Here is a 383,972-nt window from a genome sequence, read left to right as displayed (position 1 = left end):
GATTTCAGGTAATATCTCCGGTTTGTATTCCGGTTCCATTTTCTTAGGCTCCTCGGGGAAAGGCGAAATCTCCGGAAGCTTCGGCAGAATCGGCGGCTCAGGCTCCTTAACCTCAGGAACGACCGGAGGCTGCTCGATCGGCGCTGTTATTTCTTCCTTAACTCCGGTGTAATCCTTGCTGCCGGGTTTCTTCTTGCCTGCGGCTGCACCGCTGCCACTGCTCATGGAAACCCCGTCATCAACACCGGATTCCGTAGAAACGCCTGATGAAGGGATGTTGACGACTTCTCCCACCAGCAGGGCATTCGGATTCTTAAGCTGCGGATTGGCATTGATGATTTCCTTCAGAGTGACTCCCCATGCCTTGGACAGTTTCCAGAGGGAGTCTCCCTGCTTTACCGTATGCTTATGGATAATGGGTTGGCTGCCGTCAGGGACCTGAACGGGCTCGGTCGGAACTTTGATCTTGGCACCGACATCGAGCTTATTCGGATCCACCAGCTGTGGATTGGCATCGATGATTTTCGCTAAAGGTACGTCGTATTTTTTGGACAGCTCATATAGGGTGTCGCCTTCCTTGACGATGTGTATCTTCACGCCGCTAAAACCTCCTACACTCTTCTAGGCGTCATGTAATTCGCCCGCTTTCGTTACTACATCCTATGCACGGAATAGGCGATTGACATCCCTCTGGGCAAAAAAAATCCTTTCATCGACATGAAAGGATGGTTTAAGTCGTTTATTTAGTTGTCCTGAAACGTTAGGATTCCCATACTTTATAGCCGTCTTGATCCACAATTTTGCGGAATTCCTCCAGCAATTGCAGCGTAACGGGACCAGCCTGGCCTTTTCCGATGATCCGTCCGTCAATTTCGCGGGCTGCAATAACCTCGGCAGCCGTGCCCGTAAAAAAGACTTCGTCCGCAATATATACGTCATGCATGCTGAACGGCTCTTCCTTCAGTTTAATGCCGAGTTTCTCGCATAAGTCGATAATGGCTTGACGCGTAATGCCTTCAAGTGCGCCAAGATAGCACGGAGGCGTAGTGACTACGCCGTTCTTGACGATGAAAATGTTGTCCCCGGAGCCTTCCGTCACATATCCCTGCGCGTTCATCATAATAGCCTCATCCGCTCCCGCAAAGTTGGATTGGATCTTCACGAGGATATTGTTCAAATAGTTCAAGGATTTGATTTTCGGGTTAAGCGCATCCGGTATGTTACGCCGCTGGGCAACGGAGACGGCCTTCAGGCCATTGAGATAAGCTTCTTCAGAATAAATCGCCAGCTGCTCCACAATGATCAACACGGTCGGTTTAGGGCAGCGGCGCGGATCCAGACCCAAGTTGCCGGCACCGCGGGATACCACGATACGGATATACCCATTCCGCATGTCATTGCGTCGAATGGTCTCGGCCATAGCCTCCAGCAATTCTTCATATGCCAGGGGGATGACTAAATCGATGGACTTGGCGGAATCATACAGCCGGTCCAAGTGCTCTTTGCACTTAAAGATGTTGCCGTTATATATTCGAATGCCTTCGAATATGCCGTCTCCGTACAGAAAACCATGGTCAAAAACAGATACTTTAGCATTCTCTTTTGTGACAAATTCTCCATCTAAATAGATCCATTGCTCCGACATTTACTTAACCTCCATTTTCTCACTCTCATAGGCATAGCCCGGATAAGAGCCCAGCACTCGAACCAGACATCCCAGCGCTTCAATCTCTCCCATGGCGGCAACCAACAGAACGGAATCCGCTGCGGCCATGACATCGATATAAAAATAGTAATTACCGAGCTTCTTCTTCGTTGGACGGGATTCGATCCGCGACAGGTTCAGGCGACGCCACGCAAAAGCGGAAAGCACCTGGTGCAGCGCTCCCGGCACGTCTTCTGGAAGCGTTACGAGAATGCTGGTCTTGATATGTTCCGGCGAACGGTTGACCAATATCGGCTCGCGTCCGATCAGCACAAACCGTGTGTAATTGTTATCATGGTCGGTAATGCGCTCAGCAAGCACGTTTAATTCGTGGGTGGCCGCGCCTAGCGAAGTGCCGATTGCCGCCCATCCCCGGCCGGGATTCTCCTTTACGATCTTAACCCCTTCGGAGGTGCTGCCCACTTGCTCCAACTCAGCCTGTGGTGCAGCCTTCGCAAGGAACTGACGACACTGGGCGGTCGCAACTTGGTGGGACCAGATCTTTTTGATCTGGCTGTAATCCATCGTTCCGTCACTTGAACGGAATTCGGCAGCATTACCGATCAGGTTCTGAATGGAGGGATAAACCCACTCCACCTGCATCGGCAGATCCACCTCATTGACCAGCCAATCCATATGAAGGCTCACGGAGCCTTCAATGGTGTTCTCGATCGGGATCACGCTGTAATCGCTTTTTCCTTCTACTGTTGACATAAATACATCAGAGATCAGTTTATGGTGGACAAATTCCACCGGCTCACCATTTAGGAGATAAAGTATCGCTTCATGAGATACCGATCCTGAGGGCAACAAGGCTATTTTTTTCATGCGGTAACTTCCCCTCTAATCATATCCAAAAAGGATCTATTATTAATATCATCCAAGAGCTGGACGCCTTCCGCAACTGGATTCAATGGGTAGCACGAAGACAGGATTCCTTCCGCCTTCATCGTCTCCGTGAGATACGTGCCCAATTCTTCTGCACGCGGTTCGTTCCGGTCCACCAGCGCAATCATCGTCGGACCCGCTCCGCTCAGCGCGATGCCGAGTGCTCCGTGATCAGGCGCTTCGGCCAAAATCTTGGACATCCCCGGTACAAGCGACGCACGATATGGCTGATGAATCCGGTCTTTCATCGCGGCACGAATCAAGTCCAGTCTGCCTGCCGAAAGAGCAGCGGTCATTAAGGAGGACCGACTAATATTATATACAGCATCCGCTAAACTGACCTGGGCGGGCAGCGCTTCCCTTGCTTTGGATGTCGCCAGCTCGAAATCGGGAATCACCACGAGCGTTCCGAGGTCCGCCGGAGGTTCGATGCGCATATAATCCGCATGGGACCCATCCCATACGGCCGCAATGATTCCTCCAAATAAAGAAGCCCCCACATTATCAGGATGCTTCTCAAGATTCGTCGCCATATCAAAAAGCTTGGAATCCGGCAGGGGTGACCCGATTAGAGCGTTGGCTGCAGCCAGCGCGCCTACGATCGCCGATGCGCTGCTGCCAAGGCCGCGGGTTAGCGGAATATCGGAATACATGGAAATCTCGAGATCAGGAACTGCCTGTCCCGCTTCTTCAAAAACCATCTGAGCCACCTTATAGATCAGGTTGCTCTTATCGGTCGGCAGACCGCCCATCTCATCGCCATGAAGATGGAACACGGTCTTCTCCGACGCTTTCATCTCGATCCAGGAATACAGGGACAATGCCATGCCGAGCGTATCGAATCCGGGTCCCAAATTAGCCGTGCTGGCCGGAACCTTCACCCGGACGCCTTGGGACAAACTCATACCCGCGCAGCTCCTTCAAGCTTAGCAATGGCATCCATTACCGCCGATTCCGTATCCGATACGACGAGCGGTTCGGCGTTCACGGTAGAAATCGCGATATTCGGATCCTTCAGCCCATGTCCTGTCAGCACACAGACAACGGATTCCCCACCTTTAAAATATCCCTCTCGCTTCATTTTATAAACGCCTGCGATGGAGGCCGCCGATCCTGGCTCGGCAAAAATCCCCTCACGCGATGCGATTTTACGGTATGCTTCCAAGATTTCCTCGTCCGTGACGTAATTAATTTGTCCACCGGATTCCTGAGCGGCGGCAACCGCGGTTTTCCAGCTGGCCGGGTTCCCGATGCGGATGGCCGTCGCTACCGTTTCCGGATTCGGAATAGGCTCACCCTTGACGATAGCCATGGCGCCTTCCGCCTCGAATCCAAGCATCTTCGGCAGGGAAGTGGATTTGCCCGCTGCGTGGTATTCTTTAAATCCTTTCCAGTAAGCGGAGATGTTCCCCGCATTGCCGACCGGAATGGCCAGTACGTCCGGAGCTTTGCCCAACTGGTCAACGACTTCGAATGCAGCCGTCTTCTGGCCTTCGATTCGATAAGGATTCACGGAGTTTACCAGCGAAATCGGATGCTTGGCCGTGATCTCGCGAACGATTTCCAGCGCGCGGTCAAAGTTCCCTTCAATCGCGATCACCTTCGCTCCGTAAATCATCGCCTGCGCGAGCTTGCCCAGCGCAATATTGTTGTTCGGAATGATCACGATGCAGTTTAATCCGCCGCGGGCGGCATAAGCAGCAGCGGCTGCCGATGTATTGCCCGTCGAAGCGCACATGATGGTACGGCTTCCTTCTTCCATTGCTTTCGCAACGGCCATGACCATCCCGCGGTCTTTGAATGAACCTGTCGGGTTCAGCCCTTCGAATTTGAAATGCAAATCGATTCCGAGCTCTTCGGATAGATTCACGGCTTTGATGAGCGGGGTATTCCCTTCCTTAAGCGTTAGCAGCGGGGTACGCTCATTCACCGGCAAATATTCTCTGTAGGTTTGCAGCAATCCTTCATACGGCATCTCTCATGTTCTCCTTTTCTTATGAAAAAAATTATATATGCTGATTTAATGGATTCTAATCCTTATCCTTCAACGCGGTAAACACTTTTGATTCGGCGAATGACCTCCAGGCCTTCAAAGTGATTCAGCACTTCATCCATGCTGGCTTTGCTCGCATTGTGCGTAACGATGATTATCTCTGCGTCCGGGTTGTGCTCGTTCGGCTGCTGAACAACGGATTCCAAGCTGACGTTATATTGAGCGAACACCTGCGTAATTTGGGCCAGTACACCTGCTTTATCGTCGACATGAAGCAGGATGAAATTCTTGTACATGATCTGCTCATCGGTTTTGAGCTTCTTCGGTTTATAAGGAACGATGGCTTTCAGACCGTTAACGCCAAGCTTCAGATTCTTGATGACCGCCACCAGGTCTGCCACAACGGATGTCGCGGTTGGCATCTCGCCCGCGCCCGCTCCGTAGAACATCGTTTCGCCGACGGCCTCCCCGTATACATACACCGCGTTAAATACGCCGTTCACGGCGGCGATGGGATGACCTTTGCGAACCATCGTCGGCTGGACGCTGATGCTGAATTCATCGTCCTGACGCTCCGCGATACCGAGAAGCTTCATCTCGTAGCCCAGACGCTTGGCATAAGCGATATCTTCTTTCGTTACCTGCGAAATGCCCTTGACGGATACATCCTGGAGCTCAACGTTGGTGCGGAAGCCGAGAGTACCGAGTATTGCCATTTTGCGGGCCGCGTCCAAGCCTTCCACATCGGATGTCGGATCGGCTTCCGCGTACCCCAGCTCCTGAGCTTCTGCCAGGACATCCTCATAGGAGGCGCCTTCCTGGCTCATTTTGGTCAAGATGAAGTTGGTCGTACCGTTCACGATCCCCATGATTTTCATGATACGATCCGACGAGAAGCCTTCAATCAGCGTACGGATAATGGGAATGCCGCCGGCAACGCTTGCCTCGTAGAACACGTCGCACTGCTTCTCTTGCGCCTTGGCCAATATTTCGGCACCGTGCAGGGCCATCAGATCCTTATTGGCGGTTACGATGTGCTTGCCGCGCTCAAGCGCTTCGAGGATGTAGGTTTTGGTCTGCTCGATCCCGCCCATCACTTCAACGATGACATCAATCTCGGGATCGCGAATGACCGCCCAGGGATCTTCCGTTAATTTACTCTGATCCACATTGACGCTGCGGTACTTCTCCAAATGTTTGACGGCGATGCGCTCGATCGTAATCGGCGAACCGACCTGACTGCTCAAATCCTCCTGATGCCCCTCAACGATGCGGACAACCCCTGTTCCTACGGTTCCTAATCCCAAAAGCCCTACTTTGACCGGTTTCATTAATACACTACCTCCTGTATCCCATCACATAGATATCTATTTATTCGTCGTTCCTACCCTAACCTTGCCCTATCATCTGCACTCTTCTGACTCCGGCTATCCGCCTCAATCCATCTAGCAGATCATCCAGCTCCTCATTCAGCCGGGAAACTTCGACGGAAATAACGACATTCGCAATTCCTTGCAGCGGGATGCTCTGATGAATGGTTAGCACATTCCCGCCTTCACCCGCTACCAGCCCCAGCACCTCCGATAGCATGCCCGAGCGATGTTCCATATCGATGGAAATCGTTACGATTTCATCACGTTCCAATTGATTGATAGGGTGGATGCCGTCCTTGTACTTGTAAAAAGCACTGCGGCTAAGCCCTACCTGCTCGACGGCTTCATGAACCGTCCTCACGTCTCCCGACGCCAGCAGTTTTTTCACTTGCATCGTTTTAACTACAGCCTCGGGAAGGATGTCTTCCCGGACCAGATAGTAGCGTTCCTTCACAAACGTCCTCTCCTCAAAGACTACTGTATTCGTATAGTGGACATTATACTGGATATACCACGTAAGGGCAATACATAAGTGACCCATTTTTAGCGAACCCGATATTTCCGGGTCAACCCTATAGCCTATACTATATCGCAATTCGAAACGGAACTCATCGGTATTCACGTCAAATTTGCAAATGATGCGTTAAAAAACAGCCCCCGGTATTCCGGAGACTGCCGATAACTTCAAGCTAACTGGTGTATCTCATGGTCAAGCCGCAGTACTCGCACTCTTTTTCCTCATGCCGTGAAATCACGGTTCTTGCGCCGCAGCCGGAACATGCCACAGACTTGGATTCCGTCTTCGTTTGAGATTCAACGGGTTTTACCGGCTCTCTATGCAGCGAACGGATCACCAGCGCGCCATCCTCAATCTTCCCGGCAGGAAGCATGCGCTCCTTCAACATATAGTTCAAATCCCGGATCACATGGGCCGGACTTTGATTCGCAACGATCGCGATATGCTCGATGTAAATTAGCCGCCGTTGCAAGACAGCCTCCCTGTAAATTCCGAGCAGCTTCCGGAATTTCTTGTCTAAGATGTCGGCAGCGACCAGCAAAAACAACGCGGGGATTAATACACACAACGCCATCGATAAATTATCGTTTAAGAACTGCTCGCTGGTTTCGCTCGTCATTAAATTGATCATCAGGATAACAATATAAGTGCCGAACAATACCCATCCAATCAATCTAAAGTTCCTTCCCTGATAACTGTGATGCTGCTGCGTGGGCAGAATACGAAACGCAGCGATAATCAAAGCTAATGGAAAAAACACATACGTCAGTCCAATAATAAAATAATCGAATGAGGTAAATTGCGATTTAAAAGGCTTTACCGGAACGCTCATACGAAGTTCTCCCCAGTCTCTTTTCTCTAAAATGGTATATCCGACATGCTATGCCACAATCACGGTACCGCAATACTCGCATTCCTTCCCCTCCACATGCGTTACGACCGTTCTTGCTCCGCAGCCGGGGCATTCCACGGATTTAGGCGCCGGATCGGACGCAGGTTCGGTTCGGGATATGGGGGCTGGGCCTGCAGTCGTATCGCCCAATGAATATTGCACGCGCTGCCCGCTGCGCGAAACGAATTCGCCACGGAATGATTCGGACTTTCTGTGCAAGGACGGGATGAGAACAACTCCGTTGTCGAGCTTTCCGTTAGGCAGCATACGCTCTTCAAACATAAACGTGATATCCCGGATCACGTGTGCAGGCGTTTGTCTCGCCTCACGGGCAATATCTTCAACCTGGACGAGCCCTCGATGCAGGATGGCATTCGAATAGAATTGCAGCAAGCTGCCGAATTTCTTGTCTTCCTTATTGGCGATCACCAGCATGATCATGGCTGGAACCAGAATGATTACGCCCCAAACGACGGTGGCCGAATAGAGGCTTTCGATATCTTTGTCATCAATCGTCGCAAGAATCATGAGCAATTCTATGATTCCATAGGTAATGGCAAGCACCCAGCCGAAGAGGCGGTTGTTCCTTCCCTTACAACGGTTGTGGCGATGGGTGGCAAGGACCCGAACGGCTGCCAGCACGATGGCCAGCGGAAAAAAAAGCACGGCCAACGCGATGATCCAATAATCCATTTTCGTGAACTTAAGTTTAAAACGCTTCAGATTAGAAGCTCCCATATGCTATCCCCTCTATCATCAGCATTAGGTTGATCCCGCCTTTGCCTTCAGAAGCACCGTATTGCGATCCTGCACCGTTCGGAGAATATCGCGGATGATAGGAACGGTTTGCTCTGCCAGTTCCTTGCGCTGTTCAGCTTGCGCTTCGCCGATCAGCGTTACTTGGTCCTCCAGCATCGCAATTTTTTGCTGAATCAACTGCTCCTCTTCATATAAGGAGGTATGCGATATGGGATCACTATAACGCAGCGTCTCTTCAAGCTCGGCGATCTGCCGTTCCAACGACGGCATGTTCTCTCCCGGCAGTTCGCTTACCTTGCTGCGAATCGACCCGATCCAGGCTACGGTCTCTCTCTTGACTGAGAGATGATCGTTTTCCTTCCGCTCCTGTGCGCCTGCATATTTTGCCGCCAGGAATACGAGCCCCAGAACAACGAAAAATCCAGATAGCGTAATCAGATGAATCATGAAATACGAGGATACAGGCAGCTTAAATAAGTATCCCAGCAAAATAACCTCCAGCACAACGGACACCGTATAGATACCAATAATGATGCCGGAAGCAATATAAAATGGAGTGGCTGACGAAGCTGCCCTCCCCCTGCCGATGACAGAGCCGATAAATAGGAGAACAGCCGCTTCGGCGCATCCAACGGCAATCCCCGATATCCAAGAATTCGGCTGAAACATCCCGCCTATCCATCCAAATAAGAGGATCGTGACAAACGGAAGCGCAATGGCTGCCAGCCATGCCCCGTTTCGATCCTTGGTTCTTGTATTCACCAGATTCCCCCGCTTTCGCTTCACATCAATTTATGACCGCACTCCATGCAAAACTTCTGGCCCGGTTTGATCTCATGATCGCACCCTGGACATGTAAGCGCGTGACTCGACCCGCAGTGCGGGCAAAACTTGGCTTCGGCATCCACCAATTCTCCACATGCCCGGCAAGGCATTGGCAGCGGCGCACCGCAATCCGGACATTTGGCTGCGCCAGCCGGGTGGTCATGTCCGCACTTCGGGCATGCATGGTAAGGATCGCCGCAGTGAAGGCAGAACTTTGCATTCGGAGCCAGGGGCTGCCCGCAATCGTTGCACAGGATGGCTTTCGCCGGGGCTTCCTCCGCCGGCGCCTGGAATGGCTGGCCGCATCCCGAACAGAATCGGGCTTCTTCCCCGTTCAGCATTCCGCATTTGGTGCATGCCTTCTGCTCGATTTGCATATCGTTCTTCTCTTGAGGTTTGGCATGGTCAAACATATGCCGGGCGGTCTCATACATCGGACCGACCATTCCGAGTCCCATGCCCAGCCCCGTTCCCATGACCGCTGCCGGGCTTCCGGGATTCTTCGCCGCTCCCTCAAGCGTATTAAAGGTTCTTTCCTGATGGTAGGTATAACCGATGATATCCATCTCCGCTTTTTTTGCCAACGCTTCCTTGATTCGGACAGCTGCAGGATCATGCTCCGGTATGTTGATGGAATCCACATAAAAATTCAGCAGGGTAATCCCCATCTCTTCAAATGAAGGCGCAATCGCTTCCATGATGTGCTTGGATATTTCCGCTATGTAAGCATTGATTTCCACAACGCTGATTTTTTTCCGAACGATATAGGAGGATATGATTTCCGTAATGTTGGACATCAGCACGCCGCGGTAATATTTGACCAGCGTTCCCTGATCAAAGGTTGGCAGGGTACCGACCATGGTTCCCAGAAACTTTCGCGGATCGCTGATTTGAACGCCGAATTGGCCAAAGGCTCGGAGCGATACGATGATGTTGTATTTCGGATCCTGCAGCTGGATCGGCGAGCTGGTCCCCCATTTCACGTCCAGCGAACGAAGTTTGTTCACAAACCAGACTTCTGCGGTAAAGGGAGACTTCCCTCCGAATGGAAGATTGATGACATTGGATAAAATCGGGATGTTTGCCGTACTCAGCGTATGCCGCCCTGCCGGGAAAGAGTCCAGTGCCTGCCCCCCCTTATACAGGATCGCCTCCTGCGTCTCATGAACAATAAGCTGGGTCCAGGTGCCTAACTCCTGATTCGGATAACGCCAGGCAAACACATCCGGCGGGCCTTCGTATTTTACGACTTCAATAATAGCCATAGTTCTACTCTCCTTTTTGCGCCGTTCCTTCCATCCTGAGATCTATGGAAAAGGTACTATTGTACTACTATTGTATACGATTTACCCGATAAGTGGATGCAAAATTTGGAAAGCGTGATCCGGCATTTCGAGCCAGACTCACAGCCATTGGAATATACGGCTGCGCACGCTTCATTAACGATTTATGGGAAGCCCCCTTCGCTCACGAAAAAAAATACCGCCAAGCCTGCTGTAGACAGACCTTGCGGTATTTTTGTTATACATATATTCATCTGAACATCAATAGTAACTGCTGCCTTCTACAAATTCGAATTCGAAATCGCCGATCCGTACGATGGTGCCTTCCGTCGCGCCCCGTTTCCGCAGCTCTTCATCAATGCCCATATGACGCATCGTTCTGGCAAGCTTCAGGATCGCATCATGCGAATTCATCTGCATCCGTTTCAGCATTCGCTCAATCCGCTCACTGTGCACCACATACATTTCATTATCTCTGGTGACGGTGAAGGAATTGTCGTTCTGCGCTTTGAATTTATACACCTTGCGCTCGGAAACCTCGGATACCTCTTCAATCGCCGGCTCATCCGGAATGCTCTCCAGCACATCGATCGTGCGATAAAGAAGTTCCTGGATCCCCTGACGGGTCAGTGAGGAGATCGGCATCACCTCGATGTCAGGGCGAATCTCCTTCACCTTCTCTTTGAAGGCCGCTAAGTACTCCTCTGCTTCCGGCATATCCATTTTATTGGCGGCTACGATTTGCGGCCGTTCGATCAGAACCGGGTTATAGAGCCTAATCTCATCGTTGATTTTTTGCCAATCCTCGAACGGATCCCGTCCTTCCGTGCCTGCCATATCCACGACGTGGATAATGACGCGGGTTCGTTCCACGTGCCGGAGGAATTCGTGGCCAAGTCCTACGCCTTCATGGGCACCCTCAATCAGGCCAGGCAGGTCAGCCATGACGAAATTGCGCCCGTCCCCGACCTCAACCATGCCCAAATTCGGCGTGATGGTCGTGAAATGGTATGCCCCGATCTTCGGCTGAGCCGCGGATACAACAGACAACAGGGTGGATTTGCCTACGCTCGGGAATCCAACGAGACCTACATCAGCCATCACTTTAAGTTCCATGGTTACGTAGCGCTCTTCGCCTTCTTCTCCATTCTCGGCAAGCTCGGGCGCCGGATTGTTCGGCGTGGCAAAGCGGATGTTTCCGCGGCCCCCGCGGCCGCCTCTGGCAACAACAACCTGTTGACCGTGACGGGTCAAATCGCCAATCACTTCACCGGTATCGTCATCCGTTAAGATGGTACCCGGCGGAATACGGACAATCATGCTCTCCGCATTGGCCCCATGCTGGCTTTTATTGCGGCCCTTTTCCCCGCGCTTGGCCTTGAAATGCTTCTGGTAACGGAAATCCATCAACGTGCGCAGTCCTTCATCCACCCGGAAAATCACGTCGCCGCCCTTACCGCCGTCGCCGCCGGCAGGTCCGCCTTCAGGAACGTATTTCTCACGGCGAAACGCAATGAGCCCATCGCCGCCGTCGCCGCCTTTTACATATACTTTTGCCTTATCTACAAACATGAAATCACCTTCCTCAAGTCACAAACGGCAGATACAAGCGGTACGAGGTCTCCCCCGGCTCCGTCTGCTCCACCCGAATGCCTTCGCCTTTTACGGATTGTTCAATCTGAAGCTTCAAGCCCTCCGGGTCTCCAAAGGAACCTTCGCCTAGAGCCCATACGATCAGCTCTTGCTCCTGCTGCATAAATGTTAATGTTAACTGCCGGGTATCCCCCCATGACGCCGTTCCGCTCAATTGAAAGGCTCTCACCGTTTGAATGATCGCTTCGGTAAAAGACTCTGCCGTTTGTGGCGATACTTTGTCTTCCAGCTGTACCTGGTCCACCACTTCAACGCAGAGCTGCAGATTGCTGCTGTACGTTCGGTATGAATGTAAATAAAAAACCAGTGAAGGAATGCCAAGCTTGGAGATCCTGCTCTCCGTCGCCATCCTGTCCTTTATTCTTTCCACAGAACCCACGGTTTTATCAAGCTTCCCCAGTTGAATGTAGCCGTACAAAATTTGAAGCTCATTCATCCAATCATGACGATGGTGATTCAACATCTGAATCGCCGTCTGCTCCATATTCCGAATGATGGCTTGCTGCCTGCGCTCGTCCGATTTACGGGCAAGCCATGCTCCGCAGGCAGACGCGGCGACAGCCCAAGCCGTCAACACTGCTCCTGCAGCCAAGGATGGCTTCCATACCATCCATGCCACCGGTATTACGGAGGTTAACCCCGCCACAGCTGCTATCCATTTCCAGGATTTCATCGCTTCTCCTCGTCTTTCAACAGCAATTGGTTACATTCACCAAATCCCAGTATATCATAGACTTTCAGGACGGTTCATCCCCTGGATGATCATTCTTTGCGCAATTTACAAAAAAAGAAGCCCCGGCAACGATGCCGAAAGGCTTCTTCTGTATGCAGCATAAGAAACGATTAAGCTTCAACTGCAGCCGCTACTGGAGCGACATCAACCGGGTAGACGCTCACTTTCTTGCGATCGCGACCCCAACGTTCAAATTTCACAACGCCGTCAACTTTCGCAAACAAAGTATCGTCTTTACCGATACCCACGTTCGTGCCTGGATGAATTTTCGTTCCGCGTTGACGAACCAAGATGCTGCCGCCAGTCACTGCTTGACCGTCTGCACGTTTCACGCCAAGACGTTTCGCTTCACTGTCACGACCGTTCTTTGTGGAACCTACACCTTTTTTCGATGCGAATAACTGAAGATCCAATTTCAACATGTTGTCTACCTCCTTCTTCAAGTAGTCAATTCTTGTATTCTTATATACTTGCCGTACGAATCGGCAATTCCCTGTAACATAACAACCATGGATTCGAGAAGCAGTTGAACTTGGCCGGAGACGGAATCATCTGCCGTAGGCGGAAGATTTGCGCTAAGAAAGCCGCCCTTCATCCGGGTCTCCATAACGGTTCCGGTTAACGCTTCAATGGAATTCACCGTTCCCACGGTAATGCTGGAAACTCCAGCACATACAATATCTTCACCTGGATCGGCATATCCCGCGTGCCCCGTTACCTTGAAGCTATGGATCCGTCCATCTCCCCCGCGCAGTACTTGTACAGTAATCAATTACCGCACCTTCTTACGCTTGGATTTTCTCGATGGTTACTTTAGTGTAAGGTTGACGATGACCTTGCTTCTTGTGGTAGTTCTTCTTCGGCTTGTATTTGTATACAACGACCTTACGGCCTTTACCGTGCTTCTCTACCTTTGCAGTTACAGTTGCACCGGAAACAACCGGAGTTCCTGCTACCAATCCGTCCTCTTTGGAAACGGCCAGTACACGGTCGAAAGTCACGCTCTCGCCGTCACCTGCAGTCAGCTTCTCGATGAACAATACGTCGCCCTCTTGAACTTTGTATTGTTTACCGCCTGTTTCGATAATAGCGTACATTTGCTTGCACCTCCCTATGTCTCAGACTCGCCTAGTATTAAGGTGTCCGTCCCAAAAGGAACGTTCTTGTGAACCCAACCGGAGCGGTTACAGCATGTGCAGCAATCCATCACTAGACACATACCCAATGATAATATCATATTCCCCGTTCACCGTCAACATCATTCTTCGATAACCACGCCCCGGCCTCCGCAGGTTCCGCAAGGCTTGGCAAAGGGGAGGGACGAGCTTTCACGGGCTTTTTTGCGGGTCATTTCCAGCAGTCCCAGCTTGGTCCATCCGACCACAAAGCTCTTCGTGCGGTCTTTGCGCATAACGGCCTCCATGACAGAAACCACCTGCTGCCGGTGCTCTTCATGATCCATATCGATGAAATCCACGATAATAATGCCCCCGATATCCCAAAGGCGCAGAATCCTTGCGATCTGCTGCGCAGCCAAAAGATTCGTCTTCAGTACCGTTTCCTCGAAATTATCCCCGCCGATATATTTGGCTGTGTTCACGTCGATGATCGTCATGGCTTCGGTCTGGTCTACGACGATGGTCACGCCCTCGGGAAGCGTGATTTTCCTTGCGAAGCTGGCTCTCATCTGCTCGTCCAACCCGTACGCTTGAAAAATCGGGCCTCCTTCCGAGTAATATGTAACCTTGGGCTCCATTCCCGGAACGGTTTCCTTCAAATAACTCTTGGTTTCCTCGCCTTTCAGCTTGCTGTCGATCACAAGCTCGTCATGCAGCGGATCAAAGGCATCGCGGAGAAACCGCTGCAGCAGGCCTAAATCGCGATGCAGCAGCGCCGGAACGGGCGCAGATTCCGCCTTGTCGAGAATCCGGGCCCACTCTTTTCGCAGATACTCCAGATCACCCTTAATGAATTCCAGGGGCTCGTCCTCCGACACCGTTCGGATGATGATTCCCTCTTCATCTGTGCGAAGCTGCTCGCCGATGCTCTTCAGCCGTGCCCTTTCCGCATCGCGTCCGATTTTCTTGGAGACGGCAACATAATCCGCAGTCGGCATATACACCATGCATCTCCCCGGAAGCGAAAAATGCGTCGTCACCCTCGCTCCCTTGCCGCCTCTGGGTTCCTTCATGACCTGCACGATCAGTTCCTGCCCTGCCGTCAGCAGCTGCGAGATCGAAGGCTTCTGCTTGGGCTGCTTCTCTAAATGCGGATGGAGCACATCATCGATATATAAGAACGCGTTCTTTTTCAGCCCGATATCTACAAAAGCCGCCTGCATCCCCGGCAGCACGTTCACGACCCTGCCCTTATAAAAGCTTCCGACAACACTTTGCTCACGACTCCGCTCAACGGCGAATTCGGCTAACCTCCCATCTTCGATGAGGGCCATCTGAATGGTCTCATGTTCACAATGAACTATCATTTGCCTCATGGCTTCACCTCTCAAATGGAAGACGATATTCTATTGTTTTATCCTAACACAATCTCTGATGACATGAATGGATAAAGAATCTTGGCCCGCCCCCCGTCTTCCTCATGATGTCTACGATTTACGCATACCAGGGCGGACCATTTGATGCAAAATAAGAAGAAATCACATGCTGCTCCGGAACAACGGCAAGCAGGCTGCCGCGTCCGCTCATGACATAAATCAAATGATACTTCTCTCGTTTAAATAGACGCATGATATCATCCAAAGGTTTCGAAGAATCTGCAACGATTGGCTGGGCAGGACCGAGCCCGTCCAAATTCCGTTCATAAACCTCGCTCCGATTGACCAAAAATCTTAAAAACCGGTAATGGACGTTCCGATAGTCTTCGAAATTGGAATACGCCAGGAAAAGGCCGATCATCAGCACATTTAAACGAATGCCGCCCCCGGAGAATAACGGCTGCAATCCGTAACCGATCATAATCAAGCTGCACAAAATCCCGGCCCGGGAAGCCCACAGCAAGGTGGCATGATAAGGAGCGAGCAGGCTGATGACGGCCTGCAGCACTTTGCCGCCGTCCAGCGGCAGAATCGGAAGAAGGTTAAACAACGCGATGACGAGATTCCCCTGAATGATATAAGACAGCAGCTGCTCGTCACCCCACCCCGCCCATTGGCAGGCCAGGGTAATGCCGATCATGATGACATTTTGCAGCGGACCCGCAAGCGCAATGATGATCTCCTTCATCGCGGTCATCCTGCCGTCGTCTTCAATGACAGCAACGCCGCCGAACGGCAGCATCTGAATGGCTCGTACCTTGAACCCCATCGCTGCCGCGGCGGCGGCATGTCCCAATTCATGAATAAACACGATAATAAACAGGGTCAGCAACTCCAGGAAGCGACCGGTGAACACGGATGCCAGCATGACAATGACAAAGAGCGGATGCAGCGACAAGACCGTTCCCTTAAACTTAATCAAACGGAATCACTTCCGCCGGATCGACGTCACGATCCCCCTCTTTCAGTTCGAAATAAAGGGAGGGCGGGCTGCCTGTGCCTGAAGATGCCAAAGTCCCGATAATATCTCCGCCTTGAACCCAGTCATTCGCCTTAAGCCCGGTTTCCGCCAGCCTGCTGTATGCCGCCGTTCGCTCTCCCGTATGCTGTATGCGGATCGTAATCCCGTTCTCAGGATGTTCTTTAACCTCAAGGACGCGCCCGGTCTCTATACTTTTAACCGCCCGGTCCGCTAAAGAACCCCCTCCGGCTTCCAGAACGATGCCTTTCAGATCCACGGCAAAGGATTGAACCACCCTTCCGGAAAGCGGAGGAACCAAAGAGGTCCCGGCATTCACCTTCGTCGAATGCTCGTCGGTTTGTCCAAAAATCGGAATAAAGGACGGCGCGCTGCCAAAATGCTCCTCGTACCATACCTGGGCCGCCTGGAAATCCATCTCATGGCTCAGCCCCTCAATGATAAATGCCTGCGCGCGAAGGGCCCACGGCTGCTGAAACGAAAATACGCCCCATGCCAATCCAAACACCAGCGCACTGACGGTGATGCGGCGAATCAGGCCTGACAGAAACGAAGCCTTTCTTGGCGGTTCTCCCGGAGCACCGGGATCCAGCGTATCATACCAACCGCGATGCCCTTGCTTCCAAAGCCGCTCGGGATCCGGTTCATGCTCTGCGTAACGTGGGGACGGGTTCGTTATGTTGTCCTTGATGAAGCCTGTCTTTGGATTATGGGGATTAGCGGGTGTTCTATCGGGAAGCGCCGTCCAAGACGGCTTATCGTCCTGCGCCGTGAACTGCTCCCCTTCCAGCAGTTCGCGAATGCGGGCTTCTCTTCGGTTCTTGACGGAAGTTTTGATGTCCATTGTTCTCTCCCCCTTGGGGCTTGTTTTCTTACTCTATCCTATGAGGAGATGAGAGAGATTTAGAACAAGCCCTGATGAAGAGGCGAGAGGTCTACGAAAGCCGCTTAGACCGCAGAAGGAGAAAAACAAAAAAACCGATGCCTCCCGGCACCGGTTCTTGGTCAAAACCCTTAACCCATTCCAAAAAACTTTTTGAATTTGGTGAACATTCCTTTTTTCTGATGGATTTGCATCAGCGGAACGGTATCGCCAAGGATACGCCGGGCGATGTTTCTATAGGCGATGGCTGCCTGGGAATCCGGGTTCATCACCGTAGGTTCCCCGATATTCGCCGCTTTAATGACCATTTCATCATCAGGCACGATACCGATCAGATCGATATTCAGCACCTGCAGCACATCTTCGATTTCGAGCATGTCCCCGGATTTCACCATATTCGGGCGAATCCGGTTCACCACGAGCTTCGGAGACTCGACATGCGAGCTCTCCAGCAGGCCGATAATCCGATCCGCGTCCCTTACGGCCGCATTCTCGGGCGTCGTGACAACAATCGCTTTGTCCGCGCCGGCGATTGCATTCTTGAATCCCTGCTCGATTCCGGCCGGACAATCGATAATGACGTATTCGAATTCCTTTTTCAATTCAAGTACGATATCTTTGACCTGCTCCGGAGAAACGGCATTCTTGTCCTTGGTCTGGGCTGCAGGAAGCATATACAGCTCATCGAAGCGCTTGTCCTTGATCAGCGCCTGGTTAAGTCGGCATCGCCCTTCCGCAACGTCGCACAAATCGTATATAATCCGGTTTTCCAGGCCCATCACGACATCCAAATTGCGAAGACCGATGTCCGTATCAACCAGACACACTTTTTTTCCGAGCAGTGCCAAAGCTGTGCCGATGTTCGCCGATGTCGTCGTTTTACCGACTCCGCCTTTACCTGAAGTTACGACGATTGCCTCTCCCATGTTCTACACCCCTTTAAACACATTAAAATCCCGACCCAAACGTGAGATGTTGCTGATCTTGTCGATCTCCATGCTTCCGTCCTTCAAATACGCAAACTCCATGACCGTTTCCCGCGTTTCCCATTCGTCCGGCGGTCTGCTGATCATCTGGGAGATACGAAGCTGGGTAGGGGCAAAATACGAAGCCGCAATAATCGCATCCTCGTTGCCCTCTACACCGGCGTGCGCGGTTCCGCGCAGAGCGCCCAATATGTAAATGTCGCCGGTGCACGTAATCGTCCCGCCTGGATTCACATCGCCGAGGAACAAGAGATCGCCGTCATGATGCAGCACCTGTCCGGAACGCACCATCCCCGTCTTAAGCGCAAGCTTCTCCTCCGGAACGAGCTCGGACGCAAGCGGCGGCGATTCCACATTGCGTATCAGCAGGTTGCCCTTTTGCTTCAATATGTCAAGAATCGTCTGCTTCTCTTCTTCGGAAATTTGCCGGGAACCCAGCTTCACATCCACATGAATGATGGGTCCGGTCAGAATATTCTGATGACTATGCTCCAGCTTATAGCGGAGCTCGCCAAGCAATTCCTCCAGCTCGCATTGATCGTCAAGCAGGAATACCAGGCCATCTTTGATGCCCTTAATCGTCACATGATTGGATTTTACAGCCATAAGCCTGTCCCTCCCATCCCTATACATTTCGCGCTCAAACCTACAAGTTCCTGCTAGTCTAGTAAAATGTCATATTGGAGAGGGTTCAGGTTGCCTTCCTTCTCTGATTCTTCGTTACCAGCTCAATCTGCTTGCGTAAGGGAACGTAAATTGCCAGAGCAAAGGCAAAATGAACAAGGAGATTGGGAAGCATATGATGAAGCAGTGACCAATTATAAGAAGTCGGATTGAGTCGAAATACCTTATATATGCCAAAAAGCGTACTGTCAAACAACAAGCTTCCCAGAATGACAATGGTCATCATCATGGGCAGCGGCGCCCGCGGGGACTTGAAAACAAGCCCCGCCAAATATGCGGATACGCCCATAGCAAACGAATAAGTGCCAATCATCTCGCCGTAATACACGATATCGTGAAGCATGCCGAACAGGAGTCCGAGCACGAGCCCGGTATGGCGATGATAATAAATCGATACAAAGAATAAGCAAACCAATACGAAGTTCGGATAAATCTGAAGCTGCAGCGAGCTTGGCGTTAACCAGAAAACCACCGTGCCCTGCAGAATGAATAACACGAACAGCAGCAGGATCAGAATCTGTTTACGTGCCATCCTATTCCGGCTCCTCAGGCGTAAAGACGATGATCAGATACTTCCAGTCGTCAAACTTGGCCGCCGGTTCGATCGTAGCCGTTCTGCTTTGACCGTATTGGCTGGTCTGAACGCTGAGGACCTTACCGATGATCATACCTTGTGGAATAACGCCTCCGGCACCGGATGAAATGATTTTATCGCCTTTCTTGATAGGATCATCTTCCGAAATCCGCGTCATGAGCAGCGTGTTGGTCTTCTCATCATAGCTCTCTACCACGCCGAATGTTTTATCCTCTTTGCCAATGGCCGTTACCGAAATCGGCTGCGGATTCGGATCCTGAGCATCCATCGTGGTCAACAGCTTCACCGTGGAGGTGAAATTACTCACGCTGCTAATGATGCCGACCATGCCGTCCACTGTCGTGACCGACATGTTGGGGCGAACCCCATCGCGCTCACCCAGATCGACGACAAGTGTCCGATTATTCGGGTCCGAATTAACACTTAGGACCTGGGCAGTACGGTATTCATATTTATATCGATTTTTCTGGTTTTCTGTAAAACCTTGTAAATCTTGAAGCTTCTCATAATTTGCTTTCATCGTGTTATAATTTGCGCTCTCACGAGAATATTGGGCTACCGCTCTTCGCAGCTCCTCATTCTCCTCATAGATCGCCTTCATGTTCCGTACATCTTCAAAGAAACCCGCTATATAAGCAGCGGGCTTATAAAACACACTTTGCACAAAACCGACCGTATCTTTGACGAATTTTTCAGGCCAAGATAAAGAAGCTCTCGGGCCGAGCGTAAACCCCATAATAGCGATAAACGCTACCAGCCCGATGAGCATAATGAACAAACGCTTATTGCCTAGCAGCTTAAACAGTTGCAACACCCTCTAACTTACTGTTTTCTCTCCCAACATTAGGGGTTTACACTTTTATTTTGGTTTCTACCGTTTGGAACGGACGGCAGAGCTGCTCCGGGATTTAAACAAGTGAATGTTCTCGAGCGCTTTACCTGTGCCAATGGCCACGCAATCCAGCGGATTCTCCGCAACGATGACCGGCATGCCGGTCTCTTCGGCAAGCAGCTTGTCCAGGTTGCGAAGCAATGCGCCGCCTCCCGTAAGCACGATGCCCCGGTCCATAATATCCGCAGCAAGCTCCGGAGGACATTTCTCAAGGGTAACCTTAACGGCTTCAACGATGGCATTAATGGTATCTGCCAACGCTTCGCTAATCTCATCCGATGTAATCGTGATCGTCTTCGGCAGACCCGTCACCAAGTCGCGGCCGCGAATTTCCATCGTTTCCACGGTCTCCAGCGGCATCGCGGAGCCTACTTCCATCTTGAGCAGCTCGGATGTGCGCTCACCGATCATCAAGTTGTATTGGCGTTTAATATAAGAAATAATGGACTCGTCCATTTCATCGCCCGCAACGCGTACGGAACGGCTGGTTACAATCCCTCCAAGGGAAATGACCGCAACCTCGGTCGTACCTCCGCCGATATCAACGACCATGCTGCCTGTAGGCTCCCACACGGGCAAGTCTGCACCGATTGCCGCTGCAAAAGGCTCCTCGATCGTGTAGGCTTCGCGTGCACCCGCTTGCTTGGTCGCATCTTCAACCGCACGCTGCTCGACGGCCGTAATGCCGGAAGGCACGCATACCATCACGTTCGGGTGGCGCGGGAAGATGGAACGCTGCTTCTGCGCTTGACGAATAAAGTATTTAATCATTGTAGCCGTTGTATCAAAATCGGCGATGACGCCGTCTTTCATCGGACGAATGGCACGAATGTTGCCTGGCGTCCGTCCAATCATTTTCTTAGCCGATTCCCCGACGGCTTCAATGCTCTTTGTATCTGTACGCAGAGCGACCACGGAAGGCTCTCTTACGACAATTCCTTTCCCACGAACATAAACCAGCGTATTTGCCGTCCCCAAATCGATTCCCAAATCTTTCGTAAAACCACCTAACATGATGTATCTCCCTTTCTTCGTCAATCTGAACTATTATATTACATCAAGCCCCGTTCCTTCAAACTTACAAACGATCCGTCCCCGATGATCAGATGATCCAGCACGTCGATCCCGACAATCTGTCCTGCCTCCACTAAGCGTGCAGTCAGCGAAATGTCCTCCGGGCTGGGCGTCGGATCTCCGCTAGGATGGTTATGCGCGCACACCAGGGATGCACTGCTGCATTTGATGGCCGCTCTGAACACCTCGCGGGGATGAACGATGGAGGCGTTAAGGCTCCCCATCGATAGCGTTTCCTGGGCAATGACATGATTTTTCGTATTTAAAAAAACACAGACAAAATGCTCTTTCTGTAAATACCGCATCTGTTCACTGAGCAGTTCTGCCGCGTCATGCGGACTGCGGATAATAACCGGCTCTACATGTCTCGATGCGGCCAAGCGCCGTCCAAGCTCGATGCCAGCCTTCAGCTGAACAGCCTTGGCGGTTCCAATTCCTTTGATTTGCGTAATTTCCTCGATGCTAAGATCAACGAGCTGCCGGATGCCGCCTGCTTCCCCCAGCAGCCGCTGGGCTATATGTACGGCAGATTCCTGGCGGGTACCGGTCCGAAGCAGTATCGCCAGCAATTCTGCATGGCTTAAAGCGCTCGCCCCATATTGCATCATGCGCTCTCTTGGTCGTTCATCATGGGGGATGTCGCGCAGCAATAGCGTTGGCGACTCCATATATTCCCCTCTTTTCTAAGATTTAAATCAGCAGGTCACCGAAGCTTCCAAGATCCCGTTGGCTTCGGATGCCGTGTTCTATATCTATGAATCGGTGAGTACATCCATCCCCATTTCAGACAGCATGTCCGAGAGCAGAGAAAGCGGCAGGCCGACAACGTTAAAGTAGTCGCCTTCGATTCCTTCCACGATGGTTGCACCCAGGCCTTGAATCGCATACGAGCCTGCTTTGTCGGCAGGTTCCCCGCTCTTTACGTAAGCCGCGATCGCATCATCACTTAACGATTTCATCTTTACGGTCGTCACGCGGTGAGATACCTTGGCGCGACCGGAACTCCGGTCGATGCAAGCCACTCCCGTGTAAACGAAGTGTGCCCGTCCTTGAAGCATGGACAACATCCTTGCAGCGTCAGCGTGATTCTCCGGTTTCCCGAGGACATGGTCATCTACGACCACAATCGTGTCGCTTCCCACAATGATACCATCTCCCGGATCATCCGTCAGCTTTCGAAGAACCGCTTCCGCTTTGCGCAGCGCCAGTGACTCCACAATTCGCTCTGGCGACCACCCTTGCGGCGTGTCCTCGTCAGCTTCACTAGGCATAATCTCGAATGGGATACGAAGGGAGGCAATCAATTCCTGACGCCGAGGAGAGGTGGAAGCCAATATGATGCGGCGGTTTCTCTTCTCATTCAAGGGGGATAATCTCCTTTGTCATGTCTTAGAGCCTGCGGTATAACCAGACGGCAGCAATTATGCCGAGCAGACTGAGCAGGCAAAAGTTAAGTTCAAGGTTAATGTCATAACGAATAATGTCAAAATCAGCTGAAGGCGACCACTTGATCGGTGTAGAAGACGTCAGAAACGACAGAGCCTTGACAGGTTGAAGCGCCTTGGCAAGCCATGTTCCCGTCAGCCACCCCAGCAGCAAAAACAAGATGAGCATTCCTTTATTTTTCTTCATGCATCCTCTTCCCTCGCCATTTTTTGACACCCTAATTATTATACGGTGAATCGATAAGCAATACAAACAGAAATCCGGCATGGGGAACTATTTCCAGTTCCAAGCCGGATTTGACGTAAATTTGAATTTATAGGCCATCCAGGAGTTTCTTTTGGCCCATGACATAGTTCATCATGCCTGTTTGGATCTCCCACAAATGCCCCTTGGATTGATTTTTGTTGTATTCGGAGAGCGCCGTGATCGAACTGTTCATCGACTGCTCCATGGCCGGCAGCGCGGCCCCGGTCTCCGGACCCAAGCCTGCGGCCAGCTGCTTGACCGATTGGATCCACTGCTGATGCAGATTCGTGATGGTATTCATATGCTCCGTCGTCACCGCGCCGGGCTCCTGCATGCCCAGCAAGGATGCCGATAGCTGGCTAAGCTCCGATACCAGCTGCCCGCTTATCGTAAAATAGTCCGTCAGCGTCTGCTCCTCGCCAGCAAATGCCGCTGACTCGATGCTCGGCAGCGCGATCTCTCTAACGTATAATTCAACGCCTTCGGCCTTAAGCTGATTGCTGAGCAGCTTCGCCTGCTCGCGGTCAGGCGAGATGCCCGCATACACACGGTTCTCCTCGTCCAGATCGCCGCCGGCGGCAATACCGGATTGCTGCAGTTCCCCGATCGCCTGCACTGCCCGCTCGGGCGTGCTGAACACGCCGTATTGAAGCAGATAAAAGTTCTGCCCCGGAATATGAACAGCCGATTCGGTCATATCAGGCGTCGGTGATGCCTCGGCTCCCCCGGATGGATCGGTCGGCGCTAAGTTCCCTGCATCACTGCTCTCGAGCTGTCCCGTTGCCGGGTTCTCGCCTGCGTCGCCGCCGTTAAACATGGACAGCACCATGTACCCGAACAGCAGGCCCGTGATGACGGCAGCGGTCACGGACACCGCCATCTTCCAGAAGGAGGTGGGTTTGCGTGAGCGATAATAACCGTAATCGCCGGCGGATGTCTCATATAGATCCGACTCGGACCCGAGATTCCAATGGGGGTCGTTCGCTTCGGGGGTCATTCTCCCGGAAAACGCATCATCATGGAGGTCGTAGAGCTCCTCATGCACGTCTTGGTATGTATCCGAATGTTCAGGGGCATCGCCGTACGGCCGACCGTTATCATGGTCCAGGCGTCTTCTTTCCTCAGCTAACCGTCCCCTGGACCGATGATTGCGCGATGTTCTCCAGTCACGATCGTCCACGTCCCGGATATCCCGCTCTGCCCGGAGCGGCGTAACGACGCGCAGATGATCCTGCTGAATGCTCCTCTGAGGTTCGTACGAAGCATCCGTATCGGTAAACCGATTGGCTGCCGCTGTGTCATATTCGTCGAAGACGGAATGATGGTCATAAACCCGGGGGTTGTGGCCCGCTGGAACGTTTTGGTTCGCATCGTGTTCCTCGCGCGCATGGTCCTTGTTCCTGCCCTTCGGCGGTTCGTGATCGATACGTATCGTCATCCGTGCTTTATTCATATCCACACACCTCACTTGTCCTTCTACACCTAGCTATATGATCAAGCTTGGCAACTTATGAGTATGCGAAAAACAAAAGGGCTGACCAAGAAATGATCTTGATCAGCCCTTCTTATCGTTATCGATGCTGGCTTTGTCCCCTCCACAGAGGCATAGCCAATGCAATCCCCTGCTGCAGCGAAGCAGCAAAGAGCGCAGGCAGGCAATCCTTATTTCTTGCCCTTAATGAACTCGGCTAAAGCCGCGCCGACCTTCCAGATGTCGCCCGCTCCCATCGTGAGAACCAGGTCGCCTTCTTTTACGCGACCCTTGAGATCGTTCAGGACATCTTCCTTGGTAGGCAAATAGCGGGCACCGGCATTGCTGTTCTGGACGATCAGCTCCACCAGCTTACCCGAGCTGATGCCCTCGATCTGCTTCTCGCCGGCAGGGGAGTAAATATCGGTGATGATCACCTCATCCGCTTCCCCGAACGCGCGGCTAAACGCATCCAGCAGGAAGAAGGTTCTCGAATACCGCTGCGGCTGGAACACCGCAATAATCCGTTTGCCCGTAGCTTTTGCGGCACTGATCGTCGCCTCGATCTCGGTCGGATGATGCGCATAGTCGTCAATGACCAGAATGCCTTCAGCTTCGCCAAGCACCTGAAAGCGGCGCTTAGCCCCGTTGAACTTGACGATGGCCTCTACAATCGCCTCGAACGAGATGCCGCTCTTCAAGCAGCATATGACCGTGGCCATGGCGTTGTAGACATTATGTTTACCCGGTACGGACAGCTCGACGGTGCCCAGCTCCATGCCGTTATGAAGCATCGTGAAGCTGACGTGACGGTCGCCCAGCACCAGATTGGTTGCCGTATACTCCGCATCCGCATGAATGCCGTATGTGGTCACATTGCATTTCAGGTCTGGCAAAATCGCCTGAATGTTGTTATCGTCGGCGCACACCACGGCCGTACCGTCAGCCTTGATCTGGCTGAGGAATTGCACGTAGGCTGCCTTGAGACGATTGAAATCCCCTTCGTAATTCTCCAGGTGATCGGCTTCGATATTCAGAACGACGCCGAGCCATGGATGATATTGCAGGAATGAACCATCGCTCTCGTCGGCTTCGGCTACCACATGCTCGCCTTCGCCCGCTTTGGCATTCGTGCCCACGTTCATAATTTCCCCGCCGATGATAAATGTCGGATCGACTCCGCATTCTTCCATCACGAGCGCAATCATGGATGAAGTGGTTGTCTTGCCATGCGCTCCCGCTACGGCCACGCCTTTGCGTTCGTTCAAAAGACGCGCCAGCATCTGCGCACGGTGAAGGACAGGAATGTTCAGCTTCTCTGCCTCGACCCGCTCCACGTTGTCTTTGGACAATGCCGTGGAGTACACCACAAGGTCCGCGCCTTGGACTTGCTCGGCGGTATGTCCAATGTATATTTTGGCGCCCTTGGCCGCCAGCTTTTCTGTCAATTCTTGCGATGCCACGTCAGAACCCGTGACTTTATAACCCATCTCCAGCATTACTCGCGCTATGGCGCTCATCCCGTAGCCGCCAATTCCTATAAAATGAACATGTTCTGATGTATTCAACAGATATCACCAACCTTTTTCAGAATCGGAAAGGCCCAGGAGGTTGGAACGCACGTCGGCAATCAGGTACAACGTGCCCGACACCACCCCAAGATCCTCCGCTTCCGTCCGTGACTTCAACTCTTCAAGTGCGTTTTTCCAATTTGGTTCTATGATGATTTGCAGTGTATGTTTGGCGTATTTCTCCCTTACCTGCTCTACGATGTCACCAAGCGCCTTGGCGTCCAGTTTCTTCCGGAAATCCGGTTCAGTCAGGATAAGCGTATCCACTATTGGCAGTATATGCTGCAAATACGATTCATGATGCTTATTTGCCAGCATTCCCATCATTAAGTTCAGTTTCCGATACTTATAGATCTGCGGCAAGCTTTTGGCCAAGGATTCAGCCCCTTCGGGGTTGTGCGCGCCATCGAGAACAATCCGCGGGGAGGACTGCACTTGCTCCAGTCTTCCCGCCCAGAACGTATCCTTAAACCCGGCACGCAATTCTTCTTCATCCACGATAAAAGCCATGTACTGGCGAAGCACCTCCAGCGTCATCATGGCAACCGCGGCATTGGCGCATTGATGCTCGCCCTGCATCGAAATATCCAGATCCATATCCCGGAACGGTCCCTTAAAACGGAAAGTCTGGCTTTCTTCGTCCCCGCGCAGCCGTTCATAAGAGAATTGTTCGTCTACAAGGTACAGACTAGTACGGTTTTTGGCGGCCGTTTCTTTCAGAATGTCGACAGCCTCAGGCTGAGTGACCGTGCTCACTACCGGCACTCCGGGCTTGATGATGCCGGCCTTCTCCATGGCGATCTCCTGAATGGTATCGCCCAGAACGTCGGTATGGTCCATGCCGATGTTCGTGATCACCGAAATGATGGGATGAACGATATTGGTAACGTCAAGACGACCGCCAAGTCCGGTCTCCCATACCACCACGTCCGGATAAGACACCTCGCCGTAATACAGGATCGCAAGAGCCGTGGACACCTCAAACATCGTGGGCGATCCAAGCCCGGAGCCCGCAACTTCGGCAACAAGCGGCTCTAAGCGATTCGCGAGTTCCAGCAGCGTCTCTTCCGGTATGTCTTCGCCGTTATACTGAAACCGATTGGTAAACTTCGTAATATAGGGGGACGTGTAGGTTCCTACCGTGAATCCCCCTTGAAGCAGAACCTTTGTTAAAAAAGCGCATGTGGAGCCTTTTCCGTTCGTTCCGGCCACGTGAATGAATTTTAATCGACGCTCCGGATGGCCGAGCAGCTCCATCAATCGCTGAATTCTATCCATGCCAGGGCGGATCCCAAACGGAATCAGCCCATTGATCCAAGCTACCGCTTCCTCATAGGTATGGAACGGAGCTGCCGCTGCAGCTGCCGATTGATCAACCATCGTTCTCACCTTCTGGTCCAGATTCATCTTGCCCATTAGCCTCTCAATTCTTCGATGCGCGCAATCACTTTGCTGCGTTTGTCCGAGTAATCCGCGAGTTTCGCCCGTTCTTCCTCAATCACCTTCTCGGGTGCTTTCGATACGAAACCAGGATTGTTCAGCTTCTTCTCCACACGCTCGACTTCGCTGTTCAAGTGCTGGATTTCCTTCTCCAGACGCGTGATCTCCTGAGCGATATCGATCAGCCCGGCAAGCGGCAGATACATTTCAACGCCTGTTACCACGGCGGTCATCGCTTTATCCGGCGCCTCAAGCGCAAGGGAGGACTCATACTCCGACGTGTTGCAGAAGCGGCGAATATAATCGGAATTGCGGTCGATAATGCCGGCAATTTGCCCGCTTACCGGTTTCAATTGCAGTTCTACTTTTTTGCTCATCGGCACGTTCACTTCCGCCCGGATGTTACGTACGGCACGGATCACATCCATCAGCAGGTTCATTTCGGTAACAGCTTCCGTATTCTCAAACGCCTCATCATAGGTCGGCCAAGAAGCCAGCATGACGGTCTCGCCTTCATGCGGCAAATGCTGCCAGATCTCTTCGGAGATGAACGGCATGAACGGGTGGATCAAGCGCATCGTGCGGTCCAGCACATAGGCAAGCACCGACTGCGTCTTTTTCTTGGCTGCTTGATCCTCGCCATACAGGGACAGCTTGGCAAATTCGATATACCAGTCACACAGATCATCCCAGATGAAATTGTAGAGCAGTCGACCGGTTTCGCCAAATTCGTAGGCATCAATTAGACGCGTTATATCGCGGGAAGTTTCGTTCAAACGGTGCAAAATCCACCGGTCCGCGGTTCCCAGCTCTCCGGAAATGTCGATATCCGCCGCCGTGAAGCCCTCCAGGTTCATGAGCGCAAACCGCGACGCATTCCAGATTTTATTAGCGAAGTTACGCGCTTGCTCCACGCGTTCCCAGCGGAATCGAAGATCCTGACCCGGCGTGCTGCCGGTCGATATCATATAACGCATAGCGTCTGCGCCATACTGTTCAATCACCTCGAGCGGGTCGATGCCGTTGCCCAGCGACTTGGACATCTTGCGGCCTTCGCTATCCCGAACCAGGCCATGGATCAGCGTGTCCTTGAACGGCATTTGCCCCGTAAATTCAAGTCCTTGGAAAATCATGCGCGACACCCAGAACGGGATGATGTCGTAACCCGTTACGAGAACGCTGGTCGGATAATAACGTTTGAAATCCTCACTGTCAAGGTCCGGCCAGCCCATGGTCGAGAACGGCCAGAGCGCGGAGCTGAACCAGGTATCCAGCACATCCTCGTCCTGTCTCAGATCATCCTTGCCCAGCTTCGCGCGGGCTTCCTCTTCATTCATGGCAACAACCACTTCGCCCGTGGATTCGGAATACCACGCGGGGATCCGGTGTCCCCACCACAATTGACGGGAAATGCACCAATCGCGCACATTCTCCATCCAGTGCAGATAGGTTCGCTCGAACCGGTCAGGCACGAAGTTCACGCCCTTGCCGGATTTCTGCGCATCTACGGCTGCTTCCGCAAGCGGCTGCATCTTAACGAACCACTGCGTTGACAGATAAGGCTCGACTACCGCGCCGGATCTTTCGCTATGGCCAACCTGATGGACGTGATCTTCGATGCGAAGCAATACGCCCGATTCCTTCATGTCGCCGACGATCTGCTTGCGGCATTCTGCGCGGTCAAGACCCTGGTACTTGCCGGCAAACTCATTCATCGTTCCGGATTCGTCCATTACGGTAATTTGCGGCAGGTCATGTCTCAGACCCATCTCGAAGTCGTTCGGATCATGCGCCGGCGTAATTTTAACCGCACCGCTGCCGAAGTCCTTCTCCACGTACTCATCGGCAATAACCGGAATCTCGCGGCCCACGATAGGCAGCACCAATGTCTTGCCGATCATGTCTTTATAGCGCTCGTCTTCCGGATGAACGGCGACCGCCGTATCGCCGAGCATGGTCTCCGGACGGGTGGTTGCCACGGTAATGGAGCCGCTGCCGTCCTTCAGCGGATATTGCAGGTGATACAAATGGCCGTTGACCTCTTTGTACTCCACTTCAATATCGGACAAAGCCGTGCGGGCAGCCGGGTCCCAGTTGATGATGCGTTTGCCGCGGTAGATGAGCCCTTTATCGTAAAGCTTAACGAATACTTCCCGTACGGCTTCGGACAATCCCTCGTCAAGCGTGAAACGTTCTCTGGAGTAATCGAGGGACAGGCCGATCTTGGACCACTGATCACGGATCGTGTTTGCGTACAGGTCCTTCCATTCCCACACCTTCTCCAGGAATTTCTCGCGTCCCAGATCGTAACGGGTAACGCCTTCTTCGCGAAGCTTCTGCTCTACCTTGGTCTGCGTGGCGATGCCCGCATGGTCGGAACCGGGGAGCCACAGCGCATCGTAGCCCTGCATCCGCTTCACGCGAATCAGGATGTCCTGCAGCGTAAAGTCAAGCGCATGGCCGATATGGAGCATGCCCGTAACGTTAGGAGGAGGAATAACAATCGTGTAAGGCTCCGCGTCCGGTCGCTTGCCGGCTTCAAAAAAGCCGCCTTCCTTCCAGTACGGATACCATTTTTGTTCGGCTGCCTTCGGATCATACGTCGTCGGCATTTCTAACTGGGATTGGTTTTGTTTTTGATCCATATTTTCGTACCTCCGATACTGTTAATCAGTTTTGCCAACCCGAAACGTTTTAGCCTCCGGGCGTGTTCGTGGATATCATAGTTGGCGTGAAACAAAAAAAGCCCTTCGTCCTCAAAGGACGAAAGACTGTTCTCTCGCGGTACCACCTTTGTTTCGTGCTTACATGGTCCATCCACCGTTGTCCTCCCACGAAGAACATGAAAGGCTTTCGGTCAAGCACGACACTTTACGCAGATAACGGCTGCGGCCGGCGAACTCTAACCAGGGTAGCAATCGATCCTACTCTATCTCAAGTCCGCAACTCCGGGGCGACTTCGGCAAGCTGGTTCCTGCGGAATCTCACAGCGCTTGGTAGCAATTCCGCTCTCTGAAGGCCATACCTTCCTACTCTTCCCGTTCAACGTTGTTCTAGCTTTTGGAATACCTGTACATATACTATTCAAATATAACGTGGTTGTTCCATATAGTCAATATTTCGAGTGTTTCCGAACGATTTAGACATCATACCTGCCGATTCAAATAAATCCTTGTTCGCTGTAACATACAATCCAAGCTCGCTCTGCTTCCTCTCCTCCAAACCGGTTCCCCGCAGCACAAAAAGCAGGCCAAGGCTGCCTGCCTCGGCCTGCTTCATTCTAGCCCCATGACGACTTCCCGATTACTGGGGAATATACAATACCTGGCCTTCTTCCACATTCTGCTCGGACATGCGGTTATACAACAACAGCTCTCGCGGCGTCAGCTGATAGCGCTCGGCAATAACGTCGAGAGTCTCCTCACGCTGAACAATGCACATCCGAACCTTGCGGAACGGCGTTTCCTCGCGGCGGTTGCCTAGGAACAGACTCTTCCATTCCACATCCTCGGCCGAAACGGAATCCACGGATTCTTCAATGGCCTCTTCCTCGTCTCGAGCAGCTTGATCCTGATCCTGAACCGTTCTGCTCGATTGAAGCAATGAAGAGAAGCCTACGCCCGAAGCGGTGTTGGCGGTGCTGTTCTTCGCGTTGAAGGCAACCTTCAGCTCCGGTTTGGACGGAGCCTCTTCGGCTTGAACGGAAACCTCCTCCTCTATCTCCTCCAAGGGCTCGGCTTCCTCTTCAAAAACAGGCTGGGCTTCCTCCGTTTCCGGGGAATCCAATACCGGCAGGGCTTGAGTCTCTTCGCCTTTGCGCTCAGTAACGCCCGGGAAATCGGCTGCGGGTTCTTCCTGCTGCGGCTCCGGCTGGGCCGCTGCCCGTTCGAACTGCCATACATTCGGAGTCGACGGCTCAGCTGACTGAGATTCCGTCTCATTATGTAAGGCGTATTCGACCGTATCCTGGGCTTCAGGCGTATTGGAGATGCTTACCGTTCGGTCCGAATCCTGCGTATCCTGAATTTGGTTCTCGTATTCCGCCCAAGATGCCAGATACTGCTGCGTGCGCGCATCCGCCTCGGACTCTTGGACTCTGGGCTGAGCCTCGCTGAAATAAGAAGGCGAAGGCGTATTCGCGTCAGCGTTGGCTCCGACGCCTTGATACGGCTCATACGGATTGGCTGCGAACTGCTGCTGCTCTCCGCCTGCATACATATCATTCGCTTCAGGAGCATGTACCACTGTGAATTCCTCATTGGTCCATACTTGGTCACGAGCTCCCGGAGCCGCCGCCTGGATTCCTTTGAGCGATAAAACCCCCGTTATGTTCAAGCTGCGCTTGGATAACAGATCCACGTCAAAATTCTCGATCTCGACCGCGATGTCATCCAATGACGATACCCGGTTCAGCGGTACCGTGATCTCGACCGGAATCCAATGTTCTAGCGGCTCCGTCTCTCCTGCTTCGGTATCCCCTTTATACAGGCCTGCTAGAAGCAGATGGCCCCGAAGCGTGGCCTGGTCCTGCTGGCTGATCACCTGAATGTGCGGGATCAACTCCGCCTCTTCCAATTCTTCGATTCCCGGCAAATCTTCCGTCAAATTAATACGCTCGTAAATATCGAACCGCAATCCGTAGGACTGGTCAAACACGGGAATGTCCTCCTTTTTGGCATATACTATCCGTGATCTGTCATCACGGCATGAGCCTAAGTTTTGCCACTCAATTTATCTATATGCCGAAAACAGGAGAGCATGACTTTTTTGCGAATTGCGCATGGAAAGTTACCAGGCGTTCAGGGCCGCTGCAGCATCCCCTATCGGTTCGCTCCCTCTATGATTCGTTCTCGTAACTCCATCATATCCTGAGGCCACGGTGCCGGCACGTCAATGCTCTCGCCCGTAAATGGATGATGGAACAACAGGCGTTCGCCATGCAGCGCTTGGCGCGCAAACGTCCCTGGTCCCCCGTACAAAACATCCCCCAGAAGCGGATGTCCCATATGGCTTAGATGGACCCGGATCTGATGCGTACGGCCGGTTTCAAGGCGAATGTGCAGCAGACTGGCTTTCGGATAAGCTTCGGCTGAGAGAATATGCGTGATCGCGGCCTGCCCCGTTAATGAAACCCTCCGGCGGCTTGCGTGATAGCGGTCCTTGCCGATCGGCAGATCGATTCGCTTCAGCTCCTGCGATACCCTCCCTTGAACGATAGCCGCATACATTCGAACGATCTTCTTCTCGCGCATGGCCTCGTCCAGCTTCAGCTGCGCATATTCGTTCTTGGCATACAGCACGGGCCCCGTCGTATCTTTATCCAGCCGATGGATATGCCGGACTGCCGCGTGAACCCCCTCTGCTTCGTAATAGGCGGCCACGACATGATTCAGCGTTGTCTCCCGGCTTTCGTTGTCCGGATGGACCGCCATGCCGGCCGGTTTGTTCACGACCAGGCAGAAATCGTCCTCGTACAACACCTGAAGCTCCTGCCACCTCGGTTCGATGCCGTATTCCCGATAAGGAAAAAGGACCAGCCGAAGCCGGTCCCCTCTCCATTGTATCCCCTGCTCATGACGAAGCTTGCGATACAGCTTCTCGGGCATACCGACCGTTTCCAGAAGCCACTTGGCGGCGGCCTCGTCCCGATCCGGCTGGCCCAACAGCGCCTTGCCGGGCGTCATCTCGAGCCATTCGCCGCGCTTACTCCAGCTGCCCCCGTAGCTCATAGGCTTTTGAAGGCGTTGTAATTGGCTTCGATGGTAGCATCGATATCTTCCACCGTATGGGCCGCCGAGATGAACATGCCCTCGAATTGGGAAGGAGGCACGCTGACTCCCTCCTGCACCATCGCCGCAAAATAGCGGCGGAAGCGGTCCAGGTCACTCGTCTTGGCCGTATCGAAATTCACGACCGGCGTATTCGTGAAGAATGGGCAGACCATGGATCCGATCCGGTTGATCGTAAGCGGGATGCCGAATTCCTTGGCGCTCTGCTCGAATCCTGCCTGAAGGCGGGCTCCCCGTTCCTCCAGCTGTTCATAAACGGCAGGCGTCAACAGCTTCAGAGTGGTGTATCCGGCTGCCATGGCCAGCGGATTTCCGCTTAACGTTCCCGCCTGGTAGATCGGTCCTGCCGGAGCGATCTGATCCATCAGCTCACGCTTGCCTCCATATGCGCCGACCGGCAACCCGCCGCCGATCACCTTGCCCAGGCATGTCAAGTCAGGCGTAACGCCGTAACGTCCCTGAGCGCAGTTGAGGTCTACCCGGAATCCGGTCATCACCTCGTCAAAAATAAGGATGCTCCCATAATCGGAAGTGACCTTGCGCAGGCCTTCCAGGAATCCTGGCTGCGGCGGAACCACGCCCATATTCCCTGCCACCGGCTCAACGATGACGGCCGCGATCTCTTCGCCGAAACGCTCGAAGGCAAGCTGTACCGATTCCAGGTCGTTGTAAGGAACCGCAATGGTGTTGGACGCCACGCTTTCAGGCACGCCCGGGCTGTCAGGCAGGCCCAGTGTCGCGATGCCGGATCCCGCCTTGATCAGAAGGCTGTCCGCGTGACCGTGGTAGGAGCCCTCGAATTTGATGATTTTGCTGCGTCCGGTATAACCACGCGCCAGCCGGATGGCACTCATGGTGGCTTCCGTGCCGGAATTCACCATTCGCACCACCTCGATCGACGGCACGCGCTCGCACACGAGCTTCGCCATCTTCGTTTCGAGCAGGGTTGGCGCGCCGAAGCTGGTCCCTTTGGCAGCGGTCTCCTGAAGCGCTTCAACGACTTCAGGGTGTGCGTGGCCCATAATCAGCGGTCCCCAGGAACCTACATAATCGATAAAGCTGTTGCCGTCGATGTCGTATACCCGGCTGCCTTCTCCGCGATCGATATAAATCGGCGTGAGTCCTACAGATTTAAATGCACGTACCGGACTGTTGACGCCGCCCGGGATATATAACTTCGCTTCTTCGAAAGCAGAACGCGACAACTCTTCTTTTCGCAAATCTTGGCTCATTCTATGCACTCCTAACTCTTTAGTCGTTAATCGTTGCTAGCCGCGCATCCAGCGTGCCGCATCCTTCGAGAAATACGTAATGATAATGTCCGCACCTGCACGCTTCATCCCCGTCAGCAGCTCCATCACGATCGCCTGCTCACTGATCCATCCCTGCTGAGCCGCCGCCTTGATCATGGAATACTCGCCGCTCACGTTATAAGCGACGATCGGCAGATCAAACTGGTCTCTCAGCAATCGGACAACGTCGAGGTAAGCCATCGCCGGCTTCACCATCAGCATATCCGCGCCTTCCAGCACGTCCGTCTCCGCTTCGCGGAGCGCTTCCCTTACGTTAGCCGGATCCATTTGATAGGTTTTGCGGTCGCCGAACTGCGGAGCGGAGTCTGCGGCTTCGCGGAATGGACCGTAAAAAGCCGAAGCGTACTTAACCGAATACGACATGATCGGCACATTATAAAATCCGGCTTCATCGAGTCCGGAACGAATGGCTTGGACAAAGCCGTCCATCATATTGGAAGGTGCGATGATATCGGCTCCCGCTTTCGCCTGGGAGACCGCCGTGCGAACGAGCAGCTCCAGCGACTCGTCGTTTAATACGTCGCCGCAGGTGTGACCGTCACGCTCGAAGGTATGGACCATGCCGCAGTGGCCGTGGTCGGTGAATTCGCACAGGCACGTGTCCGCAATGACCAGAAGATCGGGATGCCACGACTTAATGAGGCGGGTGGCCTCTTGGACGATCCCGTCATCCGCGAAACCGGACGTGCCTACGCTGTCTTTTGTCTCAGGAATCCCGAACAGGAGCACGGCCGGAATGCCTAGATTTACGATTTCGTCCACTTCTTCCTTCAAGGTATCCAGCGAAAAATGATATACGCCCGGCATCGAGGAAATTTCGGATTTCACACCGCTGCCATAGGTAACGAAGATCGGCTGAACCAGATCCTCCGTATGAAGCACGGTCTCCCGGACCATGCTGCGAATGCCGGCATTTTGACGCAGCCGGCGATGGCGTACGATTGGAAAACTCATGACGTTGTACCTCCATAAGATGTAATTTATATCATGTATTAAAAGATAAGGATATTATGGCGTCGTTATACGGCGTGGATCGTTCTCGTTCCAAACACACAAGGCCTTGACCAGACTGTCGACCGTCGCTTCCTCAGCGAGGAGAGATACGTGGAGTCCGGCTTCCTCCGCGGTTTGCGCGGTCAGCGGTCCGATGCAAGCAATCGTCGATTCCTTCAGCAGATGGGCAGGCTCTGCCACGCCCATCCCCTTCAGCACTTTCAGCAGATTGGTAACCGTTGAAGAACTGGTGAACGTGACCGCATGAATGCCGCCGTCTTGAAGCAGCTTCAGCAGCTCATCATCGTCCTCGCCGCACAGCACGTTCTCGTATATCACGGCTTCCGTCACATGCAGTCCCATTTCCATAAGCTTCTCCGGCAGCCATCTGCGCGCGAGATCGCCGCGAGGCAGCAGCACGCGCTGGCCCGGCTGAAGCTCTGGACCGTAGGCATCGATAAGGCCCTCCGCCTGGTAACGCTCCTTGATCACTTCGGCGGATATACCGTAATTCCCAAGAGCATCGGCTGTTGCGGGACCTACCGCGACGATGCGTGCCGAGGCCAAGGAGCGAATATCGCGTCCATGCTCCTTCAGGTGGCGGAAGAAAAACTCGACGCCGTTTACGCTGGTGAAGAACACCCAATCATACGTACCCAGCTTGTCCAGCGCTTCTCGAATTCCGGCAAGCCCCTCGCCCTTCGAGGGCATCACCGTTTCAATGACGGGAAACTCATAAGGCTCCCCGCCAAGCTCCTCGATTTGGGATACCAATGAACTGGCTTGGCTTCGGGCCCTCGTGACCAGAATCCTTTTGCCGAACAGGGGCAGCCGTTCCGCCCACTTCAAGTGCTCCCGCTGAAGCACCACCTCGCCAACGACGATGACGGCAGGCGGCTGAAAATCCGCTGCCTTGACCTTGTTCTCGATATCTGCCAGCGTCCCCGTCAGCGTATCCTGCTCAGCACGGGTTCCCCATCTTATTAAAGCCACCGGCGTTTCCGGAGGCCTTCCATGCTTCATCAGCTGACGGCTGATATAACCGATTTTCGCCACGCCCATCATAAAAATCAAAGTCCCCGTCGCATGGGTCACCTTATCCCATTGAATCATGCGGTCCAGCTTCTCGGGGCTTTCATGTCCTGTAATGATGGATAAGGATGAGGCATGATCGCGATGCGTCACCGGAATTCCTGCATAAGCCGGCACGCTGATCGCCGAAGTGATCCCCGGGACGATCTCGTACATGATGCCATGACGATATAACAGCTCCGCTTCTTCGCCGACTCTTCCGAAAATCGTGGGATCGCCGCCCTTTAACCGGACCACCGTCTTGCCTTCCAAAGCATAATCCACCAGCAGTTGATTGATCTGTTCCTGTTTCATCGTATGCCGATCCGGAAGCTTGCCCACATAGACCTTCTCTGCTCCGGGTTTCATCCAGCGCAGCAACCGAGGACTGGCTAATCGGTCATACACCACGACATCCGCTTTTTCAATGCATTCCTTGCCTTTGATCGTAATCAGGCGCGCATCGCCCGGACCTGCTCCCACGAGATAAACCTTGCCTGCCATCCCCTCAACCCCTAACTTGTGCCAGTATCTTCTCCGCTCCTTTAGCTTTCAGCTTTGCAGCCACTTCCACTCCGAGCGCTTCAGGGTCGGTTCCTTCGGCGCTTTCCTTCAAGACGATTTCGCCGTCAGGAGAACCCACCATTCCTGTTAATTGTATAACGTTTTGTTCGCCGCGGGAATCTCCTGCCTCCACATTCTTCATGACGGCGTAAGCCCCGATCGGGACCTGGCATCCGCCGTTCAGCTCGCTTAGAAACTTGCGTTCCGCCGCCACGGTCCGCGCAGTTACTTCGTCGTTATAAAGAGAGAGCAGATGCAGCAGCTCTTCATCGTTTTCACGGCACTCAATGCCGAGAGCGCCTTGGCCTACGGCTGGCAGACTGACTTCAACCGGCAGGTACGACGTGATCCGATCCTCCCAGCCCATGCGCTGCAGGCCGGCTGTTGCCAGAATGATGGCCTGAAACTCGCCTTCCTCCATTTTGCGAATCCGGGAATCGATGTTTCCCCTGATCCAATCGATCTGCAGATCAGGCCGATAGGCCTTGAGCTGGCTGGACCGGCGAAGACTGCTTGTCCCTACCTTGGCACCTTGAGGAAGATCATCCAGCGTTGTCCCTTCTTTGGAGATCAGGCAGTCGCGAGGATCTTTTCTTGCGGGCACCGCCCCGGAAACCAGTCCTTCAGGCAGAACGGAAGGCATGTCCTTCATGCTGTGAACCGCCATGTCAATTTCGCCGTCTATCATGGCCTGCTCGATTTCTTTGACAAACAATCCTTTGCCGCCTACCTTGGAAAGGGTAACATCCAGTATGCGGTCGCCCTTGGTGACGATTTTCTTGACCGCGAAGTCATATTCCAATCCGTGCTCCTTGGCCAAACGCTTCAAATCATCGATAACCTGCCCTGTCTGTGTCAGTGCCAGAGCACTTTGTCTACTGCCAACTACGATTGTGCGCATCCTTCATTCCTCCTGATTCTTCTCAATCCACTGCTTGATTTTGTCCGGACTCCACGGCACATAACCTCCGCGGCGAATCTCCCCGAGCATATCCATGCGGTATGCCTTTTGCAACAGCCGCCTGCGCGCGTCGGCGGACTTCACCTCATCCTTGATCATCGAACGCATGCTGTATAAAAAATCCAAATAATCCTCATACTCCGGTCCGAACCGTTCTTCGAGCTCATCGCGTATATCGCGTGCGGCCATCGGCCCTGCTCCCGACGTGGACACGGCCAGCATAAGCCTTCCCCGCCGCAGCACCGTCGGATTGATAAACGTACCGGCCTCGCCGTCGCTGGCTACGTTAACCAGCACGCCAAGGCGATCGGCGTCCTCGGCGATCTTCAGGTTCAGCTTGGCGTCATCCGTTGCCGCATGGACCATAAAAGCGCCTGCCAGATCGTCTGGCCGGTACTTCCGTTCCGTCCATTGAAGGGCCTTCTCTCCCGCCAAATGCCGGAGCGTCTCGCTTCTTAGTACAGGACTTACAATATGTACGCTTGCCCCGGCGTTCAGCAGGGTGAGCGCTTTGCGTTCCGCCACCTTGCCTCCGCCGACGATCAAGCATAAACGTCCCCTGCAATTCAGCAGGACGGGCACATAATGGTCATGCGTCATCAGCCGTCACACTCCTGACCAACTGTGGAATGCCGACCACGTATTCAGAAAAAAATTCAATATAATGAATCCATACCCGATTAAAGCCCATATGGCGGCCTCCCTGCCGGACCTTCTCCACAGTCGGCGTTTGATGAAATACACCATATACATCGCTAGCGCCGTCAGCGTGGACAATACTTTGATATCCAAAAACAGGGTCCACCGCCCGGCCATGGCCACCGACATGACGGCCAAGACAAGCGACATGACCAGAATAATCGTACCGGCCATCAGCGCTTTATAAGAATACACATCCAGCTTCTCCAGACTCGGCAGCCTGCGGACCGTATCATTCCACTGCTTGTGCTTCAGCTTCCGATGGAGAAACATGTAGATCGCCGCAAACACGGCCCCGACGGTCAAAGCGGCGAAGCTGATGCTCGCCAGGGCGATATGAATCAGCAAGAGACGGTGTTCCGTTTCCCAGCTGTACAATGCATTGTCTCCTGCCGTGAACCACAAACGATTGACCAGCATCACGCAAAAACCGACGAGGTTGATGAGCAGGACGGCAAATTCCGAGCGTTTCATATACGCCAGGGCAATCGAAGTGATCGAAATGCAAAAGGCCAGCAGGAACAGGAAATCAAACAGCGTAAATACCGGGAAGTGGAAATGTCCGCCCTCCATGGCCCTGATGCCGATGCCCGCGAATTGCAGCAGCGCGGTAATGACAAGAAGCCCTGTGCCTATCCGCTTCGCCACCGAATTGCGTGAAATGCAATCCGAGATATAAAACAGAAGGCTCAGGGCATAGATACAAATGCCGGTGATATAAATTATGTTTAACAGCATGGGTTATACTCACCCTCCTCAAAGGGTGGCTGGGGCCAGAGACACCTTAAGCGGCTTCTCTTCTGCCTGCTGATCTACAGCATTCTTCGTCCGTTCAGCTTTAACGGGTGCAGTTGCTTTCTTGTTGCGGCCGCGGGCTTCCTGCTCATTCTCATGGATCAAGCTTTCCAGCGCAAAGATTTGTGAAAAATAATCCAAAGCCTCGCCGCCCTGCTTGCCGCCCGTCATCTCCTTGATCCGGTTGATCGGATCGTGCATCATCTGATTGACGATGCTCTTGGTCAAACGACGGATGACTTTCCGTTGGCGTTCGTCCAGCTCCGGCAGCTTGTTGAACAAGCTTTCCATCGTTTCTTCATGGATGGCATTCGATTTCTCCTGCAAGGCCCGAATCGCCGGTCTGACACCGAGCGTCTTCAGCCATGTGTGGAAAGCATCCATCTCCTCTTGAATCATCACTTCAATCTTCGCTGCTTCCACCCGGCGCATTTCCAGATTGGTTTCCACAATGCCTTCCAGATCATCGATATCGTACAGGAATACGTTGGAAAGTTCCCCAACCGCCGGATCGATGTCCCGTGGAACCGCAATATCAATCATGAACAACGGGCGGGACTGACGTTTCTTCATGCTCTCTTTAACCCGCTCCGCATTCAGAACATATTCATTCGAGCCTGTGGAGCTAATCACAATGTCGACTTCATTCAACAAATTCTTAGCTTCGGCGATGGTGCACGGCGTTCCTTTGAACTTGCGCGCCAGTTCCTCGGCACGGCCGAGCGTGCGGTTGGCCACGATCACTTCCGCCGCGCCGTTGGCATAAAGATGCTTCACGGTAAGCTCGCTCATCTTGCCTGCACCGAGTATCATCACTTTTTTATCGTTAAATGCGCCAAAAATCCGTTTACCCAGCTCCACCGCTGCATAGCTGACCGAGACCGCACTCTCTCCGATCGATGTCTCCGAATGCGCCCGCTTGCCGAGCGTAACGGCCTGCTTGAATAACATGTTGAACCAAGTTCCGGTGGCATCATGCTTCTGCGACGTCAAAAAAGCATTGCGCACCTGTCCCAGGATCTGCGTCTCTCCAATGACCATGGAATCCAAACCGCAGGTAACCTTAAACAGATGGGAAATAGCTTGTTCATCTTCATATATATAGAGGTGCTGCGTAAATTCTTCACGATTAATGCCGAACCACTGTTCCATAAAACTGCGGATAAAGTAGCCGCACATATGAAGGCGGTCTACCACAACATAAATCTCAGTACGGTTGCAGGTAGCGACAATGACGCCCTCCAATACGCTCTTGGTCGAATTAAGCTGCTCTAACGCCTTAGGCATGTCTTCTTCCGAGAATGTAAAGCGTTCTCTGACTTCCACGGGCGCCGTGCGATAGTTCAACCCAACAACGACGATGTGCATTGCATGTTCACCTGCCTATTTCTCCGAGTAGTTTTGCCGTTCACAACGGACTGCCTTGACCCTGTTCATTATATCACAGTATGCTGGGCAGCCTTGTCTATTTTATGAAATGTTTATGAAATCCCCATACTTCTTCATGCCATTCTTGAACATTCCTTCCTCTCGATCGCACCTTACTATTGTGGATATAGAACACCTTAGATATACGTATTATTTTCTACGAAATCTCATTTCAGAGAACGACGGCATGGAATGTTCATGATACTTTCCCATCTTCACAAAATAAATAACCATGGAAATATCCATGGTTATCAGAATACGCGTTTTTTTAGAGGGCTGGATTAAACGAGCTCAGCCTGTTTCATCTCAGGCGTTTCCACGGTCATTTCGCCGAGTCCGCGCACGAGTTTCTTAGCATAGCATTTTTCAGGTTTCAAAGCGGATACCAGATAGTCAATAGCCAACTGCGGATCTACTGTCTCCCCGCAGGTATAACAGTCAATCGCAGCAAAACCTCTCTCAGGGTATGTGTGAATCGAGAGATGGCTTTCCGACAGCAACACCAGCACAGTCGCACCTTGTGGTTCAAACTGCTTGGATTGGACGGACAATACCGTTGCTCCACATGCTTCAGCGGCTTCCACCATCTGAGCTTGTAAAAATTCTGCACTGTTCAGTAGTTCAAAATCGACTCCCCAAGTATCAACAGCAACGTGTCTTCCGAAAGTTGAGTATTCCATCTTCCGGTTTCCCCCTTCCTAGGAATAAAATGTTTGAAAATTTCATCCGCTAGGACCTACGTCATTCACTTCCCGAGGGAATAATCTCTCGCAACATTACATGTCCTGAGTGAATCCTGGTTCCTATTTTCTTTTCAACGAGATTAAAAATAACATCTATGACGCTTAAATGCAACACCTTTTTCGAAAATAACCCATAAATATTTTACAGCTCAATATATGTGCATTTGAACCACTTGGTGTCTCCGGCCCATGAAATAAATATCAGCCGCTATATGTTACATAAACATGCATGGAACCGAATTTTTAACGATAAATACACATAAAAAAAGCCGCCCCTTGCGGGGCAGCCCTCCCTAAGCTTCAAGCACGAATAGGCGCTGATTAAACCGTCGCAGCCTTTCGTCTATCGTCTTCGTAATCAGTTTATCATTCCCTGCTGCAATCCGCTGGTCCAGAAGCACGTTGATATGATGCTGGATGGATTCGATCTCTTTCTCTGCTTCATTGCTGTTAAAGAGACGCTGCAGTTCGCCTGCCGTATTCTTGTACTCATAAATGACAATGCTGTCGTTCCCGGCGACTTGCGTAATTCGATGCACCGTTCCCGCATGGTAGTCGTAGCTCATCGTAAAGCCGCGATAAATCCGATTCACTTTACCTGATCCCTTAAAAGCCGCAAACAGTTTGCGTACGGCATTCGTCAGATGGGGAGTAACCAATCGGCATGACAGCTCACAGACGTACAAGCCATTCTTGCGTTCAAAGGGCAAATGAACTTCTTCCCCGCTTTCATCTTCGAGCACGAACTCCTGCTCTCCGCTATCCATGACTTTTACCCGGTTAGTGACCCGGAAAGCTTGGGTATATTGCAGAAATTGATCCATTTGAATATCCGTCATTTGCATTGTGGCATTAACATATTCTGTGGCTAACCGCTGAGCCATAAAAATCTCCCTCAATTCTTTTAACTTACTACCATTATACAGCAGATCCAAGCGGTCTTTCCTGCCGTTCGAATGAGAATATCCATCATATTTCATAAAAAAACGGAATTAGCCGGAATCAGAGCGATATTTCCCGCAAGATGCTCACTTTCCTGTAAAGAATGCACCGATTCCCTATAACACCCTTGAAAAAACATCACAAACCATCCGGATCAGACATGCTCGTTGCTGTCATTCTCCGAATCCGTGTGCGGCTCTTCCACATGATCCTTCGTCCCCATATGGGACTCCATAATGGCCCATAACTCATCTTTACCCAAACCCAGCTCGGATGAAAACATGACAAAGGAATGATAGGGCTTGAAACCGAGCGTTTCCTTCACGATCTTCACATGCTTCTGGCGGCGCGTTTTCGGAATTTTATCCGCCTTGGTCGCGACTACGCACACCGGCCGGTTGTAATGCTGCAGCCATTCATACATACTGATATCGTCTTTTGAAGGCGGGTGACGCATGTCCACAATCAATAATACAAGCTTCAGTTCTTCCCGGCTGAGCAAATACCTCTCAATCATTTCGCCAAATGCCGCACGTTGGGTCTTCGAAACTTTAGCATAACCGTAACCGGGAAAATCGACCAAATAGAGGTCGTCGTTCACCCGATAATAGTTGAGCTGCTGTGTCTTCCCCGGCGTGGCGCTTGTACGAGCCAGGTTCTTACGGGATATCATACGGTTAATCAGCGATGACTTGCCCACATTGGAACGCCCTGCCAGAGCAATCTCCGGCAAGGCGTCTTCAGGATATTGGGCAGGTACGACAGCGCTGATGACAAACTCGGCTTTCGTAACTTTCATAATGTAGACTTTCCTCTCTAGTGCACTCCCGCTTGTTCAACGAGCGCATGCTCCAGAACCTGATCCATATGGGATACCGGAACGAACTCCACGTCGTTCTTTACGCTGTCAGGAATATCACGCAGGTCGCGTTCGTTATCCTTAGGGAGCAATATTTTTTTGTAACCGGCACGGTGGGCTGCCAGCGACTTCTCTTTCAAGCCGCCAATCGGCAGTACGCGTCCCCGAAGTGTAATTTCACCCGTCATGGCCACGTCACGGGCTACATGCCGTTTGGTTAAAGATGAGATAAGAGCCGTCGCAATCGTAATGCCGGCTGAAGGGCCATCCTTCGGAATGGCTCCCTCCGGGATATGGATATGGACATCAAGCTTCTCATGGAAATCCGGATCAATGCCAAGCTCTACCGCTTTCGAGCGGGTAAAACTGAAGGCGGCTTGAGCCGATTCCTTCATCACGTCACCAAGCTTGCCCGTCAGCGTCAGCTTGCCGGTACCAGGCACCACGGTTACCTCAATGGTCAGCGTTTCGCCGCCCACTTCCGTCCATGCGAGCCCCGTAACCGTACCCACTTGATCTTCAAGCTCGGCCATGCCGTAACGAAACTTCGGAATGCCGAGATAATCCTTGATATCGGCAGCCTTGATCTCGATGGATTCCGATTGCTGGGTCACGATCTGCTTGGCGGCTTTGCGGCATAGCGCCGCCACTTGCTGCTCTAGATTCCGCACGCCGGATTCGCGGGTATATTCCCGGATCACCTTCATCAGCGCTTCCTCATCCAGAATCAGCTGCTCAGGCTCAAGCCCATGCTCGCTCTTCTGCTTGGGCAGCAAGTAACGGTTGGCGATTTGGAGCTTCTCCAGCTCCGTATACCCCGGAATGTTCAGCACTTCCATCCTGTCCAGGAGCGGTCTTGGAATGTTATGAAGCACGTTCGCCGTCGTGACAAACATAACGTTGGACAGGTCAAAAGGAATTTCCACGAAATGATCGCTGAACGTATTGTTCTGCTCTGGATCGAGCACTTCAAGCAGTGCGGAAGACGGGTCCCCGCGGAAATCGGATGCCATCTTGTCGATTTCATCCAGCAGAAACACGGGATTCATCGAGCCCGCTGTTTTCATGCCTTGAATGATGCGGCCCGGCATAGCTCCGACATAAGTGCGCCGGTGACCGCGAATTTCCGCCTCGTCCCTTACCCCGCCTAAAGAGACGCGAACGAACTTGCGCTCCAGGGAACGGGCGATGGACCGGGCAAGCGATGTTTTACCGACGCCCGGAGGGCCGACCAGGCACAAAATAGGCCCCTTCATCTTCTTCACCAGCTTCTGGACCGCCAAATATTCCAGCACGCGTTCTTTCGGCTTCTCGAGACCGTAATGATCCTCGTCCAGCACTTGCTCCGCTTTGACGATGTCCAGATCATCCTCGGTTTTGTTCGTCCACGGCAGCGCCAGCAGCCAATCCACATAGTTCCGGATAACGCCGCCTTCCGCAGAGCTCGCCGGCATTTTCTCGAGTCGGTCAATTTCCTTCTCTACCTTCTCCTGGACGCGTTCCGGCAGTTCAAGCTCCTGAAGCTGACTTCGGAGTTCCTCTACTTCCCCGGCACGGCCTTCCTTGTCTCCAAGCTCTTTCTGAATGGCCTTCATCTGTTCGCGCAAATAGTATTCCTTCTGGGTCTTCTCCATTTGCTTCTTGACCCGCTGGTTGATCTTGCGCTCCAGCTCCAGCACTTCGCGCTCGTTATTCAGTATATCTAGAAGTTTCTCGAGCCGTTTGCGAACGTCGATTGTTTCGAGAATTTCTTGCTTATCCTTGATCTTCAGCGACAAATGACTCGTAATGACGTCCGCCAGCCGTCCTGGCTCATCGATATCGGAAACGGCCGCCAGTGTCTCAGGCGTCACTTTCTTCGACAGATTGATATAATTCTCAAACTGAGACAGTACGGTTCGCATTAATGCGGAGACTTCAGGATCATGGTTCTCCTCTTCGGGAAGCTCCCGAGCGATGACCTCGTAGTATTCCTCTTGATCCGTATATTCAATAACTTCCGCCCGTTCCATACCCTCCACTAGCACACGTATGGTACCGTTTGGAAGCTTAAGCATCTGGCGTACATTCGCAACTGTGCCAATCCGAAAAATATCATCCTGCGTCGGTTCTTCAATGTTCACTTCCGATTGAGAACATAGGAGAATCAAATTGTCTTCAACCATCGCCTTTTCTAAAGCCTTTACCGATTTCTCCCGGCCTACGTCCAAGTGAAGCACCATGCTTGGATAGACCAGAAGACCTCTTAAAGGCAGTAAAGGAAAACGACGACCTTTGGATTTACTGGGTCCCATCGCTTTCGCACCTCCAATGGCTCTCAATGTTGACACTATTCCTATTTTATCAAATCTGCGTATAAAAAACCAACTATACGAGGCTTAACATCCTCCGGCATCCGTTATTTTTCCGTTGCGCGGAGGCGTGGCCTGCAGCAATGAAGCGGAAGAGGATGGAAATACCTCGTTTCCGGGAAGCTGTATCACCTCCGGAGCAAACGTACCGCCAAAGATATGCCCGAAAACTTCATCCACCGATTCCACCGGAATCACCCGCAAGCCCCCGCTCAAATCCTGGAACAAGGTCTGCCAATTGTCTTTGGGGATGATCACGCGGGTCGCGCCTGCCTGGAATGCCGCCTCCACCTTGGCGATGACTCCGCCAATCGGTTTCACTTTTCCATGGATGCTTATCTCGCCGGTCATCGCTACCTTGTTATCGACTTCAATCCCTTTGATGGCCGACACGATGGCCGTGGCCATCGCAATGCCGGCGGAAGGGCCGTCGATCGGCGTTCCTCCGGGGAAATTGATATGCAGGTCATAGTTTTTGGGCGTGAAGCCCATCGAGCCCAGCACGGTCAGCACATTCTCGATCGAGCCTTTGGCCATGCTCTTGCGGCGCAGCTTGCGCGAGCCTCCGCCAAATTCCTCTTCATCCACTACCCCGGTGATATTGTAGGTACCCCGGCCCTCCTCGACAGGAACCGCAGATACTTCAATTTCTAGCAGAGCCCCCATATTCGGGCCATATACGGCCAATCCGTTAACGACCCCAATCTGCGGCTTCTCCGGTATTTTCCGGTCGGGCCTTGGCTGCAGCTGGCTGCTGCTGGCCACCCATTCCACATCCGCCGCGCGCAGGGCATCTCGCTTCTCGGTCAATGCCAGGCCGGCCGCCAATTGAATCATATTGACCGCTTCCCGGCCGTTGGAGCAGTACTGCTTCACTACTTCTACCGCTTCCGGCGGAGCGTTCAGGCCAATCTTCTGAATGGCATCCTCCGCAATCTTGCCGATCTCTTCAGGCAGAAGCGGACGGAAAAAAATCTCCATGCAGCGCGAGCGAAGTGCAGGAGCAATCTCTTCCGGCGAACGTGTCGTAGCACCTACCAGGCGGAAGTCCGCCGGAAGCCCATTTTGAAAAATATCGTGAATATAAGCGGGCGTATTGGCATCCTCTGAATTATAATATGCGCTTTCCAGCAGCACCTTGCGGTCCTCCAGCACTTTTAAAAGCTTATTCATCTGGATCGGATGCAATTCCCCAATTTCGTCAATAAACAGGATTCCCCCATGGGCCTTGGTCACCGCGCCAGGCTTCGGCTGAGGGATGCCTGCCACCCCCATGGCACCGGCGCCTTGGTAAATCGGATCATGAACAGAACCGATGAGCGGATCGGCAATTCCACGTTCATCGAAACGGGCCGTCGTTGCGTCGATCTCCGTGAATTTCGCGTCGTATTTAAACGGCGATTGCGGGTTCTTCTTGGCTTCCTCCATCACCACGCGGGCAGCAGCGGTCTTACCGACCCCCGGAGGGCCGTATACGATGACATGCTGAGGATTCGCGCTGCATAGCGCGGCCTTTAAGGCGCGCAAGCCGTCCTTTTGCCCCACGATGTCATCCATGGTTTGCGGCCTTGTTTTCTCGGCGAGCGGTTTCGTTAACGAGATTGACCGGAGTTTGCGGAGTTTATCGAGCTCCTTGCGCGATTCCCGGTCCACCGCTGTTTTGCTTGTCTTCTGTCCACGCAATAAATTCCAAAAATAAATGCCGATGATGACTGCAAAAAACAGCTGCACCAGCATAATCACGATACTTAAATTCACAAGTCATTCCTCCTGTACTCCATTATGTCTTCATCCAAACGTTAATACATGGTAGTATTGCCGATTCCTCGGATGGTAAAACGCAGGAGGCGGAAAAGTATCAAAAAGTGGATGGAGACGCTTAGGTGAGCCACTTAAGTGAGACGCTCCAATGAGACGCTCCGCGTACGTATCGTTCCTCCAATCGCTGTTGTTTCCGAATTTCATGAATGAGAATAGTAATGTAGAAATTCGGCAACAAAGGCGACCGCTTCGCTTCTCCGGAATCGATTCGTCCGCTCCGCTGGTGCGGCGCATGGCATCCTTCTTCATCGTGGGGGGGGTGGGGAGAGGGTAGAGCTGAGCTTCATTATCAGAAGCTCGGTTAGGAGCGATTATACTTGGAACAACAGAAAGCATAATTGCAACTTTAGAAAAATATTAGACCGCTTAAAAATACATTCATATAAATTTGAACCACACATCACCTAAGACCCTGTGCTTCCTTAGAAAACAACAAAACGGCAGTCTCTTGTAACAGAGACTGCCGTTTTTATTAGATTGGAACTGCATTTATGATAACTTAGTCATCAAGCTCAGACCGTGGATTTGTGCTTGCGGCCCGGGATTTCGCCGGTTTCCTCGTACACCTTCACGATATGATCGATTTCTTTCTTAAGCTCTTCCACCATGGTGGCTTCCGGAACTTTGCGGATCATCTCTCCGTAACGGAAGAGCAAACCTTCCCCACGAGCGCCGGCAATGCCGATGTCGGCTTCTCTGGCCTCACCGGGACCGTTCACGGCGCAGCCTAGGACTGAAACCTTGATCGGAACTTTAATCTTCGAGATATACTCCTCCACCTCATTGGCGATGGAGAACAAATCGATATCCAGCCGTCCGCAAGTCGGGCAGGATACCAAGGTTGCCGCATCCGAGATTAGACCGAAGGATTTTAGAAGCTCCCGGCCCACCTTGATCTCTTCCACCGGATCGGCACTCAATGAAATACGCATCGTGCTGCCGATGCCTAGGGACAACAGCGCCCCAAGACCGGCCGCGCTCTTCACGGTACCCGAGAAGAGGGTGCCTGCTTCGGTAATTCCCAGATGAAGCGGGTACGGAATCACTTCCGCCGCCTTGGTGTACGCCGCGATGGCCATCGGCACATCAGACGCTTTAAGCGAAACGATGATATCGTGGAAGTCCAGTTCTTCCAAGATGCCGATATGATACAGGGCGCTTTCTACCATGGCTTCCGGTGTCGGATACCCGTATTTTTCAATAAGGTGATTCTCCAGGGAACCGGCATTCACCCCGATCCGAATCGGAATCCCCTTCTCCTTGCATGCCTTCACGACGGCTTCGACCTTTTCGCGCTTACCGATGTTCCCGGGATTGATCCGGACCTTATCGATACCGTTCTCGATCGCCATCAGGGCGAGCTTATAGTTAAAATGAATATCCGCCACGAGCGGGATATGAATGCGTTTCTTGATTTCTTTGATGGCAGCAGCTGCTTCCTCATTGTTTACCGTTACCCGGACGATCTGGCATCCCGCTTCCTCCAGGCGCAGTATCTCGGCAACGGTTGCCTCCACGTCTGCTGTTTTGGTGGTGCACATGCTTTGAATAATGACTTCGTTCTTTCCCCCAATGGTAAGGTTCCCCACCTTGACGGGCCGTGTGTCTTGTCTCAAAAACATGGTACGATCTCTCCCATATAACGCCAAAGCTCCACTCCAGCAAAGCCCATTTGGGCATAACTGGAAGTGGAGAATCAGCGTAGATTTATTCCACGTCTAAAACGCTATAACGCATTAGGCGCTTTCTTCTTGTTTCTTGTCGTCTTCGTTAGCTTTGGTTTGAAGCTCAGGAATCACTTTATCCCGAACGACCTGCTCCGTAATGACGCAATCCTTGATGTCATCTCTGGACGGCACTTCATACATCACGTCAAGCATGATGCTTTCGATGATGGAGCGCAGTCCGCGAGCACCCGTGTTGCGCTTAATGGCTTCGCGGGCAATCGCTTCAAGTGCGCCCGGCTCAAACTTGAGGTTTACGTTATCAAACTCAAGCAGCTTTTGGTACTGTTTGGTCAGCGCGTTTTTAGGCTCGGACAGAATACGGACCAATGTCGCCTCATCCAGCGGCTCGAGCGTTGACACGACCGGCAGACGGCCGACGAATTCCGGAATCAATCCGAATTTCAACAGATCCTCCGGCAGAACCATCGTCAGGTATTCACCTGGCTTAAGATCCTTTTGGCTTTCTCCGGATGCATTAAAGCCGATGACCTTTTTGCCGATCCGGCGTTTGATGTACTGCTCCAAACCGTCAAACGCACCGCCGCAAATGAACAGAATGTTCGTAGTATCGATCTGGATGAATTCCTGATGCGGATGCTTGCGTCCACCTTGCGGCGGCACGGAAGCAACGGTTCCCTCCAGAATTTTCAGGAGAGCCTGCTGAACACCTTCACCGGAAACGTCACGCGTAATGGACGGGTTCTCCGATTTGCGGGCTACTTTGTCGATCTCATCAATATAGATAATGCCGCGTTCTGCTTTTTCCACGTCATAATCCGCAGCTTGAATCAGCTTCAACAGAATGTTCTCAACATCCTCACCCACATAACCGGCTTCGGTCAGCGAGGTTGCGTCTGCAATAGCAAACGGCACGTTCAAAATTTTGGCCATCGTTTGCGCAAGCAAGGTTTTACCGGAACCTGTAGGTCCGAGCAGCAAAATATTACTCTTTTGCAATTCGACGTCCTCGATTTTGCTCTGGGTATTGATGCGCTTGTAGTGATTGTAAACGGCAACCGAGAGAGATTTCTTGGCTTGATCCTGTCCGATTACGTATTGATCCAGGATATCGCGGATTTCACGCGGTTTCGGAATATCCTTCAGATCCACTTCTTCCTCGTGTCCGAGCTCTTCCTCTACGATCTCCGAACACAAGTCGATGCACTCGTCACATATATAAACACCGGGCCCCGCAACCAGCTTGCGGACCTGCTCCTGCGATTTGCCGCAGAAGGAGCACTTCAGCTGCCCTTTGTCATCGTTAAATTTAAACATGCTAATACCACCCCTTAAGATTTGGTCGGTGAAGACAGAACATCATCAATAATACCGTACGCCTTCGCTTCCTCCGCGCTCATGAAAAAGTCGCGGTCTGTATCGCGTTCGATTTTTTCAAGGGGCTGACCCGTGCGCTCCACATAGATTTGATTCAGTTTTTGTCTGGTCTTGATGATCCAATCTGCATGGATTTGGATATCGGATGCCTGACCTTGAATGCCTCCGAGCGGCTGATGAATCATCACCTCACTGTTCTCGAGAGCATAGCGTTTGCCTGGCGCTCCTGCAGTAAGCAACAATGATCCCATGCTGGCGGCCATGCCGACGCAAATCGTGGATACATCAGGCTTGATCAACTGCATCGTATCATATATACCCATCCCGGCCGTTACCGAACCGCCAGGGGAATTGATGTACAAAGAGATGTCTTTTTCCGGATCTTCCGCAGCCAGAAACAGAAGCTGGGCAATAACAAGATTGGCAACATCGTCATCGATCGCACTGCTGAGGAATATAATGCGATCCTTCAGTAATCTTGAGTAGATATCGTAAGATCTTTCGCCTCGACTGGTTTGTTCAACAACCATAGGTACAAGACTCATGCGACCAACCTCTTTTCCTTGAAAAATATACTACAGCGTTACAAAAGTTATTCTAACATGTTCAAAGCACGATGTCATTTTTTAACCCTGTTTACATTCTATGAACTTGCCAAGAATTATATCCTGCCAACTTGTCTCATTATGTATGTCGAAATTTATAACCAATTCATGTCACATTTAGTAGTAAATTGGCTATTCTTAGTTAAAAATAAGGCACGCATGAAATGTACGTGCCTTATCTAATGTGAGGGCAGCTTCGGCAGCCGCCTATTTATTATTCTTCAGTTGCTTCTTTTTTCTCAACAGGAGCGCCTTCTACGCTGTTTTCCAGCAAGAAGTCGATCGTTTTGCGAAGAAGCAGTTCTTCACGAAGGCTGTCGAGGGAACCGTTAGCGCCGAGGATGCTGCGGATTTCATCAGCGGAACGCTTGTACGTATCAGCCATGTTTTCCAGCTCTTTGTTGATTTCTTCTTCGGATACTTCAAGTTTCTCTTCCTTCGCGATTTGCTCCAGCACGAGGTTGTTGCGAACGCGCTTTTCAGCATCGTCCTTCATTTGGCCTTCCAGATCGGCATTGGTTTGGCCGGAGAAGCTCAGGAACATTTCCAGGTTCATGCCTTGCTGGCGAAGACGGTTATCGAAATCGCGCATCATGTTTTGAACTTCGGATTGAATCATGGCTTCCGGAATTTCAACTTCAGCGTTTGCTGCTGCTTTTTCAACGGCTTCGTTCTCACGAACGCCTTGGGCTTCTTGCTCTTTGCGAGTCAGCAATTGCTTCTTCAGATCTTCCTTGTACTCATCAAGCGTATCGAATTCACTAACGTCTTTAGCGAATTCATCATCCAGCTCAGGAAGCTGTTTGCGTTTGATTTCGTGCACTTTCACTTTGAAGACGGCTTGTTTGTTAGCCAATTCTTCAGCATGGTAAGTTTCAGGGAAGGTTACTTCCACGTCTTTGAAGTCTCCTGTAGCCATACCGATGACTTGGTCTTCAAAGCCTGGAATGAACGTGTTGCTTCCAAGCTCAAGGGAATAACGCTCAGCTTGTCCACCTTCGAAAGGAACGCCGTCAACGGAACCGTCGAAGTCGATTACAACGATATCGCCAGACTGGGAAGCACCTTCGTCGATAACGGTAAGCTCAGCATGACGTTGTTGCAGACGCTCAAGCTCTTCGTTCAGTTCCTCTTCGGAAACTTCTGCAGCTACTGCAGCTACTTCAACGCCTTTGTATTCGCCAAGCGTAACTTCCGGCTTCACGGTTACTCTAGCTTTGAACTTGAAAGTTTCGCCTTTAGCGAACTGCTCGATGTCCACTTCCGGACGATCCACAGGGAAGATATCCGCTTGTTCTACAGCTTCGCCGTATACTTCCGGAAGAAGGATGTCGATTGCATCCTGATACAGGCTCTCTACGCCAAAACGCGCTTCAAAGATCGGCCGAGGCACTTTACCTTTACGGAATCCAGGTACATTTGCTTTTTTAGCTACTTTATTAAAAGCCTTGTCGAGAGCGGATGCAACGCGCTCCGCATCAACCTCAACGTCAAGAACGCCAAGGTTCTTCTCTATTTTTTCCCAAGTTGCTTTCATTTATGCTTTCCCCTCCAAAATAATTCACGTGGTCGACGCAATAATGTATCACGTACCGAATAACCACTATAGTATAAACAACATTAAATCCTTTTTCAAGGGCGAACCCTTATGCCTCGACACCGTAAACGTTTTCCAGCTCTGGCTAATCTTCCACGCCTGCAGCGACGAATTGCTTGAGAGATCGATAGGCTCCCTCATAGCGGAACCGCATGGTGTCCGTGATGCCGTAAAGCGGGCGGATTTCCTCCTCATTGCGAAAGCCTTTCAGGCTCTCCGACACGATGTCATGCAGCGCTGCGGCCCATATATCGAGCGTGGCTTCTTCTTCGTCCAGCATGGAATGGTAATCCTCCGTGCCGTAAATCGCCATGATGAACTGGGACCATAATTCCTGGGCAAAATAAAACAGCGTCGGCTCATGAACCTCGGTCTGATCCGCAACGCGCTCCAAAATCCTCGTAATCGCGTCCGGGAAGCCTCCCGGATCTAAGGGAACCGTATCGATCTCGATCTCAACGGCTTCCTGCCCGCGATGAAGGCTTACGTGCCCTTCCATCCCTCTTCTCCGGAGCGTTTGCAGCACCCGGAATTGCAGCAGGGGATGAAGCGGCGTATCATGCAGCCATTCGACCAGAATCGCGTCGATCTCCGGACGGTCCAGATAAGCGAGCTGTTCCAGCGCCAAAATGGTCTGCTCCGTCAGCGGCCCGGTCATGACCGAAGCCAGCAGCTTGTCGGCGTATCCGGCATCCTGGGCAACCTTGTCCCTGACCATCTGTCTGGCCATCTCGGACTCGTCCGGATCATCCTCGTCAGGCTCAGCATCGAAATCGACCGAACGGGGTATGGCCTGTTCCGGAAATGCAGCTTCAAGCCATTCGAGGAGCGAGTTCCACTCTTCATAGTGCCGTTCGTTCTGTCCCCCGCACTTCAGCAGAAAACGCAGCACTTCCATCGCTTCGCCGTAACGTTCGTTCTCGAGCATAACCGTAAGCTGAATCTGGTAATAATCCAGCGTCTTCGGAAACAGGATGATGTTCTTATCCTCTTGTTCTTGGGAGTAAGAGTCCTTGATAAGGACACCTCCTTTCTGGTCCTGTTTTTCGTATTCGTTGATTATAGCATATGTACTGCCAAGTTTAAAAAAGGTCGTAACAGCTTGCGTGCATCATGCCCTTGGCAACATAAAGTTGGCAAATCCCATTTTCGGGCGTATATTTTATCAATATAACCCGATATGTTACTCGAATAATCTTGCGAATCAAAAAACTTTATATCATAAAATAATGATTGAATTTCTTCTGTGCATGTGATAATATATTTTTTGCTTGAAAAAATTCTATGTCCCAGTAGCTCAGCTGGATAGAGCAACGGCCTTCTAAGCCGTCGGTCAGGGGTTCGAATCCCTTCTGGGACGTAAAAAGGCACCGCCTCTTAGAGGCGGTGTTTTTGCGTTCCATGGGGATGAGAACCCCACATGGGGGTTCGTCGGAGTATACGCTTCGTTAGGATTGCTTCGCAGTCGGCCTGGAAGGCCGTATCCCGACTGGGACGTAAAAAGGCACCGCCTCCTCCTAGAGGCGGCGTTTTTGCGTTCCGTGAGAGAGAACCCCACATGGGGTTCGTCGGAGCTTACGCTTCGTTAGGACTGCTTCGCAGTCGGCCCGAAGGGGCGAATCCCTTCTGGGACGTAAAAAAAGACACCGTCACATGACGGTGTTTTTTATGTCCCGTGAGGATGAGAACCCCATATAGGGGTTCGTCGGAGTATACGCTTCGTTATGACTGCTTCGCAGTCGGCCCGAAGGGGCGAATCCCTTCTGATGCACTATCGACATTCTACATATGAACCTCATGGCCGATTCCAATACGTCATACACCCTAACACGACTTTTGCGGACCGTAGATTCGTTATTTCATCAAAAACGGCCCGATTTAGAAATTAGAGGACACCACAGCCGTTATTTAGCGAAATCACAGTCAAAATACCCTCATTTTTCATAAATAACGGACTTCAGGTCCGTTACCTTACCTGTAAGAGTGTTTTTCATTCATTTAACGGCCCCTGTGTCCGTTAAGGCAACCCAGCCCAGCCCAGCGCAACCCATCCCATGACTCCCTCCACATTCCGCGAACACTCAGGATCCTCTACCTCCAAGCACTAACCCGCTCCGATTTCTTCACGAACATGGAGGACAAAGCCCGCGTTCGCGCCGTCAGGAGCATTTTTCTGCCTTCCGGCGTACGGGTGTAGACCAGCTCGGCCGGACCGATATGCTTGCGCCACAGCCGGGCAAAGCGTTCCGCATGCTCTTTTCGACGCCCGATTTCCTCCGGCACGGCATGGTAATCCCGCCTGGTCGAAAACCAGCCGCGCGCTTCGCGGTACAAAAGATAACGCGGGTTCTCGATCGGGTCCAGCACCTGCTGCAGCGAATTCAGGAAAAGCGTTTTTTCCTGGGTGGTTCCGTCCTTCATCCAACACACGACGGCTCCTCCTTCCTCCTCCGCTCTCAACCGGTGAAGGCTTGGCTCGGTTTCGACCAGCTCCATATCGTATAGCGACGTATACACGACCAGAGCCACTTCTCGAATGCTCCGCTCCAGCGATTGATGACGCATTACCATTTTGACGGCTTTAAATATCCAAGGACCGGATGCGATCAAGGCAATGGCGACCGAGAACAGCAGGCTGAACCAAGCCGGCGCGTCCGATTGAAGCAAATGCGGCGACGTTAACGTCTCGATGAAGGCGCCCAGCCCCAAACCAACGGCAAAAGCAAGCACGGCCTTCACCGTATGCGAGAAAATCAAAGGCTTAGGAATACGCTCCCGATCCACCGTCAGTTCCTCCGTCATGGAGCTGTGAAGGGCAATCGCCGAATTCCATCGCTCCTTCAAAAGATGCCGCTGCCTCGCCCGCTCGCATGTGTCGCGGTTATAGGCGTTGATGCTTTCTGCGGTTGGGTTTTTCCGAAGATCAAGGCCCATGCGCTCCATGCCCGACTCTATGGTTTGATGCGAGATCGATAGACCGACGAGAGATCGAAATCTGCGCGCAAGCGAGCTCAAATCCTCGCCCCCATCGATTTGGGAAGTATCGACGCATGCCAGATGCCAGATCGCTCCGGTCTTATCCGGGTTCCCGCGTTGGGCCCGGATCGCCCGTCCCCGCATCTGATTGGACAGCATGAACGAGCCTACATACGATGCCATGATCAAGGAATTGATCACGGGAGCATCCCATCCCTCGCCCAGAAGAGCCGCCGTACCGATCAGCACTTGAATGCCCCCCTCTGAAAACACCTCCGTTATCATGGCGACGATAGCCGAGCGATTTGCATCTCGAACATCTATCGTTACATAGCGGCTGTCGTGGGCAAGGGGGCGTTCGGACAAGCGGAGGCCCCGGCGTTCGGCGCAAGCTATAGCCAGGGGCATAGCCGTCACCGGGAGCACCACAAAGGAGCCTGTCAGAATGCCGATGGGCAGCTCGTGCTCGCCCCGGGAGCCGCTTTTCTCCGCTAGCTGCCTGCGGATCAGCTCAAAAATCGGGACAACTCCGAGCCGATGCAGCGGTTTTTCGTCGTCCGCATCCTTCGGCAGGTCCTCCTTGCGGATATAATCGGTCAAGATCACCATCCGCATGCTCTCCCCCAGCATGGAGCGCTCGAATTCAAGAATGCGGCCAATGCTGTGCAGTTTCGAAACGCTCTGGACCAGCATTTTATCAATCGCAGGCGTCGATCTCATATACACCTTCCGCCGTTCAATCATCCCCAACCGGCTGAGCCTCTTCTGCAACGCCTTTAACTCCGGCAGCTCGCGATCAATATGGGCATCTTTATACAGCATGCCGCCAAGGAGCTCCTCCAGCCACTCCTCCGTAAAGTCGGGCGTTTCCTTCTCTTCCATGCCGAGCAGCTTCAACGCCTCCTTCCAGATCGGGCGATTGGCCGCTCGCAGATAGAGCACCATGCTGGAGTAATACCCCGGGGAAGACAAAATGTCCTCCATGTACGCCTCGGACCGTGTTATCCAGGGGTGATGGACGATCAACTCCGCCAAAAACTCATCCCGGACCAACTCGTCTTTGACCTGTTGTGCCTGCATTCGAAATTCCCGCAGCTTAGCGGCCTCTTCATGAGTTGGCCTTGTCAGGCTGATATAATCCTGATGGGGACACAACTCCCCATGGCGAACCAGCTCGGGCACGCTGATCTCCTCGTCGATAGGGCCGCAAAGCTCGATATACCGCTGCCACTCCCTCGGATTGACATCGTATGGCGGAGTGGCCGTAAGCGCGATCTTGGTCGGCTCGTCCAGCATCTCGCACAGCTGCATGGCGCTTTGCCACCAAGACATTCGAAGATGATGCGCCTCGTCAAAAATGAGTGTATGATATCCCTGCCGCTTCAACAATTCCAGAGCTTCTTGAGCCTCGGTACCGTCCGTGATATCATCCTCGCGGACACCGTCCCTCCCGGCCGGTTCAGCCTCAGCGTCTTCCATGCCCGTATCCGAAAACTCCTGATTCTCATCACCGGTTTGGTCCGCTTGCACCATCCCCGCGGTGACCTTCTTCGCAGAAGTCGGCTGCCCTGCTGCACTAATCAGGCTGTGGAGGGCTTGATAGGTCGTAATCGTTACCAATGCCGGTCGCTTGAGCGAGGTCGAGACCCACTCCGGCTGGACATCTTCGTCAAGAAACAGCTCCACAAGACGGCTTGCCCATTGCTGTTTAATGGTGATGGTGGGAGCCAATATAATCGTCGGCCGATTAATCCGAAGCATGACCTCCAGTCCAAGAACGGTCTTCCCCGAACCCGGCGGCGCCACCAGATGCAGTTGGCGATTCTTCAGATGATGGTCAAGCCCGTGAAGCACGCGCTTCTGATAGGAGCGCCAAGGATAGCGAAACGACAGGTTGCTCGGAAAAAACTTCATTGACTCCTCCAGTTTAGCTGCACTCCCTTTTTCATTGGATAGCTTAAAATATACTGTCTATCGATGTTCTTTGACCAAAGAAAGGCTGCGTTTCGAAAATACTATACTCGCGATTATCGTGGACTCAGCTGTGCCGATCCATGACATTACCGCAGCTGCATATGAAGTAGCGGAAACGGCTTTCCGGAACCATCCAGCTCCGAACGGCCGATCTGCACGAATCCGTATTTTTTATAAAAAGCGTGGGCCTTGGGGTTCTGTTCATTCACATCCACTTGAAGTCCACGCCCCTTCAGCCGTTCGGCATGCCGGATCAATTTTGTTCCCGTCCCTTGGCCGTGGTGCAGGGGATCCACAAACAGCATCTCGATTTTGGAGCCGTCCAGTCCGATAAATCCAATCGCTTGCTGTTCCGTATTCAAGCATATCCAGATCTCCACGGACCTCAGTGCCCCGCTTTGCATCATGCCATAATAGAACCGGATATCTTCCTCCGTCAGAAAATCGTGCGTTTGAGATACGGCACGAAGCCATAATTCCACCAGCTGATCATGGTAAGTTTCCGTATAAGCCGCGATATGATGTGTCATTTTTCATCCAACCCTTTCCAAGTCGTTCAATCCTTTGAACACTCATGAGATCCTTCAAATTGCTCTATACTATTATAAAGGAATCCGGTACATTAATCAGAGACTTTATCTTGTCAAAAAGGAGAGGTACGCATGCCATTATGGCTTGTATACGCATTGCTGTCGGCAGTCACGGCGGCACTTGTGGCCATTTTCGGAAAAATAGGCCTGCAAAACATCGATGCCAATTCGGCAACGGCCATTCGCTCCGTCATTATGGCCCTGTTTCTGCTAGGGGTCGTAGGGGTTCAGGGGAAATTCTCGGAGCTCGGAGAAATTCTGGTTCAAAAAAAGGCACTCAGCTTTATTGTGCTCAGCGGCATCGCGGGCGCTTTGTCCTGGCTGTTTTATTTTCTGGCGTTAAAATACGGCAAAGTATCGCAGGTAGGTCCTATCGATAAACTGAGCGTGGTCATTGCCGTGATTCTGGCCTTTGTGTTTCTGGGTGAGAAGATCTCCTGGATTAACGCAGCCGGCGTTGCACTCATTGCCGTTGGCGCGCTTCTTGTTGCCGTTAAATAGTCCCCTGCATAAAACCGCTGACACAGCGGCTTTTTGTTTATTCATTTATTGTTAAAACCTATCAATGTTATCGAATTTATATATTTCTAATTATAAGACAATCATGTCACAATGAGGATAAATCATGCGTGGAGGGGTGTTGTTATGTCAGAGCAAGTATGGAAGCCTTACGATTACGATCGACAGCTATCGTTTGTATCTGCTTATGGAAAAGGAGCGGCAGAGCTGCTGGCGCCTCAACCCGGAGAACGGATTCTCGATCTGGGCTGCGGAACCGGCGACTTGACTCATGAAATTTCCAAATCCGGCGCTCATGTCACCGGCATGGATTATTCCAGCGAGATGATTGAGCGGGCCAAAAGCAAATATCCTGGACTTCCGTTTCTAGCCGGGGATGGCGAGAACTTCGAAACCGAAACGCCATACGACGCCGTCTTCTCAAACGCGGCCCTGCACTGGATGAAGGATGCTGAAGGCGTGGTACGCTCCGTACATGGAGCCCTTAAACCCGGCGGCCGATTCGTTGCCGAGTTCGGAGGCAAAGGGAATATAGACGGCATCTACCAAGCCTTGAAAACCGTGTTCGCCGATCATTATGGAATCGATGCGGACAGCCGGAATCCGTGGTATTTTCCTAGTCTTGGCCAGTATGCCAGCCTGCTAGAAGCCCAAGGGTTCCGCGTGCATCTCGCCCATCATTTCGACCGTCCCACACGATTGTCCGAAGGCAAGAACGGCATAAAGTTTTGGCTGCTGCATTTTGGCGATTGCTTTTTTGCCGGATTCTCGCCTGAAGCGAAGGACGAAGCGATCGCTCGCATCAGCCAAGCTGCTCAATCGACGCTATGGCAAGAGGATGCTTTCTACGCGGATTACCGGCGCCTGCGAGTATTTGCAGAAAAGATTTAGCCATTTGGGGGTTGCTTTTCTAAATAGAATGGTTATAATATGAAAAAACTTGAGAATATTATTTTCGTTGATTGGGAGAGTAACTGCACTTGACTTTAGTCCAAGCGAGCCGGGAGGGTGGAAACCGGTACAAAGTCGGCCGTGAAGCGGACCCAGGAGATGGCCTTCCGAAGCACCATGCTGTAGGGAGCCCCGGCTTACGCCGTTATCGTATGAAGGTGGTTAGACCCTTGCGGGGTTTAACAACAAGAGTGGTACCGCGAGCACAAGTCCTCGTCTCTTTAGGAGATGGGGGCTTTTTTGATTTTCTGAGTCGTTTTTATATTTTCAAAGGGGGATTTACCGTGTTAAGTCAAAAGATTATTTCGAGCCTTCAACAAGCCGTGAACCAGGTCTGCGAAGCTTACGGCACCAAACTTCCGGAGTCCACTCCGATTCGGATCGAGCAGCCTGCCAGCATGGAACATGGGGATTACGCAACCAACGTTGCGATGCAGCTTGCGAAGGTGCTCCGCAAGGCTCCCCTGCAAATCGCCGAGCTGATCCAAGCCGAGCTCGAGCAGGACGCATCCTACAAACAGCTCGTCCGCTCGACTGAGATTGTCGCCCCGGGCTTTATGAATCTGCGCATCGATTGGGAGTATTGGGCGAGCCACCATTTTGAACTCCCCCCGGCAGCTAACGAAAAGATCGTCATTGAGCACACGTCCATCAACCCGAATAAGTCCGCCCATATCGGGCATCTTCGAAATTCCTGTATCGGAGATACGCTTGTGAGATTAATGAGGAAGCTGGGTTACGAGGTCGAGGTGCATAATTATATCGACGACCTGGGCAATCAGCTGGCGGATACGGTGGTCGGCTTGCTCCACACGCCCCTGACGAAGGAGCATGCCCGGTTCGGCGATTACTGCTGGGACGTGTACTCAAGCACCAATAAAGCCTACGAAAGGGAGCCGGGGCTGGTTCAGCATCGGACCGAGGTTCTGCACGCATTGGAAGAGGGCAATCAGAACCTTTCCTGGATTGGACTGCTCGTTGCCGAGCGAATCGTTAAGGAGCATCTTGAGGAGATGAAGCAGTTCGGCATTGAATACGATCTGCTTGTATGGGAGAGCAGCATTGTTAGGGAGGGATTCTGGGCGTCCGCGTTCGAGCTGTTGAAGAATACCCCGCTGTTCCATCAGGAAACCGAGGGTAAACTTGCAGGCTGCTGGGTGCTCAAGCAATCAGGAACCGAAGCCGGAGACGAGGCGGAGTCGGACCACAGCATCGATAAAGTGCTGGTGCGCTCCAATGGCATCCTGACTTACACCGCCAAAGACATCGCCTACCACTTGTGGAAATACGGCGTGCTTTCCAATGATTTTGTATATAAAAAATTCACCGACGAGGTTTGGACGACGAGCTCGCACGGCGAGGAGCGTACTTACGGCAAAGCGGACATGGTCATCAACGTCATTGATTACAGGCAGCAGTACCCGCAGGCGATGGTGAAGCAGGCTTTGGAAGGCCTGGGCTTCCAACAAGAGGCTGAGAAGCTGCGCCATGTCAGTTACGGCGTCGTCTCGTTAAGCCCTTCCGCTGCAGCGGATCTCGGCATCGATACTTCCGACGGTAAGGCATCCTATGCGATGTCCGGACGTCAAGGAATCGGGATCAAAATCACCGAGCTTATTCATCAAGTAGCCAAGGTCATCGAGGACACCCGGTCCGATAAAAACGGTTTGTCCAGCCATGCGATCGCAACCGCCTCCATCCGTTACTACCTGCTTCGCTTTGCACTGCAAACCGAGGTGGTGTTCGATCTGAAGCAGGCCACTGAAATATCGGGAAATACGGGGGTGTATTTGCTCTATTCCTACGCGCGTGCACTCAGCGTGCTTAATAAAGCTCAAGAAGCCGAGGTTACGCCGTCTGTGCCTGCCCGGTTCCCTGCCATGGAAAAAGCGGAACATGCGCTGCTGCGGCATATTAGCACCTGGCATGATACCTTATATGCCGCCGGACGGGATCTATCTCCTAGTGCCATTTGCAACTTCACCTATGAGCTGTGCTCCCTGTTCAACAATTTTTACTCGGCATGCCCGATTCTGAAGGCGGCGGAAGAAGTGCTCCAATTCCGTGTATGGCTCACTTCCTTATTCAAGAACACCCTTGGCGAAGCGCTGGAGGTGCTGGGTTTGCCTACTCCGAGCCGGATGTAAATTCACTCTGATGAATGAGCGGATCAAGACTTATAAAAAAGCCACCGTACTATTATGTTGATCAAGTACGGTGGCTATCTTATTTTATTGCAATCCTCTGACGGTCAATCTGACCTGAACGCCGTCTGCCGCCGGCTCTTCCTGCAGGGTCCAGTTGACAGCCAGCGCTTCCTTCAAGCGAGCCAACTGCTCCTTCTGGAGCTTCAATCCTTCGATAATGCCCTCGCCCACGCTGAAATCGGATTCCGAGCTGATGCGGAAGGCTTCCTCCAGCCAGATCTTCAACCCGTTGCGGGTATTAAACGTAATTTGGTACCCCTCGCTAACGGCCTTCTCCAGATCTTCCCCATGCTCTTTTGCGTAAGAGAATAATTCCTCATAGTGAAAATGACCGTTATTGGCGATTTGGAATCTTTCTGCCTCACCAGAGCGCACAGCCTCCAGCAGATCGGAAGAAGTCAGCCCCGATTTTCTGGCATGCTCCAATAGAATGGCGGTATTCTGTGATATTTTAGTAAGCTGCATGCTCGATGCCTCCTCGATAGGGTTCGTAAAATATTTTTTCTTCTATTATAAGACCAAATGGCTAGGATGTCAGACTCTTCTCAAAACATAAACTATATTCGCTCCCGATGTATTCGCCAAACGGTTCAATCTGAGCATACCCCAGCTTCTTGTAAAAATGAACGGATTCCTTCTGCGGTTCGCCTGTTTCGAGGCGCGAGAGACGATAGCCCCGCTTCTTCGCTTGTTCTTCCAGAAAGAGCAGGATCCGGGAAGCTATTCCCCTATTCCGGTAAGGGACATCCACGAAAAACCGTTTAATTTCAACCGATTCTGCATCCAGCGGCCGGATGGCACCGCAGCCGACAGGCTGGCCATCATGGTAAGCCACCACGAATAGCGTTTCGTTTACTTTGGGATCGGCCAGATCCAGCCCGAATATGCCTTCCGCCGGGTATAACGTCGATAAGTAATCGTCCAGCTTCGCGATGAGCTCCTGAAGATCCTTGTGAGTCTCTCTTACCAAAGTCATAGTGATGTCATTCATCCCATGCATCCCTCCACTGTTCTAATCGTGTCACGAATACCATTCGTTTGCAAGAAAACCTTCCGGCCGACTGCGATGCAATCCTAACGAAGCGTAGGCGCAGGCGGACCCCCAATTGGGGTTCTCATCCTCACGGGACGTAAAAAAACACCGTCACATGACGGTGTCTTTTTTTACGTCCCAGAAGGGATTCGAACCCCTGACCGACGGCTTAGAAGGCCGTTGCTCTATCCAGCTGAGCTACTGGGACATATATGTATGAAAATGTTTTAAACAGTAACGAAGTATATTATATCGCATCTTTTGTTTTTTTCAAAGTACTTTTTTTCGGGATGATCACCTATCCGAATCAGGAGCCTGCTTACTGGGTAATATGTAAACATGAGAATGACTTCAGGAGCGTGATACCATGAGACAGCTTTTATCCTCTTTATCGTATTTCAGCATCTTCTTTGCACCGTTCATCCTTCCTGTCCTTGTATGGATTCTGTCTCCGGACGCTTATGTGGCCAAGCACGCACGCCGCGCCCTGTTCTCCCATCTGTTCCCCGTTATAGCAGCGATCCCGTTAATCTACATGGCCGTGACCTCGGGCTCCTTCGGTTCCGTCATCGGATACCTCATTCTGTTCGGCATCATCTATTTCGGGGCTTTTGTGTATAACGTGATCATGGGTATTCAGGTGCTGCGGGAGCACGCTTATTGAACTTCCCCTATAAAAAAGGACCATGCGCTTACCGCATGGTCCTTTTCGCATTATTTGGTCGTAATCAATACCATTTTCTCATTGCCGTCCCATTTCACTTCACAGCCCAGCGCGGATGCCACGAAACGCAGCGGTACCATCGTGGTGCCCTTCACCATCCGTGGCGCCGAATCCAGCGTGACGGTCTTCCCGTTAACGACCGCTTGCTTGGAGCCCATCTTCAGCTTGATTTGGGTCGAGCCTTTGGAGGAGGATACGCTTTGCGTCTTTTGGTCCCATTTGACCGAGGCATCGAGGGATTCGAAGATCGGACGCATAGGCACAAGAACGCTTCCTCCGACCATCACCGGCGACTGCGCATAGGATTGGAGCTGGCCGTTGATTTTGATGCGGATCGGCGCTTCTCCGATTTCTCTGCCGGATTGGTCATAATATTTCAGCTTCACGCTTTTGACCCGAGTATCGTAATCAATGCGCAAGGTCGTCGTTTCATTGGCGGTCATGAACATGGAGTCCGTATCGGTCCCCAAGGAGCGCCCCTTCGCATCGTACGCCGTCGATTTCACGGTAATCCGTTGCGACACATCCCCGTTCTCCACGCCGATCGTAACGACAAGCTTGTTGTTGATGGTCGTTCTGCCCTCGGCTATGATTTTAGGCGTCTGGCTGTTGCCTGTCAGGAACACCTTCAGGTCGCTGATGGCTTTGCCGCCCTCCAGCTCGGCCTGGAAATTCGCGATTTCGTTGGATGAAAGATACCCGGACGTCGTGTTGACCTCCAGAACCTTGCCGCTGGCGTTGCTGCCGACAACGATGACGCCGGCCTGCCCGCCTTTATTCCGGTTTTGAATCGAACCGGTAACGATAAGCTTTCCGTTCTCCAGGCGGCTGCCGGATTGCAGCAGCTTCACGGCATCTTCAACCGGATCAACGACCGATACCTTTACGCTCTTGATCAGCTTCGCTGCTTTAAGCTCTACGACGAAGGTGCCGACATCGCTGCCGCCAAAGTAGCTGTCCGCCGATGTCACTTCGACCGCTTTGCCGGAAGCATCATACCCTACGGCGAGCATACCCACATTGTGCCCGACCGCAGAATTCTGCACGACGCCAGAAACGTTGACCACGCCATTGCTTGTATAGTATCCGGATGCCAGCAGCCGCGCCTGATCACCGGCCGGTCCTGCCGGGAGCACTTCCACCCGCTTGACGCTGCTGCCGCTGTCAAGGTCCACTTCATATGTACCGATTTCGTCGCTCATCATATATTCGGAATCACCGACTGCCTCAAGCGCTTGGCCGTTTGCATCGTAACCGACAACATAGAATCCCGCTTCCGCTCCGGTACCTCCGTTGCGAATGTCCGCCGTCACGCGCATCTTGCCGTTCACGAGCTCATGAGACGATTCAAGAACCGTAACGTTCTGCGTTGCTTCGGCGCTTGCCGGCATTTGCACGGATCCCAAGGTAAGCGACAACGCCAGGAATCCCGCTCCCCATAGCTTGACGATATGTTTATTCCATCTGCCCAATTCCAATCTCCCCTTGTCCATTATGTTAGTAGATGACACTAATCCAACATTATAGGGAGGATTCTCCAGTAATCATATAGAGGAAAAGCCCTATTTGTATCTCTTTCGTAAACAAGGATACCGGATGGTCCATACTCCCTACCGCAGCAAAATCGAAATCGACAAGAATCCTATCTTTGTTCGACCTTTTTTTGCAGAACTGCGTAAAAACCCCATGCAATCTTACATAGATGAACCTGCACATGCAAAAAGAGACCTGCCGATGGTATCCGGTCAGATCTCTTCGTTCGTCAAAGCTCTAGAAATATTGAGGGCCTTCGCTGAGCCGCTGGTTCAGCTGCTCATATAGCTGGCCTGTAGAAAGCAGCTGCTGCTTGAATGCATCCCGGTCTTCCTCCGCGGTGGATTGAACAGTGTTCTCGAACGCTTCGTCCGTGGCATCAACAAATGCATCATGCATGCTGTTGTCGAACCAATCCACCTCCATGCTGGCGTTGCTGCGCACGATTTTCACCAGCTCATAGCCTCCCAGCGGGGAAGATGGCGTCAGATAAGCCAGCAATGCACTTTCTCCTTCCGCTGCTGGATAGACCTCAACCTCAGCGCAAGGGGCGCCATTTACTTCCGTAATCCGGCGAATTTTTGCATCTCTGATTGCATACATCATACATTCTCCTTCATCAAGATGTGCAGGGACTGCACGATCCTTATTGTTTTCATGTCAAATCGGAGAGCAATCGGAGCTCTTCCATTTGCTGGCGAGTGGCCGGTGTTCCTAATTCGTAGATGGTCCGGTACACCTTGTCCAGGGAGGATTGAAACAGGGCATTGGAGTTTTGTTGCGGTGTATCCGGCCAAGGAAACAAGTACCCTGTCATTTCTTCGTCCTTCTCCTGCATCATGTCCAGCTCAATCCGAACTTGATCCGCCTCTTCGGGCGTTGCTTCGATCTCCCATTCATAAGCGCTCGCTCCCTGTTCGGTCAACACAGAGCGGCTCTGCACGGAAACATAGTAGGTCGACTTATTCATGGACGCATCTCTCCTTCGCTTTGATATTCGTCCTCTTTCTTAGTTTTCGTAAAAGGACAGACATTTTATGCCTTCCTTCGGCATATATCTGTATCACTTTGGCGACGTAGGATTAAAAAGATGGGACAGCGTATGACAAAGACAAAGAGAGGATGAACCGTCATGTGCGGAATAACCGGTTTTATACAATGGAGCGGCGATTTGACGCAGGATTCGCAGCTGCTGGTAAAAATGACAGAAAGTTTGGCTCACCGCGGACCTGACGGATCCGGCACCTGGATTTCCAACCCGTGCGCATTCGGTCACCGAAGACTCAGCGTGATCGACCCCGAAAATGGCGCTCAGCCGATGATCATTCATCAGGAAGAGGAAGTCTATGCCATTGTATATAACGGGGAATTATATAATGCTGCGGAGCTTAAAGACGAATTGGTACGACGCGGTCATCGTTTCAATACCAAATGCGACACGGAAGTTTTGTTAGTCTCCTATATCGAATGGGGCCCCGATTGTCTGGAACGCCTCAATGGAATATTTGCATTCGCGATTTGGGACAGCGTGCGGGAACAGGTATTTTTGGCTCGGGACCGGGTGGGGGTAAAACCCCTGTTCTACAGCTACATTGACGGAACGCTTGTATTCGGATCGGAACCGAAAGCATTGCTTCAGCATCCGAAAGTGGAGCCTGTTGTTGGGGCCGAGGGACTTGCGGAAGTGTTTATTATCGGCCCTGCGCGAACTCCGGGACACGGTGTCTACAAGGATATCGCAGAGCTTCGTCCAGGTATGGCCATGATCTTTAACCGGGAAGGATTGCGCAAGTATACCTACTGGAAGCTGGAAAGCAAGCCCCATGAGGATGACGCGGATCAGACGGCAAGCTTCTTGGGCGATCTTCTGCGCGACACCGTTGAACGTCAGCTGGTATCCGATGTACCGGTCTGCTCCCTGTTATCCGGCGGGCTTGATTCCAGCGCGCTTTCCTCGCTTGCCGTCGATTACTACAAGCGGACGGGCCAAGGACAAGTGCACACCTACTCCGTCGATTATGTGGACAACAACAAACATTTTAAATCCCATTCCTTCCAGCCGGGTGCGGATGCGCCATGGATCAAACGGATGCACGAGGAGCTGGGCACGAACCACCATTGGATCGAATTCGACACGCCCGAACTGGTCGAAGCGCTGGATGTCTCTACGCAGAAGCGGGACCTCCCGGGAATGGCTGACGTTGATGCTTCCTTGCTCCTCTTCTGCCGTGAAATTAAAAAAGGCGCGACCGTCGCCATATCCGGTGAAGCCGCTGATGAAATATTCGGCGGTTACCCTTGGTTCCACCGGGAAGAAATGCTGAATTCCGGTACTTTCCCATGGTCTGTCGCCCCGGATATGAGAGCCGGACTGCTGTCTGCCGAGATTCGGGACTGGATCAAGCCGCTGGAATACCTCGGAGACCGCTATGCCGATGCAGTAGCCGAAGTGCCGAAGCTGGACGGGGAGACCGGGCAGCAGGCCAAAATGCGGGTCATGTCCTACCTCAATATCACCCGCTTCATGCCAACCCTGCTTGACCGTAAGGACCGGATGAGCATGGGCGTTGGGCTGGAAGTCCGGGTACCCTATACCGATCACCGCCTAATCGATTACGTGTGGAACATCCCTTGGAGCATCAAAACGACAGGAGACCGGGAAAAGGGCATTCTGCGCAAGGCCCTTGAAGGCGTGCTGCCGGATGACGTCCTGTACCGCAAAAAAAGCCCGTATCCAAAAACCCATAATCCGAACTATCTGGCGGCCGTCAAAGCACAGGTGCTGTCTATTCTGGACGATCCTTCTTCGCCGCTCCTGCCGCTCATCGATACCGCCCGGATCCGGGAGCTGGCATCTTCGCCGGATGCTTCCTCCAATCTGCCTTGGTTCGGCCAATTGATGTCAGGTCCGCAGCTGTTTGCCTACCTGGCCCAGGTTCATTTCTGGCTCAAAGAATATAACGTATCCATCCGTTAAGTCCTTATGGACTTCGACAAATCAAAAGAAACCATACCGGCACATGCCGGTATGGTTTTTTCGCGAATGGTATATCAATTTAGCGCCTGCAGGTCCGCTACAAGCTTTCGCAGCGCCTTTCCCCTGTGGCTGATTTCCTGCTTCTCCTCCAGGGAAAGCTCGGCCATCGTCTTCTCATGGCTTGGCAAATAGAAGAGCGGGTCATACCCAAAACCGCCCGCTCCGGCAGGATCCGAAGTGATCCAGCCTTCAACGTTCCCCTCCGCCTCGAGCTTTTCTCCCGAGACCGGATCATACAGCACCAGAACGCAGACGAACCGGGCCGGACTTAGCAGGGGCTGCTCGGTGTCCTCGCCGAGCCTTAACCGTTCGAGCTCGCCGAGCAGCTTCTCGTTATTGTCCTCGTCCGCGCCATGCTCACCCGCATACCTGGCGGAATAAACGCCGGGCGCGCCGTCCAGCGCATCCACGCACAATCCGGAATCATCGGCCAGCACAGGCAATCCCAGTGCGTCGCCGACTTCCTTGGCTTTTTTGAATGCATTGGCTGCGAAGGTTGCTCCATCCTCAACGACATCCGGCAGATCAGGGTAATCGTACATGCTCTTTACATCCGTGCCGAAAGCAGCAAAAGCATGCGCGAATTCCTTGACTTTCCCCTGATTGCGTGTAGCTACAATGAGTGTATCTCCAAGTGTCAGTTTCATGGGATCAGACTCCGGTGCTCGCATTCACGGAACCGATCTTGGCCGCAATCGGGCCAAGCGCCTCCTGCTGACGCTCGATAAGCTCGCGGATCCCCTGCTCTCCCAGCTCCAGGATCTGATCCAGCTCCTCGCGGGAAAACGGGCTCTCTTCGCCGGTTCCCTGAACCTCAACGAATTTGCCGCTCCCGGTCATGACCAGGTTCATGTCCACCTTCGCCTTGGAATCCTCTTCATAGTTCAGATCCAGCAGCGCCTGTCCGCCGGCAATGCCCACGCTAATGGATGCCAGGTAGTCCGTGATCGGGAATACCGCTAATTTATGTTGTTCTGCAATTTTATTTACAGCTATGGCTAAAGCTACAAATGCTCCTGTAATGGAGGTGGTCCGCGTTCCGCCATCCGCCTGGATTACATCGCAGTCCAGCGTAATCGTCCGCTCGCCAAGAGCATGCAGATTCACAACAGACCTGAGCGCTCTGCCGATCAGCCGCTGAATTTCCATCGTCCGGCCACTGAGTTTACCGCGATTGGCTTCCCGTTGGTTGCGGGATTGTGTTGCGCGCGGCAGCATTGAATATTCAGCCGTCACCCAGCCCTTTCCTTGTCCTTTCAGAAACGGGGGAACTTTCTCGTCCACGGTTGCCGTAATCAGCACCTTGGTGTCCCCCATCTCGATGTACACGGAGCCTTCCGCATATTTATTCACATGGGTCGATAAATTCATCGGTCGGAGCTCATCGCTCTTACGTCCGTTAGATCTCATGTTTTCTGCCTCCTACTTCTTATCGCAATCCTGATTAGCATTCCCTATTCTACCAAAGTGCAGGCACAAAAGCACCTTTTGCGGGGGAAATTTCCCAAAGATGGCGGAGAATCGGTCAGATCGAGATTTCGTTGATGAACTCCGGACGGCTGACGGGCTCACTATAATTTCGGCTATCCGTTCCAACCACCTCCGTGAGGTCGTTCATCCGGATTTTCACTTTGGCATCATCCGCATTCTCGGCTACGGTAAGCACGACGGCCTGAAGCAGCTCGGTCGGAACCTGCTCTCCCTGTTCAAACATGCTGTCCTGAAGCGATACGGTTACGGCTCCGTCCTCCCCTTTTTCAACCGCCGCAACGGTGGTGTCATCCGGGATGACCTCAACCAATCCGTCGCCATACTGCGGTCCGCGAATCAGCTCGTTTAAGGCTGCCTTCACCGCGTCTTGTCCGGTTGGAACAAGTCTTGTGACCGGCACGTAGTACTGAATGCCTTCCGGCGTCACCGATGAGAAATAGACCGTGACCGGTGAAGAGTTCGTATACAAGGCATCATCCGCTTTTTGAAGATTGATTCCCATCGAACGTGACAGCGGACGGTCCAGCGGCGTGTGATTGACCGGCATTTCCGTCAGTTTGACCCCGTCCACCCATACCTGCATCTGCTCGATGCCTTCATGTCCTGTCAGCGTCCACGTCAACGCCTCCAGGATTCTCCGTTCATCTGCCGCTTTATATTCCGCAAATGATTTATTGAATTCGACGACCGCCAATTTGCTCTCCGGATCGACTGTCACGTTATGGACCTGCGTACCGGCAGGCAATACCGCCTGGAAGCCCTGTGGAACATAGCCCGCGTAACGGCCTCCGTTCACCAGCACTTCAAGGGATTCCTTCACCACGCTGGCGCCCTCCACCTTCGGAATGCCCAAGGTTACAGGTGCCAGCATCCCCCGTGCATCCGCAAGATATACCGTTGTCTGCATGCCGATGTCTCCTTGAGCCGCCGTGGATCCGGCCGTGTTCAGCATCTGCTTCTCCACTTGCGCAGGCGGCGGGTCAATCGCTTCCGATTGCTTCCCGGATAACATGCCGCAGCCGGACATCACGATCGGAACAGCAAGCAGCCCGGCGGCGGAAAGCCTGCGAAGAGTACGTTGATTACGTTTCATGTATTGTTCCTCCCTAACATTTTTTTGTACAGGTTGTACTCCTATGTATACGAGCCCTTTCCAAAAAAATAACTCTCAGTTTTGCCCTTTCTGGACAAAGGGGTGCGGAAAAAGTACAATCGTCGTAAGCATCTTCATCAACCACGAAAATGAGGTGAGTTCCATCATGGCAGAAAACGATTCAAACATTCCATACAGCCTGAACAGCAAGAAGGTAGCGGAAGCGACACGGAGCCTGCTGCATAAACGTGGAATCAAGTTGGAGGAAATCGCGGAGCTGGTGATGATCCTTCAGAAAAAATACTACCCGAATTTGACGATGGAAGAGTGCATCGAGAACGTGGATGCCGTACTCAGCAAACGTGAAGTGCAAAACGCGGTGTTAACCGGCATTCAATTGGACATTTTGGCCGAGGAAGGCAACCTTATATCCCCGCTTCAAGAAATGCTCGCCAATGACGAAGGGTTATACGGCGTGGATGAAGTCCTGGCATTTTCCATCGTTAACGTGTACGGAAGCATCGGCTTCACCAATTACGGGTATATCGACAAACTCAAACCCGGCATTCTTGAGCAATTGAATGATAAATCAAGCGGCCGCGTACATACCTTTCTCGACGACATCGTCGGCGCGGTTGCCGCAGCCGCCAGCAGCCGGATTGCCCATCGCAAGCAAGCCGACCGGGAGATCGAGCTGTACGGTACGACCGAAGAGCTTCCAAAAGAATAAACCACTTCAAAAAGGGAGATTCGCTCAGCGTGCGAATCTCCCTTTTCCTGCCTTCCGAAAGAGTGCGGCTTATCCGCAACCGCCACCTACCATTTTCGAACCGACGGGCTGATTTCAAAGAATCATAGACGATAGCAGGTAGAAACGCAGCCGGGATTCGGACCCGAAAGCTGAGTTTCTTCCTTTATAAGAAGGCTGGTCACCGCTTGAAAAACCGGGCTGCCCCTTACACATGAATCGGTAAATCTGTCTATTCATTTTTACGAGTCTCGATCATATGTTATGTTGAAGAACAATCCAATAGAGCACCTATGGAGAGCCCCGCCATTTCTATGACGGGGTTCTTTATATGCATCGAAATCGTAGACTATCCCTTCAGGCCAACCTTCACAGGCGAAACATTCCAGATGTCGGATGCATAGCGGTGAATCGTGTTATCGCTCGAGAAATGTCCCGAGTGCGCGATATTGACAATCGACTTCTGGGTCCAGGACCGGTCATTCAAATAAGCATCATCAATGGCCGACTGGGTTGCGACATAACTGGCAAAGTCCTCTAACACAAAAAACTCGTCATTATGATCCAGCAGGGACTGCAGGATCTGCCCGAACTCCAGCTCGTGGCAGCAGAACGGGCCTGAGGAAATCAACTGATTCAGCACGCGGGCGATTCTCGGGTCCTGCTCATACCGCTCCCTGGATACATAAGCTCCCGTCCTGTAATACTCCAACACGTCCTCCAGCTCCAATCCGAAGAGGAACATATTCTCTCTGCCGAGCAGGTCGAACATTTCCACGTTAGCCCCATCCAGTGTTCCGATGGTCAAAGCGCCGTTCATCATGAACTTCATGTTTCCCGTGCCGGAGGCTTCCTTGCCGGCCGTGGAAATCTGCTCGCTTACATCGGCTGCCGGAATAATCTTCTCCGCGAGTGAGACCGAATAATTTTCAAGGAACAGCACCTGAAGTTTGTCATTGACCTGCGGATCCTTATTCACGACATCCGCAACGACGTTAATGAGTTTGATGATGCTTTTGGCCAGATAGTAACCGGGCGCTGCCTTGGCGCCAAAAATAACGGTACGGGGAACGCGCTCCATGCCCGGCTGATCCTTAATCTCGTTATACACATGCATGACGCGTAAAATATTCAGCAATTGCCGCTTATAGCCGTGCAGCCGCTTCACGTGCACATCGAATATGGAATCGGGATTGACCGCGATCCCTTGTTTATTCGCGATGTAATTGGCAAGCCGCTCTTTATTGCTCCGTTTGATCCGCTGAATGCCCTGCTGGAAGGCGGAGTCGTTCTTCAGTCCCTTAAGCTGCATTAACTGACGCGGATCCGTAATCCATGAATCGCCGATACCATCGCAGATCCATTGACTCAGGCCGGGGTTGCTGTGCATCAGCCAGCGTCGATGGGTAATCCCGTTCGTTTTGTTGCTGAAACGCTCCGGATACAGCTCATAGAATGGTTTCATGACCTGCGTCTTCAGCAGCTCCGTGTGCAGCGCCGCCACGCCGTTCACGTGATAGCTGCCCACGATCGCCAAATTGGCCATGCGGATCTGGTCGCTTTCCATGATGGCGAGCTGCGATATGCGCTCATGATCGCCAGGATAGCGTTCCAGCAGCATACCGCAGAAGCGCTTGTTGATCTCTTCGATCATCATGTAAATGCGCGGTAGCAGCTCACGGACCATGCCGGCAGGCCATTTCTCCAACGCTTCGCTAAGCAGCGTGTGGTTCGTATACGATACGGTCCGGCTCGTAATGTCCCACGCCTCATCCCAGCCGAAGCCCTTGTCGTCGATCAGAATTCGCATCAGCTCCGGAATCACCAAGGTCGGGTGAGTATCATTGATATGAATGGCAACATGCTCGGGAAGCTCATGATAAGCCTTGCCCAGCTTGTCAAACGTTCTGAGAATGCTCTGAACGCCGGCCGAACAGAGGAAGTACTGCTGCTTGAGGCGAAGGAGCTTGCCTTCGTATGCCGAATCATCCGGGTACAAAAACTCCGATATCGATTCAACCGAACGGTTGTATTCCAAAAATTTATAATAGCTGTTATGATGATGGGCCGAACGGATTCTGGATATATCCGAGGCGGACTCGGCGCTCCACAGCCGCAGCGTGTTCACCTGCCCCTCGCCGTAACCGATGACCGGCACGTCATAAGGCACGGCCAGGACACGTTCGTAGTCCGCCGTGTGAAACACGGTCCGCCCCTCCTGCACGTCCACCTCCACGCGGCCCCAGAAGCGAACTTCCACCGCCTTGTCTGCCCGACGTTCTTCCCAGACGTTCCCCCGCTGGAGCCAATTGTCGGGCAGCTCCACTTGATGGCCGTCGATGATCTTCTGTTCGAACAGACCGTACTTATACCGGATGCCGCATCCATGGCCTGCATAGCTAAGCGATGCCAACGAATCGAGAAAACACGCTGCAAGGCGTCCGAGCCCCCCGTTGCCTAGGCCCGCATCCGGTTCCTGCTCCTCGATCTCATTCAAATTCCATCCCAGTTCCAGAAGGCCGCTGCGGACCATATCCAGCACGCCCAGGTTCAGCAGATTGTTGCCCATCAGCCGGCCGATCAAAAATTCCAGAGAGAAATAATACACCTGCTTCTGCCCGGTATCCCGGTATATCCGGTTGGCATCGGCCCATTCCCGTCCGACATATTCCCGGATCATGCCGCCGATGATTTTGTAAACATCCTCAGCCGTTGCTTCCTCAAGTCCCTTCCCCAACCGACTCACCAATTGCTCCGTAAAGATCTGCTTGAATGTTTCCTTGTTGTTAAACAAAAGAAAGTTCCTCCTGACGGATCGTTTTATTTTAGGATCAGATCGAAATGTCCTTGGCAATGACAAAAGGTTTGCGAAAATCGCCTTGGAGCTTATGATCGCGAGAGATGATCACATCTTTATCGAGTATGACGTTCTCGAGCCTTACGTTTTCGCCGATGACGCATTTTTGCATAATGATGGAGTTATGGATGCTTGCGCCCCGCTTCACCTGCACCCCTCGGAACAGAATGCTGTTCTTCACTTCCCCGTCGATCTGGCAGCCGTTGGCAACCAGCGCATTGCTTACATCGGCCGAATTCAGGTATTTGGCGGGAACCTCGTACTTGATCTTGGTGTGGACCGCCTGCTTGCGGAACAAGCTGTTATACGCCTTCGGATTCAGGAGGTTCATGCTCGTGCGGTAATAGCTTTCCAGCGAGTTGATCACCGCGTGATATCCGAGATATTCATATCCCGCAATGTTCAGCTTGTGCCGGTTTTGCATGATCGCATCCCGAAAAAAGTTGTTGCCGCCATGGGCGATGCAATGATCGGCCATCTCGAGAAAGCGCGATTTCTCCATCACGAACATCTCCATGTATACCGCATCCTGCTTGTGTTCATAATGAATGTCCGTGACCATGCCGTCCTCGTCAACTTCCAGGCGGGCGCAGGAACGATGCTCCTCCCTCGGTGCATTTACCCTGGTATACACGAGCGTTACGTCGGCGCCTTGCTCCAGATGGTACTCGTACACCTCGTTCAAATCCACCGTGCTGATGTGTTGGCTGCCGGAATGCACGATAAACTTCGCCGCCCCCCGCTCAAAAAAATCGAGATTGTTATAAATATGCCGCAGCTCGCCGGCGGACACATCCGTTTCATCGTTCCAATCCGGCGGAAGTATGAACAGGCCGCCCCGTTTGCGATGCATATCCCACGGCCGGCCTTCGCCCAGATGATCCATCAAGGAGCGGTATTTCCTGCGAACGAACAGGGCGATATCCTCAATGCCCGCGTGCATCATATTGGACATTACAAAGTCGATCAGACGGTACCTTCCCGCGAAAGGGACGGCGGCCCCGCACCGGTAATACGTCAATTCACTCAGCACATCCCGTTCATGCTCCAAATTAATAATACCCATGAGTTCTCTCATCTGCGCACCCGTCCTAACCTTGATTATTGTGGGACGAAGACGATTGAAGCAGCTTCAGGACGTCTTCATCATGACCGCTTACAAGCACAATCTGGGATGGATCTTCCGGCGGCGGACCGATCCGGGCATGATCTTGAATGACCATGTCCTCGGTCACGATCGCCCGGTGTATGCGAACATGGCTGCCGATGCGTACCTTGGGCATGATGACGGAATCGGTAATGACGCTGCCTTCCCCCACCTCCACGCCATAAAAGAGGACCGAATGCTCCACCTCGCCGCACACGGTGCAGCCTTCGTTGATCATGCTGTTCCGGACGACGCCGTTCGGAGAAATATACTCTGCCGGCTGATTCGGATTCCGCGTGTAAATGCGCCACAGCGGATCGTTCAGATCCAGCTTGGGCTGCTCGCTCAGCAGATCCATATTGGCTTCCCACAAGCTCTCGATGGTGCCGACGTCCTTCCAGTACCCTTCGAACGGATAAGCATACAGCGTTTTGCCGTCCGCGAGCATCCTCGGCAGAATGTCGTTGCCGAAATCATGGCTCGTATCCGGAAGGTCCGCATTCTGCAGTAAATACGAACGCAGCAGCTTCCAGCGAAACAGATAAACGCCCATGGAAGCCGTTGTGCTCTTCGGATGCGCCGGCTTCTCCTCGAACTCGAAAATCCGGTAGTCCTCATCCGTGTTCACCATGCCGAACCGTTTCGCTTCATCCAGGCTTACTTCGATGACGGAGATAGTGCAATCGGCCTCTTTCTCCTTGTGGTAAGCCAGCATGCGGTCGTAATCCATCTTATAGATGTGATCACCCGACAAAATCAAAACGTGCTCGGGATCGTACTGGTCGATAAACTTGAGATTCCGGAAGATCGCATCCGCCGTCCCGCGGTACCAGGTCGTCCCGTCCTCGCGTTCATGCGGCGGGAGCACGAAAACGCCCACATTCAGCCGATCCATATCCCAATCGCTTCCTACGCCAATGTAGGAATGCAGAACCAAAGGCTCATACTGGGTGAGTACCCCGACCGTGTCGATTCCGGAATGGGAGCAGTTACTCAACGGAAAATCAATGATCCGGTATGTACCCCCAAAATAAACGGCCGGTTTGGCCAGCGTCTTGGTCAGGCCCTTCAGGCGTTTGCCTTGACCTCCTGCGAGCAGCATCGCGACTACTTCTTTTTTCTTCATGACAGATTCTCCTTTGAGGGGCTTAATGAGATACGAATCCTATAACATGAAAATTGCAGAGTGAACCAAGGGAACGCTTCGATACGAAAAATGGCGAGTGGATCATGGTGATCAGTGTTAAAGAAACAAGCGCTTGAGGGAAGGCCTTGCCAAACAGCAAAGGTACATCAACTATATGCGGGGTAGAGAGAAACTCTGACTCGAATGAGGGAAGGCCCCCCATCTTGGGTATCACCTGCCTTCTCTTCACTATAAAAAGGCCGTGACGACACTTGCCAAGCATCCTGATCGCGGCCGTTACGCCAGCGGCCTAGCGGCCACTTCAATATATCGGATGCTCCATTATGTAGCCTTCTGAATCTATTAAACAAAAAACCGCCCTTTCTACGCATGATGGAAGCCAACGTACAATTAGACGGTTTTATTCATGTCTTGATTATATCAGGAATGCGGCGGTTTCCGTACAGAAAAATAGCACATTCCGTCCCCGGTTTCGATCATCGCGGCGTCTCCGCGCCGGGCCAGCTCGGCGAGATGGGCCAGCGCTTCGCACATGGCGAAGCGCAGCTGGTGGATGCCGAGCTTATCGCCGAAGAGGGCGGTGCAGACCTCGTAGGCGGTGAGCCGTCCGGCAGCGCTCAGCATGCCGGCGATGGTGGTCAGGCGCTCCTCGTGATGGAGGAGGAGCGCTTCGATCCGTTCACGGAAATGCGTGAACGGGTGGCGGTGTCCGGGATACGCCGTCCGGACATGCAGTTCCCGCAGGCGGCGCAGCCCTGCAAGGAAGAGCGCCAGCGGCTCGGCATCGCTGCCGGGCACCAGGCTCACGTTAGGCGAGATTTGCGGCAGCACGGCATCGCCGCATAACAGGACGCCGCTGTCCGCATGGAAGAACGACAGATGCCCCGGAGCATGGCCGGCCGTCTGCACCGGCATCCAGATCCGGTTCCCCATCCGGAACGGCAGGTCCTCCCCGATGAACGAGATCTCCGGCTGCGGCGTGACTTGGGGAAAGAAGCTGTTCAAATGCTCCGGCAGCAGGGCAAGCTTGGTTTCCGGCATGCCATGCTGCCGGAAGAACGCGGGGAGCGCACGATCCATCGAGGAATCCGCTCCCCACATCAGCATCGCTTCCCGATGCGCCCGCTCTGACATCCACACCTTCGCTCCCGAGCGTTCCTGAAACCACCCGGCAAGCCCGTAGTGGTCCGGGTGATGATGGGTCAGCACGATGGAGACGATATCTCTGAAATCCATCTCCAGCTGCTCCATCGCCGCCAGCCATTCCTGCTCCGAGGAAGCCGTGCGCGGCCCCGGATCGATGACGGTCACCCCGTCATCTCCCCGCAGCACATAGCTGTTCACCCATCGTAACGGGTTGGACAGTGCAATTTTTACCTGACTGAGCTGATGCTCTTCTATATAATGAATATCCGGGCTGGAGCCCTTCTCTTCCTGATTCATCGTAGATGCAACCTCCGTCCGCAGTATGACTTATTATCCGACTCCTTCATCATAAGCTTGTAATCGGGATATGTATAGAAGGCTGCGGTGGTTTGTTTGCTCGCCTTGCCGAAGTGTCGGTTTCACGGAAAGATAAGGTGTCAGAGTAGCAGCAGTGTTAGTACAAGGATTCAAAGATTGATGTGAGCGGGTTACTATGTCTCATTAAAGGACGCTGCGCGTACGTATCGTTCCTCCAATCGCTGTTGCCCTCGGATTTTTTTCACTGTATTTAATGACTGTAAAAATCCGATGGCAAAGGCGACCGCTGCCGCTTTTCCGGAATCGATTCGTCCGCTCCGCTGCTTCATGCTTGTTCATCATAAAGCGTTAAACATCTGGTCGGCTCCTTATGGCTTATTAGCAAATGAACCATCTTCATAAACAAAAAAGCATCCCTAAGGTCATACAACCTTGGGATGCCTTCTCCATTTACGGAAACTGTAGGTTCTCTTGAGCTAGCTGCGTACGCTCCATTATCAATCCTGTAAGTCGTTCTTAGAGACTTGAAAGATGTGCACTTTCTCTTTTCGATTCGCGAAGTCCCTCTCCGGGAATTGCTCGTTCTGCAACTTAGTCCATCCTTCTCATCATCTCCAACTTCATGAATCCTCGCCTCATACTGAGAGGCTCCATAGCATTCACTTCAGCTGACGGTCTGCCTCCTCGCGGGAACGCTGGATTGCTTCCTCGGCAGGCAAACTGATCTTGATTCCATCCTCGCCCATCCATTCAACCTCCCCCGAAGCCGCACCGCGCCCGACGATGATGCGCAGCGGAGCGCCCGCAAGGTCGGCATCCTTAAACTTGACCCCGGCCCGTTCGTCCCGGTCGTCCAAAAGAGGCTCAAGACCAGCACCGCTCAGCTTGCGGTAGATGTGCTCGGCCAGTTGCATCTGGGTCTCATCCTTCACCGCAACCGGGATGATGTGGACCTTAAACGGAGCGACGGACATCGGCCAGACCAAACGTCCATCCAAAATTCGCTGTTCGGCAATGGCCGCCATGACGCGGGAAACGCCGATACCGTAGCATCCCATGATCAGCGGTTTTTCCCGGCCGTCGGCATCCAGGTACTTGCCGTTCATGGCGTCACTATATTTGGTTCCCAGCTTAAAAACATGCCCGAGCTCAATCCCGCGATGAAACTGCAGCGGTGCTCCACAGCGCGGGCAAGGCTCTCCTTCCGTCACATTCCGGAAATCGCCGACGTACTCCAGCGAGAAATCAAGTCCCGGGCGGACCCCCTTCAGATGGGTGTCCTCCTGATTGGCACCGGTAATGCCCTCCGCCATGGCGGCCACCTCATGATCGACCATGATCTTTAGGCGTAAGCCAACCGGTCCCGCAAACCCGACAGGTGCTCCTGTCGCCTGTTTGACTTCTTCGGCACTCGCCATTTCCGCAGCTTCTGCTCCCAAGTAGGACTTCACCTTGGTCTCGTTCGCTTCCCGGTCGCCGCGGACAAGCACTGCAACCAGTTCCCCGTCCACGCGGTAAATCAGCGTCTTCATCAATTGCTCCGCACCGACCTGGAGGAAATCCGTCAGTTCCTGAATGCTCTTCACTCCAGGAGTTAATATGCGCTCCATAGCTGAGCTGCCGCCGGTTTTTACGGAATCCCTCATGGCAGCAGGCTCTCCCGGTGCCGCAGATTCCGCGCGTTCCAAATTCGCCGCATAACGGCAATCGCTGCAGGATACAACGGTATCCTCCCCTATGTCGGCCAGCGCCATGAACTCATGGGTCTCCCCTTGTCCGCCAATCGCGCCGGCATCGGCTTCTACCGCCCGGAACATCAGACCGCAGCGCCTAAAGATCCGCTCATACGTTTCATACATGTTCCGGTAGGAGGCGTCCAGTCCCTCCCAGTCCCGATCGAAGGAATACGCGTCCTTCATCAGGAATTCCCGGCCCCGGAGCAGGCCAAAACGCGGACGCCGCTCATCCCGGTATTTGCTCTGTATTTGGTACAGGTTGACCGGCAGCTTCCGGTACGAAGAAATCTCTTGCCGAACGATGGACGTAATCACTTCTTCATGGGTGGGTCCAAGCACGAACTCCCGGTTATGGCGGTCATGCAGTCTGATCAGCTCCGCGCCGTATACGTCGTATCTGCCCGATTCCTTCCACAGCTCGGCAGGCTGGACAGCGGGCATGAGAAGCTCCTGCCCGCCTGCTGAGTCCATTTCCTGCCGGATGATCGCTTCGATCTTCCGCAAGACCCGCCAGCCCAGCGGCAGGTACGAATAGATCCCTGCCGCCGTTTGACGGATATATCCGCCGCGGAGCATCCATTGATGGCTCAGTGCTTCCGCCTCGGACGGCACATCGCGCATCGTGGTCATCAATAATTGGCTTTGCCGCATTTTCCTCATACTCCTTCTTCTACTATCCATGAATAACACCAGCCGCACGCAAAAAAAAGCACATTCGCCTCCTAGGGACGAATGTGCTCGTGGTACCACCCTGATTCCATCTTGCAGACCGTCTGGACGCTCATAGCAAGATGCTTCATGCGGCGGTAACGGGCCAAACCGGCGCCGCTTGGTTACGGCGGGCAACTACAAGGTAGGAAGAATGCAGCCTGGCGGGGAGAAGCCTTTCAGCCGGGGGCTTCCTCTCTGTCTCGCCGAATCTTGCATTCTCATGTCCTTGATGATGGTTATTCACGGAATTCATTTTCCAATACATTACAGCCGTGCGGCCGGAATGTCAAGCCTCGATAGGTCGGGATGTTCTAATGAGCGATATGGTCCAGCACCTGCTGCAAAATCCCGATAACATGCTCATCTTCATACGTGTAATAATATATATTTCCGTCCCTTCGGTATTTGACCAGTCTCAAACTGCGCAGATAGCCAAGCTGGTGGGATACCGCCGACTGACTCATGCCAAGCACCTCGGCAATATGACCGACAGGGCATTCTTCCTGTGAGAGCAAATGAAGAATCCGGATCCGCGTCGGATCCGAAATGGCCTTCAGGAGTCGTGACGCTTCCATGGCCTGGTCTTCGTGCAGCAGCTCATGGTGTTCTTTTTCCATAAACTTACCCCCTCTTCTCCATAATGGCTTGAACGATTTCGCGGGCATCCCGTGAAACTCCTGCCAGCAGCGCGGAGCCCCGATGCGTCTGCCAAGGCAAACCTACATAATACAGCCCCTTCACCGGACTGATGCCGCGTGTATGAATAAGTGCCTTCTTGCGATCCAACGCTTGCTCTATATGAAGCCAATCATAACCGGCAGCAAAGCCGGTAGCCCAGACGATGTTCCGGACCTTTAACGCCGTCCCATCCTCGAATTGCATGCCGGAAGCGCCGGCACCAACGGCTCTCGTTTTCAACACCACTTTACCGCACTTGACCGCTTGTTTCAATTCATATCCGAAAATCGGGTCCCCCTGGCCCCTCAGCTTGCGTCCCACCCAGGAGGAATTGCTGGCTGAGAGAACGCCGAGCCTGTCCAGCCACCAGAACATCCCCTTCCCCCAAAGAGTCATTGGCAAATACCGCGGCGGCTGCCCAACCGCCAAATACGTCTCCCGGTCCCCGGACAATTCCACCGCGATCTGGGCCCCGCTGTTTCCGCCGCCAACGACAAGCACATCGCCCTCTTGAAGCTGGGAAGGCCTCTTGTACTCGGACGAGTGCAGCTGGAGAACATCCCCCGGAACAGATGCTGCAAACGCAGGTATTCTAGGCTGCCGAAACGGTCCGGTTGCGATAATAAGCGCCTTGGTTTGGAAGCTTTTGCGGTCGGTATCGACGATAAACATTCCACCTTCCTTGCGGACCGATGTTACATTCGTCGCGAACTGAATGGGCAGCCTGAACCGTGCTACATAGGATTTCAAATAGGAAGCCACTTCATCTTTATCCGGGAACTCGTGCGGATCCCCCTCTAAAGCCATCCCATATAGCGCGCTATGCGTTCTGGGCGTGAACAATTTCAGGGAATCATACCGCGTCTTCCAAACCTCCCCCGCCTCCGATCCCCGATCCAGCATCAGAAACTTCATCCCCGCCTGCTGCAGCCAATAGCCGGATGCCAATCCCGCCTGTCCCGCTCCGATAACGATAACATCCCAAACCATATAGGAATCCCCTTTATATATGAATAATTGCTCATATATACATGTTACGCGTATCTTGCTTCTCTTACAAGCATAAAATGGAAGTTTCAAGGGAAGCTGCATGGGGACCATCCGCATGAAACTGGAATAAATATCTGATGAATCCAGTTGACAATACACGCATTCGGTCATACTATAGGCATAAAGTTGCTTCAAGGAAACAATATATGCTCGGCCCAATTTATTAGGGAGAGGTTAAACTTTATGGATGAGACAAAACATCGGCAGCATCTGCATCAGGCAGCTCTCGGAGAGCGATTTTTGATTGAACAGGTGGATATCCGCGGCGAACATAAACGGCGGCTTCTGGACCTCGGTTTCGTTCCGGGTTCCGTCATCGAAGTGCTGAAGGCCAGCCCGCTCGGAGATCCCACCTCTTATAGAGTAGCAGGCACCGTCATTGCGTTAAGAAAAGAAGAGAGCCAGTTAATATGGGGTAAGGTGATATCATCATGAGAACGTATACCGTCGCGCTGGCGGGCAACCCGAACACGGGAAAAAGCACGCTTTTCAATGCGCTCACCGGCTTGAAGCAGCATACCGGCAACTGGTCCGGCAAAACGGTCAGTCTCGCGAGCGGCCATTACGAATACAAAGACGCCCGCTTCCAGTTCATCGATCTGCCCGGGACGTACTCCTTGTTCTCCAACTCGGCCGATGAAGAAGTCGCGCGCGATTACATTATTTTCGAGAAACCGGACGTCACCCTTCTGGTCCTGGATGCAACCGCGCTGGAGCGCAGCCTCAACCTGGCCCTTCAAGTGCTGGAAATGACCGACCGCGTCATCGTTTGCCTGAATCTGATGGACGAAGCGAAGAAAAAAGGAATCCAGGTTAACGCGCGCAAGCTGGCGGATCAGCTCGGCGTTCCCGTCATTCCCATATCGGCCAGAAACAACGAGGGGCTGGACGTATTGTCCGAACAGCTGCTGCTGATGTCCACGGGACAGACGCCGACCAAGCCCTACCGGATGAGATACAACGAACAGCTGGAGGCGCAAATTTCGGGATTAGAGTCCCAATTACGAGACATTGTCGGAGACGAATATCCGGCCAGATGGCTGGCCATCCGCTTTCTCGACGGAGACCGCAAGCTGATTGCGACGCTGAGAGATAGATTAAAGGCCGCGGATAAAGGGGGGATTTCACTTGGAACAGCTAAAGCGCTTGGAAGCTCTAACAGCGGCCATTCCTTCTGATCAGGTTGAGGATGTCCGGGAAGACATCGTGGGCGAGTTATTCAAAAAATCCCGGGAGCTGTGCAGCGACGCCGTCACCGTGACCAACCGGGAGCTGCTGTACCGTTCCGAGCGGCTGGACCGTATCTTCACCTCCAAGCTGTGGGGATTCCCGATCATGCTGGCCATGCTCGGCGTTATTTTTTACTTGACGATCGCCGGGGCAAACGTGCCATCTTCCATGCTGGCCAGTTTCTTTGGCTGGGTTGAAGGATACCTGACCATGGCTTTTCAGGCCATCCACGCACCCGATTGGCTCCATGGCGTGCTGATACTCGGGCTGTTCCGGGGAACCGCCTGGGTTGTCAGCGTGATGCTGCCTCCCATGGCCATCTTCTTCCCGGCCTTCGCGCTGCTCGAGAACTACGGCTATTTGCCGCGGGTAGCCTTTAATCTGGACCGACTGTTCAAAAAAACGGGAGCGCACGGCAAGCAGTCCCTCACCATGGCGATGGGATTCGGCTGTAATGCGGCCGCCATTATGTCGACCCGGATAATCGAATCGCCGCGGGAGCGGATGCTCGCCATTCTGACCAACAACTTCGTGCCCTGCAACGGTCGTTGGCCGACCTTGATCCTGCTGGCTTCCTTGTTCATGGCGGCAGGCTTTTCGGGAGGAGCCCAGACGCTCGTGACCGCCTCCGTTGTCATGGGCATGGTGCTGATCGGCGTCGTTGTCACGCTTACGGTGTCATGGGGATTATCGAAGACGGCATTGAAAGGCGTTCCTTCCCACTACACGCTGGAGCTGCCGCCATACCGCAAACCGAAAATCCTGAATACCATACTCCGGTCTACGCTCGACAAAACGATTTATGTCCTGCGCAGAGCCATCATCGTCGCAGCGCCCGCAGGCGTGCTGACCTGGATTTTGGCCAATATCTACGTCGGGGATTCCAGCATCCTGATTCACTTTGTAAGCTTCCTTGATCCGTTTGCACGCGCGCTCGGACTCGACGGCTTCATTCTGATGGCCTTTATCATCGGGCTTCCCGCGAACGAGATCGTGCTGCCGATCCTGCTGATGGGATATTTGGCAACAGGCTCCCTGACGGAGGTGGAGGATATGTTTGCACTCAAGCAAATCTTCCTGGACCAAGGCTGGACCTGGCTGACCGCGCTGAACATGATGCTGTTCTCGCTGCTCCATTACCCCTGCGGAACCACGCTCGTCAACATCTGGAAGGAAACGAAAAGCGCGAAGTGGACGTTCCTGTCCTTTGCCATTCCGACGGCCATCGCCATCGGCGTGACCTTCCTGGTCGCCCAGGCCGCACGGGCATTGGGATGGGTTTAAACGACAGGCTGCAGCAGGCAGAAGTTCATTTCATCATATACGGGGCATCCGCAAGGTTAATCCAACCTTGGGATGCCTTTTTTATGGCAAGCGGCCCTGCAAGCCAATCATTATGCAATAGATAACGAGCCGCTCCAAGAAATCCCTTGGAACGGCTCGATTTTTTTATCCGAAACTGGATGAGTTCGATGAAACTTAACCTTTAACAGAACCCGCCGCAATGCCCTCCACGATACGATCGCTGAGGAAAAGGAACATCAGCAGGATCGGCAAAATGCTGATCATCAGGGTTGCGCCGATAGCGCCCCAATCGGTCGTGTATTGACCGATAAAGTTCTGGACGCCGACGGTCAGCGTCTTGAACATATCCGAGCTGATGAACGTGTTCACGAAGATAAATTCGTTCCAGTTATAAATCATGTTAATGATGGCTGTCGTCGCCAGCACCGAGCCCGTCATCGGAAGCACGATCCGGAAGAAGACCCGGTGAACCGAACAGCCGTCCATGACCGCGGCCTCTTCCACTTCCTTCGGCAGCGTGTAATAGAATCCGAGCAGAATCATGATCGTGATCGGCATATTGAAAGCCACGTACGACAATATCAAAGAAACCGGATGATCGGTCAAACCGACCTTGTTAAAAATGCTGAACAGCGGGATCAAGGTGGAGTGAACCGGAATCATCATGGCCACCATAAACAACCCGAGCACGAAAGAGTTGCCCTTCCATTTCATTCTCGTAATCGCGAAGGTGACGAGACTTCCCAGAATGACCGTAAGCGCAGTCGCGACAACGGTGATCCACACGCTGTTCAGAAAATAAACGCTGATGTTGCCGGCGCTCCATACCTTCTCGTAATTCTCCCAACGCGGATTCATCGGAAGGGACAGAGGCGGAAGATCGAATACCTCCTGATTGTTTTTCAAAGAGAACAGCAGCAGCCATAGGAGCGGGAACAGCTGGAATACGGCTACGCCGATCAGCACGATGTACAACAGCGCGTATCCGATCTTGCCTGCCGCTCCGTTTCCGGAACGGGCGCGCCCTTCTTGGAGCTGTCCTGTGGCTCCGGATATCATGAAGCATCCCTCCTTATGAATATTGGATCGTTTCTTTCGATGCCGTTAATTTCCGAATGACCCACGTTACGATCAGACAGATCACAAGCAGGAAGAACCCGATCGCGCTGCCGTAACCGAAATCATAAGCGCGGAAAGCCGTATGATACATGTAGGACGCCATCACTTCACTCGCGCCGTTAGGCCCCCCGTCCGTCATGACGAAGATGAGGTCGAAGTATTTCAAGGAACCTACCACCGCCAGCACGATCGTCACCTTGATCACTTCCATGATGAGCGGAAGCTTGATTCGGAACGCGATTTGGAAGGAGGTTGCCCCATCGATTTTAGCTGCTTCAACCAGCGAAGCCGGGATATTCTTCAAGGCTGCATAATAGATCAAGATATAAAAACCGGCATACTGCCACAAAATCGGAATAAACAATGCAAACAATACAAGCGACGGCTCGGCAAGCCATGCGGGCGGGTTCGTGATCCCGATGGACTCCAGGAAGCTGTTCACGATTCCGTTCGTCGGGTGATAGATGCGCAGCCAAAGCTGCGCGATGGCAACGGAGGACAGCAGCATCGGAATGAGATAGATTTTGCGGAACAGGTTGGCGCCTTTGATCTTGGAGGCCAGCACCATCGCCACGGCCAGGTAAATAATCAGGCTTGCAGCCGAGAAGACGGCTAACAGCAGGGAGTGCCATGCACTGTCCCAGAACTTGCCGTCCGAGAGCAAGGCCTGGTAATTATCCAGCCCGATAAAGGTCATCGCACCGATTCCGTTCCATTCGTTCAGTCCGTAATAAGCGGTTAGCATGATCGGAATATACACGACAGCCATGATCACAAGCAGTGCAGGCAGAACATACAGCGCGATGATTTTTTTGTTGGACATCACTTTATCCAAAGTGTCCGACTCCTTTCTTCCTATGGTCTTGAGGATGCGATTTATCCGGCATCGCTGCCGGATAAATCGCATCCTGTTTCATTGTTGTCCCGAGTCTTAGTTCCCTTTGGAAATCGCTGCGTCATGCTCTTCGGAGAATTTATCCGGTGTGACGGCTTTGCCGAAGAGCGCCTGGATCATGTTCAGATGCGTTTCGGCGGCATTCGCCTGCATTTGAACATCCGCGAACAAGGTAATGCTGCTAGCTTTGTTCATTTCATCGAACAGATCGATGTACAACTGTGGAAGCTCAAGCGCCGAGGTATCCACCTTGGTTGCCGGGATGACGCCGGCACCCGTTACCGACTGCTCGCCCCACTTGGTCACGAAATACTCCACGAATTTCTTGGACTCTTCCTTCACCTTCGAGTTTTCGCCGATGAACAAACCGACGCCCGGTCCGCCTACCCAGCTGTTAATATCGCCCTTGCCGCCTTCGACGGTCGGGAATTTGAAGAATCCGACGCTGTCGCGGAATTCTTGCGGAATCTCTTCATTCGTCGTGAAGTTCGGCAGTTCCCAGGTACCCATCATGTACATGGCCGCTTTGCCGTTCAGGAATTCCGACTTCGCTTCCTCGTTGGACAAGCCGTTGAAGCCTTTGACAAACGCGTTGCCATCGACCAGCGATTGAACTTCGGCGGCTGCCTTGACAAGCGATTCGTCCTTAAACGAGCCCGAGCCGCTGATTGCACCGGCCAGCGTTTCTTGTCCGCCGATCCGGTCTGCCAGGTACATGTACCAGAGCGAACCGGTCCAGCGATCCTTGTTGCCGAGCGCGATTGGAGCAATTCCGTTATCGGACAGCGTTTTCACGACCGACTTGAATTCTTCGTAGGTTTGCGGAATCTCCAGGTTGTGTTGTTCGAATATCGCCTTGTTGTAGTAAACCGGAGCGATATTGAACTCGAGTGGAAGCGCATACGTTTTGCCGTCAATCGCATAAGCCTCGGTCGTGCCCGCCACGAACTTGTCGCCCAGCTGGCCGTCCAGCAAATCGTCGACCGGTGCAAACAGGTTTCCTTCCACGTACGGCTTCAGGAATCCGGCTGCCCAGGTCACGCCTACGTCCGGAAGCTCGTTCGATGCGGAAAGCACCTTCAGTTTGTTTTTGTATTGCTCATTATCCAGAACTTCCTGTTTGATCGTCACGTTCGGATTCTCTTTTTGATATTCTTCGATGATCTGATTCACGATTTTGTTCTGTCCCGCGGAGACGCCCGCCGGCCACAAGTGCATGAAGTTTACCGTAACTTTATCGCCTTCGCTGCCGCCGCTGCCAGATTCCCCCGTGCTGCTGCTGTTCGATCCGCAGCCGGCTGCAACCAGAGCGAGACACAATGTCAAAAGCAGAACCGTCCATTTTTTATTGAACACGTTTACAACCCCTTTTCTAGTATGCTGTTCGCGTTATGAAACCGCTTTAATCAAATTTTATCAGTGAGGGGAAGATTGTATAAGGTCATAATGATTGGGACTAATTCCACTTTTATTAGATTTCCTTTCCGTTATCGGATACGCTCTGGCGATATTGGCTCGGGCTTACTTCCTCAAGGTCCCGAAATACTTTCACGAAATATTTCGCCGTCTGGTATCCGACCCTCTCCGCAATTTCCGAGATCGGCAGCGGCGTCCCCGCCAGCAGCTCCTTGGCCCGCTGCACCCTGCGGCGCGTCAAATACTCGCTGAACGTGAGCCCGGTCTGCTCTTTGAACAGCACGCTGAAATAACTGGAATTCAGATGAAGCACCTCCGCCACTTCCTTCAGCGATACCGGCTCCTGCAGATGCTGATCCACGTACTTCAGCGCTTCCTGCACCTGGACGCTGTAGCCCTTATCCTGCTGCGCCGCCTCCAGCAGCTTGGGGTCGACCAGTTTCTCCATCCGCTCAATCCGATCGATCTTTTCCCGCCGTTCCAGCGCCGATTCAACCGCGGTTACCAGCTTCCGCTTATCCAGCGGCTTCAGCAGATAATCCACGACCCCGTATTGCAGCGCTTTGCGGGCATAGTCAAACTCCGAGTAGCCGGATATGACGATAATGACTGGAGGATGCTCCAGTTCATGCAATCGCTCAATCAGCTCCAGCCCCCCGATTTCCGGCATGCGGATATCCGTTACCACCAGATGCGCCACCTGCTCCTGCAGCCACTCCAGCGCCTCTACGCCGCTTGTAGCCGTCACGATTTTGCATCGGCCGGACGACCACGCCTCCAGGGTCTTTCTTACCCCTTCCCTCGTTCTTGGTTCATCGTCCACGATCAGTATCGTTTTCATGCTTTTCCCCCTCCCCGTCGATAGCCGGGAAATCGTTCGGTATTTGAAATGAAACGGTCGTCCCCTGACCGACCACGCTGTGTATGCGCAGGCCGATCTGCTCGGAAGCGTAATACAGCCGGATTCTCTGCTCGACATTGGCTATGCCGACGCCGCTTTTTTTAGCGGATTCCGCATACCCTTTTTCCATGGAGGAATATAACGAGGCTACGGTCTCCTCGTCCATCCCGGGCCCATCGTCGGCAATCGAAACAACCGTGTAACCCGGTTGATCGGAGGCTTGCGCGCGCACAATGACGGTGCCCGGCCCCAGCCGCTGCTCGACGCCGTGCAGGATCGCATTTTCCACGATCGGCTGGATCAGCAGCTTCGGAATCGGCACGTTCTTGCTGGCTTCGTCCGCCTCGATTCTCCAGGATAACCGGTCGAGCATCCGCATTTTCATAATCATTAAATAACGTTCGGCATGATCCAGCTCGTCCCGCACCGATACCCATTCATCCTCGTCTTTGCGGTTGATGACGTAGCGGAATAATCCCGACATGGCGACCACGTTCTGGGCCAGTTCTTCTTCGCCTTGATCGTCGAGCGCCCAGTAAAACGCTTCCAAGGTGTTAAAAAGAAAGTGCGGATTGATCTGCGCCTGCAGCGCTTTAAGCTCCGTCCGGCTCTGAATGATCTCCTTCTGATACACGACCTCGATTAATTCGTTCAGGGAATCCACCATCTGGTTATACGAATTGTTAAGCTCATTGATCTCCATCGTCTTCGAGGTGACGGCAATGGGCTTCAGCGTTCCCAGCCTCACGCCGCGCATGGCTTTGATCAAATTCAGAATGGGCCGGATGATCATCGTCGTCAGAATAAAGCTCAAGATCAGAAACAGCAGCGCACCGACGGCTCCGGATACGATAATCGCGGTCCGCAGCACCGATATCCCTTCGGTCGTATAGTCTACTGGCGTCAGGATGACCAAATTCCAGCCCGTTGCCCCAGACTGCCTCTGTACGGCGATATAGTCCTCGTCGCCGACCGTAACGGTCTCTCCTTCGCGGTGCAGAACCGCCCTCGAATCCACCTCCGTCGCAAAATCCGACGAGATTTCATGGCCCGCCTGATCAAACAGCCCCATCGTTTCACGCGAATCGCTGCCCATGCCGCCGGCAGAATCCGTCAGCGCAAAATAGTCCTTCTCCAGCTTCACGAGCAGGTACCCGCCATGCGCAAAAGAATGGTCGATCAGCCGGATTCGGCGTACCGCTACCACCACGTCCGGATCCCGGGGATCCTGGCCGAACCATACCAGCTTCCCCATGCCCTTGTCAGCCGCTATAATCCAATCGACCCCGACCCGGCTGGTCAAACTGCCTTCGTCGAGCGGGAACAGCCGCCGATAATCCGTTGTATACAATTCAAGCGACCGGATGCCCGTAGCGTATGCCTCATACTTGCGCACTTCCTGCTGCAGGGACTGCCGTTCTCCGAACGTAATCGGATGACCTGCGGTCTCCTGCGCGAGATAACGCTGAACCGTTGCGTTCGTGGACACTTGGGCCGTCAGCGTATCCACCTGCTTAAGCAGCGCATCCAGCTTGCCCGTGGCCTGTACGGCCGTCTGCTGGATATGCTTCTCGGCACTGTTGCGCAGAAGGGCGGAAACCTGGTCATATACAAAAACCCCGACTAATGCCAACACGATGATCATCACCAGCATAAACCCGAGGAAGATTTGATTCCGCAGCGTATTCAGCCTGCCAAACCTGTTCACGTTCTTACCCTCCCTTTCGCTTGGAACTGTTATTCACTATACACAATCTTGAAGAAGTTAGGGAGTCCTCGCTCATCTGCTGGTGCGGAAGTCATATGTACTTTATAACTAAAGAAGAGAAAGTGCGGGCAGGTTAGTTTCCCCTCGCACTTCCTCTTATATACCGCGGAAACTTCCGCTATACGGGATACAATTCCTGATGACGTCCCAGCTCCTTTTTGCAATCGGTGCACAGCCCTCTTACGGCACCGGAATCATCCGCATAAAAGGTCAGCGGGCGCTTGCGGCGGCATTTGCTGCATGCTTGTCCACGCTGCCCGCTGCTCGATCGCGTTTTGGATTTCAGCTGGATGACATTGCCCTTTCTTCCGCTGCTTCGCTTGCGTCCAAATCCAATCAATACCAAGAGGACCAAAACGGCGCCGGCCGTAATCCCGATCATCCATCCCATGTTTATTCCACCTCCGACATGTGCAGGCTATTTGTACAAAACAGCTACAAAACGAAATGCAGGTTTGCATTCCAAGCTCGACCCAAACGATCGTCATTGCCTCCAATACCAACTGCAAACATTTTACCATATCTTCATTGTTAATAGAGGTTCCTGCTCATTATCCGTCACCATCGATAACCGGTTTCTTGGAGCCAAAACACAAAAAAGCCTTCTCACTCCCGAGCAAACGGGAAGGAAGGCTTTCGCTGTGCTTTCGTTCATGCAACCGGCATGGTGTCAGATCTTCAACTCACCGAGTTTTATCAACTCAACGACAGCTTGCGAACGGCCCTTGACGTTTAATTTCTGCATGACATTGGAGATGTGGTTACGCACCGTCTTTTCGCTAATAAACAACTGCCCGGCGATATCGCGAGTCGTTTTGTCCTGCACAAGCAATTCAAACACTTCGCGTTCACGGTGGGTTAACAAGAACTTGCTGTTATGGTCGGTCCCCTTCAATGGTGTCACCCCTCCTTGCCCGGGTATGTGTGATCTAACAAGGTTAAGGGATACAGTCAACTCATCTTATGTCAGATCAAGGGGGAAGGTGCGAAAGAAGCGAATAAATTGGGCGTTTGGCCTGTATTGGCGATTTTTATCCTTGCTTCCCACCGCTTGTTGGTCTATGATGGGGGTGTAAAAATTATTTTCTTAAATTTTTCATATTTTTAAAAATAATTTTCAGAACGGAATCCCATTCGTTATGCCCAGGCAATAAGCTCACCGGGAACCTTGAAGGAGGCTTGTGATGACACCAATCTTGCATATTATTTCTGTCGAAAAGGAAGGTCTGCCCCGTCAGGAACGACGGCTTGCGGAGTTCATTTTGACAGCTCCGTCCGAGATTGTGCATATGGGAATTAAGGATCTTGCCGATCAGTGCGAGGTCAGCGCTGCCACCGTAACCCGTTTTTGTAAGAATTTTCAGTGTAAGGGGTATCCTGATTTTAAGCTCAAGCTTGCGGCCGAGATCGCTCATGCCGAAATGGCCTCGCGCACGGGAAACACGCGCTATCAGGATATCGTGGCGGGCAACCCGCTGGCCGGGATCGTCGAGGCGATCGAGTCCAATCATCTGACTTCCATCCGGGATACGACGCAGCTGCTTGATTTGGGTCAGCTGGAGCGTGCCGTGGATGCCCTGTGCCGCGCGAAACGCATTGATCTGTACGGCGTGGCGACCTCTTCCATCGTGGCGCAGGACTTTTACCAGAAGCTGATCCGGATCGGAAAAAACTGCACCGCTTTTGCGGATTCCCATATGCAGATCACGTCAGCCTCCACACTGACCTCAAGCGATGTGGCCGTTGCCGTTTCTTACTCCGGCGAAACGCCGGAAACCATCGATGCATTGGCCTGTGCCAAAGACGCCGGCGCCTTCACGATCAGCATCACCTCTTACCGGAGCAGCGCGATCTCCGCCCTCGCGGATATTACGCTGTATTCATCGTCGCTCGAGGAAGGAATGCGCCGGGGTGATATGGCTTCGCGTATCGCTCAGCTTCACATTATAGACATCCTATTCATGGGAATGGCCAGCCGGGACTTCTCCACGTATGTCCCCCGTCTGGAGCAATCATATCTTAATGTTCAAAATTATCGCAAAAGCCGAGGAGGACAATAACCAATGAATATTTACACATTCCGCGACGAAGAACAATTCGTGCAAACAGGCGCTAACCTGATTTCCAGCCTGCTGCACACCAATCCGCGCGCCACGCTTGGATTGGCTACGGGAAGCACGCCGGTCGGGCTCTATGCCAAGCTGATTGAAATGAACCGTCAGGGGCTGGTCAGCTTCGCCCAAACCACGACGTATAATTTGGACGAATATGTAGGCCTTCCGGAGAATCATCCCGAGAGCTACCGGACTTTCATGAATGAGAAGTTCTTCAATCATGTCGACATCCAGATGGATCGCACCCATGTGCCGAACGGCAATGCTGCCGATCCGGAAGCAGAATGCCTGAATTACGACAAAATGCTCGAAGAATACGGCCCGGTTGATCTTCAGCTCCTCGGCCTTGGACATAACGGACACATCGGTTTCAACGAGCCTGGCGAATCCTTAAGCGGCGGTACCCATGTGGTTGAGCTGCAAGAGAAAACACGTAACGCCAATGCAAGATTCTTCCCGACCCTGGACGATGTCCCGACCCACGCGATTACCATGGGCGTTGCCACCATCATGAAAGCCCGCCAAATTCTCCTGCTCGTTCGTGGAGAGGATAAAGCGGAAATCGTACACCGCGCATTGACGGGGCCGATTACCACAGAGTGTCCGGCATCGCTGCTTCAATGTCATCCGAACGTGGTTGTCCTTCTGGATCAAGGCGCAGGGAGACTGCTGGTATGAGCAGCGAACGCAAAAATTCGGTCCAATTGTTGTACGGTCAAGTCTTGACGCCGGACGGCTTCTGTGCAGACGGCGTGCTGGCGATCCAAGGAGAGGACATTGCTTACGCCGGCGATGTTTCGGGGCTCCCCGCCGAGCTTAAACAGGCTGCAGCGGAAGTGATCAACCAACCCGACGGCTACATTATTCCCGGATTTATTGATATCCACGTGCACGGCGGCAACGGCGAAGATTTCATGGATGCAAGCAAGGATGTCCTGGATAAAATCACGTCGTTCCACAGCTCCCAGGGAACCACGTCCATGCTCGCCACCACGATGACGGCGCCGAAGGCAGCCATCGACCACGTGCTTCGGGAAGTTAACGAGTACCGCAGCCAAGGCATGCCTTATACCAAACTGGTAGGCGCACATCTGGAAGGCCCTTTTATCAGTCCGAAATGGCCAGGTGCACAAAATCCGGAGCATATCGTCCATGCCAATATCGACTGGCTGGAAGAATGGGTGTCCACATACCCGGATCTGATCCGCCAGGTGACCCTGGCACCGGAGCGCGAAGGAGCGCTGGAGGCCATCTCCTGGCTCAGCAGCCACGGGATCGTGGCCGCACTGGGTCATACGGATGCCACTTACGAAGAAGTGGAGGCCGCCGTGGAGGCAGGACTGAGCCATGGCGTGCATACGTTTAATGCGATGACAGGACTGCATCACCGCAAGCCTGGCGTGGTGGGTGCGATGCTGGGCGATGATCGCCTAAGCTGCGAAATCATCGCCGACGGCATCCATGTTCACCCGGCTGCCATTTCGATTCTGGCCCGCATGAAACAGGACGGCAACCTGATTCTGATCACCGATGCGATGTCCGCTACCGGAATGGCTGACGGCGAATATACGATTGGCGATTTGCCGGTCGTTGTCGAGAACGGCATCGCCACGCTCAAGAGCAACAGGGATAGCCTGGCTGGCAGCACGCTGACGATGATCAAAGGATTCCAGCTGCTGGTCCGAGAGGTCGGTTTGAGCATTGAGCAGGCCTCCAGGGTCGGAAGCCTCAATCCCGCCAGAAAAATCGGCATCGATGACTGGACCGGATCCCTTGAGTCCGGCAAACTTGCCGACGTCCTGGTGCTCTCCAGCGACCTGGAGCTTCAAGGCGTCTGGATTCAAGGACAACGCAAGCATTAATCCGCTACCTTAACACGCATTGCAAAATAAGCAAAGGAGCTGCCTTAGTTAGGATGACTTCAATCCTAATGGGCAGCTCCTTTTGGTATAAGGGTTTTACCGGCTGTTTCGATTGCCGCCAAACCAACCGTCGTCCGTATCGTTCTTCATCAAGTTGCCGCGGGTGTCGTTCATGCCGTTTCGGCCGCCAAGGTTCAACGGGAAAACGCGGTTGATCCAAGAGCCGAAATCACGCGAAAGCGTTCCAACCGTGTTCGCCGCATTCCCGTCCGTTCCAAATCGATTGGCATGCTGATAAAATTCCTCATCGGAGGAAACATAAACTTGACTGATATGCGGAGCGGTCTTGCGAATTTTGCTCGTAATTTCCTGACGAAGGTGCTGAGGCACTTCTTCACGATTGTTGCTCATGATGCCCATATTATTATTGTAGGTCCCATAAGGAACGCCATTGATGCCGGTTCCCATGTACGTGTCGTTGGTTGCGCCGTTTGTTCCGGTAAGGGTATTGGTACGCGTGCCGTTAGTTCCCATAAGACCGTTCGTGCGCGTGCCGTTTAGCGTATTATAATTGCTTCCGCCAAAGCCGCCATTGGTTGTCGTTCCGTTCACCCCGAAGCCGCGGTTATCGGCATTGCGGCCGAGACCTGTCGTATTGTCTACCGCACGTCTGGTGTCATTGGCCATACCACGGAGAAGACCGACGCTGCCCGTGCCCGAAGTGCCGAAGGTACGGTTTCTGACATTCGTTGTATTTGTGCCGTTCATCGTGCCGTTCGTGCCATTCATCAAGCCGTCAGCGGAACGATTTGCCCCAGTGCTCATGCCAGTAACGCGACCATTGATGTTGCTCGTGTTCATGCCGTCCCTGGACAGCGAAACATAGGCATTGCGGTTCGTTACGAATACATGCGCCGATCCTACGCCGCTGATATCCGAAACTTTTTTCGACAGCGCCTTGCTGTATTTCAGGTTGGACAAGTCATGCTGCTGCGTACTGCCGACGTTCTGGTTGTTACGTACGGATTTCACACCGACACGGCCACCGTCCACATTGTTCGTACGTGTCGTGTTACCGTCATTGGCGTTACCGCATCCTGCTACTGCAGCCATACTAAGCAGTAATGCCGCGGAGACGGTCAGGTTGAGGGCCTTGGATTTAATCATGATTCATCCTCCATCTCTATAATGAGTGTGTTAACATCGTATAGGATGACCTTGCGGCAGAAGTGGTATGCTGAAAGGTTTTAACATGGAGAAAAATGCGCTACAGGCCATTTATGCACAAAAAACGCCGATGGAATCATCGGCGATCATTCATTAACTAATCCATTCAATTAAAGAAGTCCTTCTTAATGACCGCTGTCTGCTGACTTTTCAAGCACTTGTTCCACCCAAGCCAGGTTCTTCTGATACCATCGAATCGTCTCACGAATGCCGCTTTCGTAATGATATTGTGGAGCCCAACCGAGTTCCTTCCTTATCTTGTCTGCATTTATCGCATAACGGCGATCATGTCCGGGACGATCTTTGATATGCTGAATCAAGGTTTCAGGTTTGTTCAGTTCAGACAGGATCGTTCGAATAACCTGCAAATTATTCCGTTCATTATGTCCTCCGATATTATATATTTCGCCGTCGACGCCCTGGCGCAAAACCAGATCGACAGCTCGACAATGATCTTCCACGTACAGCCAATCGCGAACGTTCAAACCGTCGCCATATACCGGAAGGGGCTTGTTATGCAAAGCATTGTAAATGATAAGCGGTATTAGCTTTTCAGGATACTGATATGGGCCGTAATTATTTGAACAGCGCGTAATATTGATCGGTAATCCAAACGTCTCATAATAAGCTCGAACAAGCAAATCGGCGCCTGCTTTGCTTGCAGAATAAGGACTGTTGGGTTGAAGCGGTGATTCTTCGGTAAATAGGCCGGCCGCTCCCAGCGTTCCATAGACCTCATCTGTAGAGACCTGGACAAACTTGCGGACTCCATATTGCCTCGACAGATCGAGGAGCGTCTGAGTTCCTGCCACATTCGTCAAGACAAACAATTCAGGCTGCAAAATGCTGCGGTCGACATGGGATTCAGCTGCAAAATTAACGACCGCATCAACCCCCTCCTTAAAGAGGGGTTCTAAAGCTGCCCGGTCTCTGATATCCGCTTTCACAAAACGATATTTAGGATTCGTCCGCACTTCGCTCAGATTTCCTGAATTGCCGGCATACGTTAGTTTATCCACATTAATAAATTCGTCATTCGGATGTTGAGACAGCATATATCGTATAAAGTTACTGCCTATAAATCCCGCACCGCCTGTGACAACGATCTTCATGCGACCTCACCCCTCGTATATATAGTTATTTTCTGCCAAAGCCAATCGAGGATGCTTTGAATCTTTCTCAGAGAGAACAGGTTTGTTCACAGGCCAATCGATATTGAGATCCGGATCGTTCCAGGCTATTCCCCGATCATGCTCTGGCGAATAGTAGGCATCGACCTTGTATATGACCTCCGTATCGTGAACAAGAGTACAGAAACCATGGGCAAACCCTTTGGGAACGAGAAGTTGAATGAAATTGGCTGCGGATAAGATAAAACCTTGCCATTGTCCATAGGTAGGAGAGCCCGACCGAATATCAACAACCACATCATAGATCGCCCCGCTTACAACGCGGATCAATTTCGTCTGTCCCTCGGGAGACAGTTGGTAATGCAGCCCTCTAATAACACCTGCCTCACGTGACATCGAGTGATTGTCCTGAATAAAATGGTCGTTAATGCCGCATCCTTTAAGAACTCGATCATTGAAACTTTCCATAAAAAATCCCCGATGGTCTTGGTGAACGGCCGGTTCAATCCGTTTCACGCCTTGGAGCTTTGTATCCGTAATTTTCATCTGCTGCCTCCGGTACATGGATTTGAGAGAGCTTTACCTAAAACCTCGGTTGCCGCTCTCCCGATTATTTATATGTCTAATCCCAAATTAGGATATAGGCAAAATACGCTCCCCCATGCAAAAATCCCGATCGGTGCTGCAGATCGAGATTTCGCAATAATATATATAAGATCTAACCTAAATCGATTCTTATCTTCTCTTTAACTTCTTCCAGCAGGCTCAGCACTTCTTCCAAACGGTCCCCTTTCACGATGATCTGGCCGATTCGGTCAGTGCCAACCCTGAATTTATTTACCTTCTCGCCTATATGATAATCAAATGATATTTGAATAATATTCTCATGCTGATCATTTCCGTTCTCAAGTCCAGTAATATCCCCATCTTTATCGGAGATCAGTAATTCACACGCACAAGGCTGTGAAGTATGAGAGGGAAATGACGGATTCATGCGAAGAGCAGCCTTGATGATCTGCTCATAGTAATCGAATCCATAGAAAGTGGACACCAGTTCGGGTAAGCATGTAGCTCCTGCTCTGCCTCCGATTTCAAGAACATACACATGCCCGTCTTTCAAAATAAAATCCGCATTGATTGCGCAATGATTTAATTCCAGCGCTTCGATACTTTGCTTCAACTGGGAAAATAAATCTTGCTGCACTTCTTCGGGCAATTCATAGGGGACATAATGACCGATGGGAACACCGGTATCCCCATAAAAGACGAAATCCCCGTGCGGCATGATGAATTGAATTTGGTTATCGTAGACGAATGCCTGCGCGCCAAACTCGGTTCCTTCAATAAACTCTTCAACAATGAAAAAATCCAGTTTCGTATCCTTGCGCACGGCTTCAAATGCGTATTCCACATGGGCCATATCGGCAACCTTCACAATGCCCTTGCTTGCTCCTCCGTCCACTGCCTTAAAGATAAGCGGCGGCGATAATACTTCGAAAGCGCTGTAAGCTTCCTGCAAGGTTTGGACTTTCAGAAATCGTGCCGTTCGTACGCCATGTTTCATAAAAGCCTGTTTCATCTTCCATTTATTTGAGGAGAGTAGAGCGGATTCATAACTCAATCCGCTTACTCCCAATTCATCCACGACTCTGCCGATCGACTTGACGGCCACGTCCGTACCCGTTGTACAGATTCCATGAATTCCTTCATGCCGGGCGATTTCGACAATCTTATCCATATGGGTCGTATCCTCGTAGTAAACCTTGTCTGCCTTGGCAAATCCGGGATAGTTTCCTTGGCGGCTCACAACAATAACGTATAATCCCATTCTTTTCGCGGTTTCAATTAATGGGAGCTGGGAGATTCCCGCACCTAGAACCAACAGTTTTCTCATGGCTTAAACTCCCTTATGCGGGTTATGATCCGATCCAAGTCCTCCTCCGTAATGTTCGGATGAATAGGAAGGGTCAGAATTCTTTTCCAGATCTCTGAGGAGAGCGGCACGATCGCTTTTAGATGCAGGTAGCTCGGATGCAGATGGCACGGATAATAATGGACGCCCGTCGCGATATTGTGTTCCTGCAAGTGGCCAATCATACGGTCCCTCTGGCTTTCCTTGCTGAATTTAACCTGGAACAAATGCCAGGAGCTTTGAGCATACGGCTGTTCATGAGGAAGTTCCAGCCATTCCAAATCCTTCAGTTCGGATTGGTAACGAGCCGCTATTTCTTGTCGTCTTCCGTTCAATTGGCTCAGCTTATTTAACTGAACGAGCCCGATGGCAGCCTGCATGTCGTTCATATGATATTTGTATCCTACATCATCAACGAAATACTGCCATGCATACACCTTCTCATGTGACGACCGTATCCACGTATCGCGGGAAATGCCTACCCACCTCTTCTCACGCAGCTTACGGTTCATCCACTCGGTATTGCAGGTAATTGCGCCGCCTTCACCACTCGTCAAATTTTTGACGGCGTGAAAGCTGAAGCAGGTAATATCGCTGATGGAGCCGATCTTTTTGCCTTTATATTCCGCGCCGCATGCATGCGCAGCATCTTCTACTACCTTGATTCCATTGGCATGCGCCAATTCATGGATGGTATCCATATCGCAGGGATGCCCGCCCATGTGAACGACGATAATTGCCTTGGTTTTATCTGTTATCTTCCGCTTGATATCTTCCGGTGAAATGTTCATCGTATCGGGTTCAATATCCGCAAAAACCGGCGTTGCTCCCACATAGCTAACCGCATGGACAGTGGATATGAACGTGATGGAAGGCACGATGACCTCGTCACCCGGTCCGATACCCAAAATGTCCATGGCCAGATGGAGCGCGGCCGTACCAGAATTGAGCGCAACCGCGAAACGGCTGCCGACATACTTGGCAAATTCCTGCTCGAACTGTTCCGTTTTGGGGCCAAGTCCAAGCCATCCTGACCGTAAAACATCTGCCACCGCGTCGATCTCCTCTTGACCTATACTCGGTTGAAGAACGGGTATCAGCTTATGGTCCAAGTGAACCTCTCCTTTCATAATCCCTCGTCATTCCGACATTAGAATTTGTGAACGCCATCGTTCGGCGCAAGCTTCCACTGAAAAATTCGCCCATGCTACTTGTTCCGCATGCTCCGCAATGCTCTGCCGTAGTTCAGGTTGTTCTATCAGTTGGACCATGGCTTCGTACCAATCATCGCTCTCACCGGATACAATCAGGCCGTTTTCCTTCCCGGCAACCCATTCATCGTAGGCTGGAGAAGAAGTATAGATGCCCGGAATCCTGCAAGCGGAATATTCGCGGAATTTATTGTTGCTTTTGCAATCATGCAGCAGTGTTCGCTCCAACGGCGCTAACCCGATATCCCAGTTGGACCGGTAAAGGCGCTTCAGAAAGTTTTTATAGTTCTCATCGTAGGATTCCGTAAACACCTGCGGCTTCTCCCTGAGTTCATCGGGAACATATCCGCAGAACTCGATTCTGAGTTTATCCCCGTATTTCCCAATGATTTTGTGCAATGCCCCGATAACAGGTTCAAAAGCCACTTGTTTTTTTCCGCCTTCATACCCGATTACGACTTTCCCTTCTTCTTTACGGTTCTTTTTCAAACCGGAAAAAACGGAGAAATCAACGCTTCCCGGAAAATAGATTATTTTTTGGGGACTAAAATGCGTTTCAAGATGTTTGGCAAAAAAACTGGAAGCAACCTTTACGCTTTGAGCGTTTTTCAGAAATTTAACATACGTCTTTCTTCGTGAAGAATCATGATAATATCGTCCCATATCCGAACCCGGAGACATCGCGATAAAATGGTCGTCGATCACGTACACCGTTCTTTTTCCCATCTCCCGGGCCATCTCCAGATACTTATAAGCTTCGGGCTGAACCGTTCGGAAGAAGAGGACGATATCCGCTTCAGCCAGCCTTGATCTGTCCATCTCATCATCGGATCTGACGTCAAAGTCGCAGACTCCCATCTTCTCCAAATGGCGGAGCGGCTGCTCAATGCCGATTTTATAGGAAGCGATTTTTTCGGATCCGACGATGAGTACGTTTATATCCCCTCTTTTCCCTCTTTTCCCCATGTTCCCGCTCTCTCCCCCGATTTTACGTTTTGAATATAAATTTCTTCCAATTATCGACGCATGTCTGAAGCGAAAAATGCTGCCGGGCTGCCCGATGCGCATTCTCCTTGATTCTCTGCCGCATCGTCGGATCTTCAATCATGGCCTTGATTCCCTCATACCAATGCTGCTCGGTATGCTCAACCAGGTAGCCTGTTTCGCCCTGCTCGACCCAGTGCGTATAAACTGGAGATTTCGAATATATGCCTGGAATGCCGCAGGCACCGTATTCACGGAATTTGGTATTCGTTTTCCCCTTGTTAAATGAATTGTTGGCAAGCGGCGCAATGCCGATGTTCCAGTTGCTCTTATTAAGTTTTTTCAAAAATTCCTTGTATTCCATCCCCCCGCCTTCATATTTGACGCTTGGATGATCAGCCAGCGAAGGCGGAAGATAGCCGAAAAATTCTAATCTCACGAATCCCCCATAGTAATCCAAAATTTTGTTCAACGCTGAAATGACGGGAACGAAATCTTCCTCTTTGTCCCCTCCTGCATAACCGATGACCACTTGCCCCTGATCCTTAACCGACTTCTCGTTCTGATCCAGCCACTCGAAATCGATGCTGGCAGGGAAGTAAATCACGTGTCTATTGTACCGCTCATGAATATAGGTGCCGAGATCAGGTGCATCGACTTTAATGATTTGCGTGTTTTTCAAAAACTTAATAAACGTCTCTCGACGGATCGGATCGTTATAATATTCGCCCACCGGAGTTGTTGGCTGAATCTCCAAGAAGTTATCGTCAATAACATAGACCGTCCTTTTATTCAGCTGATGGGCCAGCTCTAGTAATGCATAGGCCGCCGGTTCCACATTGCGAACGAATACAATCGTGTTCGCGGCAGCAATCATTTCGTGGGTCACGTCGGTTTCCAGTTTCACGTCGAATTGCAGGTTCTCTTGTTTATTCAGCGTTTGGAGGGGCTGGATAACGCCGATTTCAAGCGACGGTATCATGCCTGCCGCGATAACCAGAACGTCCATCTTGGGCAGAGCCGTCTCGATAACGGCAACAGCGGTTTGAGACCTTTTCTGCGCATCGGCGCGCCCTTGAGCGAGCCCTTCCTCTTTTCCCCGCTGAAAACCGTCTAAACTGCCCTTTTGATATGCGCTAAGACGAACAGGATGGTGTTGGTGTTTTCGTTTTCCAACTCGCTTTCGAGGCCTTATTTTTTTTCTTAAAGCCATCTTATCCTTCTCCTTTATAAGCTTCTTGATGACCGGCCTCCATACCCTCCGCATAACCAACGTTAAACCCTTCGTTATACGCTTTATCAAACCCCGCATCATAGGATTGATTGTATTCGGCAGCCGTTTGTCGCGGAGCTATTCTACCTGGACCTCTTCTTCTCTTTCCCCCAAAAACTCGATTCGCCCCCTTTCCTCTTATGCCTCTTCCACGGATTCCTTTTCTCTTCAACGCAGCACCGCCATGTTTTTTCCTTGCTCTCATCCGTCTCACCCTCTTCTCTTTAATTAAATGTTATCCGCCTTAATCACCGGAGGAGAAATGATTGGAATTTCCTCCCCATATTGCTGGATTTCGTGCTCGTTCACTAGCAGCGGCTCGTAAAAATCAAGGTGCCAAGCCGCTAAGACGAGCCGATTCATGAATCGCTGCAGCCGATTCCCCTTGTACTGATAAACGCTGCCGTTCTTATGCTTGATCAGTTTGCCTTCTTGCTCCCAAGATTCCGTGGATGGAAAATACACAGTCCTCATTCGCCCAACGGCTTCCTCCGCAGCCATGCGATCCCCGAGCGGCCAGCAGCGGAGATCAACCTGTGAAACCCGTACAGCCTGAATTCCGACGGCTCCATGAATCGGATGCCTGATTCCGTTCTCAATCCAATAGATTACCGAGTCTGCCCCTGTAACGAAGACACACGTCGGATACATATCAACGGTCCGCAGCTTCATGTCCCGGTTCAAGCTCCGCTGCCACTTCAGGGACAACATCTCATGAGGATCTTCCCACTTGCTGGAGTAGAAAGTAAGATTATTCGCATACACTTGTTCGAATCTGGAATTTAACGTCTTCATGCTGACGCTGCCATAATGGTGAATAAACGTATCCTTGGCGATAATGAGCTGCATTCCAAGAAGACGGGCACGCAGCCCATAATCGTCATCTTCACAGTTGCCGATCTCAAAGCCCTCGTCAAAAAAACCCAATCGGTAAAAATCATCGCGCCGAATCAACATGCAAAAACCTGTCAAGCGTTCTGTAACGGTCCAGCTGTGCGCATTAGAGTGATTGTATGATTTGGAGAATTGCTGCATCTCCGCGATATCGTGGTAGCTGACATGAATAAGCTGATCTCCGCTGATATAATTTGTCACCGGACCGACAATCCCGAACTGCGGGTCGCTGTGCAGACAGACGAGCAAATTCGAGAGCCAGTTGGTCGTTACAACGGAATCATTATTTAAGATCATCAACGTTGTTCCTTTTGCCATCATCAGTCCCTGGTTTACAGCCCCTGCAAAGCCTAAATTTTCTTCATTGATTCGAAAGCGGAGCCTTTGGGAAGATTTGAGGAATTCCGCAGTTCCGTCATCGGATGCATTATCAATAATAATGAGTTCATACGGCATGTCGGTATATCGAGCGATACTTTCAATGCATTCTTTTAAATAAGGAAGCTGATTATAGGTCGGTATGATGATACTTGTACCCTCAAAAACATTCCTGAATTGGGATATTCCCATATGCCGCCCCCGGCTGTATCCATCCTTGTAGCCTGATTGGAAGCCTTTGTTAAACCCGTCATTGTAACCGTCCGTTTTATGGTGGCTGATGCGGTTCATAAGGTTGCTTCCCCGCTTGCCAAGGAATCAGCCAGATGCCCGAAATCGACAGCGACCTTTCCGAGTTCGGAGGCAATTCGCTCTGTAATGATAACAGCCGGAATGCCGGCGCCCACCAGCGCGATGTCGAATGGATGCCCTCGAATTTCCTCCATGATTCTGGGAATATCGTGGATGCCTTCCACGGGAGCGACCGTGCCTGCCACCTCGATTCCGCGGCCTGACAGCACCCGTGAAAGACCGGGAGCGGAATTGCCCACCACGAGAACTCGACGTCCTGCAAGGATCCCTCCCAGTAAACCTTCCAAATGCAATGCATAGTTGACCGTCGATAACGTTAGTTGCAACTTTCGATAATCAATGCCATGGGCTCTAAAAACAGAAAAGCCCAGAGGTTGAAAGTTTGGCAATCTTAGTTTGGGAATGCCAACGATATCGGCCTTTCTCACGGAGGCTGCCAACATATCTCTTGCTTTTAGATCAGGTAAACGAACACCGGCATAACTTAAAAAATGTCCTTCTTTACGCACTTCATTCATGTTCAAAACCAACTCCTGCGCAAGCGTAAGCAGTTCCCCATCCCCTAAGCGGATAACGGACAACGGGGAGCTTGAATCCAAAGCTTCGTTAAGCCTCCTTGCAACCTCCGCCGCGCTTAGAAGACGATAATACCGAGAACTCATTTGCTCCATACCGGCTTCGATAATCTGGCGAACCGTAATTTCAGGAAGAATCTCTAGCTCCGGGAGTATCGAGTCCACGATCCCTTCTCCTCCTTCATATAATCCCTTCGCGTACTCCTCTCCCGAGCTTGGTTTTGCCATCGTTTCGGGTTCCGAATGCTGCGACCTCATCATCGCCTGGTCGTAGCCGGCATCAAAGCCTTCATTAAACGAAGCTGCCGCTTGCTCCAGCAATTTCTGGGTGCAGTCGCTTGGCGTTTGGCCTTTGTTTCTCTGGAGAATAACTTTTCGCTTATGTCGCCTCTTTACCGGCCTGTGTCTTCTTTTCTCTAAGTGCTGCCGTATGATGATCACCCCGTCTTACGCACAATATATTCTTAGGAATTCATTAGGAAACGGGTATAACAATCCAATTTGGCTTGACTCAAGGAAAAATGGTACGAAGCATCGTACTCAATCGTTTATGGTAGGTATGATCCTTTCTCGTTCTCATCAAGCCGTTTAACGCAATTCGCTGTCTCTCTTCCTCATGACGCAAGTAATAGTCGATTTTATCCATCAGTTCATCATAAGAGCCGTAGGTTTCTATTTCCGTTCCAGGGGAATATAACTGATCCATATCGTGGCGGATATCCGATAACTGAAGCGTGCCGCAGCCGGATATTTCAAACGTGCGGGGATTGACGGAAAGCGCCTTTACCTTTCTGCTGTTGGCGTTGATTGTATCGTCATCGGATGAACGGTGATGGTTGATGACGATCTTGGCTCCATTGTAGTACGTTGCCGTGTCCTCCGGCGTCATCCAATCGCCGAGCTTAATCTTGTCGGACAGCTGGGCGTAATGTTTCATCCGGTCCCACCACCATCCGGAAATGACGACTTTTTTATTTTTCAATATCGGGGCCAGATGATCCATTAACTCCACTCTGTTCCAATAGGCCGTTCCGATAAAACAAATATCGGTCTGATTGGAGGTCGGCACATGCTTCGGATAAAATACGTTCGGATTGACTGCAAAAGGCAAGTGATACACATGCTGACAACCTAAATCGCGATAAAATGATACGCAGTTGGATTCAAGCGTAAAGATATAATCGTAACGGGGAGCGATCGAAACCGTCCAGTCCGTATAGTACGGGTCATCCGTAAACCAAATGGCCGTTTTAAATCCGCTATCCCGGAGCGCTTTGAGCGTATCGGCTTCCAAAACGACACCGTTTAAAGCAAGTACTAGGTCCGGCTGGAATTTCTTAGCCAAAAGGACGATATCTTCGGAAGGGCTCGCAACCGAGAGACTTCGAACCAGTCCCTTTAATGCGTCAGTCACCGCCTGATCCAGCGCAGGATACGGGACGCCAATGCCTGCAGTGACGTAAAGAATACGGAGATCGCGGACCTGCTCCTCTTCCTTGGGTAAGGACCTTATTACCGCATCGGAAAAACCGAGCCTGTATCCCTCTCTCCGTCCCACTGAATAACCTTCTCTGTATCCTTCCGACTGGGCGGATTGCTCTCCCCCCTGAAGCAGCAAATGCTTATTCATTGTTCTCATGCGGTCAGGCCTCCGGATTTATTCATTCCCGAAATAGGGTTCACCACAATCGGCCGCTGGCTTGGTACAAGGACTGGAAGGTTCCGGCGTCCGTCCACCATCCGTCTAATATGTCATAGGTAAGCTGCCCCTTCGATGCGTACACATTGTTCACGTCGGTAATTTCCAATTCGCCTCGTGCCGATGGTTTTATGGTGCTGATCGTTTCAAACACCGTCGAATCATACATATAAATACCGGTTACGCAATAATCGGATTTAGGCTCCTCCGGCTTCTCTTCGATCATGACGATGTTGTCTTTCTCCAAGACGGGAACACCGTATCTCTTCGGATCAAGAACTTTCTTCAGAAGTACGCGCGCTCCAGCGGCCTGTTTTTCAAAAGCTTGCACAAAGGTGATTAGATGATCCTCAAACAGATTATCGCCAAGAAGCACAACGAACTTTTCGCCAGGTGTTATGAACGGTTCGGCAAGGTATAATGCTTGGGCAATCCCCCCGGCTTCTTCCTGGATTTTAAATGTGACGCTTACTCCCCATTCTTTTCCGCTGCCGATCAGGTCTGTATACAGACCAGCCGATTGCTTGCCGATCACGATGAGAATTTCCTCGATGCCCGCTTTTTTGAATTTCTCAATTCCGTGACATATCATCGGAACCTTCCCGACAGGCAGCAGATGTTTATTTATGACTTTGGTCAGTGGATAAAGCCGGGTACCCGTACCTCCTGCCAGAATGACGCCCTTCATATAATCCTTCCTTTCGCAAAATAGATGATTATACATAGATCGTTGGATCGACGCCCCATTTATCCATGAATTTTTGTTTGTTTGTATCGATAAGATGCTTCACTTGACTCATGTCCTGCTTGGCAAAGCTGGCACTCCCATGATGAAAAACGAAAACATCGCCCGCGATCCTGAACGTATATCCCGCATTCCTGGCCCGGTAACAATAGTCATCGTCTTCAAAATGACCTGGTGAATAACGTTCGTCCAGCAGACCGATGCGATCCATCAATTCCCGTTTAAACAGGAAACATAAGCCTACGATTCGATCCACTTGAAGCCACTTACTGGCATCCGGCTCATTCAGCTGGTTCGACATCTCTTCTAAACTGGTATAAGGCATATCGATCTGTTGTTTCCCGCTTGCATAGTTGGTAAGCGGCCCGACGATCCCGATATTGGTTTCGCTGTTCAAACAATTCAACATATTCTGCAACCAGTTGCGGGTGACGATGACATCATTATTCAGCAGGAGCAGCGTATCGCCGGTTGCAATTTTCAACCCCTTGTTGCATGCAGCTGGAAAGCCAATGTTGTTTGCCAATGAAATGAAGGTAATCCCCTCCTGACGGCAGATGTCAACGGTACCGTCCGAGGAACCATTATCAACAACGATGATCTCGTAAGGCTCATTCGTATGGCGTTTAATCGAATAAATGCAATCCTTTAGCAGCTCCCTGCCATTGAAAGTCGGAATAATGATGCTTGTTTTTTTCATAGCTACCACCTTCTAAACCTTGGTTAGCTGCCTTTGTCTAATCTGATCCATAAAAGATAGCCGCGGCCCCTTTATGTCGAATACCGTTTTGAGAGCTTCGATGTGGTCTCCGATGATCAAATCGGAAACTGCATTTTGTTGTCCGACATTTCGAGCTCGGAGCCGATTTTTTGTAATGACGTCTACACTGGCCGGTGCATTTATTTTCAAACCCTTTTCAAGGGCGATGACTTGCGCTTTCGGTGGGACAGATAAATTGGCGTATCCGATGATTTGGGCAGCTTCCTTCCTCATCGCGTGAGGTACCGCGGTAAGGGAATTGGCTTCGAGATCCGCCCTGCCCATGGATCGGTTAATAAACTCCTTCACTATGGTTACGTAGTCTCTGTTGGTAAACATCCCGATCCATGGAGAAATATCATTTAAGGCAATATCGCTACCCTGTTCAATGGCATCAATGAAAGGTACGAGATGCTCTGCTAATATCGGAACATCTCCATCAAGGAACAGCAGAATTTCAGAATCGGCTAACTTCGCCCCGACCGCTCTGCCAACATCGTGTCCCAAAGCTTGTTGGTAGTGTACAATGATGGCTTTCGATTGGTTTCGGATCATTTCAAAGCTTTCATCGGTGGATCCGTTCACCACAAAAATGATTTCATGAAGCGGCAGCCGATGAAGCTGCTCCAGCAATTTTATAATCGTGTCTTTCTCGTTCATCACCAAGACGATCGCCGCTACCCTTTTGTCCGTCGGCAGAAGAACGGCATTTCCTAGATATATTCCGGAATGCTTACTGTGTCCTTCCACAAATTTAGACGCCGCTGCGTGGTAAACCGTCCATGGCAGTGGTTTGACTGAATGGTACCAGCGATTCCAGCTCTCGTTCACTTTGATATGGGGGGGTGTATCCGCCGTTGTTGAAGCTTCATGGGCCGCTTGCTGATAACCGGCAGCATAAGCTCTCTCTTTCCAATTGTCGACCGCTTCGTTTGAAATCCGACGATTCTTGAAAATAAGAGCCCCCAATTTATGACCGCTCCGTTTTCTCTTGGTTCTTGCTCTTTTATTTATGGGTTTCATTGCTCTCCTAAAAGAATTTGAGGCGGGTATCATACCTCGTCTCCGCTTTCTTCGCACCATCTCATCACCACACGCTTTCTCTTTTTCGTGCGAGATCTGATCGATTTCCCCGCATGCCGGATTGAGAGATTAACCAATTTATTGCCTCCAAATGGTCCCCCACAATCAGGGTTTCAAGGGGATCATTCCCTCTGGTTCTACCCCTCCTGGGATTTCTTTTTCCTACATCCACGTAATGAATCCCCCGTACCTTCAAGCCATTATAAATGGCCATTGCTTGAGCTTTCGGAGGAACGGCCAAATTGTCGATACCAATCAGATTAACCGCTTTTCGGCTCATTGCATGTGGAATGGTTGTAAGTGAAGCTCCTTTCAAATCGGGATTGGATACCAAAATGTTTAACGTATGCTTAGCGAGGATAACGCTGTGAACGTGATGCTTATCGGTCGGACCCAAATACTTGTTCAAAGCCACGTCCACCCCCTCTTCTACGGCTTTTGTCAAAGGGGTCATATCACTTGCTTGGATTACGATGTCTGCATCGGTAAACAGCAAGATGTCTCCTCTAGCCGCTGCAGCGCCGATACTTCGTCCCACGTCATGACCGAGCGGAAACGGCAGGTGGATCACCCTTGCTCCGATGCTCTGAGCAATTTCCGCCGTACCGTCCGTTGAACCATTGGCAACAACGATAACCTCTGTGTTGGCGTGCACTTGGCTGGCTTGCCGAATGACTGCCGCAATGGTCTTCGCTTCGTTCATGGCAGGAATGATGACGGATACCTTCGGAAACTCGGCATTTATGATCGGGGACAAGGATCCTCTCCTTTTTTTTCTGTTAACGGGACTCGCAGGACTTCGTTTCGACATGTTTCTCACCTGCCAAGTTGGGATTAAGAACACTTCCTCCTCATTTTATGTATAGGTTTATTTACTGTAACGGCGTTCGTACCTTACACGAAATAAAATTGGGTTGAGCGGATGGACCAATAAACATACCAACTCTATCGAAATTGAATAAACTAGAACATCAAAAAGGAAGGAAGTGAAGACCTATCAGAACATTCAGGGCATCATTATTAGGAAGAAACGAGGTACCACCTGTAAGAACGATAGCCTTCGGAAATACGGTTTTTCGGGTCAACAGAACAGGTACCCAACTTCGGTTCAGACTTGTGGTCAATAATATTAGCCGTATTACCCAAGCTCATATTCATCTCGGAAGAGTCGGAGAAAACGGTCCCATTGTCGCCTTCCTGTTCGGACCATCAAAATTCGGTATCACCGTAAGACGGGGAGTCGTTCAGGGAGTATTGACGAATCAGGATTTGATCGGTCCTCTGCAAGGCAGAACGATTCGAGATCTGATCCGTGAATTCGAGCGTGGCAATGCCTATGTGAATGTTCATACGATCCAAAATCCGGATGGTGAAATTCGCGGGCAGGTCCGCCGATAAAATCACATCATCATATTTGTATATACGTTTTATGAAGAAAACCCTCCACTGTGCATAGTGCGGAGGGTTTTACACTTGGTCGGCTTTGGCAGCGGGAACATAGGTTTTCATCTATCTGTTCTTCCAACCTCTTAAAAAATGTGCGTTTCAACTCATCCATCTGCCTTTACATTACTCTCTCCCATTGCATTAACTGTTACTAGATTAAGAATACAAACCTTAATCAATTCTATATAAGGAGGTAGACGTGATGGCCATTATTTCGGTCTTCCCTTCACCTACAGGGACGCCAATTGCAACTGCGGTAGCTTCAGCTGTCGCTGGTGATGTCGTATTGGTTAATGATGGAACGTATCCAGAGCCGGCGGTGACTGTAGCGACTTCCAACGTAAAAGTTATAGCTAAAAATGAAGGTGCGGCGATACGCCAAGGACTCAACGCTGCGGCAAGTGCGTTCATTGTCACGGCAGCTACGGGGGTTGAAATTAACGGATTCTCCATTCAAAACTACACGGCCGATGCGATTGATGTTACCGCTGGTACCAATCACCGCATTATTGGCAATACCATCAACAACACGCTTGGTATTGGCATTGATTTAGCTGCCGGTACCGGACATGTAGCCTGGAGAAACAGTGTTCAAGACGCGGGCGGCGCTGCAGGAATCAACGTAGCAAGCACCGACAGCTGGATCGTACAGAATGTATTCTTCAGCAATACAAGTGTGGGTATTTTGTTGGCCGGCGCCAATAATGCGGCTATTGGTAATACTGTCTCTCAAAACGGCACAATCGGCATCTCGAGCACCGCAGCGAACAATCTGTTATTCGGCAACACGGTCACGCAAAACGGAACAAGCGGAATCACCGTTGCAGCAGCAAACAACGTACTGATACGCAACAACGTGGAAAATAATACAGGGATCGGCGTTTCGATCACAACCGGCGATAACGGATATCTTGGAGCCAACGATTCCGATGGTAACACTCAAACCGGTATCGCAATCGCCACAGACTTTAACAGTGTGGAATTCAACGAGATGGAGCTCAATCAGAATTTCGGACTCCTCATTTCCGGCGATGAAAACACCGCATTCGGAAACCGGTTCACCGGCAACACGCCAACTCAAATCTCCGTAACAGGTACGGACAATAACTTGTTCTAAATTCACTGTTTCAAATATGGCTTTTACGCTTGCTCTCCTCGTGAGGGCAAGCACTATTTTTCAACTGAGTTACCCGCAAGGGCATCCCGTAAACATCATGGTTTGGAGGTCATTTGATGAGAAAAATTCTTGTGGTCGGCTCAGAGGAAACCGCATCGTACCAAATCATTCTTCTCCCCCCTCTCCGTTATTTGGAAGGACAAGGATACTGCAGGTTCAAGATCCTTCCACATAAACAAGTAACCCGTTCTATCATTTCTTCATATGATATTATTTTGTTTTTGAGAAGCATTGAGCCTGCAGCGCTCCAATGTTTAGAATGGGCACACCGTGAAGGAAAGAAGACCGTATACGTCATTGACGACCATTTTCTCGCGATTCCTCAAACCACACGTCTTGGCCAAATTTACTCAAAACCCGCTTATAAAGAAACCTATACTTACTTTCTAAAAAACGTACACACAGTCAAAGTAGAATCACCCGTCTTTCGCGATCTGATTAAGATGCATTTCACTCCTAAAGTGGTCTATTTTCCAGGAAGCATTGATGTTTCCTATACACAATTGTCCAACAGTCCGAAAAAGGAAGATCGACTCGTGATCGGATATGAAGGTGCCAAAAAGGAAAGTTCTTTCCGCCCGGTTATTCCTGCATTGCAGCGCATACTTAAGGAATACGGAGATTTTGTTAGACTGGAGTTCTACGGGTACTGTCCTGAAGAATTGAAGGGGCATCCTAATATCTCCCATCGGAAACATAATGAAGATTACAGCAAGTTCATGCAGCAGCTGTATCGGGCCAATTGGGATATCGGTCTTGCACCCATGGATGATGGTCTGTTCTACCACTGCAAAAGCAATGTGAAGTTCCGCGACTATGCTGCCTGCCGCATTCCCGGCATTTATTCATTATCCCCCATATACCGAGATTGCGTATTCCACAAAAAAACGGGTTATTTTGTTCCTCAAACAGAGCAGGGCTGGTATGTCGGGATTCGAGAAATGATCGAGAATCCCAAACTTCGAAAAAAAATTTCACAAAAGGCCGCAAAGGCCGTGGCCAAGAACTTTACGATCAACCAGTGTGCGAAAAATTGGAAGTCTCTTTTTCAAGGCCTGCTCGACGTACCATAGAACCTGTAATAGATGATGACCTATTATTTGGAATGGAGAGTGATAGCATGCCTACTCTTCAAGAGGCAGCGTTAGTTCTTAACCAGTATTATGACATCAAAAAGCCGAAAATCGAATGGATTCAGAACGAGCCGGATAAGGCAGTGTGGAAGGTAATCGATAACAAAGAAACCTATATCCTTAAGTCGGATTACAGATCAAGTAAAAGCTTCACCCCTTCTATCACTCTACAATACGCACTATCCCAACAAGGGTTGAAGGTTCCTGAGGTTATCGCCACGAATCAACGGAAACTATGTACGAAGCAAGGTGAGCATCGTTATTATTTGTCTAAATATATCTCTGGAGGTCCTGCATCGATAATTGACCGCGTAAAGGTCATTGGGGATTTTCATCAACACGCTACATGGCCAAGTTCACTCACATCCAATCAAAAACCGAGCGCCTTGAAGAATGGAATTAACAGATGGATATCTGAATATCAATTAAAATTAAAAGATTTGATGAAATGGAAAAACCAGTACTCCTTGCCGTATATTCAACCCTGTATACAATTAGCTGAGAAATGTATAAAAGTTTCTTCCCGAAGAGCGCCCCTCCTCGCGGATCATCTCACATCCGTAAACAATAAAAGATGGCTTGTACATGGGGATTTAACCCATTTGAACGTAATAAAAACGCCATCAGGAGATTTATGGATCATTGATCTGGAGCATTCAAGAATTGACTCTCCCATCAAGGATATCCGTTATTTATTGCCGAGGGTCGTGTTGTCTTCTTATTATAAAGAGTATTTTGCGAGATTTCCTGAAGGGACGTCCTTTAAAGAACTCTATTATATAGACGCGATTTTTCCTCACAGCCTCCACTTCTACCTCGGCGGATCGATCAGGCAAGGGAAACTTCCGCTGAAGAGTTCTCAGGTACAAAAGATCGTATCGGACGAACTAGCGAAGGATGACATGATAAGCAAGCTGTTAGGCGGCAGTAAATAAGGGAAAACAGAAGGGGCCGTTGTACGACAACAGCCCCTAAGTTACATATTAGCGTTTCAATCTTTTCATAACCGGCTTCTTGTGGTGCTTGCTCCAATTAAAAAATTCATTATTACGGATATTGCCATTGATCGCCGTAAAAGGAACCTTGTTCTTCCAGGCCACGTAATTAAAACTGATTTGGTCTCTTTTACTATAACTTATAATTTGTCTCCACCAAGTGGTCATTGCCCCCATAACGACAGGATCATTATGGCGTCTTAGGATCACGCCGGACTCAATCAGTCCGTTATCCCTCGGATATCCCGCATTCTTATACAAGGCTACTTGCTTTAATATGACTTCCTTGTTATCCTTCCCCAAGGCAATGCAAGCCTCAGCTTCTTTATAAATACAATTCCGATGTGAATGTTTGTAGAACACGAGCGGTGAGGCTCTATATGTTTCAATAAACCGATCGATATCTCCGACAATTCTGATATTCCCGTCAACCCAAACACTGTGTTTGTAGGTCGGAAATAATAAATGTGGCATAACTTTTACCCATCTAGCTTGACGGGCCGAATCAGCGAATATTTTATCTAACTTAATCATTTTCCAGGTTCCGGACTTTAATTTCGGATTATCCGTAAAACAATAGTAATCACAATGCTTGCTCATTTGTAAAGGATCCTGCAGCTTATCGTAATTGCCGGTTATCGCTGTGTATACTACGTTTTTTCGTTGATTACTTGTGATGATTTGTCGTCTGCACGCTAAGAGCCACTTTAATTTTGCCCTTGTTTCTCTGAGCGATTGATGCACGGCCATTTTTTGTACCGATCGTTGAACCCTTTCCTCGCCATGCTTGCGATAGAGAGCAGCTTTTCCATTCTGCACTAATTTCTTTCTTCTATCGGTTCCGAAACTTGCCGACTTTTGATGATAGATATAACAATGGGTGGCAACCTTTAATTTAAAGTTGGCAGCCCGGGCGCGAAGACAATAATCATCTTCTTCCCCGTAACCTACCGGAAAGTTCTTCTCATCAAAATATCCGATTTTGTCTAACACTTCCTTCTTGATCATTAAACAAAAGCCGTTTAAAAACATGACTCTCGGAAAAATCTTATCCGAGGCTTGATAGACAATCTCGGCCATTTGTTCGATCGTCAAGTCGGGCTCCAATCCATTACGGCTCCAGTCCCTATGGGGAATGGATTGCCAGCTGGCTGCATTTGACAGCGGACCGACGATACCGATCCTGCGGTCGGATTCCATGGTTTCCGTCAGCCTTTCCAACCACTGACCGGTTACGATCGTATCGCTGTTGAGGAGGACGCAGTATCGTGATGTTGACTCCTTTAATCCTTGATTCGCAGAAGCCGTATAGCCTTGCGGCTTATCGTGTCGAATTAATCTATGGTGAAATTGTCGTGTGTACTGTTCCAGATAGCGCTTTGTGGTTTGATCGCTTCCATCATCTATGATAATTAAATTAATTTTTTGCGTCGTATTGTTTTGAATGGAGTTCAAGCATTGTTTTACCGCATTCAAACCGTTATGCACACATATGACAACATCAATCAATCCCTTCCCTCCCTTCCCCGTTATCTTTGATCGACACAACCGGGGGTGAGCTTTTCTCCAATCGCTTATGTCCGCCGAGCAATACGATGTTTCCTTTAATCGACCGAGTCACATTTTTCGTGTCATATAGCAAAGCGGCATGCTCAGCAATAAACCGGTAATCGATCGTACTATGATCGGTAGTAATAACGACCAGGTCGGCGGAGGCAATCAGATCCGGCAAAAGTTCTATGGAAGATATCCTTTGACCGTTGTCCATAAACCATGGAATGAGCGGGTCATAATAGGTTACCGCAGCCCCCTTCTGCTGTAGAAGCCTGAACACTTCGAGTGCGGGCGATTCCCGCATATCGTTGACATCCTTTTTATAAGCCATGCCAATGCATATAATATTTGAGTTTTTTAGCGGCTTTTCATGGTCATTGAGTATGTCGGTAATCTGCGATATGACATAGCGGGGCATATTGCTGTTGATATCGCTGGTCAATTCAATAAATTTGTTATAGAAGCCGAACTTTTTAGCTCTCCATGACAGATAGGTCGGATCGATCGGGATGCAGTGGCCGCCGATCCCCGGCCCCGGGAAAAAGGGGATGTAACCAAACGGCTTGGTCGAAGCAGCGTCGATCACTTCCCAGATGTTAATCCCCATTCGGTCACACATGAGCGTCAGCTCGTTCACAAGCGCAATGTTAACGCTTCGAAACGTGTTCTCGAGCAACTTAACCATCTCGGCCGCGGCCGTTGAGCTTACCGGAATCACGTTATCCAAAAAAGAACGGTAAAATTGAAGACCGAGATGTGTACATTCCTCCGTGATTCCACCTAAGATTTTAGGTGTGTTTTTTACATTGAATTTACGGTTTCCAGGGTCCACTCTTTCCGGAGAATAACATACAAAAACATCCTTACCCGTTTCCCATTGCGTATTGGCCTCAATCACATTCTTAATTAATTCTTCGGTCGTTCCGGGATAGGTGGTGCTTTCCAAAATAATGAGCGTATCTCTCGAAGCATACCGGATGATGGAATCAACCGCTGACCGAATCATGGAAACGTCAGGATCTCTGTTGATGTTAAGCGGGGTGGGCAAGCAAATAACGATGATATCTGCCTCAGCCAGCGCTGAAAACTCATGAACCGCATACAGGCGCTGATGGATCAAAGAATCGATGTCTTCATCCTTTATATCCGTAACATACGATTTTCCGCGTTGCAGCTGTTCCGTTTTATTCTTATCAATGTCAATTCCGTACACCCTGTAATTACCTCTTGCCGCCTCCACTGCCACGGATAGTCCGACGTAACCAAGACCGATCACGGCCACCGTTGCCGTCTTGGTTTTTATTTTATGCAAGATTTCGCTCATCCTGGTTGTCCATCCTTTCTTGAAGAGTAAGTCCTTGTTCAAAAAACACCCATGATGAAATTACCGGGCGATCATGAATTTCCTTCTCCTGATAAAATATGAAATACGCCTGAGAGTAGCAACGGCGAATTCACCAGACATATTACCCATGTCATTCCTGTTCGTCCGTTACATACAGAAAAGACAGCGAACGGTTTCGCTGTCGTAGTATACAAGCCATATTGTCTTGCCTCCCGAATGCATATTAATTACTTTCCGGAGTCTCCCCGAGCAGACGCTCCGCTAAAATGGCGGGCTTCTCTAAACGTTGTTGTACCGTTGGCCAGTTCTCCTTCGTAGCCGTATGAATAACCATATCGTAAGGGACCCCCCTGATCGTCAGGCCATTGCGTTCGATTCCGGTTCGCGGCAGCCCGCAGTGATCATGAAAAGAAACGACGCTCGCATTCTCGATAACCGTATTGGAAAATACACTGGACAAACCCAGAATATCAAACGCAACGTGAAAAATAAGCCATACGCTGGCAGGAGCGGCTGGGATCGAATCGGAAATGATCCATCTTCCCCAATTGCCGGCTTGACCATCAATATCATAGATCGCGATGGTTCCGATCGGCACTCCCGAGAGAAGCTCAATGCAGAAGTAATAATCGCCCTCTCTATGAAAATATTCTTTCAACCATGCTTCATGCACAGCATAACGAGAGTCGATTTCTCCGATGTACTTCGATAACTCAGGGGACCTTCTTAGCTTGAAAATAAATTCGGCGTCGTCCATCGTAATCGGTCTTAATCGAATGCCGAAACGTTCAACGGTGATGTTGTGGTTCACGACTTCACCTCAATGATCCTGGCGATGTCATCCAAGCTTTGAATACCCGCTACTTCCCTGATGGAAAAGCGAACATCGAACTGCTCTTCAAGGCGAAGAATGAGCTCCATATGCTTTAAAGAATCCCAATTCGGCAATTCTTCCCGCTTTGGATTACCATGAGGCGGTATCGGGGTGTTCAACACCTCGGATAAGATCGACCCAATTTGTTTGCGTATTTCCGTCATCGATTTACCTCCACTCTGGCAGGATGGTTCCCGCAAGCAGCTTTTACACGTGCATAGAGATCCCTAAGCGGCAGCTGTTCCGGCGAGCCCTCAACAAAACGCTTTATCCAGTCCAAGGCGGGGGCATTCCGCGGCCCCTGGGACATCTCAATGTGGATACGCTGCACTCCGCGATCCATCAATTTCTCCAAGATCCAGGCAAAGGCTACCGTTTCAATGTCGCGTCCAAGCGCCCTGCAGCTAAAAAGCGTCTCGATTAGATGCGCTTGTTCGCCATCCAACCTGCATACAAAGGTGCCGATAATTCCGCTGTCTGACAGTATATCCGATAGGCCAACCGTAATCGTAACGTAATTGGAGGCGTCCATAACGTCATTTGCTTCATTTTCTGTCATACGTCTTAGAGCCAGGTTAAACTGATTTGTTTTATGACTTAGATCATACAGCCGCTTGACATGGGAAGCTTCATTCTCATAAATGGTAATGACCATGTTCAAGCTGTCTAAATAGGAATGGTAATCCGCTGCTGTTTGCCTGATCTTCTCTCTGGCCTGATTGGCCTGGATATCCGTTGTTCGGGATACGGCAATATCATCCCGGTGAAGTTGATACAATCCGGGAAAATGACATAAACCCAGCATCGTTTCTTCACCGTTTCGTTTGGCACGGAGCAGGCGTACCTCCGGTAGTTCTGCAGCCATCTTCACCAATTCCGCCGGATTGTCATCCACAAACAAGAAGGCAGACGGATCGATATTCAGTATTTGAGAGAGCCGATTCAGATTTTCTGCTTTTGTCTGCCAATTTGCACGAACAGCGGCAAAATCGTCCCATCTCAGCGGAAAATCGGTACGCGCATCGAACAGTGCTTTAACATCTTCCTCCTCATTGCGGCTGCACAAAGTAAGCATAATTCCTGATTGTTTTAGTTGAAGCAGCAGCCTTTGCAACCGATGATGGCCTTCCGTTAGCGTTACCCCTTCAGCTCCTTCTTCTCCCAGGACTCCGTGATATAGCGTATCATCTAGATCCAAGGCAATCGCTTTAAGCCTCGGAACCAAGGAAGCGGGCAAGAGTTGGACGCCAAGGTGACGGGAAATAATCGTTGTTGCCTGATTGGAAAATGGGTAGTTGCTAATTTCCTCGTTCCGATAATCATAGAAGGATTCGGTGCCTTCATGGGCCAATTGGGCTAAATCGATCAGAACACAGCCCGTGTTGTTCTCAACCGCTCCCAACAAATACGAATTTAACTTCCGGAACCATCCACGGTCACTGGCACGGAAGCTGAGCACCCTATTGGCATCTTCCAAGGACTCCGGCCAGTTATTTATCCAAATCGGTTTATCCGTTACCATTCGCAATTTAACGATCCGTTCATTCAGCCATTGTGCAGCTTTTTGTGCACTCATAGAGCGGGCGTAAATCCGCCAATCTAACCAGATGATATATACATCCGCCTGAGCTTCCCCTCCAATACCGGACAGAGCGCTATCATAATCTGAGTAATCAAAACAGACATCAGCCTCCCATAATCCGCAAAACGGAGACATCAAATTGGCAACAAACTCAAAGGGCATCGTTCTGTCAACTCGTATTCGGAAGGTTCGAATGCTTGGAAGCTTCGGGCTTCCTGCGATCCGACTCCTGGAGGGAAGGGAGCACAGCAGAGAATCCGCTAAATCTAAACGGGTTAACACATGATTCATTCCTATACCTCCCTCCTGTTTTCAGAGCTTTGACCTGGCCATCATGCCAATGTTTCTGATACTCCGGGATCCTATCCCGCTTAAGCCATTGGCATTAATATAACCCGAGCTCCTTACCCCACACATTGATTCTTTCCAAATAATGATCCAATAAATGAACCGTCTTCAGATCCTCCACGCCCCAAAAAAGCTGCTGGAATAAGCTGCGTTCCAAAACGCGCTGCAAATAGGCCATTTTGTACAACGTAACCGGGTCCGTATCGAACCGGATTCCATATTTGAGCATTTCTGCGGCATATAAAGGCGCACAGCGTTCAATTACGGCATATTCGTCGCCTCTCCAGTCCTTGCGGTATGCAAAAAACACACCCATTAAATTAAACATATCGAACCAGCAAGGTGAGAAACGTGCACCTTCCCAATCGATAAACTTAATGTTCCAATTCTCTTCGGCTACATTGTGGCAGCCGATATTCGGTGTTTGCAGATCATTGTGAATGATGCTTTTACCTGCCTGCAGAAGCTCGGGAAAATAAATAGGCCCCTTTTGTAACATGGTACGGACATTAACGTAGCTAGACTCCAGCCTCGCCTTTAATTCGGGACGTTCCATTGCCTTATCCAGATATTCTATAGTTCTTTGATGCGTCTTCTGGCGTTCTTGCGTTGAGGTGGGGGAATCGTAAAGCGGGAGCCATTCCTCGAATGTTTCCCAATGACTATAAAAATTGTCGTTATAGGTTAGCGCGTGAAGTTTCGCCAAGGAAGGGATAATCCGGTCGAAATAATCAGGTGTAAAGATAACCTGACCCTTTACTTGAGGGACGAACTCCATGAATACCCATACATCATCACCATTCATACCTTCCACGATCAGATATATGTTAGGTATCAGATCCGATAAAATATGGGTTGCTTTTCGGTACATGTTTAACTCGATAAGTTTCTGTTCGTTCACGGGTGCTTTGAATATCTTTAAAATCATTGGATATTTTTGTCCGTTTGCCGTAATTTCGAGTTTCCAGATTGCACTCTTGAACGTTTCTTTCAAACACTCCATATTTCCATCGTTCAAAACAACGGTAGATCCGAAATGGCTTGCAATCTGATCAGCGCATCCAAGCTCCCGCCACTTCAGACTTATATCGTTAAGAGGCGGGTTTGCCAATAAGGCCTGTGCATCCTCAAGCCCTTTATTATATCCATCTTCTTTTCCCTTTTTAAATCCATCCGTACGACCTTGCTCGAACCCTTCCGAATTTCCTGTTTTCACCATATAAGCGATCCTCCACTCCGTATTCCTTTTATATCCTATGTGGAGGAGCTCCGACATGACATTAAAAAAACGCGATTTAACATTCCGTATACACGATTTTACATCCTGCGAATAATTGGATCTTTTTGCGGATAGGCGCTGGATAAACATTATAAGACAACGCAAAATAACCCGCAGAACACGCGGGTTAACCGTGTAGCATTCAACTCCGTATTCATAGGACCGAATGTTTCTAGCGCTAATAAAGCTCCAAATTTTTTCCTAAGACCTTGATTTTTTCTAGATACGCCGGCAGCAGCTTCGCCTCTTTTTTTCCGGTAACAGCCCAATTCAGCTGAAGATACAGCCCTTTCTCGAGTATTCGTTTTGCAAATGCCATCCGGTACAGTTTTAGTGGATCCGTATTAAAGATAACTCCGTGCTTTCTCATCTCATTCGAATATAATTGAACGCAGCGGCGGGTTATATCCTCTTCCTGATCCCCCCATTCTCGGCGGTATGCCAAGAAAACCCCGATCAAATTGACGAGATCAAACCAGCACGGGGCATATTTTGCGCCTTCCCAATCGATAAACTTGATATTCCACGACTTCTCCTTAACATTGTTTGTCGCTATGTTTGCAGTGTGAAGATCTCCATGGATAATGCAGCAGCCTTCATGAACGACCTCCGGGAAATAATCCGGCCCTCTCAGCAGCAGGCCCTTCACGAGTGAGTAGTATGGATTAATCATATCTTTCAACTTGTGGTTTTTCATCGCTTCATCTAAATAAAATAAGGTTAACTTATTTATGTTTTTTCTTTCTTGTCTCATAACCTTGGAATTATATCGAGGCAGCCAATCACCGAATAGTCCCTCATACTGTATAAAGCGTTCATTCATCGTAGAGGAGTGGAGCTTCGCTAATGTCGGAATGATTTTGTCAAAATGATCCGGATTATACTGAACTCGCCCTTTGAGAGGCTCAATGTATTCCATGAACACCCACAAATCGCGTCCGTTCATATTTCGTTTGGTCTTATAGACTAGTGGCATGAACGGTTGAAGCACTTTTTTTCCTTTACGGTATATATTTTTCTCAACCGTGCTTTCCGGCCGGTCTTTTTTGAGCGCTTTCGAAATTTTAAGAATGACGGGAACGCGCTTTTGGTCATGTTCGATTTCAAGTTTCCATATGCTGCTTTTGTAGGAGTCTTTTAAACATTCCATAGTTTGATGACCCCATCTCGCTTCGGCGCCAAAGGACTTGAATGATTGGGGGAAACCCATCTTACGGCATGTTCTTCGAATGAATCGCTTGTCTATTCTACAGGTTCGACTCATTAGTCCTCACTCCATTTTTCGCTTTTAACCATCGTATGTCGAACATAGCCTTACGTATCCATTCCTTCGCCTAACAAACGGAAATGTGCTCAGGCTCAAGCCTTAGTTATATAGAATGCTGCCTGTGTCGTCTAGGCTAAGGTAACAGCCTGTCTCCCATCTTCATAACCTTTAGCAAATCCGGCTTTAAAATCTTCCATGTAGGAATGATCATACCCTTTGTCATGGATTTGGGATAAAGGCCGGGTTCGACCGGCCTCAGACCTGGAGCTATAGCGGCCACCGGCTCGATGGCGCTTGACTGGCTTGCCATGGCGGCGTTTAGTACCTGATGACTTCAGGCTTCTCAGCCCTTTTGCGAATGACTTCTTCCGTGCCATGGGTGAAGCCTTACGATAATTCCTGACCGTTAATGCCGTGTTCATGCCAAAATCCTCCTGCAAGGTTCAGTTCGTAGCTTCTAACCCGGCCTCGTTGTAAAATAGCTGGCACTCGGATGTTATCCATGGCGATGCCGGACTGCCTAATTTGTACCGATTTAACGGAATGCCTGTCAACATTTCAGCCATCACGGATTGATAGCCGACAAGCAGCCGAATATTCTCCGCAAGCGTGCGGGCGGTTGTTTCGGAATGTGCCGTAACCTCAGCGATACTTTCCAATATACTTGCCAGCGCTTGCTGACTTCTAGCAATGGATGATACCATAGCAATCTTGGCCTCATGTTCCCGTTGTATGCGCGCGATCATGAGTCCGTATCTCCGAAATCGAATGCATCAAATCCCATGGCATCATCTTGTTCGGCGTCCGTTCCGAGAATAATCCGCAGATTCCGGCAAAGACCGGAGCCTATTTTCGTCAAGCCCTCGATTTGCTCGACAATTTGCTCGTGAATGGATAACGAATCCTTCAACTCTCCCTTGGAACGAGGATATTGAGTCAAGACCCATTGACAAACCTTTTCGGCTTCTACCGCTTTCCCTTGAAGAATGAGATAGGTATTATATTGAATAGTCACGGATGCATCGAGAATCCGCATGAACGATTCCTCTTTACTCACATACTTTCCCCCTTAACCAACGAAGTCGGATCCCATTATTCTTCGCCTTGCTCGTTCGCTCTAAGCTCTTTCATTACGATTTCCAAACTGTCTGCCGATGTTTGTTGCAGGTCGGCCATGGCGTTCAAATAAGCAGCAATGCTGCTATTGACTTGTTCCACCTGGGATCCTGACGACCGGCCTCCTAATAATTGTCCCCCTAACGACCCTCCTAACGATGGTCCTCCTCGTGAATTCGGTTCTTCGGAGGCTTGGATTTCATGATTCGGTAAGGAATGTATAATTTGAGCCATGCGGACTGCTGCATGACGCTGAGCTTCTAGAATGCGCGCTAATTGCTGCTGGGAGTGCGATAGGTATTCGACCATATCATCTATTTTTTTCTCCACGACATAACTCTCCTTCGCTCATCATATTTTTCAACATATGCTTCGACAAGCTTCCTGGTGCCATGAATAATGCCGTCCTTCGAATCAGGTGAATAGATCCTTAGCCGGCAGCATCGTTCTATATTGCTTCGGAATTCGCCCTAACCATTCGCTTATGCTTTCCTGTAATGATGGAAGTCCCTCATCTAGTCCTCCCACCTCCGTTAACAGCTCGGGGCGGAACAGAGCACAGCACGCATTTAACCGATTATGGATATCCGTTTCATCCCCGGGAAGTACGGGGGTTCCTGACTGTGCAAAACTCACACAAACCGTTTTGATAGCCGGTGCATGTTCCAGTTCATCCATCAGACCGCCGATCCAGTTATCCATAACAGGTGTACAGCCATATAGAATAACTAACTTCTTCCCGTGTGCAGCACGAAGTGCCTTATTAAGAACAACCGCTATGCCTTGACCACTTCTCTCCATAATGTGTCGTACCGCTCCGATCCTGCCGCGCACATATTGCCTGGTTCCTTCCGAGGAGCCGGCATCAGCTATGAGCAGCTCATATGGATGCGGCGTTAAGGCTTCGATTCTTCTGATCTTGCCAATGGCATCTTCGTTTGGATCATGAATGGGGATGATGATGCTGATGCCCTCAAATGAGGATTCTCCGTTTTTTTGTCCGTGTTGAACGCCATAAGAATAGCCAACGATAAATCCATCCTTCCGTCCTTCAACCGGATCAGCTTTGGGAAGAGTCGCCGATAAAGATGTCCGTAAGCGAGTGCCGCGTCTCTTCATCGTAAAAAATCCTTCATATACATTCCGCCTCCCGTTTCTCATCACTGCGTGAGGACCGAATAATCTTTTGGCAATTCATTTCTATTGTATGTTGACTTTCTCGCTTCGTGACGGCATCCACAAGGACCATTCCATTCTCTAAACGTATGATCATCTTCCATATGTAAACAACACTTGATTGGAGTAACATGTTCGTAAATGAGCGTCATGCGGAGAACTCCTTAGTATTCACTTCTGCGGATGATTGCACTAAGGCTCTTTTCGGAACGGCATCTCCATCATGTTGACGAATGGGATCCCCCTGGTTACAAAAAGGATGGGTGGAATCTCGCTTCCCCCCATCCTTCTCCTCCATTATGTTACCATCCGGCCTATTGAGATCCAGTACAGCCAGCCTTCTGAGATCATAGTGCCTGCCGGCCGTGTAATTTCGATGGCAACCTCCGCATGCTGCCGTTTTCGAATGCCAGCTTGAAACACCGGATCACTGCACGATGCCACCATTACATAATGTTCATCTTGATAGGAGGTCTGTAGCGGTATTGTAATTTCGATCGTTTCTTGTTCATCAGAAAAGATAAAGGGGAAATATCCAAACTGCTGAAGTAAAGGCGTATCAGGAACCCCTTGAACTGGATTAAAGGAAAGATGACTCGGTTGAACCGATTCAAGTGCTAGTTTGGAAGAAATAATGGATTCGGATGACAGATGAATACTGTGTACGGCATAATCCTCAATCGCTTCACTTCTTACGCTGCGATGCTGCAGATGGGAAGCACTGATTACATCATCAGCCAACGCGTGATCCATCACATCATTCTCTAAATCTGACCACTTGCCGGAAGTTCCTCTGATGGCTATCTTCTTATTATAGCCATCGTACCGCCGAAAGGGCCTTCCCTTTCTTATCCTGGTGATCCTTCTGGCTTTGTTCACTGTCAGCTCTCTCCTCTGCTTCTAATCGTTACCTTCATCCTATTCAAGAGAAGGGGCTACTGCCACAGTCGGTTAGATGGTTTGCATCAAGCTGGCCCATCGTTCTGCCGTATGATCCCATCTGAAACGCTGACGCACCGTTTCACGACCAGCCATCCCGATTCGGGTACGCAGATTCTCGTCCTGAAGCAATCCGTTAATCCGTTCGGCAAGCCCGCCAGGAAAATCATCCCTTTGAACCAGGTAGCCCGTCACGCCGTTCTCCACGATCTCCGGAATACCGCCTGCATTCGCAGCGATGACGGGAACTCCTGCAGCCATGGCTTCCACGTTCACGAGCCCAAAGGCCTCCCTTGGCGCTGAGGGGACAACCACAATATCGGCAAGCGAGTACCAGTCTGCTATTGCGGGATAAGGGATAAAGGGGCGGAAAAATACCCATTGGGTATAAGGTCCGGCCGTTCTTTTCAGTTCCCGTACATATGCGGTTTCCCGATCGGATCCGTAGGCCGCACTTCCGATAATAAGCAAAAGAACATCCGGATGCTTGTCAATGATATGAGGCAATGCGGCAATCAGATGGTGAACCCCTTTGTCAGGGATGAGCCGTCCCGCAAACAGAATGATTCGCCGTCCGTTCCATCCGTAATGAGCAAGCTTTGCCTCTCTTAGTGCCTTGGCAGCAGGACTGAAAGCAGGAGTAAAATGATCAAGACTTACACCAAGATGATTAATCGTGATCTTCTCCAGAAGCCCAGCATGTTTTGAAGTGATATCCTCCAGCAGGAAACGGCTGTTCACCACAATGCCGTCCATCCAGCGAGCAATGGCCCCAAAACGCTGCTCGCTCATATACGGAGGTGAAATAAATGTATTGGAGTGAAGATTCAATACGATTTTCACATCCGGCAGATGCATTTTGAGGCGCTGCGCCAGCAGCGGCCGATTGTGAACTTCGATAATATCCGGTCTCCACTTCTGAAGCCTCCGCAGCAAGGAAGGATAATAATTCGTTCCAGGTGGCAGGCGGTAGCACGGAACGCCGTTGATCGTGTCTTTTGAAGGGAGCCCTTTTCCCAGTACTCCGAATATGCGCACATCCATGGCACCCTGTGCTAATGGAATGGTCTGCTCTACTACCCGCTCGACGGAGCTGCTCCTCCCCGATGGAATGACAAACGATCCCGGCGTCACAACCGCCACCTTCCGCAAACCCATAACTCCACATCCTTCTCACATCTTATCTATATGAAAAACACCTACTGATATATCAAAGGTTCCCCCTTGACCCGTAGTGTTTCGTTGCCATATCCAAAATGCGCATACCTGTTCATTTGTATGGTTAGATACCTTAACATATACCGAATCAGGGCCTGTTGGTGACTAATTCCCGACAAAGAATAGGCCAACCACGGGCGACACCCGTCCATCCGGGACAATCATCCTCACGCATACGATATGGTACAAAGAGTACAGGATTATGGTGACAAGGAGGGTGACCATGCATCTGGAATATGTCGGCATTCTGCTCAACAACAATACGTATCGCAGAATTTCCAGCGGGAGTATCGGCACTGAATCACTGACCAACTACGAAGAAGCTGCTGCCATGAATGGGTTGGTTCCTTGTTTTTTTACAATCCATCATATTTCACTAGAGACTGGAAAGGTGACTGGTTTTGTTCCGGCTCCAGCTGGATATTCACAAGTGCATATTCCCATCCCACGCGTTATTCATATGCGGGCTATTTATCATAAAAAACAGGAGCAGACGCTGATTGATCAACTGATCAAGCGCGGGGTATTCGTTTATAACGGGCGTACGCGTTACGGTAAAAACGTTATACATCATATGCTGGAACAGGACCAGGGGATATTACCATCCCTGCCTCATACGGTAGAAGCTACCCCTGCCTCGATTCGCTCCATGCTGAGCCAGCACGGGGATCTCGTTCTAAAACCATGCAATGGAAGCATCGGGGTTGGTATTATGCGATTAAAAGGTAACTCTTTTCGCAGTCAATTCACTTACTCCCGCTCATCCCCATCGGCCAAAGGTTGGAGGACGGTTACCTTGCCGCCCGGAAAGCTCCATCCACTGATCTATCAGCGGATTAGGCAAGCTCCATTCGTTGTACAGCAGCGCATACCGCTTGCCGAATATGATGACCGCCCCTTTGATATCCGAGTTACCGTTCAGCGCGGGGGAAGCGGGCGCTGGGAAGTCGCCGGCATGTTCGCCAAAACATCGGCTCCACGAACGTTTGTCTCCAACATTGCTCAAGGCGGCTCAGCCTATCGGGTCCCGGACATACTCGCCCGCTGTATGCCTGGCTTGCCTGTAGGACTTACCATAGAACGAATTGCTGAGTTTTCCCTCCATGTCGCCAAGACGCTGTCCTTGTATATTCCTTACGCAGCTGATTTTGGAATGGATGTCGGCATTACCGAGAATGGAAAGATCTATTTCATTGAATGCAATGGCTGCGATCAACGTTATGGATTTCGGGAAGCCGGAATGGAGGAAGTTTGGAAATACTCATACTACAATCCGATGGCTTTTGCCCGGTATCTTTATGATAACGGGGTTTGGCCGCATTATTGAATGGAAAAAACCAGCCTCCCCCTGAGAACGGGAGAGGCTGGTTCATGACGATTTTAATGGGGAACCTGGGATTTGAAATCCCCTTTACTGGATTGATCTGCATGGTAAAATACGACATCCCCGTCCAGCAGCGTAAATCTCTTGCCATAAGGATCGGTATAGGTTCGACTGTACCCTTCAAGCTGCCACTGATTCATGAGCGGTGCATGAATGTATTGCAGATGGGGCTTGGCCGTATTGCCCTCACGGATCGTCTCGATGTTGAAATTGACCACGATATACCCCTTCTTCAGAAATACAGGGGACTTCTCGTCCAATCGGTTACTCCGCCCATAAGCCGCCAGATCCGTTCCTTTCTTCACTACATAGACGTCGGCGGGAAGACTGTATTCACCGTACCAGCGCTGAACAGCGGCGTTGGCCCGCTCTCCGTCAACGGAGGTTGGCAGCCCCGACTTTGGCCCGATCAATGTTCGAATGCCGGACGGCAGCAGCATCCAGTCAAGCCGGCCTACCCAGGTCTTGCTCTTGCTGATCTTCTCCATATACTGCTTCGCATAGGCCGCCGGGGACATTCCCGCCGGTGCCCCACCGTGGTTGTATAGATACGAAGCGGTATCCTGCAGTTCCTCTTGGGGTACATTGCGCAGCCTTTCATTCAGAATGACGTAACGCTTCTCTGTATCCTGCGGGGAACCGATGCGAATGAACTTCCGGTCTCCACTGTGGTAATACAGATCGACAGGCTGACGTCCGCTGCCGTCTTTATTCACGAAATAAAAGCTCGGCGTAACCGAAATGCCGTCCTGCGCCCCGAACATATTGCCCTTAGTCTTCAAATCGAATTTGAAGTGGTATCCTGTCTTCACGGCCGCATTCTTATACCCCTGTGCCGGATGCTTGCCCGGAGCGATGGGAAGCGTATAAGGCAGCGCGTTCCCCCGGGCCTCGCCGTCAATGCCGCGGAGTCCTGTCCAATAGGACGCCCCGCTTGGTGACGCGTTCCCTTTTTGCTTGCGGAAGACGGTCTCCCAGTTATAATCGGCAATATCCGTGATATGAAAATCATACACGCGCCCGATCACTTCCACAGGTTCTATATCCGTAGCCACATGGTGGGATAAATTCGTGTTGGCATCGGGCTGCGTCGTATAGTCGGGCGGCGCGTTCTCCGCAATCGTACGGAAGTACACCTGGTAATCGCCCTCATCTACCCACACCGGCAGAAAAAACTCCGTATCCAGCTGTGCCGTCGGGATCGTGATCCAGGTGTCTTTTGGATAGAAAGTGCGCTTGTCGCTGCTGTACACATCGAACGGAAAATAAACCTGCTTCGATCTTACATACTTCGCATAGTCCCGGTTTCCGTATCCCTGAATGTTCCGATGCTGGCCCGAGGTAGGGATGCGTACCGTAAACGGCCGATCCAAGATGAAGGCAGACCGATTCGGATTGGGGGTCGTCTTCTGGTTGTGGGCCTGATCATCCGTTACGGAAGAATAGTTGACGACCGGGGTGTGGACCGTGACGGTGTTTATGGCGTTGACCGGGAACGATTGATGGGACCCGCCATTAATGTTGCCCGGGATGAGCTCGTAATCAATCGTACCGGTGCTCGCCGTATTCGCTTTATTCAACAGCGTACTGCTGATAAGATAGTTTCTGCCGTACAATACGTCTCTTTGAATCGTCGCGGCCGGAGGGATAATCCCTGGAGATGGCGCCGTTCCCTGTGCCCAGCTGTCACTCATGACGGTAGATCCGTTAAATAGGACTTTATCGTTTCTTACCTGGTTTTGGCCCACGGCCGACTCGGCTGCGGACATAAAATCGGTTGTCGGCACCGCCGGTCTGCTTGAACCGCCTGGAACGGTTTCCGTCCCTAAATCCACTTCTTCGCATGAAGCAGGCTCCACATGATCGTCAAGACTCGTGCTGTGATCGGACGTAAGAACGGGAGGTGTGTAACCGGCTGGAGTGAGGCTCACCGAACCGCCTGGTAAAGCATAGTTGCTGACAGTCGTTTTGGACAGCTTATAAACCTCCAGGTTATCGATTTGCCAGTAGGAGTACGGCCTCGTTATCGTCACCTGTTCTTCTACCGGAACCTCTTCTTCCATAGGTTCATCGGGCGTGCCGGGATCATCCGGTCCTGAGCTTGGCGTTCCCGGAATCGTCCAGGTGAGAAGGTATGTTTTTTTGACGGGAACGGTGTAGGTGATCTCCCCCGTCATGTTCGCCCATTGGTTCTTGTACAAATAATTGAGACCAAACACATTGACGTACAGGGATTCCGAAGTCGGTATCCCGTCCAGAACGTCAAACTTTTCTGAATCCCGGTTATCCGCATTAATAACGCCCGTTGCCACGGGGTCCATTACCGTGTGCGAAGTAACAGTTCCCTTTCTCGCAGCACCGATTTGGATCCCGCATGTGTTGGGCGGACCGCCTGAGCCTCCATCTCCACCGCCTCCTCCTCCGTTATTTCCGCAAGATGACCCTGTCCCGACCTGAATCATGGCATCGTCGGTTTCGTCCAGGGCTTGGGCCGTGTCCTTAAAATGAGCCGTAATCGTCGCTTGCCCCGTCGTTGCCACGGCTGTAACCACACCGGAAGCGTTCACGGACATGATGCTGTTATCCGAGCTTCGCCAAGTCAACTTATCGTGTCTTTGCAGATTGTATGTACTTCCGTCTACCTTCGTTAATTTCGCTGTAAGTTGAATGGTACCGCCCGGTGGAACACAGGTCGGACCGGTAATTTCCAGGCTTGATGTTCCATCTGCAAATGTGGCTCGGAGAAGTTTGTCTTTGTACATATAAGTGTAGGAATCAAAGTCTACAAAGAATTTGGAGAAGTACCAGACCTGCTTGGCTCCTGGATTTGCCCAGTATCGGTTGTAAGTGTCGTTGTTGAAAGTCTGGGAGAATTTAATAGTAATAGAGTTAAGATCATCATCGTTTACACTAATAACTTCTCCGCCTACTGTACTTGGATCTGATGTACCAAATGTACCATGTACATCCGGAATTCTTGTTGTATTATCAATTTGAACATTTTTAGCAGTTACTGCATCTTCCGATATAGCCCCACTACGTATCCATGTCCCAATTAATGCATGCCCAATTTCCGTAATAAGAAACGCTTCTTTTCTATTGATAGGTGCTCTCATTTCCTTATCCGTGCATCCTGGGTATCTAGGAAGTTGATGTCCTTGGATATTTTCTCTTTCAACATTTCTACAGTTCTTATTATCCATAATTGTTCCAAATGTACTTGAAGCCTTCCATAATTGTCCATATTCTTTTCCTGCATCTGATACCGACCATCTATCCCAGTAATAGACACCACCGTAGTTTGTGTTATTAATTGAAGAAACTTTTATTTTCGTACCACTTAAAGAGTCTTTGCCGCTCCATTTTGTTACCCCGGGTGTGAATCCATTAATTGGTCTTATGGGGGATTTTGTTTTTTTGTCTATCCATTCAATCTTTTTTATTATTTTTCCTGAGGGTGCGTCCAAAGTAATTAACTTTGTTTCTAACTCTTTTTTAGCAGAAAATAAGTATCCACTATACTCATAATTTTTGGGGTCAGCTACGAATTCATAATCTATAATTTGAGTAGTATCATTGGCTGCCTCAATAGAATGCAAATAAGGTAGAAATAATGATATTAAAAAAGTGACGACAGTTATGACTAAAACAGTATAATAACGACTAGATCTCTTCATATGCTAACCCTTACTTAATCAGTATAGATCTAGATAATTTACTGAGATAAATTGGAGCACCTGCTGTAATAGTTTCCACCATAACTTCAATTATACCCCCTGTACTAAATCCTTCCTTGGGTATAACCAAACCATTAACGTGCTTTTTAGGATCTGTTGATTCGATAAGATGCGGCATATTTAAAACTCTACCATTTGCTTTTCCGTTGTATCCCCGAATATTCAACGCTAGCTCGTCCCTAGGGTATAATTTTGGTTTATTATTAACAATATAATGTGATTTCAGTAGAATCACATAAGCTTGTAAATCGTTATCAAAGACATTTTTATTAGAACCAAGTACCCACACAAGTTTATCTTTACTTGGAAGTAATTTGCGATTTGGATCTTTCGGATCGTTCCAGTCAATAGCTATTAATTCATCCACCTGAGCAACAACAGACCCATCCGGTGCACCGAATTGCAGCTTAGACAACTTCCATGAATCGATACCTACATTTTTGTTATGATTATCCGGCCCATTAAAAATCTCCGGTGCCACCGAGAAAATATTCGTCTTGTGCCAATACACCTCAGCAGCAGCTACTGCATATTTATCCACGGGAAGCTCCTTGCCGCTTTTTACCTGAAGCAGTCGCTCAATGACCGCAATCGCTTGAGCTCTTGTGGTAGCGCCCGTTGGTGATATTACGCCCGGGGCGGTCCCGGATATGATGCCATCCTTGGATGCAAGATACATCCACTGCTTATCCTCCACATTTTTGTACCCCAGTGCTTTTACCGCCAGTTTGGACATCTCTTCACGCGTCATCCGTTGAGTCAGGTTACCGTCGGCATAATCGCCGGCTTTATAGATCCCTGCCGATTCTGCCGCCGTCACGTAAGGAGCATACCAGGAACCTGAACTTGTAGAAGCTGCCTCAAGCTCCAGGGCCGACACCGCCATTTTGATGAATTCCGCTCGGGATACCTGTTGGTTAGGCAGGAATCTTCTATCCGGATACCCATCCACATAACCTCGCTGTACCGCATCTTGAATAGCTGCCTGGGCCCAGTGGCCCTGAATATCCGTAAACTGGACAGCCGCGGTCTCACGAGACTCCACCGCTTTGCCGAACGCATTGTCTTGGGCCGCCTCCGCCACGACCGAATTCAAGCTTCCGATGATCACAGTTAGCACCGTTAATACACTGATCAAGATCTTCTTCATGCATATCCTCCTGAAAATGGTTATAGTTAACCCTATGTCATTCCTTTATATCTCCTTTCTACGCCCTTGCTTAGGGACATCTACCGCCAACTCTCACAATTACACAACACTTACAGTTTTGTATGGATGAGAGAAATTGTAGTTATTTTATCATATAATCCACTATTTTGGTATAATATTCCTAACCTGATTCTAGTTGACTAGTTGATTGATCATCTCTATTCACGACCGCAGATGCACCCTAAACATGACAAAACCTCGACGATAGTCACATGAATTTGTGTCCATTCGTTCGAGGTTTAATTGTTACATGTAGTGGAAGTGTTATAAACCGGTTGAGGATTCTTCCCGGTCCCCGGCCTGAATTTCAGCCTTCTCCGCGCTTTGCTTATATACAGCAGCCAACACCTTTTCATAAGCGCTTTCAAATTCATCCGGCAGGATCGGCTTGATTTTGTCCATTACATTCAGCAGTTTAAATAATGCCTGTACCTCCTCTTCCGTTAAACCAAGGGGGTACATTGCAAAATGTCCAATGAAGGTATAGCCGCGGCCGCGGCCTTGGTGAGTGATGGGGATATGCATGGCACTGAGGGCATCCATATCCCGATAAATGGTTCTTTCACTGGTTCCACAGCGTTCGGCAAGCTCCCGAGCAAGTATTCCTGGTCTTGCTTGTACAAGGGTAATGATTCTCATTAGTCGGATCAGTCGGTCTGTCATATGGCATTCTCCCTATCTTTCTAGTAAATTAGACATATTTTTGTTGACTGCTAAATAGTACATTCGACCCTGATATCATTTTTCCTTTTTTATATAGGGATTCTTGTTTCCTGGTTATGACTTAAGTCTAAAGTCCCTTTTCCAGTTCGCATTTTCAGAATAAAACTGCTGATATGTATTCTTATATAGAACACTGAGTTTATAAAGGACTTCGGCCTCCTTTAAATATTCCGGATCTCGAAATCGGGTTGCGTATAAAAGCATCTCATCTGCCTGTCTACGAATCAGATCTTCACCTTGAGTCAAATTCCCCTGTTCCAGTTCTTCTCTTGCCTGCTCCAGGATGAAAGCATTCTGGTATAATTTCAGCACTTTCTCTACCCGGTAATCTGCTTTTCGGTATCTCAACGTCGTATGATTGCTGAATTGAAGCGGTATCGTTCGGGACGGCTGCAAAACCACCTTCTGCTTTAGAACATCCATATAAGTCCATAAGGCAGTAACGATGGGATACACCCCCGATTGACGAGCACCGACACTCAGCTCAAGAACCAATCGCTTGGTTCTTCCTTCGGACAAAGAGCCTAAAGACAACGAGATGTTGCGATCATTCAGAATCTCCCCTTGGCAGCCATACATCTGTTCCACTTGAACGCCTTCCCCTAATTGAAGGTGCAGCTGGACTTCTTCGGCTATGCGCCGACGAAGGCCTTTGGACTGCGTTTTCTGCTTCTGGACACCAGCCCTCCACTCGATCAGCAGAAAGACTTGACTAGTGCCGCCAGCGAACACATGGCTGTGGCTCCATGTATAATCCGAATACAAGCCTGACTGCAATACATCCACCTCTTTCCTCTTCTTCTAATAATGTACCAATAGAGAGGGACATCTTACTGTCACGGAACATATGTTCCCATCCTAATTTCGACAAAAAAAGACCACAGCCCTATGAGCTGCGGTCTTTCGTGGATATGCTTTATGGCAGTTCGCGTACAAGGAAATCTGCGGCTACCTTCAGAATGCCGTTCCTTTACAATAAAATGGTGTTGACCACGGCAAGCAGCAAAACATATATTCCTAAAGCGATCCCAATGAATTTGACCAGCTGGGTTGAGCCGATCCGGTACAACTCGATTGCGGCGGCGCTGTTTGCCGCCAAACCGGTCATTAGAGCAAATACAAGGAGGAAGAAAGCCGGCTTTACCAACAAGAAGCTGAGCAGTCCACTAACGATAAGCACCGCTCCGAACGGCAGCTGGAACGAGCCCATTTTGGCTATGTAATCCTTCATGTCGAGCTTTTGTTTGGTCATCATGTTCCCGGCAAGCCAGAACGAACCCAGCAGGATGACGGTTGAGAACAATCCCAGCAGAAGAAAACGGCTCCCCATCCCGAAATCGCTTAACAAGGCGGACATCATGCCCAGTCCGGAATAGAACATCCGCTTGACTCCTAGGCCGAACAACCAGAAACCGAGGATGCTGGATGCCATCCCGATCAGGCCGTAGATCATGCCTGTTTGATCCCCCCGCATATTCAGGGCACTCATCGGATTTTTCAATAGATTCAGCAGCACCTGACCATCGACTTGAACGGCCGATGAAGTTTTGGTATGAGAGCCTCCGGCCGATGCGGAATCGTGACGCCTATGTTCCGGCTCCGCCGCTGCCGCCGTATATTTCAGAGGATTCGCCGAGATGTCGTTAGCGCATTGATGTGCGACGCCATCCGTTAATTCTTTACCGCAATGAATGCAAAAGCCCATTTTCTTCAAAACCCCTTTTCTCCTGTTATGGTTTATGTATACTGATTCATGTTACGACCTAGTATAAAGGATAAATGTATTATTTTGTAACTGTTTCTTCCATAAAACGTCATATTCAGACGATATTTTCTGTTGTTTAGGATACTCCCATCCCGCAGCAGAATGAAAACGACTTCGATAGATTAACGCCAACCAACGCAAAAAAGCCCGGAGCGTTCTCCGGGTTTTAAAGGCTGCTTATTTGAATATACGGGATCTACTAACCTATTACCGCTGCCGAAGCGGACTTCGTATCTCCCATAAATCTTTCAGTGCGTTGAATGGGCGCGTACGTGACTTTATCGATTAATAAGCCGTTGCCTACGGGCTTTCCATTCACCGTTATCATAATTTTCTTCACGTTGTTATCTTTCATCATAATCGCAATCTCCTTTTATCTGCTAGTTCATTTTATGTTCATTTCGTATGGGATGGCCTCTATGCGCTTGCTTGAATACATTACCCGCCGCATTGGCAAGTTAAACAACTTAGCTGCGAATGGATTCACTTCCCATGCGAATGTGGGTAATATATATTAATAGAAACCTGTCGAAATCTGATTCGTATTTACTATAAATAATCGAATGGTGGTGACCCCGCATGTTTAAGCCGTCAAAATCCAGGCTCATCCAACTTTCTCTTATTCTGCTGGTGGCAGGAATCGCGCTGCCGGCCGGAGGACGGACCGCCAGCGCCAATTATTTCAACAATATGTACGATAATATCCAGCAGTTCACGGGACTCCCCGACGAAATAAACCAGCTTAAGAGCAACTATAACCAAGCCCTGCAAGAGCTTGATAAAGCCAAGATCGCTTCCGAACGGCTGCAGCAGCAAAATCTGACCCTGGCGGAGCAGAACTCCAATCTTGCAGAGCAGAACCAGCAATTAACCCAAATGGTAAGCCAGTTACAGGAGGCTGAAGCCGCACGAAAGCGCGGGGCGGAACGTTTAAAAACGGTAGCGATCACCGCCGTGGCGTTAGCTGCCGGATACTTTGTCATCATTCGCGTCCTGCGATTCGGCATGCGCCGAACGAACCGTTCGAGATAGGACAAGCTCTTATCCAAATCCATCCCATTCAACCAGGCAAAAGGAGGTGCGGCGATGATTATCCGAATGGAAGATGCGGCCGGCAGCGGAGCAGGTCAAGCGGTTACGTTCTCTTTGACAGAGGGGGACACGGCGCATGTCCTTCATCCCGAGCAGATCGTTGCCTATCGTGGACCCTCCTCCGGGCGCAGCGATCGACTTATGAACGTGAAGGGCATCTACCGCAAAAAAAAGCTGATCCGTGCCGACATTACGGGACCCAGCCAGTTTACGGCTGCGCTTCCCCCGGGCTTCAACATGCATGAAATTCAGCTGGAAGGCGAACAGGACATGCTCTATGATTTTCGTCATGTTTTCTTTTACACCCGGTTTGTTACGATGCAGACAAGAATACTGAAAATCAAAAACATGCTGGTCACGCGAGATGCCATTAAGATGAAGTTTTCCGGGAATGGCAGCATCGGCATTCTGACCCAAGGCCCGGTATGCAAAGTCAAGCTGCATCCTACCGAGCCGCTGTATGTGGACGCCGGAAGCATCATCGCCTACCCCGAAGCCGCTAAGCTGGACCTGACCGTATACGGCAATCATCTGGCCAGCCAGCACATGAACTATCACTGGAAGCTGACCGGCGACGGTTATGTGCTGTTTCAAGCGGGACGCCAGAATCAGCGGCTCGTGAACGATTTAAACGACGAAGGCATCATCAAGCGATTCCTGCGGGAAGCAATTCCCTTCGGCGGAGTGTTTATCAAATAATCCGGCCGTGTTATAATGGAGGGCGTAATCGGACCGCATGCCGTTCACGGCTCTCCACGCGGTCACAAGGACAACAGAAGACAATCCATGCGCCTATTATCGGTGCGTGGGAGAGGTTCGTGAACTCCCTCTATAAAAAACTATCGTGTCTTATTCGGTGTTACACCCTAAGAATAAGGCTTGTTTTTTTACGGATTCAGTTCAATGAACTTCTCTTTCTTCTACGGGATCGGCCCTCTGGGGCTGCTCTTAAATTATGAAGGATGAGAGGTTTTTTTATGCTTAAAAATGAAAAAGCAGTCGTTGTTTTCAGCGGGGGGCAAGACAGCACCACCTGCCTGTTCTGGGCGAAGGAACGCTTCGCCGAAGTGGAAACCGTAACATTCGATTATGGCCAGCGCCATAAGCTTGAAATAGAATGCGCGGCACAGATTGCCAAGGAGCAAGGCGTGAAGCAGACGGTGCTTGATATGAGCCTGCTTAATCAGCTGGCACCGAATGCATTAACGCGCAGCGATATCGAGATCGCCGAAGGCGACGGCTTGCCTACAACGTTTGTGGATGGCCGGAACCTGCTGTTCCTCAGCTTTGCCGCCGTGCTGGCCAAGGGCGTCGGAGCGAAGCATCTGATCACGGGCGTATGCGAGACGGATTTCAGCGGTTATCCCGACTGTCGGGACAGCTTCATCAAATCGCTCAACGTTACGCTGAACCTGGCCATGGATTACCCGTTCGTCATTCATACCCCGCTCATGTGGCTCGACAAATCCGAAACCTGGGAGCTTGCCGACCAGATGAATGCGCTCGAATATGTTCGCGATCATACGTTAACCTGTTATAACGGCATCAAGGGAGACGGCTGCGGGGAATGTCCTGCATGCAAGCTGAGAAAAGCGGGGCTCGACAAGTATATGCAGCGCCGTAACGGCATCTCCGAGAGGGGGCGCCTGGTATGAGCCGAGAGCCCGGGGCTTTCCGCATTGTAGAGCATCTGCAGAAGCTTGGCGAAGACATCGATGCCGGAAGCCTGCGTTACCATCGGAAGCGGGTGCTTGTTTCCAAAGAGTTTACCTTCGATGCTGCGCACCACCTGCATTGCTATGAGGGAAAATGCAAAAACCTGCATGGCCACACGTATAAAGTGGTTTTTGGTATCAGCGGAACTCCAAACGAGGTCGGCATTACCGTGGATTTTGGAGACATCAAGGATTGCTGGAAAACGAGTATCGAGCCTTACCTGGATCACCGTTACCTGAACGAGACCTTGCCGCCGATGAATACGACAGCAGAGAACATGGTGGTCTGGTTGTTTGAGAAAATGGAGGAGGCCCTCCGCAGCAGAGAATCCTACGAGCAACAAGGCATGCGAACGGAGTTCGTTCGCCTGTTCGAGACGCCGACCAGCTACGCTGAGGTCAGACGGGAGTGGATGATCCATGAATAATGTGCATGAAACGCCTGTTACGGATTCAAACGGGGGCTCCTCCCCTGCCATGACGGTGGAACGTCCGGTTCCCGTGATGGAGATTTTCGGTCCTACCGTTCAAGGCGAAGGCATGGTCGTTGGCCGCAAGACGATGTTCGTTCGGACGGCGGGCTGCGACTATCGCTGTTCCTGGTGCGACTCCGCATTCACGTGGGACGGTTCCGCAAAGGACTCCATCTCTTTGTTGAGTGCTGATGAGATTTGGCAAGAGCTGTACCGGCTGGGCGGAGAACGCTTCGATCACGTCACCCTGTCCGGCGGCAATCCCGCTCTTCTTCCCCAGCTTGGAGCGCTTGTGGATGAGCTGCATCGGCACGGAATTACCGTTGCCGTGGAGACTCAAGGCTCACGCTGGCAGGACTGGCTGAATCATATCGATGAAGTCACCATTTCCCCCAAGCCGCCAAGCTCGGGCATGGATACGGACTGGGGCAAGCTCGACGATATCGTCTCGCGTTTATCCGCCCGTCCGCCCGGCAGAACCTTCAGCCTGAAGGTTGTGGTCTTTGACGATAAGGATTTGACCTACGCGGAAACGGTCCATGAACGATACCCGAACGTACCATTTTACTTGCAGACCGGTAATCCCGATGTAGGCACAGGGGACACGACTTCGCTTGTGTCTCATCTGCTGGACCGGTACGAGTCGCTTGTTGATGCGGTCATGCAATCCGACCGGTTAAACGATGTGCGTGTCCTGCCGCAACTGCACACGCTCGTCTGGGGGAATAAACGCGGCGTGTAGCACGGCATCAAGAAATTACCAATGATCTGATGAAGCATGAATGAATATAAATGAAGGAGTTATCATATATGGCTGGAAGACAAAAAGAAGAAATGGAAGACGTTACCCTGCTCGGCAACCAAGGCACGAAATACACGTTCGAGTATGATCCCGGCATTCTGGAGAGCTTTGACAATAAGCATCCCTACCGCGACTATTTCGTCAAATTCAACTGTCCCGAATTCACAAGCTTATGCCCGATCACAGGCCAGCCGGACTTTGCGACCATCTACATCAGTTACATTCCGGATATCAAGATGGTGGAGAGCAAGTCCTTGAAGCTGTACCTGTTCAGCTTCCGCAATCACGGGGACTTTCATGAGGATTGTGTCAATATCATCATGAATGACCTGATCAAGCTGATGGATCCGAGATATATCGAGGTATGGGGCAAATTCACCCCGCGCGGTGGTATTTCCATCGATCCGTACTGCAATTACGGTCGCCCGGGAACCAAATACGAGGAGATCGCCGCGAATCGTCTGATGAACCATGACCTGTACCCCGAAAAGGTGGATAATCGGTAAGAAACCGCCTTTATGGCTGCGTCATGATATTTTCCGAGATATTAAGAAAAAGGGATGCCCGCGCATGGCGGGCATCCCTTTTTGTCGTGTCGATCCGTATATCATCCTTGGATTACAACGGATATTCCATATTCCGAAGACGGTAATGAACACGCCGCTTCTTGTACAGCATTTTCCCGGCTTCGGCCACATCGCTTATGGTGCCTTTGTTGCTGATCGAACCGAATACGATCCCGGCGATCGGAATCAGCTGAAACAGCTTTTTCATCCCGAAGTTATCGGTATACGACTGGACGACTTCACGCCAGCCCTGCAGCTGCGAGAAGACCTGCTCCGTCGCCTGGACGTCGTCAAAACTGGCGAGCTCCTCAAGCACCGCTTTCTTTCCGACGATGTCGGCGGATGCAAACTGCAGGCATTTCACGATAAACACCCGCTCCCGGGGATCGTTCGGATCATACCCGTAACAAAGGGCCATCTCCTGGAGCACCTTGAGCGATTGACCGAGCACCATGGGCAGATCGGCCGCTATCGTAAATACGCCTCCGATTCCCGTTGCCGCCCCTTGGGCCGCCGCGAATTTGACCCGCTTTACCGTCAGCGTATCCGCTGCCGCATCCATGACCTGGAGCGGCAATTTCGCGGCTGCTGCCAGCGTAAGTCCGGAAGCCACCGCCTGCTCTTCTCCGTTCCCAGCCCCGCCCGACCCCGCCTCGCCGGATTTCGCGGAAGGGTCGTTCACCGCGCCTGAACCATCCAATCCAGCGGTCTGAGCCAGTACGTTCATGACCGACTTCTCGCGAACCAGATGCTTCCCGCCGCTTTGAATAAATCCGCCGACCTCGTTCAAGGCGCTTCCGATTTTCTCTTGAACAGCCTTGGGCGTGAGGCGATCCAGCAGCATAAAGGGAATTCTTCCGAGCTTCTCCCAGAACATGACGTCCTTCTGCTCCTTCTCCCATTTCAAAATCTCTTGAAGCTGCGACTCCAGCTGTTGTCGTGATTCCATCTCTGCCATCCTCACTACTCCTCTATCCGAATTGAACGATCTATGAAGGTTATACGTGTAAAATTGAAGAAAGGCGCAATAAATTTCAAATTGAATCTTGCAACAGCATTCGCAAGGCAAACAAAAAAAGAGATCGACCCTGATCCGGCCGATCTCCCTTTGCTTTCGTTAGCCGACATGAAACGGCAGCAACGGATATGAACTTTATTTGCCCAAAAATGCGTTCAGCATCCACGAATGCTTCTGCACATCGCTCACCATGCCGGTCAACAGATCAGCAGTTGCATCGTCGCCCTCTTGGTTTGCTGCCTCGATACCGGACTTGAGCTCTCCGGCCACTTTCTCGAAATCCGCAACCAGCTGTCCGACCATCTGCTCGGCCGTGTTTTCATTCGAAACCTCCTGCAGCGTCGTCAGCTTCAAATATTGAGCCATGCTGGCGGCCGGTTTGCCGCCGATGGCCAGCATTCGCTCTGCCAGCTCATCCACATAACCGGCGGCCGTGTTGTACAGCTCCTCGAATTTCTCGTGCAGCACGTAGAACTGAGGGCCTTTCACATACCAATGATAATGGTGCAGCTTCACGCCAAGCACACTCCAGTTGGCTACCTGCGTATTCAGTATCTGTTGAAGTTCATCGGTTGTTCCTTGCGCTTGTTGGGTTAAGTTACTCATCTATATCGTCTCCTTTGATATTGTATTTAGACTTATTCTAATTCCTTGAATTAATCATAACAGATTCCTGTCTCTTTTGCAAAGAAAATCGGAACTTCTCGGATGAAGATAGGATGAAGAAATTACCTCCGATTTATACCTATCCTAAATTATTTTTAAGACCGTCTGCTGTGATGGGCATCATATAGCTTCAGCCCGAAATTTCTAGGATAACCCAAGAATCGTTTTCATTTCCTTCCGTTTTTGCTTCGGGTTCATTACGTATAACGTGTCCCCTGCCTCAATGACGGTGTTTCCTCTCGGCGTGATGATGCGTTTCTTCCGAATAATGGCGGTAAAGAGGATATCGTCCGGCAGATTCAGCTGCTGAATCTCCTTGCCGACGATGGGCATATCCTCATCCACCAGCACGTGGTTGATCTCGGAATCCGTTTTCCCTAGAGCCATCAGCTCCAATAAGGACGGGGCCTTTCCTTTATCTTTCTCCACCAGCGCAAGCCTTTGCGTGAGCGGAGAGATGGTGGTGCCCTGGATCACCGCTGATGTCAATACAACAAAGAACACGACATTAAAAAACAATTCCCCCTGCCTGATTCCCGACAGTACGGGATATGTAGCCAATACGATCGGTACGGCCCCACGGAGGCCGGCCCATGAAATCAATATTTTCTCGCGGACGGCAAATTTGGCGAACAATAGACTGCTGAACACGCCGATCGGCCTGGCGATGAAGATGAGAATCAGGGACAACAGGAGTCCTTGCCATACGACCTTCGACAGCTCGTTCGGGAAGACAAGCAGCCCGAGCAGCACAAACATCACGATCTGCATCATCCACGCAAAACCTTGATTGAATGCTTGAATCGTCTTACGGTACGTCAGCTCGGTATTGCCAAGCAGCAAGGCCATAACGTATACGGCCAGCAAACCGCTGGCTCCAAGCCATGCGGCGGCGGCATACGTCAGCACGGCAAATCCTAAAGCAGTCACGGGGTATAGCCCCGAAGAATCGAAGTTGATGCGATTGATCACATACACGGCCAGCATGCCGACAAGAATGCCGACCACCAGCCCTAATCCCATCTCCATCACAAACGAAAAAATAAGCCCGAACAAATTTAGGTCCGGATGTTCTATCCATTCGATCAAGGACACGGTAAGAAACACCGCCATCGGGTCATTGCTTCCGGATTCCGCCTCGAGCGTCATTCGAAGCCTTTTCTTCAGATTCGTTCCGCCAAGAACCGAGAATACGGCTGCCGCGTCCGTCGAGCCGACGATAGCGCCGATTAACAGTCCTTCTTTTAAAGAAATATCAAGCACAAATGAGGCGCATAGTCCGATTACAACGGTTGTCAGCAGGACGCCTATCGTGGCAAGCGAAATGGCCGGACCCAGTACCGGCTTGATTTCTTTGAAGTCGGTCTGCATTCCGCCCTGAAACAAAATGACGATCAGTGCAAATATGCCGACCAGCTGCGTGAGCTCCGCATTATCGTAATAAATGAAACGGCTGAGAATCATCCCGATCGCGATAAACAGCACCAGAGCGGGCATGCCGAAACGGGAAGAAAACTTGGTGGTCAATACGCCTGTCAGAAGCAAGGCGCCGCACAGCAAAATCATGGAATCAACAAAACTTGGCAAGCTCATCCCTCCGGCGTCAGATTCGTACATTTATTATTACCCGAAAAACACCGCCTTTTCGCACACGCCCAAACCGTAAACGCTTCGATCCAGGGCTGGCTAACTCCGCCAACCGGACAATTCCGAAAAGCCTTAGGAAACGTTTACTGGAAATTCCGTGCCCAATGACTTTATACTAGTAATAACAAGCGACATACATAGGGGAGGCGTCAATCGAGTGAACATTTCTATGATGAAAAGCGATCAACTGCAACAAGCCGTCGAGCTGTCCGACCGTATTTTTCTTAAACAGCCGGAACAGCCTTCCATGGGGGTATCCTTCCCTCCGATATTCTCGCCGGGTATCAGCCATTCCTACGGTGCCTGGGATCAGGACAAACTGGTGTCTTTCATGGGATTCGTGCCGTTTACCATCCAGACTCGCGGTGCCCGATTAAATATTTTCTCCATCGGCTCCGTCTGCACGGACTCCGATTACCGGGGACAACGGCTTGCGGGCAATCTCCTGGAACAGTGCATCCGGCATGGCGAGGCCTCCGGTGCATCCCTCATCCTTATTTCCGGCGGCAGATCCCTGTATACCCGGGCAGGCAGCCGTTTATTCGGCCGGGCACTCCGGTTCCGTCTATCTCCCGCCGTTGTGGAGCCGCTGCGTGCTGCAACGGGAAAAGAAGTGAACATCCGGGCCATGCAGCCGCACGATCTGTTCCAGATCCAAAGACTGATGGAACAGCGGGAAGCTGGATATGTTACAACGGCTTCGGAGCTTAACAAGCTGCTGGATGCAAGCGCATACTCCAACGTGATCCGTCTTAAGCAGCAGGTGCTCGTCGCCGAAGAAGGCGGGGCGTTGACCGCTTTTGCCATCATCGCCGTACCCGGAAACACGATGACGCCTTCCAGGGAGTCCACCCTCGTCGAGTGGGGAGGAAGCCCTGAAGCGGCCGCACTGGTTATAGCCGATGCCATCGCGTCCTTCAGCCTTTCAGAGCTTACGATTCCGCTGCCTTGGCAGGATAAGGAGCTTGCCGCTTTAATCCAATCTGCCGGTATCCTGCCGGAGTATATTCGCAACGAGGGAACCATTTATTTGGTAAGCGGGCCAGAGCTGCTTCGTCAGCTGGCTCCTCTGCTTCCCGAGGGGTTGATCCAGGCCGACGGCGAACATGGTCCGTACCGTCTTACCCTGAGCCATGAAACGTTGGAGCTGGATGACGAAGGTTTGCTTTCCATCCTGTTCGATCCGGAATCCCCGTATCGGGCTAACGGGAGCGTAACCTTCGATCCTGTCCCTCTCCCTTACGCAACCGGCCTTCAATATATATAATGAAGAACTAAAGGTGCATCGGATCCTTCCCTAAGGCAGGGGAGGACCTATGTGCCTTTTTCTTTCGCTAGAGATTAACTAACTTGGAAACCGTTCATCCCAAGCAAACCGGCGTCGATACTCGCCTCCCGAGGAGTGGCCGTCCGCCTATTTTTCCCAGGATAAGTGCCCTTCCTCTCCGCTTCCACATAGGATGGGGTAACCGATCTGATAGAAAGAGGTGCAAGGCCTTGAGTCATCAACCGAAAAGAGGGCTTCAATCCCAAACAAGCCTCGGTATCCCGGGTCTCATCCCTGGATACCCTTACTATCCTTATCCATACTATCCACCGTTTTATCCGCCGGTCTATCCGTTTCCTCCGTATTACCCGGGGTATCCCGGATTTCCCGGACATGGGCATGGGCATGGGCACGGTCCTTGGCATCCGGGACATGGCCCAGGACCGTGGCATCCGGGTGGACCTGGACATGGCCCCGGTGGACCAGGCGGTCCTGGACATGGGCACGGCCCCGGCGGTCCCGGGTATGGGCCGAGGGGTGCGAGAATGCAGCGCAACAAGCGTTAAACACGACTTCAAGCAAGCCCTGTGAAGCCGGATTGTCGCCGCAAACAAACCGCCCGGAAGAATCCGGGCGGTTTGTTCATCGTTCATGATGCATATGAGAATAACCCTTATCGTCTCTTCGTGGTTTCTTCACGATCCGGGCTAACAATGTTAGGACTCACGGCGCCGCCGTTGCCATCGCCATAGCCTTGATACAGGTTAGGGTCCGGCACGGCATCCTCGGTGGCGGCAGCCGCTTCAGAACGCGAATCTACCGGTGCTCCTGTACCGCTGTAGGTACCTTCTTCACGGTAATGGTGTTCATTGAGCGCGCTGTTGCTCCGGAATATATCATATACCTGGCCACCGTTCGACTCATCGGCATCCACCATGACCAGAATATGCCCTTCATCGACGTAGCCCCCATATTCCTCCGCTTGATCTTCCGGAATGCCAAGACCGATCAGGCCTCCTACCAACCCGCCTGCACCGGCACCCACGGCGGCGCCCGTCAGCGTTGCCGCGATCGGCCCAGCGGCAATGATCGGACCAATGCCCGGAATGGCCAATGCGCCGAGACCTGCGAGCAATCCGGTGACGCCTCCCAGCACGCCGCCGGTAGCCGCTCCGGAGGCCAATCCCTCGGGCGCTTTGGTTCCGGTCTCGTCCTGAATATGGGAAGATTCGCCGCGATCCTTGGCAATGACAGAGATTTCATCGGCTCTGAATCCTTGCTGCTTTAGTTCCTCAATAGCTCGGGTTGCTTCCTGCTCCGTCCGAAAAGCTCCTACAATTTTCTGAGTCATATGAATTCCTCCTATTTGGTCATTTTCGGTTATCGCTGTACATCCCTAAATTAAACGCCAGCCGCCATAATCAAACAAGGAAACCGAAATGACCGCTTGTAAAGAAACCCGTCGCAGAGCCGAAACTTCCACATATCGCCATGGAATGATACTGGTAATATATAACTCCATGAACATTCATGTTAATATAGCAAGTAAGCACGTGTGCCTTAAAAATTGAATAGGTTGGTGATTCCATGAACTGGTTCAAGCCTTTCGAGGACGATCTTGCCGCCGCTTTCTCGGCCTGCGAAGCAAGGCTGTCCGAATTCCCTGCTCCCCTGAACCAAATCGGTCTTTCATACCTCAGAAAGTTTGACGTCTTCGAGCAGGACAGTTCCAAAAATTACATCTGCTATCTGCTTCCCTTCTGGATGAAAGAACGGACCGCACTTCCCGCCGAGATATACCGTGATCTCTCCACCGCTAACATTATCGGCATGTTATACTACTTCATTCAAGACGACATCATGGACTCGCCTCATGACGGCCAGTCCTCCATCGATCCGAAACACCATCTCGCGCTTGCCAACCTGCTGTATTACGAATTTCTCACATCCTATCAACCTTACTTCCCGGCAAATTCAGAATTCTGGTATTATTTCAAACACTATACGCACGAATGGTCGGAAGGCGTCATCCATGAAAACCGGGAGGATTACTTTAAGCACGACAGGACCATGGTTGCCAAAAAAGCGGCTCCCGTAAAGCTGGGAAGCACTGCCGCACTTCTTCTATCGGATCAAGCGGACCTTATTTCACGAACGAACGACGTGATGAATCATGTGCTGCTTACCTTGCAGATGATGGACGATTGGACCGATTGGAAGCAGGATCTTGCGGATGGCAGCTACAACTGCCTGCTCTCCCTCATTAAATCGGAACGGGGACAACCGCAGGACGCTGTTCTAACGATATCCGAAGTACAGGAAGCCATCTTTATCAACAACATGCTGAAGCCTTATGCAGAAATTGCCGCTGCCACCCATGCCCATCTCTTATCGGTAGATATAGAGGCTCCGCATCTGATTTCCTTCCATCAAACGATGGTGGATGAACTTCAGAACGAAGCGAATCATATCGAAAACAGCAAAAAAACCTTGTCTTTTGGCGGGTTAAATTACCATTTGTCTATTCTAAACAAAAAATAATAGATTTTATATTTGTTCCATGGTATTCTTTAAGAGTAAAAAATAACCAATTTATTTGAAAGGGTGATTCTTATGACGACAGAAGCCATCTTTCAAACACAATTGATTCAAAAAGCCTGGGAGGATCCTAGCTTTAAGGCAAAACTGCTCAGCGATCCAAAGTCCGCGATCAAGGAAGTTCTTGGTGTACGGATTCCCGACCACATCGAGATTCGAACGCTTGAAGAGAATCCGGGCGAGCTGTATCTGGTCATCCCTCCGAATCCGACTAGCGTGATCAAATCGGAAGCCAAGGAAAGAGCCATCTGGTAAACACTACATAACAGCCTGGACATTTCATAAATAGATAATAGGTAAAAAGAGTGGGGACGATAACCGTCATCGCTGCCGCAGCTTAGCGAATCATTCGCAAGCCGCGGGAAGCGTAATGACGGCATCGGTCCCCACTCCTATTTTGCTCGTAAAATAAATGTCCCCGTCCATGGCTTCTATAATTCGGAAGGTCACCATCAAGCCAAGGCCCGTCCCCTTCGTTTTGTTCGAGAAATAGGGCTCTCCCAGGCGTGCCAGCACCTCCGGTCCCATCCCCTCGCCATTATCCACCACATGAATAAACACCTGGCCTTGCTGTCGGTAGCAGCGGATATGAACCAGCCCATCGTCGCCCAGCGCCTCAATGCTGTTCTTTACGATGTTAATAAAGGCCTGCTTGAATTTCGAGGAATTGCCCCGAATCGTAATATCCTCCGGAATATCGACGGTAATTCTGCCTCCTTGCAGATGGGCCAGCGGGCCGAGTATGCCTTCGATATGCTTGAACTCCTCGGATATCCGCAGCACCGTGTCTTTGCCGAATTCCGGTTTGGCAAAGGTTAAAAAATCCGTAATGATGCCCGAGGCACGGTCCAGCTCTACCAAGGCCAGATCCAGATACTCCCGTTCGGTGGACTGGGCTTTTCCGGTGAGGAGCTGCAGGAATCCCCGCGTCACTTGCAGCGGGTTGCGAACCTCATGCGCGACCGATGCCGCAAGCTCACTGATGATTTCCATCTTCTCCGAACGCTGCAGCTCATTGTTGAACATCTCAAGCTCTTTGGAGTATTGAAGCATCTGTTCGTGATTCTTGGCAAAATGCCGTCCGAGAATAACGATCAGCGCAATGATGAAGCTGACGATGCCCCATTTCCAGAGGAACAGATTGTAGCTGCCCCGGGTCAGGAAAAACTGCAGCAGCTCGCCCAAACCCACAATGGCAAACACCGCAAAGCCAGCGTTGAAAATAACGGCGTCCTTATTTCCCTTAACGGCATAGTACATCGAGCTGCCGACCAGCAGTACGAATTGAACAATCATGACAAAACCCAGGACCTGAACGGAGAAGAAATAATACAGGTCGAACCATTGATTAGAGGCCCATTGATTGAAAATCAGGAACAGGCCGCAGAACAGCGAATAGAATACCTGGAACTTCCGAAGTTTGCGCAGTACGCCCCTCCAGCCGGGGCCGAAGATTTTTTCAAAAAAGAGACTGAACGAAGGAAGTAAAATAAATAATGAGATGTCATATAACTGAGTATATAAATTTCCATATTCATCAAAAATCGTATAAAGAAACGGGGAGTATGTAAATACCAGTATGCCAACGGATAAAATAATAAACGATAATGACAGGACGGTAATCAAATATTTTCTGTTCAGGAACACGGCGCAGATCAGCATCACCAATGCAATAAAAACAAAGGCGCTCCCGAGGATGATGTCCACCAGATTCGACTTCACGAACTGGTTCAACAGATCATGATAGTTGCCGACCAGTATTTTCCCTTCCATCGTCACATGATCTCGCGCGGTTTCCAGCCAGATGTACAGATCCTTCCCGAGTAAGTCCTGGTGAAGGGGAAGCAAAATGTAGTTCAGCTCATAATTGTACGTACGGGTAGATTCGTAAATCTTCTCATGGTCCGCATATACCGCAACCTGCTGTCCGTGCAGCTTGTCAATTAAAATGCCGGGGGATGCCGATGATATCTCGGGAATCTTCATTTGAATCCATGCGGATGCCTTGGCATGCGGCTTGGAAGGCGTCGAAGCTCCGGTCGAAGTTACCAGCCAGTCATCCCTGTGGGCCGGTACGCTGTCCGGTACCCCACGGGTTTCGGACCAAAGGATTCTCCACTCCTTAATCGCTGCCCGAGCTGCCGTTTCTTCGGTGGCAAAGACAAGCCCGGGTAACCCCTGGCTAAAAGCTATAACGATGATCAGGAACACAGCGATTCTCCATCCAGACCTCATGGACGCACCTCAAACATTATAATGGGTGATTCTCTTACTGTGTTATTCGCTGCGACAAAACCTTCCACCTTCTAATTTTCGGAAAAATGATAAAATTTTCTATTATTGATATAACAAAGAGAGATGCACGCGGCATCTCTCTTGATTGGAAATCTAAACTTCCACGGAATCAGGAACGGACGGAAAGCGAATGATCGCCTCGGTACCGCTTCCTTTTTCACTGATAAAATGAATGGTTCCTCGCATCGCTTCGATGATCCGGAAGGTGACCATCAGGCCAAGCCCCGTCCCTTTCGACTTATTCGAGAAATACGCCTCGCCCAGCCTCTCCAGATCCCCAGCTTCTATTCCAATGCCGTCATCTTGGATGTGAATCACGACTTCATCAGATTCGGCATAGGCCCAGATACGAATAGTCCCTTCTCCATCCAGTGCCTCGATGCTGTTCTTGACGATATTAATCATCGCTTGCTTCAGTTTGGATGAATTGCCGGTGATGTATAATTCCTTGGCGTCATCCAGTTCGATCGTGCCCCCGCTCAGATTCGCAAGCGGCAGCAGAATGCCTTTCACATGCTTCAGCTCCTCATACACGTTCAGCCTGATCTCATGCTCCAATTCAGGCTTGGCAAACGTGAGGAAATCCGTGATGATCCCGGAAGCCCGGTCCAGTTCTTTCAGCGCCAAGCCAAAATACTCCTTTTCCGTCTGCTTGGAGTTCTCGGCCAGAAGCTGCATGAAGCCGCGCGTCACTTGCAGCGGATTTCGAACCTCGTGCGCAACCGAAGCGGCGAGCTCGCTGATGATCTCCATTTTCTCCGATCGCTGAAGTTCGTGATTAAACATCTCCAGCTCTCGGGAATATTGCAGCACTTGCTCATGGCTTCGGGCGAATTTACGGCCCAGCAATATGATCAGGGAGACGATCAGGCCGATAACGCCCCATTTCCACAGAAAGAGCTCATAATGCCCGTCATGGTAATAGAAGGCCAGCATATCTCCGAGCGTCGCTATCGCCATCATGCCGAAGCCGGCTGTAAAAATATAAGCGTCCTTGTTACGCTTGGCAGCGTACAGAATCGTGGTACCGATCAGCAGCACCATCTGCAGGATAATCAGGACGCCGAGAATCTTCACGGAGAAGAAATAGTACATATCATAAAACGAATGATGGCTCAGAACATGTACCGCAAGGAAGACCAGGCAGATCCCGGAGTAGGCCATCTGAATTCTTCGGCCGTAGCGAATGAGCCGGTAGGGACCGGGTCCGTAGATTTTCTCGAAATAGAAATACAGCGCCGGCAAAACGGTGAAAAGCGAAATATCGAATACCGAGACCCATACACTGCCGAGTTCGCCATAAAAGGTGTACAGGAACGGCGAGTACGTAATTAGCAAGGCTCCGCTTGCCAGAATGATCACGCTCAGGGACAGCCAGCTGGATACCGTATGCTTCGGAAGGAACAAGCAGCAGAAGAACATGACCACCGCAATAAACAAAAAGGAGCTGCCTAATATAAAATCCTCCAGATCCTTCTTGATAAAACCTCTACGCAGATCATCATACTCGCCGAGCATGATCTCGCTATCGATGCCTAACGTCATATCGCTAGAACCGTTTGTCCATATATAAACGGTTTTGCCGGCATCATCAGGATGAAAAGGAAGCAGCAGCGAATGATTCGTATACATATAGTCCCGCTTGGCTTCATACACTGGTTCGTCGTTCAAGAAAGCCAGAACATCCTGCCCCTTGATCCGGTCAATCATAATGGCCGATTGTTTCCAAGGAAGGTCAGGCAGGGTAAAACGATTCCATGCTGAAGATACCCCATCTGACTTTGGGGGTTCTTTGTTCTCTGGTGTCCCTGTCAGCCAACCGCTTGAATTCCGAATGCCGGCTGGCGAAACAACCTCCTGTTGTTCGTTATCCCACATAAACTGCCAATCAGGTATCACGGTATGAGCACGCTCAGCATCCGATTGTCCCGGTGATAAAATCGATATAATTAGCAGCAGCGGCACGACCAGCAGAAGCAGGAATATGGATTTGGGCATATCCTTCATCTAGTCAGCACCTCTAACCGTTATTGTCAATATAAATCCGTATTCTTCTCCATCCTTTGCCGATTCGACAAACTTCGTGTTCATTTACAATCAATATAACATGAAATGCCAGGTATCGTTTGTAAAATTTTATTTACGTTCATAGCGACAACCGGCCGAAAAGCAAGAATGGCGGTGCAAGGATCATATCCTTGAGCACCGCCATTTCTTCATTTGGCATGTTTTTCATCTGACAAACCTTACCTCTATTGAGCACACCTGCTTACAGCACAATGACTAATGCTTCTAATGCGTAGAGTTTGAAGCAAGGCCGACTTTATCGACCATCCGCTGGCTTTCGTCGTTCAACCCTATGAGCGTGAGGTCTTTCCCCGCTTCCTTGTACTTATGCCATACCTTCGAAATGGCATTCGTGGCTGACTGATCCCATACATGGGATTTGGAAAAATCAATCACGACATATTCCGGATCATCGTTCACGTCAAACAGATTTACAAAATACATCATCGTTCCGAAAAACAGCTGTCCCCGGATTTCATATACCTTGGTGCCGTTCGGCTGCATATGGGGCACGGCGTGAATTTTGGCCATCTTCCACCCGAAATTCAGGGCGCTTAAGATAATCCCGATCATGACCCCGATGGCCAGATTATGAGTCGCTACCACAATAATGACCGTTGCCAGCATGACGATGGCATCGCCTAACGGCACGCGGTGAAGCGTGCGAAGCGATCCCCATTCAAACGTGCCGATCGAAACCATAAACATGACCCCGACAAGCGCCGCCATCGGAATCTGTTTCACGACATCCCCGAGCACAATGATGAGGAACAGCAGAAACACGCCGGAAACCAAGGTGGATAACCGGGTTCGCCCTCCCGATTTCACATTAATCACCGTCTGTCCGATCATGGCGCAGCCCGCCATGCCGCCAAAGAATCCGGTGATCACGTTGGAAACGCCCTGACCGCGGATTTCCCGGTTCTTGTCGCTGCCCGTCTCGGTCATCTCATCCACGAGCGACGCGGTAAGCAGCGATTCCGTCATCCCGACGACAGCAAGAGCCAGGGAAATAGGCAATATCGTCATGATCATGTCCAAACTCACGGTTACATTCGGAATGTGGAAGAACGGCAGTGCCTGGGTGATGTTGCCCATGTCCCCGACCGTTTGCACCGGGGCCTTGAACCAAACCGCAACGATCGTCATCACGATGATCGCAACGAGTGCCGATGGAACCGCTTTGGTTACCAGCGGCAATAAATAAATGATCAGCAGCGTGCCGATCACCATCAAGTACATCGGCCACGATTCGCCCTTGAAATTCGGAAGCTGGGCCAGAAAAATGATGATGGCCAGGGAATTCACAAAGCCGGTGATGACCGGCTGGGGAACAAACGTGATAAAACGTCCGAACTTGAGCGCTCCCATCAACATTTGCAAGATTCCTGTCAGAATCGTTGCCGCATACAAATACTCGATCCCGTGCATAGCCACAAGCGGTCCCATCAATGACGCCATGGCCCCTGTCGCCGCCGAGATCATGCCGGGACGGCCGCCGAAAAACGAAATGCTGACGGCAATCACGAAGGACGCATAGAGTCCCACCATCGGATCAACGCCTGCCATGATGGAGAAGGCGATCGCTTCCGGGATGAGAGCGAACGCTACCGTCAGACCCGATAAAATATCTTTGCGCGAGTTGCCAAAGAAGCCTTGTCTAATCCATTGAAACAAAGTCCTGATCACTTCCTGTTCTGTTGTTAGTTGTTGACAATCCACTCTCAGAATTGTCCCGGTCCGTTAGTCGCTTTTTCGATTATAACGGGATCATTTTAAAATTTCATTGTTCAATTTAAGGGAAATCATCCACGAAATCATTCATTTTCTCTCATTTATCTTGTGTTTCGTCTATTTTTCTTATTTGAAAATTTTCATAATACGTCATCCGACAGGGAAAGATAGAGCTTGCTTGGTTTATCATAACCTGAATGTTTCGGGATTCATTCTTGATTCAGCGGGTAAAGTCGAAGTATAGAAACCTATTGTAATTGAAATCAAGGAAGGAGATGGACACCATGCGAGACGAAAACAATCGGAATACGCTGGCAGATTTGACATATTTGGAATTCGAGGCCAAACGGAAAGTCGAGGATACGGATTTGATTCCGCAAGACGATCTGAGAGACGTCAACACCTATACGGAGCAGAGCCTAAGCAGCGAAGACGCGGATCATATCGCGTACGATCAGAATGAAGCGGCTCCTGCGGATGCAAAACCGGAGGAGCGGATGAACCCCGATCACAGCGCCATCGATGCATGGGAAGCTACCGGCGCCGATCCGGATCAGCGGACCCTTGCCGATGAGCGGTTAACCTTGTCATCCGATGCCGGAGAAGCCGACGAGGTGCGGCTGGACCGCACCGCCGACGAAACGGTTATTCGCGATGTCGCGGATGATGCGACGGACCCGGAATGGCGGGCCATCGAGGGTGAGCCTCCAACTCGTCCGGGTGACGAGGTCATCGCCGAGTATACCGGCGATACGGAGCAGAGAGTCGCAGCCGACGCAGCGTTGTCAGGCAGCGGTACCGCCTTTTTGAATCAGGACATTTTTATGAATTACCCTTCGGGTGAAGAGGAGTATACGCCCTTGGAGGATGTGCCGGACGCGGACGCGATTGCGGCCAACAGCCCCGTGGATCCCGCCGCGCCTCCGACGGAACAGATGCACGGAACCGATCTGCTGAACGGCAGCAATGGCGAGGACGACTAAAACCTGCAAGACCCGCCTCTCCTTAAAGGAAGGCGGGTCCTATACTAGCATCTGTACGATCCCTCTATTTTCCGAATATGATATCCAGCCAGCCAAGAAATGACATCCACAGCAGGATGCCGATCAGGGTCCCCCATATGAGTGCCGTTAATATGTTGCCCTTTCTTTCCATGCCTACGCCTCCCATACAACCATCTTTATAGTAAAACAGTATGGGTCAAGCTATCAGTTCTTATACCAGCCGTTCATTTCAAAGATTCGATTTCATAGGAGGAACAGCCGATGAAGAAACAACCTGACGAGAAGCACCGTTTAGTGACCGAACGCGACATCGATGAGGAATTCGGCCTGTTTGTCGAGGATTCCTATCCGGACAGCATTCCGATACCCGACAGCATCAAACACGAGAAGCCGGATGGCAGTGATACGAGTAACCGCGGAAATCCTCCGTCATCCTAAACAACACCGGGCAGGAATCGTGGACCTCTTCTTTCACCCATGCCATACCTTCCAACATACACTACACCATACGACCCTGGAAGGATGATGCCTCATATGAAAGGATTGCCGATCCATCCCTGCAGACATAAGATCACCCTGCAGCAGCGACTAGCCTCGTTGACCGGACATCTGGTGGAAATCAACGCGCCGAACACCGGATTGGAACCCGGACGGCTGCAGCGGGTATTCCCGAAAAATTTCATCAAGGTGCAGGGCGAGCTTTTTGTGCCGTCCAGTCTCAACTCGGTTCGGGTATTCGATGTCAAGCCGCCGGGCAAAACGGTGCGGGTTGGGGTGCGGACCACTTTCCCAACCCGCGGCGCCTTTGACCGGATCCGGCTTGTCAGAATCGGAGCCGATTTCATCGAATTGCTTGCCAAGGACAAGAACCGTTCGCGGATTCTGCTTCCTCTAAACAAAGTGGAGGGCATATTTCCTGTCAAGTAGTGACGTACAATGCTCTCCATTTCCTGAAGCTTCCGGACTTGTACAGGTTCGGGAGCTTATTTTTTGCATTCTGAGCCGCTGGCCTTGATTCATTAATCGCAAGGAAAACATCCTCTACACGCGGTCGGTCTTCTATGACGTTACGTCGATACGTTTTCCTTAATATATACTCCGCTATTTCGATTTTCAGTACTTGTCCAACCTGTGATAAAATATGATACAGATTACATGCTTAAGACCTGATAAGGCAAAGCACAGGAGGAGTCAATGATGTTGAAACGCAGAACACGCTGGATGCCGGCCCTACTCGTCATCCTTGCGCTGCTGTTCGTGATGACGGCATGCGGCCAGAATGACAAGGAAACCGAAAGCGGCGCAGGCGGCGGAACAGGTTCGACGAACGGCGCCGCGGCGCCCGAAGCGGAACCGCCGAAGGAAGCCGAGGTCAAGCAGAACGTGCCGGACCCGAACGCCAGCCACCCCATCGTCACGATTGAAATGGAGAACGGCAAAACGATAAAGCTTGAGCTTTACCCGGAGGTTGCGCCGAATACGGTGAACAATTTCATCTCTCTGGTGGAACAAGGGTTTTACGATGGCACAGGCTTTCACCGCGTCATCCCCGGCTTCATGATTCAAGGAGGCGATCCTGACGGAAACGGCACGGGGGGACCCGGCTACGCGATCGCCGGAGAATTTACGTCCAACGGGTTTCAGAATGACCTGAAGCATACGACAGGTGTATTATCCATGGCGCGGGCGCAGGATCCAAACTCCGCCGGGTCGCAATTCTTCATTATGGTCGCGGACGCGCCTTCGCTGGATGCCCAGTACGCCTCCTTCGGTAAGGTCATCGAAGGCATGGAAACGGCTGAGGAAATCGTGGGCTTGGAGCGGGATCAGATGGACAAGCCGCTTGAAGTGCCCGTCATGAAGAAAGTGACGGTCGATACGCTCGGGAAGGATTATCCGGATCCCGAAAAGCAGGAATAGCTTTTTGGGGATAATCGCTGCTGTCAGCGAACCATTTTCCTTCCTCGCTTGTGAATGAGCACAGAATCCGGACGGCTTACCAAACAACATGCGAAAGAGGACCGACGCACGCTTGAAATATAGCTGCGTTCCGGTCCTCTTTTTTTTATACGTTACAGCAGGGTATGGCCATTACGGACGGGCCGGCTTCTCGATCACGTAAAGACAGGTGCTGTCCGGCAAAGTTACCGCCTTCCCATCCTCATCCATGAATTCGATGCGGTCAGCCAATGCCTCGGCATATCCTTCCTGCAGATAATGCTGCTGCACGCGGATCAGCGCTTCGGGACCCAGCGTTCTGCGGATGCATTCCGCAAACTGCGTAGGCGTGAAATATCCGAACTGCTCCTGCACTTCATGAACATACGCTTCGGCACCCCAAGTATAGGTATACAGAAACTCCATCGCATCGTTGACAGGCATGCGCACCTCCGCGTCAGCCAGCTGCTCGTAGGATATGACCCGGCCTTTGAAATCCGAGGCATACCGGTTAAGCCATTCCATGCCGTCGGCCTCATGGAAACGGATCCTTCTCCAGGTATCCTCGGGCTCGGTCATGATCCCGTCACGGATAATAATGCGGCCCCCGGGTGCAAGCACTTCATAGGCACTGAGCAAAGCTGCCTCCACGGTCGCCGTATTGAAGCGCGAACCGTCCGTCTCAATGTACGAATACAACTCGTGCAATATCGAGGAGAAGATGACCGTATCGACGCTTCCGGGCTTCACATAGTCCCTGAGATTCAGCGCGTCCCCCTTCAGAACTTCCCATGCTTTGTGCTCCAAGCGTTTGCGCTTTTCCAGCGCTTCGATCACGTTCGAGGAGATATCGATCCCGACGGGACGCGCATGCGGGAGCCGTTCTTCGATCAAGTCAAGCAGCACGCCGCCTCCGGGACCGATATCCAGCACCGCCGTTCCCGTGATATAATCCAGAATCACTTTCTTGTAATCTCCCGCGCTGTTCATATCGTTTAAATAATTCTCTTCATTATGAAACCGGTCATAAGCATCCCGCCTCAGGCCAAACAGATCAAACAGCAGCAGCACTGCCTTCTCGTAGAGCGGGGATTTCTCCGCCTCGATGCAAAATTCAATTAATTTCTCCGCGGCCTGCGAGAATTCGAAGGTAAAGAATACCGTATCCGGCAGCTCCGGCTTTCGTTCGATGCGGTGGCGCAGATGCGGGTTGGCAATCGCCTGCCCGCGAAGGCAGGCCTCCCAATCCGTCTGGCGCAAATATTGCTCGATCATTCTTTTCTTGTACACGTTCAGCTTCTTGACGCCTTTGTAATCGTAATACATATCGTTCATCAGCGGCTCAAAGCTCAGGTGGCTCACCGAATCCGAAGACAATCGATCCTCCGGGCTCTGCTTCTCCGAATGGAGAGCCAGCAGCAGAACCTTCACGAACTCTTCCAACGAGAAATCCTGCAGGGCCGCTTCCACATACCAAAGCGTCATGTCCTGAAACCCATGCAGGGCAGCAGGCAGATCCGTCTGCCTCCGAATCTCCTGAAACTGCCTGTCGAAATCTTCCCCCCGGGCAATGGAAGCGGTCCGAAGGCGGCGCAGCCTTTCCTCGTAAGTCCAACGATCCGGGACGCTCCCTTCGGCAAGCTTGCGAATCAGCTGTTTGATTTCTTCCTCAACGGAATGCCAAAGCTCCTCCGATACGGCAGCAATGATGCAGTGATTCAAAGGGATCAGCAGCCGGATCAGCTCATCTTCGGTCAACCGTCCTTCCTCCATAAGCTTAATCAGCGGCAGGTTCTCCTCGAAGGCGACTTCCCCCCGGATGTGTTGCCCGAGCAGTCCATGGGTAAGTATGAGAGTATGTACCATCTCTTCGTGCGGTGACAGGGTTCCCCTGCCTTGCCGGATATGTCTTTCATACAGCTGCGCGGACCCGATATTATGCAGGAACAAATGGATGCCCGACTGCTGCCAGCGCAGGCGATCCCTCATCGTTCCGCCCTTGGCCGTTTCCGCCCACACCAGGACTTCTTCCAGCAGCTCTTTGATCCAATAGGAAACAGGCAGCGAATCCAGTATCTTCAATGTGCGTTCTACATAATCCAGCACGGGGTTGGCGTGGGCCAATTGCCCGATGGACGTGATCCGTTCCAGATTGACGATTCGTTCCTCGGCCGATATCAGCTTCATTAGCCATGGATGCGTTCCCGCAGCCGATTCATCCCCCTGACGAAACGCGGTTATGATATTCAGCGTTTGCAGCATAGGTTGTTCCTCCATCCTGTAATAAAAATGAACAAGTTTATCTTGGTTTCGCTGCTACGATTATAACAAATTGTTAAGGGTGGATCGCGGACATTTGGTAGTTGCGGATGGTACAGGGTATACTGGTCAACGAAACCATATTTTTTATCAATATGAAGGAGTGAATGTACATGAGCCTGAAAAATAAAACAGCCCTCATCACGGGTGCAGGCAAAGGGATTGGGCGCGCCCTGGCCATCGCACTTGCCAAGGAAGGCGTGCACGTTGGACTCGTCGCCCGTACGGCAGCAGACCTGGAGCCGCTGAGCGCCCTGGTTGCCGAGCAGTATGGTGTCAGAGCCGTCGCGGCGGTGGCCGACGTTTCCGTGCAGAGCGAGGCAGAGGCTGCTTTCGCGGCGGTAAACATGGAGCTGGGCTCGGTGGACATTCTGATCAACAACGCGGGCATCGCCCAGTTCGGCAACCTGCTGGAAATGGAACCGGAAGCCTGGAAGCGTATCGTCGACGTGAATCTGATGGGGACGTACTATATGACGCGTGCAGCGCTGCCCGGCATGATCGAGCATAACCAAGGAGACATCATCAACATCTCTTCTACGGCCGGAGAACGCGGCTTCGCCACGGGCTCAGCCTATAACGCTTCGAAATTTGCCGTGATGGGACTGACCGAAGCCGTGCTGCAGGAGGTCCGCAAGCACAACATCCGCGTGACGGCGCTGACTCCGAGCACCGTGAACACGGATCTCGCCGTCAATGCCGGCCTGAAGATCGGGGACGAGGACCGGATGATGCAGCCGGAAGACGTAGCCGAGCTTGTGCTGGCGGCGCTCAAGCTGCCGCAGCGGGTATTCGTCAAATCCGCGGGGATTTGGACTACCAACCCGCAATAAGGACGCGTCGACAGACGCTCCCATTGCAATAACCAATTCAAGGGTGTTCTTTGGTCAGGGGCCAAGGAACACCCTTTTTGCATGCAGCTTGCGTGTAATGCGATGGTTTGCGCCAGCGAATCCTGCGCAACCCTTCCCCCAAGGCAAGGTTCCGATGAAGTCAAGAACGTTTCGCTTAAAGGCCCGGCAAGATGCGCGTGCTTTGTTCTTTTTTCCATGCGGAATCAAGTGTCAACAATCCGTTGTCATGATATAATGACATGGCGTCATACGCACAGCCAGACCATTACCAAGCTATACTCATGGAAAGAAGATGACAACAGCATGATCGCCGACATTTTACTTGAAGTGGTACTTCCCATCTTTGTCCTGATAGGCTTCGGCATTATTATGCAATATGCCTTTAAGCTCGATTTGTACACACTCGCCAAAATCAACTTTTACTACATTACGCCTGCAGCCGTATTTATGAGTATGTACGAATCCAAGATGTCACCGCAGCTTCTGGGCATGGTGGCGTTATTTTATGCGCTTTATATCGGCGTCCTCTACCTGATCAGCATGCTGGTTGCCAAGCAGCGCAAGTTCAACCGGGGGATGAGAGCCGCATTTACCAACAGCCTCCTGCTGGATAATTCGGGAAACTACGGCCTTCCGATCAATGATCTGGCCTTCAAGGGAGATCCGATGGCCGGCTCGGTGCAAGCGCTGATCATGTCTTTTCAAAGCCTCCTTACGTTTACGTACGGAGTTATTTCCATTCAGGGAGCCAAGACGGAGGGATTATACAAACAGGCCATGATCGGATTTCTGAAAATGCCCGTCCCCTATGCCCTCGTCATCGGCATTGCGCTGCATGCCCTGGCCTTGCCGCTCCCGGTCTTTATCTCGCAGCCGCTGACCTATGCGGACCAGTCCATGGTGGCGATCGCCCTGCTGACGCTCGGGGCACAGATCATTAAATATCCGCTGCGCCTGCGCCGGCTCGATGTTTACCTGAGCGTCCTGCTCCGTCTCTTGGTCGCGCCGGCTATCGGCATTCTGATCGTGCTGCTGCTCGGGCTAAAAGGCGTTCCGGCGCAAGCGCTCATCATCGCTTCCGGCATGCCCGTTGGCGTCAATTCGTCCATCCTGGCGGAAGAATATCAGAATGAGCCTGATTTTGCTGCACAAACTGTCCTTATATCGACCATACTAAACGTAATTACGATTACCGGCCTTATCACCCTGGCCAAATTCATAGCCTAAAGACTAACTTATCTCAGCTAGGAGGAATTACATATGAATTTTGATCTTGCGATTGACCGCACCTGCACCAACTGTCAGAAATGGGACAATGTCCCCACCGTCTTCGGCGTGCCGGACGCGCTTCCGATGTGGGTGGCCGACATGGATTTTGCCGCGCCGCCCGCCGTTGTAGAGGCGCTGCATAAACGGGTGGAGCATGGCGTATTCGGCTATACGTTCCCGTCCGACTCTTACCGTGAAGCGATTAGCGACTGGATGAAGAAACGCCACAGCTGGAGCATACAGCAGGAGTGGATTCAATTCTGTCCGGGCGTTGTTCCGGCTCTCAGCCTTATCGTGGATGCGTTCACCGAGCCGGGCGATCAAGTCGTTATCCAGACGCCGGTCTATCCGCCGTTCTACAGCGTCGTTCAAGAACATGGCCGCGAGTTGGTGCATAATCCGCTTCTTCTTAGCGAAGAGGGGGATTACACGATGGATTTCGAGGACCTGGAGAAGAGCTTTTCCACCGGCCATGTCAAAATGATCATTCTGTGCAGTCCGCACAATCCGGTGGGCCGGGTGTGGAGCCGAGCGGAGCTGGAACGTCTGGCTTCCCTCTGCCAGCAATACGACGTGCTTGTCGTATCGGATGAAATCCATGCAGATTTGGTGTTTGAACCCGGCGCGCACACGCCGTTCGCCGCGCTGTCCGAGGATGCCGCCGAGCGTTCCATCATCTGTACCGCGCCTAGCAAGACGTTTAATATCGCCGGCCTGAACACGGCGAACATCATCATCCCGAATGCGCAGCTGCGCAGCAAATTCCGCAAAATATTGAACCGTTACGCCATCGGCTCCATTACGCCGATGGGTGCGGCCGCCACCGAGGCTGCTTACCGTGAGGGCGAACCGTGGCTGGATGAGCTTCTGGTTTACATCCGCGGGAACATGGAGCTGGTAGCCCAATATGCACAGGAACATCTGCCCGAGCTGAAGGTGGTTATGCCGGAAGCCACCTACCTGCTGTGGATTGATTTCCGCGGCATGGGCATGTCCCACGAAGAGCTAAACCGCTTCCTCGTCCAAGAAGCGAAGCTCGGTTTGAACAGCGGCGCAGCCTTCGGCAAGGAAGGCGAAGGCTTCATGCGCATGAACCTGGCCTGCACGCGCGCCACCGTTCAGGAGGCGTTGTCCCGCCTGAGCAAAGCTGTCGGGGAATGGCGGAAGGCATAAGAACATACAAGATCCGGAATGAAATAATAAACGGAGTCAAGCCCATGGCTGACTCCGTTTATTTTTTATTTTACGATAACGAATCTTTAGATAATCATCTAAAATAATAATTGACCATCATCTAACAACTGTGTTTTACTTCTATCTAGAAAGGTGGTTAGATGATGATCATACAAGAAAACGCTCGAGTGATTCGTTATCGGGATCTGTCATCCCAAAAGGAGTATCTGAAGTTAATGATGGCCAATGCCGTGAACCGGTTCGGCGATTCCATCGACATGATTGCTTTTTCCTTGATGGTATACCAGCTTACCGGTTCCGCCTCATGGGTAGCCGTCATTTTCGGCATCAATGCACTCCCTTCCATCCTGTTTCAACCCTTTGCAGGCGCCATCGTTGAAAGACTTCACAAGAAAACCATCATGATCCTTGCGGATATTGGACGTGGAGTGACTGTAGGCGTCACTGCCGTCCTGCTTATGCTTGATCTGCTTCAGCCCTGGATTCTGCTTGTGCTTACGTTCATCAATTCCACGCTGGAATCCCTTCGTATTCCCGCCGGGTTAGCCATCATTCCCCAAGTGCTTGATAAAGCCTTATATACCCATGGCATATCCTTAAATTCAACCATCAAGAAAATCGTGGAGTTAGCCGGTCTTGGCGCTGCCGCAGCCATCATCGGATTATTCGGCCTTGGAGTGGCTATTATGATCGACGCCGTCACCTTTTTACTGTCCGCCCTCTTCATTCTGGGCATCAACAGCAAGGAAACATGGCAGCGGAGCCCGATTCGGCCGGATCTGAAAAGCTATCTCCATGCGCTGGCCGAGGGATTCATCTATCTAAGAAAGGCAAAAGTCGTATTCGCCGTCTGCATATTAGGCGGCATCATGGGCATCTTCCTGATTCCCATTAACTCCATGATGGCTCCATACACGACGGGAGTGTTAGGACTGTCCGCCAAGGGGTTGTCCGTTGCGGGCATTTCCTCAACGATCGGTCTTGGCATCGGTGCCTTCTTGTTCCCTTACTTAAGAAAACATTTCTCTGCCCGCATTCTGTTCATCACTGGCGGGACGTTCATTGGAATTTGTTATCTGGTATGGTTCTGGATATCGCACTATTCCGGACAAGTCATGCTGACCTATGTCATGTTGGCTTCAACCATGCTGATATTCGGTTTTTTTGCTTCCTTCGTGGAAACGGTGATCGGGGTATCCTTCATGGAACACATTGAGGAATCCTACTTGTCTCGCGCCGGTGCCATTTTTAACGCGATCGCAAGCTCAACCATTCCGCTCGGTTCGCTGATCGTCGCCACCGCGATGACGTTTATAACCCTTGAACAGCTATTTGTCGCCACTGGTATTTTTACAATCATATTGTTTGTTGGTATGCTCTTCATAAAGACATTACGCCAGCTGTAAAGGAGTTATCCCATGAACATAACGGTATTGGCAAGGCCGGATATTCCCCGTGAATGCATCGAATTGCTCTATCGGTATACGAATCATGAAGACACCCGGTCCGTGAAGAATGAACTCACGATGAAATATAATCTGGACTCGCCGGACCTATTGCAAACCTTCGACCCCATCATCGAGATAGGAGAGCTGGTGCATGGCCAACTGGAAGCAGCGCCTGATCGCATGGCTTTTTTCTTCGAAAGCCGGGGACAGGCGGGCTGGTGCTGCGCCAAGCTGCTATTGGATGAATATCTCCGCTCAGCGGGTACGAATGCGAATATTCTTCGGCTGTCCCCTGTCATGCAGGATGAACGGCGGCGCAAGTACGCGGAGTCTCTCGTCCGATTATTTATGGGGGATGCCGAAAGCCGCGAATGCCAAGCGACTCATACCGATGCCGATCTGACCAACATGATTGACGGACTCGAACTGGACGTTCAGGAGAAATGGACACTGCATCTCTTATATCAGAACTTTGATATGTACATGCAGGAATTGCAGAGCATCCTTGAACAGGCCATGGCCCTGTACGAGGAACAATTGCCCTTGCTAGAGCCTCTGCTGGAGCGCTTTGCGGCAAGATACCATCAAGTGGTTCAAACCGAACCGCTGGAGTACATCAATAACCGATTCCAAATCAATCTCATGGACGATAAGGAAATCCGAATCGTCCCGCAGATCATGGGCTTCAATATGGTCACGCTCCATCCTCAAAAAAGCGAGAATTCAATAGAAACGCTGTATATCGGCATTCTCTTTGAAGCTCTTCAAGAAGCGGTTAGCCGGGTCATCTCAGACGAGAAGATATGCAAAACGTTGAAAATGCTGAGCGATGCCAGCAAATTTGCGATTCTGAAGTCGATTTACCGTGAGCCGGCGTACGGTTCGGAACTGGCAGACCGGCTGAATCTAACCACGGCTACCATCTCGCATCATATGAACGCACTTATACAACAAGGGTTTGTCATGATGGAAAAGCGGGCAAACCGCATCTACTACCGAATGAATCGGACGGCTGTCGAGACTTACCTCGAACAGCTGCGATCCAGCTTATTGCAGCAGGAATGAGCAGTTGTCCTTGCATGCCCGGTATGGGATGGATCCTCTCCTCATAAGGAAAAAGAAGGGTGAGCCAAGGCCCCTCCTTTGGCTCACCCTTCTTGTGCAGCTCTTTCTCTTCCGCAGCCGTTAGTCGCTTCGGTCCCGCGATCCTTCCAAGCATGCTTACATCATCGTTCCGCTGTCGTCCGTGCTTGAAGTCAGTTCCTCGATAGCCACTGCCCCGTTCAGGCTGCCGTCGGCCGATTGCGCCCGCTCCATTTGGTACCCCGCGTCCAGCATCGAGCCATCCAGCTGATGCAGCTGCTGGCTGACTTGATCCATCTGCTTGAACAGCTGGCGATACTGATAGGCTTGCGCATACTCGCTCTGCTGCGCGGCCTCGTCCATCTGCTCGAACATCGTTTTATTCTCGCCCAGCACCTGACGGTACTGCTCCGCCGCAGCGGTTCGGATATCCTGCGCCGCCCCCATCATCCCATGCAGCACCATCCTGCAGTTCACCAGCTCCTGGCGCACGGCGGAAGAAGTTTCCGGCGTGACCGCAGCCTGCGCATTCTGAAGCTCGGTGCGGATCCCGCCGAGCTCGTTCACGATCATCAGGGCTTCGTCCATGCGGCCGTTCTGCCCTGCAGCAGCCAATTGGCTGGATAGCTGATTGAGTCTCATCGACATGTTTTGAATATTGCTCATTCGTCATTCCCCATTTCCGGACCAAGTCCTTTTTATGAACTAGGATGCGATAAACCATGGATTGCTATTCATTCCGGTATCTGGGCGTGATATCCGGTCTGCTGGAATGCGGGGCGGGATGCCGATATAATAGAGTAAGTCATCATATGAAAGTAGGTAGATTAAAGAGTCCGCATGATCAAACGCAAAAAAACGACGCTTTTCCTTGTTGTTGCCTTATTGCTCGCCATATTCTACATGCAGCTGCAAACCGCCATACCCGGATTTATCAACGATCTCGATTTTGATTTTAATAGCAAAGAAACCCCTGAAATCACCCAGCTCCACCCTTATGTACTGCAGCAAAAGAATGAGCTTGTTCGTCTCACCAGGAAAAAAGGGATCACGATTGTCATAACGGACGGTTACCGAAGCCACGAAGAGCAGACCCGCATCTACAATCAGGGCCGCAGCACCGAGGGCAACATCGTGACGAATGCCAAGGCCGGGGAATCTCTTCACAACTACGGGCTCGCCATTGATTTTGCGCTGAGGCTGAAGGATGGCAGCGTCATCTGGGATATGGAATACGACGGGAACGGAAACGGCAAGGCCGACTGGATGGAAGTCGTGGAGATTGCAAAAGATTTAGGCTTCCAGTGGGGCGGAGATTGGGCCAACTTTCCGGATTATCCGCATTTGCAAATCGATTTTGGATTGTCGATCCGTGATTTGAAACGGGGAAAGCTCCCTCCCATGGACGCTTCCGAGTATTCGGAAGCCAAGTGAAATGAGATTGTTATTTGTTTTTATTGAGCATCGAGGTACGCATAGCATACTTTAGCTATACTCCAATATGACTAACGCATCAGGTAAATAAATCAAGGCCGACCAGATCCTTCTGGTCGGTCTTTTTTGACGTTGTTCGCTGTTAAAGCGTCTCGATGAAGGTGTGATGTTCAACCAAATGCTTGACATGCCGTTCACATTTTGGTTATATAGTCATATATATAAGCATATAACCTTAACAGGACAATGAAGGCAAGGTGGTGATTCTTATTGAGCGGTACCGTGCATCCAGATAATAGGCCCCTGTTCATCCAGATCAAGGAAAAGATCGAGGACCAGATCGTCAATGACCAATTGCTTGAAGGTGAACAGGTTCCTTCCACGACGCAGCTGTCCCAATTTTACAAAATCAATCACATTACGGTGTTGAAGGGCATCAACCTGCTGGTTGATTCCGGACTCATCTATAAAAAGCGAGGTGTCGGCATGTTTGTTGCTGAGGGGGCCAAGGAAATGCTGCTCCGGACCCGAAAGAGTGCATTTGCGGAACATTATGTGGTGCCTATGGTACAGGAAGCGGACAAACTCGGTTTGTCCACGGATGAGCTTGTTCAAATCATAACCCAGTTAAAAGGAAGTGACCCCCATGAATCTTGATGTACAGTTAGATCGGGTATCGGTGACATACGGCAGCGTCGAAGCCGTCCGCGATATTTCCCTCCGTCTCCCGGCCGGCAAAATTTACGGTCTCCTCGGTCGCAACGGCGCAGGCAAAACCTCGCTCCTGTCGATCCTGGCTTCATTTCGCGAACCATCGTCGGGATCGGTTACGATTGGCGGCGAGCAGCCCTTCGAAAATGCCAAAATCATGAGGGAAGTTTCCTTCATCTACGATGTCGACTATAAAGAGGAGACGGACAAGGTCAAGGCCGCGATTGAATCCGTTGCCAGGTACCGCCCCCATTTTGATACGGCTTATGCCCTGGAGCTTGCCCGCAAATTTAATTTGCCCCTGGATAAACAGCTGAAGCAGCTCTCCAAAGGCATGCAGTCCGCTTTTAACGTATGCATCGGCCTCGCCAGCCGGTCGCCGGTTACCATTCTGGATGAAGCTTATCTCGGCATGGATGCGCCATCGCGCGAAATTTTTTACCGGGAACTGCTGAAGGACCAGGAGCGCCATCCCCGTACGTTCATTCTTTCCACCCACTTGGTTTCGGAGATGGATTATTTGTTTGAGGAAGTCATTATTATCCACAAAGGCCGGTTCATACTGCAAGACGATTATGAAAGCCTTACGTCCAAGGGAGTATCCATTACGGGCCCCGCGGCCAAGGTGGACGAATTCATCCAGGGCATGAAGGTGCTGAACGTGCAGCAGCTCGGTTCCACCAAGGCCGTCATGGTCTACGGGGAGCTTAGCGAGGCATCTCAATCAGCCGCATTGAAGGCAGGACTTGAGATCGGGCCGATCTCGCTTCAGGACTTGTTTATCCATCTGACGGGGGAGGAATATTCCGCATGAAAAAGACGTCATCGCCCGTAAGCAAAGTATCGACGGAGATGTTTATTCAGCAAGGCAGCTGGGCATTGGGTTTTCTAACGATTGTGCTGCTGATTTATATTGGAGTCGGCATCGCTAACAGTATTGGTGTCAATGTTCGGGAAGGAATGACAGATGAGGACTTCTTCTCCATCGCTTACCGCTCCACCAAAGGATTTATGCTCGTCATCGGCATCATTTCAGCTTACGGTTTTCTGAGCTATTATGTAAGACACGGCATTACGCGCCGGGATTTCTTTGGTGGTTCCGCTTTAGCCGCCGTCTTTCTGTCCCTGGCATTTCCGGTTGCCGCGGCTCTGATCCATTGGATTGTCTCGCTGTTTGCATCACAAGATGCGGGAAGCACCCGGCTGCTGCAGGAGTTCGACAACAGCTGGCTGCTGACGCTCGTTTCCTACGGTATCCAAATCTTCATCTATTACCTGATGGGGTGGATGATCGGATCCGGATTTTACCGGTTTGGCTGGATTCGCGGCTTGGGATGGATCGCCGTTGCCCTTGTTTTGATTGGCTTCATGGATGCATTGTGGCAGTTCGAGCTGGCTTCCATATGGGAACAGTGGTTGCCGGTCACGACAGACTTTTCCGTCACGCTGCCGGTTTCGCTCGCAGGCTCCCTGGCCGTCATCCTGATTGCAATGATTCTAATTCGGCTGATCACCCGAAGAGTTACGATCAAAATGTAACCAATACGCAAAATAAATGGCTGATCCATGGGTAGCACCTTCTACCCCGGAATCAGCCATTTTATGATATAACGCCACCGTATAGATTAAGCGGCACTGCTCTTCTTCTTATTGTAAATGTCGAAGGCTACCGCCGCGAGGAGAACCAGGCCCTTAATGCCTTGCTGCCAGTCGATGCCGAGACCTACGAGCGACATCCCGTTATTGAGGACGCCCATGACGAGACCGCCAATGATCGCGCCGAAGACCGTCCCGATCCCGCCGGTGGCCGAAGCGCCGCCGATGAAGCTCGCCGCGATGGCATCCAGCTCGAAGTTCGTACCGGCTCTCGGCGTCGCCGCGTTCAAGCGGGCGGCAAAAATCAAACCGGAGATGGCGGCCATGACGCCCATATTGACGAATACCCAGAACGTGACCTTCTTGGTTTTCACGCCGGACAGCGCCGCCGCCTTTTCGTTGCCGCCAAGCGCATAAATATGACGGCCCATCACGGTTTTGTTCATCACGAAGGAATAGATGATAATGAGCACCAGCAGCAGAATCAGAATGTTCGGCAGGCCGGCGTAACTAGCCAGCATGAACGTAAAGGCATTGATCACGGCCGCGATGAGCACCAGCTTCAGGAGGAACAAGCCGCTTGGCAGAACGTCGAAGTTGTATTTTTTGTGGGCTTTTCGTTCCCGCAGCTCATTGATCAGGAAAATAACCGTAAAGATGATGCCGGCCAGAACTGCGATCAGATTGGTGCCGGTATTGCCGAAGTCCGGAATGAAGCCGGAGCTCAGCTTCTGGAAGCCGCCCGGAAACGGCGCAATGGATTGGCCCTCCAGCACGATCATCGTCAGGCCGCGGAACAGGAGCATGCCGGCCAGGGTTACGATAAAGGCCGGTATCCTCACGTAAGCCACCCAGAATCCCTGCCATGCTCCGATCAGACCGCCGACGATCAAGGATACGATGACGGCAATGACCGGATGCAGCTGCATATCGACCATCATGATCGCAGCAACGGCGCCGACGAAGGCGGCTACCGAACCGACCGACAAATCTATATGACCCGTAATGATGACAAGCACCATGCCGATGGCCAGTACGAGAATATAGCTGTTTTGGAGAATCAGGTTCGTGATGTTGATCGGCTCCAGCAGCAGCCCTCCCGTAATGATTTGGAAAAAAATCATAATGACAACAAGGGCGATGATCATCCCGTATTGGCGGATGTTGTTTTTAAACATTTTTTTGAGCGTCTCCATGCTTAAGCCCCTCCATTCTTGGTCATGTATCTCATCAAGGTTTCCTGCGAAGCCTGCTCTCTGCCAACTTCTCCGGTCATCCGTCCCGCGCTCATGACATAAATCCGGTCGCAGATCCCTAAAATTTCAGGCAGCTCCGAGGAAATGACAAGCACCGCCTTCCCCTCATCCGCCAGCTGGTTGATGATCGCGTAGATTTCGTATTTGGCCCCGACGTCAATCCCCCGCGTCGGCTCATCCAGAATCAGGATGTCGGGCTCGGCATAGATCCATTTACTCAGCACAACCTTCTGTTGATTCCCCCCGCTGAGGTTCCCCGTCTTCTGGAGAATGTTCGGCGTTTTGATCTTGAGCTTCTTCCGCATGTCTTCCGCCACGAGGATTTCTTCCCGATCGTCAATGACCATCTTCTTTGCCAGCTTGGACAGTCCGGTCAGCGAGATGTTGCGTTTGATATCGTCCATGAGGATCAGCCCGTATTCCTTCCGGTCCTCGGTCACGTAAGCAAAGCCGTTTTCAATCGCCTCGTTGATGGACTGATTCCGGATTTCCCTGCCGTCTTTCCGAAGCGTACCCGTGATGTTCCGGCCGTAAGCCCTGCCGAAAATACTCATCGCAAGCTCGGTCCGGCCGGATCCCATCAGCCCGGCAATGCCCACGACCTCCCCCCGGCGGATATTCATGCTCACATTGTCAATCACTTTTCGGCCTGCTTGCTGCTCGTGATATACCGTCCAATCCTTAACCTCCAGGATGACCTCCCCGATCTTCGGGCTCCGCTCCGGATAGCGGTTCGTCAAATCCCGCCCGACCATGCCGCGGATGATCCGGTCCTCGTTCACCTCGCCGCCTCTCATATCCAGCGTTTCAATGGTCTGGCCGTCGCGCAGAATCGTAATGGAATCCGATACCTTCGACACCTCGTTCAATTTATGGGAGATCAGGATGCAGGAGATTCCCTGCTTCTTGAATTCCAGCATCAGCGCAAGCAAATTCTCGCTGTCGTCCTCGTTGAGCGCCGCCGTCGGCTCGTCCAGAATAAGCAGCTTCACCTTCTTGGATAAGGCCTTCGCAATTTCGACCAACTGCTGCTTGCCGACGCCGATGCTGCCCACCTGCGTATTCGGGTTCTCGCTGAGCCCCACCTTATCCAGCAGCTCTTTGGCCCCCATCATCGTCTCGTTCCAGTTCATGATGCCCTTCTCGGCGCGCTCGTTCCCCAAGTAGATGTTCTCGGCAATCGACAAATAAGGAATCAGCGCAAGCTCCTGATGGATGATGACGATGCCCAGGTCTTCGCTTTGCTTGATGTTTTTAAATTCACAGACGCTGCCTTTGAACAGAATATCTCCCTCATAGCTGCCGTAAGGATACACGCCGCTCAGCACTTTCATCAGCGTGGATTTGCCTGCTCCGTTCTCCCCGCACAGGGAGTGGATCTCTCCTTCGCGAACCTTCAGATTTACCTGGTTCAGCGCCTTTACCCCGGGAAACGCTTTCGTAATGTTCCGCATTTCAAGAATGTACTCTGACATCTGGCTTCACCTTCCTATCCTTTCGTATTCGCTTGCCTAAAGACTATTTCAATCCGACTTCTTCCTTGGAATAGTAGCCCGTCTCCACAACCTCTTTCTCCACGTTGGAAGCATCAACGGATACAGGGGGAAGCAAATAGGCAGGCACGACTTTGATGCCGTTGTCGTACGATTCCGTATCGTTCACCTCGGCCTCTTCTCCCTTCAGCACGCTCTCCGCCATCTTCACCGCCTGCTCGGCGAGCTGGCGCGTGTCCTTGAACACCGTCTGGGTTTGCTCACCGGCCACGATCGACTTAATGGAAGCAAGCTCCGCATCCTGACCCGTGATGATTGGCAGCGGCTTGCCGGCCGTCCCGTAGCCTACGCCTTTGAGCGAGGAGATGATGCCGATGCTGATCCCGTCGTAGGGCGACAGCACCGCGTCCAGATTCTCGCTGGAATAGTTGGCGCTGATCAGGTTATCCATCCGCGACTGCGCCAGGGCGCCGTCCCAGCGCAGGGTCGCAATCTGGGCCATGGTGGTCTGTTTGCTCCGAACGACGAGCTTGCCCGAATCCATGTAAGGCTTGAGCACGGACATCGCGCCGTCATAGAAGAAGTAAGCATTGTTATCGTCCGGCGATCCGCCGAACAGCTCGATATTGAACGGCCCCTTCCCTTCCTTCAGGCCAAGCTTCTCTTCAATATAGGAGGCCTGCTGAACGCCGACCTGGAAATTGTCGAAGGTGGCATAATAACTCAAATGCTCGGTGTTGCGGATCAACCGGTCGTAGGCGATGACCTTGATTCCCTGATCATGGGCCTTCTTGATCACGTCGGTCAGCGTATTGCCGTCGATCGAAGCGATCACGATCACGTCGACCCCTTTCGTAATCATGTTCTCGATTTGGGAAATCTGGTTTTCAATCACGTCTTCGGCGAATTGAAGGTCGGTTTTGTACCCTTTTTCCTGAAACAGCCGCTCCATGTTCTTCCCGTCAGCCACCCAGCGTTCGGATGATTTGGTGGGCATCGCAAGGCCGACGTAACCCTTCTTTGCATCGCCGGTTTGGCTTTCGGCGAGGTTGCAGGCCGTCAGGGCCAAGAGCAGCACCGCGATCAGCAATCCTGGCAATCCTCTCTTCATCGGTAGTTCCCCTTTCCGAAAAATGAAATCGAGAGCGCTTACAACCGAAGGTTCGAAAAGCCTCTCTGTACTAAAAAGGATACCTCCGTTCGGGTGGAGGGGTCTTTCCACGAAAACAACCTTTTTTATAATTTTCATACTTTTGTTGTTCGGCATTCTTGCGAGATGTGCACAATGGGAACCGGTCCGAACGACTTTATCGTCATCAAAAAGAGCCTCCGGTTTGTTGTATGCCAACGAACCGGAGGCTCTCTCCATGCTGCAGCGTATATCCGACCGCAACCAGATGTTCTCTTTCCATGCGTCCATGGAAATAAAAAGGCCGGCGGGCACTAACGCCCGCCGACCCTATTGCGATCACATGCCCGATTGCAGCATTCTTGCCAGGATGGCCGCCGTTTCCGCGCGGGTAGCCGCCCGCTCCGGCGCCAGCCTGTTCGCTTGGTCGCCCGTCAACAGTCCTGCCTGCGAAAGCTGATCGACTGCCCCGCGAGCCCATGATGCAAGCTTGTCATCGTCGGCATATTGCACCGGCGCTCCCTCGGTCTCCTTGCCAAGTCCCGCCGCTTCCATCGCCCTTGCGATCATAACGATCATTTCCTGCCGGGTCACGGCCGCGTCTGGGCGGAAGCTGCCGTCCGCATACCCTTGGATCAATTCCACCTTATAGGCGGCTTGAACGTCGGCTGCAAACCATCGGCCCGCCACGTCGTTGAACGAAGCAGGAACCGCGGCTGCTCCGCTCGGATGGATCCCCAGCATTCTGACCAGCATGGCAGCAAGCTCCGCCCGCGTGATGGAGCGGCCGGGTTCAAAACGGCCGCCCTCCGTCCCCTGCACGATGAGCTTGTTCGCGAGCAGTTCGGCGTCGGCTTTAGCCCAATGCCCGCTCATGTCGGTGAATGCGCGGCGGCTCTCCAGAACGGTATAGGTTCCCGATGCCTTCAAAGTGAGAAGGGCATTTTCGGCCGAAGCGAAACGGGCCGGAACGTGCTTCCATTGTCCGGCGGCTTCATCGAGGTAAGCCGCCGTCAAATACCGGCCGTCGGCCAGCATTCGCTCTGAAGGCGCGAAGGTTGCGGATAATCGGCCATCTGCCAGCGGCTGTGCCGTTCCGTCCGGCTTCCATGCGTTCAGCGACACGGAGAACGGCTTAAGCCGCATACTCGCTCCCGTTTTCCGCGAGAGCTCCCCGAGCCTCGTCTCCGTCTCGTCATCGGCCGTTCTGATCGTGAGCCCGATGAAAGCCGCAGATAAATCCGATGGCAGCTCGCCCAGCTCAGCCAGTGAGAAGACAAATACGCCCTGCGGCGTGCGCCACTCCATCACCGCGCCGCTGACAAGCTCCCGCAGCCGTTCCACGACGGCAGGCTTCATGAGCAGCGACCATTTGTTCGTTCCGCCCCTCGCTTCAATCACGATGCGGCCTGAACTCAGCTGTTCGTGCTCGAGCGTGATCGTCTGACCGAATTCCCCGTCGAGCACCAGATCGACGGTGAGTCCGCGATCTTCCCCTGCGGGCGGTTTCACCCCGCCGGTATCGTCCGGCATGCCGACGGCGTTGCCCGGGCTTCCGCCGAAACCAGGGTCACCTGAGTGAACCGGCGGCAAAACGGCAACCTCGGCTGGGGTGCTTAAACCTTCATAGGTCACGGTCATGGACGTTTTCCCTGACCGGATGCCGTACAGCCGGCCCGCTGCATTCAGGGAGGCATAGCCCCTGTCTGCAAGACGGTATGCAGCTTCCGCGGTCACATCGGAGGAGGTGCCGTCCGAGTAATGTGCAGTTACCCGGATCTGGCGATATTCGCCCTCCCTCACCTCATACCGGGAAGCATCCAGCGTCAATCCGGTCGGCACGGCATAAACCGTGACGGGGGCGACGGCTGTCAGCCTGCCGGCATCAGCCTCATAGACGGCCTGCATGACGGTACGCCCGGTACGAAGGCCTGTGACATACCAGTAACCGTCCTCGGCCCGCGCCACCCGGATCAGCCCATCATCATATTGGAAGCGGGCATCTCCGGTTACGTCCGAGGTAGCATCCCCGTAAGTCACCTCGACGACCGTGCGCACCGATTCGCCGATTTGAAGGCGGTACGAGGGCGGCGTAAACCATATGCCGTCGGCAAAGGTCACCTGCACGCCATCCCGAATCGGTTCGCCGCCGATCCTGGCGTGAATGTCGGCCACTCCCGGCTCGGTTGAACGGACTTCCGCCGTATACACGCCGTTCTCGCGGTACGTGGCTTCCGTCACGGTGCCGAGCGTAGTCTCAAGCCGAATATCGGCCCCGCTCCCCGTGTTGTTGCCAAAGGCATCCCTCACCGAGATGGTAATCGTCGAGGCAGCGGAGCCGTTGGCCGGGATTGCCCCGCTGTCGGCTGAAAGCTCCGAAGCGGCGGCCGAAGCGGGACCCGGCAGAAATTCGACCTTAGCCGTGTCTGCGAGCTCGCTATTCTCCACGGATGCCGTAATGATGGCGATGCCGGCCTCGGTGGAGATTAGCGAGGCCGTGTACCGCCCCTCGGCCTCGTATACGGACCCGGAAACGGTGCCGATCGAGGAATGAATCCGAATGTCCGCGGGCCCGCCGTCATCCGGAATCGTATTGCCCGCGGCGTCCTTCAGCTGCACCGTAATCCGTGCGGACTGCATGCCGTCGGCTGTCAGCCCGGTCCGGTCCGCATCGACCGTCGAGCGAAGCGCCGAAGGCTCCCCCGGCTCGAAGGATACCGTCACTGCCGAGGTGATCCGAATGCCGTCCAAGGTTCCGGTAATGACGGCTGTTCCGGCCCTATTCGATGCAACGCCGGCCGTGTAACGGCCATCCGCTTCGTACTTCGGCTCCGTCAGCAGGCCAAGCGTCGACGCCAGCTTAAGCTGGAGCGATCCGGCATCGGAGCGGAGCTCGTTTCCGTAAGTGTCCTTCAGCTGTACCGTCACGTTTGAACGGCTTAGCCCGTCAGCGGTAACGACTGCCCGGTCGGCTGACAATATCGTTTGGTCCGCCGAAGCCGGGCCAGGCATGAACTGCACCGACGCCGTGTGCACCAGCGGCACATCGTTGACACTTCCCGTGATGACGGACTCGCCTGCCGCCGTGCCAGCCGTCAATATGGACGTGTACGTACCGTCATGATGATCCGTCATCAGACCCAGCGTTCCGGCCGTCGTCTGCAGCAGGACCTTGTCGCCCCCAGCGGTCAACGCATTGCCGAAGGCATCCTTCAGCCGAATCGTGACAACCGTTGACGTGCTGCCGCCCACGGTGATTGCTTTGCTGTCCGTCTCGATAATCGATTCGGCCGCGGATGCCGCCCCGGCGAGAAGATCCACCGATACAGGGTGCTCCAACGGCACGCCGTTTACGGCACCCGATACGACGGCTGAACCAGAAACCGTACCGGCCGTCAGCATGGCTGAATACGTGCCGTCGCCATGGTCTTGAACGCTGCCTAACGTTCCGGCCGTCGTGGTTAACACAACCGCATCACCGCCCGTCTTCAATTCGTTGCCGAAGGCATCCTTCAGCTGCAGCGTCACGGTTGTTGTGCTGGCGCCGTCAGCCGGCATCGCCGGGGATGCTGCCGTCAGCAGCGATTCGCGCGCCGAAGCCGCTCCGGTTTCAAAGTCAACGGACGCGGTCTGCAATAGCTTCGCACCGTTTATCGTCGCGGTGATCGTTGCCGGACCGGCAACCGTCGGTGCCGTAAGCACGGCCGAGTATGTGCCGTCGCCATGATCCGTTACCGCCCCGACCGAGCCGGCCGTCGCGCTCAGGCTCACCCTGTCGCCACCGGACGTCAGGTTGTTGCCGTAGACGTCCTTCAGCTGCACGGTCAGCGCCGTTGTGCTTGACCCGTCAGCCGGTAGAGCGGACGCCCCCGCTGTGAGGAGCGATGTTGCCGGGGAAGCGGCGCCCGGAACATACACGATGTCCGCCGTCTGCGTGACGGTCTTGCCGTTCAGCTCAGCCCGGACGACGGCCTTGCCGGCAGTCGTCGGCGCCTTAACGGTAGCCGTATAAGTACCGTTACCGCGGTCCATGACGGCGGAGAGCGTGCCTCCGCTTGTTTCGACGGATACCGCGTCGCCACCTTGCGTCACCGGGTTGCCGTAGGCATCCTTTGCTTGGACCGTAATGACAGCCGTACTGACTCCGTCTGCCGTAATCGAGGCCGGGTTGATCGACAAGCTCGTCGCTGACGGCGATGCCGCCCCCGCAACGAAGTTCAGGCTTGCCTTGCCGGCAAGTGCCGAGCCGTTGACAGAACCCGACACCGTTGCGGTTCCTGCGGTCGTCGGCGCCGTCCAGGTCGCGCTGTACGTCCCGTCGCCGTAATCCGTTACCGCACTCAGGCTGCCTGCAGTAGCCGACAAGGTTACGGTACCGCCCGAAGCAGTCAAACGATTGCCATGCGTATCCTTCAGCTCCACGGTAACCCTGGTCGTGCCGGTTCCGTTAGCCGGAACGCTTGCGTTCGCGGCGCTGATCGTGGAGGCCGACAGAGACACGGGGCCGGGCACGATGCTTACGTTCGTCGTTTGCGCGAGCCTCACGCCATTAACCGATGCCGATACAACCGACATGCCCGTTGCCGTCGGCGCCGTCAGCGTCGCGGTATACGTTCCGTTGCCTTGATCCGCAACGGAACCGATCGAGCCGATGCTGGCCTGCATCGTCACGGCATCGCCGCCAGTCACGAGATCATTGCCTCGCGCATCTTTCAATTTTAAGGTTAACGTCGTGGTCCCCGATCCGGCCTGGAGACTGCCTGAAGCAGAGGCTAGGCTGGACTTGTCCGCGGAGGCGGCCCCCGGGACGAACGAGACCACGGCCGTTTGTTTGATCAATGAACCGTTCAATCTGGCCGATACTTCAGCGGTGCCGGTCGTGGAGGCCGAGGTCAGCGTTGCGGTATAGGTTCCGTTGCCTTTGTCGGACACGGCCGCGATGGTGCCGCCGCTTGTGCTCATGGACACGGTACCTGCGGAAGCCGTCAACGCGTTACCGTAGGCATCCCGGAGCCGTACCGTCAGCATCGTTTTACTGCTGCCGTCCGCAACGATCGAGACGGGAGCCGCCGACAGCTCCGAGGTTTGCGTAGACGCTCCCGCGGGAAGAATCTGAATCGCGGCCTTCTGCTGCATCGCCGCCCCGTTCACCGCGGCACTGACGGTCCCGCTGCCGGCGGCCGTGCCTGCCGTCAGCACAGCTGTATAGGTCCCGTCCCCATGGTCGGTTACCCTCCCGGCCGTGCCGTGCGAGGACTGGATCGTTACCGTGTCGCCTCCGGACACCAGCGGATTACCGTGCGCATCCTTTAAGCGGACGGTCACCGCCGTGCTTCCGCTTCCAGCCGTGAGCGTGTTCTGCCCCAGGTTGATCGTGGATGCCGAAGCCGATGCGGCTCCCGGGACGAATGTGACCGTTGCCTTCTGCGCGATCGGCGTTCCGCCCAGCTCCGCCGTTACGGTTGCCGTACCGACGGAAACGGGCGCTTTCAGCTGTGCCGTGTACGTCCCGTTCTTCCGGTCCGTCACGCCGGACAGCGTACCGGCAGTCGTCTTCATTTGCACGGCGCCGCCGCTCGCCGTCAACGGATTTCCGTTGCTATCCTTCAGCTGCACCGTCACGGTGGAGACACTGCTGCCGTCCGCCGGAATCGATGCCGGGCTCGCGGTGACCGTTGAAGTGACGGCCGAAGCGCCAAGCGGATTGAACTTTACCGTGCCGCTTGCGCTCATGGGATAACCGTTAATGATGCCCGTAATCGTTGCGGTTCCGGTCGTCTTGGACGACGTCAGTTCAGCCGTATACGTCCCGTCCCCGTGATCGGTGACCGGACCGAGCGTGCCCGCTGTCGTGCTAAGCTGAACGGTCCCTTCGCTCCTGCCGATGTTATAATTGCTTCCTTCCTTGAGCGTTACGGTGACCGTCGTCTTGCTGGTCCCGTCCGCGTCGATGGAAGCGGGACTGGCGCTGATTTGCGTCCGGGCCGGATATACTTGCAGCGCAGACGTGTAATATACCAAAGGGCTGGCATCCGATATGCCCAGTTCTCCCTTGCTGGTCCAGCCCGCGCCCCATACGGTACCGTCCGCTTTAATCGCAAGGGCATGATTGTCACCCGCAGCGAATTGACCTGCGTCGCCGAGCAGTTTTGTCGCGACTTGGAGGTTCCGGTTTTGCATGCCCCACCACCACAAGGTTCCGTCGCTTTTCAGAGCCATGCTCAAGCGGCCGCCGCCAGATATCCGGACCACGTCCGTAAGCGGTCCGGAACCCGTCTGCTGAACCTGAATCGCCGTGTTGGAAGAAGTCAGCCCCGGGTTGCCCAAGTTGAAATTCTCATTGTATCCCCAAGCCCAAACGGTGCCGTCTCCCTTCAGAGCCATGCCGCCAAATCGACTGCCTTGGATATCGGCTATGCCGGTTAACGGCTGTCCGGAGGAATCGATCACCTGTACCGGATACACGGAGTCGGCCGTTGACCCGCTGCCCAACCCTCCAAAGCCTCCGAAGCCCCAGGCCCATACCGTGCCGTCGTTCAGCAGCGCTGCGGAATGGTAATCGCCTGCCCCTACGGCCTTCACATCGTTGAGATAGGATCCGCTTGACGCCTTGATGCGTACGGCTCGGGGGTTGCTGATGTCATAATAATCGGTAAGCATGTCGCTTGAATTGGAACCCCATCCCCAAGCCGATCCGTCTTCCTTGATGGCCAGAACATGGTCGTAAGCCGCGGCGATGCTGCGTACACTCGTTAGCGGCCCCCCGCCGGACTCCGTCACCTGGACGGCACGATGCCGGTCATCCGATGCACCGTTCCCCAGCTGTCCATAGGTTCCCCTGCCCCAGGCCCATACCGTACCGTCGTTCAGCAGCGCGACCGAGAAATAGCCTCCGCCCGTGACGAACTTCGCGTTTCCCAGGGGCGTACCGTCGAATTTGGTCACCGGAACGGGCCGAAACGACTTTGCCGTTGTGCCGTTGCCCAGTGCTCCCGCACTGTTGTCCCCCATCGTCCAAACCGTGCCGTCTCCGGCAATCAGCAAGGAATGAAGGTATCCCGCTCCGATTCCTTTGATGCCGGCGGGCGCCGCGGATGCGGCATGTGCCGGCTGCGGCAGATTAGGCACGATCATCAGGAATGCGAGCAGAAGCATCGCGATTTTTTTCAATCTGCGCAATGGAATCTCCCCTTCTTGTAATAAATAGTAAGTAAATATAGCAAGGAATCGAAACTCTGGTGCATGTTGTCCATGATTCCACGGTCCTGACCGCATTCTAGCAAAAAAGGATGTCAATAATAATTAACAAACGTTAACGATTCGACAAAAAATTTATCTCGGATGAGTCCCCTCGGATTGCAAGAAAAAAAGCGGGGATTGCCATGGAACGCAATCACCGCTTCTTATCGCTACCTACCGTGGGCTCCGCTCTTCGTATCGTCTATTCTTCCAGAACCGCCGCCCCTTTGCGGTACCGGTTCGGCGACACCCCCATCACCTTCTTAAAGGCCGTGCTGAAATAATGCTGGCTGTCATACCCCACCCTCTCCGCGATGTCCAGGATGCTCAGCTCGGTGGCGTTGAGCAGCTGGATCGCTTTCTGAATCCTCGTCTGGGTCATGAGCGTGATAAAGGACGTGCCCAGCTCTTTCTTTAGCGTCCGGCTCAGATAGACCGGCGATACCTGCAGGGCCTGGGCGAAAGATTCCAGCGTCAGCTCCCGAACGGCATACTGTTCCTGGATGAGCTGCCGGGCACGCCGTACCAGCGGAGACAGCTGCGCCTCCTTGAATACCCCTTCCCGGCAAGCCTCGTAGGCGGCCGCAACCGCGCCGCCGTCCGCCCCTTCCGAAACCGGCTCCAGATGTACATTCACGGCCAGCTTCAAGTACTTCTGGATCAACTGCTCGGCATCGGCCGCAATCTCTATATCCGCTTCTCCCCAGCAGCAAATGCCGATCCAGCCGGTATGGTCCCGGAACAAAACGCAGGGTGCGGGATGAAACAGCTCGGCGATTATATTTTCCATCGCGAACAGATACAGCTGGCGGTCGCTTTCCTTCATCAACGGCTGCGGAGCCGTCATCTCCGGCCATCTGGCAATGCCGATCCGGGTGGGACGGCAAGGCGGCAGTCCCAGGAACTCCAGCTGCTCGATCGCCTCCTCCTCATCCAGCAGGCCATGCATCCATTCGAGGCAGAACCGTTCCCGCAGCAGCGGAATGTTCTTCTCGATTTGCTCCGACGCCTTCTTCAGGTAGCTTTCCTGGATTTGATGGTCGTTCAGCTCATCCCGAACGCTCCCGAGCACCTGGATCAGGTGCTCCGCATTTACCGGTTTCAATATATAATCCTTAACGCCAAGCCGGATCGCTTCCTGCGCATAAGCAAATTCGTCATGGCCGGTAATAATGACGAACCGGCATGCGGGGCGTTCTTCCTTCATTCGCTTCATGAGCCCGATGCCGTCCAGGAACGGCATATTCATATCGACCAGCATAATGTCAATCGGCTGGCTGAGCGCAAGCTCCAGCGCTTCCTCGCCATCCTCCGCTTCGGCAGCCACTTCCATGCCGAGTGCCCCCCAGTCGACCGCATCCCGAATCCCTTCGCGGATAATCGGCTCATCGTCGGCAATCAAGACTTGATACGCTTTCTTCATCGTGAGTCTCTCCCATCATGATCGGAGGACGAAGGAACGGCATGCAGCAGCGGATGCGTAATCCGTACCGTGGTTCCCTCGTTCTCTATACTGTCAATCGTGATTCCGTACGTCTCCCCGAACGTTAGCTTGATACGGGCCTGCACATTCAGCATACCGTAGCTGCGGCTTCCTCCCGGCCCTTCTACCGGGGTCGCCTCCATGGCCGTTACCGGATCGGCAAGCTGCCTGCGAAGCGCCTCCAGCCGTTCCTTCGGCATTCCTGCTCCGTCGTCCCGTACGGCAAGCACCAGCACATTTTCCTCAACATCCGCTTGGATCCAGATTCGCCCCGGGCCTCTTCGGGCCTTAATTCCGTGATATATCGCGTTCTCTACCATCGGCTGGAGAATCAGCTTCAGGACGTACAGTCTCTCGGCTTCAGGCGAAATCTCCATCTCAACCTGCAGCCTGTCGCGGTAACGCGTCTTCTGGATTTGCAGGTAACTGCTGATATGCGTCCATTCGTCGGACATGGGAATGATATCATCGCCTTTGCTGAGCCCGACCCGAAACAGCCGCGATAAGGACTCTACCAGATCCGATACATCGTCCGCCCCTTTCTTGCGAGCCATCCAATGAATCGTATCCAGCGTGTTGTACAGAAAATGCGGCTTAATATGCGCCTGCAGGCTGCGCAGCTCCGCCTCGCGCTTCTGCCTCTCCCGCAGCTCGCTCAGCTTCATCAGCTTGCGGATCTGCTGGAGCATGCGGTTAAAGCTGCGGCCAAGCATGCCCACCTCATCCTGCCGGTTTCCCCAGTAGCGGATCGTCAAATCCCCGGATTCGGCTTTTTGCATGAAGGACATAAGCTGCCAGATCGGCCTGGATATGGACTGCGAAAGCGTGTAAGACGCCGTTACCCCAAACAAGCACACCACAAACAAGAAACAGATCATATAAAAACGAATCTCCCGCACCTCATAGACCGATTCGCTGGTTGGAAATACGCCGATCGTCCGCCAGCCGGTAAAGGAGGAGGTGCCGTATATCAGTTGCAGCCGTTCCCCGTTCACCTCGCGAATCAAAGCGCCGCTGTCCTCTTCGGGAAACCACGAAGGCGGAATGGACGGAATGATGGAATCCTCCGGGGTATAAATGCTGGAGCCGCCAGCCTCTGCCACCATCAAATAACCGCTTTTTCCGAGCGTCACATCCCGGACCGTCCTAGCGACCGCCCGCAGCTTCAAATCGATCAATACCGCGCCGGTCACTTCCCTCGTATCCGGATCCACAAACGAGCGTACGACCGACACCAGCTCCTCGTTGCCGTAATGAACATGGGTGGTGACGTTACGGTCTGCCGGATGGCCGAGTACGGTAAAGATCCCTTCGTTTAAAGCAGCCTCGCGGTACCATTCTTCCTCCGTCAAACTCGCCGGACTTCGTGCATACATTTCGTTACTGATATAGGCTCCTTCGCGATTGACCAGAAGAATGGAGGCGATTTCCGGATACAGCGTCGTGAAGCCTTGAAGGTACCGCTTAATCTCGTAATTCTCCTCATTATCCTGCTTGACCAAGGACGTTTGCGGGATGTAGGTTCCCGCAGGAATATCGGCTCCTGCCGCAGGCTTATCGCCTTGAATGTCCCCTTGCAGAAACCGTTCCGTGCGAGGATCGAAGCCGATCAAATACGTAATGTTCTGAAGATTCTCCATATCACTGTCCAAGGTTTGGTTGACCTTTCCGATCAGTTGAATGGTATTCGAGGTTACCTGCTGGTCCACAATGCGGTTTACCGTCCAATTGACAAGAACGCCAAGGGCGATGGAGGGAAGGATTCCAACCATGAGGAACAGGATGACCAGCTTGTACCTCAGCGGCAAATCCCCGAACCGCAGCCAATGCGAAAAGCCCTCGCGCCAGGATTCCACTCTGCTATTTCGCATAATAATCATTCACATTCTCTCGGGTCACAATCGAGATCCCGGTGTCCACCCTCACGGGAAGCGGGGATACATCATTGCCGAGCGTCGGGGCCGGTACGGTAAGTCCGTGATGCAGGTGAAATAAATACTGCAGGGACCAGTAGCCCATATTCCACGTCCCCTGAGCGATCGTTGCCGCGATGGTTCCGTCGGAAATCCGGTCCAGCGTCCCTTTGTTCGTATCGAATCCAATGATGGTCACCCGGCCCGCCTTACCCGCGCCGATAACGGCATCCGCCACGCCCATTCCGCCGCTGGCCTCCGTCACGAAAATCCCCTTGAGATCCGGGTGCTTGCCCAGCATATCCGCGGCAGCCTCTTTGGCTACTAGAGTGTCCCCTTTCCCTTCCCTGACCTCCACCACGGACATGGAAGGATATCTCTGCGCCAACGTGTCCCGGAAGCCTTCCGAGCGGTCGTCATGGTTCTGCTGCCCGGGCTGGGTCACAATTCCGATTTCCCCTTCCCTGCCGAGAAGCTGCGCCATCTTGTCCGCGGCCGCAACCCCTGCGTTGTAATTATTGGTTGCAAGAAAAGAATACGCCTTGCTGTCAGGTGCATCCGCATCGAACAGGACGACCGGAATCCCGGCATCCACGGCCTTGTTGATCGTAGACGTCAGCGCCTTCGAATCGATGGCCGACAAGGCGATGCCGGCCGGACGCTTCGCGATGACCTGCTCCAGAACGGTAATCTGTTCCTCCACGTCATATTGCGTGGACCCGCGATAATCGACGGTTACGCCGAGCGCATCCCCTCCATCCTCGAAGCCCTTCAATATATTTTTCCAATATTCCATCCCGGATTGAAATGTGACCATGACGTAATTCTCGCCCATGCTGCCGTGCAGCCCGCCTTCCTCCCAGGCCGAGGAGCGCTTGTCTTCCAGCCTGTACATGAACACATAGGTGAGAAAAGCCAATATAAGGGCGCCGTACACCAGCATCATCTTCTTCATGAATGAGTCCCCCGATTCTTGATCCTTCGTTTGCCATCCACCAGTTGCAACCGGTTACATATCGTATAATGAATATACTGCAATTCTCCGAAAAAGATCAAACGCTTGCTAGAATTTGGCAGCGTACAACAGCAAAAAACAGGCTGTTCCAGGTTCCCCTTAACCATGTTCACAGCCTGTTTCTATGATTTCAAGCATATGCATTTCGTTCCTGCATGAACGAGGTTTGGGTTGCCCGTACTGCTCACTTAGCCGGATAGATGCTAATGCCGTGCATAAATAAACTCACCACGTGACGCGCAAGATCCTCAGGAGTCCGCTTGCCTGTCAGCAGCTGCTGGGAGGTCAGCCTTTCGATGACGCCGACCAGGCACTCCGCAACGATGTGCATGTCGGAATCACGATCAAAGTACCCGTCCTGCTGCTCTCCCTTCAGATTTTGCTCGATCATGGCTGCCATTTCAGCCTTTACGATGGCGGAATCATCCCCGATGAAAAAACCGATTTGCGTCAAATCCGGGTCCTTGCCAAGAAACGTGAACAATCCCGTAAGCACGCCAAGCAAACGCCCGGTCACATGAGCCTCATCGATTCCGCTCTCCAACCGGCTTCCCTCGATCAGGCCTTTAAGCTCCGAACGAAATTTCTCCATCAGTTCCCTGAAAATCGCCTCTTTGCTCTCAAAATACAAATAGAATGACGGCTGCGTCAATCCTGCCCGGGAAACGATGGTGCTGATCTTGGTCTGATGGTATCCTGACTTCGCAAATTCATTGGCGGCAACAATCAGTAGTCTTGCCCGGCTTTCTTGTCCGTTCGCACCCTTCTTCCGCAAAGCTATCCAACCTCCGAATCTACCCATGATGTATGTATGCTAGTTACCCTTCATTATACTCTATATCGGAAAGTTGCTGCTACACATAAAGAGTCCCGCCTGGACCGAAGACTTTACATCGCCCCCGGAACGTTATAACGTAAAAGGGATAAGTTGCTTAACGTTTCAGCCAAAAAGGAGATTAATCACATGCAGGAACATACCCAATCCAACTCGGTAGATACAATCGAGTCATATAGCTCGGCCCCGCATTCCTCCAAACGCGTGCTTATCATCACGGCGGTTGATGCCGAAAAAGATGCCGTGTTGCGCGGGCTAAAGAATGCGTCCGGATTCGAGGTTATCGCGGGCGGAGTCGGTCCGGCGGCCACGGCTGCCGCCACTGCCCGCCGGCTGATGCAAGCCTCCTACGATTTCGTTGTCAGCGCAGGCATCGCCGGAGGTTTTGCCGGTCAGGCTGAGGTTGGCTCCATCGTCATTGCGGACCTCATCCTTGCGGCGGATCTTGGATCCGAAACCGAAGACGGCTTCACCAGCGTTCAGGAGCTCGGCTTCGGAACGGATCGGATTCCGGTCGATGCTGCCGCTGCCGGCAAGCTTGTCGAGGCCTTGGAGGATGCCGGCGCCGCCGTGACCCTTGGTCCCGTGCTGACCGTATCCACCGCGACGGGAACGGCAGTGACGGCCGCCAGCCTTCTCCGCCGAGTGCCGAACGCCTGCGCCGAAGCGATGGAAGGGTTCGGCGTAGCCACCGCTGCCGCTGCAGCCGGGGTACCCGTGCTTGAGATCCGTACCATATCCAATCAGGTCGGTCCGCGGGACCGCGGCGCATGGAAGATCAAGGAGGCGCTGCAGGCGCTTGAGACAGCAAGTTCATTACTACCGGAGGTGCTACGATGAAAATCGCTTTTTCCCCTTGCCCCAACGACACATTTGTCTTTCATGCCTGGGTTCACGGTCTTATTCCCGGTGCTCCCGAGCTTGATGTATCCTATGCGGATATCGATATCACCAATCATTGGGCGGCCGAGGATCGGGAACATGACATCTTGAAAATATCCTATGCCGCGCTGCCCTGGGTGCTGGATGAATACGCCCTGCTGCCCTGCGGGGGAGCGCTCGGCCGCGGTTGCGGGCCTCTCGTTCTGACGGCGGACAAGCTGACGGACGGAAAGACCCCGGACAGTCCGGCTGCGTTGTCCGGCCGGCGGGTAGCCGTTCCGAGCGAGCGCTCCACGGCTTATCTGTTGTTTCGCCTGTGGGCCGCCCAAAACGTACCCGGAGGACTCGGCGAAATCGTGGTGATGCCGTTTGACCAGATCATGCCGGCTGTCCGCGACGGTGCCATCGATGCCGGGCTGGTCATTCACGAAGCGCGATTCACTTACCCGTCCTACGGATTGAAGCTGATGACCGATCTCGGCAGCTGGTGGGAATCCGATACGAATCTGCCGATCCCGCTGGGAGCCATCGTGGCCCGCAGGTCGCTGGATCTGGCCAGCATCTCGAGCTGGATCCGCTCCTCGGTCGAATACGCCTGGGAACATCCCGGGGAATCCCGGGATTATGTCCTCCGGCACGCACAGGAAATGGACCCGGACGTCGCCGATGCCCACATTGACTTATATGTCAATCCATTTACCGCGGAGCTGGGCGAAGACGGCTATGCAGCAATTTCCGCCCTGCTGAACCGCGCAGCCGATGAAGGGCTCGTGCCGCGGATCGATCCCGCGCTGCTGAAACGTCCGGAATAGCCGGATGATAACCGTGTAACGACGTATTCTCTCGAAAGACCGACTGCATGCAGCCGAAGTTTTTCTTGGGAAAGTAGGAGGAGGCTTCCTCCGAAGTCAATACTGTATTTCTCTAAAAATAGAGGAACGCCCATGAGCCCGACCAACCGTGTCCGGCTTCTCTTTTGGCGTTCCTCTTTTTCCTGCCTGCGAATCGTTCATCCGAACTTTCCAAGTCAGAACTTGTTCCTCGATATCCAATCATGCAGCTGCCTGTAAATTCCGATAATTTCATCCATGGGCATCCTCACCAGCCCGCTGGACGATGGAGCTACAAACTCATGGACGCCGTCTACGACGGAGTCCGGCTGGATTCCCCAGTCCGCCTTGGCCTTGCCGCTGTATTCAGTATACACGCCCTTGCCGACAAAACAGGCAACCTCCGGTCTGTATTCCTCCAGCTTCTTCCGCAGCGTCTCTCTTCCGAGCCTATACTCTTCGCGGGTAATGTCTTCCGCGCCTCGGGTGGGCCTGGCTACAATATTGGTGAATCCATAACCCAGTTTAAGCAGTTCCCCGTCCTCTGCGGCTTCATATAAGCGTGGAGTCAAACCGGACTTATGCAGTATCCTCCAAAAATTGTTGCGCGGGTTTGCGTAATGGTGCCCCACTTCGCCCGATCGCAGACTCGGGTTAAAGCCGATAAATACAAGGGTTAATCCATAATCCAGATGATCGCTGACTTCGTCCATGCTTGATTCCTCCTCATCATCTAATCTGGGTTCCCTTAAGTTTAATGAGAGCTCGATGCGGCAGCGCTATTGTTGCGTTTGCGTATTTGGTGAATCCCCATCACGACGGCAACGAGCTCCCAGTCATCGAGAACATCGCTCTCATTCTGCAGCTGATAGGCTCCGGCTTGGAGCCAGCCGCTAATGCGGGAAAATTGGGCGATGCCCCTTCCGGCCTCATCCGTTATTTCATATTCATTGGAAAAGGCAGGCGAAGTGATCTCATACACGCCACGCGCCCCCGCATCGTATTCGAATTTTTTCGTAAAGAAACTCATCCGCATGCGCAGCAGACCCAGTTCTTCCCCATTGCCGCCCGTGATATTCCATTTGTTCGAGAAGAATCGGAACGAGCCGCTGCATACGGTCTCTCCCCCGGCGTTATACACGTCCAGCGAGGAGCCGAAAACACTCTTCAAGTCCAAGCTTCCTATTACACGGCCTTCCCTATCCATAATATCTGTCATCCCCGAGCTAAAAAAGTTATCCTTAAAATACAAATGCATGCCCCTGCTCCCCTTCCTCGATTTCCTGCATCCCTGTTATTCATACAACGATTTGCAGGTTAAATTGTTTCAAATTTTTGCGGGAAATTCGGGAACCGATCCATGTTTCGATTGTCTAATATTCGAGGTGATGCTATTGGAGACCCTTAAATCTATGGTAGCCGTGAATGATCCAAGCACGCTGCTGAGCGGCTGGATGGAGTCCTTCGGCCAGGACGTGTGGAACTATGCGTTCTTCTTAACGAAACGCAAAGATGCGGCGGACGATATCAGTCAGGACGTGTTCCTTAGGGCTTATAAGCACTGGAATGATTTTGAGGGCCGAAGCTCGGTCAGAACGTGGCTGTTAACCATCACCCGCAATCTTTCCCTGAACTATCTCAAATCCTCCTTCATGACAAGGGTGTCTTTAACCGGCTGGATCACCTCCAAGCAGACCGAGCCTTCCGCGGAAAAAGAGTTCATGGATGCCGCGGCCGTTTCGCAGATCTGGAAATGCGTGATGGAGTTGCCGCCCAAATACCGGGAAGTGCTGATTCTGGAATTCCACTATCAGCTGCCGCGAAAAGATATGGCCCAGCTGCTCGGCCTATCCGAAGGAACGATCAAGTCCAGACTGCACCGGGCGCGCGCCCGGATGGAAACGATGTTGAAAGGAGCGGATATCCCATGAAAACCGAACAAGAGCCGCAGCCGGATTGGATGCAGGAGCTTGCTTCCCCTCCGTTCAACGAGCCGATGTTCACCGCGAAGATGAAATCCGATGTATCGCAGAGCGCCGCAAACGGCTCCTTAAGCCTTAAACGACGAAGAGCTCCAGCGCGTCTTATCAGCATGACCGCGGGCGTATTGGCGCTGCTTCTCATAGCGGCGGCGTGGGGATGGCGCGAGTCCCCTGCGCTTCAACGGATGATCCCCATCCAGGGCTGGGGATACGCTGCCAAGTGGACTCCCCGCAGCGTATACACGGTGGATGGCGTGGATAAGCTTCAGGTTTTTCCGGGCGGGGAAACTGCAGCGGGCTCTCCGGCCGGAGCCTGGTGGAATTTATTAACCCCGATCCAAGAGCTTGAAGGGAAAACGATCAGCATATCCGCCGTTCACCGGGATACGGGAACTACCATCGAGGAGCTTGCCGAGACAGAGATTACCTCCGATATGGCTTACAATGACTTGACGCGAGTTTCTTCCCGCTTCGCTCTGCCGCTTTCCGGTTTATGGCGTTTCGACGTGATGGTGGACAACGAAAAATATGGCGATATCGTTATCGATGTTCCGGATGGCAGCTGGGAGCCGAGCCCGAGCTTCGTGTCCGGCAGTTATGCCATGACCGGCGTCGAAGGACGATTGGGCTTTATACACTCAGGCCTTATCGCTGGCAAGCCGAACAAATACATGTGGCATTTCTGGGGGCTTGACGAAGAATTAACGGGGGAGCTGGTCATCACCGCCGTGAAACAAAATTCGTCCGAAATCATCGATGTATTTAAATCTCGCGTCGCTCCTTATCCTCATAATGGTGCCGATGCCTCATTGCCGACAACGATGTTACTTCCTTCGCCTGGACTTTGGCGCATTACGGTCTCGATCGACGGTCAATTGTTCGGCAGCGTCATTGTCGAAGTTGCTAAACCTTGAATTGGGGAAGCCGCAAGATACATGAGCCGCGGACCGTTAACACAAGCATGCCTCATGGCAAGCCTCCTCGTGCAATCATGGAGGAAGCCGCTGCCTTGACCCTGCCGTTGAAATGAAACGGATTCCATTAAATAAGGCTGCCCCGGTCCGTAGAACATCTACGGAGAACCGGGGCAGCCTTTTTCAAGAGGAATATGACGGTTCATATTCCTCTTGTTCCATCAGCCAATACGCATTATTTCGCTTCCAATGCTTCCTTCGGCACTTCGATCTTGCTGATTTCGTTATGCTTGGAGTAGGCGCTCTTCATTTTCATATCCAAGGATACCTTCTGACCCTCGGCTTCCATTGCCATCACCATGTCCAAATCCGTTGTTACAGGCAGGTAAGATTCCTTCTGCACGCCATAAGTAATATGAATGCTCTTGATATCCATTTGGTCCATCATGGCTTCCATCTGCGGATCGTTGCCCGCTTGGCTCATCATAGACTTGGCAAGCTCCTTCAGATTGTCGCCGGAGACATCCGCCGTCAGGACGTATGCGTCTCCGTCCTCCGTTACTTTGAAGTCCTTAGCGAGGGTCTTGAATTGCTCTACCTGCTGCTCAGGACTCGCACTGCTCGGATCCAGGCTGTCGCGGATCTCTTGCTCCGATTCCTTCGGAACCTGCATCCATTGACCATCCATGAGCATGTAGATGCCGTCTTCCGTTATATACTGCTTCATCTCGACCTTGCCTTCCGGCGAATCCATCACGACGTTCTGCATCATCTCCACCGGCTCTAGCGTAAGCTCCGAATCGAGCGACATATCAACGTTTTGCTCCTGTTTCTCTGCGCCTTCAACAACGATGTGCTGCTTGACATCGGCTTTCATGGCAAAGCTCTTCAAGTTTTTCGAAGCTTCGGCCGATTTTTGAAGAAGCTCGTCAGCGGTCGGCAAAGCCTCCTCCTTCGGCTCTTCTTTAGCCGGCGGCGTCTCTGCCGGAGTCGTCGTCCCTTGTTCCGCTGCAGGCGGTGTTGCGGCATCATCTGCTGCTTTGTTGTCTTTGCCGCATGCCGTCATGCTCATAACCAAAATTGCCCCTAGTAATATTGCCGTCCACTTCTTCAATCGAATTTCCTCCTAAAATATGTATTCCGGATTACTTACCCATTCTATACGATTTGTAACATCCGTTGATCAAAATTTCCGAAAAAGGTACACTAGACCTAATTCTGTTCAGGAGGCGTGCTCGATTGGAAAACATTCTGATTACCGGATATCGAGCCCATGAGCTCGGTATTTACAATAACAAACATCAAGGCATTCCTTATATACGCAAAGCGATCGCCAATCGTCTGGTTCCGCTTCTGGAGGAAGGCCTCCAGTGGGTAATCACCCCCGGCCAATACGGCGTGGACCTGTGGGCCATTGAGGCGGCAATAGAACTAAAGTCCCATTACCCTCACCTGAAATGCTCCATTTTGACGGCGTACCAGAATCCCGAAGAACAATGGAACGATGATAAAAAAGCTTATTTTCAGGAAGTCATGAAGGGGGTAGACTTCTATGCGCCGGTCAGCAAGAGTCCCTACCAGGGGCCATGGCAGTTCACGGCCAGAGACGATTTGCTCCTCCGCAAAACCGATGGCATTCTGCTCGTGTATGACGAAGACGGCGGCGAAGCCAGCCCCAGGTTCATCAAAGAACGCGCGCTGAAGAAGCAGGCCGCGGACGGCTACCGCTTCATCAGCATCGGTTCCGAGGAAATCCAGGCGGTTGCCGACGAAGAGAGCATGTCGCAGGATGATTACTAGGTCGGCTGCCCTCCGGTTACCATTTCGATCCGCCGGAGGAATTGTTATTGTCCCAGCTTGATCCGCCGGACGAATTTCCGGATGGCGAATCCCCCCAGCCGGAACCGCCCGAGGAATGCGAGGAATGCGAGGAACCGGAGGAGCTTCCCCAGTTGGAGCCCGATGACCGGCTGCTGCTCTGCGCTGCCGCTTTGCGGGCGTCCGCCGCGGCTCTTCTCGCTTGATCGGCTGCTCTTTGGAGCTGCTGGGCCGCCCTGCGCTGCTGCTCCAGCATTTCCTGATGGCGAATCTCCCTCTCTACCCGATCGATATATTCCGCGATATTCAACAGTTCATGCGAGGCTTCCGCATACATCCCCTGCTCAAACAACTGCTCGACCCGGAGCCGATAAGACTTGTAATTTTTCTTGAATCCCCTGCTGGCCCTCCGCGAAACTTGTTTGAAACGCTGCTCGACCTGCACGGATAATCGTTCGGCTTCCTCCTTCTGACGTACAATGTCTTGAACCCCATAGGCAAAATGCTCGGCCTCCTGGGTACAGCTCCTCGCTGCGCTCTCCAGATAATCCAGGTCATACAACGGGGATGAGAGCGCATCGCCCACGGTCTGTACATTTCTCCAAAATGAATCAGGCAGCCCTAACAGAAGCGAGTGGTTGCTCGTGACTACGTTATGAATCTGCAGGGTCTTCTGCTGACTGACAAACACTTCTTGAGCCGCCGCCAATTCATGGCGTACAGCCTGGAGCCGATCATCCAGGCCTTCAAGCGTTTCCTTCATTTCCCGTACCCATTGCAGCACGCGGGCCATCGTCATCGATTCGTCCTCGATGATCTCGCTCGCCTCTTCGAACTCCTGCACCTCGTCGTGCGTCAAGCGTTCGGCCTCCGGAAGTTTACCGTCCGCCATGCGGACCTCCTGCGATTCCTTCGCCAAGGCCTGCTCCCAGCTTTGCCAATGCCTCGGCACATACTGGCTTCTGCAATGATTCAGCATCGATTGCAGCACGGAGCTTTCGTTATGAAATTGTTGTATTTGCCCATACAACCGATCCAGATCGTTTCGATTCTGCCTTCTCAGCTCCGCCTGCCGTCTGGTCATGCCCAGCGCCTCTTTCAGCATAGCGTGCGCACGTTCCGAAGACTTGCGAACTTCACCCATATTCCCTTGTCGGAGATAATTTTCCAGTTGGTTCATCTGCTCCCTTGCATCATCCAGCCGCTCGAAAGGCCGGACCTTGATCCGATACAACTGGTGGGTCTCTATGATCTTAACAATCTCGGCGCGAATCGCCGCCGACTGATCCGAAAATTCATGAGCTTCCTTAACATAAACAGCCACGTCTTCGATGTTGCTCTTGCTCATGGAGTGCTTCTGCTCGGCTGCCTTTAGAACCTCCTGCGCCTCCAGCGGGTCAAACAGCTGGAGCTCGACGGCGCGCTGAATATCTTGTTCCAGCCCTTCAAGCTCCTGGTACAAGATCGGGAAGGGATATCCCGTATCGGCTGCTGTCCGGTCAAGGGTTTGCTTAAGCACCGTGTAATCCGCGTGCAGCTCCGTGGTTCTCCCTTTCGCCGTTTTATCGGCATGCTCGATGACGGTAATCCGGTTATCTTCGGCCTTGATCCCATGCTCCAGCCGATCGGCGATTTTCGAAAACCGCTGGATGGCTTCATCCATGGAAGCATAACGCAGGATGAAAATCCGGGTCTCCTGCAGCTCGGTTTTACTCTCTGCGGCAGCCACCATAAACTCGGACAAACGATCTGCGATTTCCTGCACCGCTCTGCCTGTCCTGCCTTGAGCAATCCCCTGATAGGCGCCTACCTTCTCGAGACTTGCGTTGCATTTGACCAGCAATTCAGCGAACTGCTCCGAAATCATGGACAGTTTGCGCTTTTTAAGATAACCCCTGATCAACATAAAGATCAGCGTGATTCCCAATCCCCCAGCAACCATTTCAATCCATGGGAGCTTCGGAAGCTCGATCTTCAGAGGAGCGGCAGTATCTGCCGTGGACGTTGACCGGGTTGTTTCATCCGTGGTTTTGACATTCCCCTTGTTCTCGGGTGTCGGTGATACCGCTTCGGCCTTACGATCATCTCCCTGAACGGGAACTTCACCGGCAGGCAGAGCTGCCAGGCGATGGACCTGGTGGATCATGCTCGCGCTGGCCTTCGAGAAACTTCCCTCCTTCGCATGCGGTATGAAATAAGCGTCCAGCATGGCGGTTATGGCGGAACTGCCGGTACCCTTCCCCTTATTCCTGCTCCATTCGTCGATGGCTTGCTGCAGCCGCGGATTGTTAAAATTGAATTCCACGCTCCGGTCTCCCGAAGAAATCAGCAGCAAAACATCCGCCGTGTCCAAATTCCAGGCATCGTACGCTGCATTGGCGTAATCCGTCGGACTTTGACCATCCAAACCCGGAACCGTCAATACAAAGACATGGATCTGCTCCCCTTTGGCGATTTTACTCAAATACTGCCGCTGCGACGAATCAAACAAGCCGGCCGTATCTCGCACCAGCCCTTGTTTGGACGGAATACCCGCGGCCCATACCGATGTGCCGGTCCCTATGATCAGAACCAGCATGACAATCAACCATCGCATACGTTTCATTTCAAGCCTTCTCCCCCATTCCTACAAACAAATGAACTTTCTGTATATATCGGATATCCAAGCCAACATAAAAAGCCATCTTTCAACTTTGCCCACGTCCGTCTAAATCGGTCGTCCCCAAGGTTTACGCAATAAACCTTGGTATCGTGTCAAATTTTTGAAAAATGGCTCTTTTCATGTTTTCTCTATGCCAGCAGATAGTCGTCAATGCTGGTATGCGCATAACCATGAGCTGCCGCCACGGCTCCATAGGTCACTTTGCCTCCGATGACATTGATGCCCTTGGCCAGCGCCTTGTCATGGCGGGCGGCAGAGCGGATTCCTTTGCTTGCTATTTTCAACCCGTAGGGTGCCGTTACATTGGTCAATGCCATGGTGGAGGTACGGGCTACGGCGCCCGGCATATTGGCAACGGCATAGTGGATGACGCCAAACTTTTCATAGGTCGGATGATCATGGGTGGTGATCCGGTCGATCGTCTCGATCGAGCCTCCTTGATCTATCGCCACGTCCACGATGACCGATCCCGGGCTCATCTCTTTCACCATCTCTTCCGTGACGAGGCGCGGAGCCCGGGCGCCGGGAATCAACACCGCACCCACGACGAGATCGGCAGCCTTAACCGTTTCCGCAATATGATACGGATCGGACATGATCGTTTTGACCCGCCCTTGAAAGAGATCATCCAGCTGACGAAGCCGGACGGGATTAATATCAAGAATGCTGACGTCCGCACCGAGTCCCAGCGCAATTCGTGCCGCATTGGTGCCGACGATGCCGCCTCCGATGACGGCGACCTTACCAGGTGCAACCCCCGGGACGCCGCTTAGCAGCACGCCTTTGCCGCCATGCGCCTTCTCCAGGAAATGCGCCCCGATCTGAATGGACATTCTTCCCGCCACTTCGCTCATCGGGGTCAGCAGCGGCAAGCTGCCATCCGCCAGCTGTATCGTTTCATAAGCAACGGCGCTCACCTTACGGTCCACCAGCGCTTTGGTCAGCTCCGGTTCGGGGGCCAGGTGCAGGTAAGTGTATAGAATCATTTCCTCCTGGAAGTAGTCATATTCCTCCTGCAGGGGTTCCTTTACCTTCACCACCATCTCGGCTTTCCAAGCCTCCGCAGCCGTTGCAACCACTTTGGCTCCGGCCGCCTCATAATCTTCATCGGTAAAACCGATCCCCAGACCGGCTCCGGATTGTACAAGCACTTCATGCCCGGCATTCCTGAAACTGATAACGGTACCCGGCGTCATGCCTACGCGGTTTTCGTTATTTTTGATTTCTTTGGGAACCCCAATAATCATTCCCATGGCCTCCTTCGTGGTCAGCTTTGCCTATCTAATTGCATTGTACCCATTTTTACCCAAACTGTGTACCTGTCTAAGGTCAGGGATTGTCCATCCGAATTTTTATCTATATATCCGTAGTATATGCCGGGACAAGAAGAACGACATAAAAAAAATCACTCCCGGCAGACGGATTATAACGGATTTTTGTCCGTTATACCATCCTCTGCCAGAAGTGATACCATACTTGCGTATACATGTAAGACTTGCCTTCGCTGATGTGCAATCAGCTTACACTTTTTCGCGATCTTTCCCTTTATCGGATTCACCTGCGTTTTTATTCGCTTTCTCCCGATCGAGCTGCATCTCCTCCACCGTTTTCACCTTGAGTCTGGCTGCTCCTTCATACGAGCGGGTCGGGATCAGATTGCCGGCCGCCAGGCGTTCCTTCGCCTCGGCGATCGAAGCCGAATACTGAGGAAGCCATGCTTCACCGGCTACCAGCATTTCATCGACCAGCTGCCAGATTTCCTTCGGATTGCATACCGCCCCGATCAGCGGATCCATCATAAACGCCTGCCGAAGCAGCTTGTCATCTCCATGAACCGCCGCTTCAACCGCCAGCCGTTGAACGGATATGCTTACGCTGCATACGGCAGCCGGGCCAAGAGGCAAATTCCCGACAAGCGGCATGGAAATGCCGTTGCGGTCAACGTATCCCGGTGCCTCGATGACGGCATCCTCCGGCAGGTTAGCGATAATGCCTTCATTCACAACATTAAAGTGTCCCCGGTATACCCTGCCGGTCTCCAAGCCTTCAATGATGTAGGAGCCGTGCTCCTCTCCCCGGTGCTCCGGCTTGAATTCCATTGCCGGATCCTTCATCCAGTTCGGGAAATCGGTCTCGAACCAGTTGCGCCCCTCGGTGCAGACTCGCAAATACCCGCCCGTCTCTCCGTTGATCCAGCTGCTGAGATCAATCCACTCCGTAATTTCCTCCGGCCGTTTGCGGTACCAAGGCACGTATTCGCTTAGATGGCCGTTGGATTCGGTGCTGTAATATCCGAAACGACGGAGCATATCGATGCGGACCTTCTCCGTCCTGCTGTATTCTGGATGGCGCTCGAACGCCTCCAGCAGCCCGGCCGTCAAGTCCTTGCCTTGATGCGAAGCTTGAATATACCAAGTCTGATGATTGATTCCGGCACAGACAATATCGACGTCCTGTTTCTTTAAACCGTAAACCTCGGCAATCTGGTGGTGCCCATGCTGCACGCCATGGCATAAACCCACCGTCCGTACGCCTCCATACTGATTGCATGCCCATGTCAGCATGGCCATCGGATTCGAGTAATTCAGCAGCAGGACATCGGGCGCGCACACCTCGCGAATATCCCGGCAGATGTTCAGCATCTCGGGGATTCCCCGCTGGCCGTACATGATGCCTCCTGCGCAGAGCGTGTCGCCCACGCACTGATCGATGCCGTATTTTAGCGGAATGTCCACATCCGTGCGGAATGCCTCCAGACCGCCCACGCGGATGGTGCAAATGACGTATTTGGCATCCTGCAGTGCCTGCCTTCGATCCGTGGTGGACTGGATCGCAATCGACAGCCCGTTCTCATTAATGTCCCGCTGACATAATTCCGAGACCATCTCCAGGTTATGCCGGCTGATGTCGGTGAAAGCGACCTCGATATCACGGAACTCCGGTACGGTCAGCAAATCGCGCAGAATCCCCCGGGTAAAGCCGATGCTTCCCGCTCCGATAAAAGCAACCTTAAATGACATTTTATCCTCTCCTAAGCTACTAATTAGATTGTACCCATTGTAGCAATGGAGGGGCGGTAAGCGTTATCAAAATCATGACCTCTTGGACCCTTCGGAGTCAAAAATCCTCACTTCTTATCTTCGACATCGTCTTCACCGTAGTTCCAGGCATTCCGGTCTTTCCGAAGACGATATTCCACCGGCGTGCTGCCTGTATACTTCTTGAATAACATATGAAAATATTGCCTGCTGCCCACACCCACATAATCCGATATTTCATGGATGGGGATATCCGTCTGCTCCAGCAGCATCTTGGCCTTTTCCATTCGGATCGTTGTCAGGTACTCGGTTATCGTCCTGCCTGTCCCTCTACGGAATACCCGGTGCAAATAGCCGGGATGCAGATTCACTTCCGCAGCTACGTCCTTCACCTGAATCTGGCGGTCATAGTTCTGATGCAAATAATCGACGCTGCGTTTAATATAGAAGTCGCTCTGCTGCATGTCGCTGCGTTCTCTTTCTTCATACAAACGGGCGATGCATACCAGCAGCTGTATAAACAGCGCATGCGTCATCATCCTGCCGTCGGTACCTCTCTGATCGAGCTCAAGCACAAGGCTTTTCAGCACCGGATATACCTCCTCCTGATCAGCCAGCACCAAATAGCGGAACGGCCGCTTTAAGAGAAAAGATACCTCTTCTTCTTCTCCGACGATATGCCTTAAAGATGGCGCCTTCCCTTCACTTTCCATAAAACCGAATTCCACGTTCAGCATTCGGCATGAGGCGGCCTGATCCACGATTAACCGATGCGGAACACCGGCATCCAGCACCATGAATTCTCCTTTCTTCAAAATGACGCTCTTCTCCGTATCGCCTGCCTTCACGTCAATCCGGCATACTCCGGAAATCATATACATGATTTCGGTTGAATCATGCTGATGGTAGGGCATTTCATAATTCATCCACTGTTTATAATAATAGGCATAAAAGCGCGGGACATAATCCCCCTCTTCCAGCATTTGCTGAAACAAGCTGCCGTTCACAACCACTCCTCCTCCCCTTTGTCATAAGCAGAACAGCATTCGGTTTATAGTAAACGCCCATCGACGCCATAAACTTACAGAACTCGGTGACCACGGCTACGCGCATATAAAAAAGCCTGGCCCTTAGGCCAAGCTTATCATCATTATGGCAGTGGTGCTACGAGATTTTGAAAGCGGAGACGGTATGGTTCAACTCTTCGGCAAGCTCGGCAAGCGATTGTGCCGTTGCAGCCGATTCCTCGCTTGTAGCCGCCGTTTCCTCCGTGGAAGAAGAGATCGTCTCAATCGCCGTCGCCACCTCTACAGCCTGGGCCGCCTGCTCCTCGCTGGCGGCGGCAATATCCATGACTTTGCCTGCCGACTCATTCACCATGTTTGTAATATGAGAAAAGGCTTCGCCGGCTTTTTCCGTATGGATGACGCCCTGATGCACCGCCTCCACGCTATCGGCCGTATTCTTCTGCATGCCTTTGATAATGTCGGCAATCTGCTTCGTGGCTCCTCCGCTTCGTTCGGCAAGTTTGCGCACCTCATCCGCCACCACGGCGAACCCTCTCCCTTGATCCCCTGCGCGTGCAGCCTCGATCGTGGCGTTGAGCGCAAGCAGATTGGTCTGCTTGGCGATATCGTCGATTACCTCGATGATTTCGCCGATCCGCTGGGAGTCTGTCTCTAGCTTGGCAACATGCTCGCGTATCCGATTCATGCCTTCCACCGACTGCTGGACGATTCCGCTGCCTTCCGCTGCAATCCCGGAAGTCTGGTTCACGAGCTCGGACGCTGCCGATGCATCGCTTGCAACGGAATTGATGGCATTGGACCATTCCTGAAACAATTCGCTGACCGTTTGCACGGATTCAGCTTGGCTGCTGCTGCCCACCGCAAGCTCCTCGGCACCGGCCGACAGCTGCTGCGAAGCGGCGGCAACCGAGGATGCATTCATATTCACTTTGCCTATCATTTCCCTCATACTCTCCAGCAGTTGAGCGAATACCCGGGACAGCGTTCCGATTTCATCCGCCCTGCGAAGATAATCCGCGGGAACCTCCTTCGTGAAATCTCCCTTGGACATGGATTCGCCGATCGCTACAGAAACGCCCAGCGGTTTCACGATGGATCTCGTTAACAGGATTACGATGGCCGCCAAGGCTGCCAAGGTGATCACGCCTGCCGCTATGATGGAGATGATCAAGGCATCCGAATTCGCCGTAATCTCGTCCATCGGGATAATGATGGCAGCCGACCATGGCGTTTCGGTCAATCCGGTCTTAATCGGCGTATACAGCTTGTACAGAGCGGTGTCTTCCTCGGTATAGACATCCCCTTCCCGAATGGCATCCAGTATGAGAGGAACCGTCTTGCCAGGATAGGCTTCTTCCAGCTTCTGTCCCATCAATCCGTCCTCCGGCGACGTTACGATCACGCCGGTATTCGAATAAATATGCGCATACCCCGTATCAAATAATCGGAATTGCTCCATGACGCTTTGCAGATGTGCGAGGGATATATCGACGCCCACTACGCCGACGGTCTTGCCGTTATCGATAATCGGCACGACGAGCGACGTCATCATGACATCCTCGTTGCCTACTTTGAACTCGTACGGATCCATAATGATCTCTTTGCCGCTGTTCTTCGCCAGAAGATAGAAGTCGCCTTCCCCTTCCTGCTCGTAATCCTCTATAATCGAACGCTCCAGACCTGCTTCCGTCCTTGCCCAGTAGGACATCATGCGTCCCGAATGATCGCTGCCGAGTTTGTTTCGGTAATCGTTATCCCGGCCGTCAAAAGCATCCGGCTCCCATAACGTCCAGATTCCTTTCCAGGACGGATTATCCTCCAGGTTTCTTCTCAATATTTCATTAACGGCTTGACGATTCGTTGTGTCGGTCTCTTTCATGCCAACGAAGCTTACGGCCAAAGTACGTGCAGAGTTCATGACATCGTCAAGCTCGGCCTGAACCAGCGCGCCGATCTTCTCACTCGTTGTCACTGCAAGCGTCTTGGCCGAATCGAGAGCTTCTTCCGTTGTCGTCATGCTGATATAGGTCATCATGCTGCCTAAAAATATTGTGATTGCTCCCAAAATAATAAGCAGCATGCGACTTTGAAGTTTCATCGCAAACAAAGATTTCCATCGTTTCATTATGAGTCACCCTCGCTTCTTCCGGCTGTTAAATCATTCCACTCTTCTTCAAGCTGCGCCAAAACTTCCTCAATCTCTTCCCGTGACAAGAGATCATCGACGCCATATTCAAATAGGTCCTTTGTCATGCCGCGAGTTACCACCCTTCCTACTTACAGACTATATCCATCCAGTAACATAAGCATATACACTTGCTTACCGTTCGTAACCGAAATTCTCTTGCGTGCTCACGCAAGAATTTTGCGGGATGCCTTTGCGGTTTATTGTCGAATCTCTACGAAATGAATAGGAATCATGTCGAAACATGCTTTTTTGATATCGTCTGAACTTATAGAAAAAAAGACCGAGTTTATCAGCTCATCTGGACAAAATCGGAATCCGACAGAATCCCCATTTGCTTCGCTTTCAGCGCAGCCTCTATGCGTGACTTCACATTCAACTTTTGAAACAGGTTGGTTAAGCAGTACTCCAGCGAACGCTGGCTCATAATAACCGTCCCCGCAATTTCCTTATTGCTCTTTCCCCGAGCGATTTCCTTGAGAATGCTGTATTCTTTATCGGTTATAGACTGGGCTGCCGGCGCACCCGCCGTCCGTTCCGGGCCATTCGCGGTCACGCGGCGGAGCTGCTTCACAAGTGTCAACGGAAGAACCACTTCGCCTCGCAGCGCACACCGAACGGCCGTCACCAGCTGCTCTTTGCCTGACGTTTTCGAGACAAAACCAGCCAGTCCCGCCTCCATGATCAGGTTAAAATGATTACTGACTTCAAAGCCCGTATAGATCAGCATCACCGCGTTCGGGGCGATCCGGAGGATCTGCTTGGCCAAGTCGATTCCGTTCATCCCCGGCATATGCATATCGATCAGCATCACGTCAAAGCGCTCCGTATTGACCAGTTCCAGCGCGCGCTCCGGCGTATTCGCAAGCTTGACGAACATATCCTTTTCCTGTTCGAGCAGCACCTTGGTTCCCTCCATCACCGAGGGATGGTCATCCACCAATAAAATATCGATCTTCATAACCCTCATGACTCCTTTAGTCTGGTATCTTGTTTGCTGCTTTGCCGGTATCCATGCTTACTTTGCCGTTATCGATATATAGACAGCCAGCCCCCCGCTCTCCGATGAGTCGAACTGGATTTTGCCGTTCATGCTTCTCACCCTTTCCTTCATGCCGCCGATTCCCATACTGTTGAATTGATCCGGCTTCTGGCTGGGATCAATTCCGACTCCGTTATCTTCATAACTCAGATTGACCTCATCCGACTGGGTGGACAAACGAAGCTTTACCTCCGTCGCATTGGAATGCTTCGTGGCATTCGCCAGCAGCTCCTGAACGATCCTGTACAACCCGATCAAATGGTCGTCACTGATATCATCAACGAAGTTCGAGCAGTCGAACTGTATGGAGTAATTGGTGCGGAGCTGGGTGAATTCAAACAATGCCTCAAGCGAACGTTCCAGCCCCTCTTCCTTCAGCAGCGGTGGGCGAAGCTCATTGCACGTAATTCGGATCTGATAAATGACATCCAGAAGCCCCTGCTCAATCTCCTCCAGCTGTGGACGCAGATGTTCCGGCAGATCAAGATCCGATGTAATCTGATTCAATTTCCTGTACCAGATAATCTGTTCCTGGAGCGCGGCATCGTGAAGATCCTGGGACAGTCGCTTCCGCTCATTCTCGGAGAGATGCAGCATCAGCCGCAGCAGCCACAGGGGCATGATCTGCTGTGAGGATCCCAGCTTCTCCAGCTCCCTCGTCAAGTCCTCAATCACGCGAAAATTATCGTACAGGACGCTTGCATAGCGGGTAATCGTCTCCAGCCATATTTTCTTGGCCTGAATCAGGAGCAGCGGAGCCTCGCCGCCGATGCAGACGATGCTGCTGTCCCCGTTCATCTCCCCGATCTTGACGAAATATCCGTCGCACGTCTCAAACAGCTTGCAAAGCGGAACATGCTCGGGACCGCATTTATGGATCGAATGAAGCACCCTTTGCGGCAGTTCCTTGCTGCCGCCTTGAATCTTGATATGCAGGCTGTGGTGGTTGATCCGGATCAGGCTCACCCGGTCCGTTCCCAGCACTTTCCTGATCTCCTGCACGATCCGGGCGTTCAATTCGCTGATCTTCACCATCCCGAACAGATCGGAGGAGAATTGATCCAGGCTCATCTGAAGCCTGAAATACCGGTCCTCGCTCTCCCGGACAAGCCGCTCTGCCGCAATCCGCTCCCGTTCGGCCTGCTTCTGTTCCGTTACATCCCGAATAATGGTAAGTGCCGTATTATCGCCTATATAAGGGATCGGCGTCGTGATGGCCTCGATATCGATGATCGTTCCATCCAGCCGGACCAGCTTATTTTCCGCGAGCTCGGAGGTAGTACCGCTTTTGTACACATGTTCAACCTCAGACGCCACGAACTCGAGCTGGTCGGAAGGAATCACGTCCTGGAAGGAGGTGCCGTCCAATTGCGCGATGTCCGTAATTCCCAATAAGGATAAGCCGGCGGGATTCGCATAAATGTAAGAAAAATCGGAGTGCAGGAACATCGCGACCGGTGCGATATCCAGAATGTGGCGGTTGATACGGTCGCTCTCCATCAGAGCCCGTTCCGCTGATTTGCGGGCGGTAATATCCTCGAAGAAAATTTCAATGGCGTCCGATTCCTCGTCATACAGGGCCGTCGCCACGACATCGACCCGCTCTCCGTCCACCCGCTTTATGGATAACTCCTCGGGAACGACCCGCCTGCTGCGAATCAGCTGCGTGAGCCGTTTGCGTGCCCACTCCTCATAGGGATCAAACACCCAGTCCCAAGGATCGGTGCCAAGGATATTGTCGGGTTCAGCGGCACCAAGGATCCGAAGTCCGGCGGGATTCACGTACATCAGCTTGCGTTCTTTGCACACTGCGATGGCAATAGGCGATAATTCCACGAGGCGGCGATACCGGTTCATGCTTTCCTTGAGCGCCTGCTCCATCTTCTTGCATTCCGCCATATCATACAGCGCCTCTTCCATGCGGAATCGGGTGGTGATGTCAATGGCAATGCCATCGGTCCGGACGATTTGCCCGGACTCATTCATCGTCGGAATCATTTTCACCTGAACCCAGCGTACGTCGCCCTCCGCATGGAGGATGCGGTATTCGGTATGAACGGCCTCGCCTTGCCGAAGCTTGTCAACCAAGGATCGGAACAGCGCCATATCCTCGGGATGGATCATCGTTTCCCAGGAGAGCCCGTCCGAGAAATCGCGATGCGAATAACCCGTGATTTTATGAAAAGCCAAGGATGTATTTTGTATGATCCTGGTGCCGACATCGTACGACCAAATCCCGACATCCAGCGTAAGCAGCATATCGTCAAGCATGCGGAACCTGCTCTCGGCCATGTCCAAGGCCCGATGGCTTAACTTCCGTTGATAGCCACATCTGTATAAGATAATCAAAAAAAGAATTGTCATGGCGGTCAACACCAAAACGGTTGCCCCCAAGAAGTAGCTGTGCATGATGTTTGATAGTCTCCTTATGAAGCATACACGCAATTCACGACAGGGCTTTGCGTTACGCCGAATGCAGGCTGCGGGACGCCCAATGGCAGCCATATCATTTATCGGCAGATCCTTCACAAATGCGAAGATCAGGAACTAAGAAATTTTATGTCACGTTTCTGAGTGTCATATCTGCGAAAATACACGAAGCGCCAGTGGTCCTATGCATGTGCATGCCCTAAGTGAAAATGGTCGATCGAAGTACATGCCAAGATGACAGACTACGTATCAAAGGGGGGGTATTGCGTGTCCAGGAGGGTAAGCCTGTGGAGATACTCCCGTTCCTTGTCTCTTGCCAAAATAAAAGCTCGAAGCCGTTTCTCGCTTCGAGCTTTCCATAAGCTTTCCATAGCTAACCTTATGCCAAATCCCACTCGGAATGGATCTTGGGCACATCCGATATCAGCTGCTGCGTATACGGATGCTGCGGATTCAGGATAACCTCTTCCGCAGGTCCGCGCTCCACGACTTTCCCCTGTTCCATAATATACAGCGTATCGCTTACATAATAAGCAAGCCCTACGTCATGGGTAATAAATATAATTGTCATGTTGTTCTCATCCCGCAGCTTCAAGAGCATATCAAGGATCGTGGACCGCGAGCACGCATCGACCATGGAGGTCGGTTCATCCGCAATAAGCAGCTTCGGATGAAGCATGAAAATCCGGGCGATCATCAAGCGCTGCATCTGCCCGCCGGACAATTCGAACGGATATTTATTGTGCAGCTCTTCGAATTTTAGATTGACGAAGGAACACGCTTCCTTCATCTTGCGGAATTGCTCCTCCTTCGTCAGTTTATCTCCCTGCAGCTTAATGCAGTCGAGCAGCAGCTTCTCGACTTTGTAGAACAGGTTGAACGAAGAGAACGGATCCTGGAAAATCGCCTGAATGTTCTTCCAATAGCGTTTGCGGTCTCCATGCCGCTTCAGCCGTCTCGGCTTGCCCATATATTCAATCGTCCCGCTGCTCTCTTTCAGCAAGCCCATGATCATTTTTGCCAGCGTCGTTTTGCCGCTTCCGCTCTCGCCGACAATCGATATGATTTCGCCTTCATGAAAGGTAAAGCTGACATCCTCCACGGCGGTTGTCTTCTGCTTCCCATATCCGAACACCTTCGTGAGGTGCTCTCCCCGAATCAGTACGTCATTCCCCTTCATTCGCATACCACTCCTTAAGCACATCAGGCTCCACGATGCACCGATAGATTCGATCCCCCACGGTCCGGGACGTTATCTTGCCCTTCCGGCAGGCATCCTGCACATAGGAGCAGCGGTCGGCGAACCGGCAGCCCTCCGGCACGTTCTTCAGATTGGGCGGGGTCCCCGGAATGGCGGCAAGCTTATGGCCCTTCATGCCCTCCTCGGGCACGATGATGGAGCCCATCAGCTTTTTCGTATAAGGATGGATCGGGTCAAATATCATTTGCTCTGCGGTTCCCCGCTCCACAATTTCCCCCGCATACATGACGATGATGTCATCCGTTACATGATAGAGCAGCGGCAGCTCGTGCGTGATGAAGACAAGGGATTGGATAAAGCCGCGGTCCAGCAGGCTCTTCAGCAGCTTGATTACCGCTTTCTGCGAGGTTACGTCCAGAGCCGAGGTCGGTTCGTCCGCAATCAGCACTTTCGGATTCAGAATGGTGGAAATCGCGATGACCGTTCTCTGCTTCATGCCCCCCGACAGCTCGTTCGGATAGGAGTTCAGCACCTTGGTCGACAAATTCAAGGTCTCGAACCGCTCCGCCGCCATATCCCACACCTGCTTCTTGTTCAGCTCGGGGCGGTGCTCCTTCATGATATCCTCGATGAATCGAATGATTTTGAGCGTAGGATTCAGGGCATTCATGGCCGCTTGCGGAATATACGATATCTCTCTTCCCGACACCCGGGAACGAAGCTGTTCCTTGCCAAGCTTCATAATGTCCGTGCCGTTGATGACAATCGAGCCGCTGCCGAAATGCAGCGGCGGAAAATAGAATCCCATCAGGCTGAGGGCAAGGGTCGATTTGCCGCAGCCGGATTCGCCGGCAATGCCAAGCGTCTTCCCCTTCTCGAGCGAGAAGCTCACGCCGTCTACGGCATATACATGCTCCTTCAGCCGGGTACGGTAAAAGGTTTTCAATTCGTTAACTTCCAATATATTTGTGCTCAAGGCCCCATCAGCTCCTAATCTTCGGATTGAATATTTCATCCATGCCGGTGTTCATCATGTACAAGGAGAAGGTGATGATGGCGATGGAAATCGCCGCCGGGATAAAGGCCCACCAGGCCCCGGCAACCGGCGCTTCGAAGACGAGCGCCCAATTCATGATGATGCCGAGGGAAATCGTGTTGTAAGGGCCGAGTCCCAGCATCGAAATGGAAGCCTCGGAGAGAATGCCCGATGCCGTCTGCAGCACGAAAGCCATCACGACATAGGAGGCGATGTACGGCAAAATCTCCGAGACAATGATGCGCGGCGTGCTGTACCCGGATATTTTCGCGATGTTCACGTGATCCCGGTTTCGCAAAGAGGAGGTTTGCGCCCTGACGGCCCTGGCCGTCCAGGGCCAACTGGTGATGCCGATGATGACCGCCGTGACAAACGAGCTGCGCGAATCGATGCTGACCGAGATCAATATCAGGATGACAAAGGAAGGAATCACGATGAAAATGTTGGTGATCGCGGTCAGCAGATTATCGATCATGCCTCCGATATAACCTGAGGCTAACCCGATCACAAGGCCGATCACGGTAGCAAATACGCCGGCTATCAGCCCCACCTGCAGGGAAGTCCGAATGCCGTAGATCAATTCAAGAAATAAGTCCCTGCCGAAGTTATCCGACCCGAGCAGCAGCTTCGAGTCCGGCGGTTGATATGCCAGCGCGATCATTTCCAGCGGGTCATTGCGGTTAAAGAGCGGGTAGATCAGCACCATGCCGATCATGGCCAGCAGCATGCAGGCTCCGAACATAAACTTTGGCGATTTGATCAATATGCGAAAGGAACTGTTCATATTATTGATCCTCCATCTGAGCTGCCTTGATTCTCGGATCGATCCAGCCGTAGATTAAGTCAATCGTAAAGTTGGCCAACAGCACAGCCAGGGCGATCAAGAGGGTGCAGCCCGAAATTAACGGATAATCGAGCTGGCGGATCGCCGTGAACATCCAGGTTCCGATTCCAGGATAACTGAACACGATCTCGCAGATCAGAGAGCCGCCCACCATCGTGCCGATGGATAACGCCAGTCCCGTTATCTGGGGCAGCATGGCATTCCGGAATACATATTTCGCGATCTTGGAATCCCGTATCCCGAGCAGCTTGCTGTACAGCACATAATCCGAATTCAGCTCATAGATGGACATCTCGCGCATGCCGATGGCTTGACCGCCGATGGTCACCAGCACGATCGACAGGAACGGAAGCGTGTGATGCCGAAGCACCGAAGCGAAGAATTCAAAGCTGAGCGTCGGCACCATCTGATAGTCGTAGCCGCCATGCAGCGGAAACCAGTTCAGGGACAGCGCGAACACGTACAGCATGATGATGGCCAGCGTGAAGAACGGAATGGAATTCACGAATAAAGCCACCGGAAAAATCACTTTATCGAACACGCCCTTGCGGTATGCCGCAACGGCGCCAAGCACGTTGCCGATGATCCAGCCAACCAGGATGGCCGGAAGCTGGAGACCGATCGTCCACGGCACTGCCGAGGCCAAAATCTCCGTGACCGGTTTCGGATACAGCCCGAACGAAGTGCCCAGGTTGCCGGTCGCCAAATTTTTCAGATAGATGAAGAATTGTTCCCATAAAGGCTTATCGATGCCGAACTCCACGAGAAAGGTCTCATAGACCCGCTTGATCGTATCGCTGTCGGTCATCCCCTGCGTCATCTCGGACACGATCATGCTGACCGGATTCCCCTCAATCATCCGGGGCAACAGAAAGTTTAGCGTAACGGCGATTACCAGCGTCAGAAAATACCAGAAGAACTTCTTGACGATATATTTTCCGTAAACACTCAAGCAGCTCACCCCCATGAATCGCACCTTCGAATTTGGTGGAAAAGAGACCTATATCAGGGGTGCTAATCCGCCAATACAGGTCTTCGTTCATTGAGTTATATCGCTCAGTTATGAATCTGATACAGCGACTTGATGCCGGCCCCATCCATTGAAATTTGAGGAGGGATGTTGCTGCCGTCCCCTTCGGTCGGGAAGCCCTTCCAGACCGATTCATTAACCGTATCGAATACCCATGGACGATACATGAGCGGAATCGACGGAATATCCTTCAACCAGATTTGGGTCAATTCGGTGTAGAGCGCTTTCAATTCGGCTTCGTCCGAAATGGTAGGAATCTTCTCGATGATGGCATCCGCCTGATCGTTCTTGTATCGGCCCCAGTTGTAGAATGCCATTTCGCCCATTGGCGCAACGCCTTTGGAGTACATGATGGTCATGGCGCGGTTCCACGGCTGGCTCGGGCTGACTCCGCCCGCAGGCGTGTTCATGATAATGTCGAACTTGCCGGTCTGAAGATCATTGGTCCATACCGGCGCTTCCGGGAATTTGGTCCGAATCTCGATGCCGATCGCTTTCGCGTTCTGGGCGACGATCTCAAGCGCCGCATTCCAATCCGACCAGCCGTACGGACACTCAATCTCAAACGGACCCAGTCGGGTACCGTTCAGAACGCGGATGCCGTCTTTCCCTTTCGCGGCGCCGATGGAATCAAGCAGCGCATTGGCCGCCTCCACGTCCGTTGTCCACTGGAGCGGTTTGATGGCCGCCTGGTCCACATATTTTGCTTCGGCCTCCGTATTGAGCGTCAACGACGGCTCCATCGGGGCGGAGTAGCCGCTGATGGCCAGCTCCGAGATTTTGCCGTAGTCAATTGCCATGGCAATCGCTCTGCGGACATCCGCATTGTCGAGTCCTTCCTTCGTCATGTTGAAGAAAATCGACGGCATGGAGCCGGGCACATAATAAGGCGCCTCTTTGATATAGGTTTTGACCGGAGCCCCGCCTTCCCACATTTTCCATACCTGCGGAATAAACTGCTGCGATACGTCGACCTGGCCGCTCTTGAATGCCAGATCGCCCGCGGCATTATCTTTATAGATGACATGGGTGATGTACTTTGGAGCCGGCAGCTTGCCGAAGAGCGCCTGGCCCCAGTAGTTATCGTCCCGTATAATCGTGATTTTCTGGTCATTGTAAAAATACATTTTATATGGCCCCGTTCCGATCGGGTCCTCGTTGACTTCCTTCCGAATGGTGGCAAGATCGTTATTGGCTTTCTTCTCGACCTCTTCCCAGACATGTTTGGGCAGCATCGGCATGATCTCAATGCTGTCGAGCACCGTCAACTTGTTCGGATTGTCTTTATTGAGTGTAATGTTTACCGTTTGCGGTCCGTCTGCCGTTACGTCCTCGATGTACGTCCAGAAGCTGCTCCAGTTGATGTCATACTTTTTGCCAAGCTGGTAGGTATAGACGACATCGTCGGATGTGAACGGCTTGCCGTCGCTCCATTTGGCATCCTGGTTCAGCTCGATCCGCAAATTAAGATCGTCGGTCCATTCGTACTTGGTCCCAAGCAGCGGCTCTAACTCGCCTGTGAGCTGGTTGACCATAAACAACGTTTCATACACCAGTTCCCTCGAATTTCCGTAGTTGATCGGAAACGCCGGGTTTCCGCTAAGCAGGTTGAAATTCGTGGGCGCTCCCCATTGCAAGCCGTTCACGTAAAGCGTTTCGTTTCTCGGCGTTGCTTTCGCATCGCCCTGCGGTGCCGGTTCTTCGCTTCCTCCGGGCGTCTTAACTTCTTCATTAGGCGGAGGTGTTTCTGATGCTGTCGGCGGCGGCGTCACGCTTTGGCATCCGGCGACAAAAAAAGACGCGGCCAACAATAGAATGAACATGGGTCTCAGAACGATTTTCAGCTTCACTTGTGAACCCTCCCATTCATGGAAATGTGTTCTCACTTAAGTGCTGAGTATCCGAGTCGAACATCGGTTGTCTGCAAGCGCTTTCTTGATGGATTTATATGTGCCTCTGTTCAATCTGAGTACGAATTATTTTTTTTGTCATTTTTATTCAAGCCTCAAGGATTTTTCCATTTGACGTCGAACTTGAATGGACATGGTAATCTAGCGGACGATCCGATACTCTTCAAAGGGGTGGGCCTACTGCCTGTGATCAAAGATGTTTTGCTGCAGTTGTTGTTTGCATTGATGCCTTTTGTTGCATACAACATCTATTACAGAAAACTGACAGTCAACTATTCCCGTAATTTCATCATTGTCATTTGTTCGCTGTGCATGCTGCTGTCCATGACCTTTGCTTCGTCTGTCCAAAGCGGGCTGATCTTTGACGTGCGGTATGTCATTATGTTCTTCGGCATGCTGTTCGGAGGGTTCCTGACAGGGGCAATTCTGCTCGTGGAATTTCTAATCTACCGGTTGTACATTGGCGGATCCGGCATGATCGACGCCATTATAATCTTGATCTTTACGTTCCCGCTGTCCGTTCTGCTGTCATTCCTGTATCACCGAAGCAAACACAAATTATGGATCATTTTTATAGCCGGCATCAGCTTCTCGGTCCTTCCGCTCCTGGTGCTCTATATAACCAAACCCGACTACATCATGAATTACTTTGTTTTTAATATTTTTGCCATGCCGGTTCATAACTCGCTCGGGATATGGCTTCTCGTGACCCTGTTTAACAAATCCGTATCCGACAAGGAGCTATATCTGCGGTATATCCAGAATGAAAAAGCCGAAGCCGTGAATCATGTCGCCGCCTCCCTTGCCCATGAGGTCCGCAATCCGCTGACCACCGTGCTGGGGTTCCTGCAATTGATCAAAAGCGGTACGTTCCCTCCGGAAAAGACCGAACGATTCCTAGAAATCAGCATGGAGGAAATTCGCCGAACCGAACAGATCTTGTCCGAGTACCTCTCGATCAGCAAGCCTCACTTGCCGTTTCAGCAGCGAATCGAGCTTGCCGCCCAAATCAAGTCCGTTGTTGAGCTTATGACTTCATATGCCAATATGAGCAACGTCACCCTCAGCACGGACTCTCCCCAGTCTAACCTCTACATTTCGGGGAGTCCCGCAGAGCTCAAGCAGCTGCTGGTCAACTTTATTAAGAATGCGATCGAGGCGTGCAAAGACGTCGACAACGGCATGGTCAACATTACCGTCTATGAAGAAACGGAGCAGGTGGCCGTGGAAATCAAGGACAACGGGATCGGCATGACACCCGAGCAGCTAAGCCGTCTCGGTTCGATCTACTATTCCACCAAAATGAGCGGCACCGGACTTGGGCTCACCTTCTCCTATCAAGCCATCCGCGCCATGAACGGAAGCGTCTCGGTACGAAGCTCGCCAAGATCGGGAACCGTGTTTCTCATCACGCTCCCGCGCGCGAAACTGAACCCGTAAGAGATGACGCACGAGGTCCGTTAACGAAAAAGAGAGGCGTCTTTCCGGGCGAAAGAGCGTCTCTCTTTTATTGGGCTTGCAGCATAATTTCTTTAGCCTCAAAACTTCTGTTGTTTTTGCTTATGTTCAACGGCTTTTTTAACGTGATGCGGATAAGATCGCCTTCCTTTAGCTCATCCAGCGTGATAGCTCCTCCTCCACTTGCCTTCAGGGAAGTCGCTTCGGTGACCAGCACCTCACAGTGGTACCCCTCATCCGTGTGATTCTTCCGGTTACGATTCACTTCGTCGGAGCAGTCCACGGCAATCCTGTCGTCTTCCAGCGAATAAACCGCGGACTCGAACACCGTTACATTACGGGCACATCCTGCCGTTAACAGGAATAGCAGGCACATAAATAGCCTCAGCTTCATACCGCAAACCTCCATATACCTGCTTAAGCAGTTTTCATAAACATAAAGCGACAGGCACGAGTCATCATTAAGTTTAGTGTAACATCGGCCCGTCCATTGCGCTTCAAAAAAACGCAAGGAGCGGGGAGGATCCCCTGCTCCTTGCGTTACTTTCGTTCATCCATTCTTCCTTACTGGTATTTAGGAAGCCAGTCTCCGTGCGCTTCGATCAAGTCGTCGCACAGGCTCTTGATGTCATCCATGGACAATTCGGCGGCCGTATGCGGATCCAGCATCGCCGCATGATAGATATGCTCCTTCTTGCCGGTTGCCGCGGCTTCCAGCGTCAGCAGCTGGGTGTTGATATTGGTGCGGTTCAGCGCGGCACACTGCGGAGGCAGATCGCCAACATAGGTCGGCGTCACGCCGCTGGCATCGACCAGACACGGAACCTCGACGCAGGCTTCCTTCGGAAGGTTCGTGATCAGTCCCGTATTCATCACATTGCCGCCGATTTTGAACGGTTTATTGGTCTCGATTGCTTCCAAAATGTAGGAGGCATATTCATGGGAACGGTTGTGCTTCAGATCCTGGTTGTTGACCAAATCCTCGCGCATCGCCTTCCATCCCTCGATTTGGTTCACGCAGCGCCGCGGGTATTCATCCAGCGGGATGTTAAAGCGTTCGATCAGCTCCGGATAGTTGCGCTTGATGAAATACGGATGATATTCGGCGTTATGCTCGGACGATTCGGTAATGTAGTAACCGAAGTTCAGCATCATCTCGAGACGGACCATATCATGGTGCTTCTCCTTCTGCTTCTCCGCCGCGCGCTTCTTGATTTCCGGATACAGGTCCACGCCGTCCTTCGTTACCTCAAGCAGCCATGCCATATGGTTGATGCCGGCGATTTTGGCCTGCACGCCTTCCTTGTCTATTCCCAAATTATCGAACAGATGCGGGATGCATGCCTGAACGCTGTGGCACAATCCTACGGTTTGCACGCCGCCCAGCGTGTTCATGGCATTGGTCAGCACTGCCATTGGATTCGTATAGTTGAGGAACAAGGCGTTCGGACAAACCTCCCGCATATCAGCCGCGAAATCCAGCATGACCGGGATGGTACGGAGGTTTCGGAATATCCCGCCGATTCCCACGGTGTCCGCTATCGTCTGTCTTAGCCCGTATTTCTTCGGAACCTCGAAGTCCGTGATCGTGCACGGGTCATAGCCTCCAACCTGAATCGCGTTAATGACGTATTTTGCTCCGCGAAGCGCTTCCTTGCGGTCGCCGTATGATTTTACGACACAGGTGCTGCCGCTGGTTTTCTTTATGTTATTCAGCATGTTCTCCGAGTCTTTCAAACGAACGGGGTCAATATCAAACAAAGCAAGTTCAAATCCCTGCAAAGCCGGCGTCTGCATGCAATCACCCAGGACGTTTTTGGCAAATACGGTACTTCCTGCTCCGATGAATGTAATCTTAGACATCAATAAATGCCCTCCTTAAACTCCATAAATTAATACGCTTTCACATGACTAACTATAAGATAATCAGCCTTTTTTGAATATGGAGCAAAACAAGTGCCATATGGACATTTGTCGTGCGATTATGTAATCTAACTCTATCTCATATCCGCCCATCGATCGATATAGCACACGTTTAAGGAGGAGCCAAAAAGATGTCCATTTTGCCGGACCATACCCTTTACACGATTGGCATGAACCCTTCGCCCGGCGGCCATGACCTAAACATTCTGTTCAGCGGCGAAGGCACGCCCGTACCCCGCCACAAAATCGGGCCCATCATCCATGATTACTGCCTTATTCACACCGTCCTGACAGGCCAAGGCGTGTTCGAGTGCGCTGGCACGGTGCATCACTGCCGGGCAGGCGATACCTTCGTGATCCTTCCCGGCGTTCTGTTCAGCTATGAAGCGGACGACCGGAACCCCTGGCACTACAACTGGGTGGCTCTGCAGGAGAAAGGCACCAACCTGCTGCTGGCTGATATGGGCGTTACACCCGTCAGGCCGATTATCCGCTGCACGGAAGAAACCGAACTGAACGCCCTGGCCGAGATGTACCGTCATCTGCGTCTCGGGTTTAACCAATCGGATCACCCTTGGCTGGAGGATCTTCAGGCATCCGGGTGGCTCCGATTGCTGCTCCATAAGCTGGCGATGTTAAACCGCGAGCATCTACCGTCGAGCTCCAATGACGTGCCGGATATTGAGCGGGGCGTGAGACAGACGGAGCGCTGGATTTCGACCCAATATCACCAGCAGCTGTCCATAGATCAGATGGCGAAGGCACTCGGCTATCACCGGGCCCACCTGTCCAAGATGTTTAAACAGCATACGGGCCTTTCGCCCATGCAGTACCTCATGAAGGTACGCATCGAGAAGGCCAAAGCACTCATGAGATCGTCATTCTCCATCCATGAAATTGCCTCCTCCGTCGGTTTCAACGACGCTCTCTATTTCTCCAAGCAGTTCCGCAAATGGACAGGCATGACCCCCAGCGAATATAAGTACAGCCTGGAAAAAAGCTCGAATAAAACATGATCCTGCAAATGAAAAGGAGCTCCCGGCATGAATGCCGGGAGCTCTTCTATAAATAACACCAAGTGCCTTTTAACTTATGCCTGCGCCTCATACAGCTGGACAATCTCGATAATCGTCTTGACGGCCAGTACCATATTGTCGGCGGACACGTATTCATATCGTCCGTGATAATTCTCCCCGCCCGTAAAAATGTTCGGTGTCGGCAGGCCCATGTACGACAGTTGGGAACCGTCGGTCCCCCCGCGGATCGGTTCGATGATCGGCTTGATTCCCAGCTTCTCCATCGCGGTCTGCGCGATGTCGACCACTTCTTTGACCGGCTCGATTTTCTCCCGCATATTGTAATATTGGTCTTTCATCTGAAGCACGATCCGCTCGGCTCCATACTTGTCCTGAAGCTCTTCGACGATGGAAGCCAGCTTGGCCTTCCTGCCTTCGAACAGCTCCCGGTCATGGTCGCGGATAATATAACGAAGCTCGGTCACCTCTACATCGCCTTCGATGGAAGTGAGATGAAAGAAGCCTTCATACCCCTCGGTATGTTCAGGCGCTTCTTCCGCAGGGAGCATGCCGTTCAGCTCCATGGCGATTTTCGCCGCGTTGACCATTTTGCCCTTGGCCGTTCCGGGATGGACATTCTTGCCTTTGCAAGTCACGAGCGCGGCCGCCGCATTAAAGCTTTCGTATTGCAGCTCTCCCAGCGGCCCCCCGTCCATCGTATACGCGTATTTGGCACCAAAGCCCTCCACGTCGAATTTGTGCGGTCCTCTGCCGATCTCTTCGTCGGGCGTGAAGGCCACGCGGATTTTCCCGTGCTTCAGCTCCGGATGCTGGATCAGGTAATTCATCGCCGTCATGATCTCTGCAATGCCCGCTTTATCGTCGGCGCCCAGCAGCGTTGTGCCGTCCGTTGTCACGAGCGTATGTCCTTTGTAACCGCTCAGCTCCGGAAAATCTTGCGGGGAGAGGATCACGTTCTGCGCTTGATTCAAAACGATGTCTTGTCCGTCATATTGTTCGACGATCCGCGGTTTGACGCCGGCACCCGTAAAATCGGTCGCCGTATCGATATGTGCCAAAAAGCCGATGGTCGGGACGGGTTTATCCGTGTTAGCCGGAAGCGTAGCCATCACATAGCCGTTCTCATCCATGGTGACTTCCTGCATGCCGATGCCCTTCAGCTCGTCCACCAGCAGCCGGCCCAGCGTCAGCTGCCCCGGGGTAGAAGGGCAAGTGTGGCTGTTCTCGTCGGATTGCGTATCCATCTGCGCATAGGTAATGAGTCTGTCGATTACTTCTTTTTTCATAAATTCTCAACTCCAATACGTATGGTATGTAAGGTGCACCTCTCAAATCCATCAAGAGTATACCATATTTGCCCGCGCTCAAAAAAATAACCGCTCCCCGAAAACCAGGGGAACGGTCAGGCTATGGCCAATATGAAACGTTGATTTATTCAAAAGCCGGCAGCGCAATCTCGGAATAGTTCTCCTCGAAGAACTTCTTCACTTCGGGGCTGGTCATCGCCTTCGCAAGCTTCTGAATCGGCTCGGAATCGACGTTATCCTTGCGGGCCACCAGCGTAATGGTGAAATCGGAGTCGTTGCCCTCGGTTACCAGGGCATCCTTCTTAGGCGTCAATCCCAGCGGTTTGGCATAAGCCGGCGTCATGGCCACCATATCGACGTCGTCGAGGGTGCGGGCCAACATCAGCAGATCCACCTCGGTGAACTTGTATTGATGCGGGTTCTCCACGATGTCGGCCTGCGTCGCTTGGATGCCGACGCCTTCCTTCAGCTTGATCAGACCGTTCTTCTCAAACATCACCAGGGATCGGCCGATGTTGGAAGGATCGTTAGGAATCGCTATCGTTGCGCCATCCGGAAGCTCTTCGATGGTTTTGTATTTTTTGGAGTACGCGCCGAAAACGGCATTATAGATCGGCGTGACCGGAACCAGTTCCGACCCGTTGTTCGCATTGTACTCTTCCATGTACGGTACATGCTGGAAGAAATTCGCGTCCACCTCTTTATGGGCAAGCGCATTGTTCGGCTGCACATTATCGGACAGAATCCGGATGTCCAGATTGATGCCTTCTTCCTTCAGCATCGGCTTCACCAGCTCAAGCACCTCCGTCATCGGCGGAATGAGCGTTGCGACCTTCAGCGTCACTTCTTCTTTCGCTTCGGGCGCCGCGCTCTCCGGGGCTTCGTCCTTGGCTGGCTGCTGCCCGCAGCCCGCAAGCGCAAGCATGAGGGTCAACAGAAGCAGCGATAATTTCTTATTCATTTTAGGTTACCTCCAGGTAAAAAAATAGAATCCGTGCAAGCATGTTCAAAACCGCAATTATACTTTTCTTTTGTCCAGCAGCCTGGAAGCCAGGTTCCCGCCGAACTGGATCGATTGTACCAGAATGATCATGATGATGATCGTAAACGTCATGATCTCTTCCTCGAATCGCTGGTACCCGTAGCGGATCGCGAAATCCCCGACGCCGCCCCCGCCCACGATCCCCATGACCGTGGAGTACGAAATAAAACTGATCGTGGAGGTTGTCAGTCCGAGCGCAAGGCCCGACCTGGCCTCCACATACAGGAACTTGAATATCATCTGGATCGTGGAGGCCCCCATGGAAGCGGCGGCCTCCATCACTTCCTTCGGCACCTCCAGCAGGGATTGCTCAACCAATCTGGAGTAGTAGGCTACTGCTACGACGGATAGCGGCACGGCAGCGGCCACCGTGCCGAGCGATGTACCGACAATCCACCTTGTGACCGGAATCATGGCAACGACAAGCAGCAGAAACGGAAATGACCGTATAACGTTGACCAGAGCATTCAGAATGGAGAACAATAGCCGGTTCTCATACTGCTGTCCTTTTCGGCACAGAAATAGCAGTGTTCCGACCGGAAGACCCAGTATTATAGCGGCAGCAATCGATATGCCCACCATAATGAACGTCTCGCCAATCGCCCGCCATATTTCATGCTGATACTGGAGGACATAGGCCAAATAATCGTTCACGTATTGAATGATGTCATTCATAGAAGCCCAATCCCCCCGTTTCTCCAGCACCGTTAATTGGAGTTCCGGTATCTCGAGGCACCTCTTCATCCTGTTGGCGATTACGGTACGTTCGGATCAAGCGGCCGTCCTCCATCACGGACACATGGTCGCAGATGCCGTTCACCACGTCCATTTCGTGCGAGACGATGACGATCGTAACTCCGAGCGTCCGGTTAATATGTCTTAACACTTCCAGAATATCCGCCGTCGTCCGCGGATCCAGGGAAGACGTCGGCTCATCGCACAGCAAGACGGTCGGCGAATTGGCCAAAGCTCTGGCAATCGCTACCCGCTGCTTCTGGCCGCCGCTAAGCTGAGCAGGATATGACTTCGCTTTATCCTCCAGCCCGACAAAGCGCAGGACCTCCTGAACGCGCTCCGCACGGACGGCCTTGGGTACCTTTGCCAGTTCAAGCGGCAGGGAAACGTTGCCCCATACCGTCCGGTTGCTGACCAGTTGGAACAGCTGAAAGATCATGCCGATGGACCTTCTTGCCTCCCGAAGCTCCCTGCCGCCAAGGGCAGTCAGCTCCCGTCCATTCACCGAGACTTTCCCGGCGTCCGGTCTCTCCAGTACGTTCATGATGCGCAGCAGCGTCGATTTACCGGCGCCGCTGGCGCCGATGATGCCGTGTATGCTGCCCTCTTCAATATCGAGAGAGACGGCATCGATTGCCAGGTAACGGTCCGTGCCGTTGCCATAGCTTTTACTGACCTCTTGCAGCGAGATCATCCTAGAATCCCCCTCCTTGCCACATGAAGAAAGCCCGCGTGGCGATACCGCCTGCGAGCACATGATGCTGCAACAACAATTGAATCATACCATAATTTTAGACAAAATGTGACACCCCTTGCTCACTGCCAGAAAGTGCATGCTCTTTAAGATAAATAAAGCTGATGTCCATACATGCCCGTTAAGCGTTCAACCGCCTTATCCAGCAAACCTTCCTCAAAACCCTCCAGGCCTTCGATGGCTTGAATTTTCTCCGCAGCCGGCATCTCCTTCTGAAGATGCAAACTCCAGTTCACGATCGCCTGCACCGCATCTTCATGCTCAAACTGGCCGTAATAGATATGCGCTTTGTACAGATAGCTCTCGGCATGCTCGGGCACCACCTTCAGCACCTCGTCAAATGCAGCCAATGCCGCATCTTCGTCCTGATCCTTGTAATAAATCTGCCCCAGCCTGAAATATGCCCCGGGATGACCCGGCGAAAGCTCCAGCACTTGCAGCGTATCCTCCTTCGCGCGCGCGTAGTCTCCCATCGAATAATAAATTCCGCTTCGCAGGCTGTACAGGCTTCCCTGCCCCGGGTTCAAGCTGAGCCCCTGAGCGCAGTCCGCCAGTCCCCGCTCGAGCTGGCCGGTCTCCACGAAGCAAACGGCGCGGAATTCATAGAATCGCGGATTGGACGGATGCGCTTGAATCGCCTGGGAATACGCATCGATGGCAAGATCCCACATGCCCATCTCCTTGTAAATATGACCGCTGGCCGCCAGGTATGTCGGGTGCTCGGAAAAGGCTTCTTCCTGCTTGACCGCTTCCTGCAGCTCCAGCAGCGCTTCCTCGTTGCGTCCTTGAAGATAGAGCACGTAGCTGAGCTTGTTGCGGATCTCGGTCCCGTCCTGGAGCGCGGCCGCTTCCTTCAAAGCCTGCTCCGCAGACGGCAGATCGTTCATCTCCATATAAATATCGGCACGCTGCACATAATTGGGCGCGTCATCATGCTCAAGCTTAAGCAGCTTGTCATTGGTCGCCAACGCCTCCTCCTGGCGACCCAGCCGGTAGTAGCAGTCGGCCATCCAGTAGCAAGCCAGCGGGGAACCCGGCTGTCTCGCATACAGCTTCGAAATCAGCTCGAAGGCTTCCTCTTCCCGGGCATCCTCGCGGTAGATACGGGCCAAATCGAAATAAGCGCGGTAATCGTCCGGTTCCGCCTCGATCGCCCACTCCAAATCGGCTTTGGCCGCAGCTTTGCTGCCGGACCGATTCAAGACCTCCGCCCTCTTTAAGTAAAGTTCGTACGTATCCGGATACCGTTCAATGGCCTCCGACAGATAGTGCTCGGCCTGCCCCAAATCCCCCAGCTGCACGTACAGATCCGCCATGGGCTTCCGGAAGGAATACGCCTCGCGCGCTTGCCGCTGAAACGTCTGGAAGGCACCATAGCTGTAATTGGTGCTTCCCGCGAACATCGCATATCCGCCATCCGCTTCCGCTTCATACCGGTCAGCCAGCTGGATTCCCTCCTGCAGGACGCCCACGGCTTCCTGCACATGATCCATCAGATCCAGCGACACCGACAGCATGTAGTAATACATCGGAATGGCGCGCTCCGGCTTCTGGATGCTTAAACGAAAATAGTGCGCCGCTTCCGCCGGGTTCCGGTTCTCGTAATAGGCCATGCCCAGTTCATAGTAGGTCGAAATTACCGTGCTGTCGTCCTCACGCTTGATGCTTTCCTTCAGATCCCGGATCGCCTCGTCGTACTGGTTCAAATCCTTGTGCGCAATGCCTCGGGTATACCAGTTCATATAATTGTCCGCATTCAATCGAATCGCTTCATCCAAATCCTCGATGGCCTCGCGCTCCCGGTTCAGCTCGCGCAGAATATGGGCGCGCCGCTCGTACGCGCGATGGCTGCCGCTCGTTTCGATCACGCGTCCCAGATAAGCCACGGCCTCATCCGAATAGCCGCTGTTGTGCAGCAGTTCCGCATAGTGCAGCTTGTCATTAAAACTTGTAATGGCGCTCTCGCCTTTTCTCATATATTTAAGGGCTTGCTCAAAATCCCGCTTCTTCCTGTAATGGTTACCGATACGGAACCAGATCCGCTTCATCAACTTCATGGTGGCTCATCCTTTGTATGTAGATGTTATTCTTGGTTTCTTGGGCTCGTATGATTAGAGCCGGCGCAGCTTTCCGTCTTATCTCTATATTATACTTCCTCTATGTCCATTTGCACCCAAATTAAAGAGGAACCTCCTGGCTCCTCTTTCGGTGTGTATCCTATTATATTGTATAAAGATACCAAAAATGTGCAATCCAAAATATTACTTCCGATTATTTAGTGAAATGCTCTTCCATTCTCCGCCATCGGGTTTTTCCGGCATGGTATGCGGCAATGCCTAGCGAAATTCCCCAGACCAGAAAAAGCGCATACCAGAAGTATCCCCACACCGCCATGGGGCTTGCATCTTGAGCAGCGTGCATCGGGGCCGACTGAACGCGTCCAACCGCTAACAGATACTGCAGGGCGAAATAGATAAATCCCCATAATGACAACAACACCGAACCGGCTGTTGCAGGTACAATTAACATCCATTTCGGCAGTCGTCTCCCCCAAGGCCTGATGAAAGCAAGCGCGAAAACGGCAGCCAACATAGCGATGGTTCCCATTCCCCAGTAGCCGATCGCATGTGACCAAAAATCATCCGGCGTCTCCTGGAAATCCCCGGGGAATGCAAACCCGAAGCCGAGCCCCCACCAATAATGGGGGAGGGCATACAGCACAGCAGCAATGCAAGCAACAACCCCCGCTTTTTTCATTCTTGAATCATTCATTTCATCACCTCAAGCTCATCTTACCTATCTAAAGAGAGCATTAAGTTGACTCGAAGTTTAAGTTACGTTTAAGTTTCCGCCCAAACCATAGCTGAGGAGCCGCTAGGAGTGGACTTCACTTCCCATGGCAAGTTCATTTCCTTTGTCTGCTCATAAGCGAGCGCCCCACATTCATGAGCACACCCGGTATCCGACCCCCCGGATCGTTTCTATTATTTGAGGAGAGCTTGAATCGATCTCGATCTTCTCCCGTAAATGGCGAATATGCACCATAAGCGATTTGTCGCCATGAATATACGGTTCCCTCCATACGGCCTCGTAGATTTGCTTTTGGGTCAATATTTGATTCAAATGATCGATTAAATACATGAAAATGTGAAATTGCTTGCCCGTAAGAACGATTTCATCCATCGTTTCCGTATTTAATATACGGTTCGTTCTCCGGTCAATATTTAAATGCTTCACCTGGAGGTTATCCGAAGCCATAGAACCAGAACGTCTTAACAGCACCTGAATGCGCGCAGCCAGTTCGTCGGGATGAAACGGCTTGGTCATGTAATCATCGGCAAAGGATAGTCCTTGCAGTTTATCCTCCATTGACGTTCTGGCAGTCAGCATTAAGATCGGTACATCCGGACGGCGCTGCTTGAACCGCTGGCCGATCGTATAGCCATCCAATCCTGGGATCATGATGTCCAGTATGACCAGGCTGCAATGTTCAAAATATTCCATAGCATCATGACCTGAAGTCCTCCAGATCACTTTATAGCCAAGTTCGATTAAAAAATCTTTGGACCAAGCGCCGATCTCCTTATCGTCTTCTATGTATAGAATAGTAAAACTCATCGTCTATGTTTGACTCCTTATGAGGGATATACTGGTAGTTTAGCATATTGGAGAGATACGAGGGCTCCTATTTGAAGCCCTCTCCTGATTTTGTCAGTAAACCTTATGAATCACGTCTTCAAAATCGGGATCTTCCATATCGATATCATCCAGCTCGCCCCAGCGGCCCAGCTCTTTAAAAATATCAAGCGTGTTCATCTCGCGGCGGTTCACCTCAATCGTGACGGTGTTATCCAGAGAACCTGTCACGCGGATCGGGACGGAAAGATTGCCTTCCCCCTGAAACTGCTCAGGAATGGCAAAAGGTCCGCGGAAGGTCACGGTGATGACCGTAGGCAGCCCGATCGTCTCCCGCAGGGACTTCACCGTTCCATCATAGGAAAGCTCGCCGTTGTTAATGACCATCACGCGATTGCAGAGCTGTTCGATATCATCCATGTCATGCGTCGTAAGCAGGATGGTCTTGCCGAATTGCTCGTTGACCAGCTTGAGAAAGTGGCGGATGTTCCGCTTGGCGTTCACGTCCAGGCCGATCGTCGGCTCATCCAGGAACAGCACGTCCGGATCATGCAGCATCGCGGCCGCGAGGTCGGCGCGCATGCGCTGCCCTAGCGACAGCTTGCGCACAGGCGTTTCCCAGAACGCCCGTAAATCCAGAAGTTCGGCAAACTGTCCGAGTCTGCGCTCCTTGTCCGCCTGATCCACGCTGTACATTTTCGCCAAAATATCGTAGGAATCCTTCACCGGCAAGTCCCACCACAGCTGGCTGCGCTGACCGAATACGACGCCTAGATTGTTCACGACGCTGCGCCGTTCCTTGTGCGGATTCATGCCTCCGATCGAAACGCGGCCCGAGGTCGGGTGGAGAATGCCGGTCAGCATTTTGATCGTTGTGGATTTGCCGGCGCCGTTCGGACCGATGTAACCGACGAATTCCCCCGGCTCCACTTGAAAGCTGATCCCCTTTACGGCTTCCTTCGTCCGGTATTCTCTCGTAAACAGGGTTCGCAGACCGGAGAAGCGCCCCTCCTTCACGACCGGCGTTTTGAACTCCTTGCGTATGTTGCTCACTTCAATCATGGACGCATTCCTCCTTTAGCTCCCTGTACTTTGATATTTCGTCAAACCAAACTGCCAGAATTTCAGACTTAAGATGAGACATAACAGGGCCGCTCCAGCCAACGCAGGCAGCACCCAGGCTCCGAGCTCGCCCCGCAGTATGTATAGCGACGGGACATAATTGACCAAACCGACCGGGACCACGATCAGCAGGATCGACGACATCCATTTGGGATACAGCGTGAGCGGATACTGGGCCGCGGTCCGGGCCGCATCCTCCGTCAAGTTCTGAAGCTCGGTGATCCGGGTCGTCCAAAAACCGAAGGTTGCGGTCGCAAGGCCGATCGAGAACAGGATGACGGCACCCGTGACGATAATGTACAGCGATTGCGGCACCGCGCTCCAGCCCACCTGACCTGCCGCCATCATGCCATGCAGCGACCACCAGAGCAGAAATCCGCCCTGCAGCACTTCGCCCAGCATGATCCGGAATTTCTGCGGCATGAGCGCCAGCAGCACTGGCATGGGACGGGTCAGCAGTTGGTCAAGCTCCCCGTTGACCAAATATCTCTCAAGATGATGCACTTCATCCGCAAGCGTCCGGTAGAGCGTCTTCGACAGCGTCATGACGGCAAACAAATACCCGATTTCATGCATGGACCAGCCCTGAATGGCTCCGAACTTGTAGAGGACGATGGCGACCATGAGAAACTCGGAAATTTGGATCAATGCGGCAAGAAACGAAGCCAGGATGAAATTGAATTTGTACTGCATGCGGCTTTTGATGCTCGTCCGGATCAGCAGCGCATACAGGGATAGCCAGGATCTCGCGGTCATCCTCCCTGCACCTCCACTTTCCGCCTTAGGAAGCGGGTAGCCAGCAGGCTTGCCAGCGTCAGCAGCACGCACCATGACAACGTGCCCCACAGATGGGAAACGTCATCGAAGCCCAGATAGATCCGGGTCGGCACATAGAGCAGATACGGATACGGCGACCACCAGGCAATCGCCTGAAGCCAGCCCGGCAGCCATTCGATGGGAATGAAGAAACCGGCCAGGAGATTAATCATCGCGTGGTTGCCCCAATACAACCAAGACGATTCCGTTGTCCATAATGCCGATGCGCCGATGAGATAGTTGATGCAAATCGATAAGTAGGCGGCGCCTGCGAGCGCAATGGCAACGTAGAGGAAGGTGACTGCTTTTCCGGGCAGCTGCAGCGAGAAGGCAAAATAATACACCAGGTAGATCGGGATTGATTTGTAAACGAATTGGTAGGCGATTTGCCCCCATTCCTTGGCCATCAAATGACTGAACAAATGAACGGGACGCATCAAATCCAGGGAAATATGGCCGGTTCGCACGGCTTGGGGGATGCCGAGGCCATTCGTGACGAAACTGGAAACCCAGAGCGCGGCTTGCGTAAAGGCGATGTAGCCGACCATTCCCTGCGTTCCGTAATCTCCGAGCGCGCAATCGGCACCGAGACCGAGCCAGATACAGGCATACATGAAGCCGAACATCGCACTGGCGACATTGTGCACCATGTGGGCGCCGCGGTACTGCAAATTGCGGGCATAGGCTTTGGAAGCCAATGTGAAATAAAGCATGAAGCACCTCCGATAAGCATTTTAGATGGCGGACCCATCCACTTCAGACAAGGCGAAAATGAGAGAAGGACAATAGCATACCAGAACGTTCCATTTCAGGCAAGGATTTTTTCGCAAGGAACATCGGGTGATTATCGGGCCGAAAATCCGGCATGCAAAAAAAGAAGCCTTCTTTTCCCTAGGCCGGTTGAGAACAACAGTCATGGGCGTGCGAAGACTTCATCGTCATGATGAGTAACCAACGGGCGGGGACATCTGCTTCCCCTGTTCGTTGGTCTATAAAACGGTATGAAGGGGATGCTCGGCTTATGTAGAAGGGAGGCGGCCGGACAGAAAAAAGACGTGATTTGTCAGATCACGTCTTTATGCTTCATCGGCTCCTGAAACTCGCGGAAATAGTCTACCAGGAATGACTGGAACTCCGTCGCGGCCTTGGACAAGTAGCGCCGCTCCAGCCAGGCTACGGTAAAGGTGCGGTAGCAGGAAGGCTTCTCAATGCGCACCATCGCGTACGGGGGCATGTCGTCCCCTTTGCATCCGGGTACAAATGCGGCTCCAAGCCCGGCCGATACGAGGCTGGACAATGCTGCCGGCTCATCGACTTCACATACGACTTCCCGGCTGATCCCGGCCAATCGGCAAAACTCTTCGTTCATTTTACGAAACGGATGGCCTGCCTTGTACTCGATGAAGGCCTCCCCCGCCACCTCCTGAAGGGCAATGCGGGACCGTCCCGCCAATCGATGGCCGTGAGGCACCGCCAGGAACACCTCCGCATGTAGGACCGGAATCTCCCGAATGTGGTCTTCGTCCAGGGCCGCCGCGGTAAAGCATAGATCGACTTCTCCGTTTTCCAGCATCTGCACCATCTCCATCGTGGAGTTGGGCGGAATCTGAATGATGCGAAAATTCACATCAGGATATCGCGCGCGGAAAGCGCCCAGGGCTTTGGACAGCCGAGGCAATGCCGTCGTTGCTATGCGGATGCTCCCCCGCTCCATGCCTGCCAAATCGGACACTTCCCTCCTGCCTTCCTCTAGGGCCGATAACGCCGTATCGACGCTTTTCAGAAAAGCTTTCCCGAATGAATTGAGCTTGATTTGCCGGCTCTGCCGATCAAACAGAGGCACCCCCAAATTTTCCTCTAAGCGGGCAATCGTCTTGCTGAGCGCAGGCTGGGCAATGCGAAGTTCCTTCGCGGCCTTGGTCATGTGCTCCATTCGGGCCACCGTCTGAAAATAATGCAGCTGAAGCAGTTCCATGAGATTCTTCCTCCTTTATTGATATCCTTGAGTATATGAATGCATGTCATAATATATATTTTTATTTATTAACTATCGATTGTAGAATAAATCGTAACCAAAGGAAAGGGGGAAATCACATGAACGAACATCAACAACCGCAACAGCCGTCGGCTGAAAAATTAATACGCATTCTGGCGTTTACGATGATTCTCTCGTCGATGAGCGCAACCATGTTTAATATCGTGCTTCCTGAAATCAGCCAGGAATTCCAGCTTTCCTTCGCCCAGGTCAGCTGGGTATCGTCGATTTACATGCTCATCTATGCCATAGGCTCCGTCCTGTACGGAAAATTGGCCGACACCTATAAACTCAAAAATCTGGTCACCTTCGGATTGCTTCTCTTCTTTGTCGGTTCCATCACGGGCTTGGCCGCACAGGCCTACTGGATGGTGCTGCTGGGACGAATCCTTCAGGCAGCGGGGGCAGCCGTCATTCCGGCAATCGCCATGATCATTCCCGTCCGTTACTTCCCTGCGGAAAACCGGGGCCGCGCACTCGGCATAACGGCGACCGGGCTCGCCATCGGCAACGCGATCGGGCCGGTGGTTTCCGCATTGGTCGTTAGCACGTTCCATTGGAGATGGCTCTTTTTCATTCCGCTGCTCATCCTGGCCACCCTCCCTCTCTATCGCAAATATCTGGACAATGAACAGGGCCAGGGCGCACGGATCGATTGGCTCGGCGGCGGCCTTCTGGCCGGAACGGTTGCGCTGCTGCTCCTCTCGGTGACCCAAGGCGGCTGGATATTCGGTTTAGGCAGCCTGATCCTGTTCCTTGCGTTCCTTCTGCGCATTCGTTCGGCTAAAGCGCCTTTCGTCCAGCCCCGTTTATTCCGCAACCGAAGCTACACGGTCGGACTTGTCCTCGGCATGTTCATCATGAGCGTCGGTTATGCGCTGCCTTTTCTTACTCCGCAGCTGCTGTCGGATTTGAACGGTCTGGCTCCGGGATGGATCGGATTTGTCATGGTGCCCGGAGCCGTGGTCACGGCCATGCTGGGCGGAAGAGGCGGCAAGCTCGCGGATACCAAGGGAACCCGCTATTTATTCTATGCGGCTTCCACCCTGCTGCTGCTGTGCTTTGCCCTGTTGTCCACCTTCGCTGGCGTATCGCCGCTCCTGATCGCACTGTTCCTGATCTTCGGCAATGTCGGTATCATGTTTATGCAAATCTCGCTCTCCAAGACGATTTCCTTATCGCTGCCCAAAGAGCAAACCGGCGTCGGCATGGGACTGTTCTCCCTGCTTAACTTCCTGTCCGGCGCGATTGCCACCGGGGTTTACGGCAAAGCCGTCGACCTTGGCGCCGGCACCCGCTGGAACCCGCTGAGCATGGTACAGGGAGCTTCAACCTACAGCAACATCTATATCGTCTTGGTGGCGTTGCAAGCAGGAATCCTTCTGCTGTTTATGCTGCAATTTGGCAGAACGGCACAGCATAAGCTGCAGGTTCAAACTACCGGATCCAAATAAGGAACGGCAGCCAATGCGGGGTCGTTTGATGAAACATGCCTGCCCATCCGAAAATGATCCGGGGCTCTCATACAGGCCGCGCAGATCTGAATCCGCGCATGTCAACACAAAAACCACCGGAGCAACGCTTGGCTGTAGCCGCTCCGGTGGTTTTGATGATGTCCTGATGCCTTTAATTTTGTTGGATGCGATGGCGATGCTATGGATACTATGGTGCCTGCCTATACCTAGTAACCCTTATACGTCCAAACGCGGCTGCGGGCAGAGAAGAACATGCGCTTCTTCCTCTTGGTGCCGGCTCTAAGGTTACATGGCGGCGCGCTTCAGCTGTCCATGATATAAGTCGCTGTAGAACCCTCCCTGCTTCAGCAGCTCATCATGGGAGCCCTGCTCCAGCAGGCGTCCGTCTTTCAGCACCAGGATGCGGTCGGCGGAACGGATGGTATTCAGACGATGGGCTATCACGAAGCTCGTCCTGCCCTTCATCAATCGCTGCAGCCCTTCCTGGATCTTGATCTCCGTTACGGTATCGATGCTGCTTGTCGCTTCATCCAGCACCAGCATGGAGGGGTTGGCCAGAATCGCCCTTGCGATCGCAAGCAGCTGCTTCTGCCCTTGGCTGATGCCGCTGCCGTCAGGCTTGAGCATTTTGTCGTAACCGTCCTTCATGCGCACGATGAACGAGTGGGCGTTAGCCAATTTTGCGGCTTCCTCCACTTCTTCGTCGGTCGCATCCAGCCGGCCGAAACGAATATTCTCACGGATGGTGCCCTGAAACAGGAACGAGTCCTGAAGCACGAAAGCCATCTGCGAACGCAGGCTTTCCCTGCGGATCGAAGAAATGTCCCGGCCGTCCAGGGTAATGCTTCCGCTGTCCGGATCGTAAAACCTGGAGAGAAGCTGAATCAAGGTGGTTTTTCCCGCACCGGTCGGACCGACCAGCGCAATCATCTCGCCGGGCTTCGCTTCAAAGCTGATGCCTTCCAGGGTGTCCCCGTCTTTATCGTAAGAGAACGAGACGTTGTCGAACTTGACCGCCCCCTCTACGCTCTTCAGCGTGACGGCCGCTCCTTCATCCTTCGCTTCAACCTCTTCGTCCAGCACTTCGAATACGCGTTCCGCACCCGCAATGGCGGACAGCAGCGTATTCCATTGGTTCGCCAGATCGTTCAGCGGTCTCGTAAACTGCCGCGCGTAACTTTCGAATATAATGATGACGCCGATCGTAATATGCCCCTGGATCGCCAGGATGCCGCCAATGCCCGCCACGATCGCAAAGCTCAAGTTGTTGAGCCCGTTCATCAGCTTCGGAATGAAGCCCGATATGCTCTGCGCCCAGAAGCCCGATAGACGAATCCGTTGATTGCGATCATCGAATTCGCGGACCACCCGTTCCTCCTGGGAAAAAGCCTTGATGATTCGCTGCCCGGACAGCGTTTCTTCAATGTAACCGTTCAGATCCCCCAGATTGCGCTGACGCTCTTTAAACAGCGGGCCGGTCCGGCGGGTAATCCAGCGCATCCCCATCATCATCAGGGGCACGACCAGGAACGTCAGAAGCGTAAGCAGCGGGCTAAGCCATAACATGACGGTTAACGTGCCGATTAAAGTCAGCACGCTCGAGAAGATTTGAATGGCCGAGCTGTTGAGCGTCGAGCTCACGTTCTCGATGTCATTCGTCAGACGGCTCATGATTTCGCCCTGTTGACGCTTCCCGTAGAACGGAATCGGCAGCCGGTGCAGGTGCGTGAACAGATCCATCCGCATCCGGTACACGGTTTCTTGGGCGATGCCGATCATCCAGACGTTGTGCAGCCAGGTGGTTAAGGCCTGAAGGACATATACGACGGCCAGGCCAACCAGAAAGTACAGCCAGGCGGAATCGATGGTGCTCTCGGGATTTCGTACATCATCCAGAAATTTGTCCACCCCGACGCCGAGCAGATAGGGACCCAGCAGCGCCAGGCCCGAGCTGAACATCACCATCAGCAGCACGAGCGCGAGTTTCCCTTTGCGCCGGGCAAGATAGGTCCATATCCTGGAGAGGGTGCCCGACCAGTTTTTGGCCTTGGCTTTCGGCTTGCCGCCACGGCTGCCGCCATCCTTGTTCTTGTCAAGATCGAGCTTCGGTTTCGGGTGACGAAACGGTTCAGTGAATGCCTTGAGCATGATGCTGCGCCTCCTCTCCATATTGGGATTCATAAATGCGTCGATACAGAGCGGAGCTTTTCATCAAAGCGTCATGATTCCCTTTTCCGATCAAACGCCCGTCATCCAGCAGCAATATTAAATCCGCCGAAGTGGTCGAGCTGATCTTCTGCGTAATCAAAAACGTCGTGCAGGATAAATCCTTGAGGGCATCCAGCAGAGCGCCTTCCGTTCGGACGTCAAGCGCGCTGGTGCTGTCGTCCAGGATGAGGATGGCGGGCTTTCGCACGAGCGCCCTCGCAATCGACAGGCGCTGCTTCTGTCCGCCGGACAAATTGACCCCGCGCTGGCCCAGCATCGTGTCATACCCGTTAGGCAGATGCTCAATGGTCTCATGAATCTGAGCTCGGCGAGCAGCCTCCTGAATTTCTTCCATCGTTGCATCCTCGCGTCCCCAAGCAATATTCTCCCGCACCGTCCCGGAGAAGAGCAGCACTTCCTGCGGCACATAGCCGATGCCGCTGCGCAGGTTCACCTCATTGATCGTCGCGGCGTCCACGCCGTCCACGAACACGGTCCCCTTCTCTTCCTCGTAAAGCCGCGGAATCAGCTGGACCAGCGAGGATTTGCCGGAACCTGTGGCTCCCATGATGGCGATGCGCTCACCGGGCTTCGCTTCAAAGGAAATATCCGTCAGGACGTCGATGTCGCTGCCCGGATAACTGAAGCTCACTTGCTCGAATTTGACGCCCCCCTGAATATCCACTTTTCCGGCTTGGTCCTTGTTTGAGCCTGCCGCCGTATCCTCCGTGCCCAGCACCTCCTGCGCACGCTGGGCGGAAGCACGTCCGCGGGAAAAGGCAACGACGACCCAAGACAGGGCGGACATGGCGCCGATGCAGCGCAGGGAATAGTTGACGACGGCGACCACCTCGCCGACGCTGGCACTCCCGGACGCAATATCTTTGCGGCCGAACCACAGGACCGCCATGATCCCGGCGTTCATAACGAGGAGAATAAACGGCATCGTGGTCTCCGTTAATCGCAAGGTCGAGACGGTGGTGCTCATCAGCTTGCCGGAGGTACGGGCAAAGCGCTCGATTTCATGGCCCATGCGCACGAATACGCGGATCAAGCGAATCCCGGTCAGATTCTCCTGAATGACGCCGTTCACCGCGTCGAGCCGCTGCTGGACGCTGCGGAACGCATCGGCAGCCCGCTTCATGATCCAAGCGATGAAAATGAACAATACGGGCACGGTCAGCACAAGCAGCAAGCCCAGCTTCACATTCACTACGAGTGCCATGATAATGCTGCCGAGCACCACCAGCGGGACGCGCGTCATGAACCGCAGGCCCATGAACACCGTGTCCTGGATCTGGGTGACGTCACCCGTAAGCCTGGTAATCAACGATGAGGTGGCGAACCGGTTAAATATCGAATAAGAGAAAGACTGCACCTTGTCATACAATTGATCGCGAAGATCATAACCGAGCCCCTGACTCGTATGCGCCGCAAAAAAAGAGCTGGATATCCCGGCGATGAAGGCTATAATAGCGCTTCCAGTCAAAACGGCTCCCCACATCCATACGACGGACATGTCCTGCTTCTGTATGCCGTCGTCGATGATTTTGGAGATAAGCAGCGGCTGAATCAGCTCGACGGTGAGCTCGATCAGCATCATGGCAAGTGCCGCAATCGCTGCAACGCGGTACTTTTTCAAGATCGAGAAGACGATTCCCATATGCATTCCTCCGAGTGTCGAAGACCCTTATCCTATTCTTACATCATTTACCCATAGGTCTTCATGTAGTAGCAATATTAGTTCGTACCATGGCTGGATATGTCCATTATAATATATTTTCTCCTAGATCTTGCCGAAGGATGAAAATTATCGCGGGAAATCGCATTCCATTACCACTACACGCATGGCACAACATAAAAACCAGGATGACAGGCAGCGAAAAAGAGAGCCCGTTCACAAGGATCGTCTCCCGCGAATATGGCTCTCTTGCCGAAATATATGTCTATTCCACGGACTTCAGCGCTTCGATCATGTCGATCCGTTTCAGCTTGTAATGCATGGAAGCCATGACGATGGCCGAGAACAGCAGCGTCAGCAGCGCCGCGTAGCCATAACTGATTTCATGGATGGTGGGACTGAACATCATCGCATCCACTTCTGCGGTCAGGAGCACGAACCGATGCAGGAAAATGCCTGCCAGATTGCCCGCTATGATCCCGAGCACGGTCAGGATCATGTTTTCGCGATAAATGTACATGGTTACTTCCTTGTCATAGAAGCCAAGCACCTTGATCGTAGACAGCTCGCGTATCCGTTCGGATACGTTGATATTCGTCAGATTGTACAGCACGACAAATGCGAGGGCCGCAGCGGACACAATCAGGACGACCACCACGACGTTCATGCTGTCCATCGTATCGCTGAAGGCGTCGCTTACGCCGCTCGTGAAACTCACCATGGCGACCCGTTCGCTTGCGGTTAACGATTCCCCGAGCCGATCCTCCCACTCCGGATCGTTACGGTCATAAGTCAGCAGCTGGCTGTTTACTTCGGGCGCTGCTTCAAAAATATCTTCGTAGTACTTCGGCGTCATGTACACGTAGTGCAGGGCATAGTTCTCCGTGATCCCCGCCACGCGTATTTCAAAGGGTTCATTGTCGCTGTTCTGAACCGTGAAAGTGCTGCCAATGCCGAGACCGAACAGCTTGGCCAGCTTCTCGGTAATGATCGCGCCGTCATCCGTCAGCGACAGCGTCTGCCCCTGTTCGCGGGGCTTCAGCACGATAAACGAATCGATCTTCTCCGGCGATTGCGGCACGAACAAATTCACATCCTGGCCGTTCACGCCGGGGGCCGCCGCGGTCATCGCCTCCTGGGTCACGTTCAGGATTCCCGTAATCTCCGGAACTCCCGCTAGGCGCTTGTTATAGTCCTCCAGCCCGCCGCTCTCGCCGTTATCTTCTTGGAATACCACGGTCGCCTGGTGCTGCATGATTTTGCCGTATTGCATCGGCGCGATATCCCCGATGGAGTCCTTAAGACCGAAACCGGTCAGAATCAGGGCCGTGCACCCGGCCACGCCGCAGACCGTCATGAACATCCGCTGCTTGTAGCGGAAGAGATTTCGCGCGGTTACCTTTCCAATAAAGCCGAGCCGATTCCACACCCATGGCACTCGCTCCAGCCATATGCGGGATCCGTTCTTGGGCGCCCTTGGACGCATCAGGACCGAGGCGTTGCTTCGAAGCTCCACCCGCACGGCCACATAAGCCGTCATGGTGGTACAGAGCACAGCCACGACAACCGAGACGACGCTGTAGCTGAGATAGAAGCTGGTTCTTACATCGGGCAGATTATATAAAGCGCCGTAAGCATCATAGATGATGGCGGGAAACAGGGTAAAGCCGACGGCCAGTCCGGCAGCCGATGCGGAAACGCTCGCCAGCGTCGAGTAGACCAGAAACTTTTTCATCACGTCCCGGTTGCTGTATCCGAGGGCTTTCAGGGTTCCGATCTGGAGCCGCTGTTCCTCAACCATCCGGGTCATTGTCGTCAGGCTGACGAGGGCCGCAATCAGGAAAAAGAATACCGGGAACGCGGTGGCAATGGAAGATAAACGGTCCGCGTTATCGCTGTACTCGGTATATCCCGGGTTAACGCTGCGGTCCATGACATAGACCTTGGGAAGCTCAAGCTGATCAAGCTCCTTCTGGCCCTCAGCCACTTCCTTTTCGCCGTCTGCGATCTCCCGCATAGCCTTTGCTTTTTCCTCTTTGAATTTCTCCTGACCTTCCCGGTAGTCCGCCTGTCCTTGGGCAAGTTCCGCTTTCGCATTCGCGAGCTTGGCTTCTCCCTCCCGTCTGGCGGCTGCAAGCTCTTCCGTTCCTTGCTTGAACGTTGCCTCTCCCTGCGCGAGCTGACGCTCGGCTTCCCAAAGCTTAGTCTGCCCGTCCTTCAGCTCTGCTTCGCTTGCATCCAGCTTCTGCTGAGCCTGATCCAGCTGCAGCGAAGCCTCGTCCAGGCCACGCTGGAACTCGGAAGCCGCCTGTCGCAAAGCAGCGCCGTCCGATGCGCCGTCCATGAAACCGGCGGCGGCCGCCCCTAGCTTCGGATCGGCTGACTGAGCTGCCGAGAGCAGCTCTTGCCTCTGCTCGTCCGGGATGGCCTCCGGGTCCAAGCCGGAGATTTGCTGCAGCGCCTTGGCCAATTGCTGTCCTTGTGCCAGCTTCGGCGCAAGCAACGCCCATTGTTGATCCAGTTGGCTCTGACCCGTCTTGAGCTGATTCCGGCCCTGTTCCAGCTTCTGCTGATTGCGTTTCAGCTCCGCTTTGCCTTGCGAAAGTTCTTTTTCCGCCGCATCGAGTTTAGCCTGCCCTTGGGCCAGCTCGGCCTGAAGCTTGTTCACCCCATCGCGGTACGCTTGCTCGCCTTCATTCAGCTTGAGCCTGGCATCCGTTAACTCCTGCTCCGCATCGGCAAGCTGCCTCTTGGCATCCTCGATCTTGCCCATCGCCTCGTCCAGCTTCTTCTGCCCTTCTGCACGGATCTCCGCCAGCCGCTCCTGCGGCATGGCCTCCAGCGCCAGTTCAACCGCTTCTTTGTGGCGGCTGATTTTCTCGTCGTACTCTGCTGTATAAGGAGCAGGTTCCGCCGTGTCTTGAAAGGTCATATAGACTTCCGTATAAACAGGCAGTTTAAAATCCTTCTCCGGAATAACGGCAAATACATCCGCCGTCCCTTTGCCGATACCGCTCGTTCCCCGGCTCATGCTGCTTATGAACAGCGGGCTTTTCGCTCTTCCAACGACCGTATACGTCAGATGATCAAACGTTTCCCCCAAATCCGCTTCCTGATCCGGATTGGTAAAGGTGACCTGATCCCCTATTTTAAATTCGTTTCCTCTCTCTCCTGCATCGATGACGATTTCGCCTGCTGCCTCTGGCATTCGCCCCTCTGTAAGCACATATTGATTCAGATTATTTCCTGGGTCATAGGAGAGCACCTTCGCGATCCGCCCGCTGTCGCCAAGAAATACGTCCGCGCCGTAGCCCGGTTGAACCTCATCCACGCCGGCAACCCGTTTCAGCTTTTCAATATCGCTTGGTTCTAGACCCAAGGTCGATTGAACCTTAAGGTCCATCAGTTTTAAATCCTTATAGTAGTGATCCGCCGTATCCAGCATATCCGGCCCGGTGGCCTTGATCCCCGCGAAAAAGCCAACGCCGAGCATAATAATCGCAAAAATGGACAGAAACCGTGCCTTTGTCCGCGATATTTCCCGGAAAATATCAGTCCATAACGCTTTCTTCTTCATCATCGATGTCTCCCTACCACTCAATGCTGTCTACGGAAACGGGATTCGGATTCACCACCGTCTTCCGAACCTTGGCATTGTTGATCTCAATGATGCGATCGGCCATCGGTGCCAGGGCAGAATTATGCGTAATGACGATAACGGTCGTTCCCGTGTGGCGGCAGGTATCCTGGAGCAGCTTAAGCACCTGCTTCCCGGTATGGTAATCAAGGGCACCCGTGGGTTCATCGCAGAGAAGCAGCTTCGGCTGCTTGGCAAGCGCCCTGGCAATCGCCACCCGCTGCTGTTCGCCGCCGGACAGCTGCGCCGGAAAATTGTTCAGGCGCTGCTCCAAGCCGACATCCCGCAGCACTTGTTCGGCATCCAGAGCTCGGGGCGAAATCTGCGAGGCTAACTCCACGTTTTCTTTTGTCGTCAGATTGGGAACCAGGTTGTAAAATTGGAACACAAATCCGACGTCATTGCGCCGATATCCCGTCAGCTCCTTGCTGTTAAACTTGGCAATGTCCGTTCCATCCACCAGCACTTGCCCCTCATCGGCGGTGTCCATGCCGCCCAATATGTTCAGCACCGTGGATTTTCCTGCCCCGCTGGGACCGACGATAATCGCAAACTCGCCCTTTTCGATCTCCAGGTTGATTCCGTCGTTGGCTACAATGGTGGTCTCGCCCATCCGATAGCGCTTATATCCATCCTTAATGCTCACAAAAGCCATGTCACTCCACTCCCAACTCATCGTTGCCTTTTCGGCCTGGAACGTTATGTAGAATCTTAAGTAACCCAAGCGGTCTATAAGCGCGTCAGCTGCAGGATGGTCAATGTTTATACGGATACGTACTGCGGCGTCTGCCTAAACCTGTGCAGCGGACTATTCTATTTGCGCGTTCTTCGTTGTTAGATTCACTTGTTTGGCTTGTCCTGATCCGTGAGTCCATCCTTAAAACCAGTGTAGCATAAACAAATCCGCCAAAGAAAACGCTGAATAGCCCCAGACGGCTAAGTCACAGAATGTTCCAAATTCGCATGCACGAATGGCACAGAAAACGCTTCTTCACCCGGGAAGAAGCGTTCATTATAAAGCAATGATAAACATCCTATGATTTCCAGAAGATCGCCCGGTCCTCCGCACGAAGCTTCATTACGAAACCGGAAGGGTCCTGAGCCGTGTACCCGATCGAATCCACGATCCATCTGCCCCCCGCGTGCTTGTATTGAATCGTGGCCAATCCGGTATCCCGGAGACGATGCTCGCTGGTTCCCGTCTCGTGGGTCGCGTCGGTCATAAGCTTAAAATAGGGATCGATCCGTTTGACTTCTTGAGCAAGGGCTTCTCCTGGAACCAAAACTTCAAACTCGCTCCGCTCCGGGAGGCGGCTAAGCCGCCATTGATCCGTGAGATGTCCGCCTCGGGGATAAAAGAACGAAACCAGCTTGCTGCCATCCGCCATTTCGTGAATTTCATACGTATAGTCCCGTTCCTTTCTTACGATATCCGGTTTGCCGTATTGGCTTTCAACCGTATATGAATCCGGGGCATACGACATTAGCAATCGATATACAAAAGGAATGTTGATCTCGTTATGAAGCGTAATATCCTCATCGGCTTTTCCGATACAAAGCAGCAGGAGGACTAACAACACCGCGATTGCACCCAAGCGCAATCCTGCTGCCCGAGCTTTAAACACGCCGTCCGTCCTCATATCATTCGATATGTCCCGTCAACGCCGCTTCGGGGATATTTTGGCCCCGGGTCCAATCCCTGAACGAAAAATCAAGCACGCCGCCCTGAGCAAGCGAAGTCATGACCCTTCCATCTTCGAAGGCGTACGAAAAGGTATGCAGCGTTCCGAACAAATCGTCGTAATCCGTAAAAAACAACGGGGATTTGGGATCCTTAAACAAACCGAAGACCTCGGTTTGGGTTAACCGTTCTGAATCCAGACTGTCGAGGTAACGTTTACGCCGCAGGGAATGCTCGATGGCAGGCCTGTTTTTGCCCGTCAACTCCTCATAATGGTTAACGCAGGCAATTGCCGCCTCCCCGCCCGCACGGGGAATCACTTGGTCCGGGCTTGCCTCGACAACGGCCATGTTGCCCTGTGCATCTCCTATTGAAAAGTTATAACAAGCCGCATGGGGAATATGGCGCAGCATATAAGACGCTTCTTCTGTCGTGCCGCACGATTCCAGTATCATCCGAACGCCGACCCAAGGCGACAGTCCCGTCTGGTATCCGTCAAAGCTGACAAAATGCAGCCCGGCGGCAAGCCCTTGCTCATTCACCCCGTCATGCCTGCCTATGGCCTGCAAATTATAGCCCGCGGTTGCCAGGCCTTGATCGGCTTGAGCCACAGTAAAATAACCATCGTAAAACGCAGGCGTAAAATCGTAATTTCTTACGTAATACGAAGCCGTGATCATCGCCGAGCAGCCCATGGCCGCGATTTTCGGGACGTCGTATCCGCCCAGAAGCGCCGCGGCTTTGGGAAAGGACATTTCCAAGCCTTCCGCCAGTCCCTCAAGCTCCGATAGCAGCTGCGGGGCAAACTCGTTATAGATGCTCTTCAGCTGTTCCGTGTCGATCTCCGGTTTGGTGGCCGCTTCGAAAGCTTTCAATATGGGCTGATTTCGCAGGCTGCGGCCCAGCTTCAGCCCGTTATGATAGTTATCTTCTCTAAGCTGCAAGATGTTTACCTTGTAATCCGGCATTTTGATCCCTCCACCCAGACGGTATTCCTTATGGGAATATATCCCTCATCCGATTATAGATGGAATTCGCTCTCCTTCCAATAAAAAAAGCTCCACCCCCGCATGTTTGCATGCTTGGAAGGAGCAAAATTTATGCTCGGGGCAATTGTTCAAATACGTGAACGTATTGCTCGTATTTTTCGGACCAGGCGTCTTTGCGCGATTCAAGCATCCTGCCATCCAGCAGTGCTTCGATGACGTCCAGGCATACGTCCCAACCGGCTATATCCTTCGGCGTATGATCCGTGATGTTCGTTATCGTCTCGATCAGCACCAGACGGCAGCCTTCGGCCTCGGGATGCAGCTCAAAACGCACCCGGTCCTCTCCCCACGTATACTCCAGTACCGATAACTCCCGATAGTCCGTAATCTCAAACTCTTCGAACGTTCCGTCCTGCATGTCAAAGGTAATTCTTCCGCCTTGGCGCAAATCCTCCACCTTCAGCTCCGAGAACCACTGCTTCAGCTTGTCATTATCCGTTAGATAGGACCACACCTTCTCAACCGAATGCTTCAGGCGGCGTTCAAATCGGACGGTCGTTCCGAACTCGTCTTGCTGTACAACAGCCAGCATCACTCATCCTCCTTATGGAATGTTTGATTCAAAAATGGTTCATCCAATCCGGCGGCCTTAGGATGATTACGGAGCTTCATCCTCATCCAGGAGCCTCTCCAGATCATCCAGCTTGTTCGTCCAGAACTGCCGATAGGGCTCCAGCCAGTCGTGGATCTCCTCCAGAGGCTTGGCATTCAGGCTGTACACATGCTTCTGTGCTTCTTTCCGCAGCGAGACAAGGCCTGCGTCCCGCAAAATGCGCAGATGTTTGGACACGCCGGGTTGGCTGAGCTGCATGAGCTCTACAATCTCCCCCACCGTACATTCTTTCACGCGCAGGTAGTCCAATATCGTCCTGCGGTTCGGCTCTGCCAATACTTCAAAAAGGTTGTCGTTCAACATGTTTATTATATTACTATACAGTTATATTTCCGTAAAGTTATATAATAGACTTACGCCGTCTTTGAACAAACATAACGCCTTCTTTATAATGTAGCTATTGATGTCCGGTTTTAACACGGTAATACGGGATTGCCCCAGCCAAGAAGGAGGAATGACGGAAATGCCCAATATTATATTTTTGCGCGACCCTGATCTTCCGTTTTTGGAAATCAAACAATGTGATGCTTTGGATCACCTGGCCTACAAAAAGCATTTTCACGAAGAAATCTCCATTGGTCTCATTGAGCAAGGGGCTACCCGCATATGGTCTGCCGGGAAACGGTATGAGGCTGCTCAGGGACATATTGTGCATTTTCCGCCGCTGCTCCCTCATGCTTGCCACCCCGAGAATTCCGCCGACTGGAAATATACGATGGTCTTTATCCATCCCCGGTGGCTCGACCCTGCGCCCGCCCACTATCATCCCTCCCAATCCGATATGCCCATCCTGCTGCCGAAATATCAAAACGATCGCTGCCGAAATCTGGTTCATTCCTGTAGAATAGGGCTTCAGCAAAAAGCCACTCCATTGGAGATTGAATCCATGCTGATGGCATTAATGCGGGAAACGGGCCTGCTTCGGGAGGAAAGCGCCTCGGTGCCTGGCGGCAATGTGCCTGAATCCCCGGCTATGCTGCGAGCGAAGCAGTATTTGGATCAGCATTACAAAGACCGCATTACACTCGATGCCCTTCAGGACATATCCGGGATCAGCAAATTCCATCTCATTCGGATGTTTACGGAGACCTATCATCTTGCTCCCCATGCCTACCAGAATTTATTGCGCATCAATTACGCGAAAGAGCAGCTGTTACAGGGGAAGGCCATCGCTGACGTTGCTACCGAGTCCGGTTTTTACGATCAGAGCCATTTCACGAGAGCTTTTGCCGGGTGCGTGGGGACAACGCCTCTTCGGTATGCAAAAGCGGCATCATCTTAAACTAACCGCAATTTTATACAATACCGCCTCGCGCAGACGTTGATAGAATCATGAAGATCCCAATGTTGCGAGGTGTTTAACTTGAACGATTCTTTATCTGAACGGGCTTTTGCCGACGCTCTGAAGTCAGTTGCCCGTAACCTTCAGCTCAAACAATACGTCCGGCAATCCGCCGAATGGTATCCGATCCTGCTGCGTGCAGCGGAGCGTTTTGTCGCGGGAGACGTGCTGGAACGAGGTTTGTTCTGCCGGGATGCACTGGATGCCCGAGGTTATCGGGCTTCGCTGGAATATATCGGTGAGAATACCCTGAACGAAGCCGAATGCACACAGGCTTTCCAGGAGTTCTCCCGGTTAATCGAAGCCTGTTCGAAAGGCCGGCCGGGCACCCGTATTTCGCTCGACCTGTCCCATATCGGATTATCGGTAGACGAGGATTTGGCTTACCGGCATCTTGAAGGGCTTGCCAGCCAAGCGGAGGTGGCCGATTTGGAGCTGGTCATCAGTATGGAGGAGTCCGCCAAAACGGATGCCATCCTTGCGCTGCATCGCAAAATATCGGCCCGGTTCGCGAATGTCGGCATCACGCTGCAAGCCCAGCTGCCCCGAACCCTGGAAGATCTCGAACAAGTTCTTACCTACGGTTCCGGCACGATCCGCATCGTAAAGGGCGCCTATCAGGAACAAGAGGGACACTATATTCCTCGTTCCGAGACGCTTACCTCTAGGTACATTCAAATGGTGGATTTATGCGTTCAGGCAGGCTGGCCGGTATCGGTCGCCACTCATGATGAACCTATCCTGCGGCATATGACCCGCAACGAAGTGTATCGCGGCTGCGCCGTCGAAATTGAAATGCTGTATGGCATACGAACGGACCTTGCCAAGCAACTGAAGGACGACGGCTTCCCCGTCCGAGTCTACCTGACATACGGCGAGGAGTGGTTCCTGTACTTGTGCCACCGAATCGCCGAGCACCCGCCGAATATCTATGATGCGGTGACCCGGTCGATCGCAGGCGGCACCGAGCCCATCACCCAATATTGATCAACAATTAATAAGGGAAGAAACAGCGAATAGGCGCTGTTTCTTCCCTTATTTATGATCTGGTACTAAAAAATATTTTCGGAATGCCGATGTAATAGGTGAAACTTTATTCTGGACGAATGCGTCATATTGTAGAGGAAAATAATAACAAAGCGAATTCAGGAGGTTGAGTGTGTGAAAAGAATATGGACTGCCTTGCTAGCAGCTATACTGTTAATCCCCATGACATTCCAATCGCAGGCCCAGGCGGCAGTGAACATCAGCGTCTTGATTGACGGCGTCAAGCTGTATACGCCTCAAGCGCCTGTCATGATCCAGGGGCGCGTCATGCTTCCGATGCGATCCATCTTCGAAGCCTTGGACGCATCGGTCAAATGGAATCAAAAAACGAAAACCGTCACGGCGGTCAAGGATGGCACGACCGTCATCCTAAAAATCAACTCCAAGACGGCCACCATCAATAGCAAGACGGTGGCGCTGGATGTACCGGCGAAGAACTTAAAAGGCAACACCATGGTGCCGGTCCGCTTCGTAAGCGAAGCCCTCGGCCAAAAAATCGGCTGGAATTCCAAAACGAAAACCGTAACCGTCACCACGACGAACAATTCCGGCGGAAACAATACCGGGATCGCACCGGTGAATTACGTAACCCTTCGGGATATCGGCAATGCCGGAGACGGCCGCGATTTGCAGGTCAGCTTCTCCAAATCGTCGACCGAACCTTTAATCTCGCATTACCGCGTCATGATTGTGAAGCAGTCCAAGACGTTAAACCAAACCGAGGCACAGCGCGTATCCTCCGCTGCTTACACATCGGTATATCCGACCGGCTCGGATCCGATGCTGACCCTTACATCCGGTTCAAAGGATGTGGACGGTGACCTTATCCGCGATAATCAAGCTTATAAGGCTTATGTATTGGCAGTCAGCAAAACAGGCGGCGCATATGCCCTTTCCTCGGCTTCCCCGTCGTTGACGCTGACCAACACCAATTCGGTGAACGGCGCAACCAACGTGAAAGCGAGCGATGTGAGCGACTACGGCGATGGCCGTGATCTTCAGGTCAGCTTCACGCGCGCCCAAAACGAGAGCAATGTAAGCAACTACCGAGTATTTGTCGTAAAAACGAAGGATGCAGCTAACTTCAATCTGGCGGCAGCCAAGTCTGTATCCAGCCAAAATTACTCAACGGCAAGCAAAACTAGCACGACGAACACAACACTGTCCACGACGCTGAGCTCTTCCGCCCGCGATACTTCAGGCGAGCTCATTCGCAGCGGAGTCGCTTACACCGTATTCATTCAGTCTGTCAGCAGCAACGAGAGCGTGCTTGCAAGCAACCTCTCGTCCGGTTCGGCCAGCATCACCCTCAGCACGGGGAATACAACGGTTCCTTTCATCACGCAGGTAACGGATATCGGCGATGCCGGTGATGGCCGCGATCTTCGCGTAAGCTTCAACAAGGTATCCAACGAATCCAGCATTCATTCTTATCGCGTGTTTGTCGTAAAGGACAGCAATTATAGCAGCTTTAACCTAAGCAGAGCCAACACGGCTTCCAGCTACAACTACTATACCCATGTCAACAAAACCGGCAATAACATCACGAACCTGACGCTGTCATCGGGCGCCAGAGACGTGGATGGAGCAACGATTCGCAACGGCGTGCACTATCGCGTATTCGTCATGGCGGTGGACAACAATAACGCCAATAACAACGTGCTGTCCGCTCCATCAAGCTCCATCATCTTGAGTTCCAGCTACAATGTGGGCGCGGTTACCAGCCTGTCCGTCACCGACGTGAACAACTACAATGACGGTCGCGACCTGCAGGTGTCATTCTATCGCCCGTCCGACCAATCGAATATTAGCCATTACCAGGTCTTCGTTGTCAAATCATCGAATAGTTATTTTGATCTGTACAGGGCAAACAATCTAAGCAGCTATTATTATACGCAAATCAGCAAGAACAACAGCAGCAGCAACTACATGTCGCAAGTGCTGAATTCAGGCAGCCGCGATATTGACGGAGAACTGATTCGCAATGGCGTCAGCTATCGCGTTTATGTCCTGTCCGTAGGATATTCGACCAGTAACAATGCATTATCTGACTATGCTTCCATTACGCTTGGGAACGCCAATCAGAACGTTAACCCTGTTTCCACGCCGTCCCTGACGCTAAACGGCAACAACGGAAACGGAAGCGACCTGAGAGTCACCTTCAGTCCTGCTTATGGCGAAAGCTACATCGACCATTACCGGGTTATTGTCGTAAAGTCAAACCAAAGCCTGAACGTGTCGCAAGCTTACAGCAACGGGTATTACACGTTGGTTAACAAAACCGGCGGTACCATCACTCGGGATTTGGTTAACACGACCAAGGATAGCGATGGAGATCTCATTCAAAGAGGTTCAAGCTACCGCGTGTACGTCTTATCTAGAGGCAACAGCTATTCGAATTACAGCAACGCGCTTTCGGCGGTCTCTAATGCGGTTACGATTCAAGGCGTGACCCAGGTAGCGGCAGCAACGAACGTTACAGCAGCGGATGTGAGCGACTTTAATAACGCAAGCGACTTGAAAGTATCATTCACCAATCCAGCAAATGAAGCCAATATCAAAGAATACCGAATCATGGTCGTAAAGCAAGCCAACGCCGGCAGCTTTACTGTAGCTCAAGCTAACAAAGTAGGTAATGACAACTATGATAGTGTAACGGTTGGCACCAATTTCAATAAGGTTCTGCGAGCTGAAACAAGAGACGTCGAAGGTCAGCCGATTCGCAATTCGGTGGATTACCAAGTGTTCGTACTGTCCGTAAGCAACAATGGTTCCATAAGCAATGCCCTGTCGGCACCATCGGCGACAATCAAGCTTACGGGTACGGCCGTCACGGTTCCTTCGGACGTATATGCCGGGATTGTAAGCACCAACGGGAACAGCAGTGATATTATGGTTAAATTCAATCCTTCTTCCGGTACTGTGGGAGAATACCGAATTCTGATCGTACCATCGAGCAAAAGTTTCGGATTGGATGATGCGAACAAAATCACCAATGGACAATTATATACGACGGTTGCTCCATCTACCGTCAGAATTGAACAGAAGCTTTCTGCAGGATTATCGGATGTAACCGGCGCAGCTGTCGTGGCTGGAGTCAAGTACAGAGTTTATATTCTTGCCGTTGCTGATGGCACCGTGTCAACTAAGAACAGCATCTCTGACATGTCGGAAGAATTCGAAATCCCGAACCTGATCCAAACCACGGCCGTTACAGCCAAACTGGATGCAAACGGGAAGCTTCAAGTCGATTTCAAGAAGGCGATCGATGAGCGAGGCATTACGGCTTACCGCCTGTTGTTTGTAGAGGAAGACAACATCAAGACCTTCAATCTTAAAGCAGCAACGGACGCCGCTGCCAAAGAAGATAAGAATGCAACAATAAAACCGGATGGCAAAGATGTATCGACCCTCATCGATATCCCTGCCAAGGATGCCCTGGGTAAAGACATTAAAGACAATGCGAAGTACGCCGTTTATGTCCTGTCCGTGCAATCCCAGGATAAGAAACTTGCTTCGAGCGCACAATCCGCAACGCCTTTATCCGAAGCGTCCAAAACGCTTGTTGTATTAAAGAAAACGCCTTAATCCAAGGTGCATCAGAATAAGCCTTAACATGTAGAGCTGTACCTCATCACTAAGACGATGAGGTACGGCTCTTTTTTATCCGCTTCTTCCATCAAGCCCCCATTTTCAAAACACCTTGCATCTCATAACTAATTTCCACATGATTTTAAGATGAATTATCCGGGTAATTCCTCATGGAAAAATATGATAATTTAAAACCAGAAAACGCTTTCAAAAATATTATTTGGAGGTGAATCCTGACCTTAAAAGCCAATGTTGCAGCTAGGTCCTCAACAAACGGATAACGGTTATTGAATGGATCTAGTGAAAATACCGCTTCACAACTTCAAAACAAAGGAGATGCTAATGATAAACCTCAATAAGAAATCCATCTGTTCCTTGGCTCTCATCGTTTCTCTGGTCATCTCATTGTTCCCTGCTTACGCATCCGCAGCGAAACACGAACATCCAAGGCATCCAAAGAAAAATCTCCAAGCCTACGTCAATGATATGCAGCCCGGCTGGAACCTGGGCAATTCGCTGGATGCCGTGGGAGCTGACGAAACGGCATGGGGAAATCCGCGCATCACCAAAGCGCTGATCGACCAAATCGCGGCACAGGGATATAAGAGCATCCGCATTCCGGTAACCTGGAGCCATCACATCGGCAGTGCACCGAGTTATGCCATCGACGCCTCTTACATGGACCGGGTCGAGGAGGTTGTCGATTGGGCGCTGGACGCCGATCTGTACGTCATGATCAATGTCCATCACGATTCGTGGCTGTGGATCAGCCATATGGAGAACAACCGCAACGAGGTCGTTGCCAAGTACAACGCCGTATGGACTCAAGTTGCCCAACGCTTCCGTACCCATTCGAACAAGCTGATGTTTGAAAGCGTCAATGAACCCCGCTTCTCGGATGGCGGGACCACCGACGAGTCCAAAGCCTTTCAGATGCTGGATGAGCTTCAAACGTCGTTCCATCGGATCGTCCGCGGATCTGGAGCACGCAATGCAACCCGGCCGCTTGTGCTCTCTACCCTTGAGGCATCCCCGACTCAAGCTAGAATGAACGAGCTGTACAACACCATGACCAAGCTGAATGATGCCAATCTCATCGCCACCGTCCATTATTATGGGTTTTGGCCGTTCAGCGTGAACATCGCGGGGTATACCCGTTTTGAGACGGATACCCGAAACGATATCGATCAGACGTTCAACCATGTATATGACACTTTTATCGCCAGAGGGATTCCCGTTATCCTTGGCGAATACGGGCTGCTTGGCTTCGATCAAAGCACAGGGGTCATTGAGCAGGGCGAGAAACTGAAGTTCTTCGAATACCTAACCTATTATCTCAAACAGAAGAACATTACCCATATGTTATGGGACAACGGCCAGCACTTTAAGCGAACCGCCTTTACCTGGTCCGATCCGGAGCTGTACAACATCATGAAGGCAGGTTGGAGCGTACGTTCTTCCACGGCTGATACCGATCTGATTTTTGTGAAAAAAGGAGCGGCTGTCCAGGATCAAAGCATCCCATTGAACTTGAACGGCAACGCACTGACCGAAATCCGCTCAAACGGACAACGGTTAGTCGCCGGGCAGGATTATACGCTGAACGGAAATACGATTACGTTTACATCCAGCCTGCTGTCCAGGCTGACCTCATCCGGGCAATTCGGAGTGAATGCCGTACTGACGGCCAAGTTCAATCGAGGCGCGGACTGGAACTTCAGGGTTGTCTATCATGATACGCCTGTGCTGCGCAGCACGCAGGGAACCACCGACTCGTTCAGCATTCCCGCGACGTTCAATGGGGATCAGCTGGCCACGATGGAGGCTGTTTACGCATCGGGAGGCAATGCAGGGCCGCAGGACTGGACCTCCTTTAAGGAATTTGAATACACGTTTTCCCCATCCTACGCGAGCCATGAAATCAAGCTTAAACCTGTCTTTTTTAACGAGGTCAGAGACGGAGAAGTCATCCTCAAGTTTCATTTCTGGAGCGGCGAGGTCATTACCTACAACCTAACGAAGAACGGCAGCAGCGTGACCGGCAGCACCTCCTAGGTTATGCTGCATGGGAATAACAAAAGCTCAAGTGAAATCACTTGAGCTTTTGTGTATTTAGGCCTGCGCAATATTTCGTTCAGCCAGAAACTGATCGATAATGGCCGAGATGACATTCAAGCTGACAGGCTTGCTGACATACTCATCCATGCCCATTCCTAAATATTTCTCCCGATCCCCCTTGATCGCATGGGCCGTCACGGCCACGATATAAGGTTGATGATCGGGCGGGGCCGATTCCTTAATGAGCTGGACCGCTTCCATGCCATCCATGAAAGGCATCTGTATATCCATGAACACCATATCATACGGATAACGCTTAAAGGCCTCTACCGCCTCGAGCCCATTAAGAACGGTAGTCGAATTGTACCCCAGCTTCTCAATCATCTTCTTGAGGACTAATTGGTTGACCTCATTATCCTCAGCAATCAAAATTTTCAGATCGCTGCCGTCGGAGTGATTCTCGTGAACCGTCCCGGCCTCCGGCATGTTGCCCGCGTTTGCACTAAACGAAAAATCGACCGTAAACGTAAAGACGGACCCCTGCTGATTCGGATTTCGCTCATACCAGATATCCCCGCCCATCAACTGAACGAGTTTTTTGCATATGGCCAGTCCGAGTCCCGTCCCTTCCACCTGCCGTGTCATATAATGATCCACCTGATAGAAGGGTTCGAACAGCTGCGCAATCTTCTCGCTTGGCACCCCTATGCCCGTATCCGTAACGGAGAATTGTATGAGCTCCGAGTTAGCTTGGTCCCTGACACACTGAACGGAGATCGAAACCGCACCGTTCGGCGTAAATTTAATGGCATTGCTGAGCAGGTTCATTAATACCTGCCGCAGCTTCGTCACATCCCCATAGACTTGATTCGGCACGTCGGACGCTACAGAGGTGGTCACCTCAATATTTTTGTCCAGCGCCTTCGGAAGAATCATATTCAATGTCTCGGACAGGGCCGTTCTTAAGCTGAATGTTTCCTCCACCAGCTCCGTTCTGCCCGATTCGATCTTCGAGAAATCCAAAATATCATTTATGATGTTCAGCAGGGTTGTCCCGCTCTTCTTGATGATCTGCACGTACTCCTGCTGCTCCTCATCCAGCTCGGTTTCCAGTATCAAATCCGTCATTCCGATTACGCCGTTCATCGGCGTACGGATCTCATGGCTCATCATCGCCAGAAACTCGCTTTTGGCTTTATTCGTCTTCTCGGCTGCTTCCTTCTCGATGATAAGCCTTTTCTGCTCCGTCATATCCTTGGCTATAATGTAGAAGCCCACATTTTTGCCATGAATGACAATGGGAGCAAGCGTCGCGAGCACTTCAACCTGATGCCCGTCCTTGTGATGGATGCAGTTAATCCCCTTCTCGGCGGCAACATAATCGGCCGCAGAAGAAAGCACTCGGGCGAGATTGCGTTCGCCGATCAAATTCGAGATTTTGGTTCCGATTAACTCCGGAATCTTAAAACCCGTCAGCTGCTCCGCCATCTGGTTCCCGTTAATAATCCTGCCTTCCAGATTGAAGGAAATAATCGCATCATGGTTATACTTCTTCAGCGAGGTGTATCGCTCAATACTCTCCTGGAGCTTCTGCTCGGCTACCTTGCTGTCGGTAATATCAACAATTTGCGAAATGAAGAACAAGGGAGTTTGATCCTGATCGTCGCGAACGAGAGAAACATGTATCGACGCCCAGATGACATTGCCATCCCTATGTACGAATTGTTTCTCCACCGAAATGGTTGAGGACGCTTCATCCAGAGATTGTAACAGCTTGTCTTTATTGTTAATGCATTCAGAGTAAATATAATCGGTTGCCGGCTGTGCCATCAATTCTTCGTCCGTGTAGCCAAACATTTTGCACGCCGCAGGATTTACGCTGATCCAGCTTCCTTCTATCGTAACCAGGGCAATGCCAATTGGAGCACTTTTATAGACATGTTCAAACAGAGCCTGATGGCCGAAAATGTTGATATCACTCATACTCTGCACCTCCTGATACCGCTTATTATACATCAGCGTCTTCAAAATAGGAGTTTTTTCAGAGTAATTTTATATTGCTAATCATTAGTAGAGTCATCGGTATACCTTATGATAGTCGTAATCCCTTGTTAGCTGAAATTACTTCCGCATTACCAAGCGATTCCTTGCCGTTCACGAAAAAAATTCCCGCTGGGTCCATCATCCTCCATCATCGCCAGCCATACCGCCGTATCGGCCCCTTCGGCAACGGTTAACGGAGCGTCTGCTCCTCCCATATCGGTCTGAACCCGGCCCGGGCACACCGCATTCACCTTTATTCCGGTATTGGCTACATCCTGCGAGACGAGGCAGGTTAACGCGTTCAGCATCGTTTTGGAGATGCGGTATGCCGCGGATGAGCCTTGTAAACCATAACCGCCCTGCATGATTTCGAAGGCTCCAAGACCCGAAGAGATGTTTACGATACGCCCGTATTGATGCTGCTTCATCAAAGGTATTGCAGCCTGCGTCATTCGCAGAGCCCCGAAAAAATTCGTCTCCAGCGTTGCGCGCACGACCGACTCCTCTACATCGATCACAGAAACGCCTCGATCCAAAATCACCCCGGCATTGTTCACCAGCACGTCAAGGCGCCCATAGTCAGACTGTATTCGATTCATCATTCCTGCCACATCGCGGACCTCATGGACATCCGCTACATGCAGTTTCACACGGAGCCCCTCGGCAAGCAGTTCCTGGACTGCCAGCCTTCCATTCTCTTCGTCACGGGATGTAATCAGCACCTGGAGCCCTTTAGCAGCGAGCTGTCTGGCTATCTCTTTTCCAATCCCGCGGTTGCCTCCCGTCACAACGGCCATTCGCTGTACCTCTTCCCCCCTAGCCTTGTTCACGACGCCCGTCCCCCTTATGCAAAATAGCTTCCCATGCCGCAATGCTCTTCTCCAAATGGAGTTCCGCCTGTTTCAGCATCTCCATCTGCAGCTGGATGTCATCCAGCTTCCGCCTTCCCACCTCAATGGCATTAGGAAGACATTCGATTTTGATATGCTCATCGAACGCGCATTGAAAAAAACTCATAATTTCCTTCACCGTCAATCCCAGGCTAAAATACATCTGGATCAAACGGACCCGCTCGATATCCGTTGCCCTGTATTCGCGATAGCCATTATCCAGACGCTCCGGGCACAGCAGCTCCTTCTCCTCGTAATAGCGCAAGGAACGCAGACTTACGCCCGTTTTTCGTGACAATTCACTAATATGCACGCCAAGCAGCTCCTTTTTCATCGGTTATCCGCATTTTAAAGCATCACATCATGTGAGGGTCAATCCGTCATTTTACAAGGCTGTCCCGGGAGCCCGACACCCCTACACTCAAATCATCCCGAACAGCATCAAACCGATCGCATTGATCGCAAAATTGGCAAACATATGCACCATCCAGGACGCATAAATATTGCCGTTTCGCTCATTCAGCCAGTTAAACAACAGTCCCGCCACAACCAGTCCCGCGATTAACAAGAGGAACAGTCCTACCGAGAACCAGCTGGACATCATCGCAACATGATACACGGCAAAAGCCCCGGCACTGAATACATATGCAAACCTGCGCCCGACCTGCTCCTTCAGCGTGAAAAAAGCAAATCCCCGGAAAAAGAACTCTTCCAGCAATGAATTCACGATGGATATGTAAAGGGAGACCAATACGAAATTGCCTGCATTGACACCCATATTATCCTCCAGTGCCCCTGTCACCTTGGTAAAGTCGAATAAAGGCCCCAGCCCAAAATAGGCGCCGAGTATGAAGGCGAATACGCCGAGTCCCAGCAGCAGGGAGGTTAGGAGACCCCTTCTCTCGAAAGCGAACAGCCTGCGAAACGGAACCCCGCCGGCGATGATGGCGTAGCCAATCGGCAGTGTCAGAAAGAGAATGATTTTGATGGCGGATTTGACGGCGTAATCCGGACGGATCACCGCGTCGACCAAGCTCATGGCTAGGCAGCTAAATACGATGATGGCCATAAGAGAAACGATTTTCTTTCTTGATCTCATTGAAAGTATCTCCTTTAAACAGGTTACATCCATACATCTTCCATATATTAGAGTTCGATACGCCGGGCGTAATGCCCTCTACTCCAAAAGAAAACGCCCCTGACATCACCATATCAGAGGCGTTTTCGCTATTCATTCATTTTATGATACATGACGGCCCAGCGCCGCCTGGTATACACTCTTCGGCCGGAGCCCTATCAGTTTATCTGCCGGTTCTCCGTTATGAAACACAATCACCGTCGGCATGGACATGATGCCGAATTGGGCAGCAAGCTCGGGGGATTCGTCACAATCCACCTGATAGATGTCCAGGCGACCCGCCTCCTCCCGGCTCAGCTCTTCCAGAATGGGAAGCAGCACTTTGCAGGGCGGACACCATGCGGCTCCGAATTCGACAAGCGTGACCCCGTTCTGGTTGATCGAGCTTTGAAAGCTCCCTGCGTCTAAACGTGGTAAACTCATTTGCATTCCTCCGCTTCCTCCGATTTCCGTTCATCCAGAATCGATTGCATGCGTTCCTCCAGATTCATCTTGATATGATTCAGCTGGTGAATCTGCGCTTCGATCTCTGCGATTTTTTGACGAAAAATCGGGAACACCTCCGCGCAAAACGCCTCTTTGTTTTTCAGGACGCAATGCAGGAAACCGGCGATCTGCTCGGTGGTCAATCCAAGGTTTAGATATAACTGGATGGTACGCACCTGCTCTTCCGCAAGCATCGAATATTCCCGATAACCGTTCTCGTTTCGGACCGGCGTCAGCAATCCTTGCTGCTCGTAGTACCGTAGCGAACGAATGCTGACGCCGGTACGGGCCGCGAGTTCTCCGATTTTCATGCTTTCACACCTCCTGGACGAACGATTCGATTTCATTGTAAACCCTGACACTAGTGTCAGGGTCAAGAGGATTTCGCGATTTTTTTCAAAAAGCGAAGATTAGTAGCGCAGGCTCACGCTCCCAAAGTCACTTTCTTTTCTTGGACTTGCTTCCGGCGCCCTTGCGAAGCTTCGGCCAGCGATTCGCCGGCACATGCTGGAGCATCGTATGAAAGACGGTCCCCCACTGCTCTTCGTTCAGCCGACCGATGGGGAGCTCTCGGTCCACTCTCAGCACTTTAACGAGCTTCGCCATCTGGGGAGGCGTAAACACGCCCGATAGAGCCGCAAATAACGGCAGCCGGGCATCCTGCAGACCATAGGCGGCCAGCGCCGTAAACTTGGGCTGACTCGATGCGGCAATGAGCGGCTTCTTCCTCCGGTGAATGGTCAGAATGGCTGAATCCACTTGGGGAGGCGGCGCAAAATGATGGGGCGAAACGGTCCGCACGAGCCGAATGTCGTATTGCATCCTCCAGCTGAGAATTCGTGGATCTTGAATGGGAACGGCCGTAAAACGTTTGGCTGCCCCCATCTCCACAAGCAGTACGGCCCGCTGCAGAGGGAGGCCGGGGCACTCCAAAAGCTTCCCCATGATCGGCGTGGTGATCGAATACGGAATATTGGCCACGACGGCAAATGGATTTCTCGGGAGCGGGATTTCCAGAAAATCCGACTGCTTGACGCGAATGTTGCTGCTATCCTTCATCTTGCCCAGCAGTTTATCCACAAATGCCGGATCCGTCTCGATCGCAAGCACGTGTCCTGCTTTCTCTGCAAGAGGAAGGGTTAACGCCCCTGTACCCGCGCCGATATCAAGAACGGTATCGGTGGAGCGAATCCGGGCCAAGTCGATCATATCATGAATCAGCCTTTTGCTGATTAACAGATGCTGCGCGGAAAAGTTGGACGGTTTCTTCCGCTTTTCACGATGTTTTTTATGATATTTGGACACAAAAAAGCACCTCATTCATTCGTATAGTAATGAAAAAGGCACAGCACAAATAATCCTTCGCATTTTTACATGAAAATGGATGGATGTAGATGTTCTGTACCCTCATTAACGAATACGTATGAATGCGATGCAGCACATGTCAGGACAATCCTCCTTAGATGAAACGGATAAAATAACACTGACAGTATAACATAGCTCCCCCGCTGGCTCACGGGTACATTCTGTTAAAAGGATTTTTTACCGCCGGTACATGCAGTACATATGGTATGTTGAGGTAGCTAGCATAACCCGTGCTCGAATCCTGCAACCCCCTCGCATCCGGCATACCAGAAGGAGTAAAACGATATGAATATCTATTTCACGAATGAATCGAATGAAACCAATAGCGTGGACAAACATTACGTAAGAAACCAAATGATTGCATATAATCTGAAGCATTTCCCTGACGAATTAAAAGGCCGTTACCAGGAAATCAACTTGTTGTTAAGGAAGGAGGACGGTCAGATTTTGGGCGGGGTCGTTGGGGAAATATGCTGGAACTGGCTGGAGATCCACTATTTGTTCGTGGATGAACCCTTCCGTCAATCGGGGTACGGTGCCAAACTGTTAAACAAGGCCGAAAACATCGCAAAGGAAAAGCAATGCGACTTCGTTAAACTGGATACGCTGAGCTTTCAAGCCTTGGATTTTTACCTCAGGCAGGGTTACGAAGTGTATGGCAAAATCGAGAACGCCGGGCGGCATACCCACTACTATATGAAGAAAAATCTATAAGATAAACGAAGGCAGCAAGGCTGCCTTCCCCTCCCGAGCACTTTGCCTACCTCTTCTTCTTCGCTTTGCTTTCTGCCTTCTCCAGGTTTTGCTGAACCCGATATTGGACGATTCGGCGTATCAGCTCATAAGGCAGCGGCTGATCGATCGGAAATTGCAAGGTTCCCTTGGACGTATGATATTCCTTCAGCTCATCCTGGAACGCCTCGATCCCGCTGGGCGCGGGGTAAAAGCCGATATGTTTCTTGAATGCCGCAAAATGCACGAGGTTCCCGTGGAGGTCGAAGGTTGGCATCTGGTAGCTGATTTTTTCCTTGGCATGCGGGGCTGATTCCTGTATCACACGCCTTAATGTCTGCAGAATTCCCTGGACCTCCGGTGCACAGCTCGAAATGTATTCGTCGATCGACCCGTATACGATTTTGTCATTCATCAGATATAACGGCCCTTTCGCAGGTTAATACGTTTCATAAACGAGATCCCCGTTCATTTCAAGCTTGTCATTAAACAGGACGTATATGTATAGTTGTCCCGCCGGCGTATCGCCTGCATCATACCCTAGCCGAAACGTGCCGTCCTTGTCGAAGGCAAGCTCGGATAGAACCAACTCGTTCACGTCTTCGTCGGGATGCATCCCGGCAATCAGATCCAGCGCTCGATCATTCAGCTCCCCAAAATTCGCCCAGGCATTCCGGATGACCGGGGACAGCCGGTTCATATCCGCTTCGGCAGAGGCCTCCGTGCTGACGGAGAGCTCCGTCTCCTTCCATTGAAGCCTGGCCCCGTAAAAAGACAGCGAGACATCGTATTCGAAGGTCCCAACGCCCTTAACGGTATGGTCCGGCTCCATGATGAGATTGTTGGAATGGTTCAGCCGCTCCAGCTTGGGATTACGATGCGTATCCAGTTTGGAGATTTTGTTCTCCGAGCAATAGAGCTCCGTTAATAGCACATTGCGAGTGAGATCCAATTCGGTGATGTGATTATTGAAGCATCTCAAGCTTTGCAGCGAAGGATTTCCGGTTACGTCCAGCTTCGTCAGATGATTGTGGTTGCAGCGGATTTCGATCAAGTCCGGACATTCCTCCAGGTGTAAGCTCATTAAATAATTGTTTGCGCAGTGGAGATAGGTTAGCCGGGGGTTCTGATGCAGCTCCAAAGCAAACAGGGAGTTGTAGCTGCAATCCAGCTCCGTTAAATCCGCGTTCTGCTCGAGCCGCAGCTCGGATAGAATATTCCAGTAACAGACCAGCTTCGTCAGCATGGCGTTGTGACTGACATCCAAATTTCGAATTCGGTTAAACCCGCAATTCAGCGTTTTCAAGTTGCTATTCTTGCTGAGATCTAGCTCCGTCAGGCTATTGGACGAACAATCCAGTTCTTCAAGCGACGTGAAATGCTCGATCCCCTTTAGACTTGAGTATCCATGATTTGAAAGCTGCAGCGATATAATATGTTCTACATCGCCCGCCTGAATCCGTTCACGGTTCCCGCAATAGGTTTCGAGCACATAAGCTTTGAATCGTTCATCTATGAAATCCTGAGTTATATCCATCGTGTCCTCCTTAGGGCAAGCTCCTGATCAATTCGCGCTTAACCGGGATTCCGTTGTCCGACTTCCAGCAATTCTATTATAGGGTTCCGCCTTGAAAAAGGTCAGGGGTCTTTCTACCTACTTCCCAGGGGAATTATGGAAGAAATTGACGGGTAAAGAGCTTTCCTCTGCCAGCGCGGATTCCGATCAAGGGCTTTAACGAAAAAAAACGGCAATGGCTTCCCGATATTCGGGAAGCCATTGCCGGCAGCAGAAGCTAGATAGCCTCCGGTTGTTCCGACTGGACTTTCGGCGTTACCACCGATACAAGCAGCTCGTTGGCCGAAGAAATCGGCACGACACCATCGGGCAGCTTGAGATCCCCGACATGCAGCGAATTCCCGATCTCTAGTCTGCTGATTTCAACGGGAATCGTGGCAGGAATTTGGTCCGGGAAGGACTCGATCTCAATGAACGTGCTTTGGATTTGGACGACCCCTCCCGATTTGGCTCCTTTTGCGGTGCCGATGTAATCGAGATTCACTCTCGTCCGCACAACTTCATTTATATTGATACGTAAAAAGTCGACATGAATGTATTCACGAGTTACCGGATCACGCTGAACGGACTCCAGCAAAACCGGAATCGGCTCCCGATCTTCAAAATGAAGCTCAAGGATTCCTCCTTTGCCGTTCCGTGCCCATTTGCCGAACTCTTTGGCGGACAGTTGAATCATCATATTGTTTTCCCCTGTGCCAAATACAACCGCCGGAATTCGTCCCGAAAGACGAAGCTGCTTCAGTCCGGTTTTGTTCATCGCAGCGCGCGTTTCTGCTCGTAAATTTACTCTCATCTCAACAACACTCCTCAGATTATCGTTATTTGGGTGCACTCTCCATCGATCGTCCATGATGAACTACGGATTTCTCCCCCCGTAGCGGGGAAATCAGGAGCACCATTGCATCACCTCCAGATAGACATTTAATGTAAAAACCTTTTATATATGCGAGAAGGCACCTCGTTCCACGGGAACGAAATGCCTAATTACTTGCTACCATATCATAGAAAGGGGGCGTTGTCGACCAGAGCGAAAATGGAAACTCGCTTACATGAAGCCATCATATGGCTTCTATGATTTCAGCTTCATCAATAAGACTGCCTCCACATGGCTGGTTTGCGGGAACATATCGACCGGCTGCGCCCATTCAAGCTCGTAGCCGCCGTCCAGAAGCACCTTGCAGTCTTTGGCTAAGGTCGAAGGGTTGCAGGATACGTATACAAACCGCTTCGGCTTGGTGCGGAGCACCGTTTCCAGGAAGCGTGGGTCCAGGCCAGTGCGCGGCGGGTCCGCAATGATGACGTCCGGCTTCATGCCCTCCTTGACCCAGCGTGGCAGCAGCTCTTCGGCTTGGCCGACGTGGAAGCTGGCGTTAACCCTTCCGTTCCGCTGCGCATTCGCCTTGGCGTCCTCGACGGCTTCGGGAATCGTCTCGATTCCGCGCACCTCCTTGGCATACGGCGCAAGCCACAGACCGATCGTGCCAGTGCCGCAGTAGGCGTCGATGACGGTTTCCTTCCCGGTCAGCCCCGCTGCCGCCCGGACCGACTCGTACAGCTTGACCGTCTGCTGCGGATTCAGCTGGAAGAACGCTCTCGGCGACAGCGAGAATTGCAGGTCGCTCAGCGATTCCTGCATGCTCTCGGCGCCCCATAGCGAGATTGTCCGGTCTCCGAAGATGAGCGAGGTTTTCTTCGGATTGATATTGAGTGAAATTCCGCTTACCTCCGGAATGGTAAGGCGCAGCATACGAACGAGATCGTCCTGCCTTGGCAGCTTGCTTCCAGCCGTGATCAGCGTCACCTGCACTTCCCCGGATTGGAAGCCGTGACGGACTACGATCGTCCGCACGCCATCCTTGGCACCATTCTCCTTATAAAGCGGAATCCGCAATTCCTCGAGTACGGATTTGACCTTCTCCACCGTTTCATTGACCTTCGGATGCTGAATCGGGCAGCCGCTGATATCCACAATCGTATGGCTGTCCGCTTCATAGAGCCCTGCTATCACTTCATGGCCCCTCCGTTTCAGCTGCAGCTGCGCTTTGTTCCGGTAGTCCCATGGATGCTCCATCCCGAGAATCGGCTTAAACTTGACATCGTCCAATCCCGCGTACCGGCTGAACGCCTCGCGCACGATATCCGTCTTCGCCTGCAGCTGTCCCTCATAGGAAATATGCTGAATTTGGCATCCGCCGCAGATGCCGAATACCGGGCAAGGAGGCTCTATCCGGTGAGGCGACCGCTTCTCCACTTCCAGCAGCTGGGCCTTGATAAATTTAGGCTGAACCTCCCTCACCTCGGCTTTGACCACTTCATTCGTGATCGCTCCATCGATAAACACCGCCTTGCGGCGGTAGTAACCCACTCCCTCGCCGTTAATGCCGAGGCGTTTGATCGTAACGACTATCACGTCCCCGGCCTGCAGCTCATCCGCATGCTCGCGTCCGGATGACAGCTTCGGTCCGCGTACCTCTTGCTTATATTGATCCGCTCGTCTCCCCTTCGCATGCGGGGATGCCGACGACGAATTGCTGTTCTTCATACGGTCACGTTGAAAGGTCGGCTTTGCCCCTGCTTGGTTCGCTGCAGTCCGCTCGCCCTGCTTCTTCCCGTATGCCGCTGATTTGCTGTTGTTGGTTCCTTTTCCGGAACGCCGTTGTTCACTCATGCCTTAATTGCTCCATCCTTAATGGTATCGTGTCCAATATACCATGACGGTCCCGCGAATGCGAACGAGCCATGTACTTTTTTCCGGTGTCATACGGGGATTCTTTCGCTTCATTGGCACCAACATCTTTACTCCGCAAAAAACCGCAAAAAATATTTTTTCGATATGGAAACCAGTGACGATCCTCCAGCGTATAATTCCATTATCATACATTCTCTTATGGAGGTATCTTTTATGTCGTTTTTTAACAAAATGCTAGCCAGTGTAGGAATTGGAGCCGCCCAGATCGATACGCACCTCGAAAAATCCTCCTATTATCCGGGTGAGGAAGTACGCGGAATCATTCACATTAAGGGAGGCAATGTAGAGCAGACGGTCGACCGCATCTATTTGAAACTGATGACGGAATATACCAGGGAAAGCGACGACAAGAAATACATAGAATCCTATACCATTGCAAAAGTCAACGTCTCAAGCCGCCTCACGTTGAAGCCTGGCGATCAGCAGGAAATTCCGTTCGCCTTTCCTTTGCCGCTGGAAACGCCGCTCACCATTTCGCGGCAGCCGGTATGGATCCACACCGGACTCGATATCGATAATGCCATCGATCCGAAGGACCGCGATTTCATCGACGTCGAACCGAACGAGGACGCATCCATTGTCTTCGACGCCGTCGAAGCGCTTGGCTTCAGCTTCAAAATAGCAACATGCGAATATCATCCGCGGCTCGGCCAGGGTGTTCCATTCGTGCAGGAAATTGAATTTTATCCCGGCTCCTCCTATGCCGGTCATATCAAAGAGCTTGAATTGATTCTCTATCCGGAGCAGGAGGGGATTTCCATCCTGGTCGAAGTCGACCGTAGAGGCAGAGGCGTTTCAGGCTGGCTCCAGCGTTCGCTCGATATGGATGAACAGCACTCCTGGGTAACCCTCGACAAGCAGGATCTGGCCCAGGGACCATCCCACGTGGCCCAAATTCTGGACCGTGTCATCCGCAGATCGATCTAATGAAAAATGGCCCGCAGGGCAGGTCGCTTCCCAGGCGACTCTCCCAGCGGGCCATTATTTTTGAATGATGAATGTATATCGATCCCTTAGATGAAATAATGCGGATACTTCTCTCGCAAAATATCCTGCTCCACAACGACGAGGCGCAGATGACGCTCCATCACGTTCATGGCTTGCTCCGCCTGCCGATTGACGATCAGCTGATACATTTCTTTATGCTGCGAGATGATATTCTCCCAGTTGAAGTCCTTGGACAGGCGAAGCAGCCGCAGACGATTGAAATGGATGTTCAATTGCTGCAGCATCTTCCAGGTCCGTTCTTTGCCCGTCCCCTCAAACAGAATTTGGTGGAATTCCTCGTCCAGCTCAAACAGCTTATAGAAGTTATGGTTGCCCGCGCACACGTCCTGCAGCGCAATATTGGTTTCCAGGCGAAAGCGGAACTCTTCGGGAAAAGAACCGCAGGCGAGCGCCACGATTTCCTTCTCGATCTTCTCCCTGATAAATCGGCCTTCCTCAACATGCCGAAGATTAATACGGGATACGATCGTCCCGCTTTGCGGAATGATGTCCAGCAGCTCTTCCTCCGCAAGCTTCATGAACGCTTCCCGGACCGGTGTCCGGCTGACGTTCAATTCATCCGCAATTTCTTTTTCCGAGATTTTCGTACCCGGCTCCAGCTCCAGATGAAATATCCGATCCTTCAATAGCTGATAAGAATACTCTCTGGTAGAGCCTTTAATCTTTTGCTCTGTTGACATATATCGCTACCTCTTTCTTAAATGCTCTATGTTCTCTTTGCTTAAAGTTGCCCTTCCCTCTATATTACCCGAATCAAAGGCCCGGACGGTATATAATGTATAGGAATCGCCGGAAAAAACTCCCGCAGCCTATCGGCCACGCAGGCCATGCCGGGCTCCTCGCTAGCAGCATGGCCAAGCAGAAGCAGGGACGGGCCCCTGCCCTGCGCAGCCGCATCGCCCATGTATTCAGGCGTCTCCCATTCAGGGCCTTCCCCTACGATGAGAAGATCCAGCGACTCCTTCAGGCAGAGGGGAATGGCATGCGCGCCGCCGCCGCGATAGCCCACGGTTATGCCGATTCTGAAGCATGTGCTGCTTCGATTACCGACATAACGAAGGTAAGGAAGATTCAGCTTTCTTTTTACAAACTCCGCAATATCCGGCAGGCTCATCTCTTCCGGCAGCGTGACAATGGCCGCTGCCTTAAGATGCTTATCGACATAAGCCTCCCAATCCAGCGCCTGAACCAGTCCTTGCATCATGATATCGGGAACGTATCGGTGAGGCGCATCATGGAACCGGTAAATCGTCAACTCCCCGGATTCCATCAAGCGGAGTTTATCCTGAAAGACAGGACTCGCCTCCACCCCCTCATATCCCTCCTCCTGATGGCTGTAAAACGCCCCTTCATGGGTAATGACAAGGTTGGCCCCAACTTCGACCGCTCTCTGCAGAACCGAATACGATGCCGCAAACGTGACGGCAATGCCGTGGACCACCGCTTCGGCGCTTCCCGCCGTAACCCTGTCCACCTTGGATTCAAGAAATCCTGCGGGCTCTGTTAAGCGGTTGACGATGTCTTGAACGGTGACTCGCAATCTGGAATGCCCTCCTTGGAAACAACGCAATCGGCCGAACCGAAAAACAGGCTGCCCTTCCATCAAGAAACGGCAGCCTGTCGATCCGTCGGTTATTGTTGCTCTTTATATTTTTTATACGTTTTATTCGCAATCTCCAGGTATTGCCCCACGCCCTGGCTATCCAGCTCTTGCACGAACTTGTCGTACTCGGCGAGATCGCGGTCGCCCAGAATGAACTTCAGCGTGTTCTGATCCGTGTAGTCCTTCAGCGGCGTGCTCAAGAGCGTCACTCGCTCGCGCTCTTCTACCGAGTATGGAATCGGAGGCTCCGGCTTCACCACCGTTTTTGTTTCGCTCATGCTCTTCTGGAACTGCTGCTCTTCCTCGCTGAACATGGATTGCAGCAGCTCGGTCGTGCCTCCGTATGCAAACACGCCGCCCGAGAAGCCGTGCTCGATCCGCAGATCCTTCGTGCCCTTTGGATTCAGTCCGTTGTAGTTGATGTCGTCCATCAGCTTGCGTACGCCGCCTTCCTTCGTATACGTTACGCCTTCGACGCCCCACTTCGCGAATTCCTGTCCTTCGTCGCTGTAATAGAGCCAGTCGATAAACTGCAGAATGGCTTTGAAATGCTCGCTCTCCTTCACTTTGGATGAGATCATGACCCCGTTCTCGAGCCGGCTGCCGGACATCAGCTGGCCGGCCGGTCCGCCGGGAACCGTGATTTTGCTGATGGCATACTTGCCTTCGCCCAGCGTTTTGTCCATATCGTTGCGGTGCTGGACCACGGTCTGGGAGTTGCCGTTGATGATGAAGGATTTGCCGGTCACGAATTTTTGCACGGCCTGATCGTCATCCTGGGTAAAGCTCTCTTTGTCCAGCAGTCCTTCGTCCACCAGCTTGTGGAAGTAGGTCAGCATTTCCTTGTATTCGTCCGTAGCCGCCGTGTATACAAACTCATCCTGCTCTTCCCTATATGTCAGCCCGCTGCCGTAGCCCCATCCGCCTTTGGTGCCGAAGCCGGTAGCGGCGATATTCAACGTACTGTTGAATTTAAAGCGGTCGGAGAATGGCGTAACGTCCGGATATTCCTCCTTCAGCTGCTTCATGGCCGTATACAGCTCATCCCAGGTGGCAGGAATCGCGATGTTATGCTTCTCGAAAATATCCGTGCGCACGATCAGGGTGTAGTCCGGCCACACCGCTTCATGGAGGCCAGGAAGCACATAATACTTTTTGTCCTCCTGGCGAAGCCCTTCCAGCTCGCTGTCCATGTCCCACTTCTCGATCTTGTCCTTAAAGTTCGGCATCAGGTCAATATAATCGCTGATCGGCAGAATCGCGCCGGAAGCCACGAACGCGGATTCCTCCCCCGGGTATGTCTTCGGAATGACCAGCGGCGCGTCGCCGGAGCTGATCAGCAGACTGCGCTTTTGGCTGTAATCGCTCATCGGCACGATTGTCGGCTTCAAGGTCACGTTTGTCATTTCTTTTAGTTTAGCAAAAAGCATCCAGTCCTGCTTATAAGGATACGCCGGCTGGTCGCTGTAGAGGATGGACAGCTCAAACGGCTCCGTCGCCTTGAACGTTTCGCCTACGGCGTAGGTTTCCATGGCACCCTTATCCTGAATTTCAGCCTCTTTGCCGCCTGTTTTGTCGGTACACGCCGCCAATATCACAACGATTAATGACAGCAATAAAGCTTTGCCTGCAAACGATCGACGACTCTTTTTCATTTTCCCATTCCCCCCATGATATCAACAAATTGTCCTTACGGATGGTCCTATTGCTTGACGGAGCCCAGCATGATGCCGGTCACGAAATATCGCTGAACAAACGGGTAAATCGTCAATATCGGCAAAATGGTCAGCACCATGGTCACCGATTTGATGTTGGCGGAGATCTGAGTCAGGTTATCGGCCGAGGTGGCGCCAGCGGAAGTAACGCCCGTCGCGCCCGCAATCATGTTCCGCAGATAGATCGTGACCGGGAAGAGCTCCTTCTGGTCCAGATACAGGAAGGCCGGAAACCAGGAGTTCCAGTGCCCGACGGCATAGAAGAGAACCATGGTCGCGATGACCGCTTTGCTTAAGGGGAGCACGATTCGGAACAGCATGCCGTACGTGTTCAGTCCGTCAATGGCCGCGGCTTCCTCCAGTTCCTCCGGCATATTTTCAAAAAAGGACTTCATGATGAGCATGTTATAGATGCTGATGGCTCCCGGGATCACGATGGCCCAGATGGAGTTGCTGAAGCCCAGGCTGTTAATGAGCACATAGTTCGGGATCAGCCCCCCGTTGAAGAACATCGTGAACACGGCAAACATCGTCAGGAACTTACGGCCGACCAGCCTTTTTTTGGACAGGGCGTAAGCAAAAATCGTTGTTAAAAACATGGATATGGCGGTGCCGACCACGCTGTAAACGACCGTGTTTTTGTAATTCGTCCAGAACATGGCGTCTTTGGTCACGGTTTTGTAGGTATCGAGATTGAAGCCCCTCGGAATCAGATTCACCTTCCCCGAGTTGATGTACGACTCGCCGCTGAAGGATTGAGCGACCACGTTCAGGAAGGGGTACAGCGTGATGAAGACAACGAACAGCAGAATGATGGCATTGCACACTTTGAACACCTTATAGGATCTTGACTCCTTCATATGCGCTCCCTCCTCACCATAAGCTTCGATCCGTCAGTCTTCGCGAGATCGCATTCACGGAGAAGACCAATATAAGCCCGATCACGGACTCGAACAGCCCGATCGCCGTCGCGTAACTGAAGTTGTTCGATACGAGACCGACCCGGTACAGGTATGTCGATATCACGTCCGCCGTTTCATAAATGACCGGATTGTAGAGCAGCAATATTTTCTCGAACCCTACCGCTAAGAATGCCCCCATGTTCAGGATCAGCAGCGTCACAATCGTTGGCAGGATGCCCGGAATCGTAACAAACAGCGTTTGCTTCCAGCGGTTGGCCCCGTCGATCCTCGCCGCCTCGTACAGGGATTCGTCTATTGTCGTTAAGGCGGCCAGATACAGGATCGCGCCCCAGCCCATGCCCTGCCAGATTTCAGACGAGATATAGATCGCCCGAAACCACTCGGCCCGCTGCATGAAATTGATTCGTTCCCCATTAAAGAACTCCATGAGCGAGTTAATGGAGCCGTTGACCGACGTCAATTGCAGAATCATCCCGGCAACGATGACGATGGACAGAAAATGCGGGAGATACGAAGCCGTCTGGACGAATTTCTTGAACCGCTTGCTCTTCACCTCATTCAGCAGCAGCGCGAAGATGATGGGGACCGGGAACGTAAAGAGCAGGGACAGCGCACCGAGCAGCAGGGTGTTCTTGAACACGTTCCAGAACGCCGGGTCATGGATAAACATGTTGAAATAGTGCAGTCCTACCCACTTTTCCCCGTAGATGCTGCCCCCCGGCATAAACCGCCTGAAGGCAATCACGTTGCCGATCATCGGTCCGTATTTAAAAATGAGCAGATACATAATCGGTAGAACCAATAAAGAATACAGCTGCCAATCCTTCCGGATCAACGCAGCGATGGTTTTAAGCTTGGCTGGCTTCTTAGCCGCTTTCGCGGCAGGCAAGGAATGATTTGCAACTTTGGGCTCCATTACGTTCTTCACTCCAATCCGTAGGGCCTTTCCTCATACTTCTTCATTCATGGACTAAGCCCATGTTTCATCATCCATCTCCATTCAACCTTCAATGAGAAATCGCATTCCGTTTGCTGCTATTCAGCGTTCAGCAGGATGTCCGCCACCCTTTTATTCAGCCCCCTCCCACAATTAAGCGCTTACATAATTGATTTGAAAAAATAGACTCCCTCATCTTGAGCGTTAGATTCAAAAGATTCCGCTGCTGCTTTCACCTATGTAGAGAGTCGTTATTTTGTATACTAGTATAACTAGTATGGTAGTTGGTTTTATTGTAATGGACGTTTTCTTCAATTTCAATACATTTTTTTCTCGTGGATACAATCCCGATCCCAAGCCTGAAAAAAAAGCCGTGAGCGCATTCAGGCCATGGCCTGCTGCGTCACGGTTTTAAGGATCCCTTTCTGCTTAGGTATTCATCATGCATAAGAGGCGGAAGCCTTCGCTTCCGCCCCTTGAGGTTTCCCCATGCCGGCTTTATATTTATTTCAGCTCCGTCACGTTGCCGTCAATGCTGACGCTTTTGATGTCCATATCCCCCAGAAATACGAGGTTATTCTTGCTGTCCAGATTATACAGCCACTGAAACCCGCTCTTTGTGGTGCTTGTCGAGCTGGCATGAAGCTTCAGTTCCGATCCGTCCGCGGCGATGACCTTAACCTCCGGCGTATATTCCGGCAGTTTATCCAGCTCACCGTCGGTACGCTTGCCTTCGATGGCTACACCGATGGATGAAACACTAATGGTGTGGAGAGACAGTGCTTCCTTACCCTCATCAAGCGCCAGATTCAGACTTTGTTCTCTTTGTTTGCCCGGAGAAATGGTGAATTGCACATTCCAAGGGCCCTCAACGGCTTGGGTGTTGTCGCCTGACGTGATTCGATCGGCTGTGATCCGTGCCTTCAGCCCCTCGAGGTCATTCATCGCATCCATCTCAAACACGGCGACAAGCTTTTTGTTATCGTCAAGAAGCTGCTGCCCCACCATATAATTCACATTCTGCTCCGTTTTCAGTTCAAGTAGGGGGATCGAAACACCCTCGGGGAATGGCATGCCATCCTCTTTCATGAAACTGACCACCAAATAACCGCTGTTGCCGACATAAACTCCTTCTTCAACATTCATGATTACCCCGGACGCTGTATCCGTCCCTTGTATGGGTGACCGTTCGTCTTCCGCAATGGACGCGGACTGACCGAAAAATTGCTTCAAGCTATCCATGTATTGGCTCGCAAAAGCGGTCGTGCTAAGTATCATAATCATCGCGGCAGCGATAACGATACTGGCTTTATATTTTTTCACTTTCCTGTTTTTAAACACCATCGTTTCCTCCTCTTGAATACGGTTCATCGCTCGGTTCTTGATCCGTTCCATACTGATCTGCTGCGTCAACTCGCGTTCCTCTTCCTCCGTAAGGAGGAGGTCCTCCAGCTCCTGATTGTCGATATTGGCCATGATATCTACAATTCGCCGCTTCACTTGCATCCATCCCCTTTCGCAATCGATTTGAAGCTTCACTCCTATAGACACGGTCTTTATAGAAATCCTACGGATTCTCGGTTTCATAATGGATGCGCAGTTTGTCCCTTGCCCGGCGGATCCGGGCGGTGACGGCTTTCTCCTGCATATTCAGCCGGCTTGCAATATCGCGGACTTTCTCTAAATAGAAGTACCTGCGGATGAATATTTCGCGATCCGGTTCGCCCATCCCCTGTACCATGCCGCTTATCGTTTCCTTCTCCTGCCGTAGAATAGCCAGTGCCTCCGCAGAGGGACAAGAAACGGCGTCATCTTCCAATTCGGATTCAATGACCCGCTGCCTTTTTCGCAATGCATTCAAGGTATGATTACGCGCGGCTATGGCCAGATAAGGCTTGAGACTATCTCCGCGCAGCATGATTTTGGGCCCGTCTGTCCACAGCTTGACCAGCACGTCCCCGGTGATTTCCTCCACATCGAAGGAATTAAACCGCCCACCTGCCACCTTAGCGACCACCGCGGCTATGTAGCGTGAATAGCGGTCAACCAATGTTTCAAAACATCGCGGATCTTTCCTCGCAAGCCCATCCAGCAATGTCTGATCCTCCATGGATCCTCCCCCCTTTATAATCATCTCTTTTGGTAGAACCAAGCCACAGATCCCGTGCTACTATATAAGACACCTTTAATTCCGGAAACCCTACACATCTTTTGAAAAAATAATCGTTTCGCCAAGCAAACGGATCGGAGCAGCTTTGCTTGGGGTAACGGCAAAAAAAGCCAACCCCATCGGATCGGCTTGTTCTACAAACGTATGATTTTATTGCAATTGCGGAGAAGCCTCGGATTGCTGTCTCGATATGATGAACAGCACGATCCAGATCAGCAGGAATCCAAGGAGCTGAGGCCCTGTCACGATTTGCTGGAATACAATCCAGTTGATCAGCACGCCCACCATGGGAAAACTCAGTTCCGCGAGTGTAGCCACAGAGGCTTTGGTCGTGGTTAACCCTTTATAATAAACCAGCAGGCTCAGGAGACCCGGCAGCAGTGCCTGCCCGATCAGGTTGAGCGACACCAAGGCAAAGGCGCCTGTGCCCCATGCCGGCATATTCCAAGCTGCCCCTTCGCTCCAAGTAATGACGGTCAGGAGCGGCAGCGCAAGCACAAACCGCAGCGAGGTTACCGTCTCGTACTTCAGTTTGCCTACCATCAAGCGACCCATGACCGTTGAGCCGCCCCATAAGGCTGCAGCGCCTAAGGACAGGAGGCTCCCGACTTGAACAAACTCGTTCCAATGGCCGATCGGCAGGGTTAAGCCGAAGGTGAGCAAATACGTGCCTGCTAAGGCGATGATAAGCAGGATCCCGAAATGGCGCGGAAGCTTCTCTTTCAGAAGCAGGCTGGCCAGAATGATGGCAAACAGCGGCTGCAGCTTCTGCAGCAGCAGGACGGCATTCAGATTGCCGCTCGACAGCCCCATCGTGAACAATACGGTAGCCAGTGCCGAACCGCCCCAGGATATAAACAGCAGCGCGCCGACATGATTCCAGCCAAGGCTCTTTAGTTCCTCCCGGTTCTTCCACAATACAGGAATTGCAATCAAGGAAATAATGATATGTTCAAGCAAAACGATCTGAGCCGAAGTCAGATTCTTGAGCAGAATAACCCGAAATAACGGGTCAACGCCCCACAGGGCGGCCCCCAAAACAACGAGCCAGAACCCTCCTTTAAAACGTCGACTTGCCTGTGCGTCGGAACCATAAGGTTTCACCTTGATCCCGGTATTCATATTACTCATCTTGCCCTCTCCTGTCTTGAATACGGAGGTCTTACTAGCAGAAAGCCCCCGTCATCGGCATGGCCGACATATACGGGGGCTGATCAAATAAGCCTGCGCCAATGGAATTTTTCGCATTCACGGCAAACTCATCTTTGATCTTCTCCCATCCGGACTTTACCGTCGGCCTTGGAATTGCACCAAGTCAGTCGCTCATTCATGTTGCAAACTGAACGCAGCGAGTCGCGGGCTGAGGCTCGTTCGCGAAGGAACAGAGCCATCACCGCCGGTCAGGAATTTCACCTTACCCCGAAGATCCATATTCATGTTTTATTTTGGTCTTGCCATTAAACCGATTGACCGATAATTCCTATAAGCTTAGTTGATGTATTGAAATTATAACATGAATCCTTTCATGTAAATACATCTATTTTCAAAATAAACGAAATTACACATGAACACAATGAAAAATCTCACGTTCAACCAAGACTTACTGAAAATTATACAGCAAGTATCAATTTGTTACCAGCATGATTTTTTACCATTTCCTTGCGCCTATCTTAAATACCTTCCGGCTTGAATAGCAGCCACTCCTGCTTGAAGATTCAGCAGGCCCAGCGCTTCCTCGGTATTAAGGCTCATTCCGCCCCCAAGAGGCTTAGATAACAACCGAGAAGCACTTTCTGCAGCTGTTTCCTCCGATTGCTTCGTCTCACTCAGCAATACTTTGCTTGCAATATGTATATTCGGATTCAATGCGCATGAACTCACATCCTTATCCAATCGTTATCAGGTCGTTATTTCCATCCCTTATTAAAGGTCTCGGAAGCCTGAGCACTTCACTTTAACCGGTCGCCATCTGCCTGAGTACGCAAAAAGACCGCCCTTAAGGTTTCAATCCACCTTAAGGACGGTCTAATCGCATGAAATGCTATCCTGCTTCGATCAGTTCATAAACTTCAACGCTGCCAAAGTACGCTTCAGCACAAGTGCTGCTTGCGCTCGTGTGACCGAATCGAGTGCTCCGAAATTGCCTTGGTTGTCACCCTGCACGATGCCTTGCTTAGTAAGACTGGCCACATGGGCGGCCGCCCAAACCGGAATGGATGCCTGATCCTTGAATCCGGCAGCGGCATTCGCGCCCTGGTTGGATAGGTCTGCCGGATTCACCGCCTCCATGGCCCGGGTGATCATTACAGCCATTTCCGCTCGGGTCATGCTGGCATTCGGCGAGAAGGCACCGCCGTTTCCGCCTTCGATTAAGCCGTAGCGCGAGGCTGCGCCGATCTCGCCGGCATACGCGGAATGATCCTGAACATCCTTGAATGCACCGCTCTCGATGACCGGGCTGAGCCCCATCGCACGGACGAGCATGGCCGTAAATTCAGCTCGCGTGATCGCCTTGCCCGGTGCATAGGAGTCCGCGTTGACTCCGTTCACGAGCAGCTTGGAAGCCATGGATTCGATTTCCGATTGCGCCCAGTGGCCGTCAAGATCCGCAAACGTCTTCTTGTACTGCAGCAGCGCATAAACGCCGTTTCCAGCATGCTTGACTTCAATCGCTGCTTTACCGTTCCATGTCGTCCTTACGGCCGGTACAAACCGGAAAGTACCCGCAGCTTCGTCATAAATGACGGCAGCAACCGAATCCGGGTTCATCCCAGCCGGCAGCGGCATGATACGGCTGATGACGCGCTTCCCGAAATCCTTCAGTTCCTGCTCTGCGCCAGGCGCTCCAACCGCTGCGCCGAACCGCAGTCCTCCATTCGCTGCCAACGAGGCGCCCATGGAAGAGGCCTTGCTTGTCATAGCATCCGCTACCTTGCCTGCTGCCGGAGCCACCGACACCTTCACCTGGATGCCGCCGGACCCCTGTGCAGGCTCCAGAGCTTCATCCAGAGGCAGTGCCGTTATCGGAAGACGGATGGCTCCGAGTGCGGTCTCCAGCACCAGGGTTGCATTCGGATTCCGTTCCATGGCCTGCTTCAAGCCTGCTGCCGGAAGCGACAGCTCCGCGGCACGGTTCAATTCAGGAGCCCGAATAATCAGTTCCTGCTGCCCGTTCGCGGACAAGCCGGTCACGGCCTTTTTCCACGCCTCTTCCTTTACCGTAATGCGGTCCATCGTTCCGCTTGCAGCAGCACTAATATTCAAATTGCTGCCTGTCATCACGTTTGGCTCGGATGCATTTCCGCCAGTAGCAGGAGGATTAGGCTGCGTTGTCGGCGGCATTACGGAACCGCCCCCCGACCCGCCTGATCCTGATCCAGGAGAAGAGCCGTCGCCAGGATTCGCCGGCTTCTTCTGCTCCGTAATTCGGCCCTCGACCTTCGGCGATACCTTACCGCCCAGCTTGTTCACATATTCCATGAAAATTTCATAATCCGGGTAACCCAGATCCTCGTTGTATTTCCCTTCGGCAATCGCATCGGCAAAAGATTTATAACCATCTCCGCCCTTGGCGACAAAGCTGTTCGTTGCCATTCGGTACGTTTCGGTCAATACCAGAGGTTTGTAGCTTCCGTCCTTCATGATCTGTACGTCGAACACTTTATCTCCTGCCGGTGCGCTAGGATCCCACTTGAATTTCACCCCGGCGATTTGCGGGAACTTCCCTGGCAGATCCGCCAGTTTGGCACCGCTTATTCCGTTTTCCAGCCCGTCTTTCAGCTGCTGTCCGGTGACGTCCATAACAAACAGCGTATTTCCGAAAGGCATCACCGTACGCAGCTCGCCCATCGTAATATCACCTTCATCAATCGCGGCGCGGATGCCTCCGCCATTCGTGAGGGCAATATCGGCGTTTTTCAGCTCTTTGGCTTTAGCCAGCATGCCGTCGGCAATCAGATTGCCCAGGTTCGTCTCCTTGGAGCGGACATTCTCGCGTTTGCCGTCAAGCTCGACTCCGGCAATGCCGATAACCTGCTTCATCAGTTCTTCCAATTCCGCTTTGTAAGGAGCCAGCATGTCCTTCGCTTGCGTGTCTTCCTGGACCGTGTTGTCTACCGGAATCAGCTTCCCGCCAAGTTCGCCGTCTCCCACGAGAACAACGCCGTTTTTATCAAACTGCAGATCTACCCGGCCGAGGAACTTGCCCCATTCATTCGCTTGAACGATGACGGTAGGGGTATGATGCTGACTGTCCGTCACCACTTCCGGCGCGTTTAGCGTCGTATGGGTATGACCTCCGACGATGAGGTCGATGCCTTCGACGGCTTCGGCCAGCGCCAGATCTTTAGCGTACCCCAGGTGGGAGAGGGCGATGATCTTGTCTAGCCCCTCCTTCTCCATCGCCTCAACGGTAGCCTGAGCCGAGGTCACCGCATCGCGGAAGACCACGTCTTTACCAGGGCTGGAGGTTTCCGCGGTATCTTCGGTCGTTAAGCCGAACACCCCGACCTTCTGGCCGTCAACCTGCAGTGTCACGTATGGGTATACCCCGCTATTTGCGGTTGTCTTGGGCTGATCGGTATCGATAACCGCCGGCTTGTTAATCAGATGTGAAATGTTAGCGTCGCGGCTAAGATCCACGTTCGCGCTGACGAGCGGGAAATGTGCCTTGCTCACGAAATCAGCAAGCGTCTTGGTGCCTTGATCGAATTCATGATTACCGAACGTCATCGCGTCATAACCCATATAGTTCATGAAGGCCAGATCAGCCAGCCCAAACCATTTGGTGAAATACAGATCGCCGGAAAAGACGTCCCCAGCATCCAGCAGCAGGCTGTTTCCGCCTTCGCTGCGGATCTCATGAACCAGCGTAGCCCGTCTGGCCACTTCCGCCAGATGCGCATGGGTATCGTTGGTATGCATCACTGTTAACTTCCACGGTTCTCCATCCGGCGAACCGTCCGTTACGTTAACCGACACTTCCGCCGAACCGTAGCCATCCTTGCTCAGGACGGTAATCACGGCTTGACCTGCGGATACCGGCGTAACCAGGCCGTTCTGGTCCACGGCGGCTACCGTTTCGTCGGTGGAACTCCAGGCCAGCTCGGCCGATCCGCCTTGAACCGGCTCAACGTTTGCTTGCAATGGTTCCGGGGACCCGCCCGTTTTCAACGTGAGCGAAGGCTTATCCACCGTAATTTTGGTCACTTGAAGCTCCAGCAGCACCACCGTTCCGCTAACTTCATTCGCAACCAGCAGCAGCGGACGTCCTGTTGGGCTGTCCGAAGCCGGAATAAAGTCCAGTCCCTCCGGTCCGGAATCCGATTGGATGCCTCCGTTGAAATCCCGCGAGTTGAAGTAGTTCAGGAACGCCGGAGCGGCTGGATCCGTTACGTCATAGGTCATGACGCCGCCAATGCGCTCCAGTCCGACAAAAGCCAGCGTCTTCTGTCCGACCTTGCCCACGGCAACATATTCCGGCTCCGGGCCTTTCTTGGCGCTGCGGCTGTCCAGATCGGTTTTGTCATTGCTTGCATTGAAATGATTCGGCAAGCGCTCGGCCGTAATCTTCTCGAAATCACTGCCGCTGTCGTATGCCTGGGACAAATCCGCCGCATTCCAGATGGAGAAGGAACGCCCCCCGTACAGATACAGCCCTTCATTGCCCATATCGCTCGCAACTTCAACCTTGTCATAGGTTGTCCCTTTGCCAGCCAGGAATTGGGCTGCCGGCGACGATGGATCCAGATTGGATTTCATTTTGCCGATGTCGCTTTCGTTGCTTCGGTCATCCCAGCCGGTAGCGTCCCCTTCGTTCGCGGACAGGATAAACTGCTGCCCGTTCACGCTGTAGGTCGCAATTCCGTCCGGCATGTACATGCCGTAAAAAGGAACATTCTCAAACTTGATTTGCCCATCCTTCAGCAAATCGAGCTGATTCTCCGATTGATTGAAATCCTTATATCCGAGTCCCCGGACCGATTGAATTCGCTTCGAGGCGATATCGACCACGGCTATCGCATTGTTTTCCTGCAGGGCCACGTACGCTGTCAGCTCGTCCTCCGACAATGCGATGTATTCGGGCTCCAGATCATGGACGGCATCGTTTTTCGTTCCGGCGCTGCGAATTTGACCGTCTGCTTCCACATTCCCGCGAATATGCACCCGATCGTCAATGATCGACGGGTCATCGAACTTCAAATGGCTTACTTCGCCAGCCAAAGCATCGATAATCGTGATGCTTCCTTCCGGATCCGGGGCGGTCTCCGTGCGGGGCTCGCCTTCATCCGCCGTCAGGATATAACGGCCATCGGACGTGTACTTGACCATATCCGGCTGAACGCCGGTTTCATAAGATCCGATCAAGCCGCCGTCATAGTCGAGCACCAGGACCTTGCCGGCTTTCGTATGATCCCGCTCCTGAACGGCAACCGCGACCTGCTTCGTCTTGGTGTTGATATCCACGCTGGTCAAGTCTCCATACAGGAAACCGCCCGTGTTCGCCATATCTTCTACATGGATCTGCTTGTCCTTAACCAAGCTGCCATCGGCGCCTAGAGACACGATTTCGAGGCTGGCCGGCTGGGTCGATCCGTTAACCAAATAGAGCTTCCCGTTATCTTTGTTGTATTTTACAATCTCCGCTACGCCGCCATCCTTGTTGGAAGTACCTACGGAATAATGTCCGATCATCTTCATGGCCAGCTTGTCGGCCACAGGTGTTGGACGCTTGCCCAAAATTTGCAATTTCACAACCGATTGGGCCGTAGCAGGTAAGGCTGCACTATCCTGCACCGTTACCTCAACCGTATGCTCGCCCTCTTGCCCAGCCGCAGGCGTACCTGAAATGGCTCCCGTATCAGAAGCGAGGGTCAAGCCTGCCGGTAAACCTGTCGCCGAGAACGTATACGGCGCTTGTCCGCCATATACATCTACGGTGACCGCATACGGCTCATCCGCATATGCATCCGGAAAGATCATATCGGTAATGCCCAAATCCACGGCAGCTATAGCTGCATCTTGTGATGTCGTCTCCATACTGGCGGTCTGGAGCAATTCCTGCCCCTCGCCAGCATACACGCTGCCCCCCGAAAACAGAGAGGCCATCGTGATTTCCGCTGCCATCAACAGCGAGACTACTTTCATGCTTTTATGCTTCAACTCCATATCCCCTCTTCTACCTTATTTACATTCAAGTGTAAGGAGGAAGTGTTAACGGATGCTCAATATCAGTCGCGGTTTATGTAAAATGGCTGCCAAGCAACAAAAAAAAGCCTCGACCTCCAAGTCGGGCTTCCCAGAGCAGCAGCTGCATTCGAGCTGGTGGCTTGCTTATTCTTTTCTTTCATATGTATTCTGGAATCCTGCTTATAACATGCGCCAGCCTCGGATCATCTCACACTTCAATCAAAAACCCCGAAATGCCGCATCGTTGCAACCGTGATCAGGATGAACCACCGAATGAGAATGATCCCCCAAACGATAAGAAGACCTTGGAACAGCCGCTCAACCATCCATTCGATCTTCTTGTTTGACGTATATCTGCGCCTCTGCTTAAAAAACCACGCCGCGAACCCTTTGGGAATATCGCTGAAAGTTGTCTTTGGCTCCATTGGCTGCGTCCTCCTCCATTTTCTATCGATTAGTATGTCGGATATACAACGCAAGTCTTCGGTTGAACACGTTTCTTGAATTTTATCACGTTTAATGGAAAAATTCACCATACTTCATGTTGCCTTGTCACATTTCCGACAATATTGTAGTCAAATCGACATGATGTCTGATAAACTAACATAAAGAATTGCTATTTGTAACACAAACACTTCACAAGAATAACAGCCGAAGATCTATTCATGACTATTCGAAGGCCATAACGTGTGCATATCATTTATGTTTGCCTAGGAAAGAGGAACCAACATGAATCGTAACTGGTTTACGCGGATGCTTATGCTGTATATCCCTGCTTTTCTGATCGTCCCCGCCTTTTTATTTTTCGTCTTTTTCCAATCATTGAGCGAAAGCAACCGAAAGGATGCCGAGCGTTCCAATGCTTTCGTAACCCAGCAAGCGATGCTGATGATCGATACGTCGTTGTCTTCTCTGGATCAGAAAATTTCACTTGAGATGCTGCGCAATCGAAAGGTCATCTCCTTTTTCTCCAGAAGCACGGAAAAGGATCTGCCCCTTCAGGTGGACGTGATGAATCTATTGCGCGATTTAAAAATGACCAATCCACTGATTCATTCCATTTACATGGTTCAAGCGGATCATAATCAAGTCCTCAATGAAAGCACAAGCTATTCCTTGGATCAATATGCCGATAACGCCTTCATCCGCTCCAAGCTGGAAGCACCCAACAGCCATTGGTCGGATACCAGGCTGTACAAGGAGCTTCCGTCCGACAAAGGGGTCCCTGTCGTCTCATTGACGCGCAGCGTTTCCATCTTCTCCAAGCATCATGGGTTAATCGTCGTTAATGTAAGCGCTGACGCCCTGCAGGGAATGCTTCTTCAAATGCACGATCCGTCTTCCCGCATACTAAGCCTATATGATACGCAAGGGAACAGCGTGTTCGATATGGCAAAATCGGAGACTTCAGTCAGCAGGGGCGGAACCAGCAACGGCGCCCTTCAGTCGGAAGCGAATTCCGACTATACGGGCTGGCGCATCGTTAGCAGCGTTCAGGGAGCGGATACCTTCAATTTCATCATCAGCCTATCGAATATATGGTTTATTGCCGGTTTGCTTCTCTGTGCCGTTTCGGTCGCCTGGATCGTCTACGTGACGCTGCAAAATTACAGGCCCATTCAGCGCCTGGTCAACCAGCTGCAGCAGCTATCCTCCAAGGAGGACGCCCCGGAGGAAATCCATAAAAACGAATTTACGTTCATCAATTCCAAATTGCAAAACATGATTGATCAGAACACAAGGTTCCAGCTTCAGTTCGAAGAGGATTTGAAGGCTCAGCAAAATTTTTTCGTGTACGAGCTGCTGGAAGGGACGCGCTCCTTCGATTTGAAGGAATGGGAGAAGGAATCGGCCAAGCATGGCCTGCCCGTGCTGTTTGGCAAGCAGCTGGTTTTTGTCCTGGAAGTGGATCACCGTTCCGAGTGGAGCGCAAATTACGGTCAGATGCAGCATGGCACTCAGCAAAAAGCCATCGAAACCATCATCCTGGAAGCGGCGTCGGATCATGCCTGCGAGGTGAAGCTGCTCTGGGTATCCTTGCACCAGCTTGCTTGCATTCTGGTCATATCGCCTGAAGCGGAGAAGCTGGCATTCGAGGCAGTCTCCTTCGCGGAAGAATGCCAGCGCCGATTTGCCGATGCCTTATCGTTCACCTTATCCGTCGGCCTCGGGGAGCCGGTCGAGCATCCGGACAATCTGCATGATTCATACCATGAGGCATTGGATGCGCTGCAAACGAAGCCCGTCAATCGAAGTGCCATGATCATTCCTTATTCGTCCGATCCCTTGTCGAAGGATCATAGCTTTCATTATTTTCAAAAGGTTGACCGGATCGTTGACGCCTTCCGACTCCAAGAAGCCAAGTGGAAGACGGAAATGCAGGCGCTCTTTCAGAACATGCTGGGAGAAGGCATATCGCGCCGGGGCGCAAGCAGTGTGCTGCATTACCTGACCTACCATCTGAACAAAACGGCTTCCGGAATGAACGACGAATACTACCTGCTCTGGAAAACAGAAACGATGCCGGCACTCGACCGGGTTCAAAAAGAAATCGACCTGCCGGAGGATTGGACGCAGATGGTGCTTCAGCTTCTGGAGCAATTTGCCGAACGGCTGGATACGCAGCGGAATCTGCGAAGCCAGGGAAACCTCGTCCAAGAGGTTAAGGCTTATATTGAAAAGCATTATACAAAGGCGGAACTATCCCTTGATTACCTGCAGGACAAGTTCGGGATCAGCGGCAAATATTTGAGCAGATTGTTCAAGGAAGAGTACGGCTTGAAATTCGTAGACTTTTTGATTGATTTACGAATTCAGGAAGCGAAACGGCTCCTCACGGAAAGCGCATTGTCTGTACAGGAAATTACGGAGAGGGTAGGTTACAGCAGCCCGATTTCATTTGCAAGGACCTTCAAAAAAATAACCGGCGTCCCCCCGATGGATTACCGCAAAGGCAAATAAAACGGCGCAGAACCTAAAAATCAAACGAAGGCCGAGAAGGACATCATATAGTCCCTCGGCCTTTTCCCGTTTATGCCGTAGCGGCGCCTGCCCGCGCAGCCATGCCCATCGGCCGCAAAGTAGAAAATAGTTCCGGGTAGAGAAAAGTTTTTTGTGATTTATATTACATACATTTTCCAGTGTTATTTAAATTGCCATCGCGGTAACGTTTACACTGACACTGGATTCGCCTTTCGGTTTGTTAAGTGAAAAGTGTTTGTTGTCTGGCCTGGCAGCAGGTGTTTTTATTAAGGGCAAGGAACGGCGCCTCGCCGCGCTTTCCACCATAACCAAAGAACCAGAAGGGGATGAACTAGCAATGGTAGACAGAAACAGAAAGAAAAAGGGATGGACGGCGCTGATCACTGCAGCCGTTACGTTATCAACCGTATTAAGCGCCTGCTCGGGTGGCAAGGAACCGGCCTCCGCAAGCAACGCCCCGTCCGACGGCGATCCAATTACGATCTCGTTCGAGACGTCGGTATACGCCGAAGAACCTCATAAGAAGGCAATCGATGCACTCATTGCCAAATACAATGAAACCCACCCTAACGTCACCATCAAAGTTCATGGAACAGACTACGAGAATTACTGGGATAAACTGACCACCGAGATTCTGGCAGGTACGCAGGGCGACATCGTTCAGGTATACCCGGAGAATATCGCCACCTATAATGCGCTGCAGAGCGGGGGCACCTTCGTGAATCTCGATGAGAAGATTCAAGCGAGCGGACTTGAGGACAAGCTTGTCGGACAGGAACTAAGCAAGGTGGACGGCTCTTATTATGCCTTATCCAATTACGCATGGGGATCAACCGGCATTTTCTACAGCAAATCGATGTTCGAAGCCGCCGGAATCGATCCGGCCTCCATTCAAACGATGGATGATTTCAAAGAAGCCGCCATACAGCTTGGCGGTGTTCAAGACGGACAATACGGGTTCTCCAGCGTCATCGGCACCCATCCCTTTATCGCCTCGGAATGGTACCGGCTGCTCGCTCGTCCCGTATCGGGAGGCATTTACTTCCCGGACGGCGAAGCTGGACCTTACGAGGCCGACCGGATTAACGTTAATTCCGCACCAAACGTTTGGGCAGCGGAGTGGTGGCAGGATCTGATCAAGAACCCGCAGGCAACGCCTCCGGGAACCCGCGACAAGAAGGTCAGCCGCGAGATGTTCTGGAACGGTCAGGCCGGCATGATGATGGATGGTCCCTGGTTTATCGGCATGACCAAAGAACGCGATGAAGCTTTAATGGACGACCTGGGGCTCATGCCGCAGCCTTCCGTCGAATACGAGGGTCAAACCTATAAACCGAACCCGCACAATTATCCGATCGTGTCGATGATTTCCAAAGACAGCAAGCATCCTGAGGAAGCTTGGGAGTTCCTTGAATGGATGACCTCCCGGGAAGCGCAGCAAATTATTGCCGGTTCCGGCATGATCCCGAGCAGTAAGGAATACGCCGAATCCGAAGAATACAAAACGGAGAATCCGCTGGCTGCCCAATTCTTCGATTTCCAGGAGAATGTATACGCCCCGGCCGTGATGGACCCGCCCATCCCTGAGCTTGGCTCCCTGTCCCAAATCCTCATCAATGCCGCGCAGGAGATGTTCGTTGGCATGAAAGACGCCAAGACGGCGCTGGATAGCGCGGCTGAGCAGATGAAAGACACGATGCATTAAGAGGCATTCGAAAACATTTAAACGATTGAAGCTGCCCGGCTCCACTGCCGGGTAGCGCACTTACATCATAAGGAGGTGGGGGAATGAATCCAATGCGAACGGATGTGACAAGCAGGCAAACTCCCTTGCCGTTGAAGAGAGCTTCGAAGGCCAAGCGATTATGGCTGGAGGAAAAACGGCATTTCAAAAAAAATACAGCCGCCTATTTATTTATTGCGCCGCTGGCCATTACCGTTGCTATTGTACTCCTCTATCCGATTTTGAAATCGGCGCTCATGAGTGTGCAGTACTGGAAGGTTGCGAAGCCGATTGCCGAAGGCAATCCCTTCGTAGGCTTGGACAACTATGCTGCCGCCATCCAGTCGGGGCATTTCCTGAAATCGTTGGGCATTACCTTTCTATACATTATCGTGACGGTGGTTCTGCGTTTCCTGCTGGGAATCGGTACGGCCGTCCTGCTGAACATTCCCTTTAAGGGCCGTGGGCTTGTAAGAGCGCTTGTGATCATCCCATGGGCCGTCCCTGAAGTCGTTGCTTGTCTCGTATTTATTCTGATGTATGATTACCAATTCGGCGTGATCAACGATCTCCTGCTGAAACTCAACCTGTTGTCCAATCCGGTCGCTTTCCTCGGCGAAGCCGAAACCGCGCTCTGGGCAGCCATGTTCGTCAATGTATGGAAGGGCTTCCCGTTCGCCGCCATCATGCTGCTCGCCGGTCTGCAGAGCATATCCAAAAGCTTGTACGAAGCGGCGGAAATCGACGGTGCCTCGAAATGGCGCCAGTTTCTCAGCATTACCTTCCCGATGTTGAAGCCCGTATCCGTCATCGTCTTCCTGCTGCTGATCATTTGGACCATTAAGGATTTCGGCATCGTCTACGTCCTCACCGGGGGCGGACCAAGCCGGGTAACCGAAATACTGACCATTTTTATCTACAGGGCAGGGTTCAAATCGTTTGACTTCGGTTTGGCTTCCGCTGCTGGGATGATCCTGCTGGCGATCTCCATCGTATTCACTGTGATGTACATGAAAGCAACGAAGGCAGGTGAAATGTCATGAGCAAAGGGATCAGCAAAATCGCCGTTTATGCATGCGCCGTTCTCATTTCGTTGTTTGCCGTATCCCCTTTTCTATGGATGATCCTGACTTCGTTGAAGCCTCAGGCCGAAATCTACAGCACGCCGCTGACATATCTTCCTCAAGAGCTTCATTGGGAGGGCTACAAGGGCATGCTGAATCCCCATGCGGACGACAGCGCCAACTTTATGAAATGGTTCGGCAATACGGCGTTTGTCTCGCTGCTAACGACGGTATTCTCTCTTATCATCTCCGCCTTTGGCGGCTATGCGATGTCCCGGTTCGGCTTCCGGGGACGGATGTCGCTCGGATATATCATCTTGTTGACGCAGATGCTCCCCGGCTCGCTGCTCATTATCCCGCTGTACCTGATCATGAAGGATTACAATCTGCTGAACTCCCATCTGGGCCTCGTCATTGCCTATACCACCTTTGCGGTACCGTTCTGTACCTGGATGCTGAAGGGCTACTTCGACAGCGTATCCCAGTCCATCGATGAAGCTGCGAGCGTTGACGGGGCTAACCGCTTCACAACCTTTATCCGGATTTTGCTCCCGCTCACGCTTCCCGGGCTCGTGGTAACCGGCATCTTCTCCTTCTTAACCAGCTGGAACGAGTTTATGTTCGCCCAGACGTTCATCAGCGATTACGACAAATGGACGCTGTCGGTCGGCATCGCCAGCTTTCAAGGACAGTATGTCGTCAACTGGGATTACCTCATGGCGGGCTCCGTCATAACCACGCTTCCGATCGTGATTGCGTTCTGGCTGCTGCAAAAGCATCTGGTCAGCGGAATGACCGCCGGAGCCGTTAAATAAAGCTAACCATTCAAGGAGGGGTCACAATGATCAAATTCGGAATCGTAGGCATGGGGATTCGCGGCAGCATGTTTGCCGATACCCTCAACCAAAATCCTTATGCGGAGCTGGCCGCGGTCAGCGACGCTTATGAAACAACCTTAAATGCCAGCATGGAGAAATACGGGGTTCCCGGGTATTTGCAGGTTGAGGATATGCTCGAAAGCGAGGCTTTGGATGCCATCGTGATTGCCACGCCGGATTTCCTGCATAAAAAGCCCGTTATGCTCGCGGCACGGCAAGGCATTCATATCATGGTTGAAAAACCCTTCTCCACCTCCGTCGAGGAGGCCGAGGAAATGTACGCCGCGGTAGAGAAAGCGGGCATCAAATGCCTCGTCGCATTTGAGAATCGCTGGAATTCTCCTTTTGTTGCGGTTAAGGAAGCCGTCCGAAATGGGGACATCGGCCATATTCTGACCATCAACACCCGCTTGAATGACACCATCTACGTGCCTACCAAAATGCTGAAATGGGCCGGGGAATCCACGCCGGGCTGGTTTCTATTCCCGCATGCTACGGATATTGCCTTATGGCTGAAGAGCGGGGTTCTGCCGGTCAGCGCCTATGCGGTAGGGACGAAGAAGAAATTGGCCGGGATGGGGATCGACACCTACGATTCCATGCAAACGATCGTCTCCTTCGACGATGGCACGCATGCAGCATTCACGACCAGCTGGGTGCTGCCCGAATCGATGCCGCTGATCTACGACTTCAAGGTCGAGATCATCGGCGAGGACGGGGCATTGTATGTCGACTTATCCGACCAGATGGTCCGTAAGGGCGGCAGCGTCTACAGTCATCTTCATACGCTCGGTACGCCGATCAACGGCCAATATACCGCGGCGCCCCATTATATGCTCCATTCCTTTGTCGACCATATCCGACTGGATACGATGCCGGAATCCGGCGCAGCTGCCGGCCTGCTGAATACCAAGCTGGTGCATGCCATCCATCGCTCCGTCTTAAGCGGACAGGTTGAGCAGGTGTGACATGGAGGCATGCCCAGCGGTTGAATCATGCACTTTTCTTGACATGCCTGCAGTGAGGGCCGAGAACGATCGCTTATCCATGACGGTGGTTCCGGGCTGGGGGAGCAGAGTCATCTCGCTGCGCTGGAAACCATCAGGCACCGAATTGCTGCGTACGCCGTCCTCCATGACGGAATATGAGCAGACACCCTTTTTATACGGCATGCCTGTCTTATTTCCGCCCAATCGGATCGAGAACGGCAGCTTTACCTTTGAAGGACGCCCCTATCAATTCCGCATCAACGAGCCGCAGCATCACAATCATGCGCACGGACTTGTTCATGACGAAGCATGGGAAGTCGGACGGTGCTGGACCAAGGGGAATCGGGCCGTGATCGAAACCGTGTTTTCTTCAAGAGGCCGCCCTGCTGTCATGTCGCAATTTCCGCATGAGTTCACGATCCTTCTGCGCATGAGCATTGACGGCGCTTCGTTCAGGCAGACGGCGGAAATCCGCAACAAAAGCAAACACTCTTTTCCATGGGGACTGGGGTATCATACCACCTTCCGCTTTCCCTTCGGGGATGCGGAAGATCAGGAGCGCTGCACGCTGAGGGCGCCTGTCGGGAAACGATGGGTCCTTAACGACCGGGTGCTGCCGACTGGGGAGCTCGCTCATGACTTCCGCAGCAGAGGCCTGCGGGACGGCATTTCCGTCAGTCAGTTCCCGCTCGATGACTTGTTCCTTGCCATGCCGGAAGACCGTAACGAAGCCGTATTGACGGATCCGGCGGCTGGCCTTCGGGTTACCTACCGCGCGGATGACGCCTTCAAGCAGTGGGTGCTGCACAATGGCGATGGGGCGAGCGGTTATCTATGTCCGGAGCCTTATACTTGCGCTACCAATGCCTTCAACCTGGGGATGGATCCGGAAATCACCGGCATGCAGGTGCTGGGGCCCGGCAGGAGCGCCCTGCTGTTCTGTACCATCCATGTGGAAGAAATCTGATTACCTCGACTAAAACCATCACGAAAGCGGTCCGCTAGCAAGGATGTTTCCTTGAACGGGCCGCTTTCCCCAGTTTGTTGTACGTTTGATCTTCACCCCTTTTGGGATATTTCACCAATTGAATAAAAAAACGCGATCCGGGAATCTCCCCGAATCGCGCCCTCGCTTTACATATCTTGCGTTTACTCCGCCTGATAGCGCTCATATGCGGCCTGGTAAACTTCCATGTACCGGTCCAGACCCATTTTGTTGAGCGTGTTCACATACTCTTCCCATTGGCTGAACGAGGCCGAGCCGTTCACGAATTTCGCTTCCATTTCCTTCACGTAATCCTCGATATCTTTACCGATCGAGGTCATGACGTCCGTTTCCTCCAATGTAAAGTTAAAGTTGTACAGGATCTCCTTCACGGCATACGGCTCTGCCTTTTCGGCAGCAGCCATGGCGTTAGGGCGCGTCTCCGAAGCTTTGAACCATTTCTCCCGCACAAAGCCCGGATAGCTGCCCCCGAGCCAAGTGAAATTCTTGGCCAATGCCTGATCCTGCGTTAATCCGTTTGGATTCTCCGTAATCTCTTTCACATATTCCAACTGACCGTCCGTGTTCTTCGTGTAAGTCTCTCCTTCTTTACCCATGAAATAGAATTGGGCTCCCTCATCCCCGTAGAAATAATCCATCCAACGGATCGTGGCTTCCGGATTCGGGTTCTTATCGGTAATCGCAAATGCACCCACGTGAACCATCGGCACTTTGACGTGGGAATAGAGCTGGTCTCCGTGCGGTCCCTTAAGCGCCCCGAGCCCGATGTATTCTTTGCGTCCCATGACCATCTCCGGATTCGGCACGATCGTGGCACCGAGCAGGCCCTCCTGCCCTTTCGCATTCAACGCGCCGCCTTCAATCGTGAAGATCTCTTTATCGAGCAGCCCTTCCTGGTGCAGCTTGTTGACGAATTGAAGCATTTCCTTGTACTCCGGCAAGGCCTTGGTAAAGCGCAATTTCCCAGTGTCCGGATCGACATCCACCAATTTATGGCCAAGTCCGCTCGTGCCAAGTCCCCAAGAGCCTTTCAAATGATCGATGATCCCGGTAATGCCTGTGGAGGAGAAAGGAATCTCGTCATGCTGTCCGTTGCCGTTCAGATCGGTTTCCTTGACCGCCTTCAAATAGGCATAGAATTCTTCGGTCGTCTGCGGTTCTTTCATCCCGAGCTGATCGAGCCATTCCTGATTAATCCATATCGGGGTGCCAATCAACATGGAGAGCAGTTCTGGATCATAAAAAGAAGGCAGGGAATAGATATTGCCGTCCGGCATCGTCAATCCTTTTCGAATATCCGGGTACTGATCCATCAGCTTTTTGAAATTCGGAGCATATTGATCGATCAGATCGTTCAGCGGTATAAATACTCCTTGCTCCCCATAGCGGGTCAATTCGGCGGAGCTGACCCTTGCGGAATAGAACACATCCGGATAATCCCCGCCTGCAAGCGCCAAGTTCCGCTTCTCGGTCAGCGTATCGAATGGAATGAGGTTCCAGGTCACATTTACATTCGACATTTCTTGGTAGGTTTTCCATACAAGGGTTTCCTCGAATTTGCTTCCGTTCGTTGGCGACTTCCCTGTGAAAAACGTAAGGTCGAGGGGCTCGTTCACAATCGGCATTCCGGTCTCGTTAAAATTTGCCTGCGGCGTTTCGCCCTTATCGGCTGCGCCCTCCCCGCTCTTGCTCCCACAACCAGCCAGCAATCCGGCGGCCAGCACGGCAGCCAATGTAAGCGAAGTCCATTTTTTCATCACCATAAGTTTCATATCCCCCTCATCGATTGTCCGTAATCAACCTTTAATTGCACCAATCATAACACCCTTCACAAAATACTTTTGCAGGAACGGATACAGCAGCAGCATCGGCAGATTCGTCACGATGACCGCCGCATATTTGATCGCTTCCGCATCCATCAGGCTGCGTGCCAGTGAATCATCGCTGATATCCACCATCTCCTGCATTTGCCCCTGAACCAGAATTTCACGCAGGAACAGCTGCATCGGATAATTCGCACGGTCTGACAAGTAGATCAGTGCGCTGAAATACGAATTCCAGTGGCCCACGGCATAGAACAGCACCATCACGGCCAGAATCGGACCGGATAACGGCAGGACGATGCGCCATAGCACCCGCATGTTGGAAGCTCCGTCAATAAACGCCGCCTCCTGCATCTCCTTCGGAATGGAGCTCTGGAAGAAGGTCCGCATAATAATGATGTTCCACACGGATACGGCCGAAGGGATAATAATGGCCCAAATCGTATCCAGCATCCCTAGTTCCTTCACCAGCAAGTAATTCGGGATCATTCCCCCGCTGAAGAACATGGTGAATACGATGATCGCCGTAAAAATGCCGCGGCCGTTAAAATCGGCTCTGGACAACGGATAAGCAGCTGCTATCGTCATCAGTACATTCAAGGCCGTTCCCGTCGTCGTATACAGCAGCGTGTTCATGAATCCCCGCATGAGATCCGAGTTGGCAAATAATCGTTCGTAACCGACAAACGACAATTCCTTCGGCCATAACCATACTTCCCCCCGCATCACCGTTTCCGGGGCGCTGATGGAAGCAATCAGAACAAAAAATAAAGGATAGAGCACAAGGAGCGTAATAAATGATAATATAATGTAAATAAATACTCCGGCTATTCGTTCACTGCGGCTTTGCGGCATATGCCATCCTTCCTCCTTACCATAGGCTGTTCTCGCTGACTTTTCGGGCAATCCGGTTTACGGTAATCAGCATGATAAAGTTGACGATGGAGTTAAACAGGCCGACCGCAGCCGAAAAGCTATACTGGGCGCCCAGTATGCCGCTCCGGTATACGTTCGTGGCGATGACATCGGACGCTTCCATATTAAGCGAATTTTGCATCAGGAAGATCTTCTCGAAGCCGACGCCAAGAACGGAGCCGATGTTCAGAATGAGCAGAATCGTCATCGTGGGCGCGATCCCCGGCAGATTGATATGCCAGATTCGCCGGAGCCAGCCCGCACCATCCACCTTGGCCGCCTCATGCAGCTGCGGGTCGATCCCGGCGAGTGCCGCCAAATAGATGATGGAGCTCCAGCCCATGCCCTGCCACACGCCGGACCACACATAGATGCTCTTGAACCAGGAGGGCTCCGTCATGAATGCAATCGGCTCTCCGCCGAAGGAGGTGATAATCAAATTGACAAGGCCGCTTACCGGCGACAGGAACATCATGATCATTCCGACAACAACGACCGTGGACAAGAAATGAGGTGCATAAGTTACCGTTTGTACGAATCGGCGGAACCGGCCCGATCTGGCTTCATTAATCATTAGGGCCAGAATGATCGGAATCGGAAATCCGACCGCCAGCTCATATAACCCGATACCCATCGTATTTTTAATAATGCGCCAGAAATAAAAGCTGTCAAAAAAGCGTTCAAAATGTTTGAAGCCCACCCATGGGCTATCCATGATCCCTTTGTTAGCCATAAAATCCTTGAATGCAATCTGGACGCCATACATGGGTACATAATGAAATACAATGAAGTACAACAGAACCGGTGCAAATAAAGCGTATAGCTGCCAGTTTCTGCGCATCTGCATCATGGTTCTTCGCCAGACACTTTTCCTTTGAATTTTTGAATGCGCTTCCACATTGCTTAGCTGACGTTGCAAAATCGGCAATCCCCTCTCTTCGTCTATGCGTCTCCTTTGTGTCCCAAGGTCCACGTCTGCATCATAAACGACCCGAACGCATGAGGGGTATTGACCATTTTAATGATGTCTTGCCTTTCATTGGATGGAAGGGCGGAAGCCGCGTTTTCCTAAAGCAATGCTTAAAATCTAAAATATTGACTATCCCATTTTTACGAAAGATTAACACGATTCGGGCACATTCCTTAATACTTGTCCTATATAATGTTATGAAACCTGGAACGTCAGAAAAATACAAAGGGGGGAAGACTGTGAATTGGATCCGGCATAAAAGCCACAGTGTATTCTTTAAAATTTTTCTGAGCTTTCTGGCCATCATCGTGTTATTCGGATTGTTCTATGCGGTTATCTTCCAGCTCTTCAAGACCAGCCTGCAAAAAGAAATCATCGATAACAGCCAACGGTCGGTTCACGATACGGCAGAACGGTTCAACAACCAATTCAGCAGGCTGCAGGTATTAATGTTCGATATATATAACCAGTCCGAATTAATCGGCTTCAATAATCAGCTTCGCCACCAGACCGGAAACGAAGTCAATTACTTGAAGGCCCGAGATGTGATGATGCAGATGCGGAGCGATATCTATAACCCGCTGTTCTTTCTGGAGGACACCCTGATTTATCTTCGCGAGTTTGATTTTGTGCTCAGCAAATCCGGGAGCGGCGATGCTGCCTATATGTTCAATCGTTCCTATACGAGTCCGATGTACCCTTATTCGTTCTGGAACGGTTATACGGGCGATCCGGAATCCTTCAAGCTCCTCCCTGCTTCAACCTATCGAATCAACAACGATTTGTCCGAGAAAACGCTGATGCCTTTTGTTTACAAGCAGCCGGACAGTCCATATGAGGTCATTGCCCTCATCGATATCGATAAGGCCGCCCAATCCTTCTTCGGCGAGTCGAACGATCGCGCGCTTGCCATTCTGAATGCCGAAGGGCAAGTGCTGTATACGCTGGGCTCCATGGACCAGGATCAGCTGCCGCCGTTCGAGGCCGGTCAAAAAGCCGTGCTGAAGGATGGAACCTACTATTTTGCGGAAGCCGGATCCGACGGATTGACCTATGTTTCGGCCGTGCCTTACAGCCATGTCTCTTCCCAGCTGAGCCGGTTAACCGGCGGTTTGCTGCTTATATTCTGCCTATCGCTCGGGGTAGCGCTTGCTGCATCCTATTTCCTCAGCCGACGGCTGCATAAGCCGGTGAAGCAGATCCTGACGACCGTGCTGAACAGAGCCAGCAGCTCGGCGATGCCGGAAACCGGCAGCGTCACGGAATACGACCTGATCCAGAACCGCATTCAGGAGCTGTTCCGGGAGAAGGAAGAGATTCGGGACCGCATGAACAAACACAAGTCCGTCCTGACCAGTTACTCTTATATCAGTCAGCTGAAGAGCATTAATACCGATATCAGCGAATGGGAGGATTTCCTGTCGGATGACGGAAGCTTCATCGTGGTTCTGTACCATATCCGGTTCCGGATGAATCCGGTCTATGAGCTTCCCCTCCAAACCGATCAGGCCGTCCGCCATATGCTGGAGCATATTCATCTGATCACGGCCGAGCGCTATCCGGGCTCCCATACGTTCCAGATCGAGAAGAACGAGATCGTCTCCATCTTCAAACGGGAGGAAGCGGCCCGCCTGGAGGAATTGCTGCTGGAGATCAAGGGCATGTTGAATGAGGAGAAGGAATTGTTCCTGGTCACGATTGCGGTCAGCTCCCAGGTAAGCGATTCGTCCGAATTCAATCAAGCCTACCATCAGGTCAAAGGATTGGCTGCGCAGGCTCCGCTGCTCGAGGAATCGCAGATCGTGACCACGCAGCGGGTACTCCCTACCACCGTGAGCCTAAGCCCGCCGCAGGAAAAAGGGCTGCTCGACGCACTGCAATCCGGCAGCGACGGCCGCTCCCTGCAGATCATCGACCAGGCGCTTGAAGCCATGCAGCGCAAGGAGGCCGGCATCGCGCAATTTCGTTTCTTCGCCGATTCCGTCGCTTCCAAAATTCTAAGTTTTATGGAGATGGCCCAGATTGACAAAACCTCCGTCCAATCTTTGAAGCAGTGGAGTGCAAGATTGGCGGAATGCCATTGTTTATCTGATTACCAAGGCGTATTCCGTCAGCTCGTCGAAGCCTCCTGTGCCCTCATCCGCAAGAAAAAGGATACCGGGGAAGAGCCGCTCATCGCCATGTTCATGAACATTGTCCATAACCAGTATGCCGATGATCTGTCTCTCGACTATCTGTCAGCCAAGCTGAACCTGTCGAGCGCCTACCTCTCCGTTTATATCAAGGAGAAGACCGGTCTCAACTTCAGCGATCACCTCCTCGGCATCCGCATGAACAAAGCGAGGGAGCTGCTGGCGTGCACCGACCTGACCGTCAATGAGATCAGCCAGCGCGTAGGCTATCTCAACATTACCTCCTTCAACCGGACATTCAAGAAGGCCGTCGGCATGACGCCGGGCGCATACCGCAGGCAGCATGTGGTGCAGACCCATGCGAGCGGATCCTGAGAATACGGTAACAAAAGAAAACCTTCTCTTTCTCGGCATGGACCGGGCGTATGCCCGGTTGGTATCCCGGAAGAGAAGGTTTTTTTGCGTTTCATTGTTCGCTCACACGATGGAGGTAACCGAATCTGTATCTAGTCGGCCTTTATGGTCTGTTCCGTCTGTATTTGGCTCTTGCGTCCTCTCAGCTTCCCAGACGCGAATAACGCTTTGTTCCACCTGGACAACCCGAGCAGAACCCGGGCATCTACGAGCCGGTAAAACCAATGGGTCACCGCGGCGATAACCGCAAACGTGAGAATCGTGGTAAGCAGCACGCAGGGACCATAACTCAGAAACGGGCTGAGTTGCAGAAAGACATAGCTCCCGAACGAGCAAATCACCGTAAAGTGTACGAGGTACAGCGAGAACGAGATTTTACCCAAATAAGCAAAAAACCGATGGCTGAATATCGACTGCATACGGCTTGAATGCAGCAGCACCGTTAGGATCAGGAATGATCCGATTACATGATAAAACACAAAGAAATCGAAATTGGGAGCCCCCCATTGGAGGACCGAATATACCGTTCCTTGCGGTGCAATGTAAGGATAGGAGCCTAAGTAAATACCGGCGCAGAGCAGCAGAAGCTGGATCCAGGACCGATGGATAAGTGCCGGCCGCTCCCTCCCGTTGTTCTTTACATCGCTTAACAGCATGCCCAGGACGAATCCCAAATAGTAGGAATCGATGAATAAACAGATGAGGATTGCATACACGGCATAACGAATCCGATGGCGGCCGCAAACAATCAGAAAAACGAAGATCATGAACGAACCGAACAGCTCGTACGTCATCGTCCACAGCACGGGATTGTACTGCGAGCCATAGGTGAAAAAGGTATGCAACAAGCTTTCCTTCAGCATGACCAGCAGATTGGCGTCGGCGGCAAACGGATCGGGCATCGAAGATAACGTCATCCCGCGTATATTGTCATAAGCTCCGAGATCCAATACGAGGATCAGATAAGCAAGGAAAACGGATGCCAAGGCCGGCAAGGCCAGGCGAAAATAGCGGCGGATGGCGGAAGAATAAACGATGAACCTGTCCCCTGTTCCAAAAAAACGATAGCTGAGCACATATCCGCTGAGCACAAAAAACAGACAGACGGAGAAGTTGCCGTTAAACAGCAGATTGAACGGCGTTCGCGCGGCAATCCCCTCAAAAGCGAAATGCTCGATCTCCTCCCTCCCCTCAAAAACCGACGGTGCAAACACTTGAAAAAAATGAGATACCACCACGATCAAGGCGGCAAGCCCTCTCAAGCCGTCCAAATATACGATTTTCATAAACAACCCCACGTTCCCCTATGAAATAGGCTGATAATGTAACCTATATTTCTTAGGGAGGAAGAGGAATTCTGTACACGATCCGGATGTTTTAGGGATAATCATGTTTAAGAAAATGGCTGCCACATAAAATGAAAGCGTTTTCTTAAACTAAGGAAAATCATAGGGGAGGGAAAAAATTTGAGTATTTATTGGAGTCAGGTCGATATTGAAGAACTAACGGGATCAGGTGTCGTTTATTTTAACTCAAAGATGGAGATGTTGGAAGGTCTTCCATGCAAAATGTATAAATTGACCTATCAGCAGAGCCTATGGACGCATTGCCATGATTATTTTCAGATATGGTATGTGGCAAAAGGCGCTTTCCTGCACACCGTCCAACAACAGGTATACGAGATACGCAAAGGCGATATTTTTGTTATTCCTCCATTTACCCTGCACAGCGTGAGCATTTCACCCGATGAGGACATCGAAATTTACGGATGCGAATTCATGCCCTCCTTCGTGAACGAGAGATTTCAGGAACAGCCGACAGAACATGCCTTTTTCGATGTGGCCTTTCTGGAATACTTTCTGCGCAAGGAAATGAACGCCCAATCCCAAATCACGCTGGACAGCGTGACCGACGTAACGGTCCGAAATGTCCTGAAGGATATGCTGATCGAATACGAGAGACGCACCCCTTTTTTTCAAATCTCGCTCAAAGCCAAGCTGCTTGTGCTTCTCTCGATTCTGGCACGGCAGGTCAACGGCGAGCTGCTGCGTGAAGGATTCGAGAAATCGGAGAAATACCGGGAAATCATGACGAGAGTCGTTGATCACATCCATAACCACTACCAGGAAGATATGAATTTGAATGATCTATGCAGCCTATCGAATTTATCAAGGTCCACGTTCTGCATCCTCTTCAAAGAATGGACAGGCAAAACATTCAACCGTTATCTCACCGACCTGCGGATTCTGCAGGCCATGATGATGCTGAAGCAGCCGGAGTTATCCGTAACGGATGTTTGCTACTCCACCGGATTTAATGAACTCTCCTATTTCTGCAGAATCTTCAAAAAGTATACGGGCATCTCTCCCACCGACTTTCGTAAACAAGCGATGAAATAGAGTGTTCAAAGCCATACGATAATCCTATTTTTGAACACGATAGTGAAATGAAATGATTTTTTTACATGCTACGATATCCATAATTCTTGCAAATAACTGGATCAGGGCCGGTTGTTTAGTCAACTGTGTTGGGGAGGGAATTGATAGAACTTCGATGAATGACGTTGCACGATTGTACACGATTGCTCAAGGGGAGGAAGAGGAATGAAGAAGAAATCTTGGATCTGGAGCCTTATTCTATTGTTCTCTATCGTAACAGGATGCTCGGGCGGTAATGCGCCCCAAGCGGGCAGTGATGCTGGTGACAAGCCATCCGATAATCCGCCTGCCCAGGATGCCGTAACACTCGACTTCTGGTACGGATGGACCGGACCGGAAGCGGAAGCGTTGGAAGCGTTGATTGCCAAGTGGAACAGCGCCAATCCCGACATTCAAGTGAAGGGGTTATCCCAAAGCGATTACCAGAAACAGCTTACCGCGATCACCGGGGGCAATCCTCCGGACATCGCATCCCAATTCGGACAAAATGTCGTGCCGTGGGGACTCCGTGGCGCCATGATGCCGCTGGATGATTATATAGCGAAGGACGGCGTCGATCTTAAGGATTTCGTGCCGGCTGCCCTAAGCACTTCCCAGCATGAAGGCAAGACGTATGCAATCCCGACGGCCATGCACGTGTCCATGCTGTTCTACAACAAGGATATTTTGCAGGAAGCCGGTTATGACGGTCCGCCGGAAACGATAAGCGATTTGAAAGAGTATATCAAGAAGCTGAGCGTCGTCGAGGATGGAGGCCGCCTCCAGCGGCTCGGATTGTGGCCGGGCATGGATGCGTATACGTTCAGTTATGCCTTTAACGGATCGTTTTATGATGAAGCAGCGCAGCAGGTGACGCCTGATCATCCGGGGATCCAATCGGCCATCAAGCTCTCGAAGGAGATCTGGGATCAATACGGTTCCGATAATCTGGACCGATTCTCCTCCGGGCTCGGCCAATACATGTCGGCACAGAATCCGTTCTTCTCGGGCAAATATGCGATGACGATTGACGGAGAATGGCTGCCCACCTTCATCAAGCAATACTCGCCTGATCTGAACTACGGCATAGCTCCCATTCCTTATGATGAGAACAACCCGGAACTTAAAAACTCCGGAAATGTAACTACCAGCGTATTCTATATTCCAAAAGGCGTCAAAAACCCGGACGCTTCCTGGAAATTCATCAAATGGATGACCGAGCCGGAGCAAATGGCTGAGTTTACGGCTGCCCTCGGGAATCTCCCGACGCGAAATTCGGCCTTCTCCAACCCACTCTATGAGGATGTGCCAGGGTTTAAGGAATTCCTCGACTATTCGGGGAGCGAAAACCTGAAGTCCTTCCCGGCTTCTTCCTACGCGAACGAGTACATGACGGAGTTCAGCGCGCAATATGACGCTATTCTCCGAGGCACCGTCAGCATGCAGGAAGGCTTGGACAAGGTGAAGGCCAAGATTCAGCCGCTGGTGAAATGATGAACCAAGCAGGCTCTGTCCAATGCAGCGATGGGTTGGGCGGGGCCGCTGCCTAAATATCTTGAAGCGGAAGGAGAATCGCGAAGATGAGAGTCTCCACAGCAAATCAACGAAAGCCCGTGTCAGGCTGGTCCAGGAAGGAGCGTCATTATGTGTATCTTGGCCTGGCGTTCGCCTCTCCTTGGATCATCGGGTTTCTGGCTTTTACCGTCTATCCGTTCTTCGGTTCGCTCTATCTGAGTCTGACCGAATACGATTTATTCAGCCCTCCCCAGTGGGTGGGGCTACAGAATTACGAGCAAATCCTCGCGGATGACCGCTTCTATAAGTCGCTCGGCAACACCTTTTTCATGGCGTTCATATCCGTGCCGATCACGCTGGCTGTCTCACTGTTGATAGCCGTGATGCTCAATTTCAAAGTGAAGGGGATCAATTATTACCGCACCATCTTCTACCTTCCGTCCGTCATACCGATCGTTGCAAGCGCTCTATTGTGGACATGGATGCTGAACCCCGACTTCGGGCTGGTTAACATGGCACTTCGCACCCTGGGTTTAACAGACCCGGCGTGGCTGCTGGATCCCCGTTATACGAAGCCGTCCCTTATCCTGATGAGCCTGTGGGGCTCGGGTGCGGGCGCTTTAATCTTCCTGGCTGCCCTCCAGGGCGTGCCAAGGCAATATTATGAAGCGGCTCAGGTGGACGGAGCAAACTGGTGGTACCGCTTCTGGAAGATCACGGTCCCTGCCCTGTCCCCCATCATTCTTTTTCAGCTCATCATGGGGTTGATCGGCGCCTTTCAAATCTTTACGGAATCGTATATTTTGGCTGGCGGCAAGGTGGATGGAAGCGGCTCATTGGGGGGGCCGGAGCAATCGCTGCTGTTCTATGCGGTCAATTTGTACCAGGAAGCCTTTGTCTTTCTGAAGATGGGTTATGCCTCGGCGCTCGCCTGGATTCTGTTCATCATTGTGCTGCTGATTACGTTCATCCTGTTAAAAACGTCGGGCCGCTGGGTCTATTACGGAGGTGAGTAACATGGCTGTCAGGTTGCGGGTGATCTTGCCGCATGCGGTCCTTCTTCTATTCGCTGTGATCTTCCTGTTTCCATTTGTATGGCTGGTGATGACCTCGCTGAAAACGCCGGAGGAGATACTCGAGTTCCCGCCGAGCATTTTCCCGGAGACGTTCCAGTGGTCCAATTATAAAGAGGCGCTCCAAGCCATTCCGTTTACCCGCTACATGATGAACACGTTTGTGATTTGTATGGTGAATATCATCGGCCAGCTATTCTCTGCACCGCTGGTGGCCTACTCGATATCCCGCATTCCCTGGAGGGGCCGGAACATCATCTTTACCATCGTCGTGGCAACCATGATTCTGCCGGCGCAAGTGCAGATGATTCCGCAGTACATCATCTTCACCAAGCTCGGCTGGGTCAATACGATCATGCCGCTTACCATCGGCGCATTCTTCGGGGCACCGTTCTTCATCTTTTTGCTTCGGCAGTTTCTGCTTGGCGTGCCGACCGAATTGTCCGAGGCAGCAAAGATCGATGGGGCTTCGGAGCTGCGGATCTATATTAAGATCATTATGCCGATCCTGAAGCCAGCACTGGCCACCGTTGCTTTATTCTCTTTTGTGTGGTCGTACGTGGATTTCATGGGACCGCTCATCTATCTGAACGATTCGGCCAAATGGACCATCACCGTCGGCCTGCAAAGCTTTCAGCAGGACCACGGGGCGCAGTGGGAGAAACTGATGGCGGCATCCACCATCATGGCGATTCCCATGATCCTGATCTATTTCTTCGGACAGAAGTATTTCATGAAGTCGGGATCGGCGTTGACCGGGTTTAAATAATAGGTTGAATGAGAACCTTCTCTTCCATCGCAGTTAGGCCAATCAGGCCCGCTGCGAATATGGAAGAGGAGGTTTTTGTGCTGATCGGGCAGAAATAAACAACTATGAAGAAACATTCAATAGACAAAAAGGATGAGAACAATGCCTTATCACATCACAGCCATGACGGAGGCGATTGCCGATCAAATCATGTCATGGAACTATGAGCCTCCCTATGACTTCTACGACAGCGGACAGGATGAGGAGTTTCGAAAAGAGCTTCTGGAATGTTCGTATTACGCCATTCTGGACGCTGAGGAGCAATTGATCGGTTTTTGCTGCACCGGCCCATCTGCCCAAATACCGATGGCGATCCCGTTAGGGGCATACGATGAGGATCTGCTCGATATCGGACTCGGCATGAAACCGGAGCTGACGGGAAAAGGCTTGGGACACAAGTTCCTCTCCTGCGTGCTGGCATCCATGGGAGAACTTCACCAACGCGAATCGTTTCGGCTGACCGTGGCCCGATTCAACGAACGAGCCATTCGCCTGTATGCCAAGCTTGGCTTCTCGGAGGCTGCATCGTTCGATAAGGGCGGCACCTCCTTCATGACGATGGTCAAAAAGCGGCAGGCCTAACCTCTTGATGGAAAAGTAAAGAGTGATCCTCCTTGGGATCACTCTGCTTTAGGTTATCGCTATTTCCGGAGGGGTACATTCCGGTGCAATCGTCTGCTCCATTTCAGCCACCCGAACCGGTCTGCCGCTGCTTCACCGCTACTCAATGGCGATGTAAACATCCACCACGGTATGGGCAGAATCAAACTGCCGCATATCATAGCGTTCGTAATCGCCAGTAAACGTTCTTTTTTCCGCTGCTTGCTGGAAGTAGCTCCAAATTTCATGCCATACCTGCGGGACGATCTCCATAAGTGGCCCGCGTCTTGTCCGGAATACCAAGTACCTGGATGCCGGGACGTACGCTTGCTGCAGCTCGCCGGAGGTTTCCGCAGCCGCGACCTCATCCGCCTGATTGCCGATGATCAATGTGTACGCCCCGGACGCATCGCATTCGTATTCGGTATATAAGGCATACATAGCTTGATCGTCCCCGGATATTTGGGACTGCAAGCCGCTTTGGAAATACCGATCCCATAACTGCGGTATTTTGCCTTGCGGTCCTGCCTCCGCTTCGTTTGTCGTTCGGACGCCGACGCCCTGAATGGACATGGCTGGCCTAACCTCTATCCATCGTTCACTCTGATTCTGATTGCTGTTGTTCATGCTGTATCCTCCTTGTCATGAATATAGCTTCATTCTACAGAGGTAACGTGGACATCTATCTGTCCTGGTTATCGTAGCGCTGCATAATCAATCGCGCTCTTCGTTTCACTTCCTCTGCCGCTTCGCCCGGCTGCTCAACCAGCACCTGATTACCAAAGCTTAGAATCATGCCGTAGAACCATTCGTCCAATTTGTATAACGCTTGAACGCGTAAGGAGCCGTCCGGGTTGACGATCAGTTGTTCCGGCGGAAACATATCCGCCACCCGCTGGCGCGCGGCAGCTTCGAATAGCAGCACAGTCTCCCTCTCCAGCGCGCCCGACCATGAGGAATCCCATTCCAGTCGTTCCATGCTCGGTATCATTCTTGTCTCCGAAGTCTGGTCCAGGATCTCGATATGCTGCATGCGCGATAACCGAAAGATTCGATGGTCGTGCCGCTCCAGGCAAAAGGCTTGTACATACCATATGTTTCCCTTCAGAATCAGGGATGCCGGCTCAATGGTTCTTCGCTCCGCGTGGCCCTGATGATCAATATACTCCATCTGTACCCTGCGCTTGTCATGAATGGCTTGTTTGAGCAAGCCCACGGCGGATTTCAGTCCCTGACGCTGTCCCCAAGGCTGAAAGTCCATGACTACGGGCTCCTTCCGATATTCGTCGCCAAGTCCCTGCTCTACCCTGCGCAGCAGCGCTTTGACCTTCTCCAGCAGCACGCCCATCTGCGGATCCTCCAGTGCGCTGCTCAGCCCCTTAACGGCTGTCACCAAGGTGCTCATCTCCTCGGCGGACAGCCAGTACTTATCGATCATATAATGCTCCATGATCTCAAATCCGCCGGTGATCCCCTGGTGGGCGACAATCGGAATCCCGGCTTGGCACAGCGTATCCATATCTCGGTATATCGTCTTGCTGGATACCTCGAACCGATCCGCCAGCTCTTTGGCGCTCAGTCTCCCACGGTTAAGAAGCAGGACGGTTATGGCTAACAGCCGGTCTATTTTCATGATCAGCCATCCTTTCGTTCTCGATCATTTCATCAGCTTTCTTAACTCAAGCTTAACAGATTCGGGATGTGTTCATGCAACCGTTAGGTCGGGTTCAGATGATCGTTAATCTGTTATGCTACAATGATAAGCACGGCAAGCAAACTGGGGCGGAATGAAACGCAGTTTTCCCTAGCAACGTAGACATACATATAGGTAAGGAATGATCGAATCTTTAACATCAAGGAGGAACCTACATATGGACCATCGGCTTGACGCCATGCGCAAGTGCCACCCGGACTCCGTCACGATCTCCCGCATAACGGGCTTCATCACGGACGGAATTATTATGCTGGCTGCAGCAGCTTATCTGATCATCGCGGCTATACTCGGATGGACCCTCATTCCCGGGTGGATCACCATCGGACTCTTGGTTCTCGGAGCATGGTTTACTTGGGCTGTGCCCTCTTTCACTTACAAACAATTCGGCTTTAAAGTCAGCGAGGAGGAATTGGAGCTTCGCTCCGGCTGGATCTGGCTCAGCGACACCCTTGTTCCCATGACGCGGGTGCAGCATGTCGAGCTGGAACGGGGGCCGCTTCTTCGCAAATACGGCTTAGCCAAGGTCAAGGTGGTCACGGCCGCAACGACCCATGTCATTCAAGCGCTCAAGCTGGAAGAAGCAGAGGAACTAAAGAAACAGATCGGCGAGCTTGCCAGAGTGGTGGATCATGATGAATGAACCGACAAGGCTGCACCGGCTGTTCATCCTGTTCCCGCTCGCGGACAGCGTAAAATCGCTCATTCCGATCGCAGCCCTGGTATCCATCAAATTCCTTAACGGAAAATCGCTGCGCGACATCCCCTGGTATTGGCTGTCCGCCGCCATCGTCATCCTGGTCTCGCTTCTGCTCCTGTACGGGTATCTAAAGTGGAAACGCTTCGTCTATACGCTGGAAGAAGACAAAATCATCATCCGCCGCGGCGTGCTGTTCCGGGAGGAATTGTCCATCTATACGGGTCGCATCCATTCCATGAATATGGAGCAGCCCTTGCTGCAGCGCTTATTGGGGCTTACCCAGGTCCGGATCGAAACGCCCGGCAAAAAGGAAGGCGGAGGCGGCATCCTGCCGGCCGTCACCAATAGCGAAGGCGAACGGCTGCAGCGCTGGCTGCGCGAGCAAACCCAAACCAGGCAGGCGGATATCGAGGTTCACCCAACTGCGGAAAGCTCCGGCCCATCCGGCCAGAGCCTTTCCGCCGAGACGGAGGGACCGCCTTTTCCTTCTCCGGGGACCCCGGAGGTTTATGAATCTATTCACAACCCGTTGGATCATAACCGGGACTACGCGAGCGTTCCGTTGAAGGATTCCGAATCCGACGACGCCGTTGGCAGAGAGAAGGCAAGCCATCCCACCCCGGCCGAGGAAGAACGCAGCACGCTGCTCCAGCTATCCTCGGGCCGTCTGCTCATTGCCGCTCTATCCTCGCCCAACCTGTCATTGGCTTTAGCCTTTGTGGGCGGTATCGTGTCTTTTGCCGATGATCTGCTGCCGGATCGGATGTACCAATCGCTGTTTCAATCGGCTGGGAAACTGCTGCCCGGCAGCTGGATCAGCATCGCGGCATTGGCGCTCATCGTGTCCTGGCTGCTCTCGGCCGTGCTCTACACGATCAAATATGCCGGATTTACCGTCGAGCGTTTCGGGAAACAAATCTCGGTCAGCTGCGGTCTGCTGGAGAGAAAAAGACTGCTCTTCTCCCCGGAACGCGTATTGGCTATAACCGTAAAGGAAGGCATATTCCGGCGATGGTTCGGTTACGCCGAAGTGAAGGTTCATGTGCTCACGTCAGAGTCCGAGAAGCATTTCATGCTGCATCCTCTGCTGAAGACCGGGGATATCCCGGCACTGCTGAAGCGGGTTACGCCTCAATTCAGCGCTCAGGCCGTTTCGGCTTCGCCGCCGCCCCGCGCCAGATGGATGTACGTCCGCTGGAAGCTGGCTTTTGCCGCAGCGGTCAGCGCCGCATGCATTTGGTATTTTGACAGGCTCGGTTTATTATCGCTCCTGCTGCTTCCGCTCTCGTTCGCCTGGGGACTTCTGTCGCACCGGGATTCCGGACTGAACGTCACGGGTAAACAGCTTACGATCCGCAGCCGGTTCATTGCCATGTCCACCAGGTACATACGCCGTCCGCAGATCATTGCCATGGAGGTCAACGGTACCCGCAGACAGCGAAGAAAGGGGCTTCTCTCTCTTCAAGTGAAGATGATATTCAGCGAAATCAACGAAAGTTTAAGCGGAATGGAACAGCAAGAGATCGAGGCCGTTCGGGCATGGTTCCAACAGAAAAAAGGCGAGACCTTAAACTCTGCAGGGCAGGGAGGTCACACCTCGTCGAGCGAGCGCCTATAAGCGTTTGGCCTCCGTTCTACCCGAACGGCCAAAGCCCGTCAAGCGGTAAACCAGAAGGGTTATGGCAAGAAATACGCCATATACGCCTATGGTGATTAGAATATGGGATGGATTGGAGATCAGATTGTCTCCTACCATCGAGAACAGCAGCATGGCGGGAATTTTGCCCAATGCGGACGCCAAGCTGTACGATACGAGCGTTACCTTGCTGAGCGCTGCGTACACGTTGATGACAATGGAAGGAATAAACGGGATCAATCGGGTAAACAGGATGGTCAAAAAGGCGTTCCGTTCAAACATCGTGGTCACTTTTCCAAGGCTGTTGTAACGATGAAGCGCCCGGTTACCCCATTCCTGGTACCCGTAGCGGATGAATATGAACATCAGGATCGAAGCAGCTGTGGAGCCGACCCAAGTAACCATCCCGCCGATAACCGGACCCAGGGCCGCCCCGATTACGCCGCCGACAACGGGATAAGGGATCACAGGGAACAAGGCCATGGCGACAGCGACGAGCATGATCAGCATGATGCTGTCTGTCGATCGAATCCATGCCAATATGAACTCGCCTTTATAGTAAATAAGACCACCCACGGCAATGTAGACAAGTGCCATTCCTAATTTTTTGACCATGCACCACACTCCAAGACATAATGCCTCTATTGTACCATGGAGCATGTCGATTGAAACAAGCAGCAAAAGGGACATCCTAAGGCATTATGCCTAAGGATGTCCCTTATTTACAGGTTCTACAAATTCAACAGGTTGTAGATGATGACCGCTGCCTGAGCGCGATTGGCGATTCCTTTCGGCATAAACCGGTCATTGCCGGTGCCTTGAATCACGCCTTTCTCAGCCAAGAGGGCAACCGCGTTCCTTGCATAGCCTGCAATGCTGCTGCCGTCTTTAAACTTCGCCAAGGTACCCTCCTCATCCTCTGCCTTCATATCGGTGAATAATGTCAGCGCATTGGCGCTCATGATCGCCATTTCCTGGCGGGTGATCGGCCGGTTCGGATCGAATTTGCCGCCTCCGATTCCTTGAGCGAGCCCGGCATCTATCGCAGATGCGATGACGGAGTAGTGCCAGTCGGTCGGCTTCACGTCGGAAAATTCCAGGTCGGCCGCCCCCGTCAGCTGGAAAGCCCGGACAAGCATGGCCAGGAATTCGGCTCTTGTCACCGATTTCATCGGTCGGAACGAATCCCGACCCACTCCCTCTACGATGCCAAGCGCCGCCAGTTCCTCAATCGCCGCTTTTGCCCAGCCAACGCTGTCCACATCGCCGAACACCGGAGGTTTCGGCGGCGTCGGCGGGTTGACCGGCGGTGTCACCGGAGGCGTTACTGGCGGTGTTACCGGTGGATTCGGTTTCCCGGGCGGAGTGACTGGCGGTGTCACCGGGGGGTTCGGATTTCCTGGCGGGTCAACCGGCGGCTGGCCGTGGTCCCCCGCTTTAATCGTTACGGAAGGGCTTGGGGCACTCTCGTTATGCAAACGATCGACAGCCGTCACCACATACGTATAGGTTTGTCCCTTCACAACGGTACGATCAACAAAGAACTGCGTCATTCCGGCGTTTTTCCTGAAAGTCCCTATTAAATTCGCCGGTTCCTGAACGCTGCCGGTTTCCCGACCGTTAAAGCGATAAACCGCATAATACGTCTCGTCGTCCGACGAAGACCAGCTGAGCTTCACACCTTCCTGTACATGGTCGGCCTTTGGCTTCTTGGTCGCAGCCGGTGCCTCCGATTCGATCCAAGGCATGGCCGGGATGAGCGCCGGGTATCGGTACAGATCGTCTTTCAGTTTGTCCGTAAATCCGAGCGCGTTGTCCTTAAACCATTTGGAGCTGAAATACATGCTGCCCCGAACTTCCTCGAAGTTTCGATTGTACCGGATCTGGTTCGGCATTTCGTCGGGATTGGACCAATCGGCATTCGACCCGATTTTATATACGGCTTGTCCGCTGTATAGATGAACGTTCTTGCCGGACACGATCCCGCTCCACCAATCGATCAGCTTATCGTAAGCCGCTGCGGAGTACCCGATGTTCCAATAAATCTGCGGCGTGATATAGTCGATCCACTCTTCTTCGACCCATTTCTTCGAATCCGCGTAAATCGCATGATAACTCTCAAGTCCCGTCGTTTCGGAGCCGGCCGGATCGCTGGATTTATTTTTCCAAATACCAAACGGGCTGATGCCGAATTTCACGTAGCTCTTCTCCGCCTTGATGGCTTCCTTCACGTTTTGAATGAAGGTATTGACGTTATTTCTTCTCCAATCGCTCTTGTTCGTAAAGGCGCCCTTGTACTGATTAAATGTATCCGTATCCGGGAAATCCACGCCCGTTACGGGATACGGGTAGAAATAATCGTCAAAATGCACGGCGTCGATATCGTAATTCCGAACGACCTCCATGATGCCGTCAATGATGAACTGCTGCGCCTCCGGCACCCCTGGATTGAAATACAGCTTGCCGCCGTATTCCTCGACCCAGTCGGGATGCTGTCTGGCCGGGTGATCCGCTACCAGCTTGTTGATGTCTCCCTGCAGGCTGATGCGATACGGATTGAACCAGGCGTGGAACTCCATGTTTCGCTTATGCACTTCCTCAAGCAGGAATGCCAGCGGATCGTAACCCGGATCCTTGCCTTGTTCACCTGTCAGCCACTCGGACCAAGGCCCGTATTGGGACGGGTAAAAAGCATCCGCCGTCGGTTTGATCTGCATGATCACCGCGTTCATTCCGGCATCCTCCAGTTGATCGAGCAGCTGAATGAATTGCTGCTTCTGCTGCTCCGGATCGGTAACCCCTTTAGCCGGCCAGTCGATATTATCGACGGTGGCGATCCATGCCGCCCGCATCTCGCTTTTCGGATGACGGGAAGCTTCATTCACGGTGATATAGAGCGAATCGGTCTTTCCTTGGAACGCGGCTGTTATTCTAGCGGAGCCTACCTTCAAACCGCTCACCACCCCTTTATCAGAAACCGAAGCGACGTCCGGGTTGCTGCTGGTAAACGTAACGCCTTCCTCTATGGTTTGCGGTTCAGCCATCCATGAGTACGTGGCGGATACCACCGTTTCAAAAGAATCTCCAACCGTCACGGACGTAAGCCCCTGAAGTTTAATGCTTTGCAAAACAGGAACCGGATCCGTCACGGTAATGGTATGATGGGCGGATGCTCCCCGGTACGAGGCCGTAATGTCAGCCGTCCCTTCGGAAACCGCGGTCAGTCGACCCGCTTGATCGACCGATACAACGCCAGGCTGATCGCTTGTATAGCTAATGCCTTCGGTCATCCACACCGGATCCGTCTGGTTTCCGTAGACGGAGTAAACCACGCTGCTTCTCATTGTACCGGTGACGCTCGTCTCCATATGAAGCGGTCCGGACAACAGCAATTCATGGGGAGCCGGAGCATCCGCCGCCACATGCAGCTCCAGCTGGGCTTTTGGCGCATCGCCGTACTCGGCCGTAATGGTCACCGTTCCCGGTGCCAATGCTTCAATGGTGTCGTATGTAGCGCCCGTCACGGTGGCAACGGATTCGTCGCTGCTGGTCAGTTTCACGCCGGATGTCAGTAACGTTGGTTCCGACTGTCCTTCATAGGTTGCATAAACTTGCGGTTTGACCGTTTCACCGACGCCCATAGGCGTCAGTCCGCCGATGTCGAGCCCATAGACCGGAGAAGCCGTATAGAAGGCGGAGAGCCTGTCGAAGTATAAGGCACCTTTGTTTTTATTCGTGTCTTTTAATTCGGCTACGTAGATTTGATTCACTTTGAGAGGAGCCTGAATGGTAGAAGGAATGTTTAATTTGACGTATTTCCAGCCCTTCCAGTTAAGACCGGAGGTGGCTGTAAAATCAACGGTATGCTTGCCGCCGGAAGAATCCTGGAGCTGTGCACGGAGCCAGTGGTTGCCGCCGTCGCCGTAAACCCACAAGCCGAGTGCCTTCGGTGATCCGGGAACGCTCCTGCCTGTTGATCCATCCGGGTCTCTGAAATTGAGATAAGCCGCCGAGGTGCCGGATTCGCTGCCCACAAAATCATAGCTTAAGGCTGCAGCATGATGTCCGTAATAAATCGGCTCCGGCCTCCCCGCCAAATCCAGCTGGGCCTTCCCCCTTGCGGAAGACGCAAATAAATTCGTTACCGATTCGAAATCCTCCAGCACCACAGCTTCCGGCTGTCCTGCGCTTGCGTTCGTTTCAACGGAACCGCCACAAACAGACACGGCCGAGCTGAGCATCACGGCGAATGCCAACGTCATGGACAGAATGGACTTACTGCTTCGATAGACACGCCTTTTGGTTATCATTCATCAATTCACTCCCTATAGTATGAGTGCTTGCTATCCGAACCGAAGCCCGATCTTCAGCAAAATCGGCTGCCGCTCACCTCCGATCATGCGACTGAAGTAGATGACGTCCTGCTGTTGCACCAGCATTCATCTCTATCACTATCATATTGAAATTTTATTTCAAATTTCAATAGTTTTTGTAAAATATAATTTTAAATCTCCGGCAGGAATTTTAGTCATCATGACGTACAATGACCAAAAAAAGCCAATACGGGTAAAGCCCGTATTGGCTACTTCAAACCATTCTTTTATTTCGTATAATCAAGAAGCCCGATAATCAGCGTCACGGCTTCTGCCCGAGTCGCGACTTGCTGTGGAGCGAAACGGTTATTGCCCACACCGCCCACAAGTCCTGCATCGACTGCCGCCGCTATATATGGGAGCGCCCAAGCCGGGATATCCTTCGTATCCGTAAAGTTCAGCTTCGCTGCAGAATCGGTGCTGATTCCGCTGGCACGAACAATCATAGCAACGAGCTCTGCCCGGGATAACGGTTTATGCGGACCGAAGGATCCATCCTTGTAGCCGCTAATAATGCCGGTCAGGGCCGCCTGTGCTGCAGCATCCTTAGCCCAGGAAGGGATCTTCATCGCATCTGTGAATGTAAGCTGAGCACCGCTCGCGTTCAGTCCTAATGCACGGCCCAACATGGTGATGAATTCTGCACGCGTCACTTGTTGATTCGGCCGGAAGGTTCCATCGCCATAGCCGTTCACGAAGCCCGCTGCAACAGCTTTGTCGATCGCTGATTTGGCCCAGTGCCCTGCAATATCTTTCAACGCTGGCGGATTCCCGTTACCTGAACCGTTGCCTGGGTTGCCGCCAGGCTGTGAGCCTGTGCCCGATCCGGTTCCCGGATCGGTTTCATTACCGGAACCTGGATTGATGCCTGAACCGGGGCTGCTCCCCGATCCCGGGTTGGATGTCCCAGGACCTGGATCCGGAGCCCCTGTACCCGGTCCTGGAGTTCCCGGATCAGGATTCGGCGTTTGCGCATCCTTCTTCACGATCCCGAATTGATCAATAATAAATGGCCGCGCTCCATTCAGGTTTTGATCGATTTCATACGTAACAGCTGTCAGCTTGCCGCCATCTATCGTAATGCCGACGAAATTTTGCACCTGGCTGCGTTTCGGACGCCGGCTATCGCTCGGATCCGGGCCGTATTTGGCCGCATGATTTTCTTCTGCAAGTTCGAACAGATTGTAGTAAGCTTCTCCGAGACTTGGGCTAGGGTTCTTATAATAAACCTTCGGACCTGCGGTTGCCGGAATCAAATAGATCGTACCGTCCGGATTTACGGAGTATTCCAGCTTCTGGCCGTTTAACATCTCCGTAATTTTCGCGGGCTCCGACTCGCTGCCATCCGACTTGATCGGTTTGGTACGGGCATAGATGTGATCATGACCCTGCAATACAAAATCAATGCCGAGCTCCGCCATTAACGGAGCAATTTTGGTACGGACGCCGTTAGCTCCCATAATATCGGAGTCCGTTGCATGGTTCGAAGTGGTGTAAGGACCTTTATGAATGTTGACGATCACCCACTCCGCCCCGGCTTTTTTCGCCTTCTGAACGTCCTTTTTAAGCCACTCTACTTGCTCGGGCGAGAAATTATCAAACTCAGCCGAATCCTCATTGGAATTCAGGACAACAAAATGCGCGTTGCTGTAATCGTAAGAATAATAAGCTCCGGTCTCGGTTGCTGAATGCTCCGGCTGCTGTACGTTGAAATGCTCTATGAAAGCATAGTTCTCGTCCTCATGATTTCCCGCGGAAGGCGCCAGCGTCGTATGGAGCAAGCTTTCCTGCGAGTGTCCTAACAGCCAATCCCATTGCTCTTCCTTGACGCCCTTGTCCACGAGATCTCCATTGTGGACGACAAATTGCGCTTCCGGAACGGTAGCGAGCGCCTTGGCAAGCGTTTCGGAGGAAAGCACGGCCTCATCTTCTTCCTTCGCTTGCGTATCGGCTAGATCAATAAACGTGAACGCTCCGCTCTCAGGCGCCGTCTGGAACGATCCGATGTCGCTCCATACGTTAAGAGACGCATCCCCTACCCGAAAATAGTAGGACGTATTGGACTTCAGCTTTGTCGCTTCCGCTTTATGCACAAGCTCCACCGCCGAATTAGTAGAAGGAGCCGAACGCCCTTGGAACGATAACCCATTCGTAAAGTCAGGCGCGTCCGCAGACTTCTCCACCACCTGTAGGTCGCTGCCTGTCACCTGCTGGGACGTATACCAGGTGAAACCCTTGGAAGATGTAGCATCGCCGTGGAACGTAACCGTCACTTTGCTCACTTTTTCCTGAACTGGATCCGGTTTCGTCTCCTTTATAATTCCGAATTGATCCACAATGAACGGCTGCGCGTTGTATTGATTTTGGTCGATCTCGTACGTGACAGCCGTCAGCTTGCCGCCGTCGATTGTAATGCCCACAAAATTTTGTACATGTCCTCTGGCTAAACTGGTTGTGTCCCCATACTTACGGGCGTGGTTCTCTTCCGCAAGCTCGAACAAATTGAAATACGCGTCACCCAGCTCCGGCTTCTGGTTCTTGAAATAAACCTTGGCGCCTGCGGTGGCAGGAATCATGTAGATCGTTCCATCCGGCTTGACCGCATATTCGATGCTCTGACCATTCAGCGTCTCGGTGATTTTAGCGACATCTTCCGCGGTTCCGTCACGCTTGATCGGCTTTGTGCGCGCATAGATGTGGTCATGTCCCTGAAGCACCATATCGATTCCAAGCTCATTCATCAGGGGCGCGATTTGTTTACGCACGCCATTGGCGCCAATGATATCGCTGTCGGTAGCATGATTCGAAGTGGTGTAAGGGCCTTTGTGGATATTAACGATAATCCATTCTGCCCCTGCAGCTTTCGCTTGCTCCACATCCTGCTTCATCCAAGCTACCTGCTCCGTGGAGAAGTTCGCATATTCGGTCGAATTCTCGTTGGAGTTGAGCACGATGAAGTGAGCATTGCTATAGTCGTAAGAGTAATATGCGCCTGTCACCGTTGCAGCGTTATCCGGCTGCTTCACATTAAAGTGCTCATAAAAAGCATTATTCTTATTCTCGTGATTGCCCGCGGAAGGAGCGATCGTGGTATGTAAAAGACTGGACTGTGAATGGCCCAGCAGCCAGTTCCATTCCTGCTCCGATGTACCGTTCTCCACGACATCTCCGTTATGGACAACGAATTTGGCATCGGGGATGGTGGCCAGCGCCTTCGACAAGGTGGCCGCGGACAGTATCGCCTCGTCTTCTTCCTTTGCTTGCGTATCCGTCAGGTCGATGAATGAGAAGGCGCCACTGACAGGTGCCGTTTCGAAGGTGCCTATCTCGCTCCACAGATTCAGACTCTCGTCCCCAACTCTGAAATAGTAGGAGGTATCTGCTGCCAAGCCTGTCGCTTCCGCTTTATGAACATGTTCACCTGGAGAGTTCGAAGAGACGGAAGTCCGTCCGCTATACACCTGCGCTTGACTGAAATCAGGCGCACTGCCGCGATTCTCTACTACTTGTACATCGCTGCGGGAGGAACCCAGCGGCGTATACCATGTAAAGCCCTTCGCGCTTGTTGCATCTCCATGGAAGGTTACCGTAATTTTAGAGATGTCCAGCACCGGAGCCTGTGCTAACGCGGTAAGCTCCATATCAAAGTACAGATCCGAACTGCTGTCGCTCTGCTGGTGAACCTCGACCGCAATTTCGTTGTTGCCGTCCTGCAAGTACGTTTTGAGCGGCGCCGTCAGATCCATATCCCCATACACAACCGGAAGGTCCTTGCTGGAAGTGGCTTTCGCGTGGTACGTGATCTCACCCTCAGGCATGCCCATACGTCTGATTTCATGACCATTGACGTAGAGCACGGCACCGTCATCAATGCCAAACGTTCCGAGAATCTGTCCATAAGCGTCGATTTGATCCTTGTTGACCTGAAGATTCGTGCGGAAGTAAGTCGTGCGGTGTTTGAGCTTTTTATCCGCACCGTAATCGACTACTGTGTTGAGCGGACCAAACTCCGCGGTTGCAATGCCGCTTCCGTTATCTTTATATCCGAATGGAGCTAATCCCGAAGCCCATGATGAATCATCGTAGGTGGCACGCCAAACGGTTGTTAAATCTTGTCCCTGATCAAAATACTTCCACTCGGCGTTACGCTGCAGAAGGATATCGGGTTGATCCTGCGCTGCGGCATCCGCCGTCGTCTGGAAACCGGTGCCTGCAAAGAATCCAAACACCAGTGCCGTCGATAACAGAATGGATAATAGCTTTTTGTACATGTGATTAATCATTTACTCTCTCCTTTTGTTATGTAAAAATGGGTCTGTGTCACCGCTACAAACAGCTCCAGCATAACAAAGGGGGATTAATGGCTTGTCATCTCTGCGTAAAACTTATGTAAATATTGACACTTACTCTTATTGCGCTGCCTGAATAACAAAAAAAAGCAGCGCGAGAAGTTCCTCTCACACTGCTTCATTGAACACGAAATCACTTAACCTTCCGATGGATACCTCAATCCCCACTGTGCCCGGATCTGATCCAGCAGCCTCATAATCGCAAGCGACTCGTCCAGCGGCATCACATCGCTCTCCAGCCGCCCTTCCAGCAGGCATCGTCCCACTTCGTAAGCCTCAAAGCTATAGCCCTTCTCTTGACGCTCATCCGTCACAACCACCGGCTCCTCGCCGTCAACATGCAGCGAAGCGGTTGTTGCATTTAAAAAGGATGGAATGTGAATATGCCCGTCGGTGCCATAAATATAAGCTTCATTCGTCAATCCCAGCCGGATCGCCCCGTTTAACGATGCCGTCTTGCCTGATTCATAGGATAGAATAACGGAGAACTGCTCATCTACGCCCGTCTCGCCGATATGCGCCGTACTCCAAATCTTCTCGGGCTCGGCTCCAAAGATCATGGCCGCAAACGACACCGGATAAATGCCCGCATCCAGCAGCGCGCCCCCGCCGAGCTCCAAATTCAGCAAACGGCCCTGCGGATTCCAGCCGCTCCGGAAACCGAAATCGGCCTTCACCAGCCGGACGTCGCCGATAAGACCGTCCTTCAGCCATTCGCGCACCTGCCGGATCGGCGGAAGGAAACGCGTCCACATGGCCTCCATCAGGAACAGCTTATGCTCGCGTGCTGCTGCGACTAACTCCTCCAGCTCATCCCCGTTGATCGTAAAGGGCTTTTCGCACAGAACGGATTTGCCTGCTTGGAGACACATCAGCGCATGGTCCCTGTGCATCGGATGCGGAGTCGCTATGTACACAACGTCGACATCAGGATCCGATACGAGCTCCTCGTAACTGCCATACGCCCGCGGTATATCGTATTTCGACGCAAACTCGCCTGCACTGCTGGCCGTACGGGAACCGACCGCCAGAAACTGAGCGTTGTCCACATATGCCAAATCGGCTGCAAACTGCTCCGCAATCCATCCCGTCCCCATAATTCCCCATTTGACCTTGCCCGGATTCTGCACCATAAAACTCCTCCTCTTCCTCTCCATGATCTGGCCTTGCCTAAAGCTTATAGAAGCTGTCCCGCTCCACCTTGCAAATTCGCAAGCCAAAGCTTTCATACCACTCGTTCTTGCCCCGTTCCTGGGCTACCTGATGAGCCGCGTTCTCCTTCCATAAACGTATGGACTCCAGGGAGTCCCAATACGAAACCGTGATCCCGAGACCCTCGTCCCGAGCGGATTCCACCCCCAGATAGCCGGGCTGCTGCGCAGCGAGCTCCGCCATTTTAGCGGACATCGCTCCGTAACCCCGGTCGCCCTCCGTTCGTTTGGACACAAAAATGCAGGCATAATAAGGCGGCTTCGGCGTATTCGCGTATTCCGTCATCCCCTTCCCCCTTTCCGGTTACTCAATAGGTGTAACTTCGGCTTACGTTCGTTCATTGATCCTGTATATCATTATATCGGAACTTCCGCCATACTTTAAACCTAAAAAAAAGCCTCTCTCCTCTGCGAAGTTCTACAGTGGAGAGAGGCGGTATTCGCCTAAGCTTTACTTCAGCTTATTCAACAGATTATGGATGACCTGCGCGCTTTCCGCACGCGTGGTCAAACCTTCCGGTGCAAAACGGCTAGGCGTATGGCCCTGAACAAATCCGAGGGCATGCGCGGTTTCTACCGCTTCCCGAACCCAGTCCGGGGACTCGGCGAGATCGGCAAAACCGCTTCCCGCGCTGATGTTCTCCTGCTGCTGTTTCATCGCGTGGGCATAAGCGCGCACCAGCATCGCCGCCATTTCCTGGCGTTTGATCGGGGCGTCCGGTGCAAAACGGTCTTTGGCGGTTCCGTTCACGATGCCGAACTGGGCTGCTGCCGACACGGAATCGGCGTACCATTTGCCTGAAGCTACATCGGCGAACGGCGCAGGTTCTTCTGCCTTAAGATCCAGCAGACGAACCAGCATCGCGGCAAACTCTGCCCGGGTCACTTGCTGCGCCGGTGCGAAGCGGTCCGCGCTGACGCCTTCGATGAGCTGCTTCGCGGCCAAATCGCCGATGACCTCCGCAGCCCAGAACGAGGATGGAACATCTGCAAAGGTTTTCTCGTAATCCAGCAAACCGTAAGCACTGAAATGGCGGATTCCTGCGGCCATGCGGCCGTCTTTGTTTACACCGCCGATATACTCCAGCTCTCCGCTGTCGGATACATAGTACATGGAAATTCTTTTGCCATTAGCATCTGAAGATAACGGCAGTTCTAGCATGATCGGATGATCGAATTCGGTTAAGCGGTGGACTTTGCCATCCGCAGTCGTCAGTTTAAGCTCGAACTCCAGCATGGCTCCGGCTGCTGTCAGCTTAGCGCCGGAGACGCGGGAAGCTTGCGCGATCCGCTGCTTCATCTCGGCCTCCGTTAATGTGGCGGCACTCAGTTTTATCGTGCCTTTCTCAAGCTGGCCGGCATCTGCAAGGCCGCCAAGTTGGCGAAGCACTTCGGCCGGGATCGTTAGGGACAAATTCTTCGCTTCAAGATGGATTGAACCATCCATGAGTATGTCTGCTGCATTCCCTGGCAGCGTGATATCCGTAAAGTTTCCGTCCACCGACAAGCTCACTTGCCCGTTCGACAGTTTAGCTGCAAGCTCGTTGGCGGATAAGGTGATGCTGCCTGATGACGGCGGTGTCACGGGCGGCGTTACCGGAGGCGTTACCGGTGGTGTTACCGGCGACTCCGGTCCCGGATCGGGATTACCCCCACCCCGGGTAATTACCTTCAAATCATATTCCGACTTGAACCCTTCGTAGGTTGCCGAAATGACGGTCGCCCCTTCTACCAAAGCCCGTACCGAGCCCCGTTCATCAATGGAAGCTACGTCCGGCTTACTGCTCGCATAGGTGATGCCTTCGATTATACGCATACGGCTGCCGTCGGTATATACCGCCTCCGTTACCGTCTGGTCGGCGTCCCCGACCTTCAGCTCGGATTTGCCGCTTAGGCGTATCGATTCGATGCTGCCGTTTGGAATTCGGTCTACCGTAATACTCACATCTGTATAGACATCCGGTGCCGCCGTGCTGGTCGCTCTTACCACCGCGCTCCCCAGACCTTGAGCCGTCACGATGCCGTCTGCGGATACGCTGACGACGTCATTCGACGGTTCGGAATGGTAGACGGACCACACAACGGTTCGTTCCGCACCGCTCGGCTTCACATCAGCCAGTAACTTTTGGCTCTCGCCTACAGCTAGCGTCAGCTGGTTTGGAGTTACTTTAATCCGCTGCGGCTCCGGCTTCGTATCCGATTTCGTCAGTGTAAACTCGTCCACGACGCGTCCGCCAACCGTTTGGGTTACAAAATGAAGCTCGTCTCCCTTCACTTCCACGGAGGCATACATTTGAGTCTTCTCTTCGTCGACCACCTCATGCCAGCCCCGCTCCGTGTGGGAGTAGAATTTAGGACCTGACGATCCCGCCACGACGTAGGTCGTGCCCTTCCCGTCCGCGGCAATCTGGTTGTTCATCATCGGGTAGGAACGAATATAAATATGATCATGTCCGTTTAACACGAGATCAACGCCGGATTCCTCCAGCACCGGCGCCCATAGGCTCCGTACCTCGGCGGAATCGTAGATGCTGCCGTATGGACCGCGATGGAACATCGCGACGGTCCATTTCTTATCATTATTAGCCAGATCCTGCTGAAGCCACTTCTTCTGCTCCTCCAGCTGATACTCGCTGTTCAGCATAATGAAATGAACGTCCTTGTAATCAAAAGAGAAGTTGGTTCCTTTCAGGCTGTCCAAGCCATTGCCCGGCTGGTTAAAGTGAGCCAGGAAGTCTCCGTTTTCCTTGGTCCCCATCACTTCATGGTTGCCGATGGCCGACACTAACGTCGTATTCAGGAAATGCTTCTGGGCTTCATCGAACCAATAGTTCCACTGCTCCTCCAGGAAGCCCTTGTCCACCATATCCCCGGCATGGACCATGAATTCGGCGTCCGGATGCTCGGCTGCCGCCTTGTCGATCGTATTCCCCCACAGCTCGAACTCCTTCGCAGTGGAGGCCTGGGAATCCGCAAAGTACAAGAATTTCGTTGTATCTCCCGCAAGCTCTGTCGTTTTAAACGAGCCTTGGTCACTGTAATGGCCTTGGCCGTCACCGACACGATACACATACTCTGTGCCTGGCTCAAGGCCGACCGCCGTCGCTTTATGGACGCGGACCGTGCCGAGATCCAATGTATGGTACAGTTCGCTGTCACCATTGAACTTCTGGACGTTCGGCGCATCGAAATCCGTAAATTCGGACCGCTTGGCCAATTCCACGACAGTCCCTTCCGTCGCCGGGTCCGTGTGCCAGTTCAGCATCCGCGACGTGGTTGGATCTTCGCCCATGCCCACGCTGATGTTGAACGGAGTAGGACTTCCAGCCAGCGGCGATACCTTAAACTCCAAGGCCGGACTGTATTGATTTCCTTTCACTGCCTGCACGGTATACGTCTTGACCTGGGACGTCAGCGCCCCGGTCTTCAGGATTCCCGCCGCATCCGTTATTCCCACCGCTGCCGAGTCTGCCAAGATCTGTACGCCTTCAACAGGCTGCCCTTGGGCATCGGCAACTTCGAACACCGTTTCGTATCCCTCTACAATTCCTTCCTCATTCCAGCTCAGCGCATAATGCGTTGCGATCTGCGATTCGATCGGAAGACCGTAGAACGAGAATTCGGTATTGCCCGTATCGGTGAAGGATACCGCCCCGGACGTGAGCGCTATGATGCTGCTGCCGGCTGCGTTCTTTTTCACGTCGTACCGGATTTGGCCGATCCAATCCGTATCCTGCAGGGATGCGGTATGGATGTCCTTCCAGGTGACCCTCACCTTTCCTGTCGTAGCGTCAATGCTCGCGCTAACCTGGGATAGGCTCAGCTTGCCCCCCGGTATGAGCTCCAGATTCTCCACTTTGGTGGGATCGAATTGGAAATCGACATGACCGCTGCGAATTTGGGATGTCTTCACACCGCCGATATCCAGCGTGTAACTGCCGCCAACATAGATCGTTCCCGGCGTATCGTACACCACCTTGGCTGAGCCGGTATTTACGGTGAAGTTCCATTCCTTGGTCGTTTGGTTGCCCGACAGATCACGGACGGTGACTTTTGCTTGATGAACGCCATCGGCGAGCGGAACGCTCGGCGTGTAATGGATTCTTCCTTCCGGCGGATACAGGGTATGCTGCACCGGACTTCCATCCAGATAGAATCGGATTTTGTCCGGATCGATCATCGTCGTTCCCGGGTGTGCGACAGGATCATAGCCTGCATCCTCGGCATACACGGTAATGGTCGGCGTGTTCTCTGTAATCTCCGCACCGTCGGCCGGCGAGAATTTCTTCAGTACCGGCGGATCGATATCGTCGTTGGCCGGACCGTACAATGCGCGAATTTCGTCCACGTAGATGGCTCCGGCGTCTTTTTTCTCGTTATTTGTTTCCATATATCGTACAGGTGCGTCCATCACCAGCGGTAGGGTTCTTCCTTTGGGCACGGTCGCTTCGAGATACTTCCATCCCTTGAAATCGACGCCGACCGTCTGATCGGTAAAATCGAGCCCGATTGCACCTTTACTGTCACGAATTTGGGCACGAAGCCAGTGCGTGTTGCCATCCCCGTACACCCACATGCTGATCTTCTCGGGATAGCCAGGGATTTCGATATAGTCCGCGGTGCCTGTCGTCTCCAGATAAGCGCCGGAGGTGCCTGTCGTTCCGGTAAAATCATACTCCAGTTTCAAGGCACCATTCCCGGAACGAATATAGGTCTCATCGGTTTCAATGGATACCTTGGTCGACTTGAACCGCGCACCTGCGCTTGGTTTATAGCGGCTGAGGCCATTCTCGAAATCCTCGAGCATCACCGGTGGAAGCCCGACGTTCACTTCGATTGAGGTCTCGATTTGACCGTACTTCACGAAGATTTTGCCGCTGACGTCCTGCTTATCCGTAGCGGCAAACGTTCCATTGCCGTCAATCGTCCCGATATCGCCTTCGGTACGCCACTCCAAACGGCTATTGTCGGCCTGTACCACTTGACCATTGCGAAGCGCCGTGACCTTGAGCATCTCGGTCGAGCCGGAGGAGAAGGTCTTCACGGCGTCGGAGAACTTGAGCTCAGTCAGCTCATCGACGACTTCCAATGCGGCTTTACCCGTCAGATTACCGGATTGTACGGATACCTCGGTCAATCCAGATTGGTTGCCTGCCGTAAACGTACCGCTGGCGTCGATCGTCCCATAGGCTGGGTCAACGCCCCAAACCGCGGCCTCCGTCATTTTCGCCGGATGCAGATTCTGATCCACGGCCGCCGTTTTGAAGGTAGCGGATGAACCGGTCAGCACTCTTTCCAGCGTGGGCGCCACAACAAGTTTATTCGCTGCTCCTTCAGGCGCCTTGTTCACCAGCAAAATGCCGTTGGCCGTTTTGCGTTCCCCGCCGTCCGACGGCGAGTTGAGCACCTTGCGCTCCGTTTCTCCCGACAGGCGGGCAACGAAGGTGGCCGAACCGCCTCCGTCCAGATTTAGTGCGTTCACTACACCAAGCTCCTGCAGCATTTCGCCAAGCTCGATGTAGTTAAGCCCTTCACTGAACCCCGGCTGGCGGCCATCAACCTCGAACAGCACAACGGAGCCGTCCGCTTTGGTGCCCACCACCGTTCTCGGGTGTACAGCCGGATCGGTATGCTGCTGTACGACGCCATCCTTGACCAGCATTACGGTACCGCCAATAGCCATCTTGACGTCCTGCCACTCGTTATCCAGCTGAAAACCCGCCGTCACTTCATCCCCTGCCTTCAGCCCGGCAAGCTTGCTCCGCTGCGAGCCCGAAGCGGACAATACCACTTGACCTTGGGCGATCGGCGAATTCCCCTGATCCTTAACAACAGAGACCACCTTCATCGTCAAGGTCTCCCCGCTGGCGACCCTGCCGCTCACGATATCCAGAATCACTTCGTCTCCCAGATTATTGGTCATCGTGGTGGCATTGAATTTTTCGGTATAAAGAACAAGTGCGTCCGTCCCTCTTAGACGGTTGATGGAGGACAGGCTGCTGGTGTTTCCGCCTATCGTCACGTTTTTCGTTAATTTCGGACTGCCGTACAGGCTCGTTCCGTCCTGTTTAATGCCAAAGGCGTTCCTGCCGCTGGGCGGATCCGTCAACAGCTCTCCGTCCCCCATGAACAATCCGAGCGGAATGCCGGTGGACATATCGTAGAAATCTCCGTTCACCGCCGCGATGACGCGATTGCCTGTCTTGTCGGCATCCGACGCCATTTTGCTGACTCCCTGCATGCCGTATACCTTGCCATCGGTGAGACCCGGCTGAAGCTCCAGATTTCCTTGCGATGGATCAAATTCCACCATATGGACCTTCTGCTCGCCGCTGCCTTTTTGCATATTCGCCCACGTGTATGTAGCCCCCGGCCCGATCTCCATCTGCCGCATATCAATGACCGATGCAGCGGCAGCCGCTGGGTCGGCAGCAGCAGCTTGTCCTGCGGGAAACAGCAGCGATAGAAACATCACACCGCTGAGCAGCGATGATATTCTCTTTTTGCTCCTTAACATGTACATGAATTCCTCCTTCTCTATGCTTGGACTCTGGTTCCTCTCGGTTGTAAGTCCGCTCATGAACGTAAGACCTACTCGGGAGTATAGCGCTCGCTTGTTAACTCCACCTCCAATCTGTGTTAAGACCGAGTTAACTCTGCCGGTATCGGCTTTACATTCAGTCATTAGCTGGAAGGGCTGCAAAAAAGTATGCTGCCAATTCGTATTTACCGCTTCCGACGAACGAAATTAACCCGTCTTCTTCCCTTCATCATATTGAAATTTTATTTTAAATTACAATACATTTTGTAAAATTTTATTTTATTTTTTCGGCAGGAATTTCCGGATGGGCGGCGTAAGCGCAGCTTTTGTCGAATGCGGGGAATGAAAACAAACGCCTCGCCGCCAGTTTCCGACTTATTTTTACGGCGAGCTTCCAAAAAGCGCAAAAAAAACAACCGCAGTTTATAGCCGCAGTTGTTTTCAAGATTCCCTATTATTTTTTGCTGACGTTGCCGTTGGCATCAATTTTTGCATTGAAGGAGAGTTTGTTCAGTTTCGCGATGATCTCTTTATTATACTTCTTGTCCATCAGATTCGGCTGACCTTGAAGAATCTTCACAGGCGTAATTCGGCTCGTGATCTTGGAGCCCTGAATCTCGACATGCACCATCATCGACAGCAAGGTTTTGTCTCCGCCCCGGGTGGAGCGGTTGAACACAAAGTTGCCAAGCGAATAATAAATCGGCTTGTTCTTGTAATATTCGATGCCCATCAACGTATGGCTGTGCGATCCGATAATGATGTCGGCCCCGGCGTCAATCATCTTCTTGGCCATCGTGCGCGCATATTCTTCCGGATAGTCGGCGAATTCCTGGTTCCAATGGATGTATACGATCGTATAATCGTTGGTTTTGGCCGACTTCTTAATATGGGTCAGCATAGGCTCCATCGTGTAGGCGGAGGCAGCACCCGGGTGGTTCTTGCCCGCAATCCAGGAATTGCCCGACAGCACCCGGCTGACGCCCAGCACCGCGACTTTCTTCCCGTTAATGTTCTGCACGTAAGGCTCGAAGGCCTCGTCTATATTTCGCCCGGCACCCGTATACCCGATCTTCTGGCGTTTCAGATGCGTGATCGTGTCCAGCATGGCCTGCTGGCCATAGTCCAGGATGTGGTTGTTCGCCAGCGTGACGCCGTCGATTCCCGCGTATACCAGGCCCTTGAGCGTGTCCGGCTTCGAACGAAAAGCAAAGGTTTTATCCGCAGCCTTGCCACGAATGGAGACCGGCGTCTCCAGATTGGCAAACGCCATATCCGCCTTTTTCAAGATGGGGGCTACCTTCTTAAAAGGATATAGGTTACCGAATCTATCGATCTGGCTTCCCACATATCCGTCTAACAAAATGTCACCTGCAAACACGAGATTTATCGGTTTATCCTTCGACTTGTTGGCTTGAGCGGTTGTCCCTGCTGCCGAAACGATGCTGGCCGGGATCAGCATAACGATAACCAGAATGAGGCAAAATAATCTTTTCATATCCATGCCGCCTTTCCAAATAAAAATCCTGAGAAGCTAGTTATTCACCTCGTTTATCCTATCATAAATTGATATAAAAGGGTAATTATATAAAAGGAACCATTTAATAGAATTATGTAATGGTTTCTAACCAGTAGCCCTTTCAGCACTACGCATGCGGATTATTCTTCCGATCTCTGTTGCAACAAGATTATTTTCAAACGGATTACAAGTGGTGAAAATCCAGGGTCAAAGGGGACCGCTTCGCTTCTCCAGAATCATTCCGCCTTCTCCATTGAGGCATGTCAACATTCAAATCATTCAAATCTATCTTTTTCTATCCATAGTCTTAGACTTAAAATGCGGAGAAAAAGTTTCAAATTTTGCAAATCATATTGAAAACAATGTAAAGAACTTATATATTTAAACGTATCGTAAGTGTATCTTTAATTTTAATTACGTTTTGTAATATTCACACGAGGTTAGTCTTACATATAAGTAAAACTAAAGGAGCTGCAATCCATGAATATTCACGCTGCGGGCGAGAACTCAACCCCCATGATTGATGATACGGACCGCAAAATCATTGCAATTCTCGGAAAAAACGGGCGAATCTCGTACACGGATTTGGCCAAGGAGATCGGTTTGTCCCGCGTGGCCGCGCAGGCCAGGGTCAATGCCCTGATTGATGACGGCGTCATTGAGCGCTTCGCGGCCGTCATTAATCCGGAGAAAGTGGGGATTTCGGTGTCCGCTTTTTTCAATGTGGAGGTTGAGCCCAAATATTTGCAGCAGGTGGCGGACACACTGGAGAACGAGCCATATGTCACCAGCCTGTATCATATGACCGGTCCCAGCAAACTGCATATGCACGGCTTGTTTGCCGATCATAAGGAAATGGAAATGTTTTTAAACGAGAAGCTTTACCCGCTTCCGGGCATAACCAGCGTGGACACACAGATTCTAATCAAGCGCTATAAAAGCCGAATGGGCATCAGACTCTGATTTTTGACAGAAAGGACTCCTACCCTTGGATGATAAAAATAGCAATCCATACATGGAATTAACGTTCGGCATGTTCCGAACCGGCATACTTGGTTATGGCGGCGGTCCCTCCGTCATTCCGCTGCTCCGGCATGAGGCCGTCGTTCGTTACGGCTGGCTCAGCGACGATGAATTCGGAGAGGTGCTGGCTCTGGCCAATGCGCTTCCGGGTCCGATCGCCACGAAGATGGCCGCCTATCTCGGTTACCGGGAAAAAGGGGCGCTTGGCGCGGTGGTCGCGGTTCTTGCGCATATCCTCCCGACCTGCATCGCGATGATCGCGCTGTTGTCGGCGGTGACGTTCCTCAGCAGCTCCAAAATCGTGGCGGGCATGATTGCCGGCGTTACGCCGGTCATTGCGGTCATGCTGGGCACGATGGCTTACGAATTCGGCGAGAAGGCCGTGAAGGGACTTGGCATTTACGCCGGGATCGGATTTTTTGTAGTGTCGTTTCTCCTGCTGGAAAGCATCCAGATCCATCCGGCCCTCGTCATTATGCTGTTCCTTGCCTATGGCACCGTGCATTTTAGAACCGTAGCCAAACTCAAAAAACAAAGACGGGATAAGGAGGGGTCCGCCTGATGGAAGAATGGCTTCAGCTGCTGATCAGCTTTTTTGTCTCCAACGTGCTCGGCTATGGCGGCGGCCCCGCTTCGATCCCGCTCATGTATAAGGAAATCGTCACGAATCACGGCTGGCTGACCGACACGGAATTCTCCAACATGCTTGCACTTGGCAACGCGCTTCCCGGGCCGATTGCCACCAAAATCGCCGCTTTTGTCGGGTACGGCGTATCCGGCTGGATGGGCATGACCCTCGCCCTCGCGGCGACGGTCATCCCTTCCGCGGTAGCGCTCATCTGGCTGCTGAATCTGCTGCAAAAATACCGCACGTCGCCCGTGGTCAAAGGCATGACCCTGCTGGTTCAGCCGGTCATCGCGATCATGATGCTGACCCTGACCTGGCAGATCGGCAAAAGCTCCGTCATCTCCATCGGCCTCCTGCAATCCCTCGGCATTGCCGCCGTCGCCTTCTGGGCGATGAACATCCGCAAAATCCACCCGGCGTTGGTGATCCTGGCCGCGTTCGCTTACGGGGGCTTGGTGCTGTCGCAGGTGGTATGAGGTGTTATAGTAGAAAACACTATCCCTGCCGAGAAATATCGGCATGACTAAAAGAGCGAGTTTGAGGGGCGTGCCCCTCAATCCTCGCTCTTTTTCATTTTCGCCACGAGCAGAGAACTGGGGAATGAGCAGAAATTCACCTGTGAACCGGACGTCTGTCAATGGATCGCAATATCATTTCATATGTCCAAACTCCACTTGCTCCTTGGTCGTGAGGGCCTTGGCTCCCTAACGGACTCAGAATACCTTATTTCTCGAAAAACAGCACTTTTGTCGGGGGGAGCGGACTCAGAGGACCTTATTTGCCGTCTTACTCGGTATTTGTACCCTTAATCCGCACAATAGCGGATCTGGAGTCCGGAAGATGGTAAATAATCGCGTTATTACCTCTAATAACGGATCTACGGTCCGTTAAAAGCTGACATTAGTCTCTTGAGCGCTACTGATCTGCGATGAAACCTGCGTTTTCCCGTTAAGTAACCCCCAATCATGGCGACAGGGCACGATTTAGCCAAGGAGTAGACGACGAAATGGTGGCATCCGGTTATAGCCCGGCGTCCATCAGTGAACGGGGATGTCCCATTATATCTCCGTGTTCACCAGTGAAATGCCATGCCAAACATCCGATTATATCCCTGTGCTTATCCATGAAATGACGCCATTCCGCGTTATAGCCCAGCGTCCATCAATGAACTGGCGATGACTCGTTACATCCCTGCGTCCCTTCAACGAAATGGCGACACCCCGTTATATCCCCGTGCCCCACCAGCGAAATTAGCGACTCCCGTTATATCCCTGCACCCCATCAGCGAAATGCCAAACATCCGGTTATGTCCGACGCCACAAAAAGTGCCTGGAGTTCCCCCAGCTTCCCAACGAGCTGCCCGCAGCCTCCCATCACATCTGATATCCGATGTCGTCGTGATCATTTGCTTTAGGTGAATCTCCGCTGCTCCATATGGCATTCTTTCAACCACCCGCCTGCTACCTTCCCATTACCACACCGATCTTGCCCTCATGAATCTCCACCTTGTATTTCTTCACCCGGATCCGGTCGCTGAACAGCGACTTGCCGGTCTGCAGGTCGAATTCCCAGCCGTGCCAGGGACATCGGACGATCTCGCCTGCCCGGCCGTATTCGTAATCGTATACCTCCGAGGGCAGCGTCGTACCGGAGACCAGTCCTGCGCAGATCGGCGCTCCTTGATGCGGGCAGTAGTTGAGTATCGCATGGTACTCTCCGTTGACCCGATAGATGCCGATTTCGCGTCCCTCGATGTTGACGACTTTGTGCTCACCCTCTGGAACGTCCTCCTCCGCCAGCACGTAATGTACCGCCATGCATGCACCTCCTTGACTTCAACCCCTGTTCGTTGGATCTAATGGTTTTTCCCCCGTGCCCAGTTTATTGAATGAGTTTGCATTCACCTGCGGAGATTCATCCAGAGTAACCTAGTTACCTAGTCAAATCCCCATGACTTCCCGTAAATCGAGTTACGACACTTACCAGTCCATATCGTTATATTTATTAGTCCAAATAATCACTTCAACTTTGCATTGTTCCATTCAAATAGTAGCCAAATCGTTGAGCTATGGAAGTTACTCATACACAGAGTTAATCCATTTTGTTGTACATTCATCGTTGACCAGCTTCAGTTATGCAAGCCACCCTCGAACATGCATGTCTGCTTCGTCCATCCAAGGCGCACCCTCGACCATGCAAACCTGATTCGTTCATGAGTATGCTTTCCATTAATCCAAACCCGCTTCCATCCACAACTCCCAGACATCATCCATTCCCTCAATCCAGCCGATACAGCTGCTTCGCATTCTCGTAAAAGATCTTCCGCCGAGCTTCCGGTTTCAGGCCCCGCAGGACATGGCCCGGCGAGTCGAAATCCCAATGCGGATAATCGCTGGAATAGAGCAGCATGTTCTCGGCATCGATCATATTGAAGAGATCGATGAGATGCTGCGGATTATCCGGCTCCTCGATCGGCTGCGTCGATAAGTAGCAGTGATCCCGGATGTACTCGCTCGGCATTCTCGTCAGCCAGGGCACGGTTGCGCGCAGTGCCTTGTAGTTTTTGTCCAGCCGCCACATCAGGCCCGGCAGCCAGGCTACTCCGCCTTCAACCAGAACGACCTTGAGGTTCGGATACTTCACGAACACGCCCTCGCAGACCATACTCACCAGATGCGCCATGAACATCTGGGAGAGACAGGTGTGCCACTCGATATACCGGGTCGGGTAGCCGGCCGCGGTGGGAGCCGTCGAGCTCCCGCCGCCTTCCGCTCCCGGGTGGATCGCGACCGGTAGGCCGTTACGCGCCGCCGCTTCGTAGATCGGGTGATAGTGGCGCTGTCCCAGCGGCGACCTCGCCGCACTGGAGATCATCACCTCCACGATATCCGGATGGCCGCCGATCCTATCGATCTCGCGTGCCGCCAGCAGCGGGTCCTGGGTGGCTACCGCCATGGCTCCCTTAAAAGCTTTATGCTTGCCAAGCCATTCGGCGATCAGATAATCGTTATAAGCCGAGCATATCGCCGCCGCATAATCCGGATCATGCGTGGAGGAGATGTTGTAGACGACTCCCGTCAACACGGCATAGTCCAGATTATAGCCTTCGATCAACTGCTTGATCATATAATCGGGATCGGAGCCGGCTTTGCCTCCACCCGGAGGGATCGAGTCTTTTTTCATCACGCCGATCGGCGAGTAATACCCTGAGCCTGCATACCCGATGCCGGATGCTGCTACCCGGGAGCGCCAAGGCTCCTGCAGATATGGCAGCAGCGCCCTGTCGTCCTGCTCGTTATGAACGTCGACATCGATGATTTTGGTATCGTCCATTGCTTGATTCCTCCCATCTCCATAAGGAATTACTTGCCGCCGTATGTGCGCGTATACGCGGTGTTATACATGGCAAGGAGTTCGTCGGAACCGAGTTTCTTCGCTTGATCGATGAATTGCTGATAAGTGGAATCGTTGATCGGCGTTTTGCCGGTTACGAACTCCGTTACCTTCTGTTCGAGGAATTTGTTCAGATTGTTCAGCTTCGATTTCTCGAGCTCCAGCTCCTCTTCCGTCTTGACGATCTGCTTCGGTGCAGGGACGATATACTGCTCATACCTTGCATTGATATCCTTGCTCTTCTCGCTTAACCCGCGCTCCCACACTTCCCGCGACTTGGCGTTATTCAGCGTGATCAGGTCGTACCATACGCCCCAGTCCTTGCGCAGCGCATTAAACGGAGATTCGCCGAACTCCTTGTTATATACCGCTTTGCCGTCCTCCATCGTATACGTTTTGCCTTCGATTCCTAAGGACAGATAATTGGTTCCCTCTTCGCTGACCAGATAATCGAGGAATTGGACGGCGCGCTCCTTATCCTTCACTTTGGCCGATATCGCTCGGCCGACGGTGCCGACGACCGGACGGGAGAACTGATAGTTCTTGATCCCTTCGGCGGCAAAGGAAGGAATCGCGTCCAGCTCATACTCCGCCGTACCGGCCCCCCTCGCCTTGGCGACCAAGGATTCCAGATCCGCCTTCCAGAAAAACGTCACCAAGGATTTGCCCGTCAGGATGCGCTCCTCCCACTGCGCTTGCGTCAGCAGCGAGAATTCCGGATCCAGCAATTTTTCCGCATACAGCTTATTCAGGTACACCAGCATATCCTGATAATTCTCATGATACGGCGCGAATGCATATTGATCCGTGGTTGGATCCAGGTTGTAGAAACCGCTGATGCCGGTAAAGATACGCCCGAAGGTCGTGTACAGCCCCGTATCGCCTACGATCGCGTTCGATATGAGCGGATAGGAGTCCGGCATCTTTTCTTTCAACGTTTTCAGATATTGATAAAATTCATCCACGGTGGTCGGGGCCTGTATCCCGTGCTGATCCATGATGTCCTTGCGGGCATACCAGATAAAGTTGAAGCCCTTGCCTTCCGCATCCCCTTCCAGGACAGGTACGGTATACAAGCCTCCGTCCGTGCCCGTTGCCAGCGCCTTGGCTTCCGGATATTTCTCGTAGAAGGCCTTCAGATTCGGTGCCCGATCCAAATAATCATTGAGATTCAGGAACACCTTCTCCGGCCCATGCTCCCTGCCGTCCTGCGTCGGCACCTGGATAAAATCCGTGGCGGTATTCGTGGCAATCATGATCTGCCTCTTCTCCTCAAGCCCTTCCTGGCTTACGATCTGGAACTTCACTTTGACGCCCGTCTTGGCCTCGATCTCTTTAAAAATCTCCCAGTCATCCCGAACCTTGCCCTCCACCCGGTCGTATACGAGCCATGAAAAAGTAACCGGTTTGTCAGGGCTTAACGTCCCCGAGTCGTCCTTGCCTCCGCCGGTGCAGCCCGTAACCAGCATCGCGCAGAGCAGGATCATGGCAAGCGCAGTTCTGAACCCCTTTTGCCGCATTCCATAACCTCCTTTTTTATCGTCACATCGTATAGAGATGGATTCCCGTGAAATCCATGACTACCCCTTAATGCCGCCAATCATCGTGCCCTGTACAAAATATTTTTGGATAAACGGATAAACGCACAGGATCGGCAGCGTCCCGATCATGATCATGGCGTATTTCAGCGTTTCCAGATGCGTCAAGTCCCCTTCGCCCTGCACGTTCGTACCGGCGATCAGGATGTTGCGCATCATGATTTGCAGCGGATACATCTCCCGGTCATTCAAATAGATCAAAGCGCTGAAGAAGGAATTCCATTGATTCACCGCCGTGAACAGGCCGATCGTGACCATCACCGGCACGGATAGCGGCAGCACGATCCGTACCAGAATCTGCATGGACCCGCACCCGTCGATGGCAGCCGCGTCCTCAAGCTCCTCCGGCAGCGCCTCGAAGAATGTCCGCATAATGAACAGGTACCATGTGCTGATCAGCGACGGAAGAACGATCGCCCAGATCGTGTCCAGCATCCCCAGCTTCTGAACGATCAGGAAGGTCGGAATCATGCCCCCGCTGAAGAGAAGCGTGAACGCTGCCATGAGCAGAATCACTCTTCGGCCGGGCAGCCACCGCTTCGCAAGCGGATACGCCATCGCCGAGGTCGCAATCAACGTCAGCAAAGTATGCAGGAACGTGTACCGGATCGTATTCCAGTAACTCACCCAGAGATCGGGGTTATAGATGAGCTGTTCGTAAGCGATCAGCGTAATCTTCTTCGGCCATAGCAGCACCGCACCGCTCGCGACCATGGCATTGTTGCTGATGGAAGCCGAGAATACGTACACCATCGGGTAAGCCATTACCATGATCAGCACAATCATGAACAATACATTGCATACGTCAAACAGCTTCGAAGCGAAGCTTTCCTGCTTTTTCATCGCGCACCTCCCTCACCACAGGCTGGTCTCCGAATATTTGCGTACGACCCGATTGGCCGCAACGACCAGAATGAAGCCAATCGCCGACTGGAACAGGCCTACCGCGGTCGCGAAGCTGAAATCGGCGTCCAGGATGCCCCGCCGGTACACAAAGGTATTAATGACATCCGCGGTTTCGTAATTCATCGTGTTGTAAATCAAGAGGATTTTCTCGAAGCTGGCCTCCATGAAATTACCGAGCGACAGCACGAACAGAATAATCATGACAGGCACCATGCCGATGAACGTAATATGCCGGACCTGCTGCCACCGGTTGGCCCCATCCATTTTGGCCGCCTCGTACAGCGTCGGATCGATGCCGGCAATCGCAGCCAGGTAGAGAATGGTCCCCCACCCGACCTTCTGCCATATTTCGGAGCCCACGTACACCGTCCGGAACCACTCGGGCATGCCGAGAAACATGATCGGCTCGAGCCCGAACAGCTTAACGAGCAGATGGTTCACCACGCCCGTTGTCGGAGACAGGAAGGTGACGAGAATGCCCGCGATCACGACGGTCGACAGGAAATGCGGCATGTAGCTGATGTTTTGCACGAACCGTTTGAACCATTTGCTCTTCAGCTCATGGAACAGGATCGCCAGAATGACTGGCGCCGGAAAATGAAACAGAAGATCGTACACATTCAGCATGATCGTGTTGCGAATCAGCTTCCATGCATCGGGGGTGACATAGAAAAATTCAATGAAATGCTTCAGTCCCACAAATTTGCTTCCCAAAATGCCCCGGCCGATCGAATAGTCCTGGAAGGCAATGATGATGCCGTACATCGGCGCGTACTTGAATATCAAGTAGTACAAGATGCCGGGCAGCATCAGCAAGTACAACGCTTTATGCTTTTTCAGAACGTAGCCGATTCGTGATAGCTGCGCCAATAATCCCCACCTCCGATTGAAAGCATTTACATTCGTTTGTTGTTGTCCCCACTATACGAGCCGTGCCTACTTCGCGTAAAGCAAACATCTTTTCCGTAAGACGCATGTTTTGCAATGCCTGTGGGGCAAGGCTTTTGGCCTGTTCCATGCAAAAAAAGAGACTTCAGAAAATAATGCAGTCTCTTCTTTCCTACTGATGGGAACTCCGGTATTTGGCAGGCGTTATGCCTTCATATCGGCGGAAAGCCCGAATCAAGGAATTCCTCCCCCAATACCCCACCTTTTCGGCGATTTCGTCTATTTTCAAATCCGTTTCAAGCAAAAATTGCTTTGCCTTCATCAGCCGGTACTTCGCAATATATTCCACGTACTTCTCGCCGACCTCTTCCTTGAAGGTTCGACTGAAATGCCCGATGGACATATTCATCATGCCGGCAAAATGCTCGATCGACAGCTCTTGATCGTAGTGCTCGTGAATGTACTCCAATATCTCCATAAATTGTTGGCTGCGGCTGCTGGAGGCCGGCTTCCGGAACAGAAAGCCATGAATGTCCTGGAAGCATTGCGTCAGCTCGTCCCATGTCATGCAGCGATTCATTCGCTCGAACAGACCGGAATAATAGGGAACGTTCAATTCATTGCGCTCCGACTCCACCGCCCGAATCCAGGTGTTGAGCACATCGGCGAGCAGATATTTCATCTGCACGGCTGCCGCATCCTTGCGTTTCCCTTCCTCCAGAATATCCAGCACGGATTGGAGCAGCTTGTCATACTCCCGGGTTTTGCACTGGTTGTGGATCCGCTGGACCTCCTGCACGGACAGGAAAGAGTCCCATTGCTGCAGCTCCCTTGAAGGAAGACTGCCGCAAATCTCCACCGTGGAATGCAGCCCCCGGTAATTCAGCATGGCCAGGGCATGCTCATAGGACTGATGCAGCTCTTCGATGGCATGAACGGTTCTGCCGATCCCGATCGTCGCTTTATAATAGACACCGTAATCCAGAAAAATGTGCCTGATCTGCTCCGCTATTCGCTCCGGATACCCCTCCGTGATGTGATCATGCTGGACGACGCAAGCCATCAAATCCGGCCTTGTCTGGCAGATCCAGACCATGCCGGGCGCCAGCCGGTGGATCTTGTCCTTCAGCTCGGACAGCAAAAAGATCTTGGCGGATTCCGAAGTCGCATCATAAAACGACCGGTCATAGTGGAAAGAGATACACAGGACGGTTCTTGCCGCCTTATGGCTGTAAGCAAACTCAATCTCCTTGGCGTAGTACTCAATCGATAAGGCATCCCGGTATTGCCCCAGCAGGATTTTCGTGAAAAACTGCTCCTGCACGATCGGCAGCATCCCGTTCACCATCTGGTACAGCTCTTTATTCTCGGTCATGATGAACTGGGAGTAGCGTTTGATGACGTCAAACTCGTTGCCTTCGTAACGGCCCTCTTCATTCGGAGCATGGTGCAGCTTCAAGCCATCCTTGATCTCCCGAATCGGCCGGTACAAGCGCCGGCTTAAATAATACGAGGCGAACGCGCCGACAACGAGGAAGAACAGGAGGAACAACCAGCAGATTAAACGGGTAATATGGACCGGCTTCATCAATGTGCCTAGATCAACCATGCTGATATAATGCCAAGACTCGTTGAAGCCGGACGCCATGAAGGACAGCCCCACCTTGTCCGATATCGTAAATTGCGAAGCGAAACCATCCGTGCGTATTCGCTGCTGCAGGGCGTACTGGTCCTGCTCGGTCAGACCGGTCCGTGCGATCACTTGGGCAGTATCATCCACAATGGCCGTGCCCGTGACCCAGCTCTCCGGAATATGAATCCGCTCCTCAAGCTTGTCTCGCTTCACTTCGACCAGGAGATAAACTTCAGGGGCGGCGGTATTGAACGGGTAACTCATGGAAGCCGTTACGGAAGCCGGGGAATCCATGAAATCCATCATTTTCTTGCCGGATAATTCGGCTTCCAGCTGGTGGCGGCGGTTCAGATCCAAGGGATAGCGGGAACGGAAATAATACGCTTTATTCGTATAGGTTTCGGCATCGATCATTAAATCCTGATGGACAAAATAATAATAAGCCTTCTCAACCAATTCGTCCGATTCCAGCTGCTGCAGCTGCTCCCGCAGGGAATGAAGCAGCTCCGGAAGGAGCTGGCTTTCCGGCGACGAAGACATGGGAGCGAGCAGCACGCTCCGTAATCTGGATGTGCTCAGGATATTAATCATGCTTGTCTTTAGCGATTGAAGCTCGGCATCCGTCTGCTCGGAGAACCGGTTCATCACCACTTGGTTGAAACGCTCGGCATCCTTTTCGATGATGCGAACGACAAGCACCTGAGCAAGAACCGAAGCAACAATGACGGGGATGAGAATAAGGAGAAAATAGTTCGCGAACATTCTCCAAAACAGGGTGTGCCTTCTGGGAGGCGGAGTATCGGCGGCCCCCGGCTCAGCCAAGCGGTCAGGCGGTGTCCTTCGCTTCATGAATGACCCCCCTTTGTAATTAAAATTGCAAGTAACAGGGCTTGCATTTACGTTTACTATATTGTGATGTAAGTTATAATATTCGCCGGACAAGGGAGATGGATGGAGCTTGCAGTGAAATGGTATTCGAACAATGAAATGATGACCTTGAGAGCAAACAATTTAAATAAGTCCGTACCCATCTGGGCGTTTCGCTTTAATTAGAGAAAGAACCTCTGCTTTCTGTATGTTTTATGTTTTTTCGAGTCCTGCTGCCACTACCTAAGCATGCAGAAAAAGCTCATTCCTACTCATAATTCAAGTGGGAAAGAGCTTTTGAAAGTTTATCAAGCATATTACACTCTCTGGTTCCGTACGGAAACTCCAGAACCTTCAGTTTTACCCGTAATTAGTTAAGCCCTCCTTCCGCGACCACACTCTCACAGGCTAGAAGATTAGCTGCGTACGTGAGATAGAAGTCAGACCTTGATGGGTAAATAACCTTCAAGGTCTTAGCTATACTGTTTATAAATCCTTTCTAACAATAAATTCGGAAATTCGGCTTCAATTACTTACGTTTGCTCTTATAATGCTACCTTGCTATTACTTTCGGTCAATCCCCAACTATCTACTCTTCATACTCCCAATGAAAATATCTCGATAATAAAAGAGCAACCTCTCTCCATGAATTTCCTTGGCAATTTTCAATTAGCCTTTTAACCTCAGATTGAATATTTTTAATGTTGTAATCTTTCATAATAAATATTCCCCGTCCAAATTCTACACTGTTTCCGTCAAGATATTGCTCCAATTTCTTAGGACTTACTACACGAAAAGAAAAAGTATCAGCACCTTCTGAATTATAAGGGCCGATATCTAATTGTATTTCAACAGCAAAATTTTCGATATCATCTCCCCATTCTTCGCTGATAACAGTAAATGAAACTAATACTGGTTTAATCATTTTACTCCCCCACTATATCAACATGCACGTTTTTAACTTCTTTTGTTCCGTTAGTTCGTTCATTTGGCCAAGTATATAAGCTCTTGTCTTAACTCAAGCCAAGAACTTATATACTTCAAACAAAAAGACCGTAACTTATGCGGCTTTCAATGTCTATATGTTCTTATCGTTCGACCTGTACCACCCGATTCAATCAGCAATTGCCGGGTAAAAGAAAACCTTGAGGTCTTTATGGCCTCAAGGGCAATTATTTCCTCCGATTCTAAGTAAAGGATCTTCGGTAATCAGCACAGTGAACTGAACTCTACTCCAAAAAATGTTTTAGAAGTCACTCAAACATAGCTAGAACTTTGGCTTTATCAAGGATAGTATTTGAAGTCGATCCCCTGTTTGTCCGACTCTCCAAGTAACCTTTGCCAAATCACAGCATTTTCGCCTTTCGTTTGGCTCTGAAGACTTGTCACTAAAGGACTCCGAGCAGAATGCTCATACATACTAATAATCACTTATGGCTTCCATTGAACTCCATGTTTTTATCTAACTGCTCCAAATCTACATTCTTAACTCTTTCATCTTCATCTAATGTGCCAACTACCATTAACAGCCGTAGATCCTTTCCCACAGAACCTTTTAATTCAGCTTTAGAAAAAATGTTCCATAGCCATGCTCTTTTGCGATGTACTCCGTCAAAATTTCTAAAATATCATCTTGACTATACTTAAAAAATTTAACACAATCACGTTCCTCGTTATTTTGCATTTCACTCACTCCAATTTTTTCCATTCTCATCAAGGAACATACACCTACCAGCTTTATAGAATATTTTGTATTATCTACTTTCACATGAATGTTTATTAACCCCGAACCTCCCCTTTCGACTAGCCTTACACGTTCCCTACTGTCATATGTTAACGGGTCGTCACCAAAGTTACTTTCTTCATAGTAATGATCGCAATACATGCCGTTCAGTTGCGACTGGGTATCCCCACCAAAAAGAAAGCCCTAAAGAATTGAACTTTAGGGCAATAGACTCAAAGCTACCTTGATTGAGGATACAATTCCATATATGTTTCGTACCAATCAGGGCGTTGCGCTTTTATTTGGGAAAGAGCCTCTGTCAAGGCAATGCCTTTTAGATGAGATAACTTTTCATAATTTATTTGCTGTGTAGTTAGCCAAATATAACCTAAATACTCACCGCAGCTAGCTGCAATCATCTCATCATAATTACTGTCATTGGACAATTGTATTAAAATGTCCACTGTCTCAGCATCTTGAAAATTGATTCCTAATTCAATTACTGCGTCATCTTTTTCTGCATCTGATGCAGTTGGGTCTTTCAATATTTCCAATAGTTTTTCCTTCTTCATAGATTTCACTTCCCTAATGGAATATGGGTACCAATACTCTTACCGCCGCGTTCTCCTGTAAACGGGTTAATGTATGATGTTGGTGTTCCTTTATCGTCTAGCCTAGCATCGAAACGGGGTTGGTTACTTCCTGTTCCTAGCCCTTCCCTTGTACTTACTTCAGGTTTCAACTTCAATCTCCAGCTAAATTTCCCAGTGGCGTCCCTTACTCCCCATTGTTCAACACCACCAGCAGTATCTTGTCTCACCCAACCATTTCGTTCTGCCCAAGACCTTAAGTTGGCAGTGTTTTTGGAAATGCTACCAGTATCCTTAACTAGAGAAATTCCTGGCCCCTTACTCCGATTCTTTTGGAATTGTGCAATGGCCTTTTGAAGTTGCTTGTTCAGTTGCGTCAAATTAACGACTGGCTTCTGTTTCTGTTTCGGGCTCGTTACCTTTTTAGGTAGGGATGTTCCTCCGCCACCGCCAGGTCTTGCCACAAACCCTCCGCTGCCTCCGGCTCCCCCGCCAGCGCCTCGGCCTCCACTTCCACCGCAGTTATGGGTCCATAGCTTGAGTCCCGTTACGAAATACGTATGGTAGTCCCCAACGCTGAAGTTGTATACTCGGATCGTTTCTTGCTTGATCTCGATCTTTTCAATGACATACTCTATTCCTTCATCGTTGACAAGCCGATCTCCTGCTTTTAAATCTCTGGATTCGACCCAGCCTCTCCCTATCACCCAAAATGGATGCTCTGCCGTCGTGACGATGACGGTATCCTCCACCTGGATATGATAGGTTTCTTCCGTTACCCGATGATAAGTCTCTTCTACCGGCTTATAATCTAGTTCACCGGTCTCTTCACTCTGGGCCAGCACATAATCTCCGACTTTAATCTCTTCGATCGCTTTCGGTCCGTCTTGCGTTTCTATGATCGTTCCCGCAGCAAAACATAGGAGCAAGCAAGACTTGGCTGATGCTTTGCTGTTTCCGGTAGGATCGACGTAGATCAGCGGGTTATTCTCGACATAGGTGTACCCGTTTAAACTTAACGGGTTATCCATTTCCCCTTCATACGTATCCTCCCCCATAAACCGAGCCGTTCCCGGATCGTACCAGCGGGCACGCAAGTACTGCAGTCCCGTCGTATCATCCCAATACTCGCCGGCGTAGCGCATCACGTTCGGGACAGTTTCTTCGGTTTCCGCTGGGCCACCCCATATGTCGTAAGAATAACTGTTTAGCGGCGTACCCTGCTCATCCACCAGACCGACGACATCGCCGTGACCGTTGATTTGGTAATACTGCAGCTTCCCGGAGGCTCGGTCCTGCCTTGCGGTTAACTGACCGTACAGGTCATAGACATAGGCATAGGTAAGGGTAACATTGCTTCCGGTGACTTCCGCTTCCGCAATCAGTTTGGCTTCCTCATCATAGTAATAACGTGTGGTATCCGTGCCTTCCTTACGTTCATAGAGCAATCCGTCTCCGTTATAGGTGTAGCTGACTTCCTTGCCTTCCCCTGCCACCTGGGTTAACCGGTTCTGGCTGTCGAACGTATAATCTGCTTCCTTAAGGCCGAAAATCTTGCCGCTTCCCTGCTCCAGCCGGTTCCCGTTAGCGTCATACGTATAACTTAAATTCTTATCACCTGACGTTTCCGTCTGAATCCGGTTCAGCGGGTCATAAGTGAATTGTCCTGACGTTCCATTCTCGGTGCGGGAGATGATATTTTTGTTCAGGTCATAGCTATATCCGAATTCGTGTACGGATGTACTTCCCTGCTGAACGGTTACGCCTGACAAGTCATATCCGTCATAGTTAAAACCGGTACTGAGTCCACTATCAAGGCTTCTGCGCTCCAGCAAACTGTTAGCCTTATATTTAAAGGTCATTCGATCAAGCGGAGAAGCAGACATCAAGGAAGGTCCACTGCTTCCGGTGCTGATATCCATCGCCGAGACCCGGTTCATTTCATCGAGCTCTGACGATATACGAATAGATGCTCCGGCAGCGTCCGTCAGGATATATCCAGTTTTCGACTGCGTATTATATTCATAGGACACCCTGGTTCCGTCCGGAAACTCCAGTTCCTTCAGCGTTCCATCCTCAGGATTGTAAGAATACGTTGTCTTACCCGTAGGATCGGTCATACTAGTCCGGCGGCCTGCGTCATCATAGGTGTAATTCACCGAGAAATCCGGTCCGCTCTTTGAAATCAGCTGATTCTCGGAGTCATAACCGTAGTTATAGATTTGGTTCTTACGGTCCACCACTTGCGTGACATTACTACGATTATCATAATGGTAGACCGTGGTTTGATTGGCCATATCGGTCTGGCTGATCAGGCGGCCCATCTCATCATACGACTTCGTTACCGTCTGTTTATCAGGCATTACGATCTGAACCAAATCACCAGCCATACTATAAGTATAGCGAGTAACCTCTCCCTTCGGATCCTTCACCGAGGTCAAGCGGCCCAGCACGTCGTACGTATACTCGGTGCGCTGCTGATTGCCATCCATGGATGCCGTCACCTGACCGAGCAGATCGTATTCCAGATGCTGAAGCGGCGCAAATCCTCCATTTTTCCACTCTTGCGTTGATGTTGTTCTTCCCAGTACATCATAGGTTTCGCGCTGTTTGGTTCCAGCAGCGTCGCTATACGTGGTTGTCCGTTCCACGACCTTATAATCTGTGCTACTGCTGGTTCCATCAGCGTATACCGTTTTCGTGTTTCTTCCAAAAGCATCATACGTTAGGCTCGTCGTGTTGCCTTCGGCATCGGTCACTTCCGTCATGTTGCCTTCATCATCATATTCATACTCGTATAACGCATCATGCGTCTTCTCCTGTACCAGCAGCCCAAACGGATCATACTGCTCCGTCGTAATCACGCCATCAGCAGCTGTCTGAGTGACGCGATTCAATGCATCATCGTAACGTATGCTCGAAAGCGTGCCGTCACTATATTGAAGCTGGGTGATTCTACCCCATTTATCATAAGTGTACGCTTGCACGTTTCCGTCGCTATCTCTCTGGCTCTTGAGCTGTCCTGTCGGCCAATATGAATAGTCCGTCGTAATGACGGAGGACCGTGAGGCAGCGTCCTTCACGACCATGCTTTGGTTTGTCAGCAGATGACGTCCATACGGGGACTCGTACTTGTACGTCTGTTCAATAAATCGTGAATCATCCCTGACTTTGGTTTTTGTCCGGTTGCCGTACGTGTCATACTCATACTCAGATTGAGCAAGCGGTGTTCCGCCCGTTCCTTGGGACACGACCTCTTTCGTTACACTGCCCTGCCCGTCATATTCAAACTGTGTAACCTGAGACTGTGTATCGTTCATTTTGACGGTTACCTTGGAAGGTTCCTTCCACTCTGCTGTACCCGTCATATGCTGGTATTCATAGCTTGTTTCCTGGCCGGTGCTTGTTCTCTCCGATGTGATGAGACCATATTCATCATAGGTATACGACGTGGAAACAGGCGCGGAAGCCGCACCATTTTGAACATATCGTTCTTGGATCTGCTGCGGTGCATTTCGTTTGTTTGTCTCATCATAGACATACTCTTCGATATAACTAACCGAATCTCCCGATTGGCGATATTCCTGCAAGTAATGAAGCGCTGGGCTTGAGTTTCCCTCAAAGGTACTGCTCAGCTTGTACGTTTCGTCCCATTTACTGCTGCTTACGGTCGTGGTCCAGTTCACATCTCGACCATAACGATTCAAGTCTTCACCCGTATACTCAAAGCTGCGGGAACCGAGTATTTTTTCTCCCGATGTCGAACTGAATGTATCCTTGCGGGAGCTGACCTTAAAAACATGCCTGGTTGCATAATCCCCAATCTGTTTCAATGAAGCTTCATATTGAATATCGGTGATCCGGGATGTCGGGTACACGATACGAGTCAATAAAACCGTTCCGTCAGCTTCATGCTGTTCAGGCACGCTCACCAGCCCGGATAGGAAGTTAAACTTCGACACCGGATGGTTGTACACATAAGAAGTACTTCGAGACAGTGAGTCGACAACCTCTGCCAGAAGCGTATAGCCTTCCTTCTGAACCTTGCGATATTCCACGCTTTGGTCCGTTCCCTCCAAAATCACAGAAAGACTCAATGTAGTATGTCTGAATTGGAGAGTATTTCCTTCGCTATTCGAAATCTGCTTTAATACAACACCCTCGGGCATCTGATCATATAAAAAGCTCACCGTATTGTTATAGTTGTCCTTAATTTGTAGCAGATAACCTTGAGCATCAAAGTAGTAAACATAATCATTGAGAACCGTCAGTTTATATTCACTTGGTTGTCCATTCACGGTTACGCTTTGATCCGTTACCAGATCCATGTCATTCCAACTATACCCTACAATGTCTAATGAATCGGACAGGGCGAAGGAGCCCGCACCAGGAAAATACAAATAGCGTTTACCGCTATTCTCTTGAATATGGGGAAGGTCCCATCTCCAACCTCGACCTAAGGCTGAAGAGGTCTCCTCTCTTCGCATGCGAGCATCGTTCACAGCCTGTCCAGTTACCTCATCCTGACGGATCCCGATCTCTTCGTTCGCCTTCGAGCTGTCGTATACCCGTGTTAATGAGAACGGGATCATACCGGGAAGCTCCAAGTCCACGCTCGCATAATTCAAATCACCGGTAGCCATGGAGACCGAATCTTGATCATAGCTGTTGAAGTAGGCCGACGAGTCGTCATGGATTCGTACCTGCTCAAGAGCCGCCTCGTCCACGCCGTTTGAATCTTCAGCCAAGCTTTTTAATGATGACACCACAGCCTTCTCATCATATTGCACAACATCCGGTACCTGTATATTGGCCAGAACGGTATCGGCTGCTTTTGAGCTCTTCTTACCACTAAGAGATGAGTATATCTGATACAAGGTATATCCATCCGCGATCTTTTCTTGAACCCAAGCGGTGTCTACGCCATACTGCTGGGCCAACATCGGAATCGTAATCGCAGGTGAAGAAATCTCTCTTGACTTGGCTGTAACCTTGCCGCTGTCTCCATATACCAAAGAGCCCATATTTCCCAATAATAAGCTTATACATAAAACAACTATACATCCTCTTTTGAACACATCGTCACCTCTATCGCATCTGATGGAATTAGAATGGAAATACCTTTTTGCTTCGCTTCGTTACATTGCCATTGTTGTCGTATTCATATAGAATCTCATCTCCTGTACGGAGAATCACTTTAGAAAGCCGGTTATTTGAGCCATAGTGATACTTGTTTTCCGCGGCAAGAAGCATAAGAGCAGAATTGATCACCCCTTCAAGAGCAACCCCATCTTTCTCTACTAATTTTAAATAGTAAACCTGGCCCGCTTTCAGCTCCCATTCCAAGACGGTGTAATCCCAACCGTGCTCTCTCTCTTGGCCAACAGTCGTAGCCAGTTCATCGGTCAATCCAGCATCAGCGTACAATATCACTTGAGGCTCCTTCTCGAAGTTCTTGCTTTCCTTGACAACAAATCGGTATAATCCATCCGCCTCCGGTTTAAATCGATAGTAGTTCTCCTGCTTCTCTTTTAAGTATATGTCTTCTGCTCTCCGCTCCACGAGGTCGATAAACGGATCCGTCATTTCAGTAAATGTAAAACTTCTGGATGGTCCCGCAAAAAGTACGTTCTCTGATGATGATACGGTCACTTCCAGTCGTGCACCGTTTGGCACGATTTGTTCCTCATCCGTTCCGGTTGCCTCTTTCAAAACGTTTCCGGTCGCGTCCAGCAGCCGATAATCATAATACCGGTCAGAGACAACAGATGCATCCGTCAGCAGCTTGGCTTCAAATTGCCCCGTATTCGTAAACCTTCCCATCTCTCCAGCAGCCAGTTCCTTCTTAAGTAACGCCTTCTCATCGCTAGCCTCTGCAGTAACGGGTATCGAATACTCATAGGTAATGGATTCCGCTGAGTTTACCGTTACTACGACGGCACCGCCTCCAGGAATGACAATCTCCTGATCTATTGAATTGATTTGAGCTTGTTCCGGTTTATCCCCTGGGCTGTATACTGCATAATCGTAGAAGCTCTTTCCTTCAAGAGCGTTCGATTTCATCATTTGACTTGTGGTTCCCGGATTGGTAAAGATCACACTCTCATGCTGTCTTACGGTTATTTTTTCTCCCACCGGCTCCTTAGCAGGTTCTGCCTGAAAGAGTCGATATACGGCTCCAAACAAAACTTGTCTGTCCGAAGAAACCGTCACGATCACCTTATTTCCAGGCGCAACGACAGGCTCCATACTGGTACCTGTTCGACGATCGATTTCCACGCCGGATCCATCATAGAGAACATAATCGAACGTACGGCCACCATGTACAGCCTCACTTACGATTGCCTTGTCAATCGTACTGATATTCGTAAATTGATAGCTCTGTCCCTGATTCAGTGTAGCTCTGTGGAATGCGGGTTCTGTGCTTGCTTCGACGGTAATATCTCCTGAGTACTCATAAAGGATCGGAACAGAGGAAGGATTTGTGATTACGATATGGGACTGGGATGGAACTTCTAGTCTTGAGGATGCATTAAACCCATCCGAGAAAAGCTCCCCACTCGAACGATATATCGCATAATCCATGACTCCACCGACCTGATCCGAATTGTGGCGAAGCTCAACGTCAGGTCCATTATTATAAAGAACATAGGATTCATTTGGATTTATTGTGAGATGCTCAACTACCTCGCCCGGATCATCTTGTCCGCGGAATACACGGTATAGACCACCGAAACTGACAGGTTCGTCTGAAGCCGTCGTTACGACTGCTTTATAGCCTGGAGGCACCTTAGGCTCCACCGTAGCTCCCGTTCTTCGTGAATGTTCTGCTCCCGTTGCATCATAGATGATGTAATCAAAGTTACGACCACCCGCTAAGGAAGCTGTACTATCCAAATACTCGCTTTCTGTGCTGACATTGGTGAACGAGAAGCTTTCTCCCTTGGACAAGGTTACGCGCAGATAAGCAGGCTCTGTACTTGGTTCCACCGTAAAATCGTCCGTATAATCAAACACGATAGGTTGGGTACCGGCAACCGTGACGTTCGCATAGCCTTGTTTCGGTACCTGCGGACTGGAGCTTCGGTTAAAGGCGTCCGAAGATCGACTACCATCCGCTTTATACATAACGTAGTCAAATATTCCGTTTACTTTGCTGGCATTATTCATGATGGGATTCGACAAGGTCCCATGGTTACGGAATATATAGGACTCGCCGGGATTAAGGGTAATTTGACTGATCGCTTCATTGGGTCTTCCCCCGCCTTGGAACACGGTATAAATGGCCCCAAAAGTCACCGGGTTATCCGACACTGCAGTTACGACCGCCTTGTTATTCGGATAGACTTTAGGTTCAACACTTGTCGCTTGTCCCCTCGAACGTTCAGTCCCATCTTCGTAATAAGTAACATAATCAAACAACCGACCGGACGAAGAGGAAGCGTCGCTGTCCAAATATTCGAGACTGCTACTAATATTCGTAAACTCGTAACTTTCCCCTCGATATAAAGTCACCCTCTCAAATGCAGGCTCCGCACTGCCTTCTACTGCAAAATCATCGGTATAGTCAAACACGATGGGCATATTTCCTATGTTCGTGACAATGGCATATCCCAATGAAGGAATGCTTGGGCTCCCCTTTTGATTAAATCCGCTTCTGTATATGGTATCGTCGGGTCTGTAAATGACGTAGTCAAATAAACCGCCAACGTTGCTTGCATCATTCCGGATGGGGTTTGTCAGCGATCCATTATTATAAAAAACATACGTATCCCCCGGATAAACGGTTATACGGCTAATGGCACTGCCTCCTGTGGGCCGTACATCAAACGTTCGGTATGGAACGCCAAATGTAACCGGGGTCGCCGTAACCATCGTCAGTACTGCTGTACGACCTGCTGCAACGCTAGGTTCACTAGACGTATTCGTTCCTCTTGAATATTCGGTCCCATCCGGTAAATAGACGACATAATCGAAACGGTCGCTGGACTTTCCATCGCTTTCAAGCGTATCCGTTTTCATGCTGACATTCGTAAACTGATAGCTTTGTCCTTGGTTCAATGTAACCCTCGCATATGCCGGTTCCGCGCTGTGCTCGCCGTTAAACATATCGTATGGAAAGCCTACGGTAACCGGGTTGAGCGTAGCCCCGGTTATAATAATTTCATTCCCTTGGCCGACCGCTGGAGTTGAGACACTGTTAAAGTCCGAGCTATCTAATGTGCCGTCGGTGGCATATTCAGCATAATCGTATCGCCTTTCCTGGCTGCTCGAAGCATCGCTTAGCAGATTCAGGGACTGGTTCCCTTCATTCGTAAAAATATAGCTTTCTCCCTGTTGAAGTGTTATACGATGGAGCGCCGGTGTCGAGGACACGGAATATGTCACCTCAGGAAAAATGGAGAATGTAACCGGGAACATGCCCGAAACCGTAATGATGGTGGACGCCCCCTTTGACTGAGAAACATTCCCGCCGTGATTTAGTTCCTCGCCTGTAATTCTTCCATCGGCATTAAAGGTTACATAGTCATATACAACACCATTTGAAGAAGATCCATTACTCGAAATCAGCCTTGTTGAAGTAGATGTATTATGAAATCTGTAGGTTTCGCCTGGATATAAAGTTACCTCTCTTTTATCTGCAAGCAATTCTACATTTGAATTATGATATACAGCATCCGTAACGCTGGGCGGCGCCACTACTTCCGGTACCATTTCTTGTTCGTTAGGTTGCTGCTGAACTCCCTCAGCTGATGCCATGAATGGATTCCATCCATTCAGACATAAAGCAAATACCAACAGCCATGGAATCATTCGGTTTTTCTTAGACCTCACATTCTTTGCCTCCTCTAGCCATATCATGAATTCGTCGCAGGAATTTTCCGCACCTCCTTCCACTACCTGGGACATTTTATAATTATCGGTATACTATGTAGACAGCTGAATAGGAAAATCGGCTCTATCGCTCGACAAATTGCGAGGTCGATCATGTCGATTTTTGTAAACAAAAAAACGTCCCCAGCATCTGTTTCCAGACACCAGGGACGCTCATCGTTCATCTGCATTTATTCCATGCGCTCAAACACCTTGAATCTTCGGCCTTCCTGCAAAGCCACCAACGTATGTTCATCGACGACATAGATTTCCGTGCCTTCGGGCAGCTCGTTCGACGATAAATGCGTATCCGGATATTGATCAGGCTCGAGCCGCTTCTGGATCGTGCCCGCCAAGGTCAAATCCGCCTCCGCAAAAGCCTCGGCACCCTCAGTGCCTTTTCCGATATACTCTTGGTCGTCGTATTTTACCAGAGACGCATAACTGGCCGACTGCTTGCTGCCGCAGCCCAAACATAGGATCAACAATAGGCTGATGACCGGAAGCCCTGCTAATTTAAGCCTCTTGCCCATAAGTCTTCCTCCTTTGCGGAACGTCTCCTAAGGTCTTCGTTTTCTACCCATAAAAGCTATAACAGCTCATCCAAGCGTTCTTTTAACGCTCGGGCATCATAACGAATAAAAGCTCCGTTGACCGTGCCGACGAGCACTTCCTGATCCGTTACGTTCAGCGCTCCGTTTTTGGCATATACCTCTCGCAAATCGACGTTGCCGGTGATCACGTTATGCAATCTGCCCAAGCTTCTGCCGTCTTCCTTGTTCAACACCACAAGATCGCTTCCCAAACTTATCAGCAGGTACGAATCCAGAATTCCGTAGCTGCTGCCAACCAGATGGGACAGATCGTCACCCGCTTTGGAAGTGGTCTCCATCTTCCATAGGATGCTGCCGCTCTCTATATCAACGGAAGCCGGAATGCCGTTCAAAGCAAGATAGACTCGCGCTCCCTCGATGATGCCACGGGTGGCCTTCCCTTTAATTGTCCACCGTTCCTTATCTTCAAGGCGGTCATACAATACGCTTTCGTAAGCGGCGGCCCCGCTGAAATACTCCCCGCCAAGCGCACGCTGCACCAGCAGATACCGCTCACTCAGCACCTCGAACCTTTCCATCTCAAGTGCCGGATATGTGTCTTCGCGCTCGCCGGTTTCCGTATTGAACAGAACCCATTCCTTGCCGAGCAGCATCCATCGTGTTGTCATATCCGCTGGCGCAGTCGGATCGTAACGATAACCTCCGGTAAAATACGGATCTCGGGACGGATCGTCCATCACCCTCTTGCCGACCTTCACATTCCATGCCGCTTTGCCGGTGACCGGATCATAAGCGGTAAGCTGTCCGTTCTGCTCGATGAGCACGTACGGATCGCCCGTTCCTGCATTCAGCAAGCGGTGTTCGCCGGACAAGGTCTTTTTCCAACGCAGCTTACCGGTATCCTGATCCAGGACGCGCAGCACGCTTTTGGTTTCGTTCATGTTCAAAGCTTCATCCAGTATGATCGCATCGGCCGCAGCCGTCATCGTCAAGCCGAATTCGTTCTTGGGCTTAACCTCCCATAACACGTTGCCATCCGACAACCGGATATGCCGCACGCGAGCCACGTAATCCTTAACCTCCGGGTTATATGCCGAGTACATCGTGACATGCTTCCGCTCCCGATCGGTAATGGCCGTATACCAGCCGAATCCCGCATCTTCCTGCCACAGCTTCTTGCCGGTGCCCCGGTCAATCGCATACAGGGAAGAGTTATCATGCATCCCGCTGAAGCCGCCGTCATCTCCCTTGACGAGCAGGACATCCTCATTGGCCTCAAGCAGGAAGGTGAAGTTCAGATTGCCCTGATTTCGCCAATCGGGCTCGGCTGTTATGGTCTTCCGCAGCGGCAGGACGTCCAGACGATAGGTAAACTCGTAATCATCGCCAGGATTGTAACTCCGCTCGAAGGATCCCGCCGAAGGGATTATCCATTCGCTGGAACTCAGCTTTCCGGATGGGGAGAACGTCACCGTATAATGGGCATCCCGCTGCTCATATCTCCAGGTCTCGCCGAGAATCATCGGTTTATTGGAGCTCGATTCCTGATTCCGCGATGTCTCCCTCGCCTGCGGTTCGCCGAGCAGCTTTTTCACGTACGAAGAAGGGGTCCCTTTCTTAAAAAGAAACTCCGTCAAGTTGCGCACCACATCCGTCGCTACTTCCGAATTGCCACCAAGAAGCGCTCCAGGCATCGCCTTCTTGGCTGTCGTGTCCTTTCCTTGTACCCACATCATCGCCGGGCGGTAGATCCGGTAATCTTCCTTCCACTTGGAGGGAGCGACCATAACGCCGTACCAGTCCTTCCACTGGGCTACGGCGATGAGGGACGTTCCCGTCTGGGATACCGGCCATTTCACCGCGCTTCCGGGAGCCAGGTATATGCTGCCGCTGCTGCGCAGTTGAAGCGAGAGCGGGGAAATATCGTTCACTTTGGCAGCTTCCTTGGAAACATACCATGTCGGGAGCCACAGGTCCCCACGGGAATCGGACTTGATGAATGCCATTTCCCCCTTCACGGAGTGAAGCCGGAGCGATTCTCCCTTGGCCCCGTAATAGCTGGCCTTGAGATTCCTCAGATGGCTGTTCTTGCCAAGCGCATTAGGGAAAAAAGCAGCCCTCTGCTGAAGCGTGACGCGTTGACCGGATATAAAGCTCCCGGCTCCGGCAGCATCGGCGAATACGGAACGAGCGCCCTCCTGCGTCTGCTGAGCCGGAAGTCCGATGAGTGAAATGCAGGCGGCTGCCGTTATTCTGATGAATAGTCGCTTACGGATCGAAACGCGTGTACTCACAAGAAACCATCCTCTCCCATACAAGCATATATATTGTAAACGCTATTATAAGACAATAGGTTCCAAAATCAAAACAAAAAAAGCTCCCTTTCAGAAGAGGAGCTCTTTCTAACGCGTGTATGAACGGGCTATTCCCGTTATGATAGTTCCGCGGCTGATCCGAAGCAGGCTCGCTCTCTTCAGCATCAGCGGATATTCATTCGCCAGGCTGAATCAGGTACGCTGCGGCTCTGCGTTTGCCCCCCTGTCATGATTCTGGCGCGATTGGACACGCCGTCCGATAGCTCCTCCCATACTTGCCCGATAAAGGATGCAGGGGCAATGGACGAGTCTCGATCGCTTCCTGATGCCGCCCCGCTGATGGATCGCTCCTCAATCTGCATATTAGCACGGAATGCACTGAACTCTGCGCAGCCCGATAATAAAATGACACCAACCATCACAATCATAATCTGCCATGCCACCACGAGCCTGGCGTTCCGTTTCGAGTAATCCAAGGATTCCATCCGACTTCCTCCTTATGTACGTTCTGAAGGAAAGTATAAGGAACAGATCTTATCAATCAGCGGGGCAAGTTCTTAACGAATGCTTAAATAAAACTGAATAATTCCATATGGACCTTGCAGCAGCGAGCGGGGAACCCTTCTTAGGATCATATAAAAAACGCTCCCTTGAAGGGAGCGTTCGCTTGGGCTGCCTCTATTGCTTCGCAATGCAGAACGACCACCGTGCGGCAAGCTATACGACTTTGGGAAATCGGGTTTCAAAGGTCGTCCGCTGCCGGTCGCTCCGAACCCGGATTTCGCCGCCCTGGACCTCCACGATGCTCTTCGTGATCGCCAGTCCCAGACCGGTACCCCCGGTCTGCTTCGAACGGGAAGCCTCCACGCGGTAAAAGCGATCGAAGATGAAAGGCAAATCCCGCTCCGGAATCGGATCGCCGTAGTTGGTGAAGCTGATGCTCACCTGACCGCCAACGCTGCGGACGGCGATGTCGATTCTGTGCCCGGACTCTCCGTACCGGATCGCATTGGATATCAGATTCTCGTAAGCCCGGACAAGCTGGGCGCCGTCTGCCCGAATAACGAGGCCTTCCTCCGCCGCAAGCTTGCATTCCATCCCGGCTTTCTCCAAGGACGGAACGAATTCCTCGATCAGCTGTCTCATGAACTGAGCCATATCGATCTCCCGGATATCCAGCGGAAGTCCGTTATTGATCCTCGTGTATTCGAACAGGTCATCGATCAGCTTCTTCAGATTTTGCGCTTTCTCATAAGCGATATTCACGTAATACCGCAGCTCTACTTCATCCTGGTACCGGTCTTCCTCGATAACCTCCAGAAACCCCAGTATCGATGTCAGCGGCGTCCGCAGATCATGGGATACCCCCGTGATCAGATCATTCTTGGTTTTCTCCGCATGGCGCTCTTCCAGAATGGATTGGTGAAGCTGCCTGCTCATCTGGTTGATGCTCTCGGCGACCTCGCCCAGCTGGCTGCCTGAGCGAACAGGAATCTCGGTATCGAAATTCCCCTTGGCAATCTCGCGGAGGCCATGCGTAATCTCCTCCAGGTAAACGTTCAGCTGCTCGGTCATGCGGTTAATGCCGGCAGCGACGGCGCCTACTTCGTCCCGGGTGTCGAGCTCGATTCTGGAATCGAATCGTCCGGCCGTGATGTCCTGAAGACCGGTCTCTACCTTCCGCAGATCCAGGGCAAACCACCTCGTGCTCATATAATAGCTTGCCAAAAAAAGAATGATACCCGTGACCAACATAACCGGCTTCGAGCCGAGGTTATTGACGATCCAGGCAAGCGGCGGGTTGATGGCCGGAATGGAGAGGACCAGCGTGCTTAACGCATAAAGTATGATAAGCAGGGCGGCCGCGATGCCGATGCTGGCCAGCAGCATAAGCAGCATCTTCAGGCGGATGCTATGAAGCTTCATTCCTTTCAAGTCCGTCACCTCTGGTTAAGTTTACTCTATTTTGTAACCGATCCCCCATACCGTCTTAATGTATTCCGGCTGCTGCGGATCCTTCTCGATCTTCTCGCGCAGCTTGCGAATATGGACCATGACCGTATTCTTCGATTCCATGAACGGCTCGTTCCATACCTCGGTATAAATCTTGTCCATGCTCAGCACGAGTCCGCGGTTGATGGCCAGCGTATGCAGCAGGGAGAATTCGCGCGGCGTCAGCTTAATCTCCCTGCCGGCCACCGTTACCCGGTGGGACGCGACATTGAGGATCAGCTCATCGATCTGGATTTCGTTCTCGTCCCGTACCGATTGATTGTTCAGCTGTTTGTACCGGCGGAGCTGCGACTTGATCCTTGCGACCAGCTCCAGCGGACTGAACGGTTTGGTCACGTAATCATCCGCGCCGATGCTGAGTCCGGCGATCTTGTCAATCTCCTGGCTCTTGGCGGACAGCATGATAATGGGCGTGTTGTTCTCCTCCCGGATCTTCATGCATGCCTGGATGCCATCCATCTGCGGCATCATGACATCGAGAATGATCAAATCCACTTTATGCGTTTTTAGAATCTCCAGCGCTTCCAGGCCATGAGATGCGGTGAGCAGCGTATAGCCCTCATTCCTGACGTAAATCTCCATCAATTTCAAAATTTCGGTTTCATCGTCAACCATCAATATCGTAACTCCAGACATGGCTCCTCCTTGATCATAAAGCGGCAGTCAGCATAACGCCTTTTACGTTCTCTTGCTCCATGGATCTTATCTGGCCGGGCGATGCTGCTGTTTTGGTTTCCTCTCGCCATGGCCATGCCCTCGTCGGGTATCGTCCTATTTTTGCAGCGAAACAGGCTAGGAACCGGAAAGCGGCACAGCCGGCGTATCGGTTGGTTTACCCGATCTCTTCGCCTTCGGAATATTACCGAAAATCACCCATGAGCCCGGTATATATCGAACCGTCAATTCCACGACGATCCATGAACAGCCTAAGGCTGCCGCAAAACCGCCTGCATACCACAGATGGGTCAGGATCGAGTTCCCCGTGGTTAGCGGGAATTGACGGTAGACGAGCAGAAAGAACGGATGAATGAGATAAATCCCGAAGGATACGGCCCCCAGTCTCTCCAGCGCGGGCGTCCATCCGCGTACCCCGGCCCGGTAGAACAGAATGGCGAACTGGAGCAGGACAAGCGCCCCAAAGTAAGTATGCATATTCCACAGCAGCTCATACAGCGTTGAGTTATATCCGGTTCCGTGAAGACGGTTGTTGTAATAAATGTACACATGGCCGAGACCGGCTGCTGCCCATGCGATCCACAGCATCGTCCAAGCCGCGATCCGGTAAGGCTGTGCGTTGGCACGACTAATCACAAGCCAGGCCTTCAGTTTCGGATAATAGATGCCGATAAAAGCGCCCAGCATGAAGTAAGCGATATAGGACAAGGCCCAGCTTCCCTTATTCGGCACCTGCCAATAATACTTATTCATCAGTATAAACGTCCACTGGATCACCAGTCCAATCGGTATCGCCCATTTTGCAAGCTGCGGCATCTTCTTGAACAACCACAGCACCAGCGGAAACAGCACATAAAACTGAATGCTGATAAACACGAAGTACAGATGCGTATACGCTTTGCCCGTCAACAGCTTTTGAATAAAACTCTCCATCGTCTCGCCAAACGGCCTGCCTTGATAATGCAGATAGTGCAGCAGCCCGAAGTAAAACACGGAAAAGAGTGTATACGGGATGATGATGTACAGCAATCTTTTCTTGTAGAATCCGCCGATCAGCTTCTTGGTCGTAGGACGGTCATAATAATTGTAGAAGAGTACCAGGCTGCTTAGGAATATAAACGTCGGCGTTCCGTATTTCATGAAGATGTTCATAAAATTGTAGATGATAAAGTATTTGGAGTCCGTCATGGCCGATACGGCATACGAGGTCGAGTGAACGGACAGCACGCCGATAATGGCGAATGCGCGGACCAATTGCAGCTCGGGAAGACGCTCCCTTGGCAAAGAATTCATTTTGTTCATGGCAGTTCCCTCTCATTTCAAAGTCCGAATTTTTCTCTCGTTCCTAACTGAAACGAATTCAATCAGTATAGTAGACATTTCTTAACGCCTTACTTCCAAATTCTTAATAATTGCTTAAGATTCTGGTGCATGCTCCTAATAAAATTCTCCTTGATCCCGAAGAATCCTTGGTCTTACAATAAGAAAATCATCTATCGACGTACTTTCTCAGAAGACAGACCGCGTATAGCGGAAGTTTTTCTTGCGAGATAAGGATGGTAAGCCTCTGAAGCTTATACTTTCTTATCTCTTAAAAATAATCTTTCAGAATTGGGGTGAATGGGATGCTGATTAGGATCCTTGCCGTTCGAAGTAGCTAGGCCCGGTCTATCATACTGGACCGGGCCTAGCCGGAATCACAGCAACTGAGTGAACGAATAAGAGACGATCTGTTTTCAGCATCCCATTTTATCTCAATTGAAAAGGTGAACAATATATATGAAATCACAGGAATACAAGTCATTTTATGATATCGTAGGAGCCTTAAACGGCTGGGATTTCGGCAAGGTCAGATGTATCTCGGAAGGCGTGGAGTGGAATTTTTACGATGAGGTTAGCAAGCGGTGCACATCATCGGGCGTTCTGCTGGATATCGGCACGGGAGGCGGAGAGAACTTGTTGTCCATCGCCTCGAAGGCGGCATTGCTGGTTGGAATCGATCTTTCCCATGCGATGATAGAGACTGCCCGGAATAACAAACGGAAAGCTGCGGCTTCCAACGTACGCTTTGTCCAGATGGATGCAGGGATGCTTCAATTCCCGGAGGCGTTTTTCGATTTGATTTCATGCCGGCACTCCCCTTTCCGTGCTTCGGAGGTTGCCAGGGTATTAACCGATGATGGCGTGTTTCTAACGCAGCAGGTTCGCGAATGCGATAAAGCTAATCTTGCCCAAGCCTTCGGCAGAGGACAATCCTCCCGGGAAGACGGCGCTTTAATGGAGGAATACAAGAGGGAACTTCAGCTAGCAGGGTTTCGCGATATCCAATGCGCCGAATACGATGCCGTCGAGTACTATGAGCGTGAAGAGGATCTTATCTTCCTGCTCAAGCACACGCCCATCATTCCCGGATTCGGACAGGAGGAATCGGATTTCCGCATCCTGCAGCAATTCATCGAAGAGCATCGCACAGATCTCGGAATCCAGACGAATTCCGCACGGTTTATGATCGTGGCACGGAAATAGCCGGTCGTCCATGGTTATCCATAACCCGTAGCTTACGGGCTCTTAAACAGAAAAAGCGCACAAGGGGCACAGCCCTTGGCGCTTTTTTTAGAAATCGGCGTCGTATATTATCTCAGCATGATGGAACCGCCGTCCACCATCAGCGTTTGGCCGGTCATGTAATCGGAATCGGAGCTGGCCAAGAACACGGCCACGCGACCGATATCCTGCTCGGGATCGCCCATTTTTTTGAGCGGAATCTTATCGACCATTTCTTGATACGCTTCCGGAAAGGCCTGCTTCCACTGCTCTACGCCAGGCGTCAGCGCGATCGGACTGATCAGATTGACATTGATGCCGTCCGCTCCCCACTCGTTGGCAGCCACGCGTGACAGTCCCCGGATCGCTTCTTTCGCTGCGGCATAGGAGGCCTGGTTCACCATGCCGGACAGTCCCGCACCGGATGCAAAGTTGATCACCTTGCCCTTGGCTGCTTTCAGATGAGGATAACATTCCTGCATGAAAAAAAACGTCGGATAGAATCCGGTATTGAACGACAATGCCAACACTTCATCGGTTGTTTCCACAATGGGTACCTGCTTGGACACATGCGCGTTGTTGACGAGAATATCCAGTCTTCCATAGGTGCTCACAACGTCATCCACGATACCTTTAATCGAGGCTTTATTCGTAATATCGCCGTTAATAAACATCGATTCGCTATATGCCCTCAGCGCTTTCTCCGTTTCGCGACCCTTATCCTCATTCACGTCCACGATGACGACCTTGGCGCCTTCCTTGGCCATGGCCAGAGCCATGCCGCTGCCGATTCCGCCGGCACCGCCCGTAATTATAGCTACTTTGTCTTTCAATTTCATGCTGTATACGCCTTCCTTCTCGAAAATGATAGCCTCACTATCAAAGATAGATCATTTCGCGGAAAATTTCAAATTTAAAGGATCCATGCAAAAAAAGCAAGCCCCTCAACCATGGAGGAGCTTGCCGCTTACGTGTTCGACAGGGTCAACTAAAGACCCGTGAAGCTATTCGTCATTAGCCGTTAACCAGCAGTTCTTTCAGCTGCTTGATCTGCTTGCGTTCGCCCGCAAGCACCAGCGTCGATCCCGCTGTCAGGATGTCGTCCGGACCGGGATTGATTTTCTGCTCTTTCTTGTTCACAATCGCTAATACATTAGCGCCAGTACGTTGACGAACCTGAAGCCCTGCAATAGATTGTCCCACGCATTTGTAATGCGGCTCGATTCGCGCCCATTCGATAATCAAATCTTCGAGCGTCACTTCGATGGTCTCCAGCGCTTTCGGTTTATACGTCATGCCGCCGATAATGCCTGCGATTTGTCTTGCCTCGTCATCCTCTAAGGTAATCTGGGAGATGGTCTCCTCAGGATCGTCATCTTCAAAGTGGTACAGTTCTCTGCGGCCATCGTCATGAATAACAACAACCAGCTTATCCCCTGATCTCGCCTGAATAAGGAACTTCTTCCCGATACCCGGCAGATCAGATTCGCGAATAATACTCATGTGTAAATCCTCCGTTCTGGGGTTAATTCAATCTCTAGATTATATAGATTAGTTGGAAGAAAGTAAATCATCCCGGGCTTCCCTATGCATTCCTTTTTTTCACTTTCTCCACTGGATCGCTCCATTTGAATATTTTATTCATTCCACGGTACACGCGCTTCGACTCTTTCGCCAGGAGTGGCCCAAGAATCGCGAGAATCAGAACATAGAGGGCCGAGAATGGTTTCAGCATAGCGGACAGTCCGCCGGCGAGTCCCAGATTCGCAACGATAATCGTAAACTCCCCGCGCGCCATAATAGTCAATCCGATGTTAAGCGACGATTTATGCGATAGTCCGGCCTTGCGTCCCGCTATCATGCCTGCGACTAGGTTGCCGATTATGGTCAGTACCACAGCGCCAAGAGCCAGCCATAACGCATTCCCCAGCGTGGTCGGATCGATGCCGAGACCGAAGCTGAAGAAGAAGATCGCTCCAAAGAAATCACGGAAAGGTATGACCAGCTGCTCGATCCGTTCGCTATGATCCGTCTCCGATAAAGCCAGTCCGAACAGCAGCGCGCCGATCGCTTCAGCTACGTGCAGCGTCTCCGAAAACCCGGCAATAAAGAACATGGACGAGAACACTACGATAATGAAAATCTCGCTGGACGTAATATTCAGCAATTTGTTAAGTATGGGCGGACCTTTTCTCGCAATAACAAAGAACAACAGCATGTAACCTATGGAAATGCAAACCGAGAGGATCGTTGCTCCTATCGATGTTGCCCCGCCTAACAGCAGTCCCGACATAATCGATAAGAACACGGCAAGGAAAATATCATCGAACAAAATCATGCCGAGTATGAGTTCCGTCTCCGCATTCCCCGTGCGCCGCAGATCCACAAGCACCTTAGCGACGATGGCGCTGGAGGAAACCGACAGCATCCCTGCAATGATCAGCGTCTCGTACAGAGGCATGTTGATCACGAAACCGTAAGCCACACCCAGCACGAAGTTTAATACTACATATACGGTTCCGCCTACCACAATGTTTCGTCCGGACTTGATCAATTTTTGAACCGAAAATTCAAGACCAAGGTAAAAGAGCAGGAATAGAATACCGATCTGTCCCAGAAAATCGATGATCCCCTGGCTCTCGATGAACTTAAAGTCAAGAATCCCTATCGTTGGTGCATGCGGACCGACAAGCATCCCAAGCACAATCAAGAACGGTATGATCGAGAACTTGAGCTTTCCAGCAATTACGGAGGCTATAGCAACCAGAATCAGAGCAGTTCCAACCTCAAACATCATATGGTCCATAGAAGACCTCCTCCTCCTCAAATTTGACTTCTGGCAATCATTACTATTATACATAAAAATGCATACATTTACAAAGGAACTGCAATATATTTGCTTGATTGCCTTTTATGCAGGAAATGGCGTCATTTAAAAACAGGCTTATTTTTATTAGCGATTTCATTGTTTCCAAAAAATATAAAATCTATCCACAATCGCATTCAAGCTTCATTTAATGAATAAATATACACATTACTGCATACAATACCAGGTAAAAAAATCCATTATTTTAAGCAGCTTATTCAATCTCTCCCTGGTTTTCGTTTTTCTTATGCGCACGAAAAAAAGCCCCGCGGCTGCAACTGCGGGGTTTTGCTTCTTCTTTGCACTATTATTTAAACCAGCCTTTTTCCTTAAAACGCGTGATCGCTTCGATCCGGTTGCTGACGCCAAGCTTATCGAGAATAACGGAAATGTAATTACGCACGGTTCCCGTGGTTATAAACAGCTGATTGGCAATTTCCTTCGTATTCTTGCCGTCCGCGATGAGGCCCAGCACTTCCTTTTCCCGCTCCGTCAGCGGATTCTCTTCACCGGAATACGCTTCATCCACCAGCTCGGAGGCGTATATGCGCCTGCCTGCCATAATGCTGCGAATGGACGCGGCCAGCTCCTCGCTTGGGCTGTCCTTCAGCAGGTAAGCGTTGGCCCCCGCTTTCACGGCACGCTCGAAATACCCGGGCCGGGCAAAGGTCGTCAAGATCATCACCTTGCAGCCATAACCCTTGATCTCCTCGGCGGCTTCAAGACCGTTCATGATCGGCATCTCAATATCCATGATGCAGATATCCGGCTTATGAAGTTTGACAAGCTGTACGGCATCCTTGCCGTTGCCCGCCGTCCCGACCACCTGCATATCCTCTTCCAGATCCAGCAGTGAGGCCAGGGCTCCAAGCAGCAGCCGCTGATCTTCGGCAATGACGATTCGGATCATATTCCCGCCTCCTTATCCGGCATTCTGAGCACATTAGGGACTCGAAGGACAAGCGTAGTCCCCTCGCCTGAAGTAAACTCCATGCTTCCGTTCACGAATTCTAGCCGTTCTCTCATTCCCCGCAGCCCGTTGCCGCGGTTTTTCGCGTCCGTGACGAACCCGGTTCCATTGTCCTTCACCCTGGCAATCAGATCCGTTTCCGTGGATTCGATCACAATGGAGCAGGTCGTGGCATTGCTATGCTTCACGATGTTATTCACTGCCTCTTTCAGGCACATGCTGATCACGTTTTCGTTCATTAACGACAGATTCTCCGGCTCCACCGTCCCCTCAAAGGTCAACTCAATCTGAGCCGCCTTCAAGATTTGCCGAATACGGAAGATTTCATCCGCAAGCCGGGTCCCCCGCATCCGCGTCACCATCTCCCGCACTTCCTTCAGTGCGGTTCGGGCTGTCTGACGGACATCGTTGATCTCGGCTTGGGCCCTCTCCATATCCTGTTTCATCAGTTTGCCGGCCAAATCGCTTTTGAGGCCAATAAGAGACAGCTTTTGTCCCAGCGTATCATGCAAATCCCTCGCAATGCGCTGGCGTTCCTCCAGCTTCACCAATTCCGAAATCCGTTTGTTGGCATCCTCCAGCTGGCCCTGCAGCTGATCGTTCTTATTTCGGTTATAGTTTGTCACAGGGAGCAGAATAACGCCTACCACGCTCACAAGCACGAACGGCAGCTGCGTGATAAAGAACGGATTCCGCGTTAACAATCCATAATTGACCGTAATGATGGTCGTAACCAAGTGGATGGAGTACAGCGTGATAAACCCGGCCTTATTCTTGATGTTCCCGATGAAGAAGGCGAGGAACAGCGAGAAATAGATATATCCGAATACCACGGACATCGTAACCGATATTAAAATTTGCAGACTCGTCCAGAAATAGACGAGCCAGCCTTTGGACAGAAATGACAACACATAGAAAGCGAAGAACATGACGATCATCAGAACGCCGATCACGATCTGATAGGTCGAGGTCGAGCGAAAGATGAAATAGAACGGAAGGATGTAGAAGACAACCCATACGTAAGGGCTCAGTCCCGTGCTTTTATGAAAGATCTGATACCATTTCTGCATGGAGTCCCACCTTCTGTCGGTTCAAGCTTCATTCATTTACTAGCCTTAGCGAATCCGTGCTCCATTATTGCAGCATGACTCAGCGGCCTATTCGCCCTGCACTCTGGGTCTTGGGCTAGACAGGTTCTTCTCCGCCTTCGTCAATGCGGATTCATGCGGTTTAAGAAGCGACTTACGCGCTTCCTTAAAGGTGACAAACACCTTTTTCTCTTCGTCCCACAGACGGAAACGAATGGACTTCAAACTGGTCTTCAGCGTAATCGTGGTTGCCTTCTGCAGCGGGGGAGCGGCTTCATGCGCCTTCTCCAAGTTATAGTTAGGCACCTTCGGGCTCAAATGGTGGACATGATGGAAGCCAATGTTGCCCGTGATCCATTGCAGAACCTTCGGAAGTTTGTAATAAGAGCTGCCTTCTACGGCTGCATTGATATAACTCCACTCTTCATCATGCTCATAATACGTTTCCTCGAATTGATGCTGCACGTAGAACAACCAAATGCCAAGCATCCCGGAAACCATGAAGATCGGAGCTTGAACGAGCAGAAATGCCTGCCATCCGATCGCCCAGCACAGCAATGCATACAAAGCGACAATCAAAATATTCGTTGTATAGTTACTGATCTTCTCCTTGCGTCTCGCGCCTTTGCGGTTGAAACGATAGGAGATCAGAAATATGGCGATGGGACCCAAACCGAACATCACGATCGGGTTGCGGTAGACGCGGTAGTACAGACGCTGCCAAAAGGAAGCTGCCCCATATTCTTCAACGGTTAATACCCACATATCGCCGATTCCCCGCTTATCGAGATTGCTGCTCGTCGCGTGATGAATCGCGTGAGTGTTCTTCCATTGCTCGTAAGGGCACAGCGTAAGCACGCCCGTAATCGTGCCGAGAATTTTGTTAGCCTTGCGGCTCTTGAAGAAAGATCCGTGACAGCAGTCATGGAATATGATAAACGTCCGGACAACAAACCCCGAAGCAATCACGGCTATGGGAATGGTTAGCCAGTACGATACGGATAAGCTTAAATAGGCTGCATACCATAGCAGTATCAAGGGAACCAGTGTATTGAAAAGCTGACCTATACTCGCCTTCGTGTCAATTTCTTCATAAGGGGCAACGTTCTTTTTCAAGCTGGACAATTTGTTATCGGGCTTAGCCATAGTTGTCTTCCTCCTCGAAATGAAGCGCAAGGACGTTATCAAGTTATCACGCACTTGTCTAAATTAAGTATATATAGGATGTCATGCGCGTCGTAGTCATAAACGTCATTTCGGGAGTATGACAAATATCATATATCGGTGCGGGAATCCGCCGGGAACCGCAGTCCGATCTGGCTTCTGGCTTCCTGCATAATTTCGGCCGTGATGAGCGAGTTGGCATGGGTGTTGATTGAACTTTCCCGTTCGCCGCACCGGATCAAATCGATAAATTCCCGGGCCTCGTAATACATCGATTCATGCGTTTGCAGCTGGGTCACGTTCTCGACGGTGCCGTCTCTGTAGCGGATCTTCACATCGTACGGCTGATTGATTTTGTCGATGATCATCGTGCCGTTCTCGCCCTGAATTTCGGTTGGAGCGGAGGAATCGCTGATTTTGGAATGCATGATGACCGCATCCATCTCGGGATAGGACAACAGAAGACTGCCTTCGCCGTCAACCCCGGAAGACAGCATGTAGCCGGAAGCCTTCACCGTGTCCGGTTTTCCGAACAGGGTCACCATCGGGTACAGGCAATAGATCCCCAAATCCATCAAAGAACCGTTGGAATATTCAGGGTTGAACGCATTCAGCACCGTCCCCTGCTTGAACGCGTCATAACGGGAGGAATATTGGCAATAGCTCGCAAAATAACGCCGTATCGGGCCCAGCTTGTACAGGTTGTCCCGGACGGTCTTGAAGTTCGGCATCAGCGTCGACTTCAATGCCTCCATCAACAGAACGCCATTGTTCTTCGCGGCTTCGATCATGGCGGCCACTTCGACCGCGTTGGAAGCCATCGGCTTCTCGCAGAGGACGTGCTTCCCGTGGTTCATGCATAATATCGCCTGGTCCACGTGATAGGAGTTCGGACTCGCAATGTATACCGCATCAATTTCGTCATCCTGCACCATCGCCTCAAGATCCGTGTAGACCTTGGGATCCGCGTACTTGGCCGCAAAAGCCCTGCCCTTCTCTTCCGTACGGGAGTATACGGCAGCCAGAATAAATTCTTCCGTCTCCAGTGCCGACTGGAGAAACCTCTCGGTGATCCAGTTTGTGCCGATAATGGCAAAACGGATGTTCATCCCTTATCCCTTCCCTTCTTCTTTTTATTCCTGTTTGATCTTTGTCGTTGGCTTACATCCATCCTTCAAAAGCCGAAATTCGTTCGCGTGCCGAATCCGGAATCGGCGTACTCTTGCCTGAAGCGGTCTCGATGAGCACGATGGTTCCGCGACCGGCTGCCTTCAAGGCGCCGTCCACTACGATCGCATATTGAATGTCCATGGAAGATCGTCCGATCTCAGCCACCCGCACATGAAGCCTAAGCGGGTCCTTCAGGTACATTTGCGCCAAATACTGGCATTCGAGATCCGCAACAACCGACACCTTTTGATCGCCGAACAGCTCGTCGGTCAATCCCAGATTCTCGAAATATTCAATGCGTCCCTGCTCAAAATACATGAAATAACTGACGTTATTGACATGACCCAGCATATCCGTTTCGCAGTACCTAATCTTTATCGGAATGTCAAAGTGAAACGTGTCCAGCCAGGACTTGGGATCCGGTTGTATGAAGGTTGTTTTTTTCATGATGAGTCCCCTTTCTCTTTATAAGAGGGAAATGTATGTACAATGCTAAACCAGTCTTCTACAGGATAATGAATACCCGCTGCGTCCGTCAACTAAATAACCAAATGATGGATATTCTCCTGGATTGGCTTAGAATATGGCTCTGAATTCATTTCCCTCCCATAGGTTGCCACCCTTAGAAGCGATCCATGAAAAAAACCATCCGCCCCCTGATTTAGAATCACGGGTGGGATGGTCTCGATAGCATGAATGGAACTAGCTGGGTCAAATCATGTCCCGATTCGTCATCAATGTCTCTTCTTATAGTAGGTTAAGGCCAGCGCAAGCGCCAGCACCGAGCCCTTGACGATATCCATCGCATAATACGGCACCGACAGCATGATCAGACCGTTTTGCAAAATACCGATCAACACCGCGCCGACAAAGGTCCCGAGCGCGTTCGGCTTGCCGGCTCCGAAGACGGAATATCCGATGAAAGTCGCGGCAACGGCATCCATGAGATAGGGTCCGCCGGAGTTGACCTCGGCCGTCATGACGCGAGCCCCGAGGATGATGCCGCCGACAGCGGCAAACAATGCGGAGACCAGATAAGCGATCAGACGGTATTTACTCACCGGGATCCCGGATAGAGCCGCCGCTTCGCGGTTGCCCCCGATCATGTACATGTACCGTCCGTGTTTCGTATAGGTCAGGAACAGATGGACCACGAGGACCACGAGAACCATAATGATAATGATCCATGGCACCTGCCCGATCTTCTCGAACAGCGCCGGGATTTTACCGGTGGCAAAGTCCCCGCTCGGCATGATCATATTCTGGGAGATGGTAGCGCCCCGGGTATACGTCAGGGCAACGCCCTGGAAGATAAACATCGTCGCCAGGGTCATCAGCATGTCGTCGATCTTGAAATTGATGACCAGAAACGCGTTGATCAGCCCGACGGCCAGGCAGAACAGCAGCGTGAGGCCGATGCCGATGCCGATGTTTTGCCCGTGCCAAACGAACATGGATATGACCAGCGCGTTTGCCAGGGAGGCCGTCGAGCCGACGGATAGGTCAAAGCCGCCAACGGCGAGCGATACGGTCAAACCTACGGCAATGATCGTCACGATCGAGATCGAACGGAGAATGTTAATAATGTTGCTTGTATTCAAAAAGTTGTCGGCAACGGTCCCGAAGACGAGAATAAGTACGAATACCGTAATCAACGTGCCGTATTTATATAGAAAATCGAATGCGAAGCTAGCCGCCGGCTTCTCCTTAACAGGTCTTGCTGTATTCATGTCAACCCGCCTCCTGTGCAGTAAAGCAATAATTCCTCTTCATTCGTTGACCGCGTTGTCAGCTCCTTCGTGATGCGGCCGTCATACATCACATACACCCGGTCGGTGATGCCCACGATCTCGGGCAGCTCGCTCGTAGCGTACAGCACGCATTTCCCCCGCTTGGCCAGCTCGGCCACCAGCTTAAAAATATCCCGCTTCGCGCCAACGTCAACGCCCTTGGTCGGTTCATCGAAAATATACACGTCCGCGTCGGCCAGCAGCCATTTGCCGATCGCCACCTTCTGCTGGTTGCCCCCGGACAGGTTTCTCACCCGCGCTCTCTCGCTCGGAGTTTTGATCCCGAGCGATTCGATCATCTCTCTCGCCGCCTGTTTCTCCCTGCCAAAGCTTAGCCAGGAACCCCATTTGGAAAATTGGGACAGCACCGCGGCCGTTAAATTGACGGACACCGGCTCTTCCACGAACACGCCTTCCCGGCGGCGCTCCTCGGGTACGAGCGCAATGCCGTTCCGCACGGCATCATGCGGCGAGCGGATGCGCAGCTTTTTTCCATCCAGTATCATCTCGCCGGTTGACGTGCCGGAAGCCCCGAATATCGCCCGGCACAGCTCGGTTTTCCCGGCCCCGACAAGGCCTGCCAAACCGACGATCTCCCCTTGGCGGAGGCACAGATCAACGCCGTTGATTTTGCCCGGGTCGTACATGCCCTTTACCTCTAACCGCGCAGGACCGATGTCTCGCTCGATATGGGGAAACTGCTGATCCATCTTGGAGCCCAGCATGTATTCCACCACTTTTGGCTGATCGATATTCGCGATGCGGTCGCTCTTCACCAGCAGACCATCCCGCATGATCGTGATGTCGTCGCAGATTTCGTACAGCTCCGGCAGCCGGTGCGATATGAAAATAATGCCGACTCCGTCCTGCTTCAGCTTGCGCACCAGCTTGAACAGCTGCTCCGTCTCGCTATGGCTGAGCGGCGCGGTCGGCTCGTCCAGCACCAGAATGCGGCACTGCTTGGAGACGGCTCTGGCGATCAGCACCATCTGTTTCTCCGCCAGCGTCAGCTCCGAAATCAGCTTTTTGACCGGGACCCGGATATTCATCCGCGCAAGAATCGATTCGGCTTCCCGATGGAGCTCCTTCCAGCGGATCAAGTGCCGTTTGCCCATATCGTGAACGGTCCGGTCGAGCATGATGTTCTCGCCGACCGTCAGGTTCGGAATGAGCGCCGTATCCACCTCTTGGTAGACGATCTGAATGCCCAGGTCCTTTGCTTCCTTCGGTGAACGGATGTCTGCCTTGCTCCCATTGATCCAGATTTCGCCCTCGTAATGGGTATACGCTCCCGATAGGATCTTCATTAAGGTAGACTTTCCCGCGCCATTCGCTCCGATCAACGCATGAGCCGTCCCCGCGGTCGTCTGAAAATCAACATCGGTCAACGCCTTAACGCCTGGAAAAGAGATCGATATGTGCTTCATTTGAAGTAAGGGTGCCGCTCCCGAATTGTCGGTCGAGCTGGCAGTTGTTGGCTCCATCACGCTTCGCAAGTGTATTCTTCCCTTCAAATAGGATAGGGCGCCCCTATCGATGACCGACAAGAGCGCCTGTATGAATATTGCTGTTTATTTGCCGCCTGCTTCTTTCAATGCCTTCATCCAGTCCTCTTCGAATTCCGTGCTTGTTCCCCAGCTCGGGATAATATCCGCCAGGTTCACCATGTTGACCGCTTCGGTAGCACCCTCAAGGCCGGAGCGCTCGATCAATACAGGCTCCAGATTATACGTAGCAGGTGTTTCCTCGCCTGCAATCTTCTTCGCCAGCAAACGAACGTTGATGGCGCCGATCATCTTCGGATCGACGGCTGCGGTAGCCACCCAAGGGCTGTCCGGTTTCTGGATCAGCTCCAGGTCCGCGTTGGATACGTCGATGCCGTAAATCTTAACCTCGCTGCGTCCCGCTTCCTCCAGTGCTCTGGCCGCGCCGATGGCGAATGCATCCCAGGTTGCGAAGATTGCATCGATTTCGCCCTTCGGATATTTCGTCAGGATAGCGGATACCGCGTTTTGCGTTTCCAAGGAAGTCTGGTCACTCGCTACGCCGAAACGCTCCACTTCCTTAATGCCCGGGTTGTTCTTCAGCGTTTCCTGGTATACTGCATTACGACGCACCATCGGCGGGAAGCCGTCTACCCAGAGGTAAACGATGTTGGCCTCCGGCCCTTGCTCTTCAATCAGCTTGTCCAACGCCAGCTTCGCGAGCTGCTCGTCATCCTGCGATGTCTGGGTCACCCCTGCAATGTCACCGATCTCCGGCAAGGAGTCGAAGGTGACGACCGGAATTCCCTTTTCGGTAATCTTCTTCACGTCCTGAACCGATGCAGGATCGTCGCCATGCGATATGATAAATCCATCGTAGTCGCTGTCAATGGCTTGGGCGATCGCATCATGGAATTTGGCGGAGTCTCCGTTCGCCGAGAAGGTATCCACCTTAAACCCGAGTGCCTCGCCTTCCTGCTTCGCCCCAGCCAAAAATTGAGCCGTATGGTCATCGCCCCCGATTTTCCGAACGACCATCAGTTTCACCGGATCCTTCTCGGCAATGCCTGCCGGCAGGTTCTCGACCTTGTCCGCCAGATTGCCCGACCCGCTGCCGCCGCCGCTGCCCGATTCGGCGCATCCGGTCAATACGATCACAAACGCCAGCGCCAGCGCCGATAATTTCCTTACATGTTTCATGGCTTTCATGTTCTCTCTCCCCCTGTTTTCCGTAAAAAAGACGAATATTAATTAATACAAGTAATCCTATAGGATTTAAAAAGAGGCGTCAACCATTATTTTTTCGCTTTAATGCATTACACCACATACGCAAAAAAAATGAAAGTGATTTCTAACATTTCTAATTGTATCGGCAGCCACGAACCCATATTTCATACCTATTGCCATTCTCATATAAAAAAAGAGCTCCGGGCACGACATTCGCGCCCAAGCTCTTTCCATTAGGAGCACGGATTCCGTGCATCCAGCGTTTGTTACATTCAGCTTCATTTCTAAACCAACCGTTAGCCCAAAGAAACGCCCATCGTTTCAAGCCAGGCCTTCGCGATCAAGCCGTGTCCGGCCGGTGACGGATGCACGCCGTCCGGCGCCCAGAAGGCAGCTTCGCGCCGTACCGACGCCGCAGCGAACAATCCGTCCAGCGGCACCAGCAGGGCTCCGTATTCCACCGCCAATTCGCGGACCGCCGTAATTTTCGGATCCAGATCCTCGCGCCAAGCTCTCCGATCCTCCGGATGAGGCAGCACGAACGGTTCAACCAGAATCAGCTTGGCGTCCAGCGCTTCTTTCGTCCGTTCGATCAATTTGCGGTACCCGGCTTTATAATCCTCGGTGCTTGTCGGGTCCCCGCTATCATATCGGCGCCAAGTGTCGTTGATTCCGATATAGATGGATACCCAGTCCGGCTTCAGGTCCAGGCAATCCTCCTGCCATCTGTTATTCAAGTCGACGACCCGGTTTCCGCTGATCCCTCGATTCAAAAAGGTAACGTTCAACTCAGGAAATTTCATGCCGAACAACGAGTCGATCAATAGCGGGTAGCCGTTCCCCAAGCTGCCGGAAAAGTTGCGGTCGCGACCGCAATCCGTAATGCTGTCCCCTTGAAATAATACGACATCCCCTTGCTGCAAACGATTCATTCCACTTCCTCCTCATCGGTATGTTGCTATTGTGCGTACACTTGGAAATTCGTAGGCTCATGTATCGTGAGAACGCTTCCTAACATTTAAATATTTGCCGTGCAGGGCCTCAATTCCTTTTTATGAGCACTGCAAATCGCCGATTCGGATCATTTTTTTGGATAAAAAAACCTGCCCCGACTCCGGTCGGGACAGGTTCTATTCGATTAGGCTCCGGTCGGCATGGCCACCCAGTGGCCCTCCGATACTTCCACAAGCTCGGAATGCTCCAGATTATATTTATCCTCTCCGGTGCGTTCTTCCAGCAGGACCCGTTTCTTCTTGGATTCGATCTTCGGATCGGGCACCGGAATCGCCGCGAGCAAGGACTTCGTATAATCATGCTGCGGATTGGAGTAGAGCTCCTCGCTTTCCGCGAGCTCGACGATCTTGCCCATATACATAACGGCAACGCGGTCGCTGATATGCTTCACCATCGACAGGTCGTGCGCAATGAACAGATAGGTCAAGCCCAGACGGTGCTGCAGCTCCTCCAGCAGCTTCACGATCTGCGATTGGATCGACACGTCGAGCGCGGAGAGCGGCTCATCGCACACGATGAATTTCGGCTCTACCGCCAGCGCCCGCGCAATCCCGATCCGCTGTCGCTGGCCGCCGGAGAACTCGTGCGGGTAACGCGTCGCATAAGCCGGATCCAGTCCGACCATATCCAGCAGCTCCTCGACCCGCTTCTTCCGCTCCTGCTTGCTTCCGGTTAACTTATGGACATCCAGCGCTTCGCCGATAATGTCCACGACCTTCAATCTGGGATTCAGCGAAGCATACGGATCCTGGAAGATCATCTGCATGTGGCGCCGCATGGCCTTCATTTCCGAAGGGGAGAGGCGATTCACGGACATCCCCTGATACAGCACTTCTCCGCCCGTCGGCTGATGAAGTCGAAGGATGGCTCGTCCCGTCGTTGATTTTCCGCTGCCGGATTCGCCGACGACCCCGAGGGTCTCCCCCGCCTGAATATGAAAACTGATATCATTCACCGCTTTAAGCACGTTCCCTTTGCCCATATCAAAATACTGCTTCAGGGATTTCACCTCTAACAGCGGTCCTTTATAGTCCGTGCTTGGCACGATGATCGGCGCCGGCTTCGCTTTCTTCTTCTCGTCGAGGCGCGGAAGCGCGTTTAACAGCTTCAAGGTATAGGGATGCTGTGGATTCTCGAAGATTTCCTCCGTCGTTCCCGTCTCCACGATCACGCCGTCCTTCATCACGGCCACGCGGTCGCACATGCCTGCCACGACGCCGAGATCGTGCGTGATCAATATAATGGAGGAACCGAAGCGCTCCTGCATATTTTTCATCAGATTGAGGATTTGGGCCTGAATCGTTACGTCAAGCGCCGTCGTCGGCTCGTCCGCGATCAGCAGCGCAGGTCGGCACGCCAGGGCGATGGCGATCATCACCCGCTGCCGCATGCCGCCCGAGAACTCGTGCGGGTATTGATTATACCGCGCTTCGCTGTTCGGGATGCCGACCAGCTTGAGCATTTCAAGCGCCTGCTGCTTCGCTTCCTGCTTGGACAGCTTCTGGTGTTTGACCAGACTTTCCGATATTTGTTCCCCGATGCGGATGGTCGGATTCAGCGAGGTCATCGGATCCTGGAAAATCATCCCGATATCGCGTCCCCGGATGCTTTCCATCTCCTTCTCGCTTTTCTCGGCCAGGTTCTGGCCAAGGAACAGGATCTCTCCATCCTTCATATAAGAAGGCGGGGAAGGCAGCAGCCGCATGATCGAGCGTGCCGTGACGCTTTTGCCGCTCCCGGATTCTCCGACGATTCCGAGAGTCTCCCCTTTCTTCACTTCAAAGCTGACCCCACGTACCGCGTGAAATTCTGAATCACGGGATTGAAAGGCCACGCTCAAATTTTTAACCTGCAATATCGGTTCCAACTCTGCTCACCTGCCATTATGCTTATGTCATTAAAGTAATATACTCTACAACTCTTATAATCTATTGACTTTTAAAATAGGCTAAAATAAAATATACTATATCACTCGGAATAATGCAATTTGAAACAAGGAGGAAAGGCACCTTATGGGGGGGACAGAAGCAGCAAGACCAAACAGACTCATAAGTTCGATAAGCAGCACATACAGTAAGATCCTTCTGAATCCTTCTTATAGATACTTACTATTATTACTGGGAGCGCCCGTGAATCTCGTGGTCTTCCTATTTTATTTGGTTCAGCGGAAGAAGGATGACTACGCGGCCGCTGAGAACCGCATACGCAGCGAGATGCTGGCCGCCGGATATCTGGAGGCCCTTCGCTCCGAGATGATGGAGCAGCAGAAACGCAAGCATGAGTTTTTCAAGCAAAAAATCAGCGAGGCTCAGCTCCGGCAGGAAGTCGACAAGATCGCAGAGGCAAGGTTCCGTGAAGTCCTCAAGGATCGGACCGCCAAGGACCTGAAGCTGAACAATCGCAAACGGCTGACTCTGGCCGATACGTTCGGTTCTCTCATCGAGAACCCGTTGTTCTTCATTATATCACTTATTCCGGGCTTGCTGATGTACATCCTTATTTTTTTGTACAGCAATCCCTATCTGAAATATATTTTGGAGAGACTCGTGATGACGGTATTCGTTATCTTTGGCGTAGCGGTCCTCGTCTTTACGATTCTTCACTTGTCGCCGTTTAACCCCGCGGCCAACATATTGGGCGAGACGGCAACGCCGGAACAGATCGCGGCTTTCAACAAAATGCACGGACTCGATCAGGGCTATCTGACGCAGCTGTGGAACAACATTAAAGGCATCGCATATTTCGATCTCGGCAAATCCTTCTCGGGCAACGAAGAGATTACCTCCAGCATCGCCAGAAAGTTTCCGATCACGCTGACCCTTACGGTCATTTCGTTGATCCTCGCGATTGCGATCGCATTGCCGATCGGGATTATCTCGGCCACGAGACCGAATTCGTTCTTTGACTATACGTTTATGTTCATCGCGCTGATCGGGCTGTCCATTCCGAACTTCTGGCAGGGACTGATCTTCATTCTGAATTTCTCGATCAAGCTGCAGTGGCTGCCCGCCACCTTCAATCCGGAGAACTGGCTGTCCATGATCATGCCGGTGATCGTGCTCGGGACGGGACTTACCGCTTCGGTGGCCCGAATGACGCGCTCCTCCACGCTGGAGGTCATTAATGAAGATTATATGATCACAGCCAGAGCGAAGGGGCTCGGCAAGCGCACCATTCTGATGAAGCATGCTGTCCGCAATGCCATCATTCCGATCATTACCGTCATCGGACTTCAGTTCGGCGGGATGCTCGGCGGTTCCGCCGTTACGGAGAAGGTGTTCAACATCAGCGGTATCGGCAGCTACATCGTGGATAAACAATTTATCCCTGACATCCCGGCCATCATGGGCGGCGTGGTTTACACCGCTATCACCATATCGCTGGTGAACGTCATCATCGATATCTTGTACGCATTCTTCGATCCACGGATCAGATCCAAGATGAAACAATACTAAAGCAGGTGTACTCATGATTAAGAAGCTTCTTTCCAAACAAGAAACCAAACACCAGCTGAAATCCTCACACGAGTACAGTCAAGCCAGCTTCACATGGGTTATCTCTCTGACCTTAACGGTGATCCTGCTTCTGAACAGCTTTGATTTCACTGGGGGAACCATTAAACCGTGGGTGTTCACCGCCTTTGCGGCATATGCACTGTTTACGATCATACAGATCATCATTACGCTGCTGATCCGAAGGGATCTTCAAAGGGACGGAGAAATCCGGCGCTCGACCAGGATCCTGGGTTACGTTCAGCTGCTGAGCATCGTTACGGGGAATCTGTTTACCGTCACGTTCGGTTTCAATCTGATCAAAAAACAGAAGCCTCCCGAATATACGATCGCCGTTTACATGCTGTTAACCCAGCTGTTTGCCATCGCGATATCGGCGCTGAATCTGTTCAAGCCTTACGTCTCGAATACGTTCCTGCCGGCCATGGCCGTGCTTTTGGTTATAGCCGTCATTCAGCTGATTGCGCTTATCCTCGTTGCCAGGTACGTAAAATCGAATTATGCGCATCCGGCATTGACCTGGCTTGCTTTTCCGATCATTCTGACTGCGGCAACGGGCAATATTTTTGCTCTGGTGCTCGGCATCAACCTTCTTGCGAAGATCCGCAAGAACGGCAATCCCGCGATGACCCGCTGGGGCGACGTATGGGTAAAGCTTACTGCCAATTCGACGGCCATGTCCGGACTGTTCTTCGTGATCTTCCTGTTCTGCCTGTCGGTGACCAGTCTGTTTACCTTCGATTACAGCATTGCGATCGATAACAACTACAGCGCCATCCTGCAGCCGCCAAGCCTGGCGTACCCCTTCGGTACGGACAACTTCGGCCGGGATTTGTTCTCCCGGATCGTATTCGGGGCCCGCATCTCGCTGATCGTCGGATTCGCTTCTACGGCGATTCCGGTTGTCATCGGCGGCATTCTCGGTGCCGTCTCCGGCTACTATGGCCGCCATACCGACAACGTCATCATGCGATTGCTGGACGTGCTGTACGCCATTCCGGGCATCCTGCTCGCCATTGCGATCATTGCCGCATTCGGAGCCAATACCGTCAACCTCATTCTGGCGCTCAGCGTAGGGGCTATACCGACTTATGCAAGAACCATGAGGGCGAATGTGCTCCTGGTCTCCACCTTTGAGTACGTCGATGCGGCCAGAGCTTTCGGCTCGAGCAATTTTTCGATTATTTTCAAGCATATCGTTCCCAACTCACTCGCGCCCATGATCGTCAAGTCGACGTTAACCATTGGTGCAGCCGTCATCTCGACGAGCAGCTTGAGTTATCTGGGTCTCGGCGTCGAGCCGCATATCCCGGAATGGGGGAATATCCTGAAGATCGGAAGCACGTACCTTGAGACGCATTCGTACCTGGCGATTTATCCGGGTCTGGCCATCATCGCGCTTGTCCTGTCCTTCAACTTTCTGGGCGACGGACTGCGGGATGCGCTCGATCCGAAGCTGGATTAAAGCTTTTCGTGCCATTGGCACACTAACATTGGTTTCAAAAAATATTTTATATATATACAACTCAGGAGGGTATCACCAATGAAAAAGAGTTCCTTGCTGTTATTGTTCCTCTCGCTGGTCATCGTACTGGCCGGATGCAACGTAACAACCAAAGATGATGCACAGCAAAATCAGCAAGAACCAGCGGATACAGCTACAGACACATCCGCTGTTAATATCGAACTGCTTGGCATGAGCTCTAACGAATCCGATGTCAACATCATTCGCGACCAGCTCACCAAGAACGGCTTCAACGTGAAGCTGAATCTGCAGCCGGACTACGGCAGCTTCAAGGCACAGCAGGATGCCGGCAATTACGACATCGCGCTGTCCAGCTGGACAACCGTAACGGGTAACCCTGACTATGCCGTTCGTTCCCTGTTCAAAACCGGCGGCGACTACAGCATTATGTCTGACGAGGAAGTGGACAAGCTGATCGACCAAGCGGCCACGCAAACGCCGGAAGACGCCGTTGAGACTTACAAGCAGCTCGAACAACGTCTGGTAACGGACAAAGCTTACATCGCTCCATTGTACATCTCCCTGAAGAGCCAAGCGTTCAACAAGGATGTGCTGGACGAGAATTCCGTTCGTCTTTCGAAATCCCGTTCCCTGCCTTGGGAAGCCGTTGATTTCAAAGACCAATCCAAGCGTGCGACGCAGCCGCTGATTCTGTCCCAATCGATCTCTGAACTGACTTCGCTTGACCCGATCAAGGGCAACGACGGTTCCATTAACATCATCAACACCAACATGAACGTACGTCTGATCAACCTGACCGATGATGACAAGATCACGTCCGAAGGCTCGCTGTCTTATAACCATGCCATCGGCGAAGGCAACTCGGAGTACTACTTCATTCTTAGAGACGACATTAACTTTGCAAAAATCACGAACAAAAAAGCGGAAGATTCCGGCGAGCGCGTAGGCGCGGACGATGTCATCTTCTCCATGAACAGAGCGAAAGACAAAAATTCGGTGCCTGATCATCGTACCTACACGCTTCACGAGCACATCAATACCGTTGAAGCCGTAACCGACCTGAGCGTGCTGGAAAACACCAAGGTTTCCGGCGGCAGCGAAAGCGTCAAGGAAGCGCTGGAAGCCGACTTGGATACCAAGATCGCTTCCCTTGTCGACGACAAGAATCAAGCAAGCACGAAAGACGGCAAATACCAAGTCATCAAATTGACGACAACCGAGCCGTTCCCGCAAGTATTGAACTACCTGGCTCACCAATCGGCCGGTATCGTATCGAAGAAGCAAGTTGAATCCATCAATACGTATGACGTTGAGAAATTCGACGTGAACAAAGACATTCCTTACGGCGACCAGAACACGGTAACCGAAGGCGATAAATACAACAACACGCTGTATGCAAGCGGTCCGTATATCCTGTCTTCCAAGAATGACTATGAAGCCACCTTCTTCAAAAACCCTGGCTACATGAAGGGCACGGAGCACGAACCGAAAATCGAGCAAGTGAAAGTACGCTTTATCAAAGATGCGGACAGCACGCTTTCCGCACTGCGCAGCGGCGAAATCCACCTGTACTACGGCGTGCCTGAAACGAAATACGACGTAGTGAAAGGCGACAGCAAGCTGAAGCTGCAAACGATCGAAAGCAACGCCGTATCCTACCTGCTGTTCAACACGAAGAACCGTGATGTGGCAACAAGCGACGATCTGAGAAGAGCGGTGCTCTACTCGATCAACCAGGATGAGATCCTGGCCTACTACAACAACAACAAAATCAAAGCCTACTCCACCGTCAGCCCAATCGTCAAAACCGGCAACGAGCTGGTAGCCGATCCGGCGAAGGTGAAGGAATTCTTGAGCGCATATAAAGCGAGCAAGTAAAAAAGAGGACGACATTAGCGAAAAGCTGATGTCGTCTTTTTTTGATGCGAGGTTTATATGCGCCACTTCTTGCTCCAATAGCATCGCAATGGAACGGGTAGTTCTTTGCATCGCTCCGCATGCGGATGATTCTTCCGATCTCTGTTGCCCCCAGATTTCTATGAATGAATGGGCCAAAGTAGAAATCCGGGGGCAAAGGAGACCGCTTCGCTTCTCCAGAATCATTCCGCCTTCTCCGCTGGAGCACTACCTTAAGTAGTCCGTTGTTAGCTCATGTTTCGATACATCTCACATTAGCCATAAAAAGGGACGAATGATAGCCGCGGCGCAGCTACTCTCGCCTTTTTTTTTGGGGAGGGGGGAGTGAGAGGAATCCCCCCTGTAATTAACATATACGGGGGGCTTACCAAGAATGATGCCTTGGATTACAGGCGCTTGATATCATCTACAAGCTCGGGCAAGCCCTCGCAGAAATAGTGATCGTCGCCCTCGTATTCTCGGGTGACAGCTTGGGGGAGTTGCTTCGCGTAGTGCTGAGCGTGCGCGAAAGGCACCACGGGATCGTGGCGGCTGTGGTACAGGTACAGACTGGATATGCGAGGCAGCATGGTGGCGAAAGAATCAGGCAATCTAAAATCTTCACTCCGCCAATCATCGTCTTTGCCCCAATAGGGGGCGGCGATCAAAAACAGTCCAGAGACGGTTAGCTGGCAGTCTTCTTCCGAAAGATATTTCAGTAGCACGGAGCCGCCGAGGGAATGACCTACCAGCAGCACCTCTCCATTCAATGCCTTGATTTCATTGGCAATCCGCGCTTTCCATAGAGCGTAATCCGGATCCGGCATGCCGGGAGATAAGACATGATAAGCTTCACCGAGCCGTTCTTGTAAATGGGCGATCAAGCCACTGCTTCCTTGGCCGTTGCCTTGCGGGCCGGCACTATGAATGAACAAAACTTGTTTTTTCATGATCCGTCTCCTTCCTGATCTTTGCTTATGGGTATGAGCATGTCCAACAGGATGTGTACCAACCTAGAATAACTGATAGCAGCATGCCGGACTTCTTTTCGTTTGCTGACATCTGACCCCATCCGACCCGTATCAGAAACTCTCGGCATACTCTTTATCACAGAATAAAGGTATGTCGATATCAAGGTGTCGCCCCCCGGGATCCCCGGCTTATGATGAAGCCGACAAAGAAATGGTTTGCCGTTTCAGTATCAAATTCTTGGCTCCATTAAAGACTAACAAAGCCGCCCCTGCACCAGAATCGGTTGTAGGGGCGGCTCTTTTTAGCGATTGATTGCAGGATGAATTAAACCGTCAGCACCATTGACGGATCGATGCAATCGGCCATGGACCGAACCTCGGCCCGGCCCGGCTTGCCTGGTATAAATGCCTGCTCTCCGTTATCTCGGCGGCTGAAGGATACGGTCACCGGGATGCCCGGAATCAGGTCAAAGAAGTTATCGCTGTAGAAGCCTTCCGCTTCGGCGGACAGCCATACGTGGCGGGCAAGCACGTTGCTCTCCAGCACAAACGCCGTACCATCGCTTCCTTCGACTTCTTTTACGCTGATGGCCGGACTGTGCAGACGAAGATGCTTGTCATTCACGAAATAGAATGTTTTGCTGTCAACCACGACTCCATCCTGAAGCCATTGCGCCAGCAGCACGACCTCGGATGGATCATGTCCGCGGAGCAGCTCATCGGCCGCAGCCCGGAATACAACGAGCGATGCTTGCTCTTCCGCACGGATCGGCTGCTCGGATCCGTAGAGCTCTTTTCCGTTAAAATCGAATAACTGAACCTTCAGCGTGCCCTGAACCGCTTCTGAAATATCGGATACGAGATGAACCCGAATCTCTTGTTCCTTGGATTCGACCGAGAGACTGACATCCCGGAAGCAGCGCTTGGCCACGTACTGCAGCGCCTTCCATCTGCCGAGATAATCCATGCCTGCCCACGAAGCGACCGGCCAGCAGTCGTTCATCTGCCAATACAGCGTGCCCATGCAATACGGCTTGTTGCGGCGGTGGGCTTCAATCGCCGTCTTCATCGCTTCGCCCTGCTGGATCTGGCTCATGTACAGGAAAGCCTCGAAATCCTTCGGCTCGTTATAATATTGATCCATGTAACTCTTGATCAAGCGGTTGCCGGCACCGTTCTTCTGATGAGCCAGCATGACCTTCGACTCCAGCTCCATATCGCGATCTTCCGCATATGTCCGCACCGTCTTCGGTTCCGGGAATGACTGGAACCCGTATTCGCTCATAAATCGGCCGACGTAAACGTTGTAATTGTCAAACGGCTCCGTGTTATGCCACACGCCCCAGTAATGAATATCCCCGCTCGTCGTGGAAGGATTGGCATGCTGCTCCTTGTCATGGCTGAGCGATACCAGCGGGGAGGAAGGCCAATACTCCGCTCCCGGAGCATAACCGGTTACGGCCTCAGGAAGAATTTCGTGGAATACCTTTTCGTAGTCGCTCCAGATCTTTTCGCGGAGCTCCTCGGTATAGTCCTGCTTCCAGCCCCAGCCGCCCTTCTCTTCATAGTGCGCCCAAGCGGAATCAATCTCGTTGTTGCCGCACCAGAGCACGATGCTCGGATGATTCCGCAGACGGACGAGGTTCTCCTCCGCTTCCAGCCGCACGTTCTCCAGAAATGCCTCGTCGCCTGGATACATGCTGCAAGCAAACATGAAATCCTGCCATACCATGAGCCCGTATTTATCACACAGATCGTAAAAGACGTCTTCTTCATAAATACCGCCGCCCCATACGCGCAGCATGTTCATGTTCGATTCCGCTGCGGACGCGATTTCATGGCGATAGCGTTCCGCCGTCACTTCCGTTATGAAGCTGTCGTTCGGGATATGGTTCGCTCCCTTGGCAAACACAGGCGTGCCGTTGAGCTCGATGTAAAAGGACGTGCCGCGGCTATCCTGTTCCCGTACCAGCTTGACGCTGCGCAGGCCGGTTCGAACCTTTGTCTCCGCAACGGTCCGTTCTGCTTCCGCCAGCTCGGCATGGAACGAATACAGATGGGCCTCGCCCAGGCCGCGGCACCACCACAGCTTCGGCTCGGCAAGTTCAAGGCTCAATTCAACCGAATGACGGCCTTCCTCCAGCCGAACATTCTGTTCCCATGTCTGGCCGCCTGCACTTACCCGAAGCACGCCTTGCCAAGCTTGCTCCGCTGCAATGGTGGCAACGGCCGTAACCCTGGCCATTTCTGCCGTAACCTCATCCTGGCGAATAAACAAATCATCCAGCCTGACTTCGGACCAAGCCTCGAGCCTGGCCTCCCGCCAGATCCCGCTGGTCACGAAGCGCGGTCCCCAATCCCAGCCGTAATGATAAGGCGCTTTCCGGGCAAAAATACTCACTTTCTGGTCGCCCATACCGCCAACCTCGGACTGGTCATTCGAAGCAGGCAGCGGATATCCGAGCTTCTCAAGCTTCGGCAGATCCTCCTGGATAGGGGAACGGAAGCGGATCTTAATCACATTTCCCGAATCCTTGAGCTGCGATTTCACATCGATCCGCCATGAACGAAACATATTATCGGCGGAAAGCACCTTGGCCCCGTTCACGAACACATCGGCGTAAGTATCCAATCCGTCGAATACGAGCTCGATGCGGGATTGGGCGCTCAGATTCGAATCCAAATCAAACGACGTCTCATATTCCCAATCCTTCTTATCGATCCACTGCAGGTCATGCTCATTCGTCCCGTAGAAGGGATCGGGGATGATGCCATTCTTCAGCAGGTCGGTATGAACGCAGCCCGGCACCTGGGCCGGAAGCCACTTGGATTCGTCGCACGCTTTGAATTTCCATTGATTTAAAGTCATAACGTTAAAATTCATGATAGTCTCTCTCCATCTCTATATATTGATTTTGATGCGGTTCGGGTCATACTTCAAACAGACGTGGCTTCTTTCGCACTTCAGCTCGTTCTCCACTCTACGATCAGCTTCCCGGCGAGCGGCAGCGGCCTATAATTGGCATGCCTTACAGATCAGGCCGTCGGCCTTTCAGATCCGGAAGTTCATCCAGCGTGACCGTAAACGGATGATGATAGGTGCGGATCAGCTGCAACTCATCCGTATACTCTTCGGAATACCTCCGGTTATTTCCTTCCCCTATGAACACAAAGTTTCCATACCATGTGCAATTCCATGCCCACGGGCATCCGTCCTCCTGCATGAGATCGGGGTCGGGTATGACGCCGTTCTCGGTCAGGGCAATGATTTTTGCCGTATCCGTATACGATAAAGCCGTGCGGAACCGCTCGGATTGAGAGCCGTAATCCCGGGCAGGCGGATAAATGTCTTCCCCGATGATATCGACGTAGGAATCGCCCGGATACCAATCCTTGTGTTGCCCGTTCCATACCCAGATCAGGTTGTTCAATTCGTGGTGATGCGTCATGCGCTCGTACATCAGCTTCCAGAGCGCAATGCAAGGCTCGGGGCCTTTGGCTCCCCACCAGAACCATCCGCCGGAGGCCTCGTGAAGCGGTCTCCACAGCACCGGAATGCCGGCATCCTGCAGACGCTTGAGCTCGGCAGCGATCGCATCGATATCCCGGATGATAAGGCCATACTCTTCCGACGAAGGCTCCGACATCGCTCGTGCGATATCAAAGGTTGTCGCATTGGTGTAAAAGCCTCGGCCCCAGGTCCGGTCCGGCGGCAAATCGATCAGATCCTTCGGGGCATTCCAATGCCAGCAGAAGGTCACGATCCCGCCGCGGTCCCACCACTTCATCGCCAGATCCGTATCTTGACGCTCGGCCCCGCGCTCCACCCGGGATGGGGAGTAATTCATGAAATCGAACCCGCCCACGGCCGGGTATTTGCCCGTGACCTCGTGGATCATCTCGAACTCCGGCGTTGACACAACGCCAATCTGCTGCCCGGTCAGCATCCGTTTGCCGTAAATGCTGCACAGATAACCCATTAACCGTTTTGCTTCATCGGAAGCGGCCGGGTTGATCAAGTCCGGCTGGACCTCATAGCGGGTGCTGCTTGCTTTTGTCATGCGATTCACTCCTATCCTGTAATTGCCTTATGGATGAAAGAACCTACAAATTTCCTTCACCGTAACCCAAATGGCACAGCCCAATTCCTGCAGCATACCTATCAGGCAAGCACGATACCTGATCCACGCCCCGCACTCATCCTGCGCACATGGCATCTATCCTGCGATATGATACCTATCCTGCAACACGACATCCATCCTCAGCAGCCTCTACCCGACAACCCCTGTACGCTCCACGCTCTCCACAAAATGGCGCTGCACGAACAGATACAATCCGATTAGCGGCAGAATGGCCAGCAATATCCCCGTATCCACTACAAGCGCCACGTAGTTCGGATCGGCCTTGGCCGATGAACCGAGCCCCATCAGAGCCGGGAGAAACTGGTTGGCGTCCGCCGGCAGCGAAGCGATCTTCAGCGGCATGAGGGATTGTTCGCTCATAAAGAGCGAGGTATAGAAGGTGTCGTTATACTGCCAGACGAATGAGAACAGCGTCACCGTAATGAGCGGCGGAATCGCATTGGGAAGCATGATTGCAAAAAACGTCTTAATCCCGCCTGCCCCGTCAATCAGCGCCGCCTCCTCAATCTCCTTCGGCAGCCCCCGGAAAAATTGGCGGAAGATATAAATGAACAGTCCGGCCTTAAGCCCGGTGGCCGTGGCCGAAGTGATGATCGATGGCCAGTAGCTGTTCAGCAGGTTGATGCCCTCTTTTCCGGTAAACAAGTGTACCAGCCCCAGAATGTCAAAGCTGCGGAAATGCAAATACATCGGCACCATCAGCGTGCTCATCGGGATCAGGATCGTCAGCACCACCAGGCCGAACAGCAGATTGCTTCCCGGAAAGGTGAACCTGGCAAAACCATACCCGGCAAGAGCCGTCGACATCGTGGTCAGCAGCATCGTGATGAATACGTAAATCATCGTGTTCAGCAGCAGCGGCCAATAATCCAGCAGGTCGAGCACGATCTTGAAATTATCCAATGTGAAATGCACCGGAATCATGTAAATCGTCGGGTTATAAATATCCTGTTTGTCTTTGAACGCGACGGAGAACTTGGTGATGATCGGATAGATGATGATGAATGTGATGCCGATGATCAGCAGATAGCGGAACGCCGCCCACAGAATCGGCAGCGCCTTGTTCTTGAACCGGTTCAGTCGTTCCTGAGCCGTTTCGTCCGAGCGATCCCGAATCGATGCCATAAGGACCTCCTTTTTTTCCTGCACCCGTCAGCCAGGAATCTCTTTGCCATTAGTTTTGATAAAAGGTTTTCCTTGAGACGATGATTCCCATCAATACCAGCAGCAAGCTGATAACGATGGTATACAGCCACGCCATCGCGGCACTGAGCCCGAAATTCTGCGTTTTGAAGGCCGTCTCATAAATCGTTCGGGTCACGGTGCTGTCCGCGAACGAATCGATGATGGTATAAATCATGTTCGTCAGGATGAGCGGGCTCACCATCGGAAAGGTGATTTTCCAGAACGATTCATAAGCGGTAGCCCCTTCAATCTTCGCGACCTCGTACATCGAGCCCGGGACGGCCTGCAGGGCGGCAAGGAAGATCAGAATCTGCACGCCCGAGCTGCTGATAATATCGTAGATCCTCATGACCGCCCCGATAATATACTCGGTTACGGTAATGGGAAATCCGGCTTCGGATAAGATGCGCACCATCGATAGCACATTGAACTGCCCGGAGGCTTGCCCAAGCTCCTCCGCCACCGTCGCATTTCCGACCAGATTGATCAGACCCGAGGTTTCCGCTGCCGAAATCGCGCCTGACGCCAGGATGACCGGCAGGAAGAAGATCGCTCTCGCAAGGGCTCTCCCCCGGAATTTCTGATTCAGCAGAACGGCCGAAAACAGACTGAAAAACAGGATCAGCGGAACGTCCACCACCATACCCAGTATCGACTCCGTCAAGATCCGGTTGAAGTTCGCGTCCACGAACAGCGCGGTGTTGAAATTGCTCCAACCTACCGGCTCCAGCTCATAGCCCGTGGGAGAGATGTTCAATTTACTGAAGCTGAACAAAATGGACTGAAACAGAGGCCCGGCGAACAAAAAGATAAAGCCGATCAGCCATGGCGCGATGAAGAGGAGGCCGAGCATGGATCTTTTCTGAGTCAGGGACAATCTCATTTTCATGCCCGGTCACCACCTACAGCGTAATTTTGAGGTTCCACCAGGATCCCGTTAACATTAACCGCTTGATCGGTATAATTGATCAGAATCGAGGCGCCGTTCTCGTACCTTACTTCCACCACGCCGTCTTCATGCCGCTTATGCTCCACCATTCGCTGCGTCCGGATCGGCGCCAGCACCTCGTTCAGCTCTTGGTACAAGGACACCGCTTCTTCGAACCAATCCTTGTAATGGGTGGAGTACATGTCATCGAAACGCGTATACTTCAGCTTCGAGCTTTGTTCATAAGACCACAGGAAATGCGGAGCCGTTCCCAATTCCAGCGACTGCAGGAGCGCTTTGCGCAAATGTTGTTCATTCAGGTTATTGACTGCTGCTCCCGCATAATCCAGGTAGCCGTGAATGACCATTTGATAAAACGGCACGGCTTCATCCGTCAGCCCGAATCCGCTGCTCGACGTCGGGACATCGAGCAAGTGGCCCGCATATGGCCAGCTGTAAGCATTAGCACCGGAAACCATCGTATCCGGGTATGCCTCGTGCAGCGCCTTCAGCTGATCGGTCACGATAAACTTCGCGGTTTCCCGGAAAACCACCCGCTGCACCCGGTAATCGGAGCTCAGGACATCGCCCAGGTCCCGCAATGACACGGCCCCCGTGCCAAACCGTTCATATTGCCCTGTGAATCGCTCCACGTAATAGGGAAGCTTCGCCGGCGACATCAGGTTGTACGTGCCGTAATACGAGTTCATCCGGTTCGTGTTCCGGTCAAACGGATGCAGCGCTGCCGTTTCCCTGGTCACGAAACGGGAGGCATCGGATGACGGCGTAAACGCACCATCGTCATGGTAGACATGCTGGAACGCAACATCCGGATACAGCCCGCCGCCGGCGTCCTGCAATTGCTTGGACAGTGCCTTCAGGTCGGCGGCGTTTCCGACAACGCTGTCCGTCTTTACCTTCACCGGGGTTTTGTGATGGACGCCTTGGCCAAACCAGCCGAGGTAACGCATCCGGAGATTGGCGATGCCCTCGCCATGCAGAAGAGCGGCGATCTCGCCTGCCTGCTCGAAGGTGGTCATCGAGACGACGGCATCATACGGTACGCCCAGAAAAGATCTCCGTTTATCCACGCTTCCCAGCATATCGAGATAGAACGGAATGCCCTCCGCTTCTTCCAGGGGAACCAGCTTGCTTTCCTTCGCAAGCGTTTCCTGATACAAGCGGGCCATGCCGGAGTAGCTGGCCTCTTCACCAGACAGGAAACGGTATTTGACGGACAGCTTCCCGTTGTACAGCTTGTCATTCAACAGCTGGATTTCCTGCACCGTACTTCCGGTGTAAAGCTCCAGCATATCCTCGCCGCGCACGGCAAAGCTGCTGAATACATGATTGTACGAATTCTGCTTCCCGCCGATGTCCGCGGACACGCTCGCGATGGCGTCGCCTTCTTCAATCACGGCAAACCAGCCTCCGTCCCCGTTCTTCATGCCGAACACGGGCATTCGCGCCTGCTCGGCCACCTGTCCGCGGCTGCTGCTGTTATGATTCGGATCGGTGCCGTATATGCGCTGCACGTACTGTTCTTCCTTCACTTTGCCGTTATTCAGGTGGATCAGGCTGCCGCTGCCGTCCGGCACCAGCATATAACCCTCGGCCTTCGTTCCCGCCGCGCCGAAATAGCGAAGCAGCTCCACGCTGCGCAGGCGGTGACTCTCGCTTTCCGTTACCTGGTCAAGCGGTATCGTAACGACAAGCGAATCCTCTTCCAGCCGGTATTCGAGCGGAATCTTGAACTGCGGCTTCGAAGAGGCGCTTGCGGCGGCCCCTCCGCCCGCTTCGTTATCATAGGCAAGATCCTCCGCGGTGTAGCCCGCCTGCTCGAAAGCGCCCAGCATTTTTTTCAGAACCAGCTCTTTCTTGATCTGGTCGTCCAGGCGCTCCAGCATCGCAGGGTTATCCTTCATGGGGTAATACCGGGCCTGCACGTATCTGGCCAATGACGCATCCAGCTTGCTGACCACCTTCTCCTGCAGCCGGTCCTGCGAGATGTATTTCGGCAAGGCGTCGATTCCAAGCGAGACATCTCCCAGCGTATACGTGACGCGAACGCCGTTGTCCAAGGCTTCCGCCGTATAGTTCCCGTTCAAAACGCTCCACGTATAATTCGGATAAGTCTCAAGCGTGCCGATCCCATCGCGGAACGTCAGCGTCAATTGCGAAGACAGCACTTCTTTCTCGAAAGGCGAAGCAATTCCGTCCTCCATCCGGTCTGGCGGATTGCTGTACCATACCGTATCGCTCCGCTTATCCCGCACCGCGACCTCGGTCGTGTCCGGATGATAGTACAGCGCAAGCGCCTCCGTTTCCGCTACCAGATCCATGCCGGGCACGCCGCCTGTCAAATCGTTCAGGGCGGAGAGCTCCCTGCCTTGCGCCGTCTCGGCCGCCGCATTACTGTACGCAGCGACGTCGACCGCCGGCGCTCCCCGGTTCACGTAGATCAGAAAGCCCGCAGCCATGCACGTTATAACGGTACATGCAAGCACCGTGTACAGCCATTTTCTTTTTTTCACGGCCCACGGCCTCCTTATTGCCTGAAAATGATCTCTCGGTAAACGTTGACAACGAACGTGTAAATCTGCTGCAGCATGCTCAGGACGAGCGTGCCCAGAAATACGATAATGCCCATGACGATCAGGCTCAGAAACATCGTGACGACCGTTTTGCCGGCCGAGTATTGGTGGACCGTCATCGTGCCGACAAAGAGCAGCCCGATAAACCAGATCGCTGCTACCGTCGTTAGCAGATAATAGAACACGGTCTCTTCCTGGACCATGAACCGGCTCGCCAGCGTCATGGGCGGATAGATCAGAACCATCGGAATGAGGGCATATGCGCTGGCCATCACGATCTCCTTAAACTTCCCTTCACCGCCCATGAGCGTGGTGACCGACCAGTTAGAGACGCACCACAGGAAGAACGGGAGGACGATAAATATCAGTTCGTCGATGCTGCTCAGCGTCCGCGGATCATTGTAGTTGACCAGAAATCCCGCATACTGCCGCTGCAGAATCATAGCAATGACCACGAGCGCCAATACGAGATAAGCGACCCCGAGCCGTCCCCGGTTTTCGTACTTCAGGTCCCAATATCCGTCGAAGGGGTGAACGATCAAATGAAGGGGGAATTTAAGATAGTCCTGCTTCATGCTTTCCTGCCCTCCTCTGCTTTCGGTATCTTACCGTTCGATAGACCGCGTAGAGCAGCAGGCCCCCGGTCCCTGCCGATAAAAAGGTGCCGAAATGCTCCTTCATGACCTCCCTGCGATATCGTTTATACGCCACGGAATAATTCTTGCGGTCCATGCCCAGCTCAAAATACTTAAGGGCTTCCTTGTTCTCCCCCTTCATGAGCTTCGCTTTCCCGATGCCGATATAAGCGATGTCATAGTTCGCATTGAGCTGAAGAACCCGTTCCCAATACCTCTCCGCCTCCGCGTCTTCTCCCCGGTAATGATGGCGGACGGCAAGGTTAACCTGCTCCCCGAACTCGGTCGGCTCGAACATGACGATGCTTGCCTTTCCCCGGTCCAGCACAAGCTGACGGTCTCCGAGCCGTTCAATCGCCGCCGGCGTCTTAAACAGGCCCAGCTGATTCCCGATGCCGCCGTATACGAACAGCAGATTGCCGGTCTCGTCGTATGTGAAGACGCGACCTTGGGTAGAGTCCAGCGCGCTGTACATCCCGTCGCCGAGCACCTTAATATCAACGAACTTGGATGGCCCCACCGTTCTTCGATAATAAATATCTCCCGCAACCGGAAAGTAGCCGAAGCGCTTTAGCACATCCTCTCCCGACGGATTGAGGCGTTTCATCGGTTCCCTGGATCCCACGTCAATATTCGTGGCATAAACGAACCCCTTGCCGTCCATATCCAGATTGGAGAACTCGGTCGGGATGAACAGTTTCATCTGGGCTTTCTGCGCGCTCGTCGATACCAATCTCCAGAAATAATCGCCATAATCGCGCTTTACCTTAATCGTTCCGACGTAGCCGAGAAAGGTACCGTCCTCCTCGAACTGCATAATGCCTTCGTAAACGCCGCGGGCGACAACGAATACCCGTTTGGCTTCATCCACCGCTACTTTCAGGGGAATGAATTGAAAGCCTTGAGGCAGCACATCCGACTCCGGCTGCTCCATGATACGGACAAGCGCCCCTTCCGCCGTCAACACGACAACCCGTTGATGGTCCGTATCCGCAACATAGATTTGCTCATCCCCGTCAATGAAGATGCCGGCAGGATTTGCAAAACCGTCCTCTTTCCCTTCGTTCATGAAAGAATCAATCACCCGGATCACGTTCCACGTGTCGTCCAGGACGACGATCCGTTTGTTGCCGCTGTCCAGCACGTAGATGTTTCCGGCTTCCGACACATGCATATCGCTCGGATCCAAAAAATCCCCAATGCCCAGCTCCTTCCCCGTAACGGCGCGTTCCGGCAAATAAGCGGCAGGCACGGCAACCGTTTCCTCCCAATAATTGTAGATATAGCTCTCGTACGGAGCACTGGCGGAGACGCTCCCCGGCATCAGGCCGGTAAGCAGCAGGGAGGCCGCCGCGAGAGTAAGCAACCATTTTTTCGCTGACATCTGATCCCCTCCCCTAATCCTTCATCCCGGAGGTCGCCATCGTCTCGATGATCCGGCTCTGCGAGAACAGAAAGAGCACAATCGGCACGCTCATCAGGATGACTGCCACGGCCGCGCCTGCGCCGGCCCGGGAAATACCGCCCAGAATGATCTGATTGGATGCATAATGCAGGGTCTTAAGCTGTTCGCTGTAAATAAAGCCGTTGCCGTCGGTTCCCCACAGGATCTGGAACAGCAATATGATCAGCGTGAGCCACGCCGGCTTCACGTTCGGCATCACGATGGACCAGAAGATCCGGTATTCGCTCGCTCCGTCGATTTTGGCCGCCTCCAGCAGGGCATCCGGTATCTGTTCCATGAACTGCTTCATCAGATATAACCCTAGCGAATAGCCGAAAGCCGGTATAATGACGGCCCAGTAGGTGTCAATGAGCCCCAGCCAAGACAGGATCATATAATTCGGCGTTGCCGTAACGACCGGCGTGAACATCAGCGAGAGCACGACGACCTGGAACAGGAATACCTTGCCCGGAAACTTGTGTTTGGCCAGCGGATAAGCCGCGGCGGATGCAAAGATCACATGACCGACAATGCCGACCCCGGTTATGAAAACCGTATTGAAGATATACCGCGAGAACGGTACCCAGGACTGGCCGAGCAGATTGATCAAATCGGAAAAGTTATTCCATGTGGGATTGCGGACAAACAGCGTCGGCGGGAACAGAAAAATTTCGTCCAGCGGCTTGAACGCGTTGTTGATGGCGTACACCAGGGGCAGCGCCATGAAAGCGCCGAACACCGCCAGCAGCGCAAACAGGGAGAAGGTGCCCATAAACGAGCGGTTTACCCGTTTGCTGCGAGCTTTAAGCCTGACGTTCAGCAGGCGTCCGTCCCGTTTTTTCGGAAGTTCGTATGTAACCCTCACGCGTCTACTCACCTACCTTGCGCAGCAATTTTTGGACGATCAGGTTGGTTCCCACCATCAGGATGAACAGTACGGTCGCAATCGCCGACGCAAACCCCATCTCGAAGCGCGTCGTGCCGAAATCGATGAGATGCGTGACGATGGTTTCCGCCGCATAGTTCACGCTCGGGAAACCGGCCAGCGCAATCGATACGTCAGCCACGGCAAACGATGTCGTAAGCTGGATGACCGCGCCGAACATAAGCTGCGGCCGCATCGAAGGCAGCGTTATGAACCACAGCTCCTGCCAGCGGTTGCGGACTCCGTCCACGGCACCCGCTTCGTAGAGCGTTTTATCCACGGTTTGAAGTCCGGCGATGAAGGCCAGGAAGCCGGTTCCAAGGCTGAGCCACAGCTGGACCAAAATGATAATCGGCATGATGAACGCTTCGGTTTTCAGCCATTGGATCGGCTCCAATATGATGCCCAGCTTAATCAGCATGCCGTTCGCTATGCCGTAGCGGTCACCCGAGAAGATCATCAGCCAGATGAAGTAAATGTTTCCCGAGATCGAAGGCGCATAGAAGATCAGGGTCATGAACGCCCGCAGCCGCGGACCCAGCTCATTGATGACCCAGGCAAACAGGAAGCAGGCCAAATAACTGATGGGTCCTGTTATGGCTGCAAAGAGCAGCGTGTTCTTCAGCGCGACCAGAAAGATATCGTCCTCCAGGAACAGGCGCGTATAATTATCCCAGCCGACAAACCGCGGAAACTCCAGCATATTGAAGTACGTAAAGCTGAGAATCATCGAAATGACGACCGGAAACACGGTAAACAGCGTGAACAGGATCATATAAGGCGCAAGCAAAATATAGGAATGCTTGCTGGCCTTCATCTCCGCCAGCTTCCGCCTCCACCAGGATTGCGGCTTGACGGGGCGGATTGCGGCTGACATCGTAACCTCAGGATCCTGAAGGCTGGCATTATGCAATTTGGACTCCCCCTATTCCTGCAGCTCGCCGAATTCTGCTTGCTTGGTTCGGATTTCGTCGTGAATATACTGCACCGAATCCATCAAGGCCTCCCGCGGCTCGATGCCGCTGATGACCGCACGATAGAAGGCATTGAACAAATGCCTGCCCGTCGAATAACCGCCCGGAACCTCGGGTATTCCCTGAACCCATTCAAATTGGGATTTCAAATTCTCGTAGTCGGCTACCGGCCACGGCAGACTGTCCAGCGCCTTGATGTTGGCGGTCGGATAGCGGGCCGCCGCGCCCATCAGCCCTTCCATTTCGCGGCCGAAATTCGTCTGCGTCGCATCGCTGGTCCACCATTTCAAGAATTCCCAGGCCGCATCCTTGTCCTTCGCATCGTCCAGCATCAGCACGGCGCTGCCGCCGCTCGGTACGGTGCGGTTAATCGTACCGTCCGCCTGAACGGTTCCCGGAACGGGGGCGAACCCCCATACGCCGCGGATTTCCGGCGCGAATACCGACAGCTGGTTATAGGTGGTGTAATCGGAAATGCCGATCGGCATCTGTCCGGTACGGAACCGGTTCGCAAAATCGTATTCCCGCTCCAGCTTGTAGTCGGTGTAATACTCCGTCCACTGTTTAAATGCTTCCAGCCCAATCTTGGAATCCAGATCCGACTCCCGGTCGTTGTTGCGGTAGAATTGTCCGCCGGATTGCATCAGGAGCGCCGCATACATTGAATTCGGCGGCAGCGTGGTCCACTGATCCGGTGCTTGCGCCACGACGGGAAGACTGAATTGCATATGATTTTTGTTCAATACGGCAAGCAGGCTGGCCACATCGTCCCAAGTCTTCGGAACTTCAAGACCCAGCTCTTCCAGCACGTCCTTCCGGTAGAACATCATGTTAAAGGTTTGCGTCTCCGGCAGCGCATATACGCCGCTGCGGTATCGGTATGGCACCAAGGCGCTGTCCCGGAATCTGGCCGCCACCGATTCGAAGTCAGGGAATTGCGTCAAGTCCGCTGCGGCATTTCGCATGGCAAAGTTCACCGGGAGGTCATTGCCGATCTGCATCGCCACCTCCGGTCCCTGTCCCGACAAAGTGGCGGGGAGCAGCGTCCCCATGTTCACCAGCTTCAGATTCACGTTGATGCCGGTTTCCGGCGTAAAGGTCTCGTCGATCATCGCCTTGATGGTATTGGCCTGATCACGGCCGCTGCCGATCCATACGGTGATCGAACGCTGGTTCTTCTCATCCGTGACGTTACCGATATTGTTGTAATCGATAAAGAAGGAGCTGAAGAACGTCGACGCCTCATGCTTCACCTTATCGGCCGCCCCCATTCCGCTCTTCGGCAGCTTGGCATCGGCTGATGCAACATAGAGGGCATCGATCTCCAGCGGCTGCTCCCTTGCCTGCTGCAGCCATGTTCCGAGTCCGCCGGTATTCGTCTTGTAGGCCTCCAGCCTGCGCGGAATCGTATCCGGCTTCTCGATCATCTCATCCAGCTGAAGCGCCATGGTCTTCAGCAGCGCCTCCTGGTCGCCGGATTGACCCGACAGCTCAACCAATCTGGCCGCGACCGCTTTCAGTCTGCCGCTTTCGTACCGGAAGGCTTCCAGCAGTTCCGGTATCCGCTGCTCTACGCGGTAATCCCTGAATTCATCCGGATTCGTGCCGGTGATCATCAATATTTTGCGGTACATGGCATTCAGGTTAAGCAGACTGTCCTCCACCTCATGAATGAGGGGAGCGAATTCACCCAGACTCGCCTCGAGGCGTAACACATGCTTACCTTGCTCCAACCGGAACAGATAAGGTTCATCGCCCCCAAGCACGTCCATGCGATATCCGTTCTTGAAGCGGAAAGCGACGTGGTTCATTTCTTCAAACGGAACCTTCCCGTCGATCGTCAGCTTTCGCGTCGAGTATATGCCCCTCACAAAATTTTGCTGCGATTTGAACGCTATCTTATAGAGTCCGCTCTCCGGGACGTCCAGTTCCCATTCGATCCACTGTCCGGGCAGCCGCCAGTTAAAGCCGCCGATGGTGTTGATTCGGACTTTCGACGCACTGTAAGGGCTGACGCTCGGACTCGAACGCTCGCTTAGCGGATACAGGGTCGGCGAGGATTTGGCGACTGCGTCTTCTCCTTGAATCGCCAGCAAGGTGCCTTCAATTCTTCGAATCCCTTCAGCCTCATACTGCCGGTACAGCTCGGCATACGTCGGCGGAATCTCCTGCTGGAACAGCTTGAGTTCCCCGATAACCATCGGTTCCCGTGCGGCCGTTAAAGATACGGTATGCTCCCCCTCCTCAAAGTAAAAAAGAAGCGGCTCCGTGATGTAACCATCCGCATCCTTCAGCACCGTCGTGGTCCAAGCGGGACGTTCGATTTGCTTCGGCCTCAGGTCATTGCCCTGGTTATCCTGATCGATGCCGTCCTTGGCGTTATCCCATATGCGGTCGAATTGCAAATAAGCGGCCTCCTGAAATGGGACCTCCCCGTCGATGCGGATGGAACGCTCAATGGAGGAACTCTTTCCTTCCACCGGATAATAGAGCAGGGACAGATTGTACAATCCCTCCTCCTCTACATGAACCTTCCATTCCACCTCACCCTTCTCCCCCGTGAACAACGAGGTTCCGGGATGACCCTCATAGGCTTCCAGCCTGCGGAATTCCCCGCCCTCGGCACGGCTGTAATCCGCAGCGGGAATCGTGATCTCATGATCAGGCCGACCTTTTCCGTCATGATCCGACAAATATTGGACATAGGAAATGCTTTTCCCCGGCTGCGTGCTGAGATTGACCAGCGTTGCGGGACGTTCCAATGTAAGCTCTGTCCCGCCGTGTTCCGGCCCCCCCCCGGCTCCGGACTCATTTCCCCCTCTATTAAAGAACAACGTCAAAGCGGCCAAGATTGCCGCAAGAACCAATAACCGGGTCATCCATTTTTTTAGCTGCGTTTGAAGTGTCAATGTTCATCCCCCTGTTCAGGAGAAGGGGGCGCGGCTTTAAGCTTTAAGCCCCCGTCCATCTTATTTGCCCATTTTATCGACAGCAGCCTGTGCCTGTTGTTTATATTTCTCGGCCGTAGCGGTTACCGATTGATTGTTCACGATAATGTCCTCAATGAAAGCGCCCGTAGGGTAATCCGTGTAGGCTTCGTCGACCGTGATGACGCCGGTCCCGGCAATATGCTCGCGAATCATGTCGATGTCTTCCTGATTGGTATAGATGCTCTCCAGGTAATCCTGTCCCGGGTATTCCTCGGTCGGCGGTATATCGAACGTCTCTTCGTAAATTTGGTAGACGATGGCCGGATCTTTCACGCCTTTGGCAATGAACTTCGCGGACGCGGCGGTATTGGCATACGTTGTTTCTGCCGATCCCTGCGGGCCGGCAGGAATCGGAACCACGCCAACCTCGAACGTAATGTCGCCCAGCATCCATTCCGCCGCCGTAAACATGGCTACGTCGCCGTCTTTAAAGGTGTTGGTTTCTTCCCAATTCGTTTTGTTGCCGCTCTTGACTTTCACTACCTTCTCCACGTTGTAGAGGCGGTTCACGAACTCGGCTGCTTCCAATGTCTTCGGATCGGACAAGCCTTCTTTGCCGTTGGAATCGTCTACGATTTTGCCCCCGTTAGCGGCGGTGAAATGCTTTACGGCATCAATGGCCCAGCCGGAGAAGCCCCATACGTCCGTTTTCCCGTCGTTATTCGTATCTTTGGTTGCCTGTTTGGCAAGCTCCATGAATTTATCCCAGTTCCATTCTCCCTTGGCATACAGCTCCTGAAGATCCGGAAGACCGTTCTTCTTAAACAGATCGCGGTTGTAATGAAGTCCGAGCCCGATGGAGGTCGGATTATCGAAGCCGTATTCCCCTCCGCCAATGGATGGATATTTCGTCTGCAGATCCGCTTCGTTATTGATGTTGTTTTTGTCCGTGGTAAATTCGCTGATCGGCAGGATCTGTCCCTTCATAATCGCCGGCAATGCCGACTTGTACTCCAGCTGCACGATATCGGCGAAGGGCTCGCCTGCCAGCACGCTTGTCGTGAATTTATTCATGTACTCCTCAAAGGGGACGTTGACGAATTCGATTTTGCAATTGTATTTCTTCTCGATTTCGGCGATCTTCTCCAGGCGTGCCTTCTCTCCGGCCGTCGTGCCTGCCGGCTTCAGGTCCCACCAAGCGGCTACCTTAATCACGCGGCCGCCCAGATCAACAGGTTCTGCTTCAGGTTCGGCGGGTTCTTCTTTAGGAGTCTCTGCCGCGGTTTCCGTGCTGGGAGCCGGGGTCGCCGGCGGCGTCTCCGCCTGCTTCGCCCCTCCGCCGCTGCAGGCGGTAATCAAAAATAACAAACAGATAAGCAATAAAGAAAGCCCTTTCATTTTTCTCACGCTAAAAACCTCCCCTATTTGTTTAACGCCCTGTTAACGTCATGCAAGTACCCCCAAGATGATGTCGATGCTTCATTCCC

317 protein-coding genes, 2 tRNA genes, 1 riboswitch and 2 other annotated features (1 of these 322 only partly in view) are annotated in these 383,972 nt (G+C 52.0%); of the genes, 75 read left to right on the top strand and 244 right to left on the bottom strand.

What is annotated here, in order from left to right; all coding sequences use genetic code 11:
* The 51 genes from M1D70_RS07620 to M1D70_RS07370 form a co-directional block, all read right to left on the bottom strand.
* Positions 1-597 carry the start of a LysM peptidoglycan-binding domain-containing protein gene (locus M1D70_RS07620; protein WP_456289570.1) on the bottom strand. 1,134 nt of this gene lie to the left of the window's left edge, so the window shows 597 of its 1,731 coding nt (coding positions 1-597); its start codon is at positions 595-597; its stop codon lies off the left edge, out of view.
* Positions 598-760: 163 nt separating this feature from the next.
* On the bottom strand, positions 761-1,645 hold the full coding sequence (gene ilvE, locus M1D70_RS07615; RefSeq protein WP_456289569.1) for a branched-chain-amino-acid transaminase: 885 nt from the start codon (positions 1,643-1,645) through the stop codon (positions 761-763).
* Positions 1,646-2,533 (bottom strand): prephenate dehydratase, encoded by an 888-nt coding sequence (pheA, locus tag M1D70_RS07610; RefSeq protein WP_009594007.1) that lies wholly within the window; start codon positions 2,531-2,533, stop codon positions 1,646-1,648. It abuts the gene before it with no gap.
* On the bottom strand, positions 2,530-3,498 hold the full coding sequence (thrB, locus tag M1D70_RS07605; RefSeq protein WP_009593996.1) for a homoserine kinase: 969 nt from the start codon (positions 3,496-3,498) through the stop codon (positions 2,530-2,532). Before thrB ends, pheA begins: the two co-directional genes overlap by 4 nt.
* Positions 3,495-4,568, bottom strand: a complete 1,074-nt coding sequence (thrC, locus tag M1D70_RS07600) for a threonine synthase (protein ID WP_456289568.1) — start codon at positions 4,566-4,568, stop codon at positions 3,495-3,497. Before thrC ends, thrB begins: the two co-directional genes overlap by 4 nt.
* 62 nt (positions 4,569-4,630) lie before the next feature.
* The gene (locus tag M1D70_RS07595) at positions 4,631-5,917 is read right to left on the bottom strand and encodes a homoserine dehydrogenase (protein WP_090910426.1); all 1,287 of its coding nucleotides are present in this window, start codon (positions 5,915-5,917) and stop codon (positions 4,631-4,633) included.
* A 58-nt stretch (positions 5,918-5,975) separates the two neighbouring features.
* Positions 5,976-6,413: an ACT domain-containing protein gene (locus M1D70_RS07590; protein WP_009594028.1), complete on the bottom strand. Its 438-nt coding sequence runs from the start codon at positions 6,411-6,413 to the stop codon at positions 5,976-5,978.
* Between the two features lie 235 nt (positions 6,414-6,648).
* Positions 6,649-7,308 carry a hypothetical protein gene (locus M1D70_RS07585; RefSeq protein WP_456289567.1) on the bottom strand — a complete coding sequence of 220 codons (660 nt, stop codon included), beginning with the start codon at positions 7,306-7,308 and terminating at the stop codon, positions 6,649-6,651.
* 48 nt (positions 7,309-7,356) lie between these two features.
* Positions 7,357-8,106 (bottom strand): hypothetical protein, encoded by a 750-nt coding sequence (locus tag M1D70_RS07580; RefSeq protein WP_456289566.1) that lies wholly within the window; start codon positions 8,104-8,106, stop codon positions 7,357-7,359.
* 24 nt (positions 8,107-8,130) lie between these two features.
* On the bottom strand, positions 8,131-8,913 hold the full coding sequence (locus tag M1D70_RS07575) for a hypothetical protein (RefSeq protein ID WP_456289565.1): 783 nt from the start codon (positions 8,911-8,913) through the stop codon (positions 8,131-8,133).
* The gene (locus M1D70_RS07570; RefSeq protein WP_456289564.1) at positions 8,910-10,217 is read right to left on the bottom strand and encodes an SPFH domain-containing protein; all 1,308 of its coding nucleotides are present in this window, start codon (positions 10,215-10,217) and stop codon (positions 8,910-8,912) included. Before M1D70_RS07570 ends, M1D70_RS07575 begins: the two co-directional genes overlap by 4 nt.
* A gap of 279 nt (positions 10,218-10,496) precedes the next feature.
* Positions 10,497-11,807, bottom strand: a complete 1,311-nt coding sequence (gene obgE, locus M1D70_RS07565; protein WP_009594013.1) for a GTPase ObgE — start codon at positions 11,805-11,807, stop codon at positions 10,497-10,499.
* Between the two features lie 13 nt (positions 11,808-11,820).
* On the bottom strand, positions 11,821-12,561 hold the full coding sequence (locus M1D70_RS07560) for a Spo0B domain-containing protein (RefSeq protein ID WP_456289563.1): 741 nt from the start codon (positions 12,559-12,561) through the stop codon (positions 11,821-11,823).
* 170 nt (positions 12,562-12,731) lie between these two features.
* A complete protein-coding gene (gene rpmA, locus M1D70_RS07555) occupies positions 12,732-13,043 on the bottom strand; it encodes a 50S ribosomal protein L27 (protein WP_009594004.1) in 312 nt (103 codons plus the stop codon).
* A 17-nt stretch (positions 13,044-13,060) separates the two neighbouring features.
* On the bottom strand, positions 13,061-13,393 hold the full coding sequence (locus M1D70_RS07550) for a ribosomal-processing cysteine protease Prp (protein ID WP_009593993.1): 333 nt from the start codon (positions 13,391-13,393) through the stop codon (positions 13,061-13,063).
* Between the two features lie 13 nt (positions 13,394-13,406).
* Positions 13,407-13,718 (bottom strand): 50S ribosomal protein L21, encoded by a 312-nt coding sequence (gene rplU / locus M1D70_RS07545; RefSeq protein ID WP_006208810.1) that lies wholly within the window; start codon positions 13,716-13,718, stop codon positions 13,407-13,409.
* A 161-nt stretch (positions 13,719-13,879) separates the two neighbouring features.
* Complete coding sequence (locus tag M1D70_RS07540; protein WP_340964884.1) at positions 13,880-15,115, bottom strand: Rne/Rng family ribonuclease; 1,236 nt, start codon at positions 15,113-15,115, stop codon at positions 13,880-13,882.
* Between the two features lie 118 nt (positions 15,116-15,233).
* Positions 15,234-16,097, bottom strand: a complete 864-nt coding sequence (locus M1D70_RS07535; protein WP_456289562.1) for a M50 family metallopeptidase — start codon at positions 16,095-16,097, stop codon at positions 15,234-15,236.
* Positions 16,090-16,998, bottom strand: coding sequence for a M23 family metallopeptidase (locus M1D70_RS07530; RefSeq protein ID WP_009594019.1), 909 nt, complete (start codon positions 16,996-16,998; stop codon positions 16,090-16,092). Before M1D70_RS07530 ends, M1D70_RS07535 begins: the two co-directional genes overlap by 8 nt.
* Before the next feature lie 170 nt (positions 16,999-17,168).
* Positions 17,169-17,963 carry a septum site-determining protein MinD gene (gene minD / locus M1D70_RS07525; RefSeq protein WP_009594006.1) on the bottom strand — a complete coding sequence of 265 codons (795 nt, stop codon included), beginning with the start codon at positions 17,961-17,963 and terminating at the stop codon, positions 17,169-17,171.
* Between the two features lie 3 nt (positions 17,964-17,966).
* Positions 17,967-18,629: a septum site-determining protein MinC gene (locus M1D70_RS07520; protein ID WP_009594021.1), complete on the bottom strand. Its 663-nt coding sequence runs from the start codon at positions 18,627-18,629 to the stop codon at positions 17,967-17,969.
* Positions 18,630-18,714: 85 nt separating this feature from the next.
* Positions 18,715-19,239, bottom strand: coding sequence for a rod shape-determining protein MreD (mreD, locus tag M1D70_RS07515; protein ID WP_009594022.1), 525 nt, complete (start codon positions 19,237-19,239; stop codon positions 18,715-18,717).
* A gap of 1 nt (position 19,240) precedes the next feature.
* A complete protein-coding gene (gene mreC / locus M1D70_RS07510; RefSeq protein ID WP_277748302.1) occupies positions 19,241-20,116 on the bottom strand; it encodes a rod shape-determining protein MreC in 876 nt (291 codons plus the stop codon).
* A 57-nt stretch (positions 20,117-20,173) separates the two neighbouring features.
* Positions 20,174-21,208: a rod shape-determining protein gene (locus M1D70_RS07505; RefSeq protein ID WP_009593998.1), complete on the bottom strand. Its 1,035-nt coding sequence runs from the start codon at positions 21,206-21,208 to the stop codon at positions 20,174-20,176.
* Positions 21,209-21,246: 38 nt separating this feature from the next.
* Positions 21,247-21,936, bottom strand: coding sequence for a RadC family protein (radC, locus tag M1D70_RS07500; RefSeq protein ID WP_009593994.1), 690 nt, complete (start codon positions 21,934-21,936; stop codon positions 21,247-21,249).
* Positions 21,937-22,020: 84 nt separating this feature from the next.
* The gene (locus tag M1D70_RS07495; protein ID WP_456289561.1) at positions 22,021-22,632 is read right to left on the bottom strand and encodes a Maf family protein; all 612 of its coding nucleotides are present in this window, start codon (positions 22,630-22,632) and stop codon (positions 22,021-22,023) included.
* Positions 22,633-22,657: 25 nt separating this feature from the next.
* Complete coding sequence (locus M1D70_RS07490; protein WP_456289560.1) at positions 22,658-22,900, bottom strand: DUF4321 domain-containing protein; 243 nt, start codon at positions 22,898-22,900, stop codon at positions 22,658-22,660.
* 127 nt (positions 22,901-23,027) lie between these two features.
* Entirely contained in the window at positions 23,028-24,413 is a 1,386-nt protein-coding gene (locus M1D70_RS07485) for an SPOR domain-containing protein (protein WP_456289559.1), read from the bottom strand.
* A 209-nt stretch (positions 24,414-24,622) separates the two neighbouring features.
* Positions 24,623-25,999: a UDP-N-acetylmuramate--L-alanine ligase gene (gene murC, locus M1D70_RS07480; RefSeq protein WP_036662695.1), complete on the bottom strand. Its 1,377-nt coding sequence runs from the start codon at positions 25,997-25,999 to the stop codon at positions 24,623-24,625.
* A gap of 6 nt (positions 26,000-26,005) precedes the next feature.
* Positions 26,006-27,409 (bottom strand): bifunctional folylpolyglutamate synthase/dihydrofolate synthase, encoded by a 1,404-nt coding sequence (locus M1D70_RS07475; RefSeq protein WP_036673112.1) that lies wholly within the window; start codon positions 27,407-27,409, stop codon positions 26,006-26,008.
* Positions 27,410-27,417: 8 nt separating this feature from the next.
* Positions 27,418-30,087 (bottom strand): valine--tRNA ligase, encoded by a 2,670-nt coding sequence (locus M1D70_RS07470; RefSeq protein WP_456289558.1) that lies wholly within the window; start codon positions 30,085-30,087, stop codon positions 27,418-27,420.
* Between the two features lie 111 nt (positions 30,088-30,198).
* Positions 30,199-30,497 (bottom strand) — a binding site (T-box leader).
* A gap of 29 nt (positions 30,498-30,526) precedes the next feature.
* A complete protein-coding gene (locus M1D70_RS07465; protein ID WP_009594017.1) occupies positions 30,527-30,721 on the bottom strand; it encodes a hypothetical protein in 195 nt (64 codons plus the stop codon).
* Between the two features lie 24 nt (positions 30,722-30,745).
* The gene (locus M1D70_RS07460) at positions 30,746-32,098 is read right to left on the bottom strand and encodes a LysM peptidoglycan-binding domain-containing protein (protein WP_009594023.1); all 1,353 of its coding nucleotides are present in this window, start codon (positions 32,096-32,098) and stop codon (positions 30,746-30,748) included.
* A gap of 164 nt (positions 32,099-32,262) precedes the next feature.
* Positions 32,263-33,171: an RluA family pseudouridine synthase gene (locus tag M1D70_RS07455; RefSeq protein ID WP_009594025.1), complete on the bottom strand. Its 909-nt coding sequence runs from the start codon at positions 33,169-33,171 to the stop codon at positions 32,263-32,265.
* Positions 33,168-34,463, bottom strand: coding sequence for a glutamate-1-semialdehyde 2,1-aminomutase (gene hemL / locus M1D70_RS07450; protein ID WP_009594000.1), 1,296 nt, complete (start codon positions 34,461-34,463; stop codon positions 33,168-33,170). The genes M1D70_RS07455 and hemL overlap by 4 nt, the downstream gene beginning before the upstream one ends.
* A 36-nt stretch (positions 34,464-34,499) precedes the next feature.
* Positions 34,500-35,498, bottom strand: coding sequence for a porphobilinogen synthase (hemB, locus tag M1D70_RS07445; RefSeq protein WP_009594002.1), 999 nt, complete (start codon positions 35,496-35,498; stop codon positions 34,500-34,502).
* A gap of 54 nt (positions 35,499-35,552) precedes the next feature.
* Positions 35,553-37,112, bottom strand: a complete 1,560-nt coding sequence (gene cobA, locus M1D70_RS07440) for a uroporphyrinogen-III C-methyltransferase (RefSeq protein WP_456289557.1) — start codon at positions 37,110-37,112, stop codon at positions 35,553-35,555.
* Between the two features lie 4 nt (positions 37,113-37,116).
* A complete protein-coding gene (gene hemC / locus M1D70_RS07435; protein WP_009594031.1) occupies positions 37,117-38,073 on the bottom strand; it encodes a hydroxymethylbilane synthase in 957 nt (318 codons plus the stop codon).
* Between the two features lie 3 nt (positions 38,074-38,076).
* Positions 38,077-38,733 carry a precorrin-2 dehydrogenase/sirohydrochlorin ferrochelatase family protein gene (locus tag M1D70_RS07430; RefSeq protein WP_456289556.1) on the bottom strand — a complete coding sequence of 219 codons (657 nt, stop codon included), beginning with the start codon at positions 38,731-38,733 and terminating at the stop codon, positions 38,077-38,079.
* A gap of 6 nt (positions 38,734-38,739) precedes the next feature.
* Positions 38,740-39,570, bottom strand: a complete 831-nt coding sequence (gene ccsA, locus M1D70_RS07425) for a cytochrome c biogenesis protein CcsA (protein WP_009594011.1) — start codon at positions 39,568-39,570, stop codon at positions 38,740-38,742.
* Between the two features lie 18 nt (positions 39,571-39,588).
* Positions 39,589-40,995: a glutamyl-tRNA reductase gene (gene hemA, locus M1D70_RS07420; RefSeq protein WP_009594030.1), complete on the bottom strand. Its 1,407-nt coding sequence runs from the start codon at positions 40,993-40,995 to the stop codon at positions 39,589-39,591.
* Positions 40,996-41,336: 341 nt separating this feature from the next.
* Positions 41,337-41,735, bottom strand: coding sequence for an adenosylmethionine decarboxylase (gene speD / locus M1D70_RS07415; protein WP_006208786.1), 399 nt, complete (start codon positions 41,733-41,735; stop codon positions 41,337-41,339).
* Between the two features lie 356 nt (positions 41,736-42,091).
* Complete coding sequence (locus tag M1D70_RS07410) at positions 42,092-42,682, bottom strand: hypothetical protein (RefSeq protein WP_015734002.1); 591 nt, start codon at positions 42,680-42,682, stop codon at positions 42,092-42,094.
* A 212-nt stretch (positions 42,683-42,894) separates the two neighbouring features.
* The gene (gene yihA / locus M1D70_RS07405; RefSeq protein ID WP_009591078.1) at positions 42,895-43,539 is read right to left on the bottom strand and encodes a ribosome biogenesis GTP-binding protein YihA/YsxC; all 645 of its coding nucleotides are present in this window, start codon (positions 43,537-43,539) and stop codon (positions 42,895-42,897) included.
* 17 nt (positions 43,540-43,556) lie between these two features.
* Positions 43,557-45,893 (bottom strand): endopeptidase La, encoded by a 2,337-nt coding sequence (lon, locus tag M1D70_RS07400; protein WP_090910454.1) that lies wholly within the window; start codon positions 45,891-45,893, stop codon positions 43,557-43,559.
* An 84-nt stretch (positions 45,894-45,977) separates the two neighbouring features.
* A complete protein-coding gene (lonB, locus tag M1D70_RS07395) occupies positions 45,978-47,687 on the bottom strand; it encodes an ATP-dependent protease LonB (protein ID WP_441295359.1) in 1,710 nt (569 codons plus the stop codon).
* A 596-nt stretch (positions 47,688-48,283) separates the two neighbouring features.
* Positions 48,284-49,393, bottom strand: a complete 1,110-nt coding sequence (gene ispG, locus M1D70_RS07390) for a flavodoxin-dependent (E)-4-hydroxy-3-methylbut-2-enyl-diphosphate synthase (RefSeq protein WP_456289555.1) — start codon at positions 49,391-49,393, stop codon at positions 48,284-48,286.
* A 114-nt stretch (positions 49,394-49,507) separates the two neighbouring features.
* Positions 49,508-50,773, bottom strand: a complete 1,266-nt coding sequence (gene clpX, locus M1D70_RS07385; RefSeq protein WP_009590414.1) for an ATP-dependent protease ATP-binding subunit ClpX — start codon at positions 50,771-50,773, stop codon at positions 49,508-49,510.
* Between the two features lie 14 nt (positions 50,774-50,787).
* Positions 50,788-51,378 carry an ATP-dependent Clp endopeptidase proteolytic subunit ClpP gene (clpP, locus tag M1D70_RS07380; RefSeq protein ID WP_009590407.1) on the bottom strand — a complete coding sequence of 197 codons (591 nt, stop codon included), beginning with the start codon at positions 51,376-51,378 and terminating at the stop codon, positions 50,788-50,790.
* Positions 51,379-51,652: 274 nt separating this feature from the next.
* Positions 51,653-52,975 carry a trigger factor gene (gene tig / locus M1D70_RS07375; protein WP_009590413.1) on the bottom strand — a complete coding sequence of 441 codons (1,323 nt, stop codon included), beginning with the start codon at positions 52,973-52,975 and terminating at the stop codon, positions 51,653-51,655.
* A gap of 145 nt (positions 52,976-53,120) precedes the next feature.
* Positions 53,121-53,963: a hypothetical protein gene (locus tag M1D70_RS07370; RefSeq protein WP_009590411.1), complete on the bottom strand. Its 843-nt coding sequence runs from the start codon at positions 53,961-53,963 to the stop codon at positions 53,121-53,123.
* Between the two features lie 358 nt (positions 53,964-54,321).
* On the opposite strand from M1D70_RS07370, the gene M1D70_RS07365 reads away from it, so the two are divergent.
* A tRNA-Arg gene (locus tag M1D70_RS07365) sits at positions 54,322-54,395 on the top strand.
* A 731-nt stretch (positions 54,396-55,126) separates the two neighbouring features.
* On the opposite strand, the gene M1D70_RS07360 is transcribed toward M1D70_RS07365, so the two are convergent.
* Together M1D70_RS07360 and M1D70_RS07355 are read right to left on the bottom strand one after the other, a co-directional pair.
* Positions 55,127-57,925, bottom strand: a complete 2,799-nt coding sequence (locus M1D70_RS07360; RefSeq protein WP_456289554.1) for a DEAD/DEAH box helicase family protein — start codon at positions 57,923-57,925, stop codon at positions 55,127-55,129.
* Positions 57,926-58,071: 146 nt separating this feature from the next.
* The gene (locus tag M1D70_RS07355; RefSeq protein WP_009591718.1) at positions 58,072-58,515 is read right to left on the bottom strand and encodes a GNAT family N-acetyltransferase; all 444 of its coding nucleotides are present in this window, start codon (positions 58,513-58,515) and stop codon (positions 58,072-58,074) included.
* A gap of 132 nt (positions 58,516-58,647) precedes the next feature.
* On the opposite strand from M1D70_RS07355, the gene M1D70_RS07350 reads away from it, so the two are divergent.
* The 3 genes from M1D70_RS07350 to M1D70_RS07340 all read left to right on the top strand — a co-directional run bounded on the left by M1D70_RS07350 (position 58,648) and on the right by M1D70_RS07340 (position 62,192).
* Positions 58,648-59,076, top strand: a complete 429-nt coding sequence (locus M1D70_RS07350) for an EamA family transporter (RefSeq protein WP_009591741.1) — start codon at positions 58,648-58,650, stop codon at positions 59,074-59,076.
* Between the two features lie 144 nt (positions 59,077-59,220).
* Positions 59,221-59,985, top strand: a complete 765-nt coding sequence (locus tag M1D70_RS07345) for a class I SAM-dependent methyltransferase (RefSeq protein WP_456289553.1) — start codon at positions 59,221-59,223, stop codon at positions 59,983-59,985.
* A 58-nt stretch (positions 59,986-60,043) separates the two neighbouring features.
* Positions 60,044-60,269, top strand: a binding site (T-box leader).
* A 60-nt stretch (positions 60,270-60,329) separates the two neighbouring features.
* Positions 60,330-62,192 (top strand): arginine--tRNA ligase, encoded by a 1,863-nt coding sequence (locus M1D70_RS07340; RefSeq protein WP_456289552.1) that lies wholly within the window; start codon positions 60,330-60,332, stop codon positions 62,190-62,192.
* A gap of 84 nt (positions 62,193-62,276) precedes the next feature.
* Here M1D70_RS07340 and M1D70_RS07335 read toward each other — a convergent pair whose 3' ends face one another.
* From M1D70_RS07335 to M1D70_RS07325, 3 genes are all read right to left on the bottom strand, one after another.
* Positions 62,277-62,717: a hypothetical protein gene (locus M1D70_RS07335; RefSeq protein WP_009591674.1), complete on the bottom strand. Its 441-nt coding sequence runs from the start codon at positions 62,715-62,717 to the stop codon at positions 62,277-62,279.
* 61 nt (positions 62,718-62,778) lie between these two features.
* Positions 62,779-63,228 (bottom strand): GNAT family N-acetyltransferase, encoded by a 450-nt coding sequence (locus tag M1D70_RS07330; RefSeq protein WP_456289551.1) that lies wholly within the window; start codon positions 63,226-63,228, stop codon positions 62,779-62,781.
* Positions 63,229-63,419: 191 nt separating this feature from the next.
* Positions 63,420-63,493: transfer RNA gene (locus M1D70_RS07325), tRNA-Arg, on the bottom strand.
* Between the two features lie 159 nt (positions 63,494-63,652).
* Here M1D70_RS07325 and M1D70_RS07320 point away from each other — a divergent pair.
* The gene (locus M1D70_RS07320; RefSeq protein WP_015733988.1) at positions 63,653-63,949 is read left to right on the top strand and encodes a DUF4870 domain-containing protein; all 297 of its coding nucleotides are present in this window, start codon (positions 63,653-63,655) and stop codon (positions 63,947-63,949) included.
* 50 nt (positions 63,950-63,999) lie between these two features.
* Here the strand turns inward: M1D70_RS07320 and M1D70_RS07315 are convergent, their stop codons facing one another.
* The 3 genes from M1D70_RS07315 to M1D70_RS07305 all read right to left on the bottom strand — a co-directional run bounded on the left by M1D70_RS07315 (position 64,000) and on the right by M1D70_RS07305 (position 66,512).
* Positions 64,000-65,481 (bottom strand): copper amine oxidase N-terminal domain-containing protein, encoded by a 1,482-nt coding sequence (locus M1D70_RS07315; protein ID WP_456289550.1) that lies wholly within the window; start codon positions 65,479-65,481, stop codon positions 64,000-64,002.
* A gap of 298 nt (positions 65,482-65,779) precedes the next feature.
* Positions 65,780-66,145 (bottom strand): hypothetical protein, encoded by a 366-nt coding sequence (locus M1D70_RS07310; protein WP_326115350.1) that lies wholly within the window; start codon positions 66,143-66,145, stop codon positions 65,780-65,782.
* A gap of 52 nt (positions 66,146-66,197) precedes the next feature.
* A complete protein-coding gene (locus M1D70_RS07305; RefSeq protein ID WP_100540785.1) occupies positions 66,198-66,512 on the bottom strand; it encodes a hypothetical protein in 315 nt (104 codons plus the stop codon).
* Between the two features lie 162 nt (positions 66,513-66,674).
* Here M1D70_RS07305 and asnB point away from each other — a divergent pair, with 162 nt between their 5' ends.
* The gene (gene asnB / locus M1D70_RS07300; RefSeq protein WP_456289549.1) at positions 66,675-68,519 is read left to right on the top strand and encodes an asparagine synthase (glutamine-hydrolyzing); all 1,845 of its coding nucleotides are present in this window, start codon (positions 66,675-66,677) and stop codon (positions 68,517-68,519) included.
* A 74-nt stretch (positions 68,520-68,593) separates the two neighbouring features.
* Here asnB and M1D70_RS07295 read toward each other — a convergent pair whose 3' ends face one another.
* The 3 genes from M1D70_RS07295 to M1D70_RS07285 all read right to left on the bottom strand — a co-directional run bounded on the left by M1D70_RS07295 (position 68,594) and on the right by M1D70_RS07285 (position 71,163).
* Positions 68,594-69,226: an XTP/dITP diphosphatase gene (locus M1D70_RS07295; protein ID WP_009591642.1), complete on the bottom strand. Its 633-nt coding sequence runs from the start codon at positions 69,224-69,226 to the stop codon at positions 68,594-68,596.
* 4 nt (positions 69,227-69,230) lie between these two features.
* Complete coding sequence (gene rph / locus M1D70_RS07290; protein WP_015733982.1) at positions 69,231-69,989, bottom strand: ribonuclease PH; 759 nt, start codon at positions 69,987-69,989, stop codon at positions 69,231-69,233.
* A gap of 115 nt (positions 69,990-70,104) precedes the next feature.
* Positions 70,105-71,163: a GerMN domain-containing protein gene (locus M1D70_RS07285; RefSeq protein ID WP_036662599.1), complete on the bottom strand. Its 1,059-nt coding sequence runs from the start codon at positions 71,161-71,163 to the stop codon at positions 70,105-70,107.
* 166 nt (positions 71,164-71,329) lie between these two features.
* On the opposite strand from M1D70_RS07285, the gene M1D70_RS07280 reads away from it, so the two are divergent.
* Positions 71,330-71,893, top strand: a complete 564-nt coding sequence (locus tag M1D70_RS07280) for a phosphatidylglycerophosphatase A family protein (protein ID WP_015733980.1) — start codon at positions 71,330-71,332, stop codon at positions 71,891-71,893.
* Between the two features lie 367 nt (positions 71,894-72,260).
* On the opposite strand, the gene M1D70_RS07275 is transcribed toward M1D70_RS07280, so the two are convergent.
* The 7 genes from M1D70_RS07275 to M1D70_RS07245 all read right to left on the bottom strand — a co-directional run bounded on the left by M1D70_RS07275 (position 72,261) and on the right by M1D70_RS07245 (position 82,641).
* On the bottom strand, positions 72,261-74,705 hold the full coding sequence (locus tag M1D70_RS07275) for a glycogen/starch/alpha-glucan phosphorylase (protein ID WP_009591716.1): 2,445 nt from the start codon (positions 74,703-74,705) through the stop codon (positions 72,261-72,263).
* A 37-nt stretch (positions 74,706-74,742) separates the two neighbouring features.
* Positions 74,743-75,846 (bottom strand): glucose-1-phosphate adenylyltransferase subunit GlgD, encoded by a 1,104-nt coding sequence (glgD, locus tag M1D70_RS07270; protein WP_009591739.1) that lies wholly within the window; start codon positions 75,844-75,846, stop codon positions 74,743-74,745.
* Between the two features lie 13 nt (positions 75,847-75,859).
* Positions 75,860-77,041: a glucose-1-phosphate adenylyltransferase gene (locus tag M1D70_RS07265; RefSeq protein WP_456289548.1), complete on the bottom strand. Its 1,182-nt coding sequence runs from the start codon at positions 77,039-77,041 to the stop codon at positions 75,860-75,862.
* 441 nt (positions 77,042-77,482) lie between these two features.
* The gene (locus M1D70_RS07260; protein WP_456289547.1) at positions 77,483-78,505 is read right to left on the bottom strand and encodes an MBL fold metallo-hydrolase; all 1,023 of its coding nucleotides are present in this window, start codon (positions 78,503-78,505) and stop codon (positions 77,483-77,485) included.
* Positions 78,506-79,185: 680 nt separating this feature from the next.
* On the bottom strand, positions 79,186-80,913 hold the full coding sequence (locus tag M1D70_RS07255; protein WP_456289546.1) for a proline--tRNA ligase: 1,728 nt from the start codon (positions 80,911-80,913) through the stop codon (positions 79,186-79,188).
* A gap of 371 nt (positions 80,914-81,284) precedes the next feature.
* The gene (locus M1D70_RS07250; RefSeq protein ID WP_009591630.1) at positions 81,285-81,590 is read right to left on the bottom strand and encodes an ArsR/SmtB family transcription factor; all 306 of its coding nucleotides are present in this window, start codon (positions 81,588-81,590) and stop codon (positions 81,285-81,287) included.
* 4 nt (positions 81,591-81,594) lie between these two features.
* Entirely contained in the window at positions 81,595-82,641 is a 1,047-nt protein-coding gene (locus M1D70_RS07245; protein ID WP_456289545.1) for a flavin-containing monooxygenase, read from the bottom strand.
* 243 nt (positions 82,642-82,884) lie between these two features.
* Here M1D70_RS07245 and M1D70_RS07240 point away from each other — a divergent pair, with 243 nt between their 5' ends.
* From M1D70_RS07240 to M1D70_RS07230, 3 genes are read left to right on the top strand one after another with little or no spacing between them, the layout of a single operon-like run.
* Entirely contained in the window at positions 82,885-83,136 is a 252-nt protein-coding gene (locus tag M1D70_RS07240; protein ID WP_015733973.1) for a FeoA family protein, read from the top strand.
* Positions 83,133-83,879, top strand: a complete 747-nt coding sequence (locus M1D70_RS07235) for a FeoB small GTPase domain-containing protein (protein WP_456289544.1) — start codon at positions 83,133-83,135, stop codon at positions 83,877-83,879. Before M1D70_RS07240 ends, M1D70_RS07235 begins: the two co-directional genes overlap by 4 nt.
* Positions 83,830-85,215, top strand: a complete 1,386-nt coding sequence (locus M1D70_RS07230; RefSeq protein ID WP_009591592.1) for a nucleoside recognition domain-containing protein — start codon at positions 83,830-83,832, stop codon at positions 85,213-85,215. The genes M1D70_RS07235 and M1D70_RS07230 overlap by 50 nt, the downstream gene beginning before the upstream one ends.
* A gap of 195 nt (positions 85,216-85,410) precedes the next feature.
* Here M1D70_RS07230 and M1D70_RS07225 read toward each other — a convergent pair whose 3' ends face one another.
* The 7 genes from M1D70_RS07225 to M1D70_RS07195 all read right to left on the bottom strand — a co-directional run bounded on the left by M1D70_RS07225 (position 85,411) and on the right by M1D70_RS07195 (position 92,230).
* Complete coding sequence (locus tag M1D70_RS07225) at positions 85,411-86,295, bottom strand: carbohydrate ABC transporter permease (RefSeq protein ID WP_456289543.1); 885 nt, start codon at positions 86,293-86,295, stop codon at positions 85,411-85,413.
* Positions 86,296-86,308: 13 nt separating this feature from the next.
* Positions 86,309-87,190, bottom strand: a complete 882-nt coding sequence (locus M1D70_RS07220; protein ID WP_433942071.1) for an ABC transporter permease subunit — start codon at positions 87,188-87,190, stop codon at positions 86,309-86,311.
* Positions 87,191-87,286: 96 nt separating this feature from the next.
* The gene (locus tag M1D70_RS07215) at positions 87,287-88,606 is read right to left on the bottom strand and encodes an extracellular solute-binding protein (RefSeq protein WP_456289542.1); all 1,320 of its coding nucleotides are present in this window, start codon (positions 88,604-88,606) and stop codon (positions 87,287-87,289) included.
* A 115-nt stretch (positions 88,607-88,721) separates the two neighbouring features.
* Positions 88,722-89,507 (bottom strand): response regulator, encoded by a 786-nt coding sequence (locus M1D70_RS07210; RefSeq protein ID WP_433938873.1) that lies wholly within the window; start codon positions 89,505-89,507, stop codon positions 88,722-88,724.
* Positions 89,479-91,275, bottom strand: coding sequence for a cache domain-containing sensor histidine kinase (locus M1D70_RS07205; protein ID WP_456289541.1), 1,797 nt, complete (start codon positions 91,273-91,275; stop codon positions 89,479-89,481). The genes M1D70_RS07210 and M1D70_RS07205 overlap by 29 nt, the downstream gene beginning before the upstream one ends.
* Before the next feature lie 178 nt (positions 91,276-91,453).
* Positions 91,454-91,726, bottom strand: coding sequence for a hypothetical protein (locus M1D70_RS07200; protein ID WP_015733967.1), 273 nt, complete (start codon positions 91,724-91,726; stop codon positions 91,454-91,456).
* Between the two features lie 279 nt (positions 91,727-92,005).
* The gene (locus tag M1D70_RS07195; RefSeq protein WP_006208732.1) at positions 92,006-92,230 is read right to left on the bottom strand and encodes a helix-turn-helix domain-containing protein; all 225 of its coding nucleotides are present in this window, start codon (positions 92,228-92,230) and stop codon (positions 92,006-92,008) included.
* Positions 92,231-92,519: 289 nt separating this feature from the next.
* Here M1D70_RS07195 and M1D70_RS07190 point away from each other — a divergent pair, with 289 nt between their 5' ends.
* The 3 genes from M1D70_RS07190 to nagA are packed head-to-tail and all read left to right on the top strand — an operon-like array spanning position 92,520 to position 95,311.
* On the top strand, positions 92,520-93,395 hold the full coding sequence (locus M1D70_RS07190; protein WP_009591639.1) for a MurR/RpiR family transcriptional regulator: 876 nt from the start codon (positions 92,520-92,522) through the stop codon (positions 93,393-93,395).
* 3 nt (positions 93,396-93,398) lie between these two features.
* Complete coding sequence (gene nagB / locus M1D70_RS07185; RefSeq protein WP_009591745.1) at positions 93,399-94,127, top strand: glucosamine-6-phosphate deaminase; 729 nt, start codon at positions 93,399-93,401, stop codon at positions 94,125-94,127.
* Positions 94,124-95,311 carry an N-acetylglucosamine-6-phosphate deacetylase gene (nagA, locus tag M1D70_RS07180; RefSeq protein WP_456289540.1) on the top strand — a complete coding sequence of 396 codons (1,188 nt, stop codon included), beginning with the start codon at positions 94,124-94,126 and terminating at the stop codon, positions 95,309-95,311. The genes nagB and nagA overlap by 4 nt, the downstream gene beginning before the upstream one ends.
* Before the next feature lie 96 nt (positions 95,312-95,407).
* Here the strand turns inward: nagA and M1D70_RS07175 are convergent, their stop codons facing one another.
* From M1D70_RS07175 to M1D70_RS07105, 15 genes are all read right to left on the bottom strand, one after another.
* On the bottom strand, positions 95,408-96,478 hold the full coding sequence (locus tag M1D70_RS07175; protein ID WP_456289539.1) for a YhcN/YlaJ family sporulation lipoprotein: 1,071 nt from the start codon (positions 96,476-96,478) through the stop codon (positions 95,408-95,410).
* Between the two features lie 185 nt (positions 96,479-96,663).
* Positions 96,664-97,650, bottom strand: coding sequence for a dTDP-glucose 4,6-dehydratase (gene rfbB / locus M1D70_RS07170; protein WP_456289538.1), 987 nt, complete (start codon positions 97,648-97,650; stop codon positions 96,664-96,666).
* Positions 97,651-97,656: 6 nt separating this feature from the next.
* Entirely contained in the window at positions 97,657-98,214 is a 558-nt protein-coding gene (rfbC, locus tag M1D70_RS07165; protein ID WP_192569351.1) for a dTDP-4-dehydrorhamnose 3,5-epimerase, read from the bottom strand.
* Between the two features lie 172 nt (positions 98,215-98,386).
* Complete coding sequence (locus M1D70_RS07160) at positions 98,387-99,562, bottom strand: ATP-grasp domain-containing protein (protein ID WP_456289537.1); 1,176 nt, start codon at positions 99,560-99,562, stop codon at positions 98,387-98,389.
* Positions 99,559-100,632: a DegT/DnrJ/EryC1/StrS family aminotransferase gene (locus M1D70_RS07155; protein WP_456289536.1), complete on the bottom strand. Its 1,074-nt coding sequence runs from the start codon at positions 100,630-100,632 to the stop codon at positions 99,559-99,561. Before M1D70_RS07155 ends, M1D70_RS07160 begins: the two co-directional genes overlap by 4 nt.
* 87 nt (positions 100,633-100,719) lie before the next feature.
* On the bottom strand, positions 100,720-101,757 hold the full coding sequence (locus M1D70_RS07150; protein WP_456289535.1) for a glycosyltransferase family 1 protein: 1,038 nt from the start codon (positions 101,755-101,757) through the stop codon (positions 100,720-100,722).
* A 22-nt stretch (positions 101,758-101,779) separates the two neighbouring features.
* The gene (locus tag M1D70_RS07145; RefSeq protein ID WP_456289534.1) at positions 101,780-102,988 is read right to left on the bottom strand and encodes a glycosyltransferase; all 1,209 of its coding nucleotides are present in this window, start codon (positions 102,986-102,988) and stop codon (positions 101,780-101,782) included.
* Between the two features lies 1 nt (position 102,989).
* Positions 102,990-103,253, bottom strand: a complete 264-nt coding sequence (locus M1D70_RS07140; RefSeq protein ID WP_456289533.1) for a hypothetical protein — start codon at positions 103,251-103,253, stop codon at positions 102,990-102,992.
* Positions 103,254-103,276: 23 nt separating this feature from the next.
* Positions 103,277-104,611, bottom strand: a complete 1,335-nt coding sequence (locus M1D70_RS07135; RefSeq protein ID WP_456289532.1) for a glycosyltransferase family 2 protein — start codon at positions 104,609-104,611, stop codon at positions 103,277-103,279.
* Complete coding sequence (locus M1D70_RS07130; RefSeq protein ID WP_456289531.1) at positions 104,608-105,528, bottom strand: GT-D fold domain-containing protein; 921 nt, start codon at positions 105,526-105,528, stop codon at positions 104,608-104,610. Before M1D70_RS07130 ends, M1D70_RS07135 begins: the two co-directional genes overlap by 4 nt.
* 190 nt (positions 105,529-105,718) lie before the next feature.
* Entirely contained in the window at positions 105,719-106,846 is a 1,128-nt protein-coding gene (locus M1D70_RS07125; RefSeq protein ID WP_456289530.1) for a CgeB family protein, read from the bottom strand.
* Between the two features lie 40 nt (positions 106,847-106,886).
* Positions 106,887-107,594 carry a sugar phosphate nucleotidyltransferase gene (locus M1D70_RS07120; RefSeq protein WP_456289529.1) on the bottom strand — a complete coding sequence of 236 codons (708 nt, stop codon included), beginning with the start codon at positions 107,592-107,594 and terminating at the stop codon, positions 106,887-106,889.
* 28 nt (positions 107,595-107,622) lie between these two features.
* On the bottom strand, positions 107,623-108,351 hold the full coding sequence (locus M1D70_RS07115) for a glycosyltransferase family 2 protein (RefSeq protein WP_009591572.1): 729 nt from the start codon (positions 108,349-108,351) through the stop codon (positions 107,623-107,625).
* A 12-nt stretch (positions 108,352-108,363) separates the two neighbouring features.
* A complete protein-coding gene (locus M1D70_RS07110; protein ID WP_456289528.1) occupies positions 108,364-109,467 on the bottom strand; it encodes a glycosyltransferase family A protein in 1,104 nt (367 codons plus the stop codon).
* A 31-nt stretch (positions 109,468-109,498) separates the two neighbouring features.
* Positions 109,499-110,305: a glycosyltransferase family 2 protein gene (locus M1D70_RS07105; protein WP_456289527.1), complete on the bottom strand. Its 807-nt coding sequence runs from the start codon at positions 110,303-110,305 to the stop codon at positions 109,499-109,501.
* A 185-nt stretch (positions 110,306-110,490) separates the two neighbouring features.
* On the opposite strand from M1D70_RS07105, the gene M1D70_RS07100 reads away from it, so the two are divergent.
* The 4 genes from M1D70_RS07100 (at position 110,491) to M1D70_RS07085 (ending at position 114,185) form a co-directional block, all read left to right on the top strand.
* Complete coding sequence (locus M1D70_RS07100) at positions 110,491-110,892, top strand: CHRD domain-containing protein (protein ID WP_456290401.1); 402 nt, start codon at positions 110,491-110,493, stop codon at positions 110,890-110,892.
* A 250-nt stretch (positions 110,893-111,142) separates the two neighbouring features.
* On the top strand, positions 111,143-112,057 hold the full coding sequence (locus tag M1D70_RS07095; RefSeq protein ID WP_009591692.1) for a right-handed parallel beta-helix repeat-containing protein: 915 nt from the start codon (positions 111,143-111,145) through the stop codon (positions 112,055-112,057).
* 116 nt (positions 112,058-112,173) lie between these two features.
* Positions 112,174-113,190: a hypothetical protein gene (locus tag M1D70_RS07090; protein WP_456289526.1), complete on the top strand. Its 1,017-nt coding sequence runs from the start codon at positions 112,174-112,176 to the stop codon at positions 113,188-113,190.
* 32 nt (positions 113,191-113,222) lie between these two features.
* The gene (locus M1D70_RS07085) at positions 113,223-114,185 is read left to right on the top strand and encodes a phosphotransferase (protein WP_456289525.1); all 963 of its coding nucleotides are present in this window, start codon (positions 113,223-113,225) and stop codon (positions 114,183-114,185) included.
* A 48-nt stretch (positions 114,186-114,233) separates the two neighbouring features.
* Here M1D70_RS07085 and M1D70_RS07080 read toward each other — a convergent pair whose 3' ends face one another.
* From M1D70_RS07080 to M1D70_RS07015, 14 genes are all read right to left on the bottom strand, one after another.
* Positions 114,234-115,721 (bottom strand): glycosyltransferase domain-containing protein, encoded by a 1,488-nt coding sequence (locus tag M1D70_RS07080; protein ID WP_456289524.1) that lies wholly within the window; start codon positions 115,719-115,721, stop codon positions 114,234-114,236.
* Positions 115,722-115,746: 25 nt separating this feature from the next.
* Entirely contained in the window at positions 115,747-117,123 is a 1,377-nt protein-coding gene (locus M1D70_RS07075; RefSeq protein ID WP_456289523.1) for a nucleotide sugar dehydrogenase, read from the bottom strand.
* A gap of 244 nt (positions 117,124-117,367) precedes the next feature.
* On the bottom strand, positions 117,368-117,955 hold the full coding sequence (locus M1D70_RS07070; protein ID WP_009591613.1) for a GNAT family N-acetyltransferase: 588 nt from the start codon (positions 117,953-117,955) through the stop codon (positions 117,368-117,370).
* Positions 117,952-118,182, bottom strand: coding sequence for an acyl carrier protein (locus M1D70_RS07065; RefSeq protein WP_009591683.1), 231 nt, complete (start codon positions 118,180-118,182; stop codon positions 117,952-117,954). The genes M1D70_RS07070 and M1D70_RS07065 overlap by 4 nt, the downstream gene beginning before the upstream one ends.
* Positions 118,179-119,594 (bottom strand): HAD-IIIC family phosphatase, encoded by a 1,416-nt coding sequence (locus M1D70_RS07060; protein WP_456289522.1) that lies wholly within the window; start codon positions 119,592-119,594, stop codon positions 118,179-118,181. The genes M1D70_RS07065 and M1D70_RS07060 overlap by 4 nt, the downstream gene beginning before the upstream one ends.
* A gap of 391 nt (positions 119,595-119,985) precedes the next feature.
* Entirely contained in the window at positions 119,986-121,167 is a 1,182-nt protein-coding gene (locus tag M1D70_RS07055) for a phosphotransferase (protein WP_009591593.1), read from the bottom strand.
* A gap of 238 nt (positions 121,168-121,405) precedes the next feature.
* Positions 121,406-122,377 carry an aminoglycoside phosphotransferase family protein gene (locus tag M1D70_RS07050; protein ID WP_009591709.1) on the bottom strand — a complete coding sequence of 324 codons (972 nt, stop codon included), beginning with the start codon at positions 122,375-122,377 and terminating at the stop codon, positions 121,406-121,408.
* Between the two features lie 245 nt (positions 122,378-122,622).
* Entirely contained in the window at positions 122,623-122,916 is a 294-nt protein-coding gene (locus tag M1D70_RS07045; protein ID WP_456289521.1) for a hypothetical protein, read from the bottom strand.
* A gap of 21 nt (positions 122,917-122,937) precedes the next feature.
* On the bottom strand, positions 122,938-123,240 hold the full coding sequence (locus M1D70_RS07040) for a hypothetical protein (RefSeq protein ID WP_015733940.1): 303 nt from the start codon (positions 123,238-123,240) through the stop codon (positions 122,938-122,940).
* Entirely contained in the window at positions 123,237-123,551 is a 315-nt protein-coding gene (locus M1D70_RS07035; protein WP_009591657.1) for a hypothetical protein, read from the bottom strand. Before M1D70_RS07035 ends, M1D70_RS07040 begins: the two co-directional genes overlap by 4 nt.
* A gap of 35 nt (positions 123,552-123,586) precedes the next feature.
* A complete protein-coding gene (locus M1D70_RS07030) occupies positions 123,587-123,940 on the bottom strand; it encodes a nucleoside-diphosphate sugar epimerase (protein WP_456289520.1) in 354 nt (117 codons plus the stop codon).
* An 84-nt stretch (positions 123,941-124,024) separates the two neighbouring features.
* Entirely contained in the window at positions 124,025-124,729 is a 705-nt protein-coding gene (locus M1D70_RS07025) for a glycosyltransferase family 2 protein (RefSeq protein WP_456289519.1), read from the bottom strand.
* 354 nt (positions 124,730-125,083) lie between these two features.
* A complete protein-coding gene (locus M1D70_RS07020) occupies positions 125,084-125,665 on the bottom strand; it encodes a WIAG-tail domain (RefSeq protein ID WP_456289518.1) in 582 nt (193 codons plus the stop codon).
* 72 nt (positions 125,666-125,737) lie between these two features.
* Positions 125,738-126,883, bottom strand: coding sequence for a glycosyltransferase family 4 protein (locus M1D70_RS07015; protein WP_456289517.1), 1,146 nt, complete (start codon positions 126,881-126,883; stop codon positions 125,738-125,740).
* Between the two features lie 283 nt (positions 126,884-127,166).
* Between M1D70_RS07015 and M1D70_RS07010 the strand changes: the two genes are divergently transcribed.
* The gene (locus M1D70_RS07010; protein ID WP_009591621.1) at positions 127,167-128,270 is read left to right on the top strand and encodes a YheC/YheD family endospore coat-associated protein; all 1,104 of its coding nucleotides are present in this window, start codon (positions 127,167-127,169) and stop codon (positions 128,268-128,270) included.
* Between the two features lie 53 nt (positions 128,271-128,323).
* On the opposite strand, the gene M1D70_RS07005 is transcribed toward M1D70_RS07010, so the two are convergent.
* The 6 genes from M1D70_RS07005 to M1D70_RS06980 all read right to left on the bottom strand — a co-directional run bounded on the left by M1D70_RS07005 (position 128,324) and on the right by M1D70_RS06980 (position 136,120).
* Positions 128,324-131,089 (bottom strand): DUF5704 domain-containing protein, encoded by a 2,766-nt coding sequence (locus tag M1D70_RS07005; protein WP_456289516.1) that lies wholly within the window; start codon positions 131,087-131,089, stop codon positions 128,324-128,326.
* Positions 131,090-132,014: 925 nt separating this feature from the next.
* Complete coding sequence (locus M1D70_RS07000; RefSeq protein WP_456289515.1) at positions 132,015-133,214, bottom strand: S-layer homology domain-containing protein; 1,200 nt, start codon at positions 133,212-133,214, stop codon at positions 132,015-132,017.
* Positions 133,215-133,538: 324 nt separating this feature from the next.
* The gene (locus M1D70_RS06995) at positions 133,539-133,937 is read right to left on the bottom strand and encodes a helix-turn-helix transcriptional regulator (RefSeq protein WP_009591580.1); all 399 of its coding nucleotides are present in this window, start codon (positions 133,935-133,937) and stop codon (positions 133,539-133,541) included.
* 114 nt (positions 133,938-134,051) lie between these two features.
* The gene (locus M1D70_RS06990; RefSeq protein ID WP_009591746.1) at positions 134,052-134,783 is read right to left on the bottom strand and encodes a hypothetical protein; all 732 of its coding nucleotides are present in this window, start codon (positions 134,781-134,783) and stop codon (positions 134,052-134,054) included.
* Between the two features lie 184 nt (positions 134,784-134,967).
* Positions 134,968-135,702: a hypothetical protein gene (locus tag M1D70_RS06985; protein ID WP_456290400.1), complete on the bottom strand. Its 735-nt coding sequence runs from the start codon at positions 135,700-135,702 to the stop codon at positions 134,968-134,970.
* Between the two features lie 259 nt (positions 135,703-135,961).
* Positions 135,962-136,120 (bottom strand): hypothetical protein, encoded by a 159-nt coding sequence (locus M1D70_RS06980; protein ID WP_009591751.1) that lies wholly within the window; start codon positions 136,118-136,120, stop codon positions 135,962-135,964.
* A gap of 221 nt (positions 136,121-136,341) precedes the next feature.
* Between M1D70_RS06980 and M1D70_RS06975 the strand changes: the two genes are divergently transcribed.
* The 6 genes from M1D70_RS06975 to queF all read left to right on the top strand — a co-directional run bounded on the left by M1D70_RS06975 (position 136,342) and on the right by queF (position 140,350).
* Entirely contained in the window at positions 136,342-136,794 is a 453-nt protein-coding gene (locus tag M1D70_RS06975) for a cell division protein ZapB (RefSeq protein ID WP_009591693.1), read from the top strand.
* A gap of 54 nt (positions 136,795-136,848) precedes the next feature.
* A complete protein-coding gene (locus M1D70_RS06970) occupies positions 136,849-137,553 on the top strand; it encodes an AIM24 family protein (RefSeq protein ID WP_009591651.1) in 705 nt (234 codons plus the stop codon).
* A gap of 278 nt (positions 137,554-137,831) precedes the next feature.
* Positions 137,832-138,509, top strand: coding sequence for a 7-cyano-7-deazaguanine synthase QueC (gene queC, locus M1D70_RS06965; RefSeq protein ID WP_009591701.1), 678 nt, complete (start codon positions 137,832-137,834; stop codon positions 138,507-138,509).
* Entirely contained in the window at positions 138,506-138,997 is a 492-nt protein-coding gene (queD, locus tag M1D70_RS06960) for a 6-carboxytetrahydropterin synthase QueD (RefSeq protein WP_009591644.1), read from the top strand. The genes queC and queD overlap by 4 nt, the downstream gene beginning before the upstream one ends.
* Positions 138,998-139,046: 49 nt before the next feature.
* Entirely contained in the window at positions 139,047-139,784 is a 738-nt protein-coding gene (queE, locus tag M1D70_RS06955; RefSeq protein ID WP_456290399.1) for a 7-carboxy-7-deazaguanine synthase QueE, read from the top strand.
* 68 nt (positions 139,785-139,852) lie between these two features.
* Positions 139,853-140,350, top strand: a complete 498-nt coding sequence (gene queF, locus M1D70_RS06950) for a preQ(1) synthase (protein ID WP_009591586.1) — start codon at positions 139,853-139,855, stop codon at positions 140,348-140,350.
* Positions 140,351-140,462: 112 nt separating this feature from the next.
* Here queF and M1D70_RS06945 read toward each other — a convergent pair whose 3' ends face one another.
* The 3 genes from M1D70_RS06945 to M1D70_RS06935 all read right to left on the bottom strand — a co-directional run bounded on the left by M1D70_RS06945 (position 140,463) and on the right by M1D70_RS06935 (position 143,687).
* Entirely contained in the window at positions 140,463-141,368 is a 906-nt protein-coding gene (locus M1D70_RS06945) for an EcsC family protein (RefSeq protein ID WP_009591699.1), read from the bottom strand.
* Positions 141,369-141,563: 195 nt separating this feature from the next.
* On the bottom strand, positions 141,564-142,034 hold the full coding sequence (locus M1D70_RS06940; RefSeq protein ID WP_009591755.1) for a Dps family protein: 471 nt from the start codon (positions 142,032-142,034) through the stop codon (positions 141,564-141,566).
* A gap of 204 nt (positions 142,035-142,238) precedes the next feature.
* Positions 142,239-143,687, bottom strand: a complete 1,449-nt coding sequence (locus M1D70_RS06935; RefSeq protein ID WP_433938834.1) for a potassium/proton antiporter — start codon at positions 143,685-143,687, stop codon at positions 142,239-142,241.
* Positions 143,688-143,898: 211 nt separating this feature from the next.
* Between M1D70_RS06935 and M1D70_RS06930 the strand changes: the two genes are divergently transcribed.
* Positions 143,899-145,008: a GNAT family N-acetyltransferase gene (locus tag M1D70_RS06930; protein ID WP_456289514.1), complete on the top strand. Its 1,110-nt coding sequence runs from the start codon at positions 143,899-143,901 to the stop codon at positions 145,006-145,008.
* A gap of 288 nt (positions 145,009-145,296) precedes the next feature.
* Here the strand turns inward: M1D70_RS06930 and M1D70_RS06925 are convergent, their stop codons facing one another.
* The gene (locus M1D70_RS06925; RefSeq protein WP_456289513.1) at positions 145,297-145,578 is read right to left on the bottom strand and encodes a hypothetical protein; all 282 of its coding nucleotides are present in this window, start codon (positions 145,576-145,578) and stop codon (positions 145,297-145,299) included.
* A gap of 103 nt (positions 145,579-145,681) precedes the next feature.
* Entirely contained in the window at positions 145,682-146,359 is a 678-nt protein-coding gene (locus M1D70_RS06920) for a general stress protein (protein WP_009591703.1), read from the bottom strand.
* A gap of 236 nt (positions 146,360-146,595) precedes the next feature.
* On the opposite strand from M1D70_RS06920, the gene M1D70_RS06915 reads away from it, so the two are divergent.
* A complete protein-coding gene (locus M1D70_RS06915) occupies positions 146,596-147,549 on the top strand; it encodes a hypothetical protein (RefSeq protein ID WP_433938830.1) in 954 nt (317 codons plus the stop codon).
* Between the two features lie 72 nt (positions 147,550-147,621).
* Entirely contained in the window at positions 147,622-147,861 is a 240-nt protein-coding gene (locus tag M1D70_RS06910; RefSeq protein ID WP_009591587.1) for an NHLP leader peptide family RiPP precursor, read from the top strand.
* 90 nt (positions 147,862-147,951) lie between these two features.
* Here the strand turns inward: M1D70_RS06910 and M1D70_RS06905 are convergent, their stop codons facing one another.
* From M1D70_RS06905 to M1D70_RS06895, 3 genes are all read right to left on the bottom strand, one after another.
* A complete protein-coding gene (locus M1D70_RS06905; RefSeq protein WP_433938829.1) occupies positions 147,952-149,841 on the bottom strand; it encodes an ATP-binding protein in 1,890 nt (629 codons plus the stop codon).
* 153 nt (positions 149,842-149,994) lie between these two features.
* Positions 149,995-151,908, bottom strand: coding sequence for an ATP-binding protein (locus M1D70_RS06900; protein WP_456289512.1), 1,914 nt, complete (start codon positions 151,906-151,908; stop codon positions 149,995-149,997).
* 285 nt (positions 151,909-152,193) lie between these two features.
* Positions 152,194-153,645, bottom strand: a complete 1,452-nt coding sequence (locus M1D70_RS06895; protein ID WP_456289511.1) for a SulP family inorganic anion transporter — start codon at positions 153,643-153,645, stop codon at positions 152,194-152,196.
* A gap of 341 nt (positions 153,646-153,986) precedes the next feature.
* Between M1D70_RS06895 and M1D70_RS06890 the strand changes: the two genes are divergently transcribed.
* The 4 genes from M1D70_RS06890 to M1D70_RS06875 all read left to right on the top strand — a co-directional run bounded on the left by M1D70_RS06890 (position 153,987) and on the right by M1D70_RS06875 (position 156,626).
* Complete coding sequence (locus tag M1D70_RS06890) at positions 153,987-154,685, top strand: hypothetical protein (protein ID WP_433938826.1); 699 nt, start codon at positions 153,987-153,989, stop codon at positions 154,683-154,685.
* Between the two features lie 282 nt (positions 154,686-154,967).
* Entirely contained in the window at positions 154,968-155,144 is a 177-nt protein-coding gene (locus tag M1D70_RS06885; RefSeq protein WP_009591634.1) for a hypothetical protein, read from the top strand.
* A gap of 96 nt (positions 155,145-155,240) precedes the next feature.
* On the top strand, positions 155,241-155,633 hold the full coding sequence (locus tag M1D70_RS06880; protein ID WP_009591738.1) for a hypothetical protein: 393 nt from the start codon (positions 155,241-155,243) through the stop codon (positions 155,631-155,633).
* A gap of 270 nt (positions 155,634-155,903) precedes the next feature.
* Positions 155,904-156,626, top strand: a complete 723-nt coding sequence (locus M1D70_RS06875; RefSeq protein ID WP_009591670.1) for a peptidylprolyl isomerase — start codon at positions 155,904-155,906, stop codon at positions 156,624-156,626.
* Between the two features lie 171 nt (positions 156,627-156,797).
* Here M1D70_RS06875 and M1D70_RS06870 read toward each other — a convergent pair whose 3' ends face one another.
* A complete protein-coding gene (locus M1D70_RS06870; RefSeq protein WP_456289510.1) occupies positions 156,798-158,906 on the bottom strand; it encodes a class I SAM-dependent methyltransferase in 2,109 nt (702 codons plus the stop codon).
* A 170-nt stretch (positions 158,907-159,076) separates the two neighbouring features.
* Here M1D70_RS06870 and M1D70_RS06865 point away from each other — a divergent pair, with 170 nt between their 5' ends.
* From M1D70_RS06865 to M1D70_RS06845, 5 genes are all read left to right on the top strand, one after another.
* Entirely contained in the window at positions 159,077-159,796 is a 720-nt protein-coding gene (locus M1D70_RS06865; RefSeq protein ID WP_009591616.1) for a 3-ketoacyl-ACP reductase, read from the top strand.
* Between the two features lie 324 nt (positions 159,797-160,120).
* Positions 160,121-161,044: an AEC family transporter gene (locus tag M1D70_RS06860; RefSeq protein WP_456290398.1), complete on the top strand. Its 924-nt coding sequence runs from the start codon at positions 160,121-160,123 to the stop codon at positions 161,042-161,044.
* 33 nt (positions 161,045-161,077) lie between these two features.
* A complete protein-coding gene (locus M1D70_RS06855; protein WP_456289509.1) occupies positions 161,078-162,259 on the top strand; it encodes a MalY/PatB family protein in 1,182 nt (393 codons plus the stop codon).
* 164 nt (positions 162,260-162,423) lie between these two features.
* Entirely contained in the window at positions 162,424-163,686 is a 1,263-nt protein-coding gene (locus M1D70_RS06850) for an MFS transporter (RefSeq protein ID WP_456289508.1), read from the top strand.
* Between the two features lie 12 nt (positions 163,687-163,698).
* Positions 163,699-164,793, top strand: coding sequence for an ArsR/SmtB family transcription factor (locus M1D70_RS06845; protein WP_456289507.1), 1,095 nt, complete (start codon positions 163,699-163,701; stop codon positions 164,791-164,793).
* A 156-nt stretch (positions 164,794-164,949) separates the two neighbouring features.
* Here the strand turns inward: M1D70_RS06845 and M1D70_RS06840 are convergent, their stop codons facing one another.
* Positions 164,950-165,477, bottom strand: coding sequence for a hypothetical protein (locus M1D70_RS06840; protein ID WP_456289506.1), 528 nt, complete (start codon positions 165,475-165,477; stop codon positions 164,950-164,952).
* A 174-nt stretch (positions 165,478-165,651) separates the two neighbouring features.
* On the opposite strand from M1D70_RS06840, the gene M1D70_RS06835 reads away from it, so the two are divergent.
* The 4 genes from M1D70_RS06835 to M1D70_RS06820 all read left to right on the top strand — a co-directional run bounded on the left by M1D70_RS06835 (position 165,652) and on the right by M1D70_RS06820 (position 168,495).
* Positions 165,652-166,245 (top strand): M15 family metallopeptidase, encoded by a 594-nt coding sequence (locus M1D70_RS06835; RefSeq protein WP_456289505.1) that lies wholly within the window; start codon positions 165,652-165,654, stop codon positions 166,243-166,245.
* Positions 166,246-166,515: 270 nt separating this feature from the next.
* On the top strand, positions 166,516-166,902 hold the full coding sequence (locus M1D70_RS06830; protein WP_009591591.1) for a GntR family transcriptional regulator: 387 nt from the start codon (positions 166,516-166,518) through the stop codon (positions 166,900-166,902).
* Positions 166,892-167,770, top strand: coding sequence for an ATP-binding cassette domain-containing protein (locus tag M1D70_RS06825; protein ID WP_456289504.1), 879 nt, complete (start codon positions 166,892-166,894; stop codon positions 167,768-167,770). Before M1D70_RS06830 ends, M1D70_RS06825 begins: the two co-directional genes overlap by 11 nt.
* Positions 167,767-168,495: a hypothetical protein gene (locus M1D70_RS06820; protein WP_009591694.1), complete on the top strand. Its 729-nt coding sequence runs from the start codon at positions 167,767-167,769 to the stop codon at positions 168,493-168,495. The genes M1D70_RS06825 and M1D70_RS06820 overlap by 4 nt, the downstream gene beginning before the upstream one ends.
* Positions 168,496-168,581: 86 nt before the next feature.
* On the opposite strand, the gene mmsB is transcribed toward M1D70_RS06820, so the two are convergent.
* The 8 genes from mmsB to M1D70_RS06780 all read right to left on the bottom strand — a co-directional run bounded on the left by mmsB (position 168,582) and on the right by M1D70_RS06780 (position 184,855).
* The gene (gene mmsB / locus M1D70_RS06815; RefSeq protein WP_456289503.1) at positions 168,582-169,748 is read right to left on the bottom strand and encodes a multiple monosaccharide ABC transporter permease; all 1,167 of its coding nucleotides are present in this window, start codon (positions 169,746-169,748) and stop codon (positions 168,582-168,584) included.
* Between the two features lie 2 nt (positions 169,749-169,750).
* Positions 169,751-171,283, bottom strand: a complete 1,533-nt coding sequence (gene mmsA, locus M1D70_RS06810; protein ID WP_456289502.1) for a multiple monosaccharide ABC transporter ATP-binding protein — start codon at positions 171,281-171,283, stop codon at positions 169,751-169,753.
* Positions 171,284-171,326: 43 nt separating this feature from the next.
* On the bottom strand, positions 171,327-172,412 hold the full coding sequence (gene chvE, locus M1D70_RS06805; RefSeq protein ID WP_009591605.1) for a multiple monosaccharide ABC transporter substrate-binding protein: 1,086 nt from the start codon (positions 172,410-172,412) through the stop codon (positions 171,327-171,329).
* A gap of 357 nt (positions 172,413-172,769) precedes the next feature.
* Positions 172,770-179,609: an invasin domain 3-containing protein gene (locus M1D70_RS06800; RefSeq protein WP_456289501.1), complete on the bottom strand. Its 6,840-nt coding sequence runs from the start codon at positions 179,607-179,609 to the stop codon at positions 172,770-172,772.
* A 262-nt stretch (positions 179,610-179,871) separates the two neighbouring features.
* Positions 179,872-181,092 carry a response regulator gene (locus tag M1D70_RS06795; RefSeq protein WP_009591734.1) on the bottom strand — a complete coding sequence of 407 codons (1,221 nt, stop codon included), beginning with the start codon at positions 181,090-181,092 and terminating at the stop codon, positions 179,872-179,874.
* Positions 181,089-183,032: a cache domain-containing sensor histidine kinase gene (locus M1D70_RS06790; RefSeq protein WP_456289500.1), complete on the bottom strand. Its 1,944-nt coding sequence runs from the start codon at positions 183,030-183,032 to the stop codon at positions 181,089-181,091. The genes M1D70_RS06795 and M1D70_RS06790 overlap by 4 nt, the downstream gene beginning before the upstream one ends.
* Complete coding sequence (locus M1D70_RS06785; protein WP_009591655.1) at positions 183,013-184,020, bottom strand: substrate-binding domain-containing protein; 1,008 nt, start codon at positions 184,018-184,020, stop codon at positions 183,013-183,015. Before M1D70_RS06785 ends, M1D70_RS06790 begins: the two co-directional genes overlap by 20 nt.
* Positions 184,021-184,264: 244 nt before the next feature.
* Positions 184,265-184,855 carry a TetR/AcrR family transcriptional regulator gene (locus M1D70_RS06780; protein WP_340964633.1) on the bottom strand — a complete coding sequence of 197 codons (591 nt, stop codon included), beginning with the start codon at positions 184,853-184,855 and terminating at the stop codon, positions 184,265-184,267.
* A 189-nt stretch (positions 184,856-185,044) separates the two neighbouring features.
* Between M1D70_RS06780 and M1D70_RS06775 the strand changes: the two genes are divergently transcribed.
* Both M1D70_RS06775 and M1D70_RS06770 read left to right on the top strand, forming a co-directional pair.
* Positions 185,045-185,755 carry a futalosine hydrolase gene (locus tag M1D70_RS06775; protein WP_009591579.1) on the top strand — a complete coding sequence of 237 codons (711 nt, stop codon included), beginning with the start codon at positions 185,045-185,047 and terminating at the stop codon, positions 185,753-185,755.
* On the top strand, positions 185,752-186,609 hold the full coding sequence (locus M1D70_RS06770; RefSeq protein ID WP_009591617.1) for a 1,4-dihydroxy-6-naphthoate synthase: 858 nt from the start codon (positions 185,752-185,754) through the stop codon (positions 186,607-186,609). Before M1D70_RS06775 ends, M1D70_RS06770 begins: the two co-directional genes overlap by 4 nt.
* Positions 186,610-186,824: 215 nt before the next feature.
* Here the strand turns inward: M1D70_RS06770 and M1D70_RS06765 are convergent, their stop codons facing one another.
* Positions 186,825-187,340, bottom strand: a complete 516-nt coding sequence (locus tag M1D70_RS06765) for a mismatch-specific DNA-glycosylase (protein WP_456289499.1) — start codon at positions 187,338-187,340, stop codon at positions 186,825-186,827.
* A gap of 41 nt (positions 187,341-187,381) precedes the next feature.
* A complete protein-coding gene (locus M1D70_RS06760) occupies positions 187,382-187,885 on the bottom strand; it encodes a hypothetical protein (protein ID WP_456289498.1) in 504 nt (167 codons plus the stop codon).
* A gap of 154 nt (positions 187,886-188,039) precedes the next feature.
* Here M1D70_RS06760 and M1D70_RS06755 point away from each other — a divergent pair, with 154 nt between their 5' ends.
* On the top strand, positions 188,040-188,558 hold the full coding sequence (locus M1D70_RS06755) for an RNA polymerase sigma factor (RefSeq protein ID WP_456289497.1): 519 nt from the start codon (positions 188,040-188,042) through the stop codon (positions 188,556-188,558).
* Entirely contained in the window at positions 188,555-189,523 is a 969-nt protein-coding gene (locus tag M1D70_RS06750) for a DUF4871 domain-containing protein (protein ID WP_456289496.1), read from the top strand. Before M1D70_RS06755 ends, M1D70_RS06750 begins: the two co-directional genes overlap by 4 nt.
* Before the next feature lie 235 nt (positions 189,524-189,758).
* Here M1D70_RS06750 and M1D70_RS06745 read toward each other — a convergent pair whose 3' ends face one another.
* A complete protein-coding gene (locus tag M1D70_RS06745) occupies positions 189,759-190,637 on the bottom strand; it encodes a DUF6612 family protein (RefSeq protein ID WP_456289495.1) in 879 nt (292 codons plus the stop codon).
* Positions 190,638-190,762: 125 nt separating this feature from the next.
* On the opposite strand from M1D70_RS06745, the gene M1D70_RS06740 reads away from it, so the two are divergent.
* Positions 190,763-191,323: a DUF1273 domain-containing protein gene (locus M1D70_RS06740; RefSeq protein ID WP_213580491.1), complete on the top strand. Its 561-nt coding sequence runs from the start codon at positions 190,763-190,765 to the stop codon at positions 191,321-191,323.
* A gap of 16 nt (positions 191,324-191,339) precedes the next feature.
* Here the strand turns inward: M1D70_RS06740 and M1D70_RS06735 are convergent, their stop codons facing one another.
* The 13 genes from M1D70_RS06735 to M1D70_RS06675 all read right to left on the bottom strand — a co-directional run bounded on the left by M1D70_RS06735 (position 191,340) and on the right by M1D70_RS06675 (position 209,687).
* Entirely contained in the window at positions 191,340-193,946 is a 2,607-nt protein-coding gene (locus tag M1D70_RS06735; RefSeq protein ID WP_456289494.1) for a TPM domain-containing protein, read from the bottom strand.
* Positions 193,947-194,131: 185 nt separating this feature from the next.
* Positions 194,132-195,250, bottom strand: a complete 1,119-nt coding sequence (gene ald / locus M1D70_RS06730; protein WP_009591645.1) for an alanine dehydrogenase — start codon at positions 195,248-195,250, stop codon at positions 194,132-194,134.
* A 273-nt stretch (positions 195,251-195,523) separates the two neighbouring features.
* Positions 195,524-197,023 carry an alpha-galactosidase gene (gene melA, locus M1D70_RS06725; RefSeq protein WP_456289493.1) on the bottom strand — a complete coding sequence of 500 codons (1,500 nt, stop codon included), beginning with the start codon at positions 197,021-197,023 and terminating at the stop codon, positions 195,524-195,526.
* A gap of 107 nt (positions 197,024-197,130) precedes the next feature.
* Positions 197,131-198,048 carry an AraC family transcriptional regulator gene (locus tag M1D70_RS06720; protein WP_375120680.1) on the bottom strand — a complete coding sequence of 306 codons (918 nt, stop codon included), beginning with the start codon at positions 198,046-198,048 and terminating at the stop codon, positions 197,131-197,133.
* A gap of 157 nt (positions 198,049-198,205) precedes the next feature.
* Positions 198,206-200,194, bottom strand: coding sequence for a methyl-accepting chemotaxis protein (locus M1D70_RS06715; RefSeq protein ID WP_456289492.1), 1,989 nt, complete (start codon positions 200,192-200,194; stop codon positions 198,206-198,208).
* Entirely contained in the window at positions 200,194-200,322 is a 129-nt protein-coding gene (locus M1D70_RS06710) for a hypothetical protein (protein WP_009591659.1), read from the bottom strand. Before M1D70_RS06710 ends, M1D70_RS06715 begins: the two co-directional genes overlap by 1 nt.
* A 224-nt stretch (positions 200,323-200,546) precedes the next feature.
* The gene (locus M1D70_RS06705; RefSeq protein WP_433938798.1) at positions 200,547-201,215 is read right to left on the bottom strand and encodes a response regulator; all 669 of its coding nucleotides are present in this window, start codon (positions 201,213-201,215) and stop codon (positions 200,547-200,549) included.
* 57 nt (positions 201,216-201,272) lie between these two features.
* Positions 201,273-203,588, bottom strand: coding sequence for a sensor histidine kinase (locus M1D70_RS06700; RefSeq protein WP_456289491.1), 2,316 nt, complete (start codon positions 203,586-203,588; stop codon positions 201,273-201,275).
* 517 nt (positions 203,589-204,105) lie between these two features.
* Positions 204,106-204,906, bottom strand: a complete 801-nt coding sequence (locus tag M1D70_RS06695) for an ABC transporter ATP-binding protein (RefSeq protein ID WP_009591620.1) — start codon at positions 204,904-204,906, stop codon at positions 204,106-204,108.
* A complete protein-coding gene (locus M1D70_RS06690) occupies positions 204,893-205,903 on the bottom strand; it encodes an ABC transporter ATP-binding protein (protein ID WP_015733868.1) in 1,011 nt (336 codons plus the stop codon). Before M1D70_RS06690 ends, M1D70_RS06695 begins: the two co-directional genes overlap by 14 nt.
* Before the next feature lie 7 nt (positions 205,904-205,910).
* The gene (locus M1D70_RS06685) at positions 205,911-206,747 is read right to left on the bottom strand and encodes an ABC transporter permease (protein WP_009591588.1); all 837 of its coding nucleotides are present in this window, start codon (positions 206,745-206,747) and stop codon (positions 205,911-205,913) included.
* Between the two features lies 1 nt (position 206,748).
* Entirely contained in the window at positions 206,749-207,759 is a 1,011-nt protein-coding gene (locus M1D70_RS06680; protein WP_085981266.1) for an ABC transporter permease, read from the bottom strand.
* Positions 207,760-207,863: 104 nt separating this feature from the next.
* A complete protein-coding gene (locus M1D70_RS06675) occupies positions 207,864-209,687 on the bottom strand; it encodes an ABC transporter substrate-binding protein (RefSeq protein WP_456289490.1) in 1,824 nt (607 codons plus the stop codon).
* A 246-nt stretch (positions 209,688-209,933) separates the two neighbouring features.
* Between M1D70_RS06675 and M1D70_RS06670 the strand changes: the two genes are divergently transcribed.
* Positions 209,934-211,187, top strand: a complete 1,254-nt coding sequence (locus M1D70_RS06670; protein WP_009591665.1) for a sensor histidine kinase — start codon at positions 209,934-209,936, stop codon at positions 211,185-211,187.
* 67 nt (positions 211,188-211,254) lie between these two features.
* Here M1D70_RS06670 and M1D70_RS06665 read toward each other — a convergent pair whose 3' ends face one another.
* On the bottom strand, positions 211,255-211,599 hold the full coding sequence (locus M1D70_RS06665; protein WP_456289489.1) for a hypothetical protein: 345 nt from the start codon (positions 211,597-211,599) through the stop codon (positions 211,255-211,257).
* 170 nt (positions 211,600-211,769) lie between these two features.
* Positions 211,770-213,068, bottom strand: a complete 1,299-nt coding sequence (gene melA / locus M1D70_RS06660; protein WP_096775269.1) for an alpha-glucosidase/alpha-galactosidase — start codon at positions 213,066-213,068, stop codon at positions 211,770-211,772.
* A 191-nt stretch (positions 213,069-213,259) separates the two neighbouring features.
* Here melA (M1D70_RS06660) and M1D70_RS06655 point away from each other — a divergent pair, with 191 nt between their 5' ends.
* Positions 213,260-214,144 (top strand): helix-turn-helix transcriptional regulator, encoded by an 885-nt coding sequence (locus tag M1D70_RS06655; RefSeq protein ID WP_009591663.1) that lies wholly within the window; start codon positions 213,260-213,262, stop codon positions 214,142-214,144.
* Positions 214,145-214,218: 74 nt separating this feature from the next.
* Here M1D70_RS06655 and pepT read toward each other — a convergent pair whose 3' ends face one another.
* The 11 genes from pepT to M1D70_RS06600 form a co-directional block, all read right to left on the bottom strand.
* Positions 214,219-215,451 (bottom strand): peptidase T, encoded by a 1,233-nt coding sequence (gene pepT, locus M1D70_RS06650; protein WP_456289488.1) that lies wholly within the window; start codon positions 215,449-215,451, stop codon positions 214,219-214,221.
* A 145-nt stretch (positions 215,452-215,596) separates the two neighbouring features.
* Positions 215,597-216,433, bottom strand: a complete 837-nt coding sequence (locus M1D70_RS06645) for a MetQ/NlpA family ABC transporter substrate-binding protein (RefSeq protein WP_009591712.1) — start codon at positions 216,431-216,433, stop codon at positions 215,597-215,599.
* A 57-nt stretch (positions 216,434-216,490) separates the two neighbouring features.
* Positions 216,491-217,189, bottom strand: a complete 699-nt coding sequence (locus tag M1D70_RS06640) for a methionine ABC transporter permease (protein ID WP_009591649.1) — start codon at positions 217,187-217,189, stop codon at positions 216,491-216,493.
* Complete coding sequence (locus tag M1D70_RS06635; protein WP_009591715.1) at positions 217,182-217,943, bottom strand: methionine ABC transporter ATP-binding protein; 762 nt, start codon at positions 217,941-217,943, stop codon at positions 217,182-217,184. Before M1D70_RS06635 ends, M1D70_RS06640 begins: the two co-directional genes overlap by 8 nt.
* 146 nt (positions 217,944-218,089) lie before the next feature.
* The gene (locus M1D70_RS06630) at positions 218,090-220,060 is read right to left on the bottom strand and encodes a tetratricopeptide repeat protein (protein WP_456289487.1); all 1,971 of its coding nucleotides are present in this window, start codon (positions 220,058-220,060) and stop codon (positions 218,090-218,092) included.
* A 214-nt stretch (positions 220,061-220,274) separates the two neighbouring features.
* Positions 220,275-220,760: a DUF3995 domain-containing protein gene (locus M1D70_RS06625; protein WP_456289486.1), complete on the bottom strand. Its 486-nt coding sequence runs from the start codon at positions 220,758-220,760 to the stop codon at positions 220,275-220,277.
* A gap of 186 nt (positions 220,761-220,946) precedes the next feature.
* Positions 220,947-221,621 carry a response regulator transcription factor gene (locus M1D70_RS06620; protein WP_456289485.1) on the bottom strand — a complete coding sequence of 225 codons (675 nt, stop codon included), beginning with the start codon at positions 221,619-221,621 and terminating at the stop codon, positions 220,947-220,949.
* Positions 221,622-221,714: 93 nt separating this feature from the next.
* Positions 221,715-222,701, bottom strand: a complete 987-nt coding sequence (locus M1D70_RS06615; protein WP_456289484.1) for an ABC transporter ATP-binding protein — start codon at positions 222,699-222,701, stop codon at positions 221,715-221,717.
* A 15-nt stretch (positions 222,702-222,716) separates the two neighbouring features.
* Positions 222,717-223,517 carry an ABC transporter permease gene (locus M1D70_RS06610; RefSeq protein WP_009591717.1) on the bottom strand — a complete coding sequence of 267 codons (801 nt, stop codon included), beginning with the start codon at positions 223,515-223,517 and terminating at the stop codon, positions 222,717-222,719.
* Positions 223,514-224,290: an ABC transporter permease gene (locus M1D70_RS06605; RefSeq protein ID WP_456289483.1), complete on the bottom strand. Its 777-nt coding sequence runs from the start codon at positions 224,288-224,290 to the stop codon at positions 223,514-223,516. Before M1D70_RS06605 ends, M1D70_RS06610 begins: the two co-directional genes overlap by 4 nt.
* A gap of 350 nt (positions 224,291-224,640) precedes the next feature.
* Complete coding sequence (locus M1D70_RS06600) at positions 224,641-225,552, bottom strand: LysR family transcriptional regulator (protein ID WP_456289482.1); 912 nt, start codon at positions 225,550-225,552, stop codon at positions 224,641-224,643.
* Positions 225,553-225,671: 119 nt separating this feature from the next.
* Here M1D70_RS06600 and M1D70_RS06595 point away from each other — a divergent pair, with 119 nt between their 5' ends.
* Positions 225,672-227,066, top strand: a complete 1,395-nt coding sequence (locus M1D70_RS06595) for an MFS transporter (RefSeq protein WP_456289481.1) — start codon at positions 225,672-225,674, stop codon at positions 227,064-227,066.
* A gap of 306 nt (positions 227,067-227,372) precedes the next feature.
* Here M1D70_RS06595 and M1D70_RS06590 read toward each other — a convergent pair whose 3' ends face one another.
* The 8 genes from M1D70_RS06590 to M1D70_RS06555 all read right to left on the bottom strand — a co-directional run bounded on the left by M1D70_RS06590 (position 227,373) and on the right by M1D70_RS06555 (position 238,259).
* Positions 227,373-229,235 carry an ABC transporter ATP-binding protein gene (locus M1D70_RS06590; protein WP_009591688.1) on the bottom strand — a complete coding sequence of 621 codons (1,863 nt, stop codon included), beginning with the start codon at positions 229,233-229,235 and terminating at the stop codon, positions 227,373-227,375.
* Complete coding sequence (locus tag M1D70_RS06585) at positions 229,216-230,958, bottom strand: ABC transporter ATP-binding protein (protein ID WP_456289480.1); 1,743 nt, start codon at positions 230,956-230,958, stop codon at positions 229,216-229,218. Before M1D70_RS06585 ends, M1D70_RS06590 begins: the two co-directional genes overlap by 20 nt.
* A gap of 283 nt (positions 230,959-231,241) precedes the next feature.
* Positions 231,242-234,556, bottom strand: coding sequence for an FtsX-like permease family protein (locus M1D70_RS06580; RefSeq protein ID WP_456289479.1), 3,315 nt, complete (start codon positions 234,554-234,556; stop codon positions 231,242-231,244).
* A 10-nt stretch (positions 234,557-234,566) separates the two neighbouring features.
* Positions 234,567-235,268 carry an ABC transporter ATP-binding protein gene (locus tag M1D70_RS06575; protein WP_009591627.1) on the bottom strand — a complete coding sequence of 234 codons (702 nt, stop codon included), beginning with the start codon at positions 235,266-235,268 and terminating at the stop codon, positions 234,567-234,569.
* 379 nt (positions 235,269-235,647) lie between these two features.
* On the bottom strand, positions 235,648-236,238 hold the full coding sequence (locus M1D70_RS06570) for a hypothetical protein (RefSeq protein ID WP_254664034.1): 591 nt from the start codon (positions 236,236-236,238) through the stop codon (positions 235,648-235,650).
* Between the two features lie 16 nt (positions 236,239-236,254).
* Positions 236,255-237,262: a C45 family autoproteolytic acyltransferase/hydolase gene (locus M1D70_RS06565; protein ID WP_456289478.1), complete on the bottom strand. Its 1,008-nt coding sequence runs from the start codon at positions 237,260-237,262 to the stop codon at positions 236,255-236,257.
* Between the two features lie 130 nt (positions 237,263-237,392).
* Positions 237,393-237,875, bottom strand: a complete 483-nt coding sequence (locus M1D70_RS06560; RefSeq protein ID WP_009591680.1) for an SRPBCC family protein — start codon at positions 237,873-237,875, stop codon at positions 237,393-237,395.
* Positions 237,876-237,941: 66 nt separating this feature from the next.
* Positions 237,942-238,259, bottom strand: coding sequence for an ArsR/SmtB family transcription factor (locus tag M1D70_RS06555; protein WP_009591672.1), 318 nt, complete (start codon positions 238,257-238,259; stop codon positions 237,942-237,944).
* 160 nt (positions 238,260-238,419) lie between these two features.
* Between M1D70_RS06555 and M1D70_RS06550 the strand changes: the two genes are divergently transcribed.
* From M1D70_RS06550 to M1D70_RS06535, 4 genes are all read left to right on the top strand, one after another.
* The gene (locus M1D70_RS06550) at positions 238,420-239,238 is read left to right on the top strand and encodes an AraC family ligand binding domain-containing protein (RefSeq protein WP_456289477.1); all 819 of its coding nucleotides are present in this window, start codon (positions 238,420-238,422) and stop codon (positions 239,236-239,238) included.
* Positions 239,239-239,319: 81 nt separating this feature from the next.
* The gene (locus tag M1D70_RS06545; RefSeq protein ID WP_456289476.1) at positions 239,320-240,285 is read left to right on the top strand and encodes a proline dehydrogenase family protein; all 966 of its coding nucleotides are present in this window, start codon (positions 239,320-239,322) and stop codon (positions 240,283-240,285) included.
* A gap of 174 nt (positions 240,286-240,459) precedes the next feature.
* Positions 240,460-243,933 (top strand): stalk domain-containing protein, encoded by a 3,474-nt coding sequence (locus M1D70_RS06540; protein ID WP_456289475.1) that lies wholly within the window; start codon positions 240,460-240,462, stop codon positions 243,931-243,933.
* A gap of 345 nt (positions 243,934-244,278) precedes the next feature.
* Positions 244,279-245,991 carry a cellulase family glycosylhydrolase gene (locus tag M1D70_RS06535; protein ID WP_456289474.1) on the top strand — a complete coding sequence of 571 codons (1,713 nt, stop codon included), beginning with the start codon at positions 244,279-244,281 and terminating at the stop codon, positions 245,989-245,991.
* 57 nt (positions 245,992-246,048) lie between these two features.
* Here the strand turns inward: M1D70_RS06535 and M1D70_RS06530 are convergent, their stop codons facing one another.
* The 7 genes from M1D70_RS06530 to erm form a co-directional block, all read right to left on the bottom strand.
* Positions 246,049-247,977, bottom strand: a complete 1,929-nt coding sequence (locus M1D70_RS06530; RefSeq protein WP_009595367.1) for a PAS domain S-box protein — start codon at positions 247,975-247,977, stop codon at positions 246,049-246,051.
* Positions 247,978-248,126: 149 nt separating this feature from the next.
* Positions 248,127-248,867 (bottom strand): SDR family NAD(P)-dependent oxidoreductase, encoded by a 741-nt coding sequence (locus M1D70_RS06525; protein WP_456289473.1) that lies wholly within the window; start codon positions 248,865-248,867, stop codon positions 248,127-248,129.
* Positions 248,854-249,261, bottom strand: coding sequence for a MerR family transcriptional regulator (locus M1D70_RS06520; RefSeq protein WP_456289472.1), 408 nt, complete (start codon positions 249,259-249,261; stop codon positions 248,854-248,856). The genes M1D70_RS06525 and M1D70_RS06520 overlap by 14 nt, the downstream gene beginning before the upstream one ends.
* An 87-nt stretch (positions 249,262-249,348) precedes the next feature.
* Positions 249,349-250,026 carry a CPBP family intramembrane glutamic endopeptidase gene (locus M1D70_RS06515; RefSeq protein ID WP_456289471.1) on the bottom strand — a complete coding sequence of 226 codons (678 nt, stop codon included), beginning with the start codon at positions 250,024-250,026 and terminating at the stop codon, positions 249,349-249,351.
* Between the two features lie 141 nt (positions 250,027-250,167).
* A complete protein-coding gene (locus tag M1D70_RS06510; protein ID WP_456289470.1) occupies positions 250,168-250,488 on the bottom strand; it encodes a thioredoxin family protein in 321 nt (106 codons plus the stop codon).
* Positions 250,485-250,862 carry a MerR family DNA-binding transcriptional regulator gene (locus M1D70_RS06505; protein WP_433938767.1) on the bottom strand — a complete coding sequence of 126 codons (378 nt, stop codon included), beginning with the start codon at positions 250,860-250,862 and terminating at the stop codon, positions 250,485-250,487. Before M1D70_RS06505 ends, M1D70_RS06510 begins: the two co-directional genes overlap by 4 nt.
* 127 nt (positions 250,863-250,989) lie before the next feature.
* The gene (erm, locus tag M1D70_RS06500) at positions 250,990-251,856 is read right to left on the bottom strand and encodes a 23S ribosomal RNA methyltransferase Erm (protein WP_433938766.1); all 867 of its coding nucleotides are present in this window, start codon (positions 251,854-251,856) and stop codon (positions 250,990-250,992) included.
* A gap of 345 nt (positions 251,857-252,201) precedes the next feature.
* Here erm and M1D70_RS06495 point away from each other — a divergent pair, with 345 nt between their 5' ends.
* A complete protein-coding gene (locus tag M1D70_RS06495) occupies positions 252,202-252,630 on the top strand; it encodes a GNAT family N-acetyltransferase (RefSeq protein WP_456289469.1) in 429 nt (142 codons plus the stop codon).
* Between the two features lie 46 nt (positions 252,631-252,676).
* Here M1D70_RS06495 and M1D70_RS06490 read toward each other — a convergent pair whose 3' ends face one another.
* From M1D70_RS06490 to rlmD, 4 genes are all read right to left on the bottom strand, one after another.
* A complete protein-coding gene (locus tag M1D70_RS06490) occupies positions 252,677-253,063 on the bottom strand; it encodes an iron chaperone (protein ID WP_456289468.1) in 387 nt (128 codons plus the stop codon).
* 24 nt (positions 253,064-253,087) lie between these two features.
* Entirely contained in the window at positions 253,088-254,185 is a 1,098-nt protein-coding gene (locus tag M1D70_RS06485) for a leucine-rich repeat domain-containing protein (protein WP_456289467.1), read from the bottom strand.
* A 256-nt stretch (positions 254,186-254,441) separates the two neighbouring features.
* On the bottom strand, positions 254,442-255,017 hold the full coding sequence (locus tag M1D70_RS06480; RefSeq protein ID WP_456289466.1) for a 50S ribosomal protein L25: 576 nt from the start codon (positions 255,015-255,017) through the stop codon (positions 254,442-254,444).
* A 276-nt stretch (positions 255,018-255,293) separates the two neighbouring features.
* A complete protein-coding gene (rlmD, locus tag M1D70_RS06475; protein ID WP_456289465.1) occupies positions 255,294-256,892 on the bottom strand; it encodes a 23S rRNA (uracil(1939)-C(5))-methyltransferase RlmD in 1,599 nt (532 codons plus the stop codon).
* A 234-nt stretch (positions 256,893-257,126) separates the two neighbouring features.
* Here rlmD and M1D70_RS06470 point away from each other — a divergent pair, with 234 nt between their 5' ends.
* Positions 257,127-257,900, top strand: a complete 774-nt coding sequence (locus M1D70_RS06470) for a sporulation protein (RefSeq protein WP_009595388.1) — start codon at positions 257,127-257,129, stop codon at positions 257,898-257,900.
* A gap of 86 nt (positions 257,901-257,986) precedes the next feature.
* On the opposite strand, the gene M1D70_RS06465 is transcribed toward M1D70_RS06470, so the two are convergent.
* The 11 genes from M1D70_RS06465 to M1D70_RS06415 all read right to left on the bottom strand — a co-directional run bounded on the left by M1D70_RS06465 (position 257,987) and on the right by M1D70_RS06415 (position 272,942).
* Positions 257,987-258,661, bottom strand: coding sequence for a GntR family transcriptional regulator (locus tag M1D70_RS06465; RefSeq protein ID WP_009595351.1), 675 nt, complete (start codon positions 258,659-258,661; stop codon positions 257,987-257,989).
* A 59-nt stretch (positions 258,662-258,720) separates the two neighbouring features.
* Complete coding sequence (locus tag M1D70_RS06460; RefSeq protein ID WP_456289464.1) at positions 258,721-259,521, bottom strand: Nif3-like dinuclear metal center hexameric protein; 801 nt, start codon at positions 259,519-259,521, stop codon at positions 258,721-258,723.
* A 92-nt stretch (positions 259,522-259,613) separates the two neighbouring features.
* Positions 259,614-261,239, bottom strand: coding sequence for an ABC transporter substrate-binding protein (locus M1D70_RS06455; protein WP_456289463.1), 1,626 nt, complete (start codon positions 261,237-261,239; stop codon positions 259,614-259,616).
* A gap of 47 nt (positions 261,240-261,286) precedes the next feature.
* Positions 261,287-262,159, bottom strand: a complete 873-nt coding sequence (locus tag M1D70_RS06450) for a carbohydrate ABC transporter permease (RefSeq protein ID WP_071223638.1) — start codon at positions 262,157-262,159, stop codon at positions 261,287-261,289.
* Between the two features lie 13 nt (positions 262,160-262,172).
* Complete coding sequence (locus tag M1D70_RS06445; protein ID WP_009595363.1) at positions 262,173-263,138, bottom strand: ABC transporter permease; 966 nt, start codon at positions 263,136-263,138, stop codon at positions 262,173-262,175.
* A gap of 525 nt (positions 263,139-263,663) precedes the next feature.
* Entirely contained in the window at positions 263,664-264,665 is a 1,002-nt protein-coding gene (locus M1D70_RS06440) for a hypothetical protein (RefSeq protein WP_456290397.1), read from the bottom strand.
* 61 nt (positions 264,666-264,726) lie between these two features.
* Entirely contained in the window at positions 264,727-265,269 is a 543-nt protein-coding gene (locus M1D70_RS06435) for an RNA polymerase sigma factor (protein ID WP_009595393.1), read from the bottom strand.
* A 210-nt stretch (positions 265,270-265,479) separates the two neighbouring features.
* Positions 265,480-266,460, bottom strand: coding sequence for a DMT family transporter (locus tag M1D70_RS06430; protein WP_009595345.1), 981 nt, complete (start codon positions 266,458-266,460; stop codon positions 265,480-265,482).
* A gap of 133 nt (positions 266,461-266,593) precedes the next feature.
* Positions 266,594-266,760, bottom strand: a riboswitch (FMN riboswitch).
* A gap of 234 nt (positions 266,761-266,994) precedes the next feature.
* Positions 266,995-267,222: a hypothetical protein gene (locus M1D70_RS06425; protein ID WP_456289462.1), complete on the bottom strand. Its 228-nt coding sequence runs from the start codon at positions 267,220-267,222 to the stop codon at positions 266,995-266,997.
* Between the two features lie 162 nt (positions 267,223-267,384).
* Positions 267,385-272,496 carry a choice-of-anchor I family protein gene (locus M1D70_RS06420; protein ID WP_456289461.1) on the bottom strand — a complete coding sequence of 1,704 codons (5,112 nt, stop codon included), beginning with the start codon at positions 272,494-272,496 and terminating at the stop codon, positions 267,385-267,387.
* Between the two features lie 236 nt (positions 272,497-272,732).
* Positions 272,733-272,942, bottom strand: coding sequence for a hypothetical protein (locus M1D70_RS06415; protein WP_009595353.1), 210 nt, complete (start codon positions 272,940-272,942; stop codon positions 272,733-272,735).
* A gap of 304 nt (positions 272,943-273,246) precedes the next feature.
* On the opposite strand from M1D70_RS06415, the gene M1D70_RS06410 reads away from it, so the two are divergent.
* The 6 genes from M1D70_RS06410 to M1D70_RS06385 all read left to right on the top strand — a co-directional run bounded on the left by M1D70_RS06410 (position 273,247) and on the right by M1D70_RS06385 (position 281,120).
* The gene (locus M1D70_RS06410) at positions 273,247-275,478 is read left to right on the top strand and encodes a helix-turn-helix domain-containing protein (protein ID WP_456289460.1); all 2,232 of its coding nucleotides are present in this window, start codon (positions 273,247-273,249) and stop codon (positions 275,476-275,478) included.
* A gap of 358 nt (positions 275,479-275,836) precedes the next feature.
* Positions 275,837-277,204, top strand: a complete 1,368-nt coding sequence (locus M1D70_RS06405) for an ABC transporter substrate-binding protein (protein ID WP_456289459.1) — start codon at positions 275,837-275,839, stop codon at positions 277,202-277,204.
* Between the two features lie 83 nt (positions 277,205-277,287).
* On the top strand, positions 277,288-278,265 hold the full coding sequence (locus tag M1D70_RS06400; RefSeq protein ID WP_456289458.1) for a carbohydrate ABC transporter permease: 978 nt from the start codon (positions 277,288-277,290) through the stop codon (positions 278,263-278,265).
* Entirely contained in the window at positions 278,262-279,101 is an 840-nt protein-coding gene (locus tag M1D70_RS06395; protein ID WP_456289457.1) for a carbohydrate ABC transporter permease, read from the top strand. Before M1D70_RS06400 ends, M1D70_RS06395 begins: the two co-directional genes overlap by 4 nt.
* A gap of 26 nt (positions 279,102-279,127) precedes the next feature.
* Positions 279,128-280,132 (top strand): Gfo/Idh/MocA family protein, encoded by a 1,005-nt coding sequence (locus tag M1D70_RS06390; protein ID WP_456289456.1) that lies wholly within the window; start codon positions 279,128-279,130, stop codon positions 280,130-280,132.
* Positions 280,133-280,175: 43 nt separating this feature from the next.
* Positions 280,176-281,120 (top strand): aldose 1-epimerase, encoded by a 945-nt coding sequence (locus M1D70_RS06385; RefSeq protein WP_456289455.1) that lies wholly within the window; start codon positions 280,176-280,178, stop codon positions 281,118-281,120.
* A gap of 182 nt (positions 281,121-281,302) precedes the next feature.
* Here the strand turns inward: M1D70_RS06385 and M1D70_RS06380 are convergent, their stop codons facing one another.
* The 3 genes from M1D70_RS06380 to M1D70_RS06370 are packed head-to-tail and all read right to left on the bottom strand — an operon-like array spanning position 281,303 to position 284,744.
* Positions 281,303-282,922 carry an extracellular solute-binding protein gene (locus tag M1D70_RS06380; RefSeq protein WP_009595384.1) on the bottom strand — a complete coding sequence of 540 codons (1,620 nt, stop codon included), beginning with the start codon at positions 282,920-282,922 and terminating at the stop codon, positions 281,303-281,305.
* 33 nt (positions 282,923-282,955) lie between these two features.
* On the bottom strand, positions 282,956-283,837 hold the full coding sequence (locus M1D70_RS06375; RefSeq protein WP_009595368.1) for a carbohydrate ABC transporter permease: 882 nt from the start codon (positions 283,835-283,837) through the stop codon (positions 282,956-282,958).
* A gap of 16 nt (positions 283,838-283,853) precedes the next feature.
* Positions 283,854-284,744 (bottom strand): ABC transporter permease, encoded by an 891-nt coding sequence (locus M1D70_RS06370; RefSeq protein WP_254778116.1) that lies wholly within the window; start codon positions 284,742-284,744, stop codon positions 283,854-283,856.
* A 362-nt stretch (positions 284,745-285,106) separates the two neighbouring features.
* On the opposite strand from M1D70_RS06370, the gene M1D70_RS06365 reads away from it, so the two are divergent.
* On the top strand, positions 285,107-287,374 hold the full coding sequence (locus tag M1D70_RS06365) for a helix-turn-helix domain-containing protein (protein ID WP_456289454.1): 2,268 nt from the start codon (positions 285,107-285,109) through the stop codon (positions 287,372-287,374).
* A gap of 131 nt (positions 287,375-287,505) precedes the next feature.
* Here M1D70_RS06365 and M1D70_RS06360 read toward each other — a convergent pair whose 3' ends face one another.
* Positions 287,506-288,699, bottom strand: a complete 1,194-nt coding sequence (locus tag M1D70_RS06360; protein WP_456290396.1) for an acyltransferase family protein — start codon at positions 288,697-288,699, stop codon at positions 287,506-287,508.
* A 180-nt stretch (positions 288,700-288,879) separates the two neighbouring features.
* On the opposite strand from M1D70_RS06360, the gene M1D70_RS06355 reads away from it, so the two are divergent.
* From M1D70_RS06355 to M1D70_RS06335, 5 genes are all read left to right on the top strand, one after another.
* Positions 288,880-289,812 carry an AraC family transcriptional regulator gene (locus M1D70_RS06355; RefSeq protein ID WP_009595346.1) on the top strand — a complete coding sequence of 311 codons (933 nt, stop codon included), beginning with the start codon at positions 288,880-288,882 and terminating at the stop codon, positions 289,810-289,812.
* Between the two features lie 204 nt (positions 289,813-290,016).
* A complete protein-coding gene (locus M1D70_RS06350; protein WP_009595349.1) occupies positions 290,017-291,324 on the top strand; it encodes an ABC transporter substrate-binding protein in 1,308 nt (435 codons plus the stop codon).
* 86 nt (positions 291,325-291,410) lie between these two features.
* The gene (locus M1D70_RS06345; protein WP_012819401.1) at positions 291,411-292,361 is read left to right on the top strand and encodes a carbohydrate ABC transporter permease; all 951 of its coding nucleotides are present in this window, start codon (positions 291,411-291,413) and stop codon (positions 292,359-292,361) included.
* A 1-nt stretch (position 292,362) separates the two neighbouring features.
* Positions 292,363-293,187, top strand: coding sequence for a carbohydrate ABC transporter permease (locus M1D70_RS06340; protein ID WP_456289453.1), 825 nt, complete (start codon positions 292,363-292,365; stop codon positions 293,185-293,187).
* 141 nt (positions 293,188-293,328) lie between these two features.
* Positions 293,329-293,808, top strand: coding sequence for a GNAT family N-acetyltransferase (locus M1D70_RS06335; protein WP_009595366.1), 480 nt, complete (start codon positions 293,329-293,331; stop codon positions 293,806-293,808).
* Between the two features lie 138 nt (positions 293,809-293,946).
* On the opposite strand, the gene M1D70_RS06330 is transcribed toward M1D70_RS06335, so the two are convergent.
* Together M1D70_RS06330 and M1D70_RS06325 are read right to left on the bottom strand one after the other, a co-directional pair.
* Entirely contained in the window at positions 293,947-294,453 is a 507-nt protein-coding gene (locus tag M1D70_RS06330) for a GyrI-like domain-containing protein (protein ID WP_456289452.1), read from the bottom strand.
* Positions 294,454-294,508: 55 nt separating this feature from the next.
* A complete protein-coding gene (locus tag M1D70_RS06325; RefSeq protein ID WP_456289451.1) occupies positions 294,509-295,459 on the bottom strand; it encodes a helix-turn-helix transcriptional regulator in 951 nt (316 codons plus the stop codon).
* Between the two features lie 238 nt (positions 295,460-295,697).
* Between M1D70_RS06325 and M1D70_RS06320 the strand changes: the two genes are divergently transcribed.
* The gene (locus M1D70_RS06320) at positions 295,698-296,180 is read left to right on the top strand and encodes a PH domain-containing protein (RefSeq protein ID WP_009595380.1); all 483 of its coding nucleotides are present in this window, start codon (positions 295,698-295,700) and stop codon (positions 296,178-296,180) included.
* Positions 296,173-297,855 (top strand): PH domain-containing protein, encoded by a 1,683-nt coding sequence (locus M1D70_RS06315; RefSeq protein ID WP_456290395.1) that lies wholly within the window; start codon positions 296,173-296,175, stop codon positions 297,853-297,855. Before M1D70_RS06320 ends, M1D70_RS06315 begins: the two co-directional genes overlap by 8 nt.
* Here the strand turns inward: M1D70_RS06315 and M1D70_RS06310 are convergent.
* From M1D70_RS06310 to M1D70_RS06280, 7 genes are all read right to left on the bottom strand, one after another.
* Complete coding sequence (locus tag M1D70_RS06310) at positions 297,850-298,488, bottom strand: TVP38/TMEM64 family protein (RefSeq protein WP_456289450.1); 639 nt, start codon at positions 298,486-298,488, stop codon at positions 297,850-297,852. The genes M1D70_RS06315 and M1D70_RS06310 overlap by 6 nt on opposite strands.
* A gap of 116 nt (positions 298,489-298,604) precedes the next feature.
* Complete coding sequence (locus M1D70_RS06305) at positions 298,605-302,183, bottom strand: family 10 glycosylhydrolase (protein WP_456289449.1); 3,579 nt, start codon at positions 302,181-302,183, stop codon at positions 298,605-298,607.
* A gap of 290 nt (positions 302,184-302,473) precedes the next feature.
* Complete coding sequence (locus M1D70_RS06300) at positions 302,474-306,529, bottom strand: S-layer homology domain-containing protein (protein ID WP_456289448.1); 4,056 nt, start codon at positions 306,527-306,529, stop codon at positions 302,474-302,476.
* A gap of 203 nt (positions 306,530-306,732) precedes the next feature.
* Positions 306,733-307,728, bottom strand: coding sequence for a Gfo/Idh/MocA family protein (locus M1D70_RS06295; protein ID WP_009589758.1), 996 nt, complete (start codon positions 307,726-307,728; stop codon positions 306,733-306,735).
* Between the two features lie 37 nt (positions 307,729-307,765).
* Complete coding sequence (locus tag M1D70_RS06290) at positions 307,766-308,092, bottom strand: antibiotic biosynthesis monooxygenase family protein (protein ID WP_009589747.1); 327 nt, start codon at positions 308,090-308,092, stop codon at positions 307,766-307,768.
* Positions 308,093-308,257: 165 nt separating this feature from the next.
* Positions 308,258-314,323, bottom strand: coding sequence for a phosphodiester glycosidase family protein (locus tag M1D70_RS06285; RefSeq protein ID WP_456289447.1), 6,066 nt, complete (start codon positions 314,321-314,323; stop codon positions 308,258-308,260).
* Positions 314,324-314,801: 478 nt separating this feature from the next.
* The gene (locus tag M1D70_RS06280; protein ID WP_009589743.1) at positions 314,802-315,845 is read right to left on the bottom strand and encodes a CapA family protein; all 1,044 of its coding nucleotides are present in this window, start codon (positions 315,843-315,845) and stop codon (positions 314,802-314,804) included.
* 501 nt (positions 315,846-316,346) lie between these two features.
* Here M1D70_RS06280 and M1D70_RS06275 point away from each other — a divergent pair.
* Genes M1D70_RS06275 through M1D70_RS06265 form a run of 3 tightly spaced genes read left to right on the top strand, consistent with a single transcriptional unit; the run spans position 316,347 to position 317,993 of the window.
* A complete protein-coding gene (locus tag M1D70_RS06275; protein WP_009589721.1) occupies positions 316,347-316,829 on the top strand; it encodes an Lrp/AsnC family transcriptional regulator in 483 nt (160 codons plus the stop codon).
* Positions 316,830-316,881: 52 nt separating this feature from the next.
* On the top strand, positions 316,882-317,451 hold the full coding sequence (locus M1D70_RS06270; RefSeq protein ID WP_456290394.1) for a chromate transporter: 570 nt from the start codon (positions 316,882-316,884) through the stop codon (positions 317,449-317,451).
* A complete protein-coding gene (locus M1D70_RS06265) occupies positions 317,451-317,993 on the top strand; it encodes a chromate transporter (RefSeq protein WP_456289446.1) in 543 nt (180 codons plus the stop codon). The genes M1D70_RS06270 and M1D70_RS06265 overlap by 1 nt, the downstream gene beginning before the upstream one ends.
* A gap of 984 nt (positions 317,994-318,977) precedes the next feature.
* Here the strand turns inward: M1D70_RS06265 and M1D70_RS06260 are convergent.
* The 18 genes from M1D70_RS06260 to M1D70_RS06175 all read right to left on the bottom strand — a co-directional run bounded on the left by M1D70_RS06260 (position 318,978) and on the right by M1D70_RS06175 (position 344,848).
* Positions 318,978-319,334, bottom strand: a complete 357-nt coding sequence (locus M1D70_RS06260) for a Rieske 2Fe-2S domain-containing protein (protein ID WP_433938728.1) — start codon at positions 319,332-319,334, stop codon at positions 318,978-318,980.
* 460 nt (positions 319,335-319,794) lie between these two features.
* Complete coding sequence (locus tag M1D70_RS06255; protein WP_036662337.1) at positions 319,795-320,850, bottom strand: amidohydrolase family protein; 1,056 nt, start codon at positions 320,848-320,850, stop codon at positions 319,795-319,797.
* A 29-nt stretch (positions 320,851-320,879) separates the two neighbouring features.
* Positions 320,880-322,430, bottom strand: a complete 1,551-nt coding sequence (locus M1D70_RS06250) for an ABC transporter substrate-binding protein (protein ID WP_456289445.1) — start codon at positions 322,428-322,430, stop codon at positions 320,880-320,882.
* A 60-nt stretch (positions 322,431-322,490) separates the two neighbouring features.
* Positions 322,491-323,351: a carbohydrate ABC transporter permease gene (locus M1D70_RS06245; RefSeq protein ID WP_009589738.1), complete on the bottom strand. Its 861-nt coding sequence runs from the start codon at positions 323,349-323,351 to the stop codon at positions 322,491-322,493.
* A 12-nt stretch (positions 323,352-323,363) separates the two neighbouring features.
* Complete coding sequence (locus M1D70_RS06240) at positions 323,364-324,284, bottom strand: ABC transporter permease (RefSeq protein WP_009589751.1); 921 nt, start codon at positions 324,282-324,284, stop codon at positions 323,364-323,366.
* Positions 324,241-324,432 (bottom strand): hypothetical protein, encoded by a 192-nt coding sequence (locus M1D70_RS06235; RefSeq protein WP_456289444.1) that lies wholly within the window; start codon positions 324,430-324,432, stop codon positions 324,241-324,243. The genes M1D70_RS06240 and M1D70_RS06235 overlap by 44 nt, the downstream gene beginning before the upstream one ends.
* A 42-nt stretch (positions 324,433-324,474) precedes the next feature.
* Positions 324,475-326,784, bottom strand: coding sequence for a helix-turn-helix domain-containing protein (locus tag M1D70_RS06230; RefSeq protein ID WP_456289443.1), 2,310 nt, complete (start codon positions 326,782-326,784; stop codon positions 324,475-324,477).
* A 607-nt stretch (positions 326,785-327,391) separates the two neighbouring features.
* A complete protein-coding gene (locus M1D70_RS06225; protein ID WP_456289442.1) occupies positions 327,392-327,727 on the bottom strand; it encodes an Imm8 family immunity protein in 336 nt (111 codons plus the stop codon).
* A 630-nt stretch (positions 327,728-328,357) separates the two neighbouring features.
* Entirely contained in the window at positions 328,358-328,516 is a 159-nt protein-coding gene (locus tag M1D70_RS06220; protein WP_456289441.1) for a hypothetical protein, read from the bottom strand.
* A 248-nt stretch (positions 328,517-328,764) separates the two neighbouring features.
* The gene (locus M1D70_RS06215) at positions 328,765-329,097 is read right to left on the bottom strand and encodes a hypothetical protein (protein ID WP_456289440.1); all 333 of its coding nucleotides are present in this window, start codon (positions 329,095-329,097) and stop codon (positions 328,765-328,767) included.
* Between the two features lie 5 nt (positions 329,098-329,102).
* The gene (locus tag M1D70_RS06210) at positions 329,103-334,139 is read right to left on the bottom strand and encodes a polymorphic toxin-type HINT domain-containing protein (protein ID WP_456289439.1); all 5,037 of its coding nucleotides are present in this window, start codon (positions 334,137-334,139) and stop codon (positions 329,103-329,105) included.
* An 82-nt stretch (positions 334,140-334,221) separates the two neighbouring features.
* On the bottom strand, positions 334,222-337,977 hold the full coding sequence (locus tag M1D70_RS06205; protein WP_456289438.1) for a hypothetical protein: 3,756 nt from the start codon (positions 337,975-337,977) through the stop codon (positions 334,222-334,224).
* 203 nt (positions 337,978-338,180) lie between these two features.
* On the bottom strand, positions 338,181-338,522 hold the full coding sequence (locus M1D70_RS06200; protein ID WP_456289437.1) for a hypothetical protein: 342 nt from the start codon (positions 338,520-338,522) through the stop codon (positions 338,181-338,183).
* Between the two features lie 56 nt (positions 338,523-338,578).
* Positions 338,579-340,837, bottom strand: a complete 2,259-nt coding sequence (locus M1D70_RS06195) for an outer membrane protein assembly factor BamB family protein (RefSeq protein ID WP_456289436.1) — start codon at positions 340,835-340,837, stop codon at positions 338,579-338,581.
* A 185-nt stretch (positions 340,838-341,022) separates the two neighbouring features.
* Positions 341,023-341,343, bottom strand: a complete 321-nt coding sequence (locus M1D70_RS06190; protein ID WP_456289435.1) for a hypothetical protein — start codon at positions 341,341-341,343, stop codon at positions 341,023-341,025.
* Positions 341,344-341,575: 232 nt separating this feature from the next.
* A complete protein-coding gene (locus M1D70_RS06185; protein WP_441295357.1) occupies positions 341,576-342,784 on the bottom strand; it encodes an ATP-binding protein in 1,209 nt (402 codons plus the stop codon).
* 30 nt (positions 342,785-342,814) lie between these two features.
* Positions 342,815-343,507, bottom strand: coding sequence for a response regulator transcription factor (locus M1D70_RS06180; protein WP_009589728.1), 693 nt, complete (start codon positions 343,505-343,507; stop codon positions 342,815-342,817).
* A 156-nt stretch (positions 343,508-343,663) separates the two neighbouring features.
* On the bottom strand, positions 343,664-344,848 hold the full coding sequence (locus M1D70_RS06175) for an acyltransferase (protein ID WP_456289434.1): 1,185 nt from the start codon (positions 344,846-344,848) through the stop codon (positions 343,664-343,666).
* A 477-nt stretch (positions 344,849-345,325) separates the two neighbouring features.
* Between M1D70_RS06175 and M1D70_RS06170 the strand changes: the two genes are divergently transcribed.
* On the top strand, positions 345,326-346,072 hold the full coding sequence (locus tag M1D70_RS06170) for a class I SAM-dependent methyltransferase (protein ID WP_456289433.1): 747 nt from the start codon (positions 345,326-345,328) through the stop codon (positions 346,070-346,072).
* Between the two features lie 107 nt (positions 346,073-346,179).
* On the opposite strand, the gene M1D70_RS06165 is transcribed toward M1D70_RS06170, so the two are convergent.
* The 13 genes from M1D70_RS06165 to M1D70_RS06105 all read right to left on the bottom strand — a co-directional run bounded on the left by M1D70_RS06165 (position 346,180) and on the right by M1D70_RS06105 (position 360,730).
* Positions 346,180-346,929 carry an SDR family NAD(P)-dependent oxidoreductase gene (locus M1D70_RS06165; RefSeq protein ID WP_456289432.1) on the bottom strand — a complete coding sequence of 250 codons (750 nt, stop codon included), beginning with the start codon at positions 346,927-346,929 and terminating at the stop codon, positions 346,180-346,182.
* 175 nt (positions 346,930-347,104) lie between these two features.
* On the bottom strand, positions 347,105-347,593 hold the full coding sequence (locus M1D70_RS06160; protein ID WP_009589718.1) for a cation:proton antiporter regulatory subunit: 489 nt from the start codon (positions 347,591-347,593) through the stop codon (positions 347,105-347,107).
* 82 nt (positions 347,594-347,675) lie between these two features.
* Positions 347,676-348,896: a cation:proton antiporter gene (locus tag M1D70_RS06155; RefSeq protein ID WP_009589754.1), complete on the bottom strand. Its 1,221-nt coding sequence runs from the start codon at positions 348,894-348,896 to the stop codon at positions 347,676-347,678.
* A gap of 367 nt (positions 348,897-349,263) precedes the next feature.
* Positions 349,264-349,866: a response regulator transcription factor gene (locus tag M1D70_RS06150; protein ID WP_009589720.1), complete on the bottom strand. Its 603-nt coding sequence runs from the start codon at positions 349,864-349,866 to the stop codon at positions 349,264-349,266.
* Complete coding sequence (locus tag M1D70_RS06145) at positions 349,863-350,996, bottom strand: sensor histidine kinase (protein ID WP_009589723.1); 1,134 nt, start codon at positions 350,994-350,996, stop codon at positions 349,863-349,865. Before M1D70_RS06145 ends, M1D70_RS06150 begins: the two co-directional genes overlap by 4 nt.
* 87 nt (positions 350,997-351,083) lie before the next feature.
* Positions 351,084-352,160, bottom strand: a complete 1,077-nt coding sequence (locus M1D70_RS06140; RefSeq protein ID WP_456289431.1) for a fatty acid desaturase — start codon at positions 352,158-352,160, stop codon at positions 351,084-351,086.
* 128 nt (positions 352,161-352,288) lie between these two features.
* The gene (locus M1D70_RS06135) at positions 352,289-353,287 is read right to left on the bottom strand and encodes a Gfo/Idh/MocA family protein (protein ID WP_009589709.1); all 999 of its coding nucleotides are present in this window, start codon (positions 353,285-353,287) and stop codon (positions 352,289-352,291) included.
* Between the two features lie 52 nt (positions 353,288-353,339).
* Entirely contained in the window at positions 353,340-353,795 is a 456-nt protein-coding gene (locus M1D70_RS06130) for an acyl-CoA thioesterase (RefSeq protein ID WP_009589756.1), read from the bottom strand.
* A 287-nt stretch (positions 353,796-354,082) separates the two neighbouring features.
* Positions 354,083-355,078: an ABC transporter permease gene (locus M1D70_RS06125; RefSeq protein ID WP_456289430.1), complete on the bottom strand. Its 996-nt coding sequence runs from the start codon at positions 355,076-355,078 to the stop codon at positions 354,083-354,085.
* Positions 355,075-356,622, bottom strand: coding sequence for a sugar ABC transporter ATP-binding protein (locus tag M1D70_RS06120; protein WP_050802779.1), 1,548 nt, complete (start codon positions 356,620-356,622; stop codon positions 355,075-355,077). Before M1D70_RS06120 ends, M1D70_RS06125 begins: the two co-directional genes overlap by 4 nt.
* An 87-nt stretch (positions 356,623-356,709) precedes the next feature.
* Entirely contained in the window at positions 356,710-357,831 is a 1,122-nt protein-coding gene (locus M1D70_RS06115) for a sugar ABC transporter substrate-binding protein (protein ID WP_456289429.1), read from the bottom strand.
* Between the two features lie 314 nt (positions 357,832-358,145).
* Entirely contained in the window at positions 358,146-358,781 is a 636-nt protein-coding gene (locus tag M1D70_RS06110; RefSeq protein ID WP_009589707.1) for an SGNH/GDSL hydrolase family protein, read from the bottom strand.
* Positions 358,782-358,987: 206 nt separating this feature from the next.
* The gene (locus tag M1D70_RS06105; protein WP_456289428.1) at positions 358,988-360,730 is read right to left on the bottom strand and encodes an ABC transporter ATP-binding protein; all 1,743 of its coding nucleotides are present in this window, start codon (positions 360,728-360,730) and stop codon (positions 358,988-358,990) included.
* Positions 360,731-360,875: 145 nt separating this feature from the next.
* Between M1D70_RS06105 and M1D70_RS06100 the strand changes: the two genes are divergently transcribed.
* From M1D70_RS06100 to M1D70_RS06090, 3 genes are all read left to right on the top strand, one after another.
* A complete protein-coding gene (locus M1D70_RS06100) occupies positions 360,876-362,318 on the top strand; it encodes an ABC transporter permease (protein ID WP_456289427.1) in 1,443 nt (480 codons plus the stop codon).
* Positions 362,319-362,331: 13 nt separating this feature from the next.
* The gene (locus tag M1D70_RS06095) at positions 362,332-363,840 is read left to right on the top strand and encodes an ABC transporter permease (protein WP_009589698.1); all 1,509 of its coding nucleotides are present in this window, start codon (positions 362,332-362,334) and stop codon (positions 363,838-363,840) included.
* Positions 363,841-363,918: 78 nt separating this feature from the next.
* The gene (locus tag M1D70_RS06090) at positions 363,919-365,739 is read left to right on the top strand and encodes an ABC transporter substrate-binding protein (protein ID WP_456289426.1); all 1,821 of its coding nucleotides are present in this window, start codon (positions 363,919-363,921) and stop codon (positions 365,737-365,739) included.
* A gap of 425 nt (positions 365,740-366,164) precedes the next feature.
* On the opposite strand, the gene M1D70_RS06085 is transcribed toward M1D70_RS06090, so the two are convergent.
* The 12 genes from M1D70_RS06085 to M1D70_RS06030 all read right to left on the bottom strand — a co-directional run bounded on the left by M1D70_RS06085 (position 366,165) and on the right by M1D70_RS06030 (position 383,892).
* Positions 366,165-366,707: an alpha/beta fold hydrolase gene (locus M1D70_RS06085; protein ID WP_456289425.1), complete on the bottom strand. Its 543-nt coding sequence runs from the start codon at positions 366,705-366,707 to the stop codon at positions 366,165-366,167.
* Between the two features lie 346 nt (positions 366,708-367,053).
* Positions 367,054-369,612, bottom strand: coding sequence for a glycoside hydrolase family 2 protein (locus tag M1D70_RS06080; protein WP_456289424.1), 2,559 nt, complete (start codon positions 369,610-369,612; stop codon positions 367,054-367,056).
* 145 nt (positions 369,613-369,757) lie between these two features.
* Positions 369,758-370,789, bottom strand: a complete 1,032-nt coding sequence (locus M1D70_RS06075; protein WP_009589749.1) for a glycosyl hydrolase — start codon at positions 370,787-370,789, stop codon at positions 369,758-369,760.
* Between the two features lie 210 nt (positions 370,790-370,999).
* Entirely contained in the window at positions 371,000-371,995 is a 996-nt protein-coding gene (locus tag M1D70_RS06070; RefSeq protein WP_009589706.1) for a carbohydrate ABC transporter permease, read from the bottom strand.
* Between the two features lie 49 nt (positions 371,996-372,044).
* Positions 372,045-372,944: a carbohydrate ABC transporter permease gene (locus M1D70_RS06065; RefSeq protein ID WP_009589745.1), complete on the bottom strand. Its 900-nt coding sequence runs from the start codon at positions 372,942-372,944 to the stop codon at positions 372,045-372,047.
* A complete protein-coding gene (locus M1D70_RS06060; RefSeq protein WP_456289423.1) occupies positions 372,941-375,517 on the bottom strand; it encodes a DUF5696 domain-containing protein in 2,577 nt (858 codons plus the stop codon). Before M1D70_RS06060 ends, M1D70_RS06065 begins: the two co-directional genes overlap by 4 nt.
* A gap of 14 nt (positions 375,518-375,531) precedes the next feature.
* Positions 375,532-376,152, bottom strand: a complete 621-nt coding sequence (locus M1D70_RS06055; RefSeq protein WP_009589762.1) for a Yip1 family protein — start codon at positions 376,150-376,152, stop codon at positions 375,532-375,534.
* Entirely contained in the window at positions 376,133-377,596 is a 1,464-nt protein-coding gene (locus tag M1D70_RS06050) for a hypothetical protein (protein WP_009589732.1), read from the bottom strand. The genes M1D70_RS06055 and M1D70_RS06050 overlap by 20 nt, the downstream gene beginning before the upstream one ends.
* Before the next feature lie 13 nt (positions 377,597-377,609).
* Positions 377,610-378,521, bottom strand: coding sequence for a carbohydrate ABC transporter permease (locus M1D70_RS06045; protein WP_009589726.1), 912 nt, complete (start codon positions 378,519-378,521; stop codon positions 377,610-377,612).
* A 4-nt stretch (positions 378,522-378,525) separates the two neighbouring features.
* On the bottom strand, positions 378,526-379,494 hold the full coding sequence (locus tag M1D70_RS06040) for a carbohydrate ABC transporter permease (protein WP_009589702.1): 969 nt from the start codon (positions 379,492-379,494) through the stop codon (positions 378,526-378,528).
* A 12-nt stretch (positions 379,495-379,506) separates the two neighbouring features.
* Positions 379,507-382,464, bottom strand: coding sequence for an extracellular solute-binding protein (locus tag M1D70_RS06035; protein ID WP_456289422.1), 2,958 nt, complete (start codon positions 382,462-382,464; stop codon positions 379,507-379,509).
* A 60-nt stretch (positions 382,465-382,524) separates the two neighbouring features.
* Positions 382,525-383,892 (bottom strand): ABC transporter substrate-binding protein, encoded by a 1,368-nt coding sequence (locus M1D70_RS06030; RefSeq protein WP_009589716.1) that lies wholly within the window; start codon positions 383,890-383,892, stop codon positions 382,525-382,527.
* Positions 383,893-383,972 lie beyond the last annotated feature (80 nt).

This window comes from Paenibacillus sp. AK002 (assembly GCF_053903045.1).
Note: the sequence above shows the minus strand (reverse complement) of the source record. Positions and strands in the feature narration are given on the sequence as shown.

Excerpts from the sequence above, each read along its gene's own strand:
- ilvE (WP_456289569.1), bottom strand. The coding sequence starts at position 1,645 with ATGTCGGAGCAATGGATCTATTTAGATGGAGAATTTGTCACAAAAGAG.
- pheA (WP_009594007.1), bottom strand. The coding sequence starts at position 2,533 with ATGAAAAAAATAGCCTTGTTGCCCTCAGGATCGGTATCTCATGAAGCG.
- thrB (WP_009593996.1), bottom strand. The coding sequence starts at position 3,498 with ATGAGTTTGTCCCAAGGCGTCCGGGTGAAGGTTCCGGCCAGCACGGCT.
- thrC (WP_456289568.1), bottom strand. The coding sequence starts at position 4,568 with ATGCCGTATGAAGGATTGCTGCAAACCTACAGAGAATATTTGCCGGTG.
- M1D70_RS07595 (WP_090910426.1), bottom strand. The coding sequence starts at position 5,917 with ATGAAACCGGTCAAAGTAGGGCTTTTGGGATTAGGAACCGTAGGAACA.
- M1D70_RS07585 (WP_456289567.1), bottom strand. The coding sequence starts at position 7,308 with ATGAGCGTTCCGGTAAAGCCTTTTAAATCGCAATTTACCTCATTCGAT.
- M1D70_RS07580 (WP_456289566.1), bottom strand. The coding sequence starts at position 8,106 with ATGGGAGCTTCTAATCTGAAGCGTTTTAAACTTAAGTTCACGAAAATG.
- M1D70_RS07570 (WP_456289564.1), bottom strand. The coding sequence starts at position 10,217 with ATGGCTATTATTGAAGTCGTAAAATACGAAGGCCCGCCGGATGTGTTT.
- obgE (WP_009594013.1), bottom strand. The coding sequence starts at position 11,807 with ATGTTTGTAGATAAGGCAAAAGTATATGTAAAAGGCGGCGACGGCGGC.
- M1D70_RS07560 (WP_456289563.1), bottom strand. The coding sequence starts at position 12,561 with ATGAAATCCTGGAAATGGATAGCAGCTGTGGCGGGGTTAACCTCCGTA.
- rpmA (WP_009594004.1), bottom strand. The coding sequence starts at position 13,043 with ATGTTGAAATTGGATCTTCAGTTATTCGCATCGAAAAAAGGTGTAGGT.
- rplU (WP_006208810.1), bottom strand. The coding sequence starts at position 13,718 with ATGTACGCTATTATCGAAACAGGCGGTAAACAATACAAAGTTCAAGAG.
- M1D70_RS07540 (WP_340964884.1), bottom strand. The coding sequence starts at position 15,115 with ATGAGGCAAATGATAGTTCATTGTGAACATGAGACCATTCAGATGGCC.
- M1D70_RS07530 (WP_009594019.1), bottom strand. The coding sequence starts at position 16,998 with ATGGACATCAAAACTTCCGTCAAGAACCGAAGAGAAGCCCGCATTCGC.
- minD (WP_009594006.1), bottom strand. The coding sequence starts at position 17,963 with ATGGGAGAGGCAATCGTCGTAACTTCAGGTAAAGGCGGAGTCGGTAAA.
- M1D70_RS07520 (WP_009594021.1), bottom strand. The coding sequence starts at position 18,629 with ATGGCTGTAAAATCCAATCATGTGACGATTAAGGGCATCAAAGATGGC.
- mreD (WP_009594022.1), bottom strand. The coding sequence starts at position 19,239 with ATGGCACGTAAACAGATTCTGATCCTGCTGCTGTTCGTGTTATTCATT.
- M1D70_RS07505 (WP_009593998.1), bottom strand. The coding sequence starts at position 21,208 with ATGTTAGGTGGTTTTACGAAAGATTTGGGAATCGATTTGGGGACGGCA.
- radC (WP_009593994.1), bottom strand. The coding sequence starts at position 21,936 with ATGGAGTCGCCAACGCTATTGCTGCGCGACATCCCCCATGATGAACGA.
- M1D70_RS07490 (WP_456289560.1), bottom strand. The coding sequence starts at position 22,900 with ATGAAGAAAAATAAAGGAATGCTCATCTTGTTTTTGCTGCTGGGGTGG.
- M1D70_RS07485 (WP_456289559.1), bottom strand. The coding sequence starts at position 24,413 with ATGAATAAAGCACGGATGACGATACGTATCGATCACGAACCGCCGAAG.
- M1D70_RS07475 (WP_036673112.1), bottom strand. The coding sequence starts at position 27,409 with ATGAATCTGGACCAGAAGGTGAGAACGATGGTTGATCAATCGGCAGCT.
- M1D70_RS07470 (WP_456289558.1), bottom strand. The coding sequence starts at position 30,087 with ATGGATCAAAAACAAAACCAATCCCAGTTAGAAATGCCGACGACGTAT.
- M1D70_RS07465 (WP_009594017.1), bottom strand. The coding sequence starts at position 30,721 with ATGAAGCAGGCCGAGGCAGGCAGCCTTGGCCTGCTTTTTGTGCTGCGG.
- M1D70_RS07455 (WP_009594025.1), bottom strand. The coding sequence starts at position 33,171 with ATGAGCTACGGGGGCAGCTGGAGTAAGCGCGGCGAATGGCTCGAGATG.
- hemL (WP_009594000.1), bottom strand. The coding sequence starts at position 34,463 with ATGAGCCAAGATTTGCGAAAAGAAGAGTTGTCGCGTTCTGCTTTCGAA.
- hemB (WP_009594002.1), bottom strand. The coding sequence starts at position 35,498 with ATGAGTTTTCCAATCGTACGCCATCGCCGGCTGCGTCAAAATGCCGGC.
- cobA (WP_456289557.1), bottom strand. The coding sequence starts at position 37,112 with ATGGCAGGCAAGGTTTATCTCGTGGGAGCAGGTCCGGGCGATGCGCGC.
- hemC (WP_009594031.1), bottom strand. The coding sequence starts at position 38,073 with ATGCGCACAATCGTAGTTGGCAGTAGACAAAGTGCTCTGGCACTGACA.
- M1D70_RS07430 (WP_456289556.1), bottom strand. The coding sequence starts at position 38,733 with ATGACGCATGACCATTATGTGCCCGTCCTGCTGAATTGCAGGGGACGT.
- ccsA (WP_009594011.1), bottom strand. The coding sequence starts at position 39,570 with ATGCTGTTAAACATAATTTATATCACCGGCATTTGTATCTATGCCCTG.
- hemA (WP_009594030.1), bottom strand. The coding sequence starts at position 40,995 with ATGCACATCGTCGTTGTTGGGTTGAACTATCGCACGGCGCCCGTGGAA.
- speD (WP_006208786.1), bottom strand. The coding sequence starts at position 41,735 with ATGGAATACTCAACTTTCGGAAGACACGTTGCTGTTGATACTTGGGGA.
- M1D70_RS07410 (WP_015734002.1), bottom strand. The coding sequence starts at position 42,682 with ATGGCTCAGCGGTTAGCCACAGAATATGTTAATGCCACAATGCAAATG.
- yihA (WP_009591078.1), bottom strand. The coding sequence starts at position 43,539 with ATGAAAGTTACGAAAGCCGAGTTTGTCATCAGCGCTGTCGTACCTGCC.
- lon (WP_090910454.1), bottom strand. The coding sequence starts at position 45,893 with ATGGGACCCAGTAAATCCAAAGGTCGTCGTTTTCCTTTACTGCCTTTA.
- lonB (WP_441295359.1), bottom strand. The coding sequence starts at position 47,687 with ATGCTGGTGCAGCTGTTTTTTGCAGTCATCATCGGCATTTATTTTTGG.
- ispG (WP_456289555.1), bottom strand. The coding sequence starts at position 49,393 with ATGTTTTTGAGACAAGACACACGGCCCGTCAAGGTGGGGAACCTTACC.
- clpX (WP_009590414.1), bottom strand. The coding sequence starts at position 50,773 with ATGTTTAAATTTAACGATGACAAAGGGCAGCTGAAGTGCTCCTTCTGC.
- clpP (WP_009590407.1), bottom strand. The coding sequence starts at position 51,378 with ATGAGTCTTGTACCTATGGTTGTTGAACAAACCAGTCGAGGCGAAAGA.
- tig (WP_009590413.1), bottom strand. The coding sequence starts at position 52,975 with ATGAAAGCAACTTGGGAAAAAATAGAGAAGAACCTTGGCGTTCTTGAC.
- M1D70_RS07370 (WP_009590411.1), bottom strand. The coding sequence starts at position 53,963 with ATGCTCGAGAACGAACGTTACGGCGAAGCGATGGAAGTGCTGCGTTTT.
- M1D70_RS07360 (WP_456289554.1), bottom strand. The coding sequence starts at position 57,925 with ATGAAGTTTTTTCCGAGCAACCTGTCGTTTCGCTATCCTTGGCGCTCC.
- M1D70_RS07355 (WP_009591718.1), bottom strand. The coding sequence starts at position 58,515 with ATGACACATCATATCGCGGCTTATACGGAAACTTACCATGATCAGCTG.
- M1D70_RS07350 (WP_009591741.1), top strand. The coding sequence starts at position 58,648 with ATGCCATTATGGCTTGTATACGCATTGCTGTCGGCAGTCACGGCGGCA.
- M1D70_RS07345 (WP_456289553.1), top strand. The coding sequence starts at position 59,221 with ATGTCAGAGCAAGTATGGAAGCCTTACGATTACGATCGACAGCTATCG.
- M1D70_RS07335 (WP_009591674.1), bottom strand. The coding sequence starts at position 62,717 with ATGCAGCTTACTAAAATATCACAGAATACCGCCATTCTATTGGAGCAT.
- M1D70_RS07330 (WP_456289551.1), bottom strand. The coding sequence starts at position 63,228 with ATGACTTTGGTAAGAGAGACTCACAAGGATCTTCAGGAGCTCATCGCG.
- M1D70_RS07320 (WP_015733988.1), top strand. The coding sequence starts at position 63,653 with ATGAGACAGCTTTTATCCTCTTTATCGTATTTCAGCATCTTCTTTGCA.
- M1D70_RS07310 (WP_326115350.1), bottom strand. The coding sequence starts at position 66,145 with ATGTATGCAATCAGAGATGCAAAAATTCGCCGGATTACGGAAGTAAAT.
- M1D70_RS07305 (WP_100540785.1), bottom strand. The coding sequence starts at position 66,512 with ATGAATAAGTCGACCTACTATGTTTCCGTGCAGAGCCGCTCTGTGTTG.
- asnB (WP_456289549.1), top strand. The coding sequence starts at position 66,675 with ATGTGCGGAATAACCGGTTTTATACAATGGAGCGGCGATTTGACGCAG.
- M1D70_RS07295 (WP_009591642.1), bottom strand. The coding sequence starts at position 69,226 with ATGAAACTGACACTTGGAGATACACTCATTGTAGCTACACGCAATCAG.
- rph (WP_015733982.1), bottom strand. The coding sequence starts at position 69,989 with ATGAGATCTAACGGACGTAAGAGCGATGAGCTCCGACCGATGAATTTA.
- M1D70_RS07285 (WP_036662599.1), bottom strand. The coding sequence starts at position 71,163 with ATGAAACGTAATCAACGTACTCTTCGCAGGCTTTCCGCCGCCGGGCTG.
- M1D70_RS07280 (WP_015733980.1), top strand. The coding sequence starts at position 71,330 with ATGGCAGAAAACGATTCAAACATTCCATACAGCCTGAACAGCAAGAAG.
- glgD (WP_009591739.1), bottom strand. The coding sequence starts at position 75,846 with ATGAGAGAACTCATGGGTATTATTAATTTGGAGCATGAACGGGATGTG.
- M1D70_RS07265 (WP_456289548.1), bottom strand. The coding sequence starts at position 77,041 with ATGAAGAAAAAAGAAGTAGTCGCGATGCTGCTCGCAGGAGGTCAAGGC.
- M1D70_RS07260 (WP_456289547.1), bottom strand. The coding sequence starts at position 78,505 with ATGAATCAGGAAGAGAAGGGCTCCAGCCCGGATATTCATTATATAGAA.
- M1D70_RS07255 (WP_456289546.1), bottom strand. The coding sequence starts at position 80,913 with ATGCGGCAAAGCCAATTATTGATGACCACGATGCGCGATGTGCCGTCC.
- M1D70_RS07250 (WP_009591630.1), bottom strand. The coding sequence starts at position 81,590 with ATGGAAAAAGAACACCATGAGCTGCTGCACGAAGACCAGGCCATGGAA.
- M1D70_RS07245 (WP_456289545.1), bottom strand. The coding sequence starts at position 82,641 with ATGGTTTGGGATGTTATCGTTATCGGAGCGGGACAGGCGGGATTGGCA.
- M1D70_RS07240 (WP_015733973.1), top strand. The coding sequence starts at position 82,885 with ATGGATGAGACAAAACATCGGCAGCATCTGCATCAGGCAGCTCTCGGA.
- M1D70_RS07235 (WP_456289544.1), top strand. The coding sequence starts at position 83,133 with ATGAGAACGTATACCGTCGCGCTGGCGGGCAACCCGAACACGGGAAAA.
- M1D70_RS07225 (WP_456289543.1), bottom strand. The coding sequence starts at position 86,295 with ATGATATCCGGAGCCACAGGACAGCTCCAAGAAGGGCGCGCCCGTTCC.
- M1D70_RS07210 (WP_433938873.1), bottom strand. The coding sequence starts at position 89,507 with ATGAAAACGATACTGATCGTGGACGATGAACCAAGAACGAGGGAAGGG.
- M1D70_RS07200 (WP_015733967.1), bottom strand. The coding sequence starts at position 91,726 with ATGGGATGGATGATCGGGATTACGGCCGGCGCCGTTTTGGTCCTCTTG.
- M1D70_RS07190 (WP_009591639.1), top strand. The coding sequence starts at position 92,520 with ATGACACCAATCTTGCATATTATTTCTGTCGAAAAGGAAGGTCTGCCC.
- nagB (WP_009591745.1), top strand. The coding sequence starts at position 93,399 with ATGAATATTTACACATTCCGCGACGAAGAACAATTCGTGCAAACAGGC.
- nagA (WP_456289540.1), top strand. The coding sequence starts at position 94,124 with ATGAGCAGCGAACGCAAAAATTCGGTCCAATTGTTGTACGGTCAAGTC.
- M1D70_RS07175 (WP_456289539.1), bottom strand. The coding sequence starts at position 96,478 with ATGATTAAATCCAAGGCCCTCAACCTGACCGTCTCCGCGGCATTACTG.
- rfbB (WP_456289538.1), bottom strand. The coding sequence starts at position 97,650 with ATGAAGATCGTTGTCACAGGCGGTGCGGGATTTATAGGCAGTAACTTT.
- rfbC (WP_192569351.1), bottom strand. The coding sequence starts at position 98,214 with ATGAAAATTACGGATACAAAGCTCCAAGGCGTGAAACGGATTGAACCG.
- M1D70_RS07160 (WP_456289537.1), bottom strand. The coding sequence starts at position 99,562 with ATGAGAAAACTGTTGGTTCTAGGTGCGGGAATCTCCCAGCTCCCATTA.
- M1D70_RS07150 (WP_456289535.1), bottom strand. The coding sequence starts at position 101,757 with ATGGGGAAAAGAGGGAAAAGAGGGGATATAAACGTACTCATCGTCGGA.
- M1D70_RS07145 (WP_456289534.1), bottom strand. The coding sequence starts at position 102,988 with ATGGCTTTAAGAAAAAAAATAAGGCCTCGAAAGCGAGTTGGAAAACGA.
- M1D70_RS07140 (WP_456289533.1), bottom strand. The coding sequence starts at position 103,253 with ATGAGAGCAAGGAAAAAACATGGCGGTGCTGCGTTGAAGAGAAAAGGA.
- M1D70_RS07135 (WP_456289532.1), bottom strand. The coding sequence starts at position 104,611 with ATGAACCGCATCAGCCACCATAAAACGGACGGTTACAATGACGGGTTT.
- M1D70_RS07125 (WP_456289530.1), bottom strand. The coding sequence starts at position 106,846 with ATGAGAACAATGAATAAGCATTTGCTGCTTCAGGGGGGAGAGCAATCC.
- M1D70_RS07120 (WP_456289529.1), bottom strand. The coding sequence starts at position 107,594 with ATGAAGGGCGTCATTCTGGCAGGAGGTACGGGTACCCGGCTTTATCCA.
- M1D70_RS07115 (WP_009591572.1), bottom strand. The coding sequence starts at position 108,351 with ATGAAAAAAACAAGCATCATTATTCCGACTTTCAATGGCAGGGAGCTG.
- M1D70_RS07110 (WP_456289528.1), bottom strand. The coding sequence starts at position 109,467 with ATGATACCCGCCTCAAATTCTTTTAGGAGAGCAATGAAACCCATAAAT.
- M1D70_RS07105 (WP_456289527.1), bottom strand. The coding sequence starts at position 110,305 with ATGTCGAAACGAAGTCCTGCGAGTCCCGTTAACAGAAAAAAAAGGAGA.
- M1D70_RS07095 (WP_009591692.1), top strand. The coding sequence starts at position 111,143 with ATGGCCATTATTTCGGTCTTCCCTTCACCTACAGGGACGCCAATTGCA.
- M1D70_RS07090 (WP_456289526.1), top strand. The coding sequence starts at position 112,174 with ATGAGAAAAATTCTTGTGGTCGGCTCAGAGGAAACCGCATCGTACCAA.
- M1D70_RS07085 (WP_456289525.1), top strand. The coding sequence starts at position 113,223 with ATGGAGAGTGATAGCATGCCTACTCTTCAAGAGGCAGCGTTAGTTCTT.
- M1D70_RS07075 (WP_456289523.1), bottom strand. The coding sequence starts at position 117,123 with ATGAGCGAAATCTTGCATAAAATAAAAACCAAGACGGCAACGGTGGCC.
- M1D70_RS07065 (WP_009591683.1), bottom strand. The coding sequence starts at position 118,182 with ATGACGGAAATACGCAAACAAATTGGGTCGATCTTATCCGAGGTGTTG.
- M1D70_RS07060 (WP_456289522.1), bottom strand. The coding sequence starts at position 119,594 with ATGAGTGCACAAAAAGCTGCACAATGGCTGAATGAACGGATCGTTAAA.
- M1D70_RS07055 (WP_009591593.1), bottom strand. The coding sequence starts at position 121,167 with ATGGTGAAAACAGGAAATTCGGAAGGGTTCGAGCAAGGTCGTACGGAT.
- M1D70_RS07050 (WP_009591709.1), bottom strand. The coding sequence starts at position 122,377 with ATGGAATGTTTAAAAGACTCCTACAAAAGCAGCATATGGAAACTTGAA.
- M1D70_RS07045 (WP_456289521.1), bottom strand. The coding sequence starts at position 122,916 with ATGAACACGGCATTAACGGTCAGGAATTATCGTAAGGCTTCACCCATG.
- M1D70_RS07040 (WP_015733940.1), bottom strand. The coding sequence starts at position 123,240 with ATGATCGCGCGCATACAACGGGAACATGAGGCCAAGATTGCTATGGTA.
- M1D70_RS07025 (WP_456289519.1), bottom strand. The coding sequence starts at position 124,729 with ATGAAGAGACGCGGCACTCGCTTACGGACATCTTTATCGGCGACTCTT.
- M1D70_RS07015 (WP_456289517.1), bottom strand. The coding sequence starts at position 126,883 with ATGGGTTTGCGGAAGGTGGCGGTTGTGACGCCGGGATCGTTTGTCATT.
- M1D70_RS07010 (WP_009591621.1), top strand. The coding sequence starts at position 127,167 with ATGCATCTGGAATATGTCGGCATTCTGCTCAACAACAATACGTATCGC.
- M1D70_RS07005 (WP_456289516.1), bottom strand. The coding sequence starts at position 131,089 with ATGTACAAAGACAAACTTCTCCGAGCCACATTTGCAGATGGAACATCA.
- M1D70_RS07000 (WP_456289515.1), bottom strand. The coding sequence starts at position 133,214 with ATGAAGAAGATCTTGATCAGTGTATTAACGGTGCTAACTGTGATCATC.
- M1D70_RS06995 (WP_009591580.1), bottom strand. The coding sequence starts at position 133,937 with ATGACAGACCGACTGATCCGACTAATGAGAATCATTACCCTTGTACAA.
- M1D70_RS06985 (WP_456290400.1), bottom strand. The coding sequence starts at position 135,702 with ATGGGCTTTTGCATTCATTGCGGTAAAGAATTAACGGATGGCGTCGCA.
- M1D70_RS06980 (WP_009591751.1), bottom strand. The coding sequence starts at position 136,120 with ATGATGAAAGATAACAACGTGAAGAAAATTATGATAACGGTGAATGGA.
- M1D70_RS06975 (WP_009591693.1), top strand. The coding sequence starts at position 136,342 with ATGTTTAAGCCGTCAAAATCCAGGCTCATCCAACTTTCTCTTATTCTG.
- M1D70_RS06970 (WP_009591651.1), top strand. The coding sequence starts at position 136,849 with ATGATTATCCGAATGGAAGATGCGGCCGGCAGCGGAGCAGGTCAAGCG.
- queC (WP_009591701.1), top strand. The coding sequence starts at position 137,832 with ATGCTTAAAAATGAAAAAGCAGTCGTTGTTTTCAGCGGGGGGCAAGAC.
- queD (WP_009591644.1), top strand. The coding sequence starts at position 138,506 with ATGAGCCGAGAGCCCGGGGCTTTCCGCATTGTAGAGCATCTGCAGAAG.
- queE (WP_456290399.1), top strand. The coding sequence starts at position 139,047 with ATGACGGTGGAACGTCCGGTTCCCGTGATGGAGATTTTCGGTCCTACC.
- queF (WP_009591586.1), top strand. The coding sequence starts at position 139,853 with ATGGCTGGAAGACAAAAAGAAGAAATGGAAGACGTTACCCTGCTCGGC.
- M1D70_RS06945 (WP_009591699.1), bottom strand. The coding sequence starts at position 141,368 with ATGGCAGAGATGGAATCACGACAACAGCTGGAGTCGCAGCTTCAAGAG.
- M1D70_RS06940 (WP_009591755.1), bottom strand. The coding sequence starts at position 142,034 with ATGAGTAACTTAACCCAACAAGCGCAAGGAACAACCGATGAACTTCAA.
- M1D70_RS06935 (WP_433938834.1), bottom strand. The coding sequence starts at position 143,687 with ATGAGCTTGCCAAGTTTTGTTGATTCCATGATTTTGCTGTGCGGCGCC.
- M1D70_RS06920 (WP_009591703.1), bottom strand. The coding sequence starts at position 146,359 with ATGACTCAGAAAATTGTAGGAGCTTTTCGGACGGAGCAGGAAGCAACC.
- M1D70_RS06915 (WP_433938830.1), top strand. The coding sequence starts at position 146,596 with ATGAACTGGTTCAAGCCTTTCGAGGACGATCTTGCCGCCGCTTTCTCG.
- M1D70_RS06910 (WP_009591587.1), top strand. The coding sequence starts at position 147,622 with ATGACGACAGAAGCCATCTTTCAAACACAATTGATTCAAAAAGCCTGG.
- M1D70_RS06905 (WP_433938829.1), bottom strand. The coding sequence starts at position 149,841 with ATGAGGTCTGGATGGAGAATCGCTGTGTTCCTGATCATCGTTATAGCT.
- M1D70_RS06900 (WP_456289512.1), bottom strand. The coding sequence starts at position 151,908 with ATGAAGGATATGCCCAAATCCATATTCCTGCTTCTGCTGGTCGTGCCG.
- M1D70_RS06890 (WP_433938826.1), top strand. The coding sequence starts at position 153,987 with ATGCGAGACGAAAACAATCGGAATACGCTGGCAGATTTGACATATTTG.
- M1D70_RS06885 (WP_009591634.1), top strand. The coding sequence starts at position 154,968 with ATGAAGAAACAACCTGACGAGAAGCACCGTTTAGTGACCGAACGCGAC.
- M1D70_RS06880 (WP_009591738.1), top strand. The coding sequence starts at position 155,241 with ATGAAAGGATTGCCGATCCATCCCTGCAGACATAAGATCACCCTGCAG.
- M1D70_RS06875 (WP_009591670.1), top strand. The coding sequence starts at position 155,904 with ATGTTGAAACGCAGAACACGCTGGATGCCGGCCCTACTCGTCATCCTT.
- M1D70_RS06870 (WP_456289510.1), bottom strand. The coding sequence starts at position 158,906 with ATGCTGCAAACGCTGAATATCATAACCGCGTTTCGTCAGGGGGATGAA.
- M1D70_RS06865 (WP_009591616.1), top strand. The coding sequence starts at position 159,077 with ATGAGCCTGAAAAATAAAACAGCCCTCATCACGGGTGCAGGCAAAGGG.
- M1D70_RS06860 (WP_456290398.1), top strand. The coding sequence starts at position 160,121 with ATGATCGCCGACATTTTACTTGAAGTGGTACTTCCCATCTTTGTCCTG.
- M1D70_RS06855 (WP_456289509.1), top strand. The coding sequence starts at position 161,078 with ATGAATTTTGATCTTGCGATTGACCGCACCTGCACCAACTGTCAGAAA.
- M1D70_RS06850 (WP_456289508.1), top strand. The coding sequence starts at position 162,424 with ATGATCATACAAGAAAACGCTCGAGTGATTCGTTATCGGGATCTGTCA.
- M1D70_RS06845 (WP_456289507.1), top strand. The coding sequence starts at position 163,699 with ATGAACATAACGGTATTGGCAAGGCCGGATATTCCCCGTGAATGCATC.
- M1D70_RS06840 (WP_456289506.1), bottom strand. The coding sequence starts at position 165,477 with ATGAGCAATATTCAAAACATGTCGATGAGACTCAATCAGCTATCCAGC.
- M1D70_RS06835 (WP_456289505.1), top strand. The coding sequence starts at position 165,652 with ATGATCAAACGCAAAAAAACGACGCTTTTCCTTGTTGTTGCCTTATTG.
- M1D70_RS06825 (WP_456289504.1), top strand. The coding sequence starts at position 166,892 with ATGAATCTTGATGTACAGTTAGATCGGGTATCGGTGACATACGGCAGC.
- M1D70_RS06820 (WP_009591694.1), top strand. The coding sequence starts at position 167,767 with ATGAAAAAGACGTCATCGCCCGTAAGCAAAGTATCGACGGAGATGTTT.
- mmsB (WP_456289503.1), bottom strand. The coding sequence starts at position 169,748 with ATGGAGACGCTCAAAAAAATGTTTAAAAACAACATCCGCCAATACGGG.
- mmsA (WP_456289502.1), bottom strand. The coding sequence starts at position 171,283 with ATGTCAGAGTACATTCTTGAAATGCGGAACATTACGAAAGCGTTTCCC.
- chvE (WP_009591605.1), bottom strand. The coding sequence starts at position 172,412 with ATGAAGAGAGGATTGCCAGGATTGCTGATCGCGGTGCTGCTCTTGGCC.
- M1D70_RS06795 (WP_009591734.1), bottom strand. The coding sequence starts at position 181,092 with ATGAAGAAAGCGTATCAAGTCTTGATTGCCGACGATGAGCCGATTATC.
- M1D70_RS06790 (WP_456289500.1), bottom strand. The coding sequence starts at position 183,032 with ATGATTATTATGCGAAATAGCAGAGTGGAATCCTGGCGCGAGGGCTTT.
- M1D70_RS06785 (WP_009591655.1), bottom strand. The coding sequence starts at position 184,020 with ATGAAGAAGATGATGCTGGTGTACGGCGCCCTTATATTGGCTTTTCTC.
- M1D70_RS06775 (WP_009591579.1), top strand. The coding sequence starts at position 185,045 with ATGCAGGAACATACCCAATCCAACTCGGTAGATACAATCGAGTCATAT.
- M1D70_RS06770 (WP_009591617.1), top strand. The coding sequence starts at position 185,752 with ATGAAAATCGCTTTTTCCCCTTGCCCCAACGACACATTTGTCTTTCAT.
- M1D70_RS06765 (WP_456289499.1), bottom strand. The coding sequence starts at position 187,340 with ATGGACGAAGTCAGCGATCATCTGGATTATGGATTAACCCTTGTATTT.
- M1D70_RS06760 (WP_456289498.1), bottom strand. The coding sequence starts at position 187,885 with ATGCATTTGTATTTTAAGGATAACTTTTTTAGCTCGGGGATGACAGAT.
- M1D70_RS06755 (WP_456289497.1), top strand. The coding sequence starts at position 188,040 with ATGGTAGCCGTGAATGATCCAAGCACGCTGCTGAGCGGCTGGATGGAG.
- M1D70_RS06750 (WP_456289496.1), top strand. The coding sequence starts at position 188,555 with ATGAAAACCGAACAAGAGCCGCAGCCGGATTGGATGCAGGAGCTTGCT.
- M1D70_RS06735 (WP_456289494.1), bottom strand. The coding sequence starts at position 193,946 with ATGAAACGTATGCGATGGTTGATTGTCATGCTGGTTCTGATCATAGGG.
- ald (WP_009591645.1), bottom strand. The coding sequence starts at position 195,250 with ATGATTATTGGGGTTCCCAAAGAAATCAAAAATAACGAAAACCGCGTA.
- melA (WP_456289493.1), bottom strand. The coding sequence starts at position 197,023 with ATGTCATTTAAGGTTGCTTTTATCGGAGCGGGAAGCATCGGCTTTACC.
- M1D70_RS06715 (WP_456289492.1), bottom strand. The coding sequence starts at position 200,194 with ATGAAACGATGGAAATCTTTGTTTGCGATGAAACTTCAAAGTCGCATG.
- M1D70_RS06710 (WP_009591659.1), bottom strand. The coding sequence starts at position 200,322 with ATGACAAAGGACCTATTTGAATATGGCGTCGATGATCTCTTGTCACGG.
- M1D70_RS06705 (WP_433938798.1), bottom strand. The coding sequence starts at position 201,215 with ATGAAGATCGATATTTTATTGGTGGATGACCATCCCTCGGTGATGGAG.
- M1D70_RS06700 (WP_456289491.1), bottom strand. The coding sequence starts at position 203,588 with ATGGCCGAGAGCAGGTTCCGCATGCTTGACGATATGCTGCTTACGCTG.
- M1D70_RS06695 (WP_009591620.1), bottom strand. The coding sequence starts at position 204,906 with ATGAAGGGGAATGACGTACTGATTCGGGGAGAGCACCTCACGAAGGTG.
- M1D70_RS06685 (WP_009591588.1), bottom strand. The coding sequence starts at position 206,747 with ATGAACAGTTCCTTTCGCATATTGATCAAATCGCCAAAGTTTATGTTC.
- M1D70_RS06665 (WP_456289489.1), bottom strand. The coding sequence starts at position 211,599 with ATGAAGCTGAGGCTATTTATGTGCCTGCTATTCCTGTTAACGGCAGGA.
- melA (WP_096775269.1), bottom strand. The coding sequence starts at position 213,068 with ATGTCTAAGATTACATTCATCGGAGCAGGAAGTACCGTATTTGCCAAA.
- M1D70_RS06655 (WP_009591663.1), top strand. The coding sequence starts at position 213,260 with ATGTCCATTTTGCCGGACCATACCCTTTACACGATTGGCATGAACCCT.
- pepT (WP_456289488.1), bottom strand. The coding sequence starts at position 215,451 with ATGAAAAAAGAAGTAATCGACAGACTCATTACCTATGCGCAGATGGAT.
- M1D70_RS06645 (WP_009591712.1), bottom strand. The coding sequence starts at position 216,433 with ATGAATAAGAAATTATCGCTGCTTCTGTTGACCCTCATGCTTGCGCTT.
- M1D70_RS06640 (WP_009591649.1), bottom strand. The coding sequence starts at position 217,189 with ATGAATGACATCATTCAATACGTGAACGATTATTTGGCCTATGTCCTC.
- M1D70_RS06635 (WP_009591715.1), bottom strand. The coding sequence starts at position 217,943 with ATGATCTCGCTGCAAGAGGTCAGTAAAAGCTATGGCAACGGCACGGAC.
- M1D70_RS06630 (WP_456289487.1), bottom strand. The coding sequence starts at position 220,060 with ATGAAGTTGATGAAGCGGATCTGGTTCCGTATCGGTAACCATTACAGG.
- M1D70_RS06625 (WP_456289486.1), bottom strand. The coding sequence starts at position 220,760 with ATGAAAAAAGCGGGGGTTGTTGCTTGCATTGCTGCTGTGCTGTATGCC.
- M1D70_RS06620 (WP_456289485.1), bottom strand. The coding sequence starts at position 221,621 with ATGAGTTTTACTATTCTATACATAGAAGACGATAAGGAGATCGGCGCT.
- M1D70_RS06615 (WP_456289484.1), bottom strand. The coding sequence starts at position 222,701 with ATGATTGAAGTGAGCAACATACGCAAGGAGTTCAAAACGCCGGTCGTG.
- M1D70_RS06610 (WP_009591717.1), bottom strand. The coding sequence starts at position 223,517 with ATGACCGCGAGATCCTGGCTATCCCTGTATGCGCTGCTGATCCGGACG.
- M1D70_RS06605 (WP_456289483.1), bottom strand. The coding sequence starts at position 224,290 with ATGCTTTATTTCACATTGGCTTCCAAAGCCTATGCCCGCAATTTGCAG.
- M1D70_RS06600 (WP_456289482.1), bottom strand. The coding sequence starts at position 225,552 with ATGGAACTGCTTCAGCTGCATTATTTTCAGACGGTGGCCCGAATGGAG.
- M1D70_RS06595 (WP_456289481.1), top strand. The coding sequence starts at position 225,672 with ATGAACGAACATCAACAACCGCAACAGCCGTCGGCTGAAAAATTAATA.
- M1D70_RS06590 (WP_009591688.1), bottom strand. The coding sequence starts at position 229,235 with ATGCTCAAGGCATTCACTGAACCGTTTCGTCACCCGAAACCGAAGCTC.
- M1D70_RS06585 (WP_456289480.1), bottom strand. The coding sequence starts at position 230,958 with ATGGGAATCGTCTTCTCGATCTTGAAAAAGTACCGCGTTGCAGCGATT.
- M1D70_RS06580 (WP_456289479.1), bottom strand. The coding sequence starts at position 234,556 with ATGATGAAGAAGAAAGCGTTATGGACTGATATTTTCCGGGAAATATCG.
- M1D70_RS06575 (WP_009591627.1), bottom strand. The coding sequence starts at position 235,268 with ATGGCTTTTGTGAGCATTAAGGATGGATATAAGCGCTATCGGATGGGC.
- M1D70_RS06565 (WP_456289478.1), bottom strand. The coding sequence starts at position 237,262 with ATGCCGGATTACAAGGTAAACATCTTGCAGCTTAGAGAAGATAACTAT.
- M1D70_RS06560 (WP_009591680.1), bottom strand. The coding sequence starts at position 237,875 with ATGCTGGCTGTTGTACAGCAAGACGAGTTCGGAACGACCGTCCGATTT.
- M1D70_RS06555 (WP_009591672.1), bottom strand. The coding sequence starts at position 238,259 with ATGTTGAACGACAACCTTTTTGAAGTATTGGCAGAGCCGAACCGCAGG.
- M1D70_RS06550 (WP_456289477.1), top strand. The coding sequence starts at position 238,420 with ATGCCCAATATTATATTTTTGCGCGACCCTGATCTTCCGTTTTTGGAA.
- M1D70_RS06535 (WP_456289474.1), top strand. The coding sequence starts at position 244,279 with ATGATAAACCTCAATAAGAAATCCATCTGTTCCTTGGCTCTCATCGTT.
- M1D70_RS06530 (WP_009595367.1), bottom strand. The coding sequence starts at position 247,977 with ATGAGTGATATCAACATTTTCGGCCATCAGGCTCTGTTTGAACATGTC.
- M1D70_RS06520 (WP_456289472.1), bottom strand. The coding sequence starts at position 249,261 with ATGAAAAAGGAGCTGCTTGGCGTGCATATTAGTGAATTGTCACGAAAA.
- M1D70_RS06515 (WP_456289471.1), bottom strand. The coding sequence starts at position 250,026 with ATGAGATCAAGAAAGAAAATCGTTTCTCTTATGGCCATCATCGTATTT.
- M1D70_RS06510 (WP_456289470.1), bottom strand. The coding sequence starts at position 250,488 with ATGAGTTTACCACGTTTAGACGCAGGGAGCTTTCAAAGCTCGATCAAC.
- M1D70_RS06505 (WP_433938767.1), bottom strand. The coding sequence starts at position 250,862 with ATGAAAATCGGAGAACTCGCGGCCCGTACCGGCGTCAGCATTCGTTCG.
- M1D70_RS06495 (WP_456289469.1), top strand. The coding sequence starts at position 252,202 with ATGAATATCTATTTCACGAATGAATCGAATGAAACCAATAGCGTGGAC.
- M1D70_RS06490 (WP_456289468.1), bottom strand. The coding sequence starts at position 253,063 with ATGAATGACAAAATCGTATACGGGTCGATCGACGAATACATTTCGAGC.
- M1D70_RS06485 (WP_456289467.1), bottom strand. The coding sequence starts at position 254,185 with ATGGATATAACTCAGGATTTCATAGATGAACGATTCAAAGCTTATGTG.
- M1D70_RS06480 (WP_456289466.1), bottom strand. The coding sequence starts at position 255,017 with ATGAGAGTAAATTTACGAGCAGAAACGCGCGCTGCGATGAACAAAACC.
- rlmD (WP_456289465.1), bottom strand. The coding sequence starts at position 256,892 with ATGAGTGAACAACGGCGTTCCGGAAAAGGAACCAACAACAGCAAATCA.
- M1D70_RS06470 (WP_009595388.1), top strand. The coding sequence starts at position 257,127 with ATGTCGTTTTTTAACAAAATGCTAGCCAGTGTAGGAATTGGAGCCGCC.
- M1D70_RS06465 (WP_009595351.1), bottom strand. The coding sequence starts at position 258,661 with ATGTCAACAGAGCAAAAGATTAAAGGCTCTACCAGAGAGTATTCTTAT.
- M1D70_RS06455 (WP_456289463.1), bottom strand. The coding sequence starts at position 261,239 with ATGAAAAAGAGTCGTCGATCGTTTGCAGGCAAAGCTTTATTGCTGTCA.
- M1D70_RS06450 (WP_071223638.1), bottom strand. The coding sequence starts at position 262,159 with ATGAAGGAGTCAAGATCCTATAAGGTGTTCAAAGTGTGCAATGCCATC.
- M1D70_RS06445 (WP_009595363.1), bottom strand. The coding sequence starts at position 263,138 with ATGGAGCCCAAAGTTGCAAATCATTCCTTGCCTGCCGCGAAAGCGGCT.
- M1D70_RS06440 (WP_456290397.1), bottom strand. The coding sequence starts at position 264,665 with ATGCAAGTGAAGCGGCGAATTGTAGATATCATGGCCAATATCGACAAT.
- M1D70_RS06435 (WP_009595393.1), bottom strand. The coding sequence starts at position 265,269 with ATGGAGGATCAGACATTGCTGGATGGGCTTGCGAGGAAAGATCCGCGA.
- M1D70_RS06430 (WP_009595345.1), bottom strand. The coding sequence starts at position 266,460 with ATGAGTAATATGAATACCGGGATCAAGGTGAAACCTTATGGTTCCGAC.
- M1D70_RS06420 (WP_456289461.1), bottom strand. The coding sequence starts at position 272,496 with ATGGAGTTGAAGCATAAAAGCATGAAAGTAGTCTCGCTGTTGATGGCA.
- M1D70_RS06415 (WP_009595353.1), bottom strand. The coding sequence starts at position 272,942 with ATGGAGCCAAAGACAACTTTCAGCGATATTCCCAAAGGGTTCGCGGCG.
- M1D70_RS06410 (WP_456289460.1), top strand. The coding sequence starts at position 273,247 with ATGAATCGTAACTGGTTTACGCGGATGCTTATGCTGTATATCCCTGCT.
- M1D70_RS06405 (WP_456289459.1), top strand. The coding sequence starts at position 275,837 with ATGGTAGACAGAAACAGAAAGAAAAAGGGATGGACGGCGCTGATCACT.
- M1D70_RS06400 (WP_456289458.1), top strand. The coding sequence starts at position 277,288 with ATGAATCCAATGCGAACGGATGTGACAAGCAGGCAAACTCCCTTGCCG.
- M1D70_RS06395 (WP_456289457.1), top strand. The coding sequence starts at position 278,262 with ATGAGCAAAGGGATCAGCAAAATCGCCGTTTATGCATGCGCCGTTCTC.
- M1D70_RS06390 (WP_456289456.1), top strand. The coding sequence starts at position 279,128 with ATGATCAAATTCGGAATCGTAGGCATGGGGATTCGCGGCAGCATGTTT.
- M1D70_RS06385 (WP_456289455.1), top strand. The coding sequence starts at position 280,176 with ATGCCTGCAGTGAGGGCCGAGAACGATCGCTTATCCATGACGGTGGTT.
- M1D70_RS06380 (WP_009595384.1), bottom strand. The coding sequence starts at position 282,922 with ATGGTGATGAAAAAATGGACTTCGCTTACATTGGCTGCCGTGCTGGCC.
- M1D70_RS06375 (WP_009595368.1), bottom strand. The coding sequence starts at position 283,837 with ATGCCGCAAAGCCGCAGTGAACGAATAGCCGGAGTATTTATTTACATT.
- M1D70_RS06370 (WP_254778116.1), bottom strand. The coding sequence starts at position 284,744 with ATGCAGATGCGCAGAAACTGGCAGCTATACGCTTTATTTGCACCGGTT.
- M1D70_RS06360 (WP_456290396.1), bottom strand. The coding sequence starts at position 288,699 with ATGAAAATCGTATATTTGGACGGCTTGAGAGGGCTTGCCGCCTTGATC.
- M1D70_RS06350 (WP_009595349.1), top strand. The coding sequence starts at position 290,017 with ATGAAGAAGAAATCTTGGATCTGGAGCCTTATTCTATTGTTCTCTATC.
- M1D70_RS06345 (WP_012819401.1), top strand. The coding sequence starts at position 291,411 with ATGAGAGTCTCCACAGCAAATCAACGAAAGCCCGTGTCAGGCTGGTCC.
- M1D70_RS06340 (WP_456289453.1), top strand. The coding sequence starts at position 292,363 with ATGGCTGTCAGGTTGCGGGTGATCTTGCCGCATGCGGTCCTTCTTCTA.
- M1D70_RS06335 (WP_009595366.1), top strand. The coding sequence starts at position 293,329 with ATGCCTTATCACATCACAGCCATGACGGAGGCGATTGCCGATCAAATC.
- M1D70_RS06330 (WP_456289452.1), bottom strand. The coding sequence starts at position 294,453 with ATGAACAACAGCAATCAGAATCAGAGTGAACGATGGATAGAGGTTAGG.
- M1D70_RS06325 (WP_456289451.1), bottom strand. The coding sequence starts at position 295,459 with ATGAAAATAGACCGGCTGTTAGCCATAACCGTCCTGCTTCTTAACCGT.
- M1D70_RS06320 (WP_009595380.1), top strand. The coding sequence starts at position 295,698 with ATGGACCATCGGCTTGACGCCATGCGCAAGTGCCACCCGGACTCCGTC.
- M1D70_RS06315 (WP_456290395.1), top strand. The coding sequence starts at position 296,173 with ATGAATGAACCGACAAGGCTGCACCGGCTGTTCATCCTGTTCCCGCTC.
- M1D70_RS06310 (WP_456289450.1), bottom strand. The coding sequence starts at position 298,488 with ATGGTCAAAAAATTAGGAATGGCACTTGTCTACATTGCCGTGGGTGGT.
- M1D70_RS06305 (WP_456289449.1), bottom strand. The coding sequence starts at position 302,183 with ATGATAACCAAAAGGCGTGTCTATCGAAGCAGTAAGTCCATTCTGTCC.
- M1D70_RS06300 (WP_456289448.1), bottom strand. The coding sequence starts at position 306,529 with ATGATTAATCACATGTACAAAAAGCTATTATCCATTCTGTTATCGACG.
- M1D70_RS06295 (WP_009589758.1), bottom strand. The coding sequence starts at position 307,728 with ATGGTGCAGAATCCGGGCAAGGTCAAATGGGGAATTATGGGGACGGGA.
- M1D70_RS06290 (WP_009589747.1), bottom strand. The coding sequence starts at position 308,092 with ATGACGGAATACGCGAATACGCCGAAGCCGCCTTATTATGCCTGCATT.
- M1D70_RS06285 (WP_456289447.1), bottom strand. The coding sequence starts at position 314,323 with ATGTTAAGGAGCAAAAAGAGAATATCATCGCTGCTCAGCGGTGTGATG.
- M1D70_RS06280 (WP_009589743.1), bottom strand. The coding sequence starts at position 315,845 with ATGAAAAGATTATTTTGCCTCATTCTGGTTATCGTTATGCTGATCCCG.
- M1D70_RS06275 (WP_009589721.1), top strand. The coding sequence starts at position 316,347 with ATGAATATTCACGCTGCGGGCGAGAACTCAACCCCCATGATTGATGAT.
- M1D70_RS06270 (WP_456290394.1), top strand. The coding sequence starts at position 316,882 with ATGGAATTAACGTTCGGCATGTTCCGAACCGGCATACTTGGTTATGGC.
- M1D70_RS06265 (WP_456289446.1), top strand. The coding sequence starts at position 317,451 with ATGGAAGAATGGCTTCAGCTGCTGATCAGCTTTTTTGTCTCCAACGTG.
- M1D70_RS06260 (WP_433938728.1), bottom strand. The coding sequence starts at position 319,334 with ATGGCGGTACATTACGTGCTGGCGGAGGAGGACGTTCCAGAGGGTGAG.
- M1D70_RS06255 (WP_036662337.1), bottom strand. The coding sequence starts at position 320,850 with ATGGACGATACCAAAATCATCGATGTCGACGTTCATAACGAGCAGGAC.
- M1D70_RS06250 (WP_456289445.1), bottom strand. The coding sequence starts at position 322,430 with ATGCGGCAAAAGGGGTTCAGAACTGCGCTTGCCATGATCCTGCTCTGC.
- M1D70_RS06245 (WP_009589738.1), bottom strand. The coding sequence starts at position 323,351 with ATGAAAAAGCAGGAAAGCTTCGCTTCGAAGCTGTTTGACGTATGCAAT.
- M1D70_RS06235 (WP_456289444.1), bottom strand. The coding sequence starts at position 324,432 with ATGGAACAGGCCAAAAGCCTTGCCCCACAGGCATTGCAAAACATGCGT.
- M1D70_RS06230 (WP_456289443.1), bottom strand. The coding sequence starts at position 326,784 with ATGAAGCGAAGGACACCGCCTGACCGCTTGGCTGAGCCGGGGGCCGCC.
- M1D70_RS06225 (WP_456289442.1), bottom strand. The coding sequence starts at position 327,727 with ATGATTAAACCAGTATTAGTTTCATTTACTGTTATCAGCGAAGAATGG.
- M1D70_RS06220 (WP_456289441.1), bottom strand. The coding sequence starts at position 328,516 with ATGAGAATGGAAAAAATTGGAGTGAGTGAAATGCAAAATAACGAGGAA.
- M1D70_RS06215 (WP_456289440.1), bottom strand. The coding sequence starts at position 329,097 with ATGAAGAAGGAAAAACTATTGGAAATATTGAAAGACCCAACTGCATCA.
- M1D70_RS06210 (WP_456289439.1), bottom strand. The coding sequence starts at position 334,139 with ATGGGCTCTTTGGTATATGGAGACAGCGGCAAGGTTACAGCCAAGTCA.
- M1D70_RS06205 (WP_456289438.1), bottom strand. The coding sequence starts at position 337,977 with ATGATATGGCTAGAGGAGGCAAAGAATGTGAGGTCTAAGAAAAACCGA.
- M1D70_RS06200 (WP_456289437.1), bottom strand. The coding sequence starts at position 338,522 with ATGGGCAAGAGGCTTAAATTAGCAGGGCTTCCGGTCATCAGCCTATTG.
- M1D70_RS06190 (WP_456289435.1), bottom strand. The coding sequence starts at position 341,343 with ATGGAATCCTTGGATTACTCGAAACGGAACGCCAGGCTCGTGGTGGCA.
- M1D70_RS06185 (WP_441295357.1), bottom strand. The coding sequence starts at position 342,784 with ATGAAGCTTCATAGCATCCGCCTGAAGATGCTGCTTATGCTGCTGGCC.
- M1D70_RS06180 (WP_009589728.1), bottom strand. The coding sequence starts at position 343,507 with ATGTCTGGAGTTACGATATTGATGGTTGACGATGAAACCGAAATTTTG.
- M1D70_RS06175 (WP_456289434.1), bottom strand. The coding sequence starts at position 344,848 with ATGAACAAAATGAATTCTTTGCCAAGGGAGCGTCTTCCCGAGCTGCAA.
- M1D70_RS06170 (WP_456289433.1), top strand. The coding sequence starts at position 345,326 with ATGAAATCACAGGAATACAAGTCATTTTATGATATCGTAGGAGCCTTA.
- M1D70_RS06165 (WP_456289432.1), bottom strand. The coding sequence starts at position 346,929 with ATGAAATTGAAAGACAAAGTAGCTATAATTACGGGCGGTGCCGGCGGA.
- M1D70_RS06160 (WP_009589718.1), bottom strand. The coding sequence starts at position 347,593 with ATGAGTATTATTCGCGAATCTGATCTGCCGGGTATCGGGAAGAAGTTC.
- M1D70_RS06155 (WP_009589754.1), bottom strand. The coding sequence starts at position 348,896 with ATGGACCATATGATGTTTGAGGTTGGAACTGCTCTGATTCTGGTTGCT.
- M1D70_RS06150 (WP_009589720.1), bottom strand. The coding sequence starts at position 349,866 with ATGATCCGAATCGTCATTGCCGAAGATCAGCGGCTGCTGCTTGGAGCC.
- M1D70_RS06145 (WP_009589723.1), bottom strand. The coding sequence starts at position 350,996 with ATGCAGAAATGGTATCAGATCTTTCATAAAAGCACGGGACTGAGCCCT.
- M1D70_RS06140 (WP_456289431.1), bottom strand. The coding sequence starts at position 352,160 with ATGGCTAAGCCCGATAACAAATTGTCCAGCTTGAAAAAGAACGTTGCC.
- M1D70_RS06135 (WP_009589709.1), bottom strand. The coding sequence starts at position 353,287 with ATGAACATCCGTTTTGCCATTATCGGCACAAACTGGATCACCGAGAGG.
- M1D70_RS06130 (WP_009589756.1), bottom strand. The coding sequence starts at position 353,795 with ATGAAAAAAACAACCTTCATACAACCGGATCCCAAGTCCTGGCTGGAC.
- M1D70_RS06125 (WP_456289430.1), bottom strand. The coding sequence starts at position 355,078 with ATGAATACAGCAAGACCTGTTAAGGAGAAGCCGGCGGCTAGCTTCGCA.
- M1D70_RS06120 (WP_050802779.1), bottom strand. The coding sequence starts at position 356,622 with ATGGAGCCAACAACTGCCAGCTCGACCGACAATTCGGGAGCGGCACCC.
- M1D70_RS06115 (WP_456289429.1), bottom strand. The coding sequence starts at position 357,831 with ATGAAAGCCATGAAACATGTAAGGAAATTATCGGCGCTGGCGCTGGCG.
- M1D70_RS06110 (WP_009589707.1), bottom strand. The coding sequence starts at position 358,781 with ATGAATCGTTTGCAGCAAGGGGATGTCGTATTATTTCAAGGGGACAGC.
- M1D70_RS06100 (WP_456289427.1), top strand. The coding sequence starts at position 360,876 with ATGGGGGGGACAGAAGCAGCAAGACCAAACAGACTCATAAGTTCGATA.
- M1D70_RS06095 (WP_009589698.1), top strand. The coding sequence starts at position 362,332 with ATGATTAAGAAGCTTCTTTCCAAACAAGAAACCAAACACCAGCTGAAA.
- M1D70_RS06090 (WP_456289426.1), top strand. The coding sequence starts at position 363,919 with ATGAAAAAGAGTTCCTTGCTGTTATTGTTCCTCTCGCTGGTCATCGTA.
- M1D70_RS06085 (WP_456289425.1), bottom strand. The coding sequence starts at position 366,707 with ATGAAAAAACAAGTTTTGTTCATTCATAGTGCCGGCCCGCAAGGCAAC.
- M1D70_RS06080 (WP_456289424.1), bottom strand. The coding sequence starts at position 369,612 with ATGAATTTTAACGTTATGACTTTAAATCAATGGAAATTCAAAGCGTGC.
- M1D70_RS06075 (WP_009589749.1), bottom strand. The coding sequence starts at position 370,789 with ATGACAAAAGCAAGCAGCACCCGCTATGAGGTCCAGCCGGACTTGATC.
- M1D70_RS06070 (WP_009589706.1), bottom strand. The coding sequence starts at position 371,995 with ATGGCATCGATTCGGGATCGCTCGGACGAAACGGCTCAGGAACGACTG.
- M1D70_RS06065 (WP_009589745.1), bottom strand. The coding sequence starts at position 372,944 with ATGAAAATGAGATTGTCCCTGACTCAGAAAAGATCCATGCTCGGCCTC.
- M1D70_RS06055 (WP_009589762.1), bottom strand. The coding sequence starts at position 376,152 with ATGAAGCAGGACTATCTTAAATTCCCCCTTCATTTGATCGTTCACCCC.
- M1D70_RS06050 (WP_009589732.1), bottom strand. The coding sequence starts at position 377,596 with ATGTCAGCGAAAAAATGGTTGCTTACTCTCGCGGCGGCCTCCCTGCTG.